Below are 461,373 nucleotides of genomic sequence, written 5' to 3'. Positions count from 1 at the left end.
CACTGAAAAATGTAGACTATCCTCTGATCTCACAACAGGAATTACTTATATAGTATATTTAAACTTATTTATCCATTTTTCGCAACAACATTTACGCTTTTTACGATTCGAATCGATGATTTTAGAACAGCCGGGTTTTCCTCTTCCATATTACCTTCCAAATAATAATTTAAAATTGTAAAATAATGTTGTTAAATTGAATATTTTACCTTATCATGAATTTCAATAGGGGGTGTCCATGACAAGTTACAACAGGCTCGCGATATTCTTCTTCTGAGAAATGTTTTCGCAAAGGTCCCAACGTTTCCGCCAATTTCTTTTGCAACTATTTTATTTTCTGGGAGGAAAATGATGATGTACAACGTGCGCTCGTCGATTCAAAAAGCATGGGCCTATTTTCTGGTTATTGCACTATTACTGCCTTTACTTGTGGGCTTATGGCCTTCTAATGTTCATGCTGCTTCTAACAATGAAGGAAATATAACTCTAACCGCTGATAATGAATTCACACTGTTTATAAACGGCAAACAGACGGGAAATGGCAACGACTGGACCAAAGCCTACACGTTCCCTATCGCGATACAAACGGGTACCAATGTTATTGCAGTCCAAGCGAAGGATCTGGGCCTCTATGCGGGACTGCTAGCAGATCTTAGCTACGGGGATGAGAATCTGGTTACTGACTTCAACTGGAAAGTATCCGAACGATATATTCAAGGTTGGGAACAGCCAAAGTTCGATGATACGTCATGGTCACGCGCTTCAGATTTCGGACGGTATGGCAGTGATCCCTGGAAAAAGATTAGTGGCATGCCCGAGGAGACCAGTGCACGCTGGATCTGGGCAGGTAAAACCAACGTTGATACTCCCGTTTCAGAAGCATACTTTCGAATCTCTTTTAACGTCTCTGAAGATGGACTGGCAATCAGCAATCCCATGTCTTCCTCAGGCCAGTTTGAGCAAGTGGATTATCAGTTAAAGCCGACCCAATCTATGCCCTCTTCCATTGCGAGGAAGCTCCCCCTAGTCAATGCCGTCTTTGAAACGGTTGAAGAAAAGGGCTCTATAGAGCTCAATTCTCAAGAGGCTGCTCAGCTCGGCAACAACCTTGCTCCTGGTCAGATCTTTCTGGACCAGTCTTCGGCCCGGGCCATCAAAGTGGCGAGCATTAATAAAAGCTCTGTTGGAGTACGGGTAGAATACACCACTCCAGGTGTAGAAGAACTGTTCGATTATTATGATATTCCCGAGCAGGAGGTATCTTTCGAAGAGCGAAATATCGTCATGCCAGATCCTGACATGGTGTTGGACAGTAAGGAATTTCTTGTACAAGAGACCCCGTCCTTGTCAGAAGCGAATATCGCTGACGATTCTGAAATGCGACAATTCAACATAGATAACACCATTCAAAATGATGCGGATGCCAATCCAGATATGGTTGCGGATGCAGAATCAATGGATATCACTTCCATGGATATGAATGATGTGACTTCCATGGACGAGAATGATGTGAAAGCTATGGATATGAATGATATCATTCGTGCTGCTGGAGCAGGTGATTTTGCCAATTGCAAAAAATCCGGCAACGAGTTTGTCTGTGATTTTAAGAAGGTACTTGTAAATCAACAAAATGCAAACGGTAACAAAGTGTACGTTGAAGCAGGTGGCAAGCTGACCTTGATTGCACCCAAAGTTACAGGGAAATACGGATTTTGGGGAAAATACGATCTGAAATTTACAGCCGGTGAAAAAGCGAACATCTATATCAAAGGCGATGCCAAATTCAAAAAAGAGGTCAAAGTTCCAATTATGGGCTTGAACCTTGGTGCGGGTAACCTCGGAGCCGTATCCGTTGGCGTATTCCTGGTTATCGGCATTGACGGTAACGTCACCTTTGAATTCCAGGTCGATCAGGGATACACGGTTACTGTAGGCGTCAAAGGAAAAACGCGTGTCTTTATTCCCGTGAAGATCCAGCCTTACAGCAGTGTGAACAGATACCTTACGGTAACTCATAAAATCGAAGGACAGATCACTGCCTGGGCAGGAGCCAAAGCAGAAGTCGGACTGAAAATTGCCGGCAAAAAAATATTGGAGGTAAGTGTTTTCGCTGGAATTGAAGGCACCGGGAAATGGACAAGCAGTACTGACGTGCCGAGTGCCATGTCTCTAACCATTGATGCTCTGGTCAAAGGGGAAGGCGCTGTATTTAATAAGTCCTTCAAGCTCTTCGAACTGCGCTGGAATCTGGTTAGGCTGGTGAAAAACCCTACCAATCCGGGAACCGGACAGAATCTGGCACGAAATGCTGCCATAACGGTAAACTCCACCTATCCTGGGTATTCTGCAAATCGAATCAATGATGGCGACCGTAACACGGCATTGGGGGAGAACTATAGCTGGGCCAATGACCGTAATTCCTCGCTTCCACAATATGTCGTAATTGACTTGCCGACAGCTAGTTCTATCAAGCGAATCGATTTATATACTACCCAGGGATACCCTCTTGCCAATTATGATCTGCAATACTGGAATGGCTCAACCTGGGTGAATCTCGTACAGATTACAGGCAATCAGGAGTTAACGCGATCACACACGTTTACAGCGGTCAGTACCGCCAAGGTCCGTGTCGTCGCGAGCAGGGGGCCTGCCCATCAGCCAACCTATGTTCGAATCAATGAGCTTGAAATCTATTAAAGCGACATAACCAAAAAGCCTCAGCTTCCTGCTATTAAGCAGGAGGACTGAGGCTTTCTTGACTATACTTTTAGTGTACGGATACTGGATTAACCACGTCTGGCCCCTCGGGTGAGGTCTGTTTGTCATTCATCAACAGACTGATGAATAAACCGATCAAACCCAGTGCAGCAATAACTGCGGCATACAACGGAACTGAAATAAGTCCCGTATGCGTGATGGCATACCCACCCATATAGGCACCAGCCGCATTCCCCAGGTTAAACGCCGAATGACTTGAGGTTGTCGCCAGCAGCGGCGCTTCACGGGTCATATTCATGATTCGAATCTGCAATCCTGGCATAATGCCAAACGCAGCAACACCCCAGAAGAAAATCGTGATTACAGCAAGATACGGATTCTCCAGCGTCAGCGTGAGTGTAGCCAGAAGAACGGCCAGGATTCCAAAGTTGACGATCAACGAAGGCATCAACTTCCAGTCTGCCAGACGGCCGCCAACCATATTGCCCAGGGTTACACCGAAGCCGAACAGTACCAGAATCCAGGTTACACTCTGCTCGGCAAAACCGCTAATGTCCATCAGCATCGGTGCAATATAGGTGAACACAGTAAACAGGCTTCCACAGCCCATCGCCCCAACGAGCAGAACCAGTAACACTTGTGGACGAACCAGATTCCGGAATTGCTGTCCAAGGTTCGCTGGTGCTCCTTGCGGAATGACTGGAATGAAACGAATAATGCCGATTAACGAAATGATGCCTAGAATTGTAATTGCCCCGAAGGATGACCGCCACCCGAGCTCTTGCCCGATAAATGTACCAAAGGGAACACCAATAATGTTGGCAATCGTAAGACCTGCGAGCACAACGGATACAGCGCCTGCCCTTCTCTCCGGTGCAACCAGGCGAGTCGCCATAATTGAACCTACACCGAGGAACGTACCATGGGCGAATGCCGTTAGAATTCGTGCCGAAATCAGCAACCCATATGTTGGAGCAATCACTGACAATGCGTTACAGATGATGAAAATGCACATGAGCAGCACCAGTAATTTTTTCTGCGGAATCTTGTGTGTGAACACAGTGAGGATTGGTGCGCCAACGGCCACACCGAGCGCATATCCCGTGATGAGTTGCCCTGCTTGCGGAATGCTCACATTCAGATCTGTTGCCACGTTCGGCAATAAGCCCATAATAATAAACTCAGTCATGCCAATGGCAAATGCCCCGATCGTCAGGCATAACAGGGATAATGGAAACACCCCTCGTTTACCGGACTGTGAAGCTTGTGGTTCTGTTGTATGTTCTGCCTTGCTCATGGATGTTCTCTTCTCCTGTCTTTCATATGTCTGTTTGTTCTGTTTTTATCGCACTTTATCCACGATGGCCTGTCGCCTTCAACCATAACCCTTCAGATAATTGATCGAGCGTTTCACGCATGGCCAGCTTGTCCCGCCAGTTCTCCGGAATGCCACTGAGCCCATAATAAGCACCAGCAATTTGTCCGTACACAGCCCCAGTCGTATCCGCGTCATCACCCAGATTAACAGCGAGCAACGCGCCTTCCTCATAGCTTGAGGATTTATAGAACGCCCATAAGGCTGCTTCAAGTGAACGCACAACATAACCACTCCCCTTGATTTCAGGCGGTTCTTTACTCCGATAGGAACCCGTAACAACCTCTTCGATTGCTGGTGAAAAAGAAGGCTCCACCCTCCACTGTCGGCATGTCTCCGGTAACAACATAACGTTCTTGTCCGCTCCGCGTATTCCAGCAACAAGTATCGCAGCAAGCACCTCACAGGCTTCAATACTTTCCGTTGCAGCATGGGTTGTTCGGGAGCTAAGCCCTGCATAATGAACCGCCTCTGCTGGCTGATTGGCATAGGCCATAGCGACTGGAGCAAGCCTCATAATAGAGCCATTGCCCGCCGTCATCGGGTCCATCGATCCGCTGTAGGCTTCCTCCGTTCTGGCAAACCGCTCTAGTGCACTTCGTGTGGCTCCACCAATATCGAAGCACTCTCCCGTGCTGCTCATGTAACCAACCTTGTACCAATTGGTATATCTGCGCATCTGATCGCCAGCATCGAAGTTCTCATGACGTATGAGACTTTCCGCGAGACACAGTGCCATTGACGTATCATCCGTCCATTGTCCGGCCTTCAGCCCAAATACACCGCCACCAACGATATCTGTAACAGCTTCAAACGTGCCCGGACTGCTGAATTCCACAGTCGTCCCGAGTGCATCACCCGCTGCAAGCCCGATCAAACATCCATCGAAACGGTCCTTTTGCAGCATCTCATATACCTCCCTTATTCCACATATTTTCATACTCATTCTTCCATTCTCCCACATGCGCTGATCCTGCGTAAAGCCAATTAAATCAAATTGCATTTGTTCCATTTCTTCTATTATAAAAGTGTCGAAAGCTGTTGAACGGTCAACGAATCCCATTTTCATAAAAAACATTTATTTTTATTGCACTGAAAAAACAGTTTATTCAGTACACCGCTTACATGTAAAGAGGTTAACGCTTTACAAAGTTCTGCATTTTCTGAAAATGAGTCATACATATGAAAATTTTCAATGTAAACAATCATAACGCGCTTGATCCCTCAGTTTGTCCTATGTTACGGTTTTATTAGCTTCACCGCATATTTTTTCCCAGATTAATCATTATTTCCGGGTTACTGCGTCAACTAACATCCCGCAGGTTAATGAATATACAGGAATGAATTTGCAGAAAACTTTCATTTCATTCAATTACCAAATCAATTCTGAAACAGGAGGAACAAATTTATGATTAAGGCACTGGTTTTTGATTTCGACGGAACGATTATTGATACAGAGACAGCGTGGTATATTGCTTTTCGTGATGCTTACAAGGAACACGGCGTGGATCTAACTCTGGAGATGTATTCACAATGCATCGGTACCAGTCTGAAAACATTTAATCCTTATGAGTACCTCATCACAGATTTGAATCTTCCGATCGATCGGGAAGCGTTCAGGAAGTCTGTTCAGCTACAGCACGCTGCATTGATGAACAAAGAACAGGTTCGTCCAGGCATTCAGAACTATCTGGATGAAGCACGTAAAGCCGGACTGAAACTGGCTGTAGCCTCCAGCTCCAAACGAGACTGGGTAGAGCAGCACCTGGAACAACTGAACTTGAAGGATTATTTTGAAGTCATCCGCACGGCAGATGATGTTGCCCATGTGAAGCCTGACCCGGAACTATACAATCAAGCGCTTGAAGCCCTTGGAGTAACTGCAGACGAAGCCGTAGCGATTGAGGATTCACCTAACGGCGCGCGTGCAGCTGCTGCGGCTGGTATGCACTGCGTAGTCATCTCGAATACCATTACAGGAACACTGGAATTTGATATGCCTCACCAACGGCTGTCTTGCTTGACTGACCTCGAATTTAACGATTTGATCTCGAAGCCACTCGTTGCTACCGTCTAAGGTCCTGCACGAATTTCGAAATTCAATCTTTGAAGGGGGAGTTCACACATGAAAGCTGTACATTTTGGTGCGGGCAATATAGGCCGCGGTTTTATCGGTCATATGTTGTCCGCTTCCGACTATGAAGTCTGCTTTGTCGCACGTAACCCTAAGAAAATCTCCATGCTCCAACAGAGACAGGAATATCCGATTACACTTGCCAACGCAGATCAGGATACCACGATGGTTAACAATGTGACTGCCATCAACGTAAGTGAGCAGGATCGTGTAGCTGAAGAGATCGCTACAGCGGATCTGATTACCACCGCTGTAGGCGTATCCGCACTCGGCGATATCGCCGAACCCATCGCCAAAGGCATTCAACTCCGCATGAAAACCAATAATCAGGCACCACTGCACATTATCGCATGTGAGAATGCCATCGGCGGTAGTACCCGGCTGAAGAAACGCATCTTTCCATTCCTTGATGAACAAACCCGTACCAAAGCCGAACGTTATGTTTCTTTCCCCAATGCAGCTGTGGACCGGATTGTTCCGGCTCAGAACCACAAAGACCCGCTGCAGGTCACTGTTGAACCTTTTTACGAATGGATTGTTCATCGTCCTGCAATGCTGGAGGGTTTCAAGGAAATCAATGGCGTCCATTATGTGGATTCGCTTGAACCTTATATTGAGCGTAAGATGTTTACGGTTAATACGGGACACTGTGTCGCTGCATACTTCGGATATCTCAAAGGATTCAAGACCATCCGGCAGGTGATGAGTAACTCCACGCTTCGTTCCAAGGTACGTCAAGTTATGGAAGAGACTGGTGAGATGCTCATCCAGAAACATGGATTCAACGCTCAGAAGCACAGCAAATATATCGACACCATATTGGAACGCTTTGCCAATCCGAATCTGACGGATCAGGTCACCCGGGTCGGACGTTCCCCCCTTCGCAAGCTTTCGCCTCATGATCGGCTTGTTCGCCCAGCGATGCAGGCCAGTGAATTCGGAATTGATATTCCTCATTTAACTTCTGCCATGGCGGCCGCAATGCTGTTCAATGACGAACGTGACGAGGAAGCTATGAAACTCCAGCACATGATTTGTGAAGATGGCGTCTCTACTTTCATCCGCGAACGCATGGGCATTCCCGAAGAACACCCCGTTCATCAACAAGTGATCGCCCGTTATCAAGAACTCAAAGGGAGCAAGGAATTGACCATATTAACCTGAGTATACTTTGGAAAGACATTGGGCTAATCCCGCTAACAGAATAGAAACACGGCGAAGAAGCCGGGAGGAACCTGTGCACTGTAGCGTTCTTTCCGGCTCTTTTCACGTTGATATTCAACAAAACAGCGTGTCACCTCTTTGGAGGAAACACGCTGTTTCACGATATGGATATGGATCATGTTAATCAGGTTTATTTCATGGATCGACTCGTTATGATACTACACATCAGGCCCAGTCTATTCTTTCATGATAGAATTAAGGGACGCATAGACCATAGGCAAGAAACCTTCAGAAGGTTCACCAACAGGTGCGTTGATGTGGAAAATGAACCCCTTTCCATCCAGTTCTTTAACTATAAAATACTGTGTCTTCCTATCATTCTGGGACATCATGAACAGTTTGGCATCCTTCATCGGCCCGTTGTTGAGCTGTTCAGATGTTAACTCCTTTACTTCCCCAGTCTCCGACAACTCTTCCTTGGCATCCATCTTCAGAACATCCAGATTGAAATCCGCCGGCAGCTTCTCAATCTCTACCTCATAATCCGGGTCAATCTTCATTGTTAATTCATGGTCTTCTACGTCAAAAGCCATCGGCTCGAATACATAGAGTGAATACCCTTTTGCTTGAGCCAGTGTCACCGGGCGCTTCTCGGTCATGCCTTCGACCGTCACTTCCAACTCCGCCGTCTTCGGACGATCCGATGTTATCACACCGCCTGCATTGGAACCGTTGTTGTCATCAATCGATTCAATTTTGGCAATCTCTGTGAGTATCAACTGTTTGGTCGTTGCATCGATGGTTTTCTCTACATATTTGAAACGAACCGAGTCTTCATCATCCATATCATCCAGGGACTTCTGCAGACCTTCGCCCACCTGAAATGACATCGGCTCTTCGTTAACACGAATCTCCACGGTGTGCGGATCAGCCCATCCGGTCAGGATGCCTTCCGCTTCTATTGCAGCACTTTCCTCCGGCTGTTGCCCCGGCGCTGGTGACTGTTCCTCCGTATTATTCACAGGTGGCTGTACAGCAGGATTACTATTCCCACAGGCTACAAGCGAGAATCCCATAAGTAAAACCAGCAGGGATGCACTGACTTTTATTGTATTATCTTTTCGTACTTTTCGCATATGAACACCTCCGTTAGCTTATACGCAATGATGCTTGTCCATGTTGCTTCTCATCCATTGGTTTGGCTGTATACTAGTATTTACACGGGAGACAGGCAGATCAATCATGCAAAATGTTCGAACAAATGCTTGAGGTCCTCTATTCAACCTTCCTGATCCATCTGTACCAGTTTGGCATTGGCTCCGTTGAAGGCTTTGGTCTGTAAATTGAATTGTTTTCGGATTTCAGCGAGCTTCGTATATTCACTATTTCGAACCCGGATAGCCCGCTTGATCTTAACCAGATTAGGATCAACACTTTTCCTCATCAGCCCATATAACTGCTCATCTGCTTCCAGACTGTGTTGATACGAAACTACAAAATTCTCAAATGTCCGTGCTCTAGCTTCATATTGATCCAGCACCTTCTCAGCCTGAGCCAGTGTCTCTTCGTTTTCAAATGACAGTTCTTTCAGGGAAACGCGCAGGTCCGCGGTGTCTTCGTTAGTCTGTTTCATGACCCCCTCCGCTTGCTTCAGCACCATTCTTCGCTCATTAATATGGTTTCCCGCCTGATCCAGCAGCGCTTCGATATCACTATTTTTGTTCTTTCCTTTATCTAAAACAGATTTGTATAACGCCATATCTTCCTGCTCAAGACGGGATAAGTCCTTCAGGCTCTGATCAATCTTCTGACCGCTTAATACCAATTGATTCACCTGATTTGCCGCAGGCTCCTGCGGCTCTCCACAACCGCTTACCAGCAGAATTAGCCATACGCTAACTGCCGCAAGCGCCACTTTTTTACTCGTTAGCACCCAAGCCCTTCCTCTCATGTATCATCTTGTTGTTATATTATAAGCGGCTATCTCCGCTGAAATTGGCTACCCAGTGTGCATCCGGATCGTATACTTCGAACTCGTAACCCCGATCTTCCAGCAATTTCAGAATCCGTGGCAACGCCTGAACCGTCTGCTCACGCTCATGCATCAGAATCACTTCCTTGTCGCGATGTACACTTTTGCTCACTCGTGCCACAATCTTGTCCGGCTGACCCGGAAGATTCCAATCGAGTGAATCTGTCGTCCAATCCCACATTTTGAACCCGGCTGCAGCAATATCACCTCTGAACGTCTCACCGATCTGTGGACTGCTGCCATAAGGTGCACGAATCAGATGAGGCGTAAAACCAATCAGATCATGCACCATCTTCTGCTCTTTCTTGAACTCTTTCACAAAATTTGCAGAACTGCCGCTCTTATACAGCTTTTTGTAGTTATGTGTGATGCTGTGGAGTCCAGGATAACTGCCTTCCTTCAACAGCCGTTTCACTGCTTCTGGATGCTGATTCAACTGACGTCCGATCATGAAAAATGTCGCCTTCGCCTCATGTTGCTTCAATATATCCAGCAGCTGTTCCGTATATTCCGTTGGCCCATCATCAAACGTTATGTATGCCAATTTGCGAACCTGACCCTGGAACCGTGCCGGCTCCTCCTTCGCATCCGGAGTAACTTGTATCATGCCGAGCTTGGCGGGTTGTTCGATTACAGTAATTGGAGGTGGTGCTACAACGCTTTTGATCCAATGCGTCATTCCAAGGAATACATATGTAATACCGATAACGAACAGTACCACGAGCATTAGCGCTATGCTCACCCTTCCATACCGGATTTTTCTTCGTTTGTGTGTTTTCGTGCGACTTGTGCTAGGCGGAATACTGCCACGTTCTCCCGCTCTCTCTTGTTGGACTCTCACTGTCATGCCACTTCCTTACTTTCATTTTTTCCCGATTTTTGGTATATTATCTCGTTTCATGTCTCTATATAAAAGATTAATAGAAAAATCGTTTGGGAGAATGACAGAATAGTTACAAGCCCGGTTACAATCTGCTTATCTCTTCTCACTCTATCCGTATATTCATCTCTTAATGATCTTTCCTGCAGGTATCTTCTCCTGTATAATGAAGTGATTTACGCCATCAGACTTCAAGAAGGAGCTACACCCATGACAAGCTCGAATCGTGCCGGCAGATCTATCTATCTGCTATTCTTTGTCGGCATTATCGCCATTTCTTTCTCCTCGATCTTTGTACGCTGGTCTACCGCAGATGTTGCGGTCATTGCCATGTACCGTTTATTTCTGACCAATCTGCTCATGCTCCCTTTCGTCTGGAAGTACAGACATGAGATGATGCGATTGAGCTTTCGACAGTGGGGACTGCTGCTTGCTTCCGGTGTAATGTTGGCCCTGCATTTCCTGCTCTGGATGGGATCACTGCGGCTCACGAGTGTTGCCAGTTCCACGGTTATTCTCGCGCTGGAGCCTATACTGATTCTCGCGGGTTCGGTATGGCTGTTCAAAGCCAAAATTAACCGCATGATGATCATCGGCATGGGCATCGCCCTGCTTGGCTCGATCGTCATTGGTGCAGGAGACTTCCAGTTAGCAGGTACTGCACTGCAAGGTGATGTCCTGTCTTTGCTTGGAACAATCGCCGTCGCCGTTCATATGCTGCTGGGTCAATTTTTGCGTGCGGGACTTAGTGCATTTTCGTACAACTTCTGGGTATTCTTTGTCGCTGCTTGTACGCTGGCGGTATATAATCTGATCATGGGCCATTCGTTCGGGGGTTACGCTGCATCGGAGTGGGGAATCTTCCTGCTGCTCGCCATTGTGCCCACGATCTTCGGACACTATCTCTTCAACTGGCTGCTTCAATATATGAATGCCACGACGGTATCCATGGGCGTACTTGGGGAACCCGTATTCTCTTCATTACTGGCCTGGATGTTGCTCGGCGAATCCCTCAGTGCAATACAGATGTCTGCCGGGGTCGTCATTATATTCGGAGTATGGGTCTTCATTCGATATGGCAAAACCAAACCTCAGCCGATTCCCGACGACGCTCCTATCGCTGGTGAAGGGCCTATTGAACCTACAACGGTATAACGTATTTTTTCGTAATGCATAGTTATAAACGACTCTACCACTCTCATAAGGCGGTGTATTTCCATGAAAAATATTGTATCCATGCGCTGGCTGCTTGCCAGAATGTATGAACCGGATGTCGTCATTGCAGATTGTCGATTCCTGCTCGGTCAACCGGATGCTGGACGACAAGCATATGAAGCTGGACATATTCCAGGGGCAGTCTATCTGGATTTGGAAAAAGATCTGTCCTCTCCTGTATCTGCGCACGGAGGACGTCACCCGCTTCCTGATCCAGCTGTGCTCGCAAGTCGCCTCTCCAAAGCAGGAATTGGCTCCAATGCACGCATTATTGCCTACGATGATCAAGGCGGCATGAATGCCTCACGATTGTGGTGGTTGCTTCGCTACATCGGTCATGAGCAGGTGTATATCATGGACGAAGGCTTCTCCGCTTGGCAAAATGCCAAGTTCCCGGTGACCACGGATGTGCCCGTGCAGATCCCGTCTTCCTTTGAAGTGAACGTACAGCCGCAGATGCTGGCAAGTGTGCAAGATGTGCAACAAGCCTCGGTAACTGGCAGCGCTGTGTTGATCGATTCTCGCGATGCTCGACGCTTCGCCGGTCTGGAGGAACCGATTGATGCGAAGGCCGGACATATTCCGGGTGCGGTGAATTATTTTTGGAAAGATGTGTTGGATTGGGATGGACGTTGGACAGGTACTGAGGTGTTAGAAGAACGTTTCAGTAAGCTGGACAAGGATGGCGCGATCATCGTGTATTGTGGCTCCGGCGTATCAGCCTGCCCGAATGTGGTTGCGCTGGAAGAAGCGGGATATACGAATGTGAAGTTGTATTCCGGGAGCTGGAGCGATTGGATCAGTTATGAGGAGAATCCGGTGGCTACAGGGGAAAAATAAAATAAGTGTAGGAAAGTACAAAAAGCCCACGCTCACCGTGGGCTTTCACTAGTGTCTAAAATCTCTTCTTCAATAGTCTATCTGTTTTTTCATGGATCAGGGCTAATTATTATTTTTTCACTTTCCCATCAAATCCAACCTTATACACGGTTTCTTTCTTAAAAGACAGAAATGCAAAACCACCCTCTACTTTTCCCAAAAACCGATCATTAGTATCCAAAGAAAGCAACTTGTTCTTTTTACCTGTATAGCCATTATAAACATGCATATCACTCTTAAAATTGCCTAAGTTATCTTGGGGCTTATCAGTTGTATAATAGAACTTATTATCGACATATGCCATAGGGTAAAGACTATCCTCTTTCGAGACAAATGTTTTTTTTCTAGTTCCATTCAGATCTGCAAGGACACCTATATAACTGTCATTATAGCGTCCTTCCACCACCTCCGAAAAAAACAAAACATCGCCATAAAATTCGTATGTCGACACACCTTTTGAGGATATTACCTTAGCTCCTGTACCATCTTTCTTCATACGATACAATTTGCCATTACCATAGTCTTTATAGTATATATACCCTTTATTAATCCTGATAAATTTATTAATTCCAATATCGTTAAAAGGAGGTTTAGACATAACAATCTTTTCCTTCGTGCCATCTGTTCTCATTGAGCCAAAAGACAAAGGAGTTTGTAAATCCTCGCCTTTTCTCCTTTTCAAAAAGTAAATCGTATCTCCTACAACTTCAATACTTGAAAAATCTGCATCCTGGCTTATATAAGTAAATGCTGAACCATCTTTTTTAATTTTAGCGATCTGATAAAACCACTCATCTGTCCCATCCGCTACCAAGAAATATATCCACTCTCCAACCGTTTTTGAATCTCGAACATGCTTAGGATAAATCGTCTTTGTTGTGCTTTGGTTATCTGTGAATGTCGTAACGTTAATTCCAAAGAATCTTTTAAACTCATTATCACTATCCCAAACTAGAGAATCTCCAGGAGCTCCCGCCCCATATGCGGGTACTACTCCAAACAACATAATCACAATTAACAACGCTATTATATACTTTTTTTTCATCTAACTCTCCCTAAAATATGTATTTTTCTACAGTCATTATTGTAAATTGTATTTACATATAACACAATCATTCTCTCTCGATTCCGATTTCACTTTCAAAATTCAATATAAAATGATTGCTGGCAGAGAAAAGTTTTTCCTTTATATGGCCAACTTTGGTGCAGGCATCGGTGTTCTGATGGTGGATTCCTCCATGACCCCTTCGTCTGACCGCTGGGAAGGGTACTTGTAACCCATGGGATTTGCGCACGGAGGACGTCACCCACTTCCTGATCCGGCTGAACTCGCAAGTCGCCTCTCCAAAGCAGGGATTGGCTCCAATGCACGCATTATTGCCTACGATGACCAAGGCGGGATGAATGCATCTCGGCTATGGTGGCTGCTTCGCTACATGGGACATGAGCAGGTATATGTCATGGACGAAGGTTTCTCCGCTTGGCAAAATGCCAAGTTCCCGGTGACTACGGATGTGCCGGTTCAGATTCCGTCTTCCTTTGAGGTAAACGTTCAACCTCAGATGCTGGCAAGTTTGGAGGATGTACAACAAGCCTCGGCTGATGCTTCTTCTGTGCTCATCGATTCTCGCGATGCTCGCCGCTTCGCCGGTCTGGAGGAACCGATTGATGCCAAGGCTGGACATATTCCAGGGGCGTTGAACTATTTTTGGAAAGATGTGTTGGGTGCAGAGGGACGTTGGACTGGCGCATTAGAAGAACGTTTCAATAAGCTAGACAAGGATGGTGCGATTATCGTTTACTGCGGCTCCGGCGTGTCAGCCTGCCCGAACGTGATTGCGCTGGAAGAAGCGGGATACTCGAATGTGAAGTTGTATTCCGGGAGCTGGAGTGACTGGATTAGTTATGAAGAGAATCCGGTGGCGGCGGGGGAAAAATAAAGACAAAGAGCCCACGCCAAACGCGGGTTTCTTTGTAATTTCATTATATCCATGTAGAATTTTAGATGCTTAAATTCCCAACTTCTGTAACGTTCAGATTCAGCCTATGTTTTCGGCATACTTCGTAAAAATCTTTTGAAACAATGGGTTTGAAGATATTTATATAATACAGCATAAAAAATTCGTGCTCTCCAATTCGCTCTTCATGAAGGCAGATTCGAGATACAACTTTGACGTTCTTACGTGGAGGCTGTTGTACAGATACAGCAATGACCGCTTTGCGCCCATATTCCGAACGTTCATAATCAAAAACATCCAAACGATCAAGCTGATGTGCAAGCCAATAGGTTTTTTCAACCGAACGACCGTCGTGGTAACACACAGTTGTCGGAATAAACTGGGCATTTGTTTTAGCTTCCTCCAACAGCGTTTTAAAACGATCTGATACGAGTCTCGTTCCTGTGATCGTCTCAAAATAATCTACTTTCAGGTTGCGCACCGTAGACAGTAACTCAACCTCTGCCGTTGTCCCCTCTGGCAACGGATTCTCTATCGCCAAATAATTCATATCTAATTGGGGAGTGAAGGTAGTTCCTCCACTAATAAACCCTCTACGTGGATATTGAGATTCCAAAAAAAAATAGTTCATAGAATGAAGTCTCCTTTCCGAATGAAGTGCTTTTCAATCAAATATACGGGTCAAATAGCGATAAATAAAACACCAAGACAAGCTAGATTCCTCTTATCTTGGTGTACTTTTTCGTTGTGGAGTAGTCCTAAAACCGGGAGAGTCGACAAGGGTCTAATTCATTTCTTGATTCCCCATCAATGATTTCACTTGCAGACAGATGCGCAATCAGCGGCGCCAGCGTAATTGCAGAATGCATTACCGTCAGATAAAGTCCCTGTATGTGATCTTGGAAGCCTACGATCGGATAGCCGTCTTCAGGCATGGGTCTCCATCCGACCTGTATGCTTTCCAGTTCCAGTTGATTTCCGTACTTCAAACTGCGACGCAATGTATCGAACGCTCGCTTACCGACCGCCTCTGGACCGTTTTCCTCCGACTCGTCGATATAATCTTCCGCAGCCAGCAGCGTATAATCCGTCAGTTGACGCGCTTCAAATTGCGCATTGGAGATTAATGTGTGTATCAGTTTATTTGCAGTTTTCATCCGAATCAGAATCGAAGGTGACGACGTTACCGGCACGTGACAACCTAACGGGTTACAAAGTTCGGGGGTACCTGTACCTGTGGCCAATACCACGATATCCGACTCCACAAAACCCTTGGACGTATGAACGCCAACCAGGCTGGAACCCTCTTGCTGCAGCTCTGTAACGTTGGTGCCGAACTGAATTCTTGCTCCGTACGCTTGCGCTTTGCTCAACAACAGCTCCGTTACCGCTATAGGGTCCACCGCACCTTCTTCGCTGACAAATATCGCTTCATCCGGATATTCCTTCAGATTCGGCTCCAATGCCTCAAGCTGCTCCCGGTTTAATTTTTGAGAGCGATGTTGCTCCCTTAGAGGCGGAGTGTCCCAAGTTAGCGCTCCATGCCAATGAATTTCCAGTTCGGACAGCTCTTGCTGAAGTGTGTGATATTCTTCCACAGCTGCATCATACAAATGCCAGTATTCCGGAGCTACCCTATGAGTCGTATGTATCCAGGCAAATGATTTTTCCGTGACTTCACGCGCCGCAGCGGGGTGTCGTTCAATAACGGTAACATCTTGATTTCGTTTGGCTAGGTGATAGGCCATACACGCCCCAACAATCCCTGCACCAACAATCACAATTTTTTGTTTATCCAAAACTGACTCTCCTTTGTCACCCTATCACCCCAAGGAATCAATTTTCCGAAGTTTGGATGGGTTTTCTCCTATTTCATCTTCTTTGCCGTAGAGCTCTCCCATATGCTGCACATGCCCGGCTCCCCAGTCGCTCATTGTCTGGAGCACAGGTTTCATGAGCTGTCCGTACTCCGTAATCGAGTATTCAACCTTAGGCGGAATTTGCGCATACACTTCCCGATGCACAATATCGTGATACTCCAGTTCTTTTAACTGCTGGGTCAGCATCTTTTTCGAAATATCTGGAATGGCTTTTTGTAATTCGCTGAACCGCATTGTACCGTTGCTCAGTAGTCGTAGAAGAATCAATGATTTCCATTTGCCCGTGAGGATTTCCAGCGCCGTTCCGAATTTGCAATACACCGTCATTCTTATTCCTCGCTCTCTGATCATGCCAAGGTTTACTTTTGGTTACCTGGTTAGGTTTAAGTGCCTACTTCCTGATTGTGCTCTCTCACTTTAGTATAGAGGCAGACATCCAAATTGAACAAGTGAGGGGAAAAGAAAAGATGAATGTGATGTTATGGATCGTACAAATCATATTGGCAGCAGGCTTCGTATATTCAGGATGGATGAAAACCATTCGTATCGAGTCGTCAACAAAGACATGGGCCTGGGTCAATGATGTGCCGAAAAGTCTAGTTGTTCTGATCGGAATCGCGGAGCTACTCGGAGCGCTGGGCATTGTTTTGCCGTGGGCGCTGAACATAGCTCCGGTGCTTACGCCGATTACCGCAATCGCATTGGCAGTGGTAGCACTCCTCGGTATGCTGTTTCATATTAGCCGTAAAGAGTACCGGGAAATCGGCGTGAATATCTTTTTTATAGTTCTAACGTTGATTGTAGCCTTTGGAAGACTATAAAGGAACCGGGGGACAGCTCTGATGTGTTTTATCCGTTGTGTTCATATATTAGGACGTGTCTCAAAACTCGCTGAAGTGCATCTTTTACCGCCTTTTCGCCCCACACAGCGTCACTTCCCCTTGACGTGCCCCGGCACGCCTGCGGAAAACTTCCTTGCTTGGAACGAAAATTCAGCAAAATCTGCTTCCTTTGGAGTTTTCAGACACGCCTTAGTCGATTAGCCATTCTCCACTAACTTGATCATCTCGCCCAATTGCCCATCAACCGCCAGCGGTGTGTACATCCACCATTTGTCGTAGGATACCTTATGTACGTTTCTATTACGAACAACATTCAAGCTCCTCCATACTTCCGAACGACACAGCTTGCGAAAGGCGGCTTCGGCTCGCGGATTTTGCCCATTAACCATGATGAACAATCGATCCGCGTCATAATAGCGGAGTTCTTCGAATGGAAGCTTTTCCGAGAAAGCGTTATGACCATTATAGTCATTAATGAATTGCTGCACGAGCGGATGAGGCTTCAAATGAAGGGAGCGGTACAGCACATGCCCCATGTTCCTGTCTCCTGCCACGCGAAAACCTGTATCATCGATCATCAGTGCCGCATAGTTATCTTGCAATCCGATAATGGAACAGAGGTGCTCCTTTGTCTGGGCAACTTTAAGCTGATGTTGTTCCATCCACTCTCTGCTTCTCTTACGTTTGTTAACAACGGCAGATACGCTGTCTAACTGTTGGTATACGTCCTGAGATTGCCAGGGGATGCGTACTACTTCGGCAATCGTGGAAAATTGTTCGTATTCCCCAGTCGTCATATGTTCATATCCCAAAATGAGATCAGGTTCCATTTCGCGAATTGCCTCAAGATCGTATGGCTCCCACACAAACGGTATCATCTCAGGCAAATATGGGCGAACGTACTCGTTGCGGAACAAATGATAATCCGGTGCTCCGATCGGCGTCATTCCAAGTGCAAGCAAATGGGAGGTGAACAGCAGGCCGATAACACGCGGCTCATGTTTCTTGACATAGACGCTGGGAGACACGCCTTCTTGCTGTTTGAACCTGCGGCTGAAATAAAACTCGTCCTTGAATCCAACCTGTGTGGCAATAGAGTGCATGTCTCGGCTTGATGATCGCAGCAAACGTTTGGCATGGTCCACTCGCACGCGATGCAAATAATCCATTGGGCTTGTTCCTGTTACCTGCCTGAAAATATGGCTATACTGCCTCGTGCCAACGCAGGCGATAGTAGCCAACTCCCCCACCTTCCAATTGTGCTGGTAATTTTCCTCCATATGAGTGATGGTCCGCAGCACAGCCTCCTTAGTATTCGCCGGCTGATTAGCACAGGCATTGACCGCAAATTGAAAAATCGCTTCCTGTAGTAAAATCCCTCGCCTAAAACGGCCCATCCCCATCTCGGTCGTCAGTAGCTCAGCAATTTGATCTAGTAGTTCCATCAGATTGGCCAAAGGCTGAATTGAAACCACTCGGTTCCCGATCATTGCCAATGGATGTTCCTCTGGATCTCCTTCCCAGTCTGCATCAAATTCCAGCTTATGTGCATGCACGATATGTCCAGGTTGATGTTCCCACTCCAAGATCGTTCCGGGAAGAACCAGAATACTGCTGCTAGGAACAATCGGAAGGCGTTGTCCGTCCATAACGGCAATGCCTTCTCCCTCATCAATGACCCATAGGACATAATTGTCGAGTGCGAACATCGTGCGTTCTATACCCGAATGAAACGTATATACTTCAAGCCCAATCCAACACAAACGCATATTATCCATGGGCAAATCGAAGGTCTGCCAATCCACCGTATGTTCACCTTTTCTAAATGAAAACAATTCTCATCTAAAACTTATTGTACGACAATTCAGATATGCAGAAAAGCCCCCTATGTACAGGGAGCTTTTACGCCAGCTCTTCATTTTTGATTATGTTTTTTGAACAATTCCACCGCTTCATCTAGCAGAGCATCCGTGGAGAATAACGTGTAAGACCACCATTTGTCATGTGGAACAATGAAGACGTTGCCGTTTTTGACCGCAGGGAGGTTTTTCCACAGGCTCGATTCCTGCATTTTCTCATAAAATTCCGTTGAACCCGGTTGGGTATCATTGACCTTGATGATCAAATAATCCGCGGTAATCTCAGGTAATTTCTCCAGTGACTGCGGCTCCGTGTACACGACGAATCCATCGCTTTTGTCAACCTCTTCCTGAACCCATGCCATGCGCTTTAATCCAAGCAGGTCGTGCAATACAAACCCCATGTTTCGAGTGCCTGCGACTTGGAATGAATCCTTGAAGATTTCAACAGCCGCCACCGTCTGGTCTGCTCCAACCAGGTTACTCATCTCGGCTTTGCGTTCTGCTGCTTTGGCCTCGTGTTTCGTTATCCATTCTTCCGCTTTTTTGCCTACGATATCGCCAATATATCTTAGTTGATCGTACAGATTATCTTCCCATGGATAGATCACCGTTGGAGCGATTTTCTCCAATTGTTCGATCACATCCGATTCAACAAAGGAGGATGCGATGATCAGATCAGGCTGAAGTGCTGTCACTGCTTCCATATTAGGTGGGTAGTCTCCGGCGATTTCAACTTCGCTGGCAGCATTTTTCAAATAATAATCCTGATCAATTTCATATTGAAGTCCGCCTACCGGCGTAATGCCCAGAGCCAACAGTTGCGTTGTTGCACTGATAGAAAAAACCCGCTGCGCCTCCACGGGAATTTCTTTTGTTCCGTTAGAATCCGTGAAAGATTTCGTTTGTGAAGCGCTGGCAGATGCCGTCTCTTCCTGACTCGCAGTTCCTGCGTCCGTCGATGACGAAGCCGTCTGGCTTCCGGTGGACGAACCGCTATCGGCTTGTGTGCCACATCCCGCCATAATAAAGACCAACAGCAATATCATTGCTGCTGACATGATGCTATACGTACCTCTTCGTTTCATTAAATAAATCTCCTCGCTTGTCAGTATTCAGTAATGAGAATCAATATCACTTAAAATAGAATACAGGACATCCCTCTTCTTTGCACATGGAGAATTCGGCGATTTTCTTTAGATCATTGAGAGGTCATGACATCAACATTTTCCGTCTTGATACTCGATACTTATGAGAAGAATCCCGTGCTACCAGGGAAACGTTTTGGAAAGTAACAAAAAGCCCACGAAGAACGCGGGCGAATCTAACCAGATTTATTTATTCACTTTCCCCTCAAGCCCAATTTTATACACATCCCCTTTTGGATAGGTTAGGAATGCAAGACTGTTTCCAACTTGTCCTAAAAAGCGATCATAATAATCTATAGAAGCAAATTTATTCTTCTTACCTGTATAGCGATTATAAACATAAATAATACTTTTAGTATTGCCTACTTTGTCTATCGTATTTTTTCGGTAATAGAACTTATTATTTAAATATGCTAAGGGATGAATGTAACCATCTGATGCAAATGTCTCTTTCCTTGTTCCATCCAACTCTGCAAAGACACCTCTGGAACTGTAGCCTCCATCTATCATCTCAGAAAAAAACAACACATTACCATAAAATTTGTATACTGACACACCTTTTGAGGATAATGCCTTAGTTGCGGTACCATCTTTTTTCATACGATAAAACAAATCTGTATGCCGCTCCGTATAGTATACATACTCTTTATTAATCTCAAAATTATAAAAAGGAGATACAGGCAAAATAATCTGTTTCTCCGTACCATCTGTCTTCATTGAGCCAAAGGACAAATCATCGTACAAATTACCGTTGTATTCACTTTTCACAAAGTAAATCGTATCTCCAGCAACATCAAAACTTGCAAAATTATCATCTTGGGATACATAAGCGAATGCCGAACCATCTGTTTTAATCTTAGCGATAGAATAATGATCTTCTTCGTCCTCTACTAAAAAATAAATCCAATTCCCAATAATTTTTTGCTGTGAAGCTTGCTTATTATAAATAGATTTCGTTGTGCTTTTTTTGCCTGTAAACGTAGTGAAATTAATACCCACCAATCTTCCGTTGTCGTTATAACCCTCCCATATTAAAGAATTCCCAGAAGTTCCAACACCATATGCGGGTACCACTCCAAATAACATGATCATACTTAATAGTGCTACTAACAATCTTTTTCCCATCTTGACTCTCCCTAAAATATGTATTTTTATACATCTGTTATTATAAATCGTTTTTTACTTGCAACACAATTCATTTAGACTTCGGAATATGTATATCGCATTACAAGCGCTTTATTTCAGTTTTTTTGCAAGAGTCCAGTAATATCATTATATAATAACGTCACCACATAAAAGGCTGGTTTCAGCAGCTCATGGAAGGAAGGCAACTCACTCTCTGACGCTAAAATCGCTGAATATAAACCACTCGTGGAGCAAACGGTAGGTGATCGCACTGTTTCGATTTTTGATATGAGAAGGGCGGATTCCGTTTTGAAGTCCTATCTGGGATAACCTCCCTGCTGTCCAGAATAATCACGTTTATCGCGAGAACAAAGGAATAACGGATTCTCTCTAGAAGCATTGGTACTAATGCCGACATCCGATCCAATAGCGCTATGCTTTACTAATTGTGCTCACCAATAAACAGGGACCTCTCACAATCATCGTAAGGGGTCCCTGTCTATGAACTTGTTATATGCCCATTTTTCGTTAAGCGATGGTAAGACTGCCGCTTGCATATCCGGCTAAGGTTGTAGCCACATCAACTCCGGCTGTTACGGATGCAGAGAATACCATAAGCAGGCGGTCACCGGCGGCTACCGGAATACTCAGTCCTGTAGTCAATCCGCTGGATATTGTGCCCAATGATAAAACGCCAGTCAATGGGGGAGCCAAGGTTACCAATGCACCCGGTACAGCCGTAAAGGAGTTATTAGGTGTAGTGGAACGGAATAATTGTGCAGTTATGGTTACTGTAGATGCAATCAAGCTAAGTCCAGCTGTCGTACTGAAATAAGCGGCCAGTGAAGTAATCGTTCCTGCACGAGATGCCGAGAAAGCGAAGTTAAGCAGTGTGCCTGCAGCGCCTGTGAGATCAATAATTCCTCCGTTAACACTTACTCCTGTAGCATTGTTACCAAAACCAACTAAACTTGAGGTATTCAAAAGTCCACCTAATACCGTAGTCAGCGCCACTGGAAGTCCTGATGCATAAGGAATGATTGCTCCAGAACCTGTCGCACCTGTGACTCCGGTTGTGCCTGCTGTACCCGTCGCGCCTGTTACTCCGGTTGTACCTGCTGTACCCGTCGCACCTGTCACTCCAGTTGTGCCCGTCGCACCTGTCACTCCAGTTGTTCCTGCTGTACCCGTCGCACCTGTCACTCCAGTTGTACCTGCTGTACCTGTAGCTCCCGTCACACCAGTTACTCCCGTTGTACCTGCTGTTCCTGTAGCTCCCGTTACTCCGGTTGTACCTGCTGTTCCCGTCACACCAGTTACTCCCGTTGTACCTGCTGTTCCTGTAGCTCCCGTTACTCCGGTTGTACCTGCTGTTCCTGTCGCACCTGTTACTCCCGTTGTTCCTGTTGTTCCTGTCGCACCTGTCACTCCGGTTGTGCCTGCTGTTCCTGTCGCACCTGTCACTCCAGTTGTTCCTGCTGTTCCCGTCACACCTGTTACTCCCGTTGTTCCTGTTGTTCCTGTCGCACCTGTCACTCCAGTTGTTCCTGCTGTTCCCGTCACACCTGTTACTCCCGTTGTTCCTGTTGTTCCTGTCGCACCTGTCACTCCAGTTGTTCCTGCTGTTCCTGTCGCTCCTGTTACTCCGGTTGTACCTGCTGTTCCTGTAGCTCCCGTTACTCCAGTTGTTCCTGCTGTTCCTGTCGCTCCTGTTACTCCGGTTGTACCTGCTGTTCCTGTAGCTCCCGTTACTCCGGTTGTGCCTGCTGTTCCCGTCGCACCTGTCACTCCGGTTGTTCCTGCTGTACCCGTCGCACCTGTCACTCCGGTTGTACCTGCTGTTCCCGTCGCTCCTGTTACTCCGGTTGTTCCTGCTGTTCCTGTAGCTCCCGTCACTCCGGTTGTGCCTGCTGTTCCTGTAGCTCCCGTCACTCCGGTTGTGCCTGCTGTACCCGTCGCACCTGTTACTCCGGTTGTACCTGCTGTGCCCGTCGCACCTGTCACTCCGGTTGTGCCTGCTGTACCTGTCGCACCTGTTACTCCGGTTGTACCTGCTGTACCTGTCGCACCTGTCACTCCGGTTGTACCTGCTGTACCCGTCGCACCTGTCACTCCGGTTGTACCTGCTGTACCCGTCGCACCTGTCACTCCGGTTGTGCCTGCTGTACCTGTCGCACCTGTCACTCCGGTTGTACCTGCTGTACCCGTCGCACCTGTCACTCCGGTTGTGCCTGCTGTACCTGTCGCACCTGTTACTCCGGTTGTACCTGCTGTTCCCGTCGCACCTGTTACTCCCGTTGTTCCTGCTGTTCCTGTCGCACCTGTTACTCCGGTTGTACCTGCTGTTCCCGTCGCACCTGTTACTCCCGTTGTTCCTGCTGTACCCGTCGCACCTGTCACTCCCGTTGTGCCTGCTGTACCCGTCGCACCCGTAGCCCCGGTTGCGCCTGTGGCTCCGGTGATGCTTGGGATTTCACCCAGCAATTCGGAAGAAACCAAACGATGGGCTGTTACCAAAGAGCCTGTGGTGCTCTTCCCCCATACCGATACTTGAATAGGATCATTAACCATCGCTGTTGTTGTAAAAGTAAACTCGAAAGCATCAAAATTGGCATAATAGTTGTTAGTTAGCACTTGATTTGGTGCGATGTTAAAAGTCTCACTGACATACAGAACTCTTATTCCACCATCCATGTAATACCCTTGTATTTGTACCGTTGAGGCTGTCACATCACTGCGGTTATCAATTCTGACAGTAACTGTCTGAGTCGGTCTTACACCGCTAACCGAATTATTTTCTATTGGCCCTGTTGATAAAAAGCTCATCGCTACATCACCTCTTTTGAGTAGATTTTATCTGCTAGATGTTCTTAACTGTTTTTTCGTGCTCCACCACCCGGTGTGCATCAACCAATTGTCCGGACGCTTGTTTGCCCCAGACTGAAATTCCTACTTCTTTCACCCCTTCCATACTTGTTTCAAAAACAAACTCAAAAGCATCTAAATTTGCAAAATAATTTCTGGTCACTGCTTCGTTAGGGGCAATACTGATCAATTCACTCACATACAGCGTTCTTGTTGTACTTAGCACGTACCCCTGAACGGATACTGATACAGAATCCACAGCAGCCCGACTTACTAATCTGATCGTTACCTGTTGTGTCGGTCTAACCCCGGAAACAGGATTGTTTTCTATCGGCCCCGTTGATAATATAGCCATTTTCTCCATCCCACCTTTTTATGAACCTCTGACTCTAGCAGTATTTGGAATTAAGCTCACCTGATAGTAATATTCAGATACTAAACTAACGGTGTGTACAAACGACAGGGGTCAATTCACCATTATCAATAAACAACAACTATTTACGCCCAGGGCTTCAGCTATACAAAGGCTGGAATATGTACAACTAGGAGAAGATCTTATAGTGGAAACATAGAGCCCACTTTTTGAACTGCTATCCATCAACGGATACGTTGAAGTAAGTAAAGCGGAACTGGAACAGCAAGTAAGCGAGAATATCTTGTTCTATCACCAGGAGCGATTTCAGAAGAAACTAAACAACCGTCCCCCGGTGGATTACCGGGAAACGGCCGCAGATTAAGATGTCTTTTTTGTTTCTACTTGATGGGGTGATGCCCCCATGATAACAGCTTCACTGTCTATTCAGTAGGGATCAATTTAAGAAGTCGAACGATCAACACAACCGATTCTTCTCTAGAAGCATTGGCATTAGGCGTAAATTCAAGTTCTTTCTTGCCATTGATAATTCCGGCATTACCTAAAGCGTTAATTGAATCTTTTGCCCAGCTACCATTAATATCCTCAAATTTAGCGTTGGTATTCAACTGGGTTAGGTCAAGAACTCTGGCCAATAGTGCTGCAATCTCAGCTCGTTTAATTTCACGATTAGGACCGAAACTTCCATCCGCATATCCGGTCATGATTCCTTTTTCAAGAAGGGCACGAATAGCATCTTCAGCAAAATGACCGGTTGCATCTGCAACAACTTCAGTTCCTGTAGCTGTTAATCCAAGGGCTTTGACGAGCATCTGAGCAAATTCCCCACGAGTTACTTTCGTCTCACCTCGGAATGAACCATCTGTATATCCCTTAATAATTCCAGCTCGTATAGCATAATCAATATCATCATAACTCCAGGAAGTCATTTTCACATCGCTAAGGGTTGTTGAACTTGCTGATTCAGCCTTCCGTTTAATATCAGCTACTACCTTTTTATCCACCTTGTCATTGTATACAGGTTTGCTTACAACTGGCGTTGGTTCTGGTTCTGATGGTGTTGGTACTGGTGTTGGTACTGGTGCTGGTGCTGGTGCTGGAACCGGCGTTGGTGTTTGCCCTGTTGGTGTCGTTGGTGTTATTGGTGTTGTTTCTGATTCCACTCTCACGACATAAGTAGTCTTCGTGGTTGTATCCTGTGCCGTAACAATAACCTTGCTCCCCGTTGCTAAAGTGCCCGCTGGGGTTATTCCGTCCGCCTCATAGACTTCAAATGTCGCATCGGCTGCTGGTGTAATCGCTACCTTCAACGCGGCTAATGTTGTTCCGTAAGGAATGTTCGTGATCGTTTCATTCGATGTGCCACCTGTGCTCACTGTTCCGATGGTCGAAGTCAACGTGGACACTCTGCTCTTGGCCTTTATGTCCGCTGGACCAACCGTCAATACTTGCTCAATGGATGCCGGTATATCCAGTGTAGCCGCTGTACGAACAGTGATCTCATCCCCTGCTTGTACACTAATGTTATCTACTGAATTATCACCCGTTGCAATGGCAACATAACTCTCGTTATTCACATTGTACTCCATCGCATCCGTAACACCATTCAAACGCGTTGTATCCACGTTGGTTCCTGGTGATAAATACATTCCCGCTGGTGGACCTTCTTGCATCGTTACGGTGTACGTGGTCTTCATTGTTGTATCCTGTGCTGTAACAATGACCTTATCCCCTGTGGCTAAGGTGACCGCTGGATTGATTCCGTCCGCCTCATAGACTTCAAATGTTGCACCAGCTGCGAGTGTGATTGCTCCCTTAAACGTGGCTAAAGTTGTTCCGTAAGTAATATTCGTGATCGTTTCATTCGGTGTTCCACCTGTGCTGACCAATCCAATGGTCGAAGTCAACGTGGACGCTGTGCTTCTGGTATGAATATTTGCCTGACCAACCGTTAAGACTTGAACCTCAGATGCTGGATCACTAGGTCCTTCGATTATACGGACAGAGATTGTATCACCTGCCTGTACAGCAATGTTATCAACCGAAGTATCATCCGTTGACACTGCATTGTAATTCCCGTTATTTACTTTGTACTCCATCACATCCGTTACACCATTCAATTGCGTGGTGTCGAAGTCTGTGCCTGGCAACAAACTTCCCGTTGTGGGTGCTTCTGCTTTCCCTATAACCGTATAGCTTTCGGTCATCACTTCATTATATGTCGTCCCTTTAACAGCAATCGCCTTAATGGTCATATCTTCCGTCGCCACGATTGGTGAGATGTATCGTGTACTGTTCAGCGTTGGCTCATCGCCGTTCGTCGTATAATAGATCGATGCGTTCGTCGTCCCGCTGCTAAGCGCAATCTCTGATTTCCACGCAACAGGCCCACCTTCAACATCCGCCGTAGGCGTTTCAGCCAGGAAGACTTGCAACTCCGGATAATGACCCTCTTTGATAAACCACGCACTGGCTAAATCCCAGGTCAAAAATGTGGATCTCGATTTCATCTCAGCGGTGGACTTCGGTTCTCCCTTGCCCGAATTATCCCATTGGCCTGAAACTTCTCGATCATAATAGGTATCCACATGTACACTAGCGTCAGCACCGGAATAAGTACCGCCCACCAACCCACCGGTAGGATAGCTGCCCGTGATGCTACCTGCAGCATAACTATTTTTGCTCGAACTTCGATATTCAAGTCCAATTAAACCACCTGCTTGAGATGAAGCATTAACTTTAGCTGTAGAATAGCTGTCTATAACTGCACCTGTATCTTGATATCCGATTAGGCCTCCTACATAGGTACCTCCTTTAACGTCACCAGTCACATAACTGTTTGATATGGTTGACTGACTCCTTTGAGCACCTGCTATACCGCCTACAAACATCCCACTACTATTGATCTCCACATTTTCCAATCCAATATTTTTTATATAAGAACCCGAAGCCAAGTCTCCAAAGAAACCGATAAAATTATTGTTATTTTTTATTTTCAGTCCCTTGATCGTGTAACCATCACCATCCAAAGTGCCGGAAAAATAAGAAATAGGGGTCCAGTAATTACCACCATTATATCCTGCACCTGTTTGAGAAAGGTAATCTGTCAAATCAATATTATCGCCGAGCTTAAAATAGCTACTACCATAACTGCGAATGCTATTTAACTGCTCAGGTGTTGTAATGATATAAGGGTCACCTGCCGTTCCCATTCCGCCACTAAAGCCTGTCGCCGCAAATACCTGCGAAGGATTCACCATAGGTCCGAATAATGAGATCATCATTACCAAACACAGCATGCCTATTAAACCAGTCTTTCTTCTTGATCTACCTTCTCCTGCTCTCTGTACCATAGAATTTCTTCCACTCCCACTTCATGATATTAGTCATAGCACTTTGTACAGACATATCATAGTATGGAGGTTTGAAAAGAAATACTCACTAAAGTTAGTATGGCGCAAGAAAAGTCGAAAAAGCCAATATTAACGCCCTTTACGACGTTAATCATTGGCTTTTATACTTCACCATCTATTCAATTACTTTGCATCTTCTTCAAAAATTTCTCTTGCCCGTGCGATCGCATGAGAACGGCGGTTCACTCCTAATTTCCCATATACACGATAAACATAACTTTTAACAGTCCCTTCGGTTAACCCCAATTGATCCGCGATTTCCTTGTTAGAAGAACCATCCATTAGCACTTCTAATATCTCTTTTTCTCGTTTCGTGAGTTGCTCAAGCAACTGCGTCCGATCCTCGGTTACTGTCTTTGCAAGATAAAGCTCTGCATCACTGGCAGCACTTATCTGTACATGGGATTCCTCCAGAGATTTCAGATATACCATCCGAATGATCATCAGATCCACCAAATCCATTACATCCTTGGTAAACACCCCGGAGATCAAGTTATTTTCCAAGTAAAGGACGGATAGCAATGGTTTACCGGGGACACGAATAGGCATACACAGAACAGATTTCGACTCAACCCGACGAATATAAGAATCTGCTGCATAGAAGCTGCGCGAAGCATCGGCAAGCATAACCGATTCACCCGTTTTGATCACATAGCGCGCAATAGACTCTGCATAGACAATTCTTTGTTGATCTGATGGCGCCCCGAGTGCCTGATCCATCATGGAAAAATGTCCATCATTGCTGTTCAGTATATAACCTTTCACCGCACCAGAATGCCTAACTACCTTTTCAAGGAATCGATAGATCGCTGTTTCGTTGATCTCTGTACTGGACCACTCAGAGATTTGTTGCAAGAGCGTCCGTTCATCCACAAATATAGGTTTCCTTTCCTTCTGCAGTGCCGTCGCTTCGACCTCTTCCATCATCGTTCTATCTGGTGCTACTGACACACTTGTTACTAATCCCAGCCCGTGGTACGTCTCTCTTAGTTTTCTGACCTTGGCAATAGCCCCCACTTGGAATACGCGGCACAAGCATCCACGATAAGCGTATCTGCACCAATCGTACTACCTGTTTCTCTATAGAAACGTGAAGCACATTCAAGCGCGGTACCCTCCATTAATGAATGACTCTCTAATCGCGCAGCACGAATCGCATCGTCATACCCTTTCATTGCAGCGGCCCGATCTCCATCGATCCGCTTTAATTCGGCTGTAACGAGCAGATAAGCTGAGGATTTATTTCCATAATAACCAGTCCATTTCCTCATGGAAAACAACTGTTTGCCAAGCTTGGAACGGATATCTTTACGTTCTTCTTGTGGTGAGCCCCCATACATAGCGGCAAGCGTTAACGAGTGATAGATATGCTGCTTGCGAACTTGCATCCGTGTCTGCCTAAACGTGTTGAATCGACCTTTGTCTACCCAGTCAAGAGCGTCACCATACCGTCCTTCCAAATAAGCAATTTCAATCTGGCAGGTACAGATATAATAAACCTCGTTATTCAAAGTCTTCTGCATGCCCAGGCTCTGTATAGGTAACATAATGTTATCGCTTACTCTGACTTCACCTTGTAACTTCGCTATATACCACCTGGCGATCTGGAATATGCTGTGAGTTTCATCATCTACAAGCATCTGAGACATTTTTTCGTAGTCTGAAATAAGCGCAGTTAATGCATACAAATCACCGATATGTGTTGTCGCACTTGTTAACATGGCAATACTAACATAACTCAGATTGGCAGATTCCATCCCATAGCGTATTGATTTCTCCATATGCTTGAATCCTTCTTCCGGATTCGGTTGAAGCCTGGCCAGCCCTCGGATGTAGTTCAGCCGGCATTGCAAGTCAATGCTTTCAAATGACGCAGAAAGAAGAATGGCCGTATCAATATAATGAAGACCGGTACGAGACAGAGAGATTTTATTTCTAAGAATGACTAGACCATATCCCGCAAGCATAAACGCAAATGCTTCGTTGTTCCCGTGCCTCAGACCATACCTGATAAATCTTGAGAATAACACGGCAGTCAGCTCCAGGCTTATCGTAAAAACGGACGTCGATATCGCCATGACGAGATTAGATAACGCTCTATAATGAGGGTCCGGATTGACAGGTAAGTGCGCAATATCCTTACGGTTGTTGTACAACGCTACTTGCGTCAGCAGTACTTCTTTGATAATCTCTGCTCTAGCAGGTTCGAGCGGCAGTTTCCACCCAAATTCCTCAAGCGCCTGCATCCCGATCTCTAATGCCATATCATTTTTCTTCAGATAACTATTCATCCCAATCCAGATCAGATAGATCTGAGAGCGTTCAACCAAGTCTGTTGTACAGCCCATTAACCGCTGGAGCAGTTCTTCCGCAACAACCTGGCGACCGCACATATATTCACATTCCGGCATCTCCAGCAACAAACGATAGGCCAGTGAATCTGTTCTCTTCTCGTCATCCTTCACAAGCCCCAATCCCACTTCAAAATAGTGCAAGGCGGCTGCATATCCAGTCGCAGCTTTTGATTTCAGACCAGCCTGAAGATTGTATTCAGCCAATTCGTTTCTATCTGACTCCTCCACCATATCGTCCATACCTAGATTTAAATGGTACACCATATCGAAAATAAATTCTTCCTGTTGGTCCGATGAATTAGCACGCAGCACGCGTCCAATCTTCAGATGCAGGGCTGCTTTCGCTGATTCAGGAACAGACATATAAGCAGCCTGATGTACCCTGTCATGTAAAAACCTATAATAACTCTCTTCCGCTTCATGGGCATCATACTCTCGGTACAATAAACCCTCTTCCTCGAAAAATTGTAAACATTGTCGTGTATAGGGAACGGAACGGCCACTTACCAGAGCAAGCGTTGCAGGAGGAAAGCGATGACCAATAGCCGCTGCAATAATAAGCAACTCCATCTGGTCTGTCGGTAGCTTCCGTATACGTTCACCAATGAAATGAAGAACACCCGGGTCTGAAGGTACCTGTGTTACTATAGCTTCTTCCCAAGTCCACATGGATGATTCCTCATCGAAATAGAACTTTCTTTCCCTATGTAGACTATCTAAAAGACGATGTAAAAATAAGGGGTTACCGCCCGTTCGATGGTATAGGGACTCCGCAAGCAACCGAACTCTGAGTGTGTTCTCATCCACAATCTGCGATACAAATCGTCTCACCTCAGTATAAGACAGGGGGGATAATATGAGATGTTGGAACGACATCGGAGTAGAACCGACTTTCAAGAAGAGAGCGCTCTCCATCCATAAAGCTGTTGCAGCTTCGGGCTCTCCATGGCCCAGTCCTTCTTGCATCGCTTCCTCTCGGAACGTCCCTATGATGAATAAACCCAGCAGCACCTTATCATGCACAATGGTGCGAAGGACTTCCAAGGTAGCCGAATCAGCCCATTGGAGATCATCCAGAAATAGAACAAGAGCATGTTCTCTGTCTAGAAAAGCTTTTATAAATATGGGAAGCAGACGGTGGAGACGAATTGTTGCTTCAGCAGGTGGCAGGACTTCTAGCGTTGAAATTTCGCCGAGTAGTGGTTCTACTTCTGGTAGGAGTGAAGCAAGAACACCCGATCCCTGCCCTAGTTCTTTTGCTAATCTGGTCCTCACCTTGTCCACTCGTTCTGGTGTTTCACCTAATGTGTGCTTAATTAACTTTCGCAGCATCTGGAGTATGGGCGAGAATGGAATATCACGATTCTTAGGTTCACATTTCGCCTCCATCAACAGACCATATTCTCTTACAACTTGTACTTGGAATTGCCGGATGAGTGCCGTTTTCCCACTTCCTGCCGGGCCGCTAACCAACATCAACACGGATTCGCCAGAACGAACCTGTTCATATGCTTCGCGAAGTTTCTCTTCTTCCCCCTCACGGCCAAATAGTGTCCTTGGTAGTCGAAAACGGCTTGCTTCATCTGCACGAGCAATGTCAAAAGATGCGATATATCCTTCTTCTAACAAGGAATAAAGACACTTTTTCAGGTCCATTAACAGCCCATACGTGCTCCGATAACGCTCATCTGGCGATTTGGACAACAGCTTCATAATGATCGCTTCCAGCGATTCGGAAAGCTCTGGACGCAGCGCTCTCAGCGCTGTTGGAACAATAGCTAGATGGGCATGTATGTACTCTTCAGTACTCTCGGCTTGAAAAGGTACTTTTCCTGAGAGCATCTCATAATAGATCATCCCTAACACATATAGATCGCTTCGCTCATCAGGCAGTCGATTCATTCTTCCCGTTTGCTCTGGTGAAGTATAGATGGAATCCGTCTCATGCTTTTCCTGAATCACAGTTATATGAGCTTCCGAATCCATCCAAATATATGCAGGATTCAAATTACCCAGGATAGTGCCTCGCTTGTGTGCCTTATGGACCTGTTCCGTTATAGATATAGCCGTATGTAAAAACGCCAGAACAACTGCCGGGGTTTCCCTCAGCCATTCTTTCAGCGTAATTCTATCTGCCTGCATCAAGTGTTCCATTCCTCCATTTGATCTTTCAAACTACTGGATCTTTCAACACCTCTATAGCACCTCTATAGTTCAATAACACTATAATTGATCTTATTCTATCATTAACGATCCACTGATGTGTCTTGAATCTTCGCATTTCTTTTATTCACACAATGAGATTTACAAATTTTGATAGAAAATGATTGTATTCTCACAAAAATGTGCTATGATATCGTCAAGTTAGTTCTAAATAAAAGAAAATATGAAAAATAATTACATTTACAGCGCGTCGGTTTCGATCTGAATCTTTTTAAAGAATTATATTGAAAGCGGTTACAATTAACAACCTGACAGATTATATCTTTTGTATGAAGGGAGGTGAGATGAGGAAACTGCATTCTGCATTACCAAACTAATCTTATGGAGGCGAAACGTATGATCCGTAAACCACTAGCAATCCTGCTCTCATTTCTGCTTTTCTTTCTCATCTTGCCTGTTGAATCCAGCCATGCAGCCAATGCAGCTGTTGCCAAACTCCCTGGTAACGCCAACCCCCTTGTCGATCATAAATTGGGGGCTGACCCGTATGTACTCGTGCATAACAATAGGGTCTATGTGTATATGACAGGCGACACGTATTTGTACAACAACGATGGTTCCGTCAAAGAAAATAATTATGGCACGATCGGGAGAATCAGCGTCATCTCCTCGGCCGACATGGTGAATTGGACCGACCATGGCTACATTCCGGTAGCCGGTGCCAACAATGCCAATAACGGTCAAGGAATTGCCAAATGGGCCACCCAGTCTTGGGCGCCGGCCATGGCGAAGAAAACAGTCGCTGGCAAAGAAAAGTTTTTCCTCTATTTCGCAAACTCTGGCGCGGGCATCGGCGTATTGACGGCAGATTCACCCATTGGACCTTGGTCCGATCCGCTCGGACGCGCACTCCTGACTCATGGAACACCCGGCATGTCAGGTGTAACTTGGCTCTTCGACCCTGCCGTACTTGTCGATGATGACGGCTCAGCTTATTTATATTCTGGCGGAGGCATACCCGACGGAAATAATGCGGCATCCATTGCCAATCCAAAAACGGCTCGGGTCATTAGGCTCGGCGCCGACATGACCAGTGTAGTCGGGAGTGCCGTTACCATAGATGCCCCTTACTTGTTCGAGGATTCCGGCATCCACAAGTTCAACGGCAAATATTACTACTCCTACTGTATCAACTTCGCAGGAACACACCCTGCGGCATATCCCAAAGGTGAGATCGGATATATGGTAAGCGACAGCCCAATGGGTCCTTTCACATATAAAGGACATTTCCTCAAAAATCCCGGCACGTTCTTCGGTGTAGGGGGCAACAACCATCATGCCGTGTTCCAGTTCAACAACCAATGGTATGTCACGTACCATGCGCAAACGGTGAGCAAAGCATTCCTTGGTGATGGCAAAGGATATCGTTCAACTCATATCAACAAGTTGACGCATAACGCAGATGGTACGATCCAGGAGGTTCAGGGGAATATGACCGGCGTTTCCCAGATTGCCAACCTGAATCCGTATGTCCGGGTGGAGGCCGAAACGATTGGTTGGCAGGCAGGTATTACGACAGAGCCAAGCCGGGCGAGCGGCGGACCTGTAGCCAATCAGAACGTCACGAATATCCATAATGGTGATTGGATCGCAGTCGGTAATGCTGATTTCGGCTCGACTGGAGCATCCAAATTCAAGGCAAATGTTGCTTCTACCGGAAATGGCAACATTGAGATTCGGCTGGACAGTCCAACTGGCCCTCTGGCTGGAACACTCAACGTAAGCTCAACCGGCGGTACACAGACTTGGCGCGAAATGGAGACCAATGTGACCAATGCTACGGGCGTACATCGTTTATATCTGGTGTTTACAGGCGCGGGGAACGGAAATCTGTTCAATCTGGATTACTGGCAGTTCACATCCGGTTCGGGCGGCAATCCTAATCCTAATCCTGATCCTGATCCTGATCCTGATCCATCCGTTACTCGATACGAAGTCGAAACTATGACGATCGGTGGCCAATACGCTGGTCTGATCAGCTCGCCTTTTAATGGCGTGGCCCTCTACGCGAATAATGATTATGCAGCATACAATCAATATTTTGCTTTCCCGACCCATCAATTCTCTGTCCGCGGAGCTTCCAACAATAATGAAACCGCACGCGTCGATCTTGTCATCGGTGGTGTGACCGCTGGCTCGTTCTACTTTACCGGAACCCAGCCGTCCGTTCAGACGCTCTCAAACATTACACACGCTACGGGCAATCAGGAAATTAAACTCGTAGTAACAACAGATAACGGCACTTGGGATGCATTCATTGATTATATTGAATATTCCCAGTAATTCAGAATCCAAGAAAGTTCAGGAGGAAAGGAAATGTGGAAGAAGATTGGGATGTTCCTGCTTGTTCTTCCATTGTTCATGACATCGATTCCGCTGACAAGCCCTACTGCTTCTGCTGCGACGTTCAGCAATCCGGTCATTTACGCAGACGTTCCGGACAGCGACGTCATTCGGGTGGGCAATGCCTTTTATATGACAAGCACAACCATGCATATGAACCCGGGAGTACCCGTCATGAAGTCTTACGATCTTGTAAACTGGAGCATCGTGAGCTATGTGTATGACACGCTTGGAAACGGAGATGTACACAATCTGAACAATGGTCAAAACGAGTATGGACGCGGCTCTTGGGCCAGCAGTCTACGCTATAACAATGGCATATATTATGTAGCCTTCGGCTCACTTTCCACGGGAAAGACATACATCTACCAGACCAGCGATATTGAAGCAGGATCGTGGACACCCTATACGCTGAACGGCTATTATCATGATCCTTCCCTGCTGTTTGATGGAAACCGCACATTTCTTGTATATGGTAGTGACAACATCAGTATGATTGAACTGTCATCAGATGCCAAGGCGGTGAAGTCCGGCGGTTTGAATCAGGTTTTGATTCCGAACGCGAGCAGCGTTGCAGGCTCCAACTTTATTGTGAAGGCAGAAGGAGCGCATATTCAGAAGATTAACGGCATGTATTACGTATTCCTGATTGCTTGGCCTTCCGGTGATGGCCGCATACAGATCGCCTATCGTTCGAACACGTTGACGGGGCCATATACAGGTAAGGTCGTATTAAGAGATTCAGGTATCGCACAAGGAGGCATCGTGGATACTGCATCAGGTGCCTGGTACGGCTTGCTGTTTCGCGATAGCGGTGCAGTTGGACGCATTCCATATCTGGTCCCGGTAACGTGGTCGGATCATTGGCCTGTGTTTGGCATTAACGGCAAGGTGCCGCTTACGATGAATCTGCCCGTTGAGGGTCAGGCGTCCGCCAAGATTTACGGCTCGGATGAGTTCAATGCGGCACCAGGTACACCTTCATTAACGCAGCTTCTCTTGAATAGCGGCTTCGAAGACGCAACTGTTCAGCCATGGAGTAGCAACAATACGGCAACCGTATCGTTAACTAACGCCGAGGTGTTCAGCGGTGCAAAGAGCCTGCTCGTCAGCGACAGGCAGCAGACTGCGGGCGGCGCCAAACAAATCATCACGGGTAAGCTTGCACCTGGAGACTCGTATTCCTTTTCAGCGAAAGTCAAATATACCACCGGCCCTGCAACCAAATCATTCAATCTTAGCATCCAGAACGGTGCAAGTTATACCGGGATTACCATTATGGGCAGTGCGACGCTCAACCGCGGACAGTGGGGCACCATTCAGGGCACATACACCGTTCCCTCCAATGCTGATCTGTCTCAGAGCTTTATTTTTCTTGAAACTCCTTACAATGCGAATCCAGATCCGACAAACGACTTAATGGCTTTTTATGTGGACGACGTTTCCCTAACGAGCAGCTCTTCTGCCAGCACATCAAGTCTCGCGACATTTTGGCAGTGGAATCATAATCCCCATCCTGCCAATTGGTCCTTGAGCCAACGCCCTGGTTTCATGCGACTGACTGCAGGCAAAATCAGCAAAAACATATTGGAAGCCCGTAACACATTAACACAACGAACCTTTGGGCCCAAAAGTACAGGGATCACCGCTTTGGAGACGGCAGGGATGAAGGATGGGGACTACGCTGGACTTGCCGCTTTTCAGGCCAAATATGGCTTTGTTGGCGTAAAGATGACGGGCAACACCAAATCCATCGTTATGGCCAATGCCAGTTCTGGTACAATGACCGAAATAGCAAATGTGCCATTGAACCAGAACAAGGTCTATCTGCGGGTCATCTGCGACTTCACGAACCAAACGGACAAAGCCTACTTTGCCTACAGTCTGAATGGCAGCAATTGGACAACGATCGGCAATACACTACAAATGTCGTATACGCTCCCGCATTTTATGGGATACCGTTTTGCCCTGTTCAACTATGCGACGAAGTCCACAGGAGGTTATGCTGACTTTGACTACTTCCGTGTAGAATAAACCGTTGCTTATTCAAATAGTGACAGGGCCTGGAACTCCACCATGAGTGGAGCCAGGCAACATATTCATTGTAGCCCGCGGAAAGCGCGGGCTTTTCAGCACGAAATGATAGACGATCTTGCCATCATCAATCATTTACTCTAATCAGGTGAAGGAATGATATCCAGAACATGAAATGTATTTTCATCGAAGCTTCATGATCTCCTCTTCCTTCTATAGTAAGATATGGATTAATACATAAGATAGATAAGGAGGCTTTCACTTTGAAAAGTTATCTTGTATTTGGTGCCAGCAAAGGTTTGGGCGATGCATTGGTCAGAGGAGTACCGCAGGCAGGTGATAAAGTCTGGGTCGTTTCCCGCAGCAAGCCGGAGAGTCTGAAACTGGAGGATGGCGTACAGCGAATATGGATTCAGGCTGATCTCTCCGAGCTTCAGGCTGCAAACCATGTGGCTGACCAGCTGAAAAACGAAACGTTGGATGTGCTCATTTATAATGTAGGTATTTGGGAAAAGGAAGGTTTCGAAGATCATTACACGTTTGACAAAGATGAGATAGCAGATATCAGTCAGCTCATTCATGTAAATGTGACTTCAACGATTGTATGCATTCAGGCTTTACTGCCTCAGCTGCGCCAGTCCACAGCAGGCAAGATCATTCTTATTGGTTCAACAGCCGGGTTAAGCAATGCAGGCAGCACGCAGGTCTCTTTTGTCGCCTCTAAGTTTGCCATAAGGGGAATTACGGAAGCGCTTAGAGAACATACGAGAAAGGATCGCATTGCAGTTACGTGCATCAATCCGGGAGAACTTGCAGCGGAGATTCCGTATGAAGAAGGCATGGAACGTGCACTTGCCGAGTATGACGGGACACGCATTCCGCTTCAGGATATGGTTGCAATCGTCCGTTGTATTGTCAGTCTGTCCAAAGCAGCCTGTGTGAAAGAAATCAACATGCCTGCACTAACCGATACGAACACATAGTCAGATCATGCTCTCATGATAACAGCGACCGGTAGCCGCCATCTCGTAAGAAAGTGTCAGAGCCTGTCCATGAGCTGGCAACAAGAGCTGTATCAAGATATAATGCTGTTTCACTCGGTTGGATCGGTCCGAACAGGCGCTCCTTCACATTAATATTTTGGCTAAATGCTCGATCGCCATCGATTGTATACGTTCATGCTCAGGAATATTCTCATAAAGCACATGAGACTTCCCTGCATTGGTCAGGTATTTCCGCATGGCAGCAATGCGCCCTTTGTTGACGTCTATAAAACGAAAGTCGACCTGAAGCAATGGTTCAAGCTCTGTCAGACGGGCAAAGGATTCGGCCTTGAGCGCAGTATTGATCTCTTTGAGTTCAATAGCCTCCAGTGCGCCAGCTGTCCATAGTTGTTCAGTACCTCTTAACGATTTCATATAATCCAGTTCGAGCTGTCTGAGGTTGCTCATGTTCGAAAAATCGCATAACTGCTCCAACTTGGGTAAGGACAAATGCAGGAATTCCAGCTGCTGCATCTGTTCGAGTCCCTGAATGTTTAACAATTTACGCACAGAGCTTAGCTTCAGCATGCGGATGGTCGACTGCTTCAGTACATCCAGTTCTCCCTTTAATTCGCAGCTGTCGAGGGACAGATACTGGAGCATCGGCAGTTCCGCCAACACTTCGAGCGTTTCAACAGGACAGTTGAAAATGATCGTATTCAAATGAAGGCATGTGCCAATCGAGGCAAGTCCTTTGAATTTCCCATGCAGTTCAAGATAATTTAATTGTTTATAGTATCTTATAAAATCCAGATCGATTGCTTTCGCAGTTGAATTCACCTTCAGAAACTGCATCTGTTCCAATGCACCTAATATGGTCAAATCCTGTGCTTGCGGAAGTGCAAGCTGCATCGCGGACACGTGCTTCAATTGTGCCAATCGCGCCAGAAATCCTGGTGTGTACCCCTCGTTGATATCCATATTCGATACGTATAAAATAAGATCCGGTCTGGCAGAGAATACATTGGCATCGAGTTCGTTCAGATCCTCGATCGTGTCGACGCCTACGCGAAAGCTAACCGTTGCTCTGTGACGTAAAAATTGAACCGCCTGATGCATTTTGTCTGAATTCCAGGGAGCCCCCTGTATCGAAGCATGCCATGGCTTGTTCATGTTCAGTCCCCCTTTCCTTTTCATTCGCGTATCCAATTCCATCCATTGTAAACCAATTCCATTCAAAGGGAAACATATTCAGTAAGGTTAGAGAGATTCAGGTTTTTTCTATTTATTTGCTTCGATAGACCGACAGAAATCTACATTTTCCTACATTTTATCCCGATATATAACCTAGGAGTTTTAACCTATTACACATCTGGGGAGATGAAACATGTCGAACGTTCTGAAAAAACAAAAATTAAAGAAAACAAGAACATCCAGCATCGCCAACACATTATCTATTGTGTTACTCGTTATTATCGTTGTTATCTTTGCTGTTCTGGGGACATTCATGTTCTCAAGCACAAGAAACATTCTGCTCAAACAGCAGGAGTCCATGCTTCAGACCAAGACGCAAGCAATTGTAAGTGAATTCGATGCATTATTTAAGGAAAAAGGTGCACTAGTCAAACAAATGTCAACCAACAAGTTGTTCCGGCAATACATAGAAACGACCGACTCGGCAGCAGTTGCGGCCAATTCTACTTATGCAGCAGAAACTCAGGAGACGCTTGCAGCCATTGTTAAAGAAGAGCCTTCCTTTGCGGATGCCTGGATCGCAGGTCTGAATGGTAAAGGTTTTTGGCTACAAAATGATGGTGCGGCTTCCGCCCCGGACTTCGATATTCAAGCTCGACCATATTATAATCCGGCTGTAGCTGCAGACGGTTTATATTACTCCGATCCGTACATTGATCTTGCGACAGGCAGCGTACTCATGGGCATATTCTATCCAGTCAAAGATGACAGTGATCAACTCATCGGATTTACCGCGGCTGATATCGCCTTCAAAGATATTCCGGCAATTATGGAGAGCTATTCCCTTGGAAGCACGGGCTACTCCATCCTGCTTTCCAAGACCGGGGATATTCTGTACCATCCGGATCAAGAAAAGGTTTTGAAAGAAAACATCACAGATAGCACAGGCGACATTGGGGAGATTGGCAAGAAAATGATCGCTGGTGAGTCAGGTGTACAGCTGATAAATGACAATGGGGAGCTTCGTTATATCGGCTATGCTACCAGTAAAGACACAGGGTGGTCCGTAGGTCTGACCATATCCGAGAAAGAAGTTCTCGCGGAATTAGGAACATTCACATGGATTACACTTGGCGGATTTGCCGTTGCTACCATTCTGCTCGTGATCATTAGTTACATTACACTTCGTTACCTCTTGAGATCAATTCCACAACTCCTTGCCAAGATCAAGTTGATCGAACAAGGAGACCTGACGGTTCAACTGGATACGCAGTCCAAGAATGAGATTGGACAGATTGCTCAGGGATTGAATTCAATGGTGCAGAAGATTCAAGGAATGTTGCAGATGGTCGGCAGCTCGGCTCATGTCCTGAATCAGTCGTCTAACGATCTGCAATCCATATCTTCAAGAACAGCCGTCACCATGAACGATACCTCTACAGCGATCAATGAGATTGCTAATGCAACGAATTATCAGTCTATTGAAACGGAAAATATTTTACGCAAAACAGGTTCATTATCGACTCAAATCGATGAAATCGCGAGTGATGCTCAAGCCATCGAGACGATGGTGCAAACCTCAGTTGATCAAAGTGGCCAAGGACTCTTAGTTGTTGAACAACTCTCCAAATGGGCGGATGAGAACCACACTTCCACACAAGCAGTGTCCTCTATTATTCAGGAGATTGACCTGAGTCGTAATGAAATATCCAGTTTTGTGGATACGGTGAAACAAATCGCTTCGCAGACCAACCTGCTGGCACTCAATGCATCGATTGAAGCTGCACGTGCTGGCGAACACGGTAGAGGTTTTGCAGTCGTTGCTGAAGAGGTTCGTAAACTTGCAGAGCAGACTGCTCTGGCGACAGAGGAAATCAATAAGAAAGTAAATGTTATTGAAGAGAAAACCACCCTATCGGTTGAACATACCATGCGTGGTATGAAAATCGCTGAGGAAAATGCCAAATCCGTAGAGGACACGAAACAAGTCTTCTTCAGCATCAACAAGGACCTGGAAGCACTGAAATTACGTATGGTTCAGATTACCGGCAACACTACCCAAGTTCACAAGCATAAAGATGAGATTTTCCAGGCACTGGAGATTATCTCTTCCACGACTGAAGAGAACTCCGCTTCAACAGAAGAAGTTAGCGCAAGCACACAGGAACAACTGGATAGCATCGAACAGGTGGCTGATCTTTCGAAGCAATTGAACCAGTTATCGAACCAACTGCAAGACGAATTGAGCCAGTTTAAGGTCGAATAGTATGGTGGACTGTCTCCATCCTCTTCTCATTTGCGCTCCGTCCATTTATTATAAATAGATATGTGTGTACGAAGAGGATTGGAGGATACATCATCATGAAATTTGCTAAACGTATGGACCACTTCAGTGAAGGAATCTTTACCCGTCTGCTGGAAATCAAACGCCAGCGGCTGGAGAAAGGACAATCGGTCATTGATCTCAGTGTAGGCACACCGAATATTCCGCCTGCTCAACATATCATTACTGCGTTAAGCGAGGCCGTAGCTGACCCCCAGAACTATATTTATGCCGTGAATGATCAGAGTGAGCTCCTGCATGCCGTTAGTACATGGTACAAGCAACGGTATACTGTGGAGCTAGACCCGACAACACAAGTCTGTTCCTTGCTCGGCTCGCAGGAAGGACTAGCGCATATTTCACTATCCATCGTAGATGAAGGAGATCTGGTTCTTGTACCTGACCCTTGTTATCCTGTATTCGCTGATGGGCCTTTACTGGCGGGAGCAGAATTGTATTACATGCCGCAAAAAGAAGCAAACGGATATGTTATTCAGCTTCAGGATATCCCGGAAGATATCGCTCATCGGGCAAAATTCATGCTGGTCTCCTATCCCAACAATCCGACAACAGCGATGGCACCGGATCAGTTCTATCACGATCTGATTGCATTTGCCAAGAAGTACGATATTATCGTGCTCCACGATAATGCCTACAGCGAGCTTGTTTTTGACGAAAAATCCTGTGGAAGCTTCCTTGCGTTCCCTGGTGCCATGGACGTTGGCGTAGAATTCAATTCATTGTCCAAAACATACGGCTTGGCCGGAGCACGAATCGGCTTTTGTGTGGGTAATGCGAGCATGGTCTCCATGCTGAAAAAGCTAAAATCCAATATGGATTATGGCATGTTCCTGCCTATTCAAAAAGCGGCTATTGCTGCCATTACTGGAGATCAGTCTGAAGTACAGCGAGTAAGAGACATCTACGAGGAACGCCGGGATATTCTGTGCGAAGGGTTCAGTAGCCTGGGATGGCATATCGCTAAACCTGAAGCAACCATGTTCGTCTGGAGCCGGATTCCGTCGCACTACGACAGCTCGGAGCAATTCGCTATGGATCTGGTTACACATGCGGGAGTCATCGCAACGCCTGGTAGTGCCTTCGGCCCTTCAGGTGAAGGCTATGTGAGATTCGCTCTCGTTCAAGAGAATGAGATATTGCAGCAAGCCGTACAGTCAGTCGATGACAGCGGGATACTTCATTCAGCCAGATAGGAGCAGATCTAGAACCTTTTGCTCAATCATCCATCATGTCCCCCTAGGTCAACAGAGAATACGAGTCCATGTTCATTTAATGTGACTCTATGCACTGTTAAACCTGAGGGGATTTTTGTCTTTTGATAACCATTCATTCATCGGGAATTATTATAGAACGACATAAAAGCCTGCTCAGAGAGCAGACTCTTGGGGTCAGAGATATATTTATACCGACTTACGCCAGTTCGAACGATACATCAGATACAGGAAGTACGGCGTTCCGATAATGGCAATGAGTATTCCTGATGGAATCTCGGTTGGCGCCATGACGGTTCTGCCGATTGTATCTGCCAGTACCAGCATGACTGCACCCGCGAGTGCAGACAGGAACATCGATCGTCTTAACTTATGCCCTGTGAGTAGTCGCACCATATGTGGTGCAATCAGACCGATAAAACCAACAGTTCCTACACAAGCGACCGCACCTGCTGCGAGCAATACACCTGTTGCCATGGCGAGTAATCTCGTCCGGCGTACCCCAAGACCGAGTCCTGAGGCACTGTTGTCGTCGAATACCAACAGTTCGAATCTCCGGGCCAACCACCAGGCTACCGGTACCAGAATAACTAAAAATATTCCGATAATTTTCACCTGATCCCAGGTACGAGCATAGGTGCTTCCTGTAAGCCAGATATATCCGCTGCTGCCGTACACCGCACCACGAACAATCAGAATCTGAATACCCGCTCCCGCAATGGCAGACATCGCGATTCCCAGCAACACAACCGCAGACGGATTCAGCCCTTTTTTCCAAGAGAGAGAGAATACAACCACTGCGGCGATGGCCGCACCGATCACAGCTGCGATTGGCAGTAAGTACGTTGGTAGACCAGGCCACACAATAAAGAGCATCATGGCTCCAAGCCCTGCACCAGAGGACACACCAACAATTGAAGCATCCGCCAGCGGATTACGTACCGCCATCTGAATGAGCACACCGCTGATTGCCAGTGCTGCTCCTGCGCCAGCCGCTACAAGTGTGCGCGGGATTCGAAGCTGAACCAGTGCAGAGAACAGTCCATCCGACTGAAACAGACTCGGCAGCAGATCCCCCAGCGGAATTCGCATGCCGCCAAACATCGTACTGAGCAGAATAAGCGCAACGGTAACGACCGAGAATAATACGGCCATTGGGCCAAATGCAAAGCGACGCACACGTGATCCTGTACTCATGGATGCGGACATGCCTGACCCGTTAGCTGCCTTCATCCGCGTAAGTACAAGCCAGATTAGCCATGGTGCACCGATGATCGCCATTACGGCGCCTGTAGGCAGCTCCATGCTGGAGTTATGCACCATTTTGGCGAGTACGTCCGCCCCCACCAGTAGTGCTGCTCCCCATATGAATACACCGGGCAACAGCAATCGATTGGAACGTACACCGCTCAATCGAACCAGATGCGGCGCCACCAAGCCCACGAAGCCAATCGGCCCAATCACACTGACAATCACTGCCGCCAGTAACACGGCGATGATCAGTCCACCGGCACGAGCAAGTCCCACCTTTTGTCCTAAGGAAGAAGCCGTTGATTCGTCCAGTTCCAGCATATCCCATTGTCTCGACAATAGTAACGAAAGTATTGTCAAACCAATGACCCAAGGCCATGCGTAAGAGACACCACTCCAGTCGTTCTGGACGAGTGTTCCAGAGCCCCACAGAAATAACCCTTGCGTCTCCATGGAGAAAAAAATATGTAATGCGCTTGTAAATGAACCAAGCACCATCGATATAATCATACCGGATAATGCAAGTCGAACCGGGCTTGATGTTCGTCCGCCGCCCATGAAGTAAGCCGCAAATGCTGCAAGCAAACCACCAAGAGCTGCGAAGAGAAAAGGAGACTGACTTAACACGCCTGGAAAAGCAATAGCTCCCAGCACCACCACAAAGTATGCTCCTGCATTAATACCCAGCGTATCTGAAGCAGCCAGTGGATTACGAGTAATCGTCTGCAGCAAAGCACCCGCAACAGCCAGTGCGCCGCCTGCAAGAATACCGATCACTGTACGCGGCATGCGCAGATCCCAGACCATATTATGCTCCAATGTATCCTGTCTGCCTGTCAGTGCGTCCCATACGACATGCAGTGGAATGGCCGCCTCTCCATAACATAGACTTACAAAAAAAAGCACGATGAGAGCGGTTAGACCGCCCCCATATATGCTTATTGTACGCCAGTTCATAGCTGACTTAGATCCTTGAACCGAACTCATTTGGTAATCGCCTCAACTACGCCATCAACCAATACTTTGGAAGAGATCGGTCCACCAAATGTCCATGTTGTACTGTCCAGTTGGTACGTACGATTTTCTTTCACAAAGTTCAGACCGTTCCAAACGGAGTTATCTTTCATTGCTGTGCCAAAGACGTCATCGTCTGGCTGTGTAATATAAATGAAGTTACTGTCCTGCACATCGGATAAGGATTCAATACCTACTGTAGAGAAGCCATAGTTCTCCAATTTCTCGGGCTTCCAATCGTTAACCAATCCAATTTTGTCCAACGTTCCAATGACTACCGAGTTATCGGTAAACATCCGCAGACTGACTGCATTTTGATACGTGAATGCTTGAGTCAATGCGAAGTTAAAGTTCTCTTTACCCGCAGCAGCAAGCTTTTCTTTGGCTTCTGCGTAATGCTGATCAAGTTCATCCAGAACTTGCTTCGCTTTGTCTTCTTTACCAAGAGCAGTTGCAATGGAGTTGAAAATTTCTGTCATTTTATCATAATTATAGCCATCGCCATCGTAAGGGTCGAATTCAATCGTTGGTGCAATCGCATTAAGCTGGTCGTAAACCGCATTATTATTATCTGCATTAGCAATGATGAGATCTGGCTTCAATGCAGCAATAGCTTCCAGATTCGGCTCACCGCGTGTTCCGATATCCGTAACACTGTCATCCAACGCTGCTTCGGATGTTACCCACACCTTATAGTTAGCGTTATCCGCATTACCTACTGGTTGAACTCCCAGGGCTATAACATCTTCCGTATATGTCCATTCCAACGTCACTACACGTTCAGCCGGCTTCTTCAGTTTAATTTCTCCACGTTTATGCTTCACTGTAACCGGAGTAGCAGTCTCTTCAGCAGGAGCGCTACCGGAATCGGTACCCTGACTTGGTTCCGTTGTCGTGCTCGCTTTACCACAACCCGCCAATACTAGCACAAATGCCAACATAATCAACAGTCCATGCAACCCTTTTTTCATATCTCTTGTCTCCCCTGTTTGTATGTATTTATATGATAACAATTATCATTATCACTATTGGATTATGCCGTAGGAATGATTTTTTGTCAATGCAAAGTACCCTGTGATTCAAATTCTCCGAATAAAAGGAAAAGGGACTGCCATTAAACAATCCCTTTCACAGAGGTAGATCAAATGTATGTTTAACTCAGTTGCATCGTTGTGATGCACGTATCATCGTTGTCATATGTAGACAGTTGAGTCTCTGCAACTTTTCCATCATGTACGATACGAATGAGATATGTTCTGTCTCTGGGCACCCATAGATCCATAAATCCGTTTGCACCAGACTTCATCATGGAATCCTTCATTAAGGTGTTGCCCTCGGAATCATGAATGGTAACATTGAACTCCTCATTGCTCATTTCTCCCTGACAGCCGGTCAAGCTATGAATTGCACAGGGGTGGGTCTGATCCACATAGGGTGCAATGGAAAGAAAGAATTCATTCTCAGGCAAATCGTATGTAGTCGTATGCTGATCTTGATCTGTGACGATTAACTGCTTGGCATTAATGGAAGCAGATTCAGGTGTCTCTTTACCTGTGCTGATATCCTCCACCAATGTTCTGATGTTGGGCGCATTGGCTGTACCTGCCTCATCCCTGCCCGTATTGCTTGCAAACAGGTAGGTTCCGATCACAATCACAACTGCAACACTTCCGATGATCCACATTTGTTTTTTCATCTGGAGTCCATCTCCTCGTCCGTTTTCTTTAAGTATAATGGAGAACGAACGGACATGGACTTATACACCCTAAAATTCACCAGATATTCACATCATTGTATGCCTCATTGCATAACTGTTCATTCCCGAACGACACTCAGCGAGTTATAATGTGCTCTGCCATATCCTCAGCCTGTAACACAGCAGACAACGGGTCGGACAGAAAATATTTATTCCAGTCGAGGTTAATGATGCTGCAATGATCCGAACATATGGAATTTGCCCACAGTTTGGAGCCCATCTGATCCGGCTCCTGGCTTTCTTGATGATCCAGTACCAGCAAGTAGTCCCCGATATACCCTTCTACCGCATTCCGCGCAACATCCAAGTAATCCAGGCCCGGCTCCAGCAGTTCCTTGTGAACCCTTCCTGCTGGCTTCAGATTTAGCAATCCATAAGCTGCCTTGCCGCCACGATTTCCCGTATTCCCTACCAGTGTAATCTGCTCTCCCCAGTTGGGATCAATTACAGTAAATGTCTTCTCTGCCGCTACTCCACCTGCCATGGTCTGTCGTAACTGATACGTTCTTCGTTCATACTCCTTGACCCAAGCCTCTGCTTCAGTTCTCCGATTCAGAATTCGCCCCATCTCCCGAATCTCCTCAGCAGCTGAACACTGGTCACTACTCTGATACACAACGGTAGGCGCAATCCGGGTGTAGGAAGCGTAAGCAGCATGATTCCAGGTAATAATCAGATCAGGCTCCAGTTCGAGCACCTTTTCAAGTGAAATGAAATTATGATTGCCGATATCCTGTACGGTGTGATACATGTATGGCTCTAGCAATTTACTACTTTTGATGAGTGAGTGCGGGGCTCCCAGTGGGGTAACACCTAGTGACAATACTTCTCCCAGATTCCAGTCCACCACCACACGTTTTGGGTTATTCGGCAAAGTAATCTCACCCATACATGTGGCAAGTGTCCTGTTTTTCAATTTTGAAAGAGGGGGCGAGGAGGCAATCTGCTTGTTAACCTTTCCGGTGGCTATCCCTATTGGGTTTATTAAAGTATGAGCAGTATAACGACTTTCCAGAGCGGCATATGGTTCATATGTTTTCGGGACTACATCTGGAACCATGCTCTCTCGACGCTTTCTATAGAACTCTGGTGAAGCCCCATAATACCTCTTGAAATAACGACTCAGTGTATAACCATTCTCATAGCCTACTCTCTCCGCTATTTCCTGTAAGGTTCCTTCCGTCCTTACCAGTAGCTCCATCGCCTGTTCCATCCGAATCTGTGCCAGCACACGACCAGGACTGGTGTTCAATCGGAACTGAAACAATTGATTCAGATACCTCGGACTGCAATCTAGCATTTCAGCTATCTGCTCCATTTTGAGGGGTTCCCTGTAATGACGAGTCAAATAACGTACTGCCTGATCTACCCGATCCACCTTCGTACGGTCCATCCTCTGCTCCTGCATTTGTTGCAACATCTCTGCAAGCCACTGGTAGAACAGAGCCTTGGTTTGAATCCTTCCTGCGGACTGTAGCTCATTCCACTGTCTGTATATGAACTGCATGAGTTCAATTAACGGCAAGGGAGACGTTGGTTCAAAACCAAAATTGACTTCCAGGGACTCCGGCCCGGTAAATATTTGGCATCGTCCGGCACCAGGTAACTCTGGCTCTAGTGAAGCATAAGACAACATATGTATTTCCATTGGCTTCTTTGCCAAGCAGTCCAGACGCATTCCTTTGGAGACGTGCAGAATATAGGTCCCTTTAATGTGATGCATCGCCTGATCAAACCATATCTTCCCCTGCCCATTCGTAATTAATAAAAAGGCATTCGATGGAAGCGTCCACGTATTAGGATGTTCACTGATGTTAACGGTGATGTTTCGAATGTCCAGTAATCGGATCGATACATGCTCCCATAATGCCCCGTACTCCTCTATGTTCATATCATGGCCCTTCCTTGTTCTCATCCGTTACAAAAAGACAACGTTTCATTCATCATATATGATAATCATTCTCAGTTCAACTTGTCGATCCTGTTCTGAAATGGTTATGCTCTGCTTCCGAATCGGTTATTGTACAATCGCTAATTTCCCTCTAGAGTTATACCAATGAAAATCATTATCAATTAGAAAGAGGGTTCGTCATGGTAGTCAAGAAAGTTTGGTATCGAATAAGCTTGCCCATTTTGCTGGTCATGGCAGTATGGATCAGTGGTTGTACGCAACAAGGAGCAGTAGAACAATCTACAGCAGACACAGACAGTGAAGCCGCAGCACCGCAGACCAGAACACTTACCACAATGATGGGAGACATCACAGTACCCCTTAACCCCGAACGGGTCGTCGTCGATTGGAATATAGGACATGTACTAGCCGTAGGCGTAACGCCCGTTGGCGTTCCAGGCAGCTTGCTGGATTATGGTGTGTTCCTGCGTGATAAGCTTGTGGATAGTGCGGATTTGGGTAACCACAGTGAGGTTTCGCTTGAGAAAATGGTAGAGCTGGAGCCTGATCTGATTATCACATGGGATCAAGAGAAATTTCAGACCTATTCCAAGATTGCTCCGACTGTCGTATTTATACCTGATCAATATGATTCCATGGAAGCCGAAGTGACCGCCATGGGCGAGATTCTGAATCGTCAGGCCGAGGCCAAAGCGTGGAATGAATCATTCAAACAACGGATCGCAGCTGCTCAGGCCAAAATCAAAGATGTGATTCCGGACGGTGCCACCTTCACTGTTGCCGATTTTAACTTTTTGAAGAATCCAGCCATCATCGGCAATAGTGCCAATCGTGGTGGAAGAGCAGCCTATGAATTGCTTGGACTTACTCCGGCATCCAAAGTGCAGACAGATATTCTGGATCAAGACAAAGAAAACCTGGAAGCCAGCGCGGAGGTATTCGGAGAATATGTCGGTGATTACCTGCTGATGATGGTTACAGAAGGCTCAAAAGATCATTCTTTACTGCCTAACGTCTGGGCCAATCTGCCTGCGGTGCAAAACAACCATATCTTCAAACTTGATATCCATAAATATTTCACCGCTGACCCATATACCTCCATTCTACAGGCCGAAGAGATCGCAGATCGACTCGCAAGTGGACAGACTGAGCTGAATTAGTTAGAGCTTAGTTAGCAAAAAAGGATTACACAAATAAGTGTTCATACTTTCGAATCTGGGATCTTAAAATTTGAGCAACTCTCCCAAGATCTTGCTGCTACTGACAAAAGTCTTACGAGAATCCTTGCTCACCTGCAAAACGGGGATGCACATCAGCACAAGACAACTCCTCATTAGAAAATCTAATCCAGACATAATCATCATATAAGACACCATGGGTTTGTTTTACGATATCCGAAGCTACATAATCATTCAGACCTAATGATTGTAGAACTTTATCAGCATGGTGTCTGGTCCGAGGGAAGCATCTGGATTCAAAGTAATCCAGTACATCTCCTACGGTCACCTTGGACTTTCTTGGAAAAGGGAGAAAAACAGGTGAGATACTCTCATCTTGCCATACTTCAACCGTTTGATTACTATAATCCAACTTCACTTTGGCAATCACCTGGTCATGCTCCAAGACTTCAAACTCAAGAGGAGAAGATATAAATTTGTTCATTTTTTCATCTGCTACCTCCCATAGTGATCTTTCATATTTCTTTGATTTGATTATATCATTTCTTCAACTTGTATTTCATTTCCTATCTGCACCATTCTATTGGAAAAAGCCCGACGCAATTTCGAGGCAATCTCGACGTTGTTCGGGCTTCTTCAGATTGCCTTCTATCCGTACATACCTACCTACGTATTGGAAAGAGCTTTGTTTTTCTCATAGAACCGGGCATTGTGAGAAGATACACCCGCCATATCGGAAGCAGCAGGTTCCAGATACATCTTGGCACTGTTGACCGCGAGCACCGCATCGTTAAAAGCACCTGCGATCAGCCTGACTTTACTTCCATAGGTGATGAAATCACCTGCTCCGAATATGCCTGGAAGGTTGGTACGCATGCGCTGATCAACGGACACGCCATAATCTTCCCGCGCCAGTCCCCATTGTACGAGGTTGCCGAAATCACGATCATATCCATGGCTTACGACAACTTCATCCACTTCAACATATGTGATCTCACCCGTTTCTACATGGGCAAGCTCGACACGATCTATTTTGTCACCTTTACCGTACAGACGTGAGATGCTGAATGGCGTCATGACGTTTGCTTGAGCTTTCATCTGGGCTACAGGCGACTCATGTCCGGTAAATTCATAGCGTCTGTGTGCTACCGTGACTTCACTTGCTATTTTACCCATTTCATTCGCCCAATCGACTGCAGAATCGCCGCCGCCAGAGATCAGCACACGTTTCCCGGCAAATCGGGACAGATCAGTTATCGTGTAGTGCAGATTCGTCAGCTCATACCGATTGGCACCGTCGATATCCAGCTTTTGCACCTGAGTCATGCCTCTGCCCGCACATAACAGGATGGTACGTGTGTAATGACGCTCACCCGTTTTGGAAATGAGTACAAATACACCATCTCCACGTCGGTCAAGCTCGGCAATTTCCTGCCCTAACACTATCGTTGGATCGAACGTTCTCGCTTGTCTTTCCAGCGATTCAATCAGCTTCTCGCAGCGAATCGGATCAACGCCGCCCACATCCCAGATTAGCTTCTCCGGGTATGTACGCATGAATCCGCCCAGTTCCTGTTTGGCTTCTATGATTTTGGTGCGCATGGCTCTCATGCCACTGTAAAAGGAGGCGTACATTCCAGCAGGTCCCCCACCAACGATAGTAATATCATAAATGTCCAGTTGATTCTCTGTAGTCATCTATGGCACCAACTTTTCAACAATATAGTCCATTAACTTCACAGAACCAATCGGGCCTACACCAGATACAAATTCACTCGTCTTCAGTGGGAAGACATGATCATTCTTCACAGCCTCCAGGTTCGCCCACACCTGACTTGCTTTCAGATCTTCCATCGATTTCTTCGTGTCATAACCTACGAGAGTTCTGTCTTCCAGGAAAATATAGTCCGGATTCATCTCAGGCAAGAATTCAAGCGAGAACTGGCTAAACCAATCTGTAGAGTCTTCAATAACTTCAGGACTATTCAGGCCCAAGATGTCATAGAAGAAAACACTGCTGCTTCCTCCTTTGGGACCCATGAAACGGTAACGATTGTGCTCCACACGGAGAACCAATACAGTCTTGTCTCCAAGGGCTGCCGCAATTTTTTCTTTTGCTTGTGCTGCTTTCTCGTCGAATTCAGCCAGTACTTTGACAGCTTCCTCGGTCTTGTCGAATATGGCTGCCAGCTTCGGCATGGCACGCTTCATTTCACTGTTGGCGTCCAGTGCCACCGTTGGAGCAATTTTGGACAACTCGTCATATACGCCCTGTTCCATACCTTCGCCTGCTGTAAGGATCATATCCGGTGACAACGCAAGCAATTGCTCATAGTTATATTGGTATTGCTCGACTTCGATGACCTGAACTCCGTGTTCTTTAAAATAAGCAGGCCGGTATTCCGCTTCGACTTCTGGAGTTAACAAAACGATTTGGGGTGTAACCCCCATCTCAATCAGATACTCGGCATAGATCGAATCGAACACAATTAAATTTTGAGGATTGGCAGGAATTGTTACTTCTCCAAACTGATCCTGTACCACTTTAGTTCTACTGGCATCCCCTGCTTCTTCCGTTGTACTTGCTGCTCCTTCAATCTGAGTCTCTGCTGTCCCGGCTGTTACATTTTCTTCTTTTGTTCCACCGGAACATGCCGCCAGCATTACACTGATCACCAATAGCATGATGCCCAACCCTTTGAATCTTTGTGACATGATATCCTTCGCCCCTTATTTATATTGATAATGATAATTATTATCAAATAGTATCAAATAAGAAGTATCCCTTCCATAGCATATCGTGCGTATTCAATTGGATTATTGTGCTCACACAGGTGTCGTTTCTGTCAGATTGCGAATAATCTGATTTAGGATCAGGGTATGTCCCGTAATTCCATGACCGTCTACCCACAGATGAGTATCAACGTAATACACCCGGTTATTTTTCACAGCCTTCAGCTCGTTCCATTGTGGGCTCTCCCATAGTTTCCTCATATTCTCTTCTGCACTAAAGTGCTGCATGATCCGCTTCTCCACAAACAGGTAATCGGGATTGGCTAGTGCAAGCAGATCAAGTGAACAAGGATTAAACCAGGCTGTACCTGAATGCAGCGCATGCGGCAATGTTAAACCAAGCTGTCCATATAACAATTGAGAAGCCCCATGTGAGTGCCCACCCAGATATCGATATCCGAATGCTTCTACCCTTAACAACATCACTGTGGAAGCAGGTTGAATGATATGTTGTAATTGTTGCTTCGCTAGATAAACCTCTTGTTTCATCTGCTGATGTAATCTGTGAGCCTCTTCTTCTTTGAAGAACCAGGTTGCTACTTGATGGAGCAATGGCTCCACATCCTGATGAAGTCCAGTCAGAATCGGTGCAATCGTGCGCAGCCCTCTTTTGACTTCTTCCGTCGATACGTTTCCTATCATCATCTCTGGCTGAACTTGTCGAACAAGTTCGATCTCCACTTCATACTGTGTAACCTCCAGCATCTGCACTCCATGCGCTATGAACTGTTCCCGATGATGTGGGGACAACAGGATCGGGGTGACCACTACGGCATATGGAATGACACCCAGATGAATCATGATTTCGGCACAGATGGGGGAAAGGGACACGATCTTACGCTGCGTTATCGTCTGCCTATATCTCTTGGGTGATACACCAGTCAATTGTTTGAAGCGGCGACTGAAATAATGAGCATCTTCAAATCCAGACTTTTTGGCAATATCCTGAGAGGTTGCTGCGGTTAATAACAGTTCTTCCTGTGCGCGATAGATCCGGTAGTGGGCCAGATAATCCAGAGGTGGCTTACCATATTGTTCGCTAAACTTGCGAGAATAATGCCATGGACTAATACCGGCAATCTGTGCTAACTGCATACGTGTAATGACCTGATCATAATGCTGCTGCATATAGTCAATGGAGCGAAGTATGCCATGTTCTGGCTTCCGTTCGTTATCCGGCTGTTTCCGATACAGATGTCTTAACAGTTCATATAACAGATGCTGATTCCCAACCCATCCTGCACTCTGATCCTGTGTATCCTCTTCACTCCAATGCTGAATGATACTTGCCAGATCTCCACCAGACAGTTGCATCTTCTGATACGCCTCTCCTGACGGTAACCGCCATTCGAATTTCTCTGCTTCCCTTCGCTCATGCAACACCGAATATGTATCGAACTGAACATGCCAGCCTGCCAGATCCAGATTGCCACCTTCAATGACCTCCATTACAGAGTTCTCTTCGAGCGCTATTAATTCTCCAAAGGAGACGTGAACTCGGTGTCCATTCATATTCCAGATTGCTTTCCCATCAATAATAAATATCAAGGTGTGACTGTAAAAGTGGTGCAGTTCGCCTTTCGTTATCCATGCATTGGTTAATGCCTTGGTTGACTTCCACTGAGCAATCCATTCCATGTTGTCAGACATATCGTTATCCTTTCAAAGGGAATGATCATCCCCATTTATACGTTTCACTATATCAAAATACATGACAACTCCATATACAACAAGCTATGGCTTGAATAAAATGAAGGGCAGTTATTATGCAAGTTATACTTGTATTATTCAGATAGCAAAAAAACGAAAAAGCCCGTACCCTAAGGCACAGGCTCTTTCGAGCGCAGTCCGTTTGCAAGCGAGGCCTAGACATCTTCTTTATAACCAAAAAAGCCTGCGGCAGCGCAGGCTTCTAGGGCTTGTCTGAAAACTCCGAAGGAAGCAGATTTTGCCGAATTTTCGTTCCAAGCAAGGAAGTTTTTCGCAGGCGTGCCGGGGCACGTCAAGGGAAAGTGACGCAGCAGGGGGCGAAAAGGCGGTAAAAGATGCACTTCAGCGAGTTTTGAGACACGCCCTAATACATCGTATATAAAATTCATTGATCTTATGACAAGGCCAGCATCGCATTCATATCTTCTTCTGCCGTTGTAATTAACTTCAGACCGAACATGTCCACGAGTACATCCAAGACACCTTCGGATATGAACTCAGGCGGTTTCGGTCCAATCCGAATGTCCTGAATGCCGAGGCTGAACAGGCCGAGCAAGATCGCAACTGCTTTTTGCTCAAACCAGGACAGGACGATGCTGACAGGTAACTCGTTGACCGTACAGCCAAAAGCGTCAGCCAAGGCCATGGCAATCTTCACCGTTGAACCGGAGTTATTGCATTGTCCCAAGTCGATATAACGCGGAATGCCCGTGTCTCCTACCGTTCCGTAATCCACATCATTGAAGCGGAATTTGCCACAGGACGTGGTGAGGATAACCGTATCATTCGGCAGCGATGTAGCCAATTCACGATAATAGTTGCCGCCTTTGCCCGGTGCATCACAGCCTGCAATAACGAAGAAACGACGGATATGCCCGTCTTTGACCGCTTGAATAATCTCCGGCGCAAGTCCAATCACCGTCTCATGATGGTATCCTGTCGTTAATACCTGCTCCGACTGTACATTGGCCGCTGGCAGTGACAACGCGCGTTCAATCAGAGGTGAGAAATCATCTTCCGTAATCTTGGCAACACCCTCAAGGCCTGCCACTTCATAAGAGAAGAAGCGATCTGCATAGGTGCCTTTGATCGGCATCACGCAGTTCGTTGTTGCAAGAATCGCACCCGGAAATTGTTCAAACAGTCTGCGCTGATCGTACCAAGCTTTACCGATATTCCCCTTGAGATGAGCGTATTTCTTCAGCGCCGGATAGCCGTGCGCAGGCAACATTTCCGAGTGGGTATAGATGTTGATTCCTTTGCCTTCGGTCTGACGCAGCAACTCCTCCAGTGCATACAGATTATGCCCCGTCACCACGATACACTGACCTTCGATCTGGTTCTGACTAACGGTTATCGGTTGTGGAATACCGAAGCGGTCTGTGTGCGCACGATCCAGCACGTCCATAATGCGGATTGCTGCATTTCCGACTTTCATGGCCATCTCCAGATGTTCCTGCACATTAAAATTCGAGTTCGTTAATGTCATATATAATGCCTCATGTGTAATCCGATCCACCTCTGGATCAGAATATCCCAACTGGCGTGCGTGTGTCGCATAAGCAGCGATTCCTTTTAACGCAAAAATCATGGTATCCTGCAAACTCGCAATCGTTTCATTTTTGCCACATACCCCAACCACGGTACACCCGCCACTTGGCGTCTGTTCGCATTGATAACAAAACATATACATTCCCCTCCAAACATGGATTAACGCTTTTCCTTACGAACTAGCGTAACAGACCCGGAGAGGAGGAATTGTGATATCGCACACAGTTTTTCAAATAAAAACCCATATTTTCCCTTTACCATTTTCTCTCAGACCATTATCCACACCATTTCCAGTGATGTATGTCAGGTCACTGCATCACTGGAAATAATAAATTTGAAACAGAGGCATATCTTGGCTCACTATGAAAAATACTGTGTACATAAGAAAAACTTCTGATCGAAGCACTTTCATTGATGATACATTCGTGGTTTAGCGGTTGCTTTTCTTGCGATTATCGAATCCTTCAGCTCCGAAAACTTATACATTCTATAATCTAAAAAAATATGGAAATGAAACGATTCTAGATTTTATTCGTAAGGGTAATACACAGAGAAATCTAATACTCAAGGAGCTGGTCAATTGCAACATTATAGACACAGTGCAGAGGAAACACTCCAGGACGTACAGAGTTCCTCCAAAGGACTCACAACCTCAGAAGCTGAGAAGAGAATTGAAACGGAAGGATATAACGAGTTAAAAGGGAAAGCTGCAACACCCGTCTGGAAACTGTTCCTCGAAAATTTCAAAGATCCGATGGTCATCGTGCTGCTGATTGCAGCCGCGGTACAAGTTGTACTCGGACATCTGATCGAATCGTTAATTATATTCCTGGTCATTCTGTTAAATGCGGTCATCAGTGTGGTGCAGACCAAAAAAGCCGAGAGCTCGCTCGATGCCTTGAAGCAAATGTCTGCACCTGAAGCTAAAGTCATTCGTGACGGCCAGAAAAAGACCATTCCCGCGCGGGAACTCGTGCCCGGTGATATTGTTATGCTGGACGCAGGCGATTATGTTCCGGCCGACGGGCGTATTTTGGAATCAGGCAGCCTGAAAATTAACGAAGGCATGCTGACCGGAGAATCGGAAGCTGCGGAAAAACACGCCGATGCCATCCCGGATGAAGCTCCTATCGGAGATCGTCGCAATATGGCCTTCAGTGGTTCACTGGTTGTATATGGCCGCGGTATGCTCGTCATTACAGGTACGGCACTCAAAACCGAAATCGGCAAGATTGCCGAATTGATTGAAAATGCAGAAGCCAAGGAAACGCCATTACAGCGTAAGTTGGAGTCATTCAGCAAAAAACTGGGCTTTTTCATTCTTGGCCTGTCCATTCTCATCTTTGCCATTGAAGCGGGTCGTGTATGGTTAACCGAAGGTACGGAGAATATCGGACCATCCATTGTGAATGCACTGATGTTTGCTGTAGCCGTTGCTGTCGCTGCCATTCCCGAAGCTCTCTCCTCCATTGTGACCATTGTATTGTCACTCGGAACCAATAAGATGGCCAAACAGCATGCGATCATTCGCAGACTGCCTGCCGTGGAAGCGTTGGGTTCTGCCAGCATCATCTGTACGGACAAAACAGGAACACTAACTCAGAACAAGATGACGGTCGTGGACTATTACATTCCCCATGGCACCAAAGACGAATTCCCGGATGATCCCGAACAGTGGTCGGAAGAGGAACGACGTTTATTACATATTGCAGTGCTCTGCAATGATTCGAATATCAACCAGGAAGGCAAGGAACTCGGTGACCCTACCGAAGTGGCACTGATTGCCTTCAGTAACCGGGTGAACAAGGATTACAATGAAATCCGTGACCAGTTCCCGCGCGAAGCCGAGCTTCCCTTTGACTCGGATCGAAAGCTCATGAGTACGGTTCATACGTTTGAAGGACAGACGGCTTTGCTGACCAAAGGTGGACCGGATGTGCTGTTCAGCCGTTGTAGTCATGTGTTTATTAACGGTGAAGTTCAGCCCCTGACACCCGAGATTCGTACACAGTTTGAAGAAAAAAATGAAGCTTTCTCCAAACGGGCCTTCCGTGTGCTGGCCTATGCGTACAAAAAATTCGATGATAAAAACCAGGTCACGATTGATGACGAGCATGATCTGACGCTGGTTGGCCTGACAGCCATGATTGATCCACCGCGTGAAGCGGTATACGGCTCTATTGAAGAGTCCAAAAAAGCGGGCATTCGCACCATCATGATCACCGGAGATCACAAAACGACGGCTCAGGCCATCGGTGTGGATATCGGTCTTGCCGAACCGGATGATCTAGCTATTACAGGCGCCGAACTGGACAAAATGTCCGATGAAGAGTTGGATCAACAACTCGAACACATCTCGGTATACGCAAGGGTATCACCTGAGAATAAAATCCGCATCGTGCGTGCGTGGCAGCGCAAAGGTAAGGTTGCAGCCATGACCGGAGATGGAGTTAATGACGCACCTGCGCTCAAACAAGCCGACATCGGCGTAGCGATGGGTAGCGGAACAGATGTTGCCAAGGATGCAGCAGCCATGATTCTGACGGATGATAACTTTGTCTCCATCGTGAATGCGGTTAGTGTCGGACGGATGGTATTTGATAATATCAAAAAAGCCATCGCTTACCTGTTTGCCGGTAACCTCGGCGCGATTATCGCCATTTTGTTTGCCTTGATCGTCGGTTGGGTTAATCCATTTACGGCCCTTCAGCTGTTATTCATCAATCTGGTGAACGACTCCCTGCCGGCGATTGCACTGGGTACCGAGAAACCAGAGCCGGATGTTATGCGGCGCAAACCACGTGATATTAACGAAGGCATCTTCGCTGGAGGTACGTTGCAGGCTGTGATTACGCGTGGTGTCCTGATTGGTGCGGCCGTTATTGTGTCTCAATATATCGGCCTTGGCATCTCGGAGGAGATCAGTGTAGCTATGGCCTTCACAACCCTGATTCTGGCACGCAGTCTGCAAACTTTTGCAGCACGTTCCAACACACAGACCATCTTCCAGGTGGGCTTCACCACGAACAAATTCGTGCTTGGCTCCGTCCTTGTATGTCTCTGCTTATACGGCATCACGCTGATTCCAGGTGTTCGCGGTGTCTTCGCCATCCCGGATACGTTTGGCTGGAATGAGTTCCTGATTGCTGGCGGGCTCGCTCTCGTTGCCGTCATTCTAATGGATGTCATCAAGTGGATTCGCAATCGCGGCAAACAAGTTACTGCGGCATAAGAGTCATAAGATGTACTTCTTACACTAAAACGTTTCATGCACGAATAGGTGCCCTTTGTCAGGGCGCCTATTTGTTTATTCGTCTATGATTTATCGTCCCACAGCACATAAATTCATATATATTCCAAGCGACAAACAGTATGGCATTATTGCCATATATCCAAAATGGGCGTAAAATGATGATTTGCTTTTCAATATACTCCAATTGAATCCATAGACAGGAATGGTTACGTGAACGATAAAATTGTCATGCCACTCTGGACCTGCTGCCTGTTCATCGTAGTGATGAACACCACCATGTTCAATGTTTCCTTGCCAGTCATTATTCATGATCTGCAGATCACCTCTGACCTGGGGTCCTGGGTCATCTCAAGCTATTCGATTGGTTATGCCCTATCGACAGTGATATTCAGTCGTTTGTCAGATCGTATTCCCGTGCGCAAGCTGTTGACGGTGGGATTACTGATCCTCGGATTATCTTCCTTACTCGGATTGTTCGCCCACAGCTTCGCAATTCTGTTGCTGACTCGTATTCTGCAATCGGCGGGTGCAGGGGTGATGGCCGGTCTCGGTCTCATCATTGCAAGTCGTTACATCCCGGTGGAACGGCGCGGTGCTGCCATAGCACTGATCTCATCGGGTAGCGCCATGGCTTTTGGTCTGGGCCCCATTGTTGGCGGACTCATTAGCGAGTACTGGGGCTGGAACGGACTTTTTGGCATAACGGTGCTGGTACTGTTCGCTCTGCCTGTATTGCTCTATTTTCTCCCGCGTGAAACGGTCAAAACGGATCAGCCTTTTGATATCATCGGAGCCATCTTAACCGTCATTAATGCGATCAGCCTTCTTGTAGCCATCACGCAGCAATCCTGGTTATGGTTGACGATTGGTGTGGTCTCCCTGGTTGCGCATATCCTGTATATTCGCAAAGCGAGTCTTCCATTTGTAAATCCACAAGTGTTCCAAACGCCGGGATTTACCCGGCTAATCATCATCGGCTTCTGCGTGCTGGTCGTGAACCTGGGCAATCTGTTCTTAATGCCGCTAGTACTTGCTGATCTATATGGACGATCTTCGCTCGCCATCGGTCTATTAATTGCTCCTGGAGCCATCGTTGCGGCTTTTTGCACGCGTTTCGTTGGACGCTGGATCGACCGATATGGCAATATGCGATTCATGATTATCGGACAGACCCTGCTTGCAGCGGTACTTGCCTTATTCATGTTGGGACTGGATCAGTCCGCTCTGATCATCACCAGTGGTTATCTCTTTTTCTCACCAGCACTCTCAGCCTCCATGGCCTCACTGAATAATGAAGCGTCACGTGTGCTGCCCAAAGCGCAAATTGGCTCCGGTATGGGCATGTTACAGTTGATTCAATTCTTCGGGGGTTCCGTGTCTGTAGCCGTGTGCGGAATGCTGCTACACAGCATTCCGGGGGTCTCGGTAGAGGAAGCTTATCATGTGGTGTATGCATGTCTGTTGATCGTCTGTGTTGCTTCACTCGGGTTGACCGTCTGGCACAGCAGAGCTTCACGCTCAGGCATTGAACCTTAATGTATTCATGAGCCGTCTCCTCGCTGATTTTATATGAGCAATCATGGCTTATTAACCCGTTCAAATCTGCTATAATTTATCTTCTAAGCTAAACGCAAGGGGGAAACAATTTGATTCGCGTATTTTTACTTATGATTCCGATTCTGACGTTGCTCGTATCGGGTTGTCAGGATCATAGCCAGTCCATGAAGGCACCTATTTCTGTTCCAAAGTCTGATCCTCAGGTAATCCATTACATATCACCTCAAGGAGATGACTCGAATAAAGGAACCATTCAATCTCCATGGAAGACGTTGCAGTATGCAGCCGACCACGCTTCGCCAGGAAGCACGATCTATCTGCGTGAAGGTGTGTATCATCAGAAAGTCAAAATCACCCGAAGTGGTCGTTCCTCCGGTAATCCGACTCTATTTTCAAGCTATCCTCAGGAGAAGGTTATCCTTGATGGTGAAGGCCTCTCCGTACGAGGCATCGAAGGGTTAATTGAAGTTGAACATGCCAGTTATATCACCATTCAGAACTTTGAAATTCGTAACTTTACAACCACACTTGGGGGCCAGGTTCCAACCGGTATCTATGTCCACGGAGCAGGAGAGCATATTCAGCTGTTGGGCAACACCATACACGCAATCGCCAATGATGCACCACCTGAAGGTCCCGATTTAAGGGGCAGGGATGCCCACGGTATTGCCATATATGGCACAGAGCACCCTATAGCATTGCGCGATATCATCATCAAAGATAATGAATTGTATGATCTAACACTCGGTTCCAGCGAGTCACTTGCAATCAACGGTAATGTCGATACCTTCGCCATATTGAATAATACCATCCATGATACCGATAACATTGGCATTGATCTCATTGGATATGAAGGTATTTCCGAGGATGACACGTATGATCAGGCTCGGAACGGTATCGTACGTGGCAACGAAGTGTACAATATCACCTCCAATAACAATCCCTCCTATGGAACAGACCTGCCTAATGATAGTAACTCAGCAGGTGGCATCTATGTAGATGGCGGGAAAGATCATATGATTGAGCAAAACCGGGTATATCAGAGTGATATCGGGATTGAGATTGCCTCAGAGCATGCCGGACGTTCGACAAGCAATATTACGGTGACGGATAACCTGATTTATTCCAACCGACTGACGGGCATTGCCATGGGAGGATATGACGAAGAACGGGGAGCTACCGAGGATAGCAAGATCATGTACAATACACTGGTAGGGAATGATACCCTGAATGCTGGCAACGGACAGTTATTTATGCAGTCACGGACGAGCAACAATACGTTCATGCGTAACATTCTCGTATCGGCCAGCTCGGATGTGCTGATATACAATGAATATACCAGCAATACCGGCAATGTGTTTGACCATAATGTCTACTACTCATCGGGACAACCGAAAGATGCTTTGTGGGTTTGGAAAAATAAAGCCTATTCCGGCATCGCCGCCTACATGAAGAGATCTGGCAACGATGCACACTCCATATATGTGAACCCGGCATTTATCGATGTATCCAATGGAGACTTCGGCCTTCAGGCGAATTCACCGGCAATGGCGTATGGCTACCTTGCTCCAAGGTAATGTTATTCTGATACTACTCAAGTGAAATTAGTTCAGTCTAATTTCACACAAATATAGGGAGCCTGTGCAATACGGGATCATCGATCCCATATTGTACAGGCTCCCTATGATTTTTGTTTGGTACAATCTGATTGATCCGATCCAAACCTTAACTTTTCACCATCTGTGCTGCATGTGTCACCCGGTTTCGTCCTCCGGTTTTGGAGGCATACAGGGCGTTGTCCGCATTTTGGAACAAGGTCTGTTCCGTATCTTGCTCTACAACAGTGGCCGCACCAATACTCACGGTAATGTTATATTCGCCCCAATCGGCTGAAGCAACCTGTGAACGATATCCCTCTGCAATGCTGCTCGCTTGCTCCTCTTCACAATCCGAAAGGATGATGACAAATTCCTCTCCGCCGTAACGTGCCACCACATCCGTACTTCGCGATACCGATTGCAGCAGCCCCGCGAGATTGCCGAGCACCAGATCACCGATCGGATGTCCGTACGTATCATTAATTCTTTTGAAATGATCAATGTCTACCACCAGAAGGGAGAAATAACGTTGCTCTTCCTGAAATAGCAGTAACTCCTCAGCCATCTTCTCCTGGAAAAACCTGCGGTTCCTCAGTCCTGTCAGCAAGTCGGTGGAGGCCAGCGTCTCCAACTGGTCATTCACCTTGATGAGCGCCTGCTCCTTGATCTTATATTCCTCATGTAATCGTTCAAGCTCCTTGTTCGCTTCCTGGGTCGCTTGATACAGCTCCTGCAGCTTGGTTTTGGTATGCAAAATATCCTTCTCATGTTCGATTCGCTTACGCATGACTACAACGACACAATCCATGACGCTTTCCCCGTCCCGTGTCATACGAATACCGTTGAGCAGCACCGGAACAGCCTGTTGATCACGGGTACGGAACGTGAAGTACATCTCGTCCACATGTCCGTATAGCTGGATGTATGGATAGAAATACGTATGGAAGAACACTTTGTTGCTCACCGACATGGTGGACTCAATATGTTTCCCCATAAGCTCGTCACGTTCGTAACCAAGCATCGTAAGAAAAGTTTGATTAATTGATTGTACAATCCCTGAATCAGAGATAGAGAAGTATCCACAGGGGGCCAGATCTAATTGTATGTCCATGAATAACTGCCTTTCTTCCGAGTTTTATGCGCTCGTCAAATACTCCTTAATCATTCGAATCGTTTCTTCCGGTTGACTGAGATGCGGATAATGCCCCTTGGCCGACATCTGTTGCAACCTGCTATTCTTCAGATGCGCGTGTAAGTAATCCCCTACTTCAACCGGGGCAATACTGTCATCGGAGCATTGTAGAATCAGTGTTGGTACAGTTGCTCGCTCCAGATCAATACGACAGTCCGATAAAAACGTCACTTCGGCAAATTGTCTCGCAATATGCGGATTTCTGGAGCAGAAGCTTTTCTCCAACTCTTCCGCCAGATCTTTTCGTTCCGGATGGTTCATCACAATAGGTGCCAGATAACTCGCCCACCCAATGAAATTCATCTGCATCATCTCAAGCAGTTCATCGATATCATTCCGATCAAAACCTCCATAATAACTTGGAAGATCATTCACGTAACGCGGGGAAGGCCCCAACATGACAATTTGTTTGAAATGTTTGGGGTTCTGAATCGATGCCAGCATGCCGATCATACTGCTGACCGAATGTCCGACAAATATGGTGTCTCGTAGTTCGAGTGCTTCCATAATCTCCAGCACATCCTGGGCGTATCCTTCAAGGTTGCTATATTTGACAGTATCATAATAGTTAATTTGAGATTCGCCAGATCCAACATAATCAAACAAAACCACACGATAGTTTTCGCTAAATGCAGGGACGATGTAACGCCACATATCCTGATCACATCCAAAACCATGAGCAAATACAATCGTTTGGCTACCTGAGCCAAGCACTTTAACATTATTTCTGACAAGCACATCCATCGTCATTTCATATCACCTCTCTGAGGTAGTATTCTCTAGAATTATTTTATCTGATTATTATATCGGAAAATGTTGGGATGTGGATTACAAATTATTAATTGCTTCTCTCATCCACCAATAATTCATTAATTATTGCTCTAAATATACACTTTACAATCTGACTACCGTCAGGTAAACTCAGTTCAACATGTCGCGCGACAAAGATAAACATTTACGGAGGAAAACCATGATTATTTCAACACACAGTCCAACACCTCAGCAACTCTGGGGAAGATCATTCATTTTTATCATGTTAGCTAACGCATTATTGTTTATGGCCTTTGAAATGCTTTTACCCACCTTGCCTCTCTTCGTCTCAAGTTTGGGTGGAGAAGCTTCCCAGATTGGGCTGGTTACCGGCATATTTATGTTTTCTGCCATCTTGATTCGGCCCTTCACGTCTGTTTTAGCAGCTCGAATAGACAAAAAATATCTGTTAATTATCGGTATAACCATCTGTGCAATGATGACAGGAGCTTACTACCTGTCGTCAGGTATCTGGATGATCCTCATATTCCGGGTCATCCATGGATTCGGATTTGGTTTGGCAACGACATATTTTGCGACGATTGCTACAGAAAATATCCCAAGGGATCGCCGAGGAGAAGGCATGGGTTACTTCGGGGTAGGGGAGACCGTCGCCATATCTATTGGTCCGTTGATCGGTACCAGCCTGTTGTTTAAGTACGACTATCAGAGCCTGTTCATGGGTGGTATGTGTATCCTGCTGTTGGCACTTCTGATGGCCGTGTTTGTGTCCAGAAAGCCGAAAACCGGAGTTCGTATTGAGTCTACGCAAACTCATGTACCTTCGGTCAAACTAATCGAAAAAAAGGTACTCTTCCCTTCCCTGCTCATTATGCTGGTCGGCATTGCAGCCGGTTCGATCATGTCCTTTGTGGCTTTATTTGCCGCCGAAAGAGGGTTCGAGAATATAGCCTGGTTTTTCTTTGTCATTGCCATCGCCAGCTTCGCCGTCCGACTGTTCTCGGGGAAAATGTTTGACCGGCATGGTCCAGGGTCTGTTCTACTTCCCTCCGCCGGGTTTGCAATTGCGGGATTGTTGGTTCTGATTATCGCCCAGAATGATGTACAATTCCTGGTTGCTGGCGCGTTATACGGTTTTGGCTTTGGTGCCATATTCCCGGCTATTCAGACCTGGTGTGTGAATCTTGTAGAAGAACATGAGCATGAAAATGCGATGGCTTCTTTCTTTAATTTTTTTGACCTCGGGATTGGCGGTGGCTCGTTGATCTTGGGCGTGGTAGCTTCTGCATTTTCCTATACGGTGGTGTATGCTATCTCTATAGGCATTTTTGTGGTATATATCTTGTTATATTTGGTATATTCCCAAAAACAGCAGAGGTATGCAGATCGCCAATTGGAGGTAGACATTGAGTAAAAAAAGAATCAAAGAAATTGCCATTCAACATTTTAATCGTCTGGGTTACGAAGGAACCAAGATGGCGCAGATTGCCGAAGAGGCTGGCATTCGCAAGCAGTCACTGGCTTATCATTATTCATCCAAAAAAGCGTTATTGCTGGAGTTATATGAGGAAGTCGTGCAGGAGGAACAGCAATTTGTGCGCAAATTCTTCAGCACGTCTGCTGCCCAAACTCTGGATCAGCAACTATATGCCTTTTTGCATGAACATAAAAATCGTTTCCTGACTCACCCGAACGTCGCTTTTATGTATGTCCTGTCCTTTATCACACCGCTGGAGGTGCATGATTTTGTGCTCGCCCAATATCGAACGTACCTCGGGACACTGAAGGAAGAACTGGCAGCCGTATTCACCAGACATCCCCATATTCGTCTGAGTCCGGAAGAAGCCACCTTAGCCTTTGTTACCGTGATGGATGGGCTGGATATACAGCTCGTGTATGAGACACGACAATCCTATGAACAAGCTTTGGCGATTACCTGGAATGTCTTCTGGTCAGGCATCCAGCGCTAACGGATTGATTACGATAGGACTACACAAATAAGAGGGGCGCCCCGCCAGCCACGTTGATGACTTTTGGGACAGCCCCTCTATTTCTTTATTTCACAGTTAGGATCACACGTTGATAATGCTTCAACTGATGCTCTCCATCATCCTGTACTTCGGCAACGATATGAATGGTATCGCCCGCTTTGGCATCGTCAGGAACGGTGAATGTCACAGCTTCGGTATCACTGCCCTGCATTTTTATCGTATCCACCTGCTCGTCCTTGGCAAGTTCACGATGCAAGCCAAGCTGCAGATCACCCGCCATTTCGGGCTGAACTTTGTTCGGTTCTACTTTGGAATCCTTATAGGTGTCCGCTTCGAAATATCTCCACCACGTATAGGTCAGTTGATCTCCATCCGGGTCTGTGCCTTCCGCGTGAAGAGTAACTTTCTCCCCAGGACTTACACTCAGATCCAACCCTTCCTTAATCGTTATGGACGGATTGTGATTGGCACCTTCGTAAGTGTCTGCAACTGCCCAATCTGCACGTGCTGCAAAATCATCCTGGATATCATCAAACCATCTCATCAGAGAATATTCGGCTTCGTACCGTTTGGTGTAGGGATCGTAATCAAGCACATTGTTTCTATACAGCTTATCGTTCACGACGCCAAAACGTCCACCCCAACCGCCGTAGGAAGGGTCTTCCATACTGCGCAACCCATTATCAATCAGGTAGAAGAAGGATGGAGAATCACCCTCAGATATAAAATCGTATTTGTCATATTGCGGATTGTTCTTGAGATATTCAGCACTTCCCCGCTGTTCTTCGGCCAGTTCGCCCTCGATCATTTTGCCGTCACCCATCGACGCATACATATCCATCAGCTTGCCATGTCCATCCAGAATGTTCTTGACCATCCAGTCACCATGAAGCTTGCTGTTCACTTCTTCGGCATGCATCTTCCATGCATAGGCAAAATGCCAGAAGTTCGATTGGTCGTTGAGAATGCGGATATCCGGCCAATTCTTCGCAATATATTCGTTGTAACTATCATCCTGATCGAGAATAATATACAGGACCAGTTTGTCGCTTACTTTTTTACGGACTGTCTCCCACTCAGCCGTATCTTTGTACTGATCCTCAATCGATTTCAGCGCTCTGGCTGTGGTATTGGTGCCACCCCAAGTCTGAACAATCAGATCTCGGGAATCATCGTCGAGGAAAAGAGTTTCGAGGAATTCGGAACCTTCCGTTTCCTTCTCCATCTCCCCTTTATCGGAAATATTACCGATCTTGGTCATCGCTCGAAGCTGATCCGGCTCCGGATAGCCCTCGGCATGTTTGGACAAGTTGGGATAGATTTCGCCATACGCATCAATCATGTCGTACACCCACTGTGTGCCTGTCCAGCGGAACGGTTTGATCCCCGCTACCTCGTCTCCAGCATAATGATACACCGAACTGGTCAGTACAATTCCGGCGAGGTCCATCTCATTGGAATACAAGAGGAACCGGATAACCGAGTTCATATCATCCACTTCACCGTCGGTTGTAATCACCGTTCTGCCTTTGGCAGCTTGGTTGTTTACGGGTTCCTGGGTTTCATTTTCGGTCTGCTCTGTCGCCTGATTCGGTGTGTCACTCGAAGTTTGTGGCGCTTTGGATGCGCATCCACTAATCACCAGAATTATACTGAGACAACCTGCGGCCAATCCGTTTAACCATGTTCTCTTGTTCATAATGCTCCCCTTTCTTGTGTACAGCGTGATGTTGGTGTCGGGATACGTACGTCCTCTGTTTTCTATCCTTAATATGGACCGTAGAATGCAAAAAAACCCAAACATCAATATGAATGGCACAAAGTCCACGCATAGGGATGTTCAGGTTTTGCCTGCCCGAAGCAGTAACAATCCTTATTTGAGTGAAAGTATATCATGTTCACATATGAATGTAAACGTATTCAATTATTTTTTCGAATTCATCTTTGATATAGTATAATGCTTATAGCCAAGAATCAAATGGATCGGCGTAGTCGTAGTACTAAACCAATTCACCAGGAGGAATTAGACACCTTGCAACAACTGGATGCGGCCTTGAGCCGTTTTGTGGAACAGCAGGATTTATATAATGAAGCTTATGGACTTTTCAAAAATCATGATCTGCGGCTTCGCGATCAACATCATCAGCCGGAAGTGGACACACGAATCCCTCTATCTCCAGAACTTCAGTACCTGTACACTCACTATGAAATGATAGATGCCACAGCCAAAGGCACACTCAAAATGAAAAATGCCGCCGTCGAGATCGGTGATGCAGCACTAATCTTCTTTGTCGCACCTGAACATCTGCTTCGTCAGCAACTAGGTTTCCGCTGGATTGGCATGAATGAGCCTTATGAGGAGTCCTCTACTTGGCCAAAAAATCACGTCGTTATCGCAAACTTTAACGATGATCCGTTAATCGTAGATACTGAATCGCCGAATTCTCCTGTATATGTGGCTTTTACAGGTGGAGAGCCTAATCGTGTCGCTGACTCGCTGTCTGAATTTTTCAATGCACTAGCTATCCTGATTGAATCGGCACGGAGCTATGCCGGGGAAGTAAAAGATGAAGAAACCTATGAAACCAAGCCAGAGTATCTGGAACAAGTGGAGCCTTTATTGCAGGATCTATTGGGAGAAGAGTATACTGTACATCTCTTCGAGTATCTGTCATTTTGTTAAAATGGTGAGTTAAAGAAATTGGAGGGTCATCCCTATGATCTATGTGGCTTTGCTACGGGGCATTAATGTAGGCGGGAACAATAAAATTAATATGAAGCAACTGAAAGAAACGTTTGAACAAGCAGGCATGCTCGATGTCGTTACATATATTAATTCTGGCAATATTATTTTTGCCGATCATCAGGAACGTGCCCATGCGAATGAAGAGATATCACAGTTACTTGAAGCGGTCATTGTTACCGAATTCAGCTTACAGATCAAGGTGATGGTACGCAGTATGGATGAAATTCAGACCGTTATCCAAACGCTTCCAGCAGAATGGACCAATGATGACCAAGCCAAAAGCGATGTCATGTTTCTCTGGAATGAAGTCGATGATGTGAGCGTTCTGGATCAGCTCCCACTTAAACCGGGGATTGGCACATTAATCTATGTCCCCGGTGCTCTTCTGTATTCGGTCAGCAGAGAAGATGCATCCAGAAGCGGCATGAACAAGCTGGTGGGTTCCAAAGTCTATAGCTCTATGACGGTTAGAAACGTCAACACCACACGTAAAATATTTTCATTGATGCAGGCTGCGGCAGAGAAATAAATCGGATGCAAAAAATTCGCCAATCACAGCACGTGCCATGTTGCTTAATCCGCTGTACATGCATGACTAGGCTGAATGCGAAAAATGGGAAAACTCATTGCAAAAGAAGCAGGCAGAAAACATCCTTTACCGATGTTGCTGCCTGCTTCGTCTGGCTTTTGCCAAGTATAGTTATGCCTATTGTTACTTCGCTCTGTAGATCAGTTTTTTACTTTATATAAGGATTGATTAATCAATCTGAATACGTCTGCGCGTAGGATCATCGCCTTGACGTTTCGGAATCTCAAGCTTGAGTAACCCATTTTCCAATCTGGCCTTAATGTGCTCCTCATCAATATGATCAACATAGAAACGTCGGATAAATTCACCAGATCGGCGTTCTCGCCGAATGACTCTATTGGAGTCATCCTTTTCCTCATAATCTTCATTGCGTTTGGCACGAATGATCAATTCACTACCCTCGACTTGAATGTCTATATCCTCTTTGGCAATGCCCGGAAGTTCAGCTTCTACCAAATATTTGTCTTCTTCCTCACGAATGTCGGTCCGAAATGGCTGGGAACCAGCTCCAAAAGGGGAGAGGAATGAGGTCTCAACCAAGTCATTGAAGGATTTCAACATGTGTCCGAATGGGTCTTCATTTCGTTTACGAAACGGAATCAGATCAAACATGAACATCATCTCCTTTTGTGTGGTTGGTTTATTGGTGTTGCTTACATTGATTATTATAATATCGGTGCCGAGAAGGCTCAAAGTCCGTAAAAGACGAAAAAAACCGATATTCTTTCACCATGGTTCACTATTTTAAAATAGATCCTTTTTTCTTTTATTTAGACCTTTTTTGACCTTCTGACTTTGTCTGACTATAACGAATGAATAGAGTTCGTAACAGTATTGGATTGATTTTTTCTCATTCCCAGCATCATGATTGCCAAAAAGACAACCAGAACAGCTACGAGCATAAACGGAATATGTTTATCCACCTGGTAGAGTGTCGTTGTAAGTAAAGGAGTAATGACGGCGGATATCCCCTGAATCGCTGCTACCAACCCCGCTGCACCTCCCTGCTGTTCTTTGCTGACCGCTAGCGAAGCACCTGCCATGAAGCCTGGCATCATCAGACCCGAACCCATGCCGAACAGGAAGAACGAGAAGTAATACATGGACAACTGATTGAAGACCAGAAACAGGATCATGCTTGCTATCAGAAAAAGGGACCCGAGCAAAATCATCGGACGTGGCTGCCATTTCAACCACTTCATCTGAACGACCTGCATGATCAACATCGCTGCTCCAGAGAACATGAGTCCAAATGAAACCATTCGGGCCGTCGCCGCCGGGGATAGAGCCAATTGATCCTGAAAATAAAATCCCCCGACAACCTGTAATGTCATGATGCCCATCATCGTAACCAGGCCCGCAGCAAGATACATTCGTAAACCGCGTTGGAACGGGTTTACTTTAGGCGGCTTTGCCTGAATGAGCGGTTTGGCTGCTGGGATTAACAACAAAGCGATAATAAACGCTGCTATCGCTATAAAAATTCCAAAATAAAGCGGCCATAGCAGACCAATGATGGTAAAAGCTCCTGCAATCGCGGGTCCAAATACAAGGCCAAGTCCATTGGCAGCGCTAATAATGGCCATTCCGCTTCCTCTCTCTTCCCCTTCTGTCACATCACCCATATAGGCCTGGGCAGAAGACAGCACGGCCGGAATGAACATGCCGATCAGACTACGCGTCACAATCAGAAGGGTAAGCAACACCCCTCCTCCGATCCATGTATTTAATCCCCCATACAATACCAAGGCAAATAATGCACAGCTAACAGACATCCCTATGAATCCAATCAATATGATTTGTTTTCTACCCTTCATGTCACTGAATCTTCCCCATACCGGAGCCATGATAGCCATCATAATGGACCCGAGCGAAATTATAAGGCCGGAATGACTTTCTTTCATGCCCAACTCTCTAATAAGCGGCGGCATAATGGGTGCAATCAGCATCAGACCCAACATGGCTGCAAATACGCTAAAAAAAATACTTCCTCTGATTCTGTTCATACTCATACACTCCTCTATATGTCAGTACAGTATCCACTGTACCTGGAGTATACAAGTCTGACAGAATCCCCACTGCCTCTATACGGAACAATTCACGGCAAGCCGGATTTATTAATCTTATTTTAAATAAGATCAACCCTTAAAACTTTACACCAGACCACTACGATTACAGTACCATCTTCCGATCGCTGTTATCACCGGATTTCCGTGATTCCCTTCTATTAAAGGGAGAAATCCGTTGATAAAGGCGAACGCTCCGCTTCTCCAGACTGGTTCTGCACTCTTCGTTCTCGTGTAAAGTTTCTGTTCATCTTATTTAATAAATTTTTTTCATCTCTGAGGGCTTCACGCCGAATTTGCGATAAAATTGCTGCGAAAAGGCACTGACATTGCTGTAACCGACCGCAATAGCGGCCTCGGTGACGTTATTATCCTGATTGCGCAGCAGCTTCATGGCATTGTCGAGACGAACCTGACGCAAATATTCGAAGACTGTACTACCGAATAGCGCCTTGAATCCTTTTTTTAATTTAAAATCGTTAAGACCCACTTGTCTGGACAATGCTAACAAGGATGGAGGATCTACCATGCAAGCCTCCATAATCTCCCGTGCCGTATGTAACTTCCGGATGTCCTCTCTGGAAAATCCCGCAGGGATTGGCGCCAGATCAAACAGTTGGATCATAAATCGATTCAAGATCTCCAAAGCTGTCGCTTCCATCATTAAGGATGATCGATAACGGTTGTTTAATTCCACAATCAAACTATCGATCATCGTTCGTATCCGGCTATCCAGTTGAAATACAATTGGCTTGAACACCTTTCGTCCCAACACCTGTTTAAAATCAATGGACTTGTAACTCCCCAGTTGTGCCGCTGCATAATTGAACAGAGACACCGGAATCCCCAGCGAAAAAGAAGTATACGGTTCCCTGGCCGGAGGATGGAACCACGCTTCGAAATCATGCATGAAAATGAGGGCACCTTGCCCAATCAATAGTGAATAATCCTGTCCAGATATATCGACATGCCGTTGACCCGATAAGGCAAATTGCAGCTCCACGATCGGCGTCTCGGACGCAAAATACGTAGGATATGGTTGATAATATTCGACCTGGGAATATAATATTTCAATGCCACTGTATGTTGTCACTCTTTTGACATTGCCGCTGCCCGCCTTGGGAGAGAGCAGGTACGTATGTTCATCTTGCTGACTATAAGGTTCCTGGGTCAGATAATGCTGATATACTACGCCTAATGTGTCATCTGTGCGCATGGGTGTTCACCTCGCCTATCACTGATCAGACTTGTTAGTTAAGACAGCCTGCACCATTAGTTGATAATGATTCTCAATTAATAATACAGCAATTTCTTTCTTTCAACCAGTCCTGTGATAAGATCAGATATGAAACCTGCTCATGGATTACTCCCCTTGGAAGCGCCTCGCCTAACGCCGGGATCATGTGGTCTTGTAAGAGAAGCACTTTACATTCTTTTCGCGTAGTATTTGAACAAATAGATGCCCAGTCCAATTTGGAATATAAAAACACTTGCCAGTACAGTTACAACAATCGGCTCTACACCAACCAGACTAAATACAACTGTCACAGCCATCAGAATATAAAAAATAGTCATGTTTGTTTTGTAGCCTGCCTTTTCCTTCAACCGAATACTTCGTTCATCCTGAACATCAATCTTCTTCTGTCTCAGCCGCTCCGCATACATTTCCTGATTGGAAGACTTGTTCAACCAGATTGCCTGCACCGTATATCCCAACCCGAGAACCAGAAGAACTGAACCTGCACCCATCAACAATCCCGAGATTTCACGGAAGGCTTCACTTTTCAGAACAAATCCACCAATACACATCATTACCAGACCCGCCATTGCCAGTAGTACATATACCCACTTATTGGTTGATCTCATCGTCTTACTCCTCCTCGTAAATGAAGATTTCTTCGATACTCATCTCAAAATAACGGGCGATTTTGAAAGCAAGAATAATAGAGGGATTGTAACGGCCATTCTCCAATGATCCAATGGTCTGTCTCGACACCTCTAATCTATCTGCAAGTTCCTCCTGCCTGATTCCTTTTTTCTTTCGTATTTCTTCCAGTCTGTTTTTCAATAACCTTTTCTCCTCCAAAATGTAAAGTTAACTTTCCATAAATATACCCAAACACTTTCCTCATGTCAAGCTAACTTTCCATCTTATACAAAATTCAACCCGAATTTGAGAACCAAATTCACACAATAGATAAAGACTCTGCACTTTTACACAATTCGCCCCGCCTTTTTACTATTGCTTAACGTTTCTTTCTTATACTGAAGCAGTTGTACATGCCATCACACATGAAACGATAAAGGGGATCTGGAACATTGAAAAAGAGAAATCAATGGCTTGCCGTTCTGTCGATGACTGCCATTCTTACCGCAGGAGCAACCAGCTACACATCAATGGCCCATGCTGCTGACACAACCAAACCTGCCAACGATCATGTCGTATTGCGTACGGCCATCCAAAATATGCAGGGTACGGTCACATGGAACGGGAGCAGTCGCAGTGTCGATATCCAGGTAGGTAACACGAAAGTTCAGCTTCCCATAGGAACGTCCTCAGCTACCATAAACGGAGTAAAAACTTCTCTGGATAGCAAAAGCTACATCACCAAAGGGACAACATATGTATCTTCCCAAACGCTAAAATTAATCACGGATCAATTGATCCTCGAACAAAATAAAACCGGCTTTGAACGGAAGGCCTCCTTCCAGATGCCCGGTGGCAAAGCAGAAATATCAGCCTCCACGCCGGATGGACAACGCCTGCTCGTAACCGAAGCGGATAATGGCAGTATTTCCGTGCTGGATATTGCTGACCTGGGTAAGATTAACGTGTTGAAAACCGTCAGCTTCCATGATCTCTCCGCCGATGCTGAGGTAACGAGCGTAACCGTGTCCAAAGATGGAAAATACGGACTTGCTGTTATTCGTACAGGCGATACGGATCATGATGCGAACAACGGATTACTTGCCATTGTGGATCTGACTACCTACCAAACCGTCAAAACGTATGAACTCGGTATTGGTCCTGACTCGATTGCAATGTCACCTGACGGTCTGCATGCGGTGATCGCCATAGAGGATGAAGAGCTGAATACAACTGCCAATGAAATTGACTATGCCAACACCAAACGTCCGGGTAGCATTATGGTTGTATCTTTTGCTGGCGGGAACGTATTGGAGGGTGAAATCACCAACTTGCCGGTCTCTCTGGACAATGTAGAAGGCGCCATCTATCCGCATGATCCACAACCGGAGTATGTTGCCATTAGTCCAGATAGCAAAACAGCAGCCATCACGCTACAGGAAAACAATGTCGTTGCCATTGTAGATCTGGAGACGAAAAAGATCAGCTCAATCTTCGCTCTTGGCACCACTTCACATCAAGCGGATCTGAAAGATGACGGTGTAGTTCAATTCACGGAGGGTCTAACCGCTCGTTATGAACCGGATGGAATTGCTTTCTCTGCAGATGGTAAATACCTGCTGACAGCCAATGAAGGGGACTTGGGCAAGAATGAATTTGAGGATGGTGTAAAAGCGGGCGGACGCAATATTGCTGTCTGGGATCTGCAAGGCCAGCGGATGTACGATAGCCAGAACCTCATTGACGAGGCAACAGCTATGGTCGGCTTGTATCCGGGTGATCGCAGTCCCAACAAGGGAAGTGAAGTGGAGAATCTAACTGTTTCTACTGTAGACGGCACTACGTATGCAGCCGTAGCTTCTGAACGGGCAGATGCCATTCTTTTCTTCGATCTTGCTGATCCGGTCAACCCAAACTACCTGGGTCTCATTCCTACGGCCGGTGAGTCACCGGAAGGAATTCATCGGGTAAATGGACGCAGCCTGTTTGTGAGTGCAGATGAGAGCACGGGAACGCTTAGTTTTTTCTCCAGGAAATAGATTGAGTATCCATGTCAGACAAAGACTGAAATGAACACTTTCATTTTCCTATTGAGTAGGAGGGGGTGACGAGCCCCCTGTCCTCTCTCTGATGGTCTATAATTACCTACTGCTCACTTTTTTAAAATAGAACAACGGCAACAAGGAAAGCTACGCTTACAGCGGCAAAACCCACCCAATTTAAATACAGGACAGAGGTCTGGCTGATAACAAACCCACCCAATCCAGATCCCAGTGCAAAACCAAATTGGATAAATGATGTATTTACGCTAAGGGCAATGTCCGGATTTCGAGGCGCCAGCGTAACCAGATATAGTTGCTGGGCCGGGGAAATACTCCACGTTGCTAACATAAAAATCATCAATATCAAAATTAATACCCAGAGATTAACTCCCGCTAGAGCGAATAACAACAGGGTCGCCCCTTGCAAAAAGAGCCCCAGAAAAATGGTGAATTTCGATCCCTTTGCATCTGCCAATTGTCCACCCAATTTTGAACCAACAAAGCTGCAAACCCCCGCCAGAAAGAGAACTCCGCTTATTTCCGTCATGGAAAGAGAAGATGTCATCTGCAAGAACGGCGTAATATAAGTGAACAGTGTAGCGTATCCTCCAATATAAAATAACGTGATAACTAAAGCCATCAGAATAGTTGGATTTTTGAGAATAGAAAGCTGCATGTTAAGTGTAATCTTTTCTTCTTCTTTGATTGCCGGAATCTTTTTGTAGATAATAAGTAACGGAATCACAATTAATGCACCGACTAAAACAAACAAAACTCTCCATCCAAACATCTCACTAAAAAAGGTACCCAGAGGAACACCCAGCACTAGCGAACTACTAAGTCCCATTAAAATGATACCGATAGCATTACCTCTTTTTTCTTTCTCAACGAGTCTTGTTGCTACGGCCATGGCTACAACGGTAGCGATTCCTCCGCTGGCCCCTTGAATAATTCGTATCCATATTACCGTTTCATAAGTAAGATCTGCAAACATAAGTCCGTTGCTGGCAATAAACACACCAAGCGTGATCAGCAGCAGCTTCTTACGATCCGTATTGATCGTGAGTGTAATCAAAATAGGCGCGACAATGGCCGCTGCAAGAGCAAACACTGTCACCAGTAATCCAACTTCAGAAGTGGATACTCCCAGGTCGACAGCGATTATTTCAATGACTCCTGTAATAATATATTCAATAGTCCCGATCAGAAAAACAGCCAGTGCCAGGACATAGATGATTCCTTTATTTTTCATTTTACTTTACTCCACCTTTTTCCATGATCTATTTTGTTTGTATTGGTATTTGTATTTCGATGAATTGTGCATCTTGTTCTGGGGATAACGGTAAATAGAGTTCTCTGCCCAATTCGTTTTCCTTGATCTGATAGTTATTGCTCTCAATCCATTTCGCTAAATGAACACAGGCGGCAACATCAAACTTGGAACTCGAATGAAAAGCCATGGCGGCCATCATCGGTTCAGCAGGAAGCGTCCGTACCTGAAATGGCTCTGGGGGTGATTGTAGCTCACTGGTTAAAAAGTAGCCGACTTCGAACTCAAACTCATCCTCTTTTCCTTCAATATCTTTCCACAGAACAACCTGAGGTCCTTGGATGAGCTGGCGAATTTCCGTTGTTAAGAACCGATCCAATTGACGGAATAATGCTGGAATGTCGTCTTCTCTTCCAATGGCTTTTTGAAACAGAAATGATTGAGCAGCTTCTGCTTTGATGCGGATCTCTTGGCCCGTTTCGAATTGTCCCTCTGTTTCGATAAGATGCATACGTTCCTCAATCCTGACGAGTTTGGCTCGTTCCGTATCCATAATCTGTTGGATTTCACTTCTTTTCAGCTTAAACATACCTTGAATATTCTCGAGCGTAATATCTTCCTGAAGGAGCTGTGTGATCTGAGGCAATGTAAAACCCAATTCCTTAAACATTAAAATTCGATTAAGCTCAAGAAGCTGATCTGCGGCATAGTATCGATATCCTGTATTGTGATCTACCTTTCTCGGCTTGAGTATGCCGATCTGGTCGTAATAACGCAGTGTTTTCAAGGAAACCTTACTTAATCTGGAAAACGCACTGATTTTGAACAAAACATCATCTCCAATCCATAACATAATCTGAGTATACAGCTTCCCGTGCAGGGGAAAGTCAAGAGTCTAAGTAACACAATAACAATAAACCACAGCAAAGAGGACATGAGAATGCAATCTCCTGTCCTCTTCATCATCATTTTAAGCTAAATCACTCTGAATTTCATTATTCCCAGAAGAAACCGCCTGCGAACACTTTTTCCGTCAACAGTTTGTACGTTTCTGCAGGCAATTCTTTTTTCATCTTCGCCATAACAGCTTCTTTGCCTTGATTATATTGTGTGGACATGCCAATCTCTGCCGTTGTATTGCTTGCATCCAGACGCATAATTGGGGCTTGGGCATCTTTCGTCCAAGGTGTCCACGCTGCCAGTTCCGATGATCCACCCGTACCCGGATTACCTGTGTACAAGAACTGTTTCAGGTACGCTGCCATCGCAGCAGACAACTGCTCGCGTCCTGGTTTGTTCGCATCGCTAAAGTATCCCTCAGGGAAATAGGCAGCAATTCCGTCTGCATGTCCTGTATAGAAGTCCATATCCGCACCATGTGGTGAGCCCAGTAATGTAAGCAAACGCTCAGAGATAACCCCGGGTTGCGTACCCCACGCAAAACGATAGGCATATACCGGTGGCTGACCTGCTTCACTTGTTAATTGCTCTGCTACACGCTCTGCATTAAAGCCTGCATAAGCTTCGCTACCGTATTTCAGAGCAGCCGCATATTGCTCTGACTTGGTTTTGTCCGTAAACAGAGTTCCGTCCGTAATGGATGGAGCGAAGTTTGGATCGCCGAAGGCAAAGCCGGAGAATTCGGTTTCCAGGCTGCCGAGCAATACAGGGACTTTCGTGTACTTGCCATCGTTAATCACACCAAAGCCTTCTTTGGGGATCACTGTGCCATCACGGAACAGATGCGGGAATGGTTGCATACGGATGGCTGTTGCACCAAATGCAGTAACCAGTTTGTCCGCAGGCAATGCACGTAGGTAGCTTTCCAGCTGTGCCGGAGATTGCTTGCCAATCCACGCTTTTGCTTCTTCTGCAGTAGCCGCTTTCCCCTCTTGTACGAGTAATTTCACAAGTACATCTTCGGATTTTTGCTCGCCTTCTTCTGGTGCTGCTGTCGTCAATCCTCCGCTGAAAGCAACTGCTTTTTGATACAGTCCTTTGCTAAGTGGAGAGATCAGGGTTGCCAACACATCACGCGCACCAGCAGATTGTCCGGCTAATGTAACATTGCCTGTATCTCCGCCAAACCCTTCAATGTTATCTTGTACCCACTCCAACGCACGGAATGCATCGAGCAGACCGTAGTTACCGGAGTCATCCAAGGCATTGCCAGTTTTCAGCGCTGCATTCTCGAAAAACCCAAGTGCTCCTAATCTGTAGTTCACGGAGATGATGATGCTGTTGGTGCTCCGTGCAAGCTGTTCACCCTGAAAATCTTTGCCTGATCCGGTCATATTCCCGCCGCCGTGCAGGAACACCATAACCGGAAGTTTCGAACTGGTTGTGTCGGGACGCCAGATATTGAGATACAACGAATCCTCACTGCCCACTGTATTCTTACCCGAGATCTGCATGCTGTTTGCTGCAAATTCTTTGGCTGATTTCGTTCCTGTCCACGCTTCCGGTTCTTGCGGGGCTTTCCAGCGCAGTTCACCTACCGGAGGTGCCGCGTATGGAACACCGAGCCAGCCAAGCGTGCCATATTGCTCATAATTTTTGCCATCAATCGCACCGTATTGGGTCTGTTGCACCGTTTGAGGTTTAAACGCCCCAGCTTCTTTATGTTTCAACCAGCTCTGTTCCAAGGTTCCACTGCCATTCTTGAGCTGCGCCTGCAAAGCCTGTGCGGTTGCCTCCGCCATCAAGCGATTGGTAAGCTCACTCGCTCCCTTCCCTTGAAGCGCCTTGATTCCTTTTTTAGCGGCATAGGTGGAAGCCTCTCCTTGCTCATAATCCGTACCCGCTTCGTATCCAAGCACCTTCAGCAGCATTTCGGCATAGCCTTCCGCTGTAAGTGGTGCATTAGGTTCAAACTTCTCCGTTCCTGTTACGATCTCAGCCACATACGGATGCTGCTTCAAGTAGCCAACGACCGGTTGCAATACTTTGCCTGCCTGAGACGCATCGTCATACGTTTCCGTTCCCCGATAAGCGAGTGCCTCTTTCTCCAATCCGGACAAACGCAAGTAAAGTACTGCCGCCTGAATGCGTGTAGCCTTTTTGTTCAGATATGCCGAATTAACGCCTTGACCGTTGCCTCGAATAAGCTCGGCTTGGATCAGCTTGTCCATCGCTGCTGAAGAAGAGGATACTGTGTTACCTGCTGCATATGCTGGCAGAGCGGATACACATAACCCCAGAATCGTTGCTACGGCAATCGAACGTTTAATGGTTTTCATGTCATAAATCTCCTCGCTGTCAAATAGTGTGTGATAGGAAAATTTCATTGCAAATGAGTATCTTTGAATCAGTATTCCAATGTTTGAATGAGTCTATTTCTCTATATTGGAAAAATAACTCTTACGCCCCTTTCACTTCACTCCTCTCTGCTTGAAATACTGCTACGGCGCTTGCGGTTACGCTATCAGGCGTTTCTTTATATAAAAAAACCTGAACCGAAGGCAAACAGACATCGCATTAGCGTGGTCTATTGCCCTCAATTCAGGTTTTGCCTGCAACTTCGTAACAACCCTGAGAAAATACATGAGGTAGGCTTACTATTACTTTAAAAAGGCGCAATCAATCGTTTGATAATGACGAAACCAACGAGTGAACTGGAACAGGTCTTGCCCTGATTACGGTTACAATCCTGTTGTTATCGTGATGTTAGCATAAAATGAAAGCGTTCGCAATACATTTTTTTCAAATCTCTTTATATGATCTGTGAGGGATCTAACATTAAAAACTCGCATTCCCATACAGGTTCGAACTTAACTTACTTCATACTGATCTAGACTGCTGTCGCTCACCCCCTCGATATCTGCTGTCCTACACCTCAGTCAGCTTAATGGAAGCTCAACCTACAATTCCGATACCATACAGAACCGACCATATAACAAAACAGGCCATAGGTGAATTCACCCATGACCTGGCCTGCATATTACGTAGCTTGGCACCACATCTGTTAAATGAAATGGTCTCTATTTCTGCAACTTGCTCACTTGCTCAATTAAACTATCCAGCCCCTTGTCGACCAGATACGGTCCATAATTCCAATAGTTCCGAGACACATTAATGATTCGATGATTTTTGATCGCAGGAATACTTTGATATACTGGCTCCTTGAATAGTTCCATCATCTGCTCCATCTCTTCATCATCCATCTGGGTGAAGAAGTAATCTGCAGGTTTATCTGCCAGCTTCTCCAATGAGAGCACGGTTCCACCATCCGCATAAGCTTTGTACTGTTCAGGCATATCAAATCCGAAATCCTGGTAGATCAGCTTGCCCAATGTGCCGCCCTCCCCCCAAGTAATACCTCCTTATTATAGATGACGAAGGACATGGCCGTGGTTCCCGGTTCAATATTGATGTTCAGTTCATCCCGAATCCCCTTCAATTTATCTTCAAAGGTAGTAATCCATTTCTCAGCTTCCTCTTTCCGATCCATAATCTCGCCCATCGTTCTCAAGGTGTTGATGACATCCGGGTCACCGCCCCAGGCTACCGTGATCGTCGGCGCAATTTTCTCATAAGTGCCGATCACTTCCGTACTTGTGTAATCCGGTACGATGATCAGATCTGGCTCCAGATCCGAGACCACTTCTACGTTACCCGTTCCTGATCCGATATCCGGCACATTAGCCATCTCTTCAGGGTACAGATCCAACGTCTCCTTGTTGGCTCCCGCCGGCTTCATTCCGAGTGGAAGCAAATACCCACCATATGTGATCACAACCGGTTTGGCAGATTGGGCTGGAATCTCAACCGTTCTCCCCGATGCGTCGGTATACATTTTGGTTGCAGGCAGTGAAACATCTTCATTTGCTGTTGACTGTGGATCGGCCCCTCCACCGCAAGCCGCTAATAGCAAAGATAAACTAAATAATAAACTGACCGCCAAAGTAGGCTTAAAACGAACATTCAAGTCATTCACGCTCCAAGTGTTGTATTGATAATGATTATCGTTATTACCAATATAGCGTTGTGCGAGATCTCCAGCAATGAACGATTCTGACTTCTTGTTGGTACGATTTGAACCTTTAAGCAGATGGCTGTGCATTTTATATTGAGTGGGGGTCTCTCCTATCGTTCGTTTGAAGATTCGACTAAAGTAGTACAGATCTTTATATCCGACGCTTTCTGCCACATCACGAACCTGAGCCTCTGTCTCTGTCAGCAATACTTTGGCCCGGTTCATCCGGGTTTGAATGACGTAATCCATCGGACTGCATCCAAATTTGCGCTTGAATACCCGTGCCAGATAGTGACTGCTGTAATGAAATTGGGCCGCCATATCCTCCATGGACACGGGATGCGCGTAGTGCTCCTGAATGTAAGCTGCAATCTGCTCGGCCAGTTCTGGAGGTTCAACCATCTGCTCACGCGCCAGCTTCCATTGACGAAACTGTTCGTATACAAACTGATACAACAGTCCAGTGACCTGCAGCCTGTCCAATTCTTCGCCGCTTGCCCAGCATTCATGCATTCTCTCCAATAGGGGAATTAGAGACAGTGGATATGTTGCTGCAAAATGATACTGCTGCCAGGAAAATGTATAATCCTGTTGAACGATCTCCACTCTCGGCTGGTCGGTACCAGCGAAGCTTGGCTGGGGTTTATATAAAATCAGATAATATTCCAAGGGGATATCCAGACAATGGATATGTATAGTTGTGCCTTTGCCACCATGCAGAACCTGCGTCTGGGTGGACCTGAGCTTTTCTTTGCCAAAATGAATAATGGCTTCTCCTCTGACCATCAGCAAAAAAGCATGGGCTGGCAGAACATACGGCTCAAGCACCTGTCCCGGCTTCAAGACCAGATGACGAATGTCCATGAGCTTCACCTGATTTTTGTTCCACCACTGAATGGCTTCTGACCATTCTTTCATTACAAACCACCTCAAAGCCGATCATTAGACACGGGTCATTCCCGAATCTGATTTTCTCCTTAACATACAAGAGTGATCCTCATTTTGTCCAGTTACCTGTATTCCAGCACCCTTCATTAATCGTAAATTTTACATATAGTTAATCCATTTCATACATTGGTTTAGCATTTGTTGTATACACTGGGTTTTGGATACCAAACTATTCATCTATTTTAGGAGGATGCATTCATGTTAAACCGGTTCAATGTCCGTGCAGCCAAAATGATGCTCGCGGTGACAACGATTGTTACGGCTACGCTCGGAGGAAGCAGTGTAGCCTGGGCTGTGGAAGACACCACCTCAACGACATCTGCATCACCGATTAAAAATGTCATTATTCTGATTCCTGACGGCATGGCTAACGACGCTACTGCTCTGGCTCGTTGGTATAAAGGCTCGTCCCTGACGCTGGACTCCATGGCAAGTGGCATGGTTCGTACACACTCTGCAGATGCGCCGATTGCGGACTCGGCTCCTGCCGGAACGGCCTTTGCGACAGGTTACAAATCCCATACAGGTTATGTCGGCGTATTACCGGACAAGGCTACGATGCCTGGGCAGAAAGCGATTGCGCCTAGAGACGCAAGAAAACCGATCGCTTCCGTACTGGAAGCTTCCAAACTCGCTGGTAAAGCAACCGGCATTATAGCCACATCCGAGATTATGCATGCCACACCAGCGGACTTCTCTGCCCACTATCCGGATCGTAAAAACTATGATGCACTTAGCAAACAACAAGTCTACAATGGCATGGATGTTGTGTTGGGTGGAGGCAGCAAATACCTTGAGCCAGCCGGACGCAAAGACGGGGAAAATCTGGTTTCCTCCATTAAGGCACTGGGTTACGATTACGTGACTACACCAGCCGCGATGAAAGCGTCCGATTCAAACAAACTATGGGGCATGTTCGCACCTGCAGGCATGTCTTACAATATGGATCGTGATCCTGCGAAGCAGCCAAGCCTTGCCGAGATGACATCCAAAGCCATTGAAGTTCTGTCCAAAGACGAGGACGGTTTCTTCCTGATGGTCGAAGGCAGCAAAGTGGACTGGGCAGCTCATGCCAATGATCCGATTGGTATTATCAGTGACGTGCTGGCTTTTGATGATGCCGTTAAAGTTGCCATGGATTTTGCCAAAGCGGATGGAGAGACTGCCGTTGTAGCTGTGACGGACCATGGTAATGGAGGGCTCACGATTGGTAATAACGCAACAACTGGCACATATGACAAAGAGCCGTTGTCCACATTTATCGGACCTTTGAAAAAGGCCAAGCTCACAGGCGAAGGCGTAGAAGCGAAGCTGAATGCCAAGCGCACGAACATCAAAGCAGTTATGAAACAATACTATGGCATTACGGACCTGACTTCCGAGGAGATCGCCACAATTAAAGCGGCCGAGCCAGGCAGTCTTAACTATGCAATCGGTCCAATGATCAGCAAACGTGCAGGGATCGGCTGGACAACCGGCGGTCATACAGGTGGAGATGTCGTGTTGTACACGTATGCGCCCAACAATGACCGTCCATTCGGCGTAATCGACAATACAGATGTAGCCAAGTATATCGCTCGTGTACTGGATCTGGATCTGAACAGCGTGAGCAAACAATTGTTTGTCCCTGCCAAACAGGCATTCACTGCCAGAGGCGCAACGTACAAACTGGATTTGACAGATGCCAAAAATCCAAAGATTCTTGTGACCAAAGGCAACACCAAGCTTGAACTGCAAATCTATAAAAATGTTGCACTCGTGAATGGCAAGAAAACTGCACTTGAAGGTGTGATTGTGTATAACGGTATTGACGCTTTCGTACCGCAAGGTGCCGTAGATTTGATTCAATAAATAAAGATCCCTCAGAATTAAACAACACGTTAAGCTGCCGAGAATCATCTCGGCAGCTTTTTGTGGTTTTTCATAATATAATACCAGGTTGTTCCTTCTACTTCTTGGAGAACGTTAATATTCCATATTGGGAAGTGTTCCGCCAGCTTTCATTGGTCACGTCATTCCACTTTGCTGCACTTTTATTGCCATTTCCTTGATTATCATTAATCTGAAGCTCGAACCCGATTACACTCCCTGACTTTGGCATAAGAGATTGCAACTGGATCTTGGCCTCCACCTGATACCCTTTAGCTGTTTTCTTCACAGCACTTTCCAGACGTCTCGGAGAAGCACTACCTGCAAAAGTAGCCACATTCTCCGCACTGATGCGAAACTGGGCATCATCATATTGAAAAAAAGGGGTTCGTTGATGGTTTTCGTCCAGGAAAATCTCCACAGAATCCTGATCCCAAGGATTAATGTTGTCTGTAATAATCTGGGGATCAGTCACATCAATCAGGAGGTACAGATCTTGACCAGACCACATCGCACGAGCCTCCGCTGTCGCTCCCTCGCTTTGATCTAACGAGCTGACCTTGAATGGTGCAACCTTGTCCCATAGGACATCCTTATTCCCGTCAATCGTTATTGTACCTTGTGTTACATTGGCGGATTTGGGCATATTGGCAAGATGAATTACGCCATATTTGCTCGTATCCTGTGCTTGGGAATGCGTGCGATCATTCCAGTATAGAATAGAATTCTGATCGGTCCCGTTAGTGCCTCCATTCGTCACCCGGACATCGAGACCTACCTCACGCGCAAGAGCGCCTGGTACATCGACCCACGGCAGGGCCACTTCAACCTGATATCCGCCCGTCACTTCACGGACGCGATATGAATAAAGCTTGGCCCCTGTTGTTTTACCTGAACGAGTTATTGTGATATGCCGGTCATCTGCTTCATAAACAGGTGTCTTGCCATTGTTCAGATCAACAAACAGCTCCACCTTGTCGTTCAAATGTTTGTTGGTATCCTGAACATCAATCAAAAAATAGAGGTTATTCTTGTCCCACAGCGTACGGAACGCAGCCGAACCTGAAGTACCTTTTAGTGATGTGGATACGGCCTTGCCCCAAACTAAGTCTTGTTTGGGTGCCTTGGTATTCGGTGTTTCAGACAACGTTACTGCCCTTTGGGTCAATACAGGCAAGTTTGATTCGTCAACAAGTCCCCAATAGGCTGGTTTGGCCTGCAGAGCAGAATCAAACAACATGGCCTGATTGTTGTATGATTTCTCATCCTGTAATCCCCATAAGGTCACCGAAGAGATGACATCGCTATGTTTTTGATACAGATCAAGCAGCTCCTTATACCGATAGGCCTGTTTCACTGCAACTTCTTCGGACATCTTTTCGCCAAAAGGAATACCGCTATCTACATCAAGCTCGGTAATTTGGATATCCAGTCCAAGATCAGCAAACAGATTGATTGTTTTTTCAATCTCTTCAATGGGTGGAGATTCGAGGTTATAGTGGGATTGCAGGCCTACACCGTCAACCAGCCCTTTCTCCTTCAACTTTTTGACCAGTTGATACATGTGCTCTCTTTTTTCAGGGATTTCTGTAAAGTATTCGTTATAATACAATTTGGCGTCCGGGTCGGCAGCCCGTGCGAATTCATAGGTCTTCTCAACATAGTCCGGACCAATCAGCTCATAGAACGGACTTTTACGCAATCCGTTGGCATCCCCATTGCTGTCTGCAATCGCCTCATTGACTACGTCCCAAGCATAGATTTTGCCTTTATACCGGGTCATAACCCTTTCAACGTAGTCTTTAATCCGGCTCAACAGCAGTTCCCTGCTTGCTGGTTGGCCCTGGTCATCCTTCAACATCCACTCTGCTGCATCAATATGCCACAACAAGGCATGCCCACGTACTCCCATGCCATGTTTTTCTGCAAATAGTACATATTGGTCTGTTGCTTCAAACTCATACACCCCTTTGGAAGGAGAAATGAATTTCGGTTTCATCTCATACGTTGCCGTTAAACTATTGAAATGTTTGGACAACAATTGTCCATAGGCACCTTCCAACTGCCAGCGATATGCGGCCGCTCCTATGGGAAAGTCACTCTGATACAGATCTTGCAAGGAAGGGATATCTGCCTCAATAACCAGTGCCCCCGCTTCGGTAACGGTTACATCATCCACATAAAATGACAATGTATCTACCGTATCCTCGGATAGATAGGGAGTTTCGATAAACAAGTTTAGTTCCGCAGGATTATCGCTATACTGGAATTTAGCCGAAATTCTGTGCCACTTCTGCCATTCGTCTTTGGTGATCGTAACCTTGTCCAGCATGTTCCAGCTCTCTGCCCCATTCTTCTTGTATGCCGTGAGTTGAATCGTTTGATCTGTGGCAGGTTTTTCTGCAAGTTTGACATACACTGAAATTTCATACGTAACATTGGGCTTTAACAAATCCTTCATGGGCAGCATTGGTCCATGGTATGAGCGCTCACGGTTAGCAACCAACATGCTGTATTTACCTTCGTGTACCTCCTGCTGTGATACAGTCAACTTTTCACTACCAATACGTGGAACCCAGCCCTGAAGCGTGCCGTCCTCAAAGTCGGCATTCAAACCATACACCTCCTGTTTGGAAACGGCTGTTGTTTCTAAGGCAATCGTCTGCTCGTTCTCCTCTTTTTGTGCATAAGCGGTCTGTTGAAACGGAATTACTGTCATAACCAGCATCGTTGCGAGCAGAATCGAACTCCATTTTCCAAAAGTCTTCATTTCATTCCTCCTTCGTTTAATCGTATTATATTACAATTAAATAACGCTTACATATATAATTATGTTAAATATTTCAATTTTATTTTCGGCAAAAAGATAGAACTACCGGATTAGTCCTGATAAATGATGGATTTAGTCCAACTGGAAATAAGGTTCTTCATTTGCTCATAAGGAGTGGGTACCTGTTCTTGCTTCGTGTATAATGGATGTACCGTTAATGGCGTTAATGAATAAAAACAATTAGGAGAGATTCACTCATGTTGATCAAACTAAACTGGATTACGCTGCGTGTACGCGATCTCGAAGCTTCACTTCAGTTCTACCATAACAAACTAGGGCTTCCGATTCAGCGTAGATTCGAGAGTCGTGGGCGGCAGATTGCCATGCTAGGCACTGAAAACGAACCCCAGCTGGAACTGATTGAGGGCAACGAAACTGTTCTTAAACCGGAGGCTGGTGTGTCCATCGGTTATGAAGTACGGTCACTGGAAGAGGCCATGGAGCGTTTGGCAGAAATTGATATTCCGATATTGCGCGGACCGATCCAGCCCAATTCCTATCTGCGTTTCATGTATATCGCGGACCCGGACGGCTTCGAGGTACAGCTCGCCGAGCATATGTAATTAGCGGACTGGAATACGTGTTCGGTGTTCAATGAGTGATGTTCGATATTCGCCGTCTTGCGTATGGATTCCTTGCATGTTCTATGTAACACTTTATTGGAATTAATGTAAGTTTCAAGTTATACTCAGACAGCAAAAAGTCCGTCCAGCATGTAATTGCGTACTGACGGACTTCGCTTATTATTTAAGAACCAACTTTTGCATCATTAAGCCGACAAGGGATCCATAGGCACAACGACTGCCTAAGAACGAGCATCTAGTTTCTCTTCATTCTCACTGGAAGATGCCTGATGTTCCGAGACCAATTCATTCAGATCCACAATCAGTTGCTCCAGTTCCCCAAAGCTCTCTACCATCGTCTGTGTCAGATTACGTTGCTCTTCCATGCTCGCCAGAATCTCTTCTGTCGCTGCACTGGATTGCTCCGTCACACTCGAAATCTCGGAAATCTCATTCACAACTCTGGTGGAAGATTCCTTCATCGTTGCCGAGCTGCTCTCAATATCTGTGGCCTGACCCAGTACATGCTGGGAATTACTGTTGATTGTACGGAACACTTCCTCGGCTGTTTGCACACTGTTTCTACCTTGTTGCAGTGAGAGACGAATTCGTTCGAATCGATCCGTCAAAGCCTGGGTCTGCCCTTTCAATCGAGACAGAATCGTTGTAATATCACTGGCAGACCGACCCGAGCTTTCCGCCAATTTGCGAACTTCCTCGGATACAACGGCGAATCCACGTCCATGTTCACCTGCACGAGCTGCTTCAATCGCTGCATTGAGCGCAAGCAAGTTCGTCTGACTTGCAATATCCGATATGCTGTTCAGCATCAGTGTCATAGACTCACTTTCCTCGTTAAACTGTCGCATGTCATTGGCTGTTGCGTTGATCGTCTCATATAACTCTTTCATCTGTACGTTCAATTGATCCATCTGTGCGCTCCCGGTTTGCGTGCTCGTTGCCATACTCGCAGACAGCTCTTTCATCTGCTGGGAATAGGACGCAACATCCTTGATATGTCGATCAGACATAGACAGGGACTCGGAGATTTCAGCTACACTGGTCGCTTGGAACTCGACGCCTTTGGCAACTTCACTGAATCCAAGTGTTACTTCATTGGTAATAGAACCTGTGGCAACTACTTTTTGCTTCAATTGATCCGTATAGCGAGAAAGACCCGTTACCGACACTTTCACACGTTCCAGCATCGTTTCCACTCTGGCGCGGGAATCCTCTACTTGCATGCGACGTGACTCACTATCCTGGAACAGCTTCTTATTCACACGGGATACCGAAATCATGATAATGCCTGTCACAATATACATAGCGACATTAATCAAATCAGCAAAAAGAAGCTGGATATTAGCCGAAGACACCAGAACGAGTAATACTGCAAAATAAGTAAGCATTGCTGAGAAAGCAATGTTATAGTGCTTGTTGTTTGGATACAACAGCAAAGGCGTAATAATAAGAATGCCTTGTACCGCATTAATGCCGTCACGACTTACATATACTCCACTTGCGATCACAGCTACTGTCACAACCCATGGGATGACATGAATACCTTTCTTGGTGAAATTGCAGATGGTAATTGCCGCAGACACCACAATCGAAATGAGAGTCGACAGCCATAAATCCGGGACGATCAGGGTAATGCCCGCGCTAATCGCTGTAATGGCCCACAGCATGTAACTCACCAATTTGTTTCTTTGCCAGATAATTTCGTCAATACGATTCATGCATTCCCCGTCCTTTATATAAGTTAAATGAAATATGTAGGGCCTCTCTGCACTAGATCTATTAGACTTTGGTCCTGCTTATGCGTAAAACGCAAATATGCAGCGCCTTAGAATAGTACATTTTGACTTCATAAGTATGAAATAGGCGCCACCTATTATATATCGGTTTTCATAACAAAAAAATTATATTACGTATAAAATGTCATCACAGACATATAAAAAGCCCGTCTTATACGCAATCGCGCATAGGACAGGCTGTTCCAATCTCATATTAAATAGTATTATAATAGGTTACTTTCCGAATACCAGTGTTGTATTGGATGAACCAGCATACTTGGTGACAAACTCACGCGCATAGCTGGCACTCTCTACCTGGTAACTGTAATTGGAGCTTGGTCTCCAATTCGTTTTCGGGGAAACCGGGCTATTCAGGGCAGGCGTACTGCCCGTGTCCGTAAATTCTCCTTTTCCTTTATCATCCAGGATGCCGCCTTTTTCAGCTCCAGCACCAAAGTAGTTGTTTTCCGAATAAATACGGGCTTTCTCCCCAATGGTGATGGCCTGATTGAAGTTGTTGGCATAGTTGTTCTTGAGATGGAAATAACCGTATCGCAGCAGCCCTGGACCACGTACATACAGATTCTCAAAGTAATTATTGGACATCGTCACATGAGGTACACCATTGTAACTACTGTTGCCATCATTCGGGTGACCCAAAATGACACCATATTTATGGTTGGCAAATTTGGAATTGCTAATGGTGATATAATCCGCACGATCACCAATGTACAGGAGCTTATCCAGATCACTGCCACCAGAGCTATAGCCATGACCAGAGAATGTCACATGATCGATCCAATAATTGGACCCTGAAGTAATATACATCTGGATATCATCGTTCGCATTGATATTGGAAGCGTGTACAAAAGTTAAATTCTGAAAAATAACATTGCTTGAACTGGAGGTGGATCTGAAATGAATATTGGTCAGTGTATGTCTATCAAAGGAACCGACGAGCGTTTTGTTTGCTCCAAATTCAACCTTCTGCAGTGTCGAGGAAGAGATGTTCTGCTCAACGACTACAATCTTGGCAGCGGAGCCCGCCATATGTGTTCTCAAATCATTCAGATTACTGACGTAGACTACTTGGCCGTTCCTTCCACCTGTCGTCGCTGACTTGGATACTCCACTTTCATTCTTGGCATTTCCCGCGAAACCGGTCAACCCGTTCGTACCTGTGTTCGGATAATTGGCCGCACCGTATGTAGACGGAGCTGTGGAGACCGTTAGCAACATTAGCGTCAAAGCAAGCAAAAGCATCGAAAATTTCTTCAAAATTTCACCATCCTTTATAATTTTATCCTTAAATACAACTCGATTATATCGTGTAACTTCGACTGTGACAATACAAAAATTGCAAAAAGACAACAATTATTATTTTTATGCAACAGTAGATCAGATATCGTGAAAAAATAAAAAAAGAGATCAAACCGCGGCTATTGCCATGACTTCATCCCACAAATTCATCCTATTTTATTTAATTTTGATTCCCAGTTCATCATTCTTGGCTTCCTGTAAATCATCATAGACCTTACCTGGTTTGCCACGAATTTTCAATATCATCGACTCCGGATTGTCCAGCAGATTGCTGCTGAAAGAATACATCATTCCGTCTTCCGTTCCGCTCCCTAATATCGTGGATAAACTTGTTTGCTTCCCATCTTTAGAGGTAGTTACAATCTCGAGAGGCTGAACTACCTCACTGATCGCCAACTTCGTTTTGTAATCGATCTCTTGCTCTGGCTCATAAACAAATCTAACCCGAGTCACAAGCGGTGATAATTCCACTTCTGATAACATAACTTCATGACCCCCAACGGTAAAAGTACGATTAACTTTGATGATTTCCGTTTTGGGGATGGAAAACTTGGGATCCAACGCAAAAGAAAGATTCATTTTTTTGGAAAATTGATATTTCCGTTCCTTTTCCCCGTTTTCCGAATATTTTACGACGCCAGGAACAACAGAAGAAATCTGCAATTGAAAATTCACTTGCTCAGGCAACGGTTTGTTTCGATTTCGTTCAAGTGTACTTCGACCATAGATAGTATGTTTATCATTCGAGAAATGCACCCCTCCTATATTTCCGTTATCAAGGACATAACCTGTTCGATCAAGTGCCTTCATCTCTTCTCCAGTTCGCGGATCAGTTAATGGAAAGGCGCTATCCAATGCAGGACGAATGTAGTCAAAGTCTTCATTATATATGAACAGCATGTCTTCCATCTCTACTTCGACCGATTCTTGTATGTATAAAGGGGATAAAACAAAACCCACATTCCGCTGCGGACCTTGATACTGATACATGAGCGCAGGAATCGTTCTCTTTGATTTTTTAGCCATATCTGATCCTCCTGTTTCAGGCAATTCTCCTACCGCTCAGAGTTCAAACCAGGTTATACCGCCATCATCCTGCCTGGCTTCTCGCTCCATCTGTTGCATCCAGCTCCGCGCCTCTTCGCCCCAGATATGAAACAAACAGTAGATATACGACTCCCCATCCACAATCTCTTCCAACCCGGAGGCCTCTTCTATCCACACTTCAAGTGCTCTAGGCCAGAAAGGATCTTCACGTTTCAGTACAAAACGACCTCCTTCAGACTTCTTTTGCCCCAGACGATTGCTTTTGTTCATACATTTGATGGATCGAACGATCCAACCATAACTCATACCAGTCCAGAAAATGTAATCGATTCGTATTGCCCCAATACTGATCAGGATAAATTCCGCTTTGGTTCGCCCTGTCATCAACCCAGATCTCTCCGTAGGAAGCTCCCTTAACAATCAGATTCATCGATATTCCACAACCAAAATCACTGATGCGTAGCATGCCTGCCGACCATTTTGGATCAAGGTATTCATGCTCAAGTGCTTCCCACTCCTCTTCTTCCTTGCTGTCATCAAACCAGTCATAGTTCCAGTTCCACGCTTCCGTGAATTGAAAAGAATCCGAGATCTCATTAAGTTCATCATCATAACCAAGCACAGCGTATACGCCGTCATCCGGTTTCTCCAGACCATAATAAGGTCCTGCTCCACCACTTCCCATATGAAGAAGCCATGCCTTGTAGTCCTCCGGCAACTCAATGCGCCATTTCTGTTCAAATTGTACGATATCCTTCTGCGTCCACACAGACGCCAACTCATATTCATGGTTTTCTGCACCGAACAGGTCCAGATCAGGGTCCAAACTTCGGAGTTTTATCAACTTTTCACGCATTCGTTCCAGTTGTACATTGTACATGGCTTACGTCTCCCTTCGTTACTCTATTACGTTTGTTCCACGGCGTACCCACGATCTTGCAACTCATCCAGTGCTGCTGCCACATCTCGTTCAGGACACAACTGCTTAATCAGGCTGGCGGTCACCGGTTTTCCTTCATATATTTCAGCTACCGCCTTCAGCGGTAATTCCTGTAAGTCATAGTACCCTTTTGCCCAATCAACGTAATCTTCTGAGCTCTTCTTCATGTACCCCAGTAAAAAGTCTGCTCCACCCCTGGCGTCCGCTTAGCCTTCCTCTGCCATCGCCAACTGAATCCAGCTACCAATCCTCCATTGCACGTCGTTCTCCTCCTGCCATATACAAAAGGTGACATCCTCCAGATCCAATGTTTCCTCATGATCCCGCAGAACAGCCATCAACGTCTCTGGCACTTCATCGTACATGCCGGGGTAGATTTCTCCATCCTCACGAGCATGCGGACTAAGAGGTGACTCATGATCGAACCCTTTGATCAACGTGCCTGAATTCGTAAACAATACATGCAGATGGTCACCTGCACCATTATTAATGCTTCCCCATGCTACATCTGGCTGGAGTTCAGCTTCATAATGATGAACACGTAGCCATTCTTCCTCGGAAAAGATGATATCCAGTACGGCGAGTATTCTCATCCGTTTACGCAGGGTATTTGCATTCATCATAGTTATGTCGTTCCAATCCTGCATATGAATCTCTCCTGTTCGCTTATGTATTTTAATCCGGATTAATTCATCCAGCCCGTTATTTCCCAGAATACTTGGTCTCATGACAATCGCAAGTCTATCCCATCATTATATCAAGCCTGGTACACGTGTAAAAGGAACCCATGGATCATGTCTGCTTTCGCAACTCTTCATTTCTCACTCCAAACGGTCGATATAACAATAACTGATTTTTTTTAACCTGATGGAGGAAGCCATGTCGATTAACAATAGAAAAGAACCTTTTCGCTACACATTAAAGGAACCGATGACCTTCGAGATATTTATTCTCAGCATCAACGGAGTAACTGCACCCCCCAAGCCCATTCAGGCTGACTTATGCGACATCAGTCGTTCTGGCTGCCAGTTATCGTTTCCACTGTCCCTTCCTGTAGAGAATAACGATATTCGGATTGGAATGAATATGCTGCTCTTTGAAGACCCTCTATATATGGAAGGTACGCTTCGCTGGGGCCAAGAAAAAAATACCTCATGGCACTACGGTGTCCAGCTCGAAATGCAGGACGGTAACCAGGATCGTCTCTCCCGAGAGATGCGAATGCTTGCAGGACAAGGCAAAATTATAGTGAAATAGCCATATAGCCTGATAACAAAAAACAAAAAAACAGCCCAATCGAATTGGACTGTCGCATGATGATACTCTTTATGCCGCTTTACTGGCTGTCGCTGGTTGTTCCATTTTGGACCAGTTCACTGTTTTTTCAAGTAGTAATGAGACTACCACCCCAATAACGAGCCCATTGCTTATAATCGGGATGAGATACATGGGCAACGTTTGAAAGGCTTCAGCTGGAATATTCATTACAGCAACGCCAGTGAGTACTGGCAACGCTACACGATAGATCGTTTTAGAGTTAAACGTCGTGCCTTCAAGTGTTCTTAACGCTGTGCCGAACATCTGAAGATACGCTACGAACAGAACGGCACTGCCTACGCTGGGTGGAATTTGTGCGAAGAAGGCCGTTACAGAAGGCGTAAGACCCAATATACATAACACCCCCGCTCCAACAATGAAAGGTGCACGGTGCAGAATGCGAGTGCTCTCCAGAAAGCCGATCGAAGATGCAAATAAACCAAATGGCAGCACACCTACACAGGCTGACAGCATCGTGAACAGACCTGTTAGCGCATAAGAGCGTCGATATTGACGGCTTGTCGTCTCTGTCTGATATAATTTCTCGACCGTACTTAATGTGGTGATCGAATTCGTCATATTCACCAACCCCACGAAAAAAGCAGTAATGACGATCCCCGGCTCCCACCTTGGCGCTCCCCATGGGAACAGGTTCAGACCCGCTCCCGCATGAACGGACTGTCCACCATGTTGTCCAGGAAACAATAGACTATAGGCGATCCAGCCTGCTACAATCCCAATCAGGATCGAGTAGTTCCCCAGTTTCCCCCTCCCCTTCAATTGAATCCATGCCACCAGAAATGCAATGACAACGGATAGCGAGGCAACAGGCAGATCGAAGCGGCCAAATTCCGTATATCCAATCATACCTTTGAAGAAATTCATCGTCAGTTGAATCGTCATCAGAAACAGCATGGCGCTCTTGACCATTGGTGTGAACAGCTTTTGCAGTATTTGTGCCACCCCCAACCAGCCTAGCACTATCATCGTCAGTCCTGCTAACAGGAAACCTGCAGCTAACCCTCCTCCGATACGCTCCAGACTCATACCGGCCGATGAAGCGGATACCGTCAGGCTTAGCGTCAAACCCCACCATAATCCGGACGGACCATCCATGACTGCATAACGATGTCCCAATATAGCTTGAAGAATACATACTGCCCCGGTAAGAATAAAAGCATGCTGCATCGAGGCAGCGATGGCATCCGGGGACAGATGAAAGTTATGACCAATAGATAGTGGAACAACAACGGTATTGGTAAACAGAAAGAAAAACCATTGTATGCCCGCCAGAGCCAGTGAAGATGCTTCCTTAATATTTTCTGGTAAGAGATGCTCTTGATGTCTGTTCATGATCTAGCGATATCCTCTCCATGTTCTGTATCTTCGATGTATTTATCTCTCTCTGGTTTCTTATGTCTCTTCAGACTTGGGTTAATAACCGTTCCATTTCGGCATAACGATGACGGTGTGCATGTGCAAGCGGTGTAACGCCGTCTCGGTCAGCAATCTGTGGATCTGCACCATATTTCAAAAGCAAGCCAACGATTTGCTGATGACGCAATCCGCCATCGCCCAAGATGACCGCTTCCAGCAAGGCTGTCCAGCCCAGATTGTTAATATGGTTCACATCCACATCGCTGCGTGTCAGCAGCAATTCCACAATCTCCACATGGCCCCGATCCGCTGCAGGAATAAGAGCTGTACCGCCGAAACGATTCGTTAAACTGGTATCTGCATTTGCTGCAATCGCCAATTCAACCATGACATACATTCCCTCGGCACTCGCGTATAACAGTAGGTTATCCAGTCGTGCATCCTGAAGGTTAATGTCCGCTCCAGCGTCGACTAACATCCGTACCGTGTTTATCTTGTTCCCATGTACGGCTGCCATCAGAGGTGTTCTCTCCAATGCATCCTTTTCATTCAAACAGCTACCCTGTGTGATACATCGAATGACCTCATCGGTATGCCCCGCTTGGGCGGCATCATGTATTGTTCTCACCACGTTGTTTCACCCTCCAATTTAAGGTCTTTCTCATGCAGTAACATTCATATAGAAACCAAGCCCTGTTAGTCAGGTATGCAAATCTAATGTATGGTAACATAAGATCATAGTATATTAAAAATACATGTTTTGTTGGCTTTCCATACGAATTACGTATACATTGCAAGCGAAGGAGACAACCACGTGGATATCAAACAATGTCGCTATTTCATTGCCATTGCCGAGGAGAAGCAGATTACCGCAGCTGCCCGGCGGCTGCACATGGCTCAGCCACCTTTAAGCCAGCAGCTCAAGCTAATGGAAGAAGAACTTGGGGTGATGCTGTTTGAACGCAAAGGACGCATGATGGAACTAACACAGGCGGGCCGCAGCTTCTATGATTATGCGGTTACTTTGACCAAATATATGGAGGAAGCTGTAATGGAGATGCAAAGTTTCCGGCACGGCATCCGGGGCAAACTTGCGATCGGCATCAATACCATATCGGATCGTCTGATCCCGCAAGCACTTCAGCAGTTTCGCACCGCACACCCACAAGTGACCTATAAAATTCAGCAAAATGAATCAGCGCAATTATGCCGACTCTTGGATGATGGTAAAGTTGAACTCGCCTGTGTACGCATGCCTGTACAGACCCAACGTTATGAAGTGCTACACATGCCACAGGAGCCACTCTTCTACATTTCCTCAACACCACTACTGGACGCTGCGACGGAGATGGGAATAGGGGCAGGCATGGGGACTTATTTTAAGCAGCTTACAGGCATGCCTCTATTGCTACCAAGTACAGAAGGACTCGGTATGTTCGAACTGATTCTGGATAAATTCCGGGAGCATCAGGTTACTCCCTCCGTTATGGGCGAGTGCTCTGACATTAATATGTTGCTGGAACTAGTCCGACTCGGTTTCGCCAGTTCCATCGTGCCTCAGACGGTACTGGAGCTATACCACGAGCACCCATTCCACGTATATCGCATTCAGGATCAGCATTCCACGGTTGGCTCGGCACTGGTCTGGCTGCAGAACCGCTATCTGTCCAAGCCTGCACAACACTTTGTGCAATTGGTGCAAGGTATGCTTCCCGTGGTATAAAAAGCTATACGCAAAAAAAAGCAGCTTTACCGAATTACATTCCGGTGAAGCTGCTTTTTCATTCTTATGATTAAGCTTTCGCTGTGAACAACAAGTCTTTTTCTTTAATCGTAGTGCGACCAGCAGACTCAATGGACTCATATTGATGCATGTTCGTAATAATAACTGGTGTAATCGTCGTGTAACCGGCTTTTTCGATTTCTTCCCGGTCAAACTCCATCAGTACATCACCTACGGCAACTTTCACACCTGCTTGAACTTTAGGTGAGAAGAATTGACCTTTCAGCTTCACCGTATCAATCCCGATATGAATCAACATCTCTGCGCCTGTATCACTTACCAGACCAATGGCGTGTCCACTCTTCGATAACGAGAATACGGTTCCGTTGATTGGAGATACCACACGTCCCTCAGAAGGTTGAATTGCAAATCCTTTACCCATAATCTCTTCAGAGAACGCAGGGTCAGGAACTTCGCTCAGCGGTTTAACTTCACCTGTAATCGGGCTGAATACTTGCTCATCTTGTGCTTTTGTTTCTTCAGTTACAACAGAAGTCGTTGCTGCTGATTTTGCAGGCTCAGCTACTGGTGCTGCTGGCTCAGTTGCATTTTCTTCCTGGAACCCAAGAATGTACGTCAGTACTGCCGCAGCTACGATGGCAATCAAACCACCAGCCAGAGCATAGAGCAGTGTGCTAATTGCTGGACTGATAAATGCTGCCACACTCGGCAGACCTGCAAGTCCTGTAATAACATACGATTTAACATTGAAGATACCCATGAATCCACCGGCAATTGCTCCACCGGTAAGGGCTGCAATAAATGGTTTTTTGAACTTCATGTTGATCCCGTACATCGCTGGTTCTGTGATCCCCATAACCGCTGTAAGACCAGTAGAATAGGCAAGGGATTTGGTTTTACTATTTTTCGATCTGAGACCCACACCAAATGCTGCGCCACCTTGTGCCAAGTTAGCTGCAAACATCAGTGGAATAATAAAGTCGTAACCCAATGTTGTCATTGAACCAACAACGATTGGCAACAAGGCATAGTGCATCCCTGTGATGATCAGCAGTGACATCGTACCACCAATCAGGATACTTGCGAAGATGGACATGTTATCGAACAACCATGAAATACCACCAGACAAACCATTACCAAGGACCGTACCCAGTGGTCCTACTGTCATCAAGGTCAAAGGAACCATAATTAACAGAGTAACCGTTGGAACAACCAAGAGTTTCAGTGAAGCATGCGTTATACGATCAACGGCTTTCTCTACATAGGAAGCAATCCAAATGGCGAGAATAATCGGAATAACCGTAGATGAATATGTTGCGGCGATGACTTTAATACCCGCAAATGTTGAATCCCCCTGAGCAAGTAACGCAGTAATCGTTGGATGCATAATACCTGCGGCAAGTGCTGCGCCAATGTACATATTGCTACCAAGCTTACGTGCGGCACTGATTGCAAGGATGATCGGCAGGAAGTAGAATGCACCATCACCGATCGCAGACAAAATGATGTAGGTCGAACTTGTATCGGACAACCATTCCAGAGCTACCAGAATGGCCACGATCCCTTTGATCATACCTGCGCCCGTAATCGCTGGCAGGATCGGTGTAAATATGCCGGAAATAAAGTCGAATAACGCACTTATTGGATTTCTCTTTTTCTTCTCTCCAGTTGAAGCACCTGATGATGCATTATCTCCATTTGGTGATTTGGACATGTTGCCTACAAGTGCGTTGTACACAACAGGTACATCGTTACCGATAATAACCTGGAATTGTCCACCATTCTCCATAACGCCCATAACGCCTGGTGTATTTTTCAGCGTTGCTTTGTCCGCTTTTTTGTTGTCGTTCAGGTTAAATCTGAGTCTTGTCATACAGTGTGTGACTTGATCGATGTTCTCTTCGCCACCAACAAGCTTCAAAATATCCTTGGACAATTGTTGTTTATCCATTGTGTTTTGCTCCTTTTATGTGTAATGAAGGTTGAAAAAAAACCTAAACACTGAATAATGACAAAGCAGATAAGCTTATCATTATTCAACGTTTAGGTTTTGCCTTTTTAGCAGTAACAATCCTAAATTTTATTCAATTGTTTGTTCAAGTCTGACAACTCGTTCAATGTGAATGGTCAGATACAGTATTTCTTCCTTGGACAACACCCGATTATAGATCTTACGAGTATAGTCACTGATCCTTACTGCACATGCATGTGCTTCCGGATACTGCTTGCTCACCAAGTCATGAAGCGGATTATCTTCTTCTTTATCTTCAATCGCCATCCCTTGCAACACACGTTGGGCAAAGAACTTCAGATGAGTTAAAAATCGATAATAACTTAGTGAATCCTCGTCAAGCTCGATCACAAAGCTACGTCTTACAATGTTAAGTATGTCCTTAACGATGTTCGTAATACTGATGGTTTCTCTCATCTCACCGTTCATCTGGGCATTAACCAGATGCATCGCGATGAATGCGCATTCGTCTTCGGGAAGCAGGACACCTAAGGTTTCTTCAATAATCTGTAACGCCTTGAGTCCAATAGCATATTCCTTGCGGTACATGCGCTTGATTTCCCAAAAAAGTGCATTACGAATCTGCAATCCTTGACGATGACGATCAATGGCAAAATGAATATGATCTGTCAGTGAAATATAGATACTTTCATGTAACTTCTCACCTAACACCGTCTCGGCATATCGGATAATCTCATCCGAGCACTCGACATATTCAACCGGAATATCAGACAGAAGTGTCTTGAGTTTCTGTGATACTTCCTTGCTTTCGAGCGAAAATATTTTTTCGACGAGACTCTCGTCTATCGCTTCACCAGTATGCTTTTTGAAGGCAATTCCACGTCCCATAACGACCAGTTCGTTTCCTCCCGGATCAATCACAGTAACTACGTTGTTGTTCAGCACCTTCTCAATTTTCATTTCTTCACATCACCTTGCACCGTCAAAGTAGTAAAAGGCAAAACCAAAGCAGGTTACGAAATATACCCTGCTTCTGGTTTTGCCTGATTGAACAGTAACAATCCAGTATTCATTAGCCTTAGGCCCATCTTACCATATAACAATTCGTATGACAATGTTTTTCTGAAAGCGGTTAATGTGCGTTAAATTAACATAAGAAGGGCTTGCACACCCAGGCTATAGGAACTAGTAATTACTCGTTGTTCTGTTTAAGACTTGCGCCGTTAGAACCAATAACTTCTTTGTACCAATGGAATGATTTTTTCTTGTAACGATCCAGAGTTCCTGAACCATCATTGTTGCGATCTACATAGATGAAGCCATAACGTTTCTTCATCTCTGCCGTGGACGCACTCACCAGGTCAATACAGCCCCATGATGTATACCCCATTACTTCAACACCATCTTCAAGAGCCTCGCCCACTTGTACCAGATGATCGTTCAGGTATTGGATACGGTAATCATCGTTCACTGTTTTATTGCCATTTTCGTCGGTAATCAGCTCATCTACAGCACCCAAACCATTTTCGACAATAAACAACGGTTTTTGATAACGGTCCCAGTATTTATTCAAGGTTACGCGCAGTCCTTGCGGATCGATCTGCCAACCCCACTCACTCGCTTTGAGATAAGGGTTCTGCACACCTGCGAACAGATTTCCTTTACCTTCAACACGTTTCTCAGGATCACCGGTCTCACAGATACTCACATAATAACTGAACGAGATAAAGTCTACCGTATGCTTCAGAATTTCCGCATCGCCGTCTTCAAAGTTAATATTGATATTATTCGCCTTAAAATAACGATTGATGTACTTCGGATAGTAACCACGTGCATGGATATCAGCAAAGATGTCATTGCGCTGCTCTGCATGCATTGCAGCAACCACATCATCCGGATTTGGTGTCAGCGGATACGTAGGCATACTTAGTACCATACAGCCAATTTTGGCTTCCGGCATAATTTCATGACCCAGTTTCACCGCGAGCGCACTGGCTACCAATTCATGATGGATTGCTTGGTACAGATCCTGCTTGGATAGTTCTGCTTTTGGCGTATAGATTCCGCCGCTCATGAATGGCTCCTCCAGAATGGAGTTGATTTCATTAAACGTCAGCCAGTATTTCACTTTGCCTTTGAAGCGGTTAAATAGTACCGTTACATAGCGCTCGTAGAACTCGATCATTTTACGGTTAACCCAGCCATCATAGGTTTTGGACAGATGCAGCGGTGTCTCATAGTGAGAGATTGTTACGAGTGGTTCAATGCCATATTTGTGGCACTCATCAAACAGGTCATCATAGAATTGCAGACCTTTCTCGTTTGGTTCCAATTCATCTCCTTTAGGGAAGATCCGGGACCAAGCGATGGATGTACGGAACACTTTGAAGCCCATTTCAGCAAACAATTTAACATCCTCTTTGTAACGGTTGTAGAAATCAATCCCAATCAGTTTCAGGTTATCCTCTGTTGGTGCTTCTGTTCGCGGCGTTGTAATCCCGTGTGGCATTACGTCTTGGACAGACAGGCCTTTGCCATCCGTATTATAAGCTCCTTCAAGTTGGTTGGCTGCTACCGCGCCGCCCCATAGAAAATCCTTCGGAAATGGTGTTGTCATATCAATCATTCCTCTCCGTATCATTATTTATAGGTTATATCGTTTAATTTGTTTTTAATTGTTCCAGTCGTTGCAGGATCAGCTCCAGCTGCTCACCTGTAACAGACTTCGATGGACCAAATTGATCTTTGCTTATACCGGACAATATCCCTGCATGAGCACTGTTTTGAATGGCTTTATAAGCCCAGTGCTCCCCCTGAATGTCTTTAAAAGAAAATACAGTGGCGTCAGAAGCAGCATTCCAGCCGCGATTCGACAGAACATGGTCTACAATCACTGCCATTTGCGCACGTGTCACTTCGGTTTCCGGTGCAAATTGCTGTTTGCTCATTCCGTTCATGAATCCTGCTTTGGTCACCTTAGCAATAGCCTGTTTAGCCCAACCTGGGGCAGAATCCAGATATGGATAATCTCCAGAAGCATCGGGAAGATCCAGTACGTCTGCCAAAACATTCGCTATTTGTGCTCTGGTCACTGGCTCCGCCGGTTGTACGGCATGTTCAGCGCTACCTCCAGTCTGTTCTCCCGCAGTCCCTTTGCTTAGTTGGAACAAGCTCGCGAGTACTTCCTTATCGTTAAAGGCCGGCACCCATGACCAGTGTCTCAGACCGCCATACAACCTTTGGCTATCCATGTATGCATCATCATACAATGCTAATTTCACATGCTTGGCGCCCAGCTCGGTGAGAGCCTGATAAGCGAGTGAGCTTGTGCGACTGTCTGTGGTTGGGTCATTTTCCGCGTGCATAATCCAGACAGGCACATTAACAATATCTTTCAGCTCCTGCTTGAATGCCTCTACAGATCCCGTGTAATCCGCGACTGTATCCTTGGCTGCAACAACAATCGCTCCGGCGAACAGATCCGGATACTGTGTCAGGAAACGAAATGCACCCCCGCCACCACTGGATACACCAGAGAGATAGATCCGGTTCGGATCAACTTCGCCTTCAGCAACCAGCTTCTGGATCAATTCATATTGCGCTACGAAGTACGCTTGCATTTGAGCCAATTGTTCAGGGTTATCATAGATCTTGAAGCTGTAATTCTCAGGATACTGTACTGCTAGCACGGAAGTATCGTATCCCGATTCTGTCCAGACTACCGCTCCGCGATTCGCGGTAAGATGGTTACGTCCATCTGTTCCAACTTCACCACCACCATGAAGCCATACCATGAGTGGCTTGGGTTCTTTGGACGGACTATGTTTCAGATTATAGGACAGAGTCGCACCGTTACTACCTGTAAATTGCCCTTTTTCAAACGCATCCACTGTACGTGTTGTAACCTGCTTTACACTTTTCTCATCAAAAGAAAGCTCCGGATACGTTTTGCTAGTTACTGCAAATTGGGATTTCATACCTCCAGGATATTTAAACGGCTCTACCTCCATATGGATGGTATGATCCTGAATGGTCAATTTTATCCCGTCATCTTCATAATTGTTTTGCACGATTTCCGCTGCTTCATTCAAGGGATAACCATCATAATTGCCTGTAATCTCGAAGTCAGAAGCCTTCAGATTGCGATACTTCTCCGGGTCAGCAACGGTAATGTCAAAGGACTCTACCATCTCTCCCGGATCACCCACATAAGTATTGGCCTGAATCCGCGTAACTTCAGCACGTTCTGCACCAACCGTTGTTGGCCAGATCACACTCAGGCTGAGAGTCAGTGCCAACATCCACCCCATATTCCTTGTAGCCGTATTCCTTTTTTTCAAAGAAAAACCCCTCCAATATAATGTCTTGAAGTATACCAAAAAGCGGACAAGACCCGACAAAAGGGCTCTCAGAACCATCAGGTTCATTCAATACCAACTTTGATGTCAGGTTTTGCCCGCTTCTTGCGGTAACAATCCCGAATGATACATTACCTCATATAATTCGGTTTACGAACGAGAGAATTACAGTTGCTCACCATTGCTGGAAATTACGTTTTTGTACCAGTCGAACGAGTCTTTCTTGGAACGTTTGAGCGTTCCGTTACCTTCATCATCCAGATCGACATAGATGAAACCATACCGTTTGGACATTTCAGATGTAGACATACTCACCAAGTCAATCGGACCCCATGCTGTGAAGCCAATCAGATCCACACCGTCTTTAATGGCTTCTTTCATTTGTTCGATATGTTTCTTCAGGTAATCCACACGATAGGAGTCATGGATAGAACCATCCTCTTCTACTTTGTCATAGGCACCCAAACCATTTTCCACGATGAACAATGGTTTCTCATAACGGTCCCAGAAGTTGTTCAGCGTTACGCGCAGACCAATCGGGTCAATCTCCCAGCCCCAGTCGGATGCTTCCAGATAAGGGTTTTTCACGCCGCCAGTCAGGTTGCCGGATGTCTCTGCTTCGTTGGCAGAAGCGGATTTGGTCACGGACATATAATAACTGAAGGAGATGAAATCAACCGTGTTGTTGAGCATGATTTCATCATCGCCTGCTTCTTTGTGAATCACGATGTTGTTTTCTTCAAAATAACGAGCCATGTAGTTCGGATATTTACCACGAGCATGCATGTCCGTGAAGAAGAGGTTGATCTGATTCTCGTGTTGAGCCAGACGAACATCTACCGGGTTACATGTTGCTGCATAAGTTTCCATACGAGCAAGCATACAACCTACTTGGGAACCTGGCATAATCTCGTGTGCAAGCTTCGTTACCAATGCACTGGCTACAAATTGATGATGCAGCGCTTGATATGTCGTTTGCAACTTGTTATCCACTTTATCGATCAGAATGCCGCCACCTGTGTATGGGCTGAACAGCATTACGTTGATTTCATTGAACGTCAGCCAGTATTTCACTTTATTTTTATAACGGTTAAATACCGTCTCTGCATAACGAACATAGTGTCCGATCACTTCACGACCAGCCCAGCCGTTATATTTTTGCGTCAAGCCAAGCGGAGTCTCATAGTGAGACAGGGTAACGAGCGGCTCGATACCGTATTTCAACAATTCGTCGAATACTTCATCGTAGAATTTCAAACCTGCTTCATTGGGCTCTTGATCATAACCGTTCGGGAAAATACGTGCCCAGTGAATGGACAAACGGAATACTTTGAATCCCATTTCAGCGAACAACGCAATATCTTCTCTGAAGTGATGATAGAAATCGATACCGAAACGTTTCGGGAAACGTTCTTCGATTTTGCCAGAAAGAATCTCTTCAATTCGGGAAGAGGAAATTTCCATGGCATGTCCGCCTGTACGCTTCTCTTTGGGAACATGAGCAATCATATCCGCTGTGGAGAGGCCTTTGCCGTCCTGATCGAATGCACCCTCCAATTGATTGGCAGCTGTAGCGCCGCCCCATAGGAAGTTTTCGGGGAATCCTTTTTTTGCCGTGGTCATGAACAACAACCTCTTTTCGGAATTTATTTTGGTTTTTCCAGGTAACTAACTGTAATTTAGAGCAGAAAACAAAAAAAACCTAAACTCAAGGTAAAATAGCACCAAAAAAAAGGGGCTTTCATTTCACCATCAGTTTAGGTTTTGCCTGTCTTCACAGTTACAATCCATCAAAAGATGTTATTGCTTATTCTGTTGTTTGCTCTTGTAATGTAAGCGTAACATATCTATTTCGCAAAATCAACTTCACGATCTACAGACTCACATTCGCCGGAATCCCCTGTATCAGCGCACGTTCAATCCACTTGAAATCCACCTGCAAATACAGATCGTCAAACAGCTGATCAAAGGATTCCCCACTCGCTCGATCCAACTCCGCCAGATAAATATCTTTCATACTCATGTAAAATCACTCCCTGTGCTGTTTCAATCGCCAGTCGATTGTCTTATTTATAGAAGACCGATTAGATTCTGTAGATCGTATTCGAGAACTTTCGTACGATCATGTAGGACTACGCAACATGTAGAGAGAGAAACACACACACATTTCAGGAGGGTATTATGACAATTCCAAAAAAAGCTTCTTTATTCGCAATGCTCATTATGATTATGCTGGTTGCAGCCGCTTGCGGTGACAAGGCAGATAACACAGCCACCACTGATGATTCCACTGGAACAGAAACAACTGCCGGCACAGATTCCGAAACGACCAACACGGAAGATACAGAGAACACGGAGCCAGCCAACGCAGAGGACAAAGGAACCGATAATACAAAAGACGTTGAGCTGGGAAATACGGAAAAAGGTTCTTATACCAATGACTATTTCGGCGTATCACTGAAATTCCCGGAAGCATGGGAGTTCCAGGATGCTGCAGGCATGAATGAGCTGACAAACGCTTCCTCCGAAGCGATTGCCGGTGATGATGAAACGAAGAAAAAACAGATTGAACTGTCCCAGACTAAAACATTGAATCTGCTTATGGCTTCAAAGTATCCATTAGACGGAGGTCAAATTGGTCCTTCCGCAATGGCGATTGCTGAGAAAGTAAGCTTATTGCAAGGCATTCGTACAGGCAAAGACTACCTCAAAGCAACCAAGAAATTCATGGAGGATAGCCAGTTCCCTTACGATTATAAAGAAATGACAACGGAAACCATTGGTGGCAAAAAGATGGACTTGATGCAAATCACGATGGATGCAGGTGACGGAACAACCATTACTCAGGACTACTACAGTTCAATCATTGAAGGTTATGCTTTCAACTTCATCTTCACGTATCTGGGTGATGAGACCAAAGCCGAAATCGATACCATCAAGAAATCAGTTCAATTAAAATAACCATCCTGGATGGTTACCATGATAGCCAGTGCCAAAAGTGCATAGGAAAGAACCCCGGCAACCGATCTGCAATGATCGTTGTCGGGGTTCTTTTGTGTAGACATGTGTGGACATGGTTGGACATGGATATAACCTATCCAGATATGGCTACCCAGTGCCCCTCTTTGACTTCAACCCAGCTGGAATTCTCCAGATTGTAACGATCGGCTGCCTCTGTTACATCTCTTCCGGCATCGTTCACAACATGTCGTTTCCTCTTCGCTTCCACCGCCGGGTCGGGAACAGGTATGGCCGATAGCAACGCCTTGGTGTAAGCATGTTGTGGATTGGAATACAGTTCTTCACTTTCCGCCAGCTCCACAATTTTGCCGTTATACATGACAGCTACCCGATCACTGATGTGCTTGACCATGGACAAGTCATGTGCGATGAAGAGATAGGTTAAGCCGAGTCGCTGCTGCAAGTCCTCAAGCAATTGCACAATCTGCGCCTGAATGGATACATCCAGTGCAGATAAAGGCTCGTCACATACGATGAATTCAGGTTCTACAGCCAGTGCTCGTGCAATGCCAATCCGCTGTCTCTGTCCGCCCGAGAATTCATGTGGATAACGTTGCGCATGCATTGGATCAAGTCCCACCATCTCCAGCAATTCTTCCACCCGCTTCTCCCGTTGAGTTGCACTGCCCGCAAGCTGATGGATATCAAGCGCTTCACCAATGATATCCATAATTCTCATTTTGGGATTCAACGATGCATAGGGGTCCTGGAAAATAATCTGCATATGTCTACGCATCGTCTTCATCTCCGAAGCAGACAGACGCTGAAGTGGGACTCCCTTGAACAGCACATCTCCGCCGGTCGGCTCATGCAAACGCAAAATGGCACGCCCCGTGGTTGATTTACCGCTGCCCGACTCCCCCACAACCCCAAGTGTCTCTCCTTGACGAATATGAAAACTGATATCATTCACGGCCTTTAAGGTATTCCCCTTACCCAGATTAAAATGCTGTCTGAGTGACTTCACCTCAAGTAGCGGCTGATCATTCTCCAGATCTCTTGGAACCAAAGATTCAAGTTTAGGTTTCTTCTTCTCATCCAGACGTGGTAAGGCATTCAGAAGTCTGACCGTATATGGATGTTTGGGGTTAGCAAAAATCTCTGTCGTTGTCCCGGTCTCCACAATCTGCCCATCCTTCATGACGACTACCCGGTCGCACATGCCTGCCACCACGCCCAGATCATGTGTAATCAGAATAATCGATGTGCCCAGCTGATCCTGCATATCTTTCATCAGGTCAAGAATCTGAGCCTGAATTGTCACATCCAGTGCAGTTGTCGGCTCATCGGCAATGAGCAATTCGGGACGACAAGCAAGAGCAATACCAATCATAACCCGCTGGCGCATGCCTCCCGAGAACTCGTGCGGATATTGATTGTACCGAATCTCGCTTTGATTGATCCCAACCCGTTCCATCATCGCGATGGCCTGCTTCTTCGCTTCTCTTCGTGACAACTTCTGATGTTTAATGAGACTTTCGGAGATTTGTTTACCCACTTTAATGGTCGGATTAAGCGAGCTCATCGGGTCCTGGAAGATCATACCGATATCACGTCCGCGAATGCTCTCCATCTCTTTTTGTGTTTTGTTCGCAAGATCGACACCTTTGAACAAAATCTCTCCCTTTTTCATCTGTGAAGGAGGGGAGGCGAGCAGTCGCATAATGGAACGTGCTGTTACACTCTTCCCACTGCCTGATTCCCCAACGATGCCAAGTGTCTCGCCTTTCCGCACCTCAAAGCTCACTTCCCGTACCGCCTGAAACTCACGCTCTCCAGCAAAAAAAGAGACCGAGAGATCATTCACTTTCAGCATAGGCTCCATCGGTTCACCAGCTCTCATCCGTATTTTGCATGCACTCATATGTATAATTGTAATTCCATACCTTGACAATTGTTTGGACCCTAAATAATATATACTATATCAATCGGAATAATGCAATTTAAACCTGAATGAAAGGAGGTACGCTTGGTTTGAATTTGGCAGAAGGCAGCAGAATCTCACGGTTGGGGTACTATTTAAGTTTTATTTATGGCAAAATGCTGCTTCACCCTTCTTATCGATATGTTCTTTTTATACTGGGATTACCGATTAATCTGGTCGTATATTGGTTCTGGCGATCGAATCGAAAAAAGGACGGCTGGACAGTTGCCAGGCAGGCGGCAGAACAAGAGATGCTCGGTTCCTCCTATCGAAGCAACCTTCAACTGGAAGTGGAAGAACAGTTGCGGCGCAAGCACCGCTTCTTTCAGCAACAGGTCAGTGAGGCAGAATTCAATCGTCAGGCTGAGAAATGGCTCGAAGAGACGTTTCAACAAGAGTTACAGGAGCGGACTTCTCGCAAACTTCAGGAACAGGGCAGTCACCGACTGACCATGGACGATACGTTCCGTTGGCTTATGGATAAACCATGGTTTTTCGCCTTATCCATTATTCCGGGATGTCTGATGTACGCTATCCTGTTCCTGTATGGCAACCCTTATCTAAAGTACATATTCGAAAGAATACTCATGACGCTATTTGTCATTCTGGGTGTAGCTACACTTGTATTCACCATCTTGTATCTGTCTCCGTTCAATCCGGCAGCGAATATTCTTGGCGAGACGGCGACAAAGGAACAGATTGCAGCATTCAATCATGTGTACGGCCTGGATCAGCCTTATCTTACACAGCTTTGGAACAACATTAAGGGCGTTGCCCTGTTTGATCTCGGTAAGTCTTTTGCAGGAAATGAAGATGTCACGGCAACGATCGCAAGGAAATTTCCAATTACATTGACCCTGGCGGTCATCTCCCTGCTGCTTGCACTTGTCATTGCATTACCCATAGGTATTATATCAGCAATTAAGCCTAACTCATGGTTCGATTACACGTTCATGTTTATTGCTCTGATTGGATTATCGATCCCGAATTTCTGGCAAGGACTTATATTCATTCTGAATTTCTCAATCAAAATGCAGTGGCTTCCGGCCACCTTTAACCCGCAGAACTGGCTATCAATCATTATGCCCACCATTGTACTGGGTACAGGACTCACGGCTGCGGTAGCCCGGATGACCCGGTCTTCGACACTGGAAGTCATTCATGAGGATTACGTGATGACTGCACGCGCCAAAGGGTTAAGCGAACGACATGTCATGCTGAAACACGCTGTACGCAATGCATTGATTCCCATTGTAACTGTGATTGGCCTTCAATTTGGAGCCATGTTGGGCGGGGCAGCGGTAACGGAGAAAGTATTTAATATCAGTGGTCTCGGCAGCTACATTGTGGATAAGCAATTCATCCCCGATATTCCGAGTATCATGGGCGGAGTGATCTACACTGCAATCACCATCTCCATTATTAATGTGGTCGTAGATCTGCTGTACGCCTTTGTTGATCCAAGAGTGCGTTCCAAGATGAAACAATATTAAAGCAGGTGTACTATGACAAAATCAGGCTCCTTAACACAAGAAATGCGTTTCCGTCTCAAGTCTTCACGTGAATACAGTCAAGCCAGCTTTGCCTGGGTCACTTCTCTTCTCTTGACCACACTCTTGCTGCTGAACAGTTACGACTGGAGCGAGCAGGTATTCAAACCATTTCTGCTTACTGTTTCTGGAATCTATTTATTCTTCACCCTGGTGCAAAGTGTGCTCACGATTCGAATACGGCGCGACTTGATCCGGCATGGTTCGGTCTCGTTCCTGACTCGCAGGTTGGCATGGATTCAGCTGCTTGCTATCGTGTCTGGCAATATATTTATCGTCATCGCAGCCTTCCATCTCATCCGAAAAGGAAAGAACGTGGAGTATACATTTGCGGTGTATATGCTGCTAACCCAGCTATTCGTGATCGGTGCATCGGCTTTGAATATCTTCAAGCCCTACGTGGCTGACAATTTTCTGCCCGCTATGACGGGACTGATATTTATCCTGGTCATTGACCTGATCGTGCTGGTTATCATATCTCGATATAATGCGTCTTCTACCCTCCCACGATGGATGATAGGCGTCAGTGTCGTGCTGATCCTGACCTCGGTCACCGGGAATGTATTCGCATTGCTGCTCGGCATTTCTATCATTGGACGCATTCGAAGACAATATAAACAAAAATCGAATTTCTGGAATGACCTGTGGGAGCGTCTTGCTCCGAATATGACTGCAATGTCCGGCATGTTTTTTATCATTTTCCTGTTCTCGATCTCCATCTGCAGTTTCTTTACCTTTGACTACAGCATGGCAGTGGAAAACAACTATGCTGCATTACTTCAGTCCCCTTCCCTTGCTTATCCCTTGGGAACGGATGATTTCGGACGATGTCTGTTTTCCCGAATTGTATTCGGTGCCCGGATTTCCTTGATTGTAGGATTCATGTCAACCGTCATCCCGGTGTTCATCGGTGGCACCCTTGGTGCATTCTCCGGATTTTACGGGAGGCATACCGATAACATCATCATGCGGTTACTCGATATTCTCTATGCGATACCTGGAATTCTGCTCGCCATTGCGATTATTGCGGCGTTCGGAGCCAATACAGTGAATCTCATTCTGGCGCTCAGCCTGGGTTCAATTCCAACCTATGCGCGAACGATGAGAGCCAGCGTCCTCTATGTATCCACATTTGAATTTGTTGAAGCTGCGCGTGCACTCGGGTACAACAATCGTTCCATTATTTTCAAACACATTATTCCCAACTCACTCGCGCCCATGATTATCAAATCCACACTCACCATCGGTGGAGCCGTTATCGCGACCAGCAGCTTGAGTTATCTGGGTCTCGGTGTAGAACCACATATACCGGAATGGGGCAATATTCTGAAGCTCGGCAGTACATATCTGGAAACCCATTCGTATCTGGCGATTTATCCAGGTCTGGCGATTATTCTGCTCGTACTTTCATTCAACTTTCTCGGTGACGGTCTGCGTGATGCGCTTGATCCCAAGTTGGAAAAAGCTTAAAGACTCCTCACAGCAAAACACAGCAAAAAAGCGATCAGAAGGTGATTCCACCATCGTAGTGATCACGTGTAAAGTCCTATGTTCAGGTTATAACTCATCATCTCAATACAAATCGATCTGGAGGTAACCTCATGAAAAAAAGTACGTTGATTTCCCTACTATTGATTCTCGTCATTGTGATCTCCGGATGCAGTGTGAAAACCAAGACGGAATCCCAAGCGGAGACCACACCTGGGGATACAGCTGAGACTGCTCAACAATCCGCAGACATTGAATTGCTCGCCATGAGTTCTTCCGAAAATGATGTCAACATTATCCGGGACCAACTGACCAAGAACGGCTTCAATGTGAAGCTGAACTTACAGCCGGATTACGGCAGCTTCAAATCCCAGCAGGATGCAGGAAATTACGATATTTCCTTGTCCAGCTGGACAACAGTCACGGGAAATCCGGATTATGCTGTTCGCTCCCTTTTCAAAACAGGCGGAGATTACAGCATTCTTGCCGATGGTGAGATCGATAAACTGATCGATCAGGCAGCAACCCAGACACCCGATGAATACAAGGACACGTACAAACAATTGGAAGATCGTCTCGTAACCGATCAAGCCTATATCGCACCACTCTACATCTCCCTAAAGAGTCAGGCTGTGAACAAAGACATTCTGAATGTCGATACCGTTCGTCTGTCCAAATCCCGTGCTATGGCATGGGAACCCATTGAATTCAAGGACAGCTCCAAAAATGCCAAAGATCCGTTGATTCTTACACAAGCTGCATCCGTTCTCACTTCCCTTGATCCGATCAAAGGTAATGACGGTTCCATCAACCAATTGAATACCAATATGTATGTGCGTCTCGTGAACCTGACGGATGATGATCAGCTGACACCGGATGGATCACTCTCCCGTAATTTTAGCATCGCCGATGGGAATTCAGAGTACTACTTCGTTCTGCGTGACGACATTAACTTTGCGAAGATTGAGAACAAAAAAGCGGTTGATACGGGAGAACGTGTAGGCGCGGATGATGTAATCTTCTCGCTGGATCGGGCCAAAAACAAAGATTCCGTTCCGGATCATCGCACATACAGTCTGCATGAGCACATCAAACAAGCTGAACTTGTAACGGATCTGAGCGCTCTGGAATCTGTCAAGCAATCCGGTGGCAACGGTACCATTCTGGAAGCATTGCAACAAGGATTGGATAGCAACATTACCGAACTCGTAACGGACAAGAACCAAGCCGATAACGGTGCAGGTAAATATCAGGTTGTTAAACTGACAACGACTGAGCCTTTCCCGCAAGTATTGAACTACCTGGCTCACCAATCTGCTGGCATTGTGTCCAAAAAACAGGTGGAGAGCATCAACACATATGATGTAGCTTCCTTTGATGTCAATAAAGATATCCCATACGGAGATCAGAACACGGTGACTGAAGGCGCAAGCTATAACAATACCCTGTACGCCAGCGGCCCTTACATTCTTTCTTACAAAAACGATTATGAAGGTGTATTCTTGCAAAATCCGGGATACCGCAAAGGTTCCGATGATGCACCGAAAATCGCTCAAGTGAATGTGCGCTTCATTGCGGGTGCAGACAGTGCCCTGTCTGCGCTTCGTAGCAGTGAGGTTCACCTGTACTATGGAGTACCTGAGACCAAATATGACATCATTGAAAACGACAGTAAATTGCACCTGCAAAGCATTCCAAGCAATGCAGTTTCCTACCTGTTGTTTAACACGGCCAACCGTGAAGTTGCCAAGAGCAGTGATTTGAGAAAAGCCGTGCTGTACTCCATTAATCAGGATGAGATTTTGCAGTTCTACAAGAACAACAAGCTCAAAGCATACTCCACAGTAAGCCCGCTCGTTCAGACCGGGAATGAATTGAAAGCTGATCCTGCAAAAGTAAAAGAATTCTTGAGTAACTATAACGCCTCCAAATAAACACCTGACAACAAAAGGCCGTCACCGGATCATCTCCTGATCCTGGTGACAGCCTTTTTATTCTTCCAGCACACGGCAATCTGCCAGAACATCGGGGTAATTTCGCATGCTGTCTGCTTCAGTAATTTTGCGGATCACTCTGCACGGCACGCCTGCTGCAAAAGAATGCGGTGGAATGTCACGAGTGACCACGCTACCAGCTCCAATTACACATCCGTCTCCAATCGTAACACCCCCGCACACCGTGACGTTTGCCGAGATCCATACATCGTTTCCAATCGTGACAGGTTTGGCATAACAGAGTGACTTCACTTCACCATTCCGGTCCACCATCTGTCTCCGCTCACGGGCAATCATCGGGTGAATGGGGGTAACAATTGTAACGTTGGGGCCAAAACTGGTATAGTCCCCGATCGTCACTTGAGCGTCGTCTTGTATCGTAAGGTTGTAATTACCGAAGAAGTGATCACCTATCCGGGTATGCACACCATAATGAAAAAAGATGGGCCCTTGCATGAATCCGCCCTCACCTAAATTTCCTACCAATTGTTGTAATATCTGCTGCCTTTCCTCCGTCTGATCTTCATAGGTCTGACTATATTGCTGACTGAGGTTATGCGCATTACGTTTCATTTTCTTCAATTCAGGATCACCTGGACTAAACAGAATTCCCTTCATGATTCTTTCTTCCTCACGCATCATGACTCCTCCTCTATGCTTGTTCCTGCAAATCTATCATAGATTAAATGGTACGGAATACGCCGTTTTCGTCGTTGAATTTGGGATAAATTCCTCAATCTTTAGAAACTATATGGTTCCATGTCAATACTGATTTATGGGCGAAACATTCGGGTTTCTGCAAGGTAAATAAAATCCACAGAACATGTCCTGTGGATCATAAGGCATCCGAGAGAATACCTGACTTCAACGCCTGAAGAACCATTCCTCTTAATCCTGCATCGAAATCATGTTGAAACGACTCCTGATGTACGATCTCGGGTAACGACGGCATGGGGTGGTCCTTTCCGTACTGTTTCCACGCCAAATCCAGCTCTTCTCTCTCCACCCGTTCCTGATAAATCACAATCTGGTGCGGGGCAACGACGGCATTAATGGTTTGCAGGATCTGACATACATGCCTTACAAAGTCATCCTTGCTCATTTCACGTTTCCAATCAGGAGAGTATGGAAGATACTTGATCTCACCGAACATCCCGTTTTTCCCGCGAATCATCTGTCCGTTCAACATCATGCCCATACCCGGCGGATATCGATTCGGAAAATAAATTCCTGCCACATTCTGTTCCTTCATATCAGCATGTTGTGTACAGTATCCGCTAATCGCTGCATTAACATCATTCTCCACGAGCACTTTCAGTCGGAACTCGCTCTCGATCTCCCGAATCAGATGTGAATGGATAAGTTCCTCATGACTGCTCACCGTGATGTCTCCGTCCACGGCCTGCCCCGGAATACCGATACCAATCATATGAATAGAGGGATACGCTGTAATGAAACGCTCGATAAGTTGCAACACATGTTGTTTATCGAAAGCAGGCAAGATGCTCTCTTCCTTCAACACAACCTCGTTCTCCAGATTCATGACCGCTACCGAGATCAACTCTTGACCTTTCATCTCTTTAATGTAGAGAACCAAAGCAAGCTTGAAGTTATAATTATACCGATATGCCTGAGCAGGACGACCGCCGTTGGACGGAACAACTTTATCCTGAAACAGCTCTCCGCCATCACATAATTCCTGGATCAGCGCATTGATGGTTACAACACTAAGATTGGTTAGTGAAGCTAATTGCGGTTTGGTCGCCGTCTCAATCTGCTGCATGACTTCACGCACATTATTCAAATTGATGTGTTTCATCATTGTAGCGTTGGCTTTTTTCATAAACCTCTCGTTTCTCCTCTGGTTCAATTGAACCAAAGCAATGGTATGGATGTAATTTCACTGCATATCATACCATAATACCTCACTTGAACACGTGAGTGCCATTGTGCTGGCAAGGGATCGAAGCTGGAAGAGTTACTTTGTTCAGACATTCGGATTTAGATGATAATAAGTTTACTCAAACAGATCATCCATCGACTTTACAGGTTTCACTTCCATCGGCTCTTTTGATAAAGCCATGCTTGCATAGGCCCCTACCCAAATGATGATTGCCATAATGATGTATACCATCCATGCTCACCCCCCTGTTTCCTGTTGCTATCCAACCGTCATTTCCACGCCGCAACAGAAGAGAAAAGCACGCAACGTATGCTTAACTCTTCATGATGGGTATTTATTTCATTAATAAATAAACTTTATAAAGTATATATCATAAGTATGCAAGGGTGGCACTTCTTTGTCAAGATGATATGCCCGCTCCCCCTCAGTCTCGGAAACCAACAGCAAATAGCTGCCACCAAGAGTATTCAACGATCCTGGTAGCAGCTATTTGTTCAACTTACAAAACGCGTTATTTCGAGTATCTTTGCTGTACACCAGGCAACAAGGTCACAACCTGAATACCCACTCCCCATGCAAAATAGACCAGATGAATGATGGAGACATCCTGTATCCAGTACACCTGCACCATAATCCAGATGATGAGAGCAAACCCCGTATACAAGGAAAACGTCCAAGCCCAGTAACGATCAGGATAGAGATTCAATCTCTCACCCAACCCCCAATGATGACGACGCAAGAGCGAAATGCCAATCAGAACAGGCATTACACCAAGAACAAGCAGAAGTATGATGCCCGGGATCAGAAAACTGGGAAATGGTGAACGTTCCAATCCCCAGGATTCCATGCATCACTGCGAGTAACCACAATCTGCCTATACTTTGCTTCATCAAGCACCGCTCCTCCCGTTCACCTATTTCTCAACCTCCTACATACATGAAGGAATATTACCTAAGATCTAGTACCATTCTTACACATGGAGCGCATCGTGCCTGTGCTTCTTTTCACTACTAAAATCTTGAAAATCATTCAACATGGAAAAACTTGATAAAAGAACGTGTGTTCGGTATAATAGAAAAATACTGAATGAGCGAGAGGCAGATATGGACGACAAATTCATTAAGGAATTACGCGAGATTAGTCGGGATGACAGACGAAGATCTGAATTTATGATTCAAGGTTTGAAGGAAACACTGCAAGGACGTAAAGAAGAAGGTCTGCTCAAGCGCTGGATACGGCGTAAGAAAACAGAGAAAAAGATCTCACAACGCTTCAATCAGGACCCTTATTCAGATCAAAAGCAATAACATAGGTATTGTGCATAAATCCTGTGAGCGATAGCCATCGAATGATCCAAAATGCTGAATTAAAAAAGGAGGCAGTGTATGCCTCCTTTGCTATTTACATATGAGAAGCGTTTAGAATTCATTACCATTTGAATGATCTACAATAGACTTTGCTCACCTGTTTCATGGCAAAATGGCAAAGGATCGAACTGGAAAACCGGATGCTTTCTCCGCTTTGGGAACAATGTTGAAGATCACCGCGCCTTTAGCCGGCACCTGATCCAGATTCGTTAACAGTTCAACCTGATATGTATCCTGAGCAAGTACATAATATTCTGCCAGTAGCGCCCCATTCTTCTGATAATCTACGGCTGAATCCGTATCAAAGGTTTCATGCCCAATGGCCTTGATCTTTCTTTCCTCAAATAAAAACATGAGTGCACTAACCGACCATCCCGGTGCATGACTGTTGTCTTCCGCATCCTTGTTATCAAATGCTTCATGCCTCGGCCATCGTTTGCTCCAATCCGTACGCAAAGCTACGAAGCTTCCCGCTTCAATAATCCCATGCTCTCTTTCAAATTCAAGAATGTGCTCCACATTCAGCGTGAAATCTGGATTGTTCTGCACTTCGGCGGATTGATCCATAACTACAAGAGGGAGTACAAGTTCCTTCAAACCCAGTTGATCCAGATATCGGGTATCCCGGACGAAGTGAATCGGTGCATCGAGATGTGTGCCGTATTGACCGGGAAATTTGAAGCTCTGGGCGAAGAACCCTTGATCGTGATCAAACAGCGTATCGAATTGTGCCGCATCAAAAGCTGAAAAATGCGGGGAATCGGGACCAAATGTATGGGTCAGATCCACCCACTTCTTTTCTTTCAATAATTGAATGGCTTGAATGAGTTCGTTGGACATCCGGATCACCTCATGCACAGAATGGAATAAATTTCTCCTATTATATCGTATTCCAACACAAAATAAATGATAAAGTAATCTCTGAGGTGAAACTAATGTCTAAAGTAGATAACATGTTGGCCATTCTATGGATGCTGAATTCAGGCAGAAAAATTACGGCAAAACAACTATCTGAAAAATTAGAAATCAATATACGAACGGTTTACCGTTATATTGATGCACTTTGTGCCAGTGGTGTACCCATAATCTCCGATACGGGTCATCATGGCGGGTATACTCTGTTAAATCAATTTATTAAAAGTCCTCTTCTTCTAGATGTAGAGGAGAAAACGACATTACTTCATGCAGCTGTTTTCGCAAAAGAAGCTGGGTATTTTTTAGAAGAGTCATTAAATAGCGCAACTTCAAAGCTTATGATGCACTCAAATCCAGAACAGGAGAGCATGCTCAAGCAACATTTCGAAGGCGTTGAAGTTATTGGTTCCCTTGGAACGCCAACGATAGAGCCCATATTGAAAATTTTGGAGCAAAGTGTACTAAACGAATCGTCAGTAGAAATGGATTACCAAACAAGTCATGAAGAGCAGTTCAAGCATAGAATCGTGGACCCCTATGGAATGATCTATTGGAATCAGAACTGGTATGTTATAGCTTTTTGTCATTTTCGGAATGAAATTCGCAGTTTTAGAGTGGATCGCATCAATCATGTGAACCAAACAGAATTAACGTTCAACCGCCCGGCGCTTTTTTCGGCAAGTACATTTTTCAAGAATAGCCTGCTTCCAGAAGCAGAAAATCCGCAAGCATTTATTCCTCTAGTTCTTACGGGTAAATCAAGCACGCTGGATGGCCTATGCCGGCATTGGTATATGAGACACCATCTCCAGGAACGGACTCCTGAGCGTGCTATGTTTTTAATAGATGAAGAAAAGATGCATAAGTACGTCCCGAGCTTACTTTTGCCTTATGGCAGATCTGTTCAAGTCCTAGAACCCAACCGTTTGAAGCACACACTGGTTGAAGTTCTACATGACCTTATTGACTATTATCAAGTTTAAAAACTTCACTGACGGTAGATGTCAGTGAAGTTTTTATATAATACGAGAGTAATTCAATCATGAATAACAAAAGGAGTGTGTATGATGCAAACGAAGAACGTATATCTATATGTATTTGATACAATGTCAGACTGGGAGATAGGGTATTTAACTGCTGAATTGAACTCGGGAAGGTATTTCAGAAAAGAGGTCGAGCCTTTACAGATCGTAACCGTAGGCGTAGATAAACATCCGGTAACTACGATGGGAGGATTGAACATTCTTCCTCATATTTCTGTTGATGCGTGTGAATTGAATAGTAATGATGTCATCATTCTTCCGGGAGGAAACACCTGGCTGGACACCATCCATGATCCTCTATTGAGAAAAGTTGCTGCCTCTGTAGAAAAAGGTACGGTTATTGCTGCCATTTGTGGTGCCACTGTTGGACTTGCAAAAATAGGGATGTTGGACTCCATACAGCATACAAGCAATGATTTAGGATACTTGAAGATGATATGCCCAGATTACACTGGAGAGACATATTATCAAACGGAGCCAGCAGTAACCGTTGGAAATGTAGTTACTGCATCTGGAATAGCTCCGTTAGAATTTACGATGCATGTACTGAAGTTGCTGGATGTCTTTGCACCAGAAACATTAAAGGCCTGGTACAATCTGTATCAGACGCAAGAGCCAACATACTTCTACGAGTTAATGAACTCTATTGCACCTGAATAACCAGTTTCCCACGAGTATGATGGGTTTCACTCTTCTCATGTGCCTCACGCACTCCTTGTTGAGTGAGCGGATATGTTCCATCAATAATCGATTTGAGCTTGCCTTCCGCAGCCAGTTCAGCTAACTGATCCAGTTGATCCCCTTTGGGCTCCATCATGAATACGTTGGCTGTAACTCCGGCCTCCTTGGCAAGCTTCTCATCCGGTTGTTCGACCAGGGATACCAGATGGCCACCAGATCTCAACACCTTGAAGCTGTCGCGCTGAATATCGCCGCCCATCGTATCGAGTACAACATCATAACCGGAGAGAATCTCCGATAAATCTTCCTTTTTATAATTGATAAAATGATCCACACCCAACGAGCGAAGCAATGCTTCGTTCGATTCACTCGCTGTGGAAGCCACTTCAGCGCCGAGGGACTTGGCAATCTGAATCGCATAGGTTCCCACACCACCGGCACCCGCATGAATGAGTACCTTCTGCCCTTTGGCTAATCGTCCATGATCCACAAGCGCCTGCCAGGCCGTCATCGCAGCCAGGGGAATAGCCGCTGCTTCCTCGAAGCTCAGGTTCTCCGGTATACGGGCAATAATATCTGCATCGACAGCAACATATTCTGCATAGGTTCCGAATTGACGCGGACGTGCAAATACCCGATCACCTTCTCTGAATCGTGTGACATTGGGGCCAGCTTCGACCACCGTACCTGCAACATCGCCGCCCAGAATCAACGGAAAGTTGTCCGCTGCTTCTTTCATATGGCCTTGTCTGATTTTGAAGTCTACGGGGTTCACCGACGTCGCTTGAGTACGAATTAGCACCTGATTCACTCCACAAGTCGGCTTGGCTACTTCTCGTTCCTTCAATTGTTCCGCTCCACCAAATTCCTCAATTACAATTGCTTTCATTAGAGATCCCAGCCTTTCCATTGATTATCGTTATGCTCTCTCTCCCTTCATTACCCTTTCCCAGTGAACACTTGACCTATTCATTCAAGGATTCCTAGCAGGTTGGCATTCACATTCCATTTCAAGAACCATGATATAATGTCGATTATCGATTATGTTAGACCTTAAACCAATAACCGAACAAGCGAGGTAACGATATGGAAGTTGAAGTAAGTACATTACATTCATTTTCGGACAAAACTCTTGGCGGTAACCCTGCGGGTGTTGTTTTACAAGCAGCGTACTTGTCTGAACCCCAGATGCAAGAGATAGCGAGACAAGTCGGTTTTTCAGAAACAGCCTTTGTTATGCCATCGGATCAGGCTGATTTCAAAGTGCGTTACTTCACCCCCAGTGATGAAGTCGACCTCTGTGGGCATGCCACGATTGCTTTATTCTATCTAATGAAAACCCAGCGGCTCGTTGAAGTTGGTACATATACCATAGAGACACTGGCTGGAATCCTTGAGGTTGTTATTGAAGCCCATGGTGAAGTCTATCTGTCTCAGACGTTGCCGGAGTTTGGGGAGATCGTGGACAGACAGCAGATTGCCGATTCATTAGGTATTTCACTGAAGGATTTGCATCCCGAACTACCTGTACAGATCGTGTCTACCGGGCTACCCGATATTCTGATTACCGTTAGAGATGTTGATATTCTGACCAAAATAGTTCCTGACTTCCAGCGTATCACTGAAATATGTAAGGCACATCAAGTCATAGGTTACCACGTGTTTACACTCCAACCAGATGCTGAGGACGTTCTGGCAGAATGCCGTAATTTTGCACCGCTTTATGATATACCGGAAGAGAGTGCAACGGGCACATCTAATGGTGCATTGCTCTGTTATCTGTATCAATACAAGCAACTTACAGATCCTCATCAGCACACGTATACGATCAGACAAGGGTATACCATGAACCGGCCCTCAGAGATTCGAGCCAGGTTAACTGTGGACAATTCCAGTGAAATCACACAGATTCAGGTTGGCGGTAGCGCAATTCATATCAAAAACATTCAAATACACCTCCCTTAATGGGAGGTGTTGTCCGTACGAAGGATATGGAAACTATCTATACGAATGAGTTTCAAGGCTGTTGGTCATCATTGAATCTGTTGTAAAAATCGTAACACTGCCGCCTCCAGTTGGTTCAGTCCTGGCTGTTCTATAGGAAAATGGCCTGCACACTCCAGAATGATGCATTCCTTTTCTCCCCTCAGTCGATCAAAAAAAGGTTGGCTGAACCGGAGGGGTGTCATGGGGTCCCGTTCAGGATGTACCAGCAGGACCGGACACTGGGTGAACTGTTCCGGGTTAACCTCTGGCTCTTTATTCAGGAATGTTCTTAATAATTCCAAAGGAATGCGTGTAGCGGCCGCTTGTGGATCATTCATTATAAGCCGGGTTAAGTCCTGATTATTGGTAATCAGTTGCATCCGGGATACCTGTTTGACCGAGATATGTACATGATCCAGTAGACCAGGGAACATATCCATCATACGTTTACCCACCCGGCTCACCAGACGATTCGGTGCAAGCTGATCGCGCATTTTCGGATTACTGGTGTCTACAAATGTAGTTGCGATCAACCCCTTAACATGCTTGCTGCGAGCACTGGTATGATAGGCAAGCATACCCCCGATACTGCTTCCCAATACAACGATCGGCTTGCCATTTTTCTCGTATTCCCGTTCGATGAGTGACACAAGTAGCTCTATCCATAGTTCGTAGTTGATACGTGTACCAGACATTGCGTAACTTAACCCATACGGTGGAAGATCCGGCGATACCACCTCGTAACCATGTCGCTGTAACATACGGGCATACGGAGCGAGCAATCTGCCATGACCTCCCGCACCATGTATGAACAGAATTTTGATTGAAGACTCCGGCGCAGGTAAGCGATCAATATGCAGATGAACCCCATTCACTTCCCACCATTCTTCTTCTGGAGCTGAATCGTCTCCCACCCTCACTTCTTCCGGGAAAAAGTTCTGATACTGTTTCCAATACAGATGTGTTGTCTGATAGGAAGGTAAACTCTTCTTCATGCGATATATTCTCCTCTTTTTGTATACCAAAAAAGCCGTACTGTGTACGACTTTTCGTTAAGAACACGTTTGTAACTATACTCTTTTTTATAACAACCTTCATACATCTGTCAATCTGGAAATTGTACATTACCTGGTACGATATATGCACCACCCGAGCCATCATCAGGTAGAGCCGGGATCGTGTCATTCAACACCTGACCGCGAATATCGGTCATCCGAATGTTCAGTTTTTCTTTGCCCAGTCCGGTTCCAAGGAAATGATTATAGTCCTGTTTTTCGAGATTGAGCCATGTGCCGTCCTTTTGTTTTACCTCGAACTTCAACACCGGATATTTGTGATTGCGAACCTGAATAGCTGCCCACCACTGACTGCTGCCCTCCTTGATTCGATAGGAGACCTTACCTTGGATTGGAGCTTTGACCACTTTCCAGCTGATATTGATTTTGCCTGCCTTTGGGTCACCGATCAGGTTAAAGGCATTCGGCGAGAGATCCAGCGCTCCGCTGGCACCCTCTGGGTAGAGGTCCGTTACATATACGGTTGTTTTGCCTTTAGGACCTTGGACTTCGAGATAGGCTCCCGCTAAAGCGGCTTTGACACCGTTATAATTGAGTTGGAACGGATTAAGTGCAGTAATCTTCATGTCCGCCGGGATGGGATCAAGCAACACAGCACCTCCCGAGTAACCCGAGCCCGTATACGTCGCGTAACCCTGATATGTATCGTTCCAGGCAGCAGATGCAGGTAGAGCAAATAATACGAGACTGAGCAACATCCCTGTGCCTGCCCATTTTAACCGTTGAAATCTACTTCTTTGCTTCATTCTTCATTCCTCCTTCTTCTTCTTCTTCTTCTTCTTCTTCGTTCTGTACTAGATTTGAATAGCTAGATTCGTTTATATATAACATTATTTTACATATAATCTGTTTATTTTCAATGCTTTCTGCTAAATCACATCCAAAGTCCTGTCTCTGGGCTGGAACATTCATGACCACGCACAAGATATGGATACATACCATAAATTAGTAGAATGGGCATATGAACAAGGCTGCTTTTGATCGTTTCACGTACAAAAAAAGCGCCACACCCAGGAGCAGTTTCTCTCTCCCATAATGTGACGCTTAATTAGCAGAAAATTAGTATTTCCTAGATGTGCATTTCACTATTCAGCGCGTAATTCACCGAACAACTCAGCCCGTCTCCCCTCGTTTCATCCTCTTCCTGAGTCGCTCATACTGTGCATATATCCACGGAGCTTCTTTCGTCAGAATAGGCCCCAGCACAGCCAGAATCAACACATATAACACGGCAAAGGATTGAATGGATGCCATCAGGCCACCAGCCTTGCCGATGTTTGCCATGATAATCGAGAATTCGCCCCGGGAGACCAGCGTAAAACCCACTTTCATTGAGGCCTTTGGCGTCATTCCGGCCAATCTGCCGGCGATCATGCCGGCACCATAGTTACTGGCGATCGTCAGAATGACAGCAATAATCGTCATGCCAACAGCTCCTCCAAGTGACGACGGCTCAATGGTCAGCCCGAAACTGAAGAAGAAAATGGCGCCAAAAAAATCTTTGAAAGGCATGATCTGATGCTCGATCCGGCTGACATGCCTGGATTCACCTAGCACAAGCCCCATCATCAAAGCCCCGATCGCTTCGGCTACGTGAAGTGTCTCTGAGAAGCCCGCCACCAGAAAGAGCAGCGTCATAACGGTAAGCAAAAACAACTCCGATGATTTGATGTTCAGTGCCTTGTCAATATATTTGATGCTCTTTCTGCCAATGATCAGGAACAACACAATGAACAGCAGCGCAGACAGCGACACCAGCAGCACACTCAGGAAGGAAGTCGCTCCGCTAAGTACCAGTCCCGTAAGAATGGAGATATGAATCGCGATGAACAAGTCATCAAACATGATCATGCCCATAATAATCTCTGTCTCAGGATTCGCCGTACGCTTCAGGTCAACGAGCACTTTAGCAACAATGGCTGTAGAAGAACTGGTCATAATACCACAGACAACAAGTGTCTCCTGGAGCGGCAGATCCATGAACCAGCCCAGCAGCAGACCCGATACAAAATTAAGTCCTACGTAAAACATGCCCCCGGTCAAAATAGCTTTGCCAGACTTTAATAAACGGGAGACCGAGAACTCCAGACCCAGGTAGAATAATAAAAACAAAATGCCGAGTCTACCCATAAATTCTATAAAAGTCGAACTTTCGATAAAACGCAAATCTACAATACCAATCTGTGGTGCATGTGGTCCAACAGCCATACCAATCAAAATATAGAATGGAATGACCGAAAATCGTAATCGTGAAGATATCAGCCCCGTAAGTGTAATCAGCGCAACGGCAATTCCCACTTCAAATATGAGCATATCCATAGGCTATGTCCGTCCATCAGTCAACAATTTTTTGAGCAGTTTGATCTGACTCGGTTCACCAGCAACCACAATTGTAGCTCCAGCGGTGAACACATAATCCGGCCCCGGATTATATTGCTTCTCTCTATCTTTCGTTACTACAGCCAGAATAACGGCTCCCGTAGCCTGACGGATATCCAGTTCACCAATCGTCATTCCTATGCTTGCCGCATGAGGCTCAATCCGCAGCCACTCAATCATTAGCCCATCAAGCATCACTTCACGTTCATTCTGAAACTTGGGTTTGTAAGTCATGCCACCGACGATTGCAGCAACTGCCCGCGCCTCATCATCATCCAGCGTCACCATAGAGATCATATCGCCCAGTTCCTCTGCCGTATCGCCTGACTCCATATGGAAGAGATCACGTCGCTCGTCGTTGTGAATTACAATAACCAGATGCTCACCACTACGAGTATGCAACCAATATTTGCGTCCTATGCCCGGTAAATCGGTCTCTTTAAAGTGCATGATCTGCACCCCCCAAGGTCTCATTCAGGGCTTCACTCTTCAACTCAATTCCCTTGATGCGTACTCTCATGGAACCGGATGGCGTCTGAATAGACCGCACTTCCCCTTTGAATCCCAGTAATAATTGACGCCCTACAGGGGAAAGGAAGGAAATACGCCCCTCGTCAGGGTTCGTATCATCTGGCATGACAATCATGAACGAATCTGATGTATGAAAATCGATATATTCAAAATCAATGTGACTGCCGATCAATACAACGGAGTCCAGATCCTCATCTGGGCCCAGGAGCAATTTCTCCACATGCTGCGTATACGCTACCAACTGTCTTTCCAACTGTATCCGTTGCGGATCGCGCGCGTCGAAATAAGCGTCGAGAAAAGTTCTTTTCTCTTCACCCAATGTAAGTAGCTGGCTGACCAGCTTTTCTCTGCAATTATGACGGGAAGTCCTATGGTTCATAGTAGACTTCACCCCCTATACAAGCCTTATTCTCCACGTTAATTCGCATGTTTCTCTTCATCATCCTTGTTCTCCTCCTTGCTTATAGTTCAAGACCCCGAATTTAAGGCCTTCTTACCATCTTACCAAAATGAATTTTTTAATCCAGTGAATTCGATTAACTTGCTGTTTTATTATTAATAATGGCCATATTATTCATTTTTCAGCGAAATTCTTTACATCAGATGACATATCCATAGAACATTTTAATTACTACACAAAAAACTTTTTATAGGTTTTCATCTCGTATTTTTATTTACTTTCCTGTATATTTAACTACAAACTTTTATTCAATTTATGCAAATAAGTGTCCAAAGACTTTAACACAATAAAGGAGTGCATCGAAAAAGTGTCCACGATATCAAAAGAAACTACAGAATCAACTCAAGTTACTGCCGCAGAGTATGTTCATTCCGTTTATGAGTCGGTTGTCGCCAGAAATCCGCACGAAAACGAATTTCATCAGGCTGTCAAAGAAATCCTGGATTCCCTTATTCCTGTTATTGAAGCACATCCCAAATATAAGAACCATAGTCTGCTGGAACAACTGGTTGAACCTGAACGTGTAATCACATTCCGTGTCCCGTGGGTCGACGATCAGGGCAAAGTTCAGGTTAACCGCGGATTCCGGGTACAGTTCAACAGCGCCATTGGTCCCTACAAAGGCGGACTTCGTTTCCATCCATCCGTATATTCAGGCATTATCAAATTCCTGGGCTTCGAACAGATCTTCAAAAATGCATTGACCGGACTGCCCATCGGCGGTGGTAAAGGTGGTTCCGATTTCGATCCGAAAGGGAAATCAGATCTGGAAGTGATGCGTTTCACGCAAAGCTTCATGACAGAGCTCTATAAATATATCGGTTCCGATACTGATGTACCCGCAGGTGATATTGGTGTAGGCGCAAGGGAGATCGGTTACATGTTCGGCCAATACAAACGTATACATGGCGGGCATGAGGCAGGCGTTTTGACAGGTAAAGGGCTGCTCTATGGGGGAAGCTTGGCACGTAAAGAAGCAACCGGCTTCGGATGTGTGTACTTCGTAAATGAGATGTTGAACTCCAAAGGACTCAGCTTCAAGGATAGCACTGTCGTCGTATCGGGCTCCGGTAACGTATCCATCTATGCGATTCAGAAAGCTCAGGAGCTTGGAGCCCATGTCGTGGCATGCAGTGACTCAGGGGGTTACATATACGATGCACAAGGCATCAATCTGGATACCGTGAAACGTTTGAAAGAGGTTGATCGCCTGCGCATCAGCGAATATGTGAAAGAACATCCGCATGCAGTCTACACTGAAGGCTGTGAGGGAATCTGGTCTCTTCCTTGTGATATCGCGCTTCCATGTGCAACGCAAAATGAGATCGATGAGCATGCTGCAGCCCTTCTGGTCAAGAATGGCGTGAAAGCCATTGGAGAAGGTGCCAACATGCCTTCCACATTGGCTGCAATTGACCTTTTCCTCGGCGAAGGTGTTCTGTTTGGCCCAGCCAAAGCGGCTAATGCTGGCGGTGTAGCCGTGTCTGCTCTTGAAATGTCACAGAACAGCATGCGGTTGTCCTGGTCATTTGAAGAAGTAGACGCGAAGCTGCATGACATCATGAAGAATATCTACACCAGCTGTGTAGAGGCCGCAGAAGAGTATGGCTGTAAAGGCAACCTCGTAGCCGGAGCGAATATCGCCGGTTTCCTCAAGGTAGCCGATTCCATGATTGCTCAAGGTGTGGTTTAATCCACAACTTCGAACCCTCATCGAAAGATGCCGTACATCTGGCTAACTACATGCTATGAACCAGGGCAGTTCCCCGTCAATACGGTGGACTGCCCTTTTCTGTTATCTCGCCAATCTCACATTGATGAGAATATGAAAAATTGTGGAACGCAAATCCGGTGTGCCTGTTGCCACTTCCCTGTAGAATAATTGTTAAAGGCAATTGATCGTATTCTGGCGGGATGGTAAAGTGGTACTGACTTGATATTTCTGTGTATATTACTATTCTATGTTTATTATTATAAGGAAGTGTTCTCATTGTCTAACCAACCATCGGCCAGTACAACGAGTCCTCATATGAGTGCAGACTGCGAGCAATGTTTTGGCCTGTGCTGTGTCGCCTTGCCCTATGGCAAATCATCGGACTTTGCTTTTGACAAGTCCAGCGGTACTCCCTGCTCCAATCTGCGCAAAGACAATCGCTGCGGTATCCATACCCAGCTTAGGCAGAAAGGCTTCAAAGGATGTACGGTATACGACTGTTTCGGAGCCGGACAGAAGCTGTCCCAAGTCATCTACGCGGGCAAGGATTGGCGTGATCATCCAGAGTCTGCTCGCGAGATGTTCGATTGTCTGCCTGCCCTCAGGCAACTTCACGAGTTGCTCAGTTATATGAAGGAAATGATGATGCGACCGGAGACGTCATCTCTCCATGCAGCATTTGATGAGTCATATCAGGAGATCGAGCGTCTGAGCAATCTGGAGCCTGCGGCCCTTCTTCGTCTGGATATCGCCGATTATCGGTCCACTGTGAATCAACTCTTGGTTCAGGCAAGTGAAATGATACGTGCAAGTGTGCCACCCACCGCTCATGGACAAGGGAAGTCGAAGAAGAGTAAAAAACGTACCGGAAGTGACTTTTTTGGGGCTAACTTAAAAGGGGCTGACCTGCGGGGCGCAAGCTTCCGGGGGCATTAATGATTGCGGCCGACCTCCGAAACGCAGATACACGAAATGCGGATTGGATTGGCGCAGACTTGCGGGATACGGATCTGGGTGATGCAGACCTGAGAGGTGGCATCTTCCTGACACAATCCCAGATTAATGCAGCCAAAGGTAATGTGAATACCAAGTTGCCGGATCATTTAAACGCCCCCTCGCACTGGGTGTAAGAGCAACAGTTCGCGAGCATCAGGCAGGACAGATAACTTGTACCCCATGCTAATCCATGCAATGTATGCAATGTACGAATCCCCTCGAATGGATTCCATCTAGAAAGCACAAAAAGCTCGCCCTCATGTTGAGGGCGAGCTGATAAATGACTGGATTACAACAAATCGCGGCGAAGATCCTCAGCTGACTTCGGAGACAGGTGACCGAGCGGAATATCGAATACCGTCTTCGCTCCCTTATGACCCTCAGTGCTCAAGCGCTGTGCGGCTCTGGCATATGCCACAAGTACGCTCGCTGTAAATTCAGGATTGCTGTCGAGCTTCAGGCCGAATTCAATAATTTGCTTTTGACCTGCACCGGTAACCCCACTGCGAATTACAAATCCACCATGTGGCATGCCTGCATGCTCGGATTTCAATTCTTCTTCGCTAATGAATGTTACAGTCGTATCGTAATCTGCAAAATAGTTAGGCATCGACACAATTGTCTCACGGATCTCATCCTGATTAGCACCTTCTTCTGCGACTACATAACATTGACGCAGATGCTTCTCACGTGTGGACAGCTCTGGTGTCTCCCCTGCACGAATGCGGTTGATAACCTCTTCCACAGGTACCGTGTACTGAACACCCGCCTTAACGCCTGGAACACGACGGATGGCATCTGAATGCCCCTGGCTCACGCCTTTACCCCAGAACGTGTACTCTTTGCCTTCTGGCAGGATGGACTGTGCAAGCAGACGGTTCATGGAGAACAAGCCCGGGTCCCAACCTGTGGAAATGACACTCACGTGACCGCCTTGCTCTGCCGCAGCATGTACTTCCTTGTAGAACTCCGGAATCTTCGCATGTGTGTCGAAGCTGTCTACTGTATTGAACAACTTGGCGATGGCCGGTGTTTGCTCTGGAAGGTCGGTTGCCGAGCCACCACAGAGGATCATAACATCGATTTTGCCTATGTATTGCTCCGCTGCAGAGATATGCTCAAAACGAACTTCTGTGCTTTCTGCGACCATCTGCTCCGGATTACGACGTGTAAACACAGCAACCAGTTCCATATCCTCGTTCTGAGAAATGGCTTTCTCTACACCTTTACCCAAGTTACCGTAACCTACAATACCCACTCTAATCATGTTCAATCCTCTCCTGTCTTCTTCTATAGTTGTCTACTACTCTACTAAAGATATAACATACCATGTAGCTTGTCCGGTTTCCAGTTCGAAATAAAAATACCTTGCAGCGGTGCAGCTATAATGCTGCTCCGTACGCAAGGTATGGTGAAATACATTCGTTATTATAAGGGAGATCTGTATCCTTCACTTGATCTGCGCTCAGGACTCCGTCCAGGTCAATGTCAGTTCAATGACGCCTTCCTGACCCGCCAGTGATCCTCCGATCAGAGACCAAATTTCCTGTGTATCCGGGTCGGTTCCCTGAATAACAATATTTTTGTCATCGATCGTCTGTCCCGCATCTGTCAACTTTTTGGCATTGAAGTAATCCTTATACAGCTGGGATACTGTTTTCATATCTTGTTCAGTCGAGAAAATCATCATGGCTGATTTCTTGCCTTCATTCTCACCGGAATTGGCTAAACGAATCGTGGCATCTTCAGGCAGCGGGAAATCACTTGGCAGGTTCTCGGGCATCTCACTGCTTCCAGCAGCATTCTCCTCACCTTGATCTGAGTCTGCTGGCGCGGTCGTGCCTTCCGTCTCCGTAACTCCAGTTGATGTCGCTTCGCTCGCTCCTTCATTGGCAGGTTGTTCTGCTGTTCCAGAGGAAACTTCGGTGTCCACCTTCTCTGCATCACCTGTCGACTGGTCTGCCGCACTGCTACAAGCACTCAAGGCCACCATCATTGCCAGGGCCGCACAGGCAAATAAAACATTCTTTTTCTTCACCATCAAATACCACTCCTTCTTCTCGAATGTATGTGCAATTTCTCGTTACTTCTTCGTGAGAAATTTGCTTCTCTATGTGGTTAAACCATCCCCTCCTCATTCTAATCACGTTCAAACGACTGAATGACAGGCATCGCATTCACAGTATTCTTGACCCATGTCACGGATACCGTTAACACAGTCAAAGACAACAAACAACTTGCCATGAGTATGGACAGGAAACGGGTGACAACTCTAATCTTTTTCATCCATTCCTCCTCCTCATCCTGTTCTTGTTGTATTGGCAGAATCATGTTACTCATAAATCACTGGACGGCGTCACTAATTTCATAATTTCAGCGGCAACCATATCCGGCTGACTACGATGGATACGCGAATTCGCGTGTGGCACAGTCCGCTGTGTACCCTGACTTGACCATGAAGCAAAATCCGCTTGATCGGTCTGCCATGCCCGACCGCCTACATCCGTCTGCTCTGATTCTGCCGTGAGGATCGTCAGTGGAAAATCGAATTTTGTTTTATTCTTTATCACACAATCAGCATTGGTTCTGGAATTCCGAATTTCTTCCATAACGTTATCATTGTACGCATGTCTCAAGGTGGATATGGTGAGGGCTTTTTTCATCGGTTCCGTGACCAGATCAGGGTCGATAACCAAAGAAGCCATCATGCGATCCGAATGCAACAATGTGCGTGCTATTCCTGTTTTCACCAGAAAACGGGACGACTCAATCATCCATTCTGGTGTATCCAAGTCCGCACGACTATAATACTCTGGACTTCCTCCATCGATCATGACCATGCCCGCCACCTCATCAGGATACCTTTGCGCGAACCGGAGTGTCTCCAGAGCGCCCAGCGAGTGACCTACCATAATGTAAGGTGGACGTTGACCGGATGTTCGCAGTAATTGGTGGATCTCTTCCGAGATGGTATCGACATCACGAGGTTGATCCGTATAGTCGCTGTAGCCATACCCGAACCGATCATATACCGCAATTTTCACCTCAGATTTCAACTTGTCATACAGCGGGCTGAAATCCACATAAGGATTGGGTGTACCCCAGCCTGAGGCAAACACAACTGTCACCTCTCCTTTGCCAGCGGTGTAGAGATGCATGTTGTGACCACTCACTTCATAATACTTGCCTGGTGGAGGATAGGACTTCATATCCTGCGTGGATTGATAAGACTCATATACCGTACCTGCCAACAGCAATAGTCCTGTAGCCAGCATCACGCCTCCCAACACCTTTAACCCTTTCCGCAACCCCTTCTTCATCCTTCTCTACCCCTCACCCCAAAGGTTCATCTGTATATGTATGTTTCAATCCTACCCAAGAAATAAGCGGATTGGAACAATCCCGAGTCCAGTCCTTTCCCCAACCAAAGTCTAGTCTCACCCCCCTACCCGTGACGTACCCCATAAGTTCATACGTCTGCACCTTCGGGCAGATCCGGTCAACGCAAATAAACCGCAAATCTCCAATAAAGGAAACCTGCGGTTCATATCAATACAACAACAATAATAACTACTAATACGATCTACATTTGCAAAGTAACCCCAACCGGGCAATGATCACTGCCCATCACGTGGCAGTCGATATGTGCATCAACCACTTTCGCTGCCAACTGATTCGACACGAGAAAATAATCAATACGCCATCCCACGTTCCGTTCTCGCACCTTAGCCATATACGACCACCAGCTGAACACATCCGTACGACCCGGATACAGATGGCGGAAGCTGTCCACATAACCCGCAGCAAGCAGATCTGTCATCTTGCCCCGTTCTTCAAGCGTAAATCCGGAATTGCCCATGTTGGGCTTAGGGTTCTTCAGATCGATCTCCTGATGCGCCACATTCAGATCACCACAGACAATAACCGGCTTGATCTGCTCCAGTTGCAGCACATAGCCCCGGAATCGGTCTTCCCACTCCAGACGGTATGGGAGCCGAGTCAGATCGCGTTTCGCGTTGGGTGTATATACGTTCACCAGATAAAAATCGGCATACTCCAGTGTGATCATTCGACCTTCCGGTTCACTGTCCTCTTCCATTCCGTAACGGACGGTTAGAGGCTTAATCCGGCTAAATACAGCCGTGCCGGAATATCCTTTTTTGATCGCATAATTCCAGTATTGATAGACGTCTTCTCCCAGATCCATCTCGATCTGTCCTGCCTGCAGCTTAGTCTCCTGAAGACAGAAAATATCCGCCTGACTCTCCTGATAATAATCCATGAATCCTTTGGTCACACATGCCCGCAATCCATTCACATTCCAGGACACCAGCTTCATATCCTCATCTCCTCACATCTCTCCAATATAGCACGAGCCAATTCAAGGGGACAAGGCTTACGTTCCTGGAATGAGAGGGAGCACAGCAGAATAAGGTGTGCGGATCAACATTCCGTGTTATTTTACTGAAGCTAGCTACATGATGTTAAAAGACTGCATTTCCCTGATCTGTATTCGATCTATATCGGTAAATACCTGTTCCAGTTACTTGCTTTCATCAAGCCGTACTATTAATATGTTCTATTAACGTATTACTCTCCTCTATAAACTGTCCTATTGACTACCATGGATTGGGAGACTACATTATCCTGTAAAAGATCCTAATCGGGATCCATAAGAGAGGATGTGTTATCATCACACAAGCATATGACGTTATTATCGTTGGAGCCGGCTCCATGGGCATGAGTGCCGGTTATTATCTGGCGCGCAGCGGCTGCAAAACTTTGATGATCGATGCCTTTGACCCTCCGCATACGGAAGGAAGCCATCACGGGGATACCCGGCTGATCCGCCATGTGTATAGCGGAGGACCTGACTATATTGCTATGGCACTACGTGCTCAGAAGTTATGGCATGAACTGGAGGAGACGACCGGGGATCAGTTGTTTGTGCCTTCTGGTGTCTTGAATATGGTCGATGCGGAGGTTCATTCCTTTCGGGATCGGCTCAGTCATTCAGACGATGCGGGCATTCGATATGAAACAATGAATGCAGCTGACGTCATGAAGCGCTGGCCCGGTATTGCACTGCCCGAACATTACGAGGCCATGTATGAGCCTGATGCGGGGTATTTGTACAGCGAGCGCTGTATCCGTTCCTTCCGCAAAGCAGCCGAAGCCCAAGGCGCGACACTGTTAACTCACACCCGCGTCGAGCATGTCGAATACGGATCGCATTCCGTTACAGTACAGACTTCCGGGGAGAGACATACCACGCGAATCAAATCATTCTCACTGCTGGTGCCTGGTTCCAGACATTGAAGCCCTTCGTGGATCTACCGATTCAGGCTGTACGTAAAACGGTAGGCTGGTTTGATGTACCCGAAGACTTGTATGGCGAGGCACATTTCCCCGGTTTCACACTGGCAGAACGAGAAGGTACATATTATGGATTTCCGAGCATTGGGGAACAGGCCTGAAGATGGGACGTCATGATACGGGTCAGGTGTGGACACCAGGAAGTACACTGGCTCCTTTTGGTACGGATGAAACGGATGAGGGTGATCTGCGCAGGTTACTTGAGCTTCGGATGCCTCAGGCAGCTGGAAGATTGAAGCGCGGCAGTGTGTGCAAATATGAATTTACAGCGGATGAGGATTTTATTATTGACCGACACCCTGCTTATGAGCGTGTATGGCTAGCTGGCGGATTCTCCGGTCATGGCTTCAAGTTTGCAAGTGCAATAGGACAGATATTGTCCGAGTTGGTGCAGACCGGCCACACCGATCAGGATCTTAAAAGGTTCTCCCTGTCACGTTTTCGCTAAGTATGTACAGCGGAGAGCCGTAGAACGGAACATATATATGTATAAAAATTCACTTTCTTCGAGAGTGCAGTTCTACTCAAACAACTGCACCTCCAAGAAAGAAAGACTGTTATGAACGTTAACCCTTGTAAATAAGTTATCTGCGGACATTCTTTAACTTTGAACCCATGTTACTCGTTAGACAAACAAGTAACCTCACTTCCTTTGTACACTCACATGCTAATTCACCTTGACGAGGCCCCATTGCTGATTGGCTCCGCCATTGTCGCCCCATTGAATCGTGGAGGCACCGGCGGTCAGGGACCCTTGATTGATATCCACCGTCAGGCCGCTGTTGCGGTTCGCAAGTACCAGATATCCCCCCACATCAATGGGCAACCATTGCTGATTGTTACCCCCGTTATCCTGCCACTGGATCAGCGCAGCTCCGCCCTGTGTGGAACCTGAATTCACATCCAGCAAAAGCCCACTGCCCACATTGCGGATATTGTAATACCCGTTGCCTGCGGACTCCAGTTTCCATTGCTGGTTGACCGCTCCATTATCATTCCACTGAATAATGGTCGCGCCCCCAGCCGTGGAAGCTCCATTAACATCCAGTGCAAGTCCACTGTTACGGTTAATCAGTTTGTAGATGGCTCCGGCTTCATATCCTGTGCCGCCATTATAAGTTGCACCGGATATGACGTAGGTTGTAACGGAGTTCGCTTTGGCGGTAGCCGTGAACTTTTTGTTCTGAAGCGAGATGTTGGTCAACTGTTGCAACTTCTCAGTCGAAGAGGTCCGATATACCTGAGCAGACGCACCTACACCTGTAAAACGACTCAGATCATACGTCACCGATGTATCCGACGATTCCGAATTGGTCGTAACCAGTACGACTTTGCCGGAAGCCGCATCATAGGCCGCCAAAGTATTGGCATCACTCATACCGATGATCTTGTAACCGGGACGGATAAATTTGCTGTAATTGCCCATGACATAATATTTCTGATTCACCGTATAGCTGGTCGTCTGCGTGTTGTTCAAAACGTTCTTGAAGAATCCCCAGCCCTCAGCACTATCCACGGCTTGCCAATATACCCATGCACTCGCACCCATATTGCGAATATCTTTGAGGATGGTCCGCGACATGGTCAGCCCGCTTGCATCGCCGTCCCCGTATTCCGAGGTCCACAGATGTTTGCCAGCAGATGTTGCTGTGTTGCGCAAAGCGGCCCGGTTGTTTCCGCCATACGTATGGGTGTTGATCTGACTGATCGTTGATTTCACCGCACTACTGTAACTGTTGAACGAAGTGTTGGTATCATCCAAACTGTATTCTTCCGGTGCACTTAACTTTGTGGACAAGCCTTTTGCATTCAGCGAGGCTTGTAGCTGACTCAAGATTGTGTTCTGATCTGCCCGGTCAAAGTGCATACCCTCCTGATCGTTACCCTGCTTCCACCATGTCGATATAGGCTCATTCAGCGGGGTTACGCTATCGAATGTAATCCCCCAATTATCCCGAAAATGCTTCACGACCTCTGTCAGATAATCGGCAAAATCATCAACATAATCCGGCTTGAGATTGTTTCCTCCATTCGCTGCACCGGACACACCCCCACTGATCGTCATCCAGTAAGGTGCCGAGTTCGCGAAGGCTTCGATGATATTCACGCCTTGTGCCTTGGCAGCTTGCAGCATATAGCGCTGGTTCGCATCGGCGGTCCAGTCGTACACGCCCGGAGTAGGCTGGTAACCCGGCACGGCTTTGCGATATTCCAGAATATTGGATGATGGATTATCCCCGCCCCCAATGTTGTACCGCAGGATATTCAGACCCAGTCCAGTATTCGTATTGAACATTTTCTCCACATACTCATCCCGATTGGAATACTCTCCAACCACCTTGCCCCACCAAGCGAGTGACGTTCCCCAGCCCTCTATCGTCTGATATTGCTTCGATGGATCGGCAGTCGCTGTGTATGCTCCCGCAGCAGATACTTCTGTGCCCAGACCCAGGCTACCTGTTAGCAGACTTCCTGCCAGCAACAATGAGCTCATTCGTTTTAACCACTTCATGCACTTCACTCCTTAGAGATATGATTAAGTTCTTAATCGAGGTACCATTCGATACCTCTGGAACACATGGAACATGTAATGCTTCTGGAACATGAATACCAATCACTGTGCGATTTCACGGAAGGTCGCATCCGATTTGTCGATTGTGCTAACGACGGATTCCAATTTCAGTACATTATTGTAATGTCTCATGTACAGGTTCAGGTTGTTGAAGGAAGCATATGATGACCAGTTGGCGTTAGCAAGTCCATTCACACGTTTGAACGTGGCATCATTACGAAGGGCGGGGCTACCGTCATTTTTCACGAGCACAATCGAGCCATTGTTGTTTCGCAGGAAATAACCCGGATAGTTCATGGACTCAAACGAGATACCGGTTGTATTCGCCAGTCCAGGAACGATGCGGAACTGTGCATCCTCGGCTGGGCTAACACTGGCATCTATGCGTGCCTTATAGTCGTAATGACGAATGAAGCTGCCTGGTACATTGAATGATTCCAGCTTGCGGATATCGCCAGGCTGTCCGGATTCTTTCAACACAGTCATATGCCGGACGAGTCCGGTAAGACCCGCAATCTCCTGCTTGGTACTCCAGGTCTGGAAGATGTCGGCAGAGTCGCTGTAATAGTACTTTTGTGTGGCATAGCCGTCAAAGTAGATTCGCCATGAACCATTATCCAGCTGTACAAGCGCCGGGCCCTCGACCCAAGATCCCCAACCCGCCCAATCCCCTGTTCCCTTAAAGGTATAAGGACCGGTCAGCGAAGTGGATGTCGCATATTCGATGTATTTGGTCGTTTCGTTCTTGGTAAAAGCATGGTAGGTTGAACCTGTCTTCACCACAAAGGTATCAATATAATTGGGTGCAATGCCTGTCATTTCAGTAGGTGCGGACCATGCGGTAGATGTCAGATTGCTACCCGAAGCGGTAATGACATAAGGCTTGAAATTCTCATAGTTACCCGGAGAGAGGGACACGATAATATTCAGACTGCCGTTGTTGTCTTTGAACCATTCTGGTGCCCAGGTGTGTGCAATCGTGGTCTTTGTAGATAATGTAATGTTACGGACAAACGTCCAGTTCACTTTGTCTGGGCTGGAGGCGATACCAACCGTATTGCCAGACCAGTTCGTGGTGTAGACGACATAATATAGACCATCGGTGTGCTTCATGATGCTGGGATCGCGGATCAGACCGGTCGGAGGTGTATAAGCTGGCCCTTTCAGCAAGCCATAGTGGGTCGCATTATAGGATTCGTAAATATACATATTGGATTCACTTGTATTCGTAAAGGCCGATATCGTATAGACACTTGTCGCAGCTCTGGCTGTATTGGGGAATACCATTGTTAATAGAAGTAATGCTCCGAGTAGAAGAATCATCCCGGCTCTGAAACCTCTCCATTCATGTACTCTTTCTTGCTTCTTCATTAACATCGGTTCATCTCCTTATCCATGAGTGATTTGATTCATATCAAAATACCCAATGACCCATATAAACGTTAGTCCTGAAGCCATAGCTCTGATCTATTCCCTTATAAGCAATACCTCACGACCGCCTGTTCGAATTCCACTTACATGAAGCATCACTCCCTTCCCAGATCATAGATGAGCATTAATTCATTATGTAAACGGTTACAAGACAAAAGTTCTAAACGATTTCTGTTCATTGTCCCGTTATAGAAAAGCTATTTACCCAGTTCCCCCATCCCCTTAGCCTGATTCCTCATCCTGCTGAATCCAAAGATCCATGAACTGGGGCAATCATAGCTAAGAAAATGAGAGGTTTGACTGCGGTAAACGGTATTTCTTGCGTTGTATAATGCTATGTTCGGCTCTAATCAATCTCTAGTTAATCTGTATCTGGCATGCTCATGTGAAATGGTTATACGATAAGTCATTTCTCATGTAATGATTCAGATATAAGTAAGCCCGTTGTGATGCATCATCTATTCGACCACAATCCATGGATAGCGGGATTGCTCATCCAGCATGAATCGTACACGTTCGGGCGTTCTGCCTTCTTCATCAAACAAAAGTAGTTCGTTCTCTTCCTTTAACCAGGCCATCGGAATTTTGTAATCCTCTTGAGGACCAATCTGCCAATAACGGCCCAGATCATGTCCGTTCAGATGAAGTGTTCCCTTGCTCATCCCGGTCAAGCGAAGCATCAAGTTCACCTTATGATGTGTGGAAACCACTGGTTTGGCGAAACGCCAACGGTACCAGACGGGCTGACTGTATGAACCTTGGGTTGGAACATGATGGGTCACATGGTTCACCTCACCAGTGAGTGAACTATCGGACGTTCTAGTCAACGTATCCACGAAACCGTTGGCTACCGGATTGGCACTACGATTGCCACTATGAGTAATAGAAACTGAATGTGGGCCATGCTCGCCTGACATGATCGACCGCTCATACCGCTCCCATTGTTGTGGAAGCAAAGCATCCGTGCCTGCCATACGCCAATCCTTCAGTTCTGTTTCGCTGCAATATGTGATCAGTTCCATTCGATTCAGTGGAGATCGGCTATACGGCATATCTATCGTATTCGTCTCTCCCGGTCTTATATAGAGGGACACATCCAGCGTCTGGAATGCAAACCAGTCCTGATATCCTTCCATGGGAACTTCGACGCCATTGATCCGGAGGCCTTTACTTAGTGCACCCACGAGAATCGCACGATCCATGCCATCCAGCGTGAAGCTTCTGCTAAGTCGTAGCGCCTCCTTGAGAGAGTTCACCTCATCGAGATGCACAAGCTCATTATGCATCTGCCAATTCCGGCGCATATCCTGAACTTTGCCTCCCAGATACACAGCTCCAGCCAGACCTTTGCTCTCACCCAGATACGGCGAGAAATTCAATCTGCCCATATGCTGTACCAGAATCTGAAGTGTGTTCTGCCCTTGGGCCACCTGTATCAGTACACCTGCTGCACCTACCTGGCGCACCAATGCCTGCTGTTCACCATTCACAATAACTCTGGCGGTATCCTGAATATCCGGCAAAATGAGGCTAGTGATTTCTTCGACCGAACTTTCGAAGTTGCATTCGTACAACAGATATCCAAAACCTTGCCCATACCGGGTAAAGTCTTCCGGTTGTGCACTTGCCGGGCGCTGATTCGCGATTAACGTCACATGTGACAAGTCGAAAGAATCAGGCAACGTCGGCGGAATTGGTGCTTTCCATGAATGTTGTTGCCGTCCTCCAGCAGACTTCTGAACAGATTCATTGGGTACAGCTGCAGCTGGTGCAGGATGCCGAACGTCATTGAGGTCGTCGTGCTGGGCATTATCTTGTACATCTTCTTGTACTTCATACTGCACACCGCTCTCTTGTCCGGCGATCCATTCGCGGCCTGTTAACGATCGTTCTCCATCCGCCCAATCACCAAGCAACATGATCGTCCGGTCTGGATCAGCAATCATGCCTTTAACCTGACCGGCAGGCAATACGTCAACATCATCGAATCCGATCGCATAACGAGGTTCCTTCTGATCGGTTCCCTCTAATCGCCATGTGCGATTCATCGTCTCAAGGTCCAGAATGACCAAACGGATGGGTATGCCATTTGCCTCTAACTGGATGGTCCCCGGCTCACGGAAATGAACCAGATCGAAGCGGTACACTTTCCTCGACGGATCATGCTCAACCAGCACTTCCACCGTACTTCCACTTACATCCAGTGTGCCAGCTTCCAATTCCAGTTCCACCACAGAACGTTGCCCCGCATCGGCTGTAATGAACAGGGTCAACTCTCCATTAATCATTTCATTGCCCGTAATCATCGTACCCGCCGTCAGGTAAACCTGGTCAGCAATTAACACCCGATCCAGCACTGGCACGATCTGTCCCGGATTCAGGGCTACAGGGAAGGTACGGCCTTCCTCCAGCGTAATATGCACCGTCTCGCGTTCATCCTTGTGACTCTCCAGAAACCAGATCTTCCGGTTACCGGTCTGCCTGCCTCGTATGGATACGCCTTCAGGATGACGTACCGTGATCAGCTCTGCTGGTATATCCTCTGTCTCCATGAGAAGATCCCCAAAGGCACGGACGAAATAAGACAGGTTCTTGGTAACCGCATACTTGGGTGTCACTCGCCCATATTCGTTCAGCGGCGCATCATAGTCATAAGAAGTAATCATGTAAATGTCACTACTCCCCATCGTTCTGCCACCATATCCACCGAAATTCGTCCCACCATAGAACATATAATGGCTGATTCCGGTATACCCGGCACGCAGGATTTCCATGATGCGTCTCTCCAGCAAGGATGCTGTCTTCTGAATGGCAGAAGGGCCGCCCCAATTCTCAAACCATCCGGTCCAGAATTCCGTGACTATCTTCGGGGTATCTGGTTGTTTGACTCGAAGCTTCTCATAGTGCCCGTCAGCACCAGACCAGAAATTAGCTCCTTCAATGGTTCCTTCCACACCTCCAACACAAGTAATCAGCGGAACGTCAATGCCGCGTTGCAGGAGACCGTCTCTTAATGTTGTCATATGAGCACTTGCCGCAGCGTCATCCATCAGATATCCGTATTCATTCTCCACCTGAACCAGAATAACCGTGCCTCCAACAGATAACTGGCGCTCACGAATAATGGGTACAAGCCGATCAAAGTACAGGTTCACATAGTGCAGGTAGGTTTCATTGTTTTCGCGAAACTTCACGCCGTCCTTCGTACCGAGCCAGTATGGAAATCCGCCAAAATCCCACTCCGCACAGATAAAAGGTCCCGGACGTGCAATTACCCACATGCCCAGCTCTGCGCACAGATCCAGAAATTCGCCGCAATCGTTGTCCCCTTCGAAGGACCACTGTCCTTCTTCCGGTTCGTGTACGTTCCAGGCAAAGTAAGTGTCGATGCAGTTCATGCCTGCCAGCTTCGCTTTCAGCAGAACCTCACGCCATTCCTCCTTCGGCATGCGGAAATAATGGATTGTCGCACTGTTCAGGAATATGCGCTCTCCGTTCAGGAAAAAGCTGCGTGTATCGTACGTCAATTCGGATTGAAGATCCTGGAGCAAAAGGGATGCTTTCTCTGTCAAAGATATCCCCTCCTTCTCTGTATTTTATATAAATTGAACTAAAGATTATTTACACTGCACACTTCGATGACAGAACAACCTTCCGATCGCTGTTATCCCCAGATTTTTTGATTCCCTTTTCTCTAGGGGAAAATCTGAGGATAAAGGCGCATGCTCCGCTTCTTCAGGTTTTTTCTGTCCTCTCCGTTTGGTGTAAATGTTTAGTTCAATTTATATAGGTTCATATGTCCTGTAATTAATTTAAGGTGAACTAAATTCGTTGAACTGAAAGATGATCTATACTGGAACTACGATGACAGAATAACCTTCCCATCGCTGTTATCAGTTCACCTGCAATGTCACGCCTTCCATTACAACGGTTGTGACGGAATTGTCAGCTGTCGGCACTTCAACTCCGTTGGCGTATAACGGGATATCTTCAAGTTTCTCCATGTCGCGCTCCGGTGAAGTCTGGTACACCTGAGCGGAGGTTGATTTCCCATACTCGAACCCGGATAGTTCAAACGCCTTGGTCCCCGCCGATAATTCATTACGAATGACAAGTACCAATCTCTGCTTGTCTGCGTCATAGGCAACCAGCGTGCGTCCATCATCCGTGGGGATAATCGTTGCACCCGGACGAATGTATTTCGTGAACTGGGCCATACCGTAATACTGCTTGGTCATCTCATACTGTTCTTCTCCGTTAAAATTGGCATGAATGAAGCCCCAGTTATTATTGGCTCCTTCATCTTCAACGGCCTGCCAGTATACCCATGCGGATGGCTGCATGATTTTCAGATCGAACATGATCCGCTCTGCCAGCTCCTGTACCGAGGTCATGTCCTCATGACCATGCGGCTCACTGCCGCCTGTTCCGTATTCGGACATCCACAGCTTTTTGCCCTGTTGCTCTGCCAGCGTGCGCAGCTCTTCCATTTTGCTACCATTATACGAATGAGTATTGATCTGCTGAATGACATCGAGCGTATCCTGATCATAGAGACTGAAATTGAATACGGTCTCGTCAATGCTGTTATCGTCCGCGGCACTGATAACGGTACCGTCCAGTCCTTTACTCTTCAGAGAAGCTGCCACTTTCTTGATGATTTCGGCCTGTTTCTCATTGGTAAAATGACTGCCTTCCTGCATATTGCCCTTCTTCCACCAGTCGGAGGAGGGTTCATTGAGCGGATTCAGCGTGCGGAAAGTGATGCCCCACTCATCCCGATAATGCTTCACGACTTCTGTCAGGTAATCGGCAAACGCATCATATTGGTCTTCACGAAGATTGTTGCTCCCATCCACAGCTCCTGTAACCGAGCCGCTGATCGTCATCCAATACGGTGGTGAGTTCGAGAAGGCTTCGGCAATGTTGACACCGCGTTCCATCGAGCCCTGTAGTACAGCCCGCTGACCTGCATCAGCATTCCAGTCCCACTCTCCAGGTTCCGGCTGGAAGCCAGGAACGTCTCCACCGGGACGAAGTGCCTTCATCTCCGGGTTCTCCTCACCGCCAATATTGTAACGAACGATGTTCAGCCCGAGCCCTTTCTCCGGGTCGAAGACGAGATCCATCACCTCATTGACCTTCGCCTGATCCTTCCATCCCCCAAGATCGTTGGCCCACCACGCGAGTGACGTGCCCCAGCCTTCAAAATGATCATAGGACTGATCCATCTTCAGATGGACCGGCTCCTCTAGAAATACCAATGGTTTCAATGATTGATTCGCAAACTGATTGATAACAATTCCTCCTCCTGCCAGTAGTGCAATGAGGGCTACACCCATGAGGATATAGCTCCGTTTGCCTCTCCTGCGTTCTTGGTTATGCGCCATGGTGCATGCAATCCTTTCTCCATGTACGATAATTACATCCGTTCTCATTTCACCTTATTATTACGTATTCTTATTACTTCACTACTCTGAAGGTGACTTACGCGTACGTTGCAGAACAAGCTTCCAACCTCGTCTTGCCATCCTCTACATTTGATTACTTGATGCCACTGCTTCCGCCGCTAATGTTGGCCTCATACACATAACGTTGACCAAACAGATATACAAGCACCATCGGAATGGTGAGGAACAGTGAAGCAATCATGACCAGGTTCCATGGTGGCATCTGTCCACCCCCAACCGTGGTGAGCAGTTGCACACCGAGCGCCAGCGGCATTTTCTCCGGATCATTGATATAAATGAGCGGCCCCATGAAGTTCCCCCAGTTGTAGGAGAACGAGAAAATCGCAATGGCGGCCAGAATTGGATAGGTCAATGGCATGATAATCTTCCAATAGATTCCCGGATGGCCCATACCGTCAATCATGGCGGCTTCATCCAGTGATTTGGGGATACTCATGACAAACTGTCGAATCAGGAATACGTTGAACGCCCCGGCGAAGAAGCTCGGTACGATCAGCGGGTAGAATGTATTAATCCAGTCCAGATGACGGAAGATGATGAACTGCGGTACCATCGTCACTTCACCCGGAATCATCATCGTACTGAGCAACACGATAAACAGGAAACGGCTGCCTTTGGCTTTGATTCGGGCAAAGCCGTAGGATACGATTGAAGCAGACAATACCGATCCGACAATCGTAAAGATGGTAATGATGACCGAGTTTTTGAGATATGTTCCGAGATTGTTATTCGTGAAAATTGTATAAAAGTTCGACCATTGGAACTCCATCGGTACGAAGGTAAAGGCTGATTTGACGGTTGTTGCGTCACTGGCCAGTGCAATGGAGATCATGTACAGGAAAGGCGAAGCAAGCAGTACCCCGACCAGTATCAGAAAAATATAGGATATCGTCTTCTCCACAGTCGATGGATTACTCATTGGCTTTACCCTCCTCGTAGTGCACCCATAGCGCCGATGAACGGAATACCACTAGGGTGATCGCCATGATGATGATGAACAGAACCCAGGCTATGGCCGATGCGTATCCCATTTTGTAGAATTGGAACGCATTCTGGAACAGATAGGGAACAACCATCTGACTGGAGTTATCAGGTCCCCCGGCTGTAACGATGAATACCTGTGCGAAGGTCTGAAGCGCTCCGATCATGCCGGTCACGAGATTGAAGAAGATAACTGGCGTGAGCATCGGGAAAGTGATGTGGAAGAACGACTGTGTGCTCTTCGCTCCATCAATGGCAGCGGCCTCGTACAGCTCTTGCGGAATGCCTTTCATACCTGCGAGTAGCAGTACTACTCCACCACCGACACCCCACAGGGACATTAGAATCAATGCGGGTTTCACCCAGTTCGGATCAAGAAGCCAGGCCGGACCCTGAATGCCGAAGATCGCAAGTGTCTGGTTGATCAACCCTTCGGTCGGAGCAAGCAAGTGGATGAAGAGCAATGAACTTGCCACTACCGGCACGACGGAAGGAAGATAGAACAGAATACGGAAAAAGGTGATTCCTTTGATCTTCTTGTTCAGGTAATAGGCAATCCATAGCGATATCGACATACCCAACGGAATGGATATCAGCGCATAGAAGAACGTATTGCCCACCGCTTTCCAGAATATCGGGTCATCCATCAACAGCGTTTTGTAGTTGTCTATACCGATAAATTCAGGGGACTGGAACAGATCCCAGTTCGTAAAGCTCATATAGATGGAAAACAGGATCGGCCCCAGGGTTAGCCCCAGGAATCCGAGCAGCCAAGGCGAGATGAAGATATAGAACCATTTCCCGTCCTTTTTTTTCACGTTTAGCCCTCCCATGACGCAGAGAGCAGATGGAATCCGCATTCATGCCGAATTCCACCTGTCCTCCTGTCGATGCTATTTGTAGAGTCTTTCCAGTCCACTCTGAATTTCGGTTACGGTATCATCAAGCGAGGCTTTGTTGTTGAAGTACACACCCAGCTTGTCATTAATGAGCTTCATCATTTCGTTCCATTGCGGGTTGAACGGTTCAGCATAGATCGTCGATTCGCTGAAAGCAGCCATGTTGATTTTCTTGCCGCCATATTCGGCATTCAGGAATTCATCACTGGACAGACCCGCTTTCGTTGCAGGAGCATCCTGACCGGCTTTAACCATTGGCATCTGCGCTTCCGGCGTTGTCATGGCTTCAATCACCTTGAATGCTTCTTCCTTGTGCTTGGAGGCATTCGTAATGGTCAACCCGTTGAAGAATGCGTTCGTTTCACCCCATACCGGGGAGATATCCCAGTTGATACCTTCCACCTTGGCAAGCGAACCGATATTCCAGAAACCGGTCGTTTCCATCGCGATTTTGCCTTGGGCAAACAGTGGATCAGCCCCGATATTACCCATATCGGCAATTTCAGTTGGTGTCGGTCCAGCGCCGTGAGTGAAGATTAAGTCATTCATGAATTGCAGTGCATTACGTACTGGCTCGGTATCGAATGTGGGTTTGCCACTCTCATCGAACAGCGAACCTCCGTTCTGATAGATTAATTGCATCCATTGCGGCCACCAGCTTCCTGGATAGTAGCCCCATTGTACCGTTTTGCCATTCTCTTTCACGGTCAGCTTCTGAGCTGCCGCCATCAGATCATCTTGTGTCCAGTCCTTGGTTGGGTATTCCACACCAGCCTTGTCGAACAGATCCTTGTTATAAAAGAGAACCATCGCGCCTGCCCGATCCGGCATGCCGAATTGCTTGCCATCATACTTCATCAGGTTCGCGATATCATCTGAATAACGCTCTGACATGTTCACATTATTCGCCTGAATCATGTCATCCAGCGGTATAATCTGATTCTTGGAGGCATATGCCTGATAGTTCTCGGCGATCATCATGATATCTGGTGCTGTTCCTCCAGCAATCATGGTCTGTACTTTCTGATCATAATCCCCTGCAACCACGTTCAACTTCACGTTAATATCGGGATACGTCTGCTTCACAATGTCGAGTCGTTCCTGATAAATCTTCTTCTCATCTTCCGAACCCCAGATTGTCATGCTTAGATCGACCTTGCCGCCAGACTCACCGGCTGAACTGCCTTTGTTCCCGCTGCTACAGGCTGTCAGACCCATTACCGTGACCAGCATCAATAACGAAATGACTTTAAGACTTCTTCTCATACGTTACGCCCCCTTGAACTAATGAATGGATGACTACTCTGAAACCCGTTTCATGAAATGGGTTTCATTAAGCTGAAACATAAAACCCGTTCCACTTTATGAAAGGGGTTTCATTCACGCCCTCATTATATTTCACCCTCCAAGAAAATGTCAACGCTTTCTTTTCCAAATACAGGCCCCTTATTTCGCGGCGGGTCCTGTACTCTGGCGAACAATCAGCTCGGGTTGCAGAATGATCTGTTTCTTCGGTTTGCCTTGGTTAATCAGCTCATGTAACACGTCTACGGCTTGTTTGCCGAGCTGATATGTGTTCTGGGATATGGTTGTCAGTTCGGGTATAACGGCACTGGCAAGCGGCGTGTCATCGAACCCCACAATGGATATATCCTTCGGAATCGACAGTCCATGTTCAATCGTGGACTTGATCGCACCAATCGCCGTGTAGTCATTAACACAGATGACTGCGGTTGGCGGATTGTCACGATCCAGCAGTTTGGACATTTCCCGTTTGCCATCGTCAATGGAGAAGCTCCCGAGCAGCTGCCGTTCTTTCGGAATTTCGAGCCCATGTTCGCGAAGTTTCTTCTGCACAGCTCTGACCTTGACCATGGTGGTGGACAACTCTTTCAGACCGCCGACAAAGGCAATATCGCGATGCCCCAGTTCAAGCAAATGCTCAGCTGCAAGTGCTGCTCCTGCACCTTCATCCGTGTATACCCGATGGAATCCGCCCTTGGCAATATTGCCATTGACCAGGACAATCGGCATCCGTTTGCCCATATCAATCAATTCCTGAGCCATGTCGTCCGGACAGACTTGCATATTGATTCGTCCGCCGAGGAAAATGATACCGTCGACCCGCTTCTCCCGTAGAATGGACAAATACTCGGATTCCCTGTTGTAGTCTCCTGCGGTATTGCAGAGAAAGAACGTATATCCTAGTCCACGCGCCTCATTCTCTGCGCCCCAGAAGACTTCCGGGAAGAATGGATTCGTAATATCCGGCAGGATAATCGCGATAGTGCCCGTCTCTTTCTTGATCAGACTGCGCGCCTGCGCGTTGGGCTGAAACTGATGTTTGGCGATGATGGACATTATCTTCTCTCGGGTGCTTGCACGCACAGGTGCAGTATCATTCAGCACCCGGGAGACGGTCGCTACAGATACGTTCGCTTCCTTGGCGATGTCATATATAGTGATCGGTGTCATAGCGGAACCTTCCTTTTTCTCTATTTTTCCTGCTTATCATACCAGATAAGGATTGGCGATGAAATGGGTTTCATTGACGGGCTTCTCTCGCGATGACATTCATACGTGATTTGTTCAATAGACTGATCGTTCAACGTCCATATTCGCATAGTACATGTCTCCTTTTCTTTATTGTACCTTCTAATCTGCTTATTTGGTCCATATATTATAATGTAAGCGAATTCATTTGAGATTAGAGGAGTGTGAACAACGTCATGATCATTCAAGTCAGTCCGCTGGCAGAAGCACGACTTACTGAAAAACTGGGAGATCGGCCGGGCTATTTCAAATTGTTTTATGATACCGATGGATGCGGTTGTGACGGAATTGCGGTACTTCTGATCTTGAACGAAACGGATAGCGATGATGTTACCGTAGAAGCCGGTTTGCTTCCATTCGTAATCAACAAACAGCAGCAGATTTACTTTGAACCCTGCCTGCGTCTGCAATCCGAGAACAGCTTCCCCTCGTTCCGTCTAAGCAGTGATTCCATGATCTATGGCAGCAATGTCAAGGTCCACGATCTTCGAGACTCAGCCAATATGGCCCCTGAGCCCACCGGATGGTTCGTACGATAATCATTGAGTAATTAATACGATCAAAACCTCCCAATCCCAGATTTTCTGCGGGACGGGAGGTTTTGATAAATTTCAAACACATAAATTAGCCACTATTTACGTATACCATCTCATGTTGTTGCAGTGCCTCAACACTGCTCCATGATGATTTATGATTGAACTATCGTTACCCGTTAGTTCAATCATATCAACTCTGAGATAAACATGGGTGTAGCTCCATCCTCTGTATTAAAGCCAAATTTATGATAGAAATCCACTGCATGAGGATAAGAAATTAATACTTTTGTTTTACAATCTTTATATCTATCAAGCATTATATTCATCATTTCCTTACCTATACCTCTACTCTGATAACTCGGATTAATCAGCATATAATGAAAATATACCGTTAAAACCCCATCTGACAATGCATTTATTAAACCGACAAGCTTTCCTTCTTCCCAAGCGGTAACAATGGAATGAGACCCTCCAATAGCTTGTAAAAGCTCGTTTGGATACTTACCAGACTCCCATTCTACCGAAAGAAATAACTCTTGGAGTGCATCCTTAGTGAGATCCTCTTTGTTTGAAGCGTAATAAATACTCACACCTATACCATCCCTTCATAAACTAAACTACGGAACTACATCTGTTTTAAACTCCCATATTTCGATGGATTTTCAATCCTTACAAAGCCATAAAATAATACCAACAAAGCAATTTTAGATTTATCAAATCAATTAATCACTTTATTTACCTGAATCAATTTCATAATACCTTTAGCTGCTTCAATCAAGGCTAGTTACAAAAAATCCATTTTAGTGAGTTATGAAATTGATTTACCTTAATATACTATTAAAAATATGCATAGAAAATAGATTAACTGAAGTGGAGTTTATATTTATTTACATAAGAGAAATCATGAGGATACTTCTTTTACTTAAAGCATATCCATCCTAAGAGACTTATATCGTTAATCTGTATCAGCACTAGCCGCTGATTACCTAACCAGATAGCTCTTGATCACCCTTATCATACGTAACCTTACTTCACATGAAATTATTAAATACAAGCCTTCGCACCTCAGCATTTTGAACAATATGTTCATAAAGTCGATATCTTTTAGCCTCTTTATCCTAAAGCATCTTTACTCCCAACTAACTTAATGTTAGATTTTATAACATACAATGATGAAAGCGAGTGGGTTGAAATGGATCTGCAACATTTATTGACTATCCCCATTCTATCCAAAGCAAAAGTGATTGCCGGACATCGCGGACTAGATCGTTTGGTGCAATCGATTAATATTATGGACGCCCCAGATATTGTACAATTCCTGAAACCCGGAGATATGCTACTAACGAACGGCTATATCCTGAAAGACAGCCCCGATGCTCATCTAGCATTCATTACAGCTATGCATACGATTGGCTGTGCGGCGCTTGCTGTCAAGACGCAGCGCTTCTCGCTTGAATTATCTCCGCAATTGCTTGAGACAGCGGACAGGCTGGGTTTTCCCATCATCGAACTGTCTGAGATTGACAATACACTCGGTGAAATATTTCAACAATCGATCAGCGCCATCCTTCAGAACAAAACCCATGAGCTTCACTACGCCTTGTCTATACACAAGCAATTCTCCACGATGATTATGCAAGGAAAAGGCATACCTTCCATTGTAGACACTTTGTCTCAGCTGCTATCCTCACCTGTACTGCTGCTGGGATCGAAGAAGCAGGTTACGGCAAGCTCCCATTATGCACAACAGATGGATCGCCCGTCTCTCGCTGCGCCCATACTGACATTTATAGAGCAGTATCCTCCCTTCCATACCGCAATCTCGATCTGCCTGCTGACTACCGATAAATATCGCCATGTCGAGCTACACCCCATCTTCACCGACCGGCACGAGGGCTATTTGATCGCACAATACGACAGTTCCGCAGGTTCTAACCTCTCCACTCTGGCACTAGAGCAGGCCGTTAATGTGATCGGCCTGGAGTTAACCAAGCAACAAGCAGTTAAGGAGCGCTCCCGCCGTTACAAAAATGAATATTTCTCCGATCTCATTCAGGGCTTCATTCGTTCTGAGCAAGAAGCACTCCACCGCGGCAAGAAGTATGGGCTACAAGCACAGGGAAGCTCTGTTCTCATTCTTGCCAAGATGGATGAAGCCTTAAATGGCAAGCCTAATCAAAGCCTCTCCCCCTCGGGGAAGAGCGGTTCATCTCGGAACGAGACGCTAATTACGAGCTGATTAAGCAGGAGTTCGCCAGACTGGATCTCTCCTTTGTCATGTTCACGAAGAACGACCAGTTCGGCATACTCGTCTTTTTGGCCGAATCATCATGGGACGAGCAAGCCGTTGTCCAGCAGCTCGAGAGGATCGCCAGCAATCTGTATACAGAGTCGCAGCTCAGCCTATCCTTCGGAATAGGTAATCCCTACACGAATGTATTGGATATCGGACTCTCCTATAAGGAAGCAGTCAAGGCGCTCCAATCCGGCCATCAGATGAGAAAGACCCGCTTCGCTCATTCCTATCAAACCATGGATATAAGCCGTCTGCTGCGCATGATTCCTCACGATGAGATGTTGCAGTTCCATCAAGAAACTTTTAAGCCCTTCGAAGGCCGAGATCCAAACGAGCGCAACGAACTTATGAAAACTTTGTCCTCCTTCTATGAGAACCATTGCCAGATCGTCGATACAGCCAAAGAGCTGTTCGTACATCGCAATACAGTCATCTACAGGTTGGAGAAATGCGAGAAACTGACCGGTAGGAACATCAAAGACCCGATGGAGAGCCTGCGCTTCCGACTCGCCTTCGCACTGGAGCCGCTGCTGAATATTCCATCCCCTAACGAAGCTACCCATACGTCTTAAACCGAGAACGTGTCACGTATAATGACACGTTCTTTTGTTTTTCTTCTCACAGCTGGTACAAATTTGTACATTTTAACTGATTTAATTCTATTTTTATGTTCAGAGTATCTAATGACAATTGTGCAAACAGTCTATATGATTAGAAATATATTCAATTATGTCACATTAACTAACACTATGAAAGAAACAAATACCCATCAGGCTGTAGGAAAGGGGCTACCTATCATGGCTATACAAATACAAGGCGTATCCAAATCATTCGTCAATACAGCGGGAGAAGATATTCAAGTGCTGGCTGAGGTTTCGATGCAAATCAAGAAGCAGGAGTTCTTCAGTATCGTCGGACCGAGCGGCTGCGGAAAGAGTACGATCTTCAATATTATCGCGGGTCTGCTTAAACCAACGAATGGCAAGGTTATTGTCTGCGGCGAAGAGATCGATCAGACAACCGGGCATGTCGGTTACATGATGCAGAAGGATCTGCTGCTTCCTTGGAGAAGCATCCTGGACAATGTCACGCTAGGCTTGGAAGTAAAGGGCATGTCCAAAAAGGATCGCGGCGATATTGCCATGGATTATCTGGATCGTTATGGCCTGGCTTCATTCGTAGAAGCCTATCCCTCCACACTATCAGGTGGTATGCGCCAACGTGTAGCCCTCATACGTACCCTCGTTACCCAGCCCGATATTATATTACTGGATGAACCCTTCTCAGCACTTGATTATCAGACCCGACTCATTCTGGAAGATGAAATCTTGTCTATCCTGAAATCCGAGGGCAAGACAGGTGTGCTTATCACTCATGATATTGAGGAGGCAATCGCCATCTCCGACCGCATTGCCGTCATGAGCAAAAGACCAACAACCGTGAAGCAGGTGTATGACATCGGTCTCGCCTCGCAGCATGGATCAGCACTGAAAGCTCGCTCCGACCCGAAGTTCAAGCAGTATTTTGAATCGATCTGGTCGGAGCTTGATATCCAAATGGGGAGGATCAGCTAATGAAGAGTACATCACCTGAAATTACCCTTACCGGAAAGCCTGCTGGAGTTGCGAAAAGCAAGATCAAGCGCAGACAGTCCACCTTCTCCAAAGAATGGCTGATGACGATGCTGTGGCGGTTCATTATTGTTGCGGTCATCCTGGTGATATGGGAATCCGCCGTTCGCTTCAAGCTCGTTAACGGATTCCTCATGGGATCGCCAAGCGCCATTCTGGATGCCGCCATCACCATGACCAGCTCAGGACAACTGCTTACAGACACATTCGCAACGGTGAATGCCACCGTTATCGGCTTCGTAGCCGGAAGCCTACTTGGCTCATTGGCGGGTCTGCTCATGTGGTACTCCAAGTCCGTTGCCCGTGTGCTCGATCCGTTCATCGTAGCGCTGAACGGCATCCCTAAGATTGCTCTAGCTCCCATGATTATCATCTGGTTCGGTTCAGGCATCTTCTCCAAGATTGCTCTGGCATCAGTAGCAACGTTTATCGTAGCGCTGTTATCCGCCTACCAAGCAACTCATCAAATTGACGAATCCCAGATTAATCTTATGAAATCCTTCGGTGCGAAGAAATCACAAATTTTCCGCAAAATTATCGTTCCGTCCTCCCTGCCATGGATCATCTCCGCTTTCCGTATCAATATCGGATTGGCATTGGTATCTGTCGTAGGCGGAGAATTCATTTCTTCAGATAAAGGGCTCGGACATATGGTATTTGTCGAAGGCAACCTGTTCAATCTTCCGGCCGTATGGGTCGGCGTGTTCATGCTTATGCTGGTCGCCATGCTCCTCTATACCTGTGTCGGTTATATTGAATCCCGTCTCCTTCCATGGAATGACAACAAGACTAGCAGCACATCCACATCTGTATAGCTGACCTACAACCATTAAAGGAGCCTGATAACTAATGCGCACATTCAAAAAGATCGCTTTTCTAACAACGATGACGGTTATATTGACTACACTGCTCAGTGCATGCGGCGGCAATTCCACAATGCCTGCGAGTGGCTCAGGGGCATCTAATAACGAGGGACCCAACACTACGAAAGTGGACAAAATTATGGTGTCCGAGGTGTATCACAACCTGCTCTATCTTCCGCTGTATGTAGCGAATAACCAAGGTTTTCTAGAGGAGAATCGCATTGAGCTATCCTCCATCCGCGCTGCTGGAAGCGGACCAACAGCATTATCTTCGGTGATCTCAGGCGAGTCCGCTTTCTCCTTCCACGGTCCTGAACATGTCGCATTCGCGAATGCAAAGGGCGGAGATGCTCGCTCACTGGTCCTTCTATCGGGTAGCGCTCCAGTATGGGCGGTTGCGCGAGAAGGAGTAACCGTGAACTCGACCGAGGACTTCAAAGGTAAAACCATCGTTGTGGGCTTGGCACCTACAAGCTCGAACAGCTTACTGCGCAAGCTGTTCGCTGACAATAACATCGATATCGACAAGGATGTGACGATCACCGAGGTTCAGAATGGCTCCGAGCTTGGTGCTGTATTAGCCGGTAAAGCCGACATTGCTATCGTTTACGAACCTCAGCTGGATCAAGGCATTGCAGAGGGGCTGCATATTGTCCATGATTTCACGAAGGATTATCCAGACTTCGCCTTTGCTACGATGAATACAACCGCCAGCTTTATTAAGGAGAATCCTGACCTCACCCAGCGCTTCGTCACCTCGATCGAGCAAGCCCTGGACTATATTCAATCGAATCCTGAGGGTGCCAAAGCAGTCGCAGTGAAGGAATTCCCGAATCTGGACAAAAAAGTTGTGGAGCAAGCCGTAAAACGCATGATTGATAGCAAGGTATACCCTGCTGATGGACTGATCAATGAATCAGCTTTCGAGACTTCAATTGGCATGCAGCGCTTCATCGGCAACCTGAAGGAAGACCTCGCTTACGAGGATATTATCGATTCAAGCTTCACCAAATAGAGAGAGAAAGGGTGATTACTCTGAATCAGGACGACTACCACACACACCGCCGTACAGAAAGCATCAAATATGAGGACGGAGTTATTACCAGCGAGGAACTTGCCCTATTTACAGCCGACTTGAAGCTGATTCGCAGCTTCAAGTTGCCAGAAGAAGTAGGACCCAATCCCCCGCATAGGAGCGTGCCTCTGCGATGATTACCAAACCACTTAACGAGCTGACGATTGCTGAAGCCGCAGCATTGATTAAGAACAAGATGTTATCTCCAGTGGAGCTAACCAAATCCTATTTAAATCGCATTGAGAAAGTAGAGCCTGCTGTGCAAGCCTTCGTTACAGTCACTGCTGAACAAGCCTTGAAGGCCGCAAGAGAGTCTGAGCTCAAACTAATGAATGGCGAATATCTCGGCCTTCTGCATGGCATTCCCTATGGAGCTAAGGATATTATCCATACCGCTGGCATACGCACCTCGGCTGGATCAAGCACATATCCTGACTTCGTACCCAAGACGAATGCTACTGTCATTGATAAGCTTCAGGCTGCAGGCGCTATCCTGATCGGCAAAACAACAACGACGGAATATGCCTTCCAGGGAGGTGAGCCGCCAACCCGCAACCCGTGGAATCTGGAGCATACCCGGGCGGTTCCAGTTCGGGCTCTGCCGCTGCAGTAGCGGCTGGCATGGCTTCTTTCACACTCGGAACACAGACTTTTGGATCTCTGCTTAGACCCGCAGCTTACAACGGATTAACCTGCATGAAGCCCACTTACGGCAGGGTTAGCCGTAACGGTGTCATCACAGCCAGTTGGAGTCTTGATCATATAGGTGCCTTCACTCGATCCGTACAAGATAACGCAATCGTTCTGGAAGCGATAGCCGGGCAAGATGAGTTGGACCCTTTCACACTTCCTCTCGGCAAGCCAGACTTAACAAGCGCTCTTGAGCATCCTGTTTCAGGAATGGTGATCGGTCTGCCGAGCAACTTCTTCCAGACCAATGAACCGGCGATCTTGTTAGCCTTAGAGTCGGCAATCGCTGTACTTGAGAAGCTGGGCATGCAATGGAAGAAAGTTACCTTGCCTTCTTATATGGAAGAAACATTTGCTGCTCATCGTACGGTTATGCGAGCAGAAGCTGCCGCCTTCCATCAGGAACGCTTCGCAGAAGCCTCTGATCGTTACGGCCACACGATGCGGGAGCAGCTTGAGCTGGGCTACCAGACGAGTGCCGTTGATTATTTGCAGGCACAGCGCATCCGAACGATATTCCGAAGCGAGATGATGATGCTGTTCGATGAGGTCGATGTTCTATTGACTCCATCAACACCGTATGTGGCCCTTATGGCTACAAGACTGGCAGCCCGATCTTCAACGGACCGTTTACCAATGCAGGGCTACCGTCCATCACCGTTCCCATCGGATTCGATACAGCCTCCGGGAAGCCATTGCCTATCGGCATGCAACTTGCTGGTCCACTCATGAGAGAAGACCGCTTGTTGTCCATCGCTCATCTTTATCAGCAGGTTACGAACTGGCATCAGTTAACACCAAACATACACCCTCACTAGGAAAGGAATGACAGCTACGATGTCTACCACCATACACGCAAGCGCAGCACCCAAGTTCCCGCTTCCTTTCTCCCATGCTGTCCGCGCAGGAGATTTGATCTACGTGGCAGGTCAAGTAGGCGTTGATCCGCAGACGCTTGAACCCATTGGCGGCATTAAGGAACAGACTGAACAGTGCATTCGCAATATTGAGGTTATTCTGCAAGAAGCCGGACTCACACTTGATCATATCGTGAAGGCAACCACTCATCTGGCCCGAGTGGAGGATCAGTCCGAATACAACGAAGTATATGCGCGAATGATTAAGCAGCCATACCCCGCACGCATGACCGTATTCAGTGGGTTAGGCCCTTATTTAATTGAAATGGAAGTGCTGGCGTATGCGCCCTCTGTCCGCGGGAGTAGAACATCACAAAAAAGCATCTGTACCCTTAGATAGGTACAGATGCTTACATTTTCGAGAAATCCGCTTCTCTTATGAGAGGCGGGTTTCTTCGTATTCATTTAACTTTAACTGCAATCTCAAGCAACTCTACGCTGTGTATGCAGACCCGGTATGCTGCTTCTTACGACTCGGGCTGCTATCCTACTTCGTTTTGAACCTTGAGGATTCTTCGGCAAGTTGTTTGGTCAATCCATTAATGGTCTGTACCATCTCTGCCAAATGCCCAGTCATACCCGATTGCTCCTGCATCGTTGCGGTAACTTCCTCAATGGATGCTGAGACCTCTTCTCCTGAAGCCGACAGATTCTGTGCAGCTCCAAGGACATCATCTTTATCACGCTCAATAGATTCGATTTCGGAGGCGATGGCTTGCACCTGGTCCATCATTTCATTCATATTTTGGGTTACAAAATTAAATGTCTCTTTTGTCTGAGCCACGCTACTCTTATTCTGTACTGCAATCGCCTCAATGGCTTGTACACTCCGGTTATTCTGTTCGACATGATCAATCGTCTGCATCACAATTCGGTTGATGTCCTCCGACTGGGCTGTGGTCTGCTCCGCCAGCTTGCGAATCTCCGATGCTACTACGGAGAAGCCCCGACCATGTTCGCCCGCTCGTGCCGCTTCAATGGAGGCATTAAGGGCCAGCAGCTTGGTCTGATTTGCAATCTCGGCAATGGTGCCCGTGATCTGATGAATGCCAGAGGAACTCTCGGCTAACTGAACCGTGATTTGGGAAATGTTGCTCACTTCCGTCTCGTTCTGATCATTGACCGCATTCAGTGCATCAATGACCTTATGGTTGTTTTTGAATGCATCCGTGATCTCATCTGCCTTGAGCTTTACCAACTGCGACAACTTATTGACGTTTGCAATTTTATTGCCTACGTTCATGAATTTATCCACGATGGATTCGGTGTCATTCGCCTGGGATTCCATTGCGCGTGAAATTTCGAGTGCAGTCGTGGTCGTATCCGTTATGGATGCCGATGTCTGTTGTGTTGACTCATCCAGCTCAATGGTGCTTGTATTCAAGACTCCGATGGAACGGTTCATGCTGGAGATCAGCTGTTTGTTTCCATCCGCCATCGTATTGAAACTGTCCACCAGTTGTTTGAATTCTCCGCTATATTTACCTTGCGCCTGCACCGTCAGATCTCCGCTTGCAAGCTGTCTGAACAACACAGTCAATCTCGTAATGGGCCTGGTCACCAGCAAAGAGATCAGAATGCCCGCTACGACGGAAACCGCAATGGCACTAAATAGAACAATATACATCTGTTTCGCCATCGCACGTAACGGCTTCTGCACATCACTTAGTTTATCTTCAACAATGACGGTCCAGTCCGATCTTGGGATTTTGGAATAATACGCCACTTTCTCCGCAGTGCTGGCATCCCCTTGCTGGAGCTCTGCACTTGGAGCAAGATCAATTAATGATTGATATTCGCCGGACTCCATTCTCTGACCTGCCATCTTCTCATCCGCCGAATCATAGATAACTGTACCTACACGGTCCAGAATGAGGACTTTTCCCTCATCATTAATATTGATATTCTGAAGCTGATTAACGAAGAACGACGTAGATGCCGCAGATACGAGCACCCCTTGCACTTCTTGATTATCATTATAGATCGGCATGGCAAAAGCAGTACCGAGTTGTCCCGAGGACTTGGCTACAATCCCTTCACTAATCACGTCTTTACCCTGAAGAGCTTCCTGAAAGTACGCCCGATCTCCACGTTCCGCCTTAATTACTCCCGGATCGTTCGCAGCCAGAATGATGCCGTTACGATCCAGCAGAATTAGACTGTTATTGCCTTCCATGCCTGCCAGACTGTCCGCCAGTATGCCGCTTGCCTTGTCCACCAATTCACTTTGGTCTGAAAAAAAAGCCTCGCCATCCTGTCCTTCCGTATTCCGAATCTCCAGCAGATCCCGGAAGGTCCGATGTGTCGTAATCAAAAACGTAGATTGTTCTTCCAAACTTAGTGAGGCATGCAAACCTGCCCCCACCCGGTCCGAGGTTGCCTGAATTTCATCTTTGCTTTTCTCGAGTGTAATGACTGCCGCTACACTGTAAGATACTACCGCAGATACCGCCAGTACGATACAGACCAGCAGGCTAATCATCAGCGGCAATTTGACTCTGAACGACATGTTGATCATGCGTTCTCTTGCCTTGTTAAATACCATAATTACATCCACCATCCATTTTCATTTTCGTCATAATGAAGTCCAAATTCTATGTATCTACTTTATATCGGTCAATATCATATAATTCATCAATAGGATAACGCTTACAAAATATATTTTTTATTAACTTCATATGCTACTTTCAATACAAAAAGCAATTGAAGCAGTAGATCCCAACGATGAAATGATCCTGCTAGGTCCAAAGCCACTACAAGCGATTGGAAAAGTATAATAAAATGACTGAACTACATATTTTTCAAGGGAGAGACGACCCATTGAATACCAAAATGCCTACTTTATTAAATATCATCCGTGCCTTGTTAGGAGTACAATCCATCTTTATTGGGATCTCCATGGCATTTCTTATCTAAGATCTAATACGTAATCGTGCGGATCACTCCGCCTTTCCGCTATCTGATCAGATCACCTATTTTACAAGTATAGGGCTACGCATCCTGATCATTCTGGTTCCCCCAATTCTCACTATCGTATTCATCTCAAGACGAAGCTCCATAAGCCGGCCAAAATTGATCTGAAGCAAGAGAGCACTGCATGAGAAAATCACCCGCAGATTCCATGGTTATAGAATCGAAGAAGAATAGGAGAAGTGGTATGGTAAAAACAGCATTACCTACGTTATTAAACGTCGTTCGCATTTTGTTAAGTGTCAAACTGATCTATGTACTCGTATCGTTTATCGTGTTCCTCATTGATTTTAGCCATAACACCCAAACCTACCTCGGATTCTCACGTACAGGTGATGACTTGGCCTACGCCTCTGGCATGATTGCAGCCCGAATGCTGTTCGTGATCGGACCCAGTCTGCTCGCTGTTATTTTCATCACAAAAAGAAAGTTCAAGCTTACCGTGACATTCCTGAGTCTTGCGTTATTCGTTGCCATTCCGAATGAAGGCAGCCTGTTCGTCTTGATTCATCTCTTCTCCCTGCTGATTGTGCTTCTTCATCCTGCAAGTAAAAAGTTCCTGAGAAGAAAGGATACAAGTGTGAATGAACACGTGGATTATTAGAGGGATTCTGAAACAATACCATAGCGTTAAAAATATAAGATGCACCAAGTAAAACACCCCGTAGAAAGACTTTTTAGAGCGTCTCTCTACAGGGTACATTTTAGATATCGCTGGAACGTATATCATCGTAACTTTCAGTTATTCTCCCGCTTAACCAAGCTCCGCAATCCGCTGTGCAATGCGTGGAAATAAGCCAAGGGCATTCTCGTAGAACACCTTCTCATGATGCTGCTCCGGTACAAGTCGGCGGACGAACTCGGCATACAGATCAATGGGCGCAAGCGGCCAGTCGGTGCCGAACAACATTTTCTCGTAATGATCCGAATAGACCAAGGCCCGGCGGAAATGATCCATGAATAGAGGTTCATTCATGAACCGTTCAAAATGAGGCCGATCCCCGACCACAAGACCAGACAAATCCGCATACACATTCGGATTCTTCGCCACGACCTCGGCAGCATCCATCACCCAAGGATCACCCAGATGACAGATCATGAAGTTCACGCTACGCTGTTGAAGAGCCAACTCATCCACGGTCAGTGGATGAGAATATTTGAGCAATCCATTCATCGAGTACGTGTCTCCTGTGTGAATGACCACAGGCAGGTTGTACTTGGCCGCCAGTTCATAGACCGGAGTATAGATTTTGTCATACACATAGTGATGATAGTATCCGGCATAGAGTTTGATTCCAGCTACCTCCGGGGATTGCAGTCTGGCTTCAATTCGGTCGAGCTCGTCCCGAGCTTGTTTACCGTCTAGCAAGTTTGGATTGATTCCCACGCATTCCATGAGGAAAGATGGAACCTTCTCTTCCAGGTCAAGTCCCATCGGGTTAGGGGAACTGGAATCCGGGAACGCTCCCTTCGTCTGCTCCGTAACCCCCATACCAACGCCAAGAATGACGTCGTTCTTATCGAACTCCGCTTTAAGACCAGCGGCAGAGTAATCCACTTTGGACAGGTCAATCGCTGTACGATGAAAGCTGTCGATGTCCGACAGATGAATATGAATATCAATGATCGCCATGTATGTTCTCCTTTTCGTAGGTAGACGTTGCAAAGCTCAGTTTCAGAAGGTCACGTACATCCGCTGGATTCAGCGGGATCTGTCCCAAGATCAGATACGTCGGCTCCGTCCAGACAGTTTCCCCGTTCTTTATCGTCAGATGGTGACTCACGTTATGACCCGTCACCTGGTTGTTAGCAAAGGCCCAAGCACCCTGATTCGGATAACGGTTCACCGCATGCAGCATGTCCTTACGCGAAATCGCGCCCACTCGCAAATGCCCCTTCAATGGAAGACCCGCATCCACTTTTCCAAGCGGGAAGCGCCCTTGCTCAGGGTGATCCAGCCAGCCTTCAGTGAAGACAGGTGACGGTTGGAGGAAATGCTCGGCAGTTATGGCGTAGTCTGTTAGCGCCAAGCCGCTTTCATTGGTCACCGAATGTAATGAGCAGAGAATAGGAACGCCTGGAAGCATAAGGTAATGCTGATGTACCGTGATTCCCCGATTCACTTCATGCTTCTCGATGCGTGTCGTGATCTGAATGCCTTTCCAGATGTTCCCGTATTGATCCATGCGCTCCGTCCAGGAAGCGGTTCTCTGCTCCAACTGACGGCTAAAACCGTTCATACCTGGGATACCCACACCAATCCCGCCGTACCATGGATTCCACCACGAACGCGGGGCAGCTTCCGGATATGAACTGTCCAGCCATTCCTCCCCTTTATGTTTCAAGGAATGCACGACACTTCCGAAGTCTGGTGCGACTGCTATGGATATAACTCCATTGCTCACCGTATACAGGGGGCCAGCTGGAACATCTACCTTCACGCGATCCACTTGTGTTCCTGACTGTGGAAACCAGAGGGCGGTCTGTTCCTGAACCCGATCCTCACCTTGATATACGGCCCGAACTTTCCAGCCCATCTCACGTTCTTCATGAGGATCTTGTTCATCAGGAGAGAACTCAAGCTTGGCCGAACTCTGATTCTGCTCCCGGTTCAATTCCAGATTAGCCGCCAATTGCTCCGGTGTATCGCCATTCTGCACGTACAATTTCAGGTTACCGGCAATCGGAATCATTTTCCGTTCGATAAGTTCTGCTGTCAGTACTTCCTGAACAAATGGATTTCCCCCATCTACTGTCAGTTCAAGATGGTTATCCAGCGTAGGCACAGTTAGGGGCTTCTGTTTTCGAGCGAAAGCTCTGAAATCATGCCATTTGCTAAACGTATTCAAGGCAAATACAGTAGTTTTGGTACGTACAACGGCTCCCGCGGGAATACGGCCAAACTCATGCTGCAACCCCAGCGTGTATTCCGGACGAATCAGCTTCAGGGAAGGGTCCCAATAGATGCCACATGCACCGTACTCTTCCTTGCAAAACAGCCAGTTCTCCGTAATCTGCGCACTGTCCCAATGGTTCGGATCACCAGCGTAAGAATCCCCCATATCCACAAAACGGCCTTGGTACGGTAGAATTAGCCGGTTCCCGTAGAATCCGAAGTTGTTCATCAGATAGATGTCCTCTTCCAGCTCTGCGCCGCCAGTATTTTCAACCTCGTGGTGGAATTCGGCGATCCCATTCGCAGACAGCTTGACCACGGACTTGATCTGCAAGCTAGGGAAATCTTCCGAGTCATACAGTGCTTCAAGAACCTGACGTTCCCCTTCGGGATAAATGTTCACTTCTTTCGCTTGTTTCTTGGATAACTCTTCGGCAAACGGCTTACCCAGCTTCGGATAAGTCCACCAGAACGAATGACGGGAGCCCGGGTATTCAATCCACATGTTATTATCTTGCTTGCTCATATGAAGGGAGAATGCACCATTGACGGCCACCCATTGATCCTCAGTCTGCCCGCCATATTTCCCTTCGATTCCCTTCATCAGGACAGAAAGTTTGCTTGTAAAAGAGATCGCGTGGTTCCCCACGGGGACAGCCGTCACTTCTACTTCTTGGGAATAGAGACCATATGAACGTAAGGTGAAGGACACGGGCACAGACAATTTTCCTTTGGCAGGCACCGTAAAGCGCACCGAACGCTCCGTCCATTCGAGGAATTCATCCTCCGGCAGGTCCAAGCTAAACTCCGTTTCGGCATCCACATTATTTTCCACATTCAGAACCAACTCCGCCGGGATGTCTGGATAGAGCTCCTTCACGGGCAAGATGGTTTTGATTTTGGCCGGGAATTTCGGGGCGACACCCAATCTGAACTCCGCTTTCTTACCGCCGATCAACCATGTGCTGGCAACAACGGGATGCGTCTTGTTGTTATTCTGTTCCTCTGTAATCGGATCAAGGTGAAACTCTCCTTCCACGATGATAGTTTCTCCCGGAGCGACTGCTCGTGCAATGTCCAGCGCAAATCGAATGTTTTTGTTATCCTCGCCCTTGATCTCAACCGCCAGTTCGGACGCCGAAGTATTCTTAATGCGATAGCGAACCTTATAACTGGAACCGAAAACGAGATCATGAGCGTCAACCTCTGTAGAGATTTCGTAATCCGGTGTTTCGAGGGCAGTCAGCCCACGACCCGACTTTTCAAATTCAGCCCGCAGGGAGACATCCCCCTTTTTCCACGTATAGTCAAAGAAATCAAAACCACGCTCCCGTCGGCCATCCGGCTCGATGACGAGTTCACGCGTGCTGTCTGCATACCAATCCAACTCCTCGAAATATGGAGCCAATGCTTCGGTCTGCAAGATCGTGGGGATGAAATTCATCAGATGCACACTATCATCTTTTTTCTCCCAGAAGAATCCGCATTTCTTGTACATCGGTACAGCCTTCGTATTGCCTGCCCATGTGAACAGGTCCAAGCGGGGCCATCCGGCCTCTACGGTCTTGCGCACAGCATTCAGGATCAGGTTGCGTCCGACCTTATATCCGTGATAATCGGGGCGTACGTTAAGCAGCGGTACATATAGCGCTCTCTCGTCATAGCGGTAATGAGCAAAACTGCAGAAGCCAACCACCTCTTTCTCATGAACAGCTAGAAATGCATGAAGATTGGACGAACTCTCCATCTCCCGGCGAACGGTTTCCTCTGTTCTAAGGTTGGTGCCACCTCCCCAGCTTTCATTACTGCGGTTCCACATCTCCGCGAGTGCGGCAGCGTAAGAGGGATCGTATTCAATAATATGGATTTGATCGATAATCGAAGTTATAGTCATGTTCGGATCTCCTTCTCTTTATGTACAGGATGGTGAAGAAGCTAGTGATAGTCTTATCATACTATAATTGGAAGCATTTTCAGAGGATTATATCATTGCTTAGGCACTACGTTCTGTATTAAGCGTCAACGAATCGATATAACCCTTATGTACGGGTAAACATATTGCTGAAGTACGTACTGAAAAGGCCTCTCATGGGAACTTTGACAAGCTCTATTCGCTATTGTTACTCTTTGTATAGGAGTGTTTCTTTTATATAAAAAAAGATAGATTCATGGAGGGAAAGCATGACAGAATGGATCACGCAATTTATACTCTTTTTCAAAGATTTGTCATACGCAGGTCTCGTTATTGCCTTGTCGTTTGAATTCGTTCCCGCTGAACTCGTATTGCCCATGGCGGGATATTGGGTTTACCTTGGAGATATGAAGCTTTGGCTGGCTATTCTCGCTGGTACTGTAGGTGGAACGTTTGGACCTCTGACGTTATATGCCCTGGGACGATACGGCGGCAGACCGATGGTCGAAAAATTCGGCAAGTATTTCTTGATTCGCCCCCACCATCTGGACGCTTCCGATAAGTTTTTCGAGAAATATGGCAGCGGGGTCGCTTTCTATGGCCGTTTTGTACCCGGCATTCGCACCGTGATCTCTATCCCTTGTGGTATGGCGAAGATGAATGTGTTTAAATTCAGTATCTTTACGTTCCTAGCCATGCTTCCAATCACCTCATTGTACATTTACTTAGGCTTCAAACTAGGCTCTCAATGGGAGCATGTGGATGAGATTGTTAAACCTTATATCGTTCCGGCAGCGGTGGTTTTCTTAGGTGCTTTTGGATTTTACGTGCTTTTGAAACGTTGGAAAAGAAGAACCGCTTTGAACAAGTCATAGGTTTGCTGAGGAAATTCAGACTATATAGTAGAGTGGCTGGTATATGATGAAAAAAAATCCTACTCTACATGACCTGTGGTTATGATTTGTTAAGATACTAGTGATAGATGATATACCGTACTAATCTACTCGTATATTCATAAGCAAAGCCCCACGGATCGTGGCGATCAGTGGGGCTTTATCATTTCAATTGATTTCTAAATCAATTCCTGTCGTCTTTTCAAATACACATACAACACTACGCCTGATGCCGCACAGATCACCGCACATAAACCAATGAATCCATATCCCGCCTGAAGTCCGCGCAGCAGCCCCAACTGAGTCGTTGAACCGTACAGATTCTTCACGCCCTCAATCACCCAGCCAATCACATAGTTACCAATGACACTACCAACCCCCATCAAGGTAACCGTGAATGTAATCGCGGTGTCACTGCCATTCGGATATCTGCGTGCGATAAACGCCATAACTGTTGGATAGATCATCGCTATTCCCGCGCCAGATATCGCAAAGAAAATCGCAAGTCGCTCTCCTCCTGCAAGCGCCACGAACGTACATACTCCCGAGAAAGCCGAGAACAGAATCAGTGACAATACAAATCCGATCCGGTCCGTTAATGGACCAAGCAGCAGACGTCCCAGCGAGAACGTGAGGAAGAACGCAGATAATAACCCGGAGGCTTTGACCGTGTCCCACGTGTAGGCTTTTTCCAGGAAATTAACCAGCCAACCCCCAACCGCCAGCTCCGATACCACGCCAAAAGAAAGAATGAGCACCATCAGCCAAAGGGCAGGATCACGTGTTAACGTCTTCAGTGAAGTCCGATCTTCATGAGGAAGATCGTCCCCCGGGAATTTGCTGCGCAGCGCCGCAATAATCGGCAGCAGACAGAGTGATAACATCACAAGATACATGCCCCGCCAGTCCAGTTCGTGACCAAACACTTTCAAGGACATGACACCCGTCGCCAGCAAAGGAGCCACCGTTGAACTCAGTCCATAGAAGAAATGGGACAAGTTCATCATCGTACCTGTGTTTTTCACAAAGATACGCGCACCCAGAATCGCCAAAGCAATCTCCAGCATACCGTTACCGATGTACATGAAGAAGTATGATGAAGCAAAGAGTGGATAGGTATGAGACACATAAATGAACACACCCGAGAGGATCATCGATGTAAACGATATGATGCTAACCGCCTTGATGCCCCATTTGCGAACCAGAATAGCCGTGAAGGAGCAGGCGATCAGGTAACCCAGTGCATTCAGGGACAATAACGTCCCAAGCTGTTTCTCATCCAGATTGAAGTCGAATTGAATGCGCGGAATGGCTGGCCCCTTAATATTTTCCGATATGCCAAATACGATAAATCCCAGAAAGATCGTTGCTAGCTGCATGGCGTACAGCTTGTTGAACTTGCGTTTGTTCCCTTGCGTACCTGCTTGCTGATTCAAAATAAGTTCCTCCAGTGTGTCTATATAAGTTGAAACAAGGGTCATTAACTGGGACACTCCGATGACAGAATAACCTTCCGATCGCTGTTATCCCCAGAATTTTTTCATTCCCTTAAATTAAGGGGAAATCCGGTGATAAAGGCGAACGCTCCGCTTCTCCAGTTTTTTCTGTCCTCTCCGTTACCTGTTCAATGAAATAGTTCATTTATATAACAGGATTACTACAAATTATCCGTTCTGATGATAGATCATCCTTCTGATCAACGTTCAGTTCCTTTACCACTGCTTCTCAACCACCTGGATGCGGTAGGTCAGGCTCTCCAGCGTCACCGCCACCAGCCCAGTCACATATTCTCGCCGAGTGTCTCTTTGGATGATCAACTCCGGCATATGCTCCAGTGGAATCATACGATCCAGACAACCTTGCTTCAGACCATCCCGCATAGCAGGGTCCATCGTATCCCCTGTAACCACAATCGTAGCCGGGTTAATGATTGCGATGATGGATACCAGCGTCTGTACGACCAGTTCCTTCAACCCTTCCACCGTTTTCAACATTCGCAACTGCTCTTCCCGTGATAGGCCAAATGGTAGAAAAGATACCTCGCCCCCAAATTGCGTATTCCCGGTCAATGGACGACCATCAATGATAAAACCTGCACCCGGAAAATGGTTCTCCGGAAAAGTCACCACCGCAAAGTTCTTCTCTTCCTCAAATTGCTGCTGGTTATACAGTCCATAGACCGTGAGGTTCATGTCGTTGCCAATGACCACTTCCACGTCTTCATACTGCTCTTTGAGCCTTGGCCCGAGCGGCTGATACATCAGATCCGGTACGTCGCAAATCCCAATAACGCCGTTGTGTGCCACACCAGGGATGCCGATACCAATCGCCTGCACATTGTGGTGTTGTTCGATCAGATTTGCAATCAGATCCTCTACCACAGTTACATTGATCTCATCCAAAAAGAGTGTCTGTTCATCCGCCATCTCTCCATTCAGATTGGCATATGTATGTGTGATCGAGTGAATGCCGCCCTCTGTTCGAATAATCAGGCATAGTACGCTTGCGTAGTCCGCATTGAATTGATACCGACTCGCCGGTCTCCCCCCGCTCGATTCATCCGGGCCCAGATCGATAATCTCACCCGTTTGGAGTAATTCGTTTAGGATCGTGCCGCATGTCGCCACGCTGAGTTTGGTCAGGTTTGCAATGGAAGCCTTCGTGCCTACGCCTATTGATCGAAGCGTATTCTTCACCAATTCAACGTTAATGCGCTTCACCTGCTGAGTGTTGTGTGATGTGGGTAACATGGTAAGTTATATGCCTCCTTTCGTTCATTTCGAACCATTTCAATGAATGTTTTTAAAAGTATTTTAATAATTGAAGTTTAGGGGGATTTGGAAGGAAAGTCAATGCTTAATTGGGAACGGAAATCATTTGGATGGAAAGGCAAAAAGACAGTTCAAAATCATGTTATATGATCCTGCACTGTCCTTTGATTAAGGTGACTTTATGTAGACTGACTCATTTGATTAGCCAAGATGCTCTTCTCCAGCCGGACTTCAAATAACTTTCGGTTCAAATCCTGTTCCATGGAATGAAGGTGATATGCTGCTTGTTTTACGGTATCCATATCTAGCACGCCTGCCTGCTTCGAGATGATATCCATGGCGTCCAGAATGAGCTTGTTGCATGTGACCAGTTGGTCGACGTAATCGTCTTCTTGTTCGATGAGTTTTGCGTACTGCGAAGACAGGTCTTCGCTATTGGTACTTGTCATGTCACCACTCCTAAAATTGGTACGCATAAGAGTACCAGGTATGCAAAAAGTATATGGTACGCTCATGCGTAACGTCAAGACCATATGGAAATTTTAGGAGTGATTTAACATGGCAAAGAAAGTCGTCGTCAATATTCATAAGCTCACGGAAAAACATAATATCTCGCTGCGCGAACTGGCTCGATTGTCTGATATCCGCCACGCTGCTTTGAGTGAGTTGCAGTCTGGCAAGCGAGAGAATATCAATTTTGCTCATATTGAGCGGATTGCAGAAGCATTGGATATTGATGATATTAGGGAAATTATTGAGATTCGGGAAGTTTAATTAATATATCCTACACAATAAAAGAAAGTTATTCAACGTCTTCAATCAAAGTAATCTATCAAGAGATTTGAGTTATAAAGTTCATATTTTGATAAAAGATAGTTCAAAAAAGGAACTTCATTTAATATTTCATTCATTTTTATTAATGTAGCTTGAAATATTCTCAAAATGAAAGCCTGCTGTCCGTTATTTTTACCCATTATGTTACTTGATAAAGAAAGAGAATCCTCCAACATTTTTTTTGCATTTTTTTTATTCCCCTTCATATAAAAAGCTAGTGCCAAGTTTGCTAAGCACAAAACATAATCAGGGCTTCTCTCCAAACGTTTCACCTCATATATTTTTTTTGCCTTTTTTAAATGGTTTATCCCAGCATCCAGCTTATATCTATCAATTAACATAGTTCCTATTTTCCCAAGATCCTTTGCTACTTCCGGGTGATCACTACCATATATTTTTTCATCTAATTCGAGAGCTTTATTTAAGTAATGACTAGCTAAGTGAAAATCAGATTTTAATTGATACAAACCACCTAAATTATAATAACAATTTGCAAAGTCGTGGTTTTCATCATTACCTAAATGTTTAAATATTTCAAGTGAACTCATGTAATATTTTTCGGCCTTATCGAAATTATATTCTGCTTCCTCTACCATCCCAAGGTTATTTAATAATATTGCATTATGGGCGTTTGACTCATCAAAAATGATTTTATTAATTTCGATGGCTTTTCTAAAATATCTTCTAGCATAGAAGTAATCGTGTTCAGTATAGTAAGTAAGACCTATATTGCCATAGTCAGATGAAATTGAAGAATGATTAAGGCCAAATATTTTTTCATTGATTTCCAATGCTCTCTTAAAGTAATTTCTTGCGTTATCATTTTCCCCCTTAAGTCTATAGATATTTCCTAAATTACTGTAGACTAGAGCAAGAAATTTATCTGGAGTTTTAATATACTTAACCCAGTAATTAATCGCCTTCTTGTAACATTCTTCTGCCTTTTCGTAATCTGACATATTTGATAGTGTCATACCTAGACCTACAGCAATTTTTACTAGATCAAAATCATCAAATTGACTTGGATTTTCTTCTATTAGTTCATCTAACTTAAAGTATGCAGAAAGAGAACCATTAAAATTCCCAATCTCTCTTTCTATATGGATTAAATTGTTCAATATTTTTGCCTTCTCATCTACATTTTCAACAATATGATCAGCCATTAGAACGTGCTTTTTAGCTTCATTAAATTGACCTAATTTTGCGTATACTTCACTTAAGTTTAGATACGATTTTATAAGAAGCGATTTTTTTTCATTGCTTATTATATTTTTTGAATACTCATTAATTGACTCTGCTACTTTTTTAGCTTCACTTAGCACACCAAAATCAAGATAATATAAGTACGAAACATTTAACAAGTTGATAAAATCTTCAGTGATGTGCTCATTATTTTCAGAATAAGAAGATAATTGAAGAATATGAGGAACCATCTCAGAAATTTGGATTTCCAAATATTCAGAATTATTATACAAATTTAATAAGAAAGTAGCCACGATTGAAATCCATTCGTTTTTTTCCTGCGTATCCATCTTTTCAATAATTACGAGTTGAGTCAAACGATGTATTGTAAATCCATTTTGCTCAGTTTGAATCAAAGAGTAACTTCTTAATTTCGATAGTAAATCGTCAAAATATAACTGTGAAACAATTTTATTTTTTAAAAATTCAGGCATCGCAATACTCGAAGTTATTATCTTTTTACTAATTAATTCAGGGAAAAGAAATGAACAAAATTTCATGAAATTACTCGCGACAGGAAACTCTTCACTTACTTTTTGTATAGATACTTCCCATGTCGTCACAATTGTACTTGAGTAATTAAGGGGACTCCCCTTGCTCGCTATCTGATTACGATAAGTTTTAAAGCGCTCTAAATACTCTGATAAAGTTAAGCCAGATTCTCTTATATATGCACTAGCTTGTTCCAATGCTAATGGTAAATCAGCTAATTCCTCTGATAATTCTCGCGCTCCTCGAATATCATTTATTCCTGTACTTTTGGTAAGAAACTCAATTGAATCCTCTGACTTCAATAAGTTCAATTTCATACCAGATACCCAATTTGGATTTCTTGAAGTAATTAAAATATCCCCTCTATATCTTAAAGGAATAAAGTTATCTAGATCTTCGGAATTTTCGACATTATCAAAAATCAACAACCAATTTTCGTTTTTTTCCATCCATATAAATAATTCTTCCTTAGCGATTGATTGGTCTTCTCCATCTCTAATTGGTAATTCTAGTCGCAAACAAAATTCTTCTATGTCTGCTATCATAGTAACGGTCTCATCTGATCTAACCCACCAAACTGCTTGATACATATCCTCAAAAAGATAAGAGTACTCAACTGCCAATTGACTCTTGCCTATCCCCCCCATTCCATAAATTGATATCAATTTCTTGTTTTTAGGTTGTTGATCAAACGTTTTTCTTATTTCTTCAATTTCATATTTACGCCCTACAAAAAAAGGATGCTGGCGGTGAGGGACGTTCCAAATTTTGGACTCCCCTTTCTTTTTACTCGTTAAATCTTCCCCCCTCTCAATTACATCATTTAAAAAAAGTTTCTCCGACTCAATTCGATTCCAATTTCCATTTCTAGGATCAAATTCATAAGGTATTCTTTCCGAAACTCGTATATTCAAATCGATTTTTAGTAGAGAGAAATTATTTCTGAATCTCCCACCTGAATAAGCGGCTCCACCTGAAACAAAATAAGCTTTATTAAAGCTCCGGGTAGCAGATTCAACTGCACCATGTGTATGTCCGGAAAGAATAAGGTCTGTCCTTTCTGAAAGATATCTATAGGTTGCTGGCCGATTTTCATATGTAACCTGTTCCTCTTCATTTAACCAACTAACTGGATGGTGCAAAACCGAGATTGTTAACTTTCTAGAACTAACATCTCGCGTTATATTTTCCTCAGAATTCATCATTTCTAAATGAGGTAATCCTATCCATAATTTTCTAGCATCAGCATTATCTCTACAAAACCAAGAAGAATTTAAAACAATAAATTTAATACCCTTTAATTCTCTCGAACCAACTAAGAAATTCTCTTTTTGATTTATCTCCAAAGGTGGACAATTTATTTTAGTATAAAATTCTATATAATCAGAGAAAGGCCCATAGAAGTTGTCCATATTCTCAATACTTAACCAAGTATCTGCTTCACTTGATGAATTTGGAATCCCTAAACCAATTGTTTTTTTTCGGTTAATGTCATGGTTTCCTGCGCACAAAATTAAATCATTAGGGCTTAAATCAACTAAATGTAACAACTTCTCTAACCAATCCTTCGCAAGCAAAAAACCTTCCTTTTTGCCCTGCCAAGTTAAATCGCCAGAAACAACAATTATATGTGGTTTATCATTGTTACTTAATTGAGCTATTGTCTTTAATAACTCATCTAAAGCATTCTTTCTTTGAGCAACTTGTGTTGAGTCTTTATCCATGCCGAAATGCATGTCAGACAAATGCAGTATATTTATAATATTACTATCCATAGCTGTTCTCCTATTTTAAGATTTCTGATAATGCGACTAATATGAATCTTACCACAAGTAAATACAAAAAAACCTCCAATTCGAACTCTTTCGCTTAAAAACTTGTTCCAAAATAGTGTTGCTAGAGCCTCCTTTTTTAGCCATTTCTTGATAAGTGATATTATTAAGTTCCCTTTTATAATCAATTATATATTGGTTTTCTGTCTTGTTTCGTTTAAAATACACGGTATTTAATCACTATCCCTTCTTATCTTCATATTACCGATTACCCAGAATCCTTTTATTGGTCATGAACGATATAACCCCCATTAACTGCTAGATTAGACAAGCCAAGTACACGGTTTCTATAATGTAGAAGGACAATCACTCTTTTAAACTTTTAAAGAGAATTAACTTATGGCTTTATAGAATACAATTCAGCTATTAAAAACAGCTATCATTTATAACCAAAGTTATTTTAAAGCCGTTAAGTTCAAAAGATAAGAGCACCTGGTCCGCAATCTTTATCGTTGCAGTTTTTCTCCCTCATTTCCCCCATTTGACAACCCCTCAAAAAAGTCTATCCTAATAACGAACCAACCATTCACTATTAAGGAGTCGTTCCCGATGGTGCAAGCCAAGAAAGACGAAGTCAGGAAAGAGATTGAATACGCGGCGCTCAAGGTGTTTTTTGAAAAAGGCTATGTGGATGCCAAGATGAGTGATATCGCGGATGAGATCAATATTTCCGTAGGCAATATCTATACTTATTTTAAGAATAAGAAAGAACTTTTCTACTCCGTTGTGCCACCGGATCTGGTGGATTATCTGAAAAATGTGCTGGTGGAGACCATTCACTTTGATAACCAGACCTTGTTCGAGGAAACAGATAGCGAGCGAAAGTCAGCGCTGTTGCAGGAACAGGTGGACGTATTACGTAAATACCGGAATCAGATCGTTATTATCTTTGAAAAGAATAAAGGAACTATATACACCAACGCCAAGAATGAACTTGTCGAGCTGATGATCGAAACCAAGAAGGCCTATCTCAAAAATCAATATAAACGATATGAGATTGGCACCGAGGAGAACTTGATCTTGCTGAACATTCTCGCACACAACGTGATCGACATGAACCTGGATCTATTGAAGCGGGATATGAGTGAGGACAGCCGGAAGCAAATATTCGAAGTGTTGTATGTATATAGACTGTACGGTATAAAGAGCCTCAACGAATAACGCTCCATCTCATCATTTATGCCGGGTAGACAAAGCGTGCAGATCATATCAACTCCAATTGGTTTGCACGCAAAAAAATATCTAACATTAAGTCGCTCTATTTTTTTAACCCAAAAACGAATTAATAATTCATTTTTAATTTGGATATTTACCATTTACCAAACTATTTAAGTTGAACCTACCTGTACACGATAACGGAGAGGACAGAAATAACCAGAGGAAGCGAAGCGTTCGCCTTTATCACCGGATTTCCCCTAATAAGGGGGTATCAAAAAAAATTGGGGATAACAGCGATCCGAAGGTTGTTCTGTCATCGGAGTAACAAGTGTACATACCCATCATTCAACTTATATAGCTTCACCCCACATTCTAAGGAGGAACACAACATGAACACCGCTTACGCATTGAAAAACGTCAATCTGATCCACGGTGATCTGAACCGCAATCTGCAAAAAAACTGACGATTCTCGTCAATGAACAAGGACTTATTCAGAATATCGGCAAACAAAATGGACTACCTATCCCAAGTCACTACACAACCATCGATCTCTCAGGAAAATACGTAATGCCTGGATTAATTAACGCCCACGTACACCTCTTTGCAGATGGTAAACCACTCAGTCTCTCGGTCAGTGAAGGATTGTTGCAGTTTGCCTACGATCGGATATTGAACACGAAATTCGGCAGAAACGTTTTGAAAAAACGAATGAAACGCAACGCGCTGACCGCACTTCATGCGGGTGTGACAACGATGCGCAGTGTGGGGGAATTCTTTTACACGGACGTCCAGCTGCGGGATGAGATTAATAACGGCGACTTTGTCGGCCCTAATCTGCTTGTCTCTGGGTTTTTCCTAAGTGTAACGGGCGGACATGGTGCTCCATTCCTCGCTCTGGTAGGCGATTCCCCGTGGGAAGCACGGAAAAATGTACGGCTGAATGTGAAACACGGCGTGGATCTGATCAAAATCTGTGTGACGGGCGGCGTGACGGATGCGAAAATGGTGGGCGAAGCTGGTCGTTTACAGATGACAGTGGAGGAAGTTGCGGCGATCTGCGATGAAGCGCATAAGATTGGCCTGCGAGTGGCAGCTCATGTGGAAAGCACGGAAGGTGTGCGCATTGCGTTACAGGGTGGCGTCGATACGATCGAGCACGGTTCGGAGATGGACGACGAAATCATTCGTTTGTACAAAAATAATCCCAATGCCCTGAATGGCTACACCGCACTCATCCCCACCCTGCAAGCCGCCTATCCCTCCGCTTCACTGGATACCAGCGTAACGAAGGTAAGTGCAACGGTAAAAGAGAATTCCAGACTCGTCTACGATTCCATGCTCAAAGGTGTGAAACAAGCGATCGAAAACGACATCACCATCGGGATCGGTACTGATGCCGCCATGCCTTACGTGACTCACTATGATATGTGGAGAGAGATGGACCACTACATGAGACAGGCCAACCTGAACAACAAACAGGTCATCGACATGGTGACCCGAACCAATGCGAAAATCCTCGGTGTTGACGATGTTACAGGGACGGTGGATATCGGAAAACATGCCGATCTGATTATCATGGAGCAAAATCCGCTCGAACATATCGAGGCCTTGTCAGACATCTCTATGGTCATGGTCAAAGGAAATCTAATTCAAACACCATCTGTCACAAGAATCAAAGAAGTCGACGATGTTCTAAACATCTCCAAAAGGTTCATGAATGACGGTTATAAGTCCATACTCAATCAAGTGATTGGAATCAGCGCGCTCATCATAGGCATGAGTACAACCATGAGCAGCATATGGACCAGCCAATATCAGATTATGTTTGTCATCTTCCTCACCTTAGGCGGGATCATTGGGCAACTGATTAATTTCGAGAACATCTTGTCCAATATCATGACCAAATTCTCATCCAATGGTTTAAATGAAGGATTAACGGTTGCCATCTCATTGTTGTGCGTGGGATCGATCCCGATTCTGGGGCCACTGCAAAGTGCATTACAGGGGGATAATACCTTTTTGCAAATCAATACGATTTTCTCTGGCATTACGTCATTGGTTCTGACATCCACCTTCGGGATCGGCATCATCTTCTCAGCGTTCATTCTGTTGGTCATCGAAGTGCTGGTCTTCTTCTCGGCTGATTTCTTATCCGTCTTCATGACGACAAACATCATGAACGAAATTACTCTGATTGGTGGCATCCTGGCGCTTTGTACCGGATTAAACATCTTGAAGATTACGAAGATCAAAGTGTTAAACCTATTGCCGGTCTTATTTATTCCGATCTTTCTGCTTTAGCCTTGTATCCGAATAAAATATCACAATTTGTCCAAGTAAACATATAAACACCCAACTATTGGTCATATTTGGAATTGTGTGATATATTAATATACGATTCCCAAATATACACAAAGAAGGAATGATAATTTTAATGAAATTTAAATCCGTACTAAGTTTAACACTTTTAATGACAACCATGTTTACTGCTACTTCTGTTAGTGCATCTCCTGCCTCTGGCAGTTTACCCTATTCCGTTTCCCAGGCTTCTCCCTCAATAGTTAATAACACTTTATTAAGTGAAGAAGATAAAATCAGACTTTCTAGCTTTGGTTTTACGCAAGATGAGATTGATAACTTTACTCCTGAACAATATGCTACTTTTAATGAGAAGGTGGGTAAAGAAACTACTAGTATTCTTATAGATAAAGAAACTAGCTACTATAAAATTGCCAATCATGAAGTTACGGAAGTTCCAGAGGCTGAAGCAATCAAAATCATTCAAAGATCATTGTTAGAAGAACAATCAAAAGGAATCAATGCTTTTAATAATAGTAACACTTCAACAACAAGTTGGATGGTGATGACTTTAAGTACTACTAAACTATCTACTGGGACTTATAATCTTAAAAACTCTTTTAGATGGCTGATATATCCAGTCTATCGTTTGACCGATGTTGCAGGTATTAGTTTTAACCCTAATCTAACTTACATTAATAATAGCGATTATGGAAATTATGCAGCTGCTAAAACTGGACTTAATCCAGCTGTTGATAATTATCCCTTAAAGGCTCAACATAAAAAAGTTTCAGGTATAGGATTTAACGTGGATCTTAGAACTTATATTTCCTCTGGTGGTACAGTAAATAATCACAGTGGATACGTAGCATTCCAAGTTGAAAAGAATAATACGAACGCAATTTCTACAAATGCATATGGTCACTATGCTCACTTGTATAATACCATCAGCTTTGGAGTAGACTTAAAAAGTGGATCTCTCGCGATTTCTGGCGCGACCGGAGTAGATGATATGAGCGACACTTCACTAAGTTGGAGATTTTAATATATAACATTAATTTTCTAAAAAAAGGAATCCCATAATTTATTATGGGGTTCCTTTTTAGTAATCTGTATTGTATATTATCTCACCTTTATCATTTGAAAATAAAATCTTCATTTCAGGTCTAGGGTTCCAAATACGAAAATCTTTAATAATAAGATACTTTTCTCCATTATATTGATATTCACGAGCTTTTCCATCAATTATTATCGAATATGTGTTTCCAAACTTAATAACCTCAAGATTATTAATAATTAAACCTAAAGATCCTTTTTGCAACCCTCCAATGAGTATGCCGTTTCTATCAGTTGTCGTAGATTCGTTATAATCCTTAGGTCCCCGATAGATATAAATATGGGAAGGGCTAAAAATATAATATTCCTTATTACTTAACTTTTGTAGTGAGATATGATTCAAATTCTCATTTTCAATGAAGTCATTCAGATTTTTTTCAAAAAACGAATTTTTATTAAAGTAGTAAATCCCAATTGCTAAGAAAAAAATTAATAGCAAAGCACAATATAGTAAAACTGATGTTTTATTTTTTTTGTTCATACTACCTCCTAATATAAATCAATATCAAACCATTTGATAGTTTGAATTAAATTATATCATATGGATAATCTTACTGTCCCCAAGATTATTAATAATACCTATATAGCTCTCTTATTACAAATTGTGAAAAATATGTCTTTCCAGTTACTATATACTCTAGAAAAAAATAAAGTTACGTTGACTTTAACTTTAAATCTATAACATATATTTACTACAAAGAAATTACGCGATCTATGTTGAAGCGCTTAAGATCAAATTCGCGGTTGCCAAAGCATGAAATGTGTAAAGAGTCTTCTTATAAACATTCGCCTTGATACCTTTAGCATGGTGATATTCTAAATTCTGTTTAGTGAGTTCAGATATGTAAACATAGAGTTCATCAATAATACGTAATACTTGCTTCAATTAGATATGCTTTATCATTAGGATTCAAAAATTGAGGCATCATTCTTTGAGGAGGCGGAATATCTTCAACAGGTTCTCCATCCAAAAATAATTCAAGTGCTTCTTTCGCCATCCATAATGCTTCTTCAACTGAATCTCCACAGGTAATACATCCAGGCAAATCAGGAAATGTAACATTAATTCCATCTTCAGCAAAATTAAAAATTGCATAGTATTGGTAAGTTCGAATCATATGGGACACTCTCCTGTTATCTACACTTCTAGCAAAAACAGCAAGAAGCCTTTCGGATTATATCTGAAAGGCTTTCAACTCGTTTTAACTCTTAATTTCCCTCAATTATTTCGTTATAAATTAATCATTCAATCCTTTGCCCTCCAGGATCGGCTGCATGCACTTCTCGATTCGTGACACTTTTGTTTTGGATTGCTTCGGTTGTGAGAAATAATAGAGATAGGCCCGCTGCCGTCCGGGTGTAAGTGCCTCAAATGCATCTCGAAAAGCAGGATTCTCATCGAATTGCTGCTGAAGTTCCTCGGGAACACTATATTCGGCAGTCTTTTTCATTTCCACTTGCAGCCCTGCCTGTTCCACTTCAATCGCTTGCTGGATATAGGCTTTGATCATAGCCTCCTGCTCCACAATCTGCTCCAGACTGGTGAAGCGAAGCTGGCGTTCTGCCTGTACATTCTCCGTTTGCTGGACCAAAATGCCATGTGTATCCTTCAGCAGAGCACCTTTGAAGAACAGAATAGCCACGTACTCTTTGAATCCATGGATTAGGACGATGTTTTTCCCATCGAGCATGTAACAAGGATGCATCCATTTCATATCCTCAGTCAGGTCAAAATCCCGAATAATCTCTCTCAGCTTCGTAGACTCTTCCTGCCACGTTTTGAGTTTCTTTAGGTAGCCGTCAACTTTGCGATTCCCACTTGTATCTGTCATGGAGAAATACCTCTCTTTATCTCATGTTCTTATAGGTTCAATTGTACTGGTTTTCGGTGGATTGTACAGCGTTGCTTACAGAGCTTTTATTGACTTTTCCACTTGAATTTAAACCTTAATAGCAACAAAAAAACATCCGGTTAGATGGCCTGTAATTGAATCCAATCTCATCTAATAAGTTTCAATCGACAGTTTACTGTCCCCATAGTAAAATAATGGAATGTCTATTGCCATAATTCCAACATATGAAAGGAGGATTCTAAATGAGAGAGTACACAGTCGTTCCAGGTCCGAAAAATGTTCAAGTAAACCGAGGTGATACTCAGGCTGCTGTTAATTTATTTGCCGATATCATCAATCACAAAGCACAATCCGGATGGATCTATCAATCCATGGAGTCGTTAGCCGTTACCGAGAAGCCTGGTTGTCTCCAGCAACCCGTTACAACGCATCATTATATGCTAATTTTCTACAGAGAGATGCATTAATCGTACAACAATCATGAGAAACTCAGAATCTGAGGAACTGATATATAATAACATGCCATCCGAAGAAGAACTGATTAGACTCTTACATACACATAAAGAAGAAAACGATCCTCGAAGCAGTTTCTATATAAGAACTCATGTTATTCCAGAAATCAATTGGTTGAAGTCTTTGATTAACGTTACACTTGCATTATTCACAGGGCTAATCATCTCTATAAACTGTTTCTATCTCCTGAATCTATTCATTCCAGTATACGCTTTGCTGAGTGCCCAGATTGTTTTCATAGCAAGTATGTTCTTCATCGTTCTACGACGTGCTGGAGCAATCCTGGTATGGAGTGTTAGAATTTATCAACGTTTGGCCCCTATTGAAGTGAGGAACAAATGTCGCTTTGAACCAAGCTGTTCGGTGTATATGATTCAAGCGATTGAGAAATACGGGGCGATTAAAGGTCTTTCCTTGGGAATCCAGCGTCTTCGGAAATGTAATATCAACGGTGGAGGATATGATTATCCATAAAATGAAAAGGTCCATAGACAATCTATGGGCCTTTTCATTTGGTTAACATGTCTGATTTAAACTAGTATCCAGTAGTGACTGGGTCTCATCTTCCAACATCGCGGAAGCTATTATCATGAAATCTTCAGCCCCAATCTCAAAATGACCTTTACGAAATGGGAACCCCCAATTGCGATTGCCACGCGTAAAACTGAGTTGGTCTAACAACGCTGCAATCTTTACTTCTTGACAAGGAAGATAACGGAGATCTCGACGAAAGGGTACAAATGAATCGGACATCTGGTATTGGTATATTCTGTCGTCGATAATCTGACCAATAGCGGTAAAAGCCTGAAGTGGCTTCCCTGTTGATATCTCTGTACGTGGAGAATAGTATATCATCCAATCATCCTGGGACATCTGTCGCAAAAATGCTGCCTTGCCATGGCACAGCTGCGCAAACCCGCCCTCTACGGCTACATCCACATGAGAAGCAGATACAACGCCAATCCAATATCTGCGGTCCTGATTTGGTTTCATAGATACATCCCATCCCCTTCTCTCGTATACATTTCCAGATTCGATATCAATCGATCCAATTGTAAAAAATGATGTCTGTAGTGCATCTCTATCAACAAAAACCACTCCTGAGCGTTTAGAGCGCCAAGCCTTGGATGACGTATTTTGTTGTTTACCGATGCTTGGTATAAACGGGGTTCTGTACTTCTCATCCGTTCCACGACCATGTTAAGCCCATCGATCAAAGACTCCATGCTCTCGGGTGGTTGCGGGGTGTACTGCGGGGAAGCAGGTACTTTAACGGGAACGGGTGGGAATTGTCCTAATTCAAACACTTGTCTACCCAGTTCTGTTTTTTTCTCATCCGCGTTCAACGCCGAATCCTTGCTACTCAAACACTGCTCAATATTATGCAGATGCATGAAAAGCGCTGATTGAATCAAATGTACATACATCTGTCCAATGGACCATTCCTCTTCACTTTGTTTTTCAAGTAAGCTACCCATATCCAATTTGTTCAGTTCTGCCAAATATCGTTCTACTGCCGTTTCAAATGCTTTTAATACTTCCGTTGTACTTCTCATCCTTCAACCCACTCCTCTTGATCTGTGATATACCAAAGTATAAAAAAACACTACTGACAGGTGTATGTCAGTAGTGTTTTAAGATGTTTTTGGCTACTTCCTGCATTCGGAAGCGCAAAGACTCCGGCTCCAAGACCTCGATATCTCCACCCCAGCCAAGTAAATAATGCAATATTTCCTCTGGATAGCGGACACGAAAATGAAAAATGACACCTTCCTCTTGCTCCTCAAATGCATCCATATAAAAATGAAGGGCCTCCATAACTTTGTCAGCGACTTCAGGTTTGGCCCTGATTAGTACTTGTTCGTTACGGTCGTCAGGAGGTCGATAACTGTTTAGATCAAAATCCGGGGGCAAAAGGAATTGATCCTCCAGCACGGAAAGTTCAGTCATGCGTGACAAACGAAAATGACGAATGTCTTGTCGCAGATCACAACGTGCAATTAACACCCAATTCTCCTGAACCAGTGAGAGTCCATAAGGTGAAACCTCACGCATGTTATACCGATTGCCATCCGTTCCTGGCATTTTTTTCAGGTACATAAAGCTGATCTTACGTTGCTCCAAAATGGCATTACGTATTTGGTTGAGGTATGTTTTCACTCTCGCTCTGGTTAAAGGTTCAACCGTATGAAGCAATCGCATCGTTTCTCGAACACGTGTTGATTCGTTACGAACCGATTCTGGTAAAATGGCTTCAATTTTTCGTTGAGCCGACTTAGCCTGCATCGCGTATTCTGTATCCAATCTCTGTTCGATAAAATCAGCTCCCATGAGCAGGGATACGGCTTCTTCTGAGGTGAAGCTTACCGGGGGCAGAAAATATCCTTCCATAAGGGAATAGCCATGACCCGGAGCTCCCATAATAGGAACGCCAGCTTCACTTAATGCCTGAATATCTCGATATATCGTACGTACACTTGTCTCCAATTGAGCAGCTAAATCTTCTGCTCTTAGCATTTTTCTTCGCTGCAATTCAAGCGTAATCGCAAGTTGCCGCTCCGTTTTGTTCATGTTCCAAGCCCCCACCGTTTCATCATCCAAATCTAACTCATTCTAACACAAATAACTTACCCTTTCGTTTCATGAATTAGGGCAATGGAATGTCTTACATATCTTCTGAGGAAAACCTTTTGTGAACTGGGGGCTCTATTCCAACAGAAGCAGCATCGAAGAAAGTAAACCTAAAATTGTCAGATGGAGCGACGTACTATGGCGAAGTTTTAAACGGGAAACCTCATGGTAAAGGAACAGCTAGATAGGGAGAAACCGAGGTTTACTCTGGAGATTGGGTGAATGCCCTACAAACTCCGAAAGGCGGCGGTTCCATGAAAAATTCTACCCGATTTACTTGGCAGTTACATCAACACCATTAACGATGGAACATTCAATCAGAGCAAGATGTCTCAGGGATATTACGCAATCCTCTCATCAGATACTGTCTCACTAGGATATACCGATCATACGACGACAATTGCTCTCCAAAATGATTATTTCAACGAAAAGTTAACCGGGGATAAGGACTTTTTTGACACGATTATTAACATTCCCTATCTGAACAGTCCCGTTTCTCCAAACTTTTTGCGACACTTCGCATTGGGAAATCTCTACGAAACGCTGGTATTTCTAACTCTTTTGGTCTTTCAAGTCTAGCCGTCTTTCAAATTGTGTTCTCGTTGGTCTTCGAAGGGAAGATCTGGTTTCGCCTTTTGGAGAGCGACCGCGGAGCAGACCTTCCCGGTAAAGCTGTCATCTATCGGTTCTTGAATCAATCTTCTTTTGCGTGGCGACGATTTTTGCAGATGTTAAGTCTCCGGATCGTACGCCATTTTGAAACGCTTATTTCCTCCAAACGGGTGCGTGTATTTATCGTTGACGATTCGGTACTTAGCCGAAACCGGAGTAAAAAAGTAGCGCTGCTCGCACGTGTGTTTGACCACTCTACAGGCAAATTCACGAAGGAATATACCATGCTCACGCTTGGCTGGTCCGACGGTTTTAGCTTTGCTCCGCTAGATTTTGTCATGCTGTCCTCAGCCAAAATAGCGAATCGTCTATGCGAAATGGCTTCCCATCTTTCCAGACGTAGCCACGGGTACAAACGCCGAATGGAGGCTTTTTCCCGCAAGCCAGATGCGGTTGTGAGCTTGCTGGACCAAGCTTTACATACAGGATTCACAGCTGACTACGTGATTATGGATAGCTGGTTTACGCAAGCGCCACTGCTTCGCGAGCTCACGGACAGAGGTCTTCCTGTCATTGGAATGGTCAAGGAATTAAAGCAACGATATGTCTTACAAGGAAAGAAAATGACCCTATGTGAAGTGTTTCAAACCCTGCCCAAATCGGATTCGAAAGAAGTCAAAGGTGCCGTAATTGTACACACTGCATGCGGTCTGCAAGTGAAGCTTGTTTTTGTCCGCAATCGGAATAAAAAACGGGAATGGCTCGCCATTTTAAGTACGGACGTGACGTTGGATTCAGTAGAAATCGTACGAATCTACGGCATGCGTTGGAGTATTGAAACCTTTTTTAAAGTTACCAAAAGCTACTTGAAATTGGGAACCGAATTTCAAGGTCGTTCTTTTGACCAATTGATTAGCCATACAACGGTTGTACTCAGCCGTTATTTAGCCACGGAATACGAACGGCGCGAATCCAGTGATGATCGGACGCTCGGTGGGCTCTTCTTCCTTTTTGCTGATGAAGTTCGAGATCTAGACTTTCAAACCGCGCTTCAGCAACGGATGACTTTATTTCTTGAAATGGCAGAGGCAAAAACGAAAAAAATATCTGTTTTTTGTCAACTACACGACTGGATCGCTGGTTTACCCAACTATATCAAGGGTTTGTTTGGGGATTTGAGCTGCGAAAGTTGAGTTATTAAGATGACTGTCTATTAATTCTCCAACATCACCCTTGTTAACAAAGGATTCTCACCTAATTTTATTTTCATATACTTTACTGTTTCAGCATACAGACCATTTTCTTGTCAAATGACATTTCACACATAGCTGCCAATTACATGAATGAACTACGTGCCTATTACGACAAAAAGGAGCTGCCACGAGGCAAGCTCCTTTTACTATTGTTATACAGACGATACTATGAATGAGTATCTCAATTAATTTTTTATTGATTACTTTGCTTGATTTAATCGATAAAATGTACATATTGCAGGAACCTTTTCAGTATAACCGCTGCCTGAGCCCTCGTTACATTATCCCTCGGGGCAAAGCGTCCGTCTTCCATTCCTTTCATAATGCCGACTTCCGATGCCCGGACTACCGCAGCTTGCGCCCATGAAGAAATGGAGTCTTGATCCGTGAAAGCATCCAGATGGCCTCCCTCTTGCCCATCGCTGCCGGTTCTAGCGCTGGTGAAGGTTAAGGCGCCAGCAATCACAACGGCCATTTGCTCGCGGGTAATTGGGTCGTTAGGTGCAAAACGGCCGGCGCTGATGCCGCTAACCAGCCCGCTAGCCACTGCCGCATTTACTGCAGATGCATACCATGCGGATGCAGGGACATCCGTAAAACGATCACCGCCGCCCTCACTCCCCTCTAAGGATAGTCCTAGTGCACGAACGAGCAAGGCTGAGAATTCCGCTCGTGTAATGGTTCCCTCTGCGTCAAAACGGTCGGCAGCCACGCCGTTCACCAGCAGTTTGGACGCTAGATGCTCCACATCCGCTTTCGCCCAATGTTCGCTTAAATCGGCGAACGTTCGAGCTTGCACATTTACGACTGTGTACAAGCTGTTATGTGGCACGTTCAGAATCGCTTCGTTAGTGCCGTCTGGACCGGTTTCCATCTTTGCCGGAACAAAAACGACGGTTCCGTTTTCCGGGATATACTGAACGGCAACCAGGTTATGGTTTGTGAACTCTCGGTCCAACTTAATGGTACGGATCGAGTACGATCCGCCATAGTCGTGCACCTCCAACATTTGCCCGTTTGCTTCGACCATCACCTTGTAGTCAATAACGTCAGCGAAAACAGAAAAACCTTGGGAAACGCCGATCCGATTGATCTCTTGCCGAGTTCTCTCGCCGGCCAGCTCCTGTATGATGTTCACGGTCAAATTCGATATTTCCGTATCGAAACGCTCCACTAAGCCGATCAGATCGATCGCGCTTAACCTTAATTGGTAGCTAGAATCGTTCAGCCGCACCTCAATAATTGTATTAGGATTAGCTTTGACCATATCCGCGATCCAGTCAGCTTGAAGCTGTGCCTGTACCGCTTGCTCCCGCTTGCCGATTGTAATGCTGACAAACGGTTTCATCGTATCTTTCATGAGTTCCAGCACTTGCTTCCTCGTCCGTTCGGGGAGGATAACTTTCTCGATCACCGTGCCGTCCGAACGCTTGACTTGTTTGATGTCGGATGGATCGATAACAATTGTAATCCCGCCACTCGGAGCTAACTTCACAGTCGTCCCGGATGTGACCGGTCGAATGCCGTTATCCGACGATGTGACCGGTCGTTTGCCATTATCTGACGAAGACGGGGTTGAGATCCCAGTGACAGTGATCGTTTTCACTGCTTCATTGCCTGCTTCGTCGAGGGCATAAACCGTATAGTCGCCGTTGGCAGTAATAGTGAATTGAGATTTGACCAAAATATCGGTTCCTTTCGTTCCGCCGGCAAAATCAACCCCACTAAGACTTCCAGGCAGCCAACGGAGCTGCGTCATCGCATTTCCCGCAGCTTCGCCGTACACGCTTGCCATCACACTGATCGTTTTACGTTCTGATCCGTTCGGTGCAACCGTCAGGGCAACCTCGGGCGGTATCGCCGCGATACGTATTCCGCTCACGTCCGGTGCTGCGTAAGTTAGCGTAGCTGGGTGTCCGCTGGAGGTGCGAACGATGCTTGCACCGTTCGGGAGCTCCAATGCTGCAGCAACTTCAATTCCGTCAACATCCACGAGCCCCGCAGGAACTTCGAATTCGAAAGTAAGTTTGGTCACTGCCTCGCCGCGTGCTCCCATATATGAGGCATATACCGTCTGAGTGACGGAATTATCTCCAACCCTGATCGGAACGACCGGTGTCCCTATTACGGTTACTTCATATCCGTAAAATACCGTAAAGCGAAGCGTATCGCTCGTTCCGTACAAATCATTGACCGGTGCGGTTAGCACCACCCCCACCCAAGCGGCTTCAAACACTGCCATAGCGTCGTTCAAACTGACAGTAGCTTCATCCAAACGAGTCTGAGATTGATTTTCCGCATCGTCCGCAATAGCCTGTGCTGCATCTATCGCGGTCTGCAGGGCAGCGCGCTCTCCTGCTGAAGTCTGCCCTACATCTGTTCCTTCGGGATGATCCGTCAATGCCTGCTGCGCCGCCGTGATCGCCGCGCCAAGCGTCGTCGGAACACCCGCTTGTATCACAGCAGCATTGAAGACTTGAACCGCTGAATCTAACTCATTAACGGCTGTGTCCAGTTGATCCTGCGTGGAATTGCCCGCGTTATCGAGAATCTGCTGCGCCGCATCCAGTACAGCTTCCAGCGCGGTGCGCGTTCCTGCCGAAGTCTGCCCTACATCTGTTCCTTGCGGATGATCCGTCAACGCCTGCTGCGCCGCCGTGATTGCCGCCCCCAGCGCCGTTGGAACACCCGCTTGTATCACAGCATCATTAAAGACTTGAACCGCTGCATTTAACTGGTTAACCGCAGTATCCAGTTGATCCTGCGTGTTATTGCCCGCGTTATCAAGGATCTGCTGCGCTGCATCCAGCGCATTTTCCAGCATGGAGCGATTTCCTGCCGAGGTCTGCCCTACATCCGTTCCTTCTGGATGATCCGTTAACGCCTGCTGCGCCGCTGTGATCTCCACACCCAGCGCCGTTGGAACACCCGCTTGTATCACAGCATCATTAAAGACTTGAACCGCTGCATTTAACTGGTTAACCGCAGTATCCAGTTGATCCTGCGTGTTATTGCCCGCGTTATCAAGGATCTGCTGCGCTGCATCCAGCGCATTTTCCAGCATGGAGCGATTTCCTGCCGAGGTCTGCCCTACATCCGTTCCTTCTGGATGATCCGTTAACGCCTGCTGCGCCGCTGTGATCTCCACACCCAGCGCCGTTGGAACACCCGCTTGTATAACAGCGGCATTGAAGACTTGAACCGCTGCATTTAACTGGTTAGCGGCATTATCCAGTTGATCCTGCGTATAATTGCCCGCGTTATCAAGAATCTGCTGCGCCGCATTGGATGCGGACTGCAGTGCGGTGCGCGCCCCCGCTGACGCCTGCCCCACGTTCTCCCCTTGCGGATGATCCGTCAACGCCTGCTGCGCCGCCGTGATCGCCGCGTCCAGCGCCGTTGGAACACCCGCTTGTATAACAGCGGCATTAAAGACTTGAACCGCTGCATTTAACTGGTTAACCGCAGTATCCAATTGATCCTGCCTGTAATTACCCGCGTTATCGAGAACCTGCTGCGCCGCATCCAACGCCATTTCCAGAGCGGTGCGCGTTCCTGCCGAAGTCTGTCCTACATCCGTTCCTTGCGGATGATCTGTCAACGCCTTCTGCGCCGCCGCGATCGCCGCTGCTAAAGCCGCGGGATTGCCGGCCTGAACAATTTGCGCATTGAATGTAGCGATTGAAGATGTCAAAGGAGTTGCGGCATTAGCCAAGTCAGAGGCGACGGTGGCATTTCCAATTCCGTCGATAAAAAGTATGGCTGCGTCATATTCAGCCGATAAGTCATTGTAGACATTAGCCGAAACCTGTCCTACGCTGGTGCCCACCACATAACTTTTCAACAACGACTTGGCGCTAGAAACGGCTTGAAATAACGCCGTTCCGTCCACAAACGTATGTCCGTTGCTCGACGCATAAGCCGCTACGGGAGAATTCGCAATTCCGAATATTTTCAGATTGCTCGGATTACTCGCAAATACATCTGTCCCAAAAGTTGTTACAGCGCCTAACACAGTTATGCTTGTCAAGTTGTTATTATAGAATGAACTACTGGCGACATTCGTTACGCCGGCCGGGATGACAAGTTTCGTAATGTGATTGGTGTCGAAGGCCCCGCCATTAATCGTCTTCAAATTTTCCGATAATTTAATCGATGTCAAATTATTCATATAAAAAGAATAGTTGCCTATCATCGTCACACTATCTGGAAAAACGACTGTTGTAAGCGGATTGTTCTCGAATGCGCTGGCGCCGATTGTTAACAAACTGTCTGGAAGGTCTATGGAAGTGAGTCCAGTATAACGGAATCCATACGTTTGAATGACCTTCACGGTGTTCGGAATCACGACTCTCGTAATTTCAGGTTTGCCTGTACCATACGTATCAAATGCTGATCTCCCAATTTCGGTTACCGACGTACCCGCGTACTCATCGGGAATAACCACATTCAGATCCGTACCCCTGTAGTCCGTAACCGTTGCGCCATTGGAACCGATTGTAAAAGTAAAATCGTTCTCAGCTGCATAAACAGGCAGAATCTGCGAGAATGAAGTCACAAACGTAAATATTGCAATTAATAGACATAAGGCTATTTTTTTCATGGCTTTTCTCCTTTACTATAATGCTTGAAGTGAGATGACGAAGAGTAGAAAAATTTCGGATGAGCGGGATTGGGCTAGGCTTATGCAAGTGGATGGCAACTACATTTGATTATAAAGAAGGCTAATAAAAGAATAATGAAAAAATCAGCCAATTTCTCTAACATTCGAGGAAGTCGAATCGATCGTCGAGGCGGTGCGCTATGTCGATAAGACGCGCAAATTCACCGTCTATCATTTGCTTCACTATTGGGTTGCCGCAGCCAATGAAGAATGGTCAGGGTATCGTTTTGGCGCGGATCATGCTGCTTGTAGTGGCTGATTAACTCAACGACGATAACGGTGGAAAAATCCGGATGCCGTGGGCTCCTTTCCATGGAGAACGAGCTGCATTAAACTGCACGTTGCTTTGCGGACGCAAAACGGACACCCCCTTAGCTTCACGGAAACGATTGGCGCAAGGCACGATGGGTCTGTATGAGAAACATTAGAAAACCTATCCTTTATTATGGTCATGGACTGTGCGTAATGCGTTGCAGCGGAATGCTGCTGAAGATTCTAAGATCGTTCACGATTTCACTTGCCAATTGGGAACGCCACAGTGCCGTTCCAAGCAGCGTCATCGTGTTGTCATCTTTCGTGATTTTAAAGGAAGAGAAATTCGTGTGGTGACCGATTTAATTCTTTGGTACAACCGAAGTTTGCTTTGCTCGTTTGCTGCTTTTAGGCGAGTTGCCGGTCGAATGGACGATTCGTATAAATCTTATGATGAATCTCCATTACGGATCACCTCCGGTCACATATTCTGGTTAATCAACAGGCCTGTTACTATCTAACACTTAATGGCCTCCATCAATAACCATATTCCTTTTTACCTCACTTATTATATACGATTTGTTGAACATGGGACATAAGACTCTTATGTTTACTCGAGTACACCTAAATTCATGTTGCATATCTATTTGATCCTTGTATCAACTAGGACAAATGCTTCATTTCTCAGTATGTATATTTTACTTCCTTTCGCTATAAGACAGTTCATAGATCCTTAGTTTTAGGTGTTTATTTCGTTCGGAGATGGACGACGAAATCATTCGTTTGTACAAAAATACTCCCAATGCCCTGAATGGCTACACCGCACTCATCCCCACCCTGCAAACCGCCTATCCATCCGCTTCACTGGATACTAGCGCAACGAAGGTAAGTGCAACGGTACAAGAGAATTCCAGACTGGTCTATGATTCCATGCTTATAAGTGTAAAACAGGCGATCGAAAACGACATCACCAGCGGGATTGCCCCGATGCCGCCATGCCTTACGTGACTCACTATGATATGTGGAGAGAGATGGACCACTACATGAGACAGGCCAACCTGAACAACAAACAGGTCATCGGCATGGTGACCCGTACCAATGCAGCGATTCTGAAAGTATACGACATTACAGGTACCGTGGGTATTGTCAAACAAGCCGACTTGATTGTACTCGAACAGAATCCATTAGAACAGTTTGAGGCTTTATCTAACATGTCGATGGTTATGGTCAAAGGAAATCTAATTCAGAGCCCCTCGGTCGTACGAATCAAAGAAGTTGACAATGTTCTAAAGTCCGTTTGGTGAGTTCAACAGATTCTCCTAACCTAGCTAATTATCGCAACTTAAAATTCAAGCGAAGAACTAATAAGTTTCAATCGACAGTTCTCTGTACCCATAGTAAAATAATGGAATGTACAAATGTTATAATTTCAACATATGAAAGGATGATTCATATTGAGAGAGTATACTGTCGTTCCAGGTCCCAAAAATGTTCAAGTAAACCGAGGTGATACCCAGGCTGCTGTTAATTTATTTTCTGATATCATTAATTATAAAGCGCAATCTGGATGGATCTATCAATCCATGGAGTCCCTAGCTGTCACCGAGAAGCCCGGTTGTCTCCAACAACCTGTTACAACACATCATTACATGCTAATCTTCTACAGAGAAGTTCAATAAGCACGACATATGACGAGAAGCTCAGAATCAGATGAACTGATCTATAGTAACATGCCTTCCGAAGAAGAACTTATAAGACTCTTACATACACATCATGAAGAAAGCGATCCTCGAAGCAGTTTCTATATAAGAACTCATGTTATTCCAGAAATTAATTGGTTAAAGTCTTTGGGTAACGTTATACTTTCACTCTTCATTGGACTATTGATCTCTATAGTCACTTTCTATTGCTCGAATCAGTTCAATCCAGCGTATGCTTTGCTGAGTGCCCAGATTGTTTTCATAGCAAGTATTTTGTTCATGGTTCTGATCCGTGTTAGAGCGATCTTGATATGGAATATTCAGATGTATCAACGTTTGGCCCCTAAAGAAGTGAGAAACAAATGTCGTTTTGAACCAAGCTGTTCGGTGTACATGATACAAGCTATTGAGAAATATGGAGCGATCAAGGGCCTCTCTCTTGGTATCCAGCGTCTTCGGAAATGCAATATCAACGGTGGAGGATTTGATTATCCGTAACATGAAAAGGCCCATGGATCAACTATGGGCCTTTCGCTTTTTCGTAATTCAACTTTTATCATTGCTTGATTTTCAGCACTATTAAATCATTTCAAGCTCTGTCTTTTTCTTACCCACATGTACACTACTATTAAGCCTACTAAAGCAATGGCCAAACTTATTATTGTTATACTCATATAATTATTCGTAGACGTACCGGAGTTGATGACCGGATAACCACCCGCACCGTCTACTTCTGGATCGACTCCTTGGGATTGCACATCTTTTAGGAAATCAATCGTCTTGGAGGAATCCCATAGCTGATTATTATCCATACCTCCCATGAGTGATTTTTTGTCAGTAGGTACATCTGGTATATTTACTTCTTTACCATCGATCTTCACGGCCAAATAACGGATATTTCCGTCCTTGATTAATACCGGATTAAGCGTATCTACGTTAGTAGATAAGGATTTTGTCATCGTATTTAAGGACGCATCCAATCTGGAGGCATCTCCTCCTGCAAGAACCACTCTGAACTTACCTTCAAATTGTTCTATACTAAGAAATGACTTTCCAACACCGCCCGATTGCACAATAAAGTCATACTGTCCTGTTGGCTTAGACACATCAATCAGACTGTCAGATACTTTTTTAAACTTGTTAGAGTCAAATAAGTGCACTTCGAAACCAGGGCCTAAAGTGACAGACTTAACTTCTTCTTCATTCTCATAGCCGTATCCCACAGGATCATCTAATACCATTTTTTTAAATTCATCCAATCCTTGTCCTTTAGCAAAGGTCTGCACATCTTCAGGTACATTGCTCGCATAACTACTTGGAGTGATCATGTAACTGACCATTAGAGCAATCCATATCATCATTATAATCCTCATATACTTCATGATTATAGATCTCCCTAACTAACCTTATTGTTAATGCCAACAGTCCAACTTATCCAAAACCACTCAAAATATATTAATTAAGTTGTTTCAATCATTCAATCCTTTGCCCTCCAGGATCGGCTGCATGTACTTCACGATTCGTGACACTTTCGTTTTGGATTGCTTGGGTTGTGAGAAATGATAAAGATATGCCCGCTGCCTTCCGGGTGTCAGTGCTTCAAATGCGGCCTGGAAAGCAGGATTCTCATCGAATTGCTGTTGAAGTTCCTCGGGAACGCTATATTCGGCAGTCTTTTTCATTTCCACTTGTAATCCAGCTTGTTCCACTTCAATGGCTTGCTGAATATAGGCTTTAACAATGTCCTCCTGCTCCACAATCTGCTCCAGACTGGTGAAACGAAGCTGGCGTTCTGCCTGTACATTCTCCGTTTGCTGAACCAAAATGCCGTGCGTATCCTTCAGCAAGGCGCCTTTGAAGAACAGAATGGCCACGTATTCTTTGAATCCATGGATTAGAACGATGTTTTTACCATCCAGCATGTAACAAGGATGCATCCATTTCATATCCTCTGTCAGTTCAAAATCCTGAATAATCTCTCTCAGCTTCGTGGACTCTTCCTGCCACGTTTTGAGTTTCTTTAGATAGCCGTCAACTTTGCGATTTCCACTTGTATCGGTCATTATAAAATACCTCTTTTCACCTCGTAGGTACAATTGTACTGGTTTTCAATGGATTGTACAGCATTGCTTACAGGAACTTTTATTGACCTCTATCCTTCGATTTAAACCTTGAATGAACTGCATTCATCTACAAATCGTAATCAAGTTCACATTCACCATAATGCATATCTTCAAGCATAAGGAATCTTTAAGTTGGACAATCCGAAGAATGACGTTATCATATAGATAAAACATCACGCATACGCAGTATATTTGAAATAGTACATATCATTCTAGTGTACATGGATCGTTTCAATCGCGTCCGATTGGATGAAGAAGATGTTAACGTATTCTAACCTTCTTTACTTTAAAACCCTAAAAATTGTTACGTACATTCACTCTCTAATTGCTAGTAGTAACCCCCCTCTGCTTCTCCTATCTCAGAAGAACTGTGAATTCATTATTTACGATTTCCCATAAGTCAGAACATTAATTAGGAGGAGATTCATTGAACAATATCATTCTTCCGATGTATGAACCCAGATTAAATACCTTCAACGTATACGCTGCATTATTTTCTATTATCGCGAAAGATGAAAGCTATCTTCCATGGTTTTATAGTAATTTTATTTCAATTGGAATTAATACTTGTGACGACACGTTATATTTTACTGATCACTTCACTTTTTTTGAGTATGGGGAAGGATTAAGTTCATGTCCATGGCTAGAGGTGTATAAGCCATCACATAAAACCATTTACTATCAATATTCATCCAACATTAAGGAAACGTTAACCAGCTATTTGAATCAAAATAAGTACGTCTGGCTTTATTTAGATCAATTCTATATCCCACAAAGCAACAATTATCATAAAATGCACAAAGAACATTCTGTGCTTGTCTACGGATATGATGATGCAACCAATATATTTCATATAGCTGATAATTTAGACAACGGCAAGTTTATAAAAACAGTGATTTCATACCAGCAACTTATACAAGCCTGGGAAAGCGATATTTGCGAACATTTCCGTAGATTGTTTCGAGTTATTACTAGCATAGAGGGCGAATACCAACTCGACACGACACATCTCAAGAATCAATTAGAAGGATACTTGTCATCAAGCTGCATTACACAAGGGATTTACTGGGATCAAACCCCGGTTGATGGACCTCATACTTATGTACAGAATATACAATATTGGATATTTGGTCATGAAGTTTACAGCTATACACAGCAACTAATGAAGCAAGTAAAAGAAATGAGTGATATTAAAAGTAAACGATTGGATATACGTATTCCTCACCTCTTATGGGAACATAAGAAATGTATGGTAGAACGAATAAAATATCTTAATTTGGATATGTACGATTTTTATAGTGAATATGAGAAGATTGCAACTAACTCATTAACCATCCGGAACCTGACTGCAAAATATAACTTAACTCAAAAAAATAGTATCTTGGACGAAATAGATACTAGACTTAGTGAAGTTGTATATACCGAAGGGATCGCTTTAAGAAAAATGATAGAAATGCTCTAGCGAAATTTACTTTCTGACACTAAATACTCGCTAATTACTTAAATGTGGATACCCTTCTTTATACTGCGTCGTGAAAATACTTTTATTGATAACAGCAAAAGCCTTTCAGATCATATCTGAAAGGCTTCCACTACTCAACGACCAACGGACCCTCAACCAAACCTGCCACTAATATAATCCTGCGTACGCACATCGACTGGCTCGGCGAACATGCTCTGGGTAGCGGAATATTCCACAACTTCGCCGTTCAGGAAGAACACCGTCTGCTGGGATACGCGAGCGGCTTGCTGCATGTTGTGTGTAACCATCACGATCGTATAATGTTCCTTCAGTTCATGCACAAGCTCCTCAATTTTAAAAGTAGAGACGGGATCAAGCGAAGCAGTTGCCTCATCCATCAGGAGAATATCCGGTTCCACGGCGAGCGCACGAGCGATACACAGACGCTGCTGCTGCCCACCAGACAGGCTTAACGCGGAGCGCTTTAGATTGTCTTTGACCTCCTCCCACAGAACTGCGGAACGCAGGCTCTGCTCTACGATCTCGTCCAACTTCTTCTTGCCATGAATGCCGTGCTGCCTTGGACCAAAAGCCACGTTGTCATAGATGGATTTCGGGAAAGGGTTCGGTTGCTGAAAGACCATACCAATCTTCTTGCGAAGGGTCTCCACATGAACTTCACCACTGTAGATATCGGTTCCCCCTACGGCCACTTTGCCTTCAATCCGTGTGCCGGGTATGCGGTCATTCATCCGGTTCAGCGTGCGCAGTAAGGTCGATTTCCCACAACCGGACGGTCCGATAAAAGCAGTAATTGCCCGCTCAGGAATTTCAATAGAAACATCCTTCAGCGCTTGAAACTGACCGTAATACAAATTCAATTGGTTGATCTCAATAATAGGTTGCACGAGGTGCCCTCCCGGGTTGGAATGGAATGGATTGCAGATTCAGCTTAGACTGTTGCGTTGTTCCAGGCGATACCGAGTAGCGGCATCCTCTTTAGATCAGGTTTGATTTTTGCGTGCATTCAGCCAGAGGGGTACACGGAACAGAAGATTAATGAGCAAGGCAACAAAGATCAGTACAGCGGTTGTCTTCTGCGCAATCTCCACCGCATCTGGCACAATGGCTTCGGATTGGATGTACCACAGATGTACGGCAAGGGTTCCTCCAGGCGAGAGCAAGTTAAAGTCCCACATTTCCCCGGATGTTGATACACCGGCAGTCAGAATAATAACGGCACTCTCCCCGAATGCACGGCCTGCGGTCAGGCAGATACCTGTCATGATTCCGTTGAGGGCCACCGGCAGCAGAACTTGGCGGATCGTCTGGAGATGCGTTGAGCCCAGCGCAAACGATCCATTGCGAAGCTCCACTGGTACGGCCCTGACCGATTCCTCCGTTACCCTGGTAAGCACAGGAAGATTCAGGAATGCAAGGCTGACGGCGGCACCCAGAATGGTCAGACCAATTTCGAAGAACTCTACAAACAGCGCGATACCGAACAATCCGAAGATAATCGATGGAACAGATGACAATCCTTCCACGCAAATGCGAACCGTTTCGATGAGCTTATTGTTTGGAGCAAACTCTGCCAGATATATACCAGCTGCCATACCAATGGGTATAGAGATGATCAAGGATAGAATCAACACATAGAACGAGTTGAACAGTGCTGGGCCGATCCCTCCGCCTTCTTCAATCTCACTTGGCACACTGTAGAGGAAATCCCAGCTGAGCAGGGGCAGTCCTTTGTTCAACAATATGAATAACAGTCCCACGATGAACATAATGACAACAATACCGACGCCCCATACCATGCCTGTAAAGAGTCGATCCATCCACATTGATGAACTTCTGCGTTTGCCAAATGAGTAGGAAGGGACTGCTTTCGTCTGTTTATTCATACTCATAGGTTGTGGCCCCCTCTCTTCTGAAACAGTCTAACAATAACGATCATCAGGATGGATATCGCGAGTAGGATAAAACCCATCATATACAGACCATGATTCCAGGTAGAGTCGAATTCCACGCTAGAGATCTGCATAACGATATTGCTGGTCAGCACGGATGTGGGTGTGAACAGACTGTTAGCAAGCTGTGCGGTATTACCGATCACCATGACCACCGCCATCGTCTCTCCGATAGCACGAGTCATCCCGAGAATGACGGCATACATGATCCCGCCTTTGGCAGCAGGTAAGACCACACGAGTTACGGTCTGGAATCGATTCGTACCGAGTGCATAGGCCGCATCACGGTATTTATTCGGAACAGCAGATATGGCATCATCACTGATTCGGCTAATCGTGGGAAGTACCATAATGGTCAGTACAATGGACGCTGCGAGCAATCCGTCAGCCAGATCACGTCCACTAATATCCCTTAGCCAGGGGATGAGGATCGTCAGTCCGAGGAAACCGTAGACCACAGAAGGAATGCCCACTAACAAATCCAATACAGGCCGCAGAATATGGCGAAGCCATTTGGGTGTCATCTCGGCCAGAAATACGGCAATGATAACGGAGATGGGAATGGCGAACAACATGGTGAGACCCGTTAGAGCGAGTGTTCCCAGGATAAAGGTCAGCGCACCGTAATGCTCATTCTCCGGGTCCCAGTTGGTAGAGAAAAAGAATTCGCTCAGCGAAACATCTGCAAAGGTAAGCACACCTGTGCGAAGCATGAGGATCAGGATGCATAGAAGGACCAGACAAACAAAGCCGGCACTGCCGATGCATACCATGCGAAACAGGTTATTGGACCATCTCAAACGCGCCTTACGGTTAAAGCGGGAGCCCGATTCGGGAATCTTGCTAATGCTCGATCCAAGCTCACTCTGGGCATGGCTGTTCGTAGATGGATTCATATCGATCATGAAGTGCTCTTCCTTTCACATAGAGAAGCCAGCTTGCGACCGTGCGCCGAAGCTGGCTATCCCTTTTCTTATGAAATGTGAGAATGACGAACGTGTACGGCTCCGTTATTTAACAGCTGCAAGCGGAATGAACTTCAGCTTTTTCAGGGAACCGTTCTGGAACTTGCTGCTCTGGATATACTCAATGAACGCTTTGGTTGCACCCGTTGGTTGACCTTTGGTCATGTAATAGCCGATGCCCCATACTTTGTACGTTTTGTTCAGAACGTTCTTCTCTGTTGGTGCCACGCCATTGATGGATACAGCCTTCATTTTGCTAGTCACATAAGGAAGGTCGATATAACCGATTGCATTCGGTGTCGTTTCAATACTCGTTTTCATATCACCGCTGGAGCCAACTTCTTTGTAGTTGTCCCCTTTACTCATGAAATCCTTGCCATCCAACGCTTTTTGTTGGAAGTTGACCCGCGTGCCGGAACCGAATTTACGGTTAACGACAACAATGTTGGCATCCGAACCGCCTACTTCTTTCCAGTTGGTCACTTTGCCGGAGAAGATGTCCTGCAATTGCTTTGTTGTCAGACTGCTTACACCCACATTGGTATTGACGACAGCCGTAAATACCGTTACCGCTACCGGATTAGCTACCATTCCATCAAACTTCTTGAAGCCTGGTACATCCTTGGATGCATCCCAGTCCACAGCACCGATATCCGCAATCCCTTTACGTACGGATTGTGGTCCTGTAATAGAACCTGCGGCGGAAGCCGAGATTTTGACCTTTGGATTGTCTTTCTTGAACTCACTTGCAGCTTGAAGTGTCAGCGGAAGCAATGCCGAGGAACCGTTGATAACAATTTTGCCTTTCTCTGTGCTCTTGGCAGCAGATGCTGTCGTAGCACCTCCCAGGCCACCAATTAGCGATACAGCCATAAGCATAGCTGTGAAAGGTTTGATCCATTTTTTCATTTTTATAAACTCCTCTCGAATTGTATAATTTTTATTTTCTTAATACGTACTTATCACTTGTCACTCTGGATCAAAATATTACTTCGTAACTGCTCTCCAGCTACCGCCAGCTTGAACCAGCACACGACCGTTCTCGGTTACAGCAATTTGTGTTCCAGCCACCGTAAGGGAGGATACGTCCGAAGATACCGTGTATAACTTCGTTTGTTTTCCTGTCACTGTGTCAATGGAAACAATGACGCTGTTACGATCATCCTGCGCAGCCAGTACGTACAAGATGCCACCCGACAGAACGGCTTGCTCAACATCGGTATCTCCATACACAGAAGTCGTCTTCTGAGATGAATCCACTGACAGTAGCGACGCCTTGCCATCTTCGGAGGGTACACTTACGTAGTAGGCCTTCTGCCCGTCGACGGACCAGACAAACACTTTGTCATCGGTTGAAGTCGTTAATTTTGCCGCTTTAGGTTTTGTTAATTCGTTGTTATATGCATATATTTGTTGTTGATTCGCTGAAAAATCGATGGACACGTTGTCTTCATCTACATTGGTTACATCGGAAGTTACCTTACCCAGTGTCGTTACCGTATAGATGAATCTTTTACCATCCGCAGACACATTCAGGTTCTCCTTGTAGTCTACCTTGTCTTCGACCACTTTCGTAATCGCTCCATCCGCCAGATTCAGCTTCGCTATGACCGACCCTTTATCTCCTTGCAGGAAATAGATTGCACTTCCGTCCGCAGACCACACCAGCTCCGGCTTGATACTGTTGTCGCTGGTAATCCGTTTGGATGCTTTCGTCTTCAGGTCCATAACATAAACGGCTCCTTCAGCATTCGTATAAGCCGCTTGATCCGCATTTGGAGAAATGAGGAGATCCGATCCACCATCCGTCGTTAACAACAGTTCATATTTACCGCTTGTGGTATCTACGAGATAGTCGCTTCTGCCATTGGTATCACTCTTGGAGACAATCAGTCTGTCTGCTCCGGCAAAACGGGGATTCTCTGCTCCTTCAAAGAGAGCCACCGTGCTGACCTCAAGCAATCCATTTCTCTTGACGATTGTACCGCCAACGCTGGATATCAATGGTCGAAGCGCAACGTAACTTGTACCCGCAATGATCGTAACCGGTTGATTCAGATTCACTTTGGCGCCATCCACTACGAGGTGTTTCGCATTATTCTGGAATGTCACTGTGTGATCGTTCAACTTGATCACTGTCGTTCCATTATGTACTTCTGCTTGCGCGCCAATCGCCTTGGTCACATCACGAAGTGAAACGAGTGTCTCGCCATTCTTAACGATGGAACGAACGATGATGCTGTTACCGTTTATTGTAAGCGTGGAATTTTGCACCTCAGCTGTACTAGCTGCAGGTTTCATTACAGGAGCAGCCGATACTGCACTGACCACAGAAGTTGTTAACACTGTGGCTACCATGGACACTACGAACGCTTTTTTCATTGACATTGGCTCTTGTCACCCTTCTCTATTCCATATAATTTGCCTTTTGATGTCATGCCCTGCTGCCTGGTATTCTGCATGTATCGTCATTATGAGAGCTTGCCTGCCTCATCCCCCTAACCTTCCACGTTCCTAGTCAAAATGACCTATCACGTTTGTTATTATAGGGCTCATTTGTAAACGGAAAATCTTGGTATTGTTAACGAATTGTCAATGTTTTCATAATTCAGTTCAAATCTATATCTTGCTGTTGGCAAACGCTCTTTGGATATATGCAAAATGCTCAGATAAAAAGTTTCATCAGCCGACAGTTCAAAATCAAAAACCTCGCTATTTTCTCTGATTCGCTTCGGATTGGATGATTTAGGAATCAGGATGACGCCACGGTCCAGGTGCCAACGCAAGATCACTTGAGCCACCGTCTTGTGGTGATGATCGGCAATTTCCTTCAATACCGGATGCTGCAATAATACTTTATTCCCCTGTCCCAACGGGCCCCACGCCTCATGTATAATCTGATGTTTGTCCATATAGGCACGTAGTTCATTCTGCGGAAATTCCGGGTGCGTTTCGATTTGATTAATCATCGGCCCAATTCGCGTGTGCTTCCGTAATTCTTCCAAATGCTGAATCTCAAAATTCGCAACTCCAATGACTTTGATCTTGCCTTCCTCGTATAATTCCTCCATAGCTTTCCATGTTCCAATATAGTTTGGCGAGGCAAAATGGATTAAGTACATATCGAGGGAATCAACACCCAGTTTGTTTATCGTTTCTTTGAAAGCTTTCTTGCACGCTCAGACCTTAATCTGTTCATATATTTGTCTTGTGACAAAAGAGGGCTGGATGTTAAGCTCGGTCAATCGTTCCTCAAGGTTCCGATAGATGCGCAGCACATGATCATGCTTACCCATAAACATATACGCCTGCATGGCACAACGATAAGCTTCTTCTTCATAGGGTGACTGTTCGATTGCAAGCTCCGCTGCATCTGCTGCTTTTTTGCCATTATTCTGCTCAAGATACCTCGTCGAAAGCTTCAGCCTGAGCTCTAGAGCGAATTGCTCCAGCTTATGACTTAGTTCCGATACCCAAGGGTAATCTTCTTGTGGAAGCAGTTCATCCTGATACATATGCAAGCTCCGCTCAATTTGGGCTATGGGCACATTCGCTTCATGCTGCATTCGCAGGGAGACCTCCATAAAATCATATACGTCTGCTCTGATTCGCTTTTTATCAAGGATGTAGTGCTCATCTTTATAGCTTACCATTTGTTCCATTCCGGTCTGTCTCAAGTTTTTTCTCAGAAGACTCACACAGGTGTGCATATAAATTTTGGCTTTTTCATATCGCTCATCAGGCCATAAGTATTCAATAATCCGATCCCGGTGCACGGCACTGGTCGTTGGGTCATGCAGCAGTAAATAGGCGAACAACTCTTTCTCCTTGGCTGTCCGCCACATCATCACTTCTCCGTTTGTGGGTGTGACACGAAATTTCCCAAGCATTTGGACAAATAAACGATTCTGATCATCCGTATGGATAATAGGTTGCTCCACGCCTGTACTGGAACTTCTGTCCTTCATCAGACGCTCAATCGTTCGTGACAGACGCCCCATCTCAATCGGTTTGAGCAAATAATCCAGCGCCTCATGCTCAAAAGCCGCTAATGCATACTGATCATAGGCGGTCGTAAATACGATAATCGCATCCGGTTCTACCTCATGTATATTCGCAGCCAGTTCCAATCCGCTCATTCCCGGCATTTCAATATCGAGAAACCAAATATCCGGGCGCATGTGCTGGAGTGCATCAAGCGCCTCGAAACCATTGACCGAGCGCCCTGCTACATTTACTTTACCTGTTCGAGTAAGGAACATTTCCAGCATATTCAAAGCATGAGGCTCATCGTCCACCAAATACGCTTGCAGCACTCCGGTTCCCCTCTCCTCAATTACTGGTATGGAAATTCTATTATAATCTTCGTACCTTGACCTTGCTCACTGAGAATGACAGGTGCCTGTCCGTTCAAATGCTTTAGTCGTCTTTGCACATTCTGCAAGCCAATCCCCTGCTCGGTCAAGCCTCTATCCATTATTAATTCCACCTGCTGAGCTGACATGCCAACGCCATCATCCTCAACCACCACCTGCACCCTGTCCTCATATCTTTGGATGCATAGCTTCACCGTTCCACCATTTATCTTTTGGGATACGCCATGCCGAATCGCATTTTCCACCAGGGGCTCAATGAGCAGAGGCATAACCTTGCATGAATAAAGTGAAGTATCTACATCGAATTCAACTTGAAGCCTGGAGCCAAATCGCTCTTGCTCAATCTCGACATATGCCTGAACAAGCTCCATTTCCTTGCTTAACGGGATCACTTCCTCCGAATTATCCATATGAAAGAGAATCCGCAAATACCTGCTGAAGCTTCCCAACAACTCACCTGCCCTCGGGCCATCCGTAAAACATAAAGACATGATCGTACCCAGGGCATTATACAAGAAATGAGGTTTGATCTGTGAACGCAGGAAAGCCATCTCATTATTGGCCGCCTCCTTGACCAGTCGCTTCATGCCAAGCAGTGTATGTACACGTACGAGAATTTCTCCTGCATCCAGTGGACGTGTAATAAAATCGTTGCCGCCTGCTGTAATACATGCCTCGATATCAGCAGGTGTACTGCGCATATTAATAAACAATACCGGAAGCTCCACCTGACTGAAGTCCTCACGAATTCGCTTGCACAGCTCATAGCCTGTAACGGATGGAAGCAACGCATCCACTATGACGAGATCCGGCAGCTTGCCGCTTGCAAGTAGCGAATGGACTTCCAGATCAGAGCTGGCAAAGCTCACTAGAAATCCTTCTGTAGAAAGCAATGTATTCAGATGCTCCATATCCACGAGATCGGTGGTGGCAATCAAAATGACTGCTGAAGCGTTACCTGACGGTGCGCCTGTCAGATCCGTTCCATCGTCCTCCTGAGATACTGCTGACTCTAAGGCTGCCTCCACGCCAGCCTCTTCTGCCGTTGGAAGCTCCATCTGGATCGATTCTGCTGCATCGTTGACGATTAGCCGCCCCTTCATAATACTGACAAGCTCTGCTGCAATAGACAAGCCTGCTGAACCATTGTGCAGATGCTCAGAATCTGGGCGTTCTTCCCTCTCCAAATGAACAAGATGCTCCGTATGTGCCTCGAACCGAAGTATAATCCGTACATGTTCGTCATGCCGCTCGCACTCAATGATCAGCTCTCTGTGGCTATGCTGACCAATCAGGTGATAAACCAAGTTATACAGTACTTGCAGGAGCCGACTTTCATCCGCAATGATATATCGGGCCTCAGGCTCCAGTCTACGGACCAGTACGATCCCTTTTCCAGTGGCCAGAAAACCCAGCACCTCCGTAACCAAAGAAAGGCAGGATACCAGATCAACCGTGCCCACTGCAACCTTCATACTGCCGTCTCTGAATCGTGACATATCGATCAAATCATTCACAAGGTTGGACATCCGGTAAGCGGTGTTGCGTATGAGCTGAAGCTTGCTTCGCATCTCTACCTCATTCGTTCGTCGCAGGGGTGTTCCCAGCAGTGAACGAGACAAGTGAATGATACTGTGGAGCGGTGAGTTCAACTCATGCGAGGTAAGAAGCAGAAACTCGTCCTTTACCTTGTCCGATAACTGGAGCTCACGGGTAAGCTGCTGCATGGAATCATAAGCCCGGACATATTGATAGATGAGCAACACGGTAAATGCACCCAGAATGAATAGTGTAGTGCAATTGAGCAGAATCTGGCTCATTGGATTCCAGATGACCACAATGGCGAGCATTGAATTCACGAGCATAATCCAGATGCACGTTATGAGCAGTTGGAATTGAGATCTGCTTTTACTCCCATATTTCCTCAGCATATACTGGCGAAGTATTACGATAAAGGCTATGACATAAGTAAGCAGGGCGACCAGATACATGATATCCTGAACATATGAATAGATTCGAAATGGCGTTACAACAATTAGAATTACATATAAAATAAGCAAGAAACTGGGTACCCTGAGCCATTTCCACGAGATGACCCCGGATGCGAGCTTCCAGGCAATCATGCTAACAATCACAGGTACACCGTATACCGCAATGGACTTCAGCTTGAAGACCACTTCAAAGGATAACTCGGGAAACAGCTGCAACAGCAAGCGTTCCCCATTGGTCACCACAATGAGTGCGAAACCAACAAAGAAAAGTGCATATAACAATTGAACTCCGTCTCGATGTAAACGAATATACAGATAGAAGAATAATAGGCCGAACATCAGTACCATTCCAATAATCAATAACTCAAATCCTGATTGAAGAATGGCCCTCACTCCTACGGACTTTCCCTCGCCCAGTTCAATCGAGCTATATATGCCACCACTGCGAAAATCAAAATTAGCCACCTGCAGCACAATTTCAATCTCTTTATTCTCGGAATGGAAATAAATCGTATACGGTTCATTGCGAGGTTCATAGGCTTGGGCAGAGGTCGCAGGCAAGCCGGATTGTCCCACAAGCTTCCCATTCACATACATCGTATCGGAGAACCGGACATAATGTTTGGCGATAGCCAACTGCTCATCCTGCGGCACATTACGAACAATCAGCCGATATGTTCCATATCCTTGTCCGCTCATCGGATGCCCGTTATTAATTTCTTTATCCTCCCAATTGCCGGGAACATACATCATTGTAGGTCTGATCTGTGCCTGATGTAACTGCTCTGGTGTCAGCAGTTGATCTGGATAAAATTCCCACTCTCCATTTAATGGAATAATCGCATTCGTCCATTTTGAGCCCGTCAAATCCAGAATCCCCTGCTTCGCAACAGGCGTTTCCCGCCCTCCGGTGATTTGAAACACCATAACCAGTATAAGAAGTAACGTCATGAATACAAGTCCTTGCAAAAAACGATCCTTCCTTATGACAGTCATCTCTCCCTCTCCAGCAGCTATAGCCCTTTCAGCATAGCGTTATTTTCGCATTCCCCATTCACGCTGTCCATCATTATTATGCAACAAATCCCGCCCATCCCTATCTAACGATAGGGATGGGCGGGATTTGAAATATATTTATTACTTGGACGCGGCTTGAATAGCACCAAATGCCCAGTGAGTGCCTGATACATCCTTCCAAATCGGAGCTTCCTCAAGCACAGGCTCACGTTTCAGTACACGATTCAACAAGGTGACTGCTTCTGCACGAGTCAATGCATCGTTCGGACGGAACGTACCTTCCCCAGAGACGCTCATGATACCAGACGCAAGTACACGCTGAATGGCTTCACGAGCCCAATGATGGGCAATATCTGTGGGTTCCGCTCCATCGGTAGCTTGGCCCTTCAGGATCCGGTCCACAATCACAGCCATTTCTGCACGTGTGATGGAACGATCCGGCATGAAGTTTCCGCTGTCATTTCCTTGCATATAACCGGCAGTGGTAGCCAGGCTAATCGCTTCACGTGCCCATTCTGCCACTGGCATGTCTGAGTAGTCCACAGGTGTGGTGTCCGCATTGGTCGTGAAGACTCTGGACAGAAGAGCAGCCATTTCAACCCGTTTAACGGCTTGATCCGGTCTGAACGTACCATCCGTATAGCCCTGAATGTAGGCGGATGACTGGGTGCCGTTCATTAGAATAATGGAAAATGTGCTGAATTTGGTGACTTCAAACTCAATCCCCGGTTGGTCTGTTCCATTAAACTTAACAATCTTACCCTCAACGAGTTCCTTCGTTCCATCGCTATGTTCAATAAATACTTGCAGCTTGTCCAGTTCCTTCTGCGTCAGGTTTGTATCTCTGATCGGCAGCACAACCGTCACCGGACGACTGCTCATATTCGTCTCAATGGTCATTGGACGACCTACCAAGCGGAAGTCGGCAGTGTTGGTTGATGGTTTGACTATTAATGGATCTTTCTGGATACGCTGTTCCACCTCTTCACGCCCTGCGGCATCCTTGATCGGCACAAGGTGGAAGAATATATCCGAGCCAAGTCCCTGTAAAGAATTCGCCGGAAGTTGCAGGGAAGCATTATCCGTTTCAATATACAGATTCATCTTCTCATCTGCCATCAGTGAAGTAGACTTGGCAGGCAGCTTCACGTTAAGTTCAGATACCTCATCCTTCTCATCCGGAATCATAATCCGTGCTATATTCGAACCGGCCTTCTTCAAGCTCTCAATCGCACGAGAAGTCTGCTCGGCCGTCAGATTCACTTCATCCTTTTTGCGTCCATCTGCCCCTGTTGTTCTTTCGATGATCGTTGCCGAAACAACAGCGTTCGCATTCCGTTCATTGGTCACATTCACCGTAATCTTCTTGGAAGTGCTTGCTGGCGGCGATGTTGTTGACGAACCGCCGGAGGAGCCCGGATTGGATGGCGTTAATGGTGGTGTAACCGACTCACCAATGACAGCCACTTTGCCTAAAGATACCTGTTTCTTCATTTCAATCGCATCTGTATCTGTCACCGTAAAATGTTCAGGCAGTGTTTCGTCGACGATGTGTACCGGATACTCGCCCTTGGCTGCACCGGAGGCAATCTTGAACTCAACCTGGAACAACGTCTGACGATTCTCGGATGCCGGAATTGGACTTTGTCCCCCAGCCTCGTCACTCCAGCCCACGATAATCGATCCTGTCTCATTATTCGCGTTATACTGTATTCCCGGAACGTTACCTGTAACCTCAACCACCTGAAGGGCTGCGGGATTATACTTCAAGCGTACCCCATAAGAGCCAATCGGCTGGTCTAGCGAAGCTGTATCGACTGAGACCGTGACCTTGTCACCTGCTTTTCCTTGCGCTGATCCGATGGAAACAAGTACTTTACCAATCGGCTTAGCCTCTGACAGCACAGTAACTTGTCCATTTTCCCCAGTAGCCTGAAACGGATTATTTTCCGTAATCAATGCCCCTGAATGAAGGTTTACTGAACTTGCACCGGCAGTCGCACTATCCTTGATTTTGAAATGAAGGGAATACAGCTCTGTAGATTGATCGATGAGTTTTTGAGTCTTCATCACAATATGAATGAAACCTGGAGCAGACGTATCTTTGGTCAAGCTAACTCCCTGATAGTTTGCATAGGCCTGCTGGTTCACCACCTCATCACCATCCACTAGTTGGAGCACTGCCGAGTCATAGGCGAAGGATAGTTCTGAATGAAAAAAGGAAAACTCATTCCCCTTGGAATCATAGGTTACAGGTACTTCAACGGTATCCCCAGGTTTCCCGGATACTTCGCCGATATGAATAACAGGATCTACACTGGCCTCTGCCTGAGGTATCCACGAGAAAATCATGGAAACCATGAGCAGTATAGTCAGAATAGCTTTCATCGGCCGCTTGGATTTTTTAGAAAATAGATATGGATTATTGTTTGGCAAGATAGTCACCTCTTTCTAGATTAGTCAGTTGATGCCCAAGTAAACGCCCATAATCAGCACTGAATCTTTCATATCGAGTACACCGTCATCGTTCATGTCCAATGCTTCAATTTGTTCCGGTGTAAATGTGATCAATCCTTTGATATATTTATTGACCAATAACGCATCAGCTGGTGTAAGCACACCATCCCCATTGGCATCACCCTTGATTCGTAGGAAAATGGTTACTGTCGCCGGATCAGAGAAATCGCGCCCATCCTTCGCCTGCCAGCTAAACGTCGTCTTTATTCCCACTTCTACCGCTTGAGGAATGAACGTCAATGTACCCAGTTCAGAGGCCTGAATAACCTGACTCTGCACTACGTCTATGCCATTTAATTGCAACCTGCCACTCCCCGGCAAAGATGTGATGCGTACATCGGTCAACTCTTGACCATCTGCATCAGCATAATTACTAGTAAAGTCTGTTGAAGTGAATGACACAGGAAGACCTTTCTTGACTGTTTTGGAAAAAGGGCCTACTTCAGGCTTCTGATTAATCTCCACTGTAAGTCCCAGAAATCGATCAAAGGTTCCGTCTGAATTGAACACGATAATTCGGTTATTAGCCGCATCCGTTATGTACAGTTGTTCATTCGGACCAATCGCAATCGCGTCCGGATCATCAATCGGATACTCTGCACTTGTACTTAACCACTTCTCCAGAACAGGAGGAGAACTATAGGACGCACTGGCGTAACTTGCCCGTTGAATCTCTGTCTCGTTTACGACAACATAGAGATATTTATGAACAACATCCACAGCTAACTCTCCAAAAGAGTCTGACGGTTTCGACAAGTTAGATATGCCATTCAGAGTAATAAATCCCTTTTGGCTATACCAGGCTTCGCCATTATCTCCACGCTCTACCCCGACGTTCCCCAGGAGTCCCCCAGTGCTACCACTGCCATAACCCGTGCCATCCAAGTAAATATTTCCGAGAATGGTATGCAATTCTGGTGAACTACTAAATTTCCTATAGGCGTCGTGATACACATACAAGACTTCACTGCCGTTGCTCTCGGCTATTGCCATACTTTTGATATTCATTATTGGTGTAATCCCTGAAACCTGCTGAACGGAAAATTTGGATATCAGACCCGTAATTTCAGAATGAACAGTTCCATCGGGATTAAAAATGTGCACCTTGGCATTTTCTCCCGATTCTCCAACATAGATCAGTCCATTTTTCCGTACAGTAACAGCGGTCGGATCGTTAACCTCCATCGTTGACAAAACGCTCCCATTCGCTGTCGCCCGAAGCACACGATTGTTTCCAGTATCGGCAATGACCATTTCGGTTTCGCCACCCATTGTCTTGTAGAATTCGATATCTCTCGGTTGATTTAGTGAAAAAGGGGCTGTAGCGGCATATGCCGCATGAGAAGGTACGATCACGGTAGCTAATAACATCACCATAGATGTTAACATGGCCCATCGTATTGTACTCTTTGACACTCTCTTTCCTGTTTGTAATTTCAAATGATCTCCTCCTTATTCATATCTCTGCGTACGTTCTGTCCTACTATAGCAATCCGCTCTTAACAATCACTTAAAACACCAAAAGGGTGAACAGTTACGTCCGAAAGAAGGTTTCCCTAATAAAAAAACGATGGAGTCAACGGCTGCAAGAGCGTTAATTCCATCGTTTATGGTTGAACCCGTCACCGGTAGATATAATAGACCCATCCAAGAATTACACGAATGGGTCTACATCTATCGTACTTATCTTTCCGATGTAGTTTTATGGTAAATAAACGGACATGAATACATCCACCTCATCTTCATGGTCGAGAACGAATCCAAATCGTTCATACAACCGCCGGGCTGGACTGCCCTGCAATACATTCAGCATCACACGTTTACCCTTGACCTCTTCCTGATCAAGAAGCCTTGTTAAGACCTGAGTCCCTATTTGCTGGCCTTGGCGATCGGGATGAATATAAAAGTGTTCCAAAAGAGCCCCTTCTGTCGTAGGCTTCAACGCTACACAACCCACCATCTCACCATCTGCTTCAATAATCAACGTATGCACAGGATCGAATGAATGACGGAAACGCTCACGCACTTTAACATCATCATATCTTCCAAGTCTCGTTAGATCATCATAGAGAACCAAGGCTCGCAGATCAGCCAACGGTTCCTGTTCTACTTGTGTGGATTGACGCATCGTTATCAAATTCATTAGCTGAACTCCTTTTTATAAGCGTAATCCACACATTATAGCAGAATCACTTGTTGACCAGTGGTTGAGATTCGGTTTCCAGCAGCGTCTCCATGATATCCATTTCCATCTTTTTCAGTTCTCTGATTTTCTCCAACATGGTATCGTACTTTTTGTAAACCCCTTGCTCCATAATAAAATTATTCATGTACATGACCAGATTACGAAGTTTCAAGGCCTCACTAACCAGTTCTTCCAACTGTACTTCCAGCGAAAGATCGGGAAAGAACTCCAGTATGGCTTGAGCAAGCAGTTGTTTATGCTCATAAAGCAAGTGAAACGGATGTAGAGCAAACGGCTCGTTCTTCATCCCTTCTCTCTGCATATCCAGCAACTCAGTCATCTTATCGTATATTTCACTGCCAAGATACCGATGATCCTTTCTCAGAGTGCTACGAACCTGATTATGGTATCCCGTATACTCTTTCAGAATGTCCAACAGATTCTCTTTCGAGAATTGAAGCACCGTCTCATAGTAATATTCACTTGGCTCCTTATATTCATCTGTCTTTTCGATTGCCCATATTCCGTTCAGATAGTCCGTAGACCATTCCGCGTGAAAATTCGAATCTTCAATTACAGTAATCTCATCATAGGGAAGCCATTTCTCACCGTAAAATCCATCCCAGAAATCATGACATAGAAACTCTTTCTTGTCCGAATTGAATCCCGATATGAACACCTCATGCTTACCACCACCCGGAATATTTCTCAGGAAATAAATATACTGATCCTTCTGGATCAGTTCCACAAGAAAATCCTGTAACGACCATTTATTCAGAATTATCTCTCTTTCGTACACCCGTGTGATGAGCATGGGGCATGTCGACATTTTGAATTTGTGCCACGGGTAATACTGTGAGCAGACATCTAATCCATAGCCCCCTTCATCATTGTGATGCAAGATGACCAACAGATAATTATGATAAATCCAGCTGCGTGAGCGATTGTCCATATCCAGCATGGAAAAGAGACTCGCATGATGCGGATAGGTTGTAATTAAAGGTTCGTTGATTTGCAGTGTTTTAATCATGGTCGATCTCCCCTCTTTAACAGCTTATGAAATTATGCTTCTCCAGTTCATAGATGGCTTCCAGCTTACTTGTAACCTTCTTCCACTGATCGCCTGTCACACTCTGCCTATATACGGACTTGGCAAGCACATTGCGCAGATCACTCCAGTGATCCTGCACAGCTTGCACAGCATTAACAAGATCTGCCTGAGGTTCAGATAACCGTTGCATGCGATAGGTTTCGACCTTCTTGGCATTCACAATTTCAACAACGGATTGTAACACAAGTTCTGCATAAGCCAGGTCTGAGCGGCAGTTCTCTTCACCAAGCCGACGCGTTCTCTTCATAAAGGACTGGAGATGATTCATTTCCTGATTCATCTCCTCCGGTGTGACTCGAAGGTTATTCATGAACTCTTCCCGCAGATCCTCCAGTTCTGTAGGATAACCTCCATGAACAGCAGATTCGAGTTCTGAGAAAGCATAGAACGTAGGTAACGCTTCATCCTTGGCATAAAGATGTATAAATCCTTCGTAGGCCTGTACGACATCTTCAAAAGGCATTTCCATGCTCTGATAGGTCAGATTATCCCGATGATCGTGCTCAATCACATGGAATATTTGTCGTTGCAGATCGAAGCCATAGATTAATAGCGAATGGGGCCAATGTACACGTGAATACATGTCTTTTCGCAATGATTCATAATAACAATCCACTCTGATAATGACTGGTCGATTCGAGTGAATGGCCTCAATGATATCCTTCTGCACATCCTCGCAGTAGTTTCTGCATTCATGCTCCAGACCCATCCGCTCCATTAACTGCACATCCGATAGGACAGCTTGGTACTTCGCCTGGAGCAGACCTTGGTGTTCATCATACACATACTGCATTCGGTCGTTAATCAGAACAGGCATGACCCCCAGCCCATAGAGATTCAAGATCGGAAAGAGCGAATTATAGAAGCAGTTTTTGTAGAAAACATCATTAAAGGGTTCTATTCCATCTATAACGACCGTTGATACATGAGAATCATTCGAACGATAATCCGACTGTCCTGTTGAATATAATCTGCCAGCAGATCGAACGATCGAATCCTCCGCTACAACATCATGAACTTGAAAAGAGATATCCCCGTCAGGCTCATAACCTTTGGTTCGTAGCACTTCAGCCAGTGTTGCTATAGTCTCATGCAACATCACTTCTTCTGCTGTGAGCGGAATATTTCGCTTCTCCATGTTGGCTTCCAGTTTGATAACATTTAGTGAGTGCCCTCCGATTTCGAAGAAACGGGCATGAATGTCAATCTCCCTCAATTGCAGCAATTCCGACCACATTCCTGCCAGCAACTGCTCCCATGGGTCACCCGGAAGCGTAATCTCCTTCTCCCCACCCTGGACGGATAAGGGCTCAGGAAGAGCCTTTCGATCTATTTTTCCATTGGCTGTATATGGCAACTCTTCTAGCAGAGTGTATGTGGAAGGCATCATATATTCGGGTAACTCTGCCAGCAGGAAAGCACGTAATCGTTCCAGCGCAATACGCTGATTATTGGTAACGGTGTAATAGGCGCATAACAAGGACTGCCCATCCTGATCTGCACGAACCGTGACTGCGGCAGCCGAGATATCCGGATATTGTAGCAGTCGATTCTCGATCTCACCAAGCTCAATCCGGTAACCACGTACCTTCACCTGGAAATCGGAGCGACCAAGATACTCTACATCTCCATGCGTGGTAAAGCGTGCCAGATCCCCCGTTTTGTACATGTACGAATTCTCATGAAACGGGTCCTTAACAAACATTGCAGCAGTAAGCTCAGGTCTGTTCCAGTATCCTCTCGCCACACCATCCCCGGCGATACATAGCTCTCCTGTTGCCCCTACCGGCATATGCCGATGCTGCTTGTCCAGAATATACATTCGGGTATTCGCAATGGGCTGACCAATGGATATCGCAGACGTAACCGAAAGTTCTTGGACACTTGACCATACCGTCGTTTCCGTGGGACCGTACATATTATAGATACGAGCCGAAGTCATGCCCGAAATCTCTTCATACAATGCATGAGGCAGAGCCTCTCCCCCGATCATCAGAATTCGAAGCCTGTCCCAGACAGGAGAATCTTCTGTAAGCCCGATCTGGAGCATACGCAGACGGGAAGGGGTAATCTGTAATACTTCAACGTTGTGTGTAAGGATCAACCCGGCGATGCGACTCGGGTTCATCTGATCCTCCTCCTGCGCCATCACCAGAGTTAGACCATTAGCCAGTGCCCCGAGAGTCTCCAACACAAAAATATCAAAGGAGATTGTGGTCAAGGCGAGAATCCGTTTCCCGGATTCAAAGGCAACCCGGCGAGAGACGCCTTCCACGAAGTTCCGTAAGGCCAGGTGCTCAATCATCACACCTTTCGGCCTGCCTGTGGACCCGGATGTATAGATCAGGTAAGCCAGCTGTTCCAAAGAAACTTCAGGTAATGGTGTCTGGGGGTCATCCCGCTGTTCCATGAGGGAGATATCTATCGTTTGACCATTATATTCAAGTGAATTGCTAAGTTCATTATGGGTCAGCAGGACGGAGGACTGGCTATCCTCCAACATGAACTGCAGGCGATTCTCCGCATACGCGGGGTCCAGAGGCATATAAGCTGCCCCAGTTTTGAGCACAGCCAGCATAGCCACTAACATTTCTTCCGAACGCGACAACAAAATCCCGACAATGATACCTGCATCTACGCCTTGAGTCCGCAGATGTCTCGCAAGCCGATTCGACTTGTAATCCAGTTCCCAATAGGTAAGGGTGTGATCCCCGCATAATACTGCGGGGACATCTGGATGATGTACAGACCAGAATTGAAACATCTGGATTACCGTATGATCGTTAGAATAATGTACTTCCGTATCATTGAGTTGCTGAATAAGCTGAGATTCCTTTAATGAGAGCAGATTCACTTGATGTAGATCGTGATCAGGTCGTGCCGCACAGTACGAGAGAACACGAGTCAGGTGATCCGTAATCTGTTCAATGATTGCTTGTGAGTATAACGCGGCATTATATTCCACCCTTAGTGCCAGGCCCGTGTCGGTCAGTTGAAACGAGAATTGCATTTCGGCATCATGCCCAGCCTCCACCGAACTCTCCTGCATGTTATCCATCCGGACTACGGTTGCCATTCTTGGCATAGTATCTCCATCGTGCCCAAGTAACTCAAGGATTTTCTCCAGGGAAAGATGACTGAACTTTTTGGCTGTACCCACAGTACTCCTGAGTTCAAGAACCAATTCTTTGAACGAACGTTCTTTTCCAAAATCGATCCGAATGGCACTCAACTGCACTGTATCCATTGCACCCGAAGGAGCAGGAATACCTACAGTAATATCATCGCTGTCCAGATAACGGTGTAATACATACATCACACCTGCTAGAAGAAGGATAAATGTCCCTGACTCAGAGCGCCCGGTAATGCGGAAGATCGAATCTGAGATAGCCGGGGAAAAAGTAAAGTTCATCACCTCATGAATCTGCTCACTTGATGCGCCCCTGTTTTTCTCCCCGGGAAACATGCTAAATTGAAGGTCTCCCGAGAGCTGATCCAGCCAGTACTGCTTCTCCTCTTCAAACTTCCGGCTGGATAATAGCAAATTTTGCATGAATGCACCCTGTTCTGCTGTCAATTTGCACGCCTCCCATCCTTTTTGGGGTTATGAACAATCAGATCAGGTTGAGCCCTTTTTTCTTCGCCATGTTCTCTACCTTACGGAGCATAAATATAGAAATGATCGTATATGAGATGGCAAAAAAGATTAGAATACACCATTCCATCCAGATCGGAGCCAGAGGCACCCAATCGGTTTTGAAACTGTAATACCGGACCATATCATACCCCACGTATAAGGCAGGAGATACGCGATCCAACGGACGACTGCCGGAAACTGATCCACAGGAAAATAAGCACCTGCTACAAATTCGAACATAATAAACAGAATACCAACTATGGAGGAGACCTGGCGGTAGAGGATGCCTAGTAAAGCGATCATCACACCAAGTGCCATTAATGCAACGATGACCACAAGGCAGGTAAACAATATCATCATGGATTCAGCAAAGTTGAGACCCGCATATAGCACAAGCAGAATGTACATGGGTATGAACACAATGACATTCATTATTGCACTGGCTACAACGGTTCCCACATAATACGCGTAACGAGAAATCGGATTACAGTATAGATATTCCAGTGTTCCGTTATGAAGATCGTTCGTTACGGCACCCAGCGGAGCATTCAAAGCCACTCCGTAGAATAGCCATACCAGAATAGCACCCAAGTAAAATATGAACAGATTATCTCCTTGTAATATGTTCTCTCCCTCGTACACCACGAACGTGGACATTAACAAGAAGAACAGCACCCGCAGTCCCAATTGCAGGAAGTTACCGAAGAAGTTCGGCAAGTATCTCACAGCAATCTGTAATTCCTTAATGGTCGTTGCCCATACGACGGTGAGAAATCCGGTAGGTTTCCCCAGCGTTTGCAACTTTACACTTTCCTGACCTGTACCGGTCTTAGCGTATTCAATGCTCACTGTTCTCTGCCTCCTGCCAATGCGTACTCTAATTGATCATCGGACTTCACATAGAGCTGGACAAATAAATCTTCGAGGGTCAATTGCCTGTGCTGGATGGTCGTATGGATATTTCCTTCTTTTAATTCGTTAATGACCGCACCCATTCCGTCATACAGGTTGCTGATTCCGAAGGAAACGGTATCTTCTTCCTCACGAATGGTCGTTGAAGCTACCTCTGGAAGCGCGGTGATTCTCTCCTGAATGGCCGGGGGCAAGTCTGATCTTGGAATGTCAATGAATTCAACCGCCCCCAGATTGGATTTCAGTTCGGCAATGGTCCCTGTTTTGAGAAGTGTGCCTTTACGCATCAGAGATACTCGATCGGTCATGTCCTCCACCTCTGTCAGTATATGAGAGGTCAAAATAATGGATTTGCCCTCATCTCGAACATAACTCTTAATAAACTCGCGCACACGTCTGGAGATGACAGGGTCCAAACCTTTGGTTGGTTCGTCCAGATATATCACTTCAGGATCATGCAGCAGGGCTCTCATGATAACTACCGTTTGTTTCTGTCCTCCCGATAATTGCATGAATTGTTTGTTCAACTGCTCAGAGAAATCGAGGTAGGTACTTAATTTGTCAATTTGGTTAGATATCTCTACCTTGCTCAGTCCGGTTAATCGCCCAAAAAACATCAGATTCTCCCGTACAGTTAATCTGGCATATGCGGATCGTTCGGTATCTTGCCCCACATATCCAATTAATCGCCTGATGTAATTTGCCTCCGTATCCAGGTTATAGCCTCCGATATTCACATGGCCTGAGTCCTTGGTAAGCAGGGTAGCCAGAACCTTGATGAATGTGGTTTTACCTGAACCGTTTGTGCCCAGAATCGTATGGATCTCACCCTTGCGAAGCTCAAAGGACATGTTATCCAGTGCCAGGTGTTTGCCATACGATTTGGATACGTTCTCCGCGTATAGTACTCTCACTTCATTTTCCCCCTTTATGTATTGCATGGATTGCATCATTGCTGAATTGGAGGACGAACACGCTAGTTACAGCGTACTCGCCCTCGATTCTTCTCACTTCACAGCGACAGCTTCATGCACCTGAAACTCCGCAAGTTCATAGTGATGTCCCGTATCATCAATGATATGATTCAACCACTGATTTCTTTCTTTCACAGGTAACTTTTTCGTTTCGAAGATACCTTTGAGCAATTCCAGCGCTTCAACCATTTGCTCTTTCGAGGGCTTATCCCCCGAACTTTCAACCTGCTCCTGAATAGCCTGAATTCGTTTGTAGCGTTGAACAACGCCTTGTTGATACTCCGCTTCATCCCAGTTCTGATTCGGTGTTGCTACTGCGATGGCCAGGCATTTGGTAATGACTGTAGGTATTCCTTTTTTCTTCTTCGCGTCCGTTTCAAATCTGCTAATCAGTTTCTGCCGCTCTGCCTTTTCACCAAAACAGAGTGAGTTTATGTCAGGACAATTTGTTTTGGTTAATTTGTTCAGTACATTCTTGGGTCCCATTTCAATGGCAAGCGTAACACCAAAGCGTTCAAGATATTGTAGAATACGTGTCCACTGCACGGGTTTGACCATTTGTTCTGTCAACAGCTTCGGAATACGCTCCGAATCACCATAAGGCTGACCTGTGACATTGGAAAGAACCGGCCACTTGAACATATTGTATGAATACTTTGCCAATTCCCGACCCAGCTGCTCCGCATCATCCGCCATTAGCGAACTATGAATGGGCGCACTGGACATCAACGGAGTCACCTGACCATCTGCATCCAGTACAGCTGCTTCGATCTCCTCCAGTACGTATTGATGTCCCGATACTGCGACCTGTGAAGGCGAATTATAACAGGAGACCACCGCCACCCCCTGTTCCCCGCTGTACTGCTCACAGAGTTGTTCCACCAGAGGTGCATGAATATTGTCCATAATGGTCATCGAACCTGTACCCCGATCAATATGAATCTGCATCAACGCACCGCGCAGTCTGGTAATACGAACCGCATCGGCAAATGTCATCGCCCCTGAACATACAAGCGCCGAGTATTCACCCATACTATGGCCCGCACAGAACTGCGGCCGAATACCGACTTCTTCCATATATACTCTGAATGCAGCCACATTCGTTGCAAGTAAGGCAGGCTGCATATTCTCTCCCCGATTCAGTTCAGAAAGACTGCCTTCAAAGCACAGCTTTGCCAGGTTTACGCCTGCAACATCACTTGCTTCCTCGAACGTTTGCTTGGCAATACTATATTGATCATAGAAACTTTTGCCCATGCCTACATATTGAGAACCTTGTCCAGGAAACAGAAGTGCTATTTTTTCCATGTCATAACCTCCATTTATAGTGTGGTTGTTCTAATTTTCAATAATGTTCAGGTCTATATATGAAGGAATTTTCTGAATATAGCTCATATCATGTTCAAAAATGACAAGATCCTCTTCCTGATAGATCTCTTTGAAGCCGCCGAATTTGTAAGTAAGGTACATCATTCGATTACGATCCGTCATTTTGAATTCAGCACGAATCTTCACCCCTGCTTCTTTGGCCTGCTCCAGAATATAATTCATGAGAATAGTACCTACACCTCTCGACATCACCCTGCAGGACATTAACAACAGCTTTACGGTCCAGTACTCCTCTTCCATCTCCAGCAACGCCAGCCCGATTTTCCCGTATGCTCCGTACTTGTCTTCCAGACCTGTAATGAGCAGCTTGTGATTGGGGGATTGGCTAAGTCGTTCCAGATCCTCATAAGAATAGGTGTATCCTGTTGTATTCAATTGATGGGTTCGCACCGTCAGCTCTTCTGCACGCTGCAGATCATCTCCCTTGAGGGGAGATATCGTAAATACCATCCCAAGGGAAGCCAGGAAATCGTCTTTGGGTCCTGTAAACTCATCTTCAGCCTTATTGCGGATCTCATCACTTTGGTACATCAGTCGACGAAGTCTGGAATCCTCTGTAATAAAGCGGGGATTCATGATCTCCATGTCAGGGATGCTCAGATAATGGGCTGCATCTATGCATCGAACCTCGGGAAGTTCAAACTGAACCTCTTCCAGTTCAAACATCTGATCATCCACAAAAGCAACCGTATTCGCTCCGATATTAATGGAAGTAATAATGGATTGAATGGAACTTGATTTGGCATTCCAATGGATCTGCGGATACAGGAAGTATTCATGAATACCAAATTGCTCCAGCTTGTCCATGGCTGTCTGATAATCATTTTTACTGGAAATGGATTGCAGAACCCCACGTTCGTCCAGCGTACGGATCACGTCGGTTATTCCCTCTTTCAGAACGACGTTCTCGTCTTCCAGTAAAACACCTTCCCAAATGGTATTGTCCAGATCCCAAACAACCAGTTTCACCTTCTCTTGCTTTTGCTTGTCCATTACCGGACTTACCGATGGATCACCCATATCTGAATCCCTCCTAGGCATATTGTATATAAAACATACGGCAGCATTACTGGCAGGCGGTCTAGGCTGTCTTGCGTTCGATTAGTTCATTGATCTTGTTCAATGTGCGGAAATTACTCAAATCCATATCCTGAGTCTCGATGCGGATGTTGAACTCCTTCTCCAGAAACATCACCATCTGCATAGCGAACAAGGAGTTTGCGAAACCCAATTCAAAAATATCTTCATCATCCTGAATTTCACGCTTGCGATAGAACCGACTGAGGAATGTTTTCACTTTGACTTTGGACTCCATACCCGATCACCTCATATATAATTTGTAGTGGATAATTTATAGAATCATGTGCTCAAAAAAACCTTGACCGCTCTTCTCGCCCAACAACCCGGCATCTACCATCTTGCGAAGCAAGGGACACACTCTGTACTTGGGGTCCTGATAACTTTCATAGAGTACATCCAGTGAATGAACTACAGTATCCAGACCAATCAGATCCGCTGTGCGAAGCGGGCCCATCTTATGTCCAAAACACTTTACAAATATGTCATCAACCTCTTCCGGTGAAGCTACCTGATCCTGAACGACAAAGGCCGCTTCGTTCATCAGCAGATGGGAGATTCGGTTGGACACGAACCCAGGATAATCCTGAACCAATATGGCTTCTTTGCCCATCGTATGTAACAGGGCTTTGGTCGCTTCAATCGTCGTTTCCGAGGTGTGATAACCCTGGATAGCTTCGACCACAGGCTTCAACGGAACCGGATTCATAAAGTGTACACCGATCACCTTGTCCGGACGTTTCGTAATGGCGCCAACTCGTGTAATTGAGATGCATGATGTATTTACCAGATAAATACATGAATCCGGGCAACTGTCCTCCAGACGTTCATAGACTTCTTTTTTCACATCCCATTGCTCAGGTACATTCTCTACAATAAAATCAGCATCTCTTAACGAATCGTAATGTGTTGTGAACTCCACACGCGAGAGCACAGTGTCCGGCTCCTCCGTTTCGATATGCTTGTTATAGAACGCGGAAAATCGGATACTTGTTAACAGCTCGCTTCTGGCCTTGTCCAGAATTTCGTCACTAACGTCGATCAATACCACGTTGTGCTTGGACTGAGCAAGGTTCTGCGCAACCCCTTTACCCATGACTCCTGCTCCGATAACGCCAACCTTCATTTCTATCAACGCCTCTCCGCAATCTGGCTAGAAATTAAAATTCACTTCTTCTTCTGTATCATCTGTGACTTCCCTGACACGATCCAGTTCAATATCATAGATCAACGTATCAGGATATTCCGAGATGATCTCCAGAATTCTCACATAATCATTGGCTATATGCACGGCTGTTTCCGGACGGAACAGACGGGTGTTGTACTCCAGAATCAACTCAATCGTACCTTCACGTTCAATGGCATCAAGTGCCAGATCGAATCTTGAAATTCCACCGTCATAATCGAATAACGTACCCTTAAAGTCCTGTATCTCTCCGGTGTACATACCTACATTTTGCAGTGCAAAATACACATCGAACAGTGGATTTCTGCTCGGATCACGTGTGCTGTTCACAAGCTGGACAAGTCGGTCAAATTGGCAATCCTGATGTGCAAAAGCCGATAAGGTGCGCTGCTTCACATCTAGCAGAAACTCCCGGAATGAGGCAGCAGGTACAGGTTCATTTCGCAGAACAACTGTATTTACAAACATGCCGATCGTAGCATCAAAGTTTCCATGTTGGCGGCCTGTTACAGGTGAGCCAATGATCATGTCGCTCTGGTTCGTATATTTATGCAGCAGGACATTCAAGGCTGACAGAAGCAGCATGTATAATGTCGTTCCTGTCTGTCCACCGAGCTTGGCAATTCGGGCAGTGAGCTCTCCATCCGTATAGAAAGTCAGCTTTGCTCCATCATAGGTTTTTCGTTCGGGCCGCGGAAAGTCTGTCGGGAGATGCAGTGTTGGCAATGACCCCTTCAACGTTTCCAGCCAAAATGCTTCCTGCGCCTTGATGGTATCCGATTGCATGTAGTGGTTGTGCCACTCTGAGTAATCCCTATACTGGTAAGGGATATCTGGAAGAGGTGAACCACTGTACAGTGACGTAATCTCGTGCATCATAATATCCATGGACATGCCGTCTGTAATGAGATGATGTACATCGAACATCAGTAGATGACGTCCATCGTCCAATATGCCAACAAGCATGCGAATCAGCGGTGCAGCTTCAAGATCAAATGGCCGAACAAACTGTTCTACCTCATGCCCTACCTCTTCCATTCCCCGAATGACATTCGGCAACGTTTCGATGGTAAATTCAACATCCTCGTGAATTCTCTGAATCGGCTCCCCATGCTCCCAGTGGAAAGAAGTCCGGAACGATTCATGACGACGGATCAGCGTATTCATATACTCGTTTAACTTAACCGGATCAAAATCTCCTTCCATAATCAGCGCTTTATTCAGGTTATAGCTGATATTGTCAGGGGCTTGGGTACAAAGGAAAAATATCCGTTTTTGAGCCGATGACAACGGGTAACTCTCCTTCTTCTCTGCATGAGTGATGGATTGCTGCCCAATTATTGCATCCTCCGACTCTTCCAATGACTCCAGGTAAGCTGCAAGGCCCCAGACCGTCGGATATTGCAGTACATCCGAAGGGTTAACTTGTATTCCCGTTTCTCTGTAAATATCCGATGCCATCTTGAGCCCAATGATGGAATCTCCGCCATATTCGTAGAAATCATCATAAAGGTCGAGTTCCTTAATCCCCAGATGCAGTGACCAGATCCGGGAAAGCGTCTGTTCCATTTCTGTATATTGGCCATCATTTCGCCCATGAAGTGTGATCTCTTTGATCATCGTCGCTTGCTTCATCTTCACTTCGGCAATCACATGGGCACTTTTCTCCTGAATGGTACTGTATACTTCCTTGGACATCATCATAGACATGTCATCGACATAAGCCATATATTCGGAGTCGTAATTGAGTTCTCCGATAATGGACCGATCCACTTCACGCTGAAAGGCCTGATCAAAAGCCGATAACGCGGAATCCGTTAAAATGGATTTGAACACCATGTCATCATTCACGCCAAAATCCTTAGCCATCCCGGTCTCTTTCCATGCCACCCAATTGATCGTTAACGTTCGTCCACCCTTACGATTTCGATAGGCTGCATAGGCATCGAGATAGCTATTCGCCGCTGAATAATCGCCTTGACCCGGCGAACTGAACAACGTTGAAGTGGTTGAAAACAGGACAAGGAAGTCCAACTGCTCATGGGCCGTGGCCTGGTCAATGTTCCAGGTCCCTTGAACTTTCGGCAACAACACACTGTTGAATGTCTGTGCATCCTTGGATGCCAGAAACCCTTCACCCGCTACGCCGGCGCCATGAACAACGCCATCGATCTTGCCATAACGGTCTCTGATCTTCTCCATAAACAACGTAACTTGTTGCAGCTCACTCGTATCTACGCTGTAACTAACTAATGTGGAACCTTTACTTTCAATGGATTGAATCCACTTGATTCTGCTACATTGCCCCTGGTCCTTGCCTTCTTGCAAAATCTCTGACCACTGATCCCGTTCAGGGAATTCAGATCTGCCCGCAAGAATTAAGGTGACGTTGTGTCTATCGGCAAAATGTTCTGCGAATGCTCGACCAATGCCGCCCATGCCACCGGTAATCACGTAGATTCCCTTCTCTTTAATGCCTACGTTGGAGAGCTCGGCTCCCACGAGATCTGTCTTCCTGAACTCTTCCATATATCGATGACCATCCCTGTAAGCAGTGGAGTAGAATACGTCATCTGCATTCATCGCATTTAGCAAGAAGGAAATATTCGTGTGATCGTCGATATCCATGGCTCTGCATTCCAGCTGAGGATGCTCCTGTCCAATCGCTTTGCCAAGACCGAACATGGTTGCATATTCAGGAACAAGACGTGGTTCGTGACCGTTAACATCATGAACATATTGGGACAACAGTACAATGCGCATTCGGTTGCGCAACCCCGCACTCGCGATGGCCTTGGTCAGATAAAACAAACTGTGTACACCTCGGGATAAGGCAGCCTCCAACTCCTCTGGATTTACGGCTGCAGGATGTCCATCGACTGTAAAGGCATGAACAATTTGATCAATTCTGTGATTCTTCGTAGCCTTCAACAATTGCAGATATTGTTCTTCCGAACCATCCAGCTGATAATGAACCGGAGAGATTTTGGCATACTCGGTGCCCAAAGTAACTTCAATGACATGAGATCCACGCTCTGCAAGTCCTATGGAGAGGCTCTCACATAACGGGAGCGTTCCCTTCAGTAACAAGACCGTTTGCGGATTCGGGATGATCCGTTCCGGTATAGATCCTTTCACCCAGCCAATCGTGTAATGCATATTGGCTTCTTCTTTCTGTAAGGCTGGCGATGGAACCACAATTCGTTCTGGAATCTGAATCCAACAACGATTTCGCTCATATGGATAGGTCGGGAGATGTATTTGAGCTGTTTCCTCAGCCTTATATAATCTGGACCACAGAATGTCAGCACCTTGTGTATACAGGTTGCAGAGTTCCTGAATGCTCTCTTCCCATTCCCCCTCGCTCATGTGATCCAACACCGTTTCTGCTTGCCCATTTAATTCGCGAAGCTTCCTTTCCGTCAATTCACCAGCACCGGCTTCTTTCGTTTCGGGTACCATTCGATGTTCAGAAGCATAGGCGAGTGGCGGTATGATCTCACTAAATGGGAGTCCAACCAGCTTGTTCAGTCTGGATACTAGGTCACCCCTGTCTGTGAAAGGAATGGCGACCCGCAACTTGTAATGTCCTCTCCCCCGTGCGGCTGTGCTACACATACTTAACAAATCCGGCTCATTCTGATCATTCAGGTAGTCACGATAGGTCGCGATCAGCCTGGACAAAGAATCCCTGCTTTTAGCCGAAAGAGGCAGAACATAAGGTCTAGATTCGTCCTCCAAGACAAGTTCGTGTGCAGGGGCCTCTTCCAGGATAACGTGACAATTGGTTCCGCTAATCCCGAATGCACTAATTCCGCAACGTCGTGGCCCTTCCCCGATTCCCACGCACGAAGGCGGGTATTCACATAAACGGGTGAATTGGAGAACTCAATGATTCGATTAGGACGATTAAAGAACAACGTCGGCGGGAGCTTCTTCTCACGAAGTGCCATGACTGCCTTGACCAGACTAATAATCCCGGCAGCCTCCGAGGAATGACCCAAGTTCGTCTTGATGGAACTAACCGCACAGAATTGCTTGCGATCGGTATAACTCGACAGTGCATTGGATATGCCCTTGATTTCAATCGGATCTCCAAGTGTCGTTCCAGTACCATGCGTTTCGATATAGGTAATCGTCTCAGGTTCGACACCTGCATCTTCCATAGCCGATATGATTACCTCTGTTTGCGATGCTGGATTAGGCGCCGTAATACCTATGGAACTGCCATCCTGATTCACGGCTCCTCCCTTGATAACAGCATGGATAGAATCATGGTCATCCAAGGCCTGTTGAAGTGACTTCAGCAGCACAACAGCGACCCCTTCTCCAATCCCTGCGCCATCCGCTTCATCATCGAAAGCCTTGGAGCGATTATCCGTAGACTCAATTCCGAGCTTCATATTCTCATCATCAACCGGGCATAGGTTAATCTTGATTCCACCAGCCAGTGCATAATCGCATTGTCCGCTGCGGATCGCCTTGCAGGCCATGTCCACAGATACCAGAGAGGAAGAGCAAGCCGTATCTATAACCATGCTCGGCCCCTTCAGATCCAGTAAATACGAGATCCGGGCAGACATCATTGCTGTCAGGTTACCCACCATGGAACTTGATCCGCTTCCAGGATCAACTTCATACAACAGACGTGCATACAGGTCCCTCAATGTTGCCGCATATCCCAGATAAACGCCCGTTTTGCTCCCACTCAGTTTCGATCCTCCATATCCTGCATCCTCGATAGCTGTCCAGGCGGATTCAAGGAATAAACGCTGGTTGGGGTCCATGAGACTTGCTTCCTTGGGCGATAATCGAAAGAAACCCGCATCGAACTTGTCTATTTCCTCAAGATAAGCATTTTCGTTGTATTTCATCTGTCCCTGATCGTGTCCTGTGAAGTCAAAGTGCTTGTCAATATCCGCTTTTCTGGATTCCGGGAAAGATCGAACCAGATCCGTGCCATTGACAAGATGTTCCCACAGTTCCTCCGGTGTAGAAGCAAATGGTACATTGACAGCCATGCCAATAATCGCAATATCTCCATTCCTGTCGGTGACAGGTCTATCCTTCAGCTGCAAGGCCGGAGATGGACGTTGATCTTTCGTCGTCTTCTCACGGATAAACCTAGCCAGATGGTGGACATTGGAATACTCGAATAGGTCCGTAACACTGATAGAGTCAGGAAAAATCCGTTCGATCTCTCCCTGGATTTTCATCAGCAGAATGGAATCTGCACCCAGTTCAAAGAAATTATCGTGAATATCAATTTGATCAAAACCCAGAATCTTTCTGCAACATTCTGCCACGCTTTTTTCTGTATCACTGAACTCATGGTTGAGGCTCCCGATCAAGCTTACTTCCCCGGATGAATGAGCTACTGCTGCACGTGCCTTGGCTGCTTTTTCCTGCTTCTTTTTCTCCTTGTGTACATCAAGCTGTGCAGTCAGTATGGGCGAGAGCAGTACTCCTGATTTCTCCAGCAGAAAGACTCCACCATTTTCGTAGTTGAGATAACCAACAAGCGCCCTCGGCACACGGTTTAACAACATCTCTTCCAAGCCTTCAATGGCTTGACCGGTTGGCAGGGTCTTGAAAATGGTATCAATGGTGAATCCACCTTCAAGCGCCATGCCGGTTTCCTTCCATGTCGTCCAGTTCACAACATGTGTCCTTCTGCCAAGCTTGTTCCGATATTCCCCATAAGCATCCAGATAAGCGTTGGCCGCTGTGTAATCTCCTTGAACAGCCCCGCTGAACATGGTCGCTACCGAAGAAAAAAGGATGAAGAAGTCCAGCTTATCTTCTTGGGTAAGCTCATCCAAAATACGTGTACCCCGTACCTTCGGGTTAAAAATACTTCTGAACTGGTCATCCGTGCGATGTATCAATAGATCAGATCTACCGATTCCTGCACCATGGATCACACCACGAATGTTCCCATGTCGTCGGCGTAGATCTTCTATAATTGGAGTGATTTCTTCTTTTTTGGAAATGTCAGCGCTATATATTTCAACGAAAGCACCCATATCTTCAATATCACGAATACCCTGGATTTTCCGGCATATGGACTGATCCTGTTGAGCCTGCAAGATCCTCTCCCATTCATTACGGGGCGGAAGGGCTGTTCGATTAATCCAAGCCAGATGTACATTGGCCTTGGAAGCCAAGTATTTGGATACTTCGATCCCGATGCCGCCGGCACCACCAGACAAGATGTATACACCGTCCGAATGAAAGACAATGGGTCGTGTATCCTCGTTACCTGACTCTGTATTAGGGAGAAATGGTCCAAATGACTCTACATACCGTCGCCCATTACGAATAGCGATAAGAAAATGTTCTGTACTCCTGAAGATTAGTTGTACAACTTCTGTGTTCAGTGTGCTATCTTCCAGATCAATAACCCGGCATTGCAAATTCAGATGTTCCTTACGTATAACTTTGGCAAGACCTACAAGTGGAGCGAACTCGGGACGAAGGACTTGTTCTTCTCCAGTGACATGATGAACCTGGTCGGTCAGAATTACGATGTCCATGTTATGCTCAACGCCGTGTCTGGTCAGGGCACGAATCAGATAGAACAAACTGTAGACACCGCGTTCCTGTAACTCGCTGTGCTCTGACAGATTCTGTTCAGTAACACCTGAAGAAAAGGTTGGAGCAACAATCACTTGTTGCCATGACACTGGATCGAGAGCATTTAGTAATGCATCAAAGTGCTCCTCTTTCACCCCAATTCGGAAATCGAATGCTCCCCTCTGTTCAAAGTGTTCTCCCGGACAAACGGTAATCACTTTCTTGCCCGTTTGTTGCAAGTGAACTACGAGAGAGGCTACGTCTTCGTCATCACCCGTGAAGAGTACGATCGTCCCCTCAGAATGGGGTTCCATGTGATCGGATACTTCTTCCTCCAGTTCACTCCATGTGAGGGAGTACAGACCACTTTCTTGTTGAACATTCTCCTCTACGGACACGTTTCCCATATCGATCCAGCATTTCTGCGGATCAAAAGGATAACCGGGAAGAGGCACGGTTAATGTGCGCTTGTTCTCATAGAGACGCCACCAATCCACAGAAGCACCTTGTACATAAAGGGTACATAAGCGTTCCAAGTTGAGATCGGCCTGTTTCGCCTGATCCAGTTCCTGCTTGACTTCTTCACTCAAAGCACGAATGCTTTTTAGTGTAATATCATTCGGCTCGGAAACTGCCCGATTATCATTAATCAGTCGATGCTCCCCATATCGGAACCAGGATGCAGTGAATGTATGGACATCCTGAGTCATAACCTGACCTAGCTTATACTGCAAATCCGTTACATTCTCTGCCAGTATGATCATGCGATGAGCATAATGGCCACGACAAGCATTGGCTGTTCGACATACATCCAGTAATGAATATCTGCCAATGGATGCAGATATCATATTCAGATTCTGCTCTACCAAAGCACGGATGCCATCATCCGAACCTGCAGATAACGTGAAAGGATGGAGTTGTGTCTGCGGATGATCCGTTGCAGCCGCTTCCGCCGGAACAGGAGCTTCTTCCAGCACCATATGACAGTTGGTTCCACTCAAACCAAATGTGCTTATGCCACACCTGCGCGGCTCTGCACCTCGCTCCCAATCTCTTAATCTTGTATTCACATATACCGGTGAGTTCTCAAAATCAATATTCAGATTCGGACGATTAAAATGAAGAGTGGGTGGAATTTTCCGATGGTACAGCGACATAAGCCCCTTGATTAAGCTCGCCATGCCTGCTGTTTCATACAGATGACCCACGTTGGTTTTGACTGAACCGATTGCACAGAACTGCTTTTTATCCGTATGCTTTCGAAATGCGCGTTCCAGTCCCTGTATCTCTATAGGGTCGCCCAGATTAGTACCTGTTCCATGGGTTTCGATATAGGCAAGGGATTCAGGATGAATGCCTGCCCGTTTCCAAGCCTCCTCGATCACCTCTGATTGAGCGACCGGATTAGGAGCCGTTATACCCATGGACGTTCCATCCTGATTCAAGGCGATACCTTTGATGACACCATAGATGTGATCGCCGTCCTTTTGCGCCTGACGAAGCGGCTTCAATATTACAGCAGCTACGCCTTCTCCCATCCCCGAACCATCCGCTTCAGTATCAAATGCTCTTGTCCGGTAGTCCGTAGATTCAATACCTATTTTCAGAAAATCACTGTCCACTGGCAAAATATCGAGCTTGACTCCTCCAGCAATTGCCATATTACAATCCCCGTTCATCAGCGACTTACAAGCCAGATAGACGGCTACTAACGAAGAAGAACATGCTGTGTCCACCACCATAGTTGGACCCTTTAGATTGAGCAGATACGAGATTCGCGTTGGAAGCATCGAAGCGATATTGCCCGTCATCGCGATGGACAACTCTTCCGGATTCACATCCTTAATCATTTCTTTATAGTTGTTGCTATTGGCGAAACCGGTGAATACTCCGGTATTACTTCCTGCCAGTCGTTGTCCACCATACCCAGCGTCTTCAATGGCATGCCATGCCGTTTGCAAAAATAAACGATGGCACGGGTCCATCAAGCTGGCTTCTTTCGGTGATAGACGGAAGAACTTGTAATCAAATTGATCCACTTCTTCCAGAAAAGCACCATCCAAATACTGAAGAAATTCCTCCGAATAGCCGCTTAGTCTCAGGTAATCGTCCGTCACCGATTTCCGATCAGGAGGGTAATCGCGAATACAATCAATGCCCTGTTCAACAATGTGCCAGTATTCTTCCGGATGGTTAGCATGAGGAAACTTCAGGCTTATGCCTATAACGGCGATGTCCTCCTGATCATTCGCTTCTTCCTGTTTTAGCAGATTAATGACCTGGATCCCCGTCACTTTGTCAATCTTGCCGGAGGCTATGTTCTCAACAACATGTTTGTAGACTTTCTCCACAAGCTCACTCCCCTGGCCGTATTTCATCCAAACGATGAAGGATGTCATCGACAGATACTTCCCCGTCCTGCAACTTGTCCAGCATATCGCTTAACGATTCATTCCAATCTCCACCCTGTTCGTCTGAACCGGATGTGATCTGTGCGGCTTGCGCCACTGGCTGCTCATGCCCTGCAATGTAACTGCTAAGTTTGTCGACAGTCGTATATTCGAACAGATCAACCAGCTTGACTTTATTAGGAAAATGGCGCTCCAGTAACTCGTGCATCTGACCCAGCATGATCGAGTCTCCGCCTAATTCGAAAAAACTGTCATAGATATTGATCTCGCTGAATCCGAGTACCGAACCAAAGATCTTGGCAATGAGATCCTCTGCATCGCTGTACACTCCTTCACTGGTTCTTCCATCCAGCGTGACTTCTGCATAGCTTGTCTTGTTCTCACTTTCTGCCAAAGCCGTGTTCTCACTGGCAAGTGATAACAAATCCTCAGACAGCCTTACGGCAACCTGAGACATCATGCCGAGCATCTCGCTTTCCCGATTGATCTCCCCGACGATGACCCGATTCATGGTCATGCCCAGTGCACGCTCAAGCCACATTATGCCTTTATCCGTAGGAATTGCAGAGAATACTCCATCCACATTAATTCCATATCGAACACCCATACCAGTATCCCGCCATGTGTTCCAGTTGAGGGTTAACGTACGTTTGCCAAGCTTGCTTCGATATGCGGCAAACGTGTCCAGATAAGCATTGGCAGCAGCATAGTCACTCTGTCCCGGAGCGGCAAACAACGAAGAGATCGTTGAGAACAACAGGAAGAAATCGAGATGATCTTCAAAAGTGACTTGATCCAGCGCCCATGTTCCCCGTACTTTGGGATTGAACACGGCGGCGAACTGTTCCTCCGTCTTGCGAATCAGCGTTCCTTCACCGGGAACACCCGCACTGTGAACGATTCCCCTAATGGGACCATAAGTCTGACGAAGGTCATTGAACACCTCACGCAGCCTCTCCAGATGCCCAATATCCACTTGATAAAATGAAAATGCAGTGCCCTTCTTCTCCAGATCCATCACTCGGACTATCGTCTCGCACAGTTCCGGGTCTTGGTTGTCTTCAAGCCGTTCACTCCACTGTTCACGCGGGGGGAACAGCGAACGGCTAAGCAGAGCCACATGCCCTGCTCCCTTGTCGGCTAAGTACTGAGCAACTTCCAGTCCAATGCCTTTCGTGCCTCCGGTGACTACATATACTCCATCGTCATGAATGTCTATCGGGTTGCTGACAACCGTCTCATTATCCAACGGCTCAAACTGTTCCTCATATCGGTTACCGTCCCGGTAAGCAACAAGATACAGTGGGGACTTTCGGCCGATCTCTTGCAGAACATCTTCGGCTGAGGTAGCGTCATCAATGTCCACAAACGTGCAGGAGATTCCCGTCAGTTCCTGGCCTATAACCCTGCCCATCCCCATAAAAGGTGCTTGATGTGGCTGTATACTTCGTTCACTGCCTGTCACTTCATTCACATAGTCAGCCACGAGCGTAAGACTCACCCCACGTTCATAGCCCACATGCGCAAGTGCCTGGGTGAGATACATTAAGCTACGAGCCCCCAGATGCTGAGTCATTTCCAACTGTTCAACACTCTCAGGGAATATCCCTTGTCCAGTCGTCGCCATATGAATGATATGGGTGAACCGATGCTCTGATTGGAGCCGTGTCAACAAGTCCTCATACGCCTGCTTATGTGGACTAATGTGGTAATAATGTTCCTTACCTGAGGAAGAATCACCCTCAGACCCAATCTCTACTTGTATGACCTTCCGACCTGCAGAAGTTAATCTGTCATATATGGACGATGAGAGTGACGTTTTCCCCATGAACATTAGCACATCTCCAGTTCCGTTGGAGATCCAGGACGTCTCGGAATCGGATGGGGTATTGATCCATCGGATGACATGGAAAGGCTGTTCCATTCGTTCCACTGTCACCGGAGCGACATCTGGTATTTCCAGCCAGTGTGTCTTACGCTCAAATGCATAGAGAGGAAGCCGGACTTTACGGAATGAATGTTCATCATCCCCACGTATTCGCGGCCAATCAGCTCCTGCTGCGTAGAGCTCTCTTATCTGGATCAGCAGAGAATCGTTGGTGTACAGACTGTCCTTCCAGGAGGATGCTACTTGCTGAATATCCTCACTCATACTGTCCTTCTGAAATAAGGTAAGATCATCTGGACGTCTGAATCCATCCGTGCCTGATACCAATCGATGTTCACCATATTGATAAAAGGCAGTTCCATTCGGTTCGGACTGCTCCCAGAAACGAAGCTGATTCAGCTCGTTCAGACGGGAGATGAGCTCCGTCGTCGTTCTAACCGAAAAAATCAGCCGATACGGATAGTGACTGCGTCCCGCCTGCACCGTGTGACAGATGTCCCTCACATCCATTTGCAGTAGCTTCGTACTATATGCACAATAACGAGCGATAAGTTGCTGCAAGCTCTCCCGTGTTTTGGCAGACAGCATGAAGAACTGTGGATGATAACGGGAAGCATTGTCCTGCAAAGCCTTTTCTTCGTAGTCTACAGGTGGTTCTTCCAGCACAATGTGCGCATTCGTCCCACTCATGCCAAACGCGCTGACACCTGCCCGACGCGGATGACCTTCAGTCTCCCATTTACGGGTAACGGTGTTGACGTAGATGGAAGAATCATGAAACGGAATATTCTCATTCGGGCGATTGAAGTGAAGGGTTGCAGGCAGCTCCCTGTTCTTCAGCGCCAGTGCCGTCTTAATCAGTCCGACGATCCCGGCAGCCTCAAGCAGGTGGCCCATATTGGTTTTGACAGACCCGATGGCGCAAAAATTCTGTTTGTCTGTATATGCACGAAATGCGCTTGTCATACTGTTCACTTCAATCGGGTCACCCAAAGGCGTGCCTGTTCCATGAGCTTCGATATACCCGATGGTTCCCGGGTCTATGCCTGCATCTTCCCATGCCTTGCGAATGACTTCTTCCTGAGCCGCCGGGTTCGGCGCAGTCATGCCAGCGGAACTGCCGTCCTGATTGGATGCAGATCCCTTGATGACCGCATAGATGTGATCCCCATCCTGCTTGGCTTTCTCGAGCGGTTTAAGCATCACTACTCCAATACCTTCACCAAATCCGGTTCCTTCTGACTCTTCATCAAATGCGCGGGTAATTCCATCCATGGATTCCATGCCGATTCCCATTCGTGTATTCGTGTGATGGATCGGCATCGTATGAATCTTGATTCCTCCGGCTATGGCCATTTCACATCTGCCGCTGCGGATGGACTGACATGCTGCATCCACAGCAACAAGGGAAGACGAACATGCCGTATCCACGACCATCGAAGGCCCTTTCAAATCCAGCATATAAGATACTCTTCCAGAGGTAACGGCAGCTGTATTCCCCACCATTGCACTGGAGAGTAGCGTCGGATTCGTCTCATAAATGATGCGTGAATACATGTCTCGAATATTCGGTGAGTATCCAACGAACACCCCGGTTTGACTTCCACTGATCTCATCTATGCATCCGGCATCCTCGACCGCTTCCCAACATGCCTGCAAGAAGAGACGTTGGTGAGGGTCCATCAAACTGGCTTCCTTGGGAGATAATCGAAAAAAGGCGCTATCGAATTTATCAATTTCATCAATATATGAACCCTCGACTAAAGCAACACTCCCTGGAGGGAACTGCTTATATCGAATATAGCGTTCAATGGCATCCCTGCGTTCTGCAGACAATTCTGTTCTGCAATCGATCCCATTGCGAATGTTATCCCAGAATTCATCGGTCGTATTGGCATTAGGCAGCTTTACGGAGATACCAATAATAGCAATATCATGTTCAGTGACCTCCACCGCTGCATGAGATATGGTGTTGCTGCTTCCCTTGCGCTTGTCCACCAGAAAGCGTGCCAATTTGAAGACAGTTGCATGTTCAAACAGGTCTGTAATCATAAGAGAGCCTGGATCAAGCAGTTCCAGTCTGGCATGCATCGTTTTTAACACAAGGGAATCGGCTCCGAGTTCGAAGAAATTTTCGTGAATGTTAATTTCCTCAAAACCCAGTACCTGTCTGCAAACATCAGCGACACGTCGCTCTGCTTCGGTATAGTCTTCTTTTTCTTTCCCCGTGAGTACAACCTTTCCCGTTCGATACGTTGCTGATCGGCTGGGAGCAGAATCTACCCTTGGCTTGCTCATGTCCTTCATTTTCTTCACACGCTCAAGCAAATGATGTGCAACCCGGACTCCGGAACGTTCCAGTAGCGAAATCCCTCCACCATCTATATTCAATTCTCCGATGATCACCCGATTCACTTTTTGAGTGACAACGTCTGCAAGCGCAGTGATTGCCTGTTCTGGCGAGATGGTCTTAAAGATGGTGTCAACCGTGAATCCCGAACGGGCAGCCATCCCGCGATCCTTCCATGTCACCCAGTTGATCGCAAGTGTATGAAATCCCTGTTTGGAGCGCTGGGCAGCGTAAGTGTCCAAGTATGCATTGGCTGCCACATAATCCCCCATTGTCAGGGCACTGAACGTTGTCGCGATAGAGGAACATAGCAACATAAAGTCGGGTTGGTCTTCCCGGGTAAACTGATCAAGCAGCCATGTACCCCTGATCTTGGGAGACAGCGTCCGTTCCACATCAGCTTGTGTCTTCTGATCTGTGGGCTGTCCACTGCCCGCTCCTGCACAGTGCACAATACCACGTACAGGGCCATACATTTCTCTGATCGTTTGGATCGTATGTGCAAGGCGCACCTCGTCTGATACGTCCACACTGAAATAAGATACTGTTGCTCCTTGGCTTTCAATCGTGTGTATCTCATGAATAATCTGTTGAACAGCGGTCTCGACTTGAACATTCTTCTGAAGCATCGGCCATTGTTCCCTTGCTGGCACTTCTGTTCGTCCCAACAGGGCAATCCGTACCTTGCCATGACCAGCCATCCATCTGGCAATCTCCGATCCTATGCCTCCGGCACCACCAGTTATGATGTACACTCCATCGTCTTTCAGTTTCCAATCCATGCTCACTCGTGCCTCTAAGTCCCATTCATCCAGTTGTTCAACGTAACGTACCCCATTCCGATAGGCAGAAAATTCGTTGGAATGGATCCTACTGTTGAATAATTCAGGAATAGATTCCAGAGTTACATGTTCATCCTTGTCAATGCATTGACAGCGGATATGCGGATATTCCTTTCCAATGACTTTGGCCCATCCCGTTAATGCTGCATGCTCTGGGTACAGTTCAGCTTCCTCTCCCGTCACATGATAAGCCGTTGTAGTCGCGATTGTGATGTGAAGAGGTCCGGGCACCTCCCTCCGTACAAGCGACTTAACCAGTCTGAACAGGCTCAGAGGACCCTCTAATTCCGCCTGGGAGAGCTCCTCCAGATTACGCACCCGCTTCTTTGGAACTGAATTCAAGAGATGAATGATCCTCGTAATATCTTGGGAGGGCAGAGCATCTATCAAAGAGTCGTAGCCCTCTTCTGAAGAGAGATCCACGGTCCCGGAGAGGCCCTCCATGGTAGCAGTGGCTCCGTCCATCGTGACGGAGATCAGTTTCTGTCCCTGATTTCGTATTACTTTTTCCAGTCCTTCGCCTTCCCTGTCATCCCCTCTTCGCAACACCAGCGTGACACCCTCATGGATAGGCAACTCCGCTTCATCCAGCTCGGTCGGTTCGAGTGAAGCTGGAATCCAGCGTGTCCGGTACATCGTGGGATTCAACTCATCTGCTTGACGTTGATCTTGCTCCGAATCCCAGTCCAGCCAACATATATGGGGTTCAAACTTGTATGCCGGGATCGTTATTCTGCGAACAGATTGCTCTCTGTATAACTCATCCCAGCTCACATCGGCTCCGTTGACATACAAGCCACTAATGGCTTCTAACAGGGCATCTCTCGGGTGAAGGTGTAATTCGGAGAGCCATACCTGAGCTTCCTGGGCAAGTCGCTTAACTTCCTGCTCAGTAATTTCCCCTGTACCGCGCTCGAACTCCCCTGCACCAGCTGTAATAATGCGATGTACGCCCGTATGCACACCATTTAATTTAAGCCCCGAAACGTCACTTCCATCTAATAACAAGCTCAACTTTCTCTCCAAATCTTTGCGATCACTGTAAGTCATAGCCACCCGGTGAGTGTAATGTCCCCTTCCGGTATTGGCAGAGTATGATAAATCGGCCACTGAAATCTCAGGATCGGAGAGTAATAACTCCTGATAGGCTTGCAGCAGCCTTCTCAAGCTGGACGCGCTTTTGGCTGATATCGTCAGAATCTGTGTATCTGGAGGCGTCGAAGTCGTTATTTTGTGAAAAGGTGGTGCCTCTTCCAACACGATATGACTGTTGGTTCCACTCAAACCAAATGCACTGACAGCGCATCTGCGCGGTGTCCCTCCAGCTGGCCACATTCTTGTCTTCGTATTGAGATACACCGGAGAATCCTCAAAGTTAATTTTGGAATTGGGACGCTGAAAATGAAGTGTGGGAGGCATCAAGCCTTCCCTCATCCCCATGATAACCTTGAACAGAGAAGCCATCCCGGCTACACAGTCCAGATGACCAACATTGGTCTTCACCGAACCAATCGCACAGAACTGTTTCTTGTTCGTGAACTTCTGGAATGCCCTGCGAATTGCTTCAAACTCAATAGGGTCTCCCATGTCTGTTCCTGTACCATGCGTTTCAATGTAATTCAGCGTTTCGGGATCAATTCCCGCATTTTTCCATGCCTTCACCAACAATTCTGCTTGTGAAGCGGTATTGGGAGCAGTGATACCGACAGAAGTTCCATCCTGATTCACTGCACTGCCTTTAATTACTGCATAGATATGATCTCGATCCCTGAGCGCTTTGTTCAAAGGTTTGAGCATAATAGCTGCTGCACCCTCACCCCAGACTGTGCCATCCGAATCGGCATCAAATGCCTTCACTTTGCCATCTGGTGCTTCCACCCCAAGCCTATTTCCCTCGTCCAGAGGAAACAGGCGTATCTTCACCCCACCAGCAACAGCCAGATCACAATCCCCATTTCGAATCGCCTGAGACGCGAGATGAATGGCTACGAGAGAGGATGAACAGGCTGTATCGAGACAGAGGCTTGGCCCCTTCAGATCCAGCAAGTATGAAATCCGGCTGGCCAGAATAGAAGCCAGATTACCCGGAACAGCACTGGCATCTGCGTGAGGATCCAAATCAGTGATTAGCCTTTTGTAGTCGTACACTTCATCGTTACGAAATCCAACATATACGCCCGTGTTGCTTCCTTTGAGTTTCCCGCCTCCATATCCCGAATCTTCAATGGCATGCCACACCGTTTCAAGAAATAACCGCTGATTCGGGTCCATTAGAGAAGCTTCTCGGGGAGACATATTAAAGAAACGATAGTCGAATTGGTCAATATGATTCAGAAATCCGGCTTGGGTATACGAAACCGACTCTCCCCGCGTCTTCATATAGTAATCTGCAAAAGATTGGCGTTCAGCGGGAAAGTGTCCGATACTGTCGATACCATTAATTAAATTTTTCCAATAGTCCTCAATTTCCTCTGCACCCGGGAATCTGCCGGACATACCAATGATAGCAATGTCCTTATTGGAGACACTTTCGATATCGACCGATTCCGCCGCGGGTTCCAGGAGATCATCCAGTTTAATGCTTCCCATCAGTCCTTTTCTCATTTCGCTCTCCTTTTCAGTCGGCTTGAGATCATTCGAGTATCGGGTTCAGCAGTTTGAAGTACAGCTGCAGGAGTGATTCCACTTTGTGCTTCCGCCATTTCGTAGAACGGAACTCACATACAAAGCGGATACTGGCCTCTTGGTGAACCACTTGTAAAGTTAGATCATACAGCTCGGATAACGGTACGCCTGATGCGATGGCATTAGCACTATAGAACAAAGGTAACGTTCCTGTCCCGGATTCCGGTGAGAGTTGACTGACATGCTTCGAGTGGAAGCTCTCCCTGCCATCTTGCGCCTTGGATAGGTGAATAAGCTTAAATAATTCATCAAATTGCTCCAGAGAACCAAAATCCAGATCAAACACTTGAATATCATTGGGTTGTCCAATGGCAGCATGTATGCTCAACCGATCTTTATTCGACGTCTGTGCCAAGAGATAAGCGAACCCGGCAAACAAGATGTCTTCCGTGTCTACCTCCCACTTGCTGGCTGCCTTCCTAATACGATCATGAAGTTCTGCAGACAGGTTAAACTGTAACTCCTGCGTTTCGCTCGATGTCGAATTCCCCTCGCTGAAGTAGTCTATCGACAATGGGATTAACGAACGAGGCACATGGATAACATCGATCTCTTCCATCCGGTTCTCTATGAATGCGGTAATGTCCGAAATGGTCGGCAAATTAAACATGTCCGTTATCTTCACTGTTCCAGGGTATATTTCTTCGAGCCGGGCATGTGCCTTGATCATCAGCACAGAGTCACCGCCGATTTCAAAGAAATGCTGATTAATACCAATGTGAGCATTGCCAAGTACCTCGCTCCATATCTGTACCAATTGCTTCTCAATATCACTTGCAGGAGCTTGATATTCAGCTTTCACTGTGTGTACAGCGGTTGGTTCAGGCAGCGCAGCTCGATTCAGTTTTCCATTCGCCGTTAAAGGGATGGCTTCCATTCGAATGAAGAATGACGGCACCATGTACTCCGGCAATCTGGATATCAGGAATGCCCTCAGCTCCGTAATGGACACCTCTGTATCAGAGACATAATACGCACATAGGTATTTTTTCTTTTGTTCATTCAATCGGTCTGTTACATACACCCGCTTCAAGGCGTGGTGCTGATTCAATATGGCTTCAATTTCACCAAGTTCCACGCGATGCCCCCTGATTTTGATCTGGTTGTCCTTTCTGCCCAGAAACTCAATGTATCCTTCCTTACGCAGTACCCCGTGATCTCCCGTTCTATACAAACGGCCCAGGATCGGATGCTGAATGAAGGCTAGTTCCGTCTTCTCGGGATCACTTACATAATGGTCAGCTAGTCCCACTCCACCGATATATAATTCTCCAGGCACATCCATCGGACATGAGCGCAGTTTATAATCCAGAACATAGAACATCTGATTCGCCAATGGATAACCATAAGGGATGCTGCTCCAGCCGCTGGAAATTTCGTCAATGCTGTAATATATGGACCAAATACTGGCCTCTGTTGCCCCACCCAGACTCACAATGCTTGTATCGGGATATATGCTTCTGATTTTGTCCGGTAGTGTGAGTGGTATCCAATCTCCGCTGAGCAGAACGAGACGAAGACTGGTTTTGGTGTTGCTAAGGGCTATGGTGTTATCCACCCTTGCTCTTGCTACGTCGATTCCTTTCCCATTCACTTGTTCTGACGAAAAGGATTGTTCACCCAGCACAGCTATCGTTCGTTCTGTCCGTTCCGATTGAACCGCTTCAGTTGATTGCCCATAACGGGTTTCACTTGCACTGAAATTGCGTCTGATATCACTTTCATGCCTAATCCAATCTTCTTTCGGTGTGGCTTCATGATCCAGTTTTAATCCTGCCTCGACCGTATGCAGCCACACCTGATTTTCGTTTAATCCGAATAATGGTTTTACTTTGTCAAAGAGCATGTCTCCGATCGAACACATGCCAATTCCCAGCATTTCACCAATGTTGTTGATTGTGGACACCATAATACCCGTATCAATTAGCGAGTACAGGTAACCCTGTGCGCCATATTTCGGCATGGTAGCTTCCGCGTTATAGATGAAAAACAACGTGAATGCGGATGAATGATAGATGGACTTGTTGGTGTAGTAGTGCATCTCATCGGTTAATGGCTGATCCCCATGAATGAGACGAATACTTTGATCCACTGGACTGAAGTAGTACAGCCCTGCCTTCATCCCCGCTACTCTTCCTTCCTTGACATAAACAAACACATCTATTGGGTACAACCCTCCCGCAGAAGGATAATAATATAGAATCTCTTGCCCTTGCTGATATTGCCCCAGAACCCCCAACAGATCAGAGAACTGTTCCAACGTAATAGGTTGATCCTCCACAAAGGATCGATGAGAACGACGTTTGGAGATGAAATCAGGATACTGCACCCCAGGCTCCAGGTTAATTACAGGTGCTGTACGTTCCCCGAACGTGCGATGTAGCTGTACCTTTTTGAATGCTTCATACGCCTGTGCATCATATGCGACATTCTCGTCATACGGATTGCGGAATAGCTGGGTCTGTTTTCGAAAAATCTCCACCGGTTGCATAAGTCCGCTCACCAGAGCACGTCTGTGAATAAGCAGTTCCAAGAATGTATGCACTTGATCAGCACGCACATTCGGGAAAGCAGATGCAATCTCCGAGAGTCGAATCCCTTTTTGTGCAAGGAAGTAAAGCTCAGGGAACATGTGAGATGCATACTCGGGACATTTAAATTCATCTACATAGACATGCTTTCCGTCCATTCGCCACAAGGTGGAGAATGACCATTGGTATACCGGTTCTGTGGGCTCATCCTTTGCAGCCAACATGACAGATGTCGAACCTTCTTCAACACTTGCCCAACGGTAGCTTCGCTCAGCATCGGATTCCAGTCGGTCCATAAACATGTCCATGATGGCCGGAACTGAATTCCAGATCGTAACCTGATGTCGATCAACAGCTTCCATCATCATTCGGATATCCCTCTGGTCGGATATCATAACAAGTGCAGCACCAGCGGAAAGTGCACCGAACACGTCATACACGGACAAATCGAAACACATGGAAGAAATGCCGAGCATGCGATCCTTCTCATCAACTCCGAATTTTCTATTCATGTCCTGAATGGTATTCGTTACTGCCCCCTGTGTAATGGCAACCCCTTTCGGTCTGCCCGTACTTCCAGAGGTATAGATTATATATGCGAGGTCTTCAGGCTTTCCATAAGGTTCTCCATGGAATAATGGATAACTCGCTGCCGAGACTTGGTCGTAAGCATCCACATCCAGAACGATCCGACAGTCACTGTTCGTGAGCATGTAATCTCGCCGATCTTCGGGATAATCCGGATCAATCGGTACATAAGCTGCACCTGTTCGAAGTATAGCCATGACGTTCACTACGGTTTCCATACAGCGTCTTGCGATGACGCCAACGCGAACTCCTTGACCAATCTCCTGCTCAAGCAAATATTGTGCCAGTTGACCAGACCGCTGATCCAATTCGTTATACGTCATTCGACGATCTTCGAATATCAACGCATCCCGATCCGGGTAACGTCTGGCCATCCGTACAAACATATGCTGCAATGTCGTTGGCACGATCTCTTCTTCCGAACGGTTGTACAGCTCCAGCAGGTCGCGATCCGCTGCAGGAATGTCAGGACCCAGGATCGGTTCTCCCCGAATCAGACCATCCAGCAACGCTGTGTATTGGTCAAACATGGTTCCGATGACCTGTTCATCAAATAACCCTTCCACATAATCCCAGGTTAGTGTTAACTGTCCCCCTGCATCGGAGGCCTGGTGATCCAGGTATACCTGCGAAGTTTGACTGACACCTGTACGAACCTTTCCGATCAGTCCCTGTTTTCCTTCCGAGGTCTCCCGTTCATTAAAAATCATGCTGGTGAAGACGATGGGCATTACCGTTTTGTTTCCCATTTGATGATGTTTCGAAAGATCACGTATGAATTCGATGCCTTCATAATGCCGGTGCTCCAGCGCCTCCAGTATACTGTTCTGGACATGACGTACATGATCCATAAATTGGTTCCCGGAAGACATGTCCACATCAATCAAAATCATCGATGTAAAGTCACCAATCATATGCTGAATACTTGGATGGAACGGGTATCGGTTAAATACCGTCAAGTTCAGCGCGATCTTGGGCTGATTGCTCCAGTATGACAAGATCTGCGAATAGGCTGCACACAGAAGTGCCGAAGGTGTCAGACCGTGTTCATTAGCAACCTTTTTCAGCTTCTCCCAACGCTGTTGCTCAAACACCGCATTCAAGCGCTTGAATTTCGGCTCACTGATTCGGGTGGGATCTGTCTTCAAAGGCAATGCTGGTGCTGCGGGAAACGCCTCCACTCTGGAAAGCCAATATTGTTTATCCGCCAAATACGTGTTCGACTTTCGAAATTCGTTGTAGGCCAGAATATAATCCCGGAAAGTAAATGGAATAGGCTCTGGTTCAATTTCTGGATGATGATAGAATTCAAGCAGATCGTTATTGAATATCTGTATACTTGCTCCATCCGCAATGAGCAGATCATAGCCAAATAATAATAGGTGAGTATTATCGGATACTTTTTTCGCGCGTATTTCAAATAAGGGCCATTGCTCTAATTCGAAAATATGATGAGACATGCGGTCTCGTTCAGTTAGGATCACTTGCTCCCTCTCATCCGGGCTCAAGCCGCGGATATCTTCTATATCAATCGTATAGTCCGGAACATCTTGCAAAATACGTTGCTCCCCGGTAGGCAAGATGATGGCTCGCAACATGGGGTGATGCTCGATCAGCTTAATTAGCGCTTCATTGAATCGTGACATCTCCAATTCGGTCTCAAATTCAAGGTACCCATGGGTTGAAGTGCCCCCCAATTCAAAAGCCTGACTCCTTCCTGCGACATATGCCATCTGCACCTCAGTCAGAGGGAATGGCTGACCTTCGGAATCCGGAACTGGATCATACAACGGGTAGTGAACCGCTCCCGTCGCCTCTTCGTTCTCCACAGAGCTCTCCAGCAGGGCTGCCAATTCATAAATATCTCTCAGTGCCATGAATTCCTTGAAGCTGAGGCGCTGGTTGAATTCTTGTCCAATTCGGTTCACTAGTTGTACCATCCGAATCGAATTTATCCCCATCTGGAAAAAGCTGTCACGAACCCCTATGCCTTTCATACCGAATACAGCTTCACAAAGTTCTATCAGCTTGTGCTCAACCGGACTTTCCGCTCCGATATGAGCGTTCGACTGCTGCACAAATGTCGGTTCAGGCAATGCTTTTCGGTCGATCTTCCCATTGGGCGTCAGTGGAAATTGATCCACCGGGATCAAATGCTGCGGGACCATATAATCCGGGAGTGCCTGAGCAAGAAGACGCTTCATCTCCAATTCTTCATAGCTGTGTTCTGCCGAGTAATATGCCACCAGTACCTTTGTTCCCTGTTCATCCATCCTGTCTATTACGACAGCCTGTTTGACACCATGGATTGCTGATAACCGGCTTTCAATTTCGCCAAGTTCAACCCGATACCCTCTGATTTTGACCTGGAAGTCTCTTCTCCCCAGAAATTCGATGTATCCCTCTCTTCGCAATACACCGAAATCTCCTGTACGGTATAAACGACCTAACACCGGATGTTTAATAAATGCATTGTCACTCTTCACCGGATCATTATAGTATCCTTGGGCTAATCCTTCTCCACCTATACAAAGTTCACCAACTACGTCCACAGGACAAAGTCTTCCTTCGTAATCCAGCGTATAGAACGTTTGATTCGCAAGTGGTGTTCCATAAGGGATGCTGTTCCAATCGTGCTTCACAGCTTCTATTGGATGATAGATAGACCAGATAGAAGCCTCCGTCGCGCCTCCCAGACTGATAACCTGTGCCGAAGGGAAGCAGCCATATACTTGCTCGGGCAACTTTTTCGGTATCCAATCCCCGCTGAGCAGAACAAGTCTTAACTGATCATTGCATTGATCCGCTATATAATCCGCCATCAGCTGCATAATTGCCGGAACTGAATTCCAAATGGTTACGTTATGCAACTGTATCGTGTCATACATGTCGTGAATATCACGCTGATCAGCAACCATCACAATCGCCGCACCTGCTGCAAGTGCACCAAAAATATCATAGACTGACAGATCGAAACACATGGAAGATATGCCAAGAATTCGATCCTCATTCGACACAGCGAATTTCTTGTTGATATCCCGAATGGTATTCATGGCAGGGCCATGTGCAATGGCTACACCTTTAGGGGTTCCCGTACTGCCTGAAGTATAGATAATGTAGGCCAGGTCATCAGGTTCCGCCAGATGTTCTACTGGGCCTGAGGCATATTCAGCTAGTCCTTCCAGTACATACAGTTCCGGCAATAGCATCATTTGACAGCTGCTATTCTGAAGAATATATTGCTGACGATCTTCGGGATAATCGGGATCTACGGGAACGTACACCGCACCGGCCTTCAAAATACCAAGTGTATTCACAATCGTTTCTATACCACGTTTGGCCAATAACCCTACCCGATCTCCCCGATTCACTCCCTGTTGCAGCAAGTAACGAGCCATCTGATTGGATTGCTCATCCAACTGTTGATAGGTCATTTGCTGCTCTTGATAGATCAAAGCTGCCTGATGAGGCGTTTTCTTGGCCTGTTCCACAAAAGACTCATGCAGTGTAGAGTAATGAAATGTTTCTTCAGTGGCATTAAATCCATTCCAGATGGCCTTATCCTGTTCAGGCAAGCCTGGCAGGAATTCGGTATCCTCCCGCTCGCTCAGATGAATAATCATTGATGTGTAGTCATTGAACATAGCAGAGAGCGTATTGTAATCAAAAATCTCCTGGATATAATCCCAGTTAATGGTCAACTGTCCGTCTGTTTCCATGACCTGATTATCGAGGTATACCTGAGAAGTCTGACTTATGCCCATTTTCAAATCACCGATATGTTGCCAGCTTCCGATTGCATCTACAAACAATGTGCTGGTATATACAATCGGCATAATGGCGGAAGTTCCAGCTTCTCGATGACGGGCCAGTTCCCTAATGAATTCCACGCCATCATAATGTCGATGTTCCAGCATATTAAGCATTCCACTCTGCACATTTCTTGCTTGTTCCCAGAAAGGTTTCTTCGCCTGTTCGTTGATCTCGAGCAGCATGATGGATGTGAAGTCACCGATGATTCGATCTGCCTCTTCATGAAAAGGGAATCGGTTGAAGGCCGCCAGATTGATGGCAAGTCGATCCTGATTACTCCAGCGGGCCAGAACACGGGCGAATGCAGCGCAAAGAAGTGCAGATGGTGTCACATTTTTTTGTTGCGCCTTATGTTTCAGTTGCTCCCATGGACCCTGCTCCAATGTCCAACTCAACCGGGAGAACTGTGGTTTCTTAATATGTCTAGGCTCCCGTTTCAACGGCAGGGCTGGTGCAGAAGGGAATGACTCCAACTGATTCATCCAGTAATCCTTATCACGCGCATACAACTCACCCGTCTTCAATTGTCCATATGCCATAATGTAGTCCCTGAATGAGAATTGAAGTGGAGGAAGTTCCTTATCGGGCTCACGGCAATAATGCACCAGATCCTCTCCAAGAATCTGAATACTCGCACTGTCACAGATCAGTAGATCATAACCAAATAACAGATAGTGGCGGGTATCATCCATCTTGAATGCCTTGAACTCGAACAGCGGCCATTGATCCGGAATAAACATATGATGTGACATCCGATCACGGTCCACCTCAATACGCTTCCACTTCTCCTGCTCATCCAGATGGCGTACATCGACGATTTGCAATTCGTATTCCGGTACCTCTGGCAGAATTCTCTGCATACCCTCTGGTAATATGACTGCACGCAGCATCGGATGTCGCTCGATCACTTTTTGTAATGCTGTCTGGAAATGTGCCATGTTCAATTGGGTTTCCAGTTCCAAGTAATAGTGAGTGGATGTACCGCCCATCTCAAACCGCTCATCCCGGCCTAGCAGATAAGCCATCTGCACTTCAGTCAAAGGAAAGTCCTCATACCTTCTAGTTGGGTCCGGATCTTGTTGCGGGTATTCGGATATCTCACCAGATTCCTTGAGGGCACCAATCAAATGAATGGCCAGCTTCGCCAAATTCATTCCTTCGAAGAAGGTGTGATAGTTCAGATGAACATGGTAGCGCACCCGAATCTCGGTTATGATGCGCATCATGGAGATTGAATCGACCCCGAGTTCAAACAAATTGTCGTATACATCCAGCCCCGTAAAGCCCAGTACATGTCCAACCAGCTGGGCAAGTTCCTTCTCTGTACTTGTATATAAGCCATTATCTCGCCCATGCAGCTCAACCTTCTGCTCATAAGCAGTTCTAGCTGCTTTGGTCTTATGCCCATTCAATGGACTACGTTCCTGTTGAATACGTGCTGTCATCGCTTCAGAAAATTGAATTACCCGTGACGACTCCAGCAGAGGGAGAAGTTCACTTGAATAATTGGGTTCACCGATCAGTACTCGACGAATTCGACGGCTCAGTGCCATGTCAAATGCACTTAACGCTTGATGAGTCGGTAACGTCTTGAACGCCGTATCTATATTCAAACCAAATCTTGCTGCCATCCCGGTTTCCTTCCAGGCAGGCCAATTAATCGTCAATGTCCGGCCAGAGGCACTGGAGCGGTAAGACGCAAAGCTGTCCAGAAAACAATTCGCAGCAACATAATCGCTCTGTCCCGGTTCTCCCAACATGGATATGCCTGATGAGAACATAACGAAGAAATCAAGTGTTTCCTGAGCCGTCACTCTATCCAGCACCCAGGTTCCTTTAACCTTGGGCTTCAGGACTTCTTCGAAAGCAGCCTCTTCCTTGCGAATGATTAAGCCATCATTGGCAACACCGGCGCTGTTGATCACGCCATGAATCTGCCCATATTTCTCTTTCAACGTCTGCACAACCTGAGTCATCTGCTTCAGATCCGAGATATCCGCACTGATTAATTCAATACTCGAACCTCTGGATTCGATGTCCTTAATGATTCTCATGCGTTCAACCATTTCTTCGGATACAAGCTTCGAGTCTTCTTGCATCAGCCTGTCCCATTCCGCGCGATCTGGCATCGATGTACGGCTGATCAGTGCCAATCGAACACGGTGTTCATCAGCCAAATGCTTGGCGAATTGCAAACCAATTCCTCCGGTTCCACCAGCGATAAGATACAGACCATTCTCACGAATCGTCACGTTCTCCTGCTCGGCTTCCTGAATGTTGGCAATGTCCAGTTCCTCCACATATGGCTGGTTATGTCGGTACGCCACTTGGAAACGGTCGTGGAACCCTGTCAATTCTCCATATATCATACCGGCATCAGTCACCGAATCCATATCGACGAATCGGCAGGAAATCTCCGGATATTCCTGTTCAATAACTTTGGCAAAGCCGTTCAGTGTTGCATTCTCTGGTCTTACTTGATCCTCGAAGCCCGTAACAGCATTGGCGAGGGAGGATACGAATTGAAGTTGAAGTCCCTTTGTCAAATCATGATGTAACAGTGCCCTAATTAAATAAAAGGCACTTTGGATTCCACGACTTTGGCTTCGCTCCAGTTGTTCCTCCGTGCGCAAATGACCCCCTGAAGGCTTCTCTTCCAGAGTAAAACCATGAATAATTCCGGTCAGTCCCTGTCCTTTCAACTCTTCGAACAGTTGCATGTAATCACTCTCAACGCCACGAATAACATAGTGGGTATCGTCCTCTTTTGCATAACGATTTCCCCAGGCCACCTGAATAACTTTCGCCTCAGACTCACTCTCCAGCCTGGCTGCCAGTTCTGTGCTGACTTGATCTTCGCCACGAAAGAACAGTATTGTGCCTTTCATTTTGGGAACGACAGTAACCTGGGATGCGGGCGTGTATGGTTGCCAGACGGTGTGATAAAACATACCTTGAGCTTGTTGCTTTTCCACTTTTCTGCTGCGTTTGGGAATTTCAATCCAGCATCTGTGCGTCTGAAATGCATAAGATGGCAGACTGACCCTGAAAACCTTTAGGTCCGTATACAGGACTTCCCACTCTGCCTCGCCTCCAGATACATACAATGCAGCGGCTTGATGCAACGCGCTCATGTCCTGTTGTCCACTACCCGTGAATTCTTTCAGGGCTTGCCCTAACGACATGCCCAATTCGTGTTGGGAAGCAGGGGACAATCTGAATTCCTGATCTGCTGCTTCCTTATCTTTAGCCAGCTTGTGAAAACCGGTATAGATATGTGTTCCATGTGATATGCCAAACATTTGTTTCGACTGGTCCAGCTGAATCAGCTTGTCATGCAAATCGGTGTTGCTCATACATACGACAGCCACCCGATATGGAAATTGGTCTCTCCCTGTATTGGCGGTATAACAAATATCCTGCAACGTCGGCAGTTCACTTTTTTCAAGAAAATAAATGTACTTTCCGATCAACTGGCGCAGCGATGCCTCCGTCTTGGCGGATAGCGTCAGGATAGCCGTGTCAGCTGTTGGATTGACCACAGGAGTCCCTGATGTATCCCGGGAAGGTGCCTCTTCCAGCACAAGATGACAGTTCGTTCCACCAACACCAAAGGAACTGATCCCGCACCGTCGTGGAGATTTTCCATTGGTTGTCCACTCCCGCAGTGTGGTATTCACGTAGACCGGTGATCCACTAAAATCAATCGCTCTATTGGGTTTTTCAAAGTTCAACGTGGGAGGAAGCTTTTTATTCTTCAATGCAAGAATGGCCTTGATCAGGCCAGCAGTGCCAGCTGCTTCGTACAGATGACCAATATTGGTCTTAACTGATCCGATGGCACAAAATTGTTTCTTGGACGTGTATTGTTTGAACGCATTTTGAATGCCCTTAATTTCGATCGGATCGCCTAGCTCCGTGCCTGTCCCATGAGGTTCGAAGTACGAGATGGTTTCAGGATCAATGTTTCCATCCTCCCATGCTTTTACAATCAACTCAGCCTGAGTCGCCGGGTTCGGCACAGTCAACCCGCCGGAACTTCCATCCTGATTGACCGCCAAGCCTTTAATGACCGCATAGATCTGATCACCATCACGCATGGCAGATTCCAGCGGTTTAAGCAATAATGCTGTGACGCCTTCTCCCATCCCTGTCCCATTGGCGGAATCATCGAATGTCTTGGTCCGATAGTCTGGAGCTTCCATTCCAATCTTTTCATTCTGGTTCTCACGTGCCATCAGATGAAGTTTCACACCGCCAGCTATAGCCATGTCACATTCCTTGTTGCGTATAGCCTGACATGCCATGGCTACAGCTACAAGTGAAGATGAGCATGCGGTGTCCACCACAATACTGGGCCCTTTCAGATTCAAGAGATACGAGATTCGATTGGATAAGATTGAGGGCAAATTCCCAACGATGGACAATGCACTTGTCTGCATCGTTTCGGTAATATATCGCATATACATATCCTTGATATTGTTAGAAAAGCCCACATACACGCCGGTATTGGTCCCCGACAACTTGTCGTTGCCATAACCCGCATCCTCCATAGCCTCCCAGGCAGTCTCCATAAACAATCGCTGATTGACATCCGTTAGACTGGCTTCTTTGGGGGGCAGACGGAAAAATTCATGGTCAAACTGGTCGATATTATCCAGATACGCAGCTTCGTAATATTGAATTTCCTTCTCGGGTATATCCATATAAGACAGCATGGCGTCCATATCCGCTTTTCTCGATTTGGGAACAGGGCGTATACAATCCACACCACTTTGAATATTGTCCCAGTAGTCATCCAGCGTATCCATATTGGGCAGCTTGGCTGACACACCGATAATAGCAATATCCTTAACTGGTTTCTTTTCATTTTCTTTCAACATTTTCACGATCTGAGCCGCCGTTGTTTTGTTCATCTTCTGGTCTTTGACACTCTCTACCAGGAGCTTCAGAATTTTCTCCACTCTTCACGTCCCCCTACATCTTTTGAAGGTTGATGATTGCTTCATCCAGATTCATTGTTCCGCGTTCGATCTCATCGAACAGATCTTCAAGGTCTGTGTCCCGATCCTCTTCAACCGTTACCTTCTGAAGAGGAGGGTGTGGCTTCTGTATGTCTGAGTTGCTCATATAAGTGGTCAGTCTGGAGACGCTAGGATATTCAAACAAATCGGTCAGTATTAACTTCCCAGGATAGATCTTGTCCAATTTCAAGAAGATCTGTTTGATCATGATTGAGTCTGCACCGAGTTCAAAAAAGCTGTCATGGATGTTCATCTCTTCAATCCCGAGATACTGCCCTGCAATATCAGCGATAGTCCGGTCAATCTCCGCTGAAGATGCCAAGTCAGGATCGTTACCTGCTGAATCGGCCTGGACATTGGAAACGCATTCATTTATCATTTGCCTCTGCTTAGGTGTCCCGGACCTTGCCTCGTTCGATCCCAGCTTCCGCTGAATACTTGTATCAAGATGGAAGTGATAATTATTCAACATACTCAGATAGGGTGAATTCCAATTCAGTTCCCCAACCAACAAGTGGCCCGTCTGTTTTCCCATAACTTCAAAAAACCGTTCCAACGCCCACTCCTTGGACATCGCCTTGAATAAGGTATCAAAATCAAAACCGGCTCTGGATGCCATGCCTACCTCTTTCCAGGTCGTCCAGTTAATCGTTATCGTCCGTAATCCTTTGCTGTTACGCATTGGGGCGTAGGCATCCTGAAAAGCATTGGCAGCCGCATATGCAGCCTGTCCGGAAGAACCAAACAAGGTAGCGACAGATGAAAACATCACCAGAAAGTCCGGTTGATCATCTGCCGTCAACTGATCCAATAGACGGGTACCTGCCACTTTCGGTGCTAACATTGCCTTGAAGGTATCTTCGGTCATCTGGTCAGCTAATTCCGTGCTGCCAACTCCTGCTGCATGAATAATGCCATGCACACGGCCGAATTGACTTCTTAATTGATCGATAGCCTGACCTAACTGTTCAGAACAGGAAACGTCCGCCCCAAGATATACGATCTGCCCTGCCTGGCTTTCCAGATCGAGCAGTTTAAGTAGTTTTCTTTTCAGATCAGAAGAGGTATTCTTTGCATTCAGAATAATATCCCAATTGTGACGTTTGGGCAGGGGTGTCCTTGAGATCAGAGCCAGATTCAAACGACCCAATGACAACAACTTTTCAGCAATCTCCATCCCCAGACCGCCAAGTCCTCCCGTGATAATATATACTCCGTCTTCTTTCCAGTTCATCTCGACGTCAGGCAGGACACTGATCTGGGCAGGTCCGAATTCGGCCTGATATACCTCTCCTTCTCTTATCGCCAGCGACTTGGCTTCCAAAGGACCCACAAGATAACGTGTTACCTGAGAGGCATCCCATTGGTGGTCGACATCTATACAGAGACATTGGATGTTCTGAATCTCACGCTGTACCACCTGCCCGAAACCGAGCATCGCTGAATGCTCTGGATACAGGACATTCTCGACTCGTGTCACTTCATTAGCATGACATGTCATCAGGATGATCTCGACTGGTTCTGTTATGGATTGGGAACACGCTTTTGTGAAGCGCCATGCAGACATAAGTCCCTTCTCCAGCTTGTCTTCCGAAGTTCCCGAATAGTTAAGTGATGCCGCATGCACGATCCGAAACCGACCTGTGAGGGACAACTCCTGCATAAGCTTTACATAGTCACTCACGTTATTCTGAATCACATACGTATGTTCATTTCCCTGATGAAATGATGCTCCCAATATGACCTCGGTAACCGTTACTCCTGCTTTACGAATAGAGTCACCCAGTTGGCTTGTATACGTTTCGTCACCATCTCGTATCAGGACAATATGTTCAACAGCACAGGTTGCGGTTGGGTTGATCTGGCTGTGGGGCTTCCAGGATAATGAATAATACATAGCCTCATCGTTCATCTGTGCCAGCTTATTGGGATTGGGGATCTCAAGCCAGCACTTGTTCTTTTCAAAAGTATATGAAGGCAGGCTTAACTTGTTATATGCTGCATCCGGGTAAATCCTAGACCAGTCTATCTGAGCCCCTACTCGATAGTGAGCGCATAACTCCTGCAGGATTTCTGTTCCATGGCAGCCCTTGGTGTTCCACCTTGAGATGAGTTCCTCCAGAGAGGATGCCTGATTAGTCATCCTGAATGACTGTTGTGCCTGTTCACCAGACTCACGTTCTGCAAGAAAATCCTTTAAATGCTGAAGCAATTGATCCAAGGAGTTGATGATCCAAGCGGCACGAAAGGCGTGATGCTGTCTTCCAGTAGCTAATGTACAGCAAATGTCACGCAAGTCTGCACCCGGGTTCTCATTGATCCACTTTACATGGGAGAGCACCTGACTGGAGAGATTATGTGCTGATGTGCTTGAGATCAGGAAAGGGTAACTGTCCTCCCGGCTTACTACTGCCGCAATGTTCGGAGCTTCTTCCAAGACCACATGGCAGTTGGTACCACTTAATCCAAATGAACTAACCCCGCATCTTCGTGGGGTCTCTGATGCTTCCCACTCTCTTGATATGACATTGACATAGACAGGAGATTCATCAAAATCGAATTTCCGGTTCGGCTGATTGAAATGAAGCGTTGAGGGAATACGTCTGGTTTGCAGCGCTAGTACTGCCTTTAGCAAACCTGCTAACCCGGCACTGTCATACAAATGCCCTACATTGGACTTGACTGATCCTATGGCACAGAACTGTTTTTTCTCCGTAAATCTGCGAAAAGCAGACTGAATCCCTTCCAACTCAATCGGGTCGCCGATGAGCGTACCCGTTCCATGAGCTTCGAGATAGGAGAGGGTCTCCGGATGAATTCCGGCATCACGCCAGGCATGAGTCAGCACTTTCTCATGAGACACGGCATTGGGAGTTGTTATGCCTGCAGAATATCCGTTCTGATTCACTGCCGTGCCTTTAATTACTGCATAGACATGATCGTGATCCCGCAGCGCCTGTTCTACAGGTTTAAGAACGACCGTTACAACGCCCTCACCCAATCCTGATCCGTCTGCATCTTCGTCGAATGCCCTCGTTATGCCGTCACTGGATTCAATTCCGATCTTGTAATATTCTTTATCCAGAGGAATCATATTGAGCTTGATGCCGCCGGCAATAGCCATGTCGCAACTTCCTTCACGCAATGCACGTACTGCCATATCCAGAGCAACAAGAGAAGAAGAACAGGCCGTATCCACAACCATGGCAGGACCCGTCAAATGGAGTAAATATGCGATTCTTGCAGGAATGATGGACGATAGATTGCCAACGGTAGCAATTGGTAACATGTCGGGACTTAATTCCTCTACCATCTGCTTGTACTTATAACCTTCCTGATCCCCGATTACTCCCACATACACCCCCGTCGGGCTTCCCGCCAGACGATCGCCACCATAACCAGCATCCTCAACGGCACGCCATACCGTTTGCAGAAACAGTCGTTGTACGGGACTCATCAATTTGGCTTCCTGCGAACTCATATGGAAAAATGAATAATCGAATTCATCTATTTCATCCAGATAAGCTCCATCCAGATAACGTATGTGCTCCAGCGAACCTTCCTTGTGCATGAAATACTGATCAAGTTGGGCCTTTCGATGCTTTGGCAACTCACGTATACAATCAATGCCATGATCAAGCATGTTCCAGTATTCATCCATGGACTCACCGGTTGGCAACTTTGCCCCGATGCCTATAATCGCTATATCATGTCTTTTATCCGTTGTTATATCTAGTTCTGTGGCGTTACTCTGGTCATCTTCTTCGTTCCATAGCCCTCTGTCGAATAATTGATCAAGCATGGCTGTCCTCCCATGAAGTTCATTTCAATTCCGGCTGCACGAGTAGTTGGAGCCCTTTCACGTAGTTCGTGATCAAGCGCTTCACCCGACTCTGTTTTAATTTGCGTCCATTAAACTGGCAATTGCACTGCATAACGTCACCTTCATCCGTTACCAGAATGATCAGATCATAATAGTTCAGAAGATCATCCGATGCCTTAAACAGATGCTGTTCACCATATAAGGGGATAATTGCCCATTCCGTGTTAATTGTCTTGATTTGACTCATCTGCTCTATAGGAAAAGCTTGCTCTGAATGCTCAGTAATGACCTGCTGGTTAACATTCTGAAAAAGCGACTTCATCGTATCGAATTGTTTGAAATTCAAGCGTATGGGGCTAATTATTCTGTTCTCACCAATCGCTGTGTGTACTTCAATACCAGGCAGCTCGGTCAGGGTGTGCAACAAGTAAGCGTACATGGCAGAAGCCAGTACATGAATTCCTATGCCTTCCGCTTGCGCAACCAGACGCATATCCTTGACCAATGAAGCCGGGAGAGTAAACTGATACGTTACAGCTTCAAACCCTCGCTCCAGATGGAAAAAACTGCGATCAATCACAACGGGTTCAAGTTCGACCCTATCTTGTCTGATCAGATCTGCCCACGAAATGACTGACGTATGTGAATACAGGCTAGATATTGCCAATTTCCCCGGGAATGCCTCCTCTATACTCTGATGAATCTGAGTAACTTTCAACGAGTCAAATCCCGCTTCAGCCAGATTATCAGATATCCCGACATTCCTTAATTCCGTGACGGACTCTACAATCTCGATCAGCTTTTGTTCGATACTGTCACGAGCAGGTAGTGTTTCTTTGGTCTCATGTGAGTGGGCCAACATATTCTCAATGGATTGTTCTACACTATCAAATTCCCCTGCTTCATATCTTTCTTGAAGCCTGTAGCGCTGGAACTTACCACTCGTCGTTTTGGGAATCTGCTTGATTGGCAGAACGGACTTGAGTTCAATCCCCATTCGCTGTTGAATATGTGCTTTGGCTTCTCTGACTCTCGAAATAAAAGCTTGTACATCTTTTTTGAAAAGAACAAACATCACGGTGCTTTCCGACCCTGTAAGCGTATTGGAAACACCGCATACGGCTACTTTCCCTAGATCAAATTGCTCCAGTTCTTCGGCTACACGTTCGATGTCATGAGGATATATATTCTGGCCATTGATAAAAATGATGTCTTTGGTTCTGCCCGTAATCACCAGTGCTCCTTGGTTCATGAAACCAACATCGCCGGTACGAACCCATCCGTCGGTTGTTCTGGCTCTTTCCGTAGCTGTCGGATTGTTGTAATAACCATTGGTTACACTCAAGCCGTGAATTTGAATGTTGCCTAACACTAATTCCTCTACTGGAATATCCTGATCATCACAAATCCGGACATTACAGTATTTAACCGGCTTGCCCACTTCCACAAAAGAAACAGCATGTTCCGATCCCTGTTCAGCTTCCACGAAGCGTTTTCCAGTCTCCAGATATCGTCTGTCCAGTACGTAACTGGTCAAATTACCAACCTCACCAAAAGAAACACCAACGGTTGCTTCTGCAAGGCCGTATGCTGTCAACATTGTATTGGAAGCCAAACCGTAAGGACTCATCTCATCGAGAAATTGGAAGCATAACGTGGGAGATATGGGCTCAGCACCATTCATAATAAAACGTACAGACGACAAATCGGTTGATGCAAAGGTAAGCGGGTTATATGCATCCAGGAAGTATTTATACGCAAAATTTGGAGCATAGAGTTGGGTAACCCGGTGTTCAGAAGTTTTGGTTAACCATAATGTAGGATGACGGATAAACAGAGAAGTCGGCATAATAAACTGTTGTAGTCCTTGGAAAGTACTCGTAAGATGAAATGCAATCAGACCCATGTCATGGGTCAGGGGTAGCCAGCTTAATGAACGGTCTGTCGAGGTAATTTGGTTTGAAATATTCATGGCCTCAATATTCTTCATTACATTGCAGTGTGTAATAACCACACCTTTGGTTTGCCCCGTTGAACCAGAAGAAAACTGGATAAACGCAATATCATCAGGCTCGATGGAGGCTTCAATTCCTTCTGCGGGAGATTCCTCTCGCAAGTTGAATGCAACTTGTGTAACAAATATTTTGGCATGCATTTCACGTACAATCGCTTCCAATCCATTCTTCTGGGCAAACTTATCCAGACTCTGCGTGAGATCCTGATCAGCAGCAATGAACGGATGATTCAGCGTATTCCATACATTGTAAAGCTTCATCCGTTGCTCCTGATTCCCCCTACCGTGATAGGTACAGGAATAATTCCGCCAAGCGCACAAGCCCAAAAGGTGACAATAAACTCTTCATCGGAGTTCAGCTGAAAAATCAACTCATTCCCAGGCTGCATTCCAAACGCTTGAAGTTCTCCTAATCTAATTCGGGCCAGTTTTAGAAGGGTTTGATAAGATACCACATTTTCTTCTTTGCTGCCATTCAGGAACGTAATGCCTCTGTCTGTGACTGAACCCAGGGAGTTAAACAATTGAGCAAGATTATCAACTGTCATAACTGAAACACACTCCTTGTCAACTAGATTAGATAAGGCTGCAACTTTTCATTGATAATTCTCGTTGTTTCCTGAACATTTTCCTGGATATAGAAATGCCCGCCCTCTAATTTCACAATCTCGCATTGGGAACCGGCGTACCTTTTCCAACCAATCAAATCACTGGATTTAACCCGATTGTCACTTTTGCCGGTCAGCACGGTGATGTCACTTTCAACCTTGAAGGATTTGGGCTGGAAACGGAACAATTCGACTATTCGGAAATCTGCTCGAAGTACGGGGGCAAACAACGAAAAGAGCTCTTTGTTGGTAAAGACCTCATCTGACGTTCCACCCATTCTCTGAATGGTCTCCCTGAACTCTTCGTCCGGTAATGCATGAATATTCTCTTCCTTGAGAATGTGCGGCGCGCGATTGCCCGAAAGCATCAGATGCACTGGCAGACTTTCCATTGACTCTGCAAGTCTATAGTACAGTTCGAGCGCCATCCAGCTTCCCATGCTATGTCCAAAAATAGCATACGGTCCAGTAATGGAAGAGGAGACGGCAGAATAGATATCTTCAACGGCTTCTTCAAAACTTTTATAAAAAGACTCTCCTACACGAGCGCCTCTTCCTTTTAATTCAATCGGTATTACGTCAATGTAAGGGCTCAAGGATGATTTCCAACGATGAAAGACCATCGCCGATCCACCTGCATGTGGCAAACAAAAAAGTTGAATTTTCTTCATTAGCCCTATCATTCCTTGCATTCATATTTTTATCGTAATTTATCATTTTACGTAAAAAAATACAATATTTTCTGTGTTATTGAATACATTATGTAGATTGAATAGATTGGGGGAATTTAACCGTACTATTCTTCGATTGATTGCGATGCTCCGTTGGACTTTTCCCTATCTTTTTTTTGTACATCGCACTGAACTGTGTACTTGAACTGTACCCCAGCTTTTTGGTTATTTCAGAGATTGGAAGATCGGTAGTAGTCACGTATTCCTGAGCCTTGTCGACCCGAATCTGCTGGAGATACTTTAAGGGCGACACATTAAACACCTTGGAGAAAAGATTGCACAGGTACACCGGATTATATCCAACCATATCAGCCAGGAACTGCAGGGTAATCGGCTTCTCGTAGTTGTTCTGAATATATTTGCAAATCAGGACCAAACTCCGTTTCACCGAATCCTCTCGATCTGTTTCCGGGCGTATCAAATTAGCCAGGTTCGTTTGATAATAACTGGAATACACTTCAAGAAAATCTTTTTCGGCTCTTTCTATATCTTCTTTAGTTTCTATCGTTCTATTCAGCAGGCTGATGGCAAGATCATAGTGCTCGCTGTCGGTCTCATTCAGAATGTGACAGCTTGGCAATCTTTCAAGCAAATCAGATCCAAAAATAATACCTCTCATTCTCAGAACAGACTTATCGTAATTCTGGAGTCTTATTTTATTTGCCAACAGTACGGCACCTGCCTTAACCTGTACAGTTTTGCTAAACACACTGATTTCCAATGAATCCATGACTTCGAATATAGCAATCTGTCTTCGGAGCGACAAGTCAAACAAATGCTTTTTATCACGGACGACCATGTCATATAAAACCACAGAACGCAATTGGAAATCCATTATGGGTAACCTCCTGATTGTTTTTCGGACGGTTTTGAGAACGATTTGCGAAGTAACACCTTCATTCAGTTCGCGTTGAATTTTCCAAGCTGATTACGGATGTAAACGATTAAATCAGTTTTTTCCTCGGGAGGAATCCACTCGGTGAGCCTGGCTGCTGCTATGGGAAGTACCCAACGATGAATCTCGCGAATCTCCATACCCGAAAGAAATAAATAATGTTCAATATAGGCTTTGCTCATTCTACTTTTGATTAGCTTTAGCAGCGTTCTCATGACCAAGGGCGTACCCTTGGGAAGATTCCCATATTTCAATAACACCAGGGTTCTTGCCACATCTGCTGCTGGACAGCCCGATGCACCTGTCATCCAGTCTATAATCCAGGCCTCTTTGCCCGTAATCACATTGTTGGGATGAAAATCCCCATGACATAGAGATAAGCCTTCTGGAAGAGTGTTTAAATAGTGTATGATCTGTTCCTTTTCAGCATCGGATAGATCGCCAGTATTCGTTATATTTTTCGCCAGAATCGCTTTGTGCTTTTGCTTAATCTGCTCGCCAGATTGTTGATGTACCTGATAATGCAACGCTGCCATCTGTCTTGCTCTTCGCTCAATGGACCAAGGCTTGATTATCATTTCTTCGAGAAGTGTCCTTCCACTCGCCAACTCAAATATGATTCCTTTGCGATTATTAATCATCACCATATCGATTGTTCTTGGACATTTAACCCCCAGTTTCAAAACGATTCGAGCATTATCAAACTCGTGCTGAATCGCTTCTTCAGAGAAATCTTCTCTGAAGAGTTTGAGAATTGAAGTCTCACCATGTCTGAATATTTCTGCTGTCTGTCCCTGCCCAATCCGTTTCAAACTTAATCAACTCCGTATCTTCCCTAGATCGTATTGGTACAACATTAAAGAACCTAATGATAAAGCCCTTTTTTTCTTAGCATAATGAATGATTCTGCCTAATGCAAAAAAAGGGCTTGTCTTTAGGTCCTGAAGAGGGAAGTAAATCCCGGGTCATTCGCAACATTCAATGTGAAATCTAAACGTTTCGATTCGCGCTATCCTTGATTTTTTCCGCCTTGTTTGAACGTCTCATTTCACGGCGATGAGTAACCACTTCCTGTGTGGCTATGAGAATCTCATGCATTTGCGTTGTCCCTTCAATAATCTCATTGATTCTAGCATCCCGATAATATCTTTCTACAGGGTAACCATTATGACATCCGTTGGCACCATGAATTTGAACGGCATCACTGGCAATTTTGTTTACCATAGTTGAAGCGAAATATTTGGCTGTCCAGGTTTCCATAATACTTTCCGGATCACCTACATCCCGTAAATATCCCGCTCTGTAACAGAGCATGCGGGCAGCTTTCATGTTGACTGACATTTCAGTAATCATTTTCTGTATCATTTGATTCTCGCGAATAGCTCTTCCGAATTGTATTCTGGAATTGGCATAATGTACGGATGCATCGAGACAAGCCTTCGCCAAGCCAACACAACCACAAGCAATGGTATACCTTCCATAATCCAAACAAGGCAGAGCAACATGCGATAATCCTGTCCCTACTTGACCCAGAAGGTTTTCCTTAGGAATTCGACAATCATTCATATTCAGTTCGGCAATCATGGATGCCCTTGCTCCAAGTAGCCCGCTCATCGGTTCAACACTGAATCCAATGGAATCTCTTTCCACGATAAACGCTGTCGGTTTGTTCTCACATTGGGCAATAATTAGAAAAACGCCAGCAAGCTGCCCCATGGTAATCCATCTTTTCTGACCGTTAAGTATGTATTCGTCCCCGTCTAGCACGGCCGTTGTTTCAATATTCTTGGCGTCACTTCCAACATTAGGTTCGGTCAGTCCGAAAGATCCCAAGGTTGTACCCGCAGCCAGTTTCGGCAACCAATGCTGCCTCTGCTGTTCAGTTCCCCAACGCAAAATAGCTAAACCTACCATACCTTGAACGGTTAACAGACTTCTTACAGAAGAGCAACCTCGTCCAACCTCTTCGTTCAGAATTCCTATGGTGATATTGTCCAGCTCCATTCCTCCATACGTACGAGGCAGCATCGAGCCCAGATAACCAGCCTCCGTTATTTTCGCAAGAAGATCTGGATGAATTCGCTCTTCGCTATCGTTCACGTCCGCATATGGAATAATCTCACTGTCTACGAAATCCTTGAATTTCTCCTGCCACATCAATTGCTCTGCATTCAATTCAACCTTCATCACATATCACTCCTGATTTTCAAGTTATGAGTTGATTTAGTAGGACTCTATGCTGTGATTTTCTTATATGAGGTATTTGAGGAACATGACCCTAAGATTCATTGGGAACTTCATAGTGAATGCACGTACGCAAACTGTCTTTCAAATGCTGCAACGTAGTGAAGTTCTCCAATTCAAGATACTCATCGTCCATCTCAATATTGAATTTATTCTCCAAGGCGATTATCAGTTTGATAAATGTAATAGAGTTTAATCCCAGAACCCTTAGATCTTCATCTAATGCATCTACATCCAGCTTTTGTTCAGAAAATAATTCTACTACTTGATAAAAATCGATATCAAACTGATCATAAGCCACAGGATATTCTTGCAAGAATGATTCCTCCTCACGTGAGACATGTAATCTTCGAAAATCAGAATGTTAGTAGCACCAATGCTGTGGTCAGGCATCTGAAAGAGAACGTATGGGCATCTGAATAAAAGGCCTACATTTTGTAATTATTCCATATATTCTCTGACTTCGATACTATCATAATTTTCTTGATCCAAGCAATGATTTTTGGCATATATTCACAAATATTTAATAGTCATACATTTCATCTGTATTCGATAGAAAATTCGGGGTAACTTCCTCCATCTAAGCCCAAAAAAAGCATGCCCATCGGATGAACTCCGATATGGGTCATGCTTTTTTTGTCGTTTGAAGTAGTTTGAAGCCAACGGATTAGATCTCTTTCAGAATGCCTTTAACCAGCCCAATGAAAGTTGTTTTCACTTGCGCAGCAACTTCAATGACTTCATCATGACTTAACGGCTGATCCAGAATGCCACAAGCCATGTTGGTCAGACAGGAGATCCCCAGCACTTTCAATCCACCATGAATGGCGACAATGGCTTCAGGTACCGTGGACATTCCCACAGCATCCGCACCCATGGTGCGAATCATGCGAATCTCGGCTGGTGTTTCATATGCCGGACCACTCCACCATGCATAGACACCTTGCTGAAGGCCAACATTCTGTTCTGCTGCAACTTTCAGGGCAATACTGCGGAGTTCGCGGTTGTACACCTGGGACACATCCGGGAAACGCACACCCAGTTCGGCGTTATTTGGTCCCATCAACGGATTGTTGCCTACCAGGTTAATATGATCTGTAATGAGCATCAGCTGTCCCGGCTCAAAGCTTGTGTTGATTGCTCCGCAGGCATTCGTGATGAGTAATCGCTCGACACCCAGTGCCTTCATGATCCGAACCGGGAAAGTCACTTCGTCCAGTGTAAAACCTTCATAATAATGAAGACGTCCCTTCATCGCTACAACCGTATGGCCCATCAGTTCCCCAATGACCAGTTCATTGGCATGCCCGATGGCCTCCGATTGAGCGAAATACGGAATATCCGTATACGGAATGACTGTCGCATTTTCAATCTCGTCCGCGAGCGCTCCCAGCCCTGATCCCAGAATCATGCCTACGGCAGGCTTGTTACTGATTCGGCTTAATATGTAATCTCTTGCTTCCTGAATATGTGCGGATTGATGCATAATAATATCCTCCTGATGATCTGAATTGGGTTTAAACGAGGTACTACTCATCAAGTGTAATGAACAATGGCTATGATGTAAATGGAAGCTCCAGTCGGAATAGCGGTCCCCTAGCCAATGAACAGCGTGTCCATGGCTGTCAGCCATCCATTCTTCTTTGCTACAGTCAAAAAAAAAAAACGATCCTGTATACCAGGACCGCTTAAAAACATGGAACTATACTACTCCGGTGAAAATTTGCTTCTGCTTTTCATGTATTCGATGATGATGACCAGCGACAATAAATATGAATGTAACAAACATCATCCGCTTGGCGAAAGTTCCTTCTTCAAAAATGTAACCGATTATTGTAATGCGTTAATGATACGCCAGAATGATTCCTTCGGCTGCATCTGCTGGTCAAACACAAAAGGCCAGTTCTTGCGTCCACGTACTGGAAAATGATCCAGCCAGGTATAATCGTCTGCCACTCCCCAGAACGTCACAGATGTAATGGAGGATTCATACTCACGGAATAGATTGAAGATTTCTTCATACCGACGCTCCTGTAACTCAGCCATTTCCGAAGTGGGCGCAGTGAGATCCGTTCGGCGATCCTCATGGCGAAATACGGACAAGTCCATTTCGGTAACATGCAACTGTACATCCAGTGAAGCGTAACGCTCGATGGCCATTCGGATCTCCTCAATCGAAGGACCATGGATATTCCAGTGTCCCTGCATACCGATTCCATGTACAGGTGCTCCCTTTTCCAAGAGGGACTGAACCAAGTTGTATATTTTCTCCCGTTTGACCGGGTCCGTCTCATTGTAATCATTATAGAACAGCAGGGCATTCGGGTCCGCTTCGTGAGCCATGCTGAAAGCTTGCAACAAATAGTCTTCTCCCAGCAACTCCAGCCACTTCGTGTCCCGCATAAACAGCTCCGTCTTGTCTTCAATAGCTTCATTAACGACATCCCATGCATATATCTGTCCCTTATACCGACCTACTACCGTATCTATATGTTGCTTCAAGCGGGATAACAGTAGCTCCCTGGAAGCCGGAGCACCTGAAGCATCCTGAAAGACCCATTTCGATGTCTGATTATGCCACACCAGAGTGTGTCCGCGAACAGCAATTCCTTTGCCAACAGCAAAATCGACGATTTCATCTGCGGCTTCGAACATATAATGTTCCTCTTCCGGGTGTATCTCTTCAAACTTCATCTGATTCTCTGCGGTGATGCTATTGAAGTGTTTTGCGATAAAATCTCCTTCAGACTGCAACATCCTCGTATGTACTGCAGCACCTATTTTGAACTTGTTGGCGTAAGCAGCATGTAGCGATGGAATTTCCGTTGACATTTACAATTCCTCCCTGCCCGTTTTATCCATCATATCGTTTTTTGTATGCGCTTACCATGAATAAATTAAACTTCTTCCCCCTTAAATTTTACTTCTTTTGATCCCATACCCTGTCGGCAAAACAAAAACACCTCCATGTTCCATTGCAAAATCGCAATAGAATTCTAATCGTTGGAAGTGCTTTGTGACGGTCAGTTGAAGTCAACTTATGTACATTATGATTAGGATAAGGGCATGAGGCGTTACAGCTTATCCACCTGTAGCAAGGTCACCTGTTTCACCGTACATGCAGGACTAACCTGTTCCTCGGACAGAATGTTCAGCTTGATCAGGCTTTTCAGCTTATGGCTGTCCACCTTGGACAGCAGTCGCCAGATGTCCGGATCGGGAAGAGAAGCATACAGCTTCTGATCATCGTACTCCTTCCGGTGCTGAAGCACCGTTTTCACCGTGTAACCACCGACCTGCGTCTCATAGACTCCGTGTTCCGCACAATAGGCGACAATCTCATCCCGCAGTACAGACAATTGTTGCTCTATGTCCTTTTGCTGTTGTTTCAGTTCAAAATAGGTTTGCACTTTCTGTTCCATGACTATCACGCTCCTCTATTACCATAGGTATGCAAGGAACGCTATTTTAGGACAAGCTATTTATTTATTTTGCGTAAATATGGCCTTTACTCTCACACATGGTATGCTGTCTTCATTGTACACATCTTCGTTGCTATGATTACAGCAGGTTCTCATTCAAGAACGGGTTATGGAGAGTAATCCTGTGAACCCGTTCCATTACATGTGGCCCCATTGGTACATCACCAACGCGCCTTAACAGTATCCAGCGCAGACAAGCGACTGCTTCAAAAATCCGCTCTTCTTCCAGTGTGTAACTTGTTGTACGTCTATATTCGGCTTGAAAAACCTCGCCATAACCTTCCCCATGATAGATGCTGATGAGAAAAACAGTCCATGCTACGTCGTACCTTGGATCTCCATACTGTCCATTGGTCCAATCAATAATGGTGTAGTTGTCATCCATTGCAAGAATATTTCCCAGGTTATAATCGCCATGAATCAAACGGTCCTGTCTAATCTGGACATGCTGAATCAGGTTTGCAAGAATAGCATTTATATCTTCATGTAACTCTACTTGATGAAAAAAGTATCCCACAAAATCGTATCTGGATATGTATCCTACATCTTCTCCAGCATGCACTTCATTCACCGGATAACGATGAACCTCCATTAATTGCTGAGCCAGGCTTGTCAGTATGTCATCTGTTAATAGGGTAACACGCTCACCATCATAGCTCGTTAGCAGCACCTGATTCTGTTGCTCGTCCATTCCCCAACCGTAAGGCTTGGATACACGAATTCCACTCTGGTGCAGCTTCGATAATAGTCGATATTGCTTGCCGATATCCGGTTTCGACTCCTTGTTCCACACCTTCAATACGTAATGCTGATTACCAAGTTCTATTCTCATCACAGTGGCTTCTAGTCCAGGTATCAAGGGAGTGACCCGACTGGCTTGTTCAAGCACCTGCTGAACTCCTTCATCCAGTTGAATCCACTTTATACGGCCAAGTTCGGTAGTCATCATTCTCATCCTTCCATATGAGCTGTACAGACACAAGTTTAGATGAACAGTCGTTTATCAAATACCTTCTGCCATTTCCTCTCTTCATATCCGATTGCTATATAAAACCGATGTGCAGATTCCCTTTTTCCGTTACAACGTACCCGAATGCTATTAAAGCCGTTAACCCGAGCCCATTCCTCGCATTCGCTCATGATTTTCTTACCAATCCCCATCCCTTGATGAATCCCATCCACAACCAGTCCACCAATCTCGGCAAGAAGGACTCTCTATGGAATGCATTCCCTGTACATGGCCCCAGCCCACGACCTCCGAATTGATCTCAGCCACACATACATAATGGTCTGTTAATGAAGAGAGCCGAGTTAATCTCCCCATGATTTCTTCAGTTGTGCTGATATAACCCAGTTGATGGGATAATTGGCTCATCACTTCGCTATCCTGAATCGTAGCTCTCCTGCAATGTATCATCACTGCTCCTCCGTTCATTCATGTCATATCGCACTTTCTCTTCCAGTCACTCAGGTATAATAAGTCCTTTGCCAATGACATTGGCGGATACCGGCTGCTTGCCCAATTCTCTGGCCCATACGGACAACTGTCCCATATGGTGAATCTCATGAGCAATCACGTGACGCATGACTTCTCCCCATGAATTGATAACGATGTCACCATCCAGTCGATGATCGATATAAGCTCTCTTTTCCATACTGGTATCCCATGCATTAACGAATGTTTCCACCTCGGGACGTAATTTGCGATCAAATTGCCTTACAGCCTCAAGACTCTGGTAATTTGCAAAGTCTTCCGCATCATCCGGTTTGCCCTGAAGCAACTGAAGCCAGCTCCACTCTACATCAATGATATGAAACAACGTTTGTAATATGTTGCCTACTCCGCCCGTCCGAGGCCGAAGCAATTCTTCCAGCGGTACATCCTCACACCACGCATACCATTGCTCACGCACCATCCAGTTATAACGAAAAAATGTTTCCATTTGTAATTCTCCTTCCCGGGTTAACTTTTCCAAGCGCATTTCATTAGAATCGGTCTACTCTTTTTGAACGGTCTGCTCTCTTCTTGATAAATAGGATAACATTATAAATAATCAGGACATTCAACAAATATTCAAGAATATTAATGCTTGCTGTAGAAAAAAACCATATCGTATCGTCCGGTTTCGCATAGTGATAATCCGTGAAGAAGCGGAGTGGGAAACCATATTCTGTTCGTAGCGGGCCATCTTCCGTATACACGGTTCCGGGAATAACGAAAATAGCTAAAGCAGCAAGCCAAGCAGAAAGGTTAAGTATTCTTTTATGGATATTCAAACGATCTCCTCCAGCTGTTTATCCAAATAGTCTCTCAAGTCCTTCTGATCCAGTACGACGATCATTACAGCACACTCTCCGAATCCACCACATTGGCAAACAACCTCAGAACCGTATTATGATACTCTATAATCTGATTCGCTTTGAGCGTGTTTGAATTCCATGTGCTGTGTGCATCTCCAACCAAATTAACCTTGTATCCCAGACTGTAGGCTCTGCGGCAAGTCGTGTCTACACATACCTCGGTCTGCATGCCCGTGAGGACCAACTCCGTCACATCTTTATCTTGCAGTGTCAGATGCAAGTCAGTCTGGTGGAACGAATCGGGAGTTTCTTTTTCAATTACGAGATCACCTACAATCGGTGCAATATATCCCCCATGAATATCCGTTAAGAATACAATCTTCATTGCAACTTTTCCTCAGGAATATACATCGTCTGAATCTCCTGTACGCCCGGAATAAAGCCGAGATTCAGATATACAGACTCCGCATCATTTCCTTCCATCACATACAATCGCAGTAAAGGATACTGACCCTTGAGCATAGTCAATGCCCTCTGTAACATCATGGTGGCAAGCCCTCTTCCTCGATAGGCGGGGAGAACGCCGATACTATATACAGCAGCCTGATTGTCTTGCAGACATAGGCGACAGTTCGCAACAAGTTGCCCCGTTTCGCTGTCATATACAAGGGTAGAAGCTTGAGTCAGAATTTCATTCGTATAATTAGGGTCTTCATCGGGTGTAAAATCTTCAAGAGAGCTCTGTTTTCTTCGCACAGCCTCAAGACTTCCTGCAAAACTACCCAGATCACATTGTGCAATCTCATCTTCATTCACATACTTGCGTCCACCGGTTCCATTTTCGATAATCTCTGGACTCTTCACGGTCACCCTGCTGTCCCAATCGATCTCATAATGATCTGTTGGTCGCTGCATCCAGCGACATCTGAACTCCGCCGGCCAGAATCCGGCTCTTGCGTATAGATCGACTTGGTCGGGAAGAATCTCAAAGGTCTGGATGCGTTTCGTGCGATCCGACCACTGGATTAATTTATCTCGTAGAAGTTTGAGTACCTCAAATGAATGCGCGAATGGCGGGACAAAGAACAAATGATAAATCTGGTTAGGCTCCATCCTCACGCCGCCTATTTTGCTCTCTCCCTTGTAGATCCAATACGCACTGCATTTGGAGGAATTGAATTCTTCTTCCCTAAAAAAACCAACAAAACGCATATTATAATAAACCGTGCAATACAGTCCCCATTCGGCAGGTTCAGCCATTCGAATAGAGTATTCATCGGATAACTCATATTGAAGAATATCTGCGGACCACTCCGTTAAACTCATCCAGCATATACTTAAACGGATTCTCGAAATACGCAGTCCGCCACCTGATCGGGTTAATCGGTTTCCACGATCGATTGTTCGATGAGTTGCTGCGATATTTCTCGGTATATCCATCGCCTGCAACAACACATCCATTATTTTTTGTGTCATCACATTCATCATGTTCAATCCTTATCCGGGTATCCTATTTCTGCAATGTGCGTGACGGAATATTCGACTGGATTCACCCGGCTGTTCGAGCTGCCATAATTAATTGCAGTGCCCCCTTTTCTCATCTGAGGTAAACACAATCATCTGCATTCCTTTGTTTATTTGTACTTGAACTTCCTCCACGTCCATCGCTTTTAATGCTTCCAGAGCATAGCCCACATTAAACGAAATTTTACATTCCGCACCTTGAAAGTTACGCATGGGTAGACACTCAGATGCTTGATTCACTTTACTTGAGGAGTCGAATTCAACATGCTCCGCAGTGACCCGCATTCGAATCAAATTCGTTTTCTCCTGAGAAGCAATGATTGCAACCCGATCCAACGCCGATATGAGAGATGACGCATGGACGACAAAACGAGCTAAATACGCCGAATATACACTCATGTCAATATTCGGATAGGAACCTGTTATGGATTGTGTTAAGAGGGTAAAATCTTTCCCGGTGAACTCCATTTTGGTTTTTGATACGTTGACTGCAACAGGCTCATCAACGATAAGTTTCTCGAGTTCGTTCATCGCTCGGCCAGGGATGATAACTTCTTCGTTGGTAGCTGACGTTGTAGTCACAATCGTCTGCTCAACTCTTCCCATTCGAAAGCGATCACAGCCGATCATGATTACCGTGCCATCCCTTACCTCCATCTTCACTCCTGTAAGAGCAGGCGTGTTTTCTTTTTTCTGTACCGCAAACAGAGTTTGATGTATGGAATCTTTCAAGCTTTTCCCACGAATTGTGAACGATGTGTAGTCTTGGATGTGCTCCGGAAGAGGATATTCATCTGCATTCAGCAGTTTAAGTACAAATGTTGATTTCGCAGAGATTGTTGTGATAGTTAACAGATCACTCGCTGCCTCGCTGGATAATATAATTTCTTTCTCGTCCATCTTTCGGACGATTTCATATAATAGTCTCGCATGCACAGCGACTTTGCCTTGTTGTTGAATTTGAACGTGCTTCGCATCCATATTTGTAATAAGATACGTTGTACTATCTCCACCAATGATGGTGATTTGATCTGTATCTGCCTCCATATAAATACATTCAAGCACTTGAATATTCTCATGAGACGGCACCACTCTTACGGCCTTACTTAGTTGCTCCAGCATGCGAACACGGTTTAATACAACTCTCATCTGAATAACTCCCTGCTTCTGGAATCTTCGTTTACCAACCGCCCCTGCCCTCTCTAGTTCGGACTATGCTTTGCCGGGTCTTGCAGTCAACAGAGATACGATCACATATGCAAACACTTGAACAATAAATATAATGCCTGCAAATTCAACCAGGATGCTGTTCCCTGCATTGAAATCATTCACCATATCCATCACAATCTGCTCAGGTCGGGATATGATATCCCACGAATTCCACCGATTAAATCGTCCAATGTACACACCAAGACTCGTCAAAATTAAAATAGTGCCCACGACTAACATACCAATCCATCTATGTAAAAATCGATTTATCATCCTATGAATTTGCGTGATCGAACACGTCGAGAGCAGCAATCCAAGTACAGCTATGGCAAACGTGAGGGTGAGATTGTACCAAAAATCAATGTTGACCCAGAATTTGCCCCCCGCTTGAGCATCAAAGTATCTGAATGAATGCAGGATCTCTGTAAAAAGATAGGCCGAATTCGGCAGAAAGAAGAGCCAGCCTGCACACATCAGCCCTATGGCAATGAAGCCCGTTTTCGTTTTTGTTCTACTAAATACGTATAGGATTAAAGATGACAGGATAAACGGCACCCATGCCAGGAACATATCCCATGTTATAAATCGATACATATTCGTGTTGGTTTGGACACGCAAATACATCGCCACGCCCAGGCAGCATAAAGTCGCCACCAGCAAGGTTCCAATGAATCGAAGACTCTCAACTGGATGTTTAGCAGGATTCATTTTTCACCTCACTTGATAACTTAAAATAATGTCACCGTTGTCTTCAAACTCACCCGTTGCTTGGAACCCGCATCGCTTATACAGCGCATTTGCCACAACATTATGAGGTACATGCGATACTCTGATTTGCTGGCAATCGCTTCGCTCTCGCAACATGCGGATTACTTCCTGAATGGCAAGTTTGCCATAGCCCTGGCCCTGATCCTTCTTATCAATCATGAAACGAAGAATCCAGTAGTACCCGTCATTGTAAATCTCGTTATCAAATAAAATAAAACCGACCATCCGGTCCTCTACCACAATACCATAAGGCCTGGAAGTCAATTCCTTCGTCGCATGGATTAATGAATCCGCATTGCTTGCAACCAAATCCAGCTGGTCTTCCCGTGGTTTCAGATTAATGCAATCCAATTCATTTTCTTGGGTTATGCGTTGTAATGTTACTTTCTTGATATCCACAATGGCTTATCTCCTTGAGACATATTTGCTGGAGTTCAACTTATATAGATTTTCTTAATCAATATAATCTCCAAAGGCTGTGTGTCCAGCAGCAGCGCCCCTGCGTCCACATACCCCAGTTTTCGATAGAAATGTTGAGCAGTTTCATCCGCTTGAGTGGAAGTCATGACGGTGTCGAAGCCTTTTTGTTTCATCAGGTTTTCCCAGTGCTGTACGACTTTTTTGCCAGTCCCCCCATTCCGGTAGGGCTCATCAATCCAGATCATATTCATGAAGGGAATGTTGTCCCAAAAGTACCCGTACCTCATCCATCCAATTCTTGTTTCCTCATTCCAGATAATAAAAATTTCTTTCTCATTCATCTTAGGTTGCACAAGCTCCTTGTGCATATGTACATCCCTTTCCAGGATATAGTTGTAATCGGTTTCAATGGCATATTTAATCTCCAGCATTGACTCACCTCCCCATTAACTACGTCTATCATAAACCAAAATGTGGGGTCTGCGTATAAATTCTTCCTCTTCTCTGGTCAAACCAAAAAAGCCACGGTATCCCGCGGCTCCACTTGCTTTGATTTCCTCAATCCGCTGTTCGCTCACTCACCCGTTGCCCCTTGTACCACACCGCCTGACGTACGGATCGTCTTGCAACCGCTTCTGCTGAACAACTCGCTTGCACAAGTACAAAACTTGCGGTGTCGCCCACCTGTGGCCAGACCTGTTGCCCCTGTGAGTCTAGTGGGGTGATCCCTCCAGTGACATATCCCAATGATTGGGACAAGGATAATTCATCGCTATAACCATACAGTTCTGCGAAACGTCCCGCTTTTTCGAGCAGATCCCCGTTGCCAAAAGGAGACCAATGATCCGTCAAACTGTCTGTCGCCAGCTTCACGTTCACACCCATTCGGTGCAGCATGGGCAGAGGCATCATCGTTCTGCCGATAGGCACCGTTGAGGCAATGCACATTCCCAGCGAAGCCATCCGTTTCGCCATCTCTTCAGCTTCTTCCTGCTCTGCGTGAGCGAACCAGAACGCATGACTGACCGTAACTTGGCCCTGAAGTCCTGCGGCTTCAGTCAGATTCGCCAGTTCCAGCAGCGTTTGTTTGCCCGCTTCTCCGCCATCATGCAGATGAATGTCGATGCCGGCCTGGTACTGATCAGCCAGTTCGACCATGGCATTCACTGACTTCTCGATGTCTTCGTCCACCGTATGAGGATCGAGTCCGCCCACATGCGTTGCACCTTCCTTCATCGCTTGACCAATAAGCTCCACTGAATTGGAGCGAAGCAGCCCATGCTGCGGGAAAGCCACGATTTCCGAAGAAATTTTGCCCGAAAATGAATCCAGAGCTTGCCGCGTCGCTTCAAGTCGTTTCAGACCGCTGACCGGTTCAATGTTACAATGACTACGTACATGAGTGGAGCCGTACCCCTGGATCAAGGTCAGAATACTCTCCGCTTGACGCTTTGCATCGGGTAGCAGCTTAGGCAACAGTACCTTCTCTTCTTCGATACGTTCGAAAATGCTAGAGATTCGCTTAACCGCTGTCCACGGCCCGTCGTAGTATGTTTTGTCCAGATGAATATGTGCCTCCTCGAACGAAGGCAACAGTAGCTGCCCTTGACCATCAACTTGTGGCAGATCACCTGACAGGGCTTCATTCCCTTCCACAATCGCTGTAATAACTCCATCCTCAATTCGCAGATGAGCAAGGCTAGTCCGAGTACCTGTCACCTGTTCATCTTCTCGAATATAACTACGCTCCAAAGCCACATTCGTTAGCCAGAAGATCTGTTCCATATGTCATCCCTCTTTTCAGTCCGTTCGTTCGTAACATCAAGTGCCCAATAACTTATAATCCATGGTACCATACGGGTTCACCGAGCAAAAATATGTAAAACGTTGGTGTCCCATACGTAGATCGTTTGCATTACGGTACCTTAATATATAGAAAAAACAGGCACAATGAAGTGCCTGCATTAAAAATGAAACCGCGCATGCCCTTCATCAGTCACGCCTTCAATTCGCTCGATATCCAGCAGCCTGCGCTTCATCTCCAAACCTCCACGGAACCCGGTCAGCTTGCGATTGGCCCCGATAATACGGTGACAAGGTAACAGAACCGGAATCGGATTGGCTCCATTTGCGGCCCCAACCGCTCTCACAGCCGAGGGTCTTCCAATCTCAGCAGCGATGTCACCATAGGTCCGGACTTCACCATAAGGCACACGCCCGAGCTCTCTCCATACGTCCTGTTGAAACGGAGTACCGATCAAGTCCAGTGGGATCGCATCTGTATAAGCCATGGGTTCCCCGGCAAAATAGGACTGCAACCAATCCATCATACCTGTTCGTTTCAAAGCATCCTCGTTCTCTTCCAGTTCCACGCCAGGTGCAACTTTCTGTATCCAGCCGCTCCAGTCCTCCAGTGTTTCATTAGGCATGACTACTCGGCACAATCCTTGTTCCGTAGCGAGCAGCACCCATGGACGACCGTCCAGCTGCATCGTAGTGTACATAATATGGTTTCTCATTCGTTTATCGTCCTCTCCCCGGTGGAATGCTTAATGCTAGGGGTAACCCGCTTCTTCACCTTACGCTTCATGCTGCGGATCATCTGTTTGCTCTCCGGATCAACCCGATAGGATTCCGTAATTTTCTGAAGAGCTTTATTGTACGTAAAATCGTCCAGCGTATTGTGCTTCAGGTAGCCCATGGTCACCTCTGGTTGCTTCACATAAGCCATCGAGATAGCCCAGGCAACAGCCATTTTCACATAGTATGCTTCATGTTTAATCTGATCCAATGCGGGCAACACCTGATCTATATATCGCTCATCCAGATAAAAATTCAACAGCATAACGACACCAAACCGAATCTCATATTCCTGCTCTGATCTCAGATAGGGTTGCAAGAACGTCCACATGGACTCTGAATGGATCTTCGTATACTTTAATCCGGCACAGAAGCTGTCGCACACCGACCAGTTGTCGATCTTAGGTACAAATGCTTCAATGGCCTTCAGCAGCTCGTCCAGATCAGCCTGTACATGTCCAATGACCATCGCTTGCAACATCACTTCTTCAAAATATTCATCATCAGCTGTATCTAGATACATGCGCCAGTCCCCGGCGGCAATCTGTTTGGCAATCTTTCGTAAGGTTGGCAATCTCACACCCAGCACATTCGTTATGTTGGGAATGAGCGCAGCCGAGAATTTCTGATATTTCGGCTCAGCCAGGCTGAGCAATTGTGTTCTGATATTTGCTTCCACTAGCTCATATCCTCCTCGTCTGTTGCTGTACAACAAGTATATCCTTGCAGCGCTCGTTTGTAAGCCCATATCGAATAGGTGAGCAAGATTACAATATCATTTTCCATGCCTTCTATATAATAGTCACTCTTCTCCTTTGCTACCTCCAGCGCTCCTTTTTTCCCTTCGTTGTTTGACTTTCAACCCATTTCGTTTAAAAATATGAAGTTGATCCTATTGAAAGGAGTGTTGATATGAACGGATTTCAATCCAAAAAAGAATTCTCTGTTGAGGAGATCACCGAACAACTCACCCAGCATATCCAATCCCAGAACTTGCCTGAGTTCTATAAATTGGTGAAAGAGCTGCATCCCTATGATCTATCCCTCATATATAAAAAGTTCCCGGAAGCAGAAACGACCCGGTTTCTGCTTCTGTTCAAACCCGACGCCCTTGCAGATATAGTAGAGAATCTAAAGCTGCATGAACAGATCGAACTCTTTGAACGGCTCGGGCCGGAACGGATGCTTGAAGTCATGCAGCAGATGGACAAAAGTGACCTGATCCGGTTCATGCATGACCTGCCTGCCAAACGCAGAGAGGAATTGCTGTCCAACATGAATCTGGACCACTCTGCCATTATCCGTTCAGTGCTGAACTACCCGCCAGAGACGGCTGGACGAATCATGACAGATCAGTATCGGACACTGTTAGCCCATGAGACAGCGAGGGAGGCCTTACGACAATCGCAGGGCACACTGCACATCTCCGCTTCCAGTTACCTCTACGTGACCGATAATGAAGGTAAACTGGTCGGTGTCGTGAGTTATCGATCCCTTGCTCTGGCCGACGACAAGACTCAGGTTGATGAGCTGATGACCCGACGGGTGATCCGTGCCACGGTAGATATGGACCAGGAAGAAGCGGCGCAGTTGCTGCAACGTTACGAGTTCATGGCACTTCCGGTGGTCGATGAGAACAACAGGCTGTGCGGTATCATCCAGATGGATGATGTCATTGATATCATCATGCATGAAGCAAGTGAAGACTTGGCTCAAATGGGTGGCGGAGGCAAGGATATCGATTTTGATACCAAACCGCTCATTGCCGTCCGACGCAGACTTCCCTGGCTTATCCTGTTGCTGTTAATCGGCTTAATCTCGGGAAGCATCGTGGACTTTTTCGAGGATACCTTGAACCAGGTTGTGGCATTGGCATTCTTCATGCCCATGATTGCGGGTATGACGGGAAACACAGGGACGCAGTCTCTCGCGGTTGTTATACGTGGACTGATTGGACGCAAGCTTGACAAAGCCACTGTCTTGGCCCTGATTGTTCGGGAGATCAAAGTAGGCACTATGATCGGTCTGGTCTGCGGATTACTCATTACCGTCATCGCTTATTTCTGGCAAGGGGACTGGCTGCTGGGCGCAATTATTGGCGTGTCATTGTTCTTAACGCTGGTGATTGGCACACTGACCGGTACATGTATTCCGCTTCTGCTCAGTCGATTCAAGGTGGACCCTGCTGTGGCCTCCGGGCCGTTAATCACTACATTGAATGATATTCTGTCGTTGTTTATTTATTTCGGTATCGCCACCCGTTTTCTGGGAGCATTGATGTAAAAGTCACGACGGATGTAGCTGGTAAAAGTCCAGGCTCACCCGACTTACTCACAGACAGACAAATAAACAGACCCTGATCCTATGATCAAGGTCTGTTTATTTAGTATTCAGAAATCTGATTTTAAAATTTGAATGAACCGTGGAATAAGGTGGGGTTAGATCACACTTCATGTTTCATACTTCATACTTCATACTTCCGGCTTTTTGGTTGATCATCGGTTTACATGATGAATGCCTATCCGCATGACGTTTAAGCTGATCTTTTATTTTTATTATAGATATCAAATGCTACAGCAAGCAGCAGTACCAATCCCTTGATGCCCTGTTGCCAGTCAATCCCCAAGCCAATCAAGGACATTCCGTTATTAAGTACACCCATAACCAAACCACCGATGATTGCGCCGAATACCGTTCCAATTCCCCCGGAAGCTGAAGCTCCACCGATAAAACAAGCCGCAATGGCATCCAACTCAAAGTTGGTTCCGGCTCTTGGCGTAGCCGCATTCAGACGTGCTGCGAAGATCAGTCCAGAGATCGCTGCCATCATACCCATGTTGACAAATACCCAGAACGTCACTTTTTTCGTCTTGACTCCGGACAAACCTGCCGCTTTTTCATTTCCACCAAGTGCGTACACATGACGCCCCATAACCGTGCGGTTCATGACGAAGGAGTAGACAACGATAAGGACAAATAGCAGAACCAGAATATTGGGAATCCCTGCGTAACTTGCGAGTACAAACGTAAACAGATTCGTCACGGCTGCCACCACAATCAGCTTGAGCAGGAACAGTCCCTGGGACACGACCTCGAATCCGTATTTGCGCTGGGAACGACGCTCCCCTAGTTCATTGACGATGTACCAGACCGTGAGGACAAGACCCACGATAATGGATACCAGACCCAGACCTGAGAATTGAACATCCGGCAAGAAACCCGAGCTGATTTTCTGGAATCCGGCAGGGAAAGGAGAAATGGATTTCCCTTCCAGCACGATCATCGTCAGACCGCGGAACAGCAACATGCCTGCCAGCGTCACGATAAACGCCGGAATTCGCACATATGCGATCCAGAAGCCCTGCCATGCACCAATCAACCCGCCAACCAGCAAGGATGCAATAACCGCAAGCCATGCTGGAAGCTGCCAATCAACCATCATGATTGCGGCTACTGCACCAACAAAGGCGGCAATGGAACCAACCGAAAGATCAATATGCCCGGTAATAATGACAAGCACCATGCCAATCGCCAGTACCAGAATGTAGCTATTCTGCAAGATCAGATTCGTAATATTAATCGGCTTGAGCAGTAGCCCGTTGGTCAGTATCTCGAACAAGAGCATAATCACGACCAGGGCAATGATCATGCCGTATTGACGTATGTTATTTTTGAACAGTTTCGTTATCGTTTCCATACTTACCGCCTCCAGACTTGGTCATATATCTCATCAACGTTTCCTGCGATGCTTGTTCCCGGCTGACTTCACCCGTGATTCGTCCGGCATTCATGACATAGATCCGGTCACACAGGCCAAGAACCTCCGGAAGCTCGGATGAGATTACCAGCACACCCTTGCCCTCAGCAGCAAGCCGATGAATGATCGTATAGATCTCGAACTTCGCTCCCACATCAATACCGCGGGTAGGTTCATCCAGAATGAGGATATCCGGTCCGGCAAAAATCCATTTGCTCAGCACCACCTTCTGTTGGTTTCCTCCGCTCAGATTACCGGTCTTCTGCAGAATGCTGGGTGCTTTGATATTCATGCTTTTCTTCATTTCTTCGGCCACCAGCACTTCTTCGTGCTCGTTCACAACCGCCTTCCGCGTCAGCTTGTTCAGGCCTGTTAGTGAAATGTTCCGCTTGATATCATCCATCAGGATGAGACCGTATTCCTTGCGGTCTTCAGTCACATAAGCGAACCCATTCTCAATAGCCTCGGTGACGCTGTTATTCTGAATGGGCTTGCCATCCTTGATGAGTTGGCCCGAAATGTTGCGTCCGTAGGCTTTGCCGAATATGCTCATCGCAAGCTCTGTCCGTCCAGCCCCCATCAGGCCGGCAATGCCTACAATCTCACCACGCTTGATATGCATATTGATCTGATCCAATACCTTCCGCTCGGCATGATGTTCGTGGTATACCGTCCAGTCCTTGACCTCAAGAATGACTTTACCTATGGTCGCGTGGCGCTCCGGATAACGGCTGGTGAGATCACGTCCGACCATGCCGCTGATGATCCGGTCCTCCGTGACGTTGTCCCTCTTCATATCCAGCGTCTCAATGGTCTTGCCGTCCCGTAAAATGGTTACGGAATCCGATACCTTGGATACTTCATTCAACTTGTGGGAGATCAGAATACAGGCGATGCCCTGCTTCTTGAATTCCAACATCAATTGCAGCAGATTTTCACTGTCATCCTCGTTCAGCGCAGCCGTTGGCTCATCCAGAATGAGCAGACGCACTTTTTTGGAGAGCGCTTTCGCAATTTCAACCAGTTGTTGCTTACCCACTCCAATGCTGGATACCAGCGTGTTCGGATTTTCGTTCAAGCCTACCTTGCTCAGCAGTTCACGTGTACCCACAAAGGTTTCCTTCCAGTCCACAATCCCCTTGTTCGCACGCTCGTTGCCCAGATAAATATTCTCCGCAATGGAAAGGTAGGGAATCAGGGCAAGCTCCTGATGAATAATAACGATACCCAGATCCTCGCTCTGCTTGATATCCTTGAACTCACATGTTTTGCCCTGAAATATAATATCTCCTTCATACGTGCCATACGGATATACACCGCTAAGCACCTTCATCAGTGTGGATTTACCTGCTCCGTTCTCCCCGCATATCGAATGAATTTCGCCTTCCCGGACTTGCAGATTGACACGTTCCAGCGCTTTGACGCCAGGGAAGGTTTTGGTGATGTCCTTCATTTCCAGAATGATTCCGGCCATGGAATGTGCTCCTTTCATTCTTTATTTCAATCCGATTTCTTCCTTCGTGTAATACTTGCTGCCCACAATATCCTGCTCCACATTCGTTCGATCCACGGAGATAGGGTCCAGAAGATATGCTGGAACAACCATAATTCCATTGTTATACGAATTCGTATCATTCACTTCTGCTTGTTTCCCTTGCAGAATGCTATTCGCCATTTCTACCGTCTGCTCTGCCAGCTTCCGTGTATCCTTGAAGACTGTCTGGGTTTGCTCGCCAGCGACAATGGACTTGATCGAGGCCAGTTCGGCATCCTGACCCGTAATGACAGGCAGTGGCTTGTTCGCTGTTCCGTAACCGATACCTTTCAAGGATGAGATGATCCCGATGCTGATCCCGTCATACGGTGATAACACCGCATCCAGGTTATCCCCTGAATAGTAGGCACTTAACAAATTATCCATCCGTGTTTGGGCCAAGGCACCATCCCAACGCAAGGTAGCGATCTGGGCCATCGTCATCTGTTTGCTGCGTACAACCAGCTTGCCGGAATCAATATACGGCTTCAGCACGGACATCGCACCGTCGAAGAAGAAATAAGCGTTATTATCATCCGGTGAACCGCCGAACAGCTCCATGTTATACGGTCCTTTTCCTTCCTTTAGACCAAGCTTTTGCTCAATGTAGGAAGCTTGGAGCACCCCTACCTTGAAATTATCGAACGTGGCGTAGTAAGTCAGATAGGGCGTATTACGAATGAGCCGGTCATACGAGATGACCTGTATTCCTTCATCATGCGCCTTCTTGATCACATCCGTTAGCGTATTGCCATCCACGGACGCGATGACCATCACATCAACGCCTTTGGTAATCATGTTCTCAATCTGTGAGATCTGATTCTCGACGACATCTTCGGCATACTGAAGATCGGTTTTGTATCCTTGCTCCTGAAACAGACGGACCATGTTCTCCCCGTCACCCACCCATCGTTCCGATGATTTGGTTGGCATCGATATGCCGACGTACCCCTTTTCCTTGCTGCCCAGATCACTTTCGGCCAGATTACATGCCGAAAGCATCAAGGTCATCACCAGAAGCCAGATGAGCATAGCTCCTTTTTTCATATGAAGTTCCCCTTTCCTCACGTCATACGGTTCTGAATGAGTTATAAGATAACGCTTACAATGCATGAAGTGCAGCCTGTTGCTTGCTGTTCCTGTCTGAGTTCCATCGTAGCATGGGAGTAGCAGCGAGGTCTTTGCAGGTTTTGAACCTTTTTTATAAAAATTTAACTTTTGATGGAAATGTCCTAAGAATGAGCGGGAAACTCAAGAGGGACATATTCAGAATCAAAAAAAGGACATGTTCCCTTCGCTTGACCGAAGTGGAACACATCCTATCGATGGATCACAGTATGGATATAAGTTGATGTCTATTAGGATTAGGACAGGCGGAGTTATAACCGATCCGCTGAAGAGCGGTCGACGGTTCCCCATCTTTCCGATATTGTGCAGGCGAGATGCCCATCGTTTTCTTGAAGGCAGTACTGAAATAATGCTGGGTATCGTAACCTGCACGCTCGGCGATCATGTGGATCGGCAGTGTTGTGGAGTCCAGCAGCTGTAAAGCCTTGCGAATGCGCGCATGCGTAACAAGCGTCACGAAGGAATCATTCAGCTCTTTCTTCAGCACTCGGCTAAGATATACCGCGGACACTTGCAGACGGGAAGCCAGCGATTCCAGAGTAAGGTCCCGCTCAGCATACTCTTCCTGGATCATCTGTCTTGCCCGGCGAACCAGTGGGGACAATCGGACTTCTCCGTAGACAAGCTCACGGCAATGACGATACGTATCCGGCGTATGCTCCAGCGTCCCTGCATGGTTCTCCACATGCACATGAATTGCAATATTCAGGCAAGAACTGATCTGCTGCTCCAGGATGGACTCGATCTCTTCCGGGGCTTCCTGCCACAGACATATGCCGATCAATCCGTTGGATTCCCGGAATAACACATGTGGCAGGTCCCCCAGCAGTTCACTAATCATATTTTCCACGGCAAACAGAAACAACTGACGATCATTCTCCCGCATTAGCGTCTGACGAGCTTCGGCAGCAGGCCAGCGCACAACTCCAATCTGTACAGGTGCGTAGGATGGCAGACGCAAAAATGCGAGCTGCTCCGTGAGATCTCTCCCCTCAGCCTGTCCTTCCAGCCACTCCAGACAGAATCGCTGGCGCAGCAGCGGAATATTGCGCTCAATCTGCTGGGCAGCCTGCGTGACATATGCCATCCGCTGGTGCTCTTCATCCAAGCGCTGACTCAATCGCTCAAGTGCAGCATACAGCTGATCCGCTTGTACAGGCTTCAAGATATAATCCTCTACGCCAAGTCGAACCGCCTCTTGGGCATATGCAAATTCATCATGTCCAGAGATGATCAGGTAACGACAGCCTGGACATTTCTGCTGAAGGGCACGGATCAGTTCAATCCCATTCAGGAATGGCATATTCATATCGACCAGTACAACATCCACGCGCAAGTCTTCAGCCCGTTCCAGCGCTTCTTCACCGTCCTCCGCTTCCCCACGACCTCCATCCCAAGCGTCGTCCAGTCGATCGCATCCCGGATACCCTCCCGAATGATTGGCTCATCATCAGCGATGAGCACTCGATATTTCTTAACCGTCTGGTGATCAGATACAATCTCCGTCGCAGCAGCGATGGGGGCAGATGTCTCATCAGCTTTGGTACAGATCGTCGTTGTTGATGGTATGAATTTCATCATTCGTTCTCCTTCCTCTCTTCGTGATCCGATTGCTGCGGCGTTGGAAGTTCTCGCATCAAGGGATGAATGATCGTCACACAGGTCCCTTCTCCTTCCTGACTCTTCAGTACAATGCCATATTCATCCCCAAAGGACAATCGGACACGGGCCTGAACGTTCAGCATGCCATAGCTTTTGCCAGTCATTTCAGGCCAAGGCGCTTCCATACTTTCCAAAGGGGCTTCGAGCAGACGCTCCATCTCTGCAAGCCGTTCCTTGGACATGCCTGCGCCATCATCCTGAACGGTCAACAGCAGTCTGTCATGTTCTACCATGGCCTCTACCCGGATTTCCCCTGGCCCGCGTCTGCCCTTGATTCCGTGATAGATTGCATTCTCCACCAGAGGCTGGAGCAGCAGCTTTAGCACGTACAGTTCTCTCAGCTCCTCGGGAACAATCAACGTATACTGAAGGCGATCACGGTAACGGGTCTGCTGAATTTGCAGGTAACTGGTGATATGCTCCAGCTCGGAATGCAGCGGAATATGATCCTTTCCTTTACTGAGTCCGATACGAAATAGCCGAGACAGAGCACCAACCATGTCGGATACATCATCTACGCCCTTTTTGCGAGCCATCCAATGAATGGTGTCCAGTGTGTTATATAAAAAGTGAGGTTTGATATGCTCCTGCAAACTGCGCATGTCAGCATCCCGCTTCTGCTGCTCCCGCAGTTCATTCAGGGAGATGAGCGCCTGGATCTGTGCGAGCATTCGATTAAAGCTGTTGCCGAGCATGCCAATCTCATCGCCACGATCGCTCCAGCGGCCCGCTCTGAGATTGCCAGTCTCTGCCCTGCGCATATAGGACATCAGCCGAAAGATGGGTTGGGCTATGGACCGTGAGAACCATGAAGAGGCACTCAGACCGAACAAACACACCACGAATACAAAACTGACCACGTAAAACTGAATCTGGCGCACTTCGGTGATGGACTCTCTTGCCGGAAATACGCCCACCGTTCTCCAACCTGTAAAGGTGGAGGACTGGAACATAAATAATAACTCTCCGCCGCCGGCTTCAGCGGTAAACGTTCCACTGTCACCCGAGGGGAACCAACCTGCGGGGATATGATCAATCAGGGGATGCTCCGGCTTGTAGACGCTACGTCCTTCGGCGTCCGTAACCATCACATATCCGGATTTCCCCAATGTCACATTTCGGGCCGCCTGAGAGACGGATCTCAGCTTGAGATCAATCATAATGACCCCTCGCACACGTCCTGAGGTTTCATCGGTTACAGAGCGTGCAACCGATACAATCTCATCGTCCTTGTAACGTACATGTGTTGCAATATTGCGCTCTTTAGGCTGACCCAGCACGGTGAAGATACCCGGATTAACCGAAGCTTTTCGGTACCATTCTTCCCCGGTAAGGCTCTGCTCCGCCCGGGGGTACATCTCATTGCTGATGTAGTCACCGCTTCCGTTGACGAGAACAATCCCGGCGATCTCCGGGTACAGGGTTGTGAAACCCTGCAAGGTCTGTTTGATTCCATACAGCCGATTCGGCTCTGTTGCGGTGTTGCCTTCCTTATTCTGCGTATTGATGCCTGCATCATCATTCGGTGGCTTTTTTTCACCCATAAAGGCATCAATATCCGGGTCAAACGCAATCAGGTACGTCATGTTTTGCAGATTTTCCATTTTGCTGTTCAAGGCTTCATTCACTTTGCCAATGAGTTGCATCGTATGCCCCTCGACTTGCCTTTCTACCACCCGTTCGACTGTCCAGTTAACGAGCAACCCAAGTCCCACGGAAGGCACAATAGCGAATAGGAGAAACAGCAGCATCAGTTGATAACGAAGCGGCATGTTGCGCAAGCGTAAACGCCGAAATTCGTTCCCCACTCTTGAACGAATGGTTCTACGGCTCCATGATCTTGATCCTCTGGAACGCTCCTTGTTATTTGGCATAATAATCATCCACATTCGAGCGTGTCACCACGGAAATCCCTGTGTCCACCCTCTCTGGCAGCGGTGCATTCTCACCGGAAGAGGACGGGGAAGGTACCGTCAATTGATGATGCAGATGGAACAAATATTGAAGCGACCAATACCCCATGTTCCAGGTTCCCTGTGCAATCGTGGCCGATATAGTACCACCCTTGATCATATCCAATGTAACCTTATTCGTATCAAAAGATATAATGTGCAGGTCATGCCCTTCTTCTGCATTCTGGACAGCCTCACCTGCTCCTGCCCCACCGGTTGCCTCCGTCACAAAAATACCTGCCAGCTTCGGATGGGCCTTCATCATTCTTAGCGTTTCGTCTCTGGATATCCGTGTATCACCATGTCCGTCTGCAACTTCAACCACCTGTATAGACGGGTATCGCTGCTGGATCGTATCGCGGAATCCTTTGGTCCGATCCTCATGATTTTGCTGTCCCGGCAGGGTCAATACCGCGACCTCTCCCTCGCGGCCCAGCAACTCGGCCATTTTGTCAGCTGCCGTTACACCAGCCTTGTAGTTATCTGTTCCGAGAAAGGAATACGCCCGACTGCCCGGTGCATCTGCATCGAACAATACGACAGGAATATCCGCATCAATGGCCTTGTTGATTGCGGGAATCAGCGATTGCGGATCGATCGCAGATATGGCAATTCCGGCAGGTTTACGCGCGATGGCCTGCTCAATGACTGTTGTCTGCTCCTTCGCATCATACCGGGTAGCCCCTCGGTATTCGACGGTTACGCCAAGCGCATCCCCGGCATCCTCGAAGCCTTTGAGCGGGCTCTTCCAATACTCCAGCCCGGACTGGAATGTAATCATGATGTACGTCTCACCGATATCGCCACGCAGCCCCCGGTCCTCCCATGAACTGTTCACCTGACTTGTGTATTCAAATCTCAGCACATACAGCGCAAATGCCGAGATCAGCAGAATATAAACCAGCAGCATTTTTTTCATACCGTTCACTTCCTCTTGTGGTCTGAACCCCTTCACTTCGTTTTAAATTGTAAACGCAATCATTCAAAAAAGGAACCACTCTTCATTTTCTAAAAGATGCTTGTTGCTTCTTGCCCAGGTACCGTCTGCAATAATGTACTATAGCCCGGGATGTCTCTGGCGTATGATCAGGAAACCAGATGACTTTCAGAGGAGACTTCAGATGAATATTACTTTTTTTTTGATCTACTGCATTGTCGTTACCTTCACACCCGGGCCCAGCAATATCGTCATTCTATCTTCTACACAGAAGATTGGCGCGCGAAAAACGATGCCCTACGTCGGGGGAGCCACACTGGCCTTCGGTCTGCTGCTTGCTGCCTCCGCTTATTTGAATCATTTGCTTGCCGCAGTGATGCCCGGAATTCTGAAAGTGATGCAGATTGTCGGTTGTGTGTACATGCTGTATCTGGCCTATCAGGTCTACAAGATGGGTAGTACCGAGAATGCACCGAAACAGGTTACCGGCTTTTGGAACGGTCTGATCATGCAGTTTGTGAACCCCAAAGTGGTGTTATTTACCTTTACCGTCATTCCAAGCTATGTACTTCCTTATTATGATAGTTCATTATCTTCACTTTTGTTCGTGTTGCTGATTACCTTGATTGGCTTTCTGGCGTATTCAAGTTGGGTTGTTTTTGGCACGGTTTTCAGATCGCTACTGAATCGGCACCAAAAATTACTCAGTATTCTAATGGCTCTTTTTTTGTTATACTCAGCCATTATAGTATCCGGAGTCATCTAAGGTTTGGGAGGTGTGCTGCATGGAACGGTTTAACTACCAAAAATCAGAAGATGTGCTGGCACTATCCGCCAGTTTCACCGATTTTGCATATAAAAAGCATTGCCACGAAGAGTATGCAGTAGGCGTTACCCTGCGCGGTATTCAACAATATAATCTGGATGGACAGTATCAGGCTTCGCATAAGAATGGCGTCATGTTATTCAATCGGGAACAGTCCCATGATGGAAGCTCTTACGATAAGGCTGGCATTGACTATGTGATGCTGTATTTAAAGCCGGATTTGGTCGAGGAGATTATTGGCAAAAAGGAGATGCGTTTCTCCAGTCCCATCGTCTATGACCCCGAGCTTGCACGGAGTATCCTGATGCTGAACGATGCTGTTCAGCTCAGACAGAACGAAGCCGAATGCAGCGAACGGATCTTCGATCTGGTTCATCTGCTGGCCCAGAAAGAGATGCATACCAAGCTTTGGCTACCTCAGAATAGCGTAGTCCGTAAAGCCAAGGAAATGATGTTTTGCAGCACTGAGGATGTGTTGAAGCTGGACAATCTAAGCTCCGAATTTGGCATGTCCAAGTTTCAGTTTATCCGTGAATTCAAGTCACAGGCTGGCATATCACCCTACCAATTTTTCTTGAACTGCAAAGTGGAACGTGCTCGCCAGTCCATCGAAACGAAGAAAGACGTCTATGCTGCTGTTGCGGATTGCGGATTTGTCGATCTAACCCATCTGAATCGGCATTTCAAACGAGTGTTCGGCGTCACGGCTTATGAATACATGTTGCAACTGAAATAGTTCCAGTTCCATCGTCTCCGGCCCAATAATCCGGCTATGATTCGAACAATTATGAATCAGACCTTGGACTCCCCATGCAGAGCAACAATAGTTCTTAACGCTCTACATGGGGATTTTGGTTTCGTTTTCGTCGTCAACATACTTATGTTCTTCAACCGAACCCTCATTAGACCTGTAATCAGGCCCTTTTCCTTCTTCTCCACATCCACACCATGGCCAGCCCTGCTATTAGAATGACTCCACCGTACACGATGAGATCGATCGATCCATTTCCCTCACCATTGGTTCCCCCAAAATCTTCTTTACTCACAACTTTACCTGTACCCAGTAGCTTTAACTCGTCTACAGCTTGTTCAACAGCAACATTACCACTGCATAGATTCGTATGTAGCTTTTGGTCACCTTCATGCTGGTAAGCAAAGATCAGATAAGACTGATTCTTCTCCAATTGAATGCCACAGGAGCCTGAATCTCCGTCACTCCCCAGGATCTTTATCTTTTTCGTATTGATCCCCTTCCAAGCAGTATCTACATCAAAGGTATACTCTCTTATTAAGCCATCATGCTTCGACTGCTGAGCATGGCCTTTCTTCACCACTTCTCCCGTAAATACCGTTGTGAAGGTCTTCAATCTCTCTTTGGCATCACTTTCAACACAACTGCACGCATAGACTTTGCCGCCCGGAAATAGAGCTAACCCAGACATAAGCAATAGTAAGACCAACATGAACATCATCAACCGTTTCATTCCGCCTGCTCCCCTCTCACATTCTATGCTTGAACAATCAGTGTACAGGTTACATATTTTTATTGTTGCTATATATATTGTAAAATTATAGCATAATATGAATGACGCTTAGGTCATTCGTATGAGTAACCTAAGAAATCAAGCATCACGGAGGAACTCACATTATATGCCAAACTGGAAAAAGAACTTCTCCTTCCCGCTGCTCGTTGCAGCGTTATGTCTTACCGCTTTTGTAAGTATCGCCTTGTCCATCAGCGACAACCAGATTCACAGGTTTGATGATACGCTGATTGGTTGGGTTCAGGGCATGGAATCACCCGGCATGACACAATTCATGCAGTTGTTTACCTGGATTGGCAGTGAAAAGGCCGTGGTTATCATTACAATCATTGCCATGATTGTGTTATACGTTTGCCTAAAACACAAACGTGAACTGCTCTTCCTGGCTTGCGTACTCGCCGGTTCAACCCTGTTAAATGCATTGCTCAAGCTGGTATTCCAGCGTGCCAGACCTACCATTAACCGGATCATCGAAGTGAGTGGATACAGTTTCCCCAGCGGACATTCCATGGCAGCGTTCAGCCTGTATGGTGGACTGGCCTTTCTGCTCTGGAAACATGTGCCGACGGTAACGGGACGTGTGCTTATGGTCATTGCCAGTGCAGTCTTTATCCTGATTATTGGCTTGAGCCGTATATATCTCGGTGTTCACTACCCAAGTGATGTCGTTGGCGGATACTTTTTGAGTGGATGCTGGCTCGCCACATGTATATGGTTTTATCAGCGGCATTTGGAGCGTCTGTCCGAAGTGCATTCCAGAAGCGTGGCGTAAGCTCACTTTAGGCGAGAAATAATAAATCCCCGGTATTCCTGAACTAAGGATACCGGGGATTCTTCTATTCTCACACCCTGCGCTTTTATGTCTGAATTCCATCCAAAAAACCCGCTTGTCCTATTCAAAGGGACAAGCGGGTATATTTTTATACTAAATTATAGTTCTTCACCATTGGTTTCAATAACTTTTTTGTACCAGTGGAAGCTCTTCTTCGGTGTTCTGCTCAGATCCCCGTTGCCATCGTTGTCCTTGTTGACATGAATGAAGCCATAACGCTTTTTCATCTCTCCAGTGGATGCGCTGACCAAGTCGATACATCCCCACATCGTGTAGGCAATGAGATCTACGCCGTCAGCTACCGCTTCTTTCATCTGCTCAATGTGACCTCTCAGATAATCAATCCGGTAGTCATCCTGAATGGAACCGTCTGCTTCTACCACATCGACAGCACCCAGACCGTTCTCAACAACCATCAGCGGAATCTGATAACGATCATACAGATGATTCAGCGTATAACGCAGTCCTTTCGGATCGATCTGCCAGCCCCAGTCGGAAGCTTCGAGATATGGATTTTTGATGCCGCCAAGCAAGTTGCCTTCTGCTCTCTCAAGAGACTCGTCTGCACTTTCGACAAGAGACATGTAATAACTGAAGGAATAGAAGTCTACGCAGCCTTCACGCAGGGTCTGCTCGTCTCCGGGTTGCATCTCAATCTGGATGCCTTCTTCGGCGAAGAACCGTTTGGCAAATCCGGGATAAGCTCCACGCACCTGTACGTCACCACAGATCATGTTGGACAGTTGGTCTTTCTTCTGTGCAAGCAGCATGTCATCTGGATTACATGTGTTTGGATACGTTGTCATGAAGGCAACCATACAGCCAATTTTGAAATCAGGGTTGATCTCATGTCCCAATTTCACGGCTTTGGCACTGGCCACGAATTGGTGATGCAGCGCCTGGAAGCGAGTCTGTGGATCATCGATACCATCCGTTAACGTCTCTTTGCCTTCGAACAGGATACCTGCACCCATATAAGCGCCCATTGGCATCGTCAGGATGTTAATTTCATTGAACGTCAGCCAGTATTTGACCTGATCCTTATAACGGTTGAACAGGGTTGTACAATAACGGATATAACAATCAATGACTTCACGGGAAGCCCAACCGTTATACTTCTGTGTCAGACCGAACGGTGTTTCGTAGTGGGAGATCGTTACGAGCGGCTCAATATTATGCTTTTTCAACTCGGCAAAGACATTATCGTAGAACTTCAATCCTTCTTCATTCGGCTCCAGATCATAACCGTTCGGATAGATCCGGGACCAGTTGATGGACATACGGAACATCTTGAAGCCCATCTCTGCCATCATGGCAATATCCTCTTTGTAATGTCCATAGAAATCAACCGCTTCATGGCTCGGGTAATACGTACCCTCTTCCAGCACAGATGTAATCCGGCGCGGAGTCGTATGGGTTCCACCCGTCATCATGTCAGATGTGCTTGGTCCCTTGCCACCCTGGTTCCATCCACCCTCGAATTGATTGGCAGCCGTTGCGCCGCCCCAGTAGAATCCTTCTTTCATTGTCATGACCATTTCCTCCTCTTAATGTTAACTCCTCGGCAAGCAAGTCTCTTGTCTCGGTACAACGTTATATAATCCAAGTGTACCATCCATACCCTGACACCTATTGTCATGGTATAATGACAGCATGGAAAATAACCGATTATTTCGAATGTTGCTTTTGTTATTGGAGAAAAAGAAAGCCACTGCACCTGAACTCGCCCGTTTGTTCGAGATTTCTGTGCGTACGGTGTATCGTGATATCGACAGGCTGAGCGCTGCGGGTATTCCCGTCTATACCACTACCGGCAAGTATGGCGGCATTCATCTGATGGACAACTATGTCATGGACAAGTCCCTGCTGTCGGAAGAAGACCAGAACGAGATTTTGTTGGGACTATACAGTGTCAGTGCAATTCCCCACCTCAACAGTGCCCATATGCTACAACGGCTGACCGCCCTGTTTGATCACAAGCTGGATTGGATCGAATTCGATTTCTCGCCATGGGGCAGCATCCCTTTGCAAGAGAGAGAACTGTTCAATCAGGTGAAACAGGCTATTTTAACGAATCAACTGATATCGTTTCACTATGTTAACTCGGATGGGGAGAAGAGTATTCCAACCGTCCAGCCACAGAAGCTTATATTCAAAAACAACACCTGGTACTTTAAAGGTTATCTTCATGATGATCCTGACCGGAGAGAATCTGAGACGTTCAAGATGAAACGAATCACTCAGCTGACATTCCTGACCAGAAAACACGATCATCCTATAACTGAAGGATCAACCCAACCTGAATCAGCGATAGTCACTCCCCCGACCTCTCTGACACTCCTGTTCTCCAGCAGCATTGCATATAAAGTGCATGATTTTTTTGAACCGTCCCTCATTGAAAAAGAGCCTGATGGCAGGCTCCGTGTCTCCCTTGAATTGAATGTAGGCGAATGGCTATACTCCTTTCTGATGTCGTTCGGTTCGGAATTGACTGTCGTTGAACCGGCTCATGTTGGACAGGAATTGCTCCGGCGTCATATAAAGGCTGTTGAACATTTACAGAATGTCATCAACAAAATACCCGACAATGAATGATATAATATAGCCCGATACAACTTTTGACCACAGTTGACTCTCAGTCATACATCTGACCGAAGGAGGCACACTCATGCAAGACATTAGACGCAACAATGTAGAACGTTTCAAAGGTTTCGGTACGTTATACGATCAGAATCGACCTGCTGCTCCCACTGAAGTGGTGGATATTCTAACGACATATCTTGGTAGTAGGCCGCGTATGGTCGCAGATGTTGGCTGTGGTACCGGTTTATCCTCGTGGATCTGGCATAATCAGGCAGAACGCATCATCGGCTTCGAACCCAGCGATGATATGAGAGCTGTAGCTGAGTCCAAGTGGGAATCTGCGGGCAAGCCGGATAACATCCGGTTTGTATCCTGTTTGTCTCACGACCTTGGGCTTCCTGATGGCAGTGTGGATGTGCTGACATGTTCCCAATCGTTTCACTGGATGGAACCTGAATCTACACTTCGCGAGTTCGCGCGTGTACTGCGTACAGGGGGTATATTTGCTGCCTACGACTGCGACTGGCCGCCTATGCTGAACTGGCAGCTGGAACAAGCCTACATGGAGCTGAATACGGAGGCGGATCATCGAGCAGCTAGTCTGGCTCACCAAAATAACCAGGCACACAAATGGAGCAAGGATGGGCATCTGCAGCAAATTCAGCAGTCCGGGCTGTTCCGATATGTTCGGGAAATCGTGTTTCATCACCACGAGACATTCACGGCTGATCGATACGTCAATCTCGCCCTGAGCCAAGGTGGCCTGCAAACGGCGTTGAAGCTCGGAGCAGATGATCTATTAACAGCTGCCGACGATTTTAGGGCTTTGGCTACTCGTGTATTTGACGGACAATCTAGAACAGTACTCTTTTCTTATCGAATGCGCCTTGGTATTGTCTGAAAGCACTACGTGGCTTGCACCTCTCGTAACCCCAGCATTTCTAGCCGGACAACAGTCCCATATAGATCAGCTCGGACGGATTCGCTGGATTCTGGCCCAATCCCACCCGATCCCCCACTCGTGGAATCTGCATCTTGGATACCAGTGTCTCCAGCGTTCGTTGATACGGGGTGCCGTTCGTCTCTGTCACCTCAAGAACCAGCACAACAATCGGATCAAAATTAATTAGTTTACCTGTATCGGTGATGGTAATCACCGTAGCCGTAGCTGTTAAAGGCAGAGAACCACTCGTCGCCAGTTGTGCCTGCTTCGCCTCTTCGTATTGTCTAACCTGAATATAGGCTTCCATTTTAATATTTTGGACCGATAACCAGAATTCACTTCCAGAGAAGGACAGTTCACTAAGTCTGGTTGCGTGAGTCAGTACGTCCACAAAGGCAAGTTTGGAACGATAATATTGCACTTTATAATACAAGAGCGCCTTAGCCAACGGTTCCGGCAGGTCAACATCATCTGGACGTCCGTATTTCTCCAGGTAAAAATGAAGGTAGGACGTATGTATATACTCATGGGCCGTTGCATCGTTCAATTGCTGGTAATAGACGGCCTTCATCAAAGCTGTAGTCAGCTCAACTGTAAGCGTATCATCCCGATCTGGCAGCGAATGCACCGTCTCTTCCGATATTGCCGAAGCAGGGACGGACAATTGTTCAAAAACAACCGAGACCCTCCACGAGGTCTTTGCGGGAGATTTGCTTTCTTTTGCTCAAAAATTCAATCCGTTCCTTCAGCATGGTATCCCTGTTCTTTCTATATACATGAGCGAATATATTCTATCCACATCATCGGAAAATTGAAGATGGAACACCACCCTTCCAGCCAAAACAACCGAAACGGTTTCCGTTTCGGAGGTAATTGTTTTACAATAAGGAGGTTGTACACGAAGAATACAATAATGCTGTACCATGAACTGAACATGAAAGGATGCAACTATATGATTATTAAACCAAGAACACGTGGTTTTATTTGTACCACTTCCCATCCTGTAGGTTGTGCCGCACAAGTACAGGAACAGATTGATTATGTTAAATCTCAGCCGGAGCTAAGAGGACCACGGAATGTGCTCGTTATCGGTGCTTCCACCGGATACGGACTGGCTTCACGCGTTGTATCTGCCTTTGGGGCAGGAGCGAATACGATCGGCATTTACCGTTCGAGCAGTTCCACAGACAAACGCACAGCTTCAGCGGGTTGGTACAATTCGGCCGCATTCGAGAAGGCTGCTGAAGAAGCCGGCCTGAAATCGTACAGCATTACGGGTGACGCATTTGCAAACGAAACAAGAGATAAGGCCGTGGAACTGATTCGCAGTGAACTCGGTCAGGTAGATCTGGTGGTCTACAGCGTTGCATCCGCACGACGTATTGATCCGAACACCGGTGAAGTGTACAACTCTGTGTTGAAGCCGATCGGCCAATCCTACACAAACAAAACAGTAAACTTCCACACAGGGGAAATCACTTCCGTTACGCTTGAGTCGGCCATCGATGAGGAAATCCGCCAGACGGTAACTGTTATGGGTGGCGAGGATTGGGAACTATGGATGGATGCTCTGCAACAAGGTGGCGTTCTCGCTGATGATGCAACAACCATTGCTTTCTCCTACATCGGCCCTGAACTTACTCAAGCGATCTATCGCGAAGGTACCATCGGTCAGGCCAAAGATCATCTGGAAGCGACTGCACACAAGCTGAATGATCGTCTGAGTGCAACGGGTGGTCGTGCATATGTTACTGTAGCGAAAGCTCTCGTAACCCAGTCCAGCTCTGCGATTCCAGTAGTACCCCTGTATATTTCTGCCCTGTACAAAGTCATGAAGGAAAAAGGGCTGCATGAAGGATGTATCGAGCAATTGCAGCGTCTGTTTGCGGATCGGCTGTATGCAGGTGGAGAAGTTCCGACAGACGAGCAAGGACGTATTCGCATTGACGATTGGGAGATGAGAGCCGACGTTCAGGAAGAAGTGGCGAAGCTCTGGAATGAGTTGACTTCAGACAACATCTACGACTTGTCCGATCTGGAAGGTTATCGTCGCGAGTTCTTCCAATTGTTTGGTTTTGAAACCGATGGTGTGGATTATGAAGCAGACATTGATCCGAACGTTGAAGTGCTGCATTTGGTGAATTAACATTCTATTATGAAATAGGATTGATTGAGGATGAGCTTTCTAGCTCTTCCTTTTTTTATTATTTTAAACAAATTAAGATATTTAATATGTACAATTCATCACTGTATTTTCAAACGTAGGACAAAATAAAAAGAAGCACCACCATCCTGGATGATCTGCTTCTTGTGTTTGACCTTTTGCAATTTTTCCTGCTTCGTAGGCATGAGACGTACATGTTGGGATAATGCACCATAATCTCTGTTGCCTCTCCGGCTCTGTTCCGAGCACCATTGGTTCGACCGTTCTGCTTTGCGTAATGCTTTTTGTGTTTGTGTACGTGCCATAACGGGTTACACACTCCTTTGGTATAATATGCACTCAATATATCATGTGCAGCTACACAAGTGAAGGTGAACCTTTCTGGAATAAATATATACAACATACAAAAGCTATGTTACGTCTGGTAACGCTGGCTGCAACCTAGCGAGATTGCCTCTTTCGCCGGGACTGCCACGTCTCGATCGGTTCTTCATCATCTTCCTCAATTAATTCCAGTGCTTCTTCCAGTCTTCTGGACTTGAATAACACAATTAACTCCATCAGGTCTTCCCGATCCAACAGTTTCACACCATTAACCGCTGCAAGCGTTCGGCAAGCTTCAGTGTAACGGGCTGATGTCAGAACGATTGAGCGGTCCGCTTCATAATAACGCATCGATGTATAGATCTCCTGCACAGCACTTAATCCGACAGGATGGTTCGCGCCATATCGCTTCGCTTGTATCACACTTCGTCTACCCAATCTATCGACAAATACAAGATCTGCCCCAAAATCGCGGCTACTCGTCGTTTTATGAACCTCGTCATACCCGAGTTGTTCGAATAAATGGTAGAGATATAATTCGAATTCGGAACCATCCTCCATTTTGTCGATATCCTTAATCGTAATCTTCCGTGGGTTCGCTTCGCTACGTATCCGCTGTCCGCGCCCAATAACACCTCGAATAATCCAGACTATCAGTACGAATAAAACGATACATCCAATGACCCACGGGGCCACGTTTTCACTCCAGTTCATAGCTGTGCTCCTTGTTCAATTCCTATGATCTATCCCACGTATGACGCAGATATTCCTTGTCACCGCACTTCATATATCAAACTTCCCTCCTCATCGAAAGAAGATGAAATCCCTGTAACCGTTACACTTCTCCAAACAAAGATGATTCATTATACAAATGATCAAAGGTTACAGTGTACTCGGTTGAATCCCACTCGCCTTCAATGGTAAAATTCAACAATCGGTTCTATTTTGAATCGAAGAAAGGTGGTTTATCCATTGCATACATTAAACAAACACAAGTCCAAAACATGGGCTGCCCTCATTCTTGGCGGCATGCTCCTCTTCACCATGAATACAACAAGTTACGCTGCTTCCTCAACCGAACCCATGCCCAGACCGGCGTGGACGTCATCTTCCCTGATGCTGTCTGAGGTTAATACGGAAAAAGATGTCCTGATCAAGGAAATCCATGCTGTGCCTTCCAAAAATCTCGTATATGTGCACGCATCCCAGCCTGTAACCAAAACAAGCAGCAAAACAACGCTGGACTGGCAACTGGACTCGCTTCAGGCGCTGGATGCTACAACTGGACAATTGAAGTGGAATACGATATTCCATGAGAAAAGCGGTCCTTATACAACCTACTCTGATTCGGTATATACCAGCAACGGCACAGCATATGTCTATATGGAATATTCGGACAAAACCAAGAAAGTGTACTCATTCAATACATCCGGCAAGACCAACTGGATCAAAACGGTGAATTCACCTTCAAGCATTTCCCTTCTGGATAACGATACGTTGTTGATCGCTTCAAGTCAGGGTGTGCAATCTAACGGGTCCGTTCGTTCAGCCATTTCAGTGGTTGACAACAAGGGGAAGCTGATCACCCAAAAAACAATCAACGGTAACGTGCTGAAAGCAGGCCATGACCGTATTGTAGTGGATGCCAGCAGACAAACGAAGGTCGGCAACTTCTGGCAGCAAGCAGCCAATCCCAAATTGGAAATCTATGATCGTACGTTGAATCGGCTGTCCTTCTATCCATTCCCGGCCAATGCGAACACACTGGGAGATGGCGGCGGTGAATCACTGGCCATTCTGGACGATGGTTCCATCATCATGCGTGCCAATTTTGAGAACACAGGTAATCGGCTGATGGGCTTTGGCATCGATGGCAAGCTCGCTTGGGGACGTGCCATTGCTGGTGATGCCTACATTCAGACAGCTGGCAACGGCTATACCGTCTTTACAGGGCAGAAGCTGGAACTGTACACGATGAAAGGCAAAGTGACCGAGCGTATGTTCAAAGACACACAGCCTGCATTTATGCGTACCGACCAGACTCAGGATGGTCAATACCAGCTTGATTTTGCCAAAACGGGATACATTCTTGATCCACAGACACTGGAAGACGTACACGTCTACACTACCAGTGCTTCCGTTCCTTCATTGGAAAGTGTCTCCACCTATATGAATGATGTGATCTATTCGATCAACGAGGAGACTTTATCCAAATATGTGCTCAAGTCCAGTGCGGCAAAATAACAGATGAGTCTAGCTGGCTCTATATGGGCATACCCATGAGTCATACTCCATAATCTGACCCAAAAAGCCGGAGAGTTCCTGATGGAACTTTCCGGCTTTTCACATGGCCTGAATATCCATTTACTATTTCCAATGCTCGCCGATAAATTCGTCCCGCCCTGATAATGCTCGGTCTTCCTTGTAATGTTTCTCGTTTTTCTTGTGATAATCCTGGTGATAAGCTTCAGCCGGATAGAATACCGCTGCATCACGAATTTCTGTAACAATGGGCTGAACGAATCGTCCGCTGGCTGCCAGTTCTTCTCTGGACTGTTCAGCAAGCTCACGCTGACGCTCATTGTGTACAAAGATACCGGTACGGTATTGAGTGCCACGATCTTGGAACTGGCCTCCTTCGTCCGTCGGATCAATCTGGGGCCAATATAGCTCCAGCAGTCGTTCATAGGGGAATACTTTCGGATCAAATGTAATCTCAACTACTTCGGCATGACCGGTCTCTCCGGTCTTAACCTGCTCATAGGTTGGATTCTCAACATGACCGCCAGTATAGCCAGATACAATACCATGAATGCCCGGTTGCTCTTCAAAAGGGGTAACCATACACCAGAAACATCCGCCGGCAAATGTAGCTTTTTCCATTCCATTCATCCCTTCTTTTACGCATGTGTACATCCATTTTAAAACAACAAGAGGTTGATTGAAAGCCACATTCATGGCTCTCAATCAACCTCTTCATCAGCAACGCTCGGCGTTAACTGTATCATTCAAGATGTCGTGCTCTCTTGAAATGAGTTACCCGCGACTACGACCCATCGAACGGAAGATCAAGCTTACGATGGCTACAAGTACAATCGCACCAATCAGTGCAGGTACAATGTGGAATCCGCCCATCTCAGGACCCATATCTCCCAAGATTACTCCACCTAACCATCCACCGATGAAACCCGCAATAATGTTACCAATGACACCACCCGGGATGTCACGACCAACGATCAAACCTGCCAACCAACCAATGATACCACCAATAATTAATGACCATAACCAACCCATATCATTCACCTCTAATTAAAGTTTTTGTTGTCGTCTGTCTACTATTAACCGCTACAGAAGCATTTAAACAATTGGCATAAAAATTTTTGCATATTACCGTTTGTCCCTATGCATCCTTCTCTGTAAAACAGGCCTAAAGCCAGTTTGGAAACAGATCGCGCAACTTTCCGGCATCCCACCAGCTCAGGGCTGCGTTATGTACCTCCCGAAAGTCATTGTATGTTGGAGCAGACAAGGTTAGTATCACCAATTGAGGTAGAATTATTATGGGCCCGTTGGATGTGATTATTAATAAAATCCCGCCCGGCCCTTACCTGGCTGCGCCAGCCAGGTGTGCTTATGACTCTTATCCAGCTCGCCACGCATCGACTGAATGACTTCCACAATGTCTGTCTGACCATTCTGATGCCATTCCAGCGCCGCACTGACATACAACTCACCCAGCTGTGCAAGAGAGAACGTGTCGGTCAGACGAGCTGCCTCTATCGCGCCTTCTTCACCTGCGAATACGGCAAAGCCTCGTTGCCGCAAATATTGCAGGCGCAGCGCTTCATCTGGCAATGGAATTTCATAAGCTCGGTCGAACCGCCCCGCACGGTTCATGAGGCCTGGATCTATTTTCTCCGGATAATTCGTGGTCCCGATCAGGAAAATACCTTCTTTCGAAGTTGCTCCATCCAGTGTATTCAGGAAAAAGGAACGAACTTCATCCGGCATCGAATCGATGTCCTCAATAATCAACACCATCGGTGCCAGCCGCTTGGCAGCCTCAAACACTTCACGCACCGATTCACTGTTGGTATACTCCGTAATCTGCCAGTACGCAGCAGGTCCCGGAATACTTCCAGCAATGGATTTCACCAATGTGGTCTTGCCGTTTCCCGGATGCCCATACAACAGAATACCCCGCTTGTACGGAATGTCGTAATCTCGATAGAAGGAACGATCCGCTTCGAAGAATTGATCCAGCGAACGAAAAATATCCTGTTTGATTTGTGCCGAGAGAACAACATCCTCTCTTCCCACAGAGCGAGTGATCGATTCAACATGACGGTCGCTGCCATTCCGGGAATCGGTGTATACCGTCACTTTTTTCATGTTTTGCTGACGTTCCCGTTCCCGGACACCTCCCAGAAACTGCTTCATCTCCTCATCGCCAATAGCAAAAACAAAGTCTTCATTATAAATCCCGTTATCCCGGAAAAACGGAACCCGCACGAGCGCTACGCCCCACTTCGGATAGGCAAAAACATTGTTGCGGATGGAGTAATGCACACCATATGCAGGTACATCTCCATCATCGTCGTAATGCAAAGTCTGAAGTTCAAGATCTTCAAATATGCGAGCAACCAATTCCACTTCAGCACTTCCGTTCTGAAGGTCTTCCCGGAGCAACTCCCAATATTCATTGTTCGGGTCAGAACTGGCATAAAGCTTGTATTGGACCCCGTAGCGCTGATTGAGCGCTTCTATGATTCCACGGATTAGCCTTGAATAGATGGCGTACCCCTCAACCCGAAATACGGAATCATGTTGTTCGTCATAGGTGTAGATGGCCTGGGCTGGATTTGCTGGTTTCTCGTTTAATATCATTATTTCGCTCCCTTCACTGCAGCAAGCGGTTTGCATTTGGCTACAACTTGAGCCAGGCCTGCGCCGGTAACACTATCTATAATTTCATCCACATTTTTGTACGCCTGGGGTGATTCATCAATAATGGATTCAAGTGAGCGTTGGTTTACAACGATCTCATCTTCTGTGCCCACGCCCAATGCAAAAGCAAAATCCTCCACAGTAATCAATCGCTTCGTTGCTGTCCGTGAACGTATACGACCGGCACCGTGACATATGGAATAGTAATTATCTGCACCTTGTGGTTGACCCACCATGATATATGACGCAGTTCCCATGGAACCGGGAATAAGCGCCGGATGTCCTGTTGCCAGGTAAGGCTTGGGGTTGTCCGGGTGACCTGCCGGCAATGCACGTGTCGCACCTTTACGATGTACAAAAACAGAACCTCGGTCGGCATGGGATTCCTCCCAGGCATAATTATGCATCAAGTCGTATAACGTACGGAATTCACATTTGGAGCCAAACACATCCCGGAAAGCTTCGCGAATAGCATACGCAATCAGGTGCCGATTGACAACAGCGTAATTCAATGCTGAATACATCATGTTCACATAATGACGACCTTCCGTGTGCTCCAGCGGAGCAAATACCAGTCTCGGATCGGAAGTACCGAGATTAAGACGCTGCATCTCTTTGGCAATCGCTGACGAACTCGTCTGGCTAACATACCCTCCCCATGCACGGGAACCGGAATGGATCATGACCACGATCTGCCCATCGTACATCCCCCAAGCTTCTGCGATTTCCCGATTTTCTTCGGCGATCTCAATTGCCTGTATCTCAGCAAAATGATTGCCACCGCCCAATGTCCCGAGCTGACGATGCGAACGATGTCATGTCGGGAACGTGGTTTAACACATTCTCATCATAACTGAACTTGCTGCTTTCCACATGAGTCATCGAGGTTGATTTTTTGGGTGTATAACTGTCCGGAATATACTTTTTGGGTAAACCGTGCAGCCCTTTGCGAACGATATGTTCCAACCGGATATCCGAGTAATGACCTCGCTGATTAGCCTCCATCGGCAATACTTTCTCGATCGCTTTTACGAGTTTACGGCGGAGTTTGACATCTTTCAGATCATCCTTATGCAGGTTCGTCATCTGTACCCGCATGCCACAGCCAATATCGCTGCCCACAATGGAGGGAGATACGTATCCGCTCTGCGCATCCCACACCGCTGTCGTTCCAATACAGGTACCCACACCAACATGCACGTCAGGTGTGTAGCTCATATAAGAGATTCCTGGGATCTGGAGATTATTATTCGCCATCTCAAACACCTTGTAATCCAGCGAGGAGAAGAGTTGTTGTGCCGCATATACGGTGAGGTCTCCAGCAGGTAATTTCACTTCATGTCGGTAGCTACCTGCGATTTCGTCCTGATTGGTAATTAAATTAAATTTTGTATTCATAACGTTGTATTATTCCTTCCTGTACGTTCAGCAAATTCGGTTTGCTGATTCTTGTCTGGGTTAAATAGAACATAAAAAAGCCACGGACTGATCGCCCATGACTTCTACTGTATGACAATAATGGAGGACAGAGCAGCATGAACATGCCTTATATCTGTAATCCATCGCTATATTGCGAAGAACGCATATCGGTTATACACCTTCTAAACGATATGCCTATCTCCTATGTCGACCGTATGAGGCCAATGAGACGATGAGCCGGATATGCAGTTGTGTCTACGCAGCGTTGTGTTTGATTCAAATCATAACCAAGCGTCATGTCCTTCGGCCTCCCTTCATAAATGTTAAGTATTATATTAAGGGGACGGGATTTCATGTGTCAACCCTTTTCTTGGAAATTGGATCACGGGGCTTACCAGATATGTAAACAGAAACAGGAGGCTGTCCTGGGACGGCCTCCTGTTTCCGAGATAATAACGATGTTGTTAGCGTAACATGATTATTAAATTCCTGCTTGTTTTTCCAACTCTTCAACGGGATTCTCGTCTTCTTTTTCAGGAACTTTGGAAGACAGGAACCAACCGCATAATGCTATGGAGATCAGGACAATATAGAATCCGAATTTCCAAATTTTATTTTCCGGGAAATGCTCATCCAGAACACCCAGCGAAGGGTGGGCAAGTGTAATAACGGACAACTTAACCCCTACCCAACCTACGATGACAAAAGCCGCAACTTCAAGCCCTGGACGGGAATGAAGCAATCTCACGAAGTACGAAGCCGCAAAACGCATGATGACGAGTCCAATGAATCCGCCGAGGAAGATGACGATAAACTGTCCACCATCAAGTCCTCCAATTGGAGGCAATCCACTTGGGGGCAACGCTACAGCCAAGGCAACTGCTGCAAGAATGGAATCTACTGCAAATGCGATATCCGCTACTTCAACTTTGAAAACGGTCATCCAGAAACCGGATTGTTTTTTCGGTTTCTTAGGATTGGAATCTGCTGCTTCATCTGTTTTATTTCGACTACCCAGTATCTTTTTAACGATGTGGTTAATGGAAATGTACAGGAGATACAGTGCACCAATCGCTTGTACTTGCCATACATCGACCAGGAAAGAGATTAGGAACAACGAACCTAAACGGAATACAAATGCACCCATCAAACCATAGAACAACGCTTTTTTGCGTTTTTCTTCAGGCAAGTGTTTAACCATGATTGCGAGTACCAATGCATTATCTGCTGCAAGTAATCCTTCCAGAACTACTAAGACAGCCAGTACCCACCCATATTCCAATAATAATGAAGCATCCAACATTGACTCCTCCTTAATATCCTTATGATGTACAAAAAAAAGGACCTTTACCATCGCTGGTAAGGTCCTTTTATATCCACAAAAAGAGACCTTTACCGAGCGTAAAAACTTGGTAAAGGTCTCGCTAACAACAAAAATGCTGCCAATAAAGCCGGGGATTGTCTCCCGAACTGACGACTTTACTGTAAAAGCTACTCCCCTTTAACAGGAATATGTAGTTTTAGTTGGAACGGGTTGAATAACCTGTACCCATCATATTTCATAACGTTAAATAAAGTCAAGCATTATTATTCGAGTTATTACGATATAACTTGCGAAAAACGACAAAATCATAGATCATGTTTCCCAGCGGAATGAAAGAAACGAAAAATAAAGCAATGGGTCGGCGCAGACGCCACTTCTGTGTCGTGTACAGACTCACCATAAATAACAAGTACATCAGAAACAAAAAACCGTACAAATTCCCAAACCATGTGACAGCCTGCGGCATGATGCCTGCATCTCGGAGTGGGAAAGCAACGAACAACAGCAACAAGTATGAAATACCCTGCAGCCACAGCATCAGCCGGAAACGTCCCAGCATCGAATGTAACATCATCTTCCTCCTGTTTCTATACATGTATCCCGTTCAATATATCCGATACAGTATATCACAAAAGCCAGGATTATCCGCCTCCATGCACACAGCAGATTATTCCTGCACGCTCATATGGGTGGTTCAACTGCCTGTTCGCAGGAGCCAAACTCTTCTCGTTCTCATAGAATATATGACGAAGTTTGTTACAGATGTCGGACAAGGAGGAGCCTGTTAATGAAAATAGCTATGGTTGCACCAGAGAAGTTGCCTTTGCCAGGAAACGGTTCAGTGGAAATATGCATTCTGGGTATCGCTCGTGAACTTGCCCTTCGTCATCAAGTGACCATCATAAGTCGTGAAATACAAGGTCTCCCCGCTACTGAACAGTTGGACGGTATCACGATTCAACGTGTACCTGCACCGGGTTCTGTCGGGTACACCAAAGCAGCAATACGTTTGCTATCCAGGCATACTTACGATGTGATTCAAGTGGATAACAGGCCACACAGCATGGCTACCATCAAAAGAGCATTTCCCAATATACCGATCGTACTCTATCTTCATTCGTTAACCTTCGCCCAGCCCGGACCTTCGAGACTGGCACTGATGAGAAAAGCGGATTGGATTGCTGTCAACAGTCATTCCCTGAGACAAAGGCTCGGCCGCAGATTCCCGCTTGTGCAGCGCCAGATGAGTGTTGTTCCACTCGGGGCAGATTTAACCCGCTTCAAGCCTGCTGAGTCCAGTGAAGAACGGCTTCGCTTGCGCAAACAATATGGAGTAACTAAACCATTATCCATCCTGTATGTTGGCAGACTTATTCCGGGCAAAGGTGTAGATATATTGATTCGGGCGATGTCCCTCCTTCAGCGACAGATGTCAGTGCAGCTGGTCGTGGCAGGGAAAGGACCTCCGCGTTACGTGCGCAGACTCCGCGATCTGGCCCTAAAACAAAAAGTGCATGTATCCTTTCGTGGTCAGATCAACCATGAGCATATCGATCAATTGTACCGGGCAGTGGACTTTCTTGTCTGTCCATCCCAGAAGCATGAGGCCTTTGGGCTGGTTAATGTTGAGGCGATGGCTTCAGGATTACCCGTCATTGCTTCCGATAATGGTGGCATTCGTGAAATCATTCAATCAGGTACGAATGGTTACCTCGTAACCAATTACAGGCATCCCCGAAGTTTCACCTCCTGCCTGCACAAACTTGCGAACAGTCCCACTTCTGCCCAGGCGCTAGGAGAGGCTGGCCGAGCCAGCGCAGTTGCACAATTCAGTTGGGCCAGGACAGCCCTGCATCTGGAATCCATCTATACCAGGCTCATCCGTGAATGAGCCTTCTTCTGTTTCAGTTCATAATCTTGTGTCACACAAGTGAATTATTGAGGTGATTTAAGCATTTTCGCGAGATTGCCACCCGGTGATAAAAGAATCCATCTGAGGAACGGGAATATGACTCATCTCAATTAATTCCATAATGACCATGTCCCTCATCGTGAACCGCACCTTAGCACAAGTTAGTTGGTGAAAGGCATCATAGAATCCCGCTCCAGTCCAACATCCATGGGGAACCAATGTAGAATCATTGACAATATAACCTACCGCTCCAATCGGGGGAATGACAACCTTAATGGCATGGTGATCCAAGCGATTATCCGGATCTTTGACCAGATACAGGGTATCCCCCACATGTAATGCCTGTACGCCCTGGTAATCATCCATCCCATACATTGCCGCGAATAATTTGGTACTCATATTACCTGCTCCTTTTTCTGGATTTTCTCCATGATAGATTTTACAAAGCTTTATCTTCCCCATAGTGATTCAACCACTCGACAAGTTGATTGCGAATCTCTCTACGAAACTCAGGAGGTTCAAGAACCTCCGCCTCGGGGCCAAATTGATACAACCACTTCAAAAATTCCCGGCTGCTATTCAGTGTCACTTCAAATAACAATCCACCATCTACCATATCCGTCATTCGCGGGCGTACAAACATCTCTTCTTCTTTTATGTAGGGTGCCACTTTCTCAGAGAACCTCACCTTGAAATGAATATGTTCGTCACCACGATCAATGGACCATGTATTCTTCATATATTGCGTTATGTTGAAATCACTCTTGTCGAATTCATTAACCGTTCTTACCACATCTAAGAAACGGCTAATTCGAAACAATCGAACTTTTTGCTGCAAGTGACAGTATCCAATTAAATAAAAACGTTGGTCACGCGGAATGAGATAATAGGGATCAATATCCCCAACCGTAATCTCATTTCCCGTAAGCGTATGATAATGCGTGCGTATCGTTTGCCGACTTAAAATAGCTTCAATAATGGGAATGAGCAAATTGGGGTCCTTTCCCTCTTCACGATAAGCTGGAGTGCCCATCCGAATAATTCCCGCAATATTTTCTACAATCTCACTATTTCTTGATTTTATTTTGGTAAGAGCCGACATGACCTTGTCAAAAGCTGAATCAAATTCAGCTGGTAACTTCGAAATATCGACAACGGCTGGAAGCATGCAGAAGATCATCGCTTCCTGTTCAGTAAAATCCAAGGGATACAATGCAAACTCACCAATAAATCGGTAACCTTTACCGTATCCTTCATTCATAATAGGGGCAACCCTGTCCAAAATCCGGAGATCGCGATAAATCGTGCGTACAGTCGTACCGCATTTCAGTGCCAACTCCTTGGCGGAAATTCCGGGAATTGCTTGTATAGCCTGAAGTATACGGAGCAGACGAATTAATTTCTCTGTCATGTAGTTTCTCCCCTTCGATACTTTATCGGCAAGGAAAACTAGTTCCTTTAGTACATAACTAAATCTTTAGTCCCAATATCATTTTCGCAATTTCACCGTTTATGTATAGTTCAATTGCACTTTTCCTCTCCTTTAATATACATTCTCTTACTTGCTTGCGTAAAATATTTACCTCAAAGTCCATTTTTCTATGCCTGAAAGCCTATACAAAATTCCAAAATAGTACAAAAAAAGTCTCATCTCTAAGGAGAGACAAGACTTTTTCCAGCTTTACCGGTTATATAAATGTAATAATTGATTCATTACTTCCACCATATGTTGGCATAATTCAGGGATATCCCCCATCTGATCTTCATTCACACTACGGTCAAAATATACATGCGCTGTAACATTATACGTAATGGGCTGTTCTTCAAAAATATAACGGATGTTCTGGCACATTCTCTGCTCAGGCCAGCTCTGCCGTAATATGGAACGAATAGCGGTGCAATGTGATTCAGGCTTCTTACTATTCATGTCAAAACGAAGTTCCAGACTGCAGCCTGGATGACCTCCTGGCGTCTCCAGAATCTCGGATGCAAGTTCTTGAAGTGAACTCCTTAACACCACTTCGCCCGTTACTTCCGGATGATCCCTGAGACAGAACTGCAATATGAACTCTCTGGACATCATAGCCATCTCCAGCCGATCTTTACGACCTGTAATCTGAATACGCTCATCCAGGTTATCCATATCATAGAGATGATTCTCAAACCCAACTTTCAGATTGTCATACACTGTTGGATCAAACATATGAAGCAAACCTACTTTCTTTCCATTAACTTAACCTGCTCTTGGTTGTCATCATGAGATCAACCCTTTAATACATTCATTGTAGTATATTCTCATTCTTCATGCGACAACCGAACTCTCTTGTTCTGGGAAATCTAAAAAACCCAGTCCATAGGACTGGGCTTCGGTTAGGCATGGGTTCTCGTAAGATCCCTGAGCCTTAATTTATTCCTCTGTAGCTTTTTCTTCGTCAGATGCCGGTTCAGCTTCCTCAGCAGAAGCGGTTGGCTCTTCCTCAACCGCTTGTGGCGGCATGACGGAAGCGATGATGGAATAAGGTGAGGTTACGAGTGTCAAACCTTTATCCAGTTTGATATCTGCAGCCGTCAGGCGATCACCAATGTCCAATCCACTGACATCGACTTCAATGGATGTCGGCAGATCCGCCGGCAATCCTTCCACTTCCAATTGTGTTTCCTGTGTTTGGAATACACCGCCAGCCTTCGAACCCGCTGATGTACCCTGGAAGTCGATCGATACACTTACACTGATCGGCTTATTCTTGGAAATCTGCAGAAAGTCGACATGCAGCAAACGTCCGTTACGCTCTTGCTGATCCTTGATCAACACGGGAACTGTTTTACCACCCTCAAGATTCAGGTTGAACATTTCGGAGCGGCCTGTGCGTGCCACTTTCAGCATCTCTTTCTCATCTACATGTATGGAGGCACCTTCTTGTCCCGGGCCATACACGACAGCCGGAACTCGTCCGCTTTGTCTTAACAGGCGCAGTGCTGCACCTTTCTTTTCAGTTCTTGGCGTTGCTGTAAGTTGAGCCATTTTTCCGTTGGATTTCATGATTGAACATCCTCCTTCAAGGGATCACTACATTATATTTGTTGGAAAGCGCTAAGGCTTCGCTCATAGACCATTATGGTCTTTATTTCGGTGACCGAATCGTAGGCCATATCTATATTTACCCCAATGATAGAGGATCTCAAACACGGAACAGGACAATTATTTATTTTACAACAAGCAATAACTCGTATAATGCAACCCAAAAAAGCAGTCGGAATCTCTTCCAACTGCTGGTTTATCAAGGTTTTGTCGTACACCATATGAATTTATTATAAAATAAGAAGTTATGCGCTGTTACGCTCATCCGCTTCATTACTTTCACGAATAACCTGCATCTCATCCGACCCGCTGCGGACAATAATCCGTACATCCCCATCTTCAGGTACAATATCCACGAAACGGTCTCCGCATGTATCTTTGGCCTGCCACTCGTTCAAACGAATGATCAATCCCAGGTGATGCAGACCCGGAGCAACGCGGAAACGGGCTTCAGCGGCAGTTCCGACTTGCTCCAACCGCACCGCTCCATCCTCCATGCCTGTGCCCCATACCCAGACATCCCATCCTTCATAATGTTGGTCGTCCCGTTCATATCGGAGCGTGATGGTTCGTGAAACTTGCTTGTGAATGGTTACGCCAAGTGTTGCCCGAATTCCTCCAGCTTCAGCCACAATATGAGTAGCCCCAGGTGTCAGAGCACGTACGATCCCTGCTGTACTCACCGCTGCCAGTTCCGGATGAGAGGAACTCCAACGTATATTCGAATCCTGGAGCGGCTGTCCGAATTGATCCAAGACCAATGCACGGAAGCGACTGATTCGAGTCGTATACATGACAGGTTCGCCCACAATTTCAATTCGCTCGGCATGACGATGATCTACCTGTAACATGCAGGTTGCTGTGATATCCCCACAGCGGGCTGTGATCGAAGCTTCTCCACATTCCAGTGCATGCATTGTTCCATCAAGTTGAATCTGAATGATATCCGGCTTAGAAGAAGTCCAGATCACGGGGGCATTCTCCACCATATTGCCAATGCTGTCCCTTACGATAGCTCGCAGTTGAGCGGTCTCCTTCGGACTGTATACCTGACGTGGAAAACTAATCTCCAGTGTAGCTGGCTCAGCGCCTCCAGCATGCTCTGTGTCGTACAGGACCATTAATGACCACCGTTCTACGTGAACAGTGTCGCTAACGGTTTCGATCAAGTCTGTGCCTGCCTGATGGTCATTGACCACCACATGCCAGTCACCTTCCCCGAGCTCCACATGCTGCTGTTGTTCCGTGCCGTTATAGATAACCATAATCTGATTCCAGGTATCCTGATTCGCTCCGTTTTGAAGCTTAAATGCAACCACATTGCCATCGGCACGAATAATACGAAGGTGATTCCGTACCTGTTCAGCATCTATCATACGAAAAGCGGGATGGGTACGCCGCAGAAGAATAAGACCACGATAGTAGTCAAACACCGGTCTGAACCGCGATTTGTTAGCCCACGTGATAGCGTTCACCGCATCTCCGCTCCGATAGCTGTTATGATCGCCCGTTTTGGACCTCAGCATCTCATCCCCTGCTTGCAGAAACGGTATGCCCTGAGAGGTTAGCAAAATGCCGGATGACAGCAATGAGCGACGAACCATCTCATGATCCATGACATCATCTGCATCCACATACCGATAAGGATCTGCTGCTTTCACAGCCGATTCGGCACTTCCTCCTCCCACTGGCTGCCCGTCCTTCCACACAGGAAAACCCAAATCATGTCTAAGGTTCATCGTGGTTGCGATTTTGTCCCACAGATTGAGATTGTCATGTGCAGTCACATAATTGACGGTTTCAACAGGTGATGATGTGAAATCATCCAACGCCCCGGCTAATCCACGAACAAGCTCATATTCCTGCCCCCGGCACCTGTGACGAACCCTCTGCCAGTGCCATCACTATCCCCTTTGATAGCACTGCGGAAATGGTCATTAAATACAGCAAATCCCTGACCTCGCTGTGTTCCTTTTAACGTTTTGCGGTCCAACGGTGAATCTCCACCCGTCCAAGGTTCCCCATAGATCAGAAAAGCTGGATCAATCTGTTCCCGCAGTTCACGGGTTAATTCATTCATCGTGTCCGTATCGATCAGAGCCATAAGGTCAAACCGGAAGCCGTCTACACGATATTCCTCTGCCCAATAGCGGAGAGAATCGAGAATATACTTTCGCACCATCGGACGTTCTGTCGCCAATTCATTGCCTACACCGGAACCATCGCTGAGGGTGCCATCTTCACGAAAACGGTAATAATACCCCGGCACAATGCGTTCAAAAGGACCCTCCTCCACGCTATACGTGTGATTATAGACCACATCCAGTACAACACGGATACCTTGTCTGTGCAGGGATTGTACCAAGGATTTGAATTCCCGGATTCGAACTGCCGGATCACGTGGATTCGTCGCATAGGAGCCTTCTGGAACATTGTAATGCTGAGGATCATAGCCCCAATTGTATGGCACTCTGAGATTCGAACCAACATCTGCCGTAGCCAATTCATTCACCGTCTGATAATCCGCTACAGGCAGAAGATGTACATGCGTTACTCCCAACTCGGCAAGGTGATCTATACCAATGCTGTTACCTGCCCTGTCGGTCAGACCGGATGCCGTGAAAGCCAGATATTTCCCTTTATACGGAATGTCCGCATGTGGGTCCGAGGAAAAGTCACGTACATGCAATTCATAGAGCACGGCATCTGCAGGATGTAGAAATGCAGGCTTGATATCCAGATCCCAATCCACCGGATTGGTGGTCTCAGGATCGATAATAGCCGTTCGTTGTCCATTAGCCGTTACCGCTCTGGCGTAAGGATCAACAACGACTTCAACCCTTTGATCATCATGAACAACGCGGTACATATAATAATATCCTGCCCAATCGCCTTGCAGCTCCAGACTCCATATTCCGTCCGCCTCGCGCTTCAGGGAATGTTCCTGTCCATCCTCATGCTGTAACACTTTGCCACGCTCGTTGTAATGCCCTTCGTCATCAAAAATTAATATATGAACCTGTTGTACTGTAGGTGCCCACAATTTGAAAGTACTTACAGCACAAGTATATGTTAAGCCAAGATCGTTGCCTTCGTAACGAAAGGAAGTCCATTCCGGCATCGTTCCCACCGCCTTTATATCCATTGATTTCGTATTGTCCCGATGTTACGGAGCGGGACGTTATTTGTCAACCCGAGGTTGTCTGTACTCAACATATCGGCTACATATGGACATTCAATTAGCAATCGCTTTCAAAATATATAATATGTAAACAAGCGCCATAGATTGACAGCATCTGTACCTGTCCTGACAAAAAAACTGAATACTGCACAAAGAGGAAATGCAGGATGAAACATTACTGGATATGGAGATGCACAGGATGATCTGCTGCCCATCACAAAAACCCCTTTCCGCGTGGAAGAGGGGTTTGGTGTAGTTGTTCGGACATCGTGAGTGTGTGAGCTGTGTAAGAATCAGGAATTCGAATACATCACCGTCACGGATAGAGCGTTCGCATCAACCTGACCGCTCTGGATCGTACGAAGTGCATCCACACCGGCTTGTCCTCCTTCTACAACCACATGCCATCTCCCTGTGGGAACAGAGACGGTACGAGTTTCTTTTGCAGCATTATAGATGACGATAATCCGTTCCCATGAATCATGGATGGCTGTACCTTCCAGTTCATAAGCCAGCAGCCCATTTCCCTTTTCCAACAGACGCATGTGCTCAATCTCTTCCCGGGTACGAAGCCGGAAGGCCGGATGCTCTCGCCGAAGTTGGATCAGGCCACGATAGTAATCGAACACCGGCTTGAACAGCCGCTTTTGGTCCCAATGGATAGCATTGACCATGTCTCCACTCTGGTGGCTGTTGGCATCCCCGTATTTACTGCGAAGCAGCTCATCCCCAGCTGCAATCAGAGGAACACCTTGGGAGGTTAGAACAATACCATTGGCAAGCAGACAACGCCTAACGGTCTCATTCTCCAACATCTGATTCGGATCAATCTGCCGGTAAGGCTCAGCCTTCTGCACAGCTTCTTCCACACTTTGGCATCCGCGGATACTTCCATCCTCGTTGTAAGTAAGAAAATTCAGTGAATCGTGCAACCCTTGTGTACGTGCGACTTTGTCCCACAAGTTCAGATTATCATGCACCGTTACATAATTAATGGTTTCGGATGGGCCATCTGTGAAATCATGGATTGCTCCGCGTACCCCTGTCCACAATTCATCTTCTTTTCCGTCCGCACCGGTCGCAAATCCTGTACCCGTTCCATCGCTGTCACCCTTGATCACTCCACGGAAATGATCGTTAAACACGCCAAATCCAGCTCCGCGCTGTGCACCTTTTAAAGTCATATCATCCCCAAGCGGTGACTCCAGTGCGCCCCATGGTTCACCATATAGCAATAAGGAAGGGGATACTTCGGTGTGCAGTTCCATCGCAAGTTGCTTCATCGTCGTTGTGTCGATCAGACCCATCAGATCAAACCGAAATCCATCCACATGGTACTCTTCAGCCCAGTAACGCACCGAGTCGATGATAAACTTGCGCACCATGGGCCGTTCGGTAGCTACTTCATTGCCGGTACCCGAACCATTGCTGTACGTGCCGTCGGCATTTTGGCGATAGTAATACCCTGGTACAAGTTTCTCAAACGAGCTGCCTGCCGTATCAAACGTATGATTATAGACCACATCCATAATGACACCTATTCCCTTCTGATGAAGGGCGAGTACCATGGATTTGAACTCACGAATTCGTGTTTCGGGCTCGTCCGCACGTGACGCATAGGAGCCTTCCGGCACATTGTAATGCAGCGGATCATAACCCCAATTGTAGTTGGAAGCATCCGACGTATCACCATCCACCCCAGACTCATCCACAGTCGCAAAATCAAATATGGGCAGCAGATGCACATGGGTAATTCCCAGTTCAACCATATGATCAATTCCCAACGTATTGCCCTCTGAATCGCGTATCCCCTTCTCGGTAAAAGCCATGTATTTGCCTTTATGCGTTATTCCAGATGATGGGTGTATGGAAAAATCACGCACATGCAGTTCGTACAAGACTGCATCTACAGGACTGATCAATTCAGGGCGAATATCCTCACTCCACCCAAGCGGTTGCGTCTGCTTCAGGCTGACGATTACACCCATTTCTCCGTTCATGGTAACCGCTCGTGCGTAGGGATCTACAGCAGTGGTAGACTGTCCATCTTCGAAAGTAGGCTTGTACATGTAACGGTAGCTACTCAGGTCACCTTCCAATTCCAGAGTCCAAATACCTTGTTCTTGCTGCTGCATTGGTAACGCTCTTTGATTCTGTTGATTGGGTTCTTCCTCCGGGCTCCCACCTGTTAAGGGTGGATACAGGAGCAGTTCCATCTGAACGGCTAACGGTGACCAGACTTTGAAGTGACAGGCATATGCTTCTACTGTGACACCCAGATCGCTTCCTTTGTATGTATCTTCTGATATCAATAGTTCCTGCTTATCCTCTTCAATCATATATGTTGTTCCCCTCTCGTTGAGAAAATTAATGAATAATGAATATGGATGGAACGAGTACCCCTTACCCTTTATACCCGTTCCGTTGACCAACCATAATGCGCATTACGCAAAAAAAAGACAAACATCATGTGGATTCACATCACGCCTGTCTTCTTTAGAGGTAAAACGTTATTTCTCTAATGCGGTACCTGGGATTGAAAATCATTGCGGCTGGATTGATCGGCGTGGTACAGAACCACGTCTCCGTCTTTCAACGGCCAGCTTCTTCCCTGACCATCTATCGCGAAGCCCTCCATCTGCCATTGGTTCATCAAAGGTGCATGAATATATTGCAGGTGCGGTGCATTCGTATTGCCACTGCGTAATGTTTCAATATCGAAGTTAACCACGATGTAACCTTCCCTCAGAAATACCGTTGCCTTCTCATCTAACTGGTTTTGTCTGACAAGCAATTCGAGATCGGTTCCTTTGGGCACAGCATATACATCCGCGGGCAAGCTATATTCGCCATACCAGCGCTGAATCGCTGCATTCGCCCGATCCACACTAACACTGGAAGGAATGTCTGCTTTTGGCCCAATGAGTGTACGGATCTGTGCCGGAAGGATCATCCAATCATAACGGCCGACCCACGTTTTATTATGAGTATTCTGATCCACAAAACGAACCATGAATTCAGCCAGTGTGGACTCGCTTCGTTCCTGAGCTGTCCACTCATTGGTATACTGATAACGTGCCGTATCTCCCAGTTCCGTCCCCGGTACATTCCGTAATCGAGAGTTCAGCATGACAAAACGCTTCTCCAAATCCTGTGCAGATCCGATCCGAATGAGGCGTTCTTGGCCCCGATGATAGTATAGATCAACCTTTTGCCTGGAGGTTCCATTTTGACTAATAAAAGAGAACGTCGGGGTTATTCGGATACCATCCTGCTTGCCAAACATATTGCCCTTCGTTTTCAGATCAAACTTGAAATGGTATCCGGTCTTTACCGCTGCATTTCGGAAGCCCTGTACCGGATGACTGCCGGGACGAATAGGGAGTATATAGGGAGCCAGATTGCCACGAGGATCACCATCGATACGATTTACTCCCGTCCAGTAGCTCACACCTGTTGGTTCTGAACTACCCATCCGCTTACGGAATACATTCTCCCAGTTGTAGTCTGAAATATCGGTGATATGAAAATCGTACAATCGTCCAATGACTTCCACTGCAACCGTATCTGCGGCGACATGGTGGATCAGATCCGTATTGGCATCCTGCTGTTCCGTGAAGTTTGCAGGAGCATTTTCCGCGATGTTGCGGAACTCGATGTGATAGTTCCCTTCATCTACCCATACAGGGAGATAGAAAGGAGTATCCAGCTGATTCACCGGAATGTCCACCCATGTCATGGCCGCAATAAACTGAGTTTTCGCAGCATTGTAGACATCGAACGGAAAACGAACCTGTTTGATCCGAAAATATTTCGCATAATCACGATTACCATAACCAGGGTAACTCGCTACATCCAAATGTTGACCTGAGGTGGGTATTCGCACAAGGAATGGACGCTCCAGAATAAGCGCAGCTCTGGTCGCATCAGGATTTGTTTTCTGATTATGTGGCTGATCATCCGACACCCAGGCATAGTTCACCACTGGAGTATGTACTGTAACCGGGTTAATCCCAAGAATAGGAAACTTCTGCTCCCGCCCTCCGTTCACATTTCCAGGGAGCAGCCCATACGTAATCTCACCCGTGGTCGGCTGGTTGGCTTTGTTCATCAATGTATTCTTGATCGTTAGCCGGTTCAGGTACAACACATGATCTCCAATCATGCCAGGCTGTGGAATCATCCCAGGTCTTGGAGCTGTTTTCTCTATTGGAGCAGAATCCATGATCGTTGCGCCATTAAAGGTCACCTGATCATTATGAACCGTATTCTCTCGAACCTCCGATTCAGCCTTGGATTGAAACAGTGACGTTTCATTGGGCGTAGACGGTTCAGTCGAACCACCTGGAACGGTTTGGGTGCCAAGATCAATCTCTCTGCATGGTGCAGGTTTCACATGGGTGTTCACCGCATTGTCCGTCGCCGATTGCAGAGTAGGTGGTGTGTATTGATTTGGCGTCAATGTTACGGTATCGCCATAACCACCAAGCGCATAGTTGGATATCGTAGCTTCATTTAGCTTATAGACCTCCAGGTTATCAATCTGCCAGTAACTATACGTCCTTGTTACTTGCATCGATTTATCTCCGTTAACGTCACGTTCTCTGGGCTGAGGCTGTGTGCCTGGATCACCCTCACCACTAGACGGCCTTCCAGGGATTGTCCAGGTTTTGTGATAAACCTTCTTCACCTTTACGGTATAGGTCACCGTTCCTGTCATGTTGATCCACCGGTGCTGGAACAAATACCCTTTGGCCAAGACATTGGCGTAGAGATCTTCAGAAGTCGGGATGCCTCGGGTAACATCGAATTTCTCGGCTCCCCGATCATCTGCCTTGAGCACGCCTCGAACCGATGAGTCCATTACCGCTGCTTCAATAACCGTACCTCTAGCAGGTGGGCTGATGGTCACAGGGCACGCATTCGCAGGATCACCCCCTGGTTCTCCACCATTATTTCCTCCATCATCCGTGCAATCCTTCACCTCAAGTACCTGGGTCCCTTGTTCATCCAGATGCTGAGCAGGATCAAGAAAATGAGCCTTTATGGTCGTGCTACCCACAATCCCTTTCGTCATGATTTTGCCATCTGTGCCGATCGTTGCTACAGAAGGATTTGAGCTTTGCCACGTCAATTTGGAATGAGCGGTCAGCTTATGGACAGTCCGATCCGGTTTGGTTAGAACTGCTTCTGCCTGTAAAGGTGTCGTATTGGCTTTACAGGCATTCGGTAGATTCACTACGAGTCCAGGCTCGGACGTCACTGTAATGGTCGCTGTATCCGAGATGAGATATGTACCATTATTCCAGATGGCGCGCACCGTAACCGTGCCCGGACTTTCAGCTTTTAACATCCCTGTTTTCAGTTCAATGCTCGCAATCGTCTCGTCAGAGGAAAACCATTTGATTTCTGCTTCTCTTCGCGAAACGTCGATGCCTTGATTGAAATCTGTTTCACCATAATTTTTGGTCTTCACTTTGGCTTCCATCTGCTGGGTTTGTCCTATGGTAAGGGTAGAATCCTCTTCGACAGATATCTCTTTTTCTTCTTCCAAATCACCTTCCCAGATAATGTCCATAGGTGTGAAATAAGAAACATTATGTTTAGGACAGCCAGCATTTGTTCTTCCCCCATTCTCAAATGGATCATTCTGAGTCCATTCGTGATCTCCCCCAGTTAAGGTCCTGATAGCAACAACTGTACTTGGAGGTGTGATCACTGTTCTTCCCACACCTGTGTATGTTTCCTGTTCAGGTTGGGTTTTATATTCCACACTTTTGATATTTACTTCCTTAAAACTAGAGGATGTTAGCGTATTTCCGTTATATTGAGGCCAAGAAACCGCTGGCCATCGGGAAAAATCAATGCTGTCCGGCACCTCTTTCAAAGCAGGATAAGGGGTTGTACAACTTCCTGCATTGCTTGAATAAGTCGGTCCACCACTATGATCTGCTCTGAATCTCCCATCATCAAGTTGATACCAATAAACTCCAGGAGTAGCAGTTGTCTTGTCAGCTTGAATAAATTTTAGAACAGAGCTTTTCATAGACTTTGGACCGTATTGATCGACTGCAGCGTAAACCAAATGATCACTTACTATTCCCGCGAGACCGGAACATAAAGCGAATAATATCAATAGTAACTTTGAGCATTTGAATACGGGCAACCGCATTCGTTTCCTCATAAAATCAAAATCACCTCACTAATAGTACATATTTTGTATTTTCATTTCTCCTAAATCTTCAGCTTTAACATGATACGATCCGTTTTTGAAATCTAAAGTTGACCTAGTCCAAAATCTAACTTTTTTCCCTTTGATAATGAGGTCTTTAGGGCTGTTAGGAATGGTTTTCAATCCGTTCTTATCAGCATGTTCTAAATCTAGACGTCTAAAATTTAGTAGTCCGTTATTTAAACCACTACTGTAAGTAATCAAATCTGTTTTATCTGTATTTGATATAAAAGATAAATCAGCAAATGTTAAATAATAGTCGCCACTAGAAATATTAGATTCCACAAAAAGTTTACTATAGACTCCCTGAGGTTTACCATTCTGAACCTTCACCACTATAAAACTATGAAGTGTAAGCACTCCTGATTTATTAGAAAGTTTTATATCTCCTTTAGAAATATCACTTACTTTCACAGAATTCTTAGTATAAAAATAATTACTAATCGTCGTTAAATTCGTCCCCGTCGTGCCGACCTCTCTCATTTCATTCAGGTCACTATATTTCCCGGCATCCGTACCCTCCACGTCCATATAACGCAGCAAAATGGCAGATACCTCAGCACGTGTAGTGGGGTCCGCAGGTTTTAATGTACCATCTTGGAAGCCACCAACAATGCCTGTCCCACGAACGAGGGCAAGATAAGGAATCTGCTCGGCCCGAATAGTTCCCCGGTTCACTTCCGGTGTGGGAAGCAGTGTATTCTTCGTATCGTTAAAAGCATCCTGGAAGCTGCTCCCGGACTTGATCAGCCCATTGGCAATCCACTTCATCATCTCGTAGCGTGTCAGCTCCGCATTCGGATTGAACCCTTTGGCGTAATCGCCAGCATGAATGAATCCTTGTCCTACAAGCTGACTAACCGCCTCTTCAGACCAGTGCCCCTTGAGATCGGAAAAAGGATTCTGCCCTTCTACCTTCTCTAGCCCAGTCGCGCGGGCGAGTATCGTCGCATATTCCCCACGCGTAATTTTGCCATTCGGACGAAACGTTCCGTCTTGATAACCAGAGATCAGATTTTTTTCATAAGCTTTGGCAATCGTCGCTTGAGCCCAGTGGCCCTTGATATCCTTGAACTTGCTAAGGGCAGTGTCACTTGTTCCCGATGCAGCATTAGCTGTTGACATAAAATGTACAGGGTCAATCGGTAATAGAGTGGCTGCAAATACAGCTGTCGTTACCAACCCGACGATCCACACATTCCGTTTATTCTTATTTCCGTTTACTTCCATCTGCTTCTTCAATCTACTCACGCTCCTATGTACCTTCGTATGGGGGTGCTTTGCTTGATCAATCTGATTACTTTCCCTACAACCAAAAACCTAAATTTGCCATAATAATCAATATTCTACCATGTATATCTAGGCTTTTGGTATTATTTTTCATCCATCCCCATTACTTCAAGGCGGACATCCCCCCTTCTAAAGTCCCGCTTCACCACTCAAAGTACAAAAAAAGGCCATGAATCCGCAGATTCATAGCCTTATGCTTTAAGGGTGTGGTTATTCGTATGATATTTGGAACAATCAACTCCCTCATAGAATAAACCATTTCATTCCATTTGACCATTCTTTTTTTGCTTCCCCAAAATTATTTCCCGTTCAGTTCCTTGTAGGATGCTTCCAATTCCGTGATGAGCTGATCACCACCGGCTTTTCGCCAGTTGGCTATTTCCTGCTCCCAGCCTGCATCATCGACTTTACCCATAATGTACTTGGTCTGTGCATCCCAGATCATCTGATCCAGCTCCTGACCACGCTCGGTATAGATTGCTGATGACAATGTGAGTGCCGGATTAGCGATGGCATACTGCTCATTCTCACGAGCCATCTTCGTACCTTTCATACCGATCGGAACATCTACCAGTTCAGGCACATTATACCCTTCAATGCTTAGCAAATTATCACGATAAGGTTTAACTTCACGCTGATAGGCGTCGAAGTCCTTCAGTTCGGTTTTGCCATCCGCAGTTTTGCTGTAGTGCACATCGAGCAACCCCCGCAACTGCAATGTACTCAGTTCCTCATCCATTAATTGATCCAGGAACGTGAGTACCTGCTTCAATTGCACCTCATCCGTTACGGATGCCTTTGGGATAACCAACATACCATAGTTCCCTGGCTCCCCGGCGATGCGAATACCATCGGTTCCCTGGAACGGAGCTACGTCAATCACGCCATCTGGAGCATTAGGCGTAAGGCGTTGCTGTGAAGACTTACCATTTTGAGCGACACCATTCAGCTTCATGCCAACGAGACCGGAATCCATTTTTTTGTCCGCATCGGAAGGGTCCAGAGCAGGGAAGTCACTGTTAATCAACCCTTCGCTGAACAGACGCTTGAAGAGTTTCATCGTATCCACATACGCAGTGGTCAGAAACTCCGGTGTCAGTTTCCCGGCATCGTCCACTCCCCATTTATTGACGCCACCAATACTTACGGCAATCCGCGTCAGCGGGGAAGAGACACCTTCATTATACTTTTTGAATAACAATGCACCGTACGTATCTTCCTTACCATTCCCGTCCGGGTCATCCTTACGAATAGAGCGCATCACTTCATACCAGTCATCCAGCGTTTTCGGTACATCCAGCTTCAATGCATCAAACCAGTCCTTGCGATATACAATCGCGGTTCGTCCAATATCCCGAAAGTTGGGGATACCATAGACTTTGCCTTCAATCTTTATATTGTTAAAATACGCCTCGGATTGGGCAGACAGGTTCTTATAATCCTTCAGGTAAGGCCCCAGTTCCCAGAACAGTCCCGTTCTGGCGGCATTAAACGTTGTTGGTACATAATTTACACGCATTATGGTAGGCATCTCGCCTGAAGCAACCATGACGTTCACTTTATCATCAAAAGCCGACTGCGGAATCCACTGTACATTGACATCCGTATTCGTGTATTCTTCAATCTTCTGTTCAATCCCATTCTCTTTGGCCGGTATATCACCTACCTGCATTAAAGAGATGGAAATGGGAAGTTTACCTTCCCCTGTAGCAGGCGCTTTCTCTCCCCCGCAACCTGCAAGCAGTCCAGCAGACATTGCGCCAATGACAACGATTCCGCCTAAACGGGATATTGGACCTTTTGGACTCATGAACCATCTCTCCTTTTGGATAATCAAATTGTTCAGTGATCTTGCCCTCATGTATGCGCTATCATCATATTTGGAAGAAAAGAACCAGCTTTACGCCAGTTCAATCTCCACCCCTGCCAAAATAAACGGAGCGACCGATTTCGGATCATTGATCCGAATGGATTCAGTCACATAGTACTCGTAGGACCCGTCACGATACGGACTTCCCCCAAGACCGGCTCCGCCGTTACACTGCGTCAGGGACAGTACGCCTTCACGATCCGTTTGCAGCAAATGCTGCAGCAGACCCTGATATCCTTTTTCCGCAACCGCCTTGAATTTGCCACTCAGATATCCTTTGCGCACACCCTTCGCCAGCGCATAGACAAACATCGATGTACCAGAAGCCTCCAGATAGTTCCGCTCACGTCCCGGTTGATCCAGCAAATGTGGCCATAGTCCGGTGGGTTGGTCCTGGACATGCACTAGTGCGTTCGCCACCCGTTCGAAGATGCCCACAATCTGCCCGCGCTGTGGGTGATCTACTGGCAAGTAATCCAATGTATCCACAACCGCCATCACATACCAGCCCATCGCCCGGCTCCAGACATGCGGAGAACATCCCGTCTCTCCCGAACTCCAACGCTGTTCCTTACTTTCATCCCAAGCATGGTACAACAGACCGCTACGCGGATCTCGTGTACGCTGTTCCACCAGCAAGAGCTGTAATGCAGCCTTGTCGAACCACTTTTCCTCCCCTGTCACTGCACCATATTGAGTCAGATACGGTGTTGCCATGTACAATCCATCCAGCCACATCTGGAAAGGGTATATCTTCTTGTGCCAGAACCCGCCCTCGCTTGTATGCGGTTGTCCTTTGAGCTGTGTCATTAGCAACTCTGCTGCTTTGCGATACTTTTCTTTTCCCGTTTTCTCATGCAACAGGAATAGTGATTTCCCCTGATTAATCTGATCCAGATTATATTCCTCAATCGCATAGGAGCGAATGGTGCCGTCCTCCTGAACATAGTCATCCATCAGTTCCTGAATGTAGTCAAAGTACCTTGGCTCACCCGTATGAATGTACAGTTCCTCCAGCGCTTTCAGCAGACAGCCATTCTCATAATGCCAGGTGCCATACAGCTCATGGTTGCGGTAACTTTCCATGAACTGCTGTGCCATGCGCACAGGTGTGAATTGCAACGTTTCCTTCATGCTCAAGCCTCCGCTTCCGGCTCTTTATTGAGCCTGTTTTTTGTAATCTTCAGCATATTCCTCACGAATTTTGTTTCCGCCAGCATTGGCCCAATTCTCGATTTCCTTCTTCCAACCGCTTTGATCGATCTTGCCCATAATGTATTTGGTCTGTGCATCTGCAATCACCTGATCCAGATCCGCCCCGCGATCACCATACGTTGGAGAATATAATGTCAATGCAGGGTTCGGCACAGCATGCTCCGCCAGTTCCTTCGCCAGTGCCGTACCTTTTTCACCCAGTTCGGTATCCTTCAATTTCGGTACGTTATATCCTTCGACATAAAGAAGGTTGTCACGGTAAGGCTTCACTTCACGCTGGAATGCATCGAAGTCACTCATCTCCACCTGATCTTCACCTACTTTGGTGTAATGTTTGTCTTCCATACCTCGCATCAGTAATGTTGCCATCTCAGGGTCCATCAGTTTATCCAGGAATGACAGCATATTCTTCAGTTCTTCTTCCGATTTCACCGTCGATTTCGGGAAAGCGAGAATACCCGAGTTACCCGTCTGTCCAGCAACACGATCACCGTTCGCTCCAAGCAAACCTGCAATGTCTACCACGCCATCCGGATTGTTCTTGGACAGACGCTCTTGCTGGCTCTTCCCGTTCTGGGCAACACCCACACGCATACCGACCACGCCAGAATCATATTTTTTCTCCGCTTCCGTAGAGTCAAATACGGCAAAATCCTGATTCAACAGTTTCTCATCATACAAACGTTTCAGCAGATCCAACACCTGCATATATTCCGGTGTCATGAATTCAGGAGTGAAGCTGCCATCATCTTCGACCTTCCACTTGTTAGGTGCACCAAAGCTTACGCCAAGGCGCGTCGTGAAGGAATACTGATCCTCATTATATTTTTTGAAAAGCATCAAGCCAAACGTGTTATCTTGTCCATCTCCATCGGGATCGGAGGTTGCCAGTGTCTTAATCGTTTCATACCATTCATCCGGTGTGGCTGGCACCTTGAGATTCAACTTCTCGAACCAGTCTTTACGGTAGATCACCGTAGCTCGCGCAATATCCGAGAATACAGGAACCCCATAGATTTTGCCCTCGACCTTGATATTGTCAAAGAAACGCTCGTTCTGTGCCGACAGATTCTTGTAGTCTTTCAGCAAAGGCCCCACTTCCCAGAACACATCGTTGCGCATTGCGCTGGTCACTGTCGGGTTATATTGCACCTTCACAATTTTCGGCATATCGCTTGAAGCGATCATCACGTTAATCTTGTCATTGTAGGCCGAAGCCGGAATCCACTGAATATCCAGTTTGGTGTTGGTATATGCTTCAATCTTTTGCTGAATCTCGTTGCCTTTGCTGGGTACATCACCCACTTGTGCAATGGCAATGGACACATTCTGTGCGCCGCCCTCGGCAGCCTGACCCTCGTCTGATCCGCATCCTGCCAGCAAACCTGTCACTAGTGCCAGTGTGCTCAAGACAGCTACGGCTTTCTTTTTCGTTGCTTTCATCCCATGAAAACCTCCCTTTTTTATGCAGTCATAATGATATGACTCTGAACCCTGTTCCGACTCAACCTTTCACCGAACCCAGCATCACACCTTTGGCAAAGTGCTTTTGCAGGAATGGGTATACCAGCATAATCGGAATCGTGGAGAACACGATTACGGCCATACGAATGGTGAGCGGCTGAATCTCGGTCTCTTCGATACTCGTATCTCCGATCCGGCTCTGTGCCAGAATGACAATCTCACGCAGCCAGACTTGAACAGGCCACTTCTCACTATCGTTAATATAGATCACAGCGCTGAAGAAGCTGTTCCAGTGGGCCACCGCGTAGAAGAGTGAAAATGTGGCCATGGCTGGCATGGACAACGGCAACACAATACGGAACAATACGCTGACATCATTACACCCGTCAATCTTGGCGGCATCTTCCAGTTCATCCGGAATGGCTTGGAAGAAGTTTTTGAGTACGATCAAGTTAAATGCACTTATGGCAGTTGGAAGCATTAGAGACCACAACGTATCTGTCAGGTGCAAGGATTTCACGACAAAGTACGTCGGAATCATCCCGCCGCTGAAGAGCATCGTGAACAATACACCCAGCAAAATGGGCTGGCGTCCACGCAAATACCTCCTGGAAAGCGGATAAGCCATTAGTGACGTGAAGAGCAGGTTAATTAAAGTACCAATCACCGTAATGTAGATGGATACGCCCAGACTGCGTATCAAGGTATCTGTAGAGAAAATGTATCGGTATGCAGCCAGAGAGAACTCTTTAGGGAAAAGAATGAATCCTCCCTTAGCCACTTCATGCGGGCTGGTAAACGAGACGGCCAAAATATACATGAACGGGATGACCGTCACGATTCCAATCAACAGCAGCAAGCCGTGATTCAGAAAATCAAAGATCCGGTTGCCCCACGTTTTATCCTGTTGCATCTTAATGTTCACTCCTGTCTGGTGAAGAACGTCTGCTCCCAAGGGTTAATAGACGCCTTCCTCCCCGAATTTTTTGGCCAGCGTATTGGCACCAAGTACAAGCGCCAGCCCGACAACCGATTTGAACAACCCGACAGCAGCACTATAACTGTACTGTGCCTGTGTGAGACCCTTCGTGTACACGTAGGTATCGAATACCTCGCCCACATCCCGGTTCGTCGGAGTCAGCATCAGGAAGATCTGTTCAAAACCTGTATCCAGGAAATTGCCCAGACGCAGAATGAGCAAAATGACGATGGTACTGCGAATGGCTGGCAACGTAATATGCCATGTCTGGCGCCAGCGATTCGCACCATCGATCCGTGCAGCTTCATAGAGCTGTGTATCCACGCCGGAAAGTGCTGCCAGGAAGATAATTGTGCCCCAACCGACTTCTTTCCAGATGGATTGTCCAACAATCATGGTTCGGAACCATCCTGGTTCAAGCAGGAATGCCACTTTTTGTCCAGTCAGGTTATAGAGCAATTCATTAATGGCACCACCCTCGGTTGTGAACAGCATGTAGAACACACCGACAACAACAACCCAGGACACAAAGTGTGGAACGTAAACAAGCGTCTGTACAAATCGTTTGAAGCGTTCACGGCGAATCTCATTCATCATGAGTGCCAGTACAATCGGCAGTGGGAAAAAGAACACGATGTTATAAATGGCAAGCAAAAACGTATTTCGGAACAAGGTCCAGAACTGTGGTTCCCCGAAGAAGCGCTGGAAATGCTTGAAGCCTACCCAGTCACTACCCAGAATGCCCTTGTAAGGTGTGTAATCCTGAAAAGCCATCGTAATGCCATACATGGGTATGTATTTGAAAATAACAAAGTAAAGCACACCCGGTATTAACATGATATAAAGCCACCGGTTTTTGATGATGTCTCTCCACAGCAGGTTTTTGTCACTGCGGGTAGCGGGTCGTGTCCGAGCCGCCGTTTCGGCTTTCATAGTGTCTTCCTCCCCACATTGGAAACGATTACATAACATCACTTCCTGAATTCATGTCTTCATTGTGGCGGATAAACGGATGACTGGCTATCGTCTCGTTTTAGCCTCTTGTTTTCCCTGATGCAGTAATGATTCCGGCTATCTTTCCGACTTGATTTGGAGAGAAAATGAACTGCTTTTAACCTGGATATTCCTGTCTTAACTCCATGGATTTAAGCGCCTGCTCCCTCCATCCGGGCATGAAAAAGCCTGTCTGCCATGACGGGCAGAGCAGGCTTCGTTTATCGCTGCTGCTCCCGGTACTTGCCGGGGGTTGTTCCTGTAATTTTACGAAACATACGGATGAATGCGGTTGGATTGGTATAATTTAATTTCTCGGCAATCTCCGATATTTTCAGGTTCGTTGTCTGTAACCAGGTCTTCGCTTTTTCCATACGGTACTCTGCCAGATATTCAGTAAAGTTGACACCCGCTTCCTTCTTGAACACCCGACTTAGGTAGACGGGATGGAAATGAAGTTCTGCGGCACAGGCTTCCAGTGACAACTCACGGTCATAACGCTCTTCGATCAGTCGAATCATACGCCTTGCGATATTCATATATTGGGATTCTTCCTGTTCGCGCCAGAAACGCATAACCGGCTGGAACAACCGCTTGCGGAACCAACTTGTCATTTCGTCCAATGTGGACAACTTTAGCAAACGTGCCATGGATGCTTTTTCACCCAATACTTCGGCTACATCCCCACCTTGCTCCTGCACAAGCTGATACACACGTGATAGTAGCTGCACCATAATGACGGGGTATTCACTGAAATGAAGCTTTTTGTCTGCAAGCAGCCCCAAATATTGCGTAAAGTACGCGTCCGTTTTCTCTTCATCTCCTTGCTTGAGTGCAGAAGCGAGCTGATCCTCAATCATGCGTAACTGTGTATATAGTGCGGCCTCCATCTGACCACGGGGCTGAATATCTTCGTAATGCAAAATAATACGGCTGCCCAGACTTACCCGTCCTTGCAAAGCCTCTCGACTCTCCTGAACTGCTCTCGGCGTATCTCCGATACAGGAGTAGGGACGGCTGACGCCAATACTTACGGGCAGATTCAGATAAGTCACGACACGTTCGCGAATCCAGTCTGCCTGGGTATGCATCCATTCCTTCAGTTGCATCTCATCATCCAGCTCGGAGGCAAGCATCGTGATCTGAGCATCATCCAGCATGACCGGGGTGAACCGAACTTTGGAAGGCAGAAGCTCACCTACCATATTGTTGACGGCAAACAGTAGCAGATCCCGATCCTGTTCTTCATACCGGGTCCCTTCCAACGTATCAATCTGAAGCATAAGCACGCCAAGACTTGCCCACCCTGTCGGAAAATCGTACAGTTCTCCCTGATATCTGAAATCCTCTTCCGAGATTTTGCCTGTTAGCAGTTTCGTCATAAAAAACTCCTGGAGGTGCACATGCTGCCCCTTCATCTGTTCACGCATCGTTTTCTCCGAACTGAACAACGTCGACAATTGTTCCTCGATATAGATAAATTCATCCTGACGACGTCCGGAAGGAGCGACTGGAGCATCTAATCCCTTTGTAAATTGTAGTAGTCTGGAGATCGGTGAGTACATCCGCCGACTGCCGTAGATGGCGACGAGTCCTGTTACACATAACATGACCAATGTTGCGACACCCGTGACCAATGCAATTTTCTGTGACTCAGCTGTGATCTGTCCAAACGATACGACGGACACATACAACCAGCCATTAAGCGGTGACTGCCTGTAGCTGACCGCGACCTGTTTACCCTCCACCTCCGCACTGAAGAAGCCTTCTGGTTCCCCCGTCGTCTGGACGATCTCGTGGATTTCCTGATTCAGTCTGTCGTATTTCGTACCTTGGCTTGTATCGTTCAAAAAATATTTCTGATCCCTGTCCAGGACGTACAAGTCACCGGAATTCGGATTACGACTCAAAAAGCTGCTAAGTTCAGCGTCCGCGATATCGATGACCAGGAAACCTTTAGGTTTCACATTGGTTGGGATCATCGGGATTTTGAATACCATACTGACCACATTATCGGATGATATCAGAGTAGGGGCTTGTTCTGGTGTTAATTCACCCATGCCTGCTGAGACAGGTACACTTTCTTTGGCTGAACTCACATTCTGAGTGACCCAGAACAAGCTGTTGGTGTACGTCAGGTAGGAACCAATCCGGTCCCGAATGCTGAAATCATCCAATTTGCCAAAAGAACGCATCGAAACGACCCAGTCTTCATCCAAATTAACCAGATACGCCTGGTCAATAGACGTAACCGCTTGCAGATTGTTAAAACCGGACGTCAGATCACGAATCTCCTGAAATTCGCTGCTGTCCAGCGGTTTCTTCATCGCTTGTAATACCAATGGAGAGTTTACGTACTGGATGGATGACAATTGCAGGCTGCGAAGAACTTGCTCTACCCGCATTTGAGTCTGATGCAATATCTGAAGATTGCTCTCACGCACTTTCTGTTCAATGTCACGCGATGCAATCGTATACGAGACAGAGCCAATAACAATAACCGGAAGGGCTCCGAGGATTAGGGTAAAACAGAGCAAACGTAGTAAATATTTAGGCAAAAAGAGCATCCTCCTTTGTATAAAATCGCTTTCATTGGATTATTTTACTATTGTTATTTTAAAACCCATTCTTATTCAAGTCCACTTATTTATTCTACTAGGTTGACTTTAAGACAATTTCCAGTTTATATTGGTTGCATATTCCTCAATCAAAGGAGAGATTTTTAATGTCGGTGAATGTTCTTAACTAACCAAGTTTAATATTCAGGAGTTTGGCCTTTCATGACGCTTGTGCCCACATGGCATACGTGTATTTCTTGATGTGCCAGATCCCTGTACTTAGTTAAGAACAGCGGATATCATAAATCGCCTCCGGGATTGTAATTGTCCGGGTCTATTTCCGCGCTGTGTTCAGCGCGGATTTTTTTATATAGACCCTATCGTGGACTCTACTTTCCCATACGTTTAGGGCAGAGAATGACGTTTGTTCATTCTCTGCCCTTTTTGCGTTTTCCGGGAATATGTTTTAGTGCGTCAGCTGAAATCCCAATTCAAATTCAAGGAGAGATTACGTATGAATGAAAACACATTGAACAGTTTAGGCTATCCACAAATTCAAAAAAACGTTGCAGACTGTGCTCTATCTTATCTGGGCAAACGTTATGCGAGAGAACTGAAACCCATGGTTGATGCTCACCTGATTCAGATTCGCCTGGAAGAAACCGCAGAAGCCGCTGCATTGATCCGTTTCGGCGCAAGTATCCCCCTCCCTTCACTGGAAGGCATGGACACGATTATGGATCTGCTCGGCACAGGATATCTATTCAGTGAACGGGACTTCAGTCATCTCGCTCAGTTCCTGCGCAGCTGTGCACAATTAATGAGATATATGGAGGGTAAAGCTGGGGCCGCTCCCACCGTCAGTCGCTATGCAGCATCCATGATTCTAATCGAACCTTTGCTGAGTGAGATTGAGCGCTGCATCCATAGTGGACGCATTCAGGATCAAGCGAGCAAGGAACTGATTCGAATTCGTAAAAAAATGACAGTGAATGAGGAACGCATGAAACGAAAGCTTGATTCTCTGGTAAGCAAACATCGCTCCATTATGCAGGAACATGTCATCAGTCAACGCGGAGGAAGAACGGTACTGCCTATTAAGAAAGAATTCCGTAAGCAAGTCAAAGGCAGTGTACTGGATGAATCGGGAAGCGGGCAAACCGTCTATATTGAACCCACCGAGTTAGTAGGTCTGCAGATAGAACTGGCCTCATTGCAGGCCGAGGAGTCCCGAGAAGAGATGAGAATTCTCGGTGATTTAACTTCCCTTGCAGAATCCTACAGCCGTGAGATTGCCCTGAACACCGAAACGGTGGGTGTGCTGGACTTTCTGTTTGCCAAAGCGAAATATGCGGCTACCATGGACGGACGTATCGTTCGAGTCAATACACGCGGCCAGATCAACCTTCAGCGTGCACGTCATCCGTTCATGGGCTCGTCCATGGTTCCCCTTGATTTAGCAATCGGCAGAACGTACTCGTCCCTCATTATTACGGGCCCGAATACTGGTGGTAAGACGGTAGCGCTCAAGACGCTAGGTTTGCTTACCCTGATGATGCAATCCGGTCTGCTCATCCCTGTGGACGAAGGTGGGGAGATGGCCGTTTATCATGAAGTGGCTGTGGATATTGGTGACGGGCAAAGTCTGGAACAAGCACTCAGTACATTCTCTGCACATATTCGCAATATGATTGGCATCCTGGAACAGGCCAATCCATCGACGCTTGTGCTCATTGATGAGATGGCTTCCGGCACAGATCCCGGTGAAGGGGTCGGATTGTCCATTGCCATGCTGGAGGAACTGCACAACCGTGGAGCAACCGTTGTGGCGACTACCCATTTTGGGGAAATCAAACATTTTGCAGCGGCCACGCCAGGATTCGAGAATGCCCGTATGGAATTTGACACCGTTTCTCTCCAGCCGCTGTATCGATTGCGTATCGGAGAAGCTGGTGAGAGCTATGCTTATTCCATAGCATTAAAGCTGGGAATGCCACAACGAATTATCGAGCGTTCCAAGTCCTTATCAGATCAAAGTATTTCAAGAGATCGGTCATTCGTGTTCACCTCACCTCCATTGGCAACCCCAGCCCTGACGCCTGAGCGTCCCGTTACAGAAGCAAACGAACCAGCAGAGTGGAAGCGGATTAAGTCGAAGCATTCAATGGATACAAAGAATCCTTCCAGTTCACATAAAAACACAAAAATAAGAGAGTCGGATTCTCCTACTCCTGCCAAACCTTTTCGCAAAGGGGATCGGGTGTATGCGGCCTATCTCAATCAGTCGGGCATTGTCTGTGATGTGGAGGATAGCCGTGGAAATATCGGGGTCATGCTACGCGGACGCAAAGTCAAAATTCATAAGAAACGCCTGACCTTGCATATATCTGCCAATGAACTTTATCCGGGCGATGACTATGATCTGGACATTGTGCTTGAGACAAAAGAAAACCGCAAGAAACGCAAATTGATGGGACGTAAACATGTGGAAGGACTACAGATCGAATTACCGCCTGAAGAATAGCCAATGGGAGAACCAGATGTCGTGAATTGGAATTTATATGTGCAGTGAAGTACTGTGAATTCCATGATCACCGGCGCATTTCTGTTATACTGGGACCAGTATGTTCAACTTCAGCTCGTAGCTATTCACAGGGAGGGAAGAACCGAATGTCTGCAGAACAAGACGATCAAGAGCACATCCATATCAATGTTCTTGTCTGCCCTTTATGCGGTGAAGCTAATCACTGCTCCTATGCCGCAGGACATCCTCATTCGGAATGCTGGTGTAACCGGGCTACTTTCCCCGAGGGTGTATTTGACCGTATTCCACCAGAGCAGCGCCGTAAATCGTGCATATGCCAACGCTGTCTGGATGACTATGCCGATAAACGCCAACCAAAAGAAGAGCCACACAGTTAACAACTGTATGGCTCTTCTTCTATTATGCAGCATCTATAATATCTATACTGTTAGCTGCCTACCTTGCTCTTACATTTGGTTATACTGAGCAACGGCCTGTTCAAGTACCGGATGATGTGCATCCATGGACGTATATTGATGGAGTGCAGCCACAATTCCCTTCTGGCGGATCATGTCCTGCAGTTCAACTGCTTCCGGATCATCCGAGACATCGAATTTGCAGGCTGCTGCCATGCCCATAGCCAGATAGGTCGTTTCGGTTCCATCCTCATAGGCCTGAAGGGCCGGGCGAACCAGACGATCATTTGGAGACAGCTTGCGCAGCGGAGAACGTCCAACACGCGTAACCTCATCGGTGAGATATGGGTTGACGAACCGCCCCAATATTTTGACAATATACTGCTCATGCTCTTCCGGGTTGAATCCAAACCGTTTCACCAGCACATCTCCGGTTTCCTGCAAGGCACCATATACAATGGATTTTACCTTTTCATCGGCAATAGCCTTCTGAATCGTGTCATACCCGTGCACATGACCGATATACGCAGCCACACAATGTCCTGTATTTACAGTGAACAGCTTCCGTTCAATATACGGTTCCAGATCATCGACATAGACGATGCCCTCAACTGACTTGAATGCAGGAGCCATCTGGGAACGATCCACCACCCACTCGTAAAAAGGCTCCACCTGTACATGTAACGGATCGTCATGATGCTGAATGGGTACAATCCGGTCGACTGCCGAATCGGGGAAATAAATATACTGATCTGCAAGCAAGCGCACGTTCTCATCGAGCAGAGCATACACATGCTCTTTCAGTTGTGTACTGGCTCCAATCGCATTTTCACAGGCAATGATATGAAGAGGTTTCTGAACAGAACCCGCTCCCAATCTTGCCTCAAGACCCTTGGCAATGCCGGATGCAATATGTTTCAGCACCCCTACACCCACTGCGGTTGTAATCAGGTCGACTTCCATCACTGTTTGGGCAACCGTCTCCAGTCGAGTCCCATCAATGGCATTCACACCCGTGACGGTCTCCTGATCCTTTCTTTCGTTAGCCAGTTCCACCGTATACTGTCCCCGTTGCTGAAGAGCCGTCACCAGTTCCTGATTAACATCGGAGAAAATCACCTCATACCCTGCACGAGACAGTATCAGTCCGATAAATCCGCGTCCAATGTTACCTGCGCCAAAGTGCAGAGCCTTCATAGCTCCATTTCGCTTTCCAGAATTGCGATAACTTCTTCGGCTGTTTTCGCCAAACGCAGAGCCTCCATGTTCTCATCTTCCGCACAGATCACCGCAATGCTGGTCAGGATCTCCATATGTTCCCCGCCTTGAGCCGCGATACCAATGACCATATAGGCTTTTTCTTCTCCAAAATCAACACCCTGTGGATACTGAATGACAGAGATACCTGTAGATATAATGAAGGATTTGGATTCCTTCGTCCCGTGTGGGATTGCAAGGCCGTTCCCTACATAGGTCGAGACAATCTCCTCACGTTCAATCATCTTGTCGATATAATCAACGGTAATATGTCCCGCATCCTTCAGAATCTGTCCTGCCATACGAATCGCTTCGTATTTGTCCTGAGCCGTCGCATTCATGATGACTTTATCTGTGGTTAACATACTCATAATGGTTGACCTCCAATTTCGGTTTTACTGCGATAAAATCCAACGAGTTCCTGGGACAGGTAATGAATAAGTTCATCCCTGATTCCCTTTTCCAACAATGTAATCATCTCTTCCTGCAATAACAGAGCACTGATCTCACTGAGAACCTCCAGGCTTTCCTTGGATAATTCTCGGGGACCAAGCATCAAGAGGATGTGGGTAACCCCAGCAGGATCATCCGGTGTACAAAGGAGCGGCTCGGTTAGCTGAAACAGGCTGATGGACGGCCTGTAGATGCCCTCGCTGCGTGTATGAAACAGCGCAAGTGTTGTGCCAGGAATCTTCTGGCTCCCTACTGCTTCACGGGCCTCCAAACGTTTCGCGATCTCCTCGGGTTCCTTCAACACACCTGATCCATGGAGTACCTTACACATCGCATGTACAGTTTCATAGAATCCGTACTCTTTGTTGTCCAATGGGAATACATGGAATTTGCCTATAATTTGGACAATTTCGATAAGAGTTGCTTCCATGCCCTCGGACTCGGAGTACCGATTTGTCGTCTGAACCTCAGCTTCACGGGGCTTCTTACGCTCCCGCTGTAACGTTGTTGTTCTAATAAAATGACGTAGCTGCTCACTCTCTTCTACTGTGAGCAGCGGACTGACCTTGTAATACTGATGCTTATCCATTGGCAGATCGACAGTAGATAACACCAGGTCATATTCATCCGTGGGGATCCGGGCAGCTTCGTACCAGGACACACTATCTACGATACGAATCTCGGGAATCTCTTTCGTCAGCCGACTGGAAAGCATCCGCGATGATCCGATTCCGCTTGTACACACAATGATCGCCCTGATTTCCTGTTTCAATGCACGCAACCTCTCGATGGAAGCTCCAAAATGCATCACTAAAAATCCAATCTCTTCATCCGGGACGTCCATGCCTGGCCATGCTTGATGCACCGATTGTTTGACATCTTCGAAGAGTGAATCATAATCCTTGCGAATCTGTTGCAACAGCGGATTACGAATCACCTGCTGTCCTTCAATTCGCTCCATTACAGGCTGCATATGACCAATCAGCCCTTCACGAAGCAAACGATCCTCATGAAAGGCATAATGAGTTCTCTGCTGCATCTGATCCAGCAGTGAATGTACCCTATCCAGTAAAATCAAGTCGTCTACCGGCAACAACCGTGACGAATGTATCCGCTGCTGTGTCTCAATCAATAATTGGTGAAAATAAGCTTGCTCATCTTGAGAAAACGTCAGCCCAAGTTGGGTGGATAGAACACCGCACAAGCGTGAAGCCATATAAGGTGGTACCTTGTTCTCAGCCTGCTCGTCATCATGATTTCCCGTTTTCTCTCGGGGAGAGTTCCGGCCAATACCAAAGCCTTTACGAATACGGACAACGGCTACAGATAATCGAATCAGCAGCTTCATGTACTGCCGCTCCGGGATGTTCTCCAGCCATTCGATATCCGGCTGCCACAACGCATTCTCCACTGTAAGAACATCGCCGTGTCCGATCATATCCAGCAGTTTTTGGTTTACGATGGAGCCCCTTGCTCGGGCTGTCTTCCGAACAGATCGGTCTCATCCAGAAACTCCAGGGCGAGTGCAGCTATCGCTGTCCGATGAGTCGTCTCACTTCCGTTCATCTTGACACCATATCCACGTCTGCGAACCAGCTTCAGTCCAGCCTGACGAATTCGTGACTCCAGATCATCGAGATCATTGGTTACGGTGGACACGGTCACTTTCAGATCCGAAGCCAGGGCCAGCAACTTCACAGGCTCCGACTCATCAAGCAGGATACAAAGTATGAAGAGCTTACGCTCTTCCGGCGTAAACTCTACAACTTCTTTACCCTCCAGTTGCTGGCGCAATACAGTTAGATCATCGGAACCGGAATCGATTCGAATACCGGTTCCTGATTTTTTTTCCAGCCTCATACCCAAAGGTTCTAGCCATTGTTCGATCATCTGAAGTTCCCGGTGAACCGTTCGGGTACTGACCTTGACTTCTACAGCGATTTCGCCAGCAGTCACTTCATGTGGATGTTCCAGCAGAAACTCCACGATTTCACGTTGTCTTTTGGTAATACTCATAGCTCAGCCTCCGACTCAGGGAAGACGAATGCGTCCAATTATTTCAGACGTTCAACGAGCGCATCGTATTCCGGGCTTTTTAGGAAGTTGTCAATGGATATATGTTCTGCGTTCGGCGCGACGGAGCGAGCACGATCCGTTAATACTTGTTGTGTAATAACCACATCTGCATCCTGCGGGATATCACTGATGGCCGTATTGGTCACCGTAACGTCAATCCCCTCTGCCTTCATCTTCTTACGTAGAATGGAAGCGCCCATGGCACTCGATCCCATGCCTGCATCACAGGAGAAGACAATCTTCTTCACATCTGTTTTCACTGTAGGAGAAGCCATATCTGCGGCTCTGTCTGCTTCACGATGATTAGCCGTAATGGCAGCATTTGGCGTAGCTCCTTGACTCTTCATATCTTTCATTCGACCGGATGCAGACTCCAGATCCTCATCCTTTTGTTTTCCTGTTTTTAACAACAGTGCTGCAATCAGGAAGGAAACTACCGCTGCTACAAGCACCCCTGCGAGCATGGGGAGGTATCCACCTCTTGGTGTTAAAAGGGAATACGCGATGATACTACCCGGTGATGGTGCAGAGACAAGCCCTGCTCCGGTAAGCATAAATGTTAATGTACCTGCAACGCCGCCTGCGATTGCGGCAAGAATCAGAATAGGTCTCATTAGAATGTAAGGGAAGTAAATCTCGTGAATTCCCCCGAAGAAATGAATGATAACCGCACCGGGTGCAGAAGATTTGGCCATTCCGCGTCCGAAGAAGCAGTAAGCAAGCAAGATACCCAGTCCCGGACCCGGGTTGGATTCAAGCATGTATAATACGGATTGCCCTAATTCTCTCGCTTGATCTGTTGCAATGGGGGTTAGAATCCCGTGATTGATTGCATTGTTCAGGAACAATACTTTACCTGGTTCAATAATCAGGTTGACCAGCGGCAACAAACCGAGATTCATTAAGCCCTGGACTCCAGATGATAATACTTTGCTAATCGCTTCTACAGCAGGCCCGATGCCCAGTAGCGCAAAAATTCCCAAGATCCCGCCAATAATACCTGCTGAGAAGTTGTTGACCAACATTTCAAATCCGGCTCTGATTTTGCCTTCAACGGCTTTATCAAATTGTTTGATAATCCATGCTGCGAGTGGCCCGGCAATCATGGCGCCGAGGAACATCGGGATATCACTACCCACAATGACCCCTATGGTCATGATGGCACCTACGACACCGCCACGCTGACCATGCACCATCGTACCCCCGGTGTAACCGATCAGCAGCGGCAGCAAATATTTGATCATGGGATCAACGAGCTGTGAAAGAGTCTCGTTAGGGAACCAGCCTGTTTTGATAAACATGGCCGTAATTAATCCCCAGGCGATAAATGCTCCCATATTGGGCATAACCATACCACTCAGGAATCGGCCGAAACGTTGCACACCTACCCGTAGCCCACCTTTGGAATTGGACGATTGGTCCAAATTACTCATTGTATTATCCTCCTCGGATCAATTGATTATGATATTGAAAGGGGTATCATCTCTCCCCTGCTGTAATCCTAAGCGAGAATGCTCTCTTGTTCAATAAAATGAAAGCGTACTTTCGTCATGAACGATCATGACAACATTAGGTTATGTAATCGTTTTTATCTAGGCATATTGGTTAAATCCGTTGATATACAAGGCTTTTCTCGCCTATGATTTATATCATTTCCAGAATCAATTTCTACTCAATAGCTTGCTCCAATTCACTTATTAACATGCCAACTCAGCTTGGATCAGCGCGCCAAACGGTCCTCGGAAAACACAAAAAACCCGTGCAAGCATCAGGCTCGCACAGGTGGAAACAACATGAAGCAACTCTCGTTGTGTTATATATCATATGTTAATAAGTACAAGTTCGTTGATTCTACTCTTCGGTATGTTTGCGATATGCGTCCGCATTCATCAAAGTGGACAATGCTGCTGTCAGATCTCCTTCAACACGGATCTCGATCATCCAGCCTTCTTTGTAGGGAGAGCTGTTCACCAACTCAGGTGAATCCTGTAGTGAATCATTGACCGCAATAATTGAACCATTGACCGGGGAGAACAGATCTGACACCGTTTTGACCGATTCAATCGTTCCAATGCTGCCTTCTGCCTTTACATTCGATTCAAGGTCAGGCAATTCCACAAACACAATGTCACCCAGCTGATGCTGTGCGAACTCGGTAATGCCAATACGTACAGTATCCTCCCCTACGGTTTGCACCCATTCGTGCTCTTCACTGTACAGGAAATCACTTCTCAATTCGCTCATCGATATCCGCCTCGCTTTTCATTAATGAGTGCATGCATTCTTTGGCCTTAACCTTTTTCCCAGAATATAGCGTATGATATTTCGGATTCAAATGTCAAGATACCTTACAATTTAATTAGGATTCACCTCCAATAACCGCAAACAGAATACACTATTTCTACATATACTGGTGAATATTAGAATAGTAAGCGCAGTCTTTTGAATTACACGAACAATAATATCATATACCCATTAAATATTCGGTTTCTATTCATGTTCTATGATATCGTTCTTGACATCAACAGGGGATTCACGTTTTAATGAGAGGAGTAACTTATGTTTATTGAACGATGTGTAACCCGCGGATGAATGTAAAGGGAGAGATTGCCCGTGATACCCCATTCGGGATGTGCATGAGGCGACGCCGAAGGAGTAAACCACCGATAAGCGGGGGTGAATCTCTCAGGCAAAAGGACTTTTACGGGACGCAACTCTGGAGAGCATCTATTCGCCCTGTGCGGGCGTTATGATCACCCAAGGGGAAACCTGCTGCAAGATGGCGGCGGGGTAACTCTCAGGTACAAGGGACAGAGCCTTAGAATACAGCGTGCTACTTGGCATGCCGATTCTTTGGCCTGTCCTTTTCCTTTTTCCCAAAAACGAAAAACAGGATTCAGATCGGCGCTGTCATAGCTGCCTTACCATACTTATCTACTAAAGATCTCTAAATGAAAATTTATAAATACCCTGGTTCATTGATCCACGATTCCATATTCGGCCGGTTGACGGCCCATGACGAGGTGATATAATGTCCGATTTGCTTAGAACACCACTCTTCTCCCTGTATCAGCAATATGAAGGCGTACGGTGCATTGATTTTGGAGGCTGGGAGCTTCCTGTGCAATTCAGCGGAATCCAGAAAGAACATGAAGCTGTACGTGAGCGTGCCGGATTGTTCGATGTATCCCATATGGGCGAATTCACGGTACAAGGTGAACAGGCTGAAGCTTTTTTGCAACAACTGATGACCAATGATGTGACCGCGCTGGTTTCCGGTCAAGCCCAGTATACCCTGATGTGTTATCCCGATGGCGGTGTGGTGGATGATCTGCTCGTGTATAAGCTGAAAGATCAGCACTATATGCTTGTCGTTAACGCCTCCAATATCGCCAAGGATTGGGCATGGTTACAAGAGCATCTGATCCCTGGCGTGAACATGACTAACGATTCGGAGCAGACAGCTCTACTGGCCCTGCAAGGCCCACTGGCTGTTGATATTATTGGAAAAGTTACAGATATCGATGTATCCACGATTGAGCCTTTCCGATTTGTACAGGATGTTGAAGTATGCGGTGTACCATTGCTGCTGTCTCGCACCGGCTATACCGGTGAAGACGGATTTGAACTCTATATACCTGCGGACCAGGCCGCTGCGGTCTGGAATCAATTAATGCAGGCTGGAGAAGGCCAGGGATTGGTGCCGACCGGACTTGGTGCAAGGGATACTCTGCGCTTTGAAGCCAAGCTTCCGCTGTACGGACAGGAATTATCGGCAACCATCTCTCCTCTCGAAGCTGGCGTTGGCATGTTCGTGAAGCTGAATGCCGGACCTTTTATCGGATACGAAGCGCTGTTACAGCAAAAAAATGACGGCCCTGCCCGCAAGTTGGTCGGCATCGAAGTGCTGGAGCGCGGTATTCCCCGCCCCCACTATCCGATCTACGCGGAAGGCGTACAGATTGGTGAAGTGACGACAGGCACGCAGTCGCCTACACTGAAGCGTAATCTGGGCCTTGCCCTTATCGACAGCAAATATGCTGCGCTGGGAACCCAGCTTGAGATTGAGATCCGCGGCAAGAAGCTGAAAGCCGAGGTCGTGAAGACCCCTTTTCATAAACGGCCACGTTCGTCAAAGACACCTACTCAAGGAGCTGATCAAGCATGAGCAAGCACCGCTACATTCCCATGACCGAGCAGGATCAGAGTGCCATGCTCGCAACGATCGGCGTGGATATGCTGGAGGATCTGTTTCAGGACATTCCGAAAGAGATTCGCTATCAGGGCAAACTGCCCGTTTCCTCCAAACTCGATGAATATGCGCTGACACGTCACATGTCCAAACAAGCTGGCGCCAACGCCAATTTCGAAACACACGCCAGCTTCCTAGGCGCAGGCATATACGATCATCATGTGCCTTCCGTCATTAATCATGTCATTTCCCGTTCCGAGTTCTATACCGCCTATACACCTTATCAGCCTGAGATCAGCCAAGGTGAACTACAGGCCATCTTCGAATTTCAATCGTACATCTGTGAATTAACGGGCATGGCTGTAGCCAATGCGAGCATGTATGACGGTGCAACTGCCTTTGCAGAAGCTGGTAATCTGGCCGCAGCAGCAACTCGTCGGAAACAGCTCATCGTATCCCGCACCGTGCATCCGGAAGCACGTCAGGTATTGCAAGCTTATGCACGCGGACTGAGTCTGGAGATTGTTGAGATTGGCTATAAGGATGGAGTAACTGACTGGGTTGCCCTGCAAGCCGCCATCTCGGACGATACCGCAGCGGTCATGATCCAGAGCCCGAACTTCTTCGGTGCCGTGGAAAATGTAAAACATGCTGCCGACCTCGTGCATGCGCACAAGGGTCTGCTCGTCGTAAGTGCTAACCCGCTATCGCTGGGCCTGCTGGAAGCCCCAGGCAACCTGGGTGCTGACATCGTCGTTGGCGATGCGCAGCCACTTGGCATCGCCGCTTCGCTCGGCGGCCCTACATGCGGATATTTCGCCGTATCCCAGGCTCATATGCGCCGGATTCCTGGCCGCATCGTGGGCCAGACCACCGATCGCAATGGCAAGCGTGGATTTGTACTCACACTGCAAGCACGTGAACAACACATTCGCCGCGAAAAGGCGACCTCTAACATCTGTTCCAATCAGGCGTTGCTCGCCTTGAGTGCATCCGTGTATATGTCCATTATGGGTAAACAGGGCATGATTGATGTCGCGGATCTGAATCTGCAAAAGAGTCATTACACCCTGAATACATTAACTGCGATTTCAGGCATTAGCCTGACGTTTAATGCACCAACATTCAATGAGTTTGTGATTAAACTTCCTGAAGGAACCGACGTGGATGCCCTTCAACTGAAACTGCTGGATGCGGGCTTTATTGGTGGCTACGAACTTGGACGTGATTATCCGGAGCTTGCCGGACATATGCTGATTGCTGTTACCGAACGACGCAGTAAGGAAGAGATTGACGAATTCGCACGAGCATTGGAGGGATCGCTGTGACTCAGGAAACGACGACGACAACATCAGCACAAGGACCATCCGAAACGGCTACCTCCTTCTCCACTTCAGCTCAACCTGAGAGAGAGGCAACATTCAGTGCACAGACCTTATCTCCTGCTCCGGAGCAAACATTGATCTTTGAACTAAGTAGTCCTGGACGTGTCGCTTATTCCCTGCCGGAATGTGACGTGCCTCGTCTGGCTCCTGACACTTTGATTCCCCGGGAAATGCTTCGTTCGGAGGCAGCAGCACTGCCAGAAGTGTTTGAGGTGGATGTCATTCGACACTATACTGCTCTGTCTCGTCGTAACTTCGGGGTAGACAACGGTTTCTACCCACTGGGCTCATGTACCATGAAATATAACCCGAAGATTAATGAAGATGTCGCACGGTATAATGGATTCGCCAAAATTCATCCGTATCAGCATGAATCCAGCATTCAGGGCGCACTCGAACTGTTGTACACCTTACAAAACGACCTTGCAGGTCTGACCGGTATGGATGCGGTGACCCTGCAACCAGCCGCTGGTGCTCATGGCGAATGGACTGGACTCATGATGATTCGGGCTTATCACGAAGGTCGTGGTGAACAGCGTACCAAAGTGATCGTACCTGACTCTTCGCACGGCACGAACCCGGCAAGTGCAACCGTTGCAGGATTTGAGACCGTGACGATTCCATCCCGCGCAGACGGACTGGTCGATCTGGACGCACTCCGCGCAGCCGTTGGTTCAGATACTGCCGCACTGATGCTGACGAACCCGAATACCCTTGGTTTGTTTGAGAAAGACATTCAGGAAATTGCATCCATCGTGCACCAGGCTGGTGGCTTGCTATACTACGATGGAGCCAACTCCAATGCCATTATGGGCATTGCTCGTCCGGGCGATATGGGCTTTGATGTAGTGCACTTGAACTTGCACAAAACGATGAGTACCCCTCATGGCGGTGGTGGCCCTGGAGCTGGACCAGTAGGTGTGAAAAACCGACTGATTCCGTTCTTGCCTAAACCGATGGTAATCAAGAATGAACAGAGCCAGTATGCTCTCGACCGTGAAGGCGATCAATCCATTGGTCGGGTGAAAGCCTACTACGGCAACTTTGGTATTCTGGTTCGCGCCTATGCCTACATCCGCACTTATGGACCGGAAGGGCTACGCCGTGTATCGGAGTGTGCAGTGCTGAATGCCAACTATATGATGGCGCGTCTCGCACCTTACTACGAGATTCCGTATCCAGGCGTATGCAAACATGAATTTGTCATGTCTGGTCGGGGATTGAAGCAGTATGGTGTGCGCACACTTGACGTTGCCAAACGATTGCTTGATTTTGGATATCACCCACCTACGGTGTACTTCCCGCTCAACGTGGAGGAATGCATCATGATCGAGCCGACAGAGACCGAAAGTAAAGAAACGCTGGATGGGTTCATTGATACAATGATCCGTATCGCAAAGGAAGCGAAAGAGACACCTGAACTTGTGCTCAACGCACCTTATGGAACACCCGTAACACGTCTGGATGAGACGACCGCTGCGCGTAAACCTATACTGAACTGCGCTTGCAGTTAATGATAAAGTATAGCATGTAAATCAGTGCTCTTGTTGGTGATAACTGCACCAGCAAGAGTATTTTTGTTACGAGTTGCAGATGCTTATTTACGCCCTCAAAGTCCCCACTAATAAGCCTCTTCCTGCTCGTATTCCCCTCTACCCATACCCTTTCTTCCTATTCTTCTCTCCGACTCGATTTCTTACTTATCTATCTCATCCATACACCTCTTCTCTATGTTCACACACAAAAAAAGCCGGCACCCACATGACTGCGGATACCGGCAAAATCGCTACATGAATGCAGCTCATTATCGGAAAAAGAAAGACCTAAATTTCGGAGAAACCCTCCGCAAAATTACGATTGAATGCTTTGAACCAATTCAACGACTTGTTCAGCCGTTTGCATATCCAGAGCTTTGGCAGCCAGTTCTTGCATATCCGCACGGGACAGCTTCGTGATCTGACTACGAGCTGGCAGAATGGATGTTGCGCTCATGCTGAACTCATCCAGTCCAAGACCAAGCAGCAATGGAATTGCTGTTTCGTCTCCTGCCATCTCACCGCACATGCCAACCCATTTGCCTTCACGATGCGCTGCATCGATAACCATTTTAACCAAACGCAAAATGGCTGGGTTGTAAGGTTGGTACAGATATGCCACTCTTTCATTCATACGGTCAGCAGCCATCGTGTATTGAATCAGATCGTTGGTTCCGATACTGAAGAAATCCACTTCTTTGGCAAACTGATCCGCCAGAACTGCAGTCGAAGGAATTTCGACCATGATTCCGAGTTGAATACTGTCTGATACAGCAATCCCTTCAGCAACCAGCTTCTCCTTCTCTTCGAGCAGGACAGCCTTCGCTTCACGGAATTCACCAAGTGTTGCGATCATGGGGAACATGACACGCAGGTTTCCATGTACGCTTGCACGCAGCAATGCACGCAATTGTGTACGGAAGATATCCAGACGGTCCAGACACAGACGAACTGCGCGGAAGCCGAGGAATGGATTCATTTCTTTTGGCAGATCCAGATATGGAAGCTCTTTGTCTCCACCGATGTCGAGTGTACGAACAACGACAGGTTTGCCTTCCATTTTTTCCAGTACCGCTTTGTAAGCATTGTACTGAATGTCTTCGGAAGGAAGCTTGTCTCTACCCATGTACAGGAACTCGGTACGGTACAGGCCTACCGCCTCGCCACCATTCTCCAGAACACCTGTTACATCATTCGGTGTACCGATGTTGGCTGCAAGTTCCACATGAACGTTGTCCACCGTTATAGTTGGCTCATCACGCAGTTTTCTCCACTCTGCACGTTGTGCATCATACTGTTCCTGTTTGGCACGGTATTCAGCAATAACGTCATCTGTAGGATTAACCAGTACGTGACCATCCAGACCATCAACAATGATTATATCGCCTTGTTTCGCTTGAGCCAGGATGTCCTTGGTTCCAACAACAGCTGGAATTTCAAGAGAACGAGCCATGATCGCAGAGTGAGAAGTACGTCCACCAATGTTGGTTGCGAAACCTTTAACAAATTGGCGATTCAGTTGAGCCGTGTCAGAAGGCGTCAGATCCTCCGCAAGCACGATTACTTCTTCGTTGATATCAGCCGGACTCATGAAGTCGATACCAAGCAAGTGATTTAGCACACGTTTGGTAACATCACGCATGTCTGCTGCACGTTCTTGTAAGTATTCACTCTTCATGTTCTCGAACATGGAGATAAATTGCGATGCTGTTTCATTCAAAGCAAATTCTGCATTGATCATGTCATCTTTAATGCTAGCTTTAACCGGATCAATCAGTTCCGGGTCATTCAGAATGAGCAAATGCGAAGCAAAAATCTCAGCTTTTTTCTCACCAAGCTCTTGTAAAGTACGCTCTTTGATCGCCTCAAGCTCAGCCTGGGACTTGCCCAGAGCCGAGTCGAGTTTCGCGATCTCTGCGTCAACGTCGTTAATTTGGCGTTTTTCTACAGAGTAATCAGGATGCTCCAAGATAAACGCCTTGGCGATAGCAATACCCGCCGAAGCCGCGATCCCGGAGACATTAAGCATTAATTTCGCCCAACCCTTCGTTAACCATAACGTCAGTCAAAGCTTGAAGTGCTTCAGCTTCGCCTTCACCATCAACGATAATGTTGATTGTATCGCCTTTTTCCAGACCAAGAGAAAGTACACCCAGGATGGATTTCAACGTTACTTTTTTACCGTTAGCTTCTGCAAAGGATTCTGCACCTTTGAATTTGTTAGCTGTATTAACCAAAGCTGTCGCTGGACGTGCGTGGATACCATCTTCGTCTGTAATTTTGAATGTTTGTTGCATTAAAATCATCTCACTTTCAGTAGTTTGGTTTAGGCATTGCATATATTTACACTTGCTCGCCATCGTCGTAACACTTCTTATTTTATCTCAATGATTGGCTGATCGCCAACTTTCAGCACTCCACTCTTCTTCAGAGTAACTGTAGAGCCTTCTGGCAGGTTGGTGAAAATGATCGGTGAGATGATCGATGGAGCGTTTGCTTTCACATACTCCAGATCCACTTCCATAATCGGCTGACCTGCCGATACCAGATCACCTTCCTGCACAAGTACGTTAAAGCCTTGACCTTTCAGCTTCACCGTATTAACACCTATATGAACAAGCACTTCCTTGCCTCCGTCAGACATGATGCCCACGGCATGTTTGCTTGGAAATACATTAAACACTTTACCATACACAGGGGATGTTATTGTGCCATCATGTGGCAGAACAGCGAATCCGTCACCTGTCATTTTCTCGGCAAAGACCGGATCAGGTACATTCGTAATGTCCATTAACTCACCATTGACTGGCATCACGATATCCTCGGCAACAATACGCTCGCCTTGCTCACCTTGTGTTTTCTCCTCTTCAGGAGTCGGTTTAGCATTAACAGCTGGCGTTGGAGCCGGTGTTCGCCCTGCAATGATATCCTGCATTTGAGATTTGATCGTATCGGAACGTGTTCCGAAGATGGCCTGAACATTATTACCCACTTCAAGCACACCAGATGCACCCAATTGTTTCAAACGATCTTTTTTCACATTGGATTTCTCGTTAACTTCAATCCGCAGGCGAGTAATACAAGCATCCAGATGTTTGATATTCTCCTTGCCACCGAATGCTTCGAGAATATTGTGTGGCAGATCATCCGTTGAACCGGAACCTCCACCAGACTCTGTTTCAGGCGTTTCGTCTTCGCGACCTGGTGTTTTGAGATTGAACTTACGAATGATCAATCGGAATCCGAAGTAGTAGATCACCGCAAGAATCAAGCCGACGATAATAACGTCCCACCATGGTGTTCGGTTCGGAATAATCCCGAAGATCAAGAAGTCAATGAACCCACCGGAGAAGGTCATCCCGATTTTGACACCAAGAATCTGCATGGTCATGAAAGACAAACCTGCAAAGATACAGTGCACAGCGAACAAGAGTGGCGCTACAAACAGGAACGAGAACTCAAGCGGTTCTGTGATCCCTGTCAGGAATGAGGTTAGCGCAGCCGAACCCATGATCCCTGCTACATACTTTTTGTGTTCCGGTCTTGCTTCATGGTACATCGCAAGCGCCGCGGCTGGCAAACCGAACATCATGAACGGGAATTTACCAACTTGGAACGTTCCCGCGGTGAGGTTCACACCATCACGTAGTTGATTAAAGAAGATTTGCTGATCCCCACGAATAACGTCTCCGGCTTTGTTCACGTACTCACCAAACTCAAACCAGAATGGGGAGTAGAAAATGTGATGCAGACCGAACGGAATAAGGGACCGTTCTACGACGCCGAAGATGAATGCCGACAATGTCGGACTTGTATCTACCATGAAGTGAGATACAGTATTCAGCCCATTTTGAATTGGAGGCCAGATAATCACCAGAAGCAACCCAATTACGAGGGAAACTAACGAAGTGATAATCGGAACAAAGCGTTTACCTGCAAAGAAACCAAGATAAGACGGCAGTTCGATTCTGAAGAACCGATTGTAACACAGCGCGGCGGCTATACCTATAATAATACCGCCGAACACACCCGTACTTAATGTTGGGATACCCAAGATGCTGGCATAACCCGGTACTTCGCCAATCATTGCCGGGGTAACACCTACTGCGGTACCCAGTGTGACGTTCATGACCAGATAACCGATAATGGCTGCAAGACCCGCAACCCCCTCGCCACCGGCCAATCCGACGGCTACACCGACGGCAAACAGCAATGCCAGATTATCAAATACGATCTGACCTGCATTCATCATGATTGTTGCGATCGAGTTCACCCAAGGGGTGTCGAGCGCCGTAACATATTGCAAGAAATCCGGATTCACCAACATGTTACCAATTCCGAGCAGCAAACCTGCTGCAGGCAGAATCGCTACAGGCAACATGAGTGCTTTACCTACTCTTTGCAATACACCAAAAAGCTTTTTAAACATCGCGTCGTATTCACCCTTTCGTCTAAGTTGTATGTCGTGATGCAAGCAAGGGAACCAAAAAAAGGCATGAATTAATAAAGTAAACTGTGCCTACCTTGGGGTATAGCATACCCTGTATAAGGTAAGAACAATCACACTCTAATTAACTCATGCCTGATCGAGTCAGTAACACGTCGCTTATGTTTATTCAGTTGCTTGATTACGGAGACCATTGTAGCACCACTTCAGAATCAATGCAAGCCTTTACACCAAAAATATTCAGACTGCATTCCATCCCTGGAATGATTTCACTTATTCTCTTCTTCTTTCCGTTGATTCAGCCGTTGAAGATGAATCGTCAGGTAGCCTACTTCTGCAGGATAAACAGGCAGATTCAATCTTTTCTCCATCACTTTGGTCAGCTTCCATGCAAGCGAGTACATTTCAGGGTACTCCAATTTGAGCAGTGAATCCAATTTATGAAGTTCTTCGACTTTGTCTCCCCGGCGGACGCGTTCAAGGGCGAATCGAAGATGAGTCAGCAAGCGAGAGTAGTCGAGTGATTCCGTTTCGAATGAATAATCGAGCTGATTGGACACCAGGTTCACCAGATCGGTAATTAATTGTGAATGTTCACGTACCTGGGATATATTCTGATTGGTCATCGCGCTATAGATATGAAGTGCAACAAAACCAATCTCATCCATCCCCAAATCTACGCCCATTCTCTCTTTGATCAGACGAACAGCGTACTCTCCCATCCGATATTCTTCAGGATATATCTCGCGGGTTTCATATAGAAATGGATTCTGTATGACAATTCCCTGCTCCTTGCGTTTTAACGCGAAAGAAATATGATCGGTTAATGCAATATGAATATGCTCATTCAGAGGAACGTCCGTACGCTCTGCAATATACGTAATGACTTCGTTGATAATCTCGATCAAGGCCTCATCCACCTGTGGAAGAAGCTGCTTGTACTGTTCCTGCTCCTGCTGGTTTTTCAAAATGAACATTTTCTCCACAGCCATCAGTGGAATGTGGTCACTCGTTTTTCGGTTAAAGCCTATGCCCTTACCAATAACAACGACTTCCCCATGCTCAGGATGCTGTGCAATGATAACATTATTATTTAGCGCTTTATCTACATGCAGGCTGCTCATTGTTTGCACCTCTTTTTTCGCACCATCTTAGGTGTAATTAAGTCACACCCTGTTACTAACGAAAAGACATCCGAAGCGGGCAAACCGCGCCGGACGTCTCGCTTAAAAAGTAACAAAAATTCGCCTTTAGGTCAATAGAGCATACGTGCAACATCCGTTGTGGTCCCTACTCGTCTATTCCAACTCTTTCCACAATCTTATCTTTGATAGACGGATTCTTGACAGGTTCACTCTGCTGTACCGCAATCGGCATAGATGTTTTGGACTTCGTGAGTCCCTTGATCAGTTGCTCTACATCGATGCCGGATACGCTTTTGAGCATCTCAGGAGCTGTCGCCATGAGCTCGGTAACATAGCTGCTAACACGCGTAGCACCTTCACCCTTACCCGTGTCAACAACGGTGAGTTTATCAATAGCCGAAATCGGCTCTGCAATTTTACCAGCAAGTTCAGGCAACATTTTGACGATGATATCGAGTACGGCCGCTTCGCCAAACTTCTGGAACGCTTCAGCCAGTTTTTCCTTCGCTTCTGCTTCTGCAAGTCCTTTCAGACGAATAACTTCTGAGTCCGCTGTACCTTTGGCAAGTTCAGCATCCGCCATAGCCTGACCTTCAAGTCGCTTCTGTTCCGCTGTTGCCTTGGCATGCGTTTCAATGGAGTACTGTACTGCATCGGCTTCGCGCATTCTTTTGGCTTTGTCCGCTTCGGCAGCCTGCTCCACTGCATAACGATCTGCTTCTGCCTTTTTCTTCACTTCTGCATCATATTGCTTCTCACGTACGATAATTTCTTTTGCCTGCAAGTCAATCTCACGTTCTTTACGAACGAGTTCAACCTTCATTTCCTCTTCCACTACGGTCTGTCTCGCACGCGCTTCATGGATATGGTACGCCTGATCGGCTTCCGCTTTTGCTGTATCTTGGTCCCGCTTAAACGTTGCTACTTTCAGTTCCTTCTCTTTGGCTGCCTCGGCGATATTGGTATCACGCAGCAACTCCGCCTTCTGACCCTGTTCTTCGGCATTGGCCTTCTGAATACGCGCATCACGCATCGCTTCTGCTTCAGCAATCTCGGCATCCCGCTTCACCGCGGCAATTCTCGGTTTACCGAGAGCATCCAGATAGCCCTGTTTGTCACGAACATCTTTGATGGTAAATGAAACGATTTGCAGACCCATTTTCTTCAAGTCTCGTGCAGCTACGCCTTGAACCTCTTGCGCGAACCGATCCCGGTTCCGATATACTTCTTCCACCGTCATCGTACCGAGGATGGCCCGCAAATGCCCCTCCAGCACCTCCTGTGCTTCGCTTCTCAGTGCTTCTACAGGTTTACCGATGAATTGTTCAGCTGCGGTAGCAACGTCCTCTACAGCGCCTCCAACCTTGATAATCGCGACACCGTCAGCGATAACCGGAACACCCTGTTCCGTGTACACTTCAGGAGTGGAGACATCCAGCTTGTGGGATAACAGTGAAATGAACTCAGATTGTTGGAATATCGGAAGAATGAATGCACCGCCACCACGAACAATTTTAATTTTGCGACCAGAATCATCATCGGAGATATTTTTGCTACCCAGGAATGTTCCTGTAACGATCATCGCTTCATCCGGTCCAACCGTTTTGTACCTCGCCCAGAAAGCCAAACCAAGAATCAGAATTACACCGACTACAACTATCGGAATCAACAATACATCCCAATTCAAATCTAAATTTCCCATTCCACATCTCTCCCCTTATTCATAAGTACTTATGTTGCTTCGAATTCCCTATAACTCTTTAAGTACATCCTCTTCCCATTCGGACACTCGCAATACACCGTCTACCACATCCACTACTACAACACGTGCTCCCGCCGCAATGGGGAAGTGTTCAAAACTGGATGCCGTTTGAATCGTACTGCCGGAAGCGAAACGGATCATCACTTCGCCAAAACCCTTTTCTGGCACCGGAATGGTAATTTCACCAATTTTCCCTGGTAACTCTTTCATCGAAAATGCAATCGAGACATCGCTGTTACGCATCGGTTTGATATATGCGAAGAATACCAGCATGGCTGCAGCAATACCTATAAGCAGGGATAATAGTAGACCTGACATTGCACTTACTGAACTATAACGCATCAACATAATACCTGCCCCACCAAAGGTTGTAATGGAACCAGCCAACACAACAGGTTTGAAAAAATCAAGACCCGGCAATTCAAAAGCTCCGTCCAACAAGCCGTCAATCAAGTCACCTAGCACAAGGCTGACAACCGCAAATACGGCTCCCCCGATTAGACACCCCCAATATAATGTCTCCATCCCCTGTCCTCCTCTCCTCTGCCGCAATTTCATCCTAACTGAGCATTCCACATGTAAATAAATACGTACCTAACGTCAAAATGTTTCAAAATCTTTCCTTAATTGTATTGAGGGTCCGATAATGGGTATTATCATCCTATTCTTTTCTTCTTACTTCAGAATTCTCCCTCGTTCATATGCTTATCCAGTCGAGACATGAAAAAACCGCAAGCCTATGAAGAGGCTTGCGGTTATCGAACATCAGGATGTCTACGTACTTATGATTCATTATTAATTTACAGAGAAGCTTTGTAAATGGATACAACATCTTCACGTTGCAGTTTCTTGAAGTTACCGAATGGGCCAAACAACATGGCTTTGTCTGCCATTACGTCGATCTGACTATCATCGATATCATAATCAGCCAAACGGTTTGGAGCGCCAATGGATGTCCAGAATTGGCTAAGCGCTTCAATACCTTCTTCAGCAACCTGTCTGTCCGACTTGCCTTCAGGATTCACTTCGAACACATGGATCGCCAGACGTTTGAATCGATCCACATTCACATCCAGATTATGTTTCATCCAGTGTGGGAACAAGATCGCGAGTCCACCACCATGTGGAATATCATATACTGCGGATACTGCGTGTTCGATATTGTGTGTTGCCCAGTCTCCTGCGAGACCCATGTTCAGAACGCCATTCAATGCCATTGTTCCACAATACAGAATCGTTTCGCGCAGTTCATAGTTCTCCAAATCTTCAACAAGACGAGGTGCTGTTTCCATTACGGTACGCAGAATCGTCTCACAGAAGCCGAGTTGAACCGGTGTATTGGCGTCCAGATGGAAGTAATGCTCCAGTACATGGGACATCATATCTACCATGCCGTATACCGTTTGGTCCAGTGGAACGGTGTACGTATTCACCGGATCGAGGATAGAGAATGCAGGGAAGGAATGTGCGCTGCCCCAGCCCAGTTTTTCTTGTGTTTCCTGATTCGTAATAACCGAACCGGAGTTCATCTCCGAACCAGTTGCTGCCATAGTCAATACGGTACCGAGTGGAAGAGCGTCTTGTGCAACGGCTTTGCGCTGAGCAAAATCCCACATATCGCCATCATACTTGGCACCTACAGCAATAGCTTTCGAGCAGTCGAGAACACTGCCGCCACCTACAGCGAGAACCAGGTCAATATTGTTGGTTTTACAGAGGTCTACGCCTTTATGCACAGTGGATAAACGCGGGTTAGGCTCCACGCCCGCCAGTTCAGTTACTTCTGCCCCAGCTTCCTTGAGCAATCCGATCACTTGATCATACAAACCGCTGCGTTTGATACTGCCGCCACCATATACAAGCAGAACCCGTTTACCGTATTTCGGCACTTCTGTTTTCAATGCTTCCAGTTGTCCTTTGCCAAAAATCAGCCGGGTAGGATTATAGAATTGGAAAGATCTCATATCTATTTGTCGCCTCCAATGGAGTTTAGAATTTGTAGTGCAACTCCAATTATAGTACCCCGTTTATATAAAAACAAATCTATAGTCACTCACTTTATAACAATCCGTTAATCTCTAAATGTGCCCGGAACATTTCGCTGGTGGAAGGTAAATCCTCTGACTCCGCCCATGTTTCTGTCGCCCACAACCCGGCCTGTTTGAATGCCCGTGGACAATGAATAAAGCACTCCTCCACATCCACAATGACAGCTGCACCAATGGTTTTACCACTCCAACCCATGCTTGCGATAAATTCCTCATCCTTCGTAATGGAGGCTGTACCATTGATACGCAACACTTCATTAAGACTCGGAATCAGGAAGAGCATGCCTACGCCTGGGCTTGATAACATGTTAATTAATGAATCAATCCGACGATTACCGGGACGTTCCGGATAGACAAGCCGGTAAGGATCTAATACTTTCACAAACCCTGCTCCATCACCCCGCGGGGATACATCGCTTTTACCATCCCGATCTGCCGTGGACAGGAAAAATAATGGTGACATGGACAGGAAGTTCTGAACATGTGAATCCACAAATGAGATTGCCTTGTTACGAACGTGTTCATGCGGTTCACCCACCATGTTCTGCAATTCTTCTGCATCTGTTATTAACGGAATACTGAGTGGCTGCTTTTCCAATGATTCGTCCCCGTTTCTTCATTTAATTACGATTCTATACACATATTCCCATTATACATGGGCCAGAAGGTCATTCCAATGTACGGATAGATAACAAAAGCACCCACTCATTAGTGAGAGGGCGCTCTTGGTTTGTTTAGATTATTTACTACAGTCTATGAACGAATAGAACTATTCAGTATATCCCATGCTGCTTACAAAACGACGGAAAGCCTGACGTCCAGCCTCATCATATTTGTAAACACCTGCATGCTCAAGAATTTCGGAGAATTTCAAGCCCACTTGCTGCTGCACAAGCGTAACTGCCGCTTCTTTAGTCAGGTTAAGACCGTAGTTTTCCTTCAATTCTTCTGCCCAGCGCAGATGTTTGTTCAAATCATGATCTGCAGCTTGTGCCGTTTCAGCAAGCTGGGTATCTCCTGCCAAAATATCAGCGATGCCATCCAGTTCTTCTTTCAAACGACCTGGCAAGATGGCAAGGCCCATGACTTCAATGAGTCCAATATTCTCTTTCTTCAGGTGGTGCATCTCACGATGCGGATGGAAAATCCCTTCGGGATGCTCATCATTCGTACGGTTGTTACGCAGTACGAGATCCATCTCATAACCACCGTCTGCACTGCGTCGAACGATTGGGGTTACGGTATTGTGCGGTACTTGCTCACCATCTACGTCACTGAACGCTTCGATATCCACAGAGGAATCACTGTAGACCTTCCACGCTTCGTATAGAGCGTTACCCGCTTCGAGCAGCTCTGCAGGATCGTGTGAGGCCAGACGCATCACGGACATGGGCCATTTTACAAGGCTCAGCGTCAGTCCAGGTGCATCCGCATGGCGGAAGACCGCTTCAGGCTGTGCATTTTGAATCGCGAACGTATGACGTCCACCTTGGAAGTGATCATGTGTCAGAATGGAACCGCCCACGATGGGCAGATCCGCGTTAGATCCAATAAAGTAATGCGGATACTCTCCAACAAAAGCAAGCAGCCTGCGCAGCGTATCCTTTGTCAGTTTCATCGGCACATGATCATGATGGAGTATAATACAGTGCTCGTTATAGTACACATAAGGCGAGTATTGGAACAACCAAGGCTCATTGTTAAGCTTCAGTGGAATAACACGCAGGTTTTGGCGGGCCGGGTGATTCACCCGACCAGCGTAACCTACATTTTCACGACACAACTGGCATTTTGGATATACCGGAGGTGGGAGCAATCTCGCCATCGCAATTTCCTTCGGACTTTTCTCCGGTTTCGACAGGTTGATGGTGATCTCCATATCTCCATAGGCTGTATCCTGTGTCCAGTAGACATTCTTCGAGACTCGATCCATCCGGATATAGTTGGAGTTAATCGACAAGTCATAGAATTGGGATGTAGCCGCCTCAATGCCTTCCATCTGCTCCGTGTGGCGGAATGCGCGCACCACTTCGGATGGGCGGGCCATCAATTGACCCATGATTTTGGCATCCAGCAAATCACGGAACGTGTCCGTATTTTCCGGTATGAGTCCAATCGTGAATCCATAATCAATTAACGTATCGAGCATCGACTGCGGGCCATCGGGTACGGTCGTGTCCAACTCTCCGGCATAAGGCTCCGAAAAACCGAACTGTTCCAACAGAAGGTTACGGCTATAATCCCAATCCGCTTCCTCGATTAATTGTTTTTGCAAGGCAAATGCAACCAGACGTTCAATGGCATGCAGTGCTTCCTGCTGCTCCGGTGTCCGCTCTGTGGCACCTGCTGCAAGTTGAGTCTGTGACATAAGGTGTTCGCCTCCTAGTTTTTTCCGTAGCCGTCAGGACGTGATTGGTGCCAGCTCCAAGCGCTTTGAATGACATCTTCCAGGTTGGTCCATTTTGGATTCCAGCCCAGGACGGATCTGGCTTTCGCAGATGAAGCCACCAGCACGGCCGGGTCACCCGCACGACGCGGTTCCTGCACAACAGGAATGTCGAGGCCTGTCACTTTCTTCGCTGTTTCGATCACTTGTTTAACCGAGAATCCTGTACCGTTACCCAGGTTAAACACATTGCTGTTCTCGCCTTTGCGAAGATAATCTACTGCACGCAGATGCGCATCAGCCAAGTCGCTCACGTGGATATAGTCACGGATACATGTTCCGTCTTCTGTTGCATAATCGTCACCGAACACCGCAATATGCGAACGTTGTTTCAATGCCGTTTGCAAAACAAGTGGAATCAGATGACTCTCAGGCTGGTGATCTTCACCGATTTTGCCGCTGTCATGTGCCCCGGCTGCGTTGAAGTAACGCAGGGAAACATATTTGATATCTTGAACCTTATCGAACCAGGACATCATACGCTCCATCATCAACTTCGTTTCGCCATACACATTCGTTGGCTCCGTACGATCACTCTCTTCGATTGGCACTTTCTCAGGCTCACCGTAGGTAGCTGCCGTAGAGGAGAAGACGATACGACGCACATTCGCTGCGTTCATTGCTTCCAGCAGGCACAATGTGCCAAATACGTTATTGTCATAGTATTTAACCGGATCTTTCATGCTCTCGCCTACGAGCGAGTTGGCTGCAAAGTGAATCACTGCATCAATTGAATTCTCAGCGAACAGCTTCGCCAGAATTTCTTTGTCACGAAGATCCCCTTCATACAACTTACCGCCGAGCAGCGCCTCACGATGCCCTGTCTGCAAGTTATCCAGTACGACAACCTCTTCCCCACGTTCCAACAAAGCCGCTACCGTATGCGAACCAATATATCCTGCTCCACCTGTCACCAAAATTGCCATTTTACTTCGCCTCCTTCAATTCTTTAACACCGTCGCCTACACCACATACATAGAAATCACCTTTGAGACGGGTACGTGCTTCATACGCTGCACCCACTTCACTTACGAAACGTTTGACATCATCTTCATGCACAAGCGATACGGTACAACCGCCAAATCCTGCGCCAGTCATCCGTGCACCGAGCGTACCTGGAATCCGCCGAGCCTCTTCAACCATGACATCCAGTTCATCACAGCTTACTTCGTACAAGTCGCGAAGCGATTCATGAGAAGCATTCATCAGCTTGCCGAAGGTTTCCAGGTCATTACCCTGTAATGCTTCGACCGATGCCAGCACACGTGCGTTCTCTTCCACAACATGCTGTGCACGCTGTCTGACTTTCTCATCCTTGATATGATCCTGTAACGTTACGAACTGCTCTGGCGTCAATTGAGCCAGGTAATTCAGTGCAGGCAGCTGTTCCTTCAGAATGGCAAGTGCCTGCTCGCATTGTGAACGACGTTCATTGTAAGCTGAATCCACCAGACCGCGGCGTTTGTTCGTGTTGCCGATAACCAGTTTGTACGCACCTGTACGGAAAGGAACCTTTTCATACTCGAGTGTGTCACACATCAGCAGGATCGCGTGATCTTTAGCTCCGTTAGCGACTGCGAACTGATCCATGATTCCACAGTTGACACCGACGAACTCATTCTCTGCCTTCTGGGACAGAAGCGCCAGTTGAACTGTATCAATATCCGACACGCCCTCCAGAGACTGAATCGCGAATCCGGTAAGTACCTCCAGAGATGCAGATGATGAAAGTCCTGCCCCGTTCGGAATCTCCCCGTGGTACAGAAAGTCGTACCCTTTCGTTACATTCACGCCTTTGCCCTGCAGTTCAACCATGACACCAACAGGATAGTCGGTCCATTCTCCTGTTTTCTCCTTGCCGATGGAGGAGGTATCCAGTATCCCTTCATAGGACATGTTCGTGGAAGCAAGCTGCAACTTGTCATCCTGACGCTCCCGAATGATCAATGTTGTCCCGAATTCGAGTGCTGCCGGAAGTACGTATCCTCCGTTGTAATCAATGTGCTCACCGATCAGATTCACACGACCCGGGGCATGGAACACACGGATGTCCGCTCCACTTACTCCGTACTTCTCAATAAACTTTTGTTTCAATTCAGTTAAGTTCACTACAGGTGCACCTCGCCTCTTTGTTGTGGTTTTCTTAATGTTATTATACAAGAGAGCGGTTCCCCTTGTAATGCAACCATGTGTGTTTCATATGGATAAATGTGACCTTAAAGCGTATAATGATCGAAGCATCCCGGAAAGAAGGAAATGCCCATGACAGACCAACCCAACACCAAGAAAGACTCTCTTGCATCTTCTGGAGAAAAAAATCAGCTATTACCTTCCGGTAAAAGCGGAGCACTCAGTTATTCGGTTGCCTCCAATCCTGTCTATTATGAACAAGGAGCACTGCATGTCCTGTTTGCCGGGGCAAGCCAGACCCTTCCGGGGCACGCCCTCGGACCGAAACTGTTTGATTATTATCTGCTGCATTATGTAGAAAAGGGGGCGGGTACGTTCCGTACCGAACTGCACACCTACGATTTGGCCGCTGGTGATTGTTTTCTCATTCATCCCGGGCAGCTGGTAAGCTACCAGTCTCATGCCCGCAATCCCTGGCAATACCGCTGGATCGCCTTCACCGGCAGCCAAGCTGCACAGCATGCCGAGGAAGCCGGATTCCGACCGGAGAAGTCCGTCTTTCATGTGGGACCGTCCTGTGGAATATCCGATTGGTTATCCATCATGCAAGATGCTTTTGCCGAGCGTAAAGAAAGCTCTCATTTCACATCACTGGGTACGTTATATATGATTCTAGCTGAAGCGCAGGATCACCTTTCGCAGGGACAAACCTTAATTCCGGGTGAATCCTCCATCCGTCGTACGGTGAAACAAATGATTCAATATATGTCCACCCAATATGCCTACCCTGTTTCCATTGAACAAATGTCTGCCAGTCTGGGCTATAACCGTGCATATCTATCCCGTATTTTCAAACAGGAAACCGGGCTTTCGCCCGTAACCTATCTGCTGAAATTACGCATCGACAAGTCACGTCAGTTACTACGGGAACGCCCAGATCTGTCCATTGAACAGGTATCCGCATCCGTCGGCATGCCAGACGCCCTGTATTTCTCCAAGCAGTTCAAGCGATTTCACGGGGAAGCCCCTAGCTTGTATCGAGAGAAAATACTGTCTCGCCCGCCACATCAGGGGTTGCAGAAGAACGCTCAACAAAACAAGCGATGAATGACATACCGGAACGACAAAAAAGGTGCATTCCGCCATTATGGCTAAGATGCACCTTTTCCACGTTATTTATGATCAGCAGACTCCGGTCGCAGAATGGACTCAATCCGTTCCAATTCCTCTGTAGAGAATTCCAGTTGGCTGAGTGCAGCCACATTCTCTTCAATCTGTGAAGGACGGCTCGCACCAATCAGCGCAGAAGTTACCCTGCCATTCCGCAGAACCCAGGAGAGTGCAAATTGCGCAAGACTCTGACCGCGTGCTGCTGCAACCTGGTTCAGCGCCCGCACTTTGCGGAGCGTCTCAGGAGAGATATTGTTCTCATTCAGGAACACGGACGGACCTTTGGCGCGTGAATCTTCCGGAATTCCATTCAGATATTTGTTGGTGAGTACGCCTTGTGCCAAGGGACAGAACGCGATACTGCCTGTTCCATACTCATCCAGCACATCTTGCAAACCATCTTCAATCCAGCGCTCCAGCAATGAGTATTTCGGTTGATGAATCAACAGCGGCGTACCGAGACTTTTCAGAATTTCAGCCGCCTGTCTCGTCTGGTCGGCGGGATAGTTGGAGATGCCTACATAGAGCGCTTTGCCAGAACGGACCATGTGGTCCAGTGCCATCATCGTCTCTTCCAGAGGCGTTTCGGGATCATAACGATGAGAATAGAAAATATCCACATAATCCAGGCCCATGCGCTTCAAGCTCTGATCCAGACTGGATACCAGATTTTTGCGTGAACCCCACTCCCCATACGGCCCTGGCCACATATAATATCCCGCTTTGGTGGAGATGACAAGTTCATCACGATAAGGTTTCAGATCCTGGGCCAGTACCTGTCCGAACAACTGCTCTGCCGAACCTGCCGGTGGGCCATAATTGTTGGCAAGGTCAAAATGTGTAATGCCCAAATCAAATGATCGGGTAATCATATTACGGCCGTTCTCTGCGTTATTAATACCACCAAAATTATGCCACAGCCCCAGTGAAATTGCAGGCAGTTTCAGCCCTGAACGTCCCACGCGGTTGTATTTCATCGTTTCATAGCGTGTATCGCTTGCTACGTAGACCATTATGAATCCCTTCTTTCCCAGGTTCCGCCCCTGTACCCCGTTCTATACAGAGGATGCGGTTAATTCAGTCCATTCGTTCAACCAAGAAGCTGGTCCACAATAGTCATTACCTCACCAATTGGCTCTGTAATCAGCAAATCAGCCCGACGGTCATAAGCGGTAGGTGTGGCGTTAAGCAGAACGGTATGTTTCCCCTGAAAATACGTAATTAACTGAGCTGCTGGATGTACAGTCAATGACGTGCCCCCCACAAGTAACAGATCTGCGGAAGACAGTGCATCAACGGAACGATACAGTGTCGTCTGATCCAGCTCTTCCTCGTAGAGCACCACATCCGGCTTAATCACACCGCCACATGCGGTACAACGCGGCACGGTGTCTTGGGATCGTATAATATCATCCAGCGCATAGAACTGCTTGCAGTCCATACACTCGTTACGATGAACCGATCCGTGAAGCTCCAAGACATTACTGCTACCAGCCTTCTGATGGAGTCCGTCAATATTTTGCGTAATGACAGCCTGAAGTTTTCCCTCCTGCTCCAGACGAGCGAGCAATCGATGACAGCCATTAGGCTCCGCATCCGGGTGAAGCATTTTGCCTCGATAAAAATCATAAAAAATATTGGCATGCTGATCAAAGAAATGACGGCTCAGCAATTCTTCCGGTGGATAAGGCGAGTGCTGTTCTGTCTGATACAGACCCGCAGCAGAGCGGAAGTCGGGAATCCCGCTTTCCGTTGAAGTCCCAGCCCCTCCAAAAAAAACAATACGGGAACTTTCCTGAATCCAGGCAGCCAGTTGTTCTGTTGCGTTCATCCTCTCTCCTCCTTTTATATACGATATCAATTGAACTAAAGAATATTTACAATGGCCACTCCGATGACAGAACAACCTTCCGATCGCTGTTATCCCTAGATTTTTTGATTTCTTTTATAAAGGGTAAATCCGGTGATAGCATATGCTCCCGATGTAGCTTTCTTTTAGAAAGCTTTTGGGCGAACACTCTGTTTCTTCAGGTTATTTCGTCCTCTCCGCTTCGTGTAATAATGCTTAGCTCATCATAATGACGAATAATGGCATGGGCATCAACCAGATGAGAACCCTCTTCTAATTGTGGACAATACCCGAGCGTATGAGACACCCCTGCATGCCGACCCATCTGCATATCCCCATTACTGTCTCCAATGACTACAGCCTCATGAGGATCAATATGTAATTCGCGGCAAGCCAGAAGAGCGGATTCCTCATTCGGTTTCCCCAAGGTAACCCGATCACAACCTACGATCGAGGTAAAGAAAGCGCGAATACCCATCCATTCGAGATGATCTTCTGCAGCTGCTGTACTATCGGAGGTGACGACCGCAAGGGATATGTTTGCTGCTCTGCAACGTTGCAAAAAGTTCAGCACTCCAGGCATCGGTTCAGCCAACTTCCGCTGTCTGACCTCTCGCATGGCTATACTTGAAAATCGGCGTATGGTTGTGATCGCTTCATTCCAAGGCATCCCTGCCACATACAGCTGCCCGGCAAGCCATCCCGTGCATTCATCAACAGTCGCAATCGCCAGCGGTCCTTGAGGATCGTACCCGATAATATGGCCTTCTTGATGATGAAGGGTGCCCAGAACATGTTCCTTTTTAATCGTATAAGAAGCTCCAAGTTCATTCATATGCGAACCAAGTTGTTCCAGTAGTGTTTCGGCCCACGGTCCCCATAACTGGAGGAAGTCCAGCAGTGTTCCGTCTTTGTCGAATAGAATGCCCTTGCATGTAACCTGTGTATCATTCACTTGAAGTACTGTCATCCATATCACCTCCGGTGATGGGTTTGCCACGGATCATCAATATCCTTAATCACGTCTTCATGATTGGATCAGTACCATTATTTAATGGTACTCAACCAGGATAGAACCGTTTTGACGGTCTGGTTCAGCTGTTCTTCTCCACTCACTTCCGGTTTACCATCCCCGTTCTGAGGGCCATAATCACCGAATTGTGCGTGGTTCCCACCTTCGATCGTGTAGTAAACCGTATCTGGCGGCAGGTACATCCGCCCGTTCTGATATTTGGTCATGTTTACTACCTCATCTTTGGCACCCAGAATGGATAGAGCAGGAATCCCCAGGGTTTGAACACTTCCCTTTTCATCCGGGTAGGATCCCAGGAAGAAAATACCATGAAGCGCATCAGGATGTGCAGCTGCATAACGTGCAGCCATGGATCCACCGAGAGAGTGTCCGCCCATGACGAATGATTCGTCCGGGTAAGCGGCCAGAATATCATCGGCCAGGTTTGGTTTCAGAACCGCCAGGTTGACTGGCATTTTGGCAATAATGGTATGATGGCCTGCAGCCGCCAGCTCATGAGCAAGGGGTGCGTAACTTTCAGGTTTGACCAGTCCGCCAGGATAGAAAAGCACACTCACTCCAGCCGGTTTATCCGGCACAAAATCAATCCAGTTCTCTTGCTCGCTCACGGTCACCTGATTCGATGTTTCCATGGCGGCTTGAGCGACCTCTTGTGGTCCGTATGGCGTGAACAATTTCCATGCAACAAATCCACTTCCAATGACAATGAGCGCCAGAAGAACGAGCAGGAATTTCCCGATGCCCCTCTTCTTGCGCCCTGTATTATACCGATTTCTCAACGTTAATCACCTTTCTTCACTTCCGCAGGTGCCGCGGCTTACAGGAGAGGGAGCCTAATTCCATCAGGCTCCCTCTCCGCATTCAAATGCTATTCAGCCTTGGCCTTGCGGTAAGCATCCATATATTGTTCTGCTCTGCGACGGACATGACTCAGGTCCCCCGTCTTCACAGCTTCCGATGTCAAGTCGGAGCCGATCCCTACGGCTACTGCTCCACCTTTAATCCAATCTCCCAGATTAGACAAAGATACCCCGCCGGTTGGCATAAAGTTCGCCTGTGGCATAGGACCCTTCATCGTTTTGATAATCGACGGATCATACAGGTTGCCCGGAAACAACTTCACAATGTCCACACCGAGTTCCAATGCACGCTGAACATCAGCGATCGTCATTACACCAGGCAAAATTGGAATTCGATACAAGTTGCAGATCTGAACGGTATCCGGGTTCAGGGAAGGTCCTACGACGAATTCGGCACCTGACATGATAGCCGCTCTCGCCGTTTGCGGTTCGAGCACCGTTCCCGCACCAATAATCGCGAATTTTTCTGGATCTTGCGTGTTCCAGTGGTATACACGGCTTAACTTTTCAATCGCTTTGAGCGCACTGGGTACAGTCATCGTAATCTCGATTACTTTGATGCCACCCGCAATCGCTTGCTCGGCCATGGCAATAACTTGATCAGCAGAATCCGCACGCAGAACCGCCACAACACCATTGTCCGTAATCTTTTGCAACAGCTGAAGTTTCTTCATTTCATTCTCTCCCTTGTCAAAGTGGTGGTTGCTTATACAAGCCTTACATTTATGAACGAAGATGAGACTTATGATTTCAGCAGCGACTAGCGCTCAACATGGGCAACGTTGTTCAGTTTGGCCTCGACCTGCCCCCACGTAGGGAGCGCCTCCCAATCGCCAACAGCCTGTATAACCATGGAACCGGTCAAGTTGCCGAGACGGGTTGCTTCCTGCGGAGAGTATCCTTTTAATATGCCAGATAAGAAGCCCGCACAGAATCCATCTCCTGCCCCTACCGTGTCCAGAACATGATCTGCCTTAAAATACGGAACTTCCGTTAGGGTACCATCCGCCAATACGTAGGTCAAATCAGGACCGCCCTTCACAATACAAACTGCATTCATGGCAGACAGGCGCTCAAGTACTTTTTGATCATTCTCCTCGTTATATAGAAGTTTCATCTCGTCCAGACCCGGCAAGAAATAGTCCGCCAGCTCAGCCAGACGCAGTAAAACGGGACGTGCCTGATCCGCTGACCATAGCTTGAGACGCAGATTTGGATCAAAGCTTACTTTCACACCTGCCTGTTTGGCAATATGTATGGCGGCTTCAACCGTGGAAAGTCCGGACTCGCTTATCGCTGCGGTGATGCCTGTCACGTGCAGAATCTTCGCTCTGGCAATATAATCAACGTCCAGATCTTCTGGCGTAATCGCACTTGCGGCGGATAGCTTCCTATAATAGTGTACCGAAGCTTTCCCGGAAGCGTTCTCACGAATCATTAGACCTGTAGGTTCTTGATCACTTAACCGTACTCGGGACACATCTACACCTTCGCCACGAATCGCTTTCAGAATCATGTTGCCAATCGGGTCATTGCCCAAGCGTCCAAACCACCCACTGGTATGTCCAAGCCGGGATACACCAATGGCCAGATTGCTCTCAGCCCCCCGAAAGACTTGTCCAGTGTGGCCGCGTATTCCAGCCCTCTCGTATCCTTGGCAGTCAGCAAACCCATACTTTCACCAAATGTAATAATCTCCGGGCTTGAATAGGGACTCGTTAACATCATTCCTTCCCTCCTTATAATTACACTTCCTCATCTTCTTTTACCATTGTCATCCTCTATGCAACCGTTGTCAATCCCGGAGCGTTCATTTTTTGTCACAGCTTTGAGAAAAGATAACGCTTACTGTTGTGAATTAAATCACAATAGATGAAGCACATCCATATTACCCTTAGTACAGATGCAAATGACCTTTGCAATAAGGGGGCTACACCATGAAAAATCAGACATTGATCCGGGATGATCAGGAATCTTTCTTTTACAATCTGCGCTTTATGCTTATCGTCTGTGTCCTTGCTGGTAATGCACTTGAACCACTCATCACACGCTTTGCAGGAGCAGAAGCTCTGTTCCTGTGGATATATACGTTTCATATGCCGCTCTTTGTATGGGTAACCGGGTATTTCGCCAGACACTCACTGCAAGGTCCATCTGGTCGGAACGTCCTGAAGCAGATTGCCTTACAATATTTACTGTTTCAATCCTTGTATGCACTAATGGATCTCACCGTGTTCCACACGCCCCATATGCGGCTATCTTTCTTCGCACCCTATTTGCTGCTATGGTTTCTCGCGAGTCATTTCTGCTGGAGATTGCTGCTACGGCTGACGATCTCATGGAAACCGGTGTATCGCTTGATTGGCTCGATTCTACTCGGAGTCATTGCGGGGTATCTGCCCATTGACGGGTTCTGGCTCAGCTTCAGTCGCACATTTGTGTTCCTGCCGTTCTTTGTCATTGGTTATGACTATGGAGCATCCATCCGTTCTCGTCTGTTGCCCGGTTGGGGACGAAGAACCGCAGCCGTTCTCTCTGCTTCCCTGCTGGTATGCATCGGATATGGCGGTTTGAATGTCTCATCCGGTTGGTTACTCGGCAGCATGACCTACGCGGAACTGGGTCATCATGAATGGTATGCCGGCATCTTCCGGCTTGGTGTATACGTTCTGGAGATCGCGTCAGGAGCTCTATTCTTGGCTTGGGTACCTTCCCTAACCTCCAGGCTGACTGATCTTGGAAGACGTACACTCTATGTGTTCCTTCTGCATGGATTTCTCGTACGTCTCGCGATCTGGTCCGGAATCTACAGTTATATGGGAAGTTCAGCGTACATTCCAGTCATACTTGTCATCGCGGTTCTGTTCGCAGTCACACTGGCACTGCCGGTTATACGTCACGCGTTCAAACCTATAATTGAACCGGATATATCTCGCTTTTCTTTGAATCGGCAAGAAGTGTTTAAACGGTCGGCCTAATCCTCTGGTGCATTCCTTAGCCGTCGGCTCCATTCTGGTGATGTTGTTTCAGGCTGGAAAAGACGTGGTAATTTAGGCATACGCGCTACAAAAAACAACTTATAGTTGTAAGGAGTGATTTGTAATGACACGAGGGCAGACGTCAGATCGCAAGATGAGTCGCGAAGAGGCCGGCAGGTTGGGTGGCAAAGCCACGTCCAAGAACCATGATCGAAGCTTCTATCAGACGATTGGAAAAAAAGGCGGAGAAGCAACTTCGGATGCCCATGATACCGACTTTTACAAGCAGATTGGTCGCAAGGGTGGAGAAGCAACCTCCGAAACCCATAATACGGAATTCTACCGTGAAATTGGACGCAAAGGCGGAAGCAACTAAACCGTCTCTGCTCGCAACATCGAAACAGGATCATAGCTTTCCCCAAATCAAGAAGCCCAACTCCATGTAAATGGAATAAGGCTTCTTTCTATTGATTGTAGAAATATGACGATGGTTGTGATAGACTCTATAGAAAAACTGGGTGTTCACGGGTTTAAAGCAGCAAAGAATTTCACAAACTACGGGAAGCTCGACACCGGCAATGCTGGTCCTTTTTTTTTAGAGTACGGATGAAATTAAACGACAGATGCACTGCCATTTATTTTTCCATTCATGTTGCTCAATATTATATATTTGGGGGAAATACACCATGTCAGCCAAGAAGATGCGTTCCGATATGATCAAAAAGGGTTTTGACCGCGCACCACACCGGAGTTTGCTCCGCGCAGCGGGCGTTAAAGAAGAGGATTTTGGCAAGCCATTTATCGCCGTATGTAACTCTTACATTGATATCGTGCCTGGTCACGTTCACTTGCAGGAATTCGGTAAAATTGTAAAGGATGCCATTCGTGAAGCCGGTGGCGTTCCGTTCGAATTCAACACCATCGGAGTAGATGATGGTATTGCTATGGGACACATCGGTATGCGTTACTCTCTGCCAAGCCGTGATATTATCGCGGATTCCGTGGAAACGGTTGTATCTGCACACTGGTTCGACGGCATGGTATGTATCCCGAACTGTGACAAAATTACACCAGGCATGATGATGGGCGCGCTCCGCGTGAACATCCCTACCCTGTTCGTAAGTGGTGGACCAATGAAAGCTGGTCGCGACAGCAACGGAAAAGCTCTTTCCCTGACTTCTGTATTTGAAGGCGTAGGTGCTTACCAAGCAGGTAAAATTGACGATAAGAGTTTGCTTGAACTTGAACAGTTCGGTTGTCCTACCTGTGGCTCATGTTCCGGTATGTTTACCGCGAACTCCATGAACTGTCTGGCTGAAGCGATGGGACTGGCTATGCCAGGTAACGGAACCATCCTCGCCGTTGCTCCAGAACGTCGTGAGTTTGTTAAACAATCCGCGACTCAACTGATGGAACTCATCAAATTGGATCTGAAACCACGTGATATTGTTACTGTAGAAGCAATTGACAATGCGTTTGCACTGGATATGGCTATGGGTGGATCCACCAACACAGTACTGCACACATTGGCATTGGCTCATGAAGCAGGCATCGAATATCCAATCGAGCGTATCAATGAAGTAGCCAACCGTGTTCCGCATCTGGCGAAGCTCGCACCTGCTTCCGATCTTCACATTGAAGATGTCCACAATGCAGGCGGCGTAAGCGCAGTTCTGAACGAATTGTTGAAGAAACCAGGCGCGATCCACGGCGACTGCATTACCGTAACCGGTAAAACGATCCGTGAGAATGTTGAAGGTCAAGAGATCCAGGATACCAACGTTATCCATCACCTTGACAACCCGCATTCCGAAAAAGGCGGTTTGGCTGTATTGTTCGGTAACCTTGCACCACAAGGTGCCATCATCAAAGTTGGTGCAGTTGATGCTTCAGTTGGTGGATACCACAAAGGTCCTGCCATCTGCTTCGACTCCCAGGAACAAGCACTCGAAGGTATTGCTAACGGCAAAGTAAAAGAAGGACATGTCGTGGTTATTCGTTATGAAGGACCCAAAGGCGGACCAGGTATGCCTGAGATGCTCGCTCCAACTTCCCAGATCGTAGGTATGGGTCTTGGTGCGAAAGTCGGTCTGATCACGGATGGACGCTTCTCTGGCGCATCCCGCGGAATCAGTATCGGACATATCTCTCCAGAAGCAGCTGAAGGCGGTCCAATTGCCTTTGTTGAAGAAGGAGATATCATCGAGCTGGATCTGAACAACCGCATCATTGAACTGCAGATCAGTGACGAAGAGTTCGAACGTCGTCGTGCAGAATGGAAAGGCTTTGAGCCAAAAGTAAAAACCGGATACCTCGCTCGTTACTCCAAACTGGTAACGAATGCAAGTAACGGCGGCGTCCTGAGTATCTAAGTTTAAGAAATCCGATGATTTCCTTAACGGAAACTTGTTAACAATAAAGGGTTGCTCTTCTGCCAATAATGGCGAAGGGCAACCCTTTATCTTTGACGTCAAGTGACATCCATTTCAACCGTTGCTTTCGTCTACACTTTCTACACCTTAGATCCCTGTTAGTACATGATGAGTTCTACTCCGGAAGTACTTCTTTATCGATCACTAGTGATCCATCTCTGGACTCTTCTGCTGTCGCTGCTACCCGCGTTGTAACCTGCCCATAACGTTCCAGCAGTACATCCAGCGGCATAGCAATCATTTTGGGCACCAATTGCTCCGTACGCTGTTTCAAACGTGTGGTGCCTGCCGGGTGAATCACACTCAACAACAGCTTCAGGTATACTTTTGATGCAACACTGAACGGTCCGGGGGCAAGTCCTGAACAGTAAATCCGAATTGTTCCGGGCCTCTGTTAATCATACTCACACCATATATAGCCTTGGCAGAACGTAATTCAGGTTCAATAGCTACTTTGCGCGCCAAATCCGGCAACTGTTGTTCCATGGTTCGGATCATGCGAATAGCCAAATGCATACTGGAACGTGAAGTAACACCAAGTTCGAACAATTTCTGGTTATCAAAATGAAGTTCAATCACCGAATCTCCGTTTTGAATGACATGGCCGCCACTCAACTCCATTAAGGCGCCATGATATACACGGGATCGGAAGTGCAACATCGGATCTTCTGGCGATGCTGTTTGCAGATGGTATATCCAGTGGAACAACTTCTCCCAACTCAACCATAGTGCAACAACTATGCGTTTCCAAGGCTTCAAATGTGTCTGTGACTGATTCTTGTTCTTGCTATGAGATTCGCTCAATGTGATCCCTCCCATCAAGGTATCGACGCGAACACTTTGCAGACCCCGCCGTTCTGCTTCCTGCAAGACGACTTCCAGCGCCTGAAGCATCTGCTCCGGCGCGTGTGCATCAGCACCGAGGGTCGTTCCTCGATCATGCAGCAGCATGACCTCTCCGCCCCTTAGCTCCTTCAGCATCCGTTCGGTCAATCTCTCCACACCTACACGACTTCTCCAGTCTTCAAACATGCAAGACCACAGTATGATCTTTCGATCTTTTTTGCTAAAAAAATCAAATAGGTTCATAATCCCCATGGTGGACGATAATAACAAGTCTTCACTCCGGTTACTTCGCGAATAATCTGACCGGTTCGCTGAATCTGGTTCCGGACCGTGCGCGGCCGCATGAGCCAGTTTGTTTTGTGAATATAATTATGAATGCCAATAAGATGACCTTCCTCATGGATCCGCTGGATGAGTTCAGGATGACTCGCCGCATGTTCTCCAACGACAAAAAATGTGGCTTTCGCTTGATGCTGGTGGAGCAGATCCAGTAGTCTCGGTGTATAGTGCGGATCTGGCCCATCATCAAACGTTAAGGCAAAAAGGGTATCACTTCTTCCCCGTCTAAATACACGAAAACCGAATAGCCTGCTGATCAAACTTGGAAGAAAAGCGTAAAAAGATGAAAGATACAATAGCCACAGTAGAATACTCTGAAGTATCGTTGTCATGTTGCGAACTCCCCACTTCTCCTGCTGAATTACAGTGCTCATCGGCACTTTCTAAATTAAACCTTCTATTATTTTATCACAATTCAAACTTTTCTTGAATCCTGTTTCCCCAATAACATAGCAATCGTGTACAATGAATACATCTAATTTTTGCCTGCAAAGGAGCCATGTCCATGCTACCGCTTTACCAAAAATACGGGCGTACCGTCTTTGATATCGCTTTGCTCGTATTAACCGTGTACGTAATCATGTACAGTTTTAGTCAATTGTATCAAATAGCTGCACCCGTTTTTCTCTCATTTATCGTGTATTGGATGATTGAACCGTTAGCCAAATTTTTGCATCGCAGAGGATTGCCGAAGACCCTCGGAGCAGCCATATCTGTCCTGTTATTTCTTGCCCTGATTATCGGTGCCTTTTTTGGCGTAGGCTTGATTATCATCTCACAGATCTCCAATCTGCAGGATAATTTCCCGTCATATATTGAGATGGTACAGCGTGAATTCACCAATCTGGTTCTATTCATTCAGGATAAATCGGATGCTCTCCCGGATGGGATCATGGATAAAGTGAATGAATATTTCGCAACCCTGACCGGTTTCCTGTCCAAATGGGTGACTAGCGGTGCACAGTTTTTGATTGGTTTCCTCAGTTCCTTCTCTTCGTTTATTACGAACTTCGGAATTGCTATTATTCTGGCGTTCTTTCTCAGTATTGAGATCGAATCCTGGCGCAAGTTTGCTCGGACCAAAACGCCCAAAACCTTGAAGACAGCCAATGAATTCATGCGTAACCATGTGTTCAAGACAATCCGTTCGTATCTGAAAGCACAGATGATCATGATGCTGATTACGTTCGTATTGATTTATGCAGGTTTGCTGATTTTGGGAACCTCTAACGCGTTTACTATTGCAGCCATCTGTGCCGTCTTTGATCTGGTGCCATTGCTTGGCGTTCCTGTTGTGTTCATTCCTTGGATTGTCTACTTGTTCATAGTGGGCAATAGCAGTCTGGCCATTGGTCTGGTTGTGATCCTGGCCGTGACGATGCTTACACGACAACTGCTGGAACCAAAAATATCAGGCAACTCCATCGGCGTATCTTCGGCGTATTTGATGCTTTCGTTTATGCTGATCTCTCTGTCGATCTTCGGCCTCGCTGGTGTGGTGTTATCTCCAGTGCTCTTGATCCTACTCAAAGAACTGTTACAACAAGGATATCTGCAAAAATGGATTCACCTGCCAAAAGATGAATTTGAATCGTCTCCATTGGTCATGGACTCACCTGTTAGTACCGCCTCAGCCAAGGCTGCCAAATCTCCTTCGCCTGGATCTGTTGCTAATCAGGATCACGAAGACTCTGCCAGATAGTCCATGACCTTCCTGAATATAGCCGTCGCCTGATGATGGCCTTCAGGAGAGACATTCTGAACCAACACAGCCACAGCGTACTTAGGTTGTTCCGTCGGCCCATACCCAATGAACCATTGATGATGAAGTCGCTCCCCCCGCTTCTGGACCTGGGCTGTACCTGATTTCCCTGCAACATGCCACCTTGCATGCTGCAGGGATTTTCCTGTGCCCTCTCGGACTACCTTATTCATCCAGGTCAACAGTTTATGCGCGGTAGCTGGTGCGATCTGCCCTGTTGCTGAGGGCGTGTCATGAACAGGCATCTCCAGCATGGTGTTACCATCCGCATACCGGATTCGCTGAACAAGACGCGGCGCACTAACCTTTCCATCATGCAGCAGCGTCACGACCAGATTGGCGGCTTGTAGCGGTGTGACCAGCACATCTCGCTGACCAATCGCTGTCTGAATTTTGGCACCTTCATCTGTAGATGGAACTGCTGCTGTACGAACACGTCCACGATCTTCATGGTCGAAATGTCGCAATACCGACATCCCTGCCATCTGCTGCGCTTCCCAGCCAACAGAACGCCCAAGTCCCAGACGATCTGCCGTATGTTCGAGTTGCTCCACGCTGAGCCTGCGCGCCGTTTCCGCAAACACGATGTTGCATGACTCCGCAAACCCTTGTTCCAGACTCAGGTCACCATGACCATGCTCCTTCCAGCATGACAGACCATACTTGCCGTACTCTCCCCCACAATGAAATTTCTCTCCGTTTGCAACCACATGATTCTCCATCGCAGCTGCTGCCGTAACGATTTTGAAAATAGAACCTGGCACAGCTGCCTGTACTGCTCGATTTCCCCATGAAGATTGCTCAGGATCGACATGCTGCGGTCGATAGAATGGACGGGATACCATGGCACGTACATCTGCATTGGCAGCATCCAGGACAACAATGGCTCCTTCCTTTAGACCTGACTCTTGCACGAGCTTCTCTAATCCCTGCTGTAGACGGGCATCCACAGTCGTTTCCACACGTAATGGATAATGGGGATTGGCTGGTGCGATAACGTGTGGACGCATCCCGGGAATCATCTCTCCACCACCTGACACCATACGTGTTACCAGTGTAGGGCCAATGCCCTTCAGCAGAGGTTCAAGTGTTCTCTCCAGCCCGGCAGCACCCGATTTCATGCCAAAAGGCTGTTTTACCTCATCCTGATGTCCAGACTGCGTTTTCGAAAGATCAGGCTGTTCAGCCAGATAACCCAGCCATTGCCTGCCCGTGTCCACTTGAGGATACCGAATCATCATGGGATATACGCCCATCCCTTGCAGATGCAAATGATGCATATATTTAATCTGATAGTCAGTCAAGAGAACAGGCTGAAGTGTACCTGCTGTCCAGAAATGAGGCGCACTCACTTTATTCCATTCCTGCTTCAATTGATGGATATCTGTATGTAATATGGAGGCCAACTGCTTTATTTCGGAGCCGCCCAGCTCCCTATTCTTGCTTAACTTCTCTAATGGATCTGCGTGTGGAAAAAGAACCAGTCCCCATTGCAGCGTTCCCGTCAAAGCCTCGCCTCTGTAATCCGTAAATTGTCCACGCCCTGGATCGAGCATTACGCCCCGCTCACGCTGTAATACAGACATCTCGCGGACGGTTCGATGATATCCAGGCATGATCTGATTGACTTGAACCATCTGCACCCATCCCAAGCGCAAAATAAGCACCCCAAAGATAAGGGTCAGAAGAATACAAGCTATATAGATACGTCGTTTCGCAAGGAGATGCATCCAAATCTCACCTTTTATCGTTTTGCCATATTATTAGTGATAAGGGTTGGAATTATCCGGTAAACGAAAGAAAACCTGTCCCATGTATGGGACAGGTTTCTCAGCGATATAAATGTAGAGCTTAAACGTACAACCTACCTATTGTTCGTTTATACCGTAAAACGTGACAACGTTTGTTTCAATTCAGTGGACACATTCTCCAGTTTACCAGACAGATTTACCAACTGGTTACTGATATTTTGTTGTTCACTGCTCAGGGAAGCTACTTCCTGAGACGTTGCAGACGATTCCTCCGCCACTGCGCTGACATTACTCATCGCTTCAGATAACGTACTTTGAGATTTGTTCAAATCTCCAATGGAACCTGTCACCATACTCAGACGTTCTACAAATGCTCCCATCTGCTCCTGTACAGAAGCGAAGATGACATTGGTATCTTTAACCGCATCCATCTGTTCCTTGAATAGCGGATATGCTGCAGACAACGCATCAACGGTCTCGTTCATTTCCGTCATGATTTTGTCTGTGATCTCTCCGACCATTTCAATGGATTGTCTGGATTGAGCCGCGAGCTGACGAACTTCATCCGCCACCACCATGAATCCGCGCCCGGCTGCACCGGCACGTGCTGCTTCAATGGTAGCGTTCAGGGATAGAATATTCGTCTGTTTTGTAATGTTTTGCAGCACTTCGAGCACTTTCAGAACAGAGGATGTGCTCTCTTTCAGAGAATCAACCTTATTCACCAGTGCACCAATCATCTCTTCAGTCTTCTGGGTTTTGGTCATCAACTGATTCAGATGTTGTGTTCCTGTGTGACTGGACTTCTCAACATGACGAGCAGAATCACCCATCTGTTCATTGGCAGCGATGACACTCTCCATCTGACGAGAGATATTATCCGTCAATTCATTGCCCCGTTCTGCTTCAGTTGCCAGACTGCCTGCACCACCTGCAATCTCTTCTGTTGCTACGGCGATCTCAGAAGCAGATACCGCTGTTTTCTTGGATGCACTGCTCAGCTCAGAGGCAGTATCCAATACCTCTTGTGCAGAACGATTGGTTTGTTCAACCAGCTTCGTGATCTGCTCCATCATCAAGTTGAATGCAGATGAGAGCTGACCTATTTCATCTTTGGAGCTAAATGGGGTACGAACTTTAAGATTACCTTTCGCACCTTCCTGCATCAGATCTTTCAATTTGCCAAGTGGACGGGCAATCATGCGAACCATCCACATCCCGATCAATACCGCGATACCCGCATCAACCAGCGCCATCCACAGCGTCATGGTCAGAATACCTTTTGCATCCTTCACAAGGAAAGAGGTAGGAATCATGCCAACCAGTTTCCAGCCAGATGTGTCCATCGTGCTGTACACGGCCAGCATTTCCGTAGGTTTTCCATCGATTTCGAACTCTGTATTCGTGCTACCTGCTGGTTCAGTCAGGTCTTTGACAAACGCAAGCTCTGTATCTTTTCCTGTACGATCCGCGATGGAGGAAGCAACCACTTTATTATCTGGAGCGATCAGTTGAAGAATAGATCCTGGGCCAAGATCAAGCGATTTTAATTGCTCCTCCAGAACTTCCAGTTTCAGTTCAATAATTAAAACATAGGACTGAGCGGTCCCTTGCAGATTTTTCATTGAACGTGCAATTTTAAACGTCGGGATGGAGCCATCTTCCTTGAGCTCTGTTGGAAGCCAGCGATATCCGCCTGCCGTTATAAGCTCGTTATACCAAGGCTCCTGGCGAATGCTGCCCATGGATGAACTGTTACTTCCCGTACCCATAATGGATTTACTTTCATCCGTAGGTACCAAATAAATCGCTTCCATAGATTTATTTGTAAAAGCAATGTTGGACAATTGTTTGTTAATCGAACTTGAATTTACGAAAGTATCATACGCAGTCAGATTCTTGTCTGACATTTTTTGTAGCAAAGACTGCATTTCCGGATCAAAGAAAATCTGTGTGGATGTATCCACGAATCTCTCCAAAATAATATCCATCTTCTGCTTAGTCTGATCTATCGTCTCCTGATTTGCCCGGGATGCGTTAGCCTCAATCGTATTTTTGGCCTTTGCATAAGATAATAGACCCAGACTCACTACAATGATCATAATTGCTGCAAAAAAGATCAAGAACAATTTAACCCCGACGGATTTAACCGGGTTCACCTTCCTGATCTGTCGGAATGATGATCCACCCATGTTTTTCCAATCTCGGTTTTTCAATTGCTCTTTGAACCAATCTGTTTTGATCCAACCGAAATTAAGCTTGCTGCGATCGAACTTGAAGGATCTTTTGCCACTGCCTGTGATTTTGCTTTTTTCTACTTTCTCTTTCTTCACATTCTGACCCTTCTCAGGGTTAACCTGCTCGGGTTTCGTCACTTGTTCCCCACTATCTTTCTGCTTCTTTTGAACCAATCCCATTCACCTGCCAGTTATTTACTTGGATTTTTCTTTCTCTCCCCTATGAATATGTAATATTCGACAGCTTTCTTCTTTACCCTTTCATTCTCCAGAAATTTTTTACAACTTTATTCCTATTTATCTATAAAAAAAAGACCCCCATATACCGATAAACGGAGGTCCTAAATGTACATTTTATAACACTATTTTGTTAAATCATAATACAATATTGACACTACATAGGTATTTGAACCTATTTCTTTTTTCTCATCATATCAAAATAAGAAACGGGTTGGTCTACTTTGATTTTCACCAGTTGCAACGGGTGACGGGCAGCGTCCAGAACATTGCCTTCTTCATCCTGTATTTCGCCAACAACCTGTTTGAAAAAGTGACCTCCCGGACCGAAAAATTCAATTTCCTGTCCCGGTTTGAAGTGATTGCGCTGTTGCACGGTAGCCATACCTGTGTCTGCGTCATAGCCCATAACCAATCCAGCGAAGTCAAAAGGTACAGCCTTTTCTTCCGGTTCGTAGATATGGTCTTCATGGTCGGGTGTGTCATAGAAGAATCCGGTATTCAGCGGGCGATTCGCCGCTTTGTTCATCTCTTCAACCCACTCGGGCTTCAGAACATAATTCTCCGGGTCAGCCATATAAGCGTCAATGGCTTGACGATATACGTTAACAACGGTCGCCACGTAGTGAATCGATTTCATACGGCCTTCAATCTTGAAGCTGTCCACACCCACATCTATCAACTCAGGAATATGGCCAATCATACACAGATCCTTCGATCCCATAGAGAACGAATTGTCCTGTTCCTCGAACAAGGGCAACTGATTTTCTCCCAGTTTGTATGGAGCAGGTGCCTGCATCTGGATGTCCTCTTCGCTAACCCAAACCGTATCTTCTCTCGCATCTTCGAACAGATCATACTTCCAGCGGCAAGACTGACAACAGCCACCCCGGTTGGAATCTCGATCCGTAAAGTGATTAGAAAGTACACAACGCCCGGAATACGAAGAGCACATGGCTCCGTGAATAAAGGCTTCAATTTCGATATCCACGTTAGCTTTGATCTCTTCAATCTCTTCGAAGCTGGTCTCACGCCCCAGTACAACACGCGGCAGTCCTTCATCTTTCCAGAACTTCACAGCTTGCCAGTTGAGTGTGGATTGTTGGGTGCTCAGATGCACCTCAAGACCTGGCACAGCGCGAAGGGCTACATCAATAATAGCCGGATCAGCAACGATGATCGCAGAGATTCCTGCATTGTAGAGGTTCTGCAAATACGTTTCGATTCCTGCAACATCTTCGTTATGAGCATAGATGTTTGTCGCTACAAACACTTTGGCTCCATACTTCTTAGCAAACTCCACACCTTCACGCATCTCTTCAAAGCTGAAGTTATCCGCGTTGGAACGAAGTCCGTAGGCTTGTCCGCCGATATATACGGCATCTGCGCCATAATGAATCGCAAATTTCAGTTTTTCCAGATTACCCGCCGGAGCTAATAACTCCGGTTTATCCAGACGGTTACGTTTACCCGAGAACTTCCGCTGTACCGCCACTGTTTCCATTCTGTTCACCTCGTCTATTAATACACTTGTTCTTTGTAGAAGAATCCAAACGACAATTCCCGTTCAGGGTCCTGCAATTTACGAACTTCGTTCAGCCAATCTTCAGAGAATGCATAGGCATCGGCATCGGCTTCATATGTGTCAATCGCTGTCCGATATGCGCGTACAACCGCTTCATTGTAGGTAATCGATTTTAATATACCTTCAATTTTGAAACTTTGTACGCCCGCCTCCATCAGCAGATGAAGATCTTCGAGGATACATATATCCTCTGAACTCATAATGTGCGTGCCATTCAGGTCTTCATAGATGGGGAACACTTCATCCCGGCGTTCAGCCTCAATCAGGAACAATCCCCGTTCTTTGCCGAGGTTTCCCTCAACCGGCCGTCCTTGATGAGCCATATAACTTTGCACCAGGCTACGCTTGGAATGATATATATTCGTCATGCCATGCACCTGAACCTGCGCTTCCACCTTCAGAAAAGGAACCATTTCCGTCAACTCGTCCATATTCAACTCACGGGCAAGCACGACACGGCTAGCTCCCTTGGTTCCCCAATAGTTCGCGGTTGCATAGTTCGTTGAAGTCATCTCTGCATTCCAGTGCAGCTTAACGTGTGGAGCGTATTCCTTCATGGTAGCAAGCACGGCTGGATCATTAAATTCCACACCATCAATACCGATTCTACCCAGAGCCTGCACATACTCAGGCAATTCTTTCAGCAATTCGTTGGACATCAGATTAGTCATGGACACATACACGCGCGCCTGATATTTGGCTGCGATGGCAACGACCTCTGCTGTCTCTTCCACGTTGAAGCTACCTGGGAGACGCATACCGAACCGGTCATCTCCAATTAACACAGCATCTGCCCCAGCCTGGAGCAACACTTCTGCTTCCTTTACATTCGCTGCTGTAACGAGCAGTTCATGTTTCTTACTCATATAATCCCCTCCGCTTATTGCGCAGCCTTACTTTTGGCTATATTTTGCTGATGTTCCTTATAGGTCTTGGCGAACAGATGCCCCGATGAACCATCCTTTTTCGTCACATAGAACAGATACTCCGAAGCTTCCGGATCAAGGGCAGCCTCGATTGAGGGAAGACTTGGACTGGCAATTGGACCAGGTGGTAACCCTTTGTTCAGATACATATTATAAGGACTTTGCACCTTCAGATCCTTGAAAAACAATCTGGACTTGGGCTTGTCCAACAAATATTGCACCGTAGCATCGATCTCCAGCTTCATGTCCTGCCCGATCCGATTGTAGATTATCCCCGCAACCAGCGCACGTTCCTCATCTACTACAACTTCTTTCTCCACCAATGACGCGATGGTCAGCAGCTCATGCAGTGAAAGATTCTTTTCCTCAAGCTTCTTCTCCAGGTCAGGAATAGCATTGACTTTGGTCTGGAATTCTTCAAGCATCCGCTGCATGACGTCATGTGTGGAACTGCCTTTCTTCAACTCATACGTCTCCGGGAACAGATACCCTTCCAATACGTAGCGAAGTTCTTCATCCACTGGAATATCTTTGACGATATCCACATCGAAGGCAGAAGGATCATTAGCCAATTTGATGAATTCATCCCGATTAACAACACCCTCCTCAGACAATTTGTCTGCCATCTGCAGAACTGTATATCCCTCAGGAATTGTAAACTTGACCATTGCTTCCGGTACAACTTCACCACTACTCAGCTTGCTAACAATCTCATCATATGTCACGCCAGGATTCATAGAATATGTACCTGCCATGAAATTCGAACCTCGTTTTTTCCACTTTAAATACCCCTTGAAGGTTAACCCGCTTCGAATGAGGCCTTCTTCTTGAAGCTGATCTGCAATTTGGGATGTTCCTGATCCGCTCTTAATCTCAAATACAACCGGCTCTGCTGAAGCCTTCACGGGACGCATCATACTCCATACGTATCCGCCCGCTCCTCCGGCAACAATGACAATGATGAGCAGGATGACTACTATTGCTTTCCCTTTCAAAAAAGAAACAACTCCTTTACACAACCAAAAAGAGCGGACTTCTCCGCCCTTCCGGTTTCTTCAATTTGAAGCTGATTAATCTTCATCAATGGGGAGTGTACATTCGTCATACAACTCCGAGATGCTCTCCCACTCATCATCATCGTCGATCGTAACTAACTCCGGCATGATCTGGTCTTCACTTCCAGGTAACACCCGTAAAAGTTCAACCTCGTCATACGGACGCAACGAACTGCGGAGCACCGCGTATTGTTGACCGTTCACTTCGAACTCAGCCAACAAGTCATACGGTTGTGATTTACCGTTCTCTTCCTCGAGCTCAACATGAGCACCGAATGCCAGACGCAGTGAATCTGTCCATTTCAGGTCTTTGCGGCTATATTCCGTCATTTAGTTCGCTTCCTCTTCATCTTCAGCAAGAAATGTATTAAACGTCTCCTCGACGATATCCCATTCGGCATCATCTTGGATAACGAAAAGTTTGATATCGTCGCCCTCTTCTTCATAACGGAATGCATAGACATCCGTTTCGCCATCTTCAGGTTCAACTGGAGCAACCATCATATACTTGGCCTCCGAACCATCCACTTCAAACTTCATGATGACTTCAAATTCCTCTTCATTACCCTCGTCATCCGCAATGTAAATAATCTCTGCTTCTTCTTCCATACCCAGTTGATCTTCAGCCATTGTTGATCCCCCTCACCTTCTACTATTGGCATCCAAATAATTTTGCAAAATCAAGCTTGCGGCCAATTTGTCCACAACCTGTTTGCGTTTTTTTCGACTGACATCCGCTTCAATCAGCGTACGTTCTGCTGCCATGGTTGTCAGCCGTTCATCCCAAAGGTGAACAGGTAAATTCAGTTCGCTCCGCAGGCGGTCGGCAAAAGCTATGCATATTTCACCACGTGGCCCTACGGTGCCGTTCATGTTTTTGGGAAGTCCCACTACGATTTCACTGATCTCATGCTCACGCACCAGATCGGCAATCCGAGTGAACTCACCTTCATCACGGCGGCGTTCAAGCACTTCCAATCCCTGGGCAGTCCAACCGAAGGCGTCACTCGCAGCAACTCCGATTCTTCGGTCCCCATAGTCCAAACCTAATATTTTCATCCATGTTCTCCCATCCTGAAGCCTGCTCAGGTCGATTAATAATCTCCTTCTCAAGCTTTAGGCTGTCTTCTGTCGGTTCATTTCCCGCTGGCTGCATAGCTGCAACACAGCGGAAGCGGCGTACACTACCGGTGATTGGCCAGATAGGAACGTACAAGCTCTTCAATCAGCTCATCGCGTTCTTTCTTACGGACCAGACTACGTGCGTTGTTGTGACGAGGGATGTATGCCGGGTCTCCAGAAATCAGATACCCAACAATCTGGTTGATCGGATTATAATCCTTATCGACCAGTGCATCGTATACCGTGAGAAGAATCTCTTTGGATGATGCTTCCTGTTCGTCACCTTTCACATTAAATTTAACCGTCTTATCCATGGAGTCCATTGATGACACCTCGCTCCTGCATGAACATGGGGACCATGTCCTGCCGAATTGATTTCTGTTTATATAATAACATATTCTGACTGCCACAAGTAAACAAAGGATTAGGCAATTGTGTTTTTTGCTTGTCCTTTACTGGCTTAGGCATATTGCATCATTCGATTCCAGTCTCTCCCCCGTACAAAATAAAGACGAACAGAACCATTTCGATCTATATTTTGAAGATTGAAAGCAGATCATTAAATTTATGCAGTATGCTCACTAACCAGCGTAACCGCCAGTTTCAGTGCTTCATCCAGCTTGGTTGCATCCTTGCCTCCAGCTTGCGCCATATCCGGACGTCCGCCACCGCCACCGCCGCATAATGCCGCGACTTCCTTGACGATTTTGCCTGCGTGCAGTCCTTGTTTTACTTGTTCAGCAGGTACAGCTACAACAAAGTTCACTTTGCCATCGGCTGGGGCACCCAATACGAGTACCGCGTTAGGCAGTTTGACTTTCAACTCATCCGCAACCGTACGCAGTGCATCCATGTTCGGTGCATCTACCCGTGCTGCCAGCAGTTGTGTATTACCTGCTTGTACCACTTGATCGGTCAATTGACCTGCTTCCATAGCACTCAGCTTGCTTTGCAGAGATTCGGTCTCTCTGGCTGCTTCTTTCAGTTGCTGATTCAGACCTTCAATCCGTTTAGGCACATCAGCCACATTAGCTTTGAGCAAAGATGCTGATTGCTTGAGCAGTTCCAGCTGACTTTCCACATACAAATATGCGCCACGGCCTGTTACAGCTTCGATCCGGCGCACGCCAGAGCCGATTCCGCTCTCGCTCACCAGTTTAAAGATTCCAATCTCTGAAGTATTGTTTACGTGACAGCCGCCACAAAGTTCCAAACTGTAGTCTCCCACTTGAACCACACGCACTATATCTCCGTATTTCTCGCCAAACAGGGCCATCGCCCCCATTTCTTTCGCTTCATCAATAGCTTTCAGCTCAATATTCACGTTCAGACGATTCCAGATCTGTTCGTTCACCTGACGCTCAATCTCAGTCAACTCTTCCGGCGTGATGCTGCCAAAGTGTGAGAAGTCAAAACGCAGACGCTGCGGATCTACGAGCGATCCCGCCTGGTTAACATGAGTACCTAACACATCTTTGAGTGCTTTGTGCAGCAAGTGGGTTGCTGTATGGTTTTTGATGATGTCGCCACGTTTCGCTGAGTCTACTTCGGCATGGATCACATCACCGACATGTAACTCACCAGACTCGATGGTCACCAGATGCACATGTTGTCCCATTGGAGCTTTGAACAAACCTTGTACTTTCGCCGTTACACTTGCTCCGCGCAGTAAGCCCTGATCACTGACTTGACCGCCACTTTCTGCGTAGAAAGGGGTCTTGTCCAGAACAACTTGAGCTGTCTGTCCTTCGCCTACCGTGTCTACAAGGGAATCACCGGCAACGATGGCTACCACTTTTACTTCCGTCAACAGGTCAGTATAACCAACAAACTCGCTTTTAACCTCCAGATCGGCAAGTGGTCCACCTTGTACCTTCATGCTCTCGTTCTCTTGACGTCCTGCACGTCCAAGCTCACGCTGCTTCTGCATGGAAGCATCAAAGCCTTCACGATCCACGGTCAGACCATGCTCTGCGGCATAATCTTCGGTCAGGTCAAACGGGAAACCATAGGTATCATACAGTTTGAATGCCTCAGGTCCGCTAATCACAGTACGTCCTTCGGATTTGGCTGCACTACTGATATCAGCCAGAATAGCCAGTCCATCCGTGAGTGTTTCGTGGAAACGTTCTTCCTCGGTTTTGATCACTTTGGCGATGAATTCCTGTTTGTCCACTACCTCAGGATAGTACATGCCCATGACTTCACCAACCGTTGTTGTCAGTTCATACAGGAACGGACGGTCAAGTCCAAGTACTTTTCCATAACGAACGGCACGACGGAGCAAGCGACGGATAACATATCCACGTCCTTCATTGCTTGGCAGAACGCCATCACCTACGGCAAAAGCAACGGTACGAATATGATCAGCAATCACTTTCAACGCCACATCAATCTCTACGCTATCGTTATATTTCACACCCGCAAGAGCGGCTGTTCTCTGAATCATCGGTTGGAACAGGTCTGTGTCGAAGTTGGAATCGACATCTTGAAGAATAGAAGCAAAACGTTCCAAACCTGCGCCTGTATCAATATTTTTGTTAGGAAGCGGTGTATAGCTACCGTCCTTGTTATGGTTGAACTGGGAGAATACCAGATTCCATACTTCCAGATAACGTTCGTTTTCCCCACCTGGGTACATCTCGGGATCACTCATGTCATTACCGTAAGCTTCGCCACGGTCATAGAAGATCTCGGTACAAGGTCCGCACGGGCCTTCACCAATATCCCAGAAGTTTTCATCCAATTTGATGATACGCTCCGCAGGAAGTCCCACTTTTTCATTCCACAGTTTGAAAGCTTCTTCATCTTCCGGATATACCGTAACGGACAGACGCTCTGGATCGAAACCGATCCACTCTTTGCTAGTCAGGAACTCCCATGCCCATGTAACGGTCTCTTCCTTGAAGTAATCTCCAATGGAGAAGTTACCGAGCATCTCGAAGAACGTATGGTGACGACGCGTTTTGCCGACATTTTCAATATCATTGGTACGGATACATTTTTGGGAATTCGCAAGGCGCGGGTTCTCCGGCTTCTCACGTCCGTCAAAGTATGGTTTGAGCGGTGCCATACCTGCATTGATCCACAGAAGGGAAGGATCGTTGTGAGGTACGAGCGATGCGCTCGGCTCGATTTTGTGACCTTTACTTGCAAAAAACTCTATCCATTTGGACCGGATTTCACTGGCTTTCATACTGGATGCCCCCATCGAATTATAATAGTCCGTTGCGTATTCGCTCCGGTTGGTTAACATTGAATTGGTAAAAATAAACACAAAAAACGCCCCTGAATAATCAGGGACGATGTTATCGCGGTACCACCCTGGTTATTGTTGTTCATCCCTTGCTGCCCGGATCAACTAACAATCTCCTCGTTCATGCGAAATAACGGTCGCTCCCGGCAGGGTTGTCCTGCACTCCGAAATTAGCTTTCCGCCGCTTCATCTTCCAAGACTCTTCCAGCCATCAGTTCAGGCTTACCCTGATCCGAAGAAGTCTATTCTCTGAGGAAAGGAACCCTCGGCGTACTTTATTTCATCATCGATTTCATGTTCTAAACATACACACTCATTATATCGATAGCACCAGCCAGTGTCAACGCGGCCTCCTTGATGTTCTAACCCTATTATTCAGTCGGTCCTTCGTTTGATGTAATAGGCAAAAAAGTGCTGCACAATGACCTTCAGGACAGCGAAAACGGGCACAGCCAGAATAAGACCTACAATGCCTGCCAGTTCGCCTCCAACGAGTAGGGCAAATATAATCGACAGTGGATGCAGATGCAGTGTGCGACCCACCACCTGGGGAGAAACCACGTTGCTCTCCAGCACCTGACAAAGTGTATTCACAATGATGACAAGCAGTACCATTTTGAATGATACCGTCGATGCCATAACCACAGCAGGGGCAGCTCCAAGAAACGGACCCAGGTATGGCACAATGTTAAATACAACTACAATACTCGCAAGCAACAGGGCGTAAGGCATATCAATGACGATATAACCAATGTAGGCAAAGATGCCTACAATGATACAGACAATAAACTGTCCACGTATGTAATTTCCCAGAGCCGTATCGATCTCCTTCATCACCGAAACAATCGCTTTACGACGTGTTCGCGGAAGGTAGGCCACAATAGTGCGTTCGAACACCTCAAAATCTTTTAACATATAGAAGATCAGAAAAGGCACGATAAACACATTGAATAATACATTAATCGTCGCCCCGATATTATCCATTAGCAAGGTTATTCCCTGAGTAAGCCGGCCCTCCATCTGAAAGAACCAGCTGTTCATCCCTGTTCGTATACTTGGGGGCATTAATTTGTGGTCCATATTGTTCATCAGGCTCTGGGCTCGCATGGACAATTCCGGCATGTGTTCATTCAGTTCCTCAAGCTGTTCAATCAATACCGGAATCACATTCATCAGAATGACACCTAAGCTGGTCAGGAAAAAGGCATATATGAGCAATACAGCAATGGTACGTGGTACCTTACGCCCTCCCAGCATGCCGACAATCGGATTGAGTACATAAGATATGATAAGAGCTACGATAAAGGGCGCCAGCACTGTTTTCAGAAAAGCATATATGTGAAGTAGTAAAGGCCGCAGCAGCCATATAAAGTACAATATAATCAATCCGAGCAACAGCCAGATCGCGTAACGGAACAGCTTGTTTTTGGTTAATTGCTCCACGTGAATCCCTCCCTTTTGGACTGGCTCTGTGAGTCAGTATATGTAGGAAAGGTAATATTTATTAACACAGCACAGAAGTGGAAAGGATTAGCCCTCACATTTTTATCAAAACAAAAAAACGCCTCCTTCATCAGAGAAGGAAGCGCATCTTGCGGTACGGAAAGGCATATAATCAACCATGCCCCGCCCGAACCACTATGTAACCGCATCTATATACACCTGCCTGCAAGTAACGACAGCATTCCATGACACACATTGTCACGAAACCGCATATAGAGGAAGTTATCATGCTTTTTAAGAAGAAGCGTGAAGATGAGGGAAGTCTTGCGGCAGCTCGTCCCCGAAAAACAGATCATCCAGAGAACTTAGCGTACCGTCTTCTTCCACCTGATATACAGACATTTTCTCACCGTTCACGCTTAACTCGATAAAGCATCCCCAGCAATAAAACTGGTGGGAACCAATTTTCCCGATATCTTTGGAACTACAATTTGGACATTTCATATTCATTCACCTATCCGTTAACAGAATGAATGGCATTTTCCAAGCGTTGTTCACTCAGAGGCGGCACCATAATGGCACTTTCCCCGATAGACATATCACTTGTACATGGCAGCCATTTACGGCCCTCAATCAAATCGGACACAAAACCGTCCGTAATTTCAATCCCTATTATTGTATTTCCCAACTCCTGGTCAAAATAAACATCAGAGACACGCCCAAGCAGCAAACCTTCTTCGGTGAGCACGGACATCTCCTTCAATTTAGAACGACCGAGGAGGTACGTGTATTTTATGTCGTCGGCTTCCGTCTTGCGGACAGCCTGTTGATTACGGATCATGACGGCATCCTCGCCGTAGGCAACGATATCTTGCCACTGCACGATTTTGACATGACTGGTAAACAGGCCTTTGTTCTCAAGCTCAATGCCTTCAATCTCCCAATCATCATTCACAATGAAATCCTGGATTTTGCCGACCTGCTTCCCGTCCTCAACATCAAAAACGGCAAGTCCGATCATTTCCTGAAGCTTCATCGCTGGGTCCCCCTCATCTTCTTATCATTAAATAGGCGCGGCGCTCTTGCTAGGTATGCCCAAAGTTGATGACTGGCAATCCAACGCCGATCATCAAAACCGCTTCTATCCAACCGATGAAATGGAACTTCTTCCCTCCTTCTGTTCCATGTGTAAAGAGCCCCTTAGGGTCTGTTACGCAGTCGCCCAAGAATGGTTCCAATTTTTTCGGCGGTTATCATGATTTCTTCCGTAGTATTACCCAATCCCCAGCTAAATCGAATCGCAGAATGCAAAAATGTCTCAGGCAGATCCATTGCTTTGAGCACATGAGATACTTCGAGTGAACCGGAAGTACATGCCGAACCGCTTGCCACAGCGATACCTTCCATATCCAGATTCATTAACATCGTCTCTGTGGACACTTCTGGAAAGCTGATATTCAGGATGTTTGGCAGCGTATGCTCATTGTGCCCATTCACATGAAAGTGCTCCGTCCCCACATGAATTTCAAGCTGTTCTAACAAAAGCTTCCGTATTTCCAGATCAAGCTGACGATGCGCATCTGCTTGCTCTGATGCTATTTTGAGAGCCTCAGCGAATCCGGCAATGCCAGCTATATTTTCCGTACCAGCACGCCGCTGACGCTCTTGCAGCCCACCATGTGCTCTTGCTTCCAGCACAATTCCACGCCGTACATAGAGTGCACCCACGCCCTGGGGACCATTGATTTTATGAGCAGAGAAGCTGATCAGATCCACAGGCAGTTCCTTACAGGAAATATTCTGGCTGCCCAGCGCCTGAACCGCATCGGTATGGAAGAGAATATCATGCTTACGAGCCAGCTCACCCACCTCGCGGATCGGCTGAATGGTGCCCACTTCATTATTGGCAAACATCATAGTGATCAGCACTGTATCCGGTCGAATAGCCTCTCGCAGTTCATCCAGACTTATTCGTCCATATGGATCAACAGACAGATATGTGACTTCATAACCTTGACGCTCCAGTTCCTGACACGTATGCAGAACGGCATGATGCTCAATTGCGGTTGTAATCACATGTTTTCCCTTGCCTAGCCTTGATGAGACTGCCCCGAAGATGGCCAGATTGTCGCTCTCCGTGCCGCCTCCAGTGAATACCAGTTCGTCCGGGAAACAGCCCAAATACGCCGCAATGACATCCCTTGCTCCGCTGACGGTCCGTTTGGCCTCACGCCCGAAGGCATGGATACTTGATGCGTTGCCATATTGCCCTGTCATGACGTTTATCATCGCTTCTGCGACTTGTGGATGCATAGGTGTCGATGCGGCGTGGTCCAAATAAATTCGTTTCATTATATGTTCACTCCGTTATATTCTAGATTACCCCACTCATTTCCTTGCGATAATTCATGCTTCTTCAACCTCATACGCAATCCATCAACCGAGATATCATCTAAATGATCAAAAGATGTAACTTGGCATGGATAAAGCCCCCAAATGGGGGCTAAGTATATTCCATGGTCGTACTCATGACAGTCATTGTCTAAATATAAAACATATAGCTGTCTTTTTTGTCTTGATCCTGAAACGTAATCAGGTCTTTCAGTGTTGTTGAATCCAACACTTCCGCAATGCCGTCACGGATCCGCAACCACAGATCACGCTTCGCTGGGTCATCTTCCTCCGTGAAGTCTACCGGGGAGATTGGCCCTTCCAGTACACGAATTACATCGCCTGCTGTCATCGTTGCAGGGTCCCCTGCAAGAATGTAACCTCCATAGGCACCTCTGATACTCTTGACTAGTCCTGCATTACGTAGTGGAGCGATCAATTGCTCCAGATAATGTTCTGAGAGCTGGTTGCGCTCGGCAATGCTTTTCAGAGATGTAGGACCTTCGCCTATTCGAGCTGCCAGCTCCATCATGATTGTGAGGCCGTAACGGCCTTTTGTCGATATTTTCAAAGGAGTCACCTCTTTCAATTTTCAGAAAAAATTTAGAAACTTATATTTCATCCATATGGTCCATGACCGTCTCTTTCACGATCCGTTACATCGGAGGTGCTTAGAACCTCGTATCAAGCTTCTAATCCTCCGTATTCCGATCATAACCCTCAAGTAATGTTAACATATCCGCATGCTTATTGGAAAAGAAAGATTGACGATATTCCAAAATGTGCGCCTGTGGTGGACACTATCCAAAGTTGGCCGGGTGTATCGTATCTTGAGTCCGGTTATGCTAGAATAAGAAACGAAACACACTTATCTATAGAAATGGTGATAACGATGTCCAAAACAATTGAAAATACACGGGTCGTCGTTGGCATGTCCGGAGGCGTCGATTCTTCCGTTACCGCATTGCTGCTGAAAGAGCAGGGTTACGATGTCATCGGCATTTTCATGAAAAACTGGGATGACACCGACGAGTTCGGCCACTGTACCGCTGAAGAAGATTCAGAGGATGTGCGCCGCGTATGTGAACAGATCGGCATTCCTTACTACACTGTCAACTTCGAGAAAGAGTACTTTGATAAAGTATTTACCTATTTCCTTGATGAATATAAGTCAGGTCGCACACCTAATCCAGATGTCATGTGTAATCGTGAGATCAAATTCGGTGAATTCCTGAACAAGGCCATTGATCTAGGCGCAGATTATGTAGCTACTGGCCACTATGCTCGCCTGACTGAAGAAGATGGAACGTTCAAACTGCTGCGCGGTGTGGATAGTAACAAGGATCAGACCTATTTCCTTAATGCACTCAATCAGAAGCAGCTGTCCAAAGCCATGTTCCCTATTGGTCATCTGCCCAAACCGGAAGTGCGTAAAATTGCCGAAGCTGCTGGCTTGTCCACTGCGAAGAAAAAAGACAGTACAGGTGTCTGCTTCATCGGTGAACGCAACTTCAAAGAGTTCCTGAGTAACTATCTGCCCGCCAAAGGTGGAGACATGGTGGATATCGCGAGTGGTGAAGTGAAAGGTCGTCATGACGGCCTGATGTACTACACGCTTGGGCAACGTCAAGGTCTTGGCATTGGTGGTTCAGGCAATGGCGAGCCTTGGTTCGTCGCTGATAAGGATCTGGAGAAAAATCAGCTGCTTGTCATTCAGGGCGATGCCCATGCAAGCTTGTACTCCACAGGTCTAATCGCAACAGGTGTGAACTGGATCGCTGGTGCAGAGCACATGCCTAATGTGCCATACCGTTGTACTGCCAAATTCCGCTATCGCCAGCCGGATCAAGGCGTTACATTAACCTGGCAGGAAGACGGCACTGTAGATGTACAATTTGACCAGCAGCAAAAAGCCATTACACCCGGACAAGCCGTTGTTTTCTACGACGGAGAGGTCTGCCTGGGTGGGGGTACGATAGATCAGGTGCAAAAAGTACCTGTGCCCGCAATGCAATAACGAAGCACATCCATGAAATATGGATTATACAGAATACCATGTATTCCTATTAAAAAAGCCGTCTTTCATGTATACCATGAAGGAGGGCTTTTTTCCTGCTTTTCTTTGCAAAAAAATTAAAATTCGTTCGTTATGCAGTCAACCAGACACCAACCACGGATGCCAGCACCCCAACCACAACAGAACTGATTACGTAGAGCGCAGCTCTGGCGTATCTTTGCTGACCCATAAGTCCTAATGTTTCATAGCCAAAGGTGGAGAATGTGGTGTACGCACCGCAGAATCCAGTTCCCCAGATCACCCAAAGTCCATCTGAAAGCATTGCAGCTTGGTGCCCTCCGTATAACAACCCGAGCAGTAGAGAACCACTGATATTAATCATCCATGTTCCCCACGGAAAAGACGTTCCGATCAAGCCGGAGACCCACTTTCCCAGACTATACCGAAGCACTGCGCCCAAGGCGCCTGCCAAACCGATCCAGATGATCATGAGCCATCACCCTCTTGTCTGCGTGTTCCTAATATACGCTGTCCAAGTCGGATACCCCATGCACAGAGTATTAGACCCACCAGTAGACTAATGAGCAAATAGATCGCGGCCTTGATCCATTCTCCACTCTCGGACAGACGAACCATATCCAGTGTGAATGTGGAAAACGTCGTAAATGCACCGGTGAACCCTGTGCCAATGGCAAGGCGTAGTTGTGGCGTTATTTTATCTGGAACAGCGATGGTGAAGAACCAACCCAAAAACAGGCTACCCATCGCATTGATCAGTAGCACAGCCCAAGGAAAGCCCACGTTCGAAGTCGGTATGCCTAACTGTATAGCATATCGGGTCAACGTGCCCAGGAATCCACCCACTCCTATATATATTAGTTCTTTCATGTTATGTGCATCTCCCGGGTTAGCTTTCGGATCTATGTTAGACACTATTTACTTAGCTATATCACTTTACATCTACAATTCCCTGCGCCGCTGTTGGTTCAGCCGGATCTTCGATTCGTTGCCTTGCTCCGTCGCTTCATAGAATATTCTCCGCGATAGCTGTTTGGGCAGGTACTCCTGCTTCACGTAATGCCCCGGATAGTTATGTGGATATTGATAGCCTTCGTGACCCAACTTCACAGCACCTGAATAATGCGTATCTCTCAGATGAAGTGGCACCTCTGCCGATTTCACCTCATCGATGGCACTCATGGCTTTGGAAATAGCGGTGTACACCGCATTGGATTTCGGACTCTCGACTGCAAACAGAATCGCTTGTGCAATGTTCAGTTTGGCTTCGGGCCAGCCGTTATTCCGGTATGCATCAAGTGCACCAATCGCCTGGGTCATCGCTTGTGGATTCGCAAGACCAATGTCCTCACTGCTCGCTGCAATCAGACGACGAATAAACGTCATTGGGTCCATACCCAGCTTCTCCACCGCGTACAAAAACCAGAACAGTGCCGCATCACTGGAGCCCCGAATGCTCTTGTGAAATGCGGATAACACGTCATACTGTGTTGATTCATCTGCCTTCACAATGGGACGCCGAATAGACTCTTCAGCTACATCAAGCGTAATGTGAATAGATCCATCCTTCTCCGGTGGCGTGGTCAATGCGGCCAGTTCGAGCGCATTAAGAGCACGCCGAATGTCTCCATTTGCCATCGTGGCAATGTGCTCTAGCGCCTCATCGTCTGCCTGTAATTCCATGAATCCAAGCCCTTTGTCAGCATCGCTCAATGCTCTGCGCATCGCAATAAGGGAGTGCTCCTTATTCAAGGATTCCAGCTGGAACAGAGTGGAACGGCTCATCAAGGCCCCATTTACATAATGAAAGGGATTCTCCGTTGTCGCGCCGATAAAAATAATCGTGCCCTTCTCAACAGCAGGTAACAGGGCATCCTGACGTGAACTGTTAAACCGGTGTACCTCGTCCAGAAACAGGATTGTTTTGGTGCCATATAACTGCTTATTCGTCTGAGCCTGCTCAATGACTTCACGGACATCCTTAACGGAAGCCTCAACGGCATTCAGGCGAACAAATTGTCCTTGGGTTTGCTGAGAAATAATATGTGCCAGTGTCGTCTTACCGCATCCTGGAGGACCATATAGCAGGATGGACGAAATCTGATCCGCCTCAATCGCACGCCGAAGCAGCTTTCCCGGTCCAATAATATGTTCCTGTCCAATATATTCATCCAGATGCTCTGGCCGCAAGCGGTCCGCGAGCAATCTGGCTTGTGTGTGCGTATCCTGTTGAAACGAAAATAAATCCATTGCTCATCACTTCCTTAACGGATTGCCTTGAGTTATGCATATTACACTTCTGACGTATCTTTTCTACCCTCTATCATATCATACTCCTTAGGCAACATAGCCATAAATGCACCAAGTGCACTGCTGACAAACGCATCCTTTCGTGTAATAAAACGGGTCATCATGTGATTCACGCCAGTGGGAAGCGAATGTTTGCGCAGAATGCCGCTTTCGATCTGCTGCCGGATCACAATCTCCGGTAATAAAGAAATCCCCATTCCAGAGGCAACTCCGCTAATAATCGCTTCCAGCGTACCAAATTCCATAATTACCGGACGAGTTACTCCACTGGAGCGTAACCATTCTTCCAATGTTTGACGATAAGAACATCCCATACTATAGACAAGAATCGGCTTGCCTGTAAGCTCCTCCACAGGCTCTGCATCTACACCCGACGAGACGATATACAGCTCTTCATCATACACGGGAACGGATGCGATATCGGAGTGATCGCACGAACAACCTATGAAAGCTCCCTCCAATTCATACCCCATTACTTGGTCAATCAGCATTTGTGAATTGCCGGTTGCCAGTGACAGAGATACAGCAGGAAATTGTTTATAGTACTTGGCAAAAAGTTCAGGTAGCCGAACGGCTGCCGCGGTCTGTGTAGATCCTATTCGCAGAGGCCCCGATGGCGTGTTCGTCGCCTGGAGTGCCTTGGAAGCATCATTCAGTAAACCAATAATTTTATCCGCATAGGTGAGCAACATCTCTCCAGCCGGAGACAACGTCATTCCCCGATTATGTCTAATAAATAGCGGTGTGCCTACTTCTGTTTCCAAATGCCTTATTCTGGCGGTTACATTGGATTGAACATAGCCCAGTCGTGCAGCTGCCTTCGTCAAATTACCTTCCTGCGCGACACATTGAAATATTCTCAGATCCCCACTTTCCATCATTAACCCTCCAACTCTAACATCATTTATAATGATGTCCAGATCACTAACAATCATTATACAGTATGACTAATCATCACTACAATCAAGGTATATCAGAATCAGAACACAGCATTTCTTGATGTACTGTGCTCAAGTGGAGGCGTATGAATCATGTTGAATTGGACAAATAAAGTAGACAGTGGACAAGACCCTATGAGCAAGGGAAGAAGCCATGAAAACCATCCCATGAGGCCGCTAAAATACACCCTGTTAATCATCCTCACCACCTTGATTATGGGAACTTCATTTCCGGTAGGAAAAATCGGCATGATGTATGCTCCTCCCTTTTTGTTAATGGGTCTTCGCTATGTATTGGCAGGAGTACTGCTTGCCTGGATCGTAAGAAAACGCCCCCTCCCTGTCCAATGGCAACAATGGGCGCAGATCGTTGTAATCGGCTTCTTCCAGTCGGCCGGGGTCATGGGCTGTGCCTATTACAGCATGAATTGGATCAGTTCGGGAGAATCTGCGATCATCACATTCACTAATCCTTTATTGGTCATTATTTTCAGCGTCATTCTGTATGGTGTAACCTATCGATTTAGCCAGTGGATGGGCGTTATTCTGGGGTTCGCAGGAGTCGTTCTAACCTTTGGACTGCACATGAGCCTTACACCCGGAACTTGGATTGGATTCGGAGGAGCTGTTTCCTTCGCTGTATCAACATTATTAATTAAACGTTGGGGATCTCGTCATGACACGTATGTACTCACAGCCTATCAGATGCTTGCCGGAGGCGCGGTACTACTTATGCTTAGTGGATTCACCGAGCAGCCTCACTTTATCGTAAACACCACATCTATTCTTGTGCTGATATGGCTGACAATATTTTGTTCCATTATTCAGTTTACCCTCTGGTTCTACTTGCTACAAAACACGGACCCGGCCAAAACCAGTTCCTTTCTTTTTCTTGCGCCGCTTTTTGGTGTGCTGTCCAGCTTGGTGTTACTGGGCGAACACGTCCAATGGATTGTAGGTGCAGGCGGCGTATTCATCTGTCTGGGCATATTCCTCGTTAATCGTCACCCTGTTAAATCAGCGTAGCTGTAAACAAAAAGGCATGTCGCCAAAATAGCGACATGCCTTTTCTTATGGAGTTTATGATCTAATTTCATCTCATACAGACTCCGATTCATTGTCTACAGGCCAGCCCTGAATCGTAACTGCTTCACCTTCCGAATGATGTGTCGCAGCCGCGTATTCTGGCAAATCCCCCTCGTGGAACAACCACAGTTCGTGCAATGCCCGTGTACAGCCCACATACAGCAGTTTCGCATCACCCGCATTTGGCAAGTAATGCTCTTGGTCAACGTCTGCCACAATGACGGCATCAAACTCCAAGCCTTTGGACAGATAAACGGGTAGAACGGAGTGTCCACCTGTGTACTGCTTTTTGCCACCATCGATCAGATTTAGATCCCAGCCTACGGCCTGCAGTTCACGATGGAGCACCTCTGCCTCATGCAGCGTACGGGTCAGAATGGAGACGGTTCGGTAGTCTTTGACCGTTAACACCTTCAGCGCTTGTTCAAGGCTCGCCGTTCGTCCTTCTCCTCCGTACGCCAACGTCCGAACTGGATCACCGCTCCTGAAAACAGGAATCGCCGTAATTCCGCTCTGAACGCCTCGTTCCAGAATCGTGTTTGCATAATCGATAATTTCCATCGTGGAACGATAGCTTCGGGTCAATGCAAAGTATGCATTCTGTTCCTCCGGGAAAAGTGAACTCATCTCTTCCCACGCGTGAACCCCGCGGTACTCATGAATGCCTTGGGACAGATCACCCAGGATGGTGAAGGAATGCCCTCTCACGAACTGATCCAATAATGCGACGTGAAAAGGGGAGAAATCCTGTGCTTCATCAATCACGACATGGTCAAAACGTTCCGAACTTTCAATATCATGAACAAGCGTATGAATATATACCAATGCAGGCAGATCCTCTTCTCGTACGATATCCTGCTTCAGATCTGCTGCGGTTTGTTTCATGACACCTTTCGGAACAAGCCCGCTGAGCGAGGCTGGCACAGAGCCGCCCTTTACCGCTTTGAACAGTTGTTTGTATAGTGTAAGCGGCTCATACTGAGGCCATTTCTTGGCATAGGATTTCTCCCGAGTCGCTGCTTTTTTCTTGCGTTCTTTGCGCACAGCTTCAGGCATGGGTTTCTTGAGTTCCATTTCAATCCAGCGGTGAACTCGCGCCATAACCCGTTCTTTGCGTTTCGCTAGCGGATAGTGTTTGTATTCCTCACCGAACCAGCTTTCGATCTCCTTCTTGCTGAGCACACCACCATCCCATGGACTGAAGTCCATATCTGGCACAGAATCCTCTTCCATACCCGACAGCCACTCCCGAATGAGATTCATGAAGCGGATCGAACCTTTGTACCTTCCAGGTACATCATCGTTCAATTCTGGCCGTGCATCGGGTGTTTCAAACCAGATATTCAGTGTCTCCGACGTATCCGCCAGAGGCATCTCCAGCCCGAGCAGATTCTTGGCCCAATCCGGGAATGTCTGCTGCTGAATGTCCCCTACACCGAGTTCCGGGAGCACATCCGAGATGTAATCCAAGAACATATGGTTGGGTGCAAAAATAACCATTTTCTCCGCAGATACCTGCTCCTTATACTGATACAGCAAAAAGGCAAGCCGATGCAGGGCAACCGTTGTTTTCCCCGATCCGGCCACACCCTGAATGATCAACGCGGTGTTTCTCGCCGCACGAATGATCAGATCCTGCTCCGCCTGAATTGTGGACACGATATCCCGGAGTTTGTTGTCTTTGTTCTCTCCCAGTCGATAGACGAGGAATTCATCGGATACCGCAGGCTGGTCGCTGTCACGGTTATATGTATCCGCCACACGTTCCAATATTCGCTGGCGAATGACAACGTTTCGTTTCAGGTAGACCAGACCTTCGATAAGCCCTTCCGGGGCTTCATACATTGCGGAGGCTTCCCCTCCCGTAAAAGAGTAAAACAGGCTCGCGACAGGAGCACGCCAGTCGATGACGAGCGGATGCTCTCCCACCGCTTCGCGGTCTACGCCGATTTTGCCAATATACAGCGGCTTCCGTGCACCACTGCCCTGTTCTTCGAAATCCAAGCGTCCGAAATAGGGTTGCTGCGCACTCTTGGACAAGGCGGTGCGGCGCTCTTCGCGTCCGGCTTCCAGCACTTGTTCTGTGAAGTCGTGGCCGGTATACACCGGAAAATTCTGTAGCCGTTGCAGCTGGCTGTCCACTTCCTCCATCGTTCGCTCTAACCTGTACTCTTCTTCTTGATAGGCACTTTGAAAGCTGTCTGACATGTTTCAGTTACCTCCTAAGAATATGTTTGTTCTGCATAGTCAATCACTGACAACGCAAAAGGATACCCACTATATCATATGCATGTTCAAAAAGCTACAGTAAGCTGAATGGAATAAGGTAAAAAAGCCGTTGTTCTCGCTCACATTGAACGAAAGAACAACGGTCTGAAGTTGAAATATTTGAAACCCAATAATTGAATAATGCGATCGCTCCGGCTCTTTACTCCATTTGACCTTCCTGAGCCACAAACTGTTTCTGAGCAAGTTCTCGGTATACCGGATGGTTGCTAATTAATTCTGCGTGTGTTCCCGTTCCGGTTACATGTCCATGCTCCAATACAACAATCTGATCAGAATCTACCACGGTGGACAACCGATGCGCAATGACAATTGTTGTTCTTCCTTCCATCAGGTTGGAAAGAGCCTGTTGTACTTCATATTCCGAGGTACTATCCAGACTGGATGTCGCTTCATCCAGCATCAGAATATCCGGACTCCGTAACAATGCACGAGCGATAGCAATCCGTTGTCGTTGACCCCCGGATAACTTGATCCCTCTCTCGCCCACTTCCGTGTCATAGCCCTGAGGAAGCTTGTCGATGAAGTCGGCAGAATACGCCATCTTAGCAGCTTGCCGGATCTCCTCCATTGTGACATCACGTTCCAAGCCGTAGGTAATATTGTCTTTAATCGTACCTGCCATGAGCGGACTCTCCTGAGAAACATACCCGATCTTGCTCCGCCAGGAAGACAGGGAGTAGTCCGTGATCGCTTGTCCCCCATATGAAATGTGACCTGAATCGGGCATATAGAACTGCTCCATCAAAGAGAACAGCGTGGATTTGCCGCTACCGCTCGGCCCTACAATAGCCGTCACCTTGCGTGTTGGAACCGTCAAATTAATCCCATGAAGCACTTCTTCCCCTGTGACATAAGAAAAGTGTACATTGTGAAATGCAATCGTATCGTTACCCTTGGGAGCCATCTTGGTGCTATGACGCGGCTCTTCCTCATCGGCCAGAATGGCCTGAATTCGCTCCGTTGCACCCACTACTTTTTGCAAACGAGAGTATAGCGTTGTGAACTGGCCCATTGGCATAATGACCTGGAACAGAAGCAGAATAAACGCGACCAGTTCACCCGGCGACAGTATGCCAGACGCCACACGCATTCCCCCAACGCCCAGAATAACGACCAATACAGCCGTCATGACAAATGTAAATAAAGGACCGATCAGAGCAAGGATACGCGCTTCCTGCAAACCAAAGGCAAACATTTTACGAATTCGGGAATCTCCTGCCTCTACTTCCTGTTTCTCGGTTCCGTAAGCTTTGACCAATCGGATCTCACCAATAACCTGACTGAGTACTGACGTGAGTCCCGCCATCTCGTCCTGCTGTTTTTTCGATATTTTATACATTTTCTTACCGACTGGCAACAAAATCAGCAGTGTAAGTGGTACCAGACTCAGAATAATGAGCGACATCACCCAATCCAGATAGAACAACAATGCCACTCCACCTACAACGGCAACAATGTTCGACACGAACGAAACCAGATAATCCGCGATCAACGTCATGATCTGGCTCGTATCATTGGTAATCCGACTCATCGTATCGCCTGTACGATTACGGTCAAAGTACGGCATTTGCAGCGACAATACTTTGTTCCACAGCTTGGTTCGAAGTGTAGCAACCACTCGTTGTCCCGCGTAATTCAACATATAGATACTGATACCCGAGGCAATCGCTTGAATGACAAATGCCCCTAGCAACAATAAAATAACAGTCTTATTCAATGCCGAAGTGGTTAGTCCATCAATCAGACCTTTGGTCATCAGTGGAACGATCAATCCTGCCGTCGTCTGAATCAAGGTTAAAATAAGGGCCAAAATCAAGATCAGTTTTGGCGGGTTCGTGGCAGCTATAAGCTTGACGAAATCCCTAAATCCTTTTTTCCCAACCTTTGGCTCATTCAGCCCTGCTTGTTGCTGCTCTTCCATTCCCGTTCCTCCCGTTCTCCATCAACTCACCAGAGATCATACGTATGAACTTACATGAGGTTGCTTTTGTTATATAACACTGTTTTACAAAACGCCATGCAGTACGAAATTGGCCAAAAAGAGAATGGAAATGACATACATGACTACAGGCACCTGTTTCCCTTGACCTGCAGCCAGCTTGGCAAGCGGATAAGCGATAAAGCCAAACGCCATTCCGTCCACAATGCTATATGTAAATGGAATCATGACCATGATCAGAAATGCCGGGAAAGCCTCTGTAAAGTCGCCAAAATCCATATCCTTCACACCTTGTACCATCAGACCACCAATAATAATTAAAATCGGTGCAATCGCACTATCCGGAATGTAGCCGAGCAGAGGGATGAAGAAGAAGGTAGCTCCGAACAACACGGCCGTAATGAGCGGGGTCAAACCTGTTCGGCCACCTGCCGCAATGCCCGCCGTTGTCTCTGCCGCAGCTACTGGAGGACTGCTACCGAATATGCCTGCCAGCACTGTGCTATTGGACAGAGCACGCAGACTGCCTTTGAACCGCTCTGGACGACCAATCATATGTGTCTGGGCCGCAATTAATCCGATATTTTCAAACACCACAATCAGCAGTAGCAGAAATACCGCAATCCAGAATGCTAAATCGGCCAGCTTCACTAATGACAACTCGCCAAACAAGCCACTATATTGACGCAACGCTTCCATCGCTGACACCGATTCACCTGGGTGCACTGCACCAAGTACATAGGCAAGGCCTGTCCCGATCAGAATACTGATGAGAAGTCCACCCTGGACATTACGTATAAATAAAATCACGGCAAGCACCAACGTAACGCAAGCTGTAATAACATTGGGATCATTAAAATGCCCAATCGCTACAAATGTGGTCTGGTGCGCAATGACAATTCCACTTTTTTGTAAACCAATGAACGTCAAAAACAGACCGATCCCCACCGTAATCCCATGCTGGAGATTTTTCGGGATTGCTTCACTGATCATTTTGTATAGTGACGTAAATGCGACAATCGCAAACAATATACCTGTGACGGTTACAACAGCCAGCGCTTCTTGCCAGCTGAGTTTCATGGAATGTACAAGTGTATACGTAAAAAATGCATTAATCCCCATTCCGGGTACAACGACAATCGGTGATTTCCCGCCAAATGCCATGAGCAAACAGCCTGCAATAGACGTCAGCAGAGTTCCCACCATGGCGGCCTGCAAAGGCATCCCGGCATCGGAAAGAATTGTAGCATTGACCATAACAATATAGACCACCGCAAAATAGGAAATGGCTCCCGCCACAATTTCCTTCTTCCACTGATCTCCTGGCTCCATCCCCAGACGTTTGGTCATCCATCCGTGTTTCATTCGTTCTGTTCCCCTCTCTCTAGCTGCAAATTCATTATGTATGTAACATCATTTCGCACAGCAATGAATATCATACACGGTTTTCACTTTGAAGTACATGACATTGCGCTAACCCTTGTAGCGGAATGCAGTTCCTCTATCATGGACAATGGAAGTCCGTTCACTTCCCGTTCACTTCCTCCAAAAGAGAGGTGCCACAACACACAAAAAAGCGCAGATGCCTTATCGGCATCCACGCTGTTCAGTCGGTAGCAAGTTACTACTGTTTGTTCTCTGCTATTTCGAGCAATTCCTTCACGGCTACACTGACCATAATGAGTCCGGCAACCGGTGGAACAAATGCGTTGCTCGCAGGTGGCTGTTTGGCCTTGCGAATCTCTGGCGCATTCTCAGGAACGATTTTCTGTGTTACATCCTCGCGTGGTTTCATCGGCTTTTCAGTCGAAAAGACCACTTTCACACCTTTTTTGATGCCGTCTTTACGCAGTGTCGTACGTACAACACGGGCAATCGGGTCCATGGTCGTTTTTGAAATATCCGCAACCTGGAATTTTGTTGGGTCCATTTTATTAGCTGCACCCATGCTGGAAATCATCGGAATTTTACGTCTCAGGCACTCTTTAATGAGATGGATTTTGTAGATAATCGTGTCGGATGCATCCAGCACATAATCCAGTTCATATTTGAACAATTCCTCATACGTTTCTTCCGTGTAAAACATATTCAAGGCAATCGCATCACATTCCGGATTAATCAGTTTCACACGTTCCACCATTAGATCCGCTTTTTTCTGCCCCACTGTCGTGATCAGAGCATGAATCTGGCGATTGATGTTCGTAATGTCCACGACGTCTTTATCAATCAGGATGATACGCCCAACACCGCTGCGGGCGAGTGCTTCTACAGCAATACCGCCCACACCACCGATGCCGAGAACGGCTACTGTACTATTCTTGAGCGTGTTGAGACCTTCAGGTCCAATCGCAAGTTCTGTTCTTGAAAATTGATGGAGCATTGAGAATCGATGCCTCCTTTATTTCTTTTCCGCTACCGGTTTACGAGCTACACGAATGTGAAGTTGTTCCAATTGGGAGTCATCCACTTCAGAAGGTGCATTCATCAGCAGATCCGTTGCACTTGCCGTTTTCGGGAAGGCAATTGTTTCACGCAGGTTCGTGCGGCCTGCCAGCAACATCACGAGACGGTCCAGACCAAATGCAATTCCGCCATGCGGTGGAGTTCCATATTCAAATGCTTCAAGCAGGTACCCGAATTTATCATTCGCTACTTCTGGAGAGAGTCCAAGGGCAGCGAACATTTTCTCCTGAACATCACGTTTGTAGATACGCATTGAACCGCCGCCTACTTCATAACCGTTCAGAACAAGGTCATAGGCTTGAGCACGAATGGCCCCTGGATCTGTATCGAACAGATGCACATCTTCGTCTTTAGGACGTGTGAACGGATGGTGTTCTGCTACATAACGTTTCGCATCTTCATCATATCCGAGCAGTGGGAAGTCAACAACCCAGGCAAATTTGAATTTGCTGTCATCGATCAGACCGAGTTGACGACCGATTTTCATACGCAGCGCGCCAAGAACATCAGCAACGACTTTTTTGGTATCAGCGGAGAAGAGCAACAAATCGCCTTCTTCAGCACCTGTACGTTCTTTGACCGCTTCGATTTCTTCAGGCGTGAAGAACTTCACGATTGGCCCTTTGAACTCGCCATCTTTCACTTGAATCCATGCCAGACCTTTGGCACCATAGCGTGCAGCGAATGGTCCAAGATCGTCAATCTCTTTACGGCTCCAAGTACCACAGCCTTTGGCATTCAGTACTTTCACTTCTCCACCTTTTTCGATGACGGAAGCAAATACTTTAACGCCGCTGTTCGCTACGATATCATTCATTTCCACCAGTTCCATACCAAAGCGCAGATCCGGTTTGTCTGAACCGTATTTACCCATCGCATCCGCATACGTAATCCGTTGGAAAGGCAGTTCCAGTTCGACACCTTTCGTTTCACGCAACAATTTGGCCATCAGTTCTTCCATCATTGGCAACAGATCATCCTGTTGCAGGAACGAAGTCTCGATGTCGACTTGAGTGAATTCTGGTTGACGGTCTGCACGCAGATCCTCATCCCGGAAACAACGGGCGATCTGATAATAACGCTCTACTCCACCCACCATCAACAATTGTTTGTAGATTTGTGGCGATTGTGGCAAAGCGAAGAACTCACCTTCGTGCACACGGCTCGGTACGAGATAATCACGCGCACCTTCAGGGGAACTCTTCGTCAAGATTGGTGTTTCCACTTCAACGAATTCTTCTCCGTCCAGATAATCACGGAATACTTTAGATGCTTTGGAACGCAGTTTCAGTGTTTCGAACATTTCCGGACGACGCAGGTCCAGATAACGATATTTCAAACGAAGGGATTCGTCGACCTCGACACCATCTTCAATGAAGAATGGAGGTGTTTTCGCCGCATTCAGCACTTCGATTTCTGTAATTTGAACTTCAATCTCACCTGTAGGCAGGTTTTTGTTAACCGTCTCTGCATCACGTTTAACGACTTTACCCGTCACAGCGATAACATACTCGCTACGTACACGGTCTGCGATCTGTAGAGCTTCACCGGAGTAGGCCGGGTTAAAGACAACTTGTACGATCCCGCTACGGTCACGCAAGTCGATAAAAAGTACGCCCCCCAAGTCACGGCGGGTCTGAACCCAACCGTTCAATGTTACTGTCTCACCGATGTGTGCGGGTGTTAATGCGCCGCTATGATGACTTCTTTTCATAACCAAACTCCTCTTATGTGAATTTCCGTTCTGTGTAGGCAGGCGGTGCCTGCTCTTCAACAGTCCGGTTACGTGAAGATGATATATTCAAAAGGCAATCCGCCTCTGGATCATAACCATCCTGGCTACCAGAATGGCCTGAACATCAGCAAGTTTGCCGGATCAATCGTGTTACTCCTACAGTGGTGCTACAGTAGCTACCAAGTCATCCAGCTTCACGGTTTGTTGTTCACCCGTATCCATCGACTTGAGTGCGATCTCACCACGCTCCAGTTCGTCATCACCAAGGATGGCAGTATAACGAGCTTTGAAACGATCGGCTGATTTCATCTGAGCTTTCATCTTGCGGCCGAGATAATCGCGCTCACCAGACAGGCCAGACTGACGAAGCTTGAACAACAGTCGATTCACTTCCCGATCAGCTGCGTTGCCCAGAGCTACAAAGTACACATCCAATGGAGCCAGCGTGCTCACTTCAATGTTTTGGTGCTCCAGAATGAGTTGAATACGCTCCAGACCAATACCGAAACCGATGCCAGGCTGATCCGGTCCGCCGATATCTCCAACGAGACCGTTGTATCTGCCGCCACCTCCAACGGTATCAATTGCTCCAATACCTTGGGCTTTTAATTCAAAAGCAGTCAAAGTGTAATAATCCAATCCACGTACCAGACGATTGTTCACTGCATAATCTACACCGAAATCATCCAAATATGCTTGCAGCTTGGCGAAGTGATTCAATGACTCTTCATCCAGGCTATCCAATATGGACGGTGCCCCTACGAATTTGTCCTGGTCCACTTTGCAATCGAGTACACGCAGTGGATTTCGTTCCATCCGGGATTGGCAATCCTTGCACAAGCTGTCTTTCATCGGTCTGAGGAAGCCTAGCAACGTCTCGCGGTATTCCGCACGGCTGGTTGAATTACCTACGGAATTGATCTCCACTTTGACATCCTTCAACCCAAGCTCCACACACAGTTGATAACCGAGTGCGATGACTTCAGCATCAATTGCTGGGTCCAGAGCACCGATGGCTTCTACACCGAACTGGTGAAACTGACGCTGGCGGCCTGCCTGTGGACGTTCATACCGGAACATCGGACCAATGTAATACAACTTGCTCACATCAGGTTCGCCATAGATTTTGTTCTCTACATAAGCACGAACAACTCCCGCTGTTCCCTCGGGACGAAGAGTCATACTGCGATTGCCTTTGTCATCAAAGGTATACATTTCTTTCTCAACGATGTCCGTTGTCTCTCCAACACCTCTTACAAACAAAGACGTCTGTTCGAAGATTGGTGTACGAATCTCGCGGTAATTAAACCGTCGACACAGATCCCGGGCTTTATCTTCTACATACTGCCATTTCTCGACAACACCAGGCAGCAAATCCTGTGTTCCCGTCGGTTTTTGAAAAGCCATCTTTCATCCCTCCAGCATAGATTTATTTTTATATAACAAAAAAATCCCTCGCCCTGTCTGCTACGTATAGCAAACAAAGGGACGAGAGATTGTGTATATACATTCACCCGTGGTACCACCCACATTCCGGAAACCTGACATTTAAGCCGTTCAGGTGGTCATCTGATGACTAAGGATTGTCTAACACCTCCTAGTCAAGCAGATATTCCGCTCTACGTGTAACGCACGTCCTGCGCAGGCCGGCTACTGGTCAACAGATCAAGTCTGCTGTGTTCGCCGTCTGTTCTCGGGGAAGTCATTCGTCCGCTCAGCAAGAGAATCCTTACAGCCTGGGGATTCCTCTCTGGTCATGTGGATACGGAGTACTTGGTCCCGTCATCAAATCAGTAATATAGTTCAAAAATCGACTTATATTGACTATAGTCAACGTATTATTTTCTGATTGTAATGAACCGCAGTACTAAAGTCAAGGGTTAACACGCAAAGATAGCAAAAAAAAATTTACTCACACGCTGTACGGGATGGGGATTCCATAGAAATCACTGCTAATAGAAGTTTAATTCATCCAATGAATTCCAACTCCTATTGCTACATAACTCTATTGTTTCAGCATCCACTTCAGCAGATCCGGCACACTCGCCCATAAACGAGAGTGCATAATAACATATTCAATCGCTTCGTTGGAATCGCCCATTCCGACAAAATCAGGAAGGTTATGTGGCAGGCGTTTCAAACCCAGCAGATAATCAGGCACATGCTTGTTCACACCCCGGGCTACACGATACAGCATTTTGAGCTGCGAGGTGATTCCGTTCTTCTTATACTCCAGAATGATCTGGCCATAAGCAAAGGCAGTTGCGGCGTCACCTTTTCCATACTTCTCCAGCATTTGCTCTGCCTGCTTCAATCGGTTGCTATACAAATACACACCAACGAGCAGGTAACGTACTCCGGTATTGTCTTCTGTATTAAGTTCTAGAATATGCTCCAGGATTTGTGCCGCTTCTGTGGCATCTCCACCAAGCCAGCAAGATTCAGCGTAGCTTTTGCAGATACGGATATAGGGACGAGTCTCATGGAGCCCCCAAAAGTACCCTTTGTTCTTCTCAAAAAACAGTTCGCCCAGTTCGCGTTCGCCAGCAGCGATTCCGGCCTTGAAGTAAGCTAGTGCATCAGGCTCATTGTCCGATTCCTCAGCCAGAATAAGATACGCATCAGGGCTGTCAGGATACATCTCCAGCACCGTTTTCGCCAGCTGTATTCTGCGTTTGGCAGAACTGGCTTCCATCGCCTTATACAGCAGAGCCTGCGCTTTGTCCTTTGATGTGCCTGGTCCGTTCAGCATCATCAGCTCGTCAGTTTCGCCGCCCATACCGTATTCTTCGATGTAATTAAACATCTCCTTAATCTTCCGGGAGATCGTTGCTGTCGTTACCTCATATTTACAAGCCAGCTCAGCCTTTGAGACATTGAAGCCGTATTCCTCGGACAGCAAATACTCGATTGCGGCACAGAACGAGCCTGTCTTTTTCACAATAGGGCGAGTCTGGCGGGAATAACCATTCCATAGCACCAGAGCTTCCATAATCAGTTCCTGTTCGTATTGGTTCCTCATGTCCTCTATAAGCTGCAGGGCCAGCTGTTCATGAGCCGGATGCTCCCATTTCAGTTCGCGCGCCACCATCTTTTTCAGCTTGGTCAGAGTCAGCTTGCCCTCAGGCTGAATCGAGGCTTCCCGGATAGGCTGCTCCGTTGATATCAGCCGCAGTATGGATTCTACTGCAGAGGACTCCTTGTCCAGACAGCATTTCTTATATTTTTTCCCGCTTCCGCACGGGCATACATCATTTCTTCTAACCTTACTCAAAACTAATTCCCCCTTAAATCTGTCACTAGCCATTCGCATGAGCCCGAAAACCATTTCTCTATTTTAGCAAAATTTAATTAAAGGGGTAAGTTTCGCCCAAAACATATAAATTCTCATCTCAAAAAAAATAGCCTGCACACGGTGTGCAGGCTCAAAGATATATAAAAAAAGGGGGTCATGTCTGTTATTATAAGCCCCCTATGTTAAAGGCTTATGTAACTAATATTACAGTAATATTACAAAAATGATAGCGCTTTATAATTTTGTTTTTTAATACGCTTACGATTAAAAATCCCTTGCACACCACTCGACTCTGTAGTCAAGTGGTGCAAGGGCGAAGAAGTATCTGTAACGTTAATCCAATTCCTCCACATAAGCACGGTTGGAGCGAAGTTTATGAACAATCTCCTCATAATCCTCGTCTCTTACTTTGGCAGACAAAACATAATGCAGATCATTATAATCAGCCGAAGACACGTCCGCAGCATCCAGCATGTCTCCATCCTCATTTACTCTATCACGCTTATCGCGATCTGGATCACGATTCACGTCCGTTACAACAGGGATCACATTTTCGCTCGCTGGAACACCTGGGGCTGCACCTACACCCATTGCTCCGTTGGTGCCTACTCCACCTGCTGTATTATAAGGCACCAGTGGCACCATAACACGTGTGTCTCTACCCACCGCGCTGTCCAGTTGACCTACTTCCAAATGCTCTGTACGGAATGTCTGAAGGGAAGTTCTTGCTCCCTCTGCCTCGTCTTCGGTTCGAAAATACGCCTGAATATGTTTTGTCATGTCAAACCCTCCTTTATCGGAATGAAATGCAACGCGAAACCTTTAAGCTTCCCGATGAAACGTCGTTCAGAATCATTCGTGTATTTCAGTTTAACTGGCTTTAAATCACTTTGAGCAGTTCACGTACAAACGCCGGTTCATCTTCAGGCGTTCGGGAGGTAATATAATTTCCATCCACAACAGCCTCATGATCCTTGAACTCTGCACCCGCGTTTACCATGTCATCTTTAAGTGGTGGATAAGCTGTAATCGTTCGTCCTTTCAACAGATCGGCACTTGCCAAAATCTGTGGACCATGACAGATCGCCGCGATCGGTTTCTTCGCACTGTTGATCTCGGTGACGAACTTCAGAATATTTGCATCACTTCGCAGATTCTCAGGGGACGATCCACCAGGAATCACGACTGCATCATAATCTGAAGCGGATACTTCGGAAATCGCCTTATCTGCTGTATAGGAGGCTTTTCCTCCTTTGCCCTTCAGGGTCTCACCGGCTTTCAAACCGATAATTTCCACTTCGTGTCCAGCATTTTTCAACTCGTCATACGGAACCTGCATCTCCGAATCCTCAAAATATTTCGCCAATAAAAAAGCAACTTTACTCATAACGTATGTTCTCCTTTCCGTGTTCGAAATTTCTTTAGATATCGGGTTTTGCCGTACATTGGCACGCCAATGTACCTCGCTATGTTATTACCCTCACCAGAGCAATTTATAACAACTTCATGTGTATTCATTTGCCGAATTTGTACTAAAGTAGAATCGACATACAACAAAAAGTCCTGATTCGGTAACCGAATCAGGACTTTTCCACAATCTGTATAATCCAATTTTGGTGACTACTTTATTCCTGCAGGCATTCATGTTCAAGCCGTGCCTGAAGACATTAAGATCGCGGAAGTTGACTTTGCTTCTCTTTGTCCGAAACTTGAACGGACCAGATCGTTGCAACACATTCAGCAGCCGCACGAGCAAGTTGCAATGATTCATACAAGTTCCCAGGAAACAGCAAAGGTTCCGTGCGCGTACGTGTTTCTTTGGCGGATTGGCGCATAATTGAGTGGATACTCCTTTGATCATTTAGATGGTCATCAACGAATTATCCTTATTATGGCCTCATCTTCACACGATTATGCACCTGTCTCCGGATGAGCTGGACTTTCAAGCATCAAAGTAACCGGTCCCCAGTTGGTAAAAGTCACATCCATCATGGCTCCAAAACGGCCGGTTTCCACCTGAATACCTTTGTCTCGTAGCAACTGATTGAACGTTTCATACAATAATTCTGCCGCTTCAGGTTTGGCCGCAGCTATAAAGCTCGGACGTTTTCCTTTGCGACAATCCCCATACAGGGTGAACTGGGAAACAGACAATACAGCACCGCCTACATCAAGCAGGCTATGATTCATCTTCTCCTGATCATCCTCAAAAATCCGTAATCCACTAATCTTCTCAGCCAGATAATGAGCATCCTTCTCCGTGTCCTCGTGGGTAATGCCCACAAGCAACATTAATCCGGATTCGATCTTACCCGTCAGTTCGTCTCCAACGGTTACCTGAGCCTCTTTACAGCGTTGTACAAGCACCCTCATCTTACAGGCTCCTTACTGCATAATCCGATGCACCGAATAGACATCTTTCACCCGTTTGATCCGTTCCACAACGGAATGCAGATGATCCGTGTTGCGAATCAAAATTGTGACGTGCACCAATGCTAATTTATTTTTATCTGTCCGTCCCGTGACAGCAGATATATTGGTTTTACTTTCGGAAACAGCCTGAAGCACCTCATTGAGCAAACCATTGCGGTCATGGCCCGTAATCTCAATATCTACACTGTAGTTAGCTTCAATATTCTCTTCCCACTCGACTTCAATCACACGCGCTGCTTCTTCTCCATCTGCGCTTGTCGGGATATTCGGACAGTCACTACGATGCACAGAAACGCCACGTCCGCGTGTAACATAACCGATAATGTCGTCCCCAGGTACAGGATTACAGCACCGTGCAAAACGAACAAGCAAATTATCGATGCCTTTGACACGAATGCCATTGGTCGGACGATTTTTGCGTTCAGGTGCAGGCTTCAGCTCGCGCATCTCGGAATTTAATTCCAGCAAACTGGACTCTTCCTGCTCTTTGCGTAGTTTCTCCGTTGCTTTGGTCACGATCTGTGCAGCGGTAATACCACCGAATCCAACAGCCGCAAGCATGTCCTCAATATCGTTAAAGGCATATTTTTTGGCTGCTTCCTGTAGTTTGTCATCCGTCATCCATGCAGAAGGATCAAGGCCCATGCGTTTCAGTTCACGCTCACAGCTTTCCCGACCTTTTTCAACATTTTCTTCGCGACGTTCCTTCTTGAACCACTGCTTAATCTTCGCTCGCGCATGGGAAGATTTGGCGATCTTCATCCAGTCCTGACTTGGTCCGTATGAATGTTTGGACGTCAGAATTTCAATGATATCACCTGTCTTCAGGTGGTAATCGAGAGGAACAATTCGACCATTCACTTTAGCACCAATGGTGCGATTACCAACCTCCGTATGAATTCGGTACGCAAAATCCAAAGGAACAGAGCCGATCGGCAATTCGATGACTTCTCCTTTTGGCGTAAATACAAATACCAGATCCGAGAAGAAATCCATTTTGAGGGATTCTACAAATTCCGAGGCATCTTGTGCTTCGTTTTGAAGTTCAAGGATCTCGCGGAAGAATGTGATCTTATCTTCAAAATGATTTCCATTCGCAGCGCCTTCTTTGTAGGCCCAGTGGGCTGCGATACCAAACTCAGCAGTCCGATGCATATCCCATGTCCGAATCTGTACTTCAGTTGGCTCGCCATTGGGACCCACTACTGTTGTATGCAGGGATTGATACATATTCGCCTTTGGCATCGCAATGTAGTCTTTAAAGCGTCCAGGCATCGGTTTCCATAACGTGTGAATAATTCCGAGGGTAGCATAACAATCCTTAATATTATCCACAATAATACGTATCGCCAGCAGGTCGTATATTTCGTTAAACTGCTTGTTTTTGGTGGTCATTTTCTTGAACACGCTGTAGATATGTTTTGGACGTCCCGAAAGGTCTGCCTGAATTCCCATCTCATCGAGCTTGCTCGTAATTCCGTCCATAACTGTATCAATATATTGCTCACGTTCCGCACGCTTCTTGTGCATCAAGTTCGCAATTCGATAGTACTGCTGCGGATTCAAATAACGGAGGGCGATGTCCTCCATTTCCCATTTGATCGCAGAGATACCCAAACGGTTCGCAATTGGACAGAAAATCTCCAGCGTCTCATATGAAATCCGGCGCTGGCTTTCTTCCGACTGGAACTTGAGTGTCCGCATATTGTGCAGACGGTCAGCCAATTTGATCACGATGACACGGATGTCCTGCGCCATGGCGATGAACATTTTGCGGTAGTTCTCGTTCTGCTGTTCTTCCTTGGAGCGAAACTGAATACGTTCCAGCTTCGTCAAACCGTCAACCAGCATGGCACACGTATTGCCGAAATGATTGCGGATCTCTTCAAGTGAGACCGTAGTATCCTCTACTACATCATGAAGAAGCGCTGCTATAATGGAGATGGTGTCCATCTGCATGTTCACAACAATGTCAGCAACCGCAAGCGGATGCAGAATATACGGTTCTCCCGATTTTCGCGTCTGTCCATGGTGGGCCTGATCAGCAAATTCATAAGCTTCTCGTATGCGCACCAAATCGGGTTCTTTGATATACGCCCCGGCCTTCTCGAGTAATTGCTCTATGCCCATTCCCATTCGATCTGTTCCGTGTCCCTTCTATACAAAATGGAACCCGTGACATTGTATCAACACAGGTTCCCCGTAAAAGTAATTTCCTATAATTATGACGCTTCGCCCGTTTCCCGTCAACTACTGACGAATAAGAGCGTATATCCAATTTTTATATTGATGATCCGGGTTACTTTTAGGAGGTTTCCTGAAACTCGTAACGAATTGATTATATTTCTTAGTTGTTATTCATTATTGCCGTTATTTGCTGAAATAGAAGGATTATTCATTAAATTATTAATTCCAACACTCTGCTGAGTCAAAAATGTTATTGCTTAATTAGGAGAAACTCTGTAATCTATTGAAAGTTTGTGTTTCAAAAAAAGGAGATGGAATTCATTGCAACGCGAAATTCAGGTTAATCAAAAGATGCCACTCGGCTCAGGTTCACTGCTTAGCCTTCAGCATTTGTTCGCCATGTTTGGCAGTACCGTACTTGTACCGAACCTGTTTGGTGTCGACCCAAGTATGATTCTGCTGATGAACGGAATTGGAACACTGTTGTACATATTGATGTGTAAGGGAAAGATCCCGGCCTATCTAGGTTCCAGCTTTGCCTTTATTGCTCCTGTATCTTCTGTTTTGATAGCACACCCCGAGAACGGTTACTCGATGGCACTTGGAGCTTTTATTGTAACAGGTATCGTTTTCTGCTTCGTGGCTCTTATTATTAAATATGCCGGAACAGGATGGATCAACGTCGTATTCCCACCAGCTGTTATGGGTGCCATTGTTGCCCTGATCGGTCTGGAGCTTGTACCCGTCGCTGCCGGAATGGCAGGATTAATCAATTCAAATCCTCTTGAAAATCCGGACTGGGTACCTCAGGCCAAACCAATTATTTTAGCCATGGTTACGCTCGGCATCACTGTTATTGGAGCCGTAACGTTCCGTGGATTCCCCAAGATCATTCATATTTTAATCGGGATTGTGACTGGTTATGCACTTGGTTATTTCATGGGTTTTGTCGATACCAAAGCGATTGCAAACGCTAATTTCCTCTCCCTCCCAACCGTAACCACGCCGACATTCGACTGGTCCGTGATCTTCACCATTTTACCTGTAGCGCTCGTGGTTATCGTCGAACATATCGGACATTTGCTTGTAACGAGCAGCATTGTCGGCAAAGATCTGTCGAAAGATCCTGGGCTTCATCGTTCCTTGCTTGGTAACGGGGTCTCCACCATTCTATCTGGTTTTGTAGGATCTACTCCTAACACAACCTATGGTGAGAATATTGGTGTTATGGCCTTGACCCGAGTATACTCCACCTATGTAATTGGAGGAGCGGCGGTCATTGCCATCGTGCTTTCCTTCTCAGGCACGTTCTCGGCGCTAGTAGCCAACATTCCTGTTCCGGTCATGGGCGGGGTATCCCTGCTTCTGTTCGGAGTAATTGCAGCATCTGGTCTGCGCATCTTGGTTGAACAGAAAGTTGATTTTGCCAAACCAACCAATCTGTTGTTAACTACACTTGTACTGGTAATCGGACTGAGTGGTACAGAAGTTACCTTCTACGGCGTTCATCTGAAAGGGATGGCACTGGCCACGATTGTTGGAATGGTAATGAGCTTGTTATTCAAACTGTTCCAAGTGCTCGGTTGGTCCAACGACGAATCGGACAAACAAGCTTTAACTGACAAAAAACAGATTTAATCGATCATTGTACTGCGTTATTTAAATTAAAGGCTCCACTAACATACCACAAGAAAAGCCTGTTCTCTCCATCTTTTACGGATGAGAGAACAGGCTTTTTAATAACAATTAATGCTGTATATTATTTCCCGGGAAACCGGGAAAGCAATTCAATTTCAATCACAACATTTCGTACGGAGACCTTAGTAGTTCATCAATGTGAATACATCAATTTTCTCAGGCAATTTAGCACGACCATTCAGATCAGACAACTCAATCAGGAATGCAGCACCAACAACGTTCCCACCTAATTGTTCAATCAGGTTGATGGAAGTCGCAATCGTTCCACCCGTTGCGAGCAGATCATCCGCGATCAGGACATTTTGACCTTTTTCAATCGCATCTTTGTGCATTGCGAGTGTATCCTTGCCATACTCGAGATCATAACCAACTTCAATCGTCTCTCCAGGCAGTTTGCCACTTTTGCGAATCGGAGCAAAACCGACTCCAAGAGCGTATGCCAGAGGGGCACCCACAACGAAACCACGTGCTTCAGGTCCAGCAATGACGTCAATTTTGAGATCAGAAACCATCACTTTCAGTTCATTGATCGCCTTGCGGTACATTTCTCCATCTTTCAACAATGTTGTAATGTCCTTAAAGCTTATTCCCGGTTGTGGAAAGTCAGGAATAACACGAATATAATCTTTAAAATCCAAAATGATCTCCTCCTAAAATAAATACACAAACTTCCATCTAAGATACGCCCTTCATCCGGGATATCATCCATTGTGTCAGTTGCGGCGTGGATGCATCCAACATCACCTGTTCTGTCTCGGCCATGCTTTCGAGCGCCTGATAGTGACGTGAAGCGGTTAGTTCACGTTTGGGCGGATTATCCACAAAAGCAATTTTTCCGTTGTCACGGGTAATGAAGGATAATTCTTCGAATACATCCAACATCATCGTAATCATGCGCGGCGAACACTCACACTGACGACTGAGCACAGGAGTAATCTCTTGTTCCTCCACGGGTTCAGCTTTCCATTTCAGCACCTGCATATAAATACGCTTGAAAAGTTCTCTGGAAGGCATCTGAAGGCGATCTCGGCGGTTGCCTGATCCGTGCAGAAGGATGATATTCTCGGCCCCACTGAACAAAGCCAGCATGGCATCAAGTTGTTCCGGGGTTTCCGGCGTATCAAACACAAATAACGTCCGGACCTTTTCCTGTCCGTGATGCTGTGCAGCAGCATTACACGGAAATAACCCGACCTTTCTATCATATACCCAAAGACACGGTTCATACAATGAATTTCCCTCGGAAACATCGGTTTCTTTCCGAACAATAGCACCAATGGAACCTGATTTGTATTGCAGATGTACCTCAAGCGCACTCAAGAACTGATTCATCGCATTCAGAGGCTCCGCATTGCCACGCAAATCAAACACCTGAACCTGGGAAACACGAATGTCCTGAAGCATCAATTGAGGTTTTTTCATCCCATTCCATTCATTAATGGACAGCTCGCCCATCACATCAATGACGGAACCTGGGAGAAGGAACTCAGCCAATGCACCCTTGCCAAAAGCGACGGTTTCCAGTTGTTGGCCATCCTGTTCCAGAATCAATTTCAGATGGCGTTTCTCACGACCCATTGTCCTTGTTTCCTTAACCGTCACACTTCTCAAGACAAACCTTGGCGAAGGATTACTCATCCCGAAAGGCTGCAATCTGTCAATCTCCTGAATTACTTTCAGCGGAACATCACTGATCTTACATTCATCATCTGCAAGACGTTGAGGTACAAAGTCCTCTTCGGTCAACACGGTTGCAGCAAACTCATTCAAGCCAGCCTCAAGTTCTTCCAGCTGATCCCGATGAAGGGTCATACCCGCTGCTGCTGGATGCCCTCCATAATGATCCATGGTGTGTTTATAGGCTGTGAGCGCCTCATGGATATCCAACCCTTCAATGGAGCGAGCAGAGCCTTTGCAGACACCGCTCTCTGGATCAATCCCGAGAATAAGTGTAGGTCGGTAATAACGCTCCAGCAATTTGGAAGCCACAATGCCTACCACTCCAACATTCCAGCCTTCACCAGCCAAGACGATAACGTCTGGAACTGATCCTGAACGAAGGTGTATCTTTTGTTCCAACTGTGCTGTTGCTTCCTGTAATATGCCTTCTACGACTTGTTGTCGCTCCCGATTTAACAGATCAAGCTGCCCAGCAAGGGTATGAGCTTCATCCAGATCCTCGGTTGTGAGAAGCGATACCGCCCTCCCCGCATGATCCAGACGTCCACTGGCATTAATACGCGGAGCCATAGCGAAGGCAATATTAATCGAAGTCACCTGACTCTGATCTACACCACTGATTTCAAGCAATGCACTTACACCAGGAAGACGAGATCCACGCATGGATTCTATTCCATAACTGACGATAACCCGGTTTTCACCTTCCAAAGGCATCAGATCGGCAACGGTGCCAATGGCAGCAATCTCCATCCATTCACCGGGTACTTCCCCAATCAAAGCCTGAGCCAACTTTAAGGCTACCCCCGCACCAGCCAAACCTTTAAAAGGATACGGACATCCGGGAAGTTTGGGATTAATAAGTGTATAGGCTTTCGGCAAAATTTCAGGCGGCTCATGGTGGTCTGTTACAATGACTTCGATACCCAAGGTTGACGCATAGGCAATCTGTTCAACAGCACTAATACCTGTATCCACGGTAATAATCAATGTAACGCCTTGTTGATGGGCCCAATCCAACGCATGGTTGTGCAGACCATATCCTTCATTCGAGCGATGAGGGATATATATATCGTACGAGGCCCCAAGATGACGCATCAAATGAATCATAAGCGATGTGCTGGATACACCATCTGCATCATAATCCCCATAGATCAAAATATGCTCTTCTCGCTCCAGAGCGAGCTTGATTCGAGGCACAGCTTCGTCCATGCCAAGTAGCAGATACGGATCATGCATCTGATTTAGATCAGGATGCAAGAAACGCTCTGCCTCCTTCTCATTGTGCACTCCCCGACTCACAAGCAAACGTCCAACAAGGGGTGAAACGGAAAGCGCCTGCGAGAGTCCCGCAGCCGCCTCCAAATCGATATTCGGTGTATTCCACCGGTATTGCGAATAAAGCAATGATAACGCTCCTTTCCTGATCTACTGAACCCGCGCTTCATTATTGAATTAATGTCGCTTCGTGATCGGGCAGTTCATGATTGGATTTATAGGGATAGCCCGGATCATAAGGTATAGCCTGAATCTGTACTTCTTTCACATGACTGAAACGGGTTAGTAGTAGTGTCTTGGCCCGATTTGCAATCTCCTGTGCTTCCAGTATGGAGATTCTTGGGTTCACACTAATGACCAGCTCTATCGTAACGTCATGTTCCTGTTCACGTGCGACCAAATGTTCAATAGTAATGATGCCATATACCCGCTGTACTGTCTCTTTAAAATCGGACGCTTCTTCCTGCTCCAGTTCCTGAACGAGTGAACCATACACCGTGTCCACAATCATTCGGTAACCCTTGTGAAGCACAAAACAGGAAGCAATTAATGCTGCTGTTGGGTCCAGGTAGAGCAGCATGCTCAAGCCCGTCTCTTCGCCAGTCATCGAACCTATAATACCGATTAATACGGTAAGAGAACAATAAAGCGCACGGCGATGTTGTTGTGCATATGCCAGTGCTTGAGACAGATTTCGTTTACGGAAATATCTGTACTGGAACTGAAAAATCGCTTCCTTCACAGCCAGAGCTGCAAAAGCGACCAAAAGCACGGACTTACCAGGTGCCTCCGGTTCGTTTCCGGAAAGACTACTTACTGCCGAGATCGCAAGTTGCAATCCGCCAAACAAAATCAGGACAGATAACAAAACAGAAATTCCCGGTCTGGCAACACGCGAATGTTCCCTGAACCGTTCCCTGCGAGCCTTGTCTTTATGGCGTACAGACTTGAAGGGAAATAGACCAGCCAGGGAAGAGGCAGCTTCAGAAGCAGAATACAAGCCGTCTGCGAGCAATGATTTACTGTTTGCCATATAACCCACTCCAGCCTTAATCACTGCAAGTCCCATATTACCAGCAATACCGCTCCAAGTGGCAGCCTGTGCAGATGGGATATGTTCTCTGGTCATGAATATTCCCCCTTAATTCTGTACATAAAGTTGCAAAACCGCGCCTGGCAGACGCGGCTTCACAATAAGATGTTTAGTTAGATTCTTTAGCTTCTACCTTTGGCTTGTCAACTTGTTTACCTTTGAGCAGCAGCCAAAGTGGAGCAGCGATATAGATTGAAGAATATGCGCCAAACAGTGTTCCGATAACCATCGCAAGCGAGAACATGCGAATGGACTCTCCACCAAATATGAACAAACAGATCGAAGCTGCAAATACGGTGAATGTTGTATTCAGGGAACGTGTCATGGTTTGAGCCAAACTGTGATTGACTACCTCACGCAAGTCGGCTTTGGATGTCTTTTTGGCAAAACGCAGATTCTCACGAATCCGGTCAAAGATAACGATGGTATCGTTGATCGAGAACCCGACAATGGTCAATACTGCGGTAATAAAGGTCAGATCCACTTCCAAGCGGAAGATGGAGAATACGCTTATTACAACAAATGCATCATGGAAGAGTGCGATAACTGCTGCCAGACCAAAGCGCCATTCGAATCGGATCGCTACGTAGATCATAATTCCGATACTTGCAATGAGTACCGCATAGATCGCATTGCGCTCCAATTCCTTTGCCATCTCCGGATCAACGGTATTCACTTCATAGGAAGCCGTCGCATCCAGTTTGGTGAATTCTTGTTTGAACTTGCTTTCTTGATTTTCATCGAGTACATTCGAGAACCGAACGTTAACCCGATCAGCTCCCGTCGTAATATGGACATCGCCTTTGTCAACACCAAGTTCATTTACAATCGGATTAATCTGCTCCGTTGTGATTGCTTTGGATACCGTGATATCCACATTTGAACCTGCACGGAAATCAACCGCGTAATTCAAACCCAAAGCCAGAATGCTGATAATCCCTGTGATCGTCAGAATAATCGAGAAGATATAGGCGATCTTACTGCCTTTGATATAATCATAATTCCAATTAAAGCGCACGAATTTCACTCTCCTTCACTCCGAAGTACTTAGGCTTCTTCAACACGTTACCCCGTACAAGCAGGGTCAACAGGAAGCGAGAGAAGAAAATATTCGTGATGATACTGGTGACAATGTCGAAGATCAGCACAAGTGCAAAACCTTTAACCGCACCGGTTCCCAAGAAGAACATAACAGCCGCAGCGATAATGGTTGTAACGTTGGAGTCAATGATTGTCCGGAACGAATGTTTACCACCCGCTTTAACCGATGACAAAATCGACTTACCACTGCGCATCTCTTCTTTAATCCGTTCGTACGTTATGATGTTGGCATCAACAGCCATCCCTATACCCAGAATAAACGCCGCAATACCCGGAAGGGTAAGTACGAATTCTCCCAGATAGAAGATTGCCAGTACCAGCCACGTATGTGTGATCAAGGCGAAACTCGCAATAATACCAGGAATGCGATAGAGCCCAATCATGAACACAAGAATAATAATGGAACCAATCAATCCCGCTTTAATCGTCTGATCCAGAGAAAGCTTACCTAGTGTTGCACCAACACTTTGTGAATACTTCTCTGTAAGTTTCAATGGCAACGCACCCAGATTGATGGTGTCACGAAGCTGATTGGCTTCATCACGTGTATAGGCACCCGAGATCTGAGCGGAACCATCTGTCAATTGCTGTCTAACGGTTGGTGCAGAGAGCAACTCATCATCCAGATAAATCGCGAGAGGTTGTCCAATCAAACGTTTGGTAATTTCGGAAAACTTCGCTTTGTCTTTCACTTTAATGTCAATCATCGGCTCATTCAATTGAGTGAACACAACTTTAGCTGCGTTCTCGACAAATTCATTTCCGCGAAGCTCAATTTTCGTATACTCGCCTTCCTTGTCGTTCTCAGCCTTACTACGGAAGGTCAACACTGCCGGTTCTTTCATTTTGGCTCTAACTTCAGCCTCGTCCGTAACCCCTGCCAATTTCAAACGAATCCGGTTACTTCCCTCGGTAGTTACCTCCGGTTCGCTTGTTCCGAGCGCATTGGCGCGGCTTTCAAGACTCTTGGCTGTTTGCACCAATGATGCTTTGGTGACTAGTTGTCCTGCTTCGAGCGGCTCTGCTTCATATAAGATCTCGTAGCCTCCCTTTAAATCAAGGCCCAAGCGTATATTTTTGAGCAGCTCCGGGCTTGTTCCCACCATAACCCCTGTGGTGACAAGCACGACCAGAATGAAACTGATAATTCTTTTCATGCCGTTCCTAGATCCCCTTTCGTTCTCAATATTCCTATTATAGCGATGCCGTAAAAAGCAGTCAATTTTCAACAAAAAAGATCCCTTTCGTCTAGAAAGAGGACCCCCGGTATGCAGACACGGTCATAAAGTTCATAAAGCTTGTTGCTTTCAGTGACAAAATATCGTTCACCAGCTGGTGAAGCGGTGGAATGCCCTGTTTTTCATATTTATGACTGACGCAATTCCAGACATCTTTGCTGGTGACATATTCGTAACCGACAAGCCTTAATTCCTCCGCCTTGCTACGGCAGAGCATCTCTATTGACTGTTCCAACTCCACATCATTCATTTCCTCCAACGGGGAGCCTCCCTTCGTACATCCAAGCCTTTATGCGGCATCAATGTTACATCATTCGACCTTCCCCAATCATATTCCTTCTTGCTGGATATGGTTCTTTTTGTTAATCGTGTCCAAGTTGTCATGAGAAGATAAAGGACTGGCATAGGATGAAGAACAACGGCTTTGTCCCGTTTGTGATGATAACCTGTACTTTCAACCGGGGAAGAGGGGTAGTCTTGAAGAAACAGACATTTATTCAGGGAGCCATGATCCTGCTCGTAGCAGGCATAATTAATCGAATACTTGGTTTCATCCCGCGTATTGCGCTGCCACGAGTCATCGGTGCAGAAGGTGTAGGCATCTACCAATTGAGCTATCCCTTCTTTATCGTACTGGTGACATTAATTACCGGTGGTATCCCGCTCGCCGTAGCCAAACTCGTAGCCGAAGCTGACACTGGCGCCAATCGGTATTCCCCCCAACGAATTCTGCAAATAAGCTTAATTTTCACGCTGACCTTGGGTGTGGTATTCATGTTTTTGTGCATCATATTCGCACCATGGGTTACCCGATATGTTCTGACAGATGAGCGGGTGTACCATACGTTTGTCAGTATGAGCCCCATGATCGCAATTATCGCCGTATCTGCCGTGTACAGAGGATACTTCCAAGGCAAACAGAACATGATGCCTACGGCCATTTCATCCATTGTTGAAACCATTATTCGCATCATCTGTGTCATCTGGTTCGCATGGCTCTTACTCCCCCACGGGATTGCCCAGGCTGCTGCTGGTGCCATGCTGGGCGCAATGGTTGGAGAATTCGGCGGTATGCTTGTCTTATTGTGGAAGTATAACAAGCAGAAGAAAGAGTTACCGCTCGCTCACCATCAGAACCTGACTAATACTACATCCGGGTCCAAACCTGCGGTGCTTACAGATTCAAGTGTTCCAGAGCCTGGTTTAATCCGGCGTTTGCTTGCAATTTCTGTTCCCGTTACAGCTGGACGATTGGTTGGCTCTCTCTCGTATCTGGCTGAAACCATCGTTACTGCCCAGAGCTTGGCACTGGCAGGTATATCCAAAGGACTCGCCACAGCACAATACGGTGCATTACAGGGCATGATTATCCCGCTATTACTTCTTCCGGGGGCACTAACCTCATCGCTCGCGACATCACTAGTGCCTTCATTATCCGAAGCTTCTGCTCAGGGTGATCGCGCACTTATTCACAAAAGAATGCATCAGGCTCTACGCCTGGCACTCGTAACTGGTGCTCCGTTTTCTGTATTTATGTATGTGCTTGCCGAACCGATGTGTCTTGTTCTATATAATGATGCATCGATTGGAAGCATGCTGAAGCTAATGGCTCCTTTTGCCTTGTTTATATATATTCAAGCACCTCTTCAGGCTGCATTGCAAGCTCTTGACCGTCCGGGTAAAGCCCTGTTAAATACGTTTATTGGTGCTGTTATCAAAATAACATTGATTTTGACGCTAGCTTCCCGTCCTGAATATGGCATTTTCGGTGCAGTCATCGCCATTTGTGTGAACTCAACTGTGGTCACGCTCTTGCATGCCCAAAGTGTTCGTAGCCTGCTACAGTTTCGCTTCAAGATTATGGACTGGGTCAAAACGGGCACCGGCATGTTTATTATGGGTGCAGCTACCCTGCTCGTATACGAAGAAACTGTAATGATATTGCCTTTCTGGGTGAGGATGCTTCTCGCTCCAACAGTTGGTTTAATCGTTTATTTCATCGTGATGGGCTGGACCAAAATGATTGACTTTCATGACCTCTCCCGTGCTCCTTTTATAGGCTCATGGTTCAAACGTCGGTCAGGTAAATGAATTTCATTTTTTATCATCTTTTGGACTTACATATATCTTGCCATTATGGTCAATGGAACATATAAATACATCTTTGAAATCCAGAATTCCGTTATGTTGAATTTGATTTTTTAGCCAAAATCTCGTTTTCTGGATGATCTCCAGATTCTGATCCTGAACTTTACCGTCCATAATTAGGGGCAGTGGCAGACCTTCGTATTTGATATTTGGCAATCCGTCAATCTGATTTTTCTCTGTTTTGGATTTACTGGAAGAAGCCCCTTCTGAATCAGAGCCGGAAGAATTGCTGTCGTTAGAAGCATTCTCATCCTTGGGAAAAACAGTCAGCTTACCTGTGGTCTCCAAAATGGCGAAATCAACATCACCGATACTGTCTACATTCTGTTCACGGAGTTGTTGTAATAGATCATCCAGGTTATATCGTTGCTTCCTCATCTCATCTCGGAGAAGCACACCTTTGGAGATCAAAACAGTAGGTTTGCCATCAATCATCAGGCGCAGACGCCGACTTTTAAGACCAATAAAGGCCATTCCGATCTGTACAATGATCAAGGTAAGCATGGGGGCAATCCCATGAGAGAGCGGTTTATCAATATCTTCAATGACAAAAGCAGCCATTTCAGCAAGCATAATAGACACAACAAGATCAAACATGGATAGCTTACCAATCTCACGTTTACCCATAACCCTCATTGCACAGTACACCAGAAAGTACATGAGAATGGTTCGAAAGATATGTGATCCGACATCTGGGAAGTTCACAACAAAGGTCCTCCTTCGAATCTGAGTTTTGAACAGATAACTGTAGTGCAATCCCTATTTTGACCTGAACCTGACAGGCTCATGCAGAAATAAACCGTTCATTTAATGGAAAATCAGTTCATAAGTCCGGAGGCTTGACCATACACTGTATTAACTTCAAACTTGTACAAGGGGGTTGCTTCATGCAATTGATCCGCCGCTTGGTTTCGTTTCGAGTGTCCAATCCGATTCTGTCAGGCCTCTGTCAGGCTTTTGTCTGGATGTTTATCGGAGCATTAATTCTCTCTCTTTTTCTCTGGATGAGCGGAATGCGGGAACAGGACCTCTCGTTGTATACCTATGTTGTTCATGGCTTGTCGTTATTGGTTGGTGGTTTTGTGGCAGGCAAAAGGTCTGGTGAAAAAGGATGGTACTACGGAGGGATTACCGGAATTGTATATGGACTCCTTGTACTGCTGATCGGATTCCTGGCGCTAGATGCTTCGTTTAACTGGAAAGATAGTTTGCAACTGCTTAGCGCTTTCTTCATTTCTGCTCTCGGTGGCATTTTCGGCGTTAATACACATCGCTCCTAACATACGGGTGCAGAACCACTGACCTTCCCTCAAAAACAAAAAGAGAACCGGGTCTCCAGGGAGATCCAGTTCTCTACTAGGGAATACGCCACAAACGTACTCTCGTCATTCTATGTTACAGTAACTATTCAACAGCCGTATCGCGAGCTACAGCACTGCTGATCGCATTACGGTCAAATGTAAGTTTAGTTACATCGTTTACACGCAATACAACCACATCATCTGTAATCTCAGCGATCGTTCCGTGAAGGCCACCAATCGTTACGATTTTATCGCCTTTTTTCAATTGACCCAACATGGAATTCCGTTGCTTTTGTTTTTTGTTCTGTGGACGAATCATCAAGAAGTAGAAAATAGCAACCATGAGTACCAAAGGTACGATCAAAGAAACAATTCCACCGCCTGCTGCTCCTGTTAAAGGCATTCCCTGAAACATCTAAACTCCCCCTTATCGACTATACGTGCAAATACTGCTTGTTTAACACCGGCTTCCGCAAAATCTGAATCAGAAACCTCTGTCATTGTCATGAAGACCATATTGATCGAAAAATTCATCCCGGAAATCAAGCAAACGATCTTCCATTATGGCTTTACGCACATTGCGCATCAAATTCTGCAAGAAATGAAGATTATGAATGGTCGTCAAACGCAAGCCAAACGTTTCATCCGCTTTGATCAAATGACGCAGATAAGCTCTGGAATAGTTGCGGCAAGTGTAGCAGTCGCATTCCGGGTCAAGTGGCCCAAAATCAGTTGCAAACTTGGCATTGCGAACTACCAGACGTCCTTGGCTGGTCATCGTTGTTCCGTTACGGGCAATCCGGGTAGGCAGAACACAATCGAACATGTCCACTCCACGAATCGATCCCTCAATCAACGCATCGGGCGAACCTACCCCCATCAAATAACGTGGTTTATTGGAAGGCAACAATGGTAACGTGTAATCCAATACACCATACATCAAATGTTTCGGTTCTCCAACACTCAGTCCACCAATAGCATACCCCGGGAAATCCATGGAAGTCAAATCTGCGGCGCTCTGACGGCGAAGATCTTCATGCATGCCTCCCTGAACGATGGCGAACAGACCTTGGTCATGTGGACGAGCGTGACTTTCGAGACAACGTTCTGCCCAGCGGCTTGTTCTTTCGAGTGATTTCTTTACATATTCATATTCAGCCGGATATGGTGGGCACTCATCAAAAGCCATCATAATATCGGAGCCAAGTGCATTCTGTATTTCCATGGCTACTTCAGGAGAAAGGAACTTCTTGTCTCCATTCAGATGGGAGCGGAAGTTAACGCCTTCTTCCGTAATTTTGCGCATCTCGCTGAGGGAGAATACTTGAAACCCGCCGCTGTCCGTCAGAATTGGACGGTCCCAGTTCATGAACTTATGTAATCCGCCTGCCTGACGAATGATCTCATGTCCCGGTCTCAGAAACAAGTGATAGGTATTACTCAAAATGATCTGAGCATCCATTTCTTTCAGCTCTTCAGGACTCATTGTTTTTACTGTCGCTTGTGTGCCTACAGGCATAAAGGTTGGTGTCTCAATAATACCGTGAGGTGTATGTACACGTCCCAGACGTGCACCGGATTGTTTACAAGTTTTGATATGTTCATACGTAATTGCTGCCATTGGTTTTAATCATCCTCTAAAAGTTAATCGTTATACTAATGAAACAATTTCATAATGCCTTTATTGGGTGAGTTATAAAATTGATTCTAATATATCAACATGGCATCGCCAAAGCTGAAGAAACGGTATTGTTCTTGGATTGCTTCCTCATATGCCTGCATAATATGTTCCCTGCCTGCAAGTGCACTAACCAACATGACCAACGTGGATTTCGGGAGATGAAAATTCGTAAGCATCCCATCGACAACTTTAAAAGAGTAACCTGGATAGATAAATATACTGGTCCATCCGCTGCTCGCTTGCAGTAATCCATCTTCAAATTTGCTCCCCACCGTTTCCAAAGTTCGGCAACTCGTTGTGCCTACTGCAAAAACACGGTGACCACGCTCTTTGGTCTGGTTAATCAGATCCGCTGTTTCTTGTGACAAGGAGTAATACTCCTCATGCATGACATGATCTTCTACGACGTCTACTGACATCGGTCTGAATGTTCCAAGTCCTACGTGAAGCGTGATGAAGTCTACATGAACACCCTTGGCACGAATCCGATCCAACAATTCATCTGTAAAATGTAGTCCCGCAGTGGGTGCAGCAGCCGATCCTTCATGCTTGGCATACACGGTCTGATACCGTTCGCGGTCATCCAATGTCTCTTTGATATAAGGTGGCAGCGGCATTTCGCCAAGACGGTCCAGAATCTCTTGGAAGATTCCATCATACGTAAACGTAAGTGTACGGGCCCCCATCTCGCCCTCTTCTTCAATAATGGCCTTCAGTTCGTCACTGAAAACGATCACCGAACCAGCTTTCAGCTTTTTACCCGGCTTAACCAGTGCTTCCCATTTGTCGCCCTCCACATTTTTAAGCAATAGCACTTCCGCTTTTGCTCCGGTATCCTCTTTCGTACCGAACAGACGGGCTGGGAGAACACGTGTATCATTCAGAATCAGTGTATCACCGGACTCCAGAAAGTCGATAATATTAGGAAACGTTTGATGATTAATTTCACCACTAACTTTGTTTAGGGTAAGCAACCGGGATGCCGTGCGTTCAAGCAGCGGTGTCTGTGCAATCAATTGCTCTGGTAGTTCAAAATCATATAAGTTCACATTCATATTCGTTTCATTCCTTAACAATAATCGCATTTTGATAATAGTGTTTCAATATTGCCTGGTAATCATACCCTTCATCTGCCATGCCTTTGGCCCCCCATTGGGACAAGCCCAATCCGTGCCCATTGCCCTGACCGATGAACATGAAGTTCTGACCCTGGGTTACAGCCCTCGCTTGACCATCACCGCTCATCACCACAAGCGCATTCCCGGATGATGTTCCTGTGCCTGAGGAAGACATTACAGCAGCACCCTTTGAACCGGTTTTACTGGCCGTTTTGCCGTCAGCGCCTAATACAGTATAACTTCCGGTCCCTGCAATATCAAATAAAGTACTCGGTAATCCACCGAGCGCAGAACGGTACGTATCAGCATATTTCACCGTCATAGCCTGCCCGTTCGCAGTGACTTCAAGTGCTCTCCCGGAAGGACCACGCTTGGTCACTTCCAGCGTTGAGATCGAAGCAGGAACAGGTGCAGTCGTTTTACCCTGAAGTGATTTAACCAGCTGCGCTGATGTGAAAGGCCCTCTCACCCAGGCATAATCATTGGATTGAGCTACTTTTGCCAGTACAACGACTTCGTTGCCTGGATTCAATTTTGCCACAGGTTCAACGGTGGATTGAATTAACGGAACGGTACGCACATTGGTGTTCTGAGCCGTTACCGTAGCTTTTGCGAGTCCCGCTTCTGTTTTGGTTCCTAATTCTTTTATATTATCCTCACGAATGTACCCACTCACGCCTGAGTTCAGCAGAACATGGTACCACGTATGTAATCCAGCTTGAGCCGATGTATCTCCTGTACTGGTTACATTGGAGAACACCCCGGCTCCGCCATTCCATACCTCGGAAGGGTGCGCAGTCTGACCGCCCGCATTGGAGGAGAACACAGCTTCGACAATTTTGCCATTGCTCTTAACCACTTCTCCTGCGGTTGCATCAACTGCACTGGTTACTTTTTCATTCTCCGAACCAATCCCGTTATAAGCCTGACTCAGCGTAGTGTCCACAACATTGGCAATTTTGAAGCGGTCACCCTGTTGAAGTGCATAGGACCGAGCAGCCACGGCTTGAACTTTCAGAGCTTCGGCAGGCCATGAGGAGTACACTTCTGCCCCAACGACCGAGTACAGATATTGCTCCAACGGAACAACGTTAACCAATGCCAGATCTCCACCCACGATGCTAATCTCCATATCTCCACGGTACGTTCGCTGGGAACGTTCCACTACTTTGATACCATTGCCACTCCCTTGTACTGATGCTTTGGACTCACTACCTGCAACCGTATAATGCGGAGCAGTTTTGAGCGCATCCAGACTTAATCCCGCATCTTGCCCGATGATAAGTCCTGCATTGTTGTTGACCGGTGAAAGTGTAACCCCAGGAGCTTTAGCCTCTACACTGTTCTTCAATACAGACAATTCTGCATCCGTTGACGCTTCACCAACCCATACTGCATACCCTTGGCTTCCCGCATTCAGTTGAAGCACCGGATAAGCGTTAACTCCTGCTGATAACAGGCTGGCTTGCGCTGCCTCTGCTTCCTGCAGGGAATTGTAAGTTCCAGCAGATAGACGTTTGCTTCCCGTTACGGCTGGCTTTTGTCCAGCGAGCTGTGCTCCTGCTACCTTTTGTACCCGAGTAACCGCTTGTCCAGCAAGTGCATCCGTTGCATAGTTGCCCGTGTAGAGTTGGTAGATGGCATTTCCATTCAAGGAGGCGGTGAACAGCAATGGCTTATCCGCGGTTGCCTGCAACAATTTTGCTGCCGCAGCCGCTGTTTTGAAGTCCGCTGTTTCCAATACCTTCACTCGAAATCCATCTGCACTGAAACGAACTTGTCCTGCTGGAAGACTTACACTTGCGCCGCTCTCCGATTGGATGCTCCATTGTCCCGTCGATTCAAGCGTAATGAGTGGTGTAGTCGATTTATACGTACTGCCCAGATTCGCAAACATGGCTACACGGATCATCTGTCCATCATTTCCTGCTGCATACGCCGGCACTTGCAGACATCCCACCGTCAAAAGAGCTGCCGCCAGTACCTTCAATCGACGACTCCACTTCTTCGTTCGTATTGCTTTTCCCACAATCAGACTCCTCTCCATGCATATCCTTCAGTATATATCGGATAAATCCTAGGTTTTTTCAATCTTTACAACCGGTAATGTACTTCAAATTTGAACTACTTACCGTCCCTTGGTGGGACAGGCAGACCCAAATGATGATAGGCGAGATCAGTCACAATCCTGCCCCTCGGCGTGCGCTGAATCATACCTATTTGAAGCAGATACGGTTCATAGACATCCTCAATGGTCTGACTTTCCTCTCCGATCGTAGCAGCGATGGTATCCAATCCTACCGGGCCTCCACGGAAACTGTTGATCATGGATTTGAGCATCTTATGATCAATGTCATCCAGTCCAAGAGGGTCAATCTGGAGACGTTGAAGCGCTTCTTCCGCCAGTGCCTGCGTTATGATTCCGTCACCACGTACCTGTGCAAAGTCCCGCACTCGTTTGAGCAAACGGTTCGCAATCCTTGGTGTCCCACGCGAGCGCAATGCAATCTCTTCCGCTGCATCACCAATAATCTCCACACCCAAAATTTCTGTAGAGCGTGAGACGATATAAGCCAGTTCATCCACCGTATAGAATTCCAAGCGACTAATAACCCCAAATCGGTCTCGAAGTGGAGCAGACAGCAAACCAGCACGCGTTGTAGCCCCAATCAGAGTGAACGATGGCAGATCCAGCCGCACAGAACGTGCACTTGGCCCTTTACCAATCATAATATCCAATGCCGAATCTTCCATAGCGGGGTACATAACTTCTTCAACCGTACGATGCAAACGATGAATCTCGTCAATAAACAGGACATCCCCTTCCTGCAGATTGGTTAACAATGCTGCAAGATCACCCGGGCGCTCAATGGCAGGGCCAGATGTGGTTCGTAAATTAACGCCCAATTCGTTGGCAATGATATTGGCAAGTGTTGTTTTACCAAGTCCAGGTGGTCCATATAACAAAACGTGATCCAATGCCTCATTACGTAATTTGGCAGCTTCAATATATATCTTTAAATTTTCCTTCACCTGATTTTGTCCGATATATTCATTCAGATACCGGGGACGAAGGCTCAGCTCAACATTCTGGTCTTCCATCATCAGGTTTGCGGAAATAATCCGGTCATCCATGTTCATCCCTACCTTTTTTTGAAGGCTACAGCAATTTAATAATATGTGCGGTTTCTCCCGAACTCAGCCGGTTTCTTTATCCCGTAAACAGCATTTGCAGTGCCCGTTTCATCAATACATCAACGGAATCCGCTGTAGTAACATCCTTTTTCAATTTGAGCCATACCTTATCCAGCTCACTATCCGTATACCCGAGTGCCTTCAAACCTTCACGTGACTCATCCCAGGCGGAGCCACTTCCCGTCTCTTCCGATGGAGGAGCGAACAGACCTGTTGCATAAGCTGCCACGCCAAAGCCATCCAGCTTATCCTTAAGATCCAGAATCATGCGTTGCGCCGTCTTCTTTCCGATACCTGGCAATTTGGTCAAGAACGTAAGATTCTCCTGATAAATCGCTGTAACCACATGTTCTGGTGTACCTCCAGCGAGTATACCCAGAGCCACCTTTGGACCGATACCAGATACTTCAATCAGTTTACGAAACAAACGCTGTTCATCCCTTGTAACAAAGCCAAACAGTAACATCGCATCCTCACGCACGTGATGGTGCGTATACACGGTTATTTCGCCCTCTTGTTTAGCAAATGTAAATGGGTTCGGACAGAACACGCGATACCCTACACCATGAACGTCCAGTACAATATAATCATTCTCTACATGCATGAACTGTCCTCTTAGAAAATCAATCATTTTCGCAATACCTCATTCAACTTGGAATTTAATGTATAAGAGTGTGCATGACACACGGCTACAGCCAACGCATCAGCTACGTCATCCGGTTTAGGAACGACTTGAAGACGCAAGAACATCTTGACCATCTCCTGCACTTGCTTCTTCTCTGCTTTACCGTATCCAACAACAGCCTGCTTGATCTGCATTGGAGTATACTCTGCAATGGGTAAACCTTTCTGTGCTGCAGCGAGAATCATAACTCCTCTGGCCTGGCTGACAGACATCGCTGTTGTAACGTTCCGGTTAAAAAAAAGTTTCTCCAGCGCTACTGCATCTGGCTTATATTTATCAATTAATTGCACCATACCCTCGTACACGTGAAGCAACCGTTCCTCATCCGGGGTATGAGCTTCCGTCTGAATACATCCATATTGTACGGGTACCACCTTACTGCCGATTTTATCCACAAAACCAAAACCAACAATCGCAATCCCCGGGTCAATTCCCAAAAAACGCAAAACCATCTCTCCCTCATAAAAAGCGAACATATGTATCGTTCATTTCATTATAACAAAAGATAGACCCTCCGGCAGGAAAAACTTTGTTCAACCCAAAACACGCCTTACTTCGTGAATTTTCTACATACTATCCGTATTTTATCGTTTTGAGTTAAAACGACAAAAAGGACATCTATTCGATGTCCTTCACTACATTCTATATAGGTTGTTAAATGTTTTCGTGTTATTCGATGTTTATAAAATTCATCTCAACATTGTAAATGAGTCGATTAGGTTACCCGCCATTACGGATTAATTTATGGTTTTCATCGACTGCATAGTCACTGAACGTAGAGATCACGCTGTCATATTCATCCTTGTCCTGAATTCGTATGCCCTGCTGTAATTGCCTCAACACTCCTTCAGGCAAAGAACTCTCCAACGTGCCAACATCCAGCTGAAAAAACGTTCGAATGACCTTCTCATCTGCTGGCTTACCCTCATACAAATTGAGATTACCTACAGCATCTATACTGATATACGCCTGTTGTTTACAGAGAGGTGACAAATCCTCTACACGTTGCTTCAAATACAATGCATCGGATGTATCCACCCTAGCATCCCACTCCGGATGTTGCGCTAATAGCATCTTTACCTCTGGGATAGCCATCTTGCCCAGCTGCTCTGTCTCCACTCCGCAGATATAATCTGTTTCCAAAACCACACTCGTTAAACGATCCGGATCAGGACCCAGTTGCTCCACTAGCGCCTGAATTTCCTCTTCAGATCTTGTTTCCTGCGTAACTGGTCCCATGGCACTTGTAGCCTCACTGAAATCAGTCGTCAGCAAACGCTCAATTGCAGATGATATTGGCAACCCGCTATATGCCAATATTGTAACTGCGAGCAAAGCCGCCGTCATCCATAATGTTCGTTTCCACCGTCGCCAGCGTCTCTTGAATTGTTTTCTGAAGTTAAACGTGTTCACATGAACCCCTTCTATCACTTTTTAAACTTATTGTGACCTAAAGAATAAGGCTTTATGCAAAATTAACCTGAAGACAATATAAGCTGAGGAAACTTATCCTGAGTTACTCGAAAAGTTACTTTGCTAAGTGTTCCATTGATCTAACACTCCACTATTTAGAACACAACAAAAAAGTACTATCTAATTATAGATAGTACTTTTTTGTGATCGGGATGACACGATTTGAACATGCGACCCCCTGGTCCCAAACCAGGTGCTCTACCAAGCTGAGCTACATCCCGTTATATATACCGGCGAGAGGACTCGAACCTCCACGGTTTCCCACTCGATTTTGAGTCGAGCGCGTCTGCCATTCCGCCACGCCGGCAAATTTGAAGTTATAATGGCGCGCCCTGAGAGATTCGAACTCCCGGCCTTTTGATTCGTAGTCAAACGCTCTATCCAGCTGAGCTAAGGGCGCAAAATATTGGAGCGGACGACGGGAATCGAACCCGCGACCCTCGCCTTGGCAAGGCGATGCTCTACCGCTGAGCCACGTCCGCATGCGATATTTAATAGTATAAAAATGGCGGAACCGACGGGATTCGAACCCGCGATCTCCTGCGTGACAGGCAGGCATGTTAGGCCAACTACACCACGGTTCCAGATTACTTTCTCTAAGGAAAGATAAATTGCGGGGGCAGGATTTGAACCTGCGGCCTTCGGGTTATGAGCCCGACGAGCTACCGGGCTGCTCCACCCCGCGTCATTATTAAAGTGTTATGGTGGAGGCTGAGGGGATCGAACCCCCGACCCTCTGCTTGTAAGGCAGATGCTCTCCCAGCTGAGCTAAGCCTCCATGAATATGACCCGTAGGGGATTTGAACCCCTGTTACCTCCGTGAAAGGGAGGTGTCTTAACCCCTTGACCAACGGGCCTTACTGGCTCCCCGAACAGGGCTCGAACCTGTGACAACTCGATTAACAGTCGAGTGCTCTTACCAACTGAGCTATCAGGGAATAATATGCATTTGCAGAGCAAATGCAATTCATCGTACAACGTCCACATGCAAAGCCTGTTTTCTATGTATGATGAAAGAGTTCGCTTGGCGGCGTCCTACTCTCCCAGGACCCTGCGGTCCAAGTACCATCGGCGCTAGAGGCTTAACGGTCGTGTTCGGGATGGGTACGTGTGGAACCCTCCGCTATCGCCACCAAACGTGATTTGTCGAAGCATAGCTTCTTGAAATCAAATATGGAACTGAAAATCATACACACGTTCTGTGATGTACCGATTTTCATTTCAGAGATCATTCTCTGAAAACTAGATTCGAAACGAAATTTGCGATTTATCACTTGCATATTGGATAAGCCCTCGACCGATTAGTACTGGTCAGCTCCATGCATTGCTGCACTTCCACCCCCAGCCTATCTACCTCGTCGTCTTCAAGGGGTCTTACATACTGGGAAATCTCATCTTGAGGGGGGCTTCACGCTTAGATGCTTTCAGCGTTTATCCCTTCCGTACATAGCTACCCAGCGGTGCTCCTGGCGGAACAACTGGTACACCAGCGGTACGTCCATCCCGGTCCTCTCGTACTAAGGACAGCTCCTCTCAAATTTCCTACGCCCACGACAGATAGGGACCGAACTGTCTCACGACGTTCTGAACCCAGCTCGCGTACCGCTTTAATGGGCGAACAGCCCAACCCTTGGGACCTACTTCAGCCCCAGGATGCGATGAGCCGACATCGAGGTGCCAAACCTCCCCGTCGATGTGGACTCTTGGGGGAGATAAGCCTGTTATCCCCAGGGTAGCTTTTATCCGTTGAGCGATGGCCCTTCCATGCGGTACCACCGGATCACTAAGCCCGACTTTCGTCCCTGCTCGACTTGTAGGTCTCGCAGTCAAGCTCCCTTATGCCTTTGCACTCTTCGAATGATTTCCAACCATTCTGAGGGAACCTTTGGGCGCCTCCGTTACTCTTTAGGAGGCGACCGCCCCAGTCAAACTGCCCACCTGACACTGTCCCCGCACCGGATTACGGTACCAGGTTAGAACCTAGATACGATCAGGGTGGTATCCCAACGTTGCCTCCACACAAGCTGGCGCTCATGCTTCAAAGGCTCCCACCTATCCTGTACAGATCGTACCCAAATTCAATATCAAGCTGCAGTAAAGCTCCATGGGGTCTTTCCGTCTTGTCGCGGGTAACCTGCATCTTCACAGGTATTAAAATTTCACCGGATCTCTCGTTGAGACAGCGCCCAAGTCGTTACGCCATTCGTGCGGGTCAGAATTTACCTGACAAGGAATTTCGCTACCTTAGGACCGTTATAGTTACGGCCGCCGTTTACTGGGGCTTCGGTTCACAGCTTCGGATTGCTCCTAACCACTCCCCTTAACCTTCCAGCACCGGGCAGGCGTCAGCCCGTATACTTCGCCTTACGGCTTCGCACAGACCTGTGTTTTTGCTAAACAGTCGCTTGGGCCTTTTCACTGCGGCCCCCTCGTGCTATTCACACTACCGGGGCACCCCTTCTCCCGAAGTTACGGGGTCATTTTGCCGAGTTCCTTAACGAGAGTTCTTCCGCGCGCCTTAGAATACTCTTCTCGCCTACCTGTGTCGGTTTGCGGTACGGGCACCATCACCTGGCTAGAGGCTTTTCTTGGCAGTGTGAGATCATGACCTTCGCTACTATAATTTTCGCTCCCCATCACAGCTCAGCCTTAGTAATGTGCGGATTTGCCTACACATCAGCCTTACTGCTTAGACGGACATCCATCAGTCCGCGTCACTACCCTACTGCGTCCCCCCATTGCTCATAACGGCTTACGGTGGTACAGGAATTTCGACCTGTTGTCCTTCAACTACGCCTTTCGGCCTCGCCTTAGGTCCCGACTTACCCTGAGCGGACGAGCCTTCCTCAGGAACCCTTAGGCTTTCGGCGGACAAGATTCTCACTTGTCTTTTCGTTACTCATACCGGCATTCTCACTTGTATAATGTCCAGCGCTCCTTACGGTACACCTTCAACCCTTATACAACGCTCCCCTACCCCTGATGCACTGCATCAAGCCATAGCTTCGGTGGCGTGTTTAGCCCCGTTACATTTTCGGCGCAGAGTCACTCGACCAGTGAGCTATTACGCACTCTTTCAATGGTGGCTGCTTCTAAGCCAACATCCTGGTTGTCTGTGCAACTCCACATCCTTTCCCACTTAACACACACTTGGGGACCTTAGCTGATGGTCTGGGCTGTTTCCCTTTTGACAATGGATCTTAGCACTCACTGTCTGACTCCCGGAAGTAAGTCTATGGCATTCGGAGTTTGACTGAGCTTGGTAACCCTTGCGGGCCCCGCACCCAATCAGTGCTCTACCTCCACGACTCTGTTTTCCGAGGCTAGCCCTAAAGCTATTTCGGGGAGAACCAGCTATCTCCGAGTTCGATTGGAATTTCTCCGCTACCCCCACCTCATCCCCGCATTTTTCAACATGCGTGGGTTCGGGCCTCCAGTGCGTGTTACCGCACCTTCACCCTGGACAGGGGTAGATCACCCGGTTTCGGGTCTACGTCCACGTACTATGTCGCCCTATTCAGACTCGCTTTCGCTGCGGCTCCGGCTCTTCACCTTAACCTTGCACGGGAACGTAACTCGCCGGTTCATTCTACAAAAGGCACGCCATCACCCCTAAAACGGGCTCTGACTTTTTGTAAGCACACGGTTTCAGGTTCTATTTCACTCCCCTTCCGGGGTGCTTTTCACCTTTCCCTCACGGTACTGCTTCACTATCGGTCGCTAGGAAGTATTTAGCCTTGGCAGATGGTCCTGCCGGATTCATACGGGGTTTCACGTGCCCCGCACTACTCGGGATCCGTCTCGGAGGGAACAAACTTTCAACTACAGGGCTTTTACCTTCTTTGGCGGGCCTTTCCAGACCTCTTCGCTTAATCGGTTCCTTTGTAACTCCATGTGAGACGTCCCACAACCCCAAAGAGCAAGCTCTCTGGTTTGGGCTTCTCCGCGTTCGCTCGCCGCTACTGACGGAATCACTATTGTTTTCTCTTCCTCAGGGTACTTAGATGTTTCAGTTCCCCTGGTATGCCTCTGCATAACCTATGTATTCAGTTATGAGTAACTGGAAATTACCCCAGCTGGGTTTCCCCATTCGGACACCCCCGGATCAAAGCTTGCTTACAGCTCCCCGAGGCAGTTTCGTTGTTCGCCACGTCCTTCATCGGCTCCTAGCGCCTAGGCATCCTCCGTGTGCTCTTAGTAGCTTAACCAAATTGTTCCGGTTTCGACGGCTCGCTTCCCTTGTTTTGCTTGCGCAAAGCCAAAAGTCACTCCCATTCGATACCATCACAACAGCAATTATCTACCTTATAAACACTTCACTTGTTTACACAAGATCAGCTAGGATGATTGTTGATCGGTTGCTTGAACCGAACAAGCATTCATCCCTTAAAGGAATGTTCTAATTCGCAAAATTTCGTTTCGATATCTAGTTTTCAAAGAACAAGCTCCATGCAAAAGCAAGCTGTTTGAGAGTTTGAGCTCTCAAAACTGAGCAACGAGTGAGTTGCTTGTGCTTTCCATTTCATCCACACCGAAGTGACGGACCGAAATGAATCGCTGTGCAGGTTCTAAAAGAACCTGCGTATTTGAATGTTTCCACTCGGGAAACGATTCTCCATAGAAAGGAGGTGATCCAGCCGCACCTTCCGATACGGCTACCTTGTTACGACTTCACCCCAATCATCTATCCCACCTTCGGCGGCTGGCTCCTTGCGGTTACCCCACCGACTTCGGGTGTTATAAACTCTCGTGGTGTGACGGGCGGTGTGTACAAGACCCGGGAACGTATTCACCGCGGCATGCTGATCCGCGATTACTAGCAATTCCGACTTCATGCAGGCGAGTTGCAGCCTGCAATCCGAACTGAGACCAGCTTTGTTGGGATTGGCTCCATCTCGCGATTTCGCAGCCCGTTGTACTGGCCATTGTAGTACGTGTGTAGCCCAGGTCATAAGGGGCATGATGATTTGACGTCATCCCCACCTTCCTCCGGTTTGTCACCGGCAGTCTATCTAGAGTGCCCACCATGATGTGCTGGCAACTAAATATAAGGGTTGCGCTCGTTGCGGGACTTAACCCAACATCTCACGACACGAGCTGACGACAACCATGCACCACCTGTCTCCTCTGTCCCGAAGGAAAGATACATCTCTGCATCGATCAGAGGGATGTCAAGACCTGGTAAGGTTCTTCGCGTTGCTTCGAATTAAACCACATACTCCACTGCTTGTGCGGGTCCCCGTCAATTCCTTTGAGTTTCAGTCTTGCGACCGTACTCCCCAGGCGGAGTGCTTAATGTGTTAACTTCGGCACCAAGGGTATCGAAACCCCTAACACCTAGCACTCATCGTTTACGGCGTGGACTACCAGGGTATCTAATCCTGTTTGCTCCCCACGCTTTCGCGCCTCAGCGTCAGTTACAGCCCAGAGAGTCGCCTTCGCCACTGGTGTTCCTCCACATATCTACGCATTTCACCGCTACACGTGGAATTCCACTCTCCTCTTCTGCACTCAAGTCACCCAGTTTCCAGTGCGATCCGGGGTTGAGCCCCGGGATTAAACACCAGACTTAAATGACCGCCTGCGCGCGCTTTACGCCCAATAATTCCGGACAACGCTTGCCCCCTACGTATTACCGCGGCTGCTGGCACGTAGTTAGCCGGGGCTTTCTTCTCAGGTACCGTCACCTTGAGAGCAGTTACTCTCCCAAGCGTTCTTCCCTGGCAACAGAGCTTTACGATCCGAAAACCTTCATCACTCACGCGGCATTGCTCCGTCAGGCTTTCGCCCATTGCGGAAGATTCCCTACTGCTGCCTCCCGTAGGAGTCTGGGCCGTGTCTCAGTCCCAGTGTGGCCGATCACCCTCTCAGGTCGGCTACGCATCGTCGCCTTGGTGAGCCATTACCTCACCAACTAGCTAATGCGCCGCAGGCCCATCCCCAAGTGACAGATTGCTCCGTCTTTCCAGTTCTCTTCAGGTGAAGAAAACAATTATTCGGTATTAGCTACCGTTTCCGGTAGTTGTCCCAAACTTGAGGGCAGGTTGCCTACGTGTTACTCACCCGTCCGCCGCTAAGTATCAAGGAAGCAAGCTTCCTTGATACTCCGCTCGACTTGCATGTATTAGGCATGCCGCCAGCGTTCGTCCTGAGCCAGGATCAAACTCTCCAATAAAAGATGAATTTCAGTAGCGTGGTTAGACGCTATAAAAATCATCTCAAGTATTTGAAAAGAGCGATATGCTCATTTTGAATCTGACGAGATTAAAAATCTCATTTGTGCTCCAGTCGATTCAAGCCAAGGCTTGTCTCCAACTTTCGCGTTCATTCTGCAAGCAGAATGTTTACTCACTCGTTGTTCAGTTTTCAAAGATCAAACACGATTTACGTCATTCTTTTGTCTCAACCAAGTTTCGGCGGCGACTTAAATAATATATCACATTTCGTTTGTTTCCGTCAAGAACTTTTTTCATTTCTTTTTTTGAAGCTTTAGTTCTTCACTATTCCTGCCGAGAATTTATTGTTTGTTAGCGATAAGCTCGTTTGAGGAACGAAATATAATGTATCATATATCTCAAATGAGAGTCAACATCTTTTTATCAATTATTAAACAAACAAAAAAGGAAGGTTTCCCCTCCCTTATGTGATGGTTATATTACCCGGCTCCTAAGGAACTTATGCATCAATCCAATAACGGATTTCCCGTCCCTCTCCTCCGGCAGATGGCCATCCTGCTGATTCTTTTACAATAGAACGAAAGACAAGCTTGCGCAGTAGCAAAGGTAGATCTTCTCTAACGAATCTTAACTGCGGATGATGAACCAGTTCATTCATGCTCCAAGGTTCCTTGCGACTTCTTAACACACGCAGTAGGAGCTCTGAGCATTCACTCATTTTGGACATCACTGAAAACTCACAGGCCAGCAAAACAAGTTCCACTCGCTGCTCAAGCGTCTCCGAGCTTACAGTAAGCTCCTGATACAACTTCCATAAAGCGCGATCCAGGTTCTGCACATGTGTCCAAACGGCGTGATCCGGGTATATTCCCTGTTCGATCAACACGATTCTTGCCCAATTCCCCAGAGCCTCTAATACATTGTAATAGGCGTCAACAACGTGACCTTCCTGGATATGACGTTTGGCCTCCACATACATTCTCAAGAAGCTGGTGAATTCATGAAGCAACTTCTGTTCACGCAATTCGGTATCAAACGTTGATAGTTCTACTCGCAAATCACTTAATGCGCTGTCCGCTTCCCAGATAATCTCGCCTTCAATCAGACACTGGGTAAGATTATTATGATTCCCCGTGACCACACTGCTCTGCACTTCATGACGACTGGCATAGATCATTTGATATCGAAGATCACCATATCTGTAATGCCCCACTGTTGACAGCAATTGGTCGTCATTATGAACAACGAGTACTACCAACTCAAAATCTTGAACTAGGGAGCCGTGGAATCGCTCTCCCGGGTGGGAATAAGCGATAGCCCCAACTGCCCCTGTCTCTTCCGACGGTTCAGACAAAAAAGCAAGGTTCTTTAATTCCACGATTCCCTCCATACAATTCATGGCAGATAAGCGCCAAGTCAGTTATAATGTAATTCTACATGCAGACTGAAGTTTCCTTCTTTTCCAGGTCCGATACTACTCATACGATAGGAGCATTTTTCATGATTTTTAAATCAGCAAAAATTAATGCTTTTCGCACTTGGGGATTACTGCTGACCATGCTAGGCATGGGCCTAATGATACTGGGAACAGCCGGAATTGTATTCTGGGGACATGCAGGTAAGGTATTTGCAGCTGTAGGACTTGTCATTGGACTGATTGCCATGATGGCCAGTCTGGCCATCTACTTCTGGGCCGGCATGCTTTCCACCAGCGCAGTACAAGTTGACTGCCCGGAATGCGGGAAGTTAACCAAGATGCTTGGTAAGACGGATCGTTGCATGTTCTGTCATACCATCCTCACCCTGGACCCTAACAAGGCCAATACGACCAGCCAACAACTGAAAGCGCCTTCTACAACAGTTCCACCAACCGACGGATAGCAAGAAGTGATCTCCAACCGTTAGATGTCTTTTGCTTACATTTCACTGAACAACAAAAAAGGCCCGGTATGTGTATGTCTACCGGACCTTTTTTGACTTGTCTTATAAGTGTCACCCTTGTTACGTTTAAAACTAGCCAAGATACGAAGTAAGTTATGAGTCCTACGGTCAATAAAACGGTAAATCGCATGTACGATAGGTACAAACGAAAGCGACTTTGGGCTTTGTGAAGCAAAACCAGGGAAGCTAGTAATCAAAACCAGAGAAAAAAGGTATTATTTCTGGTAACCTGCCTGCTTCAGTACTTCCCACGCAGAAGCATTGGCAAAACTCCGATTCCACGCCGCTACTCCGCCCAACTTCAACGAAGAAATCAAATCTACACGCGCCTGAAGGGACACGGCATCTTCGATCCATATTTTCTTGGTAGCTCCGTCTTCCTTATATTCCACATAGTTCTGTCCGCTGGCCTGATCAAGTACAGGTTTAAGTTTCTTTTCTTGGATCAGATCCACAATGCTATTCATGCCAACCGCTTTGGAAGAGACTTTAATCTCCCCCTGATCGTTCGCCTCTTCCGTCCAAATCCGTGTATAGAGCGGTACCGCCATAATCAGCTTGTTGGAAGGTACTTCATCTTCATCCAGTATACGTCTCATGGAAGACTCGGTCCATGGCAGTGACGCTACCGAACCCGCTTTGGGACTGGCTGCCCAATGTTCATCGTAGGCCATCACAACAACATAGTCTGCAAAAGATCCTAATGCGCGGCGATCCAGAAAGGCCGACCACATCTCACTGTTCGATTTCGGTGTTACATCGATCGATAACATTAAACCATGTATACGTGCCATCGCTTTAATCTCACGCACAAATTGCGTAATATTAGGCCCGTCATCCGTATACACGTTCTCAAAGTCAATGTTGATGCCATCCAATTGATATGTCTGCGCATACTCTAACATCTGCTCAATAATATGAGTACGCGTCGCGTAGGAAGCTACAGCTTCTTTGGTGATATCCGGGTCAAAGCCGTTATCCATCAATCCCCATACTTCCATACCCGAACGGTGAGCCCAGTTCACATAAGCTTGGTCTCCCTTGCTCTTCACTGTGCCCTGACCATCGGTAATGTGAAACCACGTGGGGCTGACCACGTTAACACCAGGCATTTTACCGATAGAGCCCACATCAGGCTGACGATTGTACACGGCTTCCCAAACCAGATTGACCGGTTTATCCTGCCACTTCTTCTCTGCAGCAGTCGGCGTATGCTTGGGCATGTCCACATTCTTTTTTTCGGTGAGCGCAATATTGTCATTATCTACATATCCCGCATAACCATTATCAAGTTGGACAAAACTCTGTTCATCACCCGTCTGCCATACACGTACCCGAGCATTCTTGTCCATATCGGCAATGATTGGCGAGGATTCTCCCCCACGTTTATATAACGGTACCGTTTTGTCTTCTTTGGAAGACAACGTGTCAACCTCTGCATATTGTATGGTATCTCCTCCACGCATCAGCAGCACAGCACCTGTTAACGAGTCTTCCTGGATGGCGATGCCGTATACTTCTTTCAAAGGTTTGAGCGGAATGTATGCTTCTCCGTCTTTGACCTCCGGCTTCACTGTCATGGGAAAATCTTTGTGATTAAGCTCTGCTTGTGTACTGCCTTCCTTCATATGAAGGACTCGCTGAGGGGAGGCGATAATGATATCTCCCGAATCCGGTTCATAACGTATGCCCGGATCAATCGTCTCTTGCAACACTTTTACAGGCAACTTGAGTTGATCCCCCGTACCCGAAGCATCTCCGTCCATCAGTTGCCCATCTACAAAAATAGGCTGACTTCTTCCCACCCAATCGGGTTCTTCATGAGTCTGGTTCAACCATACATTCGTAATAAGCCAGTAAGCACCCCCGGCGATCAGACAAGCCCCGAGAAAACCGGGCCAAAATGAACGTCGCTTCTGACGTGTGTATCTGCTTTTTCTACCCAAACGTCTACCTCCATTAATTATGCTGAATCATAAGGATGTGCGCATAAGTTGTTATTAAAAATTGTGAGCGATCATAATACAATGATGCAAAACGCTAAAAACAAAAAACGTGAAGAATCCATACTGAATTCTACACGTTAATATTGTAATTCAACTCTCTTAATCCCTGCAACTTTTGCAAACACCGTATACTTCCAAACGGTGACCATGTACTTCAAATCCTGTACTAGACTCCGCTTGAAGCTCTACGCTTTTGAGCGAAGGATAGCTGAAGTCTTCAATCTTGCCGCATTGATCACAAATAACATGATAATGATCCGTCACATTGGCATCGAAGCGGCTTGAATTATCTCCGTATGTCAATTCCCGGACCATGCCAGCTTCCAGAAACATCTTCAAATTGTTATATACCGTTGCCACGCTCATACTGGGAAATTGGGGTTCAAGCGCTCGGTAAATTTCATCGGCTGTCGGATGCCCCATGGATTCCATCAGATAGTTCAATATGGCATGACGCTGGGGTGTAATACGGACACCGGTCGTTTTCAGATGCTCCAACGCATGTTGGACACGTGTTGCCATAAAACCCACCGCCTTACCTTTCATTCTCTGGTGAAGAGTAAGAAGAGCAAGTTACCCGTCTCCTCATTCAGAGTTGATTCCTGACTTGTGACAACGACTATCCATCTTTCGTGTCGTGTAATCTTGCCAGTGTATATTTATTGTACGGCGATTACAAGTTTATTGTCAACGCGGCACTCAAGGAACCTCTGTTGAACCCTACTGGGAATTTGGCCCCTCTTCGGTCGTCTGTTCCAGATTCTCATCCGTACCTTCAGATTCCGGTGCAACTGTTTCCGGCGTAGACACAGCTGGATTGCGATGAATGGTCAGATCGCTGTTTCCTTCGATTTTCACCCTGTACTCACCCTCACCGAGCTGGCCTTCTATTGTTTTGTTCTGTACTTTGAAAGGCAGATCGGTTCTTAAATCTCCATAACTGCTGGAACCCGTGAGACTATAATCTCCCCGTTCAGGGAGCATAACGTTAATGGCACCTACAGCACTGTACACATCCCAGTCTCCCCCGACTTTGGCAGAAACGATGTTAATACTGCCGTTGAGCGATTGAGCCTTAATTCCCAGGTTAGCACCATCCAGCGTAATATTCCCGTTGCGTGTCTCTGCGGTGAACTCACCGACGGAGTCCGCAATACTGACACTTCCTACTTGTGTAGTCAGATCGACATCACCAGAAATGCCACGAGCCTTCATATCCCCACGGTTACTGTCCAGGTCTACATTGCCTATAGCATTAGCAACAATGACATCCCCGTTCAACGTTTTTCCCGAGATATCCCCAACGGCATTTGTAATCCGAATTCGTCCGTTACCCGTTTCGGCCATTATAGTGCTAATAGCTTCCGGACGGTTTAATAATATGGCTCCATTGGACGTTCGAATATCCAGATTAAACCGACGATCATCCGGTATCGTTATCGTGATATTCATCCGTGGCTGCGTTTTTTCATTATCCCCATACGTCTTACCTGTAGTCTTGATATGAATCACCTTGGTACCGTCAGTCTCCACAAAAGAAGCATCCGCAACCGCCTTTGCCTGCACTTCCGTTGTCTGATCTACCCAGATGACGGTTCGTACTTCGATCTCCTCCGTGTCTCCTCGCTGTACGGAAATATCTCCGTTCACACCTTCTACGACAATGTCTGAAGTATCCATGCGAACTGGCACACGAATCGTACCCTTATCTTCCATATAACCTGCGGCTTGACTGTAGTCCATGGAAGCCGCACCGAGATTGAGACTCACTCTGTTCCATAAGTGCATATAATGATCCTGCTCCGTAACGATAAATACGGAAGCGGTCAAAACCAGTGAGGTCAGAATGCCTTTGGCATCCGGTCTAAAACGTACTTTTATTGGTTCATCCGAATGGCCTGCGTTCTCCGAGTGTACTTTTTTTCGTCTACGTGCCCACAGAAACAACAAGATATATTCCATACCTAGAACAATGAGCAGAAATGGCCACCAATCCACCATCTCATATACATAGTCAGTTCCCCACCGTTTATCCATAATCAACAGCACACCGACCGCTACAATTAAGGCGGCAGCCGTATAGCGGCCAACCCGGACTTTACGGTTCATCACTTTCCCTCCTTGAATGGTTCTCACTACAGTCTTTTCTTCCGCAGCATCACCCAGGTCTCACGTCCGAACAGAAGCAGACCTCCTATAATCATTAGAATGGCAAATGAATATCCGCCATACACCGCGAGGATCTCTTGAAACCAGCGTGGTTTACGGAAAAACAGCACCATCAATGAACCGCCCACAATGAGCAGCAATCCAAACGATATACCTCTCTCCCAGACCATCATTGCATCTCGTGCAGAACGTTCATTGGATATCGGCTTGTCCATACTTGACTGGGTAACGGCTCTGCGTCTGCGCATCATGACCCAATCTGCTGACTGTAACACATCATATACATTGTAAAAGTAAATAACCGGGATACACAAAGCCAGCAGAATGAGCAGTGGTACATTAATCTGTATACCAATAGATGAGAAGTACAGCACTGCTGACAGATCAAGCAAAACAAGCAGCATAAAGGTCAAACCTCTCATATACAACCTCAGATAAATGTGCCCCAGGCCGGGAATAATGGCACTCATTAAACCTGCAATAAACTTGTGAGTCCGATTCCTGACAGGTTTAGCTTGGGCTGTACGATTTCTGTTGCCCAATTGACTTCTCCGCTTCATAACATACTCCTCTCTTCTGAACTGACCATTCCGCTCTTCAGGCATTTGGTTAGATAGTACCCTAAAGAGCAAGCAGAGTAACTGGAAGAAATATGGATATGACCAAAAACCCTCCGTCACTCTTGGGCTGGGGAGGGTTATAATTCATTTATTCGATCGACACTTTGGTTACGTGCTCCCACTGTCTTAACTTGGATACCAGCTGTACGGTTTTGAAGTCATGCGGTACTTGGACATGGAGCACAATCTCAATTCTACGTTCAACCGATATCATCTCTGCGTAAGCCAGATCCTGTTCATTTACAGTGATTTTACGAATTTTGATCTTCTCCTGCTCCAGACATGAAAACACCTGTTCCAGAAAACCGGGTTCTGACAAGGTATGGAGTGTAACGACATGCATCTTATTCCCTCGTAAATACCTCAGCTCCAGTTTGTTGAAAACCCAGAGGTTAAGCAAGACCAGGACGGTGGACACGATAGAGGCAAAAAAGAATCCTGCGCCTGCTGCAAGCCCAATGGCTGCAACAACCCAGATTGAAGCTGCTGTGGTGAGTCCGGTTATGGATTTTCCCGTGAAGAGAATCGTTCCCGCTCCAAGGAAACCGACACCCGTGATCACGGCCGTAGCCAGACGTGCCGGGTCGATCCTTACATTTAATTCATTAGCAAAATCCTTAAAGCCATAAACAGATAACATCATAATCAGTGCAGATCCAAGACATACCAAAATATGGGTACGCAAACCAGCAGCATGATTGGACCGTTCTCGCTCTAGCCCTACGAGCCCTCCAAGCAGCATGGCCAGTAATAATCGTAATAAAATGTGCCACTCATCAATGAACCAGGGATCCCCCAAAGTCGGTACTCCTCCTCTACGTTGTTTGCATGATTAAAGTTTATTCTTGTGAAAAGTCGTTAATTCCACTCCAGGTGCAATGGATGTAACTTCCACGGGTTTGAAGCCGAATTGGGTATACAGATTCACAGCGGGTTGATTCAACGTTCCTGTGGAGACGATATAGCGCGGATAATTCGCATGCTGTTCTAACACATATGTCATCAAAGATGCAGCAATTCCCTTGCGGAAGTGGTCCGGGTGCACCATCATTCGTGTAATGGTCAGTGTGTTCTTCTCTTCTTCTGCTACAGCAACAGCCCCGATGAGTTCTCCATCAACATGGATACAACCATAAAAGCTCTCTCCGCAAACCCTAAGTGTTTCCATCGTATCCATCAAAGGAGGGATTTCCTGAAATCCAATGATTTCGGCTTCCAAACGATAGGCCACATGCTGAAGTCTCCATAACTGTCCCAACGTCTCCAGATCACTCAGTGATAATGCTTGAATGTTCATATCCGTTCCCCGTCCTCTTGCCCTATGTTAAAAAATGAATGATGAATAACGAAACCATTCGTTCTCCATCATAACAAAAAGAGGCTGTCACAGGGACGAGCCTCTTTTTGTCCAACCTCACCGGAAGGATTAGCGGTTCAGTACATCTGCAAGCAGTTGGTTAGCAAGGGCTGGATTAGCCTTGCCTTTACTTTCTTTCATGACCTGGCCAACGAGGAAACCAATGGCTTTCTGTTTGCCTGCTTTGTAGTCTTCAACCGATTGAGGATTGTTCGCGACAACCTGCTCTACGATGGCAAGAATGGCACCTTCGTCACTAATCTGTACAAGACCCTTCTCTTCAACGATCTGCTGCGGAAGCTTGCCGCTCTCCAGCATTTCCTTGAATACGGTTTTGGCAATTTTGCTGTTGATTGTGCCTTTCTCAAGCAGCCCAATCATCTCGCCCAAACCTTGGCCTGTTAGTGGAACCTGGGACACCTCAAGGTTACTTGTATTCAGGTAACCAAGCAAGTCGCCCATAATCCAGTTGGAGACCACTTTGGCATCCTTGGTATATTTCAGACTATCTTCAAAAAGATCAGCTATAGCTTTGGAAGAGGTAATCACCTCTGCATCATAACCAGGCAATCCGTAATCAGCTGTGTAACGTGCTTTACGCTCATCTGGAAGCTCAGGTATGGTAGCTCTGATCCGCTCTTTCCACGCTTCATCAATGTGTAGATTCACCAGATCCGGGTCCGGGAAATAACGATAATCATGTGCTTGTTCCTTGCCACGCATGGATATTGTTTTCCCTTGAGCTTCGTCCCAACGACGAGTCTCCTGAACCACTTCACCGCCATCATCCAGAATCTCAGCCTGACGATATTGTTCATATTCCAGACCACGCTGAACACCGCGGAAGGAGTTCATGTTCTTCAATTCAGCTCTCGTTCCCAGCTTCTCCTGTCCATGTGGACGCAAACTGATATTGGCGTCACAACGCAGTGAACCTTCTTCCATCTTCACGTCCGACACATCACAGTACTGCATGATCGCACGCATTTTTTCAAGATATGCACGCGCCTCTTCCGGGGAAGAAATCTCAGGTTCGGATACAATCTCCACGAGTGGGGTACCGACACGGTTAAAGTCCACCAATGATGCGTATCCGCCATCGATATGCGTAAGCTTCCCTGCATCTTCCTCCAAATGAAGACGTGTGATGCCAATTCGTTTCGTTTCACCATTCACTTCAATATCAATCCAGCCATTCTCACCGATCGGTTGATCGAATTGTGAGATCTGATAGGCTTTGGGGGAATCCGGGTAAAAGTAGTTCTTACGGTCGAATTTGCTGACATCAGCAATCGTACAATTCAGGGCCATTGCTGCCTTCATCGCGTAGTCTACAGCCTGACGATTCAGTACAGGCAGTACGCCCGGATGTCCAAGACAGACCGGACAGGTATGCGTGTTCGGCGGAGCTCCAAAAGCTGTGGAGCAGCCACAGAAAATTTTGGAGTTCGTGTGCAACTCCACGTGGACTTCAAGTCCAACGACCGTTTCATATTTAGATGCGGACATTTCTATATTCCTCCGTTCCGGGCAGTCTACAGCTGCGGACGCTGCTTGTGGAATTCTGTATTTTGTTCAAACGCATGCGCTACGCGCAATACGGTTGTTTCATCAAATGCTTTACCAATAATCTGCAATCCAACAGGTAAACCATCCACCAATCCACAAGGGATACTCACGGCAGGTACACCAGCCAGATTGACTGGTATGGTTAGAATATCGTTGAGGTACATCGTCAGTGGATCATCCACCTGCGAACCCAATTTGAATGCAGTTGTTGGCGCAGTTGGTCCGATAATTACATCATATTTGGCAAATACATTGTCGAAATCCTGCTTGATCAATGTACGTACCTTCTGTGCTTTCAGATAATAGGCATCATAGTAACCCGAGCTAAGCGCATACGTTCCGAGCATAATGCGTCGTTTCACTTCGGGACCAAAGCCCTGACTCCGGGACTGGTGATACAGATCCAGCAAATTCTCCGGGTTCTCTGCGCGTACGCCATAACGTACCCCGTCAAATCGAGCCAGGTTCGAAGATGCCTCTGAAGATGCGAGCAGGTAGTAGGTAGCCACCGCATATTCGGTATGCGGCAGGGATACCTCTTCCCATGTTGCGCCGAGTCCTTCGAGCACTTTGAGCGCAGAAAGAACCGTTTCTTTCACTTGTGCGTCAACGCCTTCACCGATGTATTCCTTCGGCACAGCAATACGCAAACCTTTGACATCACCTGTCAGTCCGCTCAAATAATCCGGAATGTCCACTTTCGCAGATGTCGAATCTTTGGCATCATAACCAGCAATGGCTTGTAATACATAAGCAGAATCTTCAACATTTTTCGTCAAAGGTCCGATCTGATCCAGGGATGATGCAAATGCCACCAAGCCAAAACGAGATACGAGTCCATACGTCGGTTTCAATCCGACAACGCCGCAATACGAAGCAGGCTGTCGAATGGAACCACCTGTGTCTGATCCAAGTGTGAAGTACGCTTCTCCCGCAGCCACTGCAGCTGCAGAACCCCCACTGGAGCCTCCTGGAACACGATCGAGTGCCCATGGATTACGTACAGGGGAGAAACTTGAATTCTCATTGGAGCCGCCCATGGCGAACTCGTCCATGTTGAGTTTACCAATCGTAACGGTATCTGCAGCTTTCAATTTCTCGACAACGGTTGCATCATACACCGGGTCGAAATTACGAAGGAATTGGCTGCCACATGTCGTACGCAGTCCGTTCGTAACGATGTTATCCTTAATACCGACGGGTAGGCCGAAAAGTAAACCTTTCTCCTCACCACTCACAAGACGGTCATCCAGTTGACGTGCACGAGCACGTGCCTGTTCTTCATCCAGTGCCAAATACGCCTTAACCTTATCATCATGCGCTCCAATATTCTGATACGCCTGATCCACCAGATCGCTGACCGAAAGCTCCTTGGTGTGCAGCTTGTTATGTAACTCAGGCAACGAATGTTCAAATAAACTCACGATTCTTGTCCTCCTTCCAGATATCCGTTATTCCATTACAGCAGGCACTTTAAACTGCCCATCTTCCTCTTCCGGTGCATTGCGCATCACCTGTTCAATCGCCAGGCTTTCCTTGTTCTCATCGTCACGCATAACATTGCTGACGTGCAGAACGTGAGTGGTGGGTTCGATGTCTTCTGTATCCAGCTCATTCAGTTTCTCTGCATATTTTAAAATCGCGTTCAGCTGACCTGTCAGGGTCTGTTCTTCTTCAGCAGTCAAGTTGAGCCGGGCCAGCTTGGCCACATGCTGAACGTCATTATTCGAAATACTCATTACCGGATGCCTCCTTCATTCGTTCTAATTCCCGAAACGACCTGAAACGAACCGCTCGTTTAACGGGCTAAAGTCTCAAGATAACTTTTATAATTATAGGTGAGATAGTTCGACAATTCAATGCAAATGACCTGACTGGCTTCCATGAAGCCAAAAACGAACTTATAAAACAAAAAAGAGCCGGCATCAGCCGACTCTTAAAATACTAAATCCATGCACGCAGGTTAACCTGCTTTATAAAATCCGCCTGTGACATAACATCGTTCGCGGTTTCCTCTTCCTCTTCCACAACTTGAAAATCTCCGTTCATCAGATGATGAAACAGCTTCTCATTGTGTGTCGCAAGGGCGTAATCTATCAACGCTTCTCGCTCGACCCGCTCAGCTTCCTGCTTCAGCAGAATCTCTTCCAGATCGACGTCGCTGGATGGAACAAAAAAGTTCCGGTTTACCTGCGGCACTCGAAGCACGTAATCGAACGCATTGTCCGGATTCCGGTCATAAGCGATGATGAAACCATATTCCCCCACAGGAAGATTCTGCTCAAACTCATCCGCGACGATGACAACCTTCTCTCCTAATCGCAGCATCGTCTAACCTCCTGGTAGTCTATCATAATTATTTATTTGTATAGTCTACTAGAAAAGAATAACGATGTCTAGGAATACTAGAATTAAACAACCTATTTGTGCAAAATCTTTTTCCTTACTTTTAAAATAAAATGATCCTATTTCTTATTTCGTCTATCTGAGCGAATCACGACGAACCCATATATAATGAGCGGCGTGGGAAATCCCGTGAGTCCCCATATTCCCCATAACCAGGGGAAACGTCCACGTTGGCGTGCATCCTGAAAGATCCATGTGCCTTGAACCAGAAGAAAGATGCCTAGCAGTATAAGCCATAGTGGGAGACTTCATCCAAAGAATAGTGCATTTTATTCATGATGAGCCTCCTTCCGACGTCGCCCTGTCCAGATTACAGCCGCAATCACCGAAACAGCTGTCCCCAGAGCCTCTGCAAGGTTCGGGTCCATTGTAACTTTGACAAGATACTTATACACAAAAGTGTAGTGACGTTGCAGTAACTCTGCCATTGCGCTATCGTCGCCCATTGCCGCTCTGCGCACTTCTTCCAATTCGGCTGCCTTTATCATGATCATCACCTGCTTCCCGTTTCAGTCTTGAGTTAAGACGACCGGCTCCACAGAAACGTTCAATGAAATCAGAAAATAATGACAGGCGACAATTTCCCGGGCAATCAGACCTGATTCCGGTAATCTTGCAACTTGTCGAACCACGGTTGGTTGTTGTCTCCACTTCTTAACACACGGCTTGTCCATATATTCTGTTGAGACTTCATCACTTCATTGGTCACGCTAGGGTTATGTATTAAAGCTCGCTCAGTACCTGTTTCTCTTTTCCCACTCTCCAATATGCGACGGTTTTCTTCAATAATCGGATACTCGACACGCTGTCCCAACGGAATAACTCTTGTTTTCTCCACTTTGATATTCCCCGCTCTCATGATCTATATAAGTTGAACTAAAGATTATTTACACTGACACTACGATGACAGAATAACCTTCCAATCGCTGTTATCCCCAGATTTTTTGATTCCCTTTTCTTAAAGGGAAAATCCGGTGATAAAGGCGAACACTTCGCTTTTTCAGGTTTTTTCTGTCCTCTCCGTTATCGTGTAAATGATTAGTTCAACTTATATACTATTTTTTAAAATTTATTATTTCTAAATCAATCTGTACTTGCTGCTAACTTGCTATTGGTCTCAAACTGGCTTGTGATAAAGCGCATCTTGCATCTCTATGTAGCGTAAAAAAGGCTAATTCTGTGATAAAAAGGGGCTGAAAACAAAAAAAGAACGCAAACCGGGTATAGACCACAGTCTGCGTGCTTCGCGAGGTTGGGTGTTTCTTGGTAATGCTTCAGTTAGATGATGCCTTAACGCTTGTAACAACTAATTGCTATTCTAATGAAAAAGTTGTCACTTGTCCAGACTTTCTTCACATATCATGTCGGATTATCTTGCGGACACGTAAGGGTTGTTTTGCTTTTCATATCCAATTGTCGTTTTGGGCCCGTGACCTGGATACACTTTCACCTCATCAGCAAAGGTATAGAGCTTGTTCTGAATCGAGTCAATCAGATCCCGCTCACGCCCTCCTGTCAGATCGGTTCTGCCCACACCCATGCGGAACAGAACATCTCCGGCAAACAGGTCATTACCACATAGCAGACTTACACTACCTGGTGAATGACCAGGTGTATGGAACACTTTGAACGTATGACCAATCAGATTCAGCTTCTGCCCTTCGTCCATGGCATACTCAGCCGGATCTGTCGAAAGTGGCGGAGTCGCCTGTGGCCAGTTCAGTGATCCGTTTAATTTCGGGGTTGTGAGCCAGTCACTCTCCAAATCATGCAAATAGACGGGACATCCCTTCAATTTACGAATCTCATCTACCCCACCCATATGGTCAAAGTGAGCATGGGTCAGCAGAATCGCTTCAATCTCCAGATCTTGAATGGCCTTAATTAGCGGTCCCGGGTTCATACCTGGGTCAATAATAACAGCTTTGCCCGAATCTTCTCCCTGTAGCAGGTACGCATTAGTTTGAAGTGGGCCTAATGTAAACGTACGAATGTTAAGCATATCGGCTTAGTAACCCGAAATCAGTTCACGCAGCTCACGGATAATGGCCGCATGTGACTCCGTTCCTTCCCCATAACGTTTACCCATCTCTTGACGTGCTACAGCCATATTATCTTGGTAATCTGCTGCTTCACGATCCGGATTGAGGCGTTTGAATTCAATCATGACTTCTTGTACATGTTGTGGACGAGGTCCCCATTGACCGAGTACATGCCCACCTGTGTCTGCAAAAATAACGACTGGCACAGAGCGACCTCCCATAGTCAGGAACTCATCCATCACTTCCGGATGGTTCTCCATAATAAGAACTTCTGTTGGGATGCCTGAGATTTCAAGCGCTTGGAATACAACCGGAATATTACGTACAACATCCCCACACCAGTCAGCAGCCAGAATTAATACACGCAGGTCATCGCGGTGATTCAGGCTATCGAAAAACTCACGATCCTCTTCGTTTGACCAAGAAAAGCTATCGTAGTTGGTCTGGAATTCACTCTGGTTCTTGGTCATACTCTCGATAAAATCCTTCGGCGGCAGACCTTTACCGAATTTGTGAGACAAGTTGGGTTTACCCATGACTAGACACTTCCTTTCTTTTTGCGAGCATTCATCCATTTAATAAGTACATAAACAATCATAAGAGCCAGAGCTACGAGTAAAATAGGCATGATATACGGTGCAGCTTTCTCATCAATATGCTTCCATTGATCTCCAAGAATCATTCCTAAATATATAAACAATGCAGTCCAAGGTATAACAGCGAGTGTAGTCAACAAGATGAATTTGCCTGCGTGCATTTTCGTAATGCCAGCCGGGATGGAGATTGCATGTCGTACAACCGGAACAAATCGCGCCGTGAAAATGACACCTGTACCATACTTGCGGAACCACTCTTCGGAATGATCGATGTGTTTTTTCTGGATCAGTATGTATTTTCCGTAGCGTTCAAGTACAGGTCTGCCGCCATAACGGCCAATCCAGTAAATAAATAACTGGGCGATCACACCACCCACTGTACCGAAAATCACAGCCCCGAAAAAGTTAATATTTCCCTGTGAAACGAGAAAACCTCCATATGCCAACACAATTTCGCTCGGGATGACTTCCATCATTAATCCAAGCATGATCCCAAAGTATCCAAGACTCTGAATCCAATCGAACAATTGGCCGACAAGATTATGAATAAAGTCCATCTCAACCCTCTTTCTTCATCCTGATTGGCGGTGCCCCTCCGCACCATGGATGTTCGTCCCTATTTTATCACAGGGCTGTGGACGTTGCTACTTCCCCGAACCGGGATAGTGTCCCGTTCGTAGCGATTCGCATATGGTATGGGGAGAGGAGCGTGAGAAGATGTCACACAAATCAATACCCGGTTCTCCACCGGTCAAACATACGCAATCTGGTCAAAGCCTTCCATCTGCACGAGGAATCCGCCGAGCGTGCAGCAAAGAATTATACCGGACAGCCAAACGTCTGAAAGTGTACGTCTCCCCCGAACGGATGAAGCAGGCGGAAGAATGTTATTACGGTAAAGTAATCACGAACTTGCTCTGGATTGGGGAGAATCGTGACAACCGCAAAAAACTGTGTGAATGGTGGAACACGGATGTTAGCGCTGAGATCGCTGCTCTGTGGGAAGTCGATGTTGAACCATTAAAAGATGCGTTTCAGCATGCATTTGGCGGGTATCGTCTATAAATGTGTGGCATTGAAGTAGGTAACCGCAGAAAGCTTCTGCTGTCTACCTTCTTTTATTGTTCTGGAGTTCTTTGGTTGTATTGGAGTCGGCCTGTTCATGGTCCCTGTCTAGTCAATTCTGAACCAAACGGAGTTGATGCAAGCCTGCGCAGGTTCTCTCCATAATCCAGAGCATGTTCTTCCAGTACAAAACGACGATCATTGCGAACGTTTCCTGCTTCCACTTCCTCAGCCAGCAGTTGATAACGCTCATACATCTGTACACCAGCGGCGGCAGTCTGTCGGGCTCGATTCGTGTATCCTGCCTCCCATTCCCGCCGCGCTGCCTGCTCCATCCCATACAAAACCGCAGATTGTCCAATGCCATCATACCGATTCAATGCGATAGCTTGTTCAAAATATTCCCCAGCCTGCTGTCCCTCGCCCAATTGGGCTTCCAATCGCCCCAGTTCTAAGTAAATCTGAGGGTTCACCGAGGAATGGGACAGGCTGTTCAAAAGGAGTGATTTTGCTTCTTGTCCCGTGAGTGATCGCGCAAGTGATATTACGATATCCGGTCGGTTCGGATTGGATTGAAACGCAGCGATAAGAAGCACCTTTCGGGCTGGAGTGCCATCCGGTTCGGACTTCGCCTGACGGTACTGCACTTCTGCTACAACGTGACGAGAGGCCAGCCAGGCTGTTCCACCAAGCCAGATCAGGATGATCAGCACGGTTGCTGCCCTTATTACCCAAATCGTGGGACGATGAAGGAAGGGAAAGAAGGAACGTATTGGGAGAGATGATGGACGAGATTGTACTGGTATGGCTGCTGCCCAAGCGCCAAGCCAGATGAAGAGCATCCAGAATAATGTGAAGCTCCAGTCAAAATCCATCGCTCCATGTAGACCAAAAATCAGCACAGGGGGTAGTAACCGCGGTGCAGCGTGAAGGATGTTTCGCAGGGTGAAGAGAAACCACCCTGCGACAACCATGATGCCGATCATGCCCGTGTCCAGGGCGAGATCAAGCAGTCCGTTGTGGACCTCGCCTCCAACATACGGCGAGGATTGTATGGCGCGAAACATGTTGCGCCATGTGTCCCCCCCGTGGCCGAGCCAAGCGGCCTCGGTCCACAGCTGGAGGGCATCCCGCCACAACTGTAGGCGGGACACCCCTGTGCCGACACCAGCCGCCAGGCGATCGGCGGTGGAGGCCACGGCCATAAGTGCGGCGGTGGTTGCCGCCAGCACAATGGCCGTCAAGGCAGCGGCGCGGGCCTTGGCGGCGCCGCTGTGCCAGAGACGGCACAGCAGCAGCGTGCCGAGCAGCGCAGCTGCCCATGCCCCGGCCAGTGCCAGCAGGCCGGGCACGGGTGCAGGCGCCAGCTGGGCAGCAGCCAGCTGGCGGTACAGCCAGGCCGCGCACGCCAAGGGCGCGGCCGTGGCCAGCAGCAGCGGCAGGCGGGCACCGCGCCGCTGCAAGGCGAAGGCGGCGACCGCGGCACAGCCGGTCGCCAGCCAAGCGCCGCGCGACTCGCTCAAGAGGAGCGCGGCTTGCGCAGGCATGAGCGGCAGCACTGCCGCGATGAGTCGGCCGGCCGGTACTGGCCGGCCCAGGACTCGCGCGGCGGCGGTCAGCCGCTCTACTGCGTACATGCCGACAACGGCACCGTACGCATTGGGGTACTGCAACAAACCGCCGAGCCGTGCTCCGGCGGAACTGATCTCGGGGTCAGCCGTCCGCATAACCCCGTAAGGCAGCGGCAGTACCCCGCACACGGCAAGTATACCGCTTAGCACAAGCAAGCCGCCTGCCATCTGCCAGCCGAACCCTAACCAGCGCGCACCCGCAGGACGCGCAGCCAGCATGGTCGTGAGCAATGCAAACATCGCCAGTAGACTCCAACGCAACATCTCATCCAGGCTCCCCTGTCTACTCACAGAGCCTACCCATGCATGTAGCCCATAACACATCATCATGGCAAGTGGACATAAGACCGGCCAAAGTCCGTAATACTTTCCCATTCGCCAATCTGTTCGTTGGAAAGAATCCAACCGTCTCCCTTTTAGCACACTCACGATTAACATCATTAATGTGCTTCCTGTTGCGATCAGAAGGACGGGATACAGATCAGCTGAATAGTATAGTCCCCGGCTCAGACATCCCGTGAGCAGCAAGACAACTACAACTATGCCTAACGCAACTGACCCTCTCGATCCCGCATAACCATTACGTCTCAAAACAGGAGATGAACTACCTGCTGCCTGGTCTTTGTTTACCGGATTTAAATGATGCGGATTTGCCTCGTTATATGTATGTTCTTCGTTATATGTACCTGACTTGTTCGATGTATAGAACCATTGATACTCATACGCTGTACAATCTTCGGGGTCAGGACTGTTTGATGCTCGGTCCATATCGTCTTTGCTCGCTGCACGATCGGCTCTATTTATTGACGTGTCCGTGTCCGTAGTCCATCCGTTCACCCGCACTCCTCCCTCTCACAGTCATACAAAAACAAAAAAACACAACAAAAAGACAGAAGATCCCGCAAACGGGTCCTTCTGTCGCTATTCTGACAGACATGAAGTTGTAGCTATATTGATAAAGATAAAGTGTGATTGCAATGAAGCTTCAACAAGGGCCCTAGTTGCAGTATGTCCCTTGGTCAACACTCGCAGACCATACGGATGATCTCATTCTTGAAACTTTACCCGAACGATCTATATTGATCTTTAACTTATCCGAACTTCGTTCTCAACATTCAGCAAAGGTCACAATTTGCGGAATCCTGAACGGCTTCTTTGTTAGGTTCTCCATTGGCCTTCTTCTCCCCGCCCGGAAGCAGATCAGCACAAGCCCGTTCCAAATAAGGATCAGCATGAATGAAATCACGGAAAGCCTTATATTCGTTCCACATGTCCGTTGTCTCGCCTGCTTGTCCACGAACGGCACGAATCAATATATTTTTGGGCGTATGCTCCATATCGATGAATTCAAGCAATTGTGTTTTGTATCCCATGAGGTCCAGCAGCTTGGCACGAATCGCATCTGTAGCCAGTGCAGAGAAACGTTCCTTCAGGATGCCATGGGACAACAACGGATTCATCACCGAAGATTCAACCTGGTTGAATAGCTCATGTTGACAGCAAGGTACAGACAGAATGACTGAAGCTCCCCAGCGAACGGCCTTCTCCAGAGCAGCATCGGTAGCCGTATCACAGGCATGCAGCGTTACGACCATATCCACTTCGTTAAGTTCATCATAATCAGCGATGTCTCCAACCAGGAATTTCAGATCACCATAATGCAATTTAGTAGCGAGATCATTACAATGTTCGATCACATCAGCCTTCAAGTCGAGCCCAATAATCTGGAGCGAACGACGTTGCTGTACAGACAGATAATGATATAACGCAAACGTCAGATAAGACTTGCCACAACCAAAATCGACAATAGTCAGTGGACGTCCTTCAGGCAGATGCGGAATGACATCCTGCACCATTTCAAGGAATCGGTTAATCTGTCTGAACTTGTCATACTTGCGGGCCAGCACTCGACCTTCTTCGTTCATAATGCCCAGTTCAACGAGGAACGAGACGGGTACTCCCTCTTCCAGCACATATTGCTTCTTGCGATTATGCGAAAGATCCACCGCAGTCTTGGAAGCAGATTTGGTCAGAATGGATACTTTATATTTTTTGCTGATCAGAATTTGATAGTCTGCATCGGTGGTACAGAACAGTCCTTGACGAAACGTCTCTTCGCCCAGCAAAGTCATGCGTTCTGCCGCTTCAGTCGGAGTCAAATTCTCGTGCAGCACTTTGTTGTTGTAATGAAATGCGAACTGATAGTTCAGCTGATTCTTCAGTGTCACCGGCTTGACTTGCACTTTGGTATACGAGACATTGTCCCGTCTGCGCAGCTGGCTCCAGGTCGCTGTAATCAGCGAATTCTGTTCAAAGATGTCTTGTATAAGCTTTCGCAATGAATCCACGGGGTACATCTCACTTTCGGTTTGGTTTGGTCAACCGTTACCATACCACAATTCCGTTCCCTCTCCAAGTGAAGGCATGTAACAAGCCTTGATCCAATCCATATTTATGAGTTCAACTCTTGACGGCTTAGTTCAGCTAGTCCCTCTTCGACTTCTTCCCGCGGCAGACCGCCCTGCTTCAGTTGTTCATCCGTGAGAAGGCTCAACCTTTCGTAGAACGCCTGTACATCATCACGATAACTCACAGGATGTTCAGCACCAAGTTGTAGTATTCTGTACCAACTATTCTCTGCCTGATCGTAACGTCCTTGTTGTTCACGATACAGGGCAAGTTGTTTTTCCGTCCGCGCAGGAAGTTCATAATCTTTCGTATGCTCCATTATTCCTTTCACCCGTTCCGGTGCGTCCAATAACTTGGGATTAGCTCCATGGTTCAGTGCGTACAGGTAAAAATGAAGTGATTTCATCAATCGAATAAGTGCGTCATCCTCTGCATCCATTCTCTCCTGATCATCTATGCCCTCGACTTTGGCTTTCTCTTGATAGATATAGGCTTCTTCTTCAATCAGCCTAGCGGCTTGCTGCAGATTGTCTACTTCTATAACTCCGCGAAAACGGAACATTTCAATGACATCCTCCGCTGGCAATGAGTTCAGTAGAGATAAGTTCAACCCAAACTGCCTGCGCATCAGCTCATCCAGCTCGGACAATGCCTCGGTGTGCTTACGCTGCTGTTTGAGCGTGAACACTTTGCCAATCGCCTCTGTCATTTCCTCCATCATGCGGAGCAGATAATCTCTTCTGAACATGCTGTACGCCCCCTCATCATTCGAACATGGTAATCCAATCGTTCTCAGATCGTCCCGTTGTCATTATTTTAATTCATGGCATGACAAAAAGCCAAAACACGACGCACGCGTCTATGCTCTGGCCCAATACACGTCCAAACCCTGCCTGTCCTTATTCGACAATACAGGGCTTGAATTGAAGGAACTGGATGATCTTCCACAGTGAAATCATTCATCCGATACTACGTGTATATGCTAAAGAAATCATGCTTCAAAAATTATTCCGATAATCCGGTCATGAATTGCTTAATGACCTGAATTAACTCTTCAGGAGCTTCATACATACTCATATGACCCGCACCTGCGATAATAGCTTGCACGATATGCGGCTTGTCACTTGTAAAAGTACGTTCCGGCGGAATAACAGCATCCTTCTCTCCCGCAACCAACAATACAGGTAATGGTGTCGCCGACAACACATCGCGGCGATCCGGGCGTTCCCGCATGGCTAGTGCAGCGCCAACCGCACCTTGAGGTGCAGTCTGGTAACCAATTTCCTTCACACGTGTGACTTGCGTAGTTAATGACTCTGCATGTTCCGGTGCGAACAGGCCAGGGACCAGTCCATCTACAAACTTCACAATGCCTTCAGTTTGAATCGTGGATACGGCGCGTAGACGCTTCTCCTTCGCTTCTTCACTATCCGGGTACGCCGTGGAATGAATGAGGCCAAATGCATTCAGACGTTCCGGGTGACGCTGTGCGATCGAGAGTGCAATATATCCTCCCATCGAGTGTCCCAGGAGAACCGCTTTATCCACGTTCAACTCATCCATCAACTGTAATACATCGTTGCTCATCTGCTCGATGGTATAACTTCCTACAGGTGCATCTGTTTTTCCATGTCCTCGCAGATCAGGTACAATACAGCGATAGCTGCGTGCCAGTTCAGGTACAACCTCATCCCAATACGATGAACTGCCACAGTATCCGTGAAGCAAAATGAGTGCTTCTCCCTTACCTTGTTCGGCATAACAAATCGTCGTTCCATCACACATCACTTTTTCCATATGAATCCCTCTCTCTGCGCGAATTAATAATTCAGGTTGTATATTATTAAGCCTGCATCTCATGAATGAAACGTTTGTCTCCATTTCCATGCTTCAATTGCCGCGTCAGCAAGCGTTCGTGACATGCCCATAACCAAGTGAAGCGAGGTCATCTGTAAAATGGAATAAGGCCTTGGCCCATTGGCATTGACCACAGCTGCTACACTGTATTGTCCGACAGGAGGCAGATTGCCTCCAACGGATTGAGCCGGAATGAGGGGGTCATTCGAGAGATAGTATGTACCTACGGCATTCTTGGGACCCAGACACGCATCAATCGCAATGATGGCATGGTGTGTCGGAACAATTGCCAATTTCTTCTCCAGCGTATCTGCATCACAGGGGAACGCTAGTGTCCCGATCACGTTCTCCATTCCGTTCTCTTGCAACAGGCTTCCTGTCATCGGGCCCAAGGCATCTCCGGTGGAACGATCGGTACCAATACAGACCAACGTAATTTCATCAGGAGAATGGAGTTGAACGATGTTTTTGAAGAACTCCACCAACTGATCCCCGGACACGCCTTTACGGACTTCCCTTCCTTGATGGCGAACCATTCCTCGCTTATACACCGCCAGCTATATCCCCTCCAGTACATTCAGGTCTTCATTGACCCTGTTATTGTATCCATCATTGTAACCGATGCTTCATTCCCCCGCAAAAGCATTGGCCCGAGCCCTTCCAATCATGATACAATAACAAGAGTTTCCGATACGGAAGGGATGAACTTAACGATGGATTTAACACAAGCAACTGCAGCCAATATGGAATATATGGTTGAAGCGATCAAAACCAAACTTCGGATGGCAAGCGGTGCCGCCATGCAAGCTTCAGGATTCCCGCTTGAGAAATATGAAGATTTGTATGACTTGTATGAAATGATTACGGGCAAGGAACATCTCAGTATCTCTGAAGTGGAAGCTGTCGCTTCGGAACTGGGAAAACTTCGCAAGTCTTAGTGGAGTATGGCACAACCAATCTATCTAAAAATAAAGTAAAGGGGCTATCTCAAAAGCCCTTAAAAAGAACATGGATGAAAAACCATAACATCCACGCATGAAAAAGGGACGAAGCAGAGATTCATTCTGCCTTGTCCCTTTCGTGTTTTGTTGTTGAAATTTTCGGATGAAATAGCGTCGCTGAGATTCGTTACATTTCTAACCTCTGCAAAATCACTAAATATGTTTGTATGTCATGTCAATATCCTTTAAGGCAGGTCAACCAGAACCAATTCGGCTGGTTCGCTGCCAGTGCTCGTGATTTGCAGATCACAGCTTTTGCGAATCCGTGCAGCATCACCTGGTTTAAGGTTGAAGTTACCCTCTGAACATTGGATCTCAAGATGACCACTGATCAGAAATAGATGTGTACGTCGATCTTCATGCTGTGGGTACATCAACTTTTTCCCCGATTCCAGCTGGGACAGATAGCAGGTTACATCCTGAGCAATCGTTAATGCTCCCTCAGCACCTTCACCTTCTTGTCCCGATACAATCGGACATAAACGATTCACATGCTCCTGTGCGTCTACCCTTCGACTCATATAGGAAGGTTTCAGCATACGCTGAGATGGCAAAAACCACATCTGGAGGAAGCGTACCGGTTCATCCGTTGAAGGATTGGTCTCGGAATGCTCTACTCCCGTACCTGCACTCATCACCTGAACTGTGCCCGGTTCAAGTAATTGTTCTGTTCCCATACTGTCTGTATGCTTGAGTGTACCTGATATGACATAACTAACGATTTCAAGATCATGATGTGGATGTTTCTTAAAGCCTTCTTGCGGCATCAGCGTGTTGTCATTATGAGCCAGCAGACAGCCAAAATGGGCATTGCTTGGATCATCATAATCCGCAAAGGAAAAGCTGAATTCACTGTGTATCCAACCTCGATCCGACGTGTGCCTTTCTTCCGATGTCACTACTTTAATCATGTTCATCCACCTCCAAGGGTTTAGAACAGCCACTTACCGCGGCAGTCCATGCGTGTATATGAATTGTATAGATCAATACCAGTTGGTATGTCATCTTTACCCGTGGTCCGGCAACTCTAATCACGCCCCTTATTAAGGTTATACGCTATCTTCAAGTGAGTGCAAAAGGAACTCACTATCGGTATGGCCCACAAGGGTACCCGCGTCATTTCGGATGTCCGAAGGGAAGATTTCAGCCAATCGTGCAATGGTTCTTTCATTGGAATAACCAATCTGTTTCAGGATGGATTGGGTAATGGTGGCCCACTCTTCCTCGGAACCATCAAGTACCTTAAAGGTGATTCCCAGACGTTCTTTTTTCAGAGCAAACCCGAATACGCCCTTAAACCCACCTTTGGCCACAATGTTATCATCTTCCAGCAGCACGGAATCGACACGATGTGTTCCACCTACCATCAATGGATATTCGTTCATGGCCGATGTAATGGTCTCCACTGCTATTCGCGTGGAAGGATCGGCAATAAGATCCGGACAAGCGAGCTTCAGATATGCATTTGACAATGCGGACAACGGCAAAGAAAATACCGGAAAGCCGCAACCATCCGTCCCAAGCTCAATCTCTTTCTCCTCAATACCTGCCAGATCGGCAAAGGTTGCGAGAATTTCACGTTGCACCGGGTGATCTGGCTCAGCGTAACTACCCAGATCAACATGCTTCATCTGGCTGTACCCCAGAATTCCCAGATGCTTGCCAGAGCAGTTGTGCATAATACGGCGTTTCTCCCCTTGCGCCCGCAACCATTCATTTCGGCTTTCTTCATGAAGCGGATAGCTGGGAGCACAGATCAGGCACTCTTCCCCTAATCCGATCTTGCCGGATAACCGCTCCAGCACCCAGATATGTTCAGGTTCTGAACGATGCGAAGAGGACATGATCGCAATCTCCTGTGCTGTGAGGCCATAGTGAGTGGCCATCCCTGCCCGGATACCTGGAATAGCTTGAAAAGGTTTGGCAGATGAGCGGGTGAACGCCCGAAAATGAGGATCGCCAGCCGAGTATACAATTCGACCAGTCTCATCCGTAATACTTATGTGTCCGTAGTGGGCGCATTCCATAACGCCTGCACGGTATTCTTTAATTAATAAGGCACTCTCCATGCGAGTTCTCTCCTTTATGCTCCCGAATTCATCTCTGCTTTGCGTCACGACGCCGCATGGGATATCTTAAATAGTATAGTACAAAAACGACGTTTTTACAGTTTTTTCGACAGCTACTTCGGGTATATCTTGATCAATCTATATTCACCTACTACGACTACTGAAGGAGAACCTCATTATGCCGCGCAAAACGGTTCCGCCCTACTCATCTGGTTCAATGTCCAGCATCTCGTTACGTCCACTGCTCCACTGGGGTTTGGCAGGCATAACCATTAGCGCTTCACTTGTATTCATTCTTGCAGGTCTTGGTGCCTGGTTGGGTGCTGATTATATTATTCGTCTGGATGATCGGATTCAGCAAATATTTTATCTAAACTCGGATTCACGTCTTCACCTGTTACCCTACACTGCTTTCATTACGGCACTGGGCTCATTCAAAATCTCTGCAATGGCTGCAGGAGGTTTTGCTCTTCTTTTCTTCATGCAAAGCAGTTCAAGATTTGTTATATATGGATATGCGATCTCAGGAAGTTTTGCCATGATGTGGATTCTAAATACGTTATTGAAAGAATTCTTCAGACGCAGCAGGCCTGAGTTGGATCATCTACTGGTGGTTCACGGGTACAGCTTCCCCAGCGGGCATGCGATGATCTCCATGGGCTTCTACGGGATGCTCTTTGTGATCTGGGCTATTGAACAACAGAGACATGACTCCTTCGGTTGGTGCCTCCCTGTTCTATGCGGTATCGGTTATATTGGTTTGATCGGTCTCAGCCGCATCATGCTCGGCGTTCATTATCCTACAGATGTATTTACGGGATTTGCTGCCGGGCTCGCATGGATCATCTGCATGATTAAAGGCATTGCACGAACCCGTTGAAGAACGTCTCCCTCTAATTTCCAGTTCATTCATCCTCATCTTTGTTGTTTCACAGGCCTGCTCGGCGTTTAAATACGAAGTAAGCAAACGCGAACAGACAACATCCTACATCAAGTTTAGAGGAGGCGGTTGTTATGTGGGGCATTATTATCAGCATTGTGATGGCAATTATCATCGGTTTGATCGGAAATGCACTTGCCGGTCATAACATGCCTGGAGGCGTGATTGGTGCGATGATTGCCGGATTTGCCGGAGCCTGGCTGGGAGCACTTTTGCTTGGTAACTGGGGACCCGTTATCGGTAACTTTGCTATCATACCCGCTATCATTGGAACAGCGCTCTTTGTTTTCTTGCTGGGGCTTGTGTCCAGACTGCTAAGACAGGCTGCCTGATTCGGGCAACACGGTGTTCGTTGTTTCGTATTTGTTTCTTAAATTTGAAGAAGGAGTGATTAGACATGAATAAAGCAGAAGAACAATATCCTGTACAGACGGGTTCGACTTTCGCCAAAGGAATTTTTATCGGGGGTTTGCTGGGAGCAGCTGCAGCATTACTCTTTGCTCCTAAACCGGGACGTGAATTGCGCGGTGATCTTTCCGAGAAAGTAGGTATGGTTACTGACCGCACGAAAGAAGTTGCAACGGTTGTAGGAGACAAAGCCTCCGAATTGGCTAAAACGGTCTCTTCCAAAACTTCGGATATTGCGAAAACCGTAAATCAAGGCCGTAACGATGTTATGGAATCTGTGAGAAAAGCGTCTGCGGATGTTGCTAACGAAGCATCCCGTGCATCCGAAGAAGTGGCTGCCGCTTCCGTAGAAGCGAAGGAAGATGCACGTAAAGAACTGAACTCGACTAGCCTGTAAGGCTATGTAGATCGAGTAACCAATAGCCAGCTGCATTCTAGCTGGCTATTTTTTATCCAATGCGAATGGGGGAAGAGATCATGAGTAAAGTTACAATCAACGGTAATACTCCAATTACGGGAGGAACACCGGCACAACAGTATGATACCAGCGAGCACCCTTTTGAGTTACGTCATGAGGTAAAGCGACTGAACACTCGTCTGGATCAGATTGCAGATAGTCTCGAGAGGGCACAGATTAAGGATATTATCGAGAATTATAGCAGTCCCAAAAAACGGATTATTACCAACTTCACCGCAGGTATGGCCAGAGGTCTTGGCTTAACCGTAGGTACCTTTGTTGTCCTGGGTTTGCTGGCATTCATTCTTAGTCAATTCGTCAACATGCCGATTATAGGCCAATATATCGCTGACTTGCTTGGGTATATTCAAGATTACAAAAAATAGGATGGATCAGCAGAGCGGGTCAAGTCTTTCGCTTCTCCGTAGCTCCGCTGCTCTGTTTACCTTCGACAGAAGACTGTGATGATTTCACTTTCAGCAGATCCCCTGTCCAGCCTTTCATCATCAGCCATACATACATGCTGATCATGCTTATGATAATGAGTACAAGAACCAGTACAACTCCCCATGGATTGTCGATAAAGGGCAGGTTCTCAAAGTTCATCCCCCATATCGCTCCAGCGGCCGTGGCGGGAATAAACACAGCGGTAACGATGGTCAGCGTCTTCATAATCTCATTACCGCGTACGCCTGAGATCGCATTATCAATGGAGATTAACGTGTCGATCTCCTTCTCATAGTGGCTGAACAAACGCTCCATTCGCTCTACTCGATGTTGAAGTTGCTGGAAGAAGCGATTATCTTTTATTTCATCAAGATAAGCCTCATGGGCAGCTGCCATCAGCTCCGAGTATGGGATAAACAGATTGCTCCAGTACAACAATTCAAAGCGGGCGGCGAGAATCTGGTCCATCAGGGTGCGTGCATTACGCGACTCCATCTTCCGTTCCAGATCACGCAGGTTCATCTCAAAGTGATCCATACCCACATGGTAGTAATGTAGGACGGCTCGAAAAAGCACAAACATTCCATCCTTAGCTTCGCTGCATTTCTGTAACATCTGGCTGCGCTCGTCCGTATTCATAATATCTCTTGTGTTGTTATCCATATTCAATGTAACCAGGTTGTGCCGGTCGACATAGAAGAACATTTGATTGTCTTTACGTTTGTCAGCTTTTTCATTCTTGATCGCATACAGCAATGACCCAAATATAACGGGCTCCGTACCATTAATGAAGCGGACAGAGAGATAATTGGACTCGACTTCCGGTATTTTATTCAACCAGTACTGCATGTCTGGAAAGGCTCCCGTCAATTCTTTCAGTGCGTCGGTTATACTCTCCTGGTCAGGTGCAACCCAATCCCACCACTGCCAATCTTCTGAATAAACCACTTTATCTCGGCGAGCTTCCAGCTTAACTTTATTCACATCCACAATATCCACTCCTGTATTCATGGTTCATTACATATGACCGTTCTCCATGATTTCAAAAAAGGACACGTATGTATTCCAGTGGAATCACGTGTCCTTCATTATGATGTACTTAATAATATCAAGTTTTCATTTTTCATAACATTGAAGCATTTGACATGATCTGCTTCAATTTCTCTGTAGCTCGTTTCTGAATCCGAGATACACTCATCTGTGAAACACCAAGCTTCTGGGCAATTGCCCGTTGAGATTGGCCATCTTGGAATGCTAGAATAAGTACCTTCTGCTCTTGTTCCTTCAATTGTCCCAATGCCTGTTGCAAGTCCATCCGTTTTTCGACCGAATCGAAGTCATTTACATCCGCACTGATCAGTTCACCCAATGTCGCTGCACTGTCATCCTGAGATAAAGGAGAGTCCAGTGACACATAGTGGTAACATTCGCGACCAGCCAAGATTTCAATAGTCTCTTCTGGAGTCAAATCAAGGTATTCAGCAATCTCGTTCACACCAGGTGAGCGCTCCAGTTTCACGGTTAACTCATCAATGGCATGCTGCACAAGTGCTCCCTTTTCCTTAATCCTCCGGGGCACCTGAATATACCAAGACTTGTCTCTCAAATAGTTCTTCATATGACCGATCATACTCTTCATGGCATAAGGTTCGAATGGGATACCTAAGCTGATATCGTATTGCTTGAGCAATCGAATCAGAGCCATCTGCCCGGTCTGATACAAATCCTCATACAGATCGGGTCGATTCCTAGCAATTTTACCTGCCGCCATCTTCACCATCGGTTCATATTTGCGGATAAGCACTGTTGCAATTTCATTATCTAGGGTCTGCTGGTATTCCCAGATCAAACCTATAGCTTCAGACATGGACTCTGGGGAGTCACTTTTTCACTCATACTTTCTCCTCACTTCTTGCAAGACGTTTTACGAGTACTACCTTCGTACCTTTGCCCGTCTCACTTTCCACACTGACATCGTCCATTAGAGCTTGCATCAGGTAGAACCCAAGACCGCCAATCTGTGCTTCTGTCAGTTCTTTGTCGTGAAGACCGGAACGTGTCACAGCAGGATTCATATTCTCAAAGCTGGCACCTTCATCTTTGACCGTAATGCACAATGTTTCGCCCTCTACTTCAAATATTACTTCAACCATGCCGCCTTCGTGTGAGTAGGCATACAGTACAGAATTATTACAAGCCTCGGATACAGCCACTTTCATATCCTCAATATCTTCATAAGAGAATCCCATTTTGGATGCAACCCCATAAAGATTGAGCCTTACAATATCAACGTAATCAGCTGTCGCCGGTAAATTCAGGGTGACTCTTTGAACTTCTGCATTCATTCCTTTTTCGATCCTTTCCTATTGGGAATTCTTCTGTGTGACAAAGAATTTAGCTATACCCGTCATATCAAAAAGTTTCTGGATTTGCGCAGGAACTTCCTGTACTTCAAAGCGAGCTTCCATTCCATGTCTTGCCTTTAGAACAGATAACAGGATACCAATCCCTGTACTATCAATGTACTTCAATTCTTTCATGTTAATGAAAAGGTCCTGTTCCTTGTTGTCCACGAGTGGCTCCATCACCAAACGGAAGTCAGGAGCAACCGACAAATCCAGTTCGCCAGTCAGATATACCGTGCACACGCCGTCAAGTGTTTCAGTTCTTGCATTGAATTTTTCATTTTTATTTGTATTCATTAGACATCTCTCTCCTGATCAATGGTTTCATTACCTAATAACCCAATTTAAGCATGATTGAAACAGAAAGCGGGTTTGGTATATATTTCAATTCGCATGATTCATGGCAGATGGGCCTGAGTTCAACATTTGACGTTGTTTTTGAAATTGGGCAATTTTCTGTTTGACACTGCCCATTTTGACCGGTTTACTAATATAATCATCCATGCCTGCGGCAGTACAGCGCTGCTGAATACCTTCCATAACGTTAGCTGTCATCGCTATAATGATCGGCTGACTTGGTGAGAGTAGACCCTCTCGAATCCGCCGTGTACACTCCAGACCATCCATAACAGGCATCTGCAGATCCATGAACACATAATCATAGGGATAATGACTGCCGAGCACCATGTCCAGGGCACTCTGCCCGTCTTCAGCTATGTCTGAGTGCAAACCAAGCTTACTTAGCATGATCGCCATCAACTTCTGGTTAATCGGATGATCATCCACAATTAATACCGTGGGATATTTATTCTCATTCTTCACATCCGTCAGTTTCTCTTCCCTGTCCCCCTGAACCAGTTCAGTTTCCACATAACGTTTCGCCTGAATCGTAAATACAAATGTCGCTCCACGTTGCTCCGTTGTATCCAGATAGATCTGTCCACCCATCATTTCGACCAGATTCTTGCATATCGCCAGACCCAAGCCAGTTCCACCGTACTTGCGTGTCATGGACGTATCCAGCTGTGAAAATGGCTGAAACAGGCGGTCCACTTTGTCCAACGCAATACCAATCCCTGTGTCCTTAACAGCAAACTCCAATGCCATTCGTCCGCCCTTTTCCTCATGGACAGACACAATCAGATATACCCCGCCTTGGTCGGTGAACTTAATCGCATTAGCGATCAGATTCAAGAGAACTTGACGTAGCCTGGTCATATCTCCATAAATCAATTCAGGGACGGAATCTTCCAAAAAATAATCCAGTTCCAGATTCTTTTTGCCTGCTTCTGCAGCGAACAATCCCAGCACTTCCCGAATACAGGAGACGAGTTCAAACGGATGCTCTTCCAGCTCCATTTTGCCGGATTCCATCTTGGTAAAATCAAGAATATCGTTGATCACCGTGACAAGTGCATCCGCACTTCGACGAACAATGTCCGCGTACTCCTTCTGATCTTCTTTCAGTTCCGTTTCCATCAGCAGATCCACCATACCGATGACTCCGTTCATCGGTGTACGAATCTCATGGCTCATCATTGCCAAGAACTCCGTCTTTGCATTGGCTGCGATCTCTGCCTCTTCCTTGGCCTGAATAAGCTGTTGATTCATCTTCTCCAGTTCCTGCGTCTTCTGATGGAGCAGCATGGTTTGCGTTTTCAAACGTTTATTCGTGATATACATCTCCACAAAGCCCTCAATTTTGGATTTCAAAATCTGAGGAATAAAGGGTTTGACCATGTAATCAATGGCACCAGCTGAATAGCCGGCAAACAAATGCTCAGCTTCTCTGCTGTTGGCAGAAATAAATATAATCGGTACATCTTTGGACTTGTCCCGTGCCTTAATTAACTTTGCTGTCTCAATTCCGTCCATCCCAGGCATCTGCACATCAAGTACAATAACCGCAAATTCGTCTTTCAGCAGACAACGGAGTGCCTCTTCTCCGGAAGTCGCCTTGACGAGTTTATATTGTTCTGATTCAAGAACTGCTTCGAGAGCAAGCAAGTTCTCAGGGCGGTCATCTACCAATAATATGTGGATTGGTTCATTGAGCCCCATAGCTAAGCTTAACCCCCTATTTCATTTTCCGGTATATTTTTTCGGTCCGGTCTAACGGCTCATAGGAATCACTGAATTCTGTGAAATGTATCGATTCTTTAGACCCCAGAACAAGTATACCGAAGTGACTCAGGCTCTCATGAAAAAGCCCATGTACATGGTTCCGTAGTTCATCATTGAAATAAATCATTACGTTGCGGCAAAAGATAACATTAAACTCATTAAATGACCGATCTGTTGCCAGATTGTGCTCGGCGAATATGATGTTCTTCCTGAGATAAGGATGAAATATCACCGAATTATATTTTGCTGTATAGTACTCGGAGAAGGCTCTGGTACCCCCTGCCTCCAAATAATTTGTAGTAAACAGTTTCATTTTCTCAATACCGTAGACGCCTTCCTTGGCTTGTTGCAATGAGCGATCATTCATATCTGTTGCGTAGATTCTTGCCTTGTCATACAGCCCTTCCTCATGCAACATGATGGCCATGGAATAGACTTCCTCCCCCGTGGAGCAACCCGCATGCCATATTCGGATATACGGATAGGTTCTCAGGATTGGTATAATCTGTTCCCGAAACATCCGGAAAAGCGAGGGATCTCGGAACATTTCCGTTACAGGGATAGACAAGTTCTGTACAAAACGTTCAAACGCGGAACGGTCATGAAGAACTCGCTCCTGCAAGCCGGATATACTCTTCACACCCTCGGCATGTGCATGATGCCAGATTCGCCGTTTCAAGGATGGCAGTGCATAGTTTCTAAAATCATATCCATATAAACGGTGCATGCCTTCCAACAGCAACTCAATCTCAATCAGTTCGCGCTCTTCATCTTGCGGCATACGAACCAATTCTGCCCCCGTCTCGGTAGGTTCCCACGGTGTCATAAATTCTCTCCACTTCATCATTTGTTACTTGCGTATTCGTTGTATTGTCTTTCATTACCCAAACAATGAGCTTACGAATACAGCCATACGCGCATTAATGATAACAATTGATCGGTTTGGATCGGTTTTTTCACATAATCCGATGCTCCGGCCTCAATACATTTGCCTCGATCCTCTTTCATTGCTTTAGCTGTAAGGGCAATAATCGGCAACTTTTCAAACTGCGGTATCTGTCTGATTCGTGTCATCGCTTCATAACCGTCCATCTCAGGCATCATCATGTCCATTAGTACCAGATCAATTTCCGGGTTTTTGTCCAGAATCTCCAGAGCCTCACGGCCATTCTCTGCAAACGTTACATCCATGCGATAGCCTTCAAGGACACTTGAAAGGGCAAATACATTACGAATATCGTCATCGACAAGCAATATTTTCTTGCCTTCGAATAACGTCTCCTTGTTGTGTAGTTTCTGTAAAATTCGCCGCTTGTCTTCAGGCAAATTGGCTTCCACCCGATGCAGGAACAATGTGGTTTCATCCAGCAAACGTTCCGGTGACTTCACATCCTTGATAATGATAGATTCCGCATATTTACGC

At 46.4% G+C, this 461,373-nt stretch carries 359 protein-coding genes, 9 tRNA genes, 3 rRNA genes, 12 pseudogenes and 2 riboswitches (1 of these 385 cut by a window edge); of the genes and pseudogenes, 92 read left to right on the top strand and 291 right to left on the bottom strand.

Translation table 11 applies throughout. The features are described from left to right. Positions 1 to 354: 354 nt before the first annotated feature. Positions 355 to 2,697 (top strand): galactose-binding domain-containing protein, encoded by a 2,343-nt coding sequence (locus C0Q44_RS12030; RefSeq protein ID WP_146113445.1) that lies wholly within the window; start codon positions 355 to 357, stop codon positions 2,695 to 2,697. 70 nt (positions 2,698 to 2,767) lie between these two features. Here the strand turns inward: C0Q44_RS12030 and C0Q44_RS12025 are convergent, their stop codons facing one another. Together C0Q44_RS12025 and C0Q44_RS12020 are read right to left on the bottom strand one after the other, a co-directional pair. Continuing rightward, entirely contained in the window at positions 2,768 to 4,015 is a 1,248-nt protein-coding gene (locus tag C0Q44_RS12025; protein WP_105407437.1) for an MFS transporter, read from the bottom strand. Positions 4,016 to 4,070: 55 nt separating this feature from the next. Further along, positions 4,071 to 5,000 carry an ADP-ribosylglycohydrolase family protein gene (locus C0Q44_RS12020; RefSeq protein WP_105407699.1) on the bottom strand — a complete coding sequence of 310 codons (930 nt, stop codon included), beginning with the start codon at positions 4,998 to 5,000 and terminating at the stop codon, positions 4,071 to 4,073. Positions 5,001 to 5,501: 501 nt separating this feature from the next. Here C0Q44_RS12020 and C0Q44_RS12015 point away from each other — a divergent pair. Next, positions 5,502 to 6,170: an HAD family hydrolase gene (locus tag C0Q44_RS12015; RefSeq protein ID WP_105407436.1), complete on the top strand. Its 669-nt coding sequence runs from the start codon at positions 5,502 to 5,504 to the stop codon at positions 6,168 to 6,170. Positions 6,171 to 6,218: 48 nt separating this feature from the next. Continuing rightward, the gene (locus C0Q44_RS12010; RefSeq protein ID WP_105407435.1) at positions 6,219 to 7,391 is read left to right on the top strand and encodes a mannitol-1-phosphate 5-dehydrogenase; all 1,173 of its coding nucleotides are present in this window, start codon (positions 6,219 to 6,221) and stop codon (positions 7,389 to 7,391) included. Positions 7,392 to 7,627: 236 nt separating this feature from the next. Here C0Q44_RS12010 and C0Q44_RS12005 read toward each other — a convergent pair whose 3' ends face one another. From C0Q44_RS12005 to C0Q44_RS11995, 3 genes are all read right to left on the bottom strand, one after another. Further along, positions 7,628 to 8,527 carry a hypothetical protein gene (locus C0Q44_RS12005; RefSeq protein WP_105407434.1) on the bottom strand — a complete coding sequence of 300 codons (900 nt, stop codon included), beginning with the start codon at positions 8,525 to 8,527 and terminating at the stop codon, positions 7,628 to 7,630. A gap of 143 nt (positions 8,528 to 8,670) precedes the next feature. Beyond that, positions 8,671 to 9,324, bottom strand: a complete 654-nt coding sequence (locus C0Q44_RS12000; protein ID WP_181150949.1) for a YkyA family protein — start codon at positions 9,322 to 9,324, stop codon at positions 8,671 to 8,673. A 37-nt stretch (positions 9,325 to 9,361) separates the two neighbouring features. Beyond that, positions 9,362 to 10,264 (bottom strand): polysaccharide deacetylase family protein, encoded by a 903-nt coding sequence (locus tag C0Q44_RS11995; protein WP_258166257.1) that lies wholly within the window; start codon positions 10,262 to 10,264, stop codon positions 9,362 to 9,364. Between the two features lie 249 nt (positions 10,265 to 10,513). Between C0Q44_RS11995 and C0Q44_RS11990 the strand changes: the two genes are divergently transcribed. Both C0Q44_RS11990 and C0Q44_RS11985 read left to right on the top strand, forming a co-directional pair. Then, the gene (locus tag C0Q44_RS11990) at positions 10,514 to 11,458 is read left to right on the top strand and encodes a DMT family transporter (protein WP_105407431.1); all 945 of its coding nucleotides are present in this window, start codon (positions 10,514 to 10,516) and stop codon (positions 11,456 to 11,458) included. Between the two features lie 63 nt (positions 11,459 to 11,521). After that, on the top strand, positions 11,522 to 12,358 hold the full coding sequence (locus tag C0Q44_RS11985) for a sulfurtransferase (RefSeq protein ID WP_105407430.1): 837 nt from the start codon (positions 11,522 to 11,524) through the stop codon (positions 12,356 to 12,358). A 109-nt stretch (positions 12,359 to 12,467) separates the two neighbouring features. On the opposite strand, the gene C0Q44_RS11980 is transcribed toward C0Q44_RS11985, so the two are convergent. Continuing rightward, on the bottom strand, positions 12,468 to 13,442 hold the full coding sequence (locus tag C0Q44_RS11980; RefSeq protein ID WP_105407429.1) for a DUF5050 domain-containing protein: 975 nt from the start codon (positions 13,440 to 13,442) through the stop codon (positions 12,468 to 12,470). Between the two features lie 46 nt (positions 13,443 to 13,488). Here C0Q44_RS11980 and C0Q44_RS30175 point away from each other — a divergent pair, with 46 nt between their 5' ends. Then, positions 13,489 to 13,674, top strand: coding sequence for a hypothetical protein (locus tag C0Q44_RS30175; protein ID WP_181150948.1), 186 nt, complete (start codon positions 13,489 to 13,491; stop codon positions 13,672 to 13,674). Then, a pseudogene (locus tag C0Q44_RS11975) lies at positions 13,675 to 14,337 on the top strand (sulfurtransferase); the annotation flags it as partial. It lies immediately after the preceding gene. 61 nt (positions 14,338 to 14,398) lie between these two features. On the opposite strand, the gene C0Q44_RS11970 reads toward C0Q44_RS11975, so the two are convergent. The 3 genes from C0Q44_RS11970 to C0Q44_RS11960 all read right to left on the bottom strand — a co-directional run bounded on the left by C0Q44_RS11970 (position 14,399) and on the right by C0Q44_RS11960 (position 16,562). After that, the gene (locus C0Q44_RS11970; RefSeq protein ID WP_105407427.1) at positions 14,399 to 14,986 is read right to left on the bottom strand and encodes an imm11 family protein; all 588 of its coding nucleotides are present in this window, start codon (positions 14,984 to 14,986) and stop codon (positions 14,399 to 14,401) included. 127 nt (positions 14,987 to 15,113) lie between these two features. After that, on the bottom strand, positions 15,114 to 16,154 hold the full coding sequence (locus tag C0Q44_RS11965) for an NAD(P)/FAD-dependent oxidoreductase (protein ID WP_105407426.1): 1,041 nt from the start codon (positions 16,152 to 16,154) through the stop codon (positions 15,114 to 15,116). A 24-nt stretch (positions 16,155 to 16,178) separates the two neighbouring features. Further along, the gene (locus C0Q44_RS11960; protein WP_105407425.1) at positions 16,179 to 16,562 is read right to left on the bottom strand and encodes a winged helix-turn-helix transcriptional regulator; all 384 of its coding nucleotides are present in this window, start codon (positions 16,560 to 16,562) and stop codon (positions 16,179 to 16,181) included. A 140-nt stretch (positions 16,563 to 16,702) separates the two neighbouring features. On the opposite strand from C0Q44_RS11960, the gene C0Q44_RS11955 reads away from it, so the two are divergent. Then, a complete protein-coding gene (locus C0Q44_RS11955; protein WP_105407424.1) occupies positions 16,703 to 17,056 on the top strand; it encodes a DoxX family protein in 354 nt (117 codons plus the stop codon). 218 nt (positions 17,057 to 17,274) lie between these two features. On the opposite strand, the gene C0Q44_RS11950 is transcribed toward C0Q44_RS11955, so the two are convergent. The 8 genes from C0Q44_RS11950 to C0Q44_RS11915 form a co-directional block, all read right to left on the bottom strand. Continuing rightward, positions 17,275 to 18,882: a helix-turn-helix domain-containing protein gene (locus C0Q44_RS11950; RefSeq protein ID WP_105407423.1), complete on the bottom strand. Its 1,608-nt coding sequence runs from the start codon at positions 18,880 to 18,882 to the stop codon at positions 17,275 to 17,277. Positions 18,883 to 18,992: 110 nt separating this feature from the next. Next, positions 18,993 to 20,024 carry an ABC transporter substrate-binding protein gene (locus C0Q44_RS11945; RefSeq protein ID WP_105407422.1) on the bottom strand — a complete coding sequence of 344 codons (1,032 nt, stop codon included), beginning with the start codon at positions 20,022 to 20,024 and terminating at the stop codon, positions 18,993 to 18,995. A gap of 246 nt (positions 20,025 to 20,270) precedes the next feature. Then, positions 20,271 to 21,209 carry a DUF5050 domain-containing protein gene (locus C0Q44_RS11940; RefSeq protein ID WP_105407421.1) on the bottom strand — a complete coding sequence of 313 codons (939 nt, stop codon included), beginning with the start codon at positions 21,207 to 21,209 and terminating at the stop codon, positions 20,271 to 20,273. A gap of 528 nt (positions 21,210 to 21,737) precedes the next feature. Then, positions 21,738 to 24,035, bottom strand: a complete 2,298-nt coding sequence (locus C0Q44_RS11935; protein WP_105407420.1) for an exosporium glycoprotein BclB-related protein — start codon at positions 24,033 to 24,035, stop codon at positions 21,738 to 21,740. Positions 24,036 to 24,069: 34 nt separating this feature from the next. Beyond that, a complete protein-coding gene (locus C0Q44_RS11930) occupies positions 24,070 to 24,429 on the bottom strand; it encodes a hypothetical protein (protein ID WP_105407419.1) in 360 nt (119 codons plus the stop codon). 440 nt (positions 24,430 to 24,869) lie between these two features. Then, positions 24,870 to 27,731 carry an S-layer homology domain-containing protein gene (locus tag C0Q44_RS11925; protein WP_181150947.1) on the bottom strand — a complete coding sequence of 954 codons (2,862 nt, stop codon included), beginning with the start codon at positions 27,729 to 27,731 and terminating at the stop codon, positions 24,870 to 24,872. A 252-nt stretch (positions 27,732 to 27,983) separates the two neighbouring features. Further along, positions 27,984 to 28,895 (bottom strand): LuxR C-terminal-related transcriptional regulator, encoded by a 912-nt coding sequence (locus C0Q44_RS11920; protein WP_181150946.1) that lies wholly within the window; start codon positions 28,893 to 28,895, stop codon positions 27,984 to 27,986. Next, positions 28,847 to 32,356, bottom strand: coding sequence for an ATP-binding protein (locus C0Q44_RS11915; RefSeq protein WP_258166294.1), 3,510 nt, complete (start codon positions 32,354 to 32,356; stop codon positions 28,847 to 28,849). The genes C0Q44_RS11920 and C0Q44_RS11915 overlap by 49 nt, the downstream gene beginning before the upstream one ends. A gap of 417 nt (positions 32,357 to 32,773) precedes the next feature. On the opposite strand from C0Q44_RS11915, the gene C0Q44_RS11910 reads away from it, so the two are divergent. From C0Q44_RS11910 to C0Q44_RS11900, 3 genes are all read left to right on the top strand, one after another. Then, complete coding sequence (locus C0Q44_RS11910; protein ID WP_105407415.1) at positions 32,774 to 34,720, top strand: carbohydrate-binding protein; 1,947 nt, start codon at positions 32,774 to 32,776, stop codon at positions 34,718 to 34,720. Positions 34,721 to 34,753: 33 nt separating this feature from the next. Then, the gene (locus C0Q44_RS11905; RefSeq protein WP_105407414.1) at positions 34,754 to 36,814 is read left to right on the top strand and encodes a beta-xylosidase family glycoside hydrolase; all 2,061 of its coding nucleotides are present in this window, start codon (positions 34,754 to 34,756) and stop codon (positions 36,812 to 36,814) included. 263 nt (positions 36,815 to 37,077) lie between these two features. Continuing rightward, a complete protein-coding gene (locus C0Q44_RS11900) occupies positions 37,078 to 37,797 on the top strand; it encodes an SDR family oxidoreductase (protein WP_105407413.1) in 720 nt (239 codons plus the stop codon). Positions 37,798 to 37,941: 144 nt separating this feature from the next. Here C0Q44_RS11900 and C0Q44_RS11895 read toward each other — a convergent pair whose 3' ends face one another. Continuing rightward, on the bottom strand, positions 37,942 to 38,970 hold the full coding sequence (locus C0Q44_RS11895) for a leucine-rich repeat domain-containing protein (RefSeq protein WP_105407412.1): 1,029 nt from the start codon (positions 38,968 to 38,970) through the stop codon (positions 37,942 to 37,944). Positions 38,971 to 39,184: 214 nt separating this feature from the next. Here C0Q44_RS11895 and C0Q44_RS11890 point away from each other — a divergent pair, with 214 nt between their 5' ends. Together C0Q44_RS11890 and C0Q44_RS11885 are read left to right on the top strand one after the other, a co-directional pair. Beyond that, positions 39,185 to 41,257, top strand: a complete 2,073-nt coding sequence (locus C0Q44_RS11890; protein WP_105407411.1) for a methyl-accepting chemotaxis protein — start codon at positions 39,185 to 39,187, stop codon at positions 41,255 to 41,257. Positions 41,258 to 41,352: 95 nt separating this feature from the next. Next, on the top strand, positions 41,353 to 42,528 hold the full coding sequence (locus tag C0Q44_RS11885) for an aminotransferase class I/II-fold pyridoxal phosphate-dependent enzyme (protein WP_105407410.1): 1,176 nt from the start codon (positions 41,353 to 41,355) through the stop codon (positions 42,526 to 42,528). A 207-nt stretch (positions 42,529 to 42,735) separates the two neighbouring features. Here the strand turns inward: C0Q44_RS11885 and C0Q44_RS11880 are convergent, their stop codons facing one another. The 4 genes from C0Q44_RS11880 to C0Q44_RS11865 all read right to left on the bottom strand — a co-directional run bounded on the left by C0Q44_RS11880 (position 42,736) and on the right by C0Q44_RS11865 (position 48,458). Further along, entirely contained in the window at positions 42,736 to 44,784 is a 2,049-nt protein-coding gene (locus C0Q44_RS11880; protein WP_105407409.1) for an iron ABC transporter permease, read from the bottom strand. After that, positions 44,781 to 45,782, bottom strand: a complete 1,002-nt coding sequence (locus C0Q44_RS11875; RefSeq protein WP_105407408.1) for an ABC transporter substrate-binding protein — start codon at positions 45,780 to 45,782, stop codon at positions 44,781 to 44,783. Before C0Q44_RS11875 ends, C0Q44_RS11880 begins: the two co-directional genes overlap by 4 nt. Before the next feature lie 182 nt (positions 45,783 to 45,964). Further along, the gene (locus C0Q44_RS11870) at positions 45,965 to 46,507 is read right to left on the bottom strand and encodes a CueP family metal-binding protein (RefSeq protein ID WP_105407407.1); all 543 of its coding nucleotides are present in this window, start codon (positions 46,505 to 46,507) and stop codon (positions 45,965 to 45,967) included. Between the two features lie 136 nt (positions 46,508 to 46,643). Next, a complete protein-coding gene (locus C0Q44_RS11865) occupies positions 46,644 to 48,458 on the bottom strand; it encodes an AraC family transcriptional regulator (RefSeq protein WP_181150944.1) in 1,815 nt (604 codons plus the stop codon). A gap of 200 nt (positions 48,459 to 48,658) precedes the next feature. On the opposite strand from C0Q44_RS11865, the gene C0Q44_RS11860 reads away from it, so the two are divergent. Further along, positions 48,659 to 49,639 carry an ABC transporter substrate-binding protein gene (locus C0Q44_RS11860; RefSeq protein ID WP_105407405.1) on the top strand — a complete coding sequence of 327 codons (981 nt, stop codon included), beginning with the start codon at positions 48,659 to 48,661 and terminating at the stop codon, positions 49,637 to 49,639. A 112-nt stretch (positions 49,640 to 49,751) separates the two neighbouring features. Here C0Q44_RS11860 and C0Q44_RS11855 read toward each other — a convergent pair whose 3' ends face one another. From C0Q44_RS11855 to hcp, 6 genes are all read right to left on the bottom strand, one after another. After that, on the bottom strand, positions 49,752 to 50,141 hold the full coding sequence (locus C0Q44_RS11855) for a hypothetical protein (protein ID WP_105407404.1): 390 nt from the start codon (positions 50,139 to 50,141) through the stop codon (positions 49,752 to 49,754). Positions 50,142 to 50,323: 182 nt separating this feature from the next. Next, entirely contained in the window at positions 50,324 to 51,355 is a 1,032-nt protein-coding gene (locus C0Q44_RS11850) for an NAD(P)/FAD-dependent oxidoreductase (RefSeq protein WP_105407403.1), read from the bottom strand. Next, positions 51,356 to 52,372 carry an ABC transporter substrate-binding protein gene (locus C0Q44_RS11845; RefSeq protein ID WP_105407402.1) on the bottom strand — a complete coding sequence of 339 codons (1,017 nt, stop codon included), beginning with the start codon at positions 52,370 to 52,372 and terminating at the stop codon, positions 51,356 to 51,358. It abuts the gene before it with no gap. A gap of 111 nt (positions 52,373 to 52,483) precedes the next feature. After that, positions 52,484 to 54,100 (bottom strand): helix-turn-helix domain-containing protein, encoded by a 1,617-nt coding sequence (locus C0Q44_RS11840; RefSeq protein ID WP_105407401.1) that lies wholly within the window; start codon positions 54,098 to 54,100, stop codon positions 52,484 to 52,486. Between the two features lie 215 nt (positions 54,101 to 54,315). After that, positions 54,316 to 54,549 carry a hypothetical protein gene (locus tag C0Q44_RS30170; RefSeq protein WP_181150943.1) on the bottom strand — a complete coding sequence of 78 codons (234 nt, stop codon included), beginning with the start codon at positions 54,547 to 54,549 and terminating at the stop codon, positions 54,316 to 54,318. Positions 54,550 to 54,554: 5 nt separating this feature from the next. After that, the gene (gene hcp / locus C0Q44_RS11835; protein WP_105407400.1) at positions 54,555 to 55,847 is read right to left on the bottom strand and encodes a hydroxylamine reductase; all 1,293 of its coding nucleotides are present in this window, start codon (positions 55,845 to 55,847) and stop codon (positions 54,555 to 54,557) included. Positions 55,848 to 56,291: 444 nt separating this feature from the next. On the opposite strand from hcp, the gene C0Q44_RS11830 reads away from it, so the two are divergent. The 3 genes from C0Q44_RS11830 (at position 56,292) to C0Q44_RS11820 (ending at position 62,098) form a co-directional block, all read left to right on the top strand. Next, a complete protein-coding gene (locus C0Q44_RS11830; protein ID WP_105407399.1) occupies positions 56,292 to 58,943 on the top strand; it encodes a cation-translocating P-type ATPase in 2,652 nt (883 codons plus the stop codon). 231 nt (positions 58,944 to 59,174) lie between these two features. Continuing rightward, positions 59,175 to 60,500 carry an MFS transporter gene (locus C0Q44_RS11825; RefSeq protein ID WP_105407398.1) on the top strand — a complete coding sequence of 442 codons (1,326 nt, stop codon included), beginning with the start codon at positions 59,175 to 59,177 and terminating at the stop codon, positions 60,498 to 60,500. Positions 60,501 to 60,610: 110 nt separating this feature from the next. After that, positions 60,611 to 62,098 carry a right-handed parallel beta-helix repeat-containing protein gene (locus tag C0Q44_RS11820; protein WP_105407397.1) on the top strand — a complete coding sequence of 496 codons (1,488 nt, stop codon included), beginning with the start codon at positions 60,611 to 60,613 and terminating at the stop codon, positions 62,096 to 62,098. A gap of 148 nt (positions 62,099 to 62,246) precedes the next feature. Here the strand turns inward: C0Q44_RS11820 and C0Q44_RS11815 are convergent, their stop codons facing one another. Then, a complete protein-coding gene (locus tag C0Q44_RS11815; protein ID WP_105407396.1) occupies positions 62,247 to 63,230 on the bottom strand; it encodes a sensor domain-containing diguanylate cyclase in 984 nt (327 codons plus the stop codon). Between the two features lie 24 nt (positions 63,231 to 63,254). Further along, positions 63,255 to 64,061: an alpha/beta fold hydrolase gene (locus C0Q44_RS11810; RefSeq protein WP_105407395.1), complete on the bottom strand. Its 807-nt coding sequence runs from the start codon at positions 64,059 to 64,061 to the stop codon at positions 63,255 to 63,257. 220 nt (positions 64,062 to 64,281) lie between these two features. Between C0Q44_RS11810 and C0Q44_RS11805 the strand changes: the two genes are divergently transcribed. Both C0Q44_RS11805 and C0Q44_RS11800 read left to right on the top strand, forming a co-directional pair. Further along, on the top strand, positions 64,282 to 65,496 hold the full coding sequence (locus tag C0Q44_RS11805; RefSeq protein WP_105407394.1) for an MFS transporter: 1,215 nt from the start codon (positions 64,282 to 64,284) through the stop codon (positions 65,494 to 65,496). Then, entirely contained in the window at positions 65,489 to 66,052 is a 564-nt protein-coding gene (locus C0Q44_RS11800) for a TetR/AcrR family transcriptional regulator (RefSeq protein WP_105407393.1), read from the top strand. Before C0Q44_RS11805 ends, C0Q44_RS11800 begins: the two co-directional genes overlap by 8 nt. An 85-nt stretch (positions 66,053 to 66,137) precedes the next feature. On the opposite strand, the gene C0Q44_RS11795 is transcribed toward C0Q44_RS11800, so the two are convergent. Then, positions 66,138 to 67,772 carry a DUF1593 domain-containing protein gene (locus C0Q44_RS11795; protein ID WP_105407392.1) on the bottom strand — a complete coding sequence of 545 codons (1,635 nt, stop codon included), beginning with the start codon at positions 67,770 to 67,772 and terminating at the stop codon, positions 66,138 to 66,140. Positions 67,773 to 68,105: 333 nt separating this feature from the next. On the opposite strand from C0Q44_RS11795, the gene C0Q44_RS11790 reads away from it, so the two are divergent. Beyond that, a complete protein-coding gene (locus C0Q44_RS11790) occupies positions 68,106 to 68,756 on the top strand; it encodes a hypothetical protein (protein WP_105407391.1) in 651 nt (216 codons plus the stop codon). A 34-nt stretch (positions 68,757 to 68,790) separates the two neighbouring features. Then, a complete protein-coding gene (locus tag C0Q44_RS11785) occupies positions 68,791 to 69,348 on the top strand; it encodes a DUF1697 domain-containing protein (protein WP_105407390.1) in 558 nt (185 codons plus the stop codon). A 228-nt stretch (positions 69,349 to 69,576) separates the two neighbouring features. Here the strand turns inward: C0Q44_RS11785 and C0Q44_RS11780 are convergent, their stop codons facing one another. The 5 genes from C0Q44_RS11780 to C0Q44_RS11760 form a co-directional block, all read right to left on the bottom strand. Beyond that, positions 69,577 to 70,020 carry an Hsp20/alpha crystallin family protein gene (locus C0Q44_RS11780; RefSeq protein WP_105407389.1) on the bottom strand — a complete coding sequence of 148 codons (444 nt, stop codon included), beginning with the start codon at positions 70,018 to 70,020 and terminating at the stop codon, positions 69,577 to 69,579. A gap of 191 nt (positions 70,021 to 70,211) precedes the next feature. Continuing rightward, a complete protein-coding gene (locus C0Q44_RS11775) occupies positions 70,212 to 71,414 on the bottom strand; it encodes an MFS transporter (protein ID WP_105407388.1) in 1,203 nt (400 codons plus the stop codon). Positions 71,415 to 71,730: 316 nt separating this feature from the next. After that, positions 71,731 to 72,690: a helix-turn-helix transcriptional regulator gene (locus C0Q44_RS11770; RefSeq protein ID WP_105407387.1), complete on the bottom strand. Its 960-nt coding sequence runs from the start codon at positions 72,688 to 72,690 to the stop codon at positions 71,731 to 71,733. 209 nt (positions 72,691 to 72,899) lie between these two features. Then, positions 72,900 to 73,340 (bottom strand): hypothetical protein, encoded by a 441-nt coding sequence (locus C0Q44_RS11765; RefSeq protein WP_105407386.1) that lies wholly within the window; start codon positions 73,338 to 73,340, stop codon positions 72,900 to 72,902. A gap of 4 nt (positions 73,341 to 73,344) precedes the next feature. After that, complete coding sequence (locus C0Q44_RS11760; RefSeq protein WP_105407385.1) at positions 73,345 to 73,542, bottom strand: helix-turn-helix transcriptional regulator; 198 nt, start codon at positions 73,540 to 73,542, stop codon at positions 73,345 to 73,347. A gap of 251 nt (positions 73,543 to 73,793) precedes the next feature. Here C0Q44_RS11760 and C0Q44_RS11755 point away from each other — a divergent pair, with 251 nt between their 5' ends. Further along, positions 73,794 to 75,380, top strand: a complete 1,587-nt coding sequence (locus C0Q44_RS11755) for a choice-of-anchor I domain-containing protein (protein WP_105407384.1) — start codon at positions 73,794 to 73,796, stop codon at positions 75,378 to 75,380. A 121-nt stretch (positions 75,381 to 75,501) separates the two neighbouring features. Here C0Q44_RS11755 and C0Q44_RS11750 read toward each other — a convergent pair whose 3' ends face one another. From C0Q44_RS11750 to C0Q44_RS11735, 5 genes are all read right to left on the bottom strand, one after another. After that, positions 75,502 to 76,635, bottom strand: coding sequence for an MFS transporter (locus C0Q44_RS11750; RefSeq protein ID WP_105407383.1), 1,134 nt, complete (start codon positions 76,633 to 76,635; stop codon positions 75,502 to 75,504). 28 nt (positions 76,636 to 76,663) lie between these two features. After that, positions 76,664 to 77,482 carry a MerR family transcriptional regulator gene (locus C0Q44_RS11745; protein ID WP_105407698.1) on the bottom strand — a complete coding sequence of 273 codons (819 nt, stop codon included), beginning with the start codon at positions 77,480 to 77,482 and terminating at the stop codon, positions 76,664 to 76,666. Positions 77,483 to 77,648: 166 nt separating this feature from the next. Beyond that, positions 77,649 to 79,892 carry a carboxylesterase/lipase family protein gene (locus C0Q44_RS11740; protein ID WP_105407382.1) on the bottom strand — a complete coding sequence of 748 codons (2,244 nt, stop codon included), beginning with the start codon at positions 79,890 to 79,892 and terminating at the stop codon, positions 77,649 to 77,651. A gap of 741 nt (positions 79,893 to 80,633) precedes the next feature. Then, positions 80,634 to 80,945, bottom strand: a complete 312-nt coding sequence (locus tag C0Q44_RS30920) for a TroA family protein (RefSeq protein WP_258166256.1) — start codon at positions 80,943 to 80,945, stop codon at positions 80,634 to 80,636. Further along, positions 80,933 to 82,546 carry an AraC family transcriptional regulator gene (locus C0Q44_RS11735; RefSeq protein ID WP_258166255.1) on the bottom strand — a complete coding sequence of 538 codons (1,614 nt, stop codon included), beginning with the start codon at positions 82,544 to 82,546 and terminating at the stop codon, positions 80,933 to 80,935. The genes C0Q44_RS30920 and C0Q44_RS11735 overlap by 13 nt, the downstream gene beginning before the upstream one ends. A gap of 261 nt (positions 82,547 to 82,807) precedes the next feature. Here C0Q44_RS11735 and C0Q44_RS11730 point away from each other — a divergent pair, with 261 nt between their 5' ends. Next, entirely contained in the window at positions 82,808 to 84,427 is a 1,620-nt protein-coding gene (locus C0Q44_RS11730) for an alkaline phosphatase (RefSeq protein ID WP_105407697.1), read from the top strand. A 97-nt stretch (positions 84,428 to 84,524) separates the two neighbouring features. Here the strand turns inward: C0Q44_RS11730 and C0Q44_RS11725 are convergent, their stop codons facing one another. Continuing rightward, positions 84,525 to 87,215, bottom strand: coding sequence for an endo-1,4-beta-xylanase (locus C0Q44_RS11725; protein WP_105407381.1), 2,691 nt, complete (start codon positions 87,213 to 87,215; stop codon positions 84,525 to 84,527). A 257-nt stretch (positions 87,216 to 87,472) separates the two neighbouring features. Here C0Q44_RS11725 and C0Q44_RS11720 point away from each other — a divergent pair, with 257 nt between their 5' ends. Then, positions 87,473 to 87,838 (top strand): VOC family protein, encoded by a 366-nt coding sequence (locus C0Q44_RS11720; RefSeq protein ID WP_105407380.1) that lies wholly within the window; start codon positions 87,473 to 87,475, stop codon positions 87,836 to 87,838. A gap of 242 nt (positions 87,839 to 88,080) precedes the next feature. Here the strand turns inward: C0Q44_RS11720 and C0Q44_RS11715 are convergent, their stop codons facing one another. The 7 genes from C0Q44_RS11715 to C0Q44_RS11685 form a co-directional block, all read right to left on the bottom strand. After that, a complete protein-coding gene (locus C0Q44_RS11715) occupies positions 88,081 to 89,577 on the bottom strand; it encodes a methyl-accepting chemotaxis protein (RefSeq protein WP_105407379.1) in 1,497 nt (498 codons plus the stop codon). A 291-nt stretch (positions 89,578 to 89,868) separates the two neighbouring features. Next, positions 89,869 to 90,912: a pectate lyase family protein gene (locus tag C0Q44_RS11710; protein WP_105407378.1), complete on the bottom strand. Its 1,044-nt coding sequence runs from the start codon at positions 90,910 to 90,912 to the stop codon at positions 89,869 to 89,871. Positions 90,913 to 91,110: 198 nt separating this feature from the next. Then, positions 91,111 to 91,980: a hypothetical protein gene (locus tag C0Q44_RS11705; RefSeq protein ID WP_105407377.1), complete on the bottom strand. Its 870-nt coding sequence runs from the start codon at positions 91,978 to 91,980 to the stop codon at positions 91,111 to 91,113. A gap of 36 nt (positions 91,981 to 92,016) precedes the next feature. Further along, on the bottom strand, positions 92,017 to 92,271 hold the full coding sequence (locus C0Q44_RS11700; protein ID WP_105407376.1) for a hypothetical protein: 255 nt from the start codon (positions 92,269 to 92,271) through the stop codon (positions 92,017 to 92,019). Then, the gene (locus tag C0Q44_RS11695; RefSeq protein ID WP_105407375.1) at positions 92,234 to 92,881 is read right to left on the bottom strand and encodes an SMI1/KNR4 family protein; all 648 of its coding nucleotides are present in this window, start codon (positions 92,879 to 92,881) and stop codon (positions 92,234 to 92,236) included. The genes C0Q44_RS11700 and C0Q44_RS11695 overlap by 38 nt, the downstream gene beginning before the upstream one ends. 26 nt (positions 92,882 to 92,907) lie before the next feature. After that, complete coding sequence (locus C0Q44_RS11690) at positions 92,908 to 93,108, bottom strand: hypothetical protein (RefSeq protein ID WP_105407374.1); 201 nt, start codon at positions 93,106 to 93,108, stop codon at positions 92,908 to 92,910. Between the two features lie 39 nt (positions 93,109 to 93,147). Further along, positions 93,148 to 93,669, bottom strand: a complete 522-nt coding sequence (locus tag C0Q44_RS11685) for a hypothetical protein (protein WP_181150942.1) — start codon at positions 93,667 to 93,669, stop codon at positions 93,148 to 93,150. 151 nt (positions 93,670 to 93,820) lie between these two features. On the opposite strand from C0Q44_RS11685, the gene C0Q44_RS11680 reads away from it, so the two are divergent. Then, positions 93,821 to 94,198 (top strand): PilZ domain-containing protein, encoded by a 378-nt coding sequence (locus C0Q44_RS11680; protein WP_105407372.1) that lies wholly within the window; start codon positions 93,821 to 93,823, stop codon positions 94,196 to 94,198. 69 nt (positions 94,199 to 94,267) lie between these two features. Here C0Q44_RS11680 and C0Q44_RS11675 read toward each other — a convergent pair whose 3' ends face one another. Both C0Q44_RS11675 and C0Q44_RS11670 read right to left on the bottom strand, forming a co-directional pair. After that, positions 94,268 to 95,611: a uracil/xanthine transporter gene (locus C0Q44_RS11675; RefSeq protein ID WP_105407371.1), complete on the bottom strand. Its 1,344-nt coding sequence runs from the start codon at positions 95,609 to 95,611 to the stop codon at positions 94,268 to 94,270. Between the two features lie 70 nt (positions 95,612 to 95,681). Beyond that, complete coding sequence (locus C0Q44_RS11670; RefSeq protein WP_105407370.1) at positions 95,682 to 96,266, bottom strand: ankyrin repeat domain-containing protein; 585 nt, start codon at positions 96,264 to 96,266, stop codon at positions 95,682 to 95,684. A gap of 183 nt (positions 96,267 to 96,449) precedes the next feature. On the opposite strand from C0Q44_RS11670, the gene C0Q44_RS11665 reads away from it, so the two are divergent. Continuing rightward, positions 96,450 to 97,358: a LysR family transcriptional regulator gene (locus tag C0Q44_RS11665; protein WP_105407369.1), complete on the top strand. Its 909-nt coding sequence runs from the start codon at positions 96,450 to 96,452 to the stop codon at positions 97,356 to 97,358. A gap of 70 nt (positions 97,359 to 97,428) precedes the next feature. Here the strand turns inward: C0Q44_RS11665 and C0Q44_RS11660 are convergent, their stop codons facing one another. The 6 genes from C0Q44_RS11660 to C0Q44_RS30165 all read right to left on the bottom strand — a co-directional run bounded on the left by C0Q44_RS11660 (position 97,429) and on the right by C0Q44_RS30165 (position 105,732). Beyond that, the gene (locus C0Q44_RS11660; RefSeq protein WP_105407368.1) at positions 97,429 to 99,330 is read right to left on the bottom strand and encodes a beta-glucoside-specific PTS transporter subunit IIABC; all 1,902 of its coding nucleotides are present in this window, start codon (positions 99,328 to 99,330) and stop codon (positions 97,429 to 97,431) included. Between the two features lie 129 nt (positions 99,331 to 99,459). Further along, complete coding sequence (gene licT / locus C0Q44_RS11655) at positions 99,460 to 100,311, bottom strand: BglG family transcription antiterminator LicT (protein WP_105407367.1); 852 nt, start codon at positions 100,309 to 100,311, stop codon at positions 99,460 to 99,462. Positions 100,312 to 100,543: 232 nt separating this feature from the next. Further along, positions 100,544 to 101,968, bottom strand: coding sequence for a glycoside hydrolase family 1 protein (locus tag C0Q44_RS11650; protein ID WP_105407366.1), 1,425 nt, complete (start codon positions 101,966 to 101,968; stop codon positions 100,544 to 100,546). 43 nt (positions 101,969 to 102,011) lie between these two features. Continuing rightward, complete coding sequence (locus C0Q44_RS11645) at positions 102,012 to 103,691, bottom strand: S-layer homology domain-containing protein (protein ID WP_181150940.1); 1,680 nt, start codon at positions 103,689 to 103,691, stop codon at positions 102,012 to 102,014. Positions 103,692 to 103,874: 183 nt separating this feature from the next. After that, entirely contained in the window at positions 103,875 to 105,332 is a 1,458-nt protein-coding gene (locus C0Q44_RS11640) for a glycoside hydrolase family 1 protein (protein WP_105407364.1), read from the bottom strand. A 250-nt stretch (positions 105,333 to 105,582) separates the two neighbouring features. Next, positions 105,583 to 105,732 carry a hypothetical protein gene (locus C0Q44_RS30165; RefSeq protein WP_181150939.1) on the bottom strand — a complete coding sequence of 50 codons (150 nt, stop codon included), beginning with the start codon at positions 105,730 to 105,732 and terminating at the stop codon, positions 105,583 to 105,585. Between the two features lie 158 nt (positions 105,733 to 105,890). Here C0Q44_RS30165 and C0Q44_RS11635 point away from each other — a divergent pair, with 158 nt between their 5' ends. Continuing rightward, positions 105,891 to 106,670: a hypothetical protein gene (locus C0Q44_RS11635; protein ID WP_105407363.1), complete on the top strand. Its 780-nt coding sequence runs from the start codon at positions 105,891 to 105,893 to the stop codon at positions 106,668 to 106,670. 133 nt (positions 106,671 to 106,803) lie between these two features. Here C0Q44_RS11635 and C0Q44_RS11630 read toward each other — a convergent pair whose 3' ends face one another. Next, positions 106,804 to 108,555, bottom strand: coding sequence for an ABC transporter ATP-binding protein (locus tag C0Q44_RS11630; protein ID WP_308737413.1), 1,752 nt, complete (start codon positions 108,553 to 108,555; stop codon positions 106,804 to 106,806). Between the two features lie 149 nt (positions 108,556 to 108,704). Between C0Q44_RS11630 and C0Q44_RS11625 the strand changes: the two genes are divergently transcribed. The 3 genes from C0Q44_RS11625 (at position 108,705) to C0Q44_RS11615 (ending at position 113,626) form a co-directional block, all read left to right on the top strand. Next, positions 108,705 to 110,147, top strand: a complete 1,443-nt coding sequence (locus tag C0Q44_RS11625; RefSeq protein ID WP_258166252.1) for an ABC transporter permease subunit — start codon at positions 108,705 to 108,707, stop codon at positions 110,145 to 110,147. Positions 110,148 to 110,159: 12 nt separating this feature from the next. Beyond that, positions 110,160 to 111,674, top strand: coding sequence for an ABC transporter permease (locus C0Q44_RS11620; RefSeq protein ID WP_105407360.1), 1,515 nt, complete (start codon positions 110,160 to 110,162; stop codon positions 111,672 to 111,674). Positions 111,675 to 111,805: 131 nt separating this feature from the next. Continuing rightward, entirely contained in the window at positions 111,806 to 113,626 is a 1,821-nt protein-coding gene (locus C0Q44_RS11615) for an ABC transporter substrate-binding protein (protein ID WP_105407359.1), read from the top strand. A gap of 57 nt (positions 113,627 to 113,683) precedes the next feature. Here the strand turns inward: C0Q44_RS11615 and C0Q44_RS11610 are convergent, their stop codons facing one another. The 3 genes from C0Q44_RS11610 to C0Q44_RS11600 form a co-directional block, all read right to left on the bottom strand. Then, on the bottom strand, positions 113,684 to 114,325 hold the full coding sequence (locus tag C0Q44_RS11610; RefSeq protein ID WP_105407358.1) for a sugar O-acetyltransferase: 642 nt from the start codon (positions 114,323 to 114,325) through the stop codon (positions 113,684 to 113,686). Between the two features lie 196 nt (positions 114,326 to 114,521). Then, entirely contained in the window at positions 114,522 to 115,529 is a 1,008-nt protein-coding gene (locus tag C0Q44_RS11605) for an ROK family protein (RefSeq protein WP_105407357.1), read from the bottom strand. 571 nt (positions 115,530 to 116,100) lie between these two features. Continuing rightward, positions 116,101 to 116,436 carry a hypothetical protein gene (locus tag C0Q44_RS11600; protein ID WP_105407356.1) on the bottom strand — a complete coding sequence of 112 codons (336 nt, stop codon included), beginning with the start codon at positions 116,434 to 116,436 and terminating at the stop codon, positions 116,101 to 116,103. A gap of 256 nt (positions 116,437 to 116,692) precedes the next feature. On the opposite strand from C0Q44_RS11600, the gene C0Q44_RS11595 reads away from it, so the two are divergent. Then, entirely contained in the window at positions 116,693 to 116,896 is a 204-nt protein-coding gene (locus C0Q44_RS11595) for a hypothetical protein (protein ID WP_105407355.1), read from the top strand. 162 nt (positions 116,897 to 117,058) lie between these two features. Here the strand turns inward: C0Q44_RS11595 and C0Q44_RS11590 are convergent, their stop codons facing one another. Further along, positions 117,059 to 117,796, bottom strand: coding sequence for a cyclase family protein (locus C0Q44_RS11590; protein WP_105407354.1), 738 nt, complete (start codon positions 117,794 to 117,796; stop codon positions 117,059 to 117,061). 95 nt (positions 117,797 to 117,891) lie between these two features. On the opposite strand from C0Q44_RS11590, the gene C0Q44_RS11585 reads away from it, so the two are divergent. Then, complete coding sequence (locus tag C0Q44_RS11585) at positions 117,892 to 118,854, top strand: helix-turn-helix transcriptional regulator (RefSeq protein WP_105407353.1); 963 nt, start codon at positions 117,892 to 117,894, stop codon at positions 118,852 to 118,854. A gap of 84 nt (positions 118,855 to 118,938) precedes the next feature. Continuing rightward, the gene (locus C0Q44_RS11580) at positions 118,939 to 119,574 is read left to right on the top strand and encodes a type 1 glutamine amidotransferase family protein (RefSeq protein WP_105407352.1); all 636 of its coding nucleotides are present in this window, start codon (positions 118,939 to 118,941) and stop codon (positions 119,572 to 119,574) included. Here the strand turns inward: C0Q44_RS11580 and C0Q44_RS11575 are convergent. Beyond that, the gene (locus tag C0Q44_RS11575) at positions 119,558 to 120,484 is read right to left on the bottom strand and encodes an NADP-dependent oxidoreductase (RefSeq protein ID WP_105407696.1); all 927 of its coding nucleotides are present in this window, start codon (positions 120,482 to 120,484) and stop codon (positions 119,558 to 119,560) included. The genes C0Q44_RS11580 and C0Q44_RS11575 overlap by 17 nt on opposite strands. A gap of 197 nt (positions 120,485 to 120,681) precedes the next feature. On the opposite strand from C0Q44_RS11575, the gene C0Q44_RS11570 reads away from it, so the two are divergent. After that, a complete protein-coding gene (locus C0Q44_RS11570) occupies positions 120,682 to 121,560 on the top strand; it encodes a PhzF family phenazine biosynthesis protein (protein ID WP_105407351.1) in 879 nt (292 codons plus the stop codon). 68 nt (positions 121,561 to 121,628) lie between these two features. On the opposite strand, the gene C0Q44_RS11565 is transcribed toward C0Q44_RS11570, so the two are convergent. The 6 genes from C0Q44_RS11565 to C0Q44_RS11540 form a co-directional block, all read right to left on the bottom strand. Further along, the gene (locus tag C0Q44_RS11565; RefSeq protein WP_105407350.1) at positions 121,629 to 122,576 is read right to left on the bottom strand and encodes an alpha/beta hydrolase; all 948 of its coding nucleotides are present in this window, start codon (positions 122,574 to 122,576) and stop codon (positions 121,629 to 121,631) included. Positions 122,577 to 122,686: 110 nt separating this feature from the next. Continuing rightward, positions 122,687 to 123,403, bottom strand: a complete 717-nt coding sequence (gene exlX, locus C0Q44_RS11560; protein WP_105407349.1) for an expansin ExlX — start codon at positions 123,401 to 123,403, stop codon at positions 122,687 to 122,689. Further along, positions 123,387 to 123,569, bottom strand: a complete 183-nt coding sequence (locus C0Q44_RS11555; RefSeq protein ID WP_105407348.1) for a hypothetical protein — start codon at positions 123,567 to 123,569, stop codon at positions 123,387 to 123,389. The genes exlX and C0Q44_RS11555 overlap by 17 nt, the downstream gene beginning before the upstream one ends. 201 nt (positions 123,570 to 123,770) lie before the next feature. After that, positions 123,771 to 124,976 (bottom strand): cation:proton antiporter, encoded by a 1,206-nt coding sequence (locus C0Q44_RS11550; protein ID WP_105407347.1) that lies wholly within the window; start codon positions 124,974 to 124,976, stop codon positions 123,771 to 123,773. Positions 124,977 to 124,979: 3 nt separating this feature from the next. After that, on the bottom strand, positions 124,980 to 125,486 hold the full coding sequence (locus C0Q44_RS11545) for a cation:proton antiporter regulatory subunit (protein WP_181150938.1): 507 nt from the start codon (positions 125,484 to 125,486) through the stop codon (positions 124,980 to 124,982). Continuing rightward, positions 125,476 to 125,946, bottom strand: coding sequence for a GreA/GreB family elongation factor (locus C0Q44_RS11540; RefSeq protein ID WP_105407346.1), 471 nt, complete (start codon positions 125,944 to 125,946; stop codon positions 125,476 to 125,478). Before C0Q44_RS11540 ends, C0Q44_RS11545 begins: the two co-directional genes overlap by 11 nt. 388 nt (positions 125,947 to 126,334) lie before the next feature. Here C0Q44_RS11540 and gdhA point away from each other — a divergent pair, with 388 nt between their 5' ends. Beyond that, complete coding sequence (gene gdhA, locus C0Q44_RS11535) at positions 126,335 to 127,720, top strand: NADP-specific glutamate dehydrogenase (protein ID WP_374955079.1); 1,386 nt, start codon at positions 126,335 to 126,337, stop codon at positions 127,718 to 127,720. 336 nt (positions 127,721 to 128,056) lie between these two features. Next, a pseudogene (locus C0Q44_RS11530) lies at positions 128,057 to 128,871 on the top strand (pentapeptide repeat-containing protein). Between the two features lie 155 nt (positions 128,872 to 129,026). Here the strand turns inward: C0Q44_RS11530 and C0Q44_RS11525 are convergent. From C0Q44_RS11525 to C0Q44_RS11510, 5 genes are all read right to left on the bottom strand, one after another. Next, positions 129,027 to 130,004, bottom strand: a complete 978-nt coding sequence (locus tag C0Q44_RS11525) for a diaminopimelate dehydrogenase (protein ID WP_374955078.1) — start codon at positions 130,002 to 130,004, stop codon at positions 129,027 to 129,029. Between the two features lie 198 nt (positions 130,005 to 130,202). Further along, positions 130,203 to 130,778, bottom strand: coding sequence for a hypothetical protein (locus C0Q44_RS11520; protein ID WP_105407344.1), 576 nt, complete (start codon positions 130,776 to 130,778; stop codon positions 130,203 to 130,205). A 98-nt stretch (positions 130,779 to 130,876) separates the two neighbouring features. Then, positions 130,877 to 131,023: a hypothetical protein gene (locus C0Q44_RS30160; protein WP_181150937.1), complete on the bottom strand. Its 147-nt coding sequence runs from the start codon at positions 131,021 to 131,023 to the stop codon at positions 130,877 to 130,879. A 50-nt stretch (positions 131,024 to 131,073) separates the two neighbouring features. Next, positions 131,074 to 132,057 (bottom strand): alpha/beta hydrolase, encoded by a 984-nt coding sequence (locus C0Q44_RS11515; RefSeq protein WP_105407343.1) that lies wholly within the window; start codon positions 132,055 to 132,057, stop codon positions 131,074 to 131,076. Between the two features lie 263 nt (positions 132,058 to 132,320). Beyond that, positions 132,321 to 133,076 (bottom strand): exodeoxyribonuclease III, encoded by a 756-nt coding sequence (locus C0Q44_RS11510; protein WP_105407342.1) that lies wholly within the window; start codon positions 133,074 to 133,076, stop codon positions 132,321 to 132,323. A gap of 395 nt (positions 133,077 to 133,471) precedes the next feature. Between C0Q44_RS11510 and solA the strand changes: the two are divergent. Next, positions 133,472 to 134,561: pseudogene (solA, locus tag C0Q44_RS31765) on the top strand (N-methyl-L-tryptophan oxidase). Between the two features lie 219 nt (positions 134,562 to 134,780). On the opposite strand, the gene C0Q44_RS11500 reads toward solA, so the two are convergent. The 8 genes from C0Q44_RS11500 to C0Q44_RS11460 all read right to left on the bottom strand — a co-directional run bounded on the left by C0Q44_RS11500 (position 134,781) and on the right by C0Q44_RS11460 (position 147,942). Next, the gene (locus C0Q44_RS11500) at positions 134,781 to 136,625 is read right to left on the bottom strand and encodes an RICIN domain-containing protein (RefSeq protein WP_105407341.1); all 1,845 of its coding nucleotides are present in this window, start codon (positions 136,623 to 136,625) and stop codon (positions 134,781 to 134,783) included. 102 nt (positions 136,626 to 136,727) lie between these two features. Beyond that, entirely contained in the window at positions 136,728 to 138,062 is a 1,335-nt protein-coding gene (locus tag C0Q44_RS11495; protein ID WP_105407340.1) for a glycoside hydrolase family 43 protein, read from the bottom strand. 512 nt (positions 138,063 to 138,574) lie between these two features. Continuing rightward, a complete protein-coding gene (locus C0Q44_RS30915; RefSeq protein ID WP_258166251.1) occupies positions 138,575 to 141,688 on the bottom strand; it encodes a beta-galactosidase in 3,114 nt (1,037 codons plus the stop codon). Between the two features lie 321 nt (positions 141,689 to 142,009). Next, on the bottom strand, positions 142,010 to 143,506 hold the full coding sequence (locus tag C0Q44_RS11480) for a glycoside hydrolase family 30 protein (protein ID WP_105407693.1): 1,497 nt from the start codon (positions 143,504 to 143,506) through the stop codon (positions 142,010 to 142,012). Between the two features lie 154 nt (positions 143,507 to 143,660). Next, positions 143,661 to 144,506: a carbohydrate ABC transporter permease gene (locus C0Q44_RS11475; protein WP_036617294.1), complete on the bottom strand. Its 846-nt coding sequence runs from the start codon at positions 144,504 to 144,506 to the stop codon at positions 143,661 to 143,663. After that, positions 144,499 to 145,386, bottom strand: a complete 888-nt coding sequence (locus tag C0Q44_RS11470; RefSeq protein WP_105407339.1) for a carbohydrate ABC transporter permease — start codon at positions 145,384 to 145,386, stop codon at positions 144,499 to 144,501. Before C0Q44_RS11470 ends, C0Q44_RS11475 begins: the two co-directional genes overlap by 8 nt. Before the next feature lie 75 nt (positions 145,387 to 145,461). Further along, positions 145,462 to 146,733: an ABC transporter substrate-binding protein gene (locus tag C0Q44_RS11465; protein WP_105407338.1), complete on the bottom strand. Its 1,272-nt coding sequence runs from the start codon at positions 146,731 to 146,733 to the stop codon at positions 145,462 to 145,464. 180 nt (positions 146,734 to 146,913) lie between these two features. Next, complete coding sequence (locus C0Q44_RS11460; RefSeq protein WP_105407337.1) at positions 146,914 to 147,942, bottom strand: LacI family DNA-binding transcriptional regulator; 1,029 nt, start codon at positions 147,940 to 147,942, stop codon at positions 146,914 to 146,916. Between the two features lie 254 nt (positions 147,943 to 148,196). Between C0Q44_RS11460 and C0Q44_RS11455 the strand changes: the two genes are divergently transcribed. Next, entirely contained in the window at positions 148,197 to 148,559 is a 363-nt protein-coding gene (locus C0Q44_RS11455; protein WP_105407336.1) for an iron-sulfur cluster biosynthesis family protein, read from the top strand. Between the two features lie 182 nt (positions 148,560 to 148,741). On the opposite strand, the gene C0Q44_RS11450 is transcribed toward C0Q44_RS11455, so the two are convergent. Beyond that, positions 148,742 to 149,146 carry a GNAT family N-acetyltransferase gene (locus C0Q44_RS11450; RefSeq protein ID WP_105407335.1) on the bottom strand — a complete coding sequence of 135 codons (405 nt, stop codon included), beginning with the start codon at positions 149,144 to 149,146 and terminating at the stop codon, positions 148,742 to 148,744. A gap of 620 nt (positions 149,147 to 149,766) precedes the next feature. On the opposite strand from C0Q44_RS11450, the gene C0Q44_RS11445 reads away from it, so the two are divergent. The 8 genes and pseudogenes from C0Q44_RS11445 to C0Q44_RS11410 all read left to right on the top strand — a co-directional run bounded on the left by C0Q44_RS11445 (position 149,767) and on the right by C0Q44_RS11410 (position 156,368). Then, the gene (locus C0Q44_RS11445) at positions 149,767 to 150,795 is read left to right on the top strand and encodes a PucR family transcriptional regulator ligand-binding domain-containing protein (RefSeq protein WP_181150936.1); all 1,029 of its coding nucleotides are present in this window, start codon (positions 149,767 to 149,769) and stop codon (positions 150,793 to 150,795) included. A gap of 38 nt (positions 150,796 to 150,833) precedes the next feature. Further along, entirely contained in the window at positions 150,834 to 151,424 is a 591-nt protein-coding gene (locus tag C0Q44_RS11440; protein ID WP_105407333.1) for a PucR family transcriptional regulator, read from the top strand. Positions 151,425 to 151,649: 225 nt separating this feature from the next. Continuing rightward, positions 151,650 to 152,426: an ABC transporter ATP-binding protein gene (locus C0Q44_RS11435; RefSeq protein WP_105407332.1), complete on the top strand. Its 777-nt coding sequence runs from the start codon at positions 151,650 to 151,652 to the stop codon at positions 152,424 to 152,426. Next, positions 152,426 to 153,298, top strand: coding sequence for an ABC transporter permease (locus C0Q44_RS11430; RefSeq protein ID WP_105407331.1), 873 nt, complete (start codon positions 152,426 to 152,428; stop codon positions 153,296 to 153,298). Before C0Q44_RS11435 ends, C0Q44_RS11430 begins: the two co-directional genes overlap by 1 nt. A gap of 34 nt (positions 153,299 to 153,332) precedes the next feature. Then, positions 153,333 to 154,361 carry an ABC transporter substrate-binding protein gene (locus C0Q44_RS11425; RefSeq protein ID WP_105407330.1) on the top strand — a complete coding sequence of 343 codons (1,029 nt, stop codon included), beginning with the start codon at positions 153,333 to 153,335 and terminating at the stop codon, positions 154,359 to 154,361. Between the two features lie 11 nt (positions 154,362 to 154,372). After that, positions 154,373 to 154,558 (top strand): hypothetical protein, encoded by a 186-nt coding sequence (locus C0Q44_RS11420; RefSeq protein ID WP_105407329.1) that lies wholly within the window; start codon positions 154,373 to 154,375, stop codon positions 154,556 to 154,558. Beyond that, positions 154,555 to 155,843: pseudogene (locus C0Q44_RS30905) on the top strand (amidase). Before C0Q44_RS11420 ends, C0Q44_RS30905 begins: the two are co-directional and overlap by 4 nt. 105 nt (positions 155,844 to 155,948) lie before the next feature. Next, the gene (locus C0Q44_RS11410) at positions 155,949 to 156,368 is read left to right on the top strand and encodes a RidA family protein (protein WP_105407328.1); all 420 of its coding nucleotides are present in this window, start codon (positions 155,949 to 155,951) and stop codon (positions 156,366 to 156,368) included. 147 nt (positions 156,369 to 156,515) lie between these two features. On the opposite strand, the gene C0Q44_RS11405 is transcribed toward C0Q44_RS11410, so the two are convergent. After that, complete coding sequence (locus C0Q44_RS11405; protein WP_181150935.1) at positions 156,516 to 158,573, bottom strand: methyl-accepting chemotaxis protein; 2,058 nt, start codon at positions 158,571 to 158,573, stop codon at positions 156,516 to 156,518. Positions 158,574 to 159,185: 612 nt separating this feature from the next. Between C0Q44_RS11405 and C0Q44_RS11400 the strand changes: the two genes are divergently transcribed. Next, positions 159,186 to 159,602 carry a hypothetical protein gene (locus C0Q44_RS11400; protein WP_105407326.1) on the top strand — a complete coding sequence of 139 codons (417 nt, stop codon included), beginning with the start codon at positions 159,186 to 159,188 and terminating at the stop codon, positions 159,600 to 159,602. Positions 159,603 to 159,752: 150 nt separating this feature from the next. Here C0Q44_RS11400 and C0Q44_RS11395 read toward each other — a convergent pair whose 3' ends face one another. Together C0Q44_RS11395 and C0Q44_RS11390 are read right to left on the bottom strand one after the other, a co-directional pair. Continuing rightward, positions 159,753 to 160,631: an amidohydrolase family protein gene (locus C0Q44_RS11395; RefSeq protein WP_105407325.1), complete on the bottom strand. Its 879-nt coding sequence runs from the start codon at positions 160,629 to 160,631 to the stop codon at positions 159,753 to 159,755. Next, positions 160,618 to 163,788 (bottom strand): GNAT family N-acetyltransferase, encoded by a 3,171-nt coding sequence (locus tag C0Q44_RS11390; RefSeq protein WP_105407324.1) that lies wholly within the window; start codon positions 163,786 to 163,788, stop codon positions 160,618 to 160,620. Before C0Q44_RS11390 ends, C0Q44_RS11395 begins: the two co-directional genes overlap by 14 nt. Before the next feature lie 287 nt (positions 163,789 to 164,075). Between C0Q44_RS11390 and C0Q44_RS11385 the strand changes: the two genes are divergently transcribed. Continuing rightward, on the top strand, positions 164,076 to 164,681 hold the full coding sequence (locus C0Q44_RS11385) for a DedA family protein (RefSeq protein WP_100529177.1): 606 nt from the start codon (positions 164,076 to 164,078) through the stop codon (positions 164,679 to 164,681). A gap of 197 nt (positions 164,682 to 164,878) precedes the next feature. Here C0Q44_RS11385 and C0Q44_RS11380 read toward each other — a convergent pair whose 3' ends face one another. The 3 genes from C0Q44_RS11380 to C0Q44_RS11370 all read right to left on the bottom strand — a co-directional run bounded on the left by C0Q44_RS11380 (position 164,879) and on the right by C0Q44_RS11370 (position 167,919). Beyond that, a complete protein-coding gene (locus tag C0Q44_RS11380) occupies positions 164,879 to 166,078 on the bottom strand; it encodes an MFS transporter (RefSeq protein WP_105407692.1) in 1,200 nt (399 codons plus the stop codon). 333 nt (positions 166,079 to 166,411) lie between these two features. Then, a complete protein-coding gene (locus C0Q44_RS11375) occupies positions 166,412 to 167,449 on the bottom strand; it encodes an ROK family protein (RefSeq protein WP_105407323.1) in 1,038 nt (345 codons plus the stop codon). Positions 167,450 to 167,649: 200 nt separating this feature from the next. Continuing rightward, positions 167,650 to 167,919: a hypothetical protein gene (locus C0Q44_RS11370; RefSeq protein ID WP_105407322.1), complete on the bottom strand. Its 270-nt coding sequence runs from the start codon at positions 167,917 to 167,919 to the stop codon at positions 167,650 to 167,652. Positions 167,920 to 168,028: 109 nt separating this feature from the next. On the opposite strand from C0Q44_RS11370, the gene C0Q44_RS11365 reads away from it, so the two are divergent. Then, a complete protein-coding gene (locus C0Q44_RS11365; protein WP_105407321.1) occupies positions 168,029 to 168,244 on the top strand; it encodes a helix-turn-helix domain-containing protein in 216 nt (71 codons plus the stop codon). A gap of 41 nt (positions 168,245 to 168,285) precedes the next feature. On the opposite strand, the gene C0Q44_RS11360 is transcribed toward C0Q44_RS11365, so the two are convergent. Then, on the bottom strand, positions 168,286 to 171,813 hold the full coding sequence (locus C0Q44_RS11360) for a tetratricopeptide repeat protein (protein WP_105407320.1): 3,528 nt from the start codon (positions 171,811 to 171,813) through the stop codon (positions 168,286 to 168,288). A 606-nt stretch (positions 171,814 to 172,419) separates the two neighbouring features. Here C0Q44_RS11360 and C0Q44_RS11355 point away from each other — a divergent pair. The 3 genes from C0Q44_RS11355 to C0Q44_RS11345 all read left to right on the top strand — a co-directional run bounded on the left by C0Q44_RS11355 (position 172,420) and on the right by C0Q44_RS11345 (position 176,372). Then, positions 172,420 to 173,031, top strand: a complete 612-nt coding sequence (locus C0Q44_RS11355; protein WP_105407319.1) for a TetR/AcrR family transcriptional regulator — start codon at positions 172,420 to 172,422, stop codon at positions 173,029 to 173,031. Positions 173,032 to 173,596: 565 nt separating this feature from the next. Next, on the top strand, positions 173,597 to 175,330 hold the full coding sequence (locus tag C0Q44_RS11350; RefSeq protein ID WP_105407318.1) for a DUF554 family protein: 1,734 nt from the start codon (positions 173,597 to 173,599) through the stop codon (positions 175,328 to 175,330). A 133-nt stretch (positions 175,331 to 175,463) separates the two neighbouring features. Then, positions 175,464 to 176,372, top strand: a complete 909-nt coding sequence (locus C0Q44_RS11345; RefSeq protein WP_105407317.1) for a hypothetical protein — start codon at positions 175,464 to 175,466, stop codon at positions 176,370 to 176,372. 57 nt (positions 176,373 to 176,429) lie between these two features. Here the strand turns inward: C0Q44_RS11345 and C0Q44_RS11340 are convergent, their stop codons facing one another. The 3 genes from C0Q44_RS11340 to C0Q44_RS11330 form a co-directional block, all read right to left on the bottom strand. Next, complete coding sequence (locus C0Q44_RS11340) at positions 176,430 to 176,924, bottom strand: hypothetical protein (protein ID WP_105407316.1); 495 nt, start codon at positions 176,922 to 176,924, stop codon at positions 176,430 to 176,432. A 379-nt stretch (positions 176,925 to 177,303) separates the two neighbouring features. Next, positions 177,304 to 177,561: a type II toxin-antitoxin system HicB family antitoxin gene (locus C0Q44_RS11335; protein WP_105407315.1), complete on the bottom strand. Its 258-nt coding sequence runs from the start codon at positions 177,559 to 177,561 to the stop codon at positions 177,304 to 177,306. A 120-nt stretch (positions 177,562 to 177,681) separates the two neighbouring features. Continuing rightward, positions 177,682 to 178,275: a YdeI/OmpD-associated family protein gene (locus tag C0Q44_RS11330; protein ID WP_105407314.1), complete on the bottom strand. Its 594-nt coding sequence runs from the start codon at positions 178,273 to 178,275 to the stop codon at positions 177,682 to 177,684. Positions 178,276 to 178,538: 263 nt separating this feature from the next. Between C0Q44_RS11330 and C0Q44_RS11325 the strand changes: the two genes are divergently transcribed. Both C0Q44_RS11325 and yidD (C0Q44_RS30485) read left to right on the top strand, forming a co-directional pair. Then, a complete protein-coding gene (locus C0Q44_RS11325; RefSeq protein ID WP_091020237.1) occupies positions 178,539 to 178,763 on the top strand; it encodes a hypothetical protein in 225 nt (74 codons plus the stop codon). 13 nt (positions 178,764 to 178,776) lie between these two features. Then, positions 178,777 to 179,283 carry a membrane protein insertion efficiency factor YidD gene (gene yidD / locus C0Q44_RS30485; RefSeq protein ID WP_219845175.1) on the top strand — a complete coding sequence of 169 codons (507 nt, stop codon included), beginning with the start codon at positions 178,777 to 178,779 and terminating at the stop codon, positions 179,281 to 179,283. A 42-nt stretch (positions 179,284 to 179,325) separates the two neighbouring features. Here yidD (C0Q44_RS30485) and C0Q44_RS11315 read toward each other — a convergent pair whose 3' ends face one another. From C0Q44_RS11315 to C0Q44_RS11305, 3 genes are all read right to left on the bottom strand, one after another. Next, positions 179,326 to 179,802 carry an EVE domain-containing protein gene (locus C0Q44_RS11315; RefSeq protein ID WP_105407313.1) on the bottom strand — a complete coding sequence of 159 codons (477 nt, stop codon included), beginning with the start codon at positions 179,800 to 179,802 and terminating at the stop codon, positions 179,326 to 179,328. Further along, positions 179,799 to 180,365, bottom strand: a complete 567-nt coding sequence (locus C0Q44_RS11310) for a DinB family protein (RefSeq protein WP_105407312.1) — start codon at positions 180,363 to 180,365, stop codon at positions 179,799 to 179,801. The genes C0Q44_RS11315 and C0Q44_RS11310 overlap by 4 nt, the downstream gene beginning before the upstream one ends. 67 nt (positions 180,366 to 180,432) lie before the next feature. Next, positions 180,433 to 181,380, bottom strand: a complete 948-nt coding sequence (locus C0Q44_RS11305; protein ID WP_105407311.1) for a helix-turn-helix transcriptional regulator — start codon at positions 181,378 to 181,380, stop codon at positions 180,433 to 180,435. Between the two features lie 545 nt (positions 181,381 to 181,925). Here C0Q44_RS11305 and C0Q44_RS11300 point away from each other — a divergent pair. Next, positions 181,926 to 183,245 (top strand): annotated as a pseudogene (locus tag C0Q44_RS11300) (IS4 family transposase); the annotation flags it as partial. A gap of 274 nt (positions 183,246 to 183,519) precedes the next feature. Here the strand turns inward: C0Q44_RS11300 and C0Q44_RS11295 are convergent. Further along, on the bottom strand, positions 183,520 to 187,908 hold the full coding sequence (locus tag C0Q44_RS11295) for an S-layer homology domain-containing protein (protein WP_105407310.1): 4,389 nt from the start codon (positions 187,906 to 187,908) through the stop codon (positions 183,520 to 183,522). 193 nt (positions 187,909 to 188,101) lie between these two features. Here C0Q44_RS11295 and C0Q44_RS30895 point away from each other — a divergent pair, with 193 nt between their 5' ends. The 5 genes from C0Q44_RS30895 to yidD (C0Q44_RS30480) all read left to right on the top strand — a co-directional run bounded on the left by C0Q44_RS30895 (position 188,102) and on the right by yidD (C0Q44_RS30480) (position 190,418). After that, positions 188,102 to 188,227, top strand: a complete 126-nt coding sequence (locus C0Q44_RS30895) for a hypothetical protein (protein ID WP_258166248.1) — start codon at positions 188,102 to 188,104, stop codon at positions 188,225 to 188,227. Between the two features lie 155 nt (positions 188,228 to 188,382). Beyond that, positions 188,383 to 188,577: a hypothetical protein gene (locus C0Q44_RS30155; protein WP_181150934.1), complete on the top strand. Its 195-nt coding sequence runs from the start codon at positions 188,383 to 188,385 to the stop codon at positions 188,575 to 188,577. Between the two features lie 426 nt (positions 188,578 to 189,003). Next, positions 189,004 to 189,228, top strand: a complete 225-nt coding sequence (locus C0Q44_RS30890) for a hypothetical protein (RefSeq protein ID WP_258166247.1) — start codon at positions 189,004 to 189,006, stop codon at positions 189,226 to 189,228. Beyond that, on the top strand, positions 189,216 to 189,524 hold the full coding sequence (locus C0Q44_RS30885; protein ID WP_258166246.1) for an amidohydrolase family protein: 309 nt from the start codon (positions 189,216 to 189,218) through the stop codon (positions 189,522 to 189,524). The genes C0Q44_RS30890 and C0Q44_RS30885 overlap by 13 nt, the downstream gene beginning before the upstream one ends. A gap of 543 nt (positions 189,525 to 190,067) precedes the next feature. Then, positions 190,068 to 190,418 carry a membrane protein insertion efficiency factor YidD gene (yidD, locus tag C0Q44_RS30480; RefSeq protein WP_219845174.1) on the top strand — a complete coding sequence of 117 codons (351 nt, stop codon included), beginning with the start codon at positions 190,068 to 190,070 and terminating at the stop codon, positions 190,416 to 190,418. An 86-nt stretch (positions 190,419 to 190,504) separates the two neighbouring features. Here the strand turns inward: yidD (C0Q44_RS30480) and C0Q44_RS11275 are convergent, their stop codons facing one another. Both C0Q44_RS11275 and C0Q44_RS11270 read right to left on the bottom strand, forming a co-directional pair. After that, positions 190,505 to 191,281: a hypothetical protein gene (locus C0Q44_RS11275; RefSeq protein WP_146113443.1), complete on the bottom strand. Its 777-nt coding sequence runs from the start codon at positions 191,279 to 191,281 to the stop codon at positions 190,505 to 190,507. Positions 191,282 to 191,389: 108 nt separating this feature from the next. Beyond that, positions 191,390 to 191,983, bottom strand: a complete 594-nt coding sequence (locus tag C0Q44_RS11270; RefSeq protein ID WP_105407307.1) for a YdeI/OmpD-associated family protein — start codon at positions 191,981 to 191,983, stop codon at positions 191,390 to 191,392. A gap of 487 nt (positions 191,984 to 192,470) precedes the next feature. Here C0Q44_RS11270 and C0Q44_RS11265 point away from each other — a divergent pair, with 487 nt between their 5' ends. Beyond that, positions 192,471 to 193,505 (top strand): BtrH N-terminal domain-containing protein, encoded by a 1,035-nt coding sequence (locus C0Q44_RS11265; protein WP_105407306.1) that lies wholly within the window; start codon positions 192,471 to 192,473, stop codon positions 193,503 to 193,505. A gap of 152 nt (positions 193,506 to 193,657) precedes the next feature. On the opposite strand, the gene pstB is transcribed toward C0Q44_RS11265, so the two are convergent. From pstB to C0Q44_RS11030, 48 genes and pseudogenes are all read right to left on the bottom strand, one after another. Continuing rightward, positions 193,658 to 194,413 carry a phosphate ABC transporter ATP-binding protein PstB gene (gene pstB / locus C0Q44_RS11260; protein ID WP_105407305.1) on the bottom strand — a complete coding sequence of 252 codons (756 nt, stop codon included), beginning with the start codon at positions 194,411 to 194,413 and terminating at the stop codon, positions 193,658 to 193,660. Positions 194,414 to 194,509: 96 nt separating this feature from the next. After that, the gene (gene pstA / locus C0Q44_RS11255) at positions 194,510 to 195,418 is read right to left on the bottom strand and encodes a phosphate ABC transporter permease PstA (protein WP_105407304.1); all 909 of its coding nucleotides are present in this window, start codon (positions 195,416 to 195,418) and stop codon (positions 194,510 to 194,512) included. Beyond that, positions 195,415 to 196,383, bottom strand: coding sequence for a phosphate ABC transporter permease subunit PstC (gene pstC, locus C0Q44_RS11250; RefSeq protein ID WP_105407303.1), 969 nt, complete (start codon positions 196,381 to 196,383; stop codon positions 195,415 to 195,417). The genes pstA and pstC overlap by 4 nt, the downstream gene beginning before the upstream one ends. A gap of 105 nt (positions 196,384 to 196,488) precedes the next feature. Further along, entirely contained in the window at positions 196,489 to 197,352 is an 864-nt protein-coding gene (locus C0Q44_RS11245) for a phosphate ABC transporter substrate-binding protein (RefSeq protein ID WP_105407302.1), read from the bottom strand. A 78-nt stretch (positions 197,353 to 197,430) separates the two neighbouring features. Beyond that, entirely contained in the window at positions 197,431 to 198,825 is a 1,395-nt protein-coding gene (locus C0Q44_RS11240) for a stalk domain-containing protein (protein WP_258166245.1), read from the bottom strand. A gap of 170 nt (positions 198,826 to 198,995) precedes the next feature. Further along, positions 198,996 to 199,604, bottom strand: a pseudogene (locus C0Q44_RS11235) (aldo/keto reductase); the annotation flags it as partial. An 18-nt stretch (positions 199,605 to 199,622) separates the two neighbouring features. Beyond that, positions 199,623 to 200,759, bottom strand: a complete 1,137-nt coding sequence (locus C0Q44_RS11230; RefSeq protein ID WP_105407301.1) for a response regulator — start codon at positions 200,757 to 200,759, stop codon at positions 199,623 to 199,625. Between the two features lie 20 nt (positions 200,760 to 200,779). After that, positions 200,780 to 203,806: a histidine kinase gene (locus tag C0Q44_RS11225; RefSeq protein WP_105407300.1), complete on the bottom strand. Its 3,027-nt coding sequence runs from the start codon at positions 203,804 to 203,806 to the stop codon at positions 200,780 to 200,782. A gap of 141 nt (positions 203,807 to 203,947) precedes the next feature. Continuing rightward, positions 203,948 to 206,263: an S-layer homology domain-containing protein gene (locus tag C0Q44_RS11220; protein WP_105407299.1), complete on the bottom strand. Its 2,316-nt coding sequence runs from the start codon at positions 206,261 to 206,263 to the stop codon at positions 203,948 to 203,950. 24 nt (positions 206,264 to 206,287) lie between these two features. Next, positions 206,288 to 207,733: a dockerin type I domain-containing protein gene (locus C0Q44_RS11215; protein ID WP_181150933.1), complete on the bottom strand. Its 1,446-nt coding sequence runs from the start codon at positions 207,731 to 207,733 to the stop codon at positions 206,288 to 206,290. 313 nt (positions 207,734 to 208,046) lie between these two features. After that, positions 208,047 to 208,487, bottom strand: a complete 441-nt coding sequence (locus C0Q44_RS11210; protein ID WP_105407297.1) for a GNAT family N-acetyltransferase — start codon at positions 208,485 to 208,487, stop codon at positions 208,047 to 208,049. Between the two features lie 46 nt (positions 208,488 to 208,533). Continuing rightward, positions 208,534 to 209,559, bottom strand: coding sequence for a hypothetical protein (locus C0Q44_RS11205; protein ID WP_105407296.1), 1,026 nt, complete (start codon positions 209,557 to 209,559; stop codon positions 208,534 to 208,536). A 16-nt stretch (positions 209,560 to 209,575) separates the two neighbouring features. Next, positions 209,576 to 213,217, bottom strand: a complete 3,642-nt coding sequence (locus C0Q44_RS11200; RefSeq protein WP_105407295.1) for a non-ribosomal peptide synthetase — start codon at positions 213,215 to 213,217, stop codon at positions 209,576 to 209,578. Between the two features lie 129 nt (positions 213,218 to 213,346). After that, positions 213,347 to 214,126: an ABC transporter permease gene (locus tag C0Q44_RS11195; RefSeq protein WP_181150932.1), complete on the bottom strand. Its 780-nt coding sequence runs from the start codon at positions 214,124 to 214,126 to the stop codon at positions 213,347 to 213,349. Continuing rightward, positions 214,123 to 215,103 carry an ABC transporter ATP-binding protein gene (locus C0Q44_RS11190; RefSeq protein ID WP_105407293.1) on the bottom strand — a complete coding sequence of 327 codons (981 nt, stop codon included), beginning with the start codon at positions 215,101 to 215,103 and terminating at the stop codon, positions 214,123 to 214,125. Before C0Q44_RS11190 ends, C0Q44_RS11195 begins: the two co-directional genes overlap by 4 nt. Before the next feature lie 93 nt (positions 215,104 to 215,196). Further along, entirely contained in the window at positions 215,197 to 216,471 is a 1,275-nt protein-coding gene (fabD, locus tag C0Q44_RS11185; protein ID WP_105407292.1) for an ACP S-malonyltransferase, read from the bottom strand. A gap of 30 nt (positions 216,472 to 216,501) precedes the next feature. Beyond that, positions 216,502 to 217,572 carry an HAD-IIIC family phosphatase gene (locus C0Q44_RS11180; protein ID WP_105407291.1) on the bottom strand — a complete coding sequence of 357 codons (1,071 nt, stop codon included), beginning with the start codon at positions 217,570 to 217,572 and terminating at the stop codon, positions 216,502 to 216,504. A 61-nt stretch (positions 217,573 to 217,633) separates the two neighbouring features. Continuing rightward, positions 217,634 to 217,867 (bottom strand): acyl carrier protein, encoded by a 234-nt coding sequence (locus tag C0Q44_RS11175; RefSeq protein WP_017686948.1) that lies wholly within the window; start codon positions 217,865 to 217,867, stop codon positions 217,634 to 217,636. A gap of 36 nt (positions 217,868 to 217,903) precedes the next feature. After that, positions 217,904 to 218,755, bottom strand: a complete 852-nt coding sequence (locus C0Q44_RS11170) for a 3-hydroxyacyl-CoA dehydrogenase family protein (protein ID WP_105407290.1) — start codon at positions 218,753 to 218,755, stop codon at positions 217,904 to 217,906. Between the two features lie 27 nt (positions 218,756 to 218,782). Then, positions 218,783 to 222,586: an SDR family NAD(P)-dependent oxidoreductase gene (locus tag C0Q44_RS11165; RefSeq protein ID WP_258166291.1), complete on the bottom strand. Its 3,804-nt coding sequence runs from the start codon at positions 222,584 to 222,586 to the stop codon at positions 218,783 to 218,785. After that, positions 222,487 to 227,790, bottom strand: coding sequence for a type I polyketide synthase (locus C0Q44_RS30880; RefSeq protein WP_105407288.1), 5,304 nt, complete (start codon positions 227,788 to 227,790; stop codon positions 222,487 to 222,489). Before C0Q44_RS30880 ends, C0Q44_RS11165 begins: the two co-directional genes overlap by 100 nt. After that, a complete protein-coding gene (locus tag C0Q44_RS11155) occupies positions 227,747 to 235,486 on the bottom strand; it encodes an SDR family NAD(P)-dependent oxidoreductase (protein WP_105407287.1) in 7,740 nt (2,579 codons plus the stop codon). The genes C0Q44_RS30880 and C0Q44_RS11155 overlap by 44 nt, the downstream gene beginning before the upstream one ends. A 28-nt stretch (positions 235,487 to 235,514) precedes the next feature. Next, positions 235,515 to 247,463, bottom strand: a complete 11,949-nt coding sequence (locus tag C0Q44_RS11150; protein ID WP_105407286.1) for a non-ribosomal peptide synthetase — start codon at positions 247,461 to 247,463, stop codon at positions 235,515 to 235,517. Positions 247,464 to 247,476: 13 nt separating this feature from the next. After that, positions 247,477 to 251,325: a type I polyketide synthase gene (locus C0Q44_RS11145; protein WP_105407285.1), complete on the bottom strand. Its 3,849-nt coding sequence runs from the start codon at positions 251,323 to 251,325 to the stop codon at positions 247,477 to 247,479. 19 nt (positions 251,326 to 251,344) lie between these two features. Then, positions 251,345 to 253,621 carry a non-ribosomal peptide synthetase gene (locus C0Q44_RS11140; RefSeq protein ID WP_105407284.1) on the bottom strand — a complete coding sequence of 759 codons (2,277 nt, stop codon included), beginning with the start codon at positions 253,619 to 253,621 and terminating at the stop codon, positions 251,345 to 251,347. Further along, a complete protein-coding gene (locus C0Q44_RS11135) occupies positions 253,618 to 253,908 on the bottom strand; it encodes a hypothetical protein (protein ID WP_105407283.1) in 291 nt (96 codons plus the stop codon). Before C0Q44_RS11135 ends, C0Q44_RS11140 begins: the two co-directional genes overlap by 4 nt. A 23-nt stretch (positions 253,909 to 253,931) precedes the next feature. After that, complete coding sequence (locus tag C0Q44_RS11130; protein ID WP_181150931.1) at positions 253,932 to 254,639, bottom strand: thioesterase II family protein; 708 nt, start codon at positions 254,637 to 254,639, stop codon at positions 253,932 to 253,934. Between the two features lie 88 nt (positions 254,640 to 254,727). Next, positions 254,728 to 255,534: a helix-turn-helix domain-containing protein gene (locus C0Q44_RS11125; protein WP_105407281.1), complete on the bottom strand. Its 807-nt coding sequence runs from the start codon at positions 255,532 to 255,534 to the stop codon at positions 254,728 to 254,730. Between the two features lie 65 nt (positions 255,535 to 255,599). After that, positions 255,600 to 256,406 (bottom strand): phosphotransferase family protein, encoded by an 807-nt coding sequence (locus tag C0Q44_RS11120; RefSeq protein ID WP_105407280.1) that lies wholly within the window; start codon positions 256,404 to 256,406, stop codon positions 255,600 to 255,602. Positions 256,407 to 256,584: 178 nt separating this feature from the next. Then, on the bottom strand, positions 256,585 to 257,781 hold the full coding sequence (locus C0Q44_RS11115) for an acyl-CoA dehydrogenase family protein (protein WP_105407279.1): 1,197 nt from the start codon (positions 257,779 to 257,781) through the stop codon (positions 256,585 to 256,587). A 91-nt stretch (positions 257,782 to 257,872) separates the two neighbouring features. Continuing rightward, a complete protein-coding gene (locus C0Q44_RS11110) occupies positions 257,873 to 258,154 on the bottom strand; it encodes an acyl carrier protein (RefSeq protein ID WP_105407278.1) in 282 nt (93 codons plus the stop codon). Between the two features lie 351 nt (positions 258,155 to 258,505). Further along, positions 258,506 to 259,324, bottom strand: a complete 819-nt coding sequence (locus tag C0Q44_RS11105; protein ID WP_105407277.1) for a purine-nucleoside phosphorylase — start codon at positions 259,322 to 259,324, stop codon at positions 258,506 to 258,508. Between the two features lie 344 nt (positions 259,325 to 259,668). After that, on the bottom strand, positions 259,669 to 260,670 hold the full coding sequence (locus tag C0Q44_RS11100; protein WP_105407276.1) for an endo-1,4-beta-xylanase: 1,002 nt from the start codon (positions 260,668 to 260,670) through the stop codon (positions 259,669 to 259,671). A gap of 242 nt (positions 260,671 to 260,912) precedes the next feature. Next, on the bottom strand, positions 260,913 to 261,260 hold the full coding sequence (locus C0Q44_RS11095; protein ID WP_105407275.1) for a hypothetical protein: 348 nt from the start codon (positions 261,258 to 261,260) through the stop codon (positions 260,913 to 260,915). Positions 261,261 to 261,399: 139 nt separating this feature from the next. Beyond that, positions 261,400 to 262,266: an aminoglycoside phosphotransferase family protein gene (locus tag C0Q44_RS11090; RefSeq protein WP_181150930.1), complete on the bottom strand. Its 867-nt coding sequence runs from the start codon at positions 262,264 to 262,266 to the stop codon at positions 261,400 to 261,402. 38 nt (positions 262,267 to 262,304) lie between these two features. Beyond that, entirely contained in the window at positions 262,305 to 262,481 is a 177-nt protein-coding gene (locus tag C0Q44_RS31760; protein ID WP_146113442.1) for a GNAT family N-acetyltransferase, read from the bottom strand. Then, complete coding sequence (locus C0Q44_RS29850; protein WP_146113441.1) at positions 262,468 to 262,737, bottom strand: hypothetical protein; 270 nt, start codon at positions 262,735 to 262,737, stop codon at positions 262,468 to 262,470. The genes C0Q44_RS31760 and C0Q44_RS29850 overlap by 14 nt, the downstream gene beginning before the upstream one ends. Before the next feature lie 46 nt (positions 262,738 to 262,783). Next, positions 262,784 to 263,263: a DinB family protein gene (locus C0Q44_RS11080; RefSeq protein ID WP_105407272.1), complete on the bottom strand. Its 480-nt coding sequence runs from the start codon at positions 263,261 to 263,263 to the stop codon at positions 262,784 to 262,786. A gap of 43 nt (positions 263,264 to 263,306) precedes the next feature. Further along, positions 263,307 to 263,597, bottom strand: a complete 291-nt coding sequence (locus C0Q44_RS11075) for a hypothetical protein (protein ID WP_105407271.1) — start codon at positions 263,595 to 263,597, stop codon at positions 263,307 to 263,309. Positions 263,598 to 263,661: 64 nt separating this feature from the next. Then, positions 263,662 to 264,006, bottom strand: coding sequence for an isochorismatase family protein (locus tag C0Q44_RS11070; RefSeq protein ID WP_105407270.1), 345 nt, complete (start codon positions 264,004 to 264,006; stop codon positions 263,662 to 263,664). Beyond that, entirely contained in the window at positions 264,003 to 265,097 is a 1,095-nt protein-coding gene (locus tag C0Q44_RS11065) for a GNAT family N-acetyltransferase (protein WP_258166244.1), read from the bottom strand. The genes C0Q44_RS11070 and C0Q44_RS11065 overlap by 4 nt, the downstream gene beginning before the upstream one ends. A gap of 99 nt (positions 265,098 to 265,196) precedes the next feature. Beyond that, positions 265,197 to 266,294, bottom strand: coding sequence for a DNA polymerase III subunit beta (dnaN, locus tag C0Q44_RS11060; RefSeq protein WP_105407269.1), 1,098 nt, complete (start codon positions 266,292 to 266,294; stop codon positions 265,197 to 265,199). 63 nt (positions 266,295 to 266,357) lie between these two features. Further along, positions 266,358 to 267,062 carry a DUF1361 domain-containing protein gene (locus C0Q44_RS11055; RefSeq protein ID WP_105407268.1) on the bottom strand — a complete coding sequence of 235 codons (705 nt, stop codon included), beginning with the start codon at positions 267,060 to 267,062 and terminating at the stop codon, positions 266,358 to 266,360. Between the two features lie 3 nt (positions 267,063 to 267,065). After that, positions 267,066 to 267,521, bottom strand: coding sequence for a GNAT family N-acetyltransferase (locus C0Q44_RS11050; RefSeq protein WP_181150929.1), 456 nt, complete (start codon positions 267,519 to 267,521; stop codon positions 267,066 to 267,068). A gap of 35 nt (positions 267,522 to 267,556) precedes the next feature. Then, positions 267,557 to 267,970 (bottom strand): GNAT family N-acetyltransferase, encoded by a 414-nt coding sequence (locus tag C0Q44_RS11045; protein WP_105407687.1) that lies wholly within the window; start codon positions 267,968 to 267,970, stop codon positions 267,557 to 267,559. Positions 267,971 to 268,100: 130 nt separating this feature from the next. Beyond that, positions 268,101 to 269,327, bottom strand: coding sequence for an amidohydrolase (locus C0Q44_RS11040; RefSeq protein ID WP_105407266.1), 1,227 nt, complete (start codon positions 269,325 to 269,327; stop codon positions 268,101 to 268,103). Between the two features lie 179 nt (positions 269,328 to 269,506). Further along, positions 269,507 to 270,061 (bottom strand): methylated-DNA--[protein]-cysteine S-methyltransferase, encoded by a 555-nt coding sequence (locus tag C0Q44_RS11035; protein ID WP_105407265.1) that lies wholly within the window; start codon positions 270,059 to 270,061, stop codon positions 269,507 to 269,509. Continuing rightward, positions 270,058 to 270,801: a DNA alkylation repair protein gene (locus C0Q44_RS11030; RefSeq protein ID WP_105407264.1), complete on the bottom strand. Its 744-nt coding sequence runs from the start codon at positions 270,799 to 270,801 to the stop codon at positions 270,058 to 270,060. Before C0Q44_RS11030 ends, C0Q44_RS11035 begins: the two co-directional genes overlap by 4 nt. 233 nt (positions 270,802 to 271,034) lie before the next feature. On the opposite strand from C0Q44_RS11030, the gene mgtE reads away from it, so the two are divergent. Beyond that, the gene (mgtE, locus tag C0Q44_RS11025; RefSeq protein WP_105407263.1) at positions 271,035 to 272,405 is read left to right on the top strand and encodes a magnesium transporter; all 1,371 of its coding nucleotides are present in this window, start codon (positions 271,035 to 271,037) and stop codon (positions 272,403 to 272,405) included. Positions 272,406 to 272,655: 250 nt separating this feature from the next. Here the strand turns inward: mgtE and mmsB are convergent, their stop codons facing one another. The 6 genes and pseudogenes from mmsB to C0Q44_RS10995 form a co-directional block, all read right to left on the bottom strand. Next, positions 272,656 to 273,819: a multiple monosaccharide ABC transporter permease gene (mmsB, locus tag C0Q44_RS11020; protein ID WP_105407262.1), complete on the bottom strand. Its 1,164-nt coding sequence runs from the start codon at positions 273,817 to 273,819 to the stop codon at positions 272,656 to 272,658. After that, complete coding sequence (mmsA, locus tag C0Q44_RS11015; RefSeq protein WP_105407261.1) at positions 273,788 to 275,353, bottom strand: multiple monosaccharide ABC transporter ATP-binding protein; 1,566 nt, start codon at positions 275,351 to 275,353, stop codon at positions 273,788 to 273,790. Before mmsA ends, mmsB begins: the two co-directional genes overlap by 32 nt. 21 nt (positions 275,354 to 275,374) lie before the next feature. After that, positions 275,375 to 276,460 carry a multiple monosaccharide ABC transporter substrate-binding protein gene (chvE, locus tag C0Q44_RS11010; protein WP_105407260.1) on the bottom strand — a complete coding sequence of 362 codons (1,086 nt, stop codon included), beginning with the start codon at positions 276,458 to 276,460 and terminating at the stop codon, positions 275,375 to 275,377. Positions 276,461 to 276,743: 283 nt separating this feature from the next. Beyond that, positions 276,744 to 278,122 (bottom strand): annotated as a pseudogene (locus C0Q44_RS11005) (response regulator). Further along, a complete protein-coding gene (locus C0Q44_RS11000) occupies positions 278,119 to 280,086 on the bottom strand; it encodes a cache domain-containing sensor histidine kinase (RefSeq protein ID WP_181150984.1) in 1,968 nt (655 codons plus the stop codon). The pseudogene C0Q44_RS11005 and the gene C0Q44_RS11000 overlap by 4 nt, the downstream one beginning before the upstream one ends. Then, on the bottom strand, positions 280,067 to 281,074 hold the full coding sequence (locus tag C0Q44_RS10995; RefSeq protein ID WP_105407259.1) for a substrate-binding domain-containing protein: 1,008 nt from the start codon (positions 281,072 to 281,074) through the stop codon (positions 280,067 to 280,069). The genes C0Q44_RS11000 and C0Q44_RS10995 overlap by 20 nt, the downstream gene beginning before the upstream one ends. Positions 281,075 to 281,276: 202 nt before the next feature. On the opposite strand from C0Q44_RS10995, the gene C0Q44_RS10990 reads away from it, so the two are divergent. Together C0Q44_RS10990 and C0Q44_RS10985 are read left to right on the top strand one after the other, a co-directional pair. After that, entirely contained in the window at positions 281,277 to 281,858 is a 582-nt protein-coding gene (locus tag C0Q44_RS10990; RefSeq protein WP_105407258.1) for a LysE family translocator, read from the top strand. Between the two features lie 19 nt (positions 281,859 to 281,877). After that, on the top strand, positions 281,878 to 282,654 hold the full coding sequence (locus C0Q44_RS10985) for an AraC family transcriptional regulator (protein WP_105407257.1): 777 nt from the start codon (positions 281,878 to 281,880) through the stop codon (positions 282,652 to 282,654). A 178-nt stretch (positions 282,655 to 282,832) separates the two neighbouring features. Here C0Q44_RS10985 and C0Q44_RS10980 read toward each other — a convergent pair whose 3' ends face one another. Further along, positions 282,833 to 283,402, bottom strand: coding sequence for a hypothetical protein (locus tag C0Q44_RS10980; RefSeq protein ID WP_105407256.1), 570 nt, complete (start codon positions 283,400 to 283,402; stop codon positions 282,833 to 282,835). Positions 283,403 to 283,568: 166 nt separating this feature from the next. Between C0Q44_RS10980 and C0Q44_RS10975 the strand changes: the two genes are divergently transcribed. Beyond that, positions 283,569 to 284,234 carry a phosphatase PAP2 family protein gene (locus C0Q44_RS10975; protein WP_105407255.1) on the top strand — a complete coding sequence of 222 codons (666 nt, stop codon included), beginning with the start codon at positions 283,569 to 283,571 and terminating at the stop codon, positions 284,232 to 284,234. Positions 284,235 to 284,392: 158 nt separating this feature from the next. On the opposite strand, the gene C0Q44_RS10970 is transcribed toward C0Q44_RS10975, so the two are convergent. Then, positions 284,393 to 285,826 carry a glycoside hydrolase family 1 protein gene (locus C0Q44_RS10970; protein ID WP_105407254.1) on the bottom strand — a complete coding sequence of 478 codons (1,434 nt, stop codon included), beginning with the start codon at positions 285,824 to 285,826 and terminating at the stop codon, positions 284,393 to 284,395. A 121-nt stretch (positions 285,827 to 285,947) separates the two neighbouring features. Here C0Q44_RS10970 and C0Q44_RS10965 point away from each other — a divergent pair, with 121 nt between their 5' ends. Together C0Q44_RS10965 and C0Q44_RS10960 are read left to right on the top strand one after the other, a co-directional pair. Further along, positions 285,948 to 286,889 (top strand): YafY family protein, encoded by a 942-nt coding sequence (locus tag C0Q44_RS10965; RefSeq protein WP_308737403.1) that lies wholly within the window; start codon positions 285,948 to 285,950, stop codon positions 286,887 to 286,889. Positions 286,890 to 286,962: 73 nt separating this feature from the next. Then, complete coding sequence (locus C0Q44_RS10960; RefSeq protein ID WP_105407252.1) at positions 286,963 to 287,778, top strand: class I SAM-dependent methyltransferase; 816 nt, start codon at positions 286,963 to 286,965, stop codon at positions 287,776 to 287,778. Between the two features lie 40 nt (positions 287,779 to 287,818). On the opposite strand, the gene C0Q44_RS30875 is transcribed toward C0Q44_RS10960, so the two are convergent. Further along, complete coding sequence (locus C0Q44_RS30875) at positions 287,819 to 288,484, bottom strand: hypothetical protein (RefSeq protein WP_258166241.1); 666 nt, start codon at positions 288,482 to 288,484, stop codon at positions 287,819 to 287,821. 288 nt (positions 288,485 to 288,772) lie between these two features. Between C0Q44_RS30875 and fabV the strand changes: the two genes are divergently transcribed. Next, complete coding sequence (gene fabV, locus C0Q44_RS10950; protein WP_105407685.1) at positions 288,773 to 289,966, top strand: enoyl-ACP reductase FabV; 1,194 nt, start codon at positions 288,773 to 288,775, stop codon at positions 289,964 to 289,966. 98 nt (positions 289,967 to 290,064) lie between these two features. Here fabV and C0Q44_RS10945 read toward each other — a convergent pair whose 3' ends face one another. Both C0Q44_RS10945 and C0Q44_RS10940 read right to left on the bottom strand, forming a co-directional pair. Beyond that, positions 290,065 to 290,289 carry a hypothetical protein gene (locus tag C0Q44_RS10945; protein ID WP_105407251.1) on the bottom strand — a complete coding sequence of 75 codons (225 nt, stop codon included), beginning with the start codon at positions 290,287 to 290,289 and terminating at the stop codon, positions 290,065 to 290,067. Positions 290,290 to 290,425: 136 nt separating this feature from the next. Then, positions 290,426 to 291,022, bottom strand: a complete 597-nt coding sequence (locus C0Q44_RS10940) for a restriction endonuclease (RefSeq protein ID WP_105407250.1) — start codon at positions 291,020 to 291,022, stop codon at positions 290,426 to 290,428. Between the two features lie 258 nt (positions 291,023 to 291,280). On the opposite strand from C0Q44_RS10940, the gene C0Q44_RS10935 reads away from it, so the two are divergent. Continuing rightward, on the top strand, positions 291,281 to 292,552 hold the full coding sequence (locus C0Q44_RS10935; protein ID WP_105407249.1) for a hypothetical protein: 1,272 nt from the start codon (positions 291,281 to 291,283) through the stop codon (positions 292,550 to 292,552). Positions 292,553 to 292,675: 123 nt separating this feature from the next. Here C0Q44_RS10935 and msrA read toward each other — a convergent pair whose 3' ends face one another. The 6 genes and pseudogenes from msrA to C0Q44_RS10905 all read right to left on the bottom strand — a co-directional run bounded on the left by msrA (position 292,676) and on the right by C0Q44_RS10905 (position 298,569). Further along, positions 292,676 to 293,191 (bottom strand): peptide-methionine (S)-S-oxide reductase MsrA, encoded by a 516-nt coding sequence (msrA, locus tag C0Q44_RS10930; RefSeq protein WP_105407684.1) that lies wholly within the window; start codon positions 293,189 to 293,191, stop codon positions 292,676 to 292,678. Positions 293,192 to 293,344: 153 nt separating this feature from the next. After that, positions 293,345 to 293,602 carry a GlsB/YeaQ/YmgE family stress response membrane protein gene (locus C0Q44_RS10925; protein ID WP_062835823.1) on the bottom strand — a complete coding sequence of 86 codons (258 nt, stop codon included), beginning with the start codon at positions 293,600 to 293,602 and terminating at the stop codon, positions 293,345 to 293,347. A gap of 288 nt (positions 293,603 to 293,890) precedes the next feature. Beyond that, positions 293,891 to 295,195, bottom strand: a complete 1,305-nt coding sequence (locus C0Q44_RS10920) for an ATP-binding protein (RefSeq protein ID WP_105407248.1) — start codon at positions 295,193 to 295,195, stop codon at positions 293,891 to 293,893. Then, positions 295,195 to 296,653: pseudogene (locus C0Q44_RS10915) on the bottom strand (RtcB family protein). The gene C0Q44_RS10920 and the pseudogene C0Q44_RS10915 overlap by 1 nt, the downstream one beginning before the upstream one ends. 502 nt (positions 296,654 to 297,155) lie before the next feature. After that, complete coding sequence (locus C0Q44_RS10910; RefSeq protein ID WP_105407247.1) at positions 297,156 to 297,977, bottom strand: TerC family protein; 822 nt, start codon at positions 297,975 to 297,977, stop codon at positions 297,156 to 297,158. 274 nt (positions 297,978 to 298,251) lie between these two features. Continuing rightward, a complete protein-coding gene (locus C0Q44_RS10905) occupies positions 298,252 to 298,569 on the bottom strand; it encodes a DUF3817 domain-containing protein (RefSeq protein ID WP_105407246.1) in 318 nt (105 codons plus the stop codon). Between the two features lie 216 nt (positions 298,570 to 298,785). On the opposite strand from C0Q44_RS10905, the gene C0Q44_RS10900 reads away from it, so the two are divergent. Beyond that, entirely contained in the window at positions 298,786 to 299,889 is a 1,104-nt protein-coding gene (locus tag C0Q44_RS10900; protein ID WP_105407245.1) for a glycosyltransferase family 4 protein, read from the top strand. Positions 299,890 to 299,946: 57 nt separating this feature from the next. Here the strand turns inward: C0Q44_RS10900 and C0Q44_RS10895 are convergent, their stop codons facing one another. The 14 genes and pseudogenes from C0Q44_RS10895 to C0Q44_RS10830 all read right to left on the bottom strand — a co-directional run bounded on the left by C0Q44_RS10895 (position 299,947) and on the right by C0Q44_RS10830 (position 322,771). Further along, entirely contained in the window at positions 299,947 to 300,309 is a 363-nt protein-coding gene (locus tag C0Q44_RS10895) for an HIRAN domain-containing protein (protein WP_105407244.1), read from the bottom strand. Between the two features lie 40 nt (positions 300,310 to 300,349). Continuing rightward, positions 300,350 to 301,321 (bottom strand): helix-turn-helix transcriptional regulator, encoded by a 972-nt coding sequence (locus C0Q44_RS10890; RefSeq protein WP_105407243.1) that lies wholly within the window; start codon positions 301,319 to 301,321, stop codon positions 300,350 to 300,352. 270 nt (positions 301,322 to 301,591) lie between these two features. Then, a complete protein-coding gene (locus tag C0Q44_RS10885; RefSeq protein WP_105407683.1) occupies positions 301,592 to 302,113 on the bottom strand; it encodes a hypothetical protein in 522 nt (173 codons plus the stop codon). A 204-nt stretch (positions 302,114 to 302,317) separates the two neighbouring features. Beyond that, the gene (locus C0Q44_RS10880) at positions 302,318 to 302,950 is read right to left on the bottom strand and encodes a 50S ribosomal protein L25 (protein ID WP_105407242.1); all 633 of its coding nucleotides are present in this window, start codon (positions 302,948 to 302,950) and stop codon (positions 302,318 to 302,320) included. Between the two features lie 284 nt (positions 302,951 to 303,234). After that, positions 303,235 to 306,110: pseudogene (gene pulA / locus C0Q44_RS10875) on the bottom strand (type I pullulanase). A 353-nt stretch (positions 306,111 to 306,463) separates the two neighbouring features. Beyond that, positions 306,464 to 308,509, bottom strand: coding sequence for a type I pullulanase (pulA, locus tag C0Q44_RS10870; RefSeq protein ID WP_105407241.1), 2,046 nt, complete (start codon positions 308,507 to 308,509; stop codon positions 306,464 to 306,466). Positions 308,510 to 308,688: 179 nt separating this feature from the next. Beyond that, complete coding sequence (locus C0Q44_RS10865) at positions 308,689 to 311,943, bottom strand: DUF5704 domain-containing protein (RefSeq protein WP_258166240.1); 3,255 nt, start codon at positions 311,941 to 311,943, stop codon at positions 308,689 to 308,691. A 429-nt stretch (positions 311,944 to 312,372) separates the two neighbouring features. Next, positions 312,373 to 313,644, bottom strand: coding sequence for an S-layer homology domain-containing protein (locus C0Q44_RS10860; protein WP_105407239.1), 1,272 nt, complete (start codon positions 313,642 to 313,644; stop codon positions 312,373 to 312,375). A 346-nt stretch (positions 313,645 to 313,990) separates the two neighbouring features. Next, the gene (locus C0Q44_RS10855; RefSeq protein WP_105407238.1) at positions 313,991 to 315,502 is read right to left on the bottom strand and encodes an extracellular solute-binding protein; all 1,512 of its coding nucleotides are present in this window, start codon (positions 315,500 to 315,502) and stop codon (positions 313,991 to 313,993) included. Positions 315,503 to 315,592: 90 nt separating this feature from the next. Beyond that, positions 315,593 to 316,696 carry a glycoside hydrolase family 88/105 protein gene (locus C0Q44_RS10850; RefSeq protein WP_105407237.1) on the bottom strand — a complete coding sequence of 368 codons (1,104 nt, stop codon included), beginning with the start codon at positions 316,694 to 316,696 and terminating at the stop codon, positions 315,593 to 315,595. Between the two features lie 24 nt (positions 316,697 to 316,720). Continuing rightward, on the bottom strand, positions 316,721 to 318,220 hold the full coding sequence (locus tag C0Q44_RS10845) for an extracellular solute-binding protein (protein ID WP_105407236.1): 1,500 nt from the start codon (positions 318,218 to 318,220) through the stop codon (positions 316,721 to 316,723). A 61-nt stretch (positions 318,221 to 318,281) separates the two neighbouring features. Further along, a complete protein-coding gene (locus C0Q44_RS10840; RefSeq protein WP_105407235.1) occupies positions 318,282 to 319,154 on the bottom strand; it encodes a carbohydrate ABC transporter permease in 873 nt (290 codons plus the stop codon). A gap of 45 nt (positions 319,155 to 319,199) precedes the next feature. Beyond that, the gene (locus C0Q44_RS10835) at positions 319,200 to 320,153 is read right to left on the bottom strand and encodes an ABC transporter permease (protein WP_105407234.1); all 954 of its coding nucleotides are present in this window, start codon (positions 320,151 to 320,153) and stop codon (positions 319,200 to 319,202) included. Positions 320,154 to 320,434: 281 nt separating this feature from the next. After that, positions 320,435 to 322,771 carry a helix-turn-helix domain-containing protein gene (locus C0Q44_RS10830; RefSeq protein WP_181150928.1) on the bottom strand — a complete coding sequence of 779 codons (2,337 nt, stop codon included), beginning with the start codon at positions 322,769 to 322,771 and terminating at the stop codon, positions 320,435 to 320,437. Positions 322,772 to 323,285: 514 nt separating this feature from the next. Between C0Q44_RS10830 and C0Q44_RS10825 the strand changes: the two genes are divergently transcribed. Together C0Q44_RS10825 and C0Q44_RS10820 are read left to right on the top strand one after the other, a co-directional pair. Continuing rightward, positions 323,286 to 325,295: an endonuclease MutS2 gene (locus C0Q44_RS10825; RefSeq protein ID WP_105407232.1), complete on the top strand. Its 2,010-nt coding sequence runs from the start codon at positions 323,286 to 323,288 to the stop codon at positions 325,293 to 325,295. A 146-nt stretch (positions 325,296 to 325,441) separates the two neighbouring features. Then, on the top strand, positions 325,442 to 325,693 hold the full coding sequence (locus C0Q44_RS10820; RefSeq protein WP_105407231.1) for a cysteine-rich CWC family protein: 252 nt from the start codon (positions 325,442 to 325,444) through the stop codon (positions 325,691 to 325,693). A gap of 69 nt (positions 325,694 to 325,762) precedes the next feature. Here the strand turns inward: C0Q44_RS10820 and C0Q44_RS10815 are convergent, their stop codons facing one another. The 6 genes from C0Q44_RS10815 to gcvH all read right to left on the bottom strand — a co-directional run bounded on the left by C0Q44_RS10815 (position 325,763) and on the right by gcvH (position 331,741). Beyond that, entirely contained in the window at positions 325,763 to 326,908 is a 1,146-nt protein-coding gene (locus C0Q44_RS10815; RefSeq protein ID WP_105407230.1) for a mannitol-1-phosphate 5-dehydrogenase, read from the bottom strand. Continuing rightward, positions 326,905 to 327,339 (bottom strand): PTS mannitol transporter subunit IIA, encoded by a 435-nt coding sequence (locus C0Q44_RS10810; RefSeq protein WP_105407229.1) that lies wholly within the window; start codon positions 327,337 to 327,339, stop codon positions 326,905 to 326,907. The genes C0Q44_RS10815 and C0Q44_RS10810 overlap by 4 nt, the downstream gene beginning before the upstream one ends. Then, positions 327,336 to 328,859 (bottom strand): BglG family transcription antiterminator, encoded by a 1,524-nt coding sequence (locus tag C0Q44_RS10805; protein WP_258166239.1) that lies wholly within the window; start codon positions 328,857 to 328,859, stop codon positions 327,336 to 327,338. The genes C0Q44_RS10810 and C0Q44_RS10805 overlap by 4 nt, the downstream gene beginning before the upstream one ends. A 17-nt stretch (positions 328,860 to 328,876) precedes the next feature. Continuing rightward, positions 328,877 to 329,437: a BglG family transcription antiterminator gene (locus C0Q44_RS30870; RefSeq protein WP_258166238.1), complete on the bottom strand. Its 561-nt coding sequence runs from the start codon at positions 329,435 to 329,437 to the stop codon at positions 328,877 to 328,879. Between the two features lie 38 nt (positions 329,438 to 329,475). After that, positions 329,476 to 330,930 carry a PTS mannitol transporter subunit IIBC gene (locus C0Q44_RS10800; protein ID WP_105407228.1) on the bottom strand — a complete coding sequence of 485 codons (1,455 nt, stop codon included), beginning with the start codon at positions 330,928 to 330,930 and terminating at the stop codon, positions 329,476 to 329,478. A 418-nt stretch (positions 330,931 to 331,348) separates the two neighbouring features. Beyond that, the gene (gcvH, locus tag C0Q44_RS10795) at positions 331,349 to 331,741 is read right to left on the bottom strand and encodes a glycine cleavage system protein GcvH (protein ID WP_105407227.1); all 393 of its coding nucleotides are present in this window, start codon (positions 331,739 to 331,741) and stop codon (positions 331,349 to 331,351) included. A 344-nt stretch (positions 331,742 to 332,085) separates the two neighbouring features. Then, a riboswitch (glycine riboswitch) is annotated at positions 332,086 to 332,208 on the top strand. Between the two features lie 3 nt (positions 332,209 to 332,211). Continuing rightward, a riboswitch (glycine riboswitch) is annotated at positions 332,212 to 332,313 on the top strand. 215 nt (positions 332,314 to 332,528) lie between these two features. Here gcvH and gcvT point away from each other — a divergent pair. From gcvT to gcvPB, 3 genes are all read left to right on the top strand, one after another. Then, positions 332,529 to 333,665 carry a glycine cleavage system aminomethyltransferase GcvT gene (gcvT, locus tag C0Q44_RS10790; protein WP_105407226.1) on the top strand — a complete coding sequence of 379 codons (1,137 nt, stop codon included), beginning with the start codon at positions 332,529 to 332,531 and terminating at the stop codon, positions 333,663 to 333,665. Next, positions 333,662 to 335,017: an aminomethyl-transferring glycine dehydrogenase subunit GcvPA gene (gcvPA, locus tag C0Q44_RS10785; RefSeq protein ID WP_105407225.1), complete on the top strand. Its 1,356-nt coding sequence runs from the start codon at positions 333,662 to 333,664 to the stop codon at positions 335,015 to 335,017. The genes gcvT and gcvPA overlap by 4 nt, the downstream gene beginning before the upstream one ends. A 131-nt stretch (positions 335,018 to 335,148) precedes the next feature. Then, entirely contained in the window at positions 335,149 to 336,588 is a 1,440-nt protein-coding gene (gene gcvPB / locus C0Q44_RS10780; RefSeq protein WP_105407682.1) for an aminomethyl-transferring glycine dehydrogenase subunit GcvPB, read from the top strand. Between the two features lie 337 nt (positions 336,589 to 336,925). Here the strand turns inward: gcvPB and ptsP are convergent, their stop codons facing one another. The 11 genes from ptsP to C0Q44_RS10725 form a co-directional block, all read right to left on the bottom strand. Further along, complete coding sequence (gene ptsP, locus C0Q44_RS10775) at positions 336,926 to 338,638, bottom strand: phosphoenolpyruvate--protein phosphotransferase (RefSeq protein ID WP_105407224.1); 1,713 nt, start codon at positions 338,636 to 338,638, stop codon at positions 336,926 to 336,928. Continuing rightward, a complete protein-coding gene (locus C0Q44_RS10770) occupies positions 338,631 to 338,906 on the bottom strand; it encodes an HPr family phosphocarrier protein (protein WP_105407223.1) in 276 nt (91 codons plus the stop codon). Before C0Q44_RS10770 ends, ptsP begins: the two co-directional genes overlap by 8 nt. Positions 338,907 to 338,983: 77 nt before the next feature. Next, entirely contained in the window at positions 338,984 to 341,038 is a 2,055-nt protein-coding gene (gene ptsG / locus C0Q44_RS10765; RefSeq protein ID WP_105407222.1) for a glucose-specific PTS transporter subunit IIBC, read from the bottom strand. 287 nt (positions 341,039 to 341,325) lie between these two features. Further along, on the bottom strand, positions 341,326 to 342,180 hold the full coding sequence (gene glcT, locus C0Q44_RS10760) for a glucose PTS transporter transcription antiterminator GlcT (protein WP_105407221.1): 855 nt from the start codon (positions 342,178 to 342,180) through the stop codon (positions 341,326 to 341,328). A gap of 166 nt (positions 342,181 to 342,346) precedes the next feature. Then, positions 342,347 to 343,903 carry a flotillin lipid rafts scaffold protein FloT gene (locus C0Q44_RS10755; protein ID WP_105407220.1) on the bottom strand — a complete coding sequence of 519 codons (1,557 nt, stop codon included), beginning with the start codon at positions 343,901 to 343,903 and terminating at the stop codon, positions 342,347 to 342,349. Positions 343,904 to 343,951: 48 nt separating this feature from the next. Further along, positions 343,952 to 344,488, bottom strand: a complete 537-nt coding sequence (locus tag C0Q44_RS10750) for an NfeD family membrane protein (protein WP_105407219.1) — start codon at positions 344,486 to 344,488, stop codon at positions 343,952 to 343,954. Between the two features lie 275 nt (positions 344,489 to 344,763). Beyond that, entirely contained in the window at positions 344,764 to 345,927 is a 1,164-nt protein-coding gene (locus C0Q44_RS10745; RefSeq protein WP_105407218.1) for an iron-containing alcohol dehydrogenase, read from the bottom strand. 94 nt (positions 345,928 to 346,021) lie between these two features. Beyond that, positions 346,022 to 346,609: an MSMEG_1061 family FMN-dependent PPOX-type flavoprotein gene (locus C0Q44_RS10740; RefSeq protein ID WP_258166236.1), complete on the bottom strand. Its 588-nt coding sequence runs from the start codon at positions 346,607 to 346,609 to the stop codon at positions 346,022 to 346,024. A 171-nt stretch (positions 346,610 to 346,780) separates the two neighbouring features. Further along, positions 346,781 to 348,379: a UDP-glucose--hexose-1-phosphate uridylyltransferase gene (locus C0Q44_RS10735; protein WP_105407217.1), complete on the bottom strand. Its 1,599-nt coding sequence runs from the start codon at positions 348,377 to 348,379 to the stop codon at positions 346,781 to 346,783. A gap of 14 nt (positions 348,380 to 348,393) precedes the next feature. Then, entirely contained in the window at positions 348,394 to 349,383 is a 990-nt protein-coding gene (gene galE, locus C0Q44_RS10730; RefSeq protein WP_105407216.1) for a UDP-glucose 4-epimerase GalE, read from the bottom strand. A 1-nt stretch (position 349,384) separates the two neighbouring features. Beyond that, entirely contained in the window at positions 349,385 to 350,566 is a 1,182-nt protein-coding gene (locus C0Q44_RS10725; RefSeq protein ID WP_105407680.1) for a galactokinase, read from the bottom strand. Positions 350,567 to 350,719: 153 nt separating this feature from the next. On the opposite strand from C0Q44_RS10725, the gene C0Q44_RS10720 reads away from it, so the two are divergent. Further along, positions 350,720 to 351,694: an AraC family transcriptional regulator gene (locus C0Q44_RS10720; RefSeq protein WP_105407215.1), complete on the top strand. Its 975-nt coding sequence runs from the start codon at positions 350,720 to 350,722 to the stop codon at positions 351,692 to 351,694. A 65-nt stretch (positions 351,695 to 351,759) separates the two neighbouring features. Here the strand turns inward: C0Q44_RS10720 and mgrA are convergent, their stop codons facing one another. The 6 genes and pseudogenes from mgrA to C0Q44_RS10690 all read right to left on the bottom strand — a co-directional run bounded on the left by mgrA (position 351,760) and on the right by C0Q44_RS10690 (position 357,224). Continuing rightward, positions 351,760 to 352,770, bottom strand: a complete 1,011-nt coding sequence (mgrA, locus tag C0Q44_RS10715) for an L-glyceraldehyde 3-phosphate reductase (protein ID WP_105407214.1) — start codon at positions 352,768 to 352,770, stop codon at positions 351,760 to 351,762. A 77-nt stretch (positions 352,771 to 352,847) separates the two neighbouring features. After that, positions 352,848 to 353,588, bottom strand: a complete 741-nt coding sequence (locus tag C0Q44_RS10710; protein ID WP_105407213.1) for an NAD-dependent protein deacylase — start codon at positions 353,586 to 353,588, stop codon at positions 352,848 to 352,850. A 196-nt stretch (positions 353,589 to 353,784) separates the two neighbouring features. Next, positions 353,785 to 354,576, bottom strand: coding sequence for an HAD family hydrolase (locus C0Q44_RS10705; protein ID WP_105407212.1), 792 nt, complete (start codon positions 354,574 to 354,576; stop codon positions 353,785 to 353,787). A gap of 77 nt (positions 354,577 to 354,653) precedes the next feature. Continuing rightward, positions 354,654 to 355,418: an alpha/beta fold hydrolase gene (locus C0Q44_RS10700; RefSeq protein ID WP_105407211.1), complete on the bottom strand. Its 765-nt coding sequence runs from the start codon at positions 355,416 to 355,418 to the stop codon at positions 354,654 to 354,656. Positions 355,419 to 355,507: 89 nt separating this feature from the next. Further along, a complete protein-coding gene (locus C0Q44_RS10695; protein WP_105407210.1) occupies positions 355,508 to 356,173 on the bottom strand; it encodes a bifunctional 2-keto-4-hydroxyglutarate aldolase/2-keto-3-deoxy-6-phosphogluconate aldolase in 666 nt (221 codons plus the stop codon). A gap of 86 nt (positions 356,174 to 356,259) precedes the next feature. Then, positions 356,260 to 357,224 (bottom strand): annotated as a pseudogene (locus tag C0Q44_RS10690) (sugar kinase). Positions 357,225 to 357,436: 212 nt separating this feature from the next. Here C0Q44_RS10690 and C0Q44_RS10685 point away from each other — a divergent pair. The 3 genes from C0Q44_RS10685 to ilvD all read left to right on the top strand — a co-directional run bounded on the left by C0Q44_RS10685 (position 357,437) and on the right by ilvD (position 360,849). After that, positions 357,437 to 358,477 (top strand): acyltransferase family protein, encoded by a 1,041-nt coding sequence (locus C0Q44_RS10685; protein ID WP_105407209.1) that lies wholly within the window; start codon positions 357,437 to 357,439, stop codon positions 358,475 to 358,477. Positions 358,478 to 358,601: 124 nt separating this feature from the next. Further along, a complete protein-coding gene (locus tag C0Q44_RS10680) occupies positions 358,602 to 358,853 on the top strand; it encodes a KGG domain-containing protein (RefSeq protein ID WP_105407208.1) in 252 nt (83 codons plus the stop codon). A 310-nt stretch (positions 358,854 to 359,163) separates the two neighbouring features. Further along, on the top strand, positions 359,164 to 360,849 hold the full coding sequence (gene ilvD / locus C0Q44_RS10675) for a dihydroxy-acid dehydratase (RefSeq protein ID WP_105407207.1): 1,686 nt from the start codon (positions 359,164 to 359,166) through the stop codon (positions 360,847 to 360,849). A 175-nt stretch (positions 360,850 to 361,024) separates the two neighbouring features. Here the strand turns inward: ilvD and C0Q44_RS31755 are convergent. Next, positions 361,025 to 361,728: pseudogene (locus C0Q44_RS31755) on the bottom strand (YkoP family protein). A 266-nt stretch (positions 361,729 to 361,994) separates the two neighbouring features. After that, complete coding sequence (locus C0Q44_RS31450; RefSeq protein WP_308737400.1) at positions 361,995 to 362,426, bottom strand: polysaccharide deacetylase family protein; 432 nt, start codon at positions 362,424 to 362,426, stop codon at positions 361,995 to 361,997. A gap of 173 nt (positions 362,427 to 362,599) precedes the next feature. Here C0Q44_RS31450 and C0Q44_RS10665 point away from each other — a divergent pair, with 173 nt between their 5' ends. Next, entirely contained in the window at positions 362,600 to 363,796 is a 1,197-nt protein-coding gene (locus C0Q44_RS10665; RefSeq protein ID WP_105407206.1) for an AI-2E family transporter, read from the top strand. On the opposite strand, the gene C0Q44_RS10660 is transcribed toward C0Q44_RS10665, so the two are convergent. From C0Q44_RS10660 to cymR, 15 genes are all read right to left on the bottom strand, one after another. Continuing rightward, positions 363,775 to 365,493 (bottom strand): peptidoglycan D,D-transpeptidase FtsI family protein, encoded by a 1,719-nt coding sequence (locus C0Q44_RS10660; protein WP_258166235.1) that lies wholly within the window; start codon positions 365,491 to 365,493, stop codon positions 363,775 to 363,777. The genes C0Q44_RS10665 and C0Q44_RS10660 overlap by 22 nt on opposite strands. Positions 365,494 to 365,735: 242 nt before the next feature. Further along, positions 365,736 to 368,024, bottom strand: coding sequence for a methyl-accepting chemotaxis protein (locus tag C0Q44_RS10655; RefSeq protein WP_258166234.1), 2,289 nt, complete (start codon positions 368,022 to 368,024; stop codon positions 365,736 to 365,738). 232 nt (positions 368,025 to 368,256) lie between these two features. After that, positions 368,257 to 369,585 carry a peptidase U32 family protein gene (locus C0Q44_RS10650; RefSeq protein WP_105407205.1) on the bottom strand — a complete coding sequence of 443 codons (1,329 nt, stop codon included), beginning with the start codon at positions 369,583 to 369,585 and terminating at the stop codon, positions 368,257 to 368,259. Between the two features lie 17 nt (positions 369,586 to 369,602). Further along, a complete protein-coding gene (locus C0Q44_RS10645; RefSeq protein WP_105407204.1) occupies positions 369,603 to 370,532 on the bottom strand; it encodes a peptidase U32 family protein in 930 nt (309 codons plus the stop codon). 14 nt (positions 370,533 to 370,546) lie between these two features. After that, positions 370,547 to 371,587 (bottom strand): endolytic transglycosylase MltG, encoded by a 1,041-nt coding sequence (gene mltG, locus C0Q44_RS10640; protein ID WP_258166233.1) that lies wholly within the window; start codon positions 371,585 to 371,587, stop codon positions 370,547 to 370,549. A 75-nt stretch (positions 371,588 to 371,662) separates the two neighbouring features. After that, the gene (locus C0Q44_RS10635) at positions 371,663 to 371,977 is read right to left on the bottom strand and encodes a DUF1292 domain-containing protein (RefSeq protein WP_105407203.1); all 315 of its coding nucleotides are present in this window, start codon (positions 371,975 to 371,977) and stop codon (positions 371,663 to 371,665) included. Continuing rightward, positions 371,978 to 372,277, bottom strand: coding sequence for a DUF1292 domain-containing protein (locus tag C0Q44_RS10630; protein WP_017686820.1), 300 nt, complete (start codon positions 372,275 to 372,277; stop codon positions 371,978 to 371,980). 12 nt (positions 372,278 to 372,289) lie between these two features. After that, entirely contained in the window at positions 372,290 to 372,706 is a 417-nt protein-coding gene (gene ruvX, locus C0Q44_RS10625; RefSeq protein ID WP_105407202.1) for a Holliday junction resolvase RuvX, read from the bottom strand. A gap of 125 nt (positions 372,707 to 372,831) precedes the next feature. Continuing rightward, complete coding sequence (locus C0Q44_RS10620) at positions 372,832 to 373,092, bottom strand: IreB family regulatory phosphoprotein (protein WP_017686818.1); 261 nt, start codon at positions 373,090 to 373,092, stop codon at positions 372,832 to 372,834. A gap of 242 nt (positions 373,093 to 373,334) precedes the next feature. Further along, entirely contained in the window at positions 373,335 to 375,965 is a 2,631-nt protein-coding gene (gene alaS, locus C0Q44_RS10615) for an alanine--tRNA ligase (protein ID WP_105407201.1), read from the bottom strand. 435 nt (positions 375,966 to 376,400) lie between these two features. Next, positions 376,401 to 377,468 carry an AI-2E family transporter gene (locus tag C0Q44_RS10610; protein WP_105407200.1) on the bottom strand — a complete coding sequence of 356 codons (1,068 nt, stop codon included), beginning with the start codon at positions 377,466 to 377,468 and terminating at the stop codon, positions 376,401 to 376,403. 294 nt (positions 377,469 to 377,762) lie between these two features. Next, positions 377,763 to 377,972, bottom strand: coding sequence for a hypothetical protein (locus tag C0Q44_RS10605; RefSeq protein ID WP_105407199.1), 210 nt, complete (start codon positions 377,970 to 377,972; stop codon positions 377,763 to 377,765). A gap of 10 nt (positions 377,973 to 377,982) precedes the next feature. Continuing rightward, positions 377,983 to 378,504 carry a PRC-barrel domain-containing protein gene (locus C0Q44_RS10600; RefSeq protein WP_105407198.1) on the bottom strand — a complete coding sequence of 174 codons (522 nt, stop codon included), beginning with the start codon at positions 378,502 to 378,504 and terminating at the stop codon, positions 377,983 to 377,985. Positions 378,505 to 378,668: 164 nt separating this feature from the next. Continuing rightward, a complete protein-coding gene (locus C0Q44_RS10595) occupies positions 378,669 to 379,820 on the bottom strand; it encodes a cysteine desulfurase family protein (RefSeq protein ID WP_105407197.1) in 1,152 nt (383 codons plus the stop codon). Positions 379,821 to 380,010: 190 nt separating this feature from the next. Then, positions 380,011 to 380,430: a cysteine metabolism transcriptional regulator CymR gene (cymR, locus tag C0Q44_RS10590; RefSeq protein ID WP_105407196.1), complete on the bottom strand. Its 420-nt coding sequence runs from the start codon at positions 380,428 to 380,430 to the stop codon at positions 380,011 to 380,013. Between the two features lie 321 nt (positions 380,431 to 380,751). Between cymR and mnmA the strand changes: the two genes are divergently transcribed. Then, positions 380,752 to 381,876, top strand: a complete 1,125-nt coding sequence (gene mnmA, locus C0Q44_RS10585) for a tRNA 2-thiouridine(34) synthase MnmA (protein WP_146113440.1) — start codon at positions 380,752 to 380,754, stop codon at positions 381,874 to 381,876. A gap of 130 nt (positions 381,877 to 382,006) precedes the next feature. On the opposite strand, the gene crcB (C0Q44_RS10580) is transcribed toward mnmA, so the two are convergent. The 4 genes from crcB (C0Q44_RS10580) to C0Q44_RS10565 form a co-directional block, all read right to left on the bottom strand. Then, complete coding sequence (crcB, locus tag C0Q44_RS10580) at positions 382,007 to 382,366, bottom strand: fluoride efflux transporter CrcB (RefSeq protein ID WP_105407195.1); 360 nt, start codon at positions 382,364 to 382,366, stop codon at positions 382,007 to 382,009. Continuing rightward, positions 382,363 to 382,764, bottom strand: coding sequence for a fluoride efflux transporter CrcB (crcB, locus tag C0Q44_RS10575; protein WP_105407194.1), 402 nt, complete (start codon positions 382,762 to 382,764; stop codon positions 382,363 to 382,365). The genes crcB (C0Q44_RS10580) and crcB (C0Q44_RS10575) overlap by 4 nt, the downstream gene beginning before the upstream one ends. A gap of 72 nt (positions 382,765 to 382,836) precedes the next feature. Then, positions 382,837 to 384,144 carry a replication-associated recombination protein A gene (locus tag C0Q44_RS10570; protein ID WP_105407193.1) on the bottom strand — a complete coding sequence of 436 codons (1,308 nt, stop codon included), beginning with the start codon at positions 384,142 to 384,144 and terminating at the stop codon, positions 382,837 to 382,839. A gap of 41 nt (positions 384,145 to 384,185) precedes the next feature. Beyond that, positions 384,186 to 385,082, bottom strand: a complete 897-nt coding sequence (locus C0Q44_RS10565) for a LysR family transcriptional regulator (RefSeq protein WP_105407192.1) — start codon at positions 385,080 to 385,082, stop codon at positions 384,186 to 384,188. Between the two features lie 153 nt (positions 385,083 to 385,235). Here C0Q44_RS10565 and C0Q44_RS10560 point away from each other — a divergent pair, with 153 nt between their 5' ends. Then, positions 385,236 to 386,168 (top strand): DMT family transporter, encoded by a 933-nt coding sequence (locus tag C0Q44_RS10560; protein ID WP_308737399.1) that lies wholly within the window; start codon positions 385,236 to 385,238, stop codon positions 386,166 to 386,168. A 72-nt stretch (positions 386,169 to 386,240) separates the two neighbouring features. Here C0Q44_RS10560 and C0Q44_RS10555 read toward each other — a convergent pair whose 3' ends face one another. From C0Q44_RS10555 to C0Q44_RS10505, 12 genes are all read right to left on the bottom strand, one after another. Then, positions 386,241 to 388,436 carry a HelD family protein gene (locus C0Q44_RS10555; protein WP_105407191.1) on the bottom strand — a complete coding sequence of 732 codons (2,196 nt, stop codon included), beginning with the start codon at positions 388,434 to 388,436 and terminating at the stop codon, positions 386,241 to 386,243. Positions 388,437 to 388,656: 220 nt separating this feature from the next. Then, a complete protein-coding gene (locus C0Q44_RS10550; protein ID WP_105407190.1) occupies positions 388,657 to 390,438 on the bottom strand; it encodes an ABC transporter ATP-binding protein in 1,782 nt (593 codons plus the stop codon). Positions 390,439 to 390,522: 84 nt separating this feature from the next. Then, positions 390,523 to 391,821 (bottom strand): NCS2 family permease, encoded by a 1,299-nt coding sequence (locus C0Q44_RS10545; protein WP_105407189.1) that lies wholly within the window; start codon positions 391,819 to 391,821, stop codon positions 390,523 to 390,525. 259 nt (positions 391,822 to 392,080) lie between these two features. Further along, positions 392,081 to 392,836 carry a tRNA threonylcarbamoyladenosine dehydratase gene (locus tag C0Q44_RS10540; protein ID WP_105407188.1) on the bottom strand — a complete coding sequence of 252 codons (756 nt, stop codon included), beginning with the start codon at positions 392,834 to 392,836 and terminating at the stop codon, positions 392,081 to 392,083. An 18-nt stretch (positions 392,837 to 392,854) separates the two neighbouring features. After that, entirely contained in the window at positions 392,855 to 394,633 is a 1,779-nt protein-coding gene (gene aspS, locus C0Q44_RS10535; RefSeq protein ID WP_105407187.1) for an aspartate--tRNA ligase, read from the bottom strand. 177 nt (positions 394,634 to 394,810) lie between these two features. After that, positions 394,811 to 396,061 carry a histidine--tRNA ligase gene (hisS, locus tag C0Q44_RS10530; RefSeq protein WP_105407186.1) on the bottom strand — a complete coding sequence of 417 codons (1,251 nt, stop codon included), beginning with the start codon at positions 396,059 to 396,061 and terminating at the stop codon, positions 394,811 to 394,813. Positions 396,062 to 396,659: 598 nt separating this feature from the next. Beyond that, complete coding sequence (locus C0Q44_RS10525) at positions 396,660 to 397,928, bottom strand: SEC-C metal-binding domain-containing protein (protein WP_105407185.1); 1,269 nt, start codon at positions 397,926 to 397,928, stop codon at positions 396,660 to 396,662. A 354-nt stretch (positions 397,929 to 398,282) separates the two neighbouring features. After that, on the bottom strand, positions 398,283 to 398,729 hold the full coding sequence (locus tag C0Q44_RS10520; RefSeq protein WP_105407184.1) for a hypothetical protein: 447 nt from the start codon (positions 398,727 to 398,729) through the stop codon (positions 398,283 to 398,285). 100 nt (positions 398,730 to 398,829) lie between these two features. After that, positions 398,830 to 399,336 carry a type 1 glutamine amidotransferase domain-containing protein gene (locus C0Q44_RS10515; protein WP_105407183.1) on the bottom strand — a complete coding sequence of 169 codons (507 nt, stop codon included), beginning with the start codon at positions 399,334 to 399,336 and terminating at the stop codon, positions 398,830 to 398,832. A 280-nt stretch (positions 399,337 to 399,616) separates the two neighbouring features. Further along, a complete protein-coding gene (locus C0Q44_RS30125; RefSeq protein ID WP_181150926.1) occupies positions 399,617 to 399,784 on the bottom strand; it encodes a hypothetical protein in 168 nt (55 codons plus the stop codon). Between the two features lie 76 nt (positions 399,785 to 399,860). Continuing rightward, positions 399,861 to 400,322 carry a D-aminoacyl-tRNA deacylase gene (gene dtd, locus C0Q44_RS10510; protein WP_105407182.1) on the bottom strand — a complete coding sequence of 154 codons (462 nt, stop codon included), beginning with the start codon at positions 400,320 to 400,322 and terminating at the stop codon, positions 399,861 to 399,863. Positions 400,323 to 400,334: 12 nt separating this feature from the next. Next, positions 400,335 to 402,512, bottom strand: coding sequence for a RelA/SpoT family protein (locus tag C0Q44_RS10505; protein WP_105407674.1), 2,178 nt, complete (start codon positions 402,510 to 402,512; stop codon positions 400,335 to 400,337). Positions 402,513 to 402,890: 378 nt separating this feature from the next. Here C0Q44_RS10505 and uraA point away from each other — a divergent pair, with 378 nt between their 5' ends. Beyond that, complete coding sequence (uraA, locus tag C0Q44_RS10500) at positions 402,891 to 404,207, top strand: uracil permease (protein ID WP_105407181.1); 1,317 nt, start codon at positions 402,891 to 402,893, stop codon at positions 404,205 to 404,207. A 182-nt stretch (positions 404,208 to 404,389) separates the two neighbouring features. Here uraA and C0Q44_RS10495 read toward each other — a convergent pair whose 3' ends face one another. The 6 genes from C0Q44_RS10495 to C0Q44_RS10470 all read right to left on the bottom strand — a co-directional run bounded on the left by C0Q44_RS10495 (position 404,390) and on the right by C0Q44_RS10470 (position 410,904). Beyond that, the gene (locus tag C0Q44_RS10495; protein WP_105407180.1) at positions 404,390 to 404,905 is read right to left on the bottom strand and encodes an adenine phosphoribosyltransferase; all 516 of its coding nucleotides are present in this window, start codon (positions 404,903 to 404,905) and stop codon (positions 404,390 to 404,392) included. A 37-nt stretch (positions 404,906 to 404,942) separates the two neighbouring features. Further along, on the bottom strand, positions 404,943 to 407,351 hold the full coding sequence (gene recJ, locus C0Q44_RS10490) for a single-stranded-DNA-specific exonuclease RecJ (protein ID WP_105407179.1): 2,409 nt from the start codon (positions 407,349 to 407,351) through the stop codon (positions 404,943 to 404,945). Between the two features lie 40 nt (positions 407,352 to 407,391). Beyond that, on the bottom strand, positions 407,392 to 408,351 hold the full coding sequence (locus C0Q44_RS10485; RefSeq protein ID WP_105407178.1) for a cation diffusion facilitator family transporter: 960 nt from the start codon (positions 408,349 to 408,351) through the stop codon (positions 407,392 to 407,394). A 73-nt stretch (positions 408,352 to 408,424) separates the two neighbouring features. Next, on the bottom strand, positions 408,425 to 409,333 hold the full coding sequence (gene secF, locus C0Q44_RS10480) for a protein translocase subunit SecF (RefSeq protein WP_105407177.1): 909 nt from the start codon (positions 409,331 to 409,333) through the stop codon (positions 408,425 to 408,427). Further along, positions 409,323 to 410,573 (bottom strand): protein translocase subunit SecD, encoded by a 1,251-nt coding sequence (gene secD, locus C0Q44_RS10475; protein WP_105407176.1) that lies wholly within the window; start codon positions 410,571 to 410,573, stop codon positions 409,323 to 409,325. The genes secF and secD overlap by 11 nt, the downstream gene beginning before the upstream one ends. A 91-nt stretch (positions 410,574 to 410,664) precedes the next feature. Next, entirely contained in the window at positions 410,665 to 410,904 is a 240-nt protein-coding gene (locus C0Q44_RS10470) for a post-transcriptional regulator (RefSeq protein WP_036617497.1), read from the bottom strand. A gap of 227 nt (positions 410,905 to 411,131) precedes the next feature. Here C0Q44_RS10470 and spoVB point away from each other — a divergent pair, with 227 nt between their 5' ends. After that, entirely contained in the window at positions 411,132 to 412,745 is a 1,614-nt protein-coding gene (gene spoVB, locus C0Q44_RS10465) for a stage V sporulation protein B (protein ID WP_105407175.1), read from the top strand. A 3-nt stretch (positions 412,746 to 412,748) separates the two neighbouring features. Here spoVB and C0Q44_RS10460 read toward each other — a convergent pair whose 3' ends face one another. After that, entirely contained in the window at positions 412,749 to 413,462 is a 714-nt protein-coding gene (locus tag C0Q44_RS10460) for a YetF domain-containing protein (RefSeq protein WP_105407673.1), read from the bottom strand. A 227-nt stretch (positions 413,463 to 413,689) separates the two neighbouring features. Here C0Q44_RS10460 and C0Q44_RS10455 point away from each other — a divergent pair, with 227 nt between their 5' ends. Next, on the top strand, positions 413,690 to 414,082 hold the full coding sequence (locus C0Q44_RS10455; RefSeq protein WP_105407174.1) for a TIGR04086 family membrane protein: 393 nt from the start codon (positions 413,690 to 413,692) through the stop codon (positions 414,080 to 414,082). A gap of 124 nt (positions 414,083 to 414,206) precedes the next feature. On the opposite strand, the gene yajC is transcribed toward C0Q44_RS10455, so the two are convergent. The 21 genes from yajC to C0Q44_RS10350 all read right to left on the bottom strand — a co-directional run bounded on the left by yajC (position 414,207) and on the right by C0Q44_RS10350 (position 429,809). Beyond that, positions 414,207 to 414,518 carry a preprotein translocase subunit YajC gene (yajC, locus tag C0Q44_RS10450; RefSeq protein ID WP_105407173.1) on the bottom strand — a complete coding sequence of 104 codons (312 nt, stop codon included), beginning with the start codon at positions 414,516 to 414,518 and terminating at the stop codon, positions 414,207 to 414,209. A gap of 69 nt (positions 414,519 to 414,587) precedes the next feature. Then, positions 414,588 to 415,724, bottom strand: a complete 1,137-nt coding sequence (gene tgt, locus C0Q44_RS10445) for a tRNA guanosine(34) transglycosylase Tgt (protein ID WP_105407172.1) — start codon at positions 415,722 to 415,724, stop codon at positions 414,588 to 414,590. Between the two features lie 86 nt (positions 415,725 to 415,810). Beyond that, on the bottom strand, positions 415,811 to 416,839 hold the full coding sequence (gene queA, locus C0Q44_RS10440; protein ID WP_105407171.1) for a tRNA preQ1(34) S-adenosylmethionine ribosyltransferase-isomerase QueA: 1,029 nt from the start codon (positions 416,837 to 416,839) through the stop codon (positions 415,811 to 415,813). Positions 416,840 to 416,846: 7 nt separating this feature from the next. Further along, the gene (locus C0Q44_RS10435) at positions 416,847 to 418,949 is read right to left on the bottom strand and encodes a SpoIID/LytB domain-containing protein (protein ID WP_374955076.1); all 2,103 of its coding nucleotides are present in this window, start codon (positions 418,947 to 418,949) and stop codon (positions 416,847 to 416,849) included. A gap of 77 nt (positions 418,950 to 419,026) precedes the next feature. Further along, positions 419,027 to 420,037, bottom strand: a complete 1,011-nt coding sequence (gene ruvB, locus C0Q44_RS10430; RefSeq protein ID WP_105407169.1) for a Holliday junction branch migration DNA helicase RuvB — start codon at positions 420,035 to 420,037, stop codon at positions 419,027 to 419,029. Between the two features lie 76 nt (positions 420,038 to 420,113). After that, positions 420,114 to 420,728, bottom strand: a complete 615-nt coding sequence (gene ruvA / locus C0Q44_RS10425) for a Holliday junction branch migration protein RuvA (protein ID WP_105407168.1) — start codon at positions 420,726 to 420,728, stop codon at positions 420,114 to 420,116. Continuing rightward, positions 420,725 to 421,228: a crossover junction endodeoxyribonuclease RuvC gene (gene ruvC / locus C0Q44_RS10420; protein ID WP_105407167.1), complete on the bottom strand. Its 504-nt coding sequence runs from the start codon at positions 421,226 to 421,228 to the stop codon at positions 420,725 to 420,727. The genes ruvA and ruvC overlap by 4 nt, the downstream gene beginning before the upstream one ends. 274 nt (positions 421,229 to 421,502) lie before the next feature. Continuing rightward, positions 421,503 to 422,195 (bottom strand): BofC C-terminal domain-containing protein, encoded by a 693-nt coding sequence (locus C0Q44_RS10415; protein ID WP_105407166.1) that lies wholly within the window; start codon positions 422,193 to 422,195, stop codon positions 421,503 to 421,505. A gap of 207 nt (positions 422,196 to 422,402) precedes the next feature. Beyond that, positions 422,403 to 422,476 (bottom strand) — tRNA-Pro (locus tag C0Q44_RS10410). 7 nt (positions 422,477 to 422,483) lie between these two features. Beyond that, positions 422,484 to 422,562, bottom strand: a tRNA-Leu gene (locus tag C0Q44_RS10405). Positions 422,563 to 422,578: 16 nt separating this feature from the next. Then, a tRNA-Arg gene (locus tag C0Q44_RS10400) sits at positions 422,579 to 422,655 on the bottom strand. A gap of 7 nt (positions 422,656 to 422,662) precedes the next feature. Beyond that, positions 422,663 to 422,737: transfer RNA gene (locus tag C0Q44_RS10395), tRNA-Gly, on the bottom strand. A gap of 24 nt (positions 422,738 to 422,761) precedes the next feature. Further along, a tRNA-Asp gene (locus C0Q44_RS10390) sits at positions 422,762 to 422,839 on the bottom strand. A 27-nt stretch (positions 422,840 to 422,866) separates the two neighbouring features. Further along, positions 422,867 to 422,940: transfer RNA gene (locus C0Q44_RS10385), tRNA-Met, on the bottom strand. A 17-nt stretch (positions 422,941 to 422,957) separates the two neighbouring features. Continuing rightward, positions 422,958 to 423,033, bottom strand: a tRNA-Val gene (locus tag C0Q44_RS10380). Between the two features lie 7 nt (positions 423,034 to 423,040). Further along, positions 423,041 to 423,112, bottom strand: a tRNA-Glu gene (locus C0Q44_RS10375). A 4-nt stretch (positions 423,113 to 423,116) separates the two neighbouring features. Continuing rightward, a tRNA-Asn gene (locus tag C0Q44_RS10370) sits at positions 423,117 to 423,193 on the bottom strand. A gap of 84 nt (positions 423,194 to 423,277) precedes the next feature. Next, positions 423,278 to 423,392: ribosomal RNA gene (rrf, locus tag C0Q44_RS10365) — 5S ribosomal RNA — on the bottom strand. 144 nt (positions 423,393 to 423,536) lie between these two features. Continuing rightward, positions 423,537 to 426,463, bottom strand: a 23S ribosomal RNA gene (locus C0Q44_RS10360). A 413-nt stretch (positions 426,464 to 426,876) separates the two neighbouring features. Continuing rightward, positions 426,877 to 428,430 (bottom strand): 16S ribosomal RNA (locus tag C0Q44_RS10355). The 16S, 23S and 5S rRNA genes sit together here with 9 tRNA genes alongside, the layout of an rRNA operon. Before the next feature lie 500 nt (positions 428,431 to 428,930). Next, positions 428,931 to 429,809 carry a nucleotidyltransferase-like protein gene (locus C0Q44_RS10350; RefSeq protein WP_181150925.1) on the bottom strand — a complete coding sequence of 293 codons (879 nt, stop codon included), beginning with the start codon at positions 429,807 to 429,809 and terminating at the stop codon, positions 428,931 to 428,933. Positions 429,810 to 429,931: 122 nt separating this feature from the next. Here C0Q44_RS10350 and C0Q44_RS10345 point away from each other — a divergent pair, with 122 nt between their 5' ends. Then, positions 429,932 to 430,312: a DUF2614 family zinc ribbon-containing protein gene (locus C0Q44_RS10345; protein ID WP_105407164.1), complete on the top strand. Its 381-nt coding sequence runs from the start codon at positions 429,932 to 429,934 to the stop codon at positions 430,310 to 430,312. Positions 430,313 to 430,587: 275 nt separating this feature from the next. On the opposite strand, the gene C0Q44_RS10340 is transcribed toward C0Q44_RS10345, so the two are convergent. The 15 genes from C0Q44_RS10340 to uptA all read right to left on the bottom strand — a co-directional run bounded on the left by C0Q44_RS10340 (position 430,588) and on the right by uptA (position 443,694). Beyond that, positions 430,588 to 432,318 (bottom strand): glycosyl hydrolase family 18 protein, encoded by a 1,731-nt coding sequence (locus C0Q44_RS10340; protein ID WP_105407163.1) that lies wholly within the window; start codon positions 432,316 to 432,318, stop codon positions 430,588 to 430,590. A gap of 159 nt (positions 432,319 to 432,477) precedes the next feature. Beyond that, on the bottom strand, positions 432,478 to 432,900 hold the full coding sequence (gene perR, locus C0Q44_RS10335) for a peroxide-responsive transcriptional repressor PerR (protein ID WP_026081471.1): 423 nt from the start codon (positions 432,898 to 432,900) through the stop codon (positions 432,478 to 432,480). 198 nt (positions 432,901 to 433,098) lie between these two features. Further along, on the bottom strand, positions 433,099 to 434,487 hold the full coding sequence (locus C0Q44_RS10330; RefSeq protein ID WP_105407162.1) for a DUF4097 family beta strand repeat-containing protein: 1,389 nt from the start codon (positions 434,485 to 434,487) through the stop codon (positions 433,099 to 433,101). A 26-nt stretch (positions 434,488 to 434,513) separates the two neighbouring features. Further along, positions 434,514 to 435,107, bottom strand: a complete 594-nt coding sequence (locus C0Q44_RS10325) for a hypothetical protein (RefSeq protein WP_105407161.1) — start codon at positions 435,105 to 435,107, stop codon at positions 434,514 to 434,516. A 148-nt stretch (positions 435,108 to 435,255) separates the two neighbouring features. Then, positions 435,256 to 435,966, bottom strand: coding sequence for an MgtC/SapB family protein (locus tag C0Q44_RS10320; RefSeq protein WP_105407160.1), 711 nt, complete (start codon positions 435,964 to 435,966; stop codon positions 435,256 to 435,258). A 33-nt stretch (positions 435,967 to 435,999) separates the two neighbouring features. Continuing rightward, complete coding sequence (locus C0Q44_RS10315) at positions 436,000 to 436,464, bottom strand: GNAT family N-acetyltransferase (RefSeq protein WP_105407159.1); 465 nt, start codon at positions 436,462 to 436,464, stop codon at positions 436,000 to 436,002. 129 nt (positions 436,465 to 436,593) lie between these two features. Then, complete coding sequence (gatB, locus tag C0Q44_RS10310) at positions 436,594 to 438,033, bottom strand: Asp-tRNA(Asn)/Glu-tRNA(Gln) amidotransferase subunit GatB (RefSeq protein ID WP_105407158.1); 1,440 nt, start codon at positions 438,031 to 438,033, stop codon at positions 436,594 to 436,596. Positions 438,034 to 438,059: 26 nt separating this feature from the next. Then, entirely contained in the window at positions 438,060 to 439,517 is a 1,458-nt protein-coding gene (gene gatA, locus C0Q44_RS10305) for an Asp-tRNA(Asn)/Glu-tRNA(Gln) amidotransferase subunit GatA (RefSeq protein ID WP_105407157.1), read from the bottom strand. Between the two features lie 27 nt (positions 439,518 to 439,544). Further along, positions 439,545 to 439,832: an Asp-tRNA(Asn)/Glu-tRNA(Gln) amidotransferase subunit GatC gene (gene gatC / locus C0Q44_RS10300; RefSeq protein ID WP_105407156.1), complete on the bottom strand. Its 288-nt coding sequence runs from the start codon at positions 439,830 to 439,832 to the stop codon at positions 439,545 to 439,547. Between the two features lie 205 nt (positions 439,833 to 440,037). After that, entirely contained in the window at positions 440,038 to 440,421 is a 384-nt protein-coding gene (locus C0Q44_RS10295) for an ATPase (protein ID WP_105407155.1), read from the bottom strand. 347 nt (positions 440,422 to 440,768) lie between these two features. Next, a complete protein-coding gene (locus tag C0Q44_RS10290) occupies positions 440,769 to 440,987 on the bottom strand; it encodes a hypothetical protein (protein WP_146113439.1) in 219 nt (72 codons plus the stop codon). Between the two features lie 104 nt (positions 440,988 to 441,091). Next, on the bottom strand, positions 441,092 to 441,337 hold the full coding sequence (locus tag C0Q44_RS10285; RefSeq protein ID WP_105407153.1) for a hypothetical protein: 246 nt from the start codon (positions 441,335 to 441,337) through the stop codon (positions 441,092 to 441,094). 531 nt (positions 441,338 to 441,868) lie between these two features. After that, positions 441,869 to 442,501 carry an MBL fold metallo-hydrolase gene (locus C0Q44_RS10280; RefSeq protein ID WP_105407152.1) on the bottom strand — a complete coding sequence of 211 codons (633 nt, stop codon included), beginning with the start codon at positions 442,499 to 442,501 and terminating at the stop codon, positions 441,869 to 441,871. 6 nt (positions 442,502 to 442,507) lie between these two features. Next, on the bottom strand, positions 442,508 to 443,077 hold the full coding sequence (locus C0Q44_RS10275) for a thioredoxin family protein (protein ID WP_105407151.1): 570 nt from the start codon (positions 443,075 to 443,077) through the stop codon (positions 442,508 to 442,510). Between the two features lie 2 nt (positions 443,078 to 443,079). Then, positions 443,080 to 443,694 carry an undecaprenyl phosphate transporter UptA gene (gene uptA / locus C0Q44_RS10270; RefSeq protein ID WP_105407150.1) on the bottom strand — a complete coding sequence of 205 codons (615 nt, stop codon included), beginning with the start codon at positions 443,692 to 443,694 and terminating at the stop codon, positions 443,080 to 443,082. 160 nt (positions 443,695 to 443,854) lie between these two features. Here uptA and C0Q44_RS10265 point away from each other — a divergent pair, with 160 nt between their 5' ends. Beyond that, a complete protein-coding gene (locus C0Q44_RS10265) occupies positions 443,855 to 444,202 on the top strand; it encodes a dehydrogenase (protein WP_105407149.1) in 348 nt (115 codons plus the stop codon). Between the two features lie 95 nt (positions 444,203 to 444,297). Here the strand turns inward: C0Q44_RS10265 and C0Q44_RS10260 are convergent, their stop codons facing one another. From C0Q44_RS10260 to yyaC, 5 genes are all read right to left on the bottom strand, one after another. Continuing rightward, the gene (locus tag C0Q44_RS10260; RefSeq protein ID WP_105407148.1) at positions 444,298 to 446,670 is read right to left on the bottom strand and encodes an O-antigen ligase family protein; all 2,373 of its coding nucleotides are present in this window, start codon (positions 446,668 to 446,670) and stop codon (positions 444,298 to 444,300) included. A gap of 278 nt (positions 446,671 to 446,948) precedes the next feature. After that, complete coding sequence (locus C0Q44_RS10255) at positions 446,949 to 448,190, bottom strand: class I SAM-dependent methyltransferase (RefSeq protein WP_105407147.1); 1,242 nt, start codon at positions 448,188 to 448,190, stop codon at positions 446,949 to 446,951. Positions 448,191 to 448,285: 95 nt separating this feature from the next. Beyond that, the gene (locus C0Q44_RS10250; protein WP_105407146.1) at positions 448,286 to 448,990 is read right to left on the bottom strand and encodes a DUF6483 family protein; all 705 of its coding nucleotides are present in this window, start codon (positions 448,988 to 448,990) and stop codon (positions 448,286 to 448,288) included. A gap of 257 nt (positions 448,991 to 449,247) precedes the next feature. Beyond that, positions 449,248 to 450,039: an alpha/beta fold hydrolase gene (locus C0Q44_RS10245; RefSeq protein ID WP_105407145.1), complete on the bottom strand. Its 792-nt coding sequence runs from the start codon at positions 450,037 to 450,039 to the stop codon at positions 449,248 to 449,250. A 59-nt stretch (positions 450,040 to 450,098) separates the two neighbouring features. Next, positions 450,099 to 450,635, bottom strand: a complete 537-nt coding sequence (gene yyaC / locus C0Q44_RS10240; RefSeq protein ID WP_105407144.1) for a spore protease YyaC — start codon at positions 450,633 to 450,635, stop codon at positions 450,099 to 450,101. A 177-nt stretch (positions 450,636 to 450,812) separates the two neighbouring features. Here yyaC and C0Q44_RS10235 point away from each other — a divergent pair, with 177 nt between their 5' ends. Beyond that, on the top strand, positions 450,813 to 451,037 hold the full coding sequence (locus C0Q44_RS10235) for a DUF1128 domain-containing protein (protein ID WP_105407143.1): 225 nt from the start codon (positions 450,813 to 450,815) through the stop codon (positions 451,035 to 451,037). A gap of 248 nt (positions 451,038 to 451,285) precedes the next feature. On the opposite strand, the gene C0Q44_RS10230 is transcribed toward C0Q44_RS10235, so the two are convergent. After that, positions 451,286 to 452,011, bottom strand: a complete 726-nt coding sequence (locus tag C0Q44_RS10230; protein WP_105407142.1) for a pirin family protein — start codon at positions 452,009 to 452,011, stop codon at positions 451,286 to 451,288. Positions 452,012 to 452,149: 138 nt separating this feature from the next. Then, positions 452,150 to 453,169 (bottom strand): asparaginase, encoded by a 1,020-nt coding sequence (locus C0Q44_RS10225; protein ID WP_105407141.1) that lies wholly within the window; start codon positions 453,167 to 453,169, stop codon positions 452,150 to 452,152. Positions 453,170 to 453,347: 178 nt separating this feature from the next. Here C0Q44_RS10225 and C0Q44_RS10220 point away from each other — a divergent pair, with 178 nt between their 5' ends. From C0Q44_RS10220 to C0Q44_RS10205, 4 genes are all read left to right on the top strand, one after another. Next, entirely contained in the window at positions 453,348 to 454,049 is a 702-nt protein-coding gene (locus C0Q44_RS10220) for a phosphatase PAP2 family protein (protein ID WP_105407140.1), read from the top strand. Between the two features lie 134 nt (positions 454,050 to 454,183). After that, positions 454,184 to 454,441, top strand: coding sequence for a GlsB/YeaQ/YmgE family stress response membrane protein (locus C0Q44_RS10215; protein WP_105407139.1), 258 nt, complete (start codon positions 454,184 to 454,186; stop codon positions 454,439 to 454,441). A 65-nt stretch (positions 454,442 to 454,506) separates the two neighbouring features. Beyond that, complete coding sequence (locus C0Q44_RS10210; RefSeq protein ID WP_105407138.1) at positions 454,507 to 454,914, top strand: YtxH domain-containing protein; 408 nt, start codon at positions 454,507 to 454,509, stop codon at positions 454,912 to 454,914. A gap of 80 nt (positions 454,915 to 454,994) precedes the next feature. Continuing rightward, complete coding sequence (locus C0Q44_RS10205) at positions 454,995 to 455,360, top strand: DUF5665 domain-containing protein (RefSeq protein ID WP_105407137.1); 366 nt, start codon at positions 454,995 to 454,997, stop codon at positions 455,358 to 455,360. A 19-nt stretch (positions 455,361 to 455,379) separates the two neighbouring features. On the opposite strand, the gene C0Q44_RS10200 is transcribed toward C0Q44_RS10205, so the two are convergent. The 7 genes and pseudogenes from C0Q44_RS10200 to C0Q44_RS10170 all read right to left on the bottom strand — a co-directional run. Then, on the bottom strand, positions 455,380 to 456,432 hold the full coding sequence (locus tag C0Q44_RS10200; RefSeq protein ID WP_105407136.1) for a magnesium transporter CorA family protein: 1,053 nt from the start codon (positions 456,430 to 456,432) through the stop codon (positions 455,380 to 455,382). 112 nt (positions 456,433 to 456,544) lie between these two features. Further along, positions 456,545 to 457,317, bottom strand: a pseudogene (locus C0Q44_RS10195) (sigma-70 family RNA polymerase sigma factor). Beyond that, entirely contained in the window at positions 457,314 to 457,766 is a 453-nt protein-coding gene (rsbW, locus tag C0Q44_RS10190) for an anti-sigma B factor RsbW (RefSeq protein WP_105407134.1), read from the bottom strand. The pseudogene C0Q44_RS10195 and the gene rsbW overlap by 4 nt, the downstream one beginning before the upstream one ends. An 18-nt stretch (positions 457,767 to 457,784) precedes the next feature. Then, on the bottom strand, positions 457,785 to 458,123 hold the full coding sequence (locus C0Q44_RS10185; protein WP_105407133.1) for an STAS domain-containing protein: 339 nt from the start codon (positions 458,121 to 458,123) through the stop codon (positions 457,785 to 457,787). 87 nt (positions 458,124 to 458,210) lie between these two features. Continuing rightward, a complete protein-coding gene (locus C0Q44_RS10180; RefSeq protein WP_105407132.1) occupies positions 458,211 to 459,887 on the bottom strand; it encodes a response regulator in 1,677 nt (558 codons plus the stop codon). Between the two features lie 16 nt (positions 459,888 to 459,903). After that, positions 459,904 to 460,776, bottom strand: coding sequence for a CheR family methyltransferase (locus tag C0Q44_RS10175; protein ID WP_181150924.1), 873 nt, complete (start codon positions 460,774 to 460,776; stop codon positions 459,904 to 459,906). Between the two features lie 71 nt (positions 460,777 to 460,847). Then, positions 460,848 to 461,373 carry the 3' portion of a response regulator gene (locus C0Q44_RS10170; RefSeq protein WP_105407131.1) on the bottom strand. 3,200 nt of this gene lie beyond the right edge of the window, so 526 of the gene's 3,726 nt are visible here — the last part of the coding sequence; the start codon falls outside the window, past its right edge; the stop codon is at positions 460,848 to 460,850.

Origin of the sequence: Paenibacillus sp. PCH8 (assembly GCF_002968835.1) — a bacterium.
Classification (GTDB): Bacteria; Bacillota; Bacilli; order Paenibacillales; family Paenibacillaceae; genus Paenibacillus.
Note: the sequence above shows the minus strand (reverse complement) of the source record. Positions and strands in the feature narration are given on the sequence as shown.

Bases quoted from the DNA above. Each gene is read 5' to 3' on its own strand.
- C0Q44_RS12030 (WP_146113445.1), top strand. From the start codon at position 355: ATGTACAACGTGCGCTCGTCGATTCAAAAAGCATGGGCCTATTTTCTG.
- C0Q44_RS12025 (WP_105407437.1), bottom strand. From the start codon at position 4,015: ATGAGCAAGGCAGAACATACAACAGAACCACAAGCTTCACAGTCCGGT.
- C0Q44_RS12020 (WP_105407699.1), bottom strand. From the start codon at position 5,000: ATGCTGCAAAAGGACCGTTTCGATGGATGTTTGATCGGGCTTGCAGCG.
- C0Q44_RS12015 (WP_105407436.1), top strand. From the start codon at position 5,502: ATGATTAAGGCACTGGTTTTTGATTTCGACGGAACGATTATTGATACA.
- C0Q44_RS12010 (WP_105407435.1), top strand. From the start codon at position 6,219: ATGAAAGCTGTACATTTTGGTGCGGGCAATATAGGCCGCGGTTTTATC.
- C0Q44_RS12005 (WP_105407434.1), bottom strand. From the start codon at position 8,527: ATGCGAAAAGTACGAAAAGATAATACAATAAAAGTCAGTGCATCCCTG.
- C0Q44_RS11990 (WP_105407431.1), top strand. From the start codon at position 10,514: ATGACAAGCTCGAATCGTGCCGGCAGATCTATCTATCTGCTATTCTTT.
- C0Q44_RS11985 (WP_105407430.1), top strand. From the start codon at position 11,522: ATGAAAAATATTGTATCCATGCGCTGGCTGCTTGCCAGAATGTATGAA.
- C0Q44_RS11980 (WP_105407429.1), bottom strand. From the start codon at position 13,442: ATGAAAAAAAAGTATATAATAGCGTTGTTAATTGTGATTATGTTGTTT.
- C0Q44_RS11970 (WP_105407427.1), bottom strand. From the start codon at position 14,986: ATGAACTATTTTTTTTTGGAATCTCAATATCCACGTAGAGGGTTTATT.
- C0Q44_RS11960 (WP_105407425.1), bottom strand. From the start codon at position 16,562: ATGACGGTGTATTGCAAATTCGGAACGGCGCTGGAAATCCTCACGGGC.
- C0Q44_RS11955 (WP_105407424.1), top strand. From the start codon at position 16,703: ATGAATGTGATGTTATGGATCGTACAAATCATATTGGCAGCAGGCTTC.
- C0Q44_RS11945 (WP_105407422.1), bottom strand. From the start codon at position 20,024: ATGAAACGAAGAGGTACGTATAGCATCATGTCAGCAGCAATGATATTG.
- C0Q44_RS11940 (WP_105407421.1), bottom strand. From the start codon at position 21,209: ATGGGAAAAAGATTGTTAGTAGCACTATTAAGTATGATCATGTTATTT.
- C0Q44_RS11935 (WP_105407420.1), bottom strand. From the start codon at position 24,035: ATGAGCTTTTTATCAACAGGGCCAATAGAAAATAATTCGGTTAGCGGT.
- C0Q44_RS11930 (WP_105407419.1), bottom strand. From the start codon at position 24,429: ATGGCTATATTATCAACGGGGCCGATAGAAAACAATCCTGTTTCCGGG.
- C0Q44_RS11925 (WP_181150947.1), bottom strand. From the start codon at position 27,731: ATGATGATCTCATTATTCGGACCTATGGTGAATCCTTCGCAGGTATTT.
- C0Q44_RS11915 (WP_258166294.1), bottom strand. From the start codon at position 32,356: ATGCAGGCAGATAGAATTACGCTGAAAGAATGGCTGAGGGAAACCCCG.
- C0Q44_RS11910 (WP_105407415.1), top strand. From the start codon at position 32,774: ATGATCCGTAAACCACTAGCAATCCTGCTCTCATTTCTGCTTTTCTTT.
- C0Q44_RS11905 (WP_105407414.1), top strand. From the start codon at position 34,754: ATGTGGAAGAAGATTGGGATGTTCCTGCTTGTTCTTCCATTGTTCATG.
- C0Q44_RS11895 (WP_105407412.1), bottom strand. From the start codon at position 38,970: ATGAACAAGCCATGGCATGCTTCGATACAGGGGGCTCCCTGGAATTCA.
- C0Q44_RS11890 (WP_105407411.1), top strand. From the start codon at position 39,185: ATGTCGAACGTTCTGAAAAAACAAAAATTAAAGAAAACAAGAACATCC.
- C0Q44_RS11885 (WP_105407410.1), top strand. From the start codon at position 41,353: ATGAAATTTGCTAAACGTATGGACCACTTCAGTGAAGGAATCTTTACC.
- C0Q44_RS11880 (WP_105407409.1), bottom strand. From the start codon at position 44,784: ATGAGTTCGGTTCAAGGATCTAAGTCAGCTATGAACTGGCGTACAATA.
- C0Q44_RS11875 (WP_105407408.1), bottom strand. From the start codon at position 45,782: ATGAAAAAAGGGTTGCATGGACTGTTGATTATGTTGGCATTTGTGCTA.
- C0Q44_RS11870 (WP_105407407.1), bottom strand. From the start codon at position 46,507: ATGAAAAAACAAATGTGGATCATCGGAAGTGTTGCAGTTGTGATTGTG.
- C0Q44_RS11865 (WP_181150944.1), bottom strand. From the start codon at position 48,458: ATGAACATAGAGGAGTACGGGGCATTATGGGAGCATGTATCGATCCGA.
- C0Q44_RS11860 (WP_105407405.1), top strand. From the start codon at position 48,659: ATGGTAGTCAAGAAAGTTTGGTATCGAATAAGCTTGCCCATTTTGCTG.
- C0Q44_RS11855 (WP_105407404.1), bottom strand. From the start codon at position 50,141: ATGAACAAATTTATATCTTCTCCTCTTGAGTTTGAAGTCTTGGAGCAT.
- C0Q44_RS11850 (WP_105407403.1), bottom strand. From the start codon at position 51,355: ATGACTACAGAGAATCAACTGGACATTTATGATATTACTATCGTTGGT.
- C0Q44_RS11845 (WP_105407402.1), bottom strand. From the start codon at position 52,372: ATGTCACAAAGATTCAAAGGGTTGGGCATCATGCTATTGGTGATCAGT.
- C0Q44_RS11840 (WP_105407401.1), bottom strand. From the start codon at position 54,100: ATGTCTGACAACATGGAATGGATTGCTCAGTGGAAGTCAACCAAGGCA.
- C0Q44_RS30170 (WP_181150943.1), bottom strand. From the start codon at position 54,549: ATGAATTTTATATACGATGTATTAGGGCGTGTCTCAAAACTCGCTGAA.
- hcp (WP_105407400.1), bottom strand. From the start codon at position 55,847: ATGTTTTGTTATCAATGCGAACAGACGCCAAGTGGCGGGTGTACCGTG.
- C0Q44_RS11815 (WP_105407396.1), bottom strand. From the start codon at position 63,230: ATGGACATACAATTAGATCTGGCCCCCTGTGGATACTTCTCTATCTCT.
- C0Q44_RS11810 (WP_105407395.1), bottom strand. From the start codon at position 64,061: ATGACGATGGATGTGCTTGTCAGAAATAATGTTAAAGTGCTTGGCTCA.
- C0Q44_RS11805 (WP_105407394.1), top strand. From the start codon at position 64,282: ATGATTATTTCAACACACAGTCCAACACCTCAGCAACTCTGGGGAAGA.
- C0Q44_RS11795 (WP_105407392.1), bottom strand. From the start codon at position 67,772: ATGAACAAGAGAACATGGTTAAACGGATTGGCCGCAGGTTGTCTCAGT.
- C0Q44_RS11785 (WP_105407390.1), top strand. From the start codon at position 68,791: ATGATCTATGTGGCTTTGCTACGGGGCATTAATGTAGGCGGGAACAAT.
- C0Q44_RS11780 (WP_105407389.1), bottom strand. From the start codon at position 70,020: ATGTTTGATCTGATTCCGTTTCGTAAACGAAATGAAGACCCATTCGGA.
- C0Q44_RS11775 (WP_105407388.1), bottom strand. From the start codon at position 71,414: ATGAACAGAATCAGAGGAAGTATTTTTTTTAGCGTATTTGCAGCCATG.
- C0Q44_RS11770 (WP_105407387.1), bottom strand. From the start codon at position 72,690: ATGCGCACAGATGACACATTAGGCGTAGTATATCAGCATTATCTGACC.
- C0Q44_RS11765 (WP_105407386.1), bottom strand. From the start codon at position 73,340: ATGAGATCAACCAATAAGTGGGTATATGTACTACTGGCAATGGCGGGT.
- C0Q44_RS11750 (WP_105407383.1), bottom strand. From the start codon at position 76,635: ATGAAAAATAAAGGAATCATCTATGTCCTGGCACTGGCTGTTTTTCTG.
- C0Q44_RS11740 (WP_105407382.1), bottom strand. From the start codon at position 79,892: ATGAAAACCATTAAACGTTCGATTGCCGTAGCAACGATTCTGGGGTTA.
- C0Q44_RS11735 (WP_258166255.1), bottom strand. From the start codon at position 82,546: ATGAAAGAATGGTCAGAAGCCATTCAGTGGTGGAACAAAAATCAGGTG.
- C0Q44_RS11730 (WP_105407697.1), top strand. From the start codon at position 82,808: ATGATGCTCGCGGTGACAACGATTGTTACGGCTACGCTCGGAGGAAGC.
- C0Q44_RS11725 (WP_105407381.1), bottom strand. From the start codon at position 87,215: ATGAAGACTTTTGGAAAATGGAGTTCGATTCTGCTCGCAACGATGCTG.
- C0Q44_RS11720 (WP_105407380.1), top strand. From the start codon at position 87,473: ATGTTGATCAAACTAAACTGGATTACGCTGCGTGTACGCGATCTCGAA.
- C0Q44_RS11715 (WP_105407379.1), bottom strand. From the start codon at position 89,577: ATGAATCGTATTGACGAAATTATCTGGCAAAGAAACAAATTGGTGAGT.
- C0Q44_RS11705 (WP_105407377.1), bottom strand. From the start codon at position 91,980: ATGGCTAAAAAATCAAAGAGAACGATTCCTGCGCTCATGTATCAGTAT.
- C0Q44_RS11700 (WP_105407376.1), bottom strand. From the start codon at position 92,271: ATGAACAAAAGCAATCGTCTGGGGCAAAAGAAGTCTGAAGGAGGTCGT.
- C0Q44_RS11695 (WP_105407375.1), bottom strand. From the start codon at position 92,881: ATGTACAATGTACAACTGGAACGAATGCGTGAAAAGTTGATAAAACTC.
- C0Q44_RS11690 (WP_105407374.1), bottom strand. From the start codon at position 93,108: ATGAAGAAGAGCTCAGAAGATTACGTTGATTGGGCAAAAGGGTACTAT.
- C0Q44_RS11685 (WP_181150942.1), bottom strand. From the start codon at position 93,669: ATGAGACCAAGTATTCTGGGAAATAACGGGCTGGATGAATTAATCCGG.
- C0Q44_RS11680 (WP_105407372.1), top strand. From the start codon at position 93,821: ATGTCGATTAACAATAGAAAAGAACCTTTTCGCTACACATTAAAGGAA.
- C0Q44_RS11675 (WP_105407371.1), bottom strand. From the start codon at position 95,611: ATGAACAGACATCAAGAGCATCTCTTACCAGAAAATATTAAGGAAGCA.
- C0Q44_RS11660 (WP_105407368.1), bottom strand. From the start codon at position 99,330: ATGGATAAACAACAATTGTCCAAGGATATTTTGAAGCTTGTTGGTGGC.
- licT (WP_105407367.1), bottom strand. From the start codon at position 100,311: ATGAAAATTGAGAAGGTGCTGAACAACAACGTAGTTACTGTGATTGAT.
- C0Q44_RS11650 (WP_105407366.1), bottom strand. From the start codon at position 101,968: ATGACAACACCATTTCCGAAGGATTTTCTATGGGGCGGCGCGGTAGCA.
- C0Q44_RS11640 (WP_105407364.1), bottom strand. From the start codon at position 105,332: ATGACCACGGCAAAAAAAGGATTCCCCGAAAACTTCCTATGGGGCGGC.
- C0Q44_RS30165 (WP_181150939.1), bottom strand. From the start codon at position 105,732: ATGAGTATGAAAGATATTTATCTGGCGGAGTTGGATCGAGCGAGTGGG.
- C0Q44_RS11635 (WP_105407363.1), top strand. From the start codon at position 105,891: ATGACAATTCCAAAAAAAGCTTCTTTATTCGCAATGCTCATTATGATT.
- C0Q44_RS11630 (WP_308737413.1), bottom strand. From the start codon at position 108,555: ATGGAGCCTATGCTGAAAGTGAATGATCTCTCGGTCTCTTTTTTTGCT.
- C0Q44_RS11620 (WP_105407360.1), top strand. From the start codon at position 110,160: ATGACAAAATCAGGCTCCTTAACACAAGAAATGCGTTTCCGTCTCAAG.
- C0Q44_RS11615 (WP_105407359.1), top strand. From the start codon at position 111,806: ATGAAAAAAAGTACGTTGATTTCCCTACTATTGATTCTCGTCATTGTG.
- C0Q44_RS11610 (WP_105407358.1), bottom strand. From the start codon at position 114,325: ATGCGTGAGGAAGAAAGAATCATGAAGGGAATTCTGTTTAGTCCAGGT.
- C0Q44_RS11605 (WP_105407357.1), bottom strand. From the start codon at position 115,529: ATGAAAAAAGCCAACGCTACAATGATGAAACACATCAATTTGAATAAT.
- C0Q44_RS11600 (WP_105407356.1), bottom strand. From the start codon at position 116,436: ATGGAATCCTGGGGATTGGAACGTTCACCATTTCCCAGTTTTCTGATC.
- C0Q44_RS11595 (WP_105407355.1), top strand. From the start codon at position 116,693: ATGGACGACAAATTCATTAAGGAATTACGCGAGATTAGTCGGGATGAC.
- C0Q44_RS11590 (WP_105407354.1), bottom strand. From the start codon at position 117,796: ATGTCCAACGAACTCATTCAAGCCATTCAATTATTGAAAGAAAAGAAG.
- C0Q44_RS11585 (WP_105407353.1), top strand. From the start codon at position 117,892: ATGTCTAAAGTAGATAACATGTTGGCCATTCTATGGATGCTGAATTCA.
- C0Q44_RS11580 (WP_105407352.1), top strand. From the start codon at position 118,939: ATGCAAACGAAGAACGTATATCTATATGTATTTGATACAATGTCAGAC.
- C0Q44_RS11575 (WP_105407696.1), bottom strand. From the start codon at position 120,484: ATGAAAGCAATTGTAATTGAGGAATTTGGTGGAGCGGAACAATTGAAG.
- C0Q44_RS11570 (WP_105407351.1), top strand. From the start codon at position 120,682: ATGGAAGTTGAAGTAAGTACATTACATTCATTTTCGGACAAAACTCTT.
- C0Q44_RS11565 (WP_105407350.1), bottom strand. From the start codon at position 122,576: ATGAAGAAGAGTTTACCTTCCTATCAGACAACACATCTGTATTGGAAA.
- exlX (WP_105407349.1), bottom strand. From the start codon at position 123,403: ATGAAGCAAAGAAGTAGATTTCAACGGTTAAAATGGGCAGGCACAGGG.
- C0Q44_RS11555 (WP_105407348.1), bottom strand. From the start codon at position 123,569: ATGAATGTTCCAGCCCAGAGACAGGACTTTGGATGTGATTTAGCAGAA.
- C0Q44_RS11550 (WP_105407347.1), bottom strand. From the start codon at position 124,976: ATGGATATGCTCATATTTGAAGTGGGAATTGCCGTTGCGCTGATTACA.
- C0Q44_RS11545 (WP_181150938.1), bottom strand. From the start codon at position 125,486: ATGCACTTTAAAGAGACCGATTTACCGGGCATAGGACGCAAATATTGG.
- C0Q44_RS11540 (WP_105407346.1), bottom strand. From the start codon at position 125,946: ATGAACCATAGGACTTCCCGTCATAATTGCAGAGAAAAGCTGGTCAGC.
- C0Q44_RS11525 (WP_374955078.1), bottom strand. From the start codon at position 130,004: ATGATTAGAGTGGGTATTGTAGGTTACGGTAACTTGGGTAAAGGTGTA.
- C0Q44_RS11520 (WP_105407344.1), bottom strand. From the start codon at position 130,778: ATGGTGAAGAAAAAGAATGTTTTATTTGCCTGTGCGGCCCTGGCAATG.
- C0Q44_RS30160 (WP_181150937.1), bottom strand. From the start codon at position 131,023: ATGAAAAAGATTAGAGTTGTCACCCGTTTCCTGTCCATACTCATGGCA.
- C0Q44_RS11515 (WP_105407343.1), bottom strand. From the start codon at position 132,057: ATGAAGAAGGGGTTGCGGAAAGGGTTAAAGGTGTTGGGAGGCGTGATG.
- C0Q44_RS11510 (WP_105407342.1), bottom strand. From the start codon at position 133,076: ATGAAGCTGGTGTCCTGGAATGTGAATGGATTGCGGGCATGTGTGACC.
- C0Q44_RS11500 (WP_105407341.1), bottom strand. From the start codon at position 136,625: ATGAAGTGGTTAAAACGAATGAGCTCATTGTTGCTGGCAGGAAGTCTG.
- C0Q44_RS11495 (WP_105407340.1), bottom strand. From the start codon at position 138,062: ATGTTAATGAAGAAGCAAGAAAGAGTACATGAATGGAGAGGTTTCAGA.
- C0Q44_RS11480 (WP_105407693.1), bottom strand. From the start codon at position 143,506: ATGGCGCATAACCAAGAACGCAGGAGAGGCAAACGGAGCTATATCCTC.
- C0Q44_RS11475 (WP_036617294.1), bottom strand. From the start codon at position 144,506: ATGAGTAATCCATCGACTGTGGAGAAGACGATATCCTATATTTTTCTG.
- C0Q44_RS11465 (WP_105407338.1), bottom strand. From the start codon at position 146,733: ATGAGAAGAAGTCTTAAAGTCATTTCGTTATTGATGCTGGTCACGGTA.
- C0Q44_RS11460 (WP_105407337.1), bottom strand. From the start codon at position 147,942: ATGACACCGATCACTATATATGACATCGCCAAGGAAGCGAACGTATCT.
- C0Q44_RS11455 (WP_105407336.1), top strand. From the start codon at position 148,197: ATGATCATTCAAGTCAGTCCGCTGGCAGAAGCACGACTTACTGAAAAA.
- C0Q44_RS11440 (WP_105407333.1), top strand. From the start codon at position 150,834: ATGTTCACGAAGAACGACCAGTTCGGCATACTCGTCTTTTTGGCCGAA.
- C0Q44_RS11435 (WP_105407332.1), top strand. From the start codon at position 151,650: ATGGCTATACAAATACAAGGCGTATCCAAATCATTCGTCAATACAGCG.
- C0Q44_RS11430 (WP_105407331.1), top strand. From the start codon at position 152,426: ATGAAGAGTACATCACCTGAAATTACCCTTACCGGAAAGCCTGCTGGA.
- C0Q44_RS11425 (WP_105407330.1), top strand. From the start codon at position 153,333: ATGCGCACATTCAAAAAGATCGCTTTTCTAACAACGATGACGGTTATA.
- C0Q44_RS11410 (WP_105407328.1), top strand. From the start codon at position 155,949: ATGTCTACCACCATACACGCAAGCGCAGCACCCAAGTTCCCGCTTCCT.
- C0Q44_RS11405 (WP_181150935.1), bottom strand. From the start codon at position 158,573: ATGGTATTTAACAAGGCAAGAGAACGCATGATCAACATGTCGTTCAGA.
- C0Q44_RS11400 (WP_105407326.1), top strand. From the start codon at position 159,186: ATGGTAAAAACAGCATTACCTACGTTATTAAACGTCGTTCGCATTTTG.
- C0Q44_RS11395 (WP_105407325.1), bottom strand. From the start codon at position 160,631: ATGGCGATCATTGATATTCATATTCATCTGTCGGACATCGACAGCTTT.
- C0Q44_RS11390 (WP_105407324.1), bottom strand. From the start codon at position 163,788: ATGACTATAACTTCGATTATCGATCAAATCCATATTATTGAATACGAT.
- C0Q44_RS11385 (WP_100529177.1), top strand. From the start codon at position 164,076: ATGACAGAATGGATCACGCAATTTATACTCTTTTTCAAAGATTTGTCA.
- C0Q44_RS11380 (WP_105407692.1), bottom strand. From the start codon at position 166,078: ATGCAGCTAGCAACGATCTTTCTGGGATTTATCGTATTTGGCATATCG.
- C0Q44_RS11375 (WP_105407323.1), bottom strand. From the start codon at position 167,449: ATGTTACCCACATCACACAACACTCAGCAGGTGAAGCGCATTAACGTT.
- C0Q44_RS11370 (WP_105407322.1), bottom strand. From the start codon at position 167,919: ATGACAAGTACCAATAGCGAAGACCTGTCTTCGCAGTACGCAAAACTC.
- C0Q44_RS11365 (WP_105407321.1), top strand. From the start codon at position 168,029: ATGGCAAAGAAAGTCGTCGTCAATATTCATAAGCTCACGGAAAAACAT.
- C0Q44_RS11360 (WP_105407320.1), bottom strand. From the start codon at position 171,813: ATGGATAGTAATATTATAAATATACTGCATTTGTCTGACATGCATTTC.
- C0Q44_RS11355 (WP_105407319.1), top strand. From the start codon at position 172,420: ATGGTGCAAGCCAAGAAAGACGAAGTCAGGAAAGAGATTGAATACGCG.
- C0Q44_RS11350 (WP_105407318.1), top strand. From the start codon at position 173,597: ATGCCTGGATTAATTAACGCCCACGTACACCTCTTTGCAGATGGTAAA.
- C0Q44_RS11345 (WP_105407317.1), top strand. From the start codon at position 175,464: ATGAAATTTAAATCCGTACTAAGTTTAACACTTTTAATGACAACCATG.
- C0Q44_RS11340 (WP_105407316.1), bottom strand. From the start codon at position 176,924: ATGAACAAAAAAAATAAAACATCAGTTTTACTATATTGTGCTTTGCTA.
- C0Q44_RS11335 (WP_105407315.1), bottom strand. From the start codon at position 177,561: ATGATTCGAACTTACCAATACTATGCAATTTTTAATTTTGCTGAAGAT.
- C0Q44_RS11330 (WP_105407314.1), bottom strand. From the start codon at position 178,275: ATGACAGATACAAGTGGGAATCGCAAAGTTGACGGCTACCTAAAGAAA.
- C0Q44_RS11325 (WP_091020237.1), top strand. From the start codon at position 178,539: ATGAGAGAGTACACAGTCGTTCCAGGTCCGAAAAATGTTCAAGTAAAC.
- yidD (WP_219845175.1), top strand. From the start codon at position 178,777: ATGAGAAACTCAGAATCTGAGGAACTGATATATAATAACATGCCATCC.
- C0Q44_RS11315 (WP_105407313.1), bottom strand. From the start codon at position 179,802: ATGAAACCAAATCAGGACCGCAGATATTGGATTGGCGTTGTATCTGCT.
- C0Q44_RS11310 (WP_105407312.1), bottom strand. From the start codon at position 180,365: ATGAGAAGTACAACGGAAGTATTAAAAGCATTTGAAACGGCAGTAGAA.
- C0Q44_RS11305 (WP_105407311.1), bottom strand. From the start codon at position 181,380: ATGAACAAAACGGAGCGGCAACTTGCGATTACGCTTGAATTGCAGCGA.
- C0Q44_RS11295 (WP_105407310.1), bottom strand. From the start codon at position 187,908: ATGAAAAAAATAGCCTTATGTCTATTAATTGCAATATTTACGTTTGTG.
- C0Q44_RS30155 (WP_181150934.1), top strand. From the start codon at position 188,383: ATGAGAAACATTAGAAAACCTATCCTTTATTATGGTCATGGACTGTGC.
- C0Q44_RS30885 (WP_258166246.1), top strand. From the start codon at position 189,216: ATGCCTTACGTGACTCACTATGATATGTGGAGAGAGATGGACCACTAC.
- C0Q44_RS11275 (WP_146113443.1), bottom strand. From the start codon at position 191,281: ATGATGATATGGATTGCTCTAATGGTCAGTTACATGATCACTCCAAGT.
- C0Q44_RS11270 (WP_105407307.1), bottom strand. From the start codon at position 191,983: ATGACCGATACAAGTGGAAATCGCAAAGTTGACGGCTATCTAAAGAAA.
- pstA (WP_105407304.1), bottom strand. From the start codon at position 195,418: ATGAGTATGAATAAACAGACGAAAGCAGTCCCTTCCTACTCATTTGGC.
- pstC (WP_105407303.1), bottom strand. From the start codon at position 196,383: ATGATCGATATGAATCCATCTACGAACAGCCATGCCCAGAGTGAGCTT.
- C0Q44_RS11245 (WP_105407302.1), bottom strand. From the start codon at position 197,352: ATGAAAAAATGGATCAAACCTTTCACAGCTATGCTTATGGCTGTATCG.
- C0Q44_RS11240 (WP_258166245.1), bottom strand. From the start codon at position 198,825: ATGAAAAAAGCGTTCGTAGTGTCCATGGTAGCCACAGTGTTAACAACT.
- C0Q44_RS11225 (WP_105407300.1), bottom strand. From the start codon at position 203,806: ATGACTGTCATAAGGAAGGATCGTTTTTTGCAAGGACTTGTATTCATG.
- C0Q44_RS11215 (WP_181150933.1), bottom strand. From the start codon at position 207,733: ATGTTAACATCTATGGTGATGTTATTAGCTACCGTGATCGTACCTTCT.
- C0Q44_RS11210 (WP_105407297.1), bottom strand. From the start codon at position 208,487: ATGAATTTGATAACGATGCGTCAATCCACACAAGTAGAACAGGAACCG.
- C0Q44_RS11205 (WP_105407296.1), bottom strand. From the start codon at position 209,559: ATGATTAAAACACTGCAAATCAACGAACCTTTAATTACAACCTATCCG.
- fabD (WP_105407292.1), bottom strand. From the start codon at position 216,471: ATGGAAAAAATAGCACTTCTGTTTCCTGGACAAGGTTCTCAATATGTA.
- C0Q44_RS11180 (WP_105407291.1), bottom strand. From the start codon at position 217,572: ATGGGTGATCCATCGGTAAGTCCGGTAATGGACAAGCAAAAGCAAGAG.
- C0Q44_RS11175 (WP_017686948.1), bottom strand. From the start codon at position 217,867: ATGGAGTCCAAAGTCAAAGTGAAAACATTCCTCAGTCGGTTCTATCGC.
- C0Q44_RS11170 (WP_105407290.1), bottom strand. From the start codon at position 218,755: ATGAAGGTTGGCGTTATCGGAGCAGGAGTCATGGGTAAAGGGGTTGCG.
- C0Q44_RS30880 (WP_105407288.1), bottom strand. From the start codon at position 227,790: ATGACATCCTTCATCGTTTGGATGAAATACGGCCAGGGGAGTGAGCTT.
- C0Q44_RS11155 (WP_105407287.1), bottom strand. From the start codon at position 235,486: ATGAGAAAAGGACTGATGGGAAGCATTAAACTGGATGATCTCCTGGAA.
- C0Q44_RS11145 (WP_105407285.1), bottom strand. From the start codon at position 251,325: ATGCTTGATCAATTATTCGACAGAGGGCTATGGAACGAAGAAGATGAC.
- C0Q44_RS11140 (WP_105407284.1), bottom strand. From the start codon at position 253,621: ATGAAGCTTTACAATGTATGGAATACGCTGAATCATCCGTTCATTGCT.
- C0Q44_RS11135 (WP_105407283.1), bottom strand. From the start codon at position 253,908: ATGACAGTTGATAATCTTGCTCAATTGTTTAACTCCCTGGGTTCAGTC.
- C0Q44_RS11130 (WP_181150931.1), bottom strand. From the start codon at position 254,639: ATGAAGAAAATTCAACTTTTTTGTTTGCCACATGCAGGTGGATCGGCG.
- C0Q44_RS11125 (WP_105407281.1), bottom strand. From the start codon at position 255,534: ATGGATTTCCAATTGCGTTCTGTGGTTTTATATGACATGGTCGTCCGT.
- C0Q44_RS11115 (WP_105407279.1), bottom strand. From the start codon at position 257,781: ATGAAGGTTGAATTGAATGCAGAGCAATTGATGTGGCAGGAGAAATTC.
- C0Q44_RS11105 (WP_105407277.1), bottom strand. From the start codon at position 259,324: ATGCATCAATCCGCACATATTCAGGAAGCAAGAGATTACATATTAAGC.
- C0Q44_RS11100 (WP_105407276.1), bottom strand. From the start codon at position 260,670: ATGTCAACGGAAATTCCATCGCTACATGCTGCTTACGCCAACAAGTTC.
- C0Q44_RS11095 (WP_105407275.1), bottom strand. From the start codon at position 261,260: ATGGAACAGAAAGTGCAAACCTATTTTGAACTGAAACAACAGCAAAAG.
- C0Q44_RS11090 (WP_181150930.1), bottom strand. From the start codon at position 262,266: ATGACTACCGAACTTGGCCGTATAAAGTGGATTCAACTGGATGAAGGA.
- C0Q44_RS31760 (WP_146113442.1), bottom strand. From the start codon at position 262,481: ATGGGGATTGGTAAGAAAATCATGAGCGAATGCGAGGAATGGGCTCGG.
- C0Q44_RS29850 (WP_146113441.1), bottom strand. From the start codon at position 262,737: ATGATACATTGCAGGAGAGCTACGATTCAGGATAGCGAAGTGATGAGC.
- C0Q44_RS11080 (WP_105407272.1), bottom strand. From the start codon at position 263,263: ATGGAAACATTTTTTCGTTATAACTGGATGGTGCGTGAGCAATGGTAT.
- C0Q44_RS11070 (WP_105407270.1), bottom strand. From the start codon at position 264,006: ATGAAGATTGTATTCTTAACGGATATTCATGGGGGATATATTGCACCG.
- C0Q44_RS11065 (WP_258166244.1), bottom strand. From the start codon at position 265,097: ATGACACAAAAAATAATGGATGTGTTGTTGCAGGCGATGGATATACCG.
- dnaN (WP_105407269.1), bottom strand. From the start codon at position 266,294: ATGAGAGTTGTATTAAACCGTGTTCGCATGCTGGAGCAACTAAGTAAG.
- C0Q44_RS11055 (WP_105407268.1), bottom strand. From the start codon at position 267,062: ATGAATCCTGCTAAACATCCAGTTGAGAGTCTTCGATTCATTGGAACC.
- C0Q44_RS11040 (WP_105407266.1), bottom strand. From the start codon at position 269,327: ATGGAACAGATCTTCTGGCTAACGAATGTGGCTTTGGAGCGTAGTTAT.
- C0Q44_RS11035 (WP_105407265.1), bottom strand. From the start codon at position 270,061: ATGAGAAACCATATTATGTACACTACGATGCAGCTGGACGGTCGTCCA.
- mgtE (WP_105407263.1), top strand. From the start codon at position 271,035: ATGAACGGATTTCAATCCAAAAAAGAATTCTCTGTTGAGGAGATCACC.
- mmsB (WP_105407262.1), bottom strand. From the start codon at position 273,819: ATGGAAACGATAACGAAACTGTTCAAAAATAACATACGTCAATACGGC.
- mmsA (WP_105407261.1), bottom strand. From the start codon at position 275,353: ATGGCCGGAATCATTCTGGAAATGAAGGACATCACCAAAACCTTCCCT.
- chvE (WP_105407260.1), bottom strand. From the start codon at position 276,460: ATGAAAAAAGGAGCTATGCTCATCTGGCTTCTGGTGATGACCTTGATG.
- C0Q44_RS11000 (WP_181150984.1), bottom strand. From the start codon at position 280,086: ATGATTATTATGCCAAATAACAAGGAGCGTTCCAGAGGATCAAGATCA.
- C0Q44_RS10995 (WP_105407259.1), bottom strand. From the start codon at position 281,074: ATGAAAAAAATGCTGCTGGTTTATATTCTGCTGATCTCGGCATTTGCG.
- C0Q44_RS10990 (WP_105407258.1), top strand. From the start codon at position 281,277: ATGAATATTACTTTTTTTTTGATCTACTGCATTGTCGTTACCTTCACA.
- C0Q44_RS10985 (WP_105407257.1), top strand. From the start codon at position 281,878: ATGGAACGGTTTAACTACCAAAAATCAGAAGATGTGCTGGCACTATCC.
- C0Q44_RS10980 (WP_105407256.1), bottom strand. From the start codon at position 283,402: ATGAAACGGTTGATGATGTTCATGTTGGTCTTACTATTGCTTATGTCT.
- C0Q44_RS10975 (WP_105407255.1), top strand. From the start codon at position 283,569: ATGCCAAACTGGAAAAAGAACTTCTCCTTCCCGCTGCTCGTTGCAGCG.
- C0Q44_RS10970 (WP_105407254.1), bottom strand. From the start codon at position 285,826: ATGACAATGAAAGAAGGATTCTACTGGGGCGGCGCAACGGCTGCCAAT.
- C0Q44_RS10965 (WP_308737403.1), top strand. From the start codon at position 285,948: ATGGAAAATAACCGATTATTTCGAATGTTGCTTTTGTTATTGGAGAAA.
- C0Q44_RS10960 (WP_105407252.1), top strand. From the start codon at position 286,963: ATGCAAGACATTAGACGCAACAATGTAGAACGTTTCAAAGGTTTCGGT.
- fabV (WP_105407685.1), top strand. From the start codon at position 288,773: ATGATTATTAAACCAAGAACACGTGGTTTTATTTGTACCACTTCCCAT.
- C0Q44_RS10945 (WP_105407251.1), bottom strand. From the start codon at position 290,289: ATGGCACGTACACAAACACAAAAAGCATTACGCAAAGCAGAACGGTCG.
- C0Q44_RS10940 (WP_105407250.1), bottom strand. From the start codon at position 291,022: ATGAACTGGAGTGAAAACGTGGCCCCGTGGGTCATTGGATGTATCGTT.
- msrA (WP_105407684.1), bottom strand. From the start codon at position 293,191: ATGGAAAAAGCTACATTTGCCGGCGGATGTTTCTGGTGTATGGTTACC.
- C0Q44_RS10925 (WP_062835823.1), bottom strand. From the start codon at position 293,602: ATGGGTTGGTTATGGTCATTAATTATTGGTGGTATCATTGGTTGGTTG.
- C0Q44_RS10920 (WP_105407248.1), bottom strand. From the start codon at position 295,195: ATGATATTAAACGAGAAACCAGCAAATCCAGCCCAGGCCATCTACACC.
- C0Q44_RS10910 (WP_105407247.1), bottom strand. From the start codon at position 297,977: ATGTTGGATGCTTCATTATTATTGGAATATGGGTGGGTACTGGCTGTC.
- C0Q44_RS10905 (WP_105407246.1), bottom strand. From the start codon at position 298,569: ATGTTACATTCGATGCTGGGACGTTTCCGGCTGATGCTGTGGCTGCAG.
- C0Q44_RS10900 (WP_105407245.1), top strand. From the start codon at position 298,786: ATGAAAATAGCTATGGTTGCACCAGAGAAGTTGCCTTTGCCAGGAAAC.
- C0Q44_RS10895 (WP_105407244.1), bottom strand. From the start codon at position 300,309: ATGAGTACCAAATTATTCGCGGCAATGTATGGGATGGATGATTACCAG.
- C0Q44_RS10890 (WP_105407243.1), bottom strand. From the start codon at position 301,321: ATGACAGAGAAATTAATTCGTCTGCTCCGTATACTTCAGGCTATACAA.
- C0Q44_RS10885 (WP_105407683.1), bottom strand. From the start codon at position 302,113: ATGTTTGATCCAACAGTGTATGACAATCTGAAAGTTGGGTTTGAGAAT.
- C0Q44_RS10880 (WP_105407242.1), bottom strand. From the start codon at position 302,950: ATGAAATCCAACGGAAAAATGGCTCAACTTACAGCAACGCCAAGAACT.
- pulA (WP_105407241.1), bottom strand. From the start codon at position 308,509: ATGATTGAAGAGGATAAGCAGGAACTATTGATATCAGAAGATACATAC.
- C0Q44_RS10855 (WP_105407238.1), bottom strand. From the start codon at position 315,502: ATGAGTCCAAAAGGTCCAATATCCCGTTTAGGCGGAATCGTTGTCATT.
- C0Q44_RS10850 (WP_105407237.1), bottom strand. From the start codon at position 316,696: ATGAAGGAAACGTTGCAATTCACACCTGTGCGCATGGCACAGCAGTTC.
- C0Q44_RS10845 (WP_105407236.1), bottom strand. From the start codon at position 318,220: ATGAAAGCAACGAAAAAGAAAGCCGTAGCTGTCTTGAGCACACTGGCA.
- C0Q44_RS10840 (WP_105407235.1), bottom strand. From the start codon at position 319,154: ATGCAACAGGATAAAACGTGGGGCAACCGGATCTTTGATTTTCTGAAT.
- C0Q44_RS10835 (WP_105407234.1), bottom strand. From the start codon at position 320,153: ATGAAAGCCGAAACGGCGGCTCGGACACGACCCGCTACCCGCAGTGAC.
- C0Q44_RS10825 (WP_105407232.1), top strand. From the start codon at position 323,286: ATGAATGAAAACACATTGAACAGTTTAGGCTATCCACAAATTCAAAAA.
- C0Q44_RS10820 (WP_105407231.1), top strand. From the start codon at position 325,442: ATGTCTGCAGAACAAGACGATCAAGAGCACATCCATATCAATGTTCTT.
- C0Q44_RS10815 (WP_105407230.1), bottom strand. From the start codon at position 326,908: ATGAAGGCTCTGCACTTTGGCGCAGGTAACATTGGACGCGGATTTATC.
- C0Q44_RS10810 (WP_105407229.1), bottom strand. From the start codon at position 327,339: ATGAGTATGTTAACCACAGATAAAGTCATCATGAATGCGACGGCTCAG.
- C0Q44_RS10805 (WP_258166239.1), bottom strand. From the start codon at position 328,859: ATGATCGGACACGGCGATGTTCTTACAGTGGAGAATGCGTTGTGGCAG.
- C0Q44_RS30870 (WP_258166238.1), bottom strand. From the start codon at position 329,437: ATGAGTATTACCAAAAGACAACGTGAAATCGTGGAGTTTCTGCTGGAA.
- C0Q44_RS10800 (WP_105407228.1), bottom strand. From the start codon at position 330,930: ATGAGTAATTTGGACCAATCGTCCAATTCCAAAGGTGGGCTACGGGTA.
- gcvH (WP_105407227.1), bottom strand. From the start codon at position 331,741: ATGAGCGAATTGAGAAGTGATTTCCTGTACAGTGAAGAGCACGAATGG.
- gcvT (WP_105407226.1), top strand. From the start codon at position 332,529: ATGTCCGATTTGCTTAGAACACCACTCTTCTCCCTGTATCAGCAATAT.
- gcvPA (WP_105407225.1), top strand. From the start codon at position 333,662: ATGAGCAAGCACCGCTACATTCCCATGACCGAGCAGGATCAGAGTGCC.
- ptsP (WP_105407224.1), bottom strand. From the start codon at position 338,638: ATGCTTAATGTCTCCGGGATCGCGGCTTCGGCGGGTATTGCTATCGCC.
- C0Q44_RS10770 (WP_105407223.1), bottom strand. From the start codon at position 338,906: ATGCAACAAACATTCAAAATTACAGACGAAGATGGTATCCACGCACGT.
- ptsG (WP_105407222.1), bottom strand. From the start codon at position 341,038: ATGTTTAAAAAGCTTTTTGGTGTATTGCAAAGAGTAGGTAAAGCACTC.
- glcT (WP_105407221.1), bottom strand. From the start codon at position 342,180: ATGAGCAGCCTGCATGTAGATAAAGCGCTAAATAATAATGTTATCATT.
- C0Q44_RS10755 (WP_105407220.1), bottom strand. From the start codon at position 343,903: ATGGGAAATTTAGATTTGAATTGGGATGTATTGTTGATTCCGATAGTT.
- C0Q44_RS10750 (WP_105407219.1), bottom strand. From the start codon at position 344,488: ATGGAGACATTATATTGGGGGTGTCTAATCGGGGGAGCCGTATTTGCG.
- C0Q44_RS10745 (WP_105407218.1), bottom strand. From the start codon at position 345,927: ATGAGATCTTTCCAATTCTATAATCCTACCCGGCTGATTTTTGGCAAA.
- C0Q44_RS10735 (WP_105407217.1), bottom strand. From the start codon at position 348,379: ATGTCACAGACTCAACTTGCAGCAGGTGCCACAGAGCGGACACCGGAG.
- galE (WP_105407216.1), bottom strand. From the start codon at position 349,383: ATGGCAATTTTGGTGACAGGTGGAGCAGGATATATTGGTTCGCATACG.
- C0Q44_RS10720 (WP_105407215.1), top strand. From the start codon at position 350,720: ATGACAGACCAACCCAACACCAAGAAAGACTCTCTTGCATCTTCTGGA.
- mgrA (WP_105407214.1), bottom strand. From the start codon at position 352,770: ATGGTCTACGTAGCAAGCGATACACGCTATGAAACGATGAAATACAAC.
- C0Q44_RS10710 (WP_105407213.1), bottom strand. From the start codon at position 353,588: ATGAACGCAACAGAACAACTGGCTGCCTGGATTCAGGAAAGTTCCCGT.
- C0Q44_RS10705 (WP_105407212.1), bottom strand. From the start codon at position 354,576: ATGACAGTACTTCAAGTGAATGATACACAGGTTACATGCAAGGGCATT.
- C0Q44_RS10695 (WP_105407210.1), bottom strand. From the start codon at position 356,173: ATGAAGAAACTTCAGCTGTTGCAAAAGATTACGGACAATGGTGTTGTG.
- C0Q44_RS10685 (WP_105407209.1), top strand. From the start codon at position 357,437: ATGAAAAATCAGACATTGATCCGGGATGATCAGGAATCTTTCTTTTAC.
- C0Q44_RS10680 (WP_105407208.1), top strand. From the start codon at position 358,602: ATGACACGAGGGCAGACGTCAGATCGCAAGATGAGTCGCGAAGAGGCC.
- ilvD (WP_105407207.1), top strand. From the start codon at position 359,164: ATGTCAGCCAAGAAGATGCGTTCCGATATGATCAAAAAGGGTTTTGAC.
- C0Q44_RS31450 (WP_308737400.1), bottom strand. From the start codon at position 362,426: ATGACAACGATACTTCAGAGTATTCTACTGTGGCTATTGTATCTTTCA.
- C0Q44_RS10665 (WP_105407206.1), top strand. From the start codon at position 362,600: ATGCTACCGCTTTACCAAAAATACGGGCGTACCGTCTTTGATATCGCT.
- C0Q44_RS10660 (WP_258166235.1), bottom strand. From the start codon at position 365,493: ATGGTTCAAGTCAATCAGATCATGCCTGGATATCATCGAACCGTCCGC.
- C0Q44_RS10655 (WP_258166234.1), bottom strand. From the start codon at position 368,024: ATGGGATTGGTTCAAAAGAAGCAGAAAGATAGTGGGGAACAAGTGACG.
- C0Q44_RS10650 (WP_105407205.1), bottom strand. From the start codon at position 369,585: ATGGAAACAGTGGCGGTACAGCGGAAGTTCTCGGGTAAACGTAACCGT.
- C0Q44_RS10645 (WP_105407204.1), bottom strand. From the start codon at position 370,532: ATGAGTAAGAAACATGAACTGCTCGTTACAGCAGCGAATGTAAAGGAA.
- C0Q44_RS10635 (WP_105407203.1), bottom strand. From the start codon at position 371,977: ATGACGGAATATAGCCGCAAAGACCTGAAATGGACAGATTCACTGCGT.
- C0Q44_RS10630 (WP_017686820.1), bottom strand. From the start codon at position 372,277: ATGGCTGAAGATCAACTGGGTATGGAAGAAGAAGCAGAGATTATTTAC.
- ruvX (WP_105407202.1), bottom strand. From the start codon at position 372,706: ATGAAAATATTAGGTTTGGACTATGGGGACCGAAGAATCGGAGTTGCT.
- C0Q44_RS10620 (WP_017686818.1), bottom strand. From the start codon at position 373,092: ATGGACTCCATGGATAAGACGGTTAAATTTAATGTGAAAGGTGACGAA.
- alaS (WP_105407201.1), bottom strand. From the start codon at position 375,965: ATGAAAGCCAGTGAAATCCGGTCCAAATGGATAGAGTTTTTTGCAAGT.
- C0Q44_RS10605 (WP_105407199.1), bottom strand. From the start codon at position 377,972: ATGAAATGTCCAAATTGTAGTTCCAAAGATATCGGGAAAATTGGTTCC.
- C0Q44_RS10600 (WP_105407198.1), bottom strand. From the start codon at position 378,504: ATGAAGCTTCAGGAAATGATCGGACTTGCCGTTTTTGATGTTGAGGAC.
- C0Q44_RS10595 (WP_105407197.1), bottom strand. From the start codon at position 379,820: ATGAAACGAATTTATTTGGACCACGCCGCATCGACACCTATGCATCCA.
- mnmA (WP_146113440.1), top strand. From the start codon at position 380,752: ATGTCCAAAACAATTGAAAATACACGGGTCGTCGTTGGCATGTCCGGA.
- crcB (WP_105407195.1), bottom strand. From the start codon at position 382,366: ATGATCATCTGGATCGGTTTGGCAGGCGCCTTGGGCGCAGTGCTTCGG.
- crcB (WP_105407194.1), bottom strand. From the start codon at position 382,764: ATGAAAGAACTAATATATATAGGAGTGGGTGGATTCCTGGGCACGTTG.
- C0Q44_RS10570 (WP_105407193.1), bottom strand. From the start codon at position 384,144: ATGGATTTATTTTCGTTTCAACAGGATACGCACACACAAGCCAGATTG.
- C0Q44_RS10565 (WP_105407192.1), bottom strand. From the start codon at position 385,082: ATGGAAAGTGGGGATCTGAGAATATTTCAATGTGTCGCGCAGGAAGGT.
- C0Q44_RS10560 (WP_308737399.1), top strand. From the start codon at position 385,236: ATGTTGAATTGGACAAATAAAGTAGACAGTGGACAAGACCCTATGAGC.
- C0Q44_RS10555 (WP_105407191.1), bottom strand. From the start codon at position 388,436: ATGTCAGACAGCTTTCAAAGTGCCTATCAAGAAGAAGAGTACAGGTTA.
- C0Q44_RS10550 (WP_105407190.1), bottom strand. From the start codon at position 390,438: ATGGAAGAGCAGCAACAAGCAGGGCTGAATGAGCCAAAGGTTGGGAAA.
- C0Q44_RS10545 (WP_105407189.1), bottom strand. From the start codon at position 391,821: ATGAAACACGGATGGATGACCAAACGTCTGGGGATGGAGCCAGGAGAT.
- C0Q44_RS10540 (WP_105407188.1), bottom strand. From the start codon at position 392,836: ATGCTCCATCAATTTTCAAGAACAGAACTTGCGATTGGACCTGAAGGT.
- aspS (WP_105407187.1), bottom strand. From the start codon at position 394,633: ATGAAAAGAAGTCATCATAGCGGCGCATTAACACCCGCACACATCGGT.
- hisS (WP_105407186.1), bottom strand. From the start codon at position 396,061: ATGGCTTTTCAAAAACCGACGGGAACACAGGATTTGCTGCCTGGTGTT.
- C0Q44_RS10520 (WP_105407184.1), bottom strand. From the start codon at position 398,729: ATGACAAAACATATTCAGGCGTATTTTCGAACCGAAGACGAGGCAGAG.
- C0Q44_RS10515 (WP_105407183.1), bottom strand. From the start codon at position 399,336: ATGAGTAAAGTTGCTTTTTTATTGGCGAAATATTTTGAGGATTCGGAG.
- C0Q44_RS30125 (WP_181150926.1), bottom strand. From the start codon at position 399,784: ATGCGCCAATCCGCCAAAGAAACACGTACGCGCACGGAACCTTTGCTG.
- dtd (WP_105407182.1), bottom strand. From the start codon at position 400,322: ATGAGGGTGCTTGTACAACGCTGTAAAGAGGCTCAGGTAACCGTTGGA.
- C0Q44_RS10505 (WP_105407674.1), bottom strand. From the start codon at position 402,512: ATGGGCATAGAGCAATTACTCGAGAAGGCCGGGGCGTATATCAAAGAA.
- C0Q44_RS10485 (WP_105407178.1), bottom strand. From the start codon at position 408,351: ATGACCAGAGAACATATCCCATCTGCACAGGCTGCCACTTGGAGCGGT.
- secD (WP_105407176.1), bottom strand. From the start codon at position 410,573: ATGAAAAGAATTATCAGTTTCATTCTGGTCGTGCTTGTCACCACAGGG.
- C0Q44_RS10470 (WP_036617497.1), bottom strand. From the start codon at position 410,904: ATGAATGATGTGGAGTTGGAACAGTCAATAGAGATGCTCTGCCGTAGC.
- C0Q44_RS10460 (WP_105407673.1), bottom strand. From the start codon at position 413,462: ATGTACTTTCTGGTGTACTGTGCAATGAGGGTTATGGGTAAACGTGAG.
- C0Q44_RS10455 (WP_105407174.1), top strand. From the start codon at position 413,690: ATGCAATTGATCCGCCGCTTGGTTTCGTTTCGAGTGTCCAATCCGATT.
- yajC (WP_105407173.1), bottom strand. From the start codon at position 414,518: ATGTTTCAGGGAATGCCTTTAACAGGAGCAGCAGGCGGTGGAATTGTT.
- tgt (WP_105407172.1), bottom strand. From the start codon at position 415,724: ATGGCAGCAATTACGTATGAACATATCAAAACTTGTAAACAATCCGGT.
- queA (WP_105407171.1), bottom strand. From the start codon at position 416,839: ATGAATGTGAACTTATATGATTTTGAACTACCAGAGCAATTGATTGCA.
- C0Q44_RS10435 (WP_374955076.1), bottom strand. From the start codon at position 418,949: ATGGAGAGGAGTCTGATTGTGGGAAAAGCAATACGAACGAAGAAGTGG.
- ruvB (WP_105407169.1), bottom strand. From the start codon at position 420,037: ATGGATGACCGGATTATTTCCGCAAACCTGATGATGGAAGACCAGAAT.
- ruvA (WP_105407168.1), bottom strand. From the start codon at position 420,728: ATGATTGATTTTCTAAGAGGACAGTTCATGCATGTAGAGAATGATTAT.
- C0Q44_RS10345 (WP_105407164.1), top strand. From the start codon at position 429,932: ATGATTTTTAAATCAGCAAAAATTAATGCTTTTCGCACTTGGGGATTA.
- perR (WP_026081471.1), bottom strand. From the start codon at position 432,900: ATGGCAACACGTGTCCAACATGCGTTGGAGCATCTGAAAACGACCGGT.
- C0Q44_RS10330 (WP_105407162.1), bottom strand. From the start codon at position 434,487: ATGAACCGTAAAGTCCGGGTTGGCCGCTATACGGCTGCCGCCTTAATT.
- C0Q44_RS10325 (WP_105407161.1), bottom strand. From the start codon at position 435,107: ATGAAGCGGAGAAGTCAATTGGGCAACAGAAATCGTACAGCCCAAGCT.
- C0Q44_RS10315 (WP_105407159.1), bottom strand. From the start codon at position 436,464: ATGAACATTCAAGCATTATCACTGAGTGATCTGGAGACGTTGGGACAG.
- gatB (WP_105407158.1), bottom strand. From the start codon at position 438,033: ATGTCCGCATCTAAATATGAAACGGTCGTTGGACTTGAAGTCCACGTG.
- gatC (WP_105407156.1), bottom strand. From the start codon at position 439,832: ATGAGTATTTCGAATAATGACGTTCAGCATGTGGCCAAGCTGGCCCGG.
- C0Q44_RS10295 (WP_105407155.1), bottom strand. From the start codon at position 440,421: ATGCTGCGATTAGGAGAGAAGGTTGTCATCGTCGCGGATGAGTTTGAG.
- C0Q44_RS10290 (WP_146113439.1), bottom strand. From the start codon at position 440,987: ATGATAAAGGCAGCCGAATTGGAAGAAGTGCGCAGAGCGGCAATGGGC.
- C0Q44_RS10280 (WP_105407152.1), bottom strand. From the start codon at position 442,501: ATGCTTAACATTCGTACGTTTACATTAGGCCCACTTCAAACTAATGCG.
- C0Q44_RS10275 (WP_105407151.1), bottom strand. From the start codon at position 443,077: ATGGGTAAACCCAACTTGTCTCACAAATTCGGTAAAGGTCTGCCGCCG.
- uptA (WP_105407150.1), bottom strand. From the start codon at position 443,694: ATGGACTTTATTCATAATCTTGTCGGCCAATTGTTCGATTGGATTCAG.
- C0Q44_RS10265 (WP_105407149.1), top strand. From the start codon at position 443,855: ATGTCACACAAATCAATACCCGGTTCTCCACCGGTCAAACATACGCAA.
- C0Q44_RS10255 (WP_105407147.1), bottom strand. From the start codon at position 448,190: ATGTACCCCGTGGATTCATTGCGAAAGCTTATACAAGACATCTTTGAA.
- C0Q44_RS10250 (WP_105407146.1), bottom strand. From the start codon at position 448,990: ATGTTCAGAAGAGATTATCTGCTCCGCATGATGGAGGAAATGACAGAG.
- C0Q44_RS10245 (WP_105407145.1), bottom strand. From the start codon at position 450,039: ATGGAAAAAGTGATGTGTGATGGAACGACGATTTGTTATGCCGAACAA.
- yyaC (WP_105407144.1), bottom strand. From the start codon at position 450,635: ATGGTTCGCCATCAAGGAAGGGAAGTCCGTAAAGGCGTGTCCGGGGAT.
- C0Q44_RS10235 (WP_105407143.1), top strand. From the start codon at position 450,813: ATGGATTTAACACAAGCAACTGCAGCCAATATGGAATATATGGTTGAA.
- C0Q44_RS10230 (WP_105407142.1), bottom strand. From the start codon at position 452,011: ATGATTAAAGTAGTGACATCGGAAGAAAGGCACACGTCGGATCGAGGT.
- C0Q44_RS10225 (WP_105407141.1), bottom strand. From the start codon at position 453,169: ATGGAGAGTGCCTTATTAATTAAAGAATACCGTGCAGGCGTTATGGAA.
- C0Q44_RS10220 (WP_105407140.1), top strand. From the start codon at position 453,348: ATGCCGCGCAAAACGGTTCCGCCCTACTCATCTGGTTCAATGTCCAGC.
- C0Q44_RS10215 (WP_105407139.1), top strand. From the start codon at position 454,184: ATGTGGGGCATTATTATCAGCATTGTGATGGCAATTATCATCGGTTTG.
- C0Q44_RS10210 (WP_105407138.1), top strand. From the start codon at position 454,507: ATGAATAAAGCAGAAGAACAATATCCTGTACAGACGGGTTCGACTTTC.
- C0Q44_RS10205 (WP_105407137.1), top strand. From the start codon at position 454,995: ATGAGTAAAGTTACAATCAACGGTAATACTCCAATTACGGGAGGAACA.
- C0Q44_RS10200 (WP_105407136.1), bottom strand. From the start codon at position 456,432: ATGAATACAGGAGTGGATATTGTGGATGTGAATAAAGTTAAGCTGGAA.
- rsbW (WP_105407134.1), bottom strand. From the start codon at position 457,766: ATGAATGCAGAAGTTCAAAGAGTCACCCTGAATTTACCGGCGACAGCT.
- C0Q44_RS10185 (WP_105407133.1), bottom strand. From the start codon at position 458,123: ATGAATACAAATAAAAATGAAAAATTCAATGCAAGAACTGAAACACTT.
- C0Q44_RS10180 (WP_105407132.1), bottom strand. From the start codon at position 459,887: ATGGGGCTCAATGAACCAATCCACATATTATTGGTAGATGACCGCCCT.
- C0Q44_RS10175 (WP_181150924.1), bottom strand. From the start codon at position 460,776: ATGACACCGTGGGAACCTACCGAGACGGGGGCAGAATTGGTTCGTATG.